Source organism: Yersinia vastinensis (assembly GCF_044905075.1).
Taxonomy (GTDB): Bacteria; Pseudomonadota; Gammaproteobacteria; order Enterobacterales; family Enterobacteriaceae; genus Yersinia; species Yersinia vastinensis.
The window spans coordinates 2646384-3107756 of record NZ_CP173260.1; the positions used below are offsets into that span (position 1 = coordinate 2646384).

Here is a 461373-nt window from a genome sequence, read left to right on the forward strand (position 1 = left end):
CCATTCCGGTACGTGGCAGTTTCGAAGATGGCATTCCTACCGATCCGACCATGTACCGTTTCTACGAAATGCTGCAAGTTTACAGCACCACACTCAAAGTCTTGATTCACGAAAAATTTGGTGACGGCATTATTAGCGCAATCAACTTTAAACTGGACGTGAAAAAAGTCGCTGATCCCGATGGAGGTGAGCGCGCGGTCATCACATTAGACGGAAAATACCTGCCAACTAAACCGTTTTAACTTTTATTGAAGCAAACACGGCGGATATTGCTATTCGCCGATCTCATCAAGGAACACGATGTCCCCAAGTCATAATAACCGCCATCAACAAGACGTATTGCCAACATCTTGCAAACTTGCACAGCAGGAAAAAAATAACCTGATGTTGTTGGTACTGGTATTGATTGGCCTGAATATGCGCCCACTCTTAACGTCTATTAGCCCCTTACTGCCTCAGTTACAACAAGCCAGTGGCATAAGCTTCGGCGTAGCCTCATTGCTGACGACGCTCCCTATCATGGCAATGGGTGTCATGGCTCTGGTTGGTGGCTGGCTGGGTAAATATTTCAATGAGTACAACAGTGTGGCACTCAGCTTACTGATGATTGCCCTTGGCTCTTTGTTACGCGAAAGCGCTCCGCGCAGCAGCTTATTGCTCAGTAGCGCACTACTTGGCGGTATTGGTATCGGGGTGATTCAAACGATTATGCCGACGATTATCAAACGTCTGTTTAGCCAACGTATGCCACAAGTGATTGGTTTATGGTCTGCAATGTTAATGGGCGGCGGCGGATTGGGGGCGGCCTTGACACCTTGGCTGGCGCAGCACAGTCTTCTCTGGTATCACGCATTGGCTTGGTGGGGATTGCCTGCCATCATCGCACTTGTCGGTTGGTGGGTTCAATGCAAATCACTGAATTCAGTCGCATATATCGCCCCATCTACTTCACCTGTTCGCATACATATCAGCCCAAGAGCGTGGATTTTAGGCTTATATTTTGGGCTCATTAACGGCGGTTATGCCAGCTTGATTGCCTGGTTACCGCCTTACTATATGCAACTCGGTTTCAGCACTCAGTTTAGCGGCGGTTTACTGGCGTTAATGACACTCGGACAGACGCTGGGGGCATTAATTCTGCCTCTGCTGGCAAATCGTCAGGACAGAAGAGGACTATTGTTACTCACACTAGTACTACAACTGATTGGTTTCTTTGGCTTTATCTGGCTTCCACAACAGTTCGCCATACTGTGGGCTGTCGTCTGTGGTATTGGGCTTGGCGGGGCATTTCCTTTGTGCCTCGTGCTGGCTCTTGACCATTCCCCCCACAACGAGATTACCCGGCGATTGGTGTCCTTTATGCAGGGAATTGGGTTTATTATCGCCGGGCTTTCGCCGTATTTATCTGGCCTGCTACGTAGCCTCAGTGGAAACTATCTGCTCGACTGGATGTTTCATGCTGGGTGTATTATTGGGCTAATGGTGCTAACTCTGCGCTTTACTCCTTCGCACTATCCCCATGAATGGCGAACCCTGCCCTCATAAACGAAGAAAAACAGATCTGATATCAGCCACTATTATTTTACTTCCTAGTGCGCGGCTAACGAAAGTTGCCGCGCACTAGGAAGAAAACCACTGTTACAGGCTTCTTCTCCCCTATTTTCAATTTCGTGTGTTATGAGAAGACGCCTCCTGCATCAGCTTTTGCAGCAAAAGTTCGCGTAACAAAAATTTTTTGATTTTGCCTGAAGCCGTGCGTGGTAAACGATCCACCAGCTCTAGCCGTTCAGGATATTTGTATTTGGCTACCCGTCGGTTGCGAAAAAAATCGATCATCGCTGTAAACGTTAACGGCTGGCAACCGTCACGTAATACCACATAAGCACAAGCCCGTTCGCCAAGCCTTTCGTCTGGCATCGCCACGACACCAACATCCTGTACCAGAGGGTGCAATAACAGAATCTCCTCGACCTCACGGCTACTAATGTTCTCACCGCCGCGCACGATAATATCTTTCTTGCGGCCCGTTATTTTAATGTACCCTTCCTCATCCATGCGGCAAAGATCACCGCTGTAGTACCAGCCCTCCTCGTCTAGCGCTTGAGCCGTCAATTCCGGCTCCCCCAGATACCCCATGAAAACATTGGGGCCACGTGAGGCCTCTTCGCCCTCCTCGCCATGAGAGACTGTCTGACGTGCTTTATCGACAACTTTGATTTCGACACCAGACACTGCGACCCCATCGGTGTTAACCACACGAGAGAGTGGATCATCAAGTTTAACCACAGCATGAGGTGAGCTTTCCGTCGCGCCGTAAACACTGAGTAATTTAATGCCGACGAGCAAACAGTCCCGGGTTATTTGTTTTGGGATCGTCGTGCCACCGCATAAAAAGAAACGCAACGAAGAAAGGTCATACGGCTGTTGTTGCACCGTACACAGCAAATCATACACAAAAGGTGTGGCGCCCATCACGCAGGTACATTTTTCCCGTTCTAACAAGGTCAGGCACGCTTGGGGACTAAAAATATCCAGCAGGACGCTGCGAGCACCAATGATAAAAGGCGCAGTCACGCCATGCAGAAAACCGGTCGCATGCCCTAGCGGGGCGGGCATTAAGATGATATCCGTCCAATTCAAATTTAACGTCGCACAATATGCACGCTCGCTGGCAAGCACATTGTTATGAGTGAGCATCACGCCTTTAGGAACCCCTTCAGTACCAGAGGTAAACAGCACAACGGCCAGTTCATCGCCATGGACTTTAACGGGGTTTTCCAACGGAGGATAATCGCGCAATAACTGGCTCAATGAAGGCAGTGATGTTGCTGGTGCCAGTTTATCCACTGCGACCATTTGCTGAAGATAGGGAAGCTGTGAACGCAGTGGGGCAATCATTGCCACTGGGTCGACATTTTTGAACAAGGTCGGCACAAATAGAATCCGCGCCTGACTCTTATTCAGCGTCCAAATAAGCTCGGTTTCACGATAAGCAGGTAGCAGAGGGACTGCAACTGCCCCCGTTTTCAGACAGGCCAGATAGATCAGAGTGAACTCACACCAACCCGGAAGTTGAAAAGCAACCCTGTCGCCGGGCTGAATGCCACAATCTAACAGATACGAAGCCACACTTCCGGCGGCGCAATCCAGTGCAGCATAGGTATATGACGTACCTTGGTTATCAAGGACCGCTATCTTTTCGGGAGCAACTTTGACCGAATGGTGCCAATAGTCAGCGAGCGACGCATCCCCCCAGTAGCCTTGCTTCCGGTAGGCCTCCCTACGCTCATCATTAAATTTAATTGTAATAGCCATTCGCTTTATCTCACTTATTAACAGCAACTGCGCAGTGTCGTTGTAAATCTAATAGGTAGTGATGCAGGAAGATGGCCTACGAATAGGCCAAAGATGAGAGCAATTCAATGCAGGGATTAACCGAAGCGGAATTCGATACCAAAAGTACCTTGGGGATATTCCCATTTTTCGAGGATGGTATCGCCGCAGAGCACTCGGCAAGTTCCACATTCCAAACATCCGGCATAATCAAAATGAATATTGCCATCGCTGTCTTGTTTGTATAGCCCCGCAGGGCAGGCGTTAATCAACTTGCGAAACTGCGCCCTATCAGGATTATCAACTAACACAATGTGAGGATTGCTTTCATCTACACGAAATTTGTTGATACCCAGTTTGACGTCGACATTAACTGTATTTTCATTACTCATAACGCCGTTGCCCCCTTAATTCCATCTTTCAACAGATTGATTAACCCAACCTTTTTGGCCCGATTCAATATTTTAGAGCGAATGGGTTTGCTGGGGCTCCCATCGATGATGAACATGTCTGTCATGATGTCAGCGACCATCCGAGGATATTGTGTAAACATTCGCGGGTTTTCCATCATTGCAGGCATCTTGCGGAAATGATGCATATCCTGCATCACAAAACTTTGATCCAGTTTTTTCTTGTAGCCCATCAGCATGGCGGCTGAGAAATCCTGCTGCTGTTTGGCCTCAATAGCGGTCTGGGCGGCAGCCTCTGCCGAGGCAATCGCCAAATCCATACCGCGAATGGTATACCCCAGATTCAAGCAAAGCCCCGCAGCATCACCGACAATCATCACGCCATCATTGACCAGTGGTGGCACCATCGCCAATCCGCCCTCCGGTACAACATGCGCAGAATACTCCAGCAATGTGCCGCCTTGAATCAGCGGGCGAATCGCCGGATGCTGTTTAAAATCCTCCAGCATCTGTGGAACACTTTTAGTGGCATGCTCAATATCTGCCAGCCCACAGACCAATCCCAGCGAAACCGAATCTTGGTTGGTATAAAGAAACCCACCGCCCATTAAGCCATTCGAAGGGGAACCAGCAAACAACCAAGCGGCCCCTTCTCCTGCACAGAGATTGAAACGATCTTCAATTTGCGAGGGCGACAGCGCGATCACCTCTTTAACCCCGACGGCATAATGATGAGGAGACGAAGGTGGCACCATGCCAATGGAGCGGCCTAACAGCGAATTGACGCCATCGGCCAAAATAACAATGTTAGCCTCCAGCGAATCTTCGCCGGCTTGCACCCCAATAACTCGATTGCCTTCCCTGAGCAAAGCATCGACTCTGACGCCAGGAATAAATTGCACTCCGGCCTCTTCTGCCTTTTCCATTAACCACGGGTCAAATCGGTTACGCAGCACGGTATAAGAAGCTTTAAGGGGGATGTCGGGTTGCTCGCTATGGAAATCCAGCGTGACCGCACTTTCTTCCGTAAGAAACGAAATCTTTTCTTTCGTCACTTTGCGCTCAATCGGGGCCTCTTGCGCAAAGCCCGGCATGATTCTCTCCAGACTGTGTGCATAGAGGCGCCCTCCCGTCATATTTTTACTACCAGCGGTATTCCCCCGCTCAATGACCAGTACATCCAGCCCGGCTTTCGCCATCACATAGCCAGCAATACATCCTGCGACTCCCGCACCGACGACAATGGCATCGAACTTTTCTTCCGACATTGCTTTGACTCCCTATCCAGGCTTAACGGGTCAATTGCTCAATAAGGGCAGGAACCACTTTGTAAATGTCCCCAACCAAGCCGTAGTCGGCATATTTGAAAATAGGCGCGTTTTTATCTTTATTAATGGCAATAATAGTTTTCGCACCATTGCCCCCAACCATATGTTGAATCTGGCCGGAAATACCCAACGTCAGGTAAAGATCAGACTTAAGCAAGACACCGGACACCCCAATGTAACGTTCACGCTCCATCCAATGTTCACCTTCAGCGATGGGGCGCGAACACCCCATTTCGGCACCTAGCACTGTTGCCAGCTCTTGAACCATATTGAGGTCAGCTTGAGAGACCAAGCCACGCCCTACCCCGACAACACGTTTGGCCTTACTCAAATCAACACTACTCAAAGATTTGGCACGGCGTTCTTTGCACAAGATTTCCTGACGAGGAGCGACATAATTTGCTTGATGGATGGCGCAATCATGGGATTGATCTGCCGCTATGGGTTCGATGACACCGGGCGCAAGCGTCACAATAGCTATCGGCGTCATAATTTTCTCTCTACCAAATGCCAGCCCGCCATACATCCGGTGTTCAGCAAAAGTACCTTCATCGCCAACGGATAATGACGTGACATCATTGACCACCGCCGCTTCGAGTAAAACGCCTAAACGGGCCGCCAGTGCTTTACCACGCTTAGTTGCTGACATCAAAATCAATGTGGCAGGCGTTTGTTGCGCCGTTGGTTTCTCAATGAGAGAAACCAACGTTTCAGCATAATTCTCTACCCGCTGTAGCGCAGACTTCTCTGCCAAAACATAGAGCGCGTCCGCTCCCAGAGGTTTAATGGATGGAGTATTTTCACCGCCCAGTACCAAGACGTTGACCTGCTCTCCCCACTGGCGAGCACCAGCTAATAATTCGGCGTAGCGATCAAGATTGTCGCTGAACACCCATACATTATTTAATTTGCTCATGATCTTTTCTCTCCGTATTGGGTTAGTTCAGTACTTTCTTCAAATGCTCGGCCAGTTCAGCAATGGAATCTGGTGAATCATTTTCAATAATGATGTGCTTGCGTTCGGCTTGTGGGGGGACTTGAATATTGGCCATCTCGGTATAAGGTTGGCTAGGTGTCCAATCAATGTCGCTCGCTTTCCAGTGTGTTACTGGTTTTTTCCCTGCACCGAGGATAGCTTTCATGGAAGGGACTTTAGGCACATTGATGTCAGAGGTGACGCAAAGTACCGCCGGAAGTGACAACTCCAACACCTCTATTTCATCTTCCAAAGTACGTTCTATCAGGACTCGACCATCTAGCACCTGAATATTACTGACAGCATTGACAGTCGGAAGCTGCAGCATTTCACCCACCAATAACCCAACCTGCTGGGCGTACACATCACCAGAACCTTCGCCAAACAGCATCAGATCAAATCCGATTTTACTGGCTGCACTCGCCAATGCATGAGCTGTGTCTTTAGGTAGTGCAAATTCCAGAGATGCATCTTGCAGTAAATACAGTTCATGAGGGCCACGTGACAATACATCTTTGCGTACTTTCGTATTTTCTAAATAGGGCCCTCCTGCACTGAGTGCGATGACTTGACCATCATCACCTGATAATTGCATCGCTGCTTCTACTGCATTGAGATCAAATTGGCTGATTTTAGGGTCAGCACGATCAAAATTGAGCTTATGGTCGGCAGTCACGACAATGTCTTGCTCTTCGGGGACTAACTTAAAACAGGTTATTATTTTCATCGTATTTCCTATTATCTCAAACGGATATATAAGTTTAATGAGAATATATTGATACTCTGGCAAGGAAATAACGACATGATAATATGTTTTAGTTACCAACTATCTTGCAAAAAAAACATGAGGAATATATCAGTGCGGTAATAATTTATTTTTACTTGCAGCGCCGTGAATATATAAAAATAAAATAATAGCGGTTTGTGCGTTACCACATGAAATCAAACAGGGAAAGAAATGTGTGATATTTATCAAAGATAGAATGTATGTTTAAGGAAATTCTCATTATTAGCTGTGAGAAGGAGCGAAATCCGCAGCACGATGTAAATTCAGTGTGTTAACTATGTGTCTTACAGGTCAAATCAGATGAGAGAATAACAAATAAAATGATAAATTATCGGCAAGCATTCAATTCTTTAACCATCTAATTGCTGACGTATTATCTTGCACAGCGCACAAATAATCTTGTTTTGGTATGCTAAATTCGTGGTATATCTTGTCATCAGTTGCTTGAAAATGACGGTTTCATCTCATCGTTAAATAGGGAAGTAGCCATGTATCAACGCTGTTTTGATAATAAGGCAGATGCCATTTTTGAAAATGGACTCACGCCAAAACTCTCCAGATATGTCATTAGTGATGATCCAAATTGGGAATCAGGCCATCATGTGCATGAAACCGAGACCGAACTTATTTACGTCAAAAAAGGCGTCGTCAAACTGACCATCGACTCATCTAATTATGTTGCACAAGCTGGCGATATTATTGTTATCGAACGCGGTTGCCTGCATGCTTTGGCCTCTGATACAACCTCACCCGCGACGACCTACGCCTGCGCCGTATATGGTTTCAAAATAAACGGGTTGGAAGATAATCGATTAATGCAGCCCAATTCCTACCCTGTGGTTTCAGCGGTTAAAAATAAAGATGTCATACATGAAATCAGTCTGTTATTACCTCAGCAAGAAGAGAGCCTTTCCTCCTCAGTCTATGATGCCTTTGGTTATCTTCTTACCGTTATCTTCTACGAAAACTTCAAAAGTGCCTACCGAACCAACACCGGAAATATTATCAAAGACATATTAGTAAAAGACATTCTTATTTATTTAAACAATAACTATAGAGAAAAAATAACTCTAGAACAGTTAGCGAAAAAATTTCGAGCCAGTGTGAGTTATATCTGCCATGAATTCAGTAAAGAGTATCGTATCTCACCGATAAACTATGTCATTAAGCGCCGAATAACAGAAGCTAAGTTTGCGTTAACCAATACCGAATTATGTCTAAACGAAATTTCTTTCCGCGTCGGCTACGAGAATGTCGACCATTTCACAAAATTATTTATTCGGCATGTCGGCTGCTCCCCTTCAGAATACCGAAAACAGTTCAAAAGCCATCTTAACAAAGGGGAATATATATCGGAATTTAGTGAACGCACTGAAATGTTAACCTGAGACTGGCAGCAAACCTAAATAGTCTTATATTAAGCTCAATCCGTTCACATCTGAAAATGTGAACGGATTGCTAAAAGTGACTATTTATTTTGGTAATCTTTCAAGATTTGGCGGCCAGCAATATAAATCATAATCTCATCGGTTCCGCCACCAATTCGCTCACAACGCACGTCACGCCAGAAACGGGAAACTCGCGCATCATCGGTATAGCCCAACCCTCCCATAATCTGTATCGCGTCATCAATAACTTCAAGAGCAGTGCGAGCACAATACAATTTACACAATGCTGCACTGGTTCTTAATGACTGATGCATATCAGCCTGCCATGCGACTTTCAGCACCATATTTCGCATATTTTCGATTTTTACTGCCATTAGAACCAGTTTTTCCTGAATCATCTGGTTGTGCCCAATTGGCTTACCAAATTGAATACGCTGGTTAGCATATTTTGCTGCATCTTCAAAAGCACATTCAGCAAAACCGGTACTGCGGGCAGCATTGATCAAGCGCTCCATTTCAAAGTTGTACATGACATTCAGGAAACCCATTCCCTCTTCGCCGACCATATCGCTTTCATCGACTTCGACATTATCGAGATAGACTTCGCAGGTACTCAGCATGTGCCAGCCAATTTTATGTAATGGATTGATTTTAATACCCGGTCGATTTGACTCTACCCACCAAAGTGTAAATGCCTTTTTCGGATCTTTAGGCTCAGGATCTCGCGCCAGTACCAGCATATAAGGGTATTCTTTCGCCCCGGTAATAAAAGTCTTCTGGCCGTTCAAATACACTTTGCCATTCTTGCGTGTGTAACTTGTCGTCGCACTGTTATTATCCGAACCGGCACCGGGTTCAGTCAGCGCCAGCGCATAAGCTGGATCACCCGTTGCCAATGTACTTTCTGCTGTTTTCCGCAATTGTTCCGGTGAACCAAAACGCATCATACTGTGAATACACTGGCCATTAGTAATCAGAAATGCTGGCGCACCACACTTTGAAACCTCCATGAGTGCCAGCATTTGCGTGACATAATCAGCCGGGATCCCGTTATATTCTTCTGGTACGCCTAACAGAGAAATACCATTATCCGATAACGCCCTCATAAATTCTTTAGGATAAGTTCCGGTTTGATCACAGGTTCTGAAATACTCTTCAGGGAAGTCATTAGTAATGAGTTCCCGAATACTCGCCAGCAATAACTCTTGCTCTTCGGTTAAGCTAAAGTCCATACTCTTCACTCCCCTATTTTATTTATCATCAGACAAAACAAATCCCATGACGTTATCGTAAAACATCCGTTCATCCATTAATTTCAGATCAGTGGATATTATCGGCTTGAAATCCATTTGAGATAATATATCCCTTTCTAAATCAACACCGGGGGCAATTTCAACCAAGTGTAATCCGTCTTCTTTTAAGGTAAATACCGCTCGCTCAGTGATATAACGCACATCTAAACCACGCTCTAAAGCAATTTTCCCGCTGAACGTAATTTCTGGTATTTCTTTAATGAATTTTTTAACTCGCCCTTCCTGAATTATTTTCAGCGTTCCATCACCGACCTCAGTTTTCAGGCTGCCTGCAGTTAATGTTCCGCAGAATATTATTTTTTTAGAGGTAGCGCTAATATCAATAAAACCGCCCGTCCCCATAATTTTGCCATTAAATTTATGAACGCCGACATTGCCCTGTTGATCTATTTCAGCAAAACTCAAATAACAAACATCCAACCCACCACCGTGATAAAAATCAAACTGCGAGGTCATGTCCAGAATGGCTCGGGTATTCACATTGGCACCAAAAGCAACACCTTGTGTCGTAATGCCGCCAATGGGGCCGGTTTCCACGGTTAATACAAAATCATCAGCGCAGCCTTCTTCTCTGGCAACTAGGCCAATGCCATCTGCAATACCGACCCCCACATTTCCGACAGCCCCTTTACGCATTTCAAACAGTGCACGGCGGGCAACCAGTTTGCGTTGGTTCAGTGGAATCGCCATCTTAGTGCTGTCATCCAAGACAAAATCGCCGGAAATAAAACGGTTAACCGGTGCACCACCATAGAGTTGAGTTTGTGCTGGATCGACAACCACGATATCGACCAGATAGCCGGGTATTCTGACGGATTTTGGATGAAGCGTCGCTTTTTTGACCATCTTCTGCACTTGCATCATGACAATGCCGCCATTGTTATGCACTGCCTGCGCGATAACCAAGGCATCTAGATACATCACTTCATCTTCAAAAGAAGCGTAACCTTCACTGTCACAGGTTGTGGCACGAATAAAAGCCACTGTCGGCGCTATGGCCTTATAAAAGAGATATTCCTGATTATCAATTTCGATCAGTTTAATCAGTTCTTCTTTTGTCACTTCATTCAGTTTTCCACCTTGCTGGCGTGGATCAACAAATGTGCCAATCCCAATATTAGTTAAAATACCTGGCTGGTGAGCGGCAGAGGCACGAAGAACCTGAGTCAAAACGCCTTGCGGATAGTTATAGGCGCTAATCTTATTTTGTTCAGCCAAGTCAGAAATACGTGGTGATTGTCCCCAATGGCCACAAAGTGCCCATTTAACCAACCCTTCCTGAGCCAGTGGACTAATTCCTCGTTCTGCGCGATCGCCCAATCCGGTGGGACTAATTAAAGATAAATTACGTGGCGACTGTGTATTTTTATATTGTTCTGATAGTGCTGTTATTAAAGTTGTTGCTTCCAGAATCCCACCACCTGCACCTAATACACAGAGTGTCGCTTCATCCGGAATATATTTTACTGCATCCTCCGCGGATAAAACGGGAACCCGACCATTAACTCTTTTCGGTTTATCCAGTTTCATAGGTACTCCTAATTATCACTAAATTTATTTTCCATCCTACAGATGAAGCACATCCTCACCTCAAGGTGCTGTAAATAAAATTCAGATAGGGATGGTTATTCAGAAACCGAAATAGTTCCTGAATAACTTTAAATAAATATGAATTTATGACTGATGTATTGTCGTTAAAACAGATCTTAACTCTTTAATATCTATCTGCCCGGGGGCTGATGCTTTTTTTAGTGCCCCAAAGGTTGCCGCCGAACCAAAGACCTCACCTGATAATCGTGAAATAATGCCAAGCTTCGACATTGACATTGTAATGATGGGGCGATCTGCATATTGCTCATACATTTCCAATGTCGCAGCCAACAACGTCATAACATCGCTTTTATTTTGCGGCATTAATGCAATTTTAGGTATATCGGCTCCGAGTTCTTGCATTTTTCGTAGACGTTTAACAATTTCGTCTTTGGGCGGTGTTTTATGGAAATCATGATTAGACATGATAACTTTAATACCTTTAGCATGTGCATATGCTATCGTCGCACTGACTTCTTGGTCACCAGTAAAAAGCTCCAAGTCAATCATGTCAACCAAGCCACTATCAATCATCTTTCTGTTTAAGGAGAGATAATCTGTGGATGATATTTCTTTCTCTCCCCCTTCTTTCGCTGTGCGGAAGGTAAAGAGAATCGGTTTATTGTGAATAATAGTTCTGAGCTGGTGTGCCGCGTCGATAATACTCTCGATATTTTTCACATCATCAAAATGATCTATACGCCATTCTAGAATATCAAAGTCAAACTCTTGGTAATATTGCGCTTCTGACTTAACCGCAGAGGCATTTTTTCCCATCAATGACACGATGATTTTGGGGGCACCCTCGCCAATGACCAGATTTTTCACTGTTACCGTTTTCATTCTTTTCCCTTCCATTAATGCCTGACAACCGGCGTTAGTCAGTATATTCCCGAATAGTCAGTTACGCATTGAATCCCATAACCTTTTTAACATATTCCAATGGGAACTCTTTTCCGGTCCAAAGCTTAAACTGTTCGGCTCCTTGCCATAATAACATTCCATATCCATCAACAGTTTTACATCCCGCCTCCATGGCCATCTGTAATAGCTTAGTCATATGAGGATTGTAAACACATTCCGAAACAAGGAGTTCGGGGCGCAGCATAGAGATATCACTAACGATGCATTCATTTTCCAGTGGCTTCATGCCCACTTTTGTTCCATTCGTCAGAATATCTGCACTAGCAATCGCGTTAGCAAAAGCCTTTTGGTTAGCCAGGTCATTTACTGTCACGACACAATCGGTATTATCATTAACGCGTTTAGCGAAAGCGAGAGCCTCTTCGTAAAACTCATCCCGCCGATTAAACAGCATAATTTCTTTGATACCTTCAATCGCTGCTTGTGCACCAATCGCGGTAGATGCCCCCCCCGCGCCAACCAAAACCATTTTTTTACCCTTGATATCAAAGCCAGTCTCTTTAATGGCTTTAATATGCCCGGTTCCGTCAGTGTTATATCCTCTGAGGAAACCGTTATCATTAACAATAGTATTAATTGCACCCACCAATTTAGCTGCAGGGGTTAACTCATCGACATACTGGCATGCTAGCTGTTTATTCGGCATGGAAACGCCAGTACCGCGCATTTTTAATGCCTTCAACCCTTCGATTGCTTTTCCAAAAGTCGAAGTATCTACCTCAAAAGCCATATAAGTATAAGGTAACCCAACCTCTTCCAATGCTTTATTCTGCATTTCAGGGGATAAACTATGTCTGATTGGATACGCCATTAATCCAATCAGCTCATATTTTGCAGTAACATCCATTGGTCACTCCTCACTAAAAAATAGGTATATTAAAATTGACTTAGTTAATATTTCTCTTGTTATTTATAAGCAGTATTCTTATTGAAAGAATCGCTCACCAAAACGAAAATCACTTTGCGGAATTTTGAAGACTTTATAGTACCGAATAAAGACGACTATCGCGGTGACGAAAGCAACAAGAGCAAATGCGATGTCCAGCAGGATAATATATTGCAATCCGATAGTAGATAAATAACCGGTAGCTAGAGGAATGACAAAGTTCGCCAACCCTCCCATCATCATATATATGCTGGTAACTTTGGCTTTGCTTTTTGGGAAAAATTCAGACATGACTGAGACACCAAGCTGTAATATTCCACCCGCAGCAGAGAAACCAATAACGAACGCGCCGACATTACACACCAGCGGTGATGGATACAGATAAATAACGGTAGCCGCTATAACGGATAACGCAGTATTAAACACATTGGCCCAGACGGGGCGCACCATGCTTTTCAACAAGAAAGCAAAGAGAAATACGCACAGTAATGAACCCAAGCTATAGTAAGAAATTGTTTTTAATGCGTCCGCTTCTGCCATGCCTGCAAAAGCCATAGCATATTTTGGCATCCAAACGACGATGACATAAAACGTTGAAAATGCAGCAACACCAAATATAACGGAGGCGACACCTTCCAGCCACGCCAGTGGTTTACTGTTCATCTGAGGCAAGTCTTTGGCAATAGCAGCATCGACTGTCTGACTGGGAAATTTACTCTTGACCACTAATAATGTGACAAGAATAAATAACACACCTGGAATCACCATGGCATAACCAAACCAAAGCTGGCTCACCATCAGGAAACTAACCAACATTGGATAGAACATCTGCCCAAAGGAAATGGTGGCTTTAAGCAGAATAACAGCAGACCCAGATGTTTTAGGATAGCATTCCATCAACGCAGGATAACCGCCTGTATCTAATGCTGCGTTCGCGGCACCAACACAAAATGCCAGAATAAATGCGACGATCAGATTTGGACTGGCGAGAATACCAAAGAAAAATAGAATGTATAACGCAATGCCGACGAAAATAACCGAACGTCTACCGAACTTATCCGAGATGACCCCGAAGAATAGGATACAAACGAGCCGCCCCAAACCTATCCCGGAAATGACATAGGCGATTCCTGCACTGTCTGTGTTAAATTTTTCTGCCAATGGAGTCATATTCTGCGCTAACGTGATAACGCTGATCCCATGAAGAAAGTAGCTTAGGTATATACTTATCGCAGCTAATAAAAATGGCGCATTAAAGGCCCTGCTCTGGCTCATGCTTTTCTCCGTTTATGGTTAATTTTTATTAAATATATTCTTATAAAACATCAATAAACTACCAACCCTATATAATGTATATAACACCCACGGTTATTTATACGTAATATAACGTTTTCGTTTTCAATTTTATTGCAAACCACTAGCCAGAAATAACAAGAGTATTGTTGAAAATTTGTTTTAATTTCACACATCCAACACAACACGAATGGAGGAATAAAAACCGTCGCGACGAGTAAATATCGTTTGATTTTGTGAGGCAGTTAAAATTTATTAAGCCATAAATTTATTTAAGAAAATTACTCAACAAAACAATAGGGATTTCCATAAAACTATAATTAAATTATTTAACACTTCATTTACGCCGCGCGTTTTCATCAATAGAAAAAAGAGCATGCTATGTTGCACAAGGCCATAATAATTTTGCACATCCTACGAAAGCAAACCTTCAAAGACATTAAATTAATAAGATAATAACTCTCGCGCACCAGCACATTATGTGACGGTAACCCTAGTACATGCAGAATGTTTATCGTATGTTCACATGAGATAAATTGATAAACCGCGATGAGAAACTGAATGAATTTAAAACAATTACATTATTTTAAGCGTTTAGCCGAAAAGCAGCATTACACTGAAGCCGCATCGAGTTTGTTCATTGCCCAACCCTCACTAAGTCATGCCATATCTGAGCTTGAAAAAGAGCTTGGCGTGGCCTTGTTTGAAAAAATGGGCAGAAACGTGCGAATAACACAGAGTGGAAAAATTTTTTTACCTTATGTGGAAAATGCGCTGCTTGAATTGGAGAATGGCCGCCTTGCCCTACGCCAAATGAGTGGTTCTCAAAACAATACCATCAGACTGGCCTTTATTTACACTATGGGAGAAACAGTAGTTCCTCAGTTGATTAATCGGTTTATCCATGTCTCCGGCAATGAAAATAAACGTTTTTGCTTCTATCAGGGAACATCTTCATCGATTATTGACGATCTGAAAGCTGATAAGTTTGATCTGGCTTTCTGTTCTCATATGCCGGAAGAACCAGAAATAGAGTTTATCCCTTTAATTAGCCAAGAACTGGTATTGGTAACGTCCCGTGATCACCCCTTAGCACTGCGTAATGAAAGTGAAATAGCGCTAGAGGACACCATTCCATACCCCTATATCTTTTTTTCACAAAAAAGTGGATTACGCCAGTTTATTGACAAGATGTTTATGCAGAAGAAACTGATTCCAGAAATAACCTGTTATGTCGAAGAAGATACCGCGATGGTTGGGCTAGTGAGTATTAACTACGGCATTGCAATTATGCCGCGGATCAGTACGCTTTCACATTCTAATGTTCATGTTATGCACATCAAAGACCCCGGCCCCACACGGTATATTTGCCTAGCTACCCGTAAAGATCAGGTATTATCGCCAGCGGCACAAACATTTAAGAAATTTATCTTTACTGCATGTCAACAAATGACGTTCAAGTAACCCACCCGCGCTGTAGGCAGTAATTTCCACCTACAGCCTATTGCCTACTTCAAACCTGAACTTGACTCATTTTTACCATATAACCCCGCTCTTTCCTGCTCCGGTAACCAATAAATAATGCTGTCAGGAAACCTGCCGCAGCGAGGCCAACATCAAACCACATAATACTGGCAATACTGGTTTGTGAAAGTTTTGCGGTAATCAACGGAATAGTGAATGTCGCCAGACTCCCTGCACTATAAAAGATTGCAGTAGCCTTGCCTTTCGCTTGCGGAAAGCGCATTGCCATCAATGTCAGCCCGAGTTGCATAACACCTCCTGCCGCAGAAAATCCAATGACAAAAGAAAAGATAAATACCGTGGTGACAGTGGTATATAGGCATACCGTTAACAACGCGACAAAAGAGATGAAGGTATAAAGCATTAACAATGTGGTTGAACTGACAGTTTTCTTAACTAACCCTGCCGTAATAAAAACACAGAGCAAAGAGCCAATGGTATATACACTCAACAGTTTAATTGACAAGGTATAAGACATCCCTGCCACAAACTGCCCATACTGCGCCAACCATTGACTGATAAGATAAAATGTTGCCATTGCGATATAGCCATATAGCGTGAAACTGGCCAGATCCAGCATCGAACAGGTATAGGTTTTAGATGCTTCAGGTTCTTCTGTAACTTGCGTTGTGGATTCTATTTTCACAGGAGAATCATGTCGTGGGAAAGGGCATTTAAACAGATAGAGTGCATTGAGGAACATAATGCTGGCAGCAATCAAAAATGACCAACCGAACCAAAGATCAAACCACACCAAAATACTAATCATAAACGGCAGAATAAATTGACCACCGGAGACAAACGCTTTAATAAGAATATTCGCTGTACTCGGAGTATTAGGGAAAGCTTCCATTAACGATGGATAAGTGCCAGAGTCTAGGAAACTGTTAGCCATTCCTGCCAAAAAACCAAAACAATAGGCAACGACAATACTTTGTGTACTCAGGACTCCGAGGAAAAAGCCTAAATAACAAAACATTCCCAGATAGATAAAAGGTTTTCGACCAAAGCGGTCAGACAGCATACCTGCCACAAGCAGAATACTCAGCCGCCCTATTCCCAATGAAGAGATGACAATAGATACTCCCGCAGCATCAGTTTGCCATTGTTGCTGTAAATGGGGCATATTCAAACTGATCAATATGTCCCCCATACCATGAACCAAATAATTGATATACAAGCCGATAGATGTAGGTATGTAATTGTTTTTCATATAAACCTTTTCCAGAAAAGGATTTTTAAATTTAACCTACAGGAATTTTCCTATCGTTATCTAAAAAACCTGATCTACAGATATTTCCCGGTAAATGTTGTCGTGCAAGAAAATGACAACCAGACTCAATATGGCAAGTAAAACAATTCTTAAAAATTCGGTATTTTTCTTATTTCCATACTAACAATCAGGTCGAGCAATAAATAATTCATTTTTTGAAAGTAACTCATAGATTATTTCTATAGATGGAGCATATCAATACAGTATTTTTTCTTATAATCATATGTCATCTACATAGTTGCCATCCATTTTTCAACATAAAAGCAACATAATGGTTGGATGTTTAACACAAAGAGTGTCATATTCGGGATCAATCCCTAGGTAATAACGCTTAATGAAAAATAGGGAGAAATAAGCATGCCGTTGATATGTGATAATAGGCAAGATATTTATTTTTGAATTTGTGAGGAGAAGAAAATATTATTCAATTTTATGACGAAAATCATACTGTAAAATGAAATAATTAATTCCTGCAGACTGTCAATATACCTAGAGAATCAAAGTGTAATTAATGCAAGATAATTTCACTTTACACAGTAATTTTATTTATCAGTTGTAAAAAACCACCTATTTTTAACATAACCGTTCCAGATCATGAGAATAGAGTTCGGCCGCTACAGATTGATATATTTTCCATTCTATAAAGTCCCCCTCTGTATAGACAGCATGAAATGCCGCATAATCAGGGAAAAAGCGCATAGTATTATTCCCAATACGATTATTTATCTTTTTAATAATGGCATTAACTCTTTGCTTTCTTTTTTCATTCATGAGCATCAGCGTATCAACTACAGAAAGTGGGATATCTTGCTCTCCCCTTTCCCATTTCTGCCACATGTCAGTGTTGTTATCGCCTGCAATATACTTTGCCGCCTCGTCATAGCTTAGGAAAAAAAGCTGCCTCAGCGCCTGCAATTCTAAATTATTCATAATGCATCCCCCTAAAGTAGTCAGAATGAATGATTAAATAACATTATAATTATCTTAACGGAATGATCATTATCACAATAAGGTGAACCGATAGTTATTAGGTCATCGCGTTAAATTTAAAAAGCTCACAAATCCAAGAGGATTGCGAGCTTCTCATGTTGATCACATCACTGCCACTCAGGTAGGTGAATCCCAACATTTATGCGCGCACATGCTTTTTATTCTCCAACAAGAATAACGTCAATCCCCCCTTTGCGTAGGCCATTCAAGCTTTCAGTAGGAATACCTTTATCCGTAATGACCATATGTATACGCTGGGTATCAATAATCTTATGTAGGCTGGAACGGTTAAATTTGCTGGAGTCAGTGACTACGATGATACGTTCCGCAACTTCACACATTCGGCGATTGAGTCGAGCTTCGTCTTCATTATGCGTGCTCACCCCCCGCTCAAGGTCGATGGCATCGACCCCAAGAAACAGCATATCGAAGTGATAGTTTTGCAAAGACTGATCGGCCTGATCACCATAGAAGGAAAGAGACTGGCGGCGCAAATGCCCACCTGTCATCAGCAATTCCACCCCTTCAGCATCAAGCAGCGAGTTAGCGACATTCATACCATTTGTCATCGCAATGACCTCCTTATGATTACGCATGTGACGCGCAATTTCACAGGTAGTCGTGCCTGAGTCCAAAATGACGCGGTGCCCAGGCTTAATCAGATTGGCAGCAACACGGGCGATACTGCGTTTTAACGATGTGTTAAGGGAGCTTTTATCTTCAACCGTAGGTTCTACCGCAGGTGTACCTGAATCACACACCAGCGCACCGCCGTAGGCACGTACCGCAATCCCTTGTTTTTCCAAAAAAGCCAGATCATTGCGGATTGTTACCGTTGAAACGCCAAAAAATGACGATAAATCGTTTACCTGAACACTTCCCTGTTGACGCAGGCGTTGAATGATCTGCTCACGCCTTTCACTGGTGCCTGTTATGCGTTTATCCGTTGCCGAATCAGTATTGCTCATAGGAAATCCTTTCTAAAGCCTTTCGTTTCATTTCACTTTGTCTATTAACACCTTTCTTTTGCGGGAAAGCAAGTCTTAACATTGCCCAAGAACAGCGATCTTTCAGGTTCACAATTCTTTCATTATGTTTCTTTTGCGAAACAGATCTCAATTTTATAATCTTTCGTTTTGTTTTTATTAAGCGATAAAGCAGTATCAATGAAACAAATCGAAAGATAAAAGTACCTTACTACATTATACGGAGAGGAAAGTGAAACATTTAACCGAGTTTGTGGCTGACCATAAACAGGATACCGGATGTGGCATTTTTGCCGTCTGTTCCGCTCACCCATTGGTTTTGGAAGCGGCAATACGCCACGCCCAGGAGACCCAATCCCTCTTATTAATAGAAGCGACCTCCAACCAAGTAGACCAGTATGGTGGCTATACCGGCATGACACCGGCAGACTTTCGTGGTTTTGTTGAACAAATGGCGGATAACCACCAGCTTCCTCGTGATCGGTTGGTTTTGGGGGGAGACCATCTTGGACCTAATCGCTGGCAAAACAGACCGGCGCAAGAAGCTATGGCTCATGCAGAGGAACTTATTCGCCACTATGTGGCGGCGGGCTTTAAGAAAATTCACCTCGATTGCAGTATGTCTTGTGCTGATGACCCGGTGCCACTCACTGATCAAATTGTTGCCGAAAGAGCCGCAAGACTGGCCCATATAGCAGAAAAAACCCGTCAGGAGCAGTATCGTTCCTCTGATCTGGTTTACGTCATTGGCACTGAAGTTCCCGTCCCTGGTGGCGCACACGAAACACTGTCAACTCTTGTTGTTACCTCACCACAGGCGGCAAAAGCAACCTTGGAGGCCCATCGACACGCTTTTGAGCAACAGGGTTTAAGCGATATATGGCCGCGTATTATCGGGCTGGTTGTCCAACCCGGTGTCGAATTCGATCATGCTCATGTTATTGATTATCAAGCAGAGAAATCTCTTGCCCTCAGTCAAATGATCGCAGAATTTGACACTATGGTTTTTGAAGCCCACTCCACTGATTATCAAACTCCACTGGCGCTACGTCAGCTCGTTCAGCATCACTTCGCTATTTTGAAAGTCGGCCCTGCGCTCACTTTTGCACTGCGTGAAGCCTTATTTTCATTGGCAGCTATCGAACAGGAATTGCGGCCTGCCTACCAATGTTCGGGGCTGCGAGAGGTATTGGAGAGTGTCATGCAGGAACAACCTGAATACTGGAAACATCATTATCACGGCAAAAATGAAGCACGTCGTTTAGCACGTGGATACAGCTATTCTGACCGCATTCGTTACTATTGGCCCGATCAGAATATCGACAATGCCTATTCTCGATTAATAGAAAATTTGCTGGATGAAACGATTCCACTGCCATTAATCAGTCAGTATCTGCCTCTTCAATACGTTAAGGTCCGTGAAGGTCGTCTCGCAGCAACGCCGCACGAACTGATTATCGACCATATCCAGGATGTTGTGCGCCAGTACCATGCTGCCTGTCTGGGAACATCGCCATCCCATTAACACAATGATAACAAGGAATAAAATATGCCAAACATTGTATTAAGTCGTATTGATGAGCGACTAATTCACGGCCAGGTTGGTGTTCAATGGGTCGGTTTTGCCGGCGCGAATCTGGTTTTAGTTGCCAATGATGAAGTCGCCGAAGATCAGGTCCAGCAAAATTTAATGGAAATGGTACTGGCTGAAGGGATTGCAGTGCGCTTTTGGCCCCTGCAAAAAGTTATCGACAATATTCATCGCGCAGCAGATCGCCAGAAAATTTTACTGGTCTGCAAGACACCCAAAGACTTTCTGACCTTGGTTAACGGCGATGTTCCCGTGACGCGCATTAATGTCGGCAATATGCACTACGCCGAAGGGAAACAACAAATCACGAAAACCGTCTCTGTTGATGATCAGGATATTGTTGCCTTCAATGGCCTGAAAAGTGCTGGGGTGGAATGTTTTATTCAGGGCGTGCCAACTGAGCAGGCTCAGGATCTCTACAAACTCCTCTGAGGTATTTTCTATGGAAATTAGCTTACTACAGGCATTAGCGTTGGGGATTCTGGCCTTTATTGCCGGTCTGGATATGTTCAATGGCCTGACCCATATGCACCGCCCGGTGGTTCTCGGGCCGCTGGTTGGTCTGATACTCGGTGATCTCCACACCGGCATTCTCACCGGCGGGACTCTGGAACTGGTTTGGATGGGGCTTGCCCCACTCGCGGGTGCTCAACCGCCCAATGTGATTATCGGCACCATCGTCGGAACGGCTTTTGCCATTACCGCGGGCGTAAAACCTGAAGTCGCTGTTGGGGTCGCAGTGCCGTTCGCCGTGGCGGTGCAAATGGGTATCACATTCTTGTTCTCCATCATGTCTGGTGTCATGGCACGCTGCGACAGAATGGCGGCAAATGCAGATACCGCGGGTATTGAGCGTGTTAACTATCTCGCCTTACTGGCCTTAGGGACTTTCTATTTTTTGTGCGCCTTTTTGCCCATCTATTTTGGCGCAGAACATGCAAAAACGGTTATCGATGTGCTGCCAGCCCGTTTGATCGATGGTCTTGGCGTAGCAGGTGGCATCATGCCAGCCATTGGGTTTGCCGTGTTGCTGAAAATCATGATGAAAAACATCTATATCCCCTATTTCATTCTTGGTTTTGTCGCTGCTGCTTGGCTGAAACTACCGGTGTTAGCGATTGCCGCCGCAGCGCTGGCTATGGCATTAATTGATTTTATGCGTAAAGACCCAACGGTGCAGCAGCCTTCCCGTACTGAGCAAGAGGAATTCGAAGATGGCATCTAATACTCACGTTTTACCAGACATCAATGTCACGGAAAAATCAGTGATTGATGGCAATGATAATATCTATGAAGATCAAACTATCGGTGCAGAGCTGACGAAGAAAGATATTAACCGTGTGGCATGGCGCTCTATGCTGCTACAAGCCTCATTTAACTATGAGCGTATGCAGGCATCCGGTTGGCTGTATGGCCTGTTACCTGCGTTGAAAAAGATCCATACCAATAAGAATGATTTAGCGCGGGCGATGAAAGGCCATATGGGCTTTTTCAATACTCATCCTTTCCTTGTGACGTTCGTCATTGGCATCATTTTGGCGATGGAGCGTTCAAAACAGGATGTCAACAGTATCCAAAGTACAAAAATCGCCGTGGGTGCACCACTTGGTGGTATTGGCGATGCCATGTTCTGGCTAACTTTATTACCGATTTGTGGTGGCATCGGGGCTAGTCTAGCTCTACAAGGATCCATCCTTGGCGCAGTGGTATTTATTGTTCTGTTTAACGTGGTCCATCTTGGATTACGTTTCGGGTTGGCTCACTATGCATACCGTATGGGGGTGGCGGCTATCCCACTCATTAAAGCCAACACCCGTAAAGTAGGTCATGCCGCATCCATTGTTGGGATGACGGTGATTGGTGCGCTGGTGGCAACGTATGTCCGCCTGTCTACCACACTTGAGATTACTGCTGGTGACGCGGTGGTTAAACTGCAAACCGACGTTATCGACAAACTGATGCCCGCCTTTCTTCCACTGGTGTACACCCTCACCATGTACTGGTTGGTACGACGCGGTTGGAGCCCCCTGCGGCTTATCGGGCTCACCGTGGTCTTAGGTATCGTCGGAAAGTTTGGCCACTTTCTGTAAGTCAGAGGAGAAAATATGATAAGCATTATTCTCAGTGGTCACGGTGGATTTGCGACCGGGCTGGAAAAGGCGATGAAACAAATACTGGGTGAACAGCCACAAGTTATCGCCATCGACTTTCCTGAATGTTCCACCACCGCTCTGCTGACTGCTCAATTTGAAGAGGCAATAGCCAATCTGGATGAACGTGATGGGCTGGTTTTTTTGACGGATTTACTCGGTGGCACCCCCTTTCGCGTAGCCTCCACTTTAGCCATGCAGAAGGTAGGCCGAGAAGTGATCACCGGTGTCAATATGCAGCTCGTGCTAGAAATGGTGCTGGAACGCGAAGGTCTTAGTAGTCAGGAGTTTCGTCTTATGGCACTTGAGTGCGGGCATCGAGGATTGACCAGTCTCGTGGATGAGATGGGGCGCTATCGCGAACCTACTCCCGTCGAGGAAGGGATATAACGATTTATTGCCAAGCTATTCGTCTGTAAGACTTTCATTATGCCTCACTTTGGTTTGTGGCCTTTGTGTCACAAACCTTTCTTTTCCTTTCCAATAGTCAGCCATTATTAACCACAAATAAAAGTAATTCATTATAAATAAACGATATTTTAATAAACAACTCTTTTTTAGATCCTATTTTTCGTTTTATTTCCTTTCTTATGTTGACCTTTCGTTTTCTTTTCTATAGATTTTCATTTAAGCATATAACCCATTAAATGAAACAAAACGAAAGGTCGCCATGTTCTGCTTTGTGCTGACCCATTGAATTCGCACTGCTAAGGACTGAGTTATGAATGAAACCCATTTTTCCTGTACTCCCCCGTCAACGTGGACTGAAAAAGAGATCCGTCAGCAACCAGAGTGCTGGATACGATCATTAAAAAATATCGAAAGTTTACGTCACGATATCGACACTTTCCTTGCCCCACTGTTGCAACAATCTGATTTGCAGATTGTCCTGACGGGTGCGGGAACCTCAGCTTTTATCGGTGACATTATTGCACCATGGTTATCACGCCACACCAGCGAAAATTTTGTTGCAGTACCCACCACAGACCTCGTCACCAATCCCGCTGATTATCTGTCTGCCGAACAACCGACTTTACTTATCTCTTTTGCTCGCTCCGGTAACAGCCCGGAAAGTGTTGCCGCAGTCGATTTAGCTAACCAAATCGTCAAGCAGTGCCATCATTTGGTCATCACCTGTAATGAAGCTGGCAGTCTGTATCAAAATGCGGTGAAGAGCGATAATGCTTTGGCACTGTTAATGCCCGCCGAAACTCATGATCGTGGTTTCGCCATGACCAGTAGCATTACCACCATGATGGCTAGCTGTCTGGCGGTTTTCGCCCCAGAGGTCATCAACAGTTCGCGTTTTCAAGATGTGGCAACACGCTGCCAGCAGATCATTGCCTCACAAGGTAATTTGAGTCATGCCGTGTTTGGTGACTTGTCTTTCAAACGAATTGTCTATCTCGGCAGTGGTGGGCTACAGGGCGTAGCACGAGAGTCAGCACTGAAAGTGTTAGAGTTAACCGCCGGTAAATTGGTGGCATTTTACGACTCCCCGACCGGTTTCCGTCACGGGCCAAAATCCTTGGTCAATGCCGAAACACTGGTCGTCGTTTTTGTTTCCAGCCACCCTTACACCCGTCAATATGATCTCGATTTACTGGCTGAATTGCACCGCGACCAACAGGCTATGCGCGTTGTGGCAATCTCTGCTACACCCCATCCAGAAATCGACGCTGGTCCGCATCTTCTGTTACCCGCCTCCCGCGACTTTATCGACATCGAGCAAGCATTCTGCTTTCTGATGTATGCACAAATTTTCGCCCTGACCGAATCCATCAAAGCGGGCATTACTCCAGATACCCCTTCCGCCAGCGGGACAGTCAACCGTGTTGTGAAAGGCGTGGTTATTCACCCTTGGAAAGGTTGAGAGGATCAGCATATGAGCATTATTTCTACCAAATATCTTCTTCAAGACGCGCAGGCCAGAGGCTACGCCGTACCGGCGTTTAATATCCATAACGCCGAAACCATTCAGGCAATCCTTGAAGTTTGTAAAGAGATGCAATCCCCGGTGATCCTTGCCGGCACTCCGGGCACCTTTAAACACATTGCTTTTGAAGAGATCTATGCACTGTGTAAAGCCTATTCGGAAAGCTATGACATGCCGCTGGCGCTACATCTTGATCATCATGAATCACTGGAAGATATCACCCGCAAAGTCAATGCTGGTGTTCGTAGCGCGATGATTGATGGCAGCCACTTCCCATTTGCTAAGAATGTGCAGCTTGTTAGAAGCGTGGTTGATTTTTGCCATCGCCATGATTGCAGCGTCGAAGCTGAGTTAGGTCGTCTGGGCGGTGTAGAAGATGATATGGATGTTGATGAGGAGAGTGCCTTCCTCACTGACCCACAAGAAGCTCGCCGCTTTGTCGAATTTACTGGAGTCGATAGTCTTGCTGTTGCTATTGGGACTGCACATGGCTTGTATACCAAACGCCCCAAAATTGACTTCAAGCGCTTGGGCGAAATTCGTGACGTTGTCGATATTCCGCTGGTATTACATGGCGCAAGTGATGTCCCTGATGAATATGTTAGACGCGCCATCGAGCTGGGTGTTTGTAAAGTGAATGTCGCAACCGAGCTGAAAATCGCGTTTGCGGCGGCGGTGAAAAAATGGTTTGCCGATAATCCCGAGGGCAACGATCCACGTTATTACATGCGTGTCGGTATGGATGCGATGAAAGACGTGGTCTGCAGCAAAGTAACCGTCTGCGGGTCGGCGAACAAATTAATTCCTGAAATAGAAGCCTCGCTATAACCCTTGATAGCGCTGCAACTTTGACTCTTTACTGAAAACGAGACAACTCATCGAGTGGAAATTGCAGCGTTTCATCCTGTTTAAATCTGGACAACAAATATTCCACCGTGACACGTACTCGCGGCGCTATCAGTGCCCGGTGTGGGTATTGAATCACCATTTCATAGTTACCCGGGTCATGTTGACCAAAGAGCACTATCTTCAATGCCCCAGACTTTAGATGCTGTAGCGCATGGTGAACCCCGACTTGTGCGATACCAAGCCCTAAACAGGCGGCCTGAACTTGTGCTTCTGGGGCTGAAATTGTAACCACGGCGGAATCTGGATCCATAGAGGTAAGACTGCCATCAGTGCCCCGGAATCCCCAAGGAGAAACACGACCGCCCAAAAACCGTCTTGCGATTAAATGGTGCTTCTCAAGATCTGCTGGAAAGTGGGGAACGCCGTGCAAAGCCAGATATTCTGGCGCGGCAACTAAAATCATATTGAGATGACAAACCGGGCGTGACACCAATGATGAATCCACGATACGGCCACCACGAATGGCGAGATCATAGCCATCTCTAACTAAATCCGTCACTCTGTCGTCAAAATCAACTTCCACCGACAAGGCGGGATAACGTGATCGCAGGCCCGGCAAGGTGGGCAGCAATTGTTCTCGACCAAATGCAGCACTGGTTGAAATTCTCACATGCCCACTGGTTTCCATCTTGCGCGCAACCACCATATCCGCTGCCGTATCCAGTGCCTCAATCGCAATACGGGCCTGTTTCAGGAATACACTGCCTTCCTCTGTCAAACTTAACTTTCTTGTTGTTCTATTCATGAGACGTATACCGAGAGCTTGTTCAAGGCTGGCGATATTTTTACTGACAGCAGCAGCACTGATGCCCTGAATGCGAGCTGCTGCAGTAAAACTGCCAGAATCAGCGGCTTCAACAAAAGACAGAATTGCCCGTACTCGTTGTGATAACTCCATATCCATCCCCTCGACATTAATATTTCCAATAGCTTTGCAGCGATTATTAACCTCAAGTTAAATATTATTCAACCATATAGGCCATTAAAGTTATCAATAAAGAGGGGCATACTCTCTGCCATCAAGTGTGAGTAGTAAGAGAATAAGTAGAGGAAATAGAGAATGAAAAGCTTAGTTATTGTTTCACATCCCTATCCATCACAATCAAAAATAATCAAAGCATTGCAGCAAACCGTGGAGGGAATAGAAAACGTCAAGGTGCGTAACCTTGAGTCTCTCTATGGCAATGACGTGAGCGGATTTGATGTAGCCGCAGAGCAAATGGCTTACGAAGGTATTGATCGTCTCGTCTTTATGTATCCGACACACTGGTTCAATACCACTCCAATGCTGAAAGCATATTTAAATGAAGTCTGGACTTATGGCTGGGCTTTCGGGCCGGGTGGCGATGCACTCAAAAACAAACAGCTGCTGGTCGTCACATCGGCTGGTGCTAGCCAATATACTTATTCTCACAATGGATTGATTCAAAGCACCATGGATGAAGTATTGACGCCAATGAAAGCCAGCGCGCTCTATGTTGGAATGAATTATATGAAACCGTTGGTGTTTCATGACGTCGCGAGTGCAAGTGAGGAAAATATTGCGCAATTCCAACAAAAGCTGTTAGCAGCACTTTCAGAATAATGTTTTGTCGTCACGTTGGGTGTGTCAGGGCATCCGGTATTTCTACCATGCCCTGACAAAGTCAAAATCGTCAACAGAGGATGTAGCAACATGAATTTTCTGACTAGCATGGCCGCCACTACCCTATTTTCTCTCAGCCTCATGTCAGCGGCTAATGCCGAACCACTATTACGTATTTTTGAACTTGGTATTCAGGATAATCAGCAGCAGGCTTTTAATGTGGCTGGTCAAGAGAATTTAACGGCATCCGTTAGCACCGAGCCTGGCGTGCTGGCAATGTATGCCGTCAGCCCAGTAGATAAGCAAAATATGTCGTATTTATTCGAAATTTATCAAGATAAGAGTGCTTATGAGGCACATATAGCGTCACCTCATTTCCAGGCTTACCAAGCGAAAGCACCGAGTCTGCTCACAGGACATAAGAAACTCACCGAAACCGAAGCCCAGTTTTTCGCTGAAAAAGCCGCCCCCGTTAGGGTAATCAATGGCGAGGATAAACCAGTGATACGCTTTGCCGAAATAACGTTGAAAGAGGGAGTAAATGAGCAATTTCGCCAAATTGTCATCGATGAAATGAAAGCGGCAATTGAAAAAGAAGACGGTGTGTTAGCAATGTATGCCGCCACAGTAAAAGGCCACCCTGAACAGTGGCGCTTTGTGGAAATCTATGCGGATGATGCTGCCTATGAGCTTCATCGCCAAACTCCGCACTTTCAGCATTACATCCATTCTACAGCCGACATGCTGCAGGATAAAAAGTTGACGGTATTAGCGAATCGTACTTTGGTCAATAAAGGTGGGCTTTATTTCAACATCCTTGATTAGCTCTCTGCAATACAAGAAACCTAACAGTGAAGAGGTAAATAGTATGACTGCAACAAAGACTTGGTTGATTACAGGTGCATCCAAAGGTCTCGGCTTGGCTTTAACTCACCAATTATTAGCCGCCGGTCATCGTGTTGCGGCAACAACCCGTAATAAAGCATTGTTGGAAAAAGAAGTGGGTATTACGTCGCCACAATTTTTGCCACTGAGTGTCGATTTGAGTGATGAAGCCAGTGTTAAATGTGCAGTGAACCAAGCTCTGGATCATTTTGGCTCTATCGATGTTGTCGTTAACAATGCCGGTTTCGGTCAGATGGGAACTCTGGAGGAGTTAAGTGATGCCGAGGCCCGCAAAAGTTTTGATATCAATGTATTCGGTATGCTCAATGTTATTCGTAGTGTGATGCCGCATCTTCGAGCTCGTCGGAGTGGGCACATTATGAATATTTCATCGATGGCAGGAATTCAAGGGCATATTCCAGGTTGGGGCGTGTACTGTGCAGCCAAGTTTGCCGTGGCTGGGTTCACGGAGGCTTTAGCCGCAGAATCAGCAGAATTTGATATTAAGGTTACACTGGTTTATCCAGGTCATATGCGTACCCGCTTCCTCTCACAAGGCTCTATTATGTCGCCGGAAAATCCTATTGCTGATTATCTTACTGTGCGTGAAAACGAAAAAAGGGTGAAAGAACAGATGGATGGTCAACAGATTGGCGACCCCGAAAAAGCAGCTGCGTTACTTATCAAAATAAGCCAAGTAGACAATCCGCCATTGCACTTCTTTATGGGTGAGGATGCTTATCAGGCGGTAAATACCAAACTTAACTCGGTAAAACGCGATTTAGCTATCTGGGAGGCTGATACACTCTCCATTGGCTTTTAACTCTTTGTTGTTATACAAAAATCCACGCAACCGCGTGGATTTTTATTTTGATGATACCCGACAAAAGCTGTCCAGCTCTTTTCGTTTTTCTCATCCCCCTCAATTCTTAACAATAACCTTACTCTGGCTTTTGACGCATATCATGCAAATGTTAATATAGGTGGCTGAGGGTGCTTGATATTTTGATGACAAAGGAAACGTTTTGAACACAAAAAGCAGAATGCGGTTGTGGCCACGGTTGGCGTTATATGCAATGACTATTTTGCTATTGGCTGGGTGCTCAAACAAATCGAATCGCGACTATTCTACATTGCCTAAAGGCAGTTACAGCGATAAATCCTATACCGTCAAACGTGGCGACACGCTCTATTTTATTGCCTGGATCAGTGACAATGAAGTGAGTGATCTTGCTCGTATCAACAAACTTAGCCCCCCTTATCGATTAGAAGTGGGGCAAAAACTGCGCCTCAGCAGTTCTGCATCTAGCGGGAGTCTAACATCGACTAAACGTAAATCCTCAAATACCGCGATAGCGAAATCAACACCTCCACCGGGGGCTGGTGGTTGTTGGCGCTGGCCTACCAGCGGGAAAATCATCTCGAAATACTCCTCTGCTGATGGCGGCAATAAAGGTATTGATATTGCAGGTAAACGTGGACAGCCAGTATATGCGTCAGCCAAAGGCCGTGTTGTGTACGTCGGGAATCAACTGCGAGGTTATGGCAATCTCATCATGATTAAACATGGTAATGATTTTATTACCGCTTACGCCCATAACGACACAATGCTGGTGAAAAACGCACAGGATGTAAAAGCGGGACAGAAAATTGCCACTCTAGGTAGCTCTGGAACCGATACTCTTATGCTACATTTTCAAATTCGTTACCGGGCAACCGCCCTTGATCCATTGCGCTATCTGCCAGCACAAGGAACAACGCCGAAATGCTAACCTTTGGCTTTCATCCAATGTAGGCTATCTCAGATAAGCAAAAGGCCCCTCGAAAGGGGCCTTAGTGTTATGACGCGGAGTATTATTACGCCAAAACTTGTTTCACGAATGCTTTAATCTCTTCAACCTGACAGTTATCGAAGAAGCACTGCTGGAAGCGCTCACCGCTCACTGCAGTTTTGACCAATTCAGGGTCGATAGCGCGCAGCGTGTCCAAATAGTTTTCTTTCACTACCGCAGCTTTCACTTGGTTCAAAATACCCGCGTTACGCACTTGCGGCTCTTTACGATCCAGTGGATAGCCTTCGCCTTTCACGCCAGTAAAGGCCTTCTCGAAGATGTAGCGAACGTTCAGTTCTGCACCCCAACCAAAACCTTTGGCGAATGGCAGAGACAAAGCGTTACCGTTATTAATCTGAGCAAATAAGAAAGCATCCGCAGGATCAATACAATAGCCACATACAACACCAGGATGAATGTTCAATGACATCATCGCGCCCTGACCTGTACCGCAACCGGTAACCACGAAATCGACTGCTTTAGAGTTAAGCAGGATACTGGCCATAATCCCCAGATGGATATAAGTCAGGTGATGATCATTTTCATCACTCATACCTACGTTGTATACCGGGTACGCTTTTTCTGAGGCTACGGCGTTCAGCTCTTTCAGGATTATCGCGTTTTTAGTTGCCTGACTGTTTTCCATCATCAGTGCAATTTTCATTATGTTCTCTCCGATTAGGTCAATGAAACCGAGTCCATTGAATGTGTTGTTTGGCTTGATTATAGCGAAGATAGCACTAGTAAAACAACATTTCAATTTTAATGAAAATTAGTTCTACGCATATCACACATCAGTAGAAAGCCAGTGTCGATGTCTCTGTTTCCCTCTTCACGTTGATGAGTGAAGTATCCATAATCACTGCTATTCCTGTGCCATTATTTTTTAGTTACAGTCATTAATATGTTGAAAAACTGGTACTCTTACAGGATTAATTGAGCAATTTATGAAGCAGAAAAATTGATATCAGGGCTCTTCCTCAAATATGGAATCAATAATGAGTAATATGCTGACCTCTTATACCTCTCAAGCCATTCAAAAATTACAAAAATTAGGAATTATTCTGTCACCAGAATCAGATGTACCGATTCTGGCATTGCTGGATGCCATCGCTGATCTTGATACACTCCGCGTGACAGCAATTGGCCGCACACTGCAGCAGCAAAGTACATTTAATGCTGTGGTTCGCGACAATATTGCCAATATGGATGTCGCCAACCGTCAGGCAAAAATAGTTGCCGCGTTTGACTCCATTCGTGGAGATGCCACCCAAATGGTCGGCTGGTTAGAAGATGGCAAACTCGACGTTATTGAGCGTATAAAATCTGGTTGGATTACATTACGTCGCGGCTCTATCCCTGATCGATTCAATGACATCAAAAAAATCTATTTGGACGTTGCTAAAGCTTCCGATGAGCAGATAAGTCGTGAGAAAGCAATTTTAGATGCCTATCAGGATTTCCGTTTTGGCCTGAAACAGGCTCATGTTGATGCCCAAACCATACTTTCAATAGCGCAGGATAATCTGCAAAAAAGCCAGTCGCTATTGCAACAAGCGCAGACTGCTACAGAACAATATCAGAAAAATGACACCGCCGAGCATTCACGTCTAGAACTTGTCCGTGATGAATCTATCAGAGCTATGCAGAAAGAAGATGAACGTTATCAGATAGTCAAAGATCTGACGGATAACCTTCTGATTGCTTATAACGCTGCGGAAGCCGTATTTGCTCGTCTCCAGCAAACCTGCGCCATTAAGGAACGTGTTTACCGCCAAAGCGTGACCTTTTTTAGTACCAACGAAATCGTATTCACCGCCCTTTCCGCCTCAATGACATCTCTGCAAGGCTTGTCCGAAAGCACTCAAACTCTGGAAGCAATGAAAGCGGGAATTAATGATGGCCTGACAACTATTGCGACCCAAGGTAGCCAGCAATTGGAAGAGGGGTTACGCGCTGGATATGGCTCGACCATCAAAGCGGATTCTGTCCGTGCTCTCGTTAACGCCATTGTGTCATTCCAAGAGTCAAGCTATCGCATGATTGACGAACTGCGTGCTGAAGCGACAAGTAATGCCAACGAGTTGGCTTCTGTTGTTGAAGAGGGAAAACGCCGTTTTGCTGACGTTGTGACTAAAGCGGAAGTCTCTCGCTAAATAAACCTTAACAGCCTCTATTGCAAACGAAAAGGTAGAAGCTGAGTGCATGGAGTGACTCAATGCAAGCTGCACAAGTGAGCCAGTATCTTATAGATCTGGTGGCGAATACACGAAAACACCTTTCCCGAGCAGAATCAGATTTGGCAGAGACACGCCATCAACAACTGGTGATAAAGCAACGGATTGCGACGACTTATCAACAAATAGCCTCACTGTTACTGCAAGACAATGGTGCCGCTAATGATATTGAGATGGTGCAAGATTTACTGGATAAGCTGCAATTAGAGCTATCCCAAACTCAGCAAGCTTTGCAGCACAGCGAAAACGATATTTTGCGCCAGCTCGCACAGGTGGAAACCTTGCGTAAGCAAATTGTGCCACTAGAGCATGAGCGAGAACAATTATTGCAGCAAAATCCTGAAGCCATTGCTGCCCGGCGGGATATGGTTCAATTATACAGTGAGGCTAACCAGCAAAAGATTAATCATAGCGAATTACTCGTCGAAGCCGACGTTAAGCTAACAGAGTATCTTAATCAGCCTATTTTTATGTTTTTAATGAGTAAAAATTATGGACAACCTGATTATCATCGCGGGCCAATTTCGCGCAATTTGGATAGCTGGCTGGCAAGACATATTAATTACACCAATAACTTTGCCAATTACCTAATGCTTCAGGCCCTACCAAAAGAATCAGAGCGACGCCTACAAATATTGCAACATCAATCTGAAAAGCGTACTTCCGAATACTTGAATTACCTTACTGAAATCGAAGAAAAAATACATTTACCTCCCCGCTATCAACAATTGGAGTCACTCGAAAAAGCATTGGTGGTGAGTCAGCAAGAAGCCCGTAATTTACAAGAAAAACTGCAACAATATTCACTCGGCGAAAGCGAAACCTTTGCCCGCATCGCCACGCAATTATCAGCTCAAATGGCGATGCTCCCCCTTGATAGGTTGGATACATTGGTTGCAAAAACTGCCACGCCTGATGACGACCGTTTACTCGAGGAACTCCGAGGGCTAAAACGTATGGAAGTAAAACTGGCAGAGACACAGCACGAAGAGGAACACTCTATTGCCAGCATCCGACCCCGTGCTTCCGCCGCCGCGATTTTGGCGTCAACATTTATAAATAGCCGGCTTAATGATTCACGTTATGAATATATTGAAAGTCGGCATGAGAGGTTCGAAGATCTTTTTGAGCGTTTCTTAAATGGCTCAATCAGCCTGGAACTGGTATTAAAGCAACTCAACATGGCGCGCCAGGACTCTGACGTACCGACGGCGACAGGTATTATCGCTACCCTTGCAGTGGAGGCTATATTAGCTAACCGACGCTCTGCAGGAAGAAGCTCAGGCTCATCTTCTTCAGGTGAGGGATTCAGTTCCTCATCAAGTGCCGGCAGAGGCTCCAGTTCATCTTCTTCTTCAGGAGGCGGAGGGTTCAGTTCGTCTTCCTCCACTGGCGGTGGTGGTTTCCGCTCTACGGACAGTTTCTAATGCACATTAAATGCCAATCTAATAAACCAAATGGAGTGCACCAATGAGCGAGATTAAGCTAAGGGATCAGCTGGGTGCCATGGCGATTATTGATTCTCTGTATGCCCAACAAATCGCGCTAGAAGAACATTTGGACCTGCCCAAGTTACGCCAGCGGATTGCTCAACGTATACGTGATTATTACCAAAGTACAGGTACGGATATCAGTGACGAATTAATTGAACAAGGGGTAAAAAACTGGTTTGACAATAGGTTACGTTTTCAAAGTAGCAAAATGAATGTCAGCCAGCGTATTGTAACCTTCTTACATATGACAAGTAAGACGTGGCTCACAGGTCTAGGTATCATAATTGTCTTATTTGCTATCGGCATGAGTATTCATATTTTCGTTGATAAAAACCAGATTCAAGCACTGGAACAAGAAATTGCCACGCAGGTAGTGCAAAACACGGCTCTGACAGCTCAGGCCCAGCAATTATCAACAGAAATCGATGAGATAAAACCGGTTCATTTAAATTACGCGGCACAATCGGCCCAACAGACAGTGACTAAAGCAAAAAGTGTGTTAGGTGAGTTCAATGCTACACAGCAAACCATTGGATCATCACCTGAAACATCTTTTACCTCAAAAGAGAATGCTCAACATTATCTGACCAATATATCTGAAAATAATAAACAGCAAACCTTGCGACTCGAGCAAACTCAGAAATTGTTCGATAGTTTACCTAAATTGCAAAAGATGGACGAAACTTTGAGCCAAATAGTTCAAGACCCAAACCTTGAACTCTATACTCAACGAGCGCCAGAGATTGCTTCTCTCATAACCGCGGCAACACTTGCTTTGTCGCAAAATACACCAAGTGCAAGTAATCAGGTCAGTGCTGCTTTTGAAGCCTATGATAAGGAACAAACTCGTGAGAGTTTATATCAGTCTATGGATAGACGAACTCAGGAACTTCGTAGCCTCCCGCTTTCACCGCAAGACAAGGCGATAATTAGCAACCAAATTGCCGAAGCGAGGGAAATGTTGGCAGGTGTAGACCTGGTGAATACAGGTGTTCCTCAAACCTGGGTCGATGCTATGACTGAACTTGAACGCACCTACAATTTCATTAAGCAGCCGCTTCAGTTGGAGATAATTGATCGTGTAGGCCAAAAATCAGGGGTTGAACGCACATATAACAGCTCAAATGGCAAAAGTTGGTACTTGATTGTCGAACCCGTCACCCCTGGAAACAGACTCTATTCGATGTCGGTAAAAGACAGCGAGACCGGCGAACAAAAGATTGTTTCAAAATTCGGTGTCCGAGTTTCACAAAATGAATATGAAAAAGTCAGAAGAGACAAGCAGGATGACGGCCACATCAATAATAATATTGTGGGTAAAAAATCGGCTAATCAGCTGAGTTTCAAATTCAACCGACCTGTGCAAGAGGGCATAATTACTACATGGTAAATAGTTATTTAGCCTAAACAATCCGCGCAATCTACACTGCGCGGATTTTTGCCACATCAAATACATAATAAAAGTAAAATCAATGGTGTAGCATTTCGTGAACGATTTCATCTTTGCTTGAAGATATAGGGTAAAAGGTTGGCCAGTTATCCATTTCTTTGAGCAACTGTTCATGTGACTCGTTTCCCATGTAAATATGGAAATGATGAGATTTTTGTGGCTCGATAATATGGTCACTGAATTGTACGTACTTCGGTGCTTTGGAATTGATGTCTTTACACTCATACAAATAACGCACGCCTTTCTTCCCCGACTCATAGTGCATTATTTTAAAGCCGGAATATGTGTATCGGCAGGAATTAACTGCTTGAGTGGTGTGAAAATCAATCGTGTTATTTTCAATACCAATCATATTGATATCGGTGGCATACCCTCTTTTATAATACTCTCGGTATTGTACAACGGTTTTATCCTTATTTTTCTTCGCCTTATCCATCAATACTGGCTCTAGATCCCCTTTCAATAAATATGGATTAATTGATTGCCAGACTCCATCCCAATCACTCAGCCCCCTATCCTTAACATCTTTATCGACGAAAATGCCTTCGCTTGCTTTACGCGCCACATCCGACTGTTGATGCTCATGGTCATGACTGTGTTTCCCGTGTGCCAATACATTAAAACTGGTCAATGATGCGCAAACACTAAGTACAATGATGGATAACTGGGTTAGTTTTATTGACATTTATGCCTCCTGGCTGATTGCTTTAACTGTTATGTTATACTATTACATATTGAGCAATCAATAACTTTGAATCGCATAAGCCACGGGACATTTGCCATTAATCACTAACGTTTCTTGCGATTGCGATGCATATCAATGGCGACTGCACTGACAATAATGATGCCTTTGATAATGTCTTGGATATATGAATCCACACCGATAAAAGTAAAACCGCTCTTAATCAAGCCCAAGATTACCGCGCCAATCACCGTACCGGTAATTCTCCCAACGCCGCCCATCAAGCTGCTACCACCAATCACGGCGGCAGCAATAGCATCCAGCTCATATGATTGGCCCATGCTGGATTGCCCGCTACTCACACGTGCCGCCAGAACAACTCCCGCTAAACCGGCTAAACCACCCGCTATGGTATAAACCATCACCAGATATTTATTAACATTAATACCGGAGACTTTAGCGGAAATCATATTTCCTCCGATAGCATAGACATATTTACCATAGCGGGTATGTTTCAAAGCAATATGGAAAATGACAGCAATAACTAGAAAGATGATAACCGGCATTGCTCCTTGGCCAATGGCTGTAAAATCATCAGAAAGAAAACTCACTGGATTGCCTTTGGTATAATATTGGGCAAGCCCTCTGGCTGAAACCATCATTCCTAAAGTTGCAATAAAGGGTGGGATTCCAGTACGCGTAATCAAAAATCCGTTAATGAAACCACATAAAACCCCTACCCCAATACCGGCTGTAATGGGAATTGCCGCAGGTAAATCTAATAAGTGTGGATACATTGGAGAAATGCTATCGGATGTTTGCGCCAAACTCGCAGCAACGACAGCAGTTAATGCAATTAAAGAACCGGACGAGAGATCAATACCTGTCGTGATAATGACCTGCGTGACGCCAACGGCAATAATACCGATAATGGCAACCTGTAAGACAATCAATAGAAGACGGTTAGGATTCAACAGAAATGATTGGTCTCGAATAAACCAACCCAAAAATTCAAAAATCAGTGCGATACCAATCATGACAATAAAGATACCGGTATCTTTAGGTAATTTACCTTTTAATCCTGATAGGAATGGGTATTCTTTTGCAGACTCACTTATCAATGATTTATCAATTTTAATATTACTCATTTTAGTTACCTTCAAATAATTATTCGGAGGCCAATGCCATTATTTTCTCTTGATTGGCATCTTGCTTATCTAATATTCCTGTAATGTGACCACCATGCATGACCATGACTCTGTCACTCATACCGAGGATTTCAGGTAATTCAGAAGAAACCAAAATAATAGCAACACCACGGTTTGCCAACTCGCTAATTAAACGATAAATCTCTGACTTTGCCCCAACATCAATACCACGTGTAGGTTCATCAAGATTAAGTATCTTCGGTTGTGCTAATAACCAACGAGCAATCAATACTTTTTGCTGGTTACCCCCACTAAGGTTATTAATGATTTGATCCATGGTCGGTGTTTTTATATTTAATTTTTTAATCTGTTCCATACAGTCTTGTGCCATTTGCCCATGGCTAACAAAACCTTTTTTATTGATATACTCAGAAAGATTTACAATACTCATATTCTCAACGACTGATAGTACTAAAAACAATCCTGATTTCTTGCGATCTTCGGTCAAAAAGGCCAATCCCTGCTCAATAGCTTTTGACGGAGAGTCAATATTAACGGGTAATCCCTCGATAAATATTTCACCGCTATCAGCTGGATGCATACCGAATAAACTCTCCATGACTTCACTGCGACCAGCCCCGACCAGACCAGCGACACCTAATATTTCACCTCGTTTAACAGAAAATGAAATATCACGGAATAAACCATGGCGCCGTAATGCACTGACTCTAAGCACTTCTTCGCCAATATTATTATTAAACTTGGGAAACATGTGGGTCAGTTCACGTCCAACCATCATGGTGATTAACGATTGTTTTGTCAGATTTTCTGTTTTATCAGTGGCAACAAACATACCATCACGAAAAATACTGACCTCATCCGTAATTTCAAAAATCTCATCCATTTTATGACTGATATAGATAATACCTTTACCTTGCTCCTTTAATTCATTAATGATCGCAAAAAGGTGAAAGACCTCACCTTCGGTTAATGCAGATGTCGGCTCATCCATAATTAAAACATCCGCATCGTAGGAAACTGCCTTGGCTATTTCCACCATCTGTTGGCTGGCGATATTTAATTCACCAACTATCATTTCTGGCTTCAGATTTATATTAAGATATTGTAATAAATCCCGCGTTTTACTGTTCAGTAAGTCATGATTTACTAATCCATAGTGAACAGGTTCCCTGCCTAGCCAAATATTTTCCGCCACCGTCATGTGCGGAACTAAATTTAACTCCTGATGAATCATTGCAATACCAGCATGTAATGCATCTAACGTATCGCCAAAGGTTACAACTTCCCCTTTTATTTTTATCGTTCCTTCATCCGGATGATATATTCCAATCAGACACTTCATCAGTGTTGACTTCCCCGCTCCATTCTCTCCCATTAATGCATGGACGCTTCCAGGTTTTATTTTGATACCTACTTTATTCAGCGCTTTAACTCCAGGGAACTGTTTACTAATACTTTCAGCCTCGAGAATGTAAGGATACATGTATCATCTCCACCTCAATAGGGTCTATGTCGGAATGCCGTATTTATTAGAATAACAAATTAATAAATACGGCATGACTCACCAAGTAAAAATAGCTTCCACACATTTATATTGCGTATGGTTTTAAACTCAAAAATATATTAACTGATCTACTCATGTCATTGACTCGTCATGAGAATAGCTTCTATTTTATTTTTTGTTTTTATTGGCAAAGTCTTGATAGTTATTTTTAGTGATTAACTGATAGGGGATCATTACGCTGCTTTCGACTTTTTGCCCTGACGCTAATTTAATTGCAGTATCTACCGCACCTTCTCCTTGCCTTTTCGCATCTTGGAAAATACTGACATTGAGATCGCCTTTCTTAATAAACTCAAGTGCATCAGGTGTACCATCAATACCCCCGATCACAACACCATTTTTCTTCGCTTGTTTTAAAGCAAGAATAGCGCCAATAGCCATTTCATCGTTATTGGATGCGATCGCATCGATTTGCTGCCCGGAAAGAATCCAATCCGTGGTGACATCAACAGCCTCTTTACGGAAGAATTTTGCTGTCTGTTTATCAATAATATGAATATTCGGATATTGTGCAGCGACTTTCTCAACACCTCTTGTTCTATCACGGGTCGCCTCACTTGATAGCTCTCCCATAAGGATCATGACATTACCTTTTTCACCCATCAGTTTTGCAAGTTCTTCCATTTGTAAGCGCCCTGCAAGTTCAGAATCAGAACCTACATAGGCCATACCTGACGGTAAAGTTATTTCCGGACGGCGATTCACAAAAACCAAAGGAATCTTGGCCTGTTCAGCCAATTTGATCATGGGTTTCACGCCTTGAGTATCAACTGGATTTAAAATAATGGCATCAACACCCTGACTAACAAAATTTTCGACCTGCTGAATTTGTTGAGCAATGTCTCCTTTTGCATCTTCAAATTGCCCAGAAACATTCCCCTCTTCTTTCATTTTATTTTGCATTGCCTGACGTAATATTGTCAGGAAGTTATCATCGAAGTGAGCCATGGAAACGCCAATTTTAAGGTCTTTAGCATAGGAGCCCAATGGCAGCATACAGATAGCGAGTGAGGTAATAAGGATTTTTTTCAGCTTCATGATCTATACCCTTCAATAGTGGAATGCATTAACTTATTGATACCTATTTATTGAAAATAATTTTTTCAAATACTTAACTAAATGCAATGAAAATGTGACTTTTTTATAGGTATCTCAGTGTGGTTTCCGTGAATGCACCCGCCCCACCCCCGGACCTTAAAGCATAAAATAATTACAAAACAGAAAGTTAAAAAATTAACTTTGGTTCTAACATCCTAAATCTCTTTTTAAACATTTATTTCATAAATAAGATTATTGAAATTTTTAACACCAAACAACCGAAATGTGCATTTTGTATCGGGCAAATAACAAAACTATGACAGGGATCTAACAAATGCTGATAATTTAAGCATGTGTATGTGACTAAGATCGTGGGTCGATAACAGAAAAGATCGCTTATATGCGATGTCATTTGAAGTGAAACACACAGAAAGAATATTATTGAGGAATGCCATAACTCTGCTCTATCTCTTGAAAACTATAGGCAGCGCTAGACATTCCTCTTGACCGGAAATTCATGTAAAAACATAGAGTTCAATATGTCATGACAAATTATAAGATGAGCTCATTCTCAACGCTCAGGGAATAAATCTACCCACAGCAAGCAACTGTCAGCAATCAACGGCTCCAATTGCCCAACTTTGATTGTGGGTAACCACCAGCACCCCTGTGAAGTTGTGAGTTCATGGGTTTCTGTATGACTGATCAACCACTTTCCCTTCACCACATAAACCAATCCGCCGTGAGATACCGGCAATTCTTGGGCTGAGCTCACAGACGTTACTGATGCCTGCCAGCAGCCTCGTCGAGTCATAATGTTAAAGTCTTGGCTACTACTCCCAAGTAAATGGGCATGAATAGGGGCATCACCAGGAAAGGCAAAGGGTTGCAATGGCTGTGAAAGTGTATGCGCTTCCCAAATTGGGCTAGAGAGCACAACCCCATCACCAGAAAGCAATGTAATAGAGCGGTCGATATCAGGAAATACAGAGAACGGGCCATCTTGTTCTATCGTCGCAATACTGGCCCGCCAGGCAAAATCATCCCCCCCTACCGGCCAACATGCAATTTCTCGGGTTTCGCCGCCACCATTTCGCCAACGACTCACTGGTAAGCTGGCAAAATCAAAAACGGTAAAGCTCATCAGACCTCCTGTTGACAGGCTTTCAGTACAGCCAGAAAATCCTGTGCAGTTTGCTGTTGAATGGGATGATATCTATCCACAATTACCGCTTTGCCCGCCACATAAACATCCCGAATTTGCGATTTATGCCCCGCAAATAGCCATCGATTCAACAAAGAAGCAGATTCTGTTCCCGCAATGTAAGGGTCATCACCATCTAAAACTAACCAATCAGCTCGATATCCCTCGGCCAATTGCCCAATATTACTGGCACAAGCTTGCTGTCCCCCAGCTAATGCCTGGCTATAAAGCAAATCTGCCACTGAAGAATGCTTTTCATTAGTGAGACGGTTGCGGCGTTGATCTCGTAGCCGCTGCCCATACTCCAACCAACGCAACTCCTCTACAACATCTAGAGAAACATGACTATCAGAACCAATTCCCCACCGCCCTTGGCGTTGAACATAATCTACCGCAGGAAAGATGCCATCCCCCAAATTAGCTTCTGTTGTCGGGCATAGCCCTGCAACAGCCTGACTCTGAGCCAAACGTACAAGCTCAGACTCATCCAAATGAGTGGCATGAATCAAACACCAGCGGCTATCAACAGGCAGATTATCGTATAACCAAGTCACTGGCCGCTGCCCACTCCAAGCAAGGCAATCATTTACTTCTTTTTGCTGTTCAGCAATATGAATATGTACAGGTAAATGTTTATCTGACACATGTAAAACGTCCTGCATTTGGCTTAATTCTACGGCACGTAGAGAATGGAAACATAGCCCATGATTTTGTAACGGTTGATTCGCCAGTTGTTGCTGAATCACTTGCTGCTGCTTGAGATAGCTTTCTGTATTTTGTATAAAACGGCGTTGACCTTGCTGAGCCGGCTGAGCACCAAACCCAGCATAACTGTATAACACCGGTAATAGAGTCATCCCTATTCCGGCATCTTGTGCAGCTTGACTTAGCTGTGATGTCATTTCTCCAGGATTACCGTAGGGGATGCCGTCAGGGCCATGATGCAAGTAATGAAACTCTGCGACTTGGGTATAACCTCCTTTCAGCATCTCAATATATAGCTGGCGAGCAATCACGCCGACCTGCTCTGGTGTTAATTGCTGCACCAATCGATACATCAGATCTCGCCAGGTCCAAAAACTGTCTTGCGGATTACCTGCCACCTCAGCTAATCCAGACATCATGCGCTGAAAAGCATGAGAGTGCAGATTCGGCATTCCTGGGACTATCGGCCCCGATAGAACCTGACAATCTGCACCACCATTGCCAGTAGTGATCTTCTGTATGATCCCCTGTTCATCGACAGTAATCTGTACGTCAGCCGCCCATCCATTAGGTAAGAAAGCGCGTTTGGTAAAATAAACTGGCATAGCGATATCCCAATATTTTGTAAAGAGTCAAACGCGCTGAACAGCAGCTGCGTCAATTAATTAAATCACTTACTTGTATATACATATACACTGGCTAAATTCAACCGTAGACTTACCCTATAAATCTTCTTATTTGACGAGGTTAACGCCGTGGCGGAACAACCAACGGTTCTACAATTAAGTGCCGCAATGGACGATATTCCTGCGCCAATTTACCAGCGGGTGAAGTTGGCCATCATCCGCCAGATCAAAACTGGAATCTGGCAACCACATCAACGAGTCCCGTCAGAAAGTGAGCTTGTTGCCGAGTTAGGTGTCAGTCGCATGACTATCAACCGGGCGCTACGTGAACTCACTAATGAAGGTTTTCTCATTCGCATGCAAGGTGTGGGCACCTTTGTTGCAGAGGCAAAGGCGCACAGTGCCTTACTCGAAGTCCATAATATTGCTGATGAAATAACCTCGCGGGGTCATCGCCACAGCAGTAAAATTCTGCAACTAGAGGCACGCCCAGCAAGCGCAGAAGAAGCCGTTGCTTTAGGTTTGCAACCCGGGCAACAGCTGTTCTATTCACAAATAGTTCATTATGAAAATGACATCCCCATCCAAGTTGAAAATCGTTGTGTCAATCCAAGTACTGCACCCGATTATATGAAGCAGGATTTCAATCAAATCACCCCTTACAGCTATCTCACCCAAGCCGCCCCACTGACTGAAGGTGAGCATATTGTTGAAGCCGTGATACCAACTCTGATTGAGCGCCAGTTGTTGCAATTAAGTGAATACGAACCCTGCCTATTGATCCGCCGTAGAACTTGGTATGGAAAAGCTATTGTCACAGCTGCTCAACTGCTCTATCCGGGTGCTCGCTACCAACTCTATGGTCGTTTTACCGCACAAGGTACCGTGTCGTCCTGAACAATTTTATTTCTCTGCAAGAACTGCGAAGTGTTACGCAATTGTTTAAATCCCTATCTTGCCGATAGTGAATTTATGCGCTAGGTTGTCCATAATTGTATATACAACTTATTGCTGTACATTCTAAGGGGGTCAGATGGTGTCAACAATTCACTGTGACAGTCTGTGGTATGGTGCCGACATCGTGACCATGCGCGGCGGGAAGTATCACCTGATACCGCAGGGAGTCATGGCGGTTACTGACGGCAAAATAGTCTGGATTGGGCCGTATAATGAGTTACCGTCAATCTGCGCTTCACGTGAGGTCATCTATCAAGGTGGCCTGATTACCCCCGGATTCATTGATTGCCATACCCATTTGGTTTTTGGTGGTGATCGCAGCGCTGAATTCGAACAGCGCCTCAATGGCGTGAGCTATGCTGAGATTGCAGCCAATGGTGGAGGCATTGTGTCAACAGTCAAAGCGACACGTGACACCAGCGAACAACAATTGTTGGAACAAGCCTTGTTTCGCCTAAAACCACTACTCGCCGAAGGCGTTACCTGTATTGAAATTAAATCCGGTTACGGCCTCAGTCTTGAAAGTGAAATAAAAATGCTGCGTGTTGCTCGCAAGTTAGGCGAGTTATTGCCCATTACCGTAAAAACAACCTGTCTGGCGGCACATGCTCTCCCTCCTGAATATGCAGGTCGAGCTGATGACTATATCGATTATGTGTGCAATACGATTATTCCACAGGTTGCCGAGGAAGGATTGGCCGACGCTGTTGATGCATTTTGCGAACATCTGGCATTCTCTCCCGCGCAAGTTGAGCGCGTATTTTTAGCTGCACGTCTTGCCGGCTTGCCTATCAAATTACATGCTGAACAACTTTCTTCTCTCCATGGCAGTACTCTGGCGGCCAAATATAGCGCCATGTCTGCTGATCATCTTGAATATGCAACCGAGTCAGATATTCAGGCGATGGGAAACGCCGGCACTACCGCGGTATTACTACCGGGAGCCTATTATTTATTGCGGGAAACACAATGTCCGCCCATTGAACTCTTTCGCCAATATAACGTCCCCATGGCATTAGCCAGTGATGCTAATCCCGGAACATCGCCCACGCTTTCTTTGCGTTTAATGCTCAATATGGCGTGTACATTATTCCGGATGACACCTGAAGAAGCATTGGCGGGAGTCACTTGTCATGCAGCTCAAGCTTTAGGACTGCATGATTCTCAGGGCACACTTGAAACTGGCAAATTGGCTAACTGGATTCATTGGCCATTATCTCGCCCTGCCGAATTGGCTTATTGGCTCGGTGGTCAATTACCTGTTTCTGTTGTTTTTCAAGGAGACGTTCGCCAATGAATTTCACTGACCCTTTGAGTTTCCATGCAGGTAAACTACCTTTATTGATCAGTATTCCACATGCAGGAACCCGGTTGACCCCTACCGTTGAAGCAGGTCTAACAGATGCGGCCCGTTCCCTATGTGATACCGATTGGCATATTCCTCGCCTCTATGACTTTGCCCAGCACATTGGAGCAAGTATGGTGATTGGCCATTACTCTCGTCTGGTGGTCGACCTAAACCGCCCTGAGGATAACCAGCCACTTTACACGACTGCAACTACCGGTTTATTCCCAGAAACACTGTTTGATGGACAACCTTGTTTTATGCCGGGCAAAACACCGCCACCGCAGGAGCGGCAATCCTATTTGCAATACATCTGGCGTCCTTATCATCAGCAACTTCAATTAGAGTTAGCTAGGATTAAAGCTGACTTTGGTTATGCGCTATTGTTAGATGCGCACTCAATTGCATCGGTTATCCCACGATTATTTGACGGGCAACTACCTGATTTGAATTTTGGTACCAACAGTGGTGCCAGTTGCTCGGCATCATTAAGTGAGCAACTGATTGAGTGCTGCGAGAATCAATCAACATTTAGCCATGTGTTAAATGGTCGTTTTAAGGGCGGTTATATAACGCGAGCGTACGGCCAACCACAAAACCATCAACATGCAGTGCAGCTTGAATTAGCGCAATTAAACTACATGTCTGAGACTCAACCCTATTCTTATTTGCCTGAGCGTGCTACGCATTTACAACAATTACTCCATAAGATAATCAATACCATGTTGAAATGGGGTGAAGAACAATACTCACAATAATATGCGACGCGTCCCTCACCGTTAGCATTATGAATAGTATGAAATACAAAAAGGCGGGGTTATCCCCGCCTTTTTCAATTCACCTAATTCCGACACAGAAAAGGGTAATATTTAATGCTTACATCAACTTAGAAACGATAAGTCAAGTTAACTGCAACAGTATCATCTGTACCCAGACCCAATGGGTTGTTGTCTTCATCCAGCAAGTTAATCTGGTAGTCAACATAGGCAAACATGTTTTTGTTGATGTAGTAAGTTACACCAACTTCTGCATATTTCAGCAGGTCTGCATCCCCCACCACGGCCAAGTCTTTACCTTTAGACTGAACATAAGCGATTGACGGGCGCAGACCATTTTCGAATTGATACTGAGCAACCAATTCTACGTTCTGGGTTTTGTTGGCAATCAGCGCTTTATAAGGGGTCATGTTCAGCGTTTCACCATACATCGCTGCCAGATAAACTTGGTTTGCATCATATTTCAATGCAGTAGCCCAAGCCTGAGCTTTATCACCGGTAGCACTGTTAGCCAGTGTTTTCTGACCTAAGGTACGGTTGGAAGAAGAGAATGCGGCAACGAAACCAACACCACTACCTTCGATATCTTGATAATCAACAGACAAACCGAAACCGTCGCCGTTGGCTTTCTGAATTGCACGCCCATTATCAGCAGCGTCACCCTCGTCGTTACGGCCTTGATACTGAGCGGCAACGTTCAGACCTTTCACTAAACCGAAGAAATCAGAGTTACGGTAAGTTGCCAAACCGGTTGAACGACCAGTCATGTAGTTATCGGTATAAGCGATTGAATCGCCACCGAACTCTGGCAACATATCGGTATAAGCCAGCGCATCGTAAACTACGCCATAGTTACGGCCATAATCAAAAGAGCCAAATTCAGCAAATTTCAAACCTGCAAAACCCAGACGCGTTTTATTGCCTTTGTCGCCCTGAGATTCAGCGTTTTTTGCTGCAACGTTATATTCCCACTGACCAAAACCGGTCAGTTGGCTATTGATTTGAGTTTCACCTTTAAAACCAAAACGCACATAAGTGTCATCGGCATTATTATGGTTTGAGAAAAGGTATTTAGCGGCTACGCGACCATACAGGTCCAACTTATTGCCGTCTTTATTATAAATCTCTGCTGCGTTTGAAAGAGCTGGAACCATACTCAAGGCGACCGCTAAGGCCAGCACACTGCGCTTCATCATTATTTTTCCTTTAAATTTTAATAAAATTAACCCGCGGACTAAATTAATTATTTAGCCTCATAAAAGTTAACTTTTAATTTTTTATAATTACCTGTCTTTGTAAAGCGAGTAGACATTATCACTAAGCACGAAAAGTTAAAACGGTAAAATTGAAGATATATAGGTATAAATAGGTAATCAATTGTAACAAAATGTTTTTTACGGAACTATTCATAACCCTTTGATTAAATGAATTTTTAAGTAATTACATATAACCAAAACAGTGCAATAGCACCAAATCAGTGCAAAGTCATTTCAATTTGTTTCTTTTTTGTTCTGTTGGATGATTAGATTTGTAAAATGCAGCTGATATCACAAATCCAATGCGTTTTTTATATATCCAAAGTAATTAATTGACTATTTAAAATACAAACACCATAGAGATGGATGTCACATTTGGTGCAATGATAAAAACAAAGCATCAATGTCATTAATAGGTTTATAAAAAGTAAGTCTTTAGTGCTTGAGGAATTAGATGGATTTAAATCAACGATGTGTGATTTATAAAAAACTCAATAAGATAATCTTTAATCTTAAGAAGAAAAAATGAGCTATTATGGTGAGTAGCTCATTTTTTGTTTGTAAAATACGATATATAACTTCAAATTTAACTTAAGTAGAATTTTCTTTAGTTATATTAACTAAGGTAACTATCAGTGGGTGTATTCGTCATATCATCTTACTTATGATTTTGGCAGTTCACTTCCGTCCATTTGCACCAACATGATCCCAGCTCGTAATCCTAAAGCAACTCGCGGGTTGGGAAATAAAATCCACTCGTATTCATGTTCAACCCGATAAACCTCACTCAGTTGTTCCGCCATTAATGTACCTTGCTTAAAGCGGGTAAAGTTCACCGTATCATCTGATACCCACAATTTAAAATCTGGATGTTTTTTGAGTAGCGATTTCACAACACGATAAAATTTCATTGAGCCAGAAGTCCGCTCTGGCAGTTGTCCACCACAGGCAACAGCACGTAACCCTGCGATTATCATGCTAAATTGCTCAAGTTGATTTTTACCAAAAGGCAGCGCTTTACCCAGCTCCAAGGTACAGCTCGCTGCCTGGCAATGCTCGCTACTGAAATGAGCAAATGTCCCCCCCGCCGAGGTGTGCATAACCAATGCATCCAATTCAATATCCTGTAGCCAACGTAACATGGTCGATGAGTAGGGTGTTGGTTGATAAGGAAGCAACCCAAAACGGGTATGGTGAGAGGCGCGAATTGCCGTATGTAAATCATAATGCAACCGGGTTGAATGAGGGTCTGCGGCAAAAAACTCAATTACCTTTTGCTCAAGAGTTTCGGCTCGTCGCGTTTCGTCACAAGGTGGGTAATTCTGATGACGCCCACCAAACATACGATTGATATCAGCAGTGAGATAGCGCTCCCCCACTTTTATTGCTGGCGGATTCCCTAATATCACCAATAGACGTATTGCTAACAATAATTTTCCAGTTAACAAATCTGATACCAATTGGTTGAGAATCTCAATCGGCGCGGTTTCATTTCCATGGATACCCGCCGATAGCACCACCGACTGCGTGTGACCACGACGAGGCGTGAGCATGAATACTCCGTCCTCGATCCATTGCCATTCAAGGTTTGCCGTTTCACCACCGGTAACTGGCGGTGGATGACCCGATAAGGTGACCGACAGGAAATCTAGCATCATCATCCTTTCCCAAATATTTGTGCGGTGCAGGCCGCTGAATGACAGTTCTTGCGGTTAGCAACGCTGAAACGGATATATCGAACCGAGGTTGAGTATTCTTGTCAGTTCATCCAATGCTTGCCGCCCTTCCTGCAAGAGCTGCGGATCAGCTAAATCCTTAAACTGCAAGTGGTCACGATAATGCTGATCGACCCAATTATTTAGCGTTACAAACAACGCTGACGTCATCATAACCCGGCTATTAACCGCCTGTAGTTCCGTGTCACTTAGTGCAACACGCAATCGCAGGCAGGCAGGCCCACCACCATTGCGCATACTTTCACGCAAATCGAATACCCTGACTTCATCAATCGGCCCGCCACTGTTTATTAATTCAGACAGATATCGCCATACTGCGGGGCTTTCTTGCGATTCTTGTGGAATAACCAATAACATTTTGCCATTCGGTTTGCTCAGCAACTGACTGTTAAATAAATAAGTTGAGACCGACTCTGCAACTGACACTTGAGCAGCAGGCACTTCAATCGTGATCAATTGTTGCTCAATACTCGCCATCTTATGGCGAATATCGTCCATAACCTGAATATCGGGTACAAATGCATGTTGATGATGGAACAGCACATTTTTATTGCTGACAGCGATAACATCATTGTGGAATACGCCTTGATCGATCACCGCCGGATTCTGTTGTACAAAAACCGTCTGCTCAGGCTTTAGCAGGTGTAAACGTGCAACCGCTTCACTGGCTTCCAATGTCTGGCGGGCTGGATACCGGCTAGGTGTCGCCCCACTTTCTAACCCTTTGCGGCCAAAAACAAAGAGTTGAATTGCCGGTTGGTCATACTCCCCGCCCAAACGGTTATGATTTGCAGCCCCCTCATCACCAAACAGTTCGACACCCGGCAATGCTTCGTGATGAACAAAATGGCGATGGTTATTGAAAATACCTTTTAATATCTCGGCGGTAGTATCAACTTCTATGGCCCGATGAAACTTATTATTTAAATTGGCAACAGTGAAATGGACACGACTATCCGCACTGTCGGCAGAGGGCGAAACAGTGGCTGCATTGGCAGTCCACATGGATGATGCGGAGCTTACCGCAGACAATAAACGAGGAGATTTGCGCGCAACCTCACTTAATACCTGCTCATCTGAACCACTAAAACCGAGCTGGCGCAAAACATTTATTGCTGGCCGCTCTTGTGGCGGCAGCACCCCTTGTCGGTAACCTAAATCAGCCAAGGCTTTCATTTTCAGTAAACCCTGCTTTGCTGCCAACCGGGGATTGGAAATGTTGTTTTGATATTTGGCTGAGGCTTCATTGCCAAAAGACAAGCCAGCATAGTGATGTGTCAGCCCGACCAATCCATCAAAGTTAACTTCATATCCTGCCATCGTGTTCTCCGTGATGGGTCTATTGGCTATCGGGGAGATCAAAAGAAATGCCCGGCGATAAGGTTGCAGGCAGTGTCAGACTCTCGCTTTCCAATGAGGCCATTGGCCAAGCGCAATAATCTGCAGCATAGAATGCACTTGGCCGGTGATTACCTGAGGCTCCAACCCCGCCAAACGGCGCGGCACTAGAAGCTCCGGTGAGAGGTTTATTCCAGTTAACAATGCCGGCGCGAGCCTCTAGCAGCAGTTGATCAAATTGGTCGCGGTCTTCTGAAACCAATCCGATAGCTAAACCAAATCGAGTCTGGTTAGCAATTTGTAGCGCCTGGTTGAAGTCGGTATAGCGAATGACACTCACCAGTGGCCCGAAATATTCCTCATCGGGAACACCGCTGACGCCGGTAATCTCAATGATGCCTGGAGTCAAAACAGCACTTTGACTATCAGGCCGAGTCATGGTCAATAATGGCTTGCCCCCAAGCTCGATTAAATGTTGCTGCGCTGCCAACATTTTTTCCGCTGCCGGAGATGAAATCACCGCGCCCATAAAGGGGGCTGGTTGCATATCCCAAGGACCAATACGCAATGCTTTAGCCACCGCAATAAATCGCCGTAAGAAGGCGTCGCCTTCCGCGCCCATCTTGACCAATAGGCGGCGTGAACAAGTACAGCGCTGACCGGCAGAGATAAACGCTGACTGGATCGCAAGGTTCACGACAGCATCACAGTCTGTTATCTGCTCCACAATCAATGCATTATTACCGCCCATTTCCAACGCCAGAATTTTTTCTGGCTGGCCTGCTAATTGGCGATGTAAGTGATAACCGGTATTGGCGCTGCCGGTGAACAGCAAACCATCAATATCAGGTTGAGCGGCCAGAGCTTCTCCGGTCTCACGCCCACCTTGCACTAAGTTAATAACCCCATCAGGAAGACCGGCTAATTGCCATAATTTAACGGTTTCTTCTGCGGTCAGCGGGGTAAGTTCACTGGGTTTGAACACCACGGTATTACCGGCTAACAGAGCAGGAACAATATGCCCATTGGGTAAATGTCCAGGGAAATTGTAAGGACCAAATACTGCTAACACACCATGTGGTCGATGGCGTAATACTGACATACCATCCGCCATCGCGGTTTGGCTGGTCCCTGTTCGAACTTGATAGGCCTGCAATGAGATAGCCACTTTTCCAATCATTGCCTGCACTTCCGTCAACGTTTCCCAGTGCGGCTTGCTGGTTTCGAGACTAATTGTGCGTGCCAATTGCTGCTTGTGCTTTTCAAGTAAAGTCGCAAACTTTTGAACTAGCGCTACGCGCTGTTCCAGTGGCGTGCGCGCCCATGCAGAGAACGCATCTCTGGCCGCTTGGCAGGCAGTGGCAACATCGGCGCTGTCTGCCGCTCGCGCTTGCCATAATAATGTTTGGTTTATAGGGTCATGTTTATCAAAATGAGCACCTTTGCCAGTGCGCCATTCCCCCTGAATAAAGAGTGCAGGATGGGTCATTTTCTTGTCTCCGGAGCAAAAAGGCTGACTATGCGAACCGAATCACCGGCAACGACACCCAGTGCAGCAGCATTTTCCGTGGTTAAATGCAGTAATTCGTCTGATAGGTGAGTGTTAATCAATATTGAGCGGAAATATTGATAACTGTCATTAGCCACTAAATAAGCCGTGCCACTTGGGTCTATATCGATATCATCAATGACCACGGTTCGCTTGCTGCTGTCGCGCACCGCCCGAACTTCATCGGTGTTGGCTTCCAATGTTGGCCCACCGTCAAAAATATCCACATACCCCTGATATTGTAGGCCTTCCGTTTCCAGCACCGCTCGTGCAGGTGCGGTATGGGGATGAACTTGACCTATCACAGCACGGGCTTCTTCCGCCAGGAAATCAACATACAGCGGGTGCTTGGGCATCAATTCAGCAATAAAAGCTTTTTGACCCGTGCCACTGAGGTAATCTGCTTTGGCAAACTCAATGGAGAAGAAGTGACGGCCAACATTTTCCCAAAATGGAGAGCGGCCTTGCTCATCCGTGTAACCTCGCATCTCGGCAATCACTTTGCGTGAGAAATACTGGCGAAATGCCGCAATAAATAGGAATCGGACTTTTGATAAGAAAGGACCGTTTTTATCCTTACGATATTCAGGATCAAGAAACAGTGTGCAAAGTTCGCTATAACCGGTGTGATCATTACTTAGAAATAAGGTCGGTACTGATTTGTACACATTGAGCGTTTTGGAGGCATGCACCAATGTCCCGACACGAAAATTATACCAAGGGTCATTCATCCCCACCGCCACTTCAATGGCACTGACGCCAACCACCTTTTCTCGTTCGCTGTCTTCCAATACGAACAGATAACCCTGTTCACCCGTCGCTAAAGAACCTTGCCAAGTATTTAACGCGCGCTCAATCCTAGCCGCCAAATGGGGCTCATTTTGTGGCAGTGAGGTCATGCCAACGCCAGTTTTTCCAGCCAACTCCAGAATATCAGCTAAATCACGGCGCTCTACCGGGCGAATGATCATCATATTCAAGGTCCCTTGCTTACTGCATAAATGTTACGGCTTAGTCTTACGACAGACCTGCTCAATACCTATGGCAAGTCGGGCCAAGCCCTCGTTAATATCGCCCTGAGAGATAATCAGTGACGGAGCAAAACGCACCACATCTGGCCCGGCTATCAAGGCAATCAACCCGTGTTGAGCGGCAGCCTGAATAATGTCTTTTGACTTACCGGCATAATCGCTGTTGAGCACACAACCAATGAGCAACCCCCGCCCACGTATTTCTTCAAATACCTTGTACCGCGCATTGATTTCAGCCAGCCCATCCAAGAACCACTGATGCCTTTCTTTAACTCCGTGCAGTACTTCAGGGGTATTAATAAGGGAAAGAACAGTTCCAGCGACAGCGCACGCTAGTGGGTTGCCGCCGTAAGTCGTGCCATGGCTGCCAACATTCAGTGCACTGGCATATTTTGTTGTCGTCAGCATTGCCGCAATAGGGAACCCACCACCGAGTGCTTTAGCGCTGGTCAATACATCCGGAGTGACGCCATAGTGCATGTAAGCGTACAGTTCTCCGGTACGACCTACACCCGTTTGCACTTCATCAAAAATCAGTAAGGCATTGTGCTGATCACACAACATCCGCAAACTGTGCAGAAACTCTTTATCTGCGGGTAACACACCGCCTTCACCCTGAATTGGCTCGACAATCACTGCGCAGGTTTGGTCTGTAATCAGAGCTGCCGCGGAGGCTAAATCATTAAAAATACCGTGGCTGATACCGCCCGGTAATGGCGCGAAATCTTGCGAGTATTTAGGCTGCCCCCCTGCCGAGACGGTAAACAATGTCCGGCCATGAAATGCATTTCTGAATGCAACAATCTGGTTCTTCTCACCCTGCTGACCCGGTTTGTTGGCAAAATTATCCAATGCATATTTGCGTGCCAGTTTCAGCGCTGCCTCATTGGCCTCAGCACCTGAGTTACAGAAAAACACTTTCTCGGCGAAAGTGGCGTCAATCAGTTGTTTTGCCAAGCGCAATACTGGCTCGTTGGTATAGCCATTCCCCAGATGCCACACTTTGTCGGCTTGCTCAATCAATGCAGCTTTGACCGCCGGATGCCCATGCCCCAGAGCATTGACCGCAATGCCACCGGCAAAATCGATATAAGATTTGCCCTGCTGATCCCACAGCGTCGCACCTTCACCGCGCACCACGATAAAATCTGCCGGAGCATAGGTTGGGACGATCCATTCATCAAAAGACTGTCGGGTAACCGGGATTGGCTGTTCCATATTGGCCTCTTTAATCAGCGTAAATATTGGGTTGAGAGAAAGGTTGTCGGGATTATCGTCCTCACCAACAAAAATCTCGTACTCTGTTAACAATGAAGAATGAAATATATTCACCTGATATAAAGTGTACAGCAGCTTTCGTGCCACACCAGCCACTATGTGAATAGAATGTATTAATTCCATTAAAACAATAATTTAAATTGCATAATTATGCACATGGCTAGCATTCATACTGAATTTAAGCGGTTACACTGCCCAATCCAGTAGATTTTCTCGATATTATATGCAATTGAGGCCAATTTTGATTTTTGCTCTATCAGATCACACTTTAGCAACACAAAAATAACAATAGAGTTTTATCATGCCCTATAAATGAGCAGTGAACGCATCAATTAAGTGCATTTCTGCTGTGGGGAATGTGGCGTTGCAAAATGAAATAAGGTTGTTTATGCATAACGCAAACAGAAAGAAATCGAGGGTATCAACAGAAGATTATGCTGGCATTAACGCCATTTCTGGGCGCAGCCAGCATCATAGTGCGAAGAAATAAACGGCTGATTAGCGAGAACGGTGCCCTGTTTCTCCCGTCAATTGAGTAATGAGTTGCGCCAAAATGCGAATGGCTTTTTCACTTTGCTCTGACCAAGCGAAGGAAGCATTCAGGCGAAAACAGTGATCAAATTGGCTGCCTGTCGTGAACATCCTGCCCGGTGCAATACTGACCCCCAGCGCCAATGCTCGCCGGTACAATTCACTGGCATTAAAAGGGGGTTCCAATTCCACCCATAAGAAATAGCCCCCTGCCGGGTGGCTAATTTTGACGTTTTTAGGAAAATGTTCCACCACCGTCTGACGCAATGCATTTAAGCGCTGTTCCATTATGCGGCGCAAACGGCGCAGATGGATATCATAACCCCCTTGGCTGAGGTAATCGGCAATAGCCAATTGTGTAGGAACACTGGCCGAGACGGTACTCATCAGTTGTAAATGCTGGATCCGCTGTGCATGCTCTCCCGCCGCTACCCACCCCACGCGAAACCCCGGTGCCAAACATTTAGAAAAAGACGAGCAGTGCAGAATTTGCCGATGTTGATCAAGTGCTTTTGCCGGCAGTGGTCGCTCGGCACCAAAATACAGCTCACCATAAACGTCGTCTTCGATCAGTGAAATATTATTCTGTTGCAGCAGCGCCACCAGCCGTTTTTTCTGCGGCCAAGACATCATACAGCCCAATGGATTCTGAAAATGTGTCATCAACCAGCAGGCTTTGATCGGGTACTGGCTAATCACCTGCTCAAGCGCATCTAGGTCTATCCCGTTTTGCGGGTGGGTGGTAATAGCAATGGCTTTTAAACGTAGACGCTCTATCGCCTGTAATGCGCCATAAAATGCAGGCGACTCGATAACCACCCAATCTCCAGGTTGTGTCACTGCCTGCAAACTGAGACTCAATGACTCCATCGCACCTGCGGTAATCACAATTTCCTCTGGCGAAACATTCATGCCACTGGCGGCATAACGCTGGGCAATATTGCGCCGTAAACTTTCATTGCCCGGAGGTAAGTTGGCCACAGAACTCTGCGGTGATATTTTGCGTGCGACACCGGCCAACGCCCGTGATAAACGCGGTTGCAACAATAGACTGGGGTCTGGAAATGCCGAACCAAAAGGCATAATTGCCGGATCTTTTCCGGCCTGTAACACATCAAAAATAAAGGTATTAATGTCTACCTGTTCATCCAAATGCAGTTTTTTACCCCGTTGTGGCTGAGGCAATTGGGTTGGACGAGAAGCAACATAATATCCCGACTGCGGACGCGCCACGATCCAGCCCTGACTTTCCAGTAACTGATAAGACTGCACCACAGTCATTAAACTTAAACCTGATTGTTTACAACTTTCCCGCAATGAGGGCAGTTTGTCACCTGCCTGCCAAACCTTGGACTGTATTTGCGCCCGGATTTGTTGCGCTAACTGTTCATATCGAGTCATAGGCCAACTGTTATAGGTAAGATTGATTTAATTGTCACTATTATAGCCACTTTAACTTATGGTTAACTATCTGCCAAGTTCACTCCCCGAAATAATCGCCAGTAATGACGCCAATAAGTCACGACTGTGCGCATGATTCATTTTATCGATTGATGAGGCAGTACCATGTTTGCAGCGAGGTCGCTATGTTTGGCTTAACCGCTCTTGAGTTGGCCAGAATCCAATTCGCTTTCACCATTTCATTCCATATCATCTTTCCTGCGATCACTATCGGACTCGCCAGTTTTTTGGCGGTACTGGAAGGGTTGTGGCTAAAAACCAAAAATGAGGATTACCGCAGTTTGTATCATTTCTGGTCAAAAATATTTGCCGTAAACTTTGGCATGGGTGTGGTTTCTGGTTTAGTTATGGCCTATCAATTTGGCACTAACTGGAGCTTTTTTTCTGAGTTTGCCGGTAGTATCACCGGCCCATTGTTAACCTACGAAGTCCTAACCGCCTTCTTCCTTGAGGCTGGTTTTTTGGGTGTCATGCTGTTTGGTTGGAATCGCGTCGGCCCCGGTTTACATTTCTTCGCCACCTGTATGGTGGCATTGGGCACCTTAATGTCGACCTTCTGGATTCTGGCCTCCAACAGTTGGATGCAGACGCCTCAAGGTTTCGACGTTATTAATGGGCAAGTTGTACCCGTTGACTGGCTAAAAGTGATCTTTAACCCCTCATTCCCTTACCGGCTGCTACACATGTCGACAGCTGCTTTTCTGGCCTCCGCATTTTTTGTCGGCGCTTCTGCCGCTTGGCATTTGCTGCGCAAGCGCGATACCCCTGCGATGCGAAAGATGCTCTCAATGGCGATGTGGATGGCTCTGATTGTTGCGCCACTTCAAGCGGCTATTGGTGATGCTCATGGGCTAAATACGCTGGAATATCAGCCGGCTAAAATTGCAGCCATTGAAGGTCATTGGGAAAATGAACCCGGCGAACCGACCCCGCTAATTCTGTTCGGCTGGCCGGATATGAAACAGGAGAAAACTCACTTTGCGCTGAAAATCCCCTACTTAGGAAGTCTAATCCTGACACACAGTCTGGATAAACAGATCCCAGCGCTGAAATCATTCCCACCGGAAGATCGCCCCAACTCAACCATTGTGTTCTGGTCTTTTCGCATCATGGTTGGATTGGGTATGTTAATGATTTTAGCTGGTTTTTGGAGCTTATGGCTGCGCTGGCGTGGCGGATTGTATCAATCTCGCCCCTTTCTCTATTTCGTTTTGTGGATGGGGCCATCAGGGCTGATTGCGATTCTAGCTGGCTGGTTTACCACCGAAGTGGGCCGCCAGCCCTGGATTGTCTATGGCCTCCAGCGCACCAGCGATGCCGTTTCATCTCATGGTGAAATACATATGAGCATCAGTTTGGTTATCTTCATCTTGGTCTATGGTTCGGTATTTGGTGTCGGTTACGCCTACATGATGCGACTCATTCGCAAAGGCCCAAAAACAGGAGCTTATTATGGGCATTGATCTGCCACTGATTTGGTTTGTCATTATCGTCTTTAGCACCATGATGTATGTGGTTATGGACGGTTTTGACTTAGGGATCGGGATTTTGTTTCCGCTGGTCAAAAATGGCCGTGACCGTGATCTCATGATGAACAGCGTTGCCCCGGTATGGGATGGCAACGAAACTTGGCTAGTGTTGGGGGGGGCCGCCCTCTTGGGGGCTTTCCCGTTAGCCTATGCTGTTATTTTGGATGCGCTGGCGATTCCACTTACTCTCATGCTGTTAGGCCTGATTTTTCGTGGCGTGGCATTTGAATTCCGTTTTAAAGCCACCCCGGAAAAACAGCATATCTGGGATAAAGCTTTTATTGGCGGTTCACTGGTTGCCACATTTACACAAGGAATGGTTGTTGGTGCCTTCATTCATGGATTCCCCGTCACAGGGCGCAGTTACAGTGGCGGAGCATTTGATTGGTTGACTCCCTTTGCTCTATTTTGTGGTTTAGGCCTTGTCACGGCTTACGCCTTATTGGGATGCACTTGGCTGATTATGAAAACCGAGGGTCATGTACAACAGATAATGCACAAACTGGCTACGCCACTCACTTTGCTGATGTTATTAATTATTGCGGTTATTAGTCTATGGACACCGCTGACACATCCACAAATTGCCGCACGTTGGTTCAGCTTGCCCAATCTGTTTTGGTTTTTGCCCGTGCCCATATTAGTGCTTTTCGCCAGCGGGTCATTGCTCCGTTCAGTCAATCAAGGCGGCCATTATGCTCCCTTCCTGCTGACCCTGCTTCTCGTGTTTTTGGGGTATAGCGGCTTGGGCATCAGTATTTGGCCTTACCTTATTCCACCATCAATTACCTTATGGCAGGCCGCAGCACCGCCACAAAGCCTGGGGTTTATGCTGGTTGGCGCGCTCTTTATTATTCCAATCATATTGGTTTACACCTTCTGGAGCTATTACGTCTTTCGAGGGAAAATCAATCACGAACAGGGTTATCACTGAATGATGAAATCACACTCGTCCTCCCAACCCCTAGAACAGGTAAAAGCACCTTGGTGGAAAAAATTCGGTTGGATGCTGCTTATCTGGTGCGCTAGTGTGCTGGCGTTATTGGCAGTCTCGATGCTGTTCCGTATGATGATGACTGCCGCCGGGATGAAGTCTCATTGACATCATCCCCATCAGCGTTCATTCGCGGCAAGGTCGCTACGCTTATTGGCTAAAGGAACTCCACTTTATGAAACGTTATCTCATCCCATTGGTTAATCAGATAGCTTTGCTGATGATACTGCTGGGAATGCTAGGGCTCGCTGGCATGACAATTTCGTCATGGATGGCACAAAGCATTCAGGGTAACGCACATGCCATTAATAAAGCAGGTTCGCTGCGCATGCAAAGCTACCGGTTACTTTCAATGGTGCCGTTGGATAATCGTGATCTGCCCTATTTGACGGCACTGGAGCAGGACAAGACCAGCAGTGATTTACAGCATGCCCTTCAGCGGGAAGGCTTAACCAGCCAGTACCAGCAAATTGAGCGCTACTGGCAAAACACGTTAAAACCGCAACTGTTGCAAGCCAAGCATCCCGATGATGTCTCCAACAGCGTGGCAGATTTTGTCCACCAGCTTGACGCGCTGGTACTCGCCATTGACCATAAAACCGAGCAGCGCCTCCTACTCGTCACCATGATTCAGTTAGTCTTTATCGTTCTGACATTGGGGCTCCTACTGGCAACTATTTACTATCTGCGCCGCCGTTTATTGCGTCCATGGCTGCAATTAATCTCAATGGCGAATGCGATTGGCCGTGGGGATTTCAGTAAGCGCTACACTCTTTCATATCAACGAGATGAAATGGGGATGTTGGGTACTGCACTGAATCGAATGTCGCAGGAGTTGTCATTAATTTACAGTGACTTGGAACAGCGTGTTGCCCAGAAAACAGCCGACTTACAACAAAAAAACCAAGTGTTGGCCTTTCTCTATCACAGTAGCCGTCAACTGCATACCCACCAGCCGCTGAGTGAACGTCTAGTGCCGGTTATTGAGCAATTACAAGCCCTGACGCCGTTGGAAAATGTGCAGATATGTTTGTATGAAAATCATCTCTATCGCGCCCATCTTGCTGATAATGCCGATGGAGAATATTTACCACCACAAAATCGCCCTACACCGCTAACCATTAGTGGTTCAACAACGGTAGTGAGCCACACCACCTCACGTGAATCGCTGAGTTGGAGTCTGAGTGATAAACTTGGCCAATATGGTTTGCTGCTGGCAAAGCTGCCATCAGATAACCCGCTTAATTCTGATCAACAGCAACTGGTGAATATGTTAGTTGAGCAGTTGACCAGTACTTTGGCGCTAGAAAGTCAGGCGCGGCATCAACAGCAATTACTACTGATGGAGGAACGCTCCGCTATCGCACGTGAGTTACATGACTCAATCGCCCAATCGCTCTCTTGCCTGAAGATACAAATCAGTTGTTTGCAAATGCAGGCCCCGGATTTGCCCGAACCCAGTAAGTTATTAGTGCAGCAAATGCGCGATGAACTGAATGTTGCTTATCGCGAGTTACGCGAATTGCTGACAACATTTCGTCTGAAATTGAATGCAGCCACATTGCAAGCGGCACTACAAACACTGGTCAACGAGTTCGGCGAGCGAGCCGGTGTGCCTATTACTTTCGATTTTAACTTAGCTTCAGGCGCCGTTCCCGACCACCAAGCAATTCATATGGTCAATATTGCTCGTGAGGCACTCAATAATATTTATAAGCACGCTCATGCCAGTAAAGCTGCTGTCAGCGTCACGGCGGAGGGTGGTGATATCGTTATGTCAATCATCGACAACGGTTGCGGGATCGGTCAGGCCAGTCAGCGGCCGAATCATTACGGCCTGATAATCATGCAAGATCGCGCCGCCAGCTTGCACGGCCAGTGCGATATTCGTCAGCGAGACGAAGGAGGGACGGAAGTCCGAGTGCGGTTTACGCCAGATAACGATGATCTTGACTGACGTTTTGACCCGGCCCATCACGTCATCTTTCTAAATTTGGTAGTCGATCACCACCTCATTGCTTGCTTCAGCCAACACTTTCTCTTTAATGTCATGCAGAGAAAGTGTTGGATTACAGAGCTGGATAAAGAACCAGATAAAGTTACGTTGTAACTGACCGCGTTTTAATCCCAACCAAACCGTGTTGGCATCAAAGAGATGTTCCGCATTCAGCCGTACCAGCCCTTTATCGCGATGCGCCTCATAGGACATATCAGCCAGAATCCCAACCCCCAGCCCCAATTCAACATAGGTTTTGATCACATCAGAATCTTGGGCACTGAGCGCAATATCAGGTATCAGACCTGCGTTTTTAAAGGCGTTGTCCAATCGGGAGCGCCCGGTGATACCTTGACGGTAAGTAATTAATGGCAAACGACTTAAGATTTCTAGCGTGATATTGGATTCTTGCGTTAATGGATGATTTTCCGGCACAACAATCGCGTGATGCCAGCGATAATATGGAAATGCAGCCACAGCCTCATCGCTCATCAATACTTCGGTAGCAATGCCAATATCAGCCTCACCGGATTGCAACATTGCGGCAATTTCTTGTGGATTCCCCTGACTGATGACTAACTTGACCTGCGGATACAGCAAGCGAAACTCTTTAATGACTCGGGGCAAGCTATAGCGCGCTTGAGTATGAGTCGTTGCTATGTGTAGCTGCCCACTATCATTGTTACTGAATACATCGGCTAATCGGCGAATCTGATTCGCATCATTTAACATGCGTTCCGCTACCGTCAGCAATTCTTTCCCCGGCTCAGTCATCCCTAACAGACGTTTACCACGCCGAATAAATATCTCAATGCCTAATTCTTCTTCCAGCTCTCGAATATGCCGGCTGACACCGGATTGCGAGGTAAATAAAGTATTTGCCACTTCAGTAAGGTTGTAATTGCAACGGGCCGATTCCCGAATAATTTTGAGTTGCTGGAAATTCACACTAACCCCCTTTTATCGTGTTTTGTTTGATGTATAGATTTACGGGGGACAAAGGTGACAAACAAATACAAAAAAGCCGCTGCTTATGTTTTTTTGTACTAAGCAAAGTGAATGATGGAGACCAGGCAATCGCTTTAAGGTGAAAAAACAAAAATAATATTATTTATCAAGTAAATAGGAGTTTATACGGTGTTATATATTTAGCTGAATTCAAAACATAAAAATGAAATTTGCTATATTTAATTACTTTTTAATATAGCACTTTGCCGTTAGACGCCATTTAGGGTCGATGATAAAATTGTCCAATTAAATTCACCTACAAAGACTTTTTCTCTTTCATATTCATGTCAGGGAGCGAGTTGATATTGTTGTTATTCAGTCTCTCGCGCCAAGGGAGACTGTTCGGGAGTTATTCATGCCGTTGGCTATTATTGCACTAACCATTGCTACATTTGGCATTGGCACCAGCGAGTTTGTCATTATGGGACTGTTGCCAGAAGTTGCCCATGATTTGGGGGTCAGTATCCCTAAAACCGGTATGCTGGTTTCTGTTTATGCCATGGGGGTGGTGGTCGGCGCTCCTTTATTGGCTATTGCGACGGCAAGAATTCCACGTAAATCCACGCTATTGGGCTTAATCGTCCTGTTTATTATCGGCAATGTTCTGTGTGCCTTGGCTGAAACCTATAACCTATTAATGGCTGCTCGTATTATTGCCGCTCTGTGCCACGGCACATTCTTTGGGTTGGCATCGGTAGTCGCCACCGATTTGGTTCAGCCCAATCGCCGTGCTCGGGCAATCGCATTGGTCTTTATGGGTGTCACGTTAGCGAACGTGTTGGGTGTGCCGCTGGGGACGGCAATCGGTCAGGCTTTCGGCTGGCGTGCGGCATTTTGGGGGGTTAGCGCTATCGGTATTGTTGCCATTATTGCCGTCATAGCGTGGCTACCAAGTCATATTCCAATGAAGAAAATCAGCCCAAAGTTAGAGTTCAAAACGCTGATGCAGAAGAAAGTGCAAACTGCCCTGCTGTTATCCGTATTAACCAATACCAGTCTCTTTACTGTTTTCACCTATATTGCTCCCTTATTGCGCGAAGTTACTCGTGTGTCTGAACACGGCGTGACAGTTGTACTGCTCATTCTTGGCGTTGGCTTGTCTATCGGGAGTGTTCTAGGGGGGCGATTAGGGGATAGAAATCTGGTAGGTTCGATGACGAGATTGATAGCCATATTAATCGCTATCCTGCTCGCTCTTCACTACACCATTGGTTTTTATTTACCGGCACTACTGACATTATTTATCTGGAGTATTGTCGCATTCGCTCTGTGCCCTATGCTGCAACTCTTGGTGGTGGATCAAGCCCGTGATGCTCCTAATTTGGCATCAACATTTAACCAGAGTGCTTTCAATCTGGGTAATGCTCTCGGCGCTTGGCTTGGCGGCACATTATTAGCCTTTGGTTTACATTTACAACAACTTCCATTGGCAGCTATGGCTGTGATGGCCGTAGCGTTGGTCACAATGTTACGCCTAAGAATGCATTTCCGACGCACTGCAATTGTCCAACCTATCAGCTAAATATCGCTTTCCTTACACTCTTCTCATGCAAATAATTATCATTAACATTGGTTGGTGATATAATTTACGGCCTTATAAGCCATAGATCCTACTGGCTGACGTAGCAAAAATAAAACACCATAAAAGTAATAAGGATAAACTGTGACCACAGAATCAACCGCAGCCAAACCCAAATACCGTCCCACACCTCCGCACTTGGTGCAGGTAAAAAAGATAGTAGACACCTCCCCCCATTTGCGTCGAATTACCTTCCATAGCCCTACATTAGAGAACTATCCGTCAAATTGCGCTGGAGCTCACTTAAAGGTCTTTCTACCTTTACCGAACCAAACACAGCCTGAATTACCGGTACTGGGAGAAAAAGGCCCGATATGGCCCGCAGCAGACATTCGTCCGGTTGTTCGCACCTACTCTGTTCGAGCAGTTCGCCCTGAACAAGGCGAGATTGATATTGAATTTGCTCTTCATGATCACAGTGGTCCAGCGGTGAATTTTGCCCGTCATGCTAAAGCTGGTGACTGGCTGGGCATCACCAATCCCGGTGGCCCAGAGACCATGTTACCCGCAGCCGCGTACAGCTATTTGGTAGGCGACCCCTCTTCACTCCCGGCTATTGCCGCGTTATTGGAAACACTGTCAGCCGATGCGCAAGGTCACGTCATTATTCGTGTGGATACTCCACAAGATGTGCTTGATCTGGTTAAACCTGCCGGTGTTGAACTGAGCTGGGTCATCGGGGGTACCGAAAAAACGGATGAAGTTATCACCCAATTCTGTGCATTGACGTTGCCGATGGAAGAAGCAACTTTCTGGCTAGCAGGTGAAGATAGATTGGTGGTCGTCTTACGTCGTTATCTGCGTCGCGAAAAAGGCTGTGAACGTCATCAACTTTATGCCGTTCCCTATTGGCGTGAAGGGTTGAATGAAGAAGATTATCATCACAAACGCCATGAAGTGATGGACAATATTGACGACTAGACTACATTAATATCTATAAAATCAATGGACATCACTTTGTTATGTCCATTTTCATCACTTTTTTTCTACTCTTCTCGGTTAAAACCTTGTAAATTTCCTGCGACAATTTCCTGTTATTTGTTAGTCTTAAGGCTACTTAGCCTACAATATGGCACTTAATTATCGTTAAATGGCTCTAATGCCTATTTAATGCAGTAAAGTTATTAGGAGCGCTCTCGAAATGAAGTCGCAAAACGATCCTGGCCGATCTAAATCCCGCCACCACGAATACTCTTTGATCTTGCCTATCGTTGCACTGGTTATCCTTAATATCTGGGGTGACACCAGTAATTTTGCCGCCGTTATTATCATCAACCTCATAGCGCTGGTCGGTATTCTGAGCAGTGCATTCAGTGTGGTTCGTCATGCCGATGTATTGGCACACCGCTTGGGTGAACCCTATGGCTCCTTAATTCTCAGCCTCTCCGTGGTAGTGCTTGAGGTCAGTTTGATCTCGGCGATGATGGCAACTGGCGATGCTGCCCCCGCATTAATGCGCGACACACTCTATTCTGTCATCATGATTGTTGTGGGTGGATTGGTTGGGGTGTCTTTGCTCCTTGGTGGCCGTAAATTTGCTACCCAGCATGTCAATTTGGTCGGTATCAAACAATATCTAATGGCCATCTTCCCACTGGCAATTATTGTATTGGTACTCCCAAGTACCCTACCCGGTGGGGATTTTGGGGTAGCGCAATCATTGGTTGTTGCCGCAATTTCGGCAGCGATGTATGGCGTATTCCTGCTTATCCAAACTAAAACACATCAAAGCCTGTTTGTTTACGAACATGAAGACGAAGGTGATGACCCTAGTGACCCTCACCACGGTAAACCATCTTCCCACAGTAGCCTGTGGCACACCTTCTGGTTGTTAATTCATTTGGTGGCAGTTATTGCGGTCACTAAATTTGATGCCAACCCACTCGAAGCGTTGTTGACAGAATTAAATGCGCCAGCGAAATTTACAGGTTTCTTGATAGCTTTACTTATCTTGTCACCGGAAGGTTTAGGGGCGTTGAAAGCGGTATTAGCCAATCAGGTACAGCGTGCGATGAACCTCTTTTTCGGTTCCGTGCTGGCGACAATTTCATTGACTGTTCCTGCGGTGACCTTAATTGCTGTGCTGACCGGGCAAGAGCTAACCTTTGGTCTGGAAGCACCTCATATTGTGGTGATGGTGAGTGTCTTGATTCTGTCGCAAATTTCATTCTCTACCGGCAGAACGAACGTCCTCAATGGCACCGCCCATCTGGCACTGTTTGCGGCTTATATGATGACAATTATGCTGTAGTGGTTAATACCTCAAAATAGCCTGAATAAGCAAAGGGCAAGCGTTTTGGCGCTTGCCCTTTTTTATCGGGTCATCTATTCATAATCTTAAGTTACGAATAGGCATTTAACGTGTGCTGACAGAGTGCAGAACGGACACAATCCTGTTTATCAAAGCGGATGATGCCAATCATCTCATCCTCAGCAAAGCGCTCTAACGCATCGCTAAGACCTGATTTTACGCCACGCGGAAGGTCGCATTGGGTAATATCGCCATTAACAATGACCGTGACGTTTTCACCAAGACGGGTCAGGAACATCTTCATCTGGCTGGCGGTTACATTTTGTGCCTCATCGAGGATCACCACCGCATTTTCAAAGGTACGCCCACGCATGTAGGCGAAAGGTGCAATTTCTACCTTGCCAATTTCCGGTCGTAGACAATATTGCAAGAAAGACGAACCAAGTCGGCGCAACAGAATGTCATACACCGGGCGGAAATAAGGCGCGAATTTCTCAGAGATATCACCAGGCAAGAAACCCAGATCCTCATCTGCCTGTAGAACAGGCCGCGTCACAATTATCCGATCAACTTCTTTGTGAATTAATGCTTCAGCAGCCTTGGCTGCGCTGATAAAGGTTTTACCGCATCCCGCTTCACCGGTAGCGAAGATGAGTAGTTTACTTTCTATGGCTGATAAGTAATGACCTTGAGCTTCCGTACGCGCCTGAATAACGGAGGTATCACGGCTATCCCGTGCCATACCTATTGATTCAACACCGCCCATTTGTACTAACGATGTCACGTTTTCTTCCTCACGCTGACGATGACTACGTGAATCACGTCTAATTACGCGTTTCGCTTCACGACGAGCTTTGATCACTGCTTTCTGTCTTCCCATAGTGGCACCTTTCAGTTTGATTCACCTACCGCAGCAGAAATTGCCTGCGCGATTATGTTTCACATACGGATGAGGTTTTGGCTTCCTTTGCAGCCAATAATAGCCAATGAAAAATGCGAGTAAGGTAAACTCTCAAATGAGCTGAGTAAAAACAGACATCGATTGAATACAGTATCGCAAGGGGAGTTATCACGTATTATTAATACTGGGAACAAGAACGCGGGTAACAAGAATATTGTTAATACAGAAATAGTCGGGATAGATAATGATTGTATTACTGGAATTTTAGAGTCGGATGGGAAGCCCTCGTTACAACGAGTTGCTTGAATGAAACTTTGGTCTTGTCTTAACAGCCCAATCATGGACTCTACCATTAGCGATCCCCGCAGTGATAAACAACAGCCTAAGCTGTGCACCGTGTGAAAAATACCGCCAGATGATTACAGTATAATGACACTCTTAAGTTTCGCGATACAAAAATGTAAAAAAATATAATTTATCTGTTTGCTCACTTTTCACTCTAATTATTTTTTACATCGCGCTATACTATTAAACCCCGTAATACTCCTCGAATTAAATCTCCAGTCTTATTTCACCTTTACTGCTTTTCTCTCTGTTTTAAGTAAAGGCGAAATTAAAAATGGCAAATAAATACAATAAGATAGAATTAATCATTATCACTAACGACTAATTCTTAAATCCTGCAAGCGCGCGTTCTGTTTACCTTGGCTATCAAAGTTATCCATAGCCAACCAATCATTAAAGGCCTGCTTAATTATTGGCCACTCGCGGTCCGTTATGGAATACCAATTAGTATCTCTATTACGCCCTTTGGTCACAATAGCCTGCCGGAATTGCCCTTCATATTGAAATCCGAATCGCGATGCTGCTTTGTTTGATGGTTCATTCAATGAGTCACACTTCCACTCACAGCGGCGATAGCCTAACTTGTCGAATACGTAATGCAGTAATAGATATATAGCTTCAGTTCCCGCTGAATGACGTTTTAAACGGGGTGACCAATTAACTGAGCCTATCTCGATAACACCATTATTTTCATCAATTCGTTGTAACCCCACAGTCCCTAAAGCAAAACCTGATTGCGCATCAACAACGGTATAGTGAAAGGCATCTTTAGCATTAATTAATGTTTGGAGATATTGATGGAAGTCAGCTTCACTTTCAGGTCGTTCACAATAAAAATAAGTCCAATCGCTTGTTTCTTTGACCATGTGATATGCCTGATATAAGCATGTTTCATGTTTATCGATATTAACTGGGGCCAGATAACAAAAATGCCCGGGCAGAATCTCCCGTTGAGGTCGTTGCGCTGATTGCCAATGCGCTAATTCTGCTCCGATAGTTTGTCCGAAATGGTTTTGTTTCATTGCATGCTCCCGTTATTGCGCAACTGCCAAAAATATCAATAATGAACATCCGCGCATTATCATCCAAGATAAGTCCTGTTAAATCATAGCAATATATAAAGCAGAAGTAATATACAAAACAGAATTTGGTGATATTGACTCTGTGAGGAACAACATAAGGTGAGAACTGAATACCCGCGTAGTTGCACATCGGGTATTCAGTAATGCTTTAACGATTATCCGCGTCGTAAATTGACGACGGGCGCAACAGAGGGGAGCTGTAACCCTTCTTTAACCTCTAATAGCTGCCCATGCTCATCGTTATACAACGTGAGGCAAGAACCCGCTTTTAATTGAGCAATCATGTCACCGGAAACATCCAAACTGTCGGCTAACTCATCATCATTAAGATGCGGCCGATGCCCGCGGCGCTCAACCTGAAAGCGCACTTGGTTATATTTGGCCCAAACAATCAGCACGATGGCATTGAATGCCGCAATTGCCGCATACAGTGCCAGAGTCGTTAGACCAGCCAGAATATACATTCTGAACGGGATCGGCCCCATATTTGGGGCTCGGTGGATCATATCCAAAAAGCCCTTCACGAACAGAAAGATAAAACCGAACCAAGCCAATGCAGTAATAATAATATCGATCCAGCGGGGGATCGCCCGTTGTTCGGTATGAATCAAAGGTGCACTCATGGTTTAACCCTCCCGATCCCGCGGTCTGGGCTAACCCAACGCGCACGTTTACGCTTGGTGTTGAGCATGACTTTGGGGAACGAAACCACTGTGGTGAACAAACTCAGCATCCAGTAAACCATTGGATACCAGATAATCCAGAACAGCGAACTCCCCAGGTTAGGCTCATAGCGCCGTTCAATCACCAAACTGATAGCAAACTGCAGCAGGCAAGTCAGCGCCAATACCATACCGGTAAAGGCTGGTGGGAAGACCGTCTGCACATGAATTCCCGGTGGTAAAGTAATCACCAAACCCAGCAGGAACAAAATGATACTAAACAGATAAGTAAATGCCCACGTGATAGACAGTGAATACTCAAGGAATAACAGCCACATCCGGCGATTACGCCAGCGCCACAGTTTGAACATATTCTTCAAGAAGACTTCTGCCCCACCCTGTGCCCAACGCAGACGCTGTTTCCATAACCCTCGTAAGGTTTCTGGCATCAAAATCCAGCACAAGCCGCGTGGCTCGAAGAACACCGACCAATGTCTTATCTGTAATTTCCAGCTGATATCAATATCTTCGGTAATCATGTCTGGGCTCCAGTAGCCCACATCAGCCAACGCCCTACGGCGAAAAGCGGCCACAACACCCGACACAGTGAAGACTTGACCATAGACTCGCTGAGTCCGTTTAATCAAGCCGATGATAGATGAGAACTCACCCACCTGAACGCGACCAATCAGTGTTGAACGTGTGCGAATACGCGGGTTACCGGTGACCGCACCGGTGCGAGGGTTCGCAATCAACGGGGCGACCAAGTACGGCACCGCATTCTTATCCAGCAAAGCATCGCCATCGATACAGACCAGATATTCACTACGTGCCGCAGCCGTACCCATACGAAGAGCTATCGCTTTGCCCTGATTATGCGCCAGATGAATAACACGTAAACGCGGGTCTTCAACCAACATTGCGTCCAGTATTTGTGCGGTATCATCACTGGAGCCGTCATTGATGGCGATAACTTCAATATTGGTATAGCTCTGCGCCAAAGCTGCGTGAATAGTTTCCCGTGCATTCAGCCCCTCGTTAAAGCAAGGGATCAAAATAGACACGAGTGGGTTCCCTTTCAGCTCCGGAGGCGGTACATCATCGCCCCACGGCCAATGTCTTTCCCGGCGTAGCCAGAAGTAGACGCCGCCTGTTATCCAAATACCGGACATAAAGAGTGGGTAGAAGAAAACAAAATTCAGCAGCACATCGCCGGTAAAGAGCAGGATCATTCCCGCAGGAATGCTCAGTACCAGGCATAGGATGAGTAACGCAATAATTCTATCGATCATATAAAGGATACCAAGCAGAAGATAGCACAGGGCGGACATCTTTTAGCGGTGGTTCGCCAGTGATAAAGTTATCCGGGTAGTAACCAAAATTTTGCGCGCCATTTAACTGCAACTGGCGCATCCATCCCGCCAGTATCGGGCCACTGATAGCATTGCTGCCTTCAGGTTTGGTCCAGTCCTTCGATTGCAGTTCAAATACAGTTTTATTGAGTGCGCCTGGGCGCTGCGCAACTTTATTAACCAATTCAGCAAGCCACTCGTTAGACTCTGATAGTGGCACCTTCTCCATTAATGGCATGGCCATTGGGGCAACCCAGTCATAGTTAGCCAAAAAATCATCAAGATTCTGGGCAAACCATGCTTCGCTTTCCGGTTCCAAAATCGGCATAGCAAATATATTGCGGGCTGACTTCACTTGCGGGCCACGGATATCTCGCACTTGGCGGGTCAATTCGTTGGTAAAATCGACCAAATATTTGCTCTTATAGCGAGTCCAACGCGCCATCATTTCTGGATTATTACGTATCTCGACAATCGACCCAGGGAAGCCCGCTTTTTCGTACGCACGAATAGCATCCGGTGATGCATCCTCGAAATCAGACATAACCGCATCGTCGTGATATAGAATCCCGTCAATCGGTGCGCTATATGCCATATCGCGGTAAATATCAATAATGCGCTGTCTAGCTTCCGGATTAAATGGTGATAGACGACGATATTGATCCGGATCGATGCTGGTTTTACCCGTTTTTGGATCAATACGTTGAATTCGTGGTAACGATGAGTCCATTTCAAATGCCAATACCGGCATCCAGGCATATACATCAACATCTGGGCGTGAAGCTAGCTGCCACGCCACTCGGTTAAACAGGTCTTGGCGCATCGGTATCCAGCGGTTAGGGAAATAAACCTGCCGAATATTGCCATCCCCTTTTGGATCAGAGAATGCCTGTAAAAACACGGTAGTCACACGTAAATCCGAAATACGCTGCACTAACTTATCGAGGTTTTCCTTTTCCTGCACCGGGTCTGGATCGTAGAGATAATCCAAATCCACATGCGCTACCCGCATGATGTCTTTTTCCTGTACGGAAGTGACTAACTGGGCAAAATCCTTTAAGGACGGATTATTACTGATCAGAATACGCGGGATATTCATCAGATCATTAACATTGCCAATACCCGGTTCCAGTGTCATTGCCATCTGGTAGCCGTGTTGACGCAATATATTGATAACAGTGCCATTTGGTGCACCGTAAGGCCAAACCCAAACTCGTGGCTGTTTACCCGTAGCTTGGGTAATCCGCTGAGTTATCAATGAAATATCTTTTTCCATCCGTTGCTTAAAAGCAGCTTCGGTTTCATATTTTTTGGTTTTAGGGTCATACATGAGATTGGCCGCTGCCGGTTCAGTATTCCCTTGCGGGTTGGCTATTACGCCATAATGTGAGGCGTAGGTGTGCGCACCAATTTCAATCAATTTTGATTTTGACATTTCACCGATCTGTTTCCAGGTTAGGAAACGATCCCGGTCAGTACTTAAACCACCAAAATCCACCTTTTTATTGGCCGGTGTATCAATCCACGTCCCAACCGGGGCTAACACCGCACTCAGATTATTAGCTTCTAATAATGGGTAAACGCGAGTGTAAAAACTGCTGTAACCATCATCAAAAGTAAGTAATACCGCCTTATCGGGTAAAGGTGCACCACCATTACGAGCCGCCAGAATTTGATCTACAGAAACCACGTTGTAGCGATTGTCCTTCAACCAAGCCAATTGTTCACTGAGTGCGCTGCTGCGTACCGAAAGATAACGCTGGTCTGCGGAATCATCTTCAACATCATGATAAGCAATAACCACAAAGGTATTCTTCTGCCACGGTCTTTCACTGAGTGGCAATGCGCGCTCGGCTGGGGGAACAAATACCGGCTTTTCTGCATAACAGACGGATGCGAGTAGCGTTATCATTCCAACTACAAGTATCCGAATAAAAAATAGTATCTTTGCCATGGAGCGTCCCTTAGAAACGGTAATTCAAATCGAAAGCGAGCGAGAGATCATGCTCACGGGTGCCATCATAGGGGCGCTTGTCGTAGGTAATGGCCACTCCAGTATCAACAACATCATTCCATTGGACCCGTTGCCCATAACTTGCCGTGGTGACTAGGCCATTTCCGTAGTTTTTCTCCCAATAGCCACCGACACCAAGCTGCACTTGCTGACTCCAGATTGTTTTATAATGACGATACATAATGTGATTTATCGTGACCGCAGGAAGGTAGGTAAAGTCACTTTTCGGGTTGTAATAAATCACGTCTTCTTTGGTGTTGGTGCTAGCAGCCAAACCCAGATTGAAATCTGCAGTTAGGTAAGGCCCAGTCCAGATGCGCTGACGCCCATTAAGCTCATATTCCCAACGTTTGTTGCCATCTGAAAAATCTGACGGTGTCACATTAAATTCGAGATCACGTCGGTCATCAGCCTTCCAGAACACAAAAGCTGAAGCACTATTGGCATAAATGTTGTTTTTTAATGCACGCAGTGGAGTATCTTTAGCCAACCTTTCAACTTGACCTCCGACTCGCCAATGGTCATTAAAATCATACCAAGTCGATAAACGTGCACCGGTTTTATTACCAAAACCGTAATTCTGATTATTTACCTCAGCCTCAACCCAATGGTCGCGAGAAGTCCACTCTCCGCCTAATCGCATAACACGGTTAATGCCGGTTCCTTCTTCAAATTGTGAATTGTTATAGCTGCCGCCGCCGAATACCCGCCAGTTGTCAGCAATAGGCGGACTATAAAGCAAAGTTTCAATACCGTAGTCTTTGTTGCCACTGATAGGGCTATTAGAAGAAATCGTTCGGTTGCCGGTTACCCGCAACTCATACATATTATGAACTTTACGTTGGCGGTCTAATTCCTGCGATGGAACATCTTCGGGCGAACGAGCGATCACATCATCCGTCAACAACTCCATCTGACGCCATTCTTGTAAATCCATCGCTGTTTCAGCCTGCGCACGTTCTAAAATCAGGCTACGAGGTGCCAATGATTCTACGGCCTTCAATTCTTGTTCAGATTTGCGCGGTAAATCTCTGGCCAGATAAACGCCAGCCAAGGCAACACGTAAATTCTGGTTAGCAGGTGCCGTACTGGATAATGTCTCCAGTTTTTTCTGTGCCGCAGGCAGATCATTGAGCGCCACCAGTGATTGCACCAATAGCGTCTGACCCTCCATCCAATCATCATTCGGCTCTTTCCCCGGCAAACCATAGACACCGACTTGATAAGGTGTTTGTTCGCTGTAGTTCTTAGCGAATTGATGTGCTTTATCTAATTGCTCGCTTTCATTTAGTGAGTAATAGAGATCATCAGCATCAAGCAAGTCATCACTGTTACGGAATGTTTTACCATCGGCATAATACAAACTGGTTAGGATCGGGGCTGCTTTTTCTGGCATCCGGCGGTCGATATAAGCAGAAGCCGCCCAACGACGGGCATAGTCAGGCATTTTGTAGCCTTCGGCTTCCATGGCCTCATATTCTTTAATCAACTCAGCAGTGTTGCGACGAACCAACAATGCGCCCAACCTATCAATACGCGCTCGTTGGTAATCGGACTGTGCTGCGGGATCTTTACTCCAGCGAGTCAACAAATCCTGATAATCCGCTAATGCCTGATCCGCGATATAAAAACGTTCAGTTTCACTGCGAGTCGGCAACACAGCCATACGCACTTGCTCTGCCGCAGCATCTCGCTCGAGTTGACGATATTGCTCTGCAGTCACTAATTTCGGGTTCTCTTTCGCAAGCTGTAACGCCGGATCAGCAATACGGTTTCGTTGCAAAATCTCAAGGTGGTTTTTTAACACTTCCTCAGATTCTGGTGCCAAACGCACCGCCTCACTCGAAGCCTGTAATGCATCATAATTACGATTGGTTGCTCGGTTCAGATAAGACAGAGTCATATAATTTTGCGCGGAAGGGTTGCGCTCGGCTAACTCTTTTGCCTGTTCTAACACAGCACCACCACGCCCTGAGTCAGCCTGCGTCATGATCATGCCGGTGATAAGGTCTGGGTTAGTAGGATCTTTCTTTAAGCTGCTTTGCCACAGCGCCAGTGCTTGATCCCAGCGTTTTTCATTGCGATAGGCACGCGCTGCAGAGGCTAACCCGCGCGAGGAGAGATTCATAGAAGAGTGATATCGTTCATAGACATCTATTACCTCCTGATCGCGCCCTGCCCAACCGGCTATTTGTAGCCAATCGTCAACTTGACTGCTATTAAGCGGCCTCGCTTTGGATTCTTTTTGTAAATAATCAAGAACCGGCGCGGTATCCCCAGATCTGGCTTGGATGATTAATGAATCATACTGTGTTTCTGCCAAAACTGGATTAACCGAAAGGCCGGAAATTAATAGCGCTAATATAGTAATTCTGTGCCGGTGCAACGGGCGCAGCAGTGTCGTAAATGCGTTATACATTATATAACCCTTAAGCCAGCAACTTGTTTGATGATCAAGAAAAGCTTCTTCACGAACATTCATTTTTCATTATGGAATTATGTTGAAATGACGTCCTTGGAATGTATTACAGCATGTTACATAGGATAGTTGAAAGAAAATACTATTGCCGAATTATTATAGAATATTGTTATTCCAGCGATTAATAGAGGTAAAAACGTGATATGGGCGTTAATTTAGATACGATTAAGAATATTCTTAGTCAAAAATTCTTCAAAAACACGAAAAATAAAGACTAAATATTTTTACTAAGGGAATGCTGCGATACAGTATCCTGCGAAGAGAAGATTCGATTTGGTTTTCAGGCTGTTTGAGAGAGGTTTTTGCTACTTGAAATTTTGAATATCTAAAAGATTCTTTATATTTACAATCACAAGAAAAAAGTCACTATTGGCAGAGTTAATTATCACTTCCGTTATAATAAAAAAATCAAATAGTACAAAATTGATTATCAACTACATAATGTCGATAACCACAACATTAAAACACTTTTCAACCTTAACCTTATATTTTATATGTGTATTTTATTGCTTATTTTAAAGTTATCTCTCTCTATTCTTGCAGTAATGGAATAGCCTCCATGACAAAATTGTGGAGTCTATTCCATAGATAACTTTAATTCGCTTAAAGTGACAAACCGTACGCAGCTTAATTACAGTGCAATAAATCACGGTCAAGTTTACTCAAAAACTCAAAACCGCTCTCAGTGATGAGAATCATATCCTCCAGCATAATCGAGCCAACCCCAATACCGTAATAAGGCGTTTCAAGGCTCAGTACCATCCCAGGGCGGAATGTTTCAGTTGCCACTGTGCTAACAAAAGGAGCCTCTTCCAGCCCCAGAAATACGCCATCGCCATGTCCCAAATGACCACGGTTATAATGTGGCAGACCTGATTTTTTAATAAAGTCCATTGTGGAGTCAAAAACATCTTTTAATTTCACGCCTGGGGCGACCATCGATAACATATGTTCATGCCCGGTTCTGATGGTGTCGTATATCTGCTGCGTTAGCTGGTCAGGTTTTCCAAGAACAAATGTACGGGCAAGGTCAGCTCCGTAGCCGGCTACATCCACCCCACAATCAAACTTAATTAAATCTCCTCGCTTCGCAGGTATTTCATCGGCGAACATTTTAGGTGAGAAATTATCACCTACAGAAATAAGATTGAAACGAGAGAAGTTTGTCGCTGGGTCACTCATCACCGCAGCTTTAAATGCCGCGGTCAATTCTGATGCCGTGCAACCTACACGGATATGTTTAACTGCGCTGGCAATACCGTATTCAGTGATTTCAGCACTTTTACGTAGGTGATTAATTTCCCAAGAACTTTTGATCATTCTTATTTCATTAAACAGTGGTGTCGAATCAACCAACTTTAATCCTGGTGCTACTTTGTCCAAAACGCCTTTACCACCGTTGGACATAGCATGTAATTCAATGGCAATTTTCTTATTCAATACACCAGCGTTATCAAGAGCGCTTTTGACTAAATTAAAAACAGCCTCAATAGGTGGACCAATTGGTCGCTCACTCTTTCTCTGATAATTAAGAGGATTACGCGGATCATCTACATCAACCCATACAGGGAAAGTCTTAAGCTCCATATTAGGCATGTCAAAGTGGGCACTGGCCGCCTCAAACTCATTCATGATTATCTGTGAAGGAATATTGGCATCGCGGAACATAATTGCGACAGCCGCACCGGTATGCCGGAAGGTATACATAAAGAAGCTGGCAAAGCCGGTGAGATAATAGAAATTATCACAAACGGTCACGACCAGAGCATCAAGCCCTTCTCGCTCCATAACCGCACGAGCTTTACGACTTACCGCGTCTAAATGGGCAATTTTTTCTTTATTCACCGACATATCCTTAAGACTTACTTTATCTGTAAGCCGAATCATATACCGGTTATGGGCGAGATTCTAACGGACAATCAAGGCAGCAACCTACACCTGGCAGTTTATTGCGTTGACAACAGGTACGACGTTCCATGCCACCATTGCGTGGAATAACAGTACGATAGAGAGGATTATTTCGCCCATCAGGGAGGTTAGGGGTGAGGAATAGGTTTGCAATAATATCCTCATAACCGTCAATAGTGCCCAGTTTATTCCTGAACTCACGCAGATACCAAAACATCAGATAACCGATGTTATTCCAAATTAAACGGGAGTTAGCTTTTGGCTGGCGAGCTATTTTCTGCATAACAGGAATAATATGATGATCGAGTAATAAATAGAGCCGCTCTAATAAAGATGATGGAGACTTATCCAACCAACGATGTTGGTAGTAAATAGCTTCAGGCCGCCCTGTAGCATGGAGCTTAACTCGAATTCTTTCTGGTCGAGTATCTATCGCCACGGGCAATGCCAGTAACATCAATATCATCGGAGGAACAACCAAACCAAAATACCACTGCCCCCATAGTGAGTGCAGAGCTTTATGATTTGGGTTTAGCTCACTATCACTGTAATAGTGCTTTTCGTAGGTTTGCATTAATCGTGGCAAACTATTCTCAGCCGACCACTGCTCTAGCCATAGGCTTTCTTGGGGAGTTTCAGTTGCATCGACATGAAACGATTCTGAAAAGTGTATGAATGTACGAGCAAACAAACTAGCGATTTCATCAGAAATCGCCGTTGTTGAAGGGTAAATCACTTCAGCTGCATTCGACACAATCCATACTCCACGAAACCGGTATGGAGACATTATTACACTCAGTGATAATGATTATCAATGAAGTTAATTAATAATTCTCAACAGCATCAAATGAGAAAGGTGTTGATTTGAGTAACAACATAAATTAATTGGATATATTCATAACCAATACTAACTCACAGTGTAATTAATCGACATAATACCCTTCTTCTCCGTCATCGATAGTACCGCCACTTCACCTAAAACCTGCAATGAACTGACATGAGTACCACCACAGGCATAAGCTGGCAACATTCCAAATCCGACTTCACGAAAGTCCCCCTGTACGGAAATTTTTCTCGGACAATCTTGGCGAATATAGTCATCCACCGCAGTTTGAACAATATCAATATTAATAGATTGAGGATTCTCTGTTCGCTTGAATGATACCCGTCCCTCCCCAGGCCAATGATGTGCTTTCACTGGGAGCCAACCATAAGCTTCACCAATATTACCGATAAGATGTCCGGCGGAGTGCATCCGCGTATTCAAGGAGCGACGTTCACTGTCAACACTGGCGTAATGACGCCCCAGTGCTATGGGGCTTTCCAGATAGTGAATTAACTGTCCCTGTTGCTGCACAACACGCAATACTCGATTATCCCCAATGTAACCTGTATCTGATGGCTGCCCACCGCCTTGCGGATGGAAAATAGTCGCTTGTAATATCACGGCAAACTGTTCGTTTTCAGGTGTACAGCTCAATACTTCAGCATGCATTGTAAGTGTGTCGTTATCAAAAAATACACGGGTTGTCATATTCATTATCCTTTTATCATTTCCATTATGATTATATTGCTGCCAATCTATCGTGATAATCCGTCACATATTCAAAGGACTGTTGCGCCATGAGCACAAATCTTTCGATAACATTACTCAGCGAAATGGCGACCTTCGTTAAAGTCGTAGAGACGGGTAGTTTCTCAGCTGTTGCCCGCCAATTAGGTGTTTCCCCCTCAGCAATCAGCCGCAGTGTCAGCAGGCTTGAGAAAGCGCTGGCAACCCGTTTATTGCAGCGAACTACCCGGAAATTACGTTTGAGTGAAAGTGGTGAGGAAGTTTTTAAACGCTGCCACGCCATGCTCAACGCGGCCAACTCTGTGATGGAAGTGAGTGGTCAATATAATCAAGAACCAGAGGGACTGATCCGTATCAGTGTGCCGAAAGCCGTCGGACGTTTTGTCATTCACCCTCATATTCCTGAATTCTTACGTCGTTACAGCAAAATAGATGTGCAACTGATATTAGAAGACCGATATGTTGATCTGATTGATGAAAATATAGATTTAGCCATTCGAATTACGGATCAACCCTCACCGGGTATGGTGGGGAGGCAGTTGATGAATATCGAACATCTTTTGTGTGCGACCCCTGAATATCTCGCAACTCATGGTGTGCCACAACATCCCCACGATTTAACTCAGCACAGCTGTATTTATCTGGGGGAAACCCCCGGAGATGCACGCTGGAAATTCCGCCAAGGGACTAAAACTGCTACGGTCACAGTGCGAGGTCGTTATTCAGCGAACCATACAGGCGTAAGATTGGATGCAGTATTGCAGAATATTGGTATTGGCAGTTTGCCCTTTTTTACTGCAAGAACGGCACTACAACAAGGATTGATGGTTCAAGTATTACCTGAGTGGCGCTTTATCAGTTCATATAGTGGCGGATTATGGCTTCTCTACCCCCCGACACGTTATTTACCTCCGAAGTTGCGTGTATTTATTGATCATATCGTCAAATGTTTACATGATGCGCCAACGCTGCCGCCCTGCTAAATCATACATTACGTCATCAGAACTTGAATATAGCGAGGCGGCAAATTTCCAATAGCACTTTTATTGCGGTTTTTTAGCCAGCAAAGTCGCAAACCGCAATTTTATCCGGTTACCTTCAGCATCGGTCTTATGCAACTGCCCGACATCTTCGTTGTATTTAATGATGTCCCAATTTTTATAGTATTGGCTTAGCTCACCGGATTTTAATGTAAAGGAGAAAGGCACAGTACATGGGAAGTCATCAGTCGACATAGCAGAAATAATCAGGTTATAACCACCGGGTAAAGTGCACTCTTGCATATTATTGATAATATGCGGGATTCTTTCTGGTTGCAGGAACATCAGCACCACAGTCGAAAGAATAAAATCGTAACGACTATCCAAGCTAGCTTCATTAATGTTGTAAGTGCTAGCTGTGATATTTTGCAGTTTTTCCTTGGCAATAATCTGCTGCAGGTTACTGATGCTATCGCCATTTTTATCCACTGCGGTGACATTAAAACCCAGTAAATTCAAGTACAATGAGTTACGTCCAGAACCACAACCTAAATCCAGTGCCTTGCCCGGCTTGACTGTTTTCACTGCTTCAATCACTTCAGAATGCGTCGGCGTTAAATTGTATTTTTTATGGTAGAAATCTTCTGCCGTACAATAAAAGCTGAGTTGGCATTGCAGATCATCTGAACAAGCAGCGATACGATGCCAAATTTGCGGCTCAATAAAAGGAGGTTGATGCTCACAAGAAAAAGAGTGTCTTTCCAGTGTATTACCCGCCTCATCAAGGATCAGAAAGTCCATTTCACCATTCAGAATGGTCAACTTGGCCCAAGTCCCGGCTTTAGTATTGTGCTTCTCACGAAACATTGTTGGCACGTCAACGCTGTTCCAGACCGGCAACTGTTTATAACAAAGCAGCTCAGATGTTTTTTCCATGCTGATATTCCTCAGATAGTTTAAAGATGCATTTAATATGCAACATATAATACAGCATTTATGTGACCATATGAAGCGTCGGTATCATGCAAGAGTTCGATGAATTGTTGCACATAATAATTTCGCCATTCAGCGCGTTTAAGCTAATGGATGCATTACTACTGAGGTATTTGGGGTTTTACTATTTTTAGTTTTTCAATATGGTTGGCTAATTTTTGAATATCATCATCAGTCAGGTGTGCTTTGGCTTTATTCCCTCTCCCGACAATCTTGCCATCACGCCGCGCAGTCAGACCATCAACAATTTCATCACGCGAAAGTGATACCAGAGGCGGGGCTTTATCCAGACTTTTGCGATCCGCTAACCGCCCATGACAACTTGAACAGGTTTGCTTATAGATATGCTCACCGTCAGTGGCCGATTGAGCCGTTGCGTTGAATACCACCAGGCTCGTCGCCAACAGCCATATTTTCATTATGCTCCTACCACCCATTGTTGGAACAACGTGGTGAGATCTTTCTCATTACGCGCGCCCTGATGCAATTGTGTTACTTTGCCATCACGGTCAATCATAAAGGAGGTTGGTGTGCCAATAACCTGATAGCGCTCCTGTGTGATGCCCAATTGATCACGAATAACCGGGTAACTAATATTTCGCTGTGCCAATATCGGATTAATATCCACTTGTTCTGGATCAGTATTAATGGCCACCACAACGATATCGCTTTGATATTCTTGGCTTAGTTTATCCAATGCTGCCATTTCAGCCAGACAACCACCACAACTTGCTGACCAAAAATTAAGATATACCTGTTTACCTTTCCACTGCTCAAGTGCAACCGGTTTGCCTTGCAGGTCATAAGCCGCCAATTGCGGAGCAACTTCACCCACAACCACTTTTTCTTCTTTGCATGCACTGAGTAGCAAGAGTAAACCGCACACCCCAACAACTTTTAATCGATTACGCCACATGATGACGGCTCTCTTCATTCAGATATTTACCGTGCTGGAGCCGGATTATCCGATCAGCAACACACCCTAAGTCTGGGTTGTGAGTCACCATGACAATCGTTCTGCCCTGGCGATGGATATGATTTAGCAGATCTAATACCCGCTGTTCATTCTCTTCATCAAGGTTACCGGTAGGTTCATCAGCAAATATGATTGGGGGCTGATTAACCAGAGCTCGGGCTATACACACTCGCTGCTGCTCGCCGCCAGATAGTTGACTAGGTAAATGACCCATGCGTGGCGTCATCCCAACTTGTTCTAATACTTGCCGCGCTGCATCTTCATCTACCACACTATGATAATGCTGTGCCAGCATAATGTTCTCTAGCGCAGTCAGATAAGGGATAAGATGGAATTGTTGAAAAACCAACCCTATCTTATCTGCTCGAAACTTCCTGCGACCTTCTTCATCCAAACCCGCAGCATCAATACCATCAAGCAGAACTTGCCCTTCACTTACGGTATCCAGACAAGTCAAAATATTCATCAAAGTGGTTTTGCCTGATCCAGACGCCCCCATAATTGCCACAAACTCGCCACGATTAATGCGGATGTTGATATCTTCCAGTGCCGTTACTTGCCCGAAGCGCTTATATAAATGCCGAGTCTCAATGACCGCATCTGTGGCCAGCTCGGTTTTCACCTCTGTTAGTGGTGATGTCATTGACTACTCTCCTTTCAGGACTTTAGCGGGTTCAATATGGATAGCCCGGCGAGTGGGAACAATTGCCGCCACTGCGGCCACTAGCAATGACAATACTAATGTCAGCGGTAAAACCGGTGCGCGCAAAGCAATCGACGCACTAAACACTGTCTGTCCTAAGACCTGTGCCAACACATAACCCAGCAGTGCACCACAGACCGCAGCAGCCAGCGATATAATCAAGGTTTCAGTCAGCATTTGACGAATAATATCCGCGCCACTGGCCCCGAGTGCTTTTTGTAACGCAAACTCTTTTGAGCGTTCACCCACTATCGCCATTAATGTGGTATTCACACATAAAGATGACAAAATCAGAATAACCACCGAAACCAACCCCATCAGCCCTTTTATCTTGTCGAGGACTTGCCCTTCAGACGCTGAAACTTTACGAATAGGTCTTATTTCTAGGTCTGGATATTGCTCGCGAAGATGGCTGGCGAAGGTTTCAACCTGTCCCACGTCGTTGCTGACGCTCAGGAGTGCATTACTGATGCGCCCCGGTTGCTGGAGCCATTTCTGTGCTAACTCCAGATTAACAATCAGCATGTTATCTGTAGCATCACCAGCCTCTACAATGCCTTTAATTTGTAAACGCTGGCGCTCACCTTCGCTCACCAACGTTATGGTATCGCCCACTTTGACATGCAAACGCTCCGCGAGTTTGATACCAATCATTGCGTTACGATCATCGAAGCTGACACCAATCCAGTTACCACTGACTTGCCAGTACGGCACCAACCGTTGTAGGGATTCAAACCACACTCCCATCAGCACAACTTTTTCCAGTTCAGTACGCGCCATACCATAGATATAGGGGCTTGAGGCATTGATAAGGCCTTTAGGGGCAGCATCAATAATGGGTTGGAATTGATTTTGTTCGAACGTGCTACCATGCCCTGGCCCGATATAAAAATTCGCACCAAATGTCCGTAACTCTTGACTCATTTTGGCGTTAATATCGAAATAAACGGCAGACATTGCGGTGACAATCGCCGCTCCGACAGTCAATGCCGCAAATACAACACTGACGCGCTGCATCCGCAGACGTAATGCACGAAATACCAAACGCCAAAACATGCCATCGTGACCTTTATGTTGCGCAACCCGACGATTATCGGCCATAGAGCACCTCCACCGGGTAAAGACGTGCAATTCGTCGGGCTGGGAACCAAGTTCCAATGACGGCAATCAAGACTGATATCACCAACACACAAGGCACTACCATCCAGGCAAAACTCAACGGTGCACCAAATAGCATCAAGCCGATGGTTTTTGCTAACCCCCAGCCGGCCAAACAACCGGCTAAGCCACCAATCAAGCCACTGATGGCCGCTTCAAGATAGAACAACATCAAGATTTGCCATTGGCGTGCCCCTAAGGCTTTCATTAAACCAATCTCTTTAGCTCGTTCCATGATGGTACTGGTCATCAATGATGCAATCCCCATGGCGGCAGCAATCAGTGCCGCCAGTGTGACAACCGCCAGCAAGAGCTGTATCTTCTCAATCACCACCCCTTCAGAGGCTGCGACTTGCCAGATAGGACGAACCACCGAACCGGATATCGCCTCTTCAAGCTGATGAGCAATAGAAGAAACATAAGCGGTGCAATACCATAGGTCATATTCTTCGGCGTTAAGTGCTTCAAGATTGTCACGTGCTCTACGTGATAATTCGTTTTCCGGCACCGTCAACGCAGAGACCCTGACGGCTTGAACTTTCCCCGGTAGCCCCAATAAAGATTGAACTGCAGCGAGCGGCAACACTAAACGGCCCTCTTCTTCTCCGCCACTGCTTAACACACCACTGATTTTTACGGTTAACGGCCCGGATACACCACTGAGATGCAGCTCATCACCTATTTTCCAGCCAGTTTGTTGCGCCAATTGCTTGCCCAACAACGCCTGAACCTCAGTGGCATTATCCTTGACGGGTTCTTGTGGCCAGTTCCCGTTGATCTGCCAATAAGGACTAATAATTTGCTGACCGGTGTGATAATCCTCTTCATCAGGCACATTTACTGGCTGATTAAAATAAGTACCCAGTAGCGGGATATTTTGTCCATCGACTTCGGTTTCACCACTCAGTAAGGGGGCAAAACCGACAATATTATTACGCCAGAAAATATCTTTAATATTGGGGAGTTCAGCTTGATCCAGAAAATCCTGCCCAGTTAATGGATTACTTTTCTCACCAAACAGTGACGGCAGTGCAACTTGCCCTGCCGGTTCAATAAGAATGTTGGCACCATAAGACTTCAGCTCACGGGACATTTTATCGCCAATATCGATAGATACCGCCAACAGTGAAGAGATTAACCCTGCTGCAAGGAACACCGTGAATACAGCCAACGACTTACGCCGGACATTTCTGAACCAAGATTGCTTTAGCATGCGCCACAGCATAATTATGGGTTCTCCTGCGTATCACTGTCTTCGGCATTGATAACCGGAGTGACAAAGTGTTCGGGATGTTCACGGAAACGGTCGTAATTTGCCTCAGATGAGAAGAAGTAAGTCTTATCACCATAGCTATATTTGTACTCGGCTTTTTGGTTAGTTAGGTGCGTGTTATCTACCGGGTCAACCACATCCAGAGTCACAACGGTCGTGAAGTAATTCACGCCTGCTTCAAGTGAGGATTTGGGGATCACTAACTCTTTATCATCATTTTTCCACTCTTCCAGTGGAATGGGGTTACATCCCCCCGCCTTGCCAATTGAGGGAATAAAGATATGCACTGCGCATGCCACGCAGATGACTTGATTGCCTTCCATCACATAGCCTTGGTCGCCACATAACAGACAGGCATCAAAGACAGCACTAAGACGTAACCGATCAGGATAGCGGTTGATGATAAAGAAACGAACAGCCTTGCCATCATCAGCAACCCAAACGAAGCGATGTAATTTGCCATCACGAACTTGTTCAACTGGAATGTGCACCAAACCATCAGCCGCGAGAGTAACAGGGAGTGCTTCAGATAATTGAGGCGGTTGAGAAGCGACTTTATCCCAGTAAAGCTGGGCACCCATCACCACGATCCAAGCCATCAAGGAGAAGACCAAAACACGGCGTACATTGCGGTAATTCGCAAGCGCCTTGCGATGCGCAATGGGGTCAGCATTTTCACTGACAACACTGCTAGCCTGACGCAGTGGCACCACATAACACAGCATCGCCAACGCCAATAACAGCGCACAAATGTAACTTAACCAAGCATGTCCATTTGTCACTAACGCCACATAGCTGAGGAGTGATTTCGTTAACGGTAAAATCTGTAGTTTCATCAACAAGAGAATGGCATCGCCACTGAGTGGCAAAATCAATAACACTGTTAACAGCATTAATATTGGCCAACGACAACGCGGCAATTGCTTAATCATCATCAACAAAAGCACAGCACAGAAAGCAACCCAAACAAACGCAATGACAATGGCTGCCAAATTAAGTAGCAAATCAGTATTGATGACATGCGTATTGGTAAAGGCCCCCAAATTCGGGTTATTACCCCAATTGAATGCCGCGCCCACGACCAACAGAGCCTGCCATAAATAACCGAATGAAAGACGTGAAGTGAATTGACTTAGTAGGAATAAAAGCAATGCGAGAAGCTGAATCACTGCCAGCGCTAACTGCAATTGTTGAGATTTAGGATAATGAGCCCCAGCCCAAACGCCCACAACTGCCATAAGTATTGTTATCCATATGACCCTATTTATCGCGGGAGCTGGTCGAGTAGCCCAACTTAACCCCAGCAACAATGCCACGGGTAAAAAGGCTTGTAATACGGAAACAAAAAAATAACTCATTAGCACACCTTGGGCAGGGAAATCATAACATTACGAAATACGTTTCTATTTACAATCTTCTACTCATGACCGTAACGTTTTGACAAGAATGGAGAACAACAACTCTCTGGCTATTTAGCATGAAGAAAAACCGCGATAACTGAATCAGTTATCGCGGCCATTGTTATCAATTCAAACCGGTATATTTGAAGTCGTAGCTCACATCAAACGGCTTCCACCAGCGGCCAACACCGGTCTCGCTGTCAGTATGGCGATGCAGACCCGCTTTAGAGGGTTCGCTGATGTGATAAGTGACTTTGTAGTTACCCACACCCATCATTTTAATGTTGGCACCGTAGTGTGGGCCATCGCTGGCGACCATTGGCATAAATGTGCCTTCTTGTTTAGCGCCGGTGTCCGTATTCACCAAGGTATACGCAATAGTCAGGTACGGCATCCATTCACCAGCACCAAACCCATTTTTATTGCCTTCGGTTGCATGGATATCAGCCTCCAGATGGATGTCAGCTTTTGCTGCTGGCAAGCCCATACCACGAGGTTCCATATCAATTGGTTGTAAGTAAACCGCCGCAATTTCCATATCATTAATTTTGATAGGCTCGCCGGCTGGATATTCTTTAAAGGCAAAAGCAGCTGGGGCTGCAAAAATGCTGGCAATGATACTGCTGGCAATAATCGTTTTCTTCATGGTCATGTAGCACACCCTCTGGTATCAAATGATAATTACATTGTCGCTATTCACACCGGCACCACGCCGGACCATTATGCTGGGATAGCACGACCACGTCGTTGCATTACCCAAAGGGCAACTAGCGCAGCAATCAGCAGTATCCCTTGAGGAATCAAAGTCTCCACATAGGGGTAGATTCCCAACCAACTAATTTCTGGCACACCCGGCAACAGTGTTGGTTCAAACAATTTGCCTTCAATTAACTCAAGAACACTCTTACCCGCAAACACGAATGCCATCAGGTACATAAAGCCACCGGTAAACATAAAGAATGGTTTGAGTGGTAATTTGACGACGGTAAAACGCATGACGAGATAAGCCACCAGCAAGATGACACAACCCACACCAAAACCGGCCAGAATAGACAAATGACCACTGGTTGTGCTGGCATCCCCCATCAAAGCCAGATAGAACAGGACGGTTTCGGCACCTTCACGATACACCGCCAGAAAACTGGTCAGCCACAGCCCTATCATTGAGCCACTGCTGAGTGATTTGGAGAATTTACCCTCCAGATAGGCTTTCCATTGGCGAGCTTCTGTCTTTGATAGCAGCCAATAACTCATGGAGAACAGCATCACCACAGCAATCATCATGGTGAAGCCTTCAAGTAGTTCGCGACTTTGCCCTGAGTTAGCAAACAACCACTGGAAGACAAAGGCGGTCAGCACACTGGCAATTAATGCTACGACAATGGATTGGCGAATCAGCGGCAATTTATCCTGATGGTTATTTTTCACCAGATACGCAACGATGGCTGCCACAATCAGTAATGCCTCTAGGCCTTCGCGGACAATGATCAATAGACTGTAAATAAACAGGCTCCAATCCGTTTCATCCCCACCACCGAGCATTTCAACAGCACTTGCCAGATCGTTTTGCAAAGCTGCTGCCTCAGCTTGTAGCTGTTCGACTGGCTGACCGGCTTTCATCAAACTGACTAAGCGGGTGAAATGACCTTCTAACGTTGATTTAAATGCTGCGTCACGTGAACCAACTTTATTCTCCATGCCACTAGCTTCAAAGAGATCAAAATAGGCATCTTGCACTGCCATCATCGCTGGAGTGATCTGCCCTTGTTGATACTGACTAATAGCCTCATTCATCGCCTGATTTATTTTGCTGGAAACCGCAGCCCAATCGGCATTGGCTTGATTATCAGGATCGGCAGCCGAACTTGAGGATAGCCCTGCGGGTTGATCTGCGGTGACTTGTTGCTGTTCGCGAGTGGTTGGCAAGCCCGGAAGGATGTCTTCAATGGTTTGGAGTAACCCGGTGACACGATAGGCAACCTCTGTTATTTGACCTGGCTTGCGGGTTAAATCAATGAGTGCGGTAAATTGTTGATTAATCGCAGCCGCCTGCTGGGAGGAGCGATTTCCCCGCACAGACATTTCCATTTCAGAGTTTTTAAAACCTTGATAGTGAGCCTGCTGCACACTTTGGCTCGCTGCGGTAAAATTACCGTCCTGATATTCACTAATGGCTTGTGCCAGTAAATCATCGATAATTTTGAAACTCTGCTGCCAATACACCGCAATATCACTATTTTCGTATGTTGCATGCTGCTGTTCGGCCGTCAATTTGTGGCCATCCGTCAGCACAGGCAATACTGCGGTCAATTCGCCTTTGAGCCAATTAATTTTGTCATCGACTTCAGTTTGAGGTTTCCCCTCGCCAATCATTCGGCGAATTTCACCAAATGCGGCTTCCATCTGGTAACTTTTCTGTGCCGAAATATTGATTCGAATAGGCCCTTCGAGATTCTCAAACACTTCAAAATACGCCATCTGCACCGTAGTGCGGGCTTCATCATTGTTCTTCTGTTGATATAACTGGGACGTTTTATCAAGACGGGATTGGATATCATTGACCCACTGCTGGTAATCTGGGTTAGCCCAAGCCATAGAGCTTGATAGCCACCAACAACAGCAAAGCAGAAAAAACTGGTGCCAAATTCGCATAATGAGTGACGCGCATGAAGTTGATAATGAGATTTATTAACATTAACACTAAACAAAGGAAATGTGTCTTGATCCGCATCAAAAAATATTTAGTCTTATGAATTTTTGTTTAAAAATGCGGAGTGCCCCGCAACTCTTAACTCAAAGAGCTTGCAATAGGCATAGGCTGTGCGGCTTTCTGGGTAATCAGATTGTTGAGTGAATAACGATAACCTTTAGGTGATTGGGGATGAATAACATTCAGACAGAGTATGAAGATATTCGTACGAAGTTAGGTAATAACTCATTGATAACAATGTTATATATAGGCAGTGAGTCCACTGTGGTTACCACCAACACCGCGGATATGACTCTCGCTGTACACCATCTTACCGTTGGAGCCAATAACGTAGCTTTACGCTACTTCAAGCACACTCCACCGACAGCAGATGAGATGGAAATTGCCATTATGGTGGTCGAAGATGAAGTTATCCGCATAAGCCCTGCGGTAAATAAAGCATCGCAACTCGTTACCACTGATAGCCATATCAATACTATTGCCAGACTGGCCGGTTTGCCTGAACAAGCCAAAATCACTTTTTCACTCGAATCTGTAGAACATATGTTTGACCGTTTAGCTGCAGTCATATTAGGGAGACCCGCAGCCTCAGAAGGGATACCGACTGATAACGAATTTGCTGCACGTTTACTGATTTTGCGCGAATTCATGCATCATTTGCAGTTTTCTTCAATTACCGTGCTGGCACCGGCCCAATAGCCATCGTTAGGTTGATATAAAATTGAATCAGCGATCAAGATATTTTATAAGCAGGAAAATAGAGTTATCGCTGAAGTGAAGTAACTCACTAATAAATCAGCCACTACAAAGTCATGAGAAATTGAGTAAACCATAAGTATTGACTATAAGAGTCGCGCCTATAATACAAAACGGACAGTGCATAACACTGTCCGTCTCTTTTATTAAGTACCGCCACTATAGTGGATTACTTTCTGCTTTTTTTGTCCAAATTATCTGCAGGTAATTCCCCCGGCAGATAGTCAGGTAATCGTCCCGCCGGGAAGATAGCCAGCAGTGATAGCAGCGCCATAATCAGCAAGCCAAATTTCAGTGAGCGTAGACGGGCCTCCTCATTAACACGAACCGCCTCAGCAACTTGTTCAGGTGTTGCCGTGGTTTGTGCTAACACACCTTGTAGGCGGTCATTGCTCACGAAGTTAATGCTATCCATATTCACTTGAGCCTGAATTTCAGGTGTTAGGATTGGGGTTTCAGCCACACCACGCATCACATTGGCACTTAACAATCCCACCAACAACGCACCAGCAACCGCCGTACCAATGGCATTCGCTAGATTGTTTGTCGTACCCCGTAATGAGCCTACATCACCGGCCAACTCTTTCGGGGAAGCACTGACCAACACGTTGAATAGTAAGGTAACCAGCGCCCCTTGAGCCAGTCCAAATACCACCAGACCAAACAGCACTGCGAACTCACTCCAGTTATTGCGCACTACAAATGCCAGCCATAGTAAGGCAATAGTACAGACGATGAAGCCATAACGGCCAATTTTACGCGGTGTCAATTTCTTATAGAAACGAACAATCAGCATCGCGGAGAAGAACACGGATAAGTTAAACGGCATCATGGCAATGGCTGTCGCCATCGGTGTACTGCCCTGCACTATCTGGATATACAGCGGCACCGAGAAGTTCAGCATAGCTTCCAGTGCCACCACCGCGAACATAGCAAATACTGCCGCCTTCTCCGTGGGCGAGGTAATCACCTCCAGTGCCAGTAATGGTGTTTTACCTTGCTCCTGACGACGGCGAGTCCACACAACAAATGCCTGGCCCAGCACGATACCTAAGACAATCATGAAAGGTGCAGGTGAGAAACCCAGTAGATCAAAAGGCGCACCGTCACGCACCAGACCGAAGCCCCAGCGGTTCAGGTTATTAAAACCAAACGACAGTAAAATAATCGCCGCAGCAGCCAAGATCACACCAACCACATCGATACCGACTTCCGGGCGGCCTTGGTCAGATTTCAAACGGAAACTCAACACAAAGATGACTGCAGATAGCACAATCAATATGCCAAATGCCGGACGCCAACCGATATAAGTCCCTAGAACACCCCCAATCAGGAACGCCGCCACACCTGCACCCGCTCGGGCTGACCCCAATGCGCCAAGGGCTGTTGCCTGTTGTGTGCCACGATAGTTTTCAGCAATCAGGGCTACCAGTGCAGGCACCAAGGCCGCACCAGCCAGACCACTTAATGCTTGCGCGCTTATCATCACGGTGACGTTCGGGCTAAAAGTCATCATGACCTGCGCAATACCAAATAGCAGAACGGTGCTACGAAATACGACCAGTGGCCCGAAACGCTGATTAAGTTTGGCACCTAACATTACGAAACCGGCAACAGACAATGAATACATGACTATTGCTGTTGCAATTGTCGTTGGCGGCACATTAAAACTCTTTACCATCCCACCCAATGCTACTGGTAGAGAGGCAACGTTAAATGACATCAGAATCTGAGCCAATGCGATAGTTATCATCGGCACCCATGACTCTTTAATTTCTGCACCTGCGCGGTGAGCTGATTGATTAGCCATAATATCTATCCTTTTGAAAAAAATATTCTTTTTAACAGCAATAGGATTTAAGCCCGACCCGTTTTTACCGCACACTGTTGCGCTACCAACGATCGGCTTTGATCTATACCTGACTCTTACAGCTCAACTCTTTTCGGTATAAGGCTCAGAAACAAACATATCCATCCCAAGACTGCGTGATAAGAACCGCGCGGCCAGTTGCCCTTTCACGCTGTTGCCCGCGCTATCAAGCAACGGCGCGAAAGTTCCCAAGCCACCTTTTCCTGGTGACACTGTCACAATACCGCCCCCGATGCCGCTTTTTCCGGGAAGACCAATATCATAAAGCCAATCACCTGATGTTTCGTACAACCCAGCGGTGACCATAACAGCGAGCGCGTAATGGCACACATCGTTATCCACCACTCGTTCACGTGTCAGTGGGTTAACACCGCCGTCAGCTAAAGTCGCCCCCATGACAGCCAGATCACGGGCGCTGACATTCAATGAACATTGCCTGGTATATAAGTCTGTGGCGATCAAAGGGTCGCAACCCAGACGACCATAACCCTCCAGCACATTGGCAATGCCACGGTTGCGGAAGTTGGTTTCACAAGCGGATTGATACACTTCCTCATTCAAGGTCAATTCACGTCCTGCAAAACGGCACAAACCATCGTAAATAAATTTCCACTGCTCATCACTCGTTGCACCGGGTACCAGACTGGTTGTGGCAATGGCGCCTGAGTTAACCATTGGATTAGTTCGTCCATCAGGCGCACGTTCAATCGCTGTCACGGAGTTAAATGCCATTCCCGTGCTGTTGACGCCCAGTTTTTCTCGAGCAGCTTTTGCCCCAATGGCCTGACAGACCAAAGCAAAAACAAAAGGTTTCGAGACACTCATAATGGTAAATTCATAATCCACATCACCGGCTGAATGTACTTTGCCGTTAGTGCCGACCATACACACACCAAAGAGATTAGGAGGAATACGTTCTAATGCGGGATAAACCGTAGAAACAACACCTTCAGTATCAGCACCAAAACGCCTGTGAGCTTCTTCTACCAGCTTAATGACGGTGTCTGGATCTGGCAGATGCCCGGTTGATACGTAGTCGATAATTCCATTCTTGCTATCATCTTTAGGCATATAATTATCTCTCGTTTACCTTTTGTTTATTTTTGTGTCTCTTTTATCGCTACAACTTATTTAAAGCGCTGGAATATCCTTTGCATTTTAATTTAAATGAAATGGCAATAATGACGATTTACTTCTTGGATCTTAGGTATATCAATTAATCATGAAATTCTTAGAGTAAGATATCCTAGGTGAGGAAAGCTGTATATCAGTTGTTTCCAATGAGTTGATCATTTTTGGTGAGCAAAAGAAATCACGATACTGTTGCAGTATCATGACATTAAGGGGATGAGATAGGGGTAATTGACCAAGAGTGATTTAATTAGTGCTAGCAGATTAACATGCAATTGAGTATTAACATGGCATAATAGCGGCTATTACGAGAAAAGTATGAGTTAATTATCGCCACAAGAAAAAACATCTAATAGAAACTCGTTTGAGAGACGAAGACTTAATATTCGTTCACTTTTAACCGCTACGTTCTTTATACCCATCTCCATCACACTAAAGCGAACTCAGCTAACACTTACACGCCCCACGAAGAAATAATCACATTGGCATACTGGCTCAAGACATCGTCAGCGATACATAAATACCAGTGATAATGTTAAGCACGTCAGCTTTTTGATAACTATATAAATCGTTATGTAGCTAAAGTAATTCTAAGTCTTAGCGCCCTAACCAATAAACAGCGTAAACTATAGGACAATTTTGCTGGCGTGATTGTCGGGCTTAGAGCCAGTTTTATCGCACCTATCTCATCAATCTTAATGTCTGATAATCGCGCAGACTGGTGTCTCTGGAGCTGACATGAACAACGCAACAACGGCAGGAAAACAAAAAGTGCCGTTACGGCTTAGTACTTCAATCACGTTAATGGTCTCCGCAGTGATTGTCTCTGTGCTATTGGTCGTTCACACATTGTTCTTCGTACAACTCAGCCAGATGGCACAAGATGGCTTGCAAGATAAGGCTGTTGCCGTAGCGCGTGCCTTATCTTTTTCACCCACAATAATTAAAGGATTAAGTGACCCAGTTGCCGGGAAACAGATTCAGGCCTATACCAGCGAAGTTCAGAAAGCCAATGACCTGCTTTTCATTGTTGTAACAGATATGAAAGGCATCCGTTATTCACACCCTAATCCTGAAATGATCGGCCAGCATTTTATTGGTAATGACCTGCAACCAGCATTGCAAGGTAAAGAAAATAGCGCGGTCAACCGAGGCGTGTTGGAACGTGCTTTACGTATATTTATTCCAATCTATGAACCTCATGGAAAACAAATCGGCGTTGTCGCGATTGGTATTTCTTTGACTAGTATTGATTCCGTAGTCAGTGAAACTCGCTGGACTATCCCATGGACTATTTTATTTGGTGCATTAATCGGGTCTCTGGGCACTTGGTTTTTAGTCAAAGCACTGAAAAAAATCATGCTGGGCTTTGAACCCTACGAAATATCGAATTTATTTGAACAACGTAATGCCATGCTGCAATCGATTAAAGAAGGTGTTATTGCTGTTGATGCTGACTCACGTATTACCGTGGTTAATCATGAAGCGAAGCGTTTGTTTAAGCAAAGTGGACCAATGGAGAATTTATTACTCAGCAATGCCAGTAAATATTGGCCAGTCCGTTTGTATCTACAACAGGTTCTAGAAACTGGTATTGCCCGCCGTGACGAAGAGATAAATTTCAATGGCAGCATATTACTTACCAATACTGTTCCAGTGATGGTGAAAGGCGATATTATCGGTGCAATTGCAACGTTCCGCGATAAAACAGAAGTAAGCCAGCTGATGCAACGCCTGACCGGTATGGTGCATTATGCCGATGCATTGCGAGCACAGTCACACGAGTTTATGAATAAGCTCCATGTTATTCTGGGCTTATTACATATGAAGTATTATCAACAGCTCGAAGACTATATAGTTAAAACATCAAATAACTATCAGGCAGAGATTGGCTCTCTATTACGCAAAGTAAAATCCCCTGTAATTGCTGGTTTTCTCTTAGGAAAAATCAATCGAGCGCGGGATTTGGGCATCACATTATCTATTAGTGACGATAGCCTATTACCGGACACCGATAATGAACAAGTGACCACAACCCTGATCACAGTCTTGGGCAATCTCATTGAGAATGCCATGGAAGCCATCGGTGACCAAACACAACGCGAAATTAATGTCAGTTTTCACTACCAAAATGGCCGGGTACATTGTGTTGTCAGTGACGATGGACCGGGCATTGCAGCAGATCTGCAAGATCGAATTTTTGATAACGGTTTTTCAACTAAAGGGAACGAACACGGCATTGGTTTAAGTCTGGTCCGGCAGAGTTTAGAAAGTATCGGGGGCAATATTGAGTTTGACTCCGAAGCGGGCGTATTTACCCAGTTCTTTATCAGCCTTCCCTATGATATTACCTCTAACAACATGACCTCCAGTGACAATTTTTCAAACAACATCAGCGCGGTAAATCATGATTAATGTATTAATAGTGGATGATGATGCAATGGTGGCTGAACTGAACAAGTGTTATCTGAGCCAAGTAGCAGGCTTTAACTGCTGTGGTTCAGTCTCCAGTTTACAGCAAGCCCGTGAGCATTTAATGGCAGCGGAGCAGCCCATTGACTTGGTTTTACTCGATGTTTTTATGCGTCAAGACAACGGACTGGACTTACTGCCCATTTTGCGCGAATTCAGTGAACATACTGATGTCATCGTTATTTCATCTGCTACTGATGTGAATACCATCAAAAAAGCTCTGCAATATGGTGTAGTAGACTATTTAATTAAGCCATTCCAATTTTCACGCTTTGAAGAGGCACTGTCGACATATCGCGAAAAACAGAGTCTATTGGAACAACGTGAGTATTGTGCCCAAGAAGATGTGGACACATTACTACGACGCAGTAACGCAGCTCCCGCTGATCGTAAAAAGTTGCCAAAAGGCTTAACGGCACAAACATTGCGTACCGTATGTGAGTGGATCAAAGAGATGCAAGACGGTGAGTTCTCAACAGAACAGATGGCAAATGCTATTGGTATTTCAAGAGTATCCTGCCGTAAGTATTTGATTTATCTCTCTGATACCGAGGTACTCAGTACCAAAGTTCTTTACGGTGCGACTGGACGCCCCGTTTATCTCTACAAGCTTTTACCGAGTCAGCAAGATGTATTAAAACAATATTGCCAATAATTGTTATAGCAAGTGGTATCCAATACAAAGAAGCCACTTGCTATCTCATTCCTGATAATTTATTTACATAATCCAGCCAAGTAATAGCGTCGCGCCAATCACGGTAGATGCGCCGCCAATTCGGGTCGCTATCTGAGCAAATGGCATCAATGACATTCGGTTAGACGCTGACAGAATGGCGACATCCCCTGTCCCCCCCAACCCACTGTGGCAACTGGTGACAATTGACGCTTCTACCGGGTACATATTCAAATAAGGCGCAATAATAAAACTGACGATGGCCATTGAGAGAACAACAGCGCCACAAACGACGATGTAACCTACGGAGAACACAGCAACGACACTTTCCAAGGGAACATATAACATCCCTAGGCCAATCATCAGAGGCCATACCAATGTTGTGGATACAAATTTGTACCAACTGTGCGCGCCTTGCTCCATTTTTGTTGGAATAACCTGAGCATATTTGCACATCACCGCAATCAAAATCATCAATACCGGGCCAGGGATATGGACAAGTTTTTCAAACAACCCACCCACGATAAAGAAAGCGCAGGTCATCAATAACCCTCCCCCCATCAGCTGGAAGTCAGCTTGCTTTGGCCCCTCTTGTGAGGTAAATATCGCATTATCTTGTGCGGAACGTATTAGCATCCCGTCGCCATTAAGATCTTTGCGACGCATACCAATACGAGCGAGCACCCCGGCACAAATAATGGCGAAAATATTACCGACCACGGCGGCTGGTGCTAACTGTGCCACATAGACATCCGGTGACTGCCCAAGAATCGCGGAGTAAGCTAATGACAATGGCAAAATGCCCTCACCAATGCCACCACCGATAATCGGTACAATGATAAAGAAAAATGTGTGATATAGGGTAAAACCGAATAATTTACCCACCAACAACCCTGTAGCTACCGCCGTTATGGTCCCCACCACTAGCGGGATAAACATACGGGTCATCCCTTGAATGAGTACCACGCGATTCATCCCAAGAATACTACCGACAACCAAGCTGGCTATCACAAAATAGAGTAAGTTCGCTTCCTTCATCAACAAGTGGACGGTATCCAGCGTATTGGTTTGGAAAATACCAAAATAGACCAGAACTGAAGGTACCATTAGGCACAAAATGGCCGGGCCGCCAATATCTTTTAACACCGGAATATGCCGACCTATGTGGGCTAAAACAAATCCCATTGTCATAATAACCGCCAAACCACCGATCATATTTTTAGGCAAATAGCTGGCATAGGCCGAAATAAATACAATAGCTGAAATAGTCATAAATAATGCCATCGGCATGGTATTTATATTCATCTGATTAATATTCGCCATTAATCTCTTAATCAAGTGTTTATCTGTTATCTGAACCTCTTCGGCGGACGCTATCGCGACATCTTGATTTGTTTTTTCCATTTTATACCTGCTATTGTGTAGCACTTCATGAATATGAAAAAGGGGGAAACTAATGACCCGCTCAATTAATGACATTTAAGTCCGGCTAGCCTCTATTAGATAAACCTAAAGTGACCTAGCACAGAAAAACCATTGCAATCATCAAAATTGGTATCAAACATAAGTAAAGGTCTACTAACGTAACATTGCATTTAAAATAAAAGAACAGATACTCATCAGTAATGATGACATTTGAGATCACAACGACAATTTTATTTTAATTAACTTAACTTGGTGTTTTGTAATTAAATAATTTGCATCGGTTGAAAAATCAACCGTGATACTTTTAGTCGATGGCTATATTCCTCTGGGAGTTGCGTAAATATCGGCTGTTGATATTGGCTTCCCCCCCAAACACGGGTTGCATCGTGCAGCCAGAGTATCATCAATGATAACTAATTCATTGGCTCAATACGCCAAAGTAAAATTAATTAATTTATTGATTTAACTACAAAAAATATTAAATAAAAAATTAATGAATGGTTTGAATATATTAAATAAGCTACACATAGATAAATTTTAAATTTAAAAAATGCATATTCAAACTGGTCTGTTATTTATCCTTAATAAGATAAATTGCAATTTCATTACAAATCATACAGATAAATTCCATTTTTAATCAAAGAAACAATTTAGTCTAATATTGTAATTAAGTATTTTATAACTAAAGTAAGTAACATAACTACATTTGACGCTGTAACTATCTGTCATCTACTGTTTTAAATTCAATCAATGACTATAATGAATACATTCAACATTAACATGTAGCATGGTTATAAATTAACCTTAGCCATTCAATTAGTGGCTTTGGTAATTGCGCAAAAAAAATAATTTATAAGTGAATATTTTTTTGCCTCATCACGATAGAAACGATAGCATGCCCTCCGATAATTTAAGAGTAGCGATATTCACCATAACAACTGAAGGCGCTAAGACGCTATTTATGCATTAATCTTTAGCAATCGGTTTCAGTAATACATTCGCAATGATTGCACAACAGACAGGAAAATAGGGAATGTCTATGATGTCAGGAAAGCACTCTACGGAGACCCACCATGCCGCAAGAAAACGCTGGTTAGATTCTCATGATACTGGCTATCACAAAAGTATGGGCCGACGTCATATACAAATGATAGCAATCGGCGGTTCTATTGGTACTGGCTTGTTTTTAGGTACGGGTGCTCGTCTGCAAATGGCAGGCCCAGCATTAGCTTTGGTATATCTGGTCTGTGGGGTATTTTCGTTTTTTATCCTCCGCGCCCTCGGTGAATTGATTTTACACCGCCCCACCAGCGGTAGTTTTGTTTCTTACGCCCGTGAGTTTCTTGGTGAGAAAGCATCTTATGTCGCTGGATGGATGTATTTTCTCAATTGGGCAATGACGGGAATCGTTGATATCACTGCCGTTGCCCTCTATATGCATTATTGGGGCACATTTTCTGATGTCCCCCAATGGTTGTTTGCACTGGGTGCGCTTTCCATTGTCGCAACGATGAACATGATTGGCGTAAAGTGGTTTGCAGAAATGGAGTTCTGGTTTGCGCTAATTAAAGTTGCCGCCATCTCGATCTTTTTGGTCGTTGGCGTGGTATTCCTCGGTACGGGTCAAAGTGTTGCCGGGCACCCATCCGGCATGAATTTGATAACAGATAATGGCGGGTTCTTCCCCCACGGATTATTGCCGGCGCTGGTCTTGGTTCAAGGAGTCATATTCGCTTTCGCAGGCATAGAGCTCATTGGTACTGCGGCTGGTGAATGTAAAGATCCAGAAAAAATGCTGCCCAAAGCCATTAACAGTGTGATTTTACGTATTGGCCTGTTCTATGTTGGCTCTGTAGTCTTATTGGTGTGTCTGTTACCTTGGAATGCTTATCAGGCTGGTCAAAGTCCCTTCGTAACCTTCTTTAGTAGTTTAGGTGTTCCCTATATCGGCACCATTATGAATATTGTGGTGCTATCTGCTGCACTTTCCAGCTTAAACTCCGGTCTTTACTCTACAGGCCGTATATTACGCTCATTATCGATGGGAGGATCCGCACCAAAGTTCATGTCGAAAATGAGTTCACAATCCGTCCCGTATGCTGGAATACTGGTGACTGTCGGTATTTATGTATTCGGTGTTGTTCTTAATTACCTCGTTCCATCACAGGTGTTTGAAATCGTACTGAATATTGCCTCACTTGGAATTATTAGTTCGTGGGCCTTTATTATTATCTGTCAGATGAAATTACGTCAGGCAATAAAAAATGGGACAGCAAAACCGGTTTCATTCAAGATGCCTGGCGCTCCAGTGACCTCTTGGTTAACGCTTTTTTTCCTAGCCGGTGTTTTAGTGATGATGGCATTCGACTACCCGAACGGTACTTGGACGGTGGCAACGCTGCCCGTGGTGGCGCTATTGCTAGTTGTGGGTTGGTTCAGTTTGCGTAAACGCGCCAGAGAAGTCGCGGCAGAGCCATTAGCGCAAGAAAATGGCATGAAAGAGTGTGAGGTTAAAATAGTACAGCAGACTGAGTTGCGCGAACAAAAGTCGGCAGTTTAACACTCATAATCAGCCCGTAGGCGGGTGGACATGTCTACGGGCTGAATTGCCCAGCACCAGCGCGAGTTCTACTGAGTAAATAGCTAGCTTTCTAACACTTGCTGAGCAAAAAATCGCGTAACACTATCGCCTGATTTTGTTCAGCATCACGGCTACCGTATAGCAACGTAATGGGGTGCTGTTTCAGCACTTCCAGTAAAGGCTGCCAAGCTGTCGAGTCCTTGAGTTGAGCCTGATAGCGAACAACAAATTCCGACCAATCCTGATTTTGATGAAACCACTGGCGCAGCGCATTATCGGGGGCAACTTCTTTCAACCATATAACCCCCTCGAGACGCGCTTTACTGATTCCACGTGGCCATAATCGATCAACAAGAAAAGTGTTGGATTGGTAAGGCGGTTGAACATCATAAACCCGTCGTAACGTAACCTTATTGACACTCACAGCAATCTCCTTTCGCCTTTTGTAACTGCCGTGCCAAATCAATGGCAATGAATAGATTCGGAAAGACTCATTCCAGTGGGAATAAAATCATGGGTAACGAGCCTTACACAACCAATGCAATTCTTACCCTGACATCATCCTTATTACACAGATATTGAACAATTCTTGTCGTTCTAAATTCTTATTAATAGTGAGTAGTGACTCGCAAAAAAGCTCAACATAACGGTTATCATCTTTTCGAAATCTTTACTCTTCTCCTCATGCCAAGAATGTTCCTATCGCCTACTATTAGTAGCGTCAATTTTTCAGCACTTTTATAGCTGATATATAGTTTAGCCAACACTAGGGCATTATTAGAGAGTCGGGTTAATGCCTGTTGAATGCAGGCGTTAACTTTCTTATCAGTCATGCTCCTCAACAGAAGACTCACGTATTGCTCTTCAACCATTCTTCACGACTGATCCCCCATATTTCAGTCGAAAAATGACCACCCACATAGTCTCGTTCTTCCATTCCTATTAACTGCATCCCATTTTTCCGTGATATGGCCGCTGAGGCCTGGTTAGGTGCGGCTTTTGTCACTCTCAGAAAGGGGCGAGCCAATTGAATAAACCAAAAACGTGTTACTGCAATGCTCGCTTCACTGACTAACCCTTGCCCCTGCCATTCGGGGCTTAACCAAAAACCGCGATGGTCTTCAGTGTCACACGTTAAGTTAATCACACCAATCAATGTATCAGGTGCGGTTTTAAGGCGAATAGACCAGAAAAAACCACGCCCCTCCTGTATCTTGGGTAATGCGATATCTCGAACAAAAGTCAGCCCACCATCAGGCGGATATGGCCAAGGTACACATGAGGCATCTAAATACTTAACCACATCCCAGACAGGGAATCTTTGCTGGATCTGTTCCGCATCCTGCAGAGTTAAAGGTAATAACAGCAAACGATCAGTCGATAACGATTCCACACAACAGTTCCTCAACAAGGCTCAACCAGAACATTGAGGTATCTAAACGAGATACTCAGCTAAATGGAAAATAGCACCAAATGAGATACATCGACAAGCTAGCTAACTTAATGACCACAGTAATCAGATAAAGGCCGTGATAATTATTTCTTCATAAATACGAACATGTTATATTTATTCCAATTGAATTACTGGTGAATAAAATGACTACTGTGCTGATAAATACAACCAAACAGATTAAGCAGAAAAATACTATGCTGGTTGCCAGTACATTAAAATCACTGGTATCTGCAACCAAAGGCGATATATCTACTCAAACTGGATTAAGTTTGGCGACTTGTGGCACTATTCTGAATGAGTTATGTGCAAAGGGAGAGGTTATTGAAGAGTCTCTTGATGAATCACGCGGCGGTAGGCCAGCAAAACGCTATATATATAACTCTAACTACTTTAATGTATTAAGTGTTTATGTTGAAGGTACAAATGATCAAGGTGTTATATCATCATCCATCACCTCAGCTAATAGTGAAAATATAAAAGAGTATAATGAAGTCTATAGTCATTTAACGCTAGATATACTCATAAATCACATTCAAACAATTCTAGAAAAGCATCAAAATATCAAAGCATTAGGTGTAGGCCTACCTGGAGTCGTCGTTGATGGGAAAATCCTCACCTGCGATATTACCAATTTGGAAGGGTTAGCAATAACAGAGTTGTTAAGTCGCCAATTCAATATTTTCATTCAAGTTGGCAATGATATAAATTACACCGCATTTGGTTTTTATCGAAAAAACTATCGTAATATAAATGACCCTATCGCATATATTTTCATGCCACCAAGATATTGCGCTGGTTGTGGTATTGTTATCTCAGGGGAAATGCTCCGTGGTGCGAGTCAATTTGCCGGAGAGGTATCAAAACTCCCTTTTTATGATAACGTACAGAGTGAAAAAAATAAAAACCCTTATAGTACACCTGCATTAGAAAAGCTGATCCATATAACTTCATCACTGATAGCAATAATAAACCCAGTCACTATAGCCATATCCGGCAGTACAATTGATCAGCATTGCATCGATGAATTATCAGTTAGATTACAAGAAAGATTTGATAGCAAACATATTCCTCATTTTGTTTATCGTGATTCTATCAAGTCTGATTATCATAACGGGATCTCCGCATACACACTTGATGCATATAATAACTTCAGAGTTTTTGATAGTTAACTGGCACAACTGCTTATAGATGAGTTATCTCTATCACGGACCGAAATAGCACAAATCGAAATCGGTAAGACAACCAAGCCGCACCGACTCTCTTATCCATCAACATACACCCTGTCTCTCTTTTTTTTCTGACAAGAATACTCTTGACACTTCAAACTACACTATATATTTTACCACTTAATATAAGTCTTTTATAAAGTGTTTTTACATTGATATCAAATCCAATATCGTGCGACTAACCAGAGAAAGGTAACCACTTAATGTCTAGCTGTGCCATCAATTTCCCTCTGGATACGCGTGCCAAACGAACATCCACTCGTGCTGTTTTTTTCATCGCTGGATTTGCCATGGGACTTTGGGCTTCGCTTGTTCCCTATGCGCAAATCAGGCTCCAGTTCGATGCAGGCTCATTAGGGTTACTTTTGCTTTGTCTAGGTACTGGCTCATTACTCGCTATGCTTTTTTCCGGAAAACTCATTGGCCACTTTGGGTGTAGGAAAATCATGTCATTCGGTATTGTGCTTACCTGCATCTTTCTACCTACACTGGCAATAATTGTTCAATTTCCTTTAATGGCACTCTGTTTGTTCTTTTTTGGTGCGGGAATTGGCTTAGTTGATGTCGCAGTTAATGTTCAAGGCTCTCTGGTTGAGCAATCTTCCGATAAGCCGCTGATGTCTGGCTTCCACTGCCTATTCAGCATTGGTTCCATCGTTGGGGCGGGTGGTGGTGCAACACTTTTTACTTTGGGATTAATGCCCCTTACAGTGACATTTATCGCCATCGCGTTAATAACTATTATTACATCAGCAGTTTTCAATGAATTAATCCCCTTTGGCGATCATAAAGAACCTAATGAGACAGTGATAAATAAACCACGGCCAAATTTTCGCCTCGTGTTAATGGCACTCATGTGTATGATCTGTTTTATGGCTGAAGGTGCGATATTAGATTGGAGTGGCGTTTTTCTCACAAATGATCGCGGCCTCGATATAACACATGCAGGTTGGGGATTCGCAGTTTTCGGTGGAACTATGTCGATCATGCGTTTTACTGGCGATAAAGTTGTTAGCATCTTGGGGCGTAAACATGTCCTGATCCTAAGTAGCCTGTTTGCCATGGCAGGTTATGCTGTCGCAGTCATTATTCCTGATTGGAAATTCACACTACTTGGTTTTGCTTTGGTCGGAATAGGAGCTGCAAATATTGTTCCAGTCTTGATCACATTAGCAGGTCAAGAAAAAGTCATGCCGGTCAATATGTCTGTTGCCATGGTTGCGACATTGGGTTATTTCGGTGTTTTGGGGGGGCCAGCGCTAATCGGATTTATTGCCCACTTAACAGATCTCTACACCGCATTCTGTATCGTCGCACTGACATTTATTGTCATCGCAGCAGGTGCATTTAAACTAAGATATTCCTGTGATTAACACCGGTCCAACAAACAGATACAAGACGAGATGGCTGTTTACTAGCGTTCTCTGAAAATAAAATTTATGACTGAGTATGGTAAATTTACCAGCTAGCAGAATTATGCTAGCTTTTTTTTAAATGAAAGACGCTAAGATATTCACTCTCAATCAGGTCTCTTTGATATGCTAAAGAAGGAAATAAAATGAGTGTTAAAATTATTGCTGTTGATATGGATGGAACCTTTCTCAACGATCAGATGAGTTTTGATAGAAAACGCTTTAGTTCACAATATTCCCAATTAAAAAATAATGGAATTAAATTTGTTGTCGCCAGTGGCAATCAATATTATCAGCTAATTACATTTTTTCCAGAAATCGCTCACGAGATAGCATTTGTCGCTGAAAATGGTGCCTACGTTAGCAACGAGAATACTGAAATTTTTTGCGGGGAAATCTCAGAAGAAGATTGTAATAAAGTTATCAACACATTATTACCAATATCCTTTATCGAAATCATTGTTTGTGGCAAGAATGGGGCTTACATGTTGAGTTCTTCAAGTAAAGATTTCTTCACAACTATGAGTCAATATTACTATCGCCTTAAAATTGTTGATAATTTTAATCAAGTAAATGAACCGATATTCAAGTTTGCAATAGGTTTACCCGATGAGAAATTGAACGACTTTATGGCGTTTATCGAGCGCGAACTAGCGGGCATTGTTACTCCCGTATCCAGCGGTCATGGCTCTGTCGATCTGATAATACCCGGTGTACACAAAGCTAATGGCATTAAATTACTGCAAAAAATATGGAATGTGAAAGATGAAGAAGTTGTCACATTTGGTGATGGGGGTAATGATATTGAAATGTTGAAATATGCCGGCTTTGGTTATGCTATGGCTAACGCGCCCGAGAATATAAAAAAAATAGCAAAGTACCAGGCAGGCTCAAATAATGACTCCGGTGTGCTCAATGTGATCGATAAAATTCTAAAAAAAGAACTGCCTTTCGTATGAATGCGAATTAATGCCCCAGATACCCCTTTCATAATCTAATTTAAAAGAAAGTGAAAGGGTTACATCAATGGCGTTCAAAATTCTAATTCTTTATTATGTACCGGTAGCGAATCAGCGAATCAGCGAATCAGCGAATCAGCGAATCAGATAAAAGACAGCCCGCGAAAAACGTATCAGATAGACTTAGTTAAATTCGCCGGCTGATGAAAACCATGAGAGGTTAGCGCCCTTTCTTCTTACGTCCAGGCTGGGTAAAACGTTTACGTGAAGCTGAATTACCGTCAGGTTTTTCAGTTTTTTTTGGTCCGTTGCTGCCTACGCTTTTAGGTGTTTGTGGCTTAGGACGTGTTTTTTTCACTGTTTTTTCTTCGGACGATGAGTTTTCAATCAACTTAAATAAGCCGATAAGTTCATCATCGTTCAAGTCTCGCCACTCGCCCAGTGGTAACCCTTTCAGGTTGATGTTCATGATCCGGGTACGTTCAAGCTTAGTGACCTCATAGCCAAAATGCTGACACATGCGGCGGATTTGGCGATTAAGTCCTTGTACTAACGTGATGCGGAAAACAAAAGGTGCTTCTTTCTTCACTTTGCATTTTTTGGTTACCGTTCCGAGCATAGGTACACCAGCCCCTAAACCACGAATAAACTCTTCAGTCACCGGTTTATTGACAGTCACCACATATTCTTTTTCGTGATCATTCCCTGCGCGCAAGATCTTGTTAACTAAATCACCTTGATTCGTTAGGAAAATAAGCCCCTGAGAATCTTTATCCAGTCGTCCGATAGGAAAAACTCGTTTACTGTGATTAACGAAATCAACAATATTATTGTGTTCAGTGTCTTCCGTGGTGCTGACGATACCAACCGGTTTATTTAGAGCGATCAAAACTAAGTCATCTTCATCGCGCACATCGATAAGCTGACCATTAACTTTTACCACACTCCCAGCATATACCTGATCGCCAATCACAGCCCGCTTACCATCAATGAAAACATTTCCCTGTTCAATATAGCGATCAGCATCACGGCGAGAGCAAATACCGCTCTCACTAATGTATTTGTTAAGGCGAATGGATGTGTTGGCCAAATTAATTCTTCCGTAAATATTGAACTATACCACGTTAAGTGGCGAAATTTGCAGTGCTGCTTAACAGAAAGAAAACGAGATAATATGGGTATCTTTGATAACCCAATTTTAGCTCGCCCTCTGCTTACGATACTGCCTAACGCCGGTTTCAATAATCTACCGCATAATATCAAATTTAGGCTCAAGAACATGATGAATGTTGCAATGTAGACTAGTCACTATTCAATCTAACAGTCATGTAAACTCGATTTTTCAGGGAAGGCTGCTGTTGTTATGAGCGAGAATCTGACGCTATTGCTAAGCAGAAACAGTGCGAAACGTATCGATTAGCTATGGCAATTCAGTTTTCTTTAAACTGGGATTATATTGCCTGGCAAGAATTACCCTAGTTATCACTGCTGGGTAGAACATAAACAATCTGCTCAGGGAGTTGAGCCAACAGTTCATCAATCACTACGCGGATCTTTTTGGCACCCATTGTGCCTTTGCCGCCCTGCGCGGTACGGATGATTCGCAGCCAGCAATTCAGCGGGGTGTTGCGTTATCGGATACGTTGATCGACGAATTAAAAGCAAATAATTTGCTAATCATCGGCGCGCCAATGTACAACCTTAACGTTCCGACAGATTTGAAAAAATGGTTTGATCTGGTGGTTCGAGCAAGAAAAACCTTCCGCTACACCGAAACCTACCCCCAAGGATTGGTAGAAGGTATTCGAGCTGTGGTGATTAGCACACGGGGCGGCGTGCATGACGGACAACCAACCGATGTGGTGACCCCATATCTACGATCCATTCTGGGATTAATGGGGATGAGTGATATCGATTTTATCTATGCCGAAGGGATAGATATTAGACCCTATGGCCGCGACACCGGTATCGCCCATGCCCGACAGCATATCGCCCGCTCGGCACAGTTGGCATGATAGCCAACAGATTGCCAATACAGGCTTGTCCTATTTTTCATAAAACCAGAGTGTGTTGAGATTGTTATTCCACTATACCGGGAATTGATAGTAGCAACAAAGAAAGAGCCTCTCTGTATTGCTTATGATTTATATATTGATGAAAAGGATTCAGGACATTTCATTTTTATAGAGGAATGGCCGAACCATTCGGCCCTTGACGCTCACTGCTCAAGTGAACACTTCAGACGACTCGTACCTTTAATTGATCGACTCAAGCGGAAAAAAGCACATTACATTCTTATGAATTCCTTAGTGAATCCATACGTCTCGTAAGAATAGATAAGACAGTTAAGTCTGGTTTTGTATTTTACACTTTCTCAGAAACAGACTCTGATAACTCAAACCAACAGATTGTATCAGCTAGAGTTTAACATCATGATTTAGTGGCAATAGCACAGCCATCATTGCTAGAACATACGGTGATCTGACTACAAGCCGTCAAAATCAGGTAAAAGACTGAGTGTTAATTTCTTTGGCACTTTTATAATTTATTCCCCTTACTTTTAAGAGGTATCATTTATGAATTTTACCGTTGGAAATTCTTTTTTAACTACCAATATTAATAATAAAAAAATACACGAATTGATGACTAAAAACTCTATCCCGCAGATGAGTTTATGGGAAAAAATAAAGGGCTATTTTTTTGAAACAGGTCAAAATGAGGCATTAAAATGTCTTTATGAATTATTTCACCCCGCAACTAACCTTACAAGCAACGATGTAGAAGGCATATTCTTTAAATTAAAAGAGTTAGCCTCACCTATATATAAAGAAAGATTTTGTAGTAATCACATTGATAGTTCAACAACAGGAAAGTTACATATAAAAGGTGATGATAGTAGCGATTTGTTGTGTATTGAACAAAAAGGTGAATTATGTAACTATACTATTTTAGATAAAAAATTTATTTTTGACATTCCACTAATAGAATCTTCCGCTAAAGAGAGTCAATTTGGCACAAAAAATTTATCCATACATTTTCGCAATCGACCTCACCCCCAGTTCAATCCCAACATAAAATGGATGATAAATGAAAAAGCATGTATTTCATATCAAGGAAAAAATATCAACTTAGATTATACAAATCTATATGATAGGTTTATGAGAGAAGTCAGGAGCATTAATAAAGGTGATGACTTTGCAACGTGGAAAAAAGGGGAGAGAACAACCTATCTATCAGCAATAATCAACAAACAAATAGACAAAAACTTTACAAAATTAAATATAAAAACATCTAGTCAAGATAAGGATGCTATTTTCAATGGTGCTCATAAATATATTAATGATGGGAATTTAAAACTTGATACTGCATGTGCACAACCCTCGATAAAGCAATGTATAAAAACATATATCAACGGGGAAAGTGAAATAAACACACTCTTTGAGAAAAACTCAGAAGAAAAAAATGAAGTTGTGTCAGAGATAGTTAATAAAATAAGTGATCGTATTTATGAGGATATTTTTGTAGAGGACAATGGCTTAATAGAAAGGTTATCATCTTATGTGAACGATTATTATATACGCAACACTCATCTTTCTTAACATTAAATTTATCGGAATTACCCCCTACTACAATAACTAGACATGATCACTATCTAATTAAAGGCGACCGTGTAGGCGGTTGCCGAATTAAATAAAAAACAACTTTTCGTCAGCACCCGGCTAATGTTATATTTTGCGGTGATTTATGAAAAAACACCATTGTTTTAGTATCCCCCCAACATAAACCGTTATAATCTCTTCCTACTTCTGCAGCTACATAACGATAGGCAAAATTAGATTCCGGTACGTTGTTATTGGGCAAAAGGTGAATCGCGTCAAATACTCATCATGATTATAATTATTAACGTATGAGTAAAAATTTAGCGATGTGATGAGTTAAAAATACTCACCAGACTTCAGAAAATAAAAATACGATTGCTAATCGCGCCCTAACATAGTGGCCAGCATGCTGGGTTGGATATACAGGTGCCAAAAAATAAAAGCCCCACAGTGAGGTGAGGCTTCATTTAGCACAAAATCATCTGTCTTGCAGAAAGATAGTACGACTTTCTTAATAACTGATAATTTTTCGCCCACTAACGATAAGTCGCGCTGGAACGCCCCGGTTTTACAAAGGGTAAACCATTGATATCAAGAAAGCGGAAAACATCATATTCTGTAAATTTATTTTTAGGCCCCAACATCACATCGGAAATAACCTCTAGATTTGAGAAATCAAACTCATAATAGGATGTCAAATAACCAGAGGTGACCCGATATTTTACATCACTAAGCTGATCTGGCTTGTCAATATTGGGAATGTCTACACTCAGTGATGATGACGGCCAATAAATTATTCTTTTTTCTTTTTCTTCTTCAAACGCTGGGTTTTTAACACGCAATCCCAATTCGTTAAGCTCATCATTGAGGCGATCTTGGTAACTTTCCCCCTCATGACGCCTTTCATAGCCTTGCTGCAATAAATGACTTATTTCCCGTTCTAACTCATGTGTATCCAGATATTCTATTTCATTCAATTTGATTCTTTTTTTTCCATGCAATGTACTACCCGCGTTTAACCCTAAACGCTCCTCATCAAATCCAATTGCTACTCCCTCACCATCTTGTGCGTAGGCGCGCCATTGGCTCAATGAATCATTATCAGTTGAGAAACAAGCAACATATTTGGGCGGGCCACCTACCGTATGAGCTGACCATATCTCTTTGCACCATTCTAAATTTGTATCATTTATCATTTTATTTAACGCTCGCTGAAGAGCGCTCTCAACCCATTTGTCCTCTGCGAAGTCATTCATATTGTTTGTTGCAGAAAGCCATAACTTTTTTCGCTCTATAATCTGTAGGAACGTCTCGGGACGGCAATAATGGTATATCAGTGGCATTGTATAATCCCCCGGCAGTGTTAGGCATTTATTCTATGGGAATCGAATCTATATGTCCTTGAATGGCCCGCATCAATTCAGCATACAGTGCTTTTATTTTCTATGTCATGTTCTTATCCCTTGTATGCTCTGATCCGCTTTCGTCTGCAGCGAACAGGCCGATTTAATGCAACGATGATTCACTCCATCCTGTGCGGGGTCACGGTAAGGCGTATCCGTTTTATCTTTGCAGTAACCCAGAACAGTGCCAATAGAAACATTCCTGCAAAGCTAGATACTGGACAAGCCCGTTAGTGATAAATATGAATCTGCAACCGTGTGTCTTGTATTCGGCAAGAATATTTAAGGGAATTTTTGACTGGGAAGGAACACTGGGAGAGAAGCAGACGATATCGAGGCATAAAAATATTACGCAAACAGCAAGATATGATAGGAAAGTCGAGGCTATGCTTTTGGTGAGGGTAGTAAAGTGGATGTTGTACCCGTAATGGGTGGCAGGATAGGGTGAAATGTGATTTCAGACACAAAAAAACCGCCTCACGGCGGTTAACGACATACTTATACTGCTTTGTTTTACTTAGATTTGTTTCCATGGTGCCCGGGGCGGGACTTGAACCCGCACAGCCATAAGCCGAGGGATTTTAAAACGCCGGTAATATCTTTTTCTTTCATAAAGTTAACTGATTTTTTCGCCAAACTACGCATTTAATTATATGTAACAGATCAACAATTTAGGAAATCAGATCGAAGAATATGGCGAAGAAAACACAAGGGATTAAAAGTAACGTGTAAATAATATTTTTATTGCGAATCACCGTCATGGGGTGTCGAGGTCGAAGGTTCAAATCCTTTCATGCCGACCAAATATCCTCAAAAAAACCAATCCGTTAGGGTTGGTTTTTTGTTTGTAGGATTTGGCTGGTGTGGCTGTGGTATGAAACTGGTGTGAAGAGCCGACCAGGCATTTATACTTTAACCCAATAGGCATCCATGCCCAGCTATCATATACACAAACTATCGCCAAACACATCAGCTTTGATATCGATACATGTCCACAAAATCGCCGATACTTAAGTTCTGAACGTCAAGGTTACTACTATTTGTCAACTCTTAGGATGTGCGTTTGATGACACACCAATGTCTGACATGATAGTACATGGAGCAGTTAAATCACGATATTACCGCTACTCACTTAATTTATTATAATTGTCCGAGTCGGATAATATTTTCAAGAAGTTTACTCCAAAATAAATAGCCCCTTCTCTCGTAAGATGTACAGTATCAAAAAAAATAGGCTTTAAATCTTTAGTCAAAACATTACATGAGTTTGCTTCAGGACAGGTTAATTTAATCATATCCACGAAGGTTGTTCCTGGTACTTTTTCTATATTTTCATTTACTTTATCTGAATCAATATCTCTAAATTTTGATGCGTATTTATTAATACCATCAATACGCCCAAATAGATTAACAAGTTCAATACTGCTCTTGCTTAGGTTCTTATTACCAAATAAGTATATTTTAGCTGTTGAAATCTCTGATATTGCAGCAATAGTACCTTTCATTTTAGGAATGGATTGACTAGCCCACTTCATTGAAATGAAAATTTTATCTGCTTTACTAAGTATTTTTTTATCCATAAATGAATTCATCTGCCTTTCACACTCAGGAATAAGACTAGGCGCATTCATAACTGCAGGATTTTCAGCCGTCCAGAACTTCTGTCTTTCTGATTTATTAACATAAGGACTTCTACATCTAGTATTTATTGATATAGCAATAATATCGTATTTATCGATAATCCCAGCCTCATTCATTATGTTCATGATGTCAGCTGATTGAGAATCACCAACAATTAGAATTTTTTCTTTCCCGTTATTCCTGAAATCATGCTTATTAGTTAATTCTCTTTGTGTCTTTCCTACGTACCTCTGTAGAGAAGGTAGATCAATGTCGTTAATTTTCTGGATTTTCTCTGGTAAACGCCATACCCATCCCTTGCTAGCCCAACTGCTTGAGGCGGTGATCATCATCACTATTGCTATGCATGAGCATGCCAACGAGAAAGCAGAGCCCGAGATATTGAATTTTTTAGGGTTTCTAAATGGCTTTTCTATGAAGCGGTGCATGACCACAGAAAGAGCGAACGTCGCAGCGACCAATCCATAGCGCTCTATACTGGAAACCTCATTAACAAAGATATATTGAACAAATACAACTAACGGCCAGTGAATTAGGTATAGCGAATAACTAATTTCCCCAATATAACTAACTGGACGAAGAGACAGTATCTTGGCTCCTATCGCTTGCTCGCCTGAAAGAATAATCAGTGCAGCACCAATAACGGGCGGCAACGCATTTAAGCCAGGGAAGGCAGTTTCTGTTGAGTATGAAAATATTGAGTAAAATACCAATGCGATACCCACAACAAAAATCATGTTGGGCATATAGTATTTAGACCGCATAAATTTAGACCGACCAACCAAGAATGCCAGACCACCTACTGCAAATTCATAGAAACGATATTGCGTTAAATAAAATGCACCAGTTGGGTCATATTTCAATGCAAATATTGAAGAAATCAACCCAGCAATGGTTACTGATACAACTCCAGCTGCTGTTATTCTTCTACCAAACTTAATCAATAAAATTAATATTGCAGGCCATATCAAATAAAACTGTAGCTCTACACTCAGTGACCAAGTGTGCAGAAGTGGTTTTACTATAGATGCAGAGTCGAAATAATCAGCCTCCATCCAGAAGAATATATTAGATATCCCACCCAGTGCAAAAATGGTTGACCCTGACATCTTAGCGAAATCAATCGGAGAGAACAGCCAGAAAGCTGCGGCATAACTAAGGATTATCGTTACAAGCAATGCAGGGAAAAGACGTCTAGCCCTTCTTATGTAGAAATCAGAAAAGCTGAACCTGCCAGCCTCCCCTTGTTTCATTATCCCGCCGGTTATTAAATAACCACTGATAACGAAGAATATATCAACGCCAACAAAGCCACCAGAAAAATGGCCTATTGAGAAATGATAGAGCATTACCGAAATCACAGCGATAGCGCGGAGCCCATCGATATCACTTCGGTAAGATCTAGCTGTAACTTTGTCTTTTCTTTCTATGCCAGATAACATTAAACCATCCATTTCAAAGAGTTATGGCAGTCATAATTCTACTACTATCTACGAAGATGAAAGATTATATAGAGATTTTATTAATTATCCCACAACTGATTACATAAGCATGGTTGTATATTATTGATTATTCAGGGGATGGTAATAGATTTTGAACTTCCTGCTGAAAGGTTGAGTAAAAATCATGCCAACTCTTATCTGACGAACTAACAACCCCAAAGAAACGATTTTCATCCTCTGGTTGAGGGCTTCCAAAATATGAAGATATCTTTTTTCTATCTTCATTAATAAATTCAACATTAATCATATATATTCCTAATTTAGAAAGTGTAGCTAACAATGGAAATTACTAATGAATTTGTTGATGCGGAACCATATCCATACGAATAATAGGTAACTCCCGAAACAGGGGTAATAATCTCTAAGTATGTTACATAGTTGGTCGATGTGATATTTGCAGCCTGTCACCCAATCCCATTAGGACCAGCGTATAGAGATGTCGCAAGGTTATATACTGCACCAGACGGGCCACCATTAACGCTTACGTTAGCGCCAATTGACTTAGAATTAAGTGGCGCAGCAGAGATACATGATAACTGTGTCGGTGTTGATTGACCTGTTGATGTGGTCAATATATTAACCTCATTTCCAACGAACTTTCTACCATCCTGATAACCAACCACAAATAACCCGCCAGACACGCGCCAAATACTTACTAATACAGATGATGTATAGCTACAGGGCAAATTTCCGTTACAGTAGAAGAGGTTGCATTTGTAGCAAATAATGCAGACACTGATGTTACTGGGTTATAAATTAAGTAAATTGCAGCAAAACCATTATTTGGAACCGTACCATTAGTTCCTCCTGCACCTGAAGTGCCTAAATGTGTGGAGTAGACCCCATGAGCGAAGTTAGCGGTAAATTATTGACTCGCGCCGAATTGGAAGAGATCACTGGCTTTGTTTAGCCTAAAAAGCAATGTGAATACTTGCGTGAAAATGGCATTTTTATCATCGAACGTAAAGATGGCAGGCCCAGTACCACATGGATGCATGTAGAAAATCCATATTCTTCCCGTAATCTCATTCAGAACGCACCCGACGATCAACCTAATTATGGGGCTATTTAATGTCACGTCCACGCAAAAAACCAGCAGACAACTGGATGCCACCTCGGGTTAGAAAAGGCAAATCAGCATATGAATTTAGGACTATAGATGGCCGGACGATCCGGTTATGTGGGTTTGAATCTAGTCAGGCTGATGTATGGGTTGCTTTTGAAAGGCCCATGATCAGCCAGAAAGAGGATTCTACATTCACTGGTTTGATTAATGAATTTCTGTTGTCTGGTGATTTCTGCGAACTTGCTGCCGAAACACAAAAGGACTACCGGAAGTATTCATCAAAAATAATTGCTGTTTTCGGAAAAATGATGCCAGACAACATAAAACCAGAGCATATTCGGAAGTATATGGATAAGCGTGGAGTAAAAAGTAGAGTCCAGGCAAATAGAGAAAAGTCTTTTATGTCGAGGGTTTTTCGTTGGGGTTACGAGCGAGGAAAAGTAAAATTAAATCCATGTCAAGGAGTGAAGCAATTCAAAGAAAAAGCTAGAACCCGCTATATAACGGATGAAGAATATATAGCGCTTTATGACGTTGCTCCCCCAGTAGTCAAAGTAGCAATGGAACTGGCTTATTTATGTTGATCTCGGCAAGCGGACATTCTGGATATGAAAAAGGGCCAACTGCTGGAAAATGGTATTCTAATACAGCAAAGCAAAACCGGAGTTGCACAAATTAAAGCTTGGCCCCCCCGATTACGTGAAGTGATTCGCCTAGTTGGCACCCTTACCTTGAATGTTGGCGTAATGAGTATCTATCTATTGCATCAGCAATCAGGTTCACGCTTCACTCGCGATAGCTTTAATGCTCACTGGATGAAAGCAAAAAAAACGGCAGCCATAAAATATCCAGAGCTAGAGTTCAATTTTACGTTCCATGATTTGAAAGCTAAGGGCATCTCGGATCTAACCGGTTCTTTATATGATAAACAAGCTATTTCAGGACACAAAAATGCATCTCAAACTGCACGGTACGACAGAAAAGTAAATGTTGTTCCCGTAGTGGGTGGGCAGGATGTGGCGAAATGATATGGTGAAGCAATGGTGAAACGTGATTTCAGGCACAAAAAAACCGCCTCACGGCGGTTAACGACATACTCATACTGCTTTGTTTTACTTAGATTTGTTTCCATGGTGCCCGGGGCGGGACTTGAACCCGCACAGCCATAAGCCGAGGGATTTTAAAAACTCTTAGGACAATCTGCAAATCAATCACTTACGTTAAATCAGTAAGTTACCAAACACGATAGCGGGTTAGTTTGGGTTGTTGCGGGGGTGGTAGTCACAGTAATCCAAACTGAGTTTAATGCTAAGAAAAAATCAAATGTACTAACTTGTTCTTAATCTGACGCCTTTGCTATTCAGCATATAATCAGACCTCACTGTTGTCTCAATACTATGAATGGGCGCTACTTACATCACTGTGTGACAATCATCGAGAAACTGGTTATTCACTCACTCATGAAACTGCAACTAGCACGGAAGGGTAACAACTCAGAACAGCCCTGCAAGAGGGCCGTTCTTTGATATAATCTTGTTTAATAGCTAATTGCTAACTCAGATGAGATTGACCATTTCATCAATGGATTGCTTTAGCTCTGCTTCGGTATATCGGTTGGCTTGCATTGTTACATTTTCAGGATGGTGTATATGGTTTCGAATGAACGACTGTAACGTTGTAGGTAGTGGTAAAAGTGGGGCCCCGTTTCTTTCCTTCGTCCATTGCTTATTAGATGCAATGCCTTGAGTATTTAGCCACTGGTCAACAAAAGAAATATTGGTCAAGCCATTTTTCTCTTGTAAATGTCCATAAAGCTCATTATGTAAGTCAATAGTAGGTAGATCATATGCTCTATAGCTAATCTCCCCCCAAGACGGACTCCATGGAAACATAGGCGATGTAGTGGCTACTGAAATGGTATTTCTATTATTTACCTTTTTAAAAATGAAAAGTCCCGTATTTTTTAGGTTTGGAGAAGAAAGCATAAATGGAGAGTGTGTGGTAACGAAAACCTGTTTGGTTTTTGATATAACCATCAGTGCATCCAAGAGTTTTTTCTGCCCTGTAGGATGCAGGCATATTTCAGGCTCATCTATAAATAAATAAAAGGGTTTGGAGACTGGGGCATTTGCAGCATTAGATGTTAAGTCAGCATAAACTTGCAGCAAAGATAAAGCCACAGCTCTCTGCATCCCATGCCCCTTTTCACTCATAGGAACAGAAACACCATCATCAATAACAATACTAGCCGTTTTGAAAAAATTCTCTATTTGTAACTCTTCAAATGAAAATGATATGTTAGCCCCCCCAAACTGGGATGAGAATACATTCTGAACCATGGTTTCTATCTGTGCTATTTTATTTCTTAAATCCGATGCTGGATTATTAAAAAGACCATGATAGCTACTTTGGAACGCTTGATATTCTGGTGTACTCGTATGCCCAACTGCTATTTCTTTTAAGAGAGAACCGCAGATCGTTGATGCGCCGAACTTAGACTCATCACTAGGATTCGTGTCAGCCCATATGAAATTATTATCGTAAAATTTTTTGAATGGTGCATCTATCCCCGTTGGATTAGAATAGCTCTGATTAGAATCATCCCAAAAATTGATTTTCTTTATTTCATCTGGAAATTTTTCATTCCATGACCGTTTAACTTTAAAACACTCACACCCATCATTAATATATATGCCGTTCACAAAAGAATTCACTTTGTTTGGTTGCACATGAGCGTTAACAGTGGCTGAGATGTTGCCTGTGTAAGTAACCTCAATAGAAAAATCATTAAAAATCACAGAAGGGTCAGATTTATTAATTAGCGATGCTGCATCTTTCTTTGTACTATCCTTTATAAAATCGAGAGTTTCAAAAACAGTAGACTTACCTGAGTTATTCTCTCCAACAAAAATATTAAGCCCACTACCTTCCGTAACTCCATCAGGGGTATTGAAATTTATATTATGCGTTCCTTGATAACCTTTGAAATTTTCAATGTCAATTGATTTTATAAACATAGCTAATCCTTACTTTATTATATTCTCACATTATTAACTCTTTGAAATGCGATCATATGGATTCAAACTCACTGCCGCTTCTAAATGATCCGGCGCAAAGTGGCTGTAGCGCATGGTCATTTGGATAGTGGAGTGCCCGAGGATTTGTTGCAGTACTAATATGTTGCCGCCGTTCATCATAAAATGACTGGCGAAAGTATGGCGTAGAACGTGGGTTAACTGGCCGGTAGGTAACACCAGTTTAGCCCGGTCGATAGCTTGGCCAAATGCATCATAGGCATTGGCGAATAAGCGCCCTTTCATCTTTGGAATCAGTTTATGCAGTTCCGCAGAAATAGGGACTGTACGGTTCTTTTTACTCTTGGTGTTGATATAAGTAATTTTGTTTGGCATCACCTGAGCTTGTCTTAGTTGCTCCGCTTCACTCCAGCGCGCACCGGTGGCCAGACAGATACGAACAATGATACCGAGATCTTTATTGCTGGAGTTGTCACACTCATGCAGTAGACGCTTAATATCGTCCTCATAAAGAAAAGTTAATTCGTTTTCACTTTCACGAAATAACCTGACACCATCCAGCGGATTAGCATGATTCCAATGCCCTAGCCTTTTCAACTCATTAAACACAGCTCGCAGATAAGCATGTTCGCGGTTGACCGTTGCCTCTTTTGGTGGTTTAACGATTCCGTATTTTGGCTTACGGCTAAACTCACCGGCTAAACGCTGCTTGCGGTATTTGGCGAACACTTCCCGGTCAAAATCGACAACAGCAGGATCGCCCAAGTTATCACACAGGATATTGAGTTTATCTAATCTTGCTTTGCCGTCACTCAAAGAGCGCCCGTGGAGTTCATACCACTGACCGACCAATATTTTTAACCTCTGCGCGGCAGTCTCTGCCGGTGTGTAGTCAATATCCAGATCACCACGTTGCGCTAACTGCTCACGTTCAAAGCGCAACGCCTCGCCGCGAGTAACAAAGGTTTTCCTAACCCGCTTACTGTCACGGCCATCTGAGTAAAAATCACAGACCCACTTCCCGTTGGGTAACTTCCGTACTGCCATAAATAAGTCCTCAAGAATAATCCCTTGGACCTATTTACTGTATATAAAAACAGTAGTCAATGTTTGATTTTACTTTCATCAAACAAAATCGTGTAACTTGTAAATTAAATTACAAGTGACTACACATCGACTCCGTATGAGGTAAATATTTCTTTCATGTTATTATATAGGTCAGTATTATAAAATATTTCTTTGGGATACCCCATTCTCAAATGAGACTCAACTCTGTCTTGGTTCATATTTCTGTCTTTAGACAACTCTTGTTTATATACTAAAGCAAGGATGTTAGAAAAATCATGCCCATTACAAATATGGAGTTTTTCAGCATTTCTTCCTTCGTATTCACGATATTTTACTTTAATTTCCTCAATGCTTAATGCACTTGTGAAACTTTTACTTCTACCTATAACTGAGTGAAGTAGATTGTTAAAGTTGAATGAAATACTGAAATCCTCAACCTCTATAAAATCCGCATATCTCATACTTTTAAAATTAAGTAACAACCCAAAATCATAGTTGATCCACTTTAATAATCCAATTTTATAAGCAGCATCAAAAATATTATTTTTTACATCATCACTACTAATCTCATTGTGCTTACAAACTTCAAGTTTAGTAAATTCATGATAGAATTTATCAAATGAATTTGAGTTAACCAACATCATTTCAACATCATGATAATCAGTGAAAATTAAACCTTTATTTTCGTATTCTTTTATTTTTCCACTGATAAAGTCAAAATCCGAATCACAAATGCCATATACATTTTCATGATTATATCCCCTTAACTTATATACAGCCTTTATCACTTCAGGCTTTCCACAGCACGGAGAATCAAAATGCAATTCCTTATCTGAGAATATACCTTTGAAAAAACCAACATCACTATCGCCTTCGACTATAAAGAATGCTTTATTATTATACTTTGGATGCTGAAATAACAAAATAGTTGTATCGATCCAATCCTCTGTAGATAAAGTATTTTGCAATGAGTTCATTATCGTTCACCGTTGATTTCTTTAAATAAATCAATGGTTAGAGTCCATTTACCATTGATGACTTGTGGTGAATGTGTGGCGATTATTACTTTATCTATATGATTAACTTTTAATATTTTACCCAAACTATCAAGAAACTCTTTTTGCCAAGCAACATGTAATGATATTTCTGGTTCATCAATAAGAACTATGGAGTTTTCTTTAGTGTTGAAAATTAGATCATAAAATAGCACAATTTGATTTTGTTCACCTGAAGATAAATTTTCAAGTTCTATTTCTTCACCACCATCGCTAATGAAGTAAAAACCTCTATCATGACTAATTTTTACACTTTTAAATGCCAACATTTTTTCATTTAACAATGAAACAAATAAATCAACTTTATTATATAACTCATTGTATGGTTTTAGTTTCTCTAATGCATCTTCAATATAGAGGCTTAATACACTCATATAGGCTTTATCTAAACCACTATGACTAGGAATATGAGAGTCATTTTCTTTATCAGATTCAAGTAACCCATAACTTATAAAATTGTTTCGTGTACGCTGTAAGCCTAACAAGCGATCTTCAATTGAATCTGGTGTTCTATATTCTTGAGAAAATTCAAAAAGGCGTCTAGGAAAGGTAGAATCTAATTTTTGAGCAATATTAGAAGATATCATTGAGGCTCTTCTTATTTTTCTTGCTAAGGCTTTAGAAAAACTCTTTATAGTTAGTTCCGTTCTTTTCCCCATGTCGCGACTATTACTTGATGTTTCCAATCGTTGAGCTTTTATAAAAGTAGTTTCAGTGTCTTCAATGATTTTATCTAGCCATTTAAGATCGTCAATATGCTCTAATCCAAGATCATAGTTTAATTCTTCAAGATAGGTACTATTTTTAACACTTCTTTTTATAAACCTCTTTTTTACTAAATTTCCATTTTGAGCTTCAAATGCTTCAACGAAATCACGTTCATTTATAATATCATTAATAAATTTATAAGTATTAACTTCATTTGTTGTTAAATCTATCTTTTCCACATTTAATATATTATTTACAATAGTTAATCTAATATTAAAATCAGAGAATCCAAGTTCAATGAAATCGAATTTAATTTCAAAAAAAAACTTTAGATTCTTCGTCATGAAATTGTTTATTATTTTTAACAGTATAGTTTTTCCATAACCATTAGGCCCTGTTATTATAGTTATAATATCATTTTCAAATGACAGGCGATAATCTAGACGATTAAATAATTTGCTAACAGTAAGATTATGTAACTTCATTGCACTTCCTTAATAACTGTTCTAGAACTAATAGCCCGTAATTTCACCGACAACTTTCGCCAGTATATTAACCTCACTAACCGGCCAATTGACATCATTGATTCGCCATACATCACCGGGTAAACGAGCAATATTGCTAATCGAGGTCACACCTGCTTTTTCAATCAACCAAAGGCCGTCAGCAACATTTTTAAATTGACGTTCGACTAGAAAATAGCGTTTCTCATTAGGGAATGAAATTAATTCAGGTTCAATAATCTGAACAGGCAATAATTCTGAATCAAGCAATACAGGGGATGCATCTATCAGCAAGCCATCTTCAAGGCTTTTATGAGCAATAGATTTTGCGGTTTCATGTGCGGCAGGTTTAACCGGTTCCTGAGGTTCACCCTCACCAGTTGCAAGCCAATGTAATGAAACACCTGTTTCTAAAGCACAGAGCACAATCTCTTTGCCCGGAAAGTAATCACGTTTGATCCAAGTGCTGATTGTTCCCGTTCCTGCACCTAGATAAGTCGCTAATTCTCTTTGTACTTTAAAACCATAGGCTTGCATCATTCTTTCTACTGCTGCAATCCCGCCGCTTAGTTTTTTATCATCCACGCTCGCAAAAACCCCTTTACATACTCGCATATGCATAGTTTAATTCGTGAATTGATGGCAAATACCCACCAATACCTATATTAACCACCATCAAACAGGATGCCCTATGAATCAGAACCTTGCAATAACAGTTACGTCTCCCTATTTGTCACTCACTGAGTTCTCAAAATTGAGCGGAATCCCTTATGAAACCTGTCGTGGCATGGTGAAAGATGGTCGTTTACCTATCCGCCAGAAAGTTCGCAAAATGGAAAAGGTTCTCGTAAATATGATCGCTCTCACTAAAGAAGCGGCAAACCAGTAATGTTCGATATTCAAATTTGCCAACTAATTGTCGGCATATGTGAGGAAGTAAGCCATGTTTGATTTTTCAGTGTCCAAACATCCGCACTTTGATAACGCCTGCCGCCAGTTTGCGTTAAAGCACAACTTAGTCGAGCTGGCAGCAAACGCAGGGATTGCGGCGCAGGTTCTACGGAATAAATTGAACCCCGATCAGCCGCACCGTTTGACCGTAGACGAGCTGTTACGCATCACCGACCTGACCGAAGACCCAACGTTATTAGACGGTCTGCTGTCACAAATCAATTGCATGCCATCTGTGCCAGTCAATGAAGCCTGCCCCGGCAATATCCCGACTTATGCGCTACATGCTACAGCCGCTGTGGGTTCGATTGCTGCCGCTGCGGTGCAAGGTAATCACAAAACAGCATTCAGCAAATCTGCTCTGCTGGATAGCGTCAATACTGCGATTCGCCATCTGTCACTGATTGGTCTGACTGTGCAGGCGCGCATTCAGTCAACCCCTGCGCTTGCTTCAACCGTTGATGTTATTAGCGGCTTGAGTGCTGTCGCCGGTTTGAGTTGAGGTGTCTTTATGATTATTTCTATTGCCCCATTGTTAAAACAGCAAAGCCCGGTAAACCTGCGCCATTTCGGTCATGGTGTGCTGGAGTTGAGGAACGGCCAGCGCTGGAAGCCGGGAAGTAATCAAAAGGCGCTTTTACAAGAATTGTCCTCTGCAAAGAGGACGCCAATATTACGTCGTCTGTTCGGGCGTTGATTGGGGGATATATGCTGCAATTAACAGAAGCTGAAAAATTGAGAATGACGGGCATTGCTCGTATTGCTGAAATTAAAGAAAAATATTTACGTAATAGAAAGAATATTGCTCAGGAGGCTTTTGATAAATCACCGGCACATTTGCGTAAAACAATCTGTTTTCATGCCGGGTTAAAAAGCCGTCATGTGAATATGCAATTTTCAGAATTAACGCCAGCAGAAAGAGAGTCTGTTGTTGAAACGTTGAATTACTTAATTGAGTTTACTCGTTCGTTACCGTCATTTGTCAGTAATGATGACTGCACTCTGAATATTATTAATTAATCATAACCGCAATATATGGCGTTCTACTCGCCGGGTTTCGTATTGCCTAAAAACAGGAATTATCTATGCAGAATACAACCCAAAATATATGGATGGGCGTAGACCCGGCCAAGCCGGGCAGTGACCGCTCAGTCACAATGATGTCTGTTGAATCAATGGAGCTAATACTCAATGAAGCGCGCATGGATGAAAGAAAAAATCAGGCCGCGCTGGTTTCATTTCGTTTGGATGAGATTGCTAATCAAATTCTAAACCGAGAATTGAGTGGTGTAGAAGCGGCGGAGCTGCTTAATCAAATCGCTGAGCACATAATCACTCAGTCTTATGACCAGCATTAATAATATGCGTGGTCGTATTACCCCAACTCCGCCGTTGCCTTATCCGGGCAGCGGTGCTGCTGTTACTCAATGGTCTTATCCATGGAACGCTCCACGCCCGGCAATATCCGGGCCGGAAAGACCGCTTACCCGTGAACAACTGATTCAGGGGCAAGCTGTTTTAGACAAAATTAATAATCTGCCGCATTTCCTGCGTGACCAGTTCATTTCCCGCCACACTTTTCTCTTAGCCAATAAGGGACTACACGCCGCGAATAAGTGGCTGATTTTTGTTTTTGAACAGCGTATCTGGCCGCGCCTCCATGTGGTTAATACCAAGAATTTCATGGATACCAAGTACCTGCGGGAATTTTCGCTAGAGCCAGAAGACTATGACAAATTACCGGGGCTGCACGATAAAGAGCTGCGCCGCTTGGCCCGTCAAATTGCTGACGAGTTTAGGGTGTTCTTTAACCATTATTGCGATCAGTGCATCACGAACAATCAGGGTGATCGTTCCATTTTGTTGGAGTCAGGCACACAGAGGCGAGTTTTCGGCAAGCTGGGGCGATTCGCTCATGCTTTCCACGTCACCCCGATGCACTGGCGCAAATACCTGAAAGACCGGTTAGATATCACCTCTGCTATCGCCAGCCTATCACGTCTGGTTAATCCTGAATGGTGGGAGCGCAAACTCAAAGCACAGCGCACCCGCTGGCGGGAAGCGTTATTGATTGCTGTCGGTAATGTTAGCCGGGATATTTCAGCATCTTCTTATGCCAGTAAGCAGGCTATCCGCGAAGTGTTCGCCCGTCGCCAGTCTAATTTGGAATATCTCAAAAGCTGCCAGTTAGAAAATATTGAAACCGGTGAGCGCATCGACCTGATTGATAAGGTGATGGCGAGTATTTCTAATCCAGAAATTCGCCGTATGGAGTTGATGAACACCATCGCTTTCACCGAGAAATATGCTGCCGAACAAAAGCACGTCGGTATGTTCCTGACCATCACCACCCCATCCAAATATCACCCGACTCGCGTTGTTGGGAAAGGCGACAATGAGAAAGTCCAGCTTAATCATAAGTGGAATGATGAAGCCTATTCACCCAAAGACGGCCAGCGCTATCTCTGCAAGATTTGGAGCAAGATGCGCACCGCCTTTAAAGACAACGAATTAAGTGTCTACGGAATGCGCGTAGTTGAGCCACACCATGACGGTACGCCGCACTGGCACATGATGCTGTTTTGCCAACGCCGCCAGCGCCAGCAGGTAATCGACATCATGCGCCGCTATGCGTTGAAAGAAGATGGTGACGAGCGCGGTGCCGCTAAATATCGCTTTGAGTGTAAGCACATGAACAAAGGCGGAGCCGCTGGCTACATCGCTAAATACATTGCCAAGAATATCGACGGCTATGCGCTTGAGGGTGAACGTGACCATGAAACCGGTGAGCTGCTAACCGATTCCGCTGCGGCGGTGACGGCGTGGGCGGCAACGTGGCGCATCCCTCAGTTTCGCCCGATTGGGCTTCCCTCCATGGGAGTCTATCGCGAGTGTCGCCGTATCCGTTCTATTAGTCTGGCCGAGACTTTCGACGAAACCGTGGAAGCTGTGCGCCATGCGGCTGATGAGGGTGATTTTGCTGCCTACATCATGGCGCAAGGTGGCACCAATTGCGGCAATCAGACCGTCCGGTTAGCCAAGCGCGTCGCCGATGAACTCAACGCCTACGATGAAGAAGTGCAGAAAGTCGTCGGTATCTACGCGCCGCATTTGGGCGCTGACCATATTCATGAAACCCGCACAACCCAATGGCGCATCGTTGCTGGTGCGGTTGACGTTGAGCTTTTGACTTTGAAAAGCGCCTCTGGCGCGCCTCGGAGTCCTGTCAATAACTGTGGGTTAGGTGGAAACACCCAAGCGCCAAATGACCCCAACGGGCAGGCTAAAACGCCTGTGGCGGCGATGGAATACCCACCGGACGCCGTTATTGACTGGTCGGACACTGCCGCCGTAAAGGCGATTGTGGCCCGCGTTAAAGAGAAACAGCCAACGATCAGTAAGATGCAACGCAGTTATGACCCTACGAAAGGCCGCCTTATTGCGCCATCGGCCCGTTTAACCCGCGAAGAACGCCAGCGCATTCCCCAAATCCGCAATGATTTACTGCTGAAAGATATCAGCGTCCAACGCTGGGAGCTGGAATCGTTAGCGCGTGGGGCAAAAATGACGTTCGGCGACATTGTTATTCAGTATCCGGCCCTGTCCGACTGGCCGGAATTCGATGATTAATCTACCTGTGAGGAAAACCATGACTAAAACCGATGCAACCGCCCGTAAACAGGCACAGCGCCAGCGTGATAAATCTGCCGGTATCAATGAAATTCGCGCCCGACTTGAGCCGGAAGAGTTCGCCATGCTGAACGAGGGCATGGTCGCCCGGCGTCTGTTCCGACCAGCCTATGATTTACCAGAATATATCGCGCTGCTTATTCGGCAAGATAACTTGCGACTAAAAGAGCAACTGGCCGAGATGGGTAAACAACGTTGCGGAAAATGTGGCGATACCTTGCCGGGCGATCCTAATGGATGCTGTTTGCGGGGTGAGGCTGCTTGCTGGCAGACCAAAGGCATTAACAGCCTATTAATTAGCGCAATTAAACCATTGTGACGCGTCACATAGGATTATTTTTACTGAATATATCGCGTCACAATAATCTGATTAGGCTAAATAACTGCATACAGTATTGACCAACATAATATTTTAATCGATACTGTACATAAATACAGTATAATAAGGAACCTGCATGGAACCCGTTGATAAAAAAGAACTAACACTATCAAGAATTAAATTTATTGCTGAAGTTTCGCAAGTTGCACAGTGCAGTAATAGTGAGTTTCTTGTCGCCATGTCGTTGATATCAGACCTGACCAGCCAGATAGTCGCGAACCAAAATTATGATGAGATTTTCTATAACGCTGACGTTAAAAAATCGCACTGATAAATCCCCCATAATATGTTGCGTGTGTGGCCTGTTCGCTGAATGTGGGCCATGCATGCATATAGTGCATGATTCCGCATGTTGATCCCGCCCTCCATTTTCCCAGCTAGCACCAGTCCCGACGCGGATCTCAATGGATCATGCAAGTGCATGAAATGCGACCTGCAAAGCGCGCAGGCGTGGCGGGGATAGCATTGCGCGCAAAGGGTTTTGCTACCCTTATTTATCGATCTTGGGCGGGCCGTGGTGCTGCGTTCGGTTGGGTTGGGAATCAATGCGTGTTCATGAGGTGTGAGGGCGTGACGGGCGTCTGGTGGCGTATGGCGCGAGGTGTTGGAATTGCTACTTTTCGGGCATGAAAAAGCCGCCCGGTTCGGCGGCTATGATATTCAAAAATATCAATTAACTATTTGCAAACTTGAAACGCTGCCAGCTTTTTTTCATCTGTATACAGTGCAGCGACAAAGCCGTCTGTAACCAGTGAGTTGATAACGCCAAGCGCGCCAGTCATGTATTTGTCTTTAGACATACCACACATCACCTCAGAGTCATGGGCTAACGTTGCGTTACACTCTATTCGATGCGATACCAGCGCAGTAATACAATCCGGGTCAAGTGACAACGCTTGATTAAGAATATCAACAGCCAGTTGCGCTGTGATTTTGTGGTTAGTTTGAGTTTCCATAATTATTCCTTTTTTCGTTTTGTATTTTTGCGGTGGCTGCGGCGGTGGCGCGGGCCTCTTCACTGTGTCGCCGGGTTTATATGGCGGTGGTGTTGGCGCTTTGCATCCCATATTATTCCTCGCTTATCAGTTCATAAGGTTTGAATCGGATCACCTCTTCCCCTATCCAGTCATTCACCTCTTTCAATCGTTCTTGCAACGGCGTTAACTCGTTACGGACAAACACTTGTGAGGCTTTCGCCACGTCACCGAAACCGCCAGTATTGTTGGGAATAATCCCCATCATCTGCGGTGGCACCCGATGCACACTAAGCAAGTCGTCACGGGTGGCGTTCTTGATATTAAAAAAATCATCTTTGGTGGCGACTTCGCTCAACGGTAAAATCTGGATACCATCTTTTTTGCCATTAGGCGCGTACATAAATAGGTTGCGGAAGTTGCCTAACCCTTTGGTGTCGCGCATCGCTTTACGCATCGCCTCAATATCGCTGCTGCTTTGGGCCGCATCAGTCATATACAGGATGTATCCCGCGTGAGCGCCATTCTGGTAATACTTACGACGAAACAGCGTGGCCGCTTCATTGAGCCAAGCCGAATTTAAGCCACTGAGATATTCCGGCAGGCCGTAAAGCTCCTGATTGATATCCGGTTCTATCAGGTGGAAAACGCTCCCGGCTTCGAACAGGTGTTCATCTTTCCAGTTCTGCACAAACCAATAGCAATCTTTTTCTAATCCACGGCGGGTGTACTTGGCCGGACTGGGGTCGAGACGCAGGGGCGCGCCCAGTTGGTTACGGCGCAGCTCTAAAAACGCATTGCCGAACACCAGATAATCCAGCGCATAGCGACTAAATGCCTGCTGACTGAGCATTGGGTGAGGGATAAAAGTGCTTGCCAGTATGTTGCGTTTCACATACAGCGGTGAGCTGTGATGCACTGCCGCCCGGAAGCTGCGCGCCAGCCCGTCAAAGCTAATCGGCGGGTCATACCATTTCCCGTTGCCGGTGCATTCGATGTAATCCAGAATTTCCCGCTTATCCAGCACGGCGGAGGGTTCGCCAAAGGTGAACGCCTCCACCGGCTGCTGTTGGCTGGCGGTGTGATTGGTTGTCGGGCGATTCAATGCCTTGCGGCCTTTGCGCTTACTCATCCGTTAAACTCCAAAATATTCGGGCTGTGGCTGCCATTAATGGCAGTAAGGGGTTCATTTAGCAGGGCGTGCATAATCGCCCACGCCACATCGGCGTGGCTGGCTTCTTCGCTGCGGCTGGCAACATAAGTCGAACTCTTACCGCTGGCGGTCATGGTTTTGCGAATAGCCATAAATGACTGGGTGATATCGGTGTGGCCGGTGTCATATTCCAGACGGCCGTTATTAATGGTGTGCTTGGCTTTCAGCACCATGGCGGTTTTGATTTCAGGGGTATATTTGATTTCCCTTGCGGCCGGGAAGAACTGGCGCACCAACTGGAAAACGCCTTGGCCGACAGTGGTCGCATCGATACCGATGTATTCCACACAATATTTATGCGTCAATTCTTCGATATGTTTGGCCTGCGCTTCAAAATCCATTCCTTTCCACTGGTGGCGCTCCAATACGCGAAACTTGCCACCCGGCACCAATGGCGGTGCAATCACTGCACAACCGGCGCTATCACCGCCGTTGGCCTCGGACGGGTCGTAACCAATCCACACAGGGCGATAACCAAACGGCCGCAACGAATACGGGTTGTAGTCCTCCCACTCTTCCAAACTGTCGACCATACAAGCTTGCAACTCGGCGAACGGGAAGACGGACGCTTGATCGTCCACAAATTCGCACATCAACAGGTTTTGATATTCGGCCGGGCTGTATTCCAGTGAAAGCTGGTTGAGGTCAAACAGGTTACAACCGCCCGCCAGTGCATCTTCCACCGTCACAATCTGTCGCCACTGACCATCATCACACAACGCGCCACGGGCCAAATGGCTGTGGCTTAAATCCAGTTGGATATGGTCGGATTTATTGCGGCGGCCTTTATTGAACAGCTCACCAGACCAGAACGGATAGGCACTGTGCGCCAGACTCGACGGCGTGGAGAAATAGGTGGTACGCCATTTTTTGTGTAATGACATGCCGCTGGCGACTTTGCGCAGCTCCTGAAACTTGGGGATCCAGAAATATTCGTCAAGATAGAGATTGCCGGTGTAGCTCTGCGCGGTGCGCACGTTCGTGCCGAGGAAGAACAGGCGCGCCCCATTCGGTAACACCATCGGGTCGCCTTTCAGGTCAACGTCAACCATGCGGGCAAAGTCGATAATGTAGCTTTTGAACACATGCGCCTGTGCCTTACTGGCGGACAGGAATATCTGGTTACGTCCGGTTTTGATGGCGTCCAGCAGCGCTTCGCGGGCAAAGAAGAAGGTGGCCCCAATCTGGCGCGATTTCAGGATGTTGCGGATACGGTGAGTGAGTCCGGCCTCAAACCAATTACGCTGATAATCAAAGATATTTTCATGGAAAATAGACTCTAATTTTATAATCCCAGCTTCACTGAACAGATTTTTATCCGGGGTCTTGCGCTCCCCTTTGTTGCGGTTCGCCACATTCGGATTTAAATCAGCTTCGCTGCCGGTCTGGCTGTAGCGGTTCACCCGCGCCAGCCGTTCAATCTGGCGGCCTAACAGGTCAATCTCTTTAAAGTCCCGCCCCTCTTTGGCGTCTTTCATGATGAGCTGAATCAACCGCGCTTCCATACTGGTTTCCACGCGGGAAATGGGCGCAATGGCGTCCCATCCGTCGCGCTTCTTCCAGCTCTGCACAGTCGGCGATTTCAGGGCTAGCTGGTCTGCGATTTGGCGCACAGAGAAGCCCTGCCAGTAAAGCAAAGCCGCCTGTCGCCGTGGGTCGCTGATAATGGTGCTCGGTGTCGTATTCATGCCATTAGGCTACGCGACCAGCCCGACCCTCTGCGCGTCCTCGCTGTTGTGCCAGCCCCGTCACAACTGGCTTTCGTTGTTGCTGCCGCCATACATCAGGAAACTAAGCCCCGAACCGAATAATCATAATCACACTGAATGGAGCAGCCACTTATGGCTAAGAAAGTATCAAAATGGTTTCGTATCGGCGTTGAGGGTGATACCTGTGACGGGCGAGTAATTGACGCCGACGATATCAACCAGATGGCCGAGTCATTTGACCCACGCGTCTACGGTTGCCGCATCAATCTGGAACATCTGAAAAGTTACTCCCCTGACAGCACTTTCCGCCGTTATGGCGATGTTTCAGCACTTAAAGCGGAAACCATTGAAGACGATTCCATCCTGAACGGTAAGCGTGCGTTGTTCGCCCAAATCAGCCCAACCGATGATTTGGTGCAGATGAACAAAGCCCTACAGAAAATTTATACCTCCATGGAAATTAGCCCGAACTTTGCCAATACCGGTAAAGCCTATCTGGTCGGGCTGGCCGTGACCGATGACCCCGCCAGCCTCGGCACTGAAATGCTGGAGTTCAGCGCCAAAGCCAAACACAACCCACTGGCCGCCCGTAAATCTAACCCGGATAACTTCTTCTCTGCGGCAGTTGAAGTGCAACTGGAATTTGAAGACGTGGCCGAGCCGGGCGTCACCTTACTCAACATGGTGAAGTCGGTATTCAGTCGCAAACAGGCAACCGACGATGCGCGTTTCAATGATGTGCATGAGGCTGTAAACGCGGTGGCGGAGCATGTGCAGGGGCATAGCGAAACCATTGAAGCCCGCTTTACGTCCATCGAGAAGCAACTTGCTGACCAAGTAGCAGAGCTGAAACAGAGCATCGAAAAGGAAAAGCAAGGGGTTACGTCCCTAGAAACCAAACTTTCTATCACTGAAAACTTTAGCCAGACCAAGCGCCCGGAATCCACCGGCGGCAACAATCAAAACGATGTATTGACCGACTGCTAGTTGGGGTCACTGGCCGCCGGTTGTGCGGCCACTTGCTATTTCATTAACACGTTATTTAACTGAATCAGGATTATTATGCGCCCAGCAACCCGTTTTAAATTTAATGCCTATCTGACCCGTCAAGCCGAGCTGAACGGGGTAGAAACCGGCGACCTGAATAAAAAATTCAATGTCGAACCCTCCGTCACGCAAACCATCATGACCCGCGTTCAAGAGTCCTCAGAGTTTCTGAGCCGTATCAATATTGTGCCGGTATCTGAGCTGACAGCCGAAAAGGTCGGCCTTGGCGTCAATGGTTCGGTTGCCAGCACCACCGATACTGACGGCGGCGACGAACGCGAAACCGCCGAGTTTGCTTCACTGGACAGTGAGAAGTATTTCTGTGAACAGGTGAACTACGATTTCCACATCCGCTATAACACCCTTGACCTGTGGGCGCGTTATCAGGATTTCCAGACCCGTTTACGCGACGCCATTATCAAGCGTCAAGCGCTTGACCGCATCATGGCGGGCTTCAATGGCACTCACCGCGCCAAAACCTCTAACCGTGCATTGAATCCATTGTTGCAGGATATCGCGCCGGGCTGGTTGCAAAAATACCGCACTAATGCGCCAACTCGCGTGATGAGCAAAGTCATCGGCGATGATGGCGAGGTTGTATCAGAGAAAATTCGCGTCGGTCATGGCGGTGATTACGTCAATCTGGACGCGCTGGTCATGGATGCCACCAATAACATGATTGCTGAATGGCATCAGGAAGACCCTGAGCTAGTGGTCATTACGGGGCGTCAATTGATGCAGGATAAGTATTTTCCTATCGTCAATAAAGAGCAGGAGAACAGCGAAACCCTCGCCGCTGACCTGATTATCAGCCAAAAGCGTATCGGTAACTTACCGGCCATCCGTGTGCCGTTCTTCCCGGCAAACGCATTCCTTATTACTCGCCTCGATAACCTGTCTATTTACTGGCTGGAAGACTCGCACCGCCGTCATATCGATGAGAACGCCAAGCGTGACCGCATCGAAAACTACGAATCCATTAAACAGGATTACGTGGTGGAAGATTATGCCTGCGGTTGTCTGGTGGAGAATATCGAGATTTTATCTGCAAAAAATGGCGGTGAAACCGTCATGGGTGCAAGTGCGCTGATGGTATCCGATGCCCCGAACTATGACGGCCTAGCGGCTGCGATTATGGCGGCGGTGAACGTTGCAGCTAACCCGAATGAAACCCAACCGGAAGCCACCACCGACGCGCAGGCCGCGACGGAAAGCACGACCGAAGCACCGGCCACCAAAGGGAGAAAATAAGCCATGTCCAGTCCTGCGCGCCGCCACTTTATCCAACAGTCGGCCATTGCCGCCTCACAGCAGCGGGATAACCCGCTGCGCCACGCCACCGGCTACGAGCTGATGTTGCTCAAGCTCAATGAAGATAAGCGCAAGCTGAAACAAGTACGTTCAAACGAGCGTAAAGCCGAGCTGAAACGCCAACTCTTGCCGGATTACCAGCCTTGGGTGTCGGGCGTGTTGAGTGAGGGGAAAGGCGCGCAGGACGCCATTCTAATGACGGTCATGATTTGGCGTCTGGACGCTGGGGATATCCCCGGTGCACTGGATATCGCCCGCTATGCCCTGCGTTATCAATTAGTGCCAACCGACCGCTTTACCCGCTCGACAGCTTACCTGATTGCCGAGGAAGTGGCCGAGTCGGCCGGGCGCGCTTATGCCACCGGTAAACCGGTTGATGTTGACCATCTGCTGCAAACCATTGAGCTGATGGAAGACGAGGACATGCCCGACCAAGTGCGGGCCAAACTGCACAAAATGACCGGTTATGTGTTGCGTGACAGTGGGCGGGGCGAACTGGCCCTGTCCCATCTTCACCGCGCACTCCAGCTACACACCGGTTGTGGCGTCAAGAAAGACATTGAGCGGTTGGCCGTGAAGTTAAAGAACGCCGCCAGCCGCTAACCCGAACGCTCCCCGAGCCGGGCGGCACGATGGCCGCAACAGCATTCATCTTGTTAACGCCGTCGTCCACCGCCCACCCATTCTGATATTGAGGTTGCCATGACCACCACTGTTGTTATCCCCGCGCCTCGGCCCGACAAGACGGCCGAGCCGGTGATTGAAAATACCTTTTTCTGGCCTGCGGTTGACCCGATAAAACTGCGCGAATTGCTGCGCCTTGAGGGAACCGTCACCGCCGAGCGCCTGCGTTTTACCATCAAGGGCGCAATCGCCGAGGTTAACGCCGAACTGTACGAGTACCGCCGTGACCAGATGGCGACTGGTTTTAAAACACTGGCCGAGGTGCAAGCCGAGCAACTGGACGGTGAAAGCATCCTGTTGGCCGAGTACCAGCGGGCAGTCTGTGCCATTACGGCCGCACTGCTGGCCGAGCGTTATCGCGGTTATGACGCCAGCGCGCGCGGTGATAAACGTGCGGAGGCCATTGAAAGCACGGTTGATGAGTTGTGGCGTGATGCGCGGATTAGCATTCGTAACATTGCCGGTAAGTCCCACAGCATTATTGGCCTTATCTGATGCGGGTTTACGCGTTGCAAGGCGACACGCTCGACGCACTGTGCTGGCGGCATTACGGCCGCACACAAGATGTGCTTGAGCAAGTCTATGACGCAAATCCGGGGCTGTCGGAACTGGGGGCCATTCTGCCCCACGGCTATCCGGTGGAGTTACCCGACATGGCCCCGGCGGCCCAACGTGAAACCGTTCAATTATGGGATTGAAAATGGAGAAAATCAGCTCTGCATTAGCGTATGTTTTTGCGCTGCTGTTAGCGTTTATTGGCGCACTGAGTCCGCAAGATATTGCGTTTTATGTGGCGGCGCTGGCTGCTGCGGCGACCTGTCTTATTAACTGGTATTACCGGCGCAAGAGTTATTTCTTGCTGAAAGAACTGAGTATTAGGCGGGAGGTGTTCGATGAACTCAATCGTTAAGCGCTGTCTGGTCGGGGTCATTCTGGCACTGGCCGCCACCTTGCCAAATTACCAAACCTTAAAAACATCGGCTGCCGGGCTAAAACTGATTGCCGATTATGAGGGCTGCCAGCTCAACGCCTACCAATGCAGCGCCAACGTTTGGACAAACGGCATCGGTCACACCGCCGGAGTGAAGCCGGGCAGCGTTATCAGTGAGCGACAGGTGGCGGTCAATCTGGTGGCTGACGTGCAGCGGGTTGAGCGGGCAATAGCGGTGTGTATGCCGCTTGTTATGCCGCAACCGGTGTATGACGCGGTGGTATCGTTTGCCTTTAACGTCGGCACCGGTGCGGCTTGTCGCTCGACGCTAGCCTCTTATGTCAACAAGGGCGACTGGCGCAGCGCCTGCAATCAGTTGCCGCGCTGGGTGTATGTCAACGGCGTGAAAAGCAAAGGGCTGGAACGTCGCCGCACCACTGAACAAACACACTGCCTGAGCGGGGTCTGATATGCGCACAATAGTCATTTTATACCTTTCGATGATGGGGCTGCTGGCGTGGCATGCCCATAATCTGAAAAAAGATTTAGACAGCGCCCAACTGGTGATTGGCACTTTATCCGCTGGGATTGAGAGCCGGGACAACGCGATCACCCGCCTGCAAGATGAGGCCCGACAACAGGCAGACAATGAGCGGGCATTACGGCAATCACTGAGTCATGCCAGCACTTTGTCATTGTCCCGTGAACAGAAAATACAGAGGTTACTCAATGAAAATAAAGTCCTACGCGATTGGTTTAATACTGCTTTGCCTGCTGATGTTATCCGGCTGCACCAGCGCCCCGCGTTCGCCAGCCCCAACGATTATTTACGTTGGCTGTCCGACGGTGAACAGTTGCCCGCTGCCGGGCAGTAGTCCGGCGGTTAATGGTGATTTAAGTGCCGATATCCGCCAGTTAGAAACCGCATTGGTGGCCTGCGGGCTGCAAGTGGAAGCCGTGAAACAGTGTCAGGAACAGCATCATGTTAAAACCCAAACTGCTACGCCAAGCCTTAACCGACAGTCTGCCGCTGTTACAGACTAACCCGGAACGGCTGAAAATGTTTGTTGATGGCGGGCGCATTGTCTCAACGTTGGCCCCGTCGCTCTCTTTTGAAAATCAATATACGCTGACACTGTTTATTGAGGATTTCCCCAGTGATGTTGATTATCTCTTTGTGCCAATACTGGCATGGCTGCGGGAGCATCAACCGGACATTATGGCAACAGAAGAAAAGCGCCGCACCGGCTTTATTCATAAGGTTGATGTCATTAGCGATGTACTAAGTGATATCCGTATCGACCTGCAACTGACTGAGCGGGCCATTGTGAAAGAGATAGACGGCGCACTGCATGTTAACCATGCGCTGGAGCCACAATTGCTTGAGACGATACCCCGGCCAACGGAAATTTACTTCCACGGTGAGCGGATTAAATGAATGAGCTAAAACCCTTTGATGATGCACTGGCCGGGCTGATTGCCAACCTGACCCCCAAGGCGCGCAAAGCGCTGGCGGTCACTGTTGCTAAACGGCTGCGGGCCAGCCAGCAACAACGTATTAAACGCCAGCAAGCGCCAGACGGCACCCCGTATGCTGTCCGTAAATCTCAATCACTGCGTAAACCCAAGGGCCGGATTAAGCGGGAAATGTTCGCCAAGTTGCGCACCACGCGCTATATGAAAGCCAACAGCAGCCCTGATGAGGCGGTGGTCGAATTTGCGGGACGCGTGGAACGGATGGCGGCCGTGCATCATTTTGGCCTGCGTGACCGTCCAAACGCGCACAGCAAAGATGTGCAGTATGACGAGCGGACGTTGCTCGGTTTCAGTCAGCAAGATATTGCCATTGTCGAGCATGCCGTGATGGAAAGCCTGTCAAAGTAGAGTGTCTGTTGTCCTGTCGATGAACAAACCCGCACAAATTGCCGCCTGACCTGTTGGGCGGCATCCTTTCAGCATGAACACTCAAACTCAACTCACTGAAATTCTGCGCCTGCTGCGCAACCTTGTCCGTATTGGCACGGTGGCCGAGGTCGATCTCGACCAAGCCCTGTGCCGTGTGGCAACTGGGGACAATACCACCGGCTGGTTAAACTGGCTGACGCTGCGCGCTGGTCAATCGCGATCATGGTGGGCACCGTCCGAGGGTGAGCAGGTGTTGATATTGTCCCTCGGTGGCGAACTGGACACCGCCTTTGTGCTGCCGGGCATTTTCTCTGATGACTTCCCGCCGCCGTCGGCCTCGGCCAATGGCCTGTATCTCGCTTTTCCTGACGGTGCCACGTTGCACTATGAACCGGACAGCGGCGAGTTGCTGGCTGACGGTATCAAAACGGCGGTTATCAATGCGGGTGATTCGGTCACTGTTACCGCACCCAACATCACCTGTGCCGCCTCGGTCAAAATCCTTTTAGACACACCAGAAGTGGAATGCACTAACAACCTGACCACCGCCACCTTGAATGTGACCCAAGGCGGCAAGATGAGCGGCAATATCACGCATACCGGCGGGAAACTTTCATCTAATGGCGTAGTGGTTGATAAGCATGACCACGGCGGAGTGCAGCGCGGTGGCAGCTATACGGAGGGGATTCAATGACCACAGCAAAATACCTCGGCATGAACCGCAACGCCGGGCAAACCATTACCGACGCTGACCATATCAGCCAGTCAATTGCAGACATTCTGATTACCCCGGTGGGGTCACGTGTGATGCGTCGCGCCTATGGTTCGCTGCTCTCGGAGTTGATTGACCAGCCGCAAAATCCGGCCCTGCGCCTGCAAATCATGGCCGCCAGTTACAGCGCTATTTTGCGCTGGGAGCCGAGGGTCAAGCTGACTGGCATCACCTTTGATACCACCTTTGACGGAAAAATGGTGGTTGATATCACCGGCACCCGCACAGACAGCGCGGCCCCCCTTTCTTTAACTATTCCTGTGAGCTGACCCTATGGCAACCATTGACCTGAGCCTGTTACCGCCGCCGTTTGTGGTGGAAGAACTGGATTATGAAACCCTGCTGGCCGAGCGCAAAGCGACGCTGATTTCTCTGTATCCAGAAGAACAGCGCGCCGCTGTGGCCCGCACTCTATCGCTGGAATCGGAGCCGCTGGTCAAGCTGTTGCAGGAAAACGCTTACCGTGAGGTGATATTGCGTCAGCGTGTCAATGATGCGGCCCGCGCGGTGATGGTGGCTTATGCCGTCGGCAGCGATTTAGACCAGCTCGGCGCGAATAACAACGTTGCGCGGCTGGTGATTACCCCGGCAGACCCCACCGCCATTCCGCCGATTGAGGCGGTGATGGAATCTGACAGTGATTTCCGGGTGAGAATTCCACAGGCTTTCGAGGGCTTGAGTGTCGCCGGGCCGACCGGAGCCTATGAATACCATGCAAAAAGTGCTGATGGCCGGGTGGCCGATGCCTCGGCAATCAGTCCGACCCCTGCCTGTGTCACGGTCACGGTATTGTCGCGTGAGGGTAACGGCGAAGCCTCGGCCGAGTTGCTGGCTGTAGTTGAAGCCGCGCTGAATGATGAGAACACGCGGCCGGTGGCTGACCGGGTGACGGTGCAATCCGCCCGGATTGAAGATTATGAGATTGACGCGGTGCTCTATCTGCATCCGGGGCCGGAAGCGGAGCCGGTGCGGGTGGCCGCCGAGAAAAAACTGACCGCCTTTGTCACCGCACAGCGCCGTCTTGGTCGCGACATTCGCCTGTCGGCACTTTATGCCGCGCTGCATGTTGAGGGTGTCCAGCGGGCGGTGATTAATGCCCCATTGGCCGACGTGGTGCTGGATAAAACCCAAGCCGCGTATTGCACCGGCAGCACCATCACTGTCGGAGGGACGGATGACTGACCGCTTATTGCCCGTCGGTTCCTCTGCGCTGGAAGTGGCCGCCGCGCGTGCCTGCGCCGAGCTGGAAAATACCCCTGTCCCCATTCGCCAGCTGTGGAATGCCGACACCTGCCCATTGCCGCTGTTGCCCTATCTGGCGTGGGCGTGGTCGGTTGACCGCTGGGATGAGAAGTGGCCGGAAACCACCAAACGCGCGGTGGTGAACTCCTCGCAGTATGTCCACAAACACAAAGGCACCATCGGCGCAATTCGTCGGGTGGTTGAGCCATTGGGTTATCTCATCAATGTGCGCGAGTGGTGGAAGACCAACGAAACCCCCGGAACCTTTCGCCTTGATGTGGGCGTGTTAGAAACCGGCATTACCGAAGAAATGTATCAAGAGCTTGAGCGGCTGATAGACGACGCCAAGCCATGCAGCCGCCATTTAATCGGTTTGTCTATCAACCTCGACAGCAGCGGCCCGCTGTATGTAGCTGCTGGCAGTTACAGCGGTGACGAGCTGACCGTGTACCCGTATTTACCTGAAACCATAACCGTGACCGGCGAGGATTACGCCAGCGCCGCCGTCCATATTATTGATGACCTGAGAGTGAACCCATGACCGCAAAATTTTTTGCTTTACTGACCAATATCGGCGCGGCCAAGCTGGCGAACGCCACCGCCCTCGGCACCCGCTTAGAGATAACCCAAATGGCGGTCGGGGATGGCGGCGGAACCCTGCCGACCCCTAGCCCGGCACAAACCCAACTGGTGAATGAGCAGCGCCGCGCCGCCCTTAACATGCTGACCATTGACCCGATTAACACCAGTCAGATTATTGCTGAACAGGTTATCCCTGAGACTGAGGGCGGGTGGTGGATCCGGGAGATTGGCTTGCTGGATAAAGATGGTGATTTGGTTGCCATTGCCAACTGTGCCGAAACCTATAAACCGCAACTGCAAGAGGGCAGCGGCCGCACCCAAACCATTCGGGTGATTTTGATTGTCAGCAGCACGGCGGCGGTTACGTTGAAAATCGACCCGTCGGTGGTATTGGCGACGCGTAAATACGTGGATGATAAGGTGATTGAGGTTAAAATCTATGCCGATGAATTGATGACTGCACATTTAGCAGCGGTTGATCCGCATTCACAGTATGCACCCAAAGCCAGCCCCGCACTGACGGGTAAACCAACTACCCCTACACCCGCGGCGGGAGATAACACAAAACAACTGGCGAATACCGCTTTTATTCAGGCCGCCATTAACGCTTTGGGCTTGGGCAGTGCGGCTAAATTAAATTCTGGTGTCGCCAGAGGTGTTGCACTCTTTGACGATACACTCCGCGTAGTTAATGACTTAATCGAAATTAAAAACAAGGGTGAAATTGCCAAGACTAACGCAAGAATTAATCTCGGCTGTGGAACGGCGGCGGCAAAAGATGTCGGAACGGGCACAGGACAAATACCCGACATGAATTCATTCACTTCTGGCAGTGGTTGGGTGAAATATCCAGATGGCACCATTATTCAGAGGGGGCGTGCAATCAGTGTTGATACTGGTTATGCGCTGATAAATTTCCCTATTCCATTCACTGCCAGCTACACATTGGCTTTATTACCTGTTACTGCTGGAAACCCACCAACAGGGCGTTACTCAGCATTTACGGGGCCACTAGGGGACGGTAAAACAAACTTTTCATTTGCTGTTTGGGTCTTAAATTCAAATACACTCGTCACTCTCGGCACTGATTGGATCGCGATAGGAAAATAAAATGAAATATTTATTCAGTGATATTAAAAATCTATTTTTCCCTTATTCAAGCATGGACGATTATAAACAAGCAGGAATGTGGCCCGAGTCTGGTGTGGATGTTGATGAGGATATATTTGCACTTTACACAGGGGAGCCGCCAGCAGGTAAGATGCGTGGTTCTGTTGATGGAATGCCTGTCTGGGTAGATGTTTCCCCACTGCAATCATTAACCGCCGATGAACTTGCCGCCAAGGCCCGCTCTCACCGTGATGATTTTATTACTGCAACTGACCCCATGATGGTCAGCGATTATTCCATTAACGATACTCTGTTGACCAAAACAGAGCGCACCGAATTAACCACTACCCGCGCGGCCTATCGCGCATGGCCGACACAGGAAAACTGGCCGCTGATTGAGTTGCCCGACCTGCCGCAATGGCTATTGGTGGAAGCGGTGAATCAAGGTTATCGGGTGCCAGTCTGGCCGCCGCTGCCTGTGTGATATTTTATTATTGCCCCGATTGCGGGGCTTTTTCGTTGTACCAGCCACCACACATCCCCTATCAGATGCCCCTCGCGCAGTAAATCGTCACCATACTCTCACCCTTAACCAACGGAGAGTTACCCCATGGGTGATTATCATCACGGCGTCCGTGTCATCGAAATCAACGACGGCACTCGCGTCATTTCCACTGTGTCCACTGCCATTGTCGGCATGGTCTGCACCGGCGAGGATGCCGACGCGGCAACATTCCCCCTCAACACCCCGGTACTGATTACCAATGTGTTAGCCGCCGCCGGTAAGGCCGGTAAAAAAGGCACACTGGCCGCGTCATTGCTAGCCATCGCAGAACAGGCCCGCCCAGTGACCATTGTTGTTCGTGTCGCTACCGGTAAAGATGAGGCCGAAACCACGTCTAATATTATCGGCGGCGCTGACGAGAACGGCCGCTACACCGGCATGAAAGCGTTATTAGATGCGCAATCAGTCACCGGTGTGCGCCCGCGCATTCTCGGTGTGCCGGGGCTGGATAATCTGGCGGTATCGACGGCACTGGCGGACATTTGTCAGAAGCTGCGCGCCTTTGGTTATATCAGCGCCTATGGCTGCAAAACCCTTTCTGAAGCCATTTTGTACCGTGACAATTTCAGCCAGCGTGAGCTGATGCTAATTTGGCCGGATTTTCTGAGCTGGAACACTATCGCGAATAGCACCGATATTGCTTATGCGACTGCCCGCGCGCTGGGTCTGCGCGCCAAGATTGACAACGATACGGGCTGGCATAAAACCCTGTCTAACGTCGGGGTGAATGGCGTCACCGGTATCAGTGCCAGCGTCTACTGGGATTTGCAAACCGTTGGCACAGATGCCGACCTGCTAAACCAAGCCTGTGTCACAACGCTCATCCGTAAAGACGGCTTCAAGTTTTGGGGTTCGCGTACCTGCTCTGATGATCCGTTATTTGCTTTCGAGAACTACACCCGCACCGCCCAAATTCTGGCTGACACCATGGCCGAGGCGCAATTATGGGCGATTGACCGCCCGATGCACCCGACGCTAGTTAAAGACATGATTGGCAGTATCAACGCCAAATTCCGCGAAATGAAATCTGCCGGGCTGATTATTGACGGCGCTTGCTGGTATGACGACAGCGCCAACGATAAAGACACCCTGAAAGCAGGCAAGCTGTTTATCGATTACGACTATACGCCAGTGCCACCACTGGAAGACCTCACCTTACGCCAGCGCATCACCGATAAATATCTGGTGAACTTTGCCGCTGCCGTCAACAGCTAAGGAAACCTGATTTATGGCACTGCCACGTAAGTTGAAATTAATGAATCTGTTTAACGATGGCCGCGATTACATGGGGATCGTGTCCTCAATTACGCTGCCAAAACTCACGCGCAAGCTGGAGAACTATCGCGGCGGCGGGATGAATGGTGTTGCGCCGATTGATTTGGGGCTGGATGACGATGCGTTATCCATGGAGTGGTCAATGGGCGGTCTTGACGAGTTTGTGTTGCAGCAATGGGGCGCGCCCAAGGTTGATGCGGTTCCGCTGCGTTTTGCGGGCGCTTATCAGCGTGACGACACCGGCGAAGTCACCGCAGTAGAAGTCGAAATCCGTGGTCGTCATAAAGAGATTGATGGCGGCGAATCCAAGCAAGGAGAAGACACCGAAACCAAGGTATCCACCCAGTGCACTTACTACAAGCTGACCATTGACGGCAAGGTGGTAATGGAGATTGACGTGGTTAACCTGATTGAAATCGTTAACGGCGTAGATCTGCTGGAAGCCCAACGCAAGGCCATTGGCCGCTAACCCTGACGGCCAGCGCTCACCCGCTGGCCCTCCCTAATTTAATTGGAAAAAACCATGAAAAAAGTGACTGCGAAAACTGAACCCGCCGCCGAGGTTAACGAGAATGTGGTGGTACTGGAAACCCCACTCAAACGTGGCGATACCCTGATTACTGAAATTGAAGTTTATCGTCCCAATGCAGGGTCATTGCGTGGGGTGCGACTGTCAGATGTCGCCCATTCTGATGTGGATGCATTGATTATTGTGTTACCCCGTATCACGTCACCGACACTGACCGCCGCCGAATGTGGCCGTTTAGAACTGCCAGACCTTGTGGCACTGGCGGGCAAGGTGATTGGTTTTTTGTCGCCGAAACAGGGGGCGTAACGCTCGACCCAAAATTGGAAGTTGACGACCTGATGGCGGATATTGCCGCCATTTTTCATTGGCCGCCGTCAGAGCTTTGGGCCTTGAGTCTCACCGAGCTGGTGCGCTGGCGTCATAAAGCCCTGCTAAGAAGTGGAGCCGTAAACCATGAGTAAGAGCTTACAGCTACAGGTATTGCTCAAAGCCGTAGACCAAGCCACCCGCCCATTTAAAGCGATTCAAACCGCCAGTAAATCCCTCACTGGCGATATTCGCAACACGCAAAGCAGCATTAAATCGCTCGATGCGCAGGCGGCGAAGATTGACGGTTTCCGCAAGGCCAGCGGCCAACTGGCCGTCACCGGGCAGGCATTGAAAAAAGCCAAAGAAGACGCGGCGGCGTTGGCTATTGCCTTTAAAAACACCGAGAAACCCACCGCCCAACAAGCCCGACTAATGGAGGGAGCCAAGCGCGCAGCAGCCGAACTGCAAACCAAATACAACGGGCTGCGCCAGTCAGTGCAGCGCCAGCGTGATGCGCTCAATGCTGACGGTATCGCGACCAAAAATCTGAGCAGTGAACAGCGCCGGTTACGCAGTAGTGCCGCCGAGGCGACAGTGGCGCTAAGTCGCCAGCGCCAAGAGTTGCAACGCTTGAGCCAGAAACAGGAACAACTCAACCGTATCAGTCAGCGTTATCAAAAAGGCAAGGCCGCCACCGCTACGGTGCGTAATGTGGGCGCGGCCAGTCTTGGCGTCGCAACGGCTGGACTGTATGGCGCGGCAAAACTGATTGCGCCGGGTATGGAGTTTGACAGCCAGATGTCCGGTACGCAGGCGATTTTAGGGCTGGATAAAAACGACGCCAAACTGGCGGCCATTCGCCAACAGGCGCGGGATATCGGCGGTTCCACTGCATTTTCCCCGACGGATGTGGCACGAACCCAAGACACGCTGGCCCGTTCCGGCTATGACGCTGACGCCATTCTGGCGGCAACTGAACCGACGGTTAACCTGTCGCTGGCGTCTGGTGTGGATATCGCCGAGGCGGCCGATATTGTCACCAACATGCAATCAGCCTTTAACCTGCCGTTAGACCAGATTAAGCGTGTCTCGGATGTGATGGCGAAAGGCTTTACCAGCTCAAACACCAACCTGTTAGAGCTGGGCGAGGCGATGAAATATGTCGCTCCGATTGCCGAGGCCGCCGGGGCCAGCATTGAAGACACCACTGCGTTACTCGGTGTGCTGGCCGATAACGGCATTAAAGGCAGTATGGCCGGAACCAGTACCAGCGCGGTGTTTAGCCGGTTGCAGGCACCCGTCGGTAAAGCGCCGGAAGCCTTGCGTGAACTGGGAATAACGACACGCGACAACAAAGGCAACATGTTGCCGGTAGAGAAAATCCTCAAAGATATTGACCGTTCGTTTAAAAAGAACAAGCTCGGCACCGCGCAGCAAGCCGAATACCTGAAAGTGATATTCGGTGAGGAAGCCATGAAAGGCGCGGTGAAACTGGTGGCCGCTGCCGGTAATGGCAAGCTGGCGGAGAAACAAAGTAAGCTGAAAAATGCCGATGGCACCGCGCAATCTATCGCCACGGTCAGAATGGATAACCTCGACGGCGACCTGAAAAACCTGAGTTCGGCATGGGAAGACTTAGAAATTGAAGTCTTTGAAAAGCAAGATTCCGCGCTGCGTAAGCTGACCGTCACCACTACCGGCTGGCTAGTTAAGGTGGCGGCATGGGCTAAGAAAAACCCTGAACTGGTTGGCACCATTACCAAAGTGACCGGCGCAGCGTTGGCGCTGGTCGCTGGGCTGGGTGCGTTGGGGTTAATTGCATGGCCGGTGATGGCCGGATTTAACCTGTTGTTGGCGGGGGCCAGCCTGCTCAGTACCGGGTTTTCCCTGATGGCCGGAACCATTGCCACGGCACTCACCGCGCTGACATGGCCGATAGCCGCCGTGGTCGCGGTCATTGTGGCCGGTGGGCTGCTTATCCGTAAATGTTGGGAGCCTATCAGCGCCTTTATTGCGGGCGTGGCCGAGGGGTTTACCGCTGCCATGGGGCCAATCAGTGCCGCCTTTGAGCCGCTCAAGCCGGTGTTTAACTGGTTTAGTGACAAAGTAAAACAGCTTGCCAACTGGTTTACTGACCTGATTAAACCGGTCAAAGCTACGCAGGAAACCTTGGACACGGCCACCAACGCGGGCAAGTTATTTGGCGAAGGGCTGGCGGCGGCGCTCAGTCTGCCGATGGATGCGCTGAACACTCTGCGCAGTGGCATTGATTGGGTACTGGAAAAGCTCGGCATTATTGACACCAAGTCAGACGGGCTGGCCGATAAAGTCCCGAAAGATAACCCTTACGCGGGCGGCTATTCACCCAGTGGCGGCGTGCTGTATGGCGGTTATCAGCCGGTCAGTGCTAATGCCGGTACCACTATCGTTGATAGCAGTGTTACCACCAACGATATCAAGATAACCATTCCACCGGGCATGAGCCGACAAGATGCCGAGCGAATGATGACCAATGCGCTGGCTAAGAACGAACGGGATAAGCGCGCCCGTCAGCGCGGCCAAATGGAGAGCGATTAATCATGATGTTATCACTGGGTTTATTTGTCTTTATGCGCCAGACCACGCCCTATCAAACCATGGCCCGTAACATTGATTACCGTTGGCCGACTAACAGCCGCGTGGGTTTACGCCCATCCGCGCAATTTCTTGGCGTCGACAGTGAAAAAATCACCCTGTCTGGAGTGTTGTTGCCAGAGTTGACAGGGGGCCGACTGTCATTGCTGACCCTTGAGGCGATGGCTGACCAAGGCAAGGCTTGGCCGCTGGTTGAGGGCAGTGGCATGATTTACGGCATGTTTGTGATTGAGAGCCTGAGCCAGACCGGCGCGTTGTTTTTTGAAGACGGTAGCGCTCGGCGTATTGAGTTCACCCTCAACCTGTTGCGGGTGGATGAGTCGTTAACGGCCATGTTCGGCGACCTGCAGCAACAAGCTGACGAGTTACTGGGTAAGGCGACGGAAATGACCGGCAAGGCGCAGACGGCTATCGGGGGATTCTTCTCATGATGACCGGCATGGCACTACCGGCGGGTGCGGATATGGCCCCGGATTTTATGCTGAATATTAATCAAAAAGATATCACGCAGAATATCCGTGACCGTTTGCTCTCACTGAGTCTGACCGATAACCGAGGCTTTGAGGCTGACCAGCTCGATGTGGAACTGGATGACGCAGACGGACAGCTTGCCATGCCGGAACGGGGCGCGGTGCTGTCGGTGTTCTTGGGCTGGAAAGGGTCGGCCTTGATTGGCAAAGGCGATTTCACCGTGGATGAGGTCGAGCATCATGGCGCGCCGGATACGCTGATTATTCGCGCGCGCAGTGCTGATTTTCGTGGTTCGCTCAATACGCGGCGGGAAGTCTCTTATCATGAAACTACGCTGGGAAAAGTCGTGGCGCAGGTGGCCGAGCGTAATAACCTGAAAGCCATGCTGGCCGAGGGGCTAGCAGATATTGCTATTTCCCATATCGACCAGACCCAAGAAACAGACGCCAAGTTTATCACCCGGTTAGCCTCGCTCAATGGCGCAGTGGCCGCCGTCAAAGCTGGGCGCTTGTTGTTTATCAAGCCGGGCAGTGGTGTTACTGCCACTGGTAAACCTATTCCGCAGATGACTATCACCCGGCAAGATGGCGACCAGCACAGTTTTAGTATTGCTGACCGGGGCGCGTATACCGGTGTGAGCGCCAGTTGGTTGCACACCAAAGACCCCAAACCGGCCAAGCCGAAAAAGGTTAAGTTGCAGCGTAAGCCCAAGTTTAAACAACTCCGCGCGCTGGAACACCCCAAAGCCAAACCTACTCGCACCAAAGCAGCGACAGTAAAAAAGCCAGTGGAGGAAAAACAAGGGGATTATCTGGTGGGGTCTGAGGATAACGTTTTTGCTATTACCACGGTTTACGCCACGCAAAAAGCCGCCATGCGCGCCGCCCAGTCTAAATGGGAGAAGTTACAGCGCGGTGTGGCTGAATTCAGTATCACCCTTGCTATGGGGCGCGCTGATTTATTTCCTGAAACCCCTGTTGCGGTTAGCGGCTTTAAATCGGTGATAGACCAACAGAGCTGGATAATCAGCAAGGTAGCACACAGCCTGAGCAACAGCGGCTACACCACCCAATTGTCTCTCGAAGTGTTGTTGTCGGATGTCACTTATGAGGCCTTAGAGTAGCCGCGTTCAACTAATTGATATTTGTTTCACAAATGCGAACACTGGTGATAAGATCAGCATAATTACTGAATATGCAGTTTCGGAGGTAAATATGATGCATTGCCCACGCTGTAAATTTGCAGCACACGCGAGATCCAGTCGTTACCTTAGTGACGAAACGAAAGAACGCTATCACCAGTGCACCAATATTAATTGCGGTAAAACCTTTAAGACCCATGAAACTATCGTTGAAACGATAATGGAACCGGGAATAATTAATGCTGTACCGCCCCACCCTAAAGGGAATCAAGGCGTGTTGTGGATGTAATTAAAGAAGCCTGCGAATTGCAGGTTTTTTTATATCAAAATTCTGTGTAATTAATATCTTGTTGGGGATAACTGGCGGTTTATCGTGCTTGCTGCGGGGTGAAGCTTTTAAGGTGAGAAAAGTGCCGTAGACACAATGTAGTCATTTTGTAGTCACTCTGCTGCCACTTGCCGAATCTCAGAAACAAAAAAACCGCCTCACGGCGGTTAACGACATACTCATACTACTTTGTTTTACTTAGACTATTTTCCATGGTGCCCGGGGCGGGACTTGAACCCGCACAGCCATAAGCCGAGGGATTTTAAATCCCTTGTGTCTACCGATTTCACCACCCGGGCTCTGGAAAACTGGAGGCGCGTCCCGGAGTCGAACCGAGGTAGACGGATTTGCAATCCGTAGCATGGCCACTCTGCCAACGCGCCTTATTCTTCTTTGCCTTACTGCTGAGGTTCGCTTGTCGCCAACCTACTAATTTGGAGCGGGAAACGAGACTCGAACTCGCGACCCCGACCTTGGCAAGGTCGTGCTCTACCAACTGAGCTATTCCCGCAACATCAGAACTTACTGATTCTTTTGCTATCTTTCGACATTTCGTTGCTGCCGTCTGATGCGATGCATTCTACTTACCTGACGCAATGAGTCAATAAAATTATCTGACTAATGTGTTCGTTTGCTGCTTTTTGCGGCGCTTCGATCAAGGTTCGAGCAAATCTTTCCAGGCAGCGTTTAAATATTGGAACATTGACCAAAAAGTAAGTACTGCAGCAATGTAGAGTAAAACAAAACTAGCCAGCTCTACATTATGGTCTGGCCGCCAAAGTAAGCCGACCAACGATCCCATTTGGGCCGTCGTTTTAACCTTACCAATCCATGAAACAGCAACACTACTGCGCTTGCCAATTTCAGCCATCCATTCCCTGAGAGAGGAAATGATGATTTCACGGGCAATCATAGTCGCTGCCGGTAGTGTAATCCACCAGACATGGTAATGTTCAGCAACCAACACTAATGCGATGGCTACCATAACTTTATCCGCTACGGGATCGAGAAAAGCACCGAAGCGAGTTGTCTGTTTCCAGCGGCGAGCTAAAAACCCATCAAACCAATCGGTTGCTGCTGCAAACACAAAGATGATGGCACAAACCATCGGAGCCCAAACGAATGGCAGATAAAATGCCAGAACAAAGAATGGGATGAGTACAACGCGAAACAGGGTAAGCCAAGTCGGTATATTCAATTGCATAATGCTACGATAACTATCTGGCTGGTGTGGATATTATGAGTATGGTGCAACATTAGCTTCAGTGTTTCAATGCATTGTAGATTTTTTCTGCCAATGCTTGTGAAATACTCGGCACTTTTGCAATTTCCTCGACGCTTGCGTTAAGTAAAGGTTGAAGTCCCCCCATATACTTCAGCAGTATTTGCCTTCGTTTAGGGCCTACTCCCTCTATCATTTCTAATGCACTAGTGTTTTTTACTTTTGAACGGCGCTGCCGATGCCCGGTTATCGCATGATTATGAGAATCATCACGAATATGTTGAATCAAATGCAAAGCTGGAGAATCGGGTGGCAATGAGAACCCCTCACCCTCTGCCGCCAGAAACAATGTCTCCAACCCCGCTTTTCGATCACTTCCTTTAGCGACACCGACTAATAGCGGTTTGTGCTTATCCCACGGTACATTCAATGAGGCAAAAACGTCAAAAGCCTGCGATAGCTGCCCTTTTCCGCCATCTATAAAAATAACGTCGGGAATTTTTTTATCATCTAGTGCTTTGCCATAACGACGTTTAAGCACTTGAGACATCGCAGCATAATCATCACCGGGGGTGATGCCACTAATATTGTAGCGTCTATATTCAGAACGTACAGGCCCATTTGCATCAAATACAACACAAGATGCTACAGTCTGTTCTCCCATCGTATGACTGATATCAAAACATTCCATCCGATTTATCTCATCCAAATTAAGAATTTTCGCTAATTCTTTCATTCGTTGATGGATGGTTGATTGCTGAGACAGACGTGTCACTAATGCCGTTGAAGCATTAGTGCGAGCAAGTTTTAGATAACGAGCGCGATCACCTCGAGGGCGGCTTTGAATCTGGATTTTTCTCCCTGCTAGTTCAGAAAGTGAGGCAGCCAGCAGATCTTTTTCTACCAAGTTAAAATCTAGCAAAATCTCACCTGGTAGTGTGCGTCCTTGGCTGCCTTGCAAGTAAAATTGCCCAACAAACGTTTGGACAACCTCACTCAATTCAGTGCCTGCAGGCACTTTAGGGAAATAACTTCGGCTCCCCAGTACCTTACCTTGTCGGATGAATAACACATGCACGCAGGCTAGTCCTGCATCAAATGCCACACCAATGACATCGAGGTCCTCACTGTCGCCAGAAACAAACTGCTGTTCAGTGACTCGCCGTACCGCCTGTATTTGATCACGAATACGCGCAGCATCCTCAAAATGGAGCGATTGGCTGGCTTCCTCCATGCGAGAAATGAGTTGCGTCAAAACCTGTTGATCTTTGCCCGATAGGAATAAGCGAACATAATCTACCTGACGCTGATATTCTTCATCACTGACTAGTCCTACCACACAGGGTCCGGAACAACGGCCAATTTGATATTGCAAACAAGGTCGTGAGCGATTGCGATAGACGCTATTTTCGCATTGTCTTACAGGAAAGAGTTTTTGCAATAGTGCCAAAGTTTCACGAACAGCATAGGAATTAGGAAACGGCCCGAAATACTCGCCTTTCTCATGCTTTGCCCCACGATGAATGGCAAGGCGCGGATGTTTGTCCGCGCTTAAGAAAATCAATGGATACGATTTATCATCACGTAACAACACGTTGTAACGAGGTTGGTAAAGTTTAATATAGTTATGCTCAAGCAAAAGCGCTTCCGTCTCGGTATGAGTGACGGTCACGTCAATCTGAGCAATATTCTTGACCAAAGTCTCCGTTTTGCGGCTCGCCACCTGAGCACGGAAATAACTTGTTAGGCGCTTTTTAAGATCTTTTGCCTTACCGACATAAATAACCGTCCCCGCCTTATCATACATACGGTAAACACCAGGTTGGCTGGTGACAGTTTTTAAAAACTCTTTAGAATCAAAACAATCAGTCACTATTAGATAACGTCTCCGCATTAAATAGCCCATGGCGTATAGCCAAATGGGTCAATTCAACGTCACCACTAATATTAAGCTTACTAAACATCCGGTAACGATAGCTGTTCACAGTTTTTGGACTCAGATGAAGTTGTTCCGATATCTCGTTCACCTTCTGACCTTTCGTGATCATTATCATAATTTGTAACTCACGCTCTGACAAACAGCTAAATGGTGTTTCTGTCGGTGGCTCCAACTGCCCCAATGCCATCTGCTGTGCGATATCAGAAGCAATGTATCGTTGCCCAGAATGCACTGCGCGGATAGCGGTAATAACATCTTGAGGCGCAGCACCTTTGCTCAAATAGCCACTGGCTCCGGCCTGCATAACTTTCGCAGGTAACGGGTTCTCAGTATGGATAGTTAGCATGATGACCTTGGTGTCTGGAGAAAAACGCAAAATCTTACGGGTTGCCTCCAAACCACCAATACCGGGCATATTCATATCCATCAAAACGATATCAACAATATGATTACGGCACCATTTTACCGCATCTTCACCACACTGCATCTCATCTGCTACCTTGATACCCTTGATGTCTTCAAGAATGCGTCGTATCCCTGCGCGCACCAGTTCGTGGTCATCAACAAGAAGAACGCTAATCAAAGAAAATTCTCCAAAAATAAGGGAGTAACCTAATCACGCTTTGTTTACGCCAATGATATTACTTGTTTTCGAGCCAAGAATGAATACAGAATAATTGCAAATTCATATCTATATTGTTTGACAGATATTATTTTTATCATCATCTCGACTATGTACATAAAATCGCAGGCATATCAATTAATGTCATGATAAAAAAGAAAAGTTTTTTAAGAGTTTTCCCGGCATCATTCGCGCATTCATACAAAAATAACTTATCCAACTCAGAAAGTTAATTTCCCGCAAAAAACACAACATACTGATATAACTAACAATCAGATAATTCTGCACTATTTCAAAAACTAAGAATTATTCTTAGTTTTTATTTATTACATATGACTTATTCATCATGAAAATGAGTAACTTTTGACACAAATTATACTCGATAGATAGAATAGATACGTTTTTTATGAATAAAATTAACTTAATTAAGTAAAGTTCAATGGATGGAACTTTAGTCAAGCATAACTTTTCAACGCATCCATCGGCAAGACAAGAGTAGGCCCACCATTTAAGATTGCGCACAGGTTATCAAAGTTAATCATCAGTTTATGATATAATACGATAATTGTTTAATAATGCCGCTAATGTTCGCTACGATACAAGGCCTACCCCTATCGTTTTGTTGCAGGTTAGCGACTACTTCAGGAAAAAAAATGAGCAATCCAGACTTTACCACTTCTACTGATCCAGAAACTTTAGCAAATGAAGTTGCGTGCTTGAAAGCAACGATTACTCTGTTGCTAAAAGCAATTGGCCAAGCCGATGCAGGAAAGGTAATCCTAAATATCGAACGCTCAATTTCAGGTATTGAAGACCCCGCTCAGGCTGAAGTCTTCACCAATACACTGGCTCAAATTAAGAACGGCTATCGTCAATAGCGTTCGAGATACTACGTGTAACATCCCCATAAAATCATGCTGCTGACATATAAATTTCTTTTTTTTCATTGAAATATATTCTGTTGGCAGCTTATTTTTTGAATATTTGAGGCGTTAATGAGCCTGATACTTAAAGCATTGATCGGTGCCGGGGTTGTGGTGTTGATTGGGATATTATCAAAAACACGTAATTACTATATAGCCGGTCTCATTCCGTTGTTTCCAACGTTCGCGCTTATCGCACATTATATTGTTGGTAGCGAGCGCAATATCCAGGCATTGCGGATAACGATCATCTTCGGTTTATGGGCTATCATTCCTTACTTTATCTATCTGATATCACTTTATTTTTTTATTGAGCATTTGCGCTTACCCATAGCACTAACTGCTGCGGTTTTATGCTGGGTAGTCGCGGCTTGGGCGCTTATCTCAGCGTGGGGTCAATGGCACAGTTAATTGCTAATAGCGATTCGCATAACGCCCTCATTCAGCGCAGCAACAATAAAATAACAGCATGAATTGCCAGCATTATCACTGAAAAAGTCAGATTCAGATTACTTATTGATTTTGATCTGACCTCATCAGAAGGCTCATCACTTACCTGAATTTTCCTGATTCGGTAAATCCAGTAACCGCCGAGCACCACAAAAAGTAGAGCTAACGACACCGCGAGCAGTGGATACCCCCACACCAAATACTCACTAAGCCCTGCAATAGCAAACCAAAAAATGACAAAAACCATGATTGAACACCTAAAGTTTAGAAAACTGAAGCTTAACATACTCCATAAAAGCAATTAAGCCAGGTTAGCGAGAGCGTACTAAAAAAGCTAGAAAGATAAAAATAGCTGTATAAAGACATCATTAAGTTTAGCATCAGAGCATTTATTCGTTAATTATATTGAGTCATTAATTTATCCGTTGGTTAACAACCAAAAACACAATATCGAGATAGAGAAAACTGCCAGATTAATAATCTGAAATTAACATAACAAATAATTATCATCTCCTTTGCGTAACATTAATATAAATATTTAGATATAAAATAAAATACTCAAAAAACCAAATTAAGTAGTTTTATTACATCAAGAATTCATTTCATTTGCCGTTATACATTGCACCTAAATTTAAGAAACATAGTGGCCATGAAAAAGTTCTCCGAACTATCTATTTTGACAAAGTTACTTTCTGGATTTTCTGTCGTTATTATAATGATGCTATTGCTGGGCGCGGTAGCGCTATCACAGTTAAGCAGTAACAACTCTCGGCTAGAGGCCTACCGTGATAGTTGGCTACCCGGTGTTCGCTATGCGCTGGAAATGCGAGGGGTTTTGGCCGAACTGCGGCTACAGCAGGTACAGTACATAGCTTCATCAACAGAAAATGAACGTGAAGGTCATCGCCGAGAGATTTTACAGGCTGTAGATGATTTTCGAGCAGCACAAGATTTATTCTTGAAATTACCAGAAGGTTATAATGACTCAGCATTATTTAAAAGGATAATGTCAGATTTTGACCATTTTGCGCAGGCAAATAATATCGTTATTGATGCAGTTAATAATAATCAACTCTTTGAGGCAACTCAGGTCAGCGGAGATACCTCTAGAAAATACCGCACGCAATTAATGAAAGACTTGGCTGAATTAGTTGTACTGGAAGTACAAGGAGGGGAGCAAGCAGCAGCCGAAGGGAGACAAAGCTTCAATACTGCTAAAACCGTACTCCTTGCCCTATTAATCTTCGCCGTTCTCATTTCAACCCTGCTTGCCATTGTGATTGCTCGAAATCTATCTCGTTTATTAGGGGGTGAGCCTGCCTATGCCGTGGCTATTATGGGTCATATTGCTGCGGGAAATTTATCAACTGAAATAAAACTTCGCCCAGGAGATTCTCATAGTTTACTGGCTTCTCTGAATACGATGAATCAACAGTTAAAAAGAACAATTAATGAAATCATGCATGGTAGTGAGTCGATTTCGGTTGCATCGCACCAAATTGCTCAAGGGAATACTGATTTATCACAACGTACAGAAGAACAGGCTTCCTCGCTAATTCAAACATCAGCCAATATGCAAGAGTTGACTCAAACAGTACGGCAAAATGCTGATAATGCTCGACAGGCAAGTGAACTCGCCATTAATACCGCAGCTACGGCAACTGAAGGTGGAATGATTGTTGATGAAATGCTCCTTCGCATGCAAGAAATATCCAATAGCTCGAAGAAAATTGTGGATATCATTGCTGTCATTGAAGGTATCGCATTCCAAACAAATATATTGGCACTCAATGCAGCTGTTGAAGCCGCCAGAGCAGGTAATGAAGGAAAAGGATTTGCTGTTGTGGCCAGTGAAGTCCGAACGCTCGCTCAAAAAAGCGCTAACGCAGCAAAAGAAATTAAGCATTTAATTGTTGGTACGGTTGAAAAAATCACCGCGGGTTCAGAACGTGCAGACCATGCCAGCCATGCTATGGGACAGATCGTTGATTCAGTGGGTAAAGTTGCTCATATTGTTGGTGAAATATCGACTGCGTCACAAGAGCAGCATATTGGCATTCAAGAGATAGGTATTGCCATCGAACAAATGGACCAGGTTACTCAACAAAATGCAGCACTGGTTGAACAAGCCGCAGCTGCAGCACAATCACTGACTGAGCAAGGTGCTGAGTTGCGTCAGGTGATCCGCTTCTTTCATATTAATGAACCATCAGTAAGTTAGGAAAATAACGTTTAAGGGCTAAGTTTGAGTCATTATAAAAACTTAGCTCTTATTTCAGATGACCTTTTCTCTTATTTACATCAATCTGGTGAGTTTTATTTATCACAGTAACTCTCTCAGTACCCAGAGGCTGACACTTCCTCCATTCACAGGGAATACGGCCTCGCCGATATCATCAGTCGTTATAATTGCTTGATGATTGCCTAAATAGTCAACAAATTCTTTATTGCCCAAATTTTCACTAACCACAATAGCTTTTTCATTTTCAGCCCCATTTGAGAGAATAACTACACAACCTGGATCTTCTTGCGTACCTGCACGAACAAAAGCGATGCAGTTTTTATCATCAAAATAGTCGGTCTGTGCGCCATGGGCGAAACGTTGCCGAGCTTGAATTAATTTCTCTAGTTCAGTAATAACTGGCATGTCTATCTGATAAGTCTCTCCATCATCACCAGTGTCTTCATAATTAGCGCCAAACAAGTCAGGATAAAAGATACATGGGATTCCCTGTTCACGAATTAAAATCAATGCATAAGCTAAAGGCTTAAACCAAGGTTCAACAGGGGCCTCCAAAGATTGGAGCGGTTGAGTATCATGGTTGGCAACTAAAGTTATTGTATGAAACGGATCAACTTCAACTAATGAACCATTGAATACTTGAGTCAGGTCAAAATCTTCACCTTGTTTTGATGCTGCATGAAATTTGTGATGCAGAGCAACATCAAATAGCATTGCGGAACCGTCTATTCGCTGCAGATACTGTTGTAATTTTTCAATATCAGGTGACCAATATTCAGCAATAATCAGTAAATCATTATCTACTTTATTTTGTACATGCCCGATCCACTCCTTAAAGAACCATGCGGGGATATGTTTGACCGCATCCAGTCGAAAACCATCGATTGGCAGAGTATCAAGTATCCATTCTCCCCAGTATTTTAGCTCCCCCATTACAGCAGGGTTTCGAAAATCAATATCGGCCCCCATTAGGTAATCAAAATTACCTAGCTCATCGTCCACTTCGCTGTTCCATCCCTCAGCGCTGTAGTCATTTAAAATCTTAAAAATACCGTCATCTGTTGGCTCTTCAATATAATCAACCCCAGTAAAACATTGCTTATCCCAGATGAACGATGAATAAGTTTCTTGCCGGCCAGGAAAAGTAAAACGTGTATAAGCTTGAGCATCTATTGCTTCGTCATCAATTTCAGTTCGGTTTTCAGGATTGACTTTGCAAACGCTGACTTGCTCTTTTTCATCAGCACCCATTTTATGATTAAATACAACATCAAAAAGCACCTTAATATCCATTTCTTTTAATTGGCTAATCGCATATAGCAACCCCTCTTTATCTCCATATTTCGTTGCTCGCGTTCCCTTTTGATCAAACTCCCCCAAATCAAACAGGTCATAGGTATCATAGCCAACAGAGTATCCTCCAGAAGCACCTTTGTAAGCAGGAGGAAGCCAAACAACATTAATACCAAGATCACGAATATGTTCTGCTCGCTCTGCTACCTCCTGCCATAATTTTCCACCATCGGGATAGTACCAATGGAAAAACTGAAAAATTGTAATGTTTTTCATAAGCTTGATAACTCCAATTTATCGCACACTTCATAGTATGGCCCAATTTATTAAAGTTAGGCTGGTAATAAGGGTAATCGACTGTGTATTTTTATTAATATGCGTTAACTTATAACTTGTCAGTCAGTATTAACTAGGAGTTTTCTTGATGAATATAGTGGATATCCCATTCGGTATCACTGATTGGTCTTCAGTTGATAGAACTGAACATAAAGGGGATCAAGGGATGGCATATTGGCGGACAAAGCACTTTGGTAGTGTTCGTGTTCGCATGGTTGAATACAGTGAGGGATACATAGCCGACCATTGGTGTTCCAAAGGGCATATCTTATTGTGCCTAGAAGGTGAGTTAAGCACTGAATTAGATGATGGCAGAATTTTCATATTAAAAGCTGGGATGAGTTATCAAGTTGCTGATCATGCGGAGGCACACCGTTCGTCAACCATTGCTGGAGCTAAACTCTTTATTGTTGATTGATTCTAAGTCGCTCAAAAGTATTTATATCAGCTAGCAGTCGATCCTAAACGGCTAGCCGATAAGATACTTTGTTATCGTCCTTCGGGTAACGAGTCAATCGGATTATCAGGATATAAAACTCGGATACGCCGCCTGACGATTTCAACCTGAAATGCTGCCATTACCGCAATCATAATCAGGATCTCACCAAACCCACCCTGCTCAGTTGGCTGGTTATAAAGATATTGTAGCGTGCCAATAACCCATTTAGACCCAACGAGCAGCAGGAATAGAGTGATTGTCAGAGGTGTTCCTTTACAAAAAATACGTCCATCAGATTCACGCCAAATCTCAATAAGGCGGCCTTGTAAAACACCGATGACGATACTAAATAAAATACCGCTACCTAAAACGACCCAGGAAGTCATTGTAGTTGGCATATATGTACCACCAACTACCAGACCGACCATCCCGTAAACCCAGGCCCATTTAAATCGAACGGGGCCTAACGATACCTCGTGACTGACCGACTGACGGTATAATGCAAAAAGTGTTAGCACCAGAATAATCAGTATTTGTACGGGAGTCATCGCTATCTCCTTCAAGAGAAGCATATAGTCAGGGATAAAGTTCATCATTAGGCATATAACTCGATACGCGAGTAATATACGCGGACTTTATCCGTCTTTGGGAATGCCGAACGAATAACTATCTGCCAGAGCAGTTAACAATAATCTGTCAACTCGGACTGTACAAAGTTTAGTCTATTCCTCGATGAAGAGTACAATTGAGGTCATATTAATTCTATCTTTTCCCCACATTAAATAGTTTTAACGATCAGCTTGCTATTAAGTGGTGACGAAGGAAATAACCCCCAGATATCTCGCTTGATTATTCAATAACATCTCATTAATGATAAACTGGCGCTGCTTTTTATTGAGCAATAAGAAGCATCTTTATAAGGAAAAGATAAATGACTCAGAATATTTATGATGATCAGGATTTTTTTGCAGGATATGCCAAACTTAGCCGTTCAATTGATGGATTAGCCGGAGCACCGGAATGGCCCGCAATTCGTCAAGTTTTGCCGCCTTTGTTCGGCCGCAAAGTACTCGATCTTGGTTGTGGATATGGGTGGTTTTGTCGTTATGCCCACTCACAAGGTGCGACTGATATTTTAGGATTAGATATTTCAGAGAGAATGTTAAACCGTGCTATGGAAATGACCAAAGATAAAAACATTACTTATCTTCAGGAGGATTTAGAGAATATACATCTACCCTGCCAGATGTATCATTTAGTGTATAGTTCACTAACATTGCACTATATAAAATCACTCCCGGCCCTATTTGCTTCCATTTATAACACCTTGCTACCCGGTGGCAGTTTTATGTTTACTGCAGAACACCCTATCTATACCGCGCCTAAGCAACCTGGTTGGCTAATTGCAGATAATGGCCATAAGTCATGGCCGATAAACAACTATCAGGCTGAAGGCAAGCGAATAACGAATTGGTTAGCTGAAGGGGTGATCAAACAACATCGCACGTTAGGAACTTACATTAACCTTTTGGTTAAACAAGGATTTATGATTGCTCATTTAAATGAATGGGGACCAACAGCGCAGCAAATTGCAGATTGTCCTGCATTAGATGAGGAAAAAGAACGACCAATGATATTTTTACTTTGTGCCAAAAAACCTGAATAAAACCAGTTCTTCGTTAACGACTTATTTTGAAATATACATCTATCGCTGGGGAGGTTAACTCCCCGGATGTCTTATCCCTGACGTGCTCCCAAACAGTGCTAACTCACCAATTAAGTGCATCCATTTATTAGAAGAAATAATAATTATATGTAATTCAATCGGTTAAAATTGGCGTAAATATTGCTTAACTCGATGCAATAACATCAATGGGGGCCAATATGAAAACAATGTCTGGATACTACTTACAATACACTGCATTCCTGTTACTCACTGCAGGTGTTATTCATTTTGTTTTTCAGTAAACACTGAAAGAGCCACACTACCGCGTGGCTCTCTTTTCAATTCGTATTATCTTCCACAAATATCATCATACTAAGATTGATGTTTTCTATCACTTATAAGGAATATCGACAAAGTATGTCTACCAGTGGCAGCAACTGGAATAACCACTCATAATATTATGTATCAGCCTAATGGCTGAGTTTAGTGTTGGGAGTACAACATCATGAAACGAAGAATACCAGAGACTGCTTGGTGCCTCATGACAATCATCGCCTACCTTGCTCTTGTGAGTGTCTATACAATAGAAAATGCCGCTATGCGTGGTTTTTTCGGATGACGTGGAATAATGCAATGTCTCACGTTAGAAGTGGAATAAATTCCGCCAAGGAAGGCATTTAACTCCAATAAGAAATAAACTAGAATTAAAATACTCTATTTATAATCATAATAAATCAGGATTGGAAATAATTAAAATTTGTATCAAACTCATATTTAAAGTAAGAATATAGTCATATGAATTAATTCAATTAAGCACTCTTATTCACGCTCACAAAAAATAGAGACCTATGATAAATTGAGCGAGTATAAACACATATTATTTTTTTTCGGTAAAAAAGAAGTTTGACATGGAAAATAAATGAACTGAATATTTTATAATTATGCGAGATGTATAAGCTAAAAATGAAATTCTGAATTAGCGATTTATTATAAGTGATTGATTTGTTGGTGGGTCGTGCAGGGTTCGAACCTGCGACCAATTGATTAAGAGTCAACTGCTCTACCAACTGAGCTAACGACCCAACGGCGATAATTATTCTCCTGTTGACCTTGGCTGTCAAACGTTTCGTCAGATTTTTCTCTTTATACTGCACTATATTCGCCACTACAGATTAATTATGCCTCTGGCACTTACGATTATTGTTAGTTATGTAACTTCATGTTGTAATTCCACGTGCTGTGATGAACTTAACAAATTTCAGTGTGTGAAATATAAACACTGGAAAACGAAGCGCATTGTGTAATTATTGTTGCGGAGATATTAAATAATTCGCAAATTGTACTTAAAACATACAGAAAATCTAACAGACAGACAGACAGACAGACAGACAGACAGACAGACGGACAGGTTAAGACCAAAGAGCCAACATAGAGCTCAACAATTTCACAAATACAGGAAGAGGGAATGGGAAAGATGGTAGACCAATCCAAGATAGTGGCAGAACCGTTGCCAGAACCCGAAGAGCATCTTCAACGAAGTCTCTCCAACCGCCATATTCAGTTGATTGCCATTGGCGGGGCCATAGGTACCGGGTTGTTTATGGGATCGGGCAAAACCATCAGCCTTGCTGGGCCGTCAATTATCTTCGTTTATATGATAATCGGCTTTATGTTGTTTTTCGTGATGCGGGCAATGGGTGAGTTGCTGCTCTCAAATTTGAAATATAAGTCATTCAGTGATTTTGCCGCAGATTTGTTAGGCCCTTGGGCTGGCTTTTTCACTGGCTGGACGTACTGGTTTTGTTGGGTCATCACCGGGATCGCTGATGTTGTTGCCATTACCGCGTATGCACAATTTTGGTTCCCCGACTTCTCCCAGTGGGTCGCCTCATTATTAGTGGTTTTACTGCTACTGTCTCTCAACCTAGCAACAGTAAAAATGTTCGGTGAGATGGAGTTCTGGTTTGCCATGATTAAAATTGTGGCTATCGTGGCGTTAATATTTGCCGGCCTGACCATGGTATTAATGAGTTATCAGTCTCCATCGGGGACTACTGCATCATTTACTCATTTATGGAATGATGGCGGAATGTTCCCGAAAGGTATTAGTGGCTTCTTTGCTGGCTTCCAGATTGCTGTCTTCGCCTTTGTGGGGATTGAATTAGTCGGAACCACTGCGGCTGAAACCAAAGACCCTGAAGTTGTATTACCACGCGCAATTAACTCCATTCCTATCCGCATAATCATGTTCTATGTTTTCTCATTGATTATGATTATGTCAGTGACGCCATGGAGTTCAGTGGTTGCAGATAAAAGTCCATTTGTTGAGTTATTCGTTCTGGTCGGGCTGCCCGCCGCGGCTAGTGTGATCAACTTTGTCGTTCTGACCTCCGCGGCTTCTTCCGCTAACAGCGGTGTGTTTTCCACCAGCCGTATGTTGTTCGGTTTGGCAAAAGAAGGGGATGCACCAAAACAATTTGGTAAATTATCACGTCGCTCTGTTCCCGCTTCCGGCCTGACATTCTCTTGTATTTGTCTGCTCGGTGGCGTGGTGCTGATTTATCTGATCCCGAACGTTATGACCGTCTTTACACTGGTCACTACGGTTTCCGCCATTCTATTTATGTTCGTCTGGACTATCATTCTTTGCTCTTATTTGGTGTACCGCAAAAGACGCCCAGCACTGCATAAAAAATCCATCTACAAAATGCCTGCGGGTATTGTCATGTCTTGGGTGTGTATGGCGTTCTTTGCCTTCGTGTTGGTGTTATTAACGCTGGAAAGTGATACTCGTCAGGCGCTAATGGTGACGCCACTGTGGTTTGTTATTTTGACCATCGGTTATGTCATCTTGAAAAAACGCAGAGCACGGCTGTACGACAGTAATATCACCAAATTGTAGTCATTAGTCCTTTGCCCGGCGTCAGTACTTTCTGACGCCGGCTCTAAGAATTAGCCCCCTCGCGCCAGATAATTCCATCAATCACCAATTGCTGCACACTGGCAACTGTCTGTTGAAAGAATAATTTATCACGCAGATTTTTCCCCGTAATAGCTTCAATCTGCACACTAAAATCGGCGTAATGTTGTGTTGTAGCCCATAACATAAAAATGAAATGCTGCGGGTCAACCTTGGCTATCTGCTGGTTATCCATCCAACTGCGAATAATCAATATTTTCTCGTCAAACAGGGTTTTCAAGTCCCCTACCAGCTCTTGCTTTAGCAACGGCGCCCCCTGAATCATCTCAAGGCAAAACAGGCGCGATGCTTGTGGGTGGTCGCGAGATACTGCCAATTTTAGCTCAATATAGTGGCTAATGGCCTCAATGGGCTGTTGATCTACCTGCAATGCTTTTAATGGAGCCAACCAGATAGCCAAAATATCTTTCAGCACTGCGATATAAAGGGCTTCTTTCGACGGGAAGTAATATAGCAAGTTGGTTTTCGAGATATCAGCCCGCTCGGCAACCTGATCAAGGCTGGTTCCATGAATACCATAGCGTGAAAACAAATCCAGAGCCGCGACCATGATACCCTGCCGTTTCGCTGCCCCTGCTTTGCTGCGCCGAGAAGGCTTTACCGACTCTGAACCTACTGGGGCTGATAGCTTGTTATTGGCTGATTTCACTGATAATCCCTTTATAAGCATTAATGAGACAGATAATAGCAAAGGCTTTCAACCCTACCTATAGCACGCTTTCCTCTGCCAAAAATACCTCTTTAGCGTAACGCCCTGCACCGCCACTGGGCAGTCACGCCTGTTTTTTGTGCACAAATATTTTACCAAACAGTCCATTTTTGACCATTTGCTCAACATTTTATTCACCATAAATTATCAACTCATTGATTGAGTTGACATTATAAAAACTGGCATTGCGTTTGCTTAGGTACTGACGCAGGCATACAGATAGTCCAACTCACCATGCAGAGGTACTCAAATGAAAATTGGCGTATTTATCCCTATCGGCAACAACGGTTGGTTAATCTCTAGCAATGCACCGCAATACATGCCGAGCTTTGAGTTGAATAAAGCGATCGTGCAAAAAGCCGAACATTATCAGTTTGATTTTGCCTTATCGATGATAAAGCTACGCGGATTTGGCGGTAAAACCGAGTTCTGGGATCACAATCTGGAGTCTTTCACCCTGATGGCTGGATTAGCCGCCGTCACCTCTCGAATTAAAATTTATGCCACCGCCGCGACCTTAACCTTGCCCCCAGCCATTGTTGCTCGAATGGCATCAACCATTGATTCCATTTCCAATGGCCGCTTTGGATTGAATGTGGTGACCGGGTGGCAAAAACCAGAATATGAGCAAATGGGGTTGTGGCCAGGGGACGATTATTTCAGCCGTCGCTATGACTATCTTTCTGAATATGTTGAAGTATTGCAGGATCTTTGGGGGGCTGGGCAATCTGATTTTAAAGGCGAATTCTTCCAAATGAATGACTGCCGTGTTAGCCCACAACCACAAACGCCCATCAAATTAATCTGTGCTGCACAAAGTGATGCTGGCATGGCCTTTTCGGCTAAATATGCCGATTACAACTTCTGTTTCGGTAAGGGAGTGAATACCCCCACAGCCTTTGCCCCTACCGCTGCCCGGCTACAAACTGCCGCTGAACAGGCCGGACGAGATGTCAGCAGCTACGTGCTGTTTATGATAATCGCCGATGAAACCGACGAATTAGCTCGAGCTAAGTGGGAAAGTTATAAAGCCGGAGCCGATAGCGAAGCACTGGCCTGGTTGACTGAGCAAAGTGGCAAAGATACTCAATCTGGCACGGATACCAATGTGCGCCAAATGGCTGACCCGACGTCTGCCGTGAATATCAATATGGGCACTTTAGTTGGCTCTTACGCTAATGTGGCGAAGATGATGGACGAGATTGCCACTGTTCCCGGCACTGACGGTATTCTGCTGACCTTTGATGACTTCCTGTTAGGCATTGAGAACTTCGGTCAACGTATCCAACCCTTGATGCGCAGCCGTTCTGATATCAACAACACCGCGCAAATTGCCGCCAGGGAGGTGGCATGATGAAAATCGTCAAAAACCTGCAACCCAATGAGCCAAAACACCCGGTACGCCGTAATCCGGGGATCAGCAGCGATGAAGTTATTCTGAATGCGCGCCCGGAACCTATCGCCTTCCCAGCCTCAGCCAGTGCGTTGATTGTGGTTGATATGCAAAATGCCTATGCCTCTCCGGGGGGTTACCTCGACTTAGCGGGGTTTGATGTGTCAGCCACCGCTCCGGTGATTGCCAATATCAAGCGCGCCATCACCGCAGCACGAGTGGCAGGTATTCAGGTGATTTTTTTCCAAAATGGCTGGGATCCGCAATATGTTGAAGCCGGTGGAGAAGGTTCACCCAATTGGCACAAATCCAATGCTCTAAAGACCATGCGCAAACAACCCGAACTGATGGGGAAGCTACTGGCAAAAGGAGATTGGGATTATGAACTCGTGGATGAACTGCAACCACAGGCCGGCGATATCGTCATCGCTAAACCGCGCTATAGCGGATTTTTCAATACTCAACTCGACAGTATTCTGCGAGCTAAAGGTATTCATCACTTAATTTTTACCGGTATTGCCACCAATGTTTGCGTGGAATCAACCCTGCGTGATGGTTTCTTCTTTGAATACTTTGGCGTGGTGCTGGAAGACGCCACTCATCAGGCCGGGCCTGATTTTGCCCAAAAAGCCGCCTTATACAATATCGAAACCTTCTTTGGCTGGGTCTCTGACGTCGAGACTTTTTGCTCCTGTATTGCGCCCTCGGCGCACCTTAGCCAGTCGGCATAATGAATGCGTTTGAAATTGGCCTTACGCCCCCTACAGCTTTGCATTGGAGATTGTTATGCCTAAAACCCTGATTACTCCGCCGGGCAGTGGTACGCCTCTCGCCCCTTTTTCTCCCGGCACTTTGGCTGACGGAGTGGTGTATGTCTCCGGCACGCTAGCGTTTGATAAGCAAAATAATGTCGTGCATGCAGGCGATGCCGCAGAACAAACCCGCCATGTACTGGAGACAATAAAAAGTGTGATTGAAACGGCAGGCGGCACACTAGATGACGTCACCTTTAACTCTATTTTTCTAACCGACTGGCAGCATTACGCCGCCATTAATCAAGTTTACGCCGAATACTTTCCCGGCGATAAGCCCGCCCGCTTCTGTATTCAGTGCGGTCTGGTTAAACCTGATGCACTGATTGAGATAGCCTCAGTCGCGCATCTTTCCCGATAGCCGCAGCACTCAATGCCGGAGGCGTGACAATGTATTTCGAGATAAGTGGTCAGAATTCGCCATCCGCGAAAACAGTGGTGTTATCTGCCGGCTTAGGTGGGAGCGGCAGCTTTTGGCAACCCCAACTCACTGCATTAGGTAAGCATTTCCGGGTGGTGATTTACGACCAATATGGTACTGGGCGAAGCCCCGGCGTGATCCCCTCCGGCTACACGTTAGCAGACATGGCAAGTGAATTGGCGGACCTATTACAGCGCCAGCATATTGAGCGCTACTGCTTTGTCGGCCACGCATTGGGGGGAATGATAGGTTTGCAACTGGCACTGACTCACCCACAGTGCCTAGACAGGCTGGTAGCGGTCAATAGTTGGCCGGTGCTCGATAGTCAGACACGCCGGTGCTTCCACGTTCGTCAGGATTTATTGCTCAACAGCGGCGTCGCCGCTTATGTACGCGCCCAGCCGCTATTTCTCTACCCGGCAGATTGGCTCTCACGGAATACCTTGCGGCTTGAACAGGAAGAAGCCCATCAAATCACCCACTTCCAAGGAATGGAAAATTTATTACGCCGGCTGAATGCCTTGATGAATGGCGATTTCCGCCCAGTATTGGCACAAATTAACACCCCGACGCTGTTGCTGTGCGCCACCGATGATCTGCTCGTGCCTTACTCCTGCTCCCAGGCGTTGGCCGAACTTTTGCCCTATGGCGAGTGGGCACAAATGAGTTATGGCGGTCATGCCATGAGTGTGACCAATAGCGAACAGTTTAATGACATTTTACTCAATTATTTGCTGATGGATACTGGCGATTCGGCCACAAATTTTCGATAAATCAATCTAGTACATTTCTCTCAGAAACATTTAATGGAGCTGATATGGCACAAGTATTAACCCCAGATGCGCTGGCAACCTTATTTACCGACGCCCGGACGCACCATGGTTGGCAGGATAAACCTGTCGATGACGCACTCCTTAAACAAGCATACCAATTGGCACGCATGGGGCCGACCTCTGCCAACTGTTGCCCCGCGCGTTTTGTGTTTATTCGCTCCCCGCACGCCAAAGAGCGTCTCATACCCGCTTTATCCAGTGGAAATAGAGACAAGACATTCCAAGCCCCGGTTACCGCCATCATTGCCTATGACCCGGTTTTTTATGATGCCTTACCCAAGCTGTTTCCACATGGCGATGCCCGCTCGTGGTTTACCTCCAGCCCTGAGTTGGCGACAGAAACTGCATTTCGTAACAGCAGCTTGCAAGCGGCATATTTCATTATTGCCTGCCGGGCGCTGGGGCTTGATACCGGCCCGATGTCCGGTTTTAACAACGAGTTAATCGATACAACATTTTTGGCTGAAAAAGGCTGGAAATCCAATTTGTTAGTGAATATCGGCTATGGCGATAGCAATAAGCTGTATGCACGTTCGCCGCGTTTAGATTTTGACGAAGCCTGTCAGGTACTTTGATTTATCTGCTTATTTTTTAATGAACTGACTTTTAATCATGAGGTGGATTATGCAAACACAACTTTTACCCACATCGTCAGCATTACGCAGTGTCGCGGTGGATAAACAAGATTTTCGCGATGCGATGGCGCGGCTCGGTTCTGCGGTCAACATTATTACTACTGACGGCCCAGCAGGTCGTGCTGGATTTACCGCATCAGCAGTATGCAGTGTTACCGACGCCCCCCCTACCTTATTGGTCTGTCTGAATCGCTCCGCCTCGGTCTACTCCGTGTTTCAGCAAAACCAGACTTTATGTGTCAATACGTTATGTGCCGAACATGAGTCGCTATCCAATTTGTTTGGTGGCAAAACCCCAATGGAAATGCGTTTTGCCGCCGCCCGCTGGTCCACCCTTGTGACCGGATCACCTGTACTCAGTGGCGCGGTAGCCTCTTTTGACTGCCACATTACGCAAGTGATGTCGGTTGGAACCCACGACATTCTGTTTTGTCAGGCCGCAGCGGTTATTCATAACGATGATCAACATGGGTTGGCCTATTTTGACCGCCGCTATCATCCATTACTGCGCCAGAGCAGTTGATTTAGACAGTCATCAATGGATTTCCCTTAGGTAACTTATTGATATTTAACAATGACTCACGGAGTACATTATGGCGAATAGCTGGTTTCCAATATGGCGTAAACGTAGCGGCAATTTGGACGGAGCCATTATTGCTCCTGATGAGCGACTCCCGTTAGGATCAACATTGATAATGGGGCTGCAACATGCTGTGGCGATGTTTGGCGCAACAGTGCTGATGCCCTTATTGATGGGGTTTGATGCCAATTTGGCTATTTTGATGTCCGGTATCGGCACGTTGCTATTTTTCCTGATTGTCGGTGGCCGTGTTCCCAGCTACCTCGGCTCCAGTGCTGCCTTTGTTGGATTGGTTATTGCCATTACCGGCTATACCGGTAGCGGCCCTAATCCCAATATTGCCTTGGCATTAGGCGGAATTATTGCCTGTGGGGCGATTTATACACTGATTGGTTTTATTGTGATGAGTGTCGGTACTCGCTGGATTGAGCGCTTGATGCCGCCGGTGGTCACGGGTGCGGTGGTGATGGCCATTGGTTTAAATCTGGCACCCATCGCGGTTAATAGTGTCTCCGGCTCGTCATTTAACAGTTGGATGGCGGTCGTGACTATCTTATGTATTGGCGTGGTTGCCGTATTTACCCGAGGAATGATTCAACGTCTGCTGATTTTGGTTGGCCTGATTCTGTCCTATGCTATCTATCTGATTGTCAGTAATGGTTTCGGTTGGGGTACGCCGGTTGATTTCGGTCCCATCAGTCAAGCGGCTTGGTTGGGATGGCCACAATTCACGGCCCCGGTATTTGATGCCCATGCCATGTTACTCATAGCCCCCGTCGCAGTCATTTTAGTGGCAGAAAATTTAGGGCACATTAAAGCCGTTGCCGGAATGACGGGGCAAAATTTGGACCCTTATATGGGGCGTGCTTTTGTCGGTGACGGGCTAGCAACCATGTTATCCGGCTCTGTTGGCGGCACCGGCGTCACCACTTATGCCGAGAATATTGGTGTGATGGCCGTGACTAAAATCTATTCCACACTCGTCTTTGTGGCTGCGGCACTGGTGGCGATTTTATTGGGCTTTTCACCTAAGTTTGGCGCATTGATTCACACCATTCCTGGTCCAGTATTGGGCGGCGCATCTATTGTGGTCTTTGGGCTGATCGCCGTCGCCGGAGCGCGTATCTGGGTACAAAACAAAGTCGACCTCAGTGATAACGGTAACTTGATTATGGTTGCGGTGACGCTGGTATTAGGCGCAGGGAACTTCGCGCTCACTCTGGGCAGCTTTACCCTCGGAGGCATCGGCACAGCGACGTTCGGTGCAATATTGCTGAATGCGCTGCTGCAACGCCGTAAAGCACTACCGCAACTAGGCCGTGACGGTAAGCCATTGCCACAAGACAGCTAGTGATGGTTATCCCTTATTCTCTGCTCAGGATTGGCGGAGAGTAAGGTTATTTCGTCACAGTAAGCTAAGGGGCGGTAATTGCTTCACGTAATCGGCTCGGGGTTAAACCAAAATGCTGCTGAAAGCGTGAGGTAAAGCGGGACGGCGAAATGTACCCGTGTTGTGCGGCAATCTCCCCGATTGAGAGTGATGTGGTTTGTAACGCATTGAGCGCACATCCCATACGCACGTCTTCCAGAATGACGCGAAACTGCCGTTCCTCCTGCATCAACTTGCGCCGCAAGGTAGAATTGCCCATATGCAGTGATTGGGCGACATCACTCACACTCCAGTCACGGGCGGGATCGAGCAAGAAAATTTGTTGCACCTGTTCAGCCAATTTATCGCGACGATCGATAAGTAGAGGGCCTGCATGTCCGCCCAGACTCAGCGCCAATAAAACCCCCATGGCCGAGTGCTGCGACAGCACATCCGGCACCTGATTTTTGAGATTGAGTAACAAACTCTCCCAAGCTCTGCGGGTATTTACATCTAAAGGCACACATAAAGAAGCTGATGTTACCGGTGCCGCAGACTGCGCACCGTACCACTGACGAAACTGGCGTATTAGCGTCGGCGACAGATAAACCATATCAGAGCAGTAATGACCATGTTCTGGCGTATTAGCAATGCTGACTTCGGCTCCGGCAGGGAACAAAATAAGTGTTGATTGCCCTGCATTAGCGGCTTGCTCCCCCCATTGCACCAATTTACTGCCTTGGCGAACATGGCATAGCGCAGGTGAAAACACCGTTACCCGATGCAAGGTGTGCGCGCGACGGGCAACAATTTCAGCACTGGAAATAGCTATCTGGCTATGGTTTATCTGCGACATATCTCTGCTCTTGGGTTAACAGTTAACGGCCATAGGTGGCAACCAGTTCGGCTTTCGCAATAACATTGCTGTTGAGCATAAAGCCCACCAACGCACCACTGGCTTCACTATCCAACGGTAATTTATCCGTTTTCAATGCCCAAACCGTAAACTGATAACGATGAGGTTTATCTCCTGCCGGTGGGCAGGCCCCCCCAAATCCAGCATAACCAAAATCATTGCGGCCCTGAATTGCCCCCTGAGGTAAAGTGCTATTGTTTGCTGGCGCAGCCTCTGTACGCTGTCCTGCATTGGTGGGCAATTCATGGACATTGGCAGGAATGTTCACCACTGTCCAATGCCACCAGCCGCTGCCTGTTGGCGCATCAGGATCATAAGCCGTGATGGCAAAGCTCTTTGTTTCCGCTGGCGCTCCCTGCCACGAAAGCTGTGGAGATTGATTTTCACCAGTGCAGCCAAATCCGTTAAACACTTGTTGGTTTTGCAAAGGCTTACTTTGTGACATATCGCTGCTTTTTACGCTAAAAGTCTGCGCCTGAGCCGATAATGAAACCGCCATGATAGCCAAAGACAGTGCTATTTTTTTCATGTTCATTCTCCTGTAAGGTCAGTGGCTAGCTTACGCAAACAGGCGTGCCAACATTGTGCCATAACGCTCTGGTATTATGCCCTAAAGCTCAATACAGAGCGTTACTCACATCATTCTGTCCGCTGATTTACTCGATATGTAGCTGATTACCTTGCCAGGACATTTGTGTCACTGCTGATGTTGCAACACCGCCGGTGGTTTCTCCCCCCACTAAAATCAACTTATCACCAGCTTGAATAGAAACACCGTACCCCAATGGTTGAGGCAATTTACCTGCCATCTGCCATTGATTATTCACTCGTGCATAAATGGGTTGTTGCCACTGTTTTTTTAGCCCTTTATGCGCATATAACTGCCCTGCATTAAATTGTTTCCAAGCACCGGGAAAATTAGCGCCTCCCGCCACCAGAATCACATTCTGGCTGCTACCAGAAAATGCCCCAGCCAATCCTTCTTGGGCGACACCTTTTTCAGCACTCACTAAGTCAGGCTGTTGTTGCCACGCCAGTTCGGCCCCTTGCTTTTTCCCCTGCCATACAGCCGCGGTCCGCAGGCCAGGCTTAATCTCACCATTTATTAATATCAAATTGTCATTCATAACAGTGATTGCCGATCCCGCCGTACCTAGAAACGGCACCTGACCACCGCTTTTCCATTGATTTTTAACCGGATCGTAAATCAGTACATCGCGGTTATAGAAATAGTCGGCGGGAGCTTGCTCAAAATACGCATCAATAACCGCGTTTTTCTGTGTCTCATGACTTCCCGCGGCGGCAAGGTCAGCGAAATAACCGTCAAAAATAGCCTTATTTACCCCGCCCAATAATAGCGCTTGAGAGCCATCTAAGGTGGTCGCTACCGTCCCGACCAAACCACGAGGCGCACGTGTTGCCAATCGCTGCCATTGATTGGTTTGCGGATCAAACTGATAAGCATCATTGAGTGCACGCACCTGAGTGTCACTGGCGCTATTTTTACCCACACCACCAAAGACATACAATTTCCCATCCAGTGCAACGGTAACGGCCTGTTCGCGCGGTTGACCGGGGAAATCCGCTATCTTTTGCCAACCGCCGCTGGTTTTATTTGTATCAAGGCGATACCACGACTGACCTGCGCTACCCAGGCCAATATATAAATTGTTATCTATTCGCGCACCAGTACCATACTTAAAGGGAACAGGCACATCTGGATAGCGCTCTGCATTGGCATAAGGCACTGAGAACGAAACCATGAGCGCCAAGGCGCTAAACAAAACTGTTTTTGTATTTAAGGGTTTCTTATATTGATGGGGTATTTGAGTCATTGACGGTGTTCCTCATTGATCAATAAGTTGAGTGGTTTGTGTTTGGCGATAATCAGGAAAACAAAACTCCATATTTATATTTAAAATGGAGTTTTACTATCATTAAAATTATTACTCGCCCCCAGCGCTGTCAATGTAAATGGCCAGTAACTGTGATAAATACCCCAATAGCTTGAAGATAATTTAGGCTGAGATAGTTAGATAATTAACCACCAGATAGGCTGTCTGCTTCATGTCATATTGCTGTCTGGTTGCTGTCGTGGTGCTGTGACATGCTTGCACATAGGGTTGTTGGGATACCTTCCCCCTGGAGAGCTTAATATGAATCTTTACCGTATTCGTGAATTACGCCAAGCCCGAGCTTGGTCACAAGAGCAATTAGCGGAACTTTGTGGCCTCAGTGTGCGCACTATCCAACGGATAGAGAATGGTGAACAAGCCAGTCTTGAGACTTTGGGTGCCATTGCGGCGGTTTTTGATTTAAAAGCAAGCGAACTCTACTCACCCGAGGCGAGCCAGCCACAAGATGTGCCGGTAGATGCTGTTGATCAGAGAGTGCTGGATGCACGGGATGCTGTTGAAAATGAAATGGCTTTCCTACGCCAATTATTGCGAGCCGTCATCCTCTGCGCCGTCCTGTTTGCGATTAACTGGTTTACCTCCCCCAGCTATATATGGGCGTGGTGGGTGGTGCTTGGGCTAAGCATCCCATTGGGTTTGCGGGCAATAAATACGTTCGTCTTGGGTAACTGGTTGGAACGCTGGCAGCAAAAACGCCTGCAAAAAAAGTTACGTCATTTGTCGTAAGATCTGAAAAGTCAGGAGGACCAAATTATCCTCCCACTTCGTGCACCTTCTGTGCGGTCAATCTTGCAGCTTGGTTGTATTGGCGTATTGTTAATAAGTATCATAATCAGCGACTATGAATACATCATCAGCATCATTCAATATCAGTATTATTTAATAACCTTGATGGGAGCGAAGCGAGATGGCGAAAATTTTAGTGCTTTATTATTCCATGTATGGACATATCGAGACACTTGCTGGCGCAATAGCTGAAGGTGCCAAAAAGGTCAGCGGTGTCGAAGTGACTATCAAGCGCGTGCCGGAAACCATGCCTGCCGACGCTTTCGCCAAAGCTGGCGGTAAAACTGACCAAAAAGCGCCCGTGGCTACGCCACAAGAACTGGCCGATTACGACGGCATCATTTTCGGTACACCAACCCGCTTTGGTAATATGGCTGGGCAGATGCGGACATTCCTCGATCAAACCGGTGGCTTGTGGGCATCTGGTGCGCTGTACGGCAAAGTCGCTAGCGTATTCTCTTCTACTGGCACCGGCGGCGGGCAAGAGCACACTATCACTTCCACTTGGACCACTCTGGCACATCACGGTTTTATCATTGTGCCAATCGGTTATGGCGCGAAAGAATTATTTGACGTTTCGCAGACCCGTGGTGGTACTCCCTATGGCGCAACCACGATTGCCGGTGGCGATGGTTCCCGCCAGCCAAGTGCTGAAGAACTGGCTATCGCTCGTTTCCAAGGTGAACATGTAGCAAAAATCACTGCAAAATTAAAAAGTTAAGTTGCTATAAAAAATAAAAGCACCGCGTAAAAGCGGTGCTATTTTTCAAACGGAAACATTAAGCCTCAAGCAAACCTTGCGCCAGATAGTGGTGAGTATCAACTACCCCTGGCAAGGTGAAGAAATAGCCCCCGCCAATAGGTTTGACATACTCCTCTAGCGCCTCACCATTTAGCCGTTTTTGCACCGTGAGAAAGGCTTTTTCCAAATCAGATTGATAGCACACAAACAGCAGCCCCATATCTAATTGCCCAGAATTTGATACACCCAGTGAATAGCTATAGCCACGACGTAACATCAAATTACTTTGGGTTTCAGTCGTGCGTGGATTCGCCAGACGGATATGCGCATCCAATTTGATCACTTTTCCATCGGGGTCTTTGCTGTAGTCCGGCTCATCATGTTCATGGGCCATTCCCAAAGGTGCCCCGCTGTGTTTATCGCGGCCAAAGATTGTTTGCTGTTCTTGCAACGGCGTTCTGTCCCAAAACTCCACTTTAAAGCGGATAATCCGGGCGGCTTGATAACTTCCCCCGACAGCCCACGCCGGTTCGCCCGCATTCTCCGACACCCATACCACCTGATTGATTAAAGGCTTATCACTGGTTTTCGGGTTTGCCGTCCCATCTTTAAAGCCCAACAGATTAATCGGTGTCTCTTTACCTTTACTGCGGGCCGAATGGGCAGAGATAAAGCCCTCTCGCTTCCAGCGAACACTGAGAAGATCCGGCGAGTGTTTGATAATATCTCTCAGGGCGTGGATCACGGTTTCATTGGTATTGGCGCAAATTTGCAGCAAGATATCGCCATGACACAAACTGGCATCCAGCGAATCATTAGGGAAACGGGTCATCTTCTGAAGCCGCAATGGTTTGTGCTGCTGCAAGCCAAAACGCTCATCAAACAACGAGTCTCCGACCGATACCGTCATCGTCAAATTATCAGGGTAAATTTCTGGCCCCATAATGCCTGAATCCAATGGTGGCAATTTGGCATTGACTGACGGCGCATGCCCACCGGTGGTCAGAAAAGCAATGCGCTCGGTCAACAACTTAAATAACCGGATCAATGCCGCGTTGTCAGTTGCCAGCACATCAAATGCCACCAGCATCATTGCTGCCTGCTGTGGGGTCAGAACCCCAGATTGATGCTGGCCGTAAAATGGCTGTTTCTGCCAACGTTCATCCTGAGCAAGTGCCGCCTCAGGTGCTGGACAATCCGCCGCGCGTGCTATTTTTGCACCGCCCAGAGCCAATGCGCCACTCATCATGCCCATACCAAGCAATAAACGTCGACGGGACGGCAAAGCCGCCCCGCTGTCTTGCTGATACGGCCCGTTTTGCGGACCGATTTTCTTACTCATCTTCGTGCCTCAATCCAGACCTAATACACCACGAAGCTGCGCAAGGTCTTCTGCCAGTGCCGTAATTGGCCCTTTCAATGCATTGCGGTCGGCATCAGTTAACTTCTCATAAGACTCATAGCCATCTTTGGTGCGATATTTTGCCAAAATGCTATCAACAGTTTTGAAGTTGGCGTCAATTTTTCCCAGCAGCGGTTTATCGGCTTTCTCCAGCAATGGCCGCAGCAGATTTACAATTTTCTGTGCACCATCTACGTTGGCTTGGAAGTCCCACAAATCAGTACGACTGTAGCGATCTTCTTCACCACTGATTTTACTGGCCGCCACTTCCTCAATTAAACCAGCCGCACCGCCCACCACTTTGTTCGGCGCAAATGTCAGGCCACTAATACGCTTTTGCAGCTCCAAAGTGTCTTGATACAGTTGATCGGCAAATTTATCAGCGCCTTTGGTGGTGTTATCACCAAATAGGATTTTCTCTAAACGGTGGAAACCCGTAAATTTCGGATCGGCCGCTTTTTGTTCAAAATCATCTTCACGGGCATCAATACTGCCATCCAAATCAGAGAACAATTCAGCAATCGGCTCAATACGCTCATAATGTTGACGAGTTGGCGCATAGAGTTTACGAGCCAACGCTAAATCACCTTTTTTCACTGCATCCGTAAAGGCTTTAGTTTGTGTCACTAATTGAGCGACTTCTTGTGTGACATAGACTTTGTATTCGGCAATCGGACCAACCAGTGCCATAGCATCAGGTTTCACCGCCACCTCAGAGCCCGCCGCAGCGGTGACGGTCAATTTACCTTTCGGGTTACTCAGCAAGCCACAGGTCATGTCGTATTCACCCGGTTCCAGATTTGCCGTCATCTTCTGGGTAAAACCTGGGGCGATATTCTCACGTTCCTCAACCACCATGACCCCTTTGAGGATCTCCCACTCCAAACCTTTTTGGCTCACGTTATGGACGATGAACTGCGTTTTGCCGGCAGGGATCGACAGCGCCATTGGCTCGCACTGTTTATCATTAACCGTGATCTTAACCTGTGGAATATCAGCCGCCTGCGCACTAATGACCATAGCAGGCAAAGCCAATAAAGCGGCGTGTAAAGCGGTACGACGGAAAAACCGGTTAGACATGTGATAAATCCCTGAATTATTAGTTAGTTTTCCGCGCAGCAGGTGCGGTTGAGGCCGCCGTAGTGCGAGGTGGAAGGAAAAAGAAAATCAATGCCGGAATCAGATAGAGGAAATAGACGGCCACTTCACTGACGCTCGGGGCTTCCTGATAGCCAAACATACCTTCAAGGAAAGTGCCCAGTAGTGAATGAGTGGTGAGTACATTGGTTAAATCAAATGCGATATCTTGGAAATGATTCCACAGGCCGGCTTCATGGAAGGCCCTGATTGCTCCTGCGGCCAGACCAGCGGCGACAAAAAGAATAAACAGGCTGGTCCATTTAAAGAATTTCGCCAGATGTAATTTGATACCACCCCAGTAGATAGCCATGCCGACTAAAATGGCACATACCAAGCCTAATATCGCACCAATAGGCGCACCAATACCAACATCCTGCTGGAATGCCGCCAATAAGAAGAAAACGGATTCAAGACCTTCGCGAGCAACAGCGAAAAACACCATGGCCACTAATGCCCATCCCTGACGACGCCCTGAATTTAGTGCAGTATCAATCGCCCCTTCTAAATGAACTTTGACTGACTTGGATACTTTGCGCATCCAAAAAACCATATAGGTTAATATGCAAACGGCGACCACAGCGATAATCCCTTCAAACAGTTCTTGCTGTTTCTGTGGAAACTCACCGGTGGTTTCGTTAATAAAGATACCGATAGCGAGGCACAATGCTGCGGCGGTGATAACGCCAATCCATACCGCCCCCATCCATTGACCGCGTTGAGTACGTTTAAGATAGCTGGCAATTAGGCTAACAATTAGAGCCGCCTCCAGCCCCTCACGAAACATAATAAGAAATGGGACAAACATGCTATGCACCCCTAATGGGTATGGCTGTCGGTAGAGATCTATGATTATAGACAGTGTCAGTAAACGTAAAGATAAGTAAAACGATAGTGATTATCATTCTGGCAAAAAGAAATTCAAGGGGTTGAATAAGAATATTGTTAAACAAACTGTGGCAAGTTGTTTCTGCCACGTTAAATAACAAACAAATTCATCAGGATACAAATTCGTTCATCATTAATATTGAGTTAGATTCTTTGTCATAAAAACACAAAAAAAGCCCCCTATTTTATCGGGAGCTTTTTAATTAGACGTTAAACCAGCCGCGTCGTTATATCAAAGAGATGGCAAGTCCATAATTAGATAGTTTTAAACTCGGCTTCTGCATTGCGGAAACGCTCGGTAATAGCATTGCTCGGCGTGCTGCCCAACAAGCTAACGACCACAATAGCAATGCTGGCGAACAAGAAACCTGGGATGATTTCGTATAAATCTAACCATGCATATTGCTTCCAAACAATCACCGTAATCGCACCAATCAGCATCCCCGCCAGTGCACCATTGCGGGTCATGCGTGGCCACATTACTGAAATCAATACCACTGGGCCAAATGCCGCACCGAATCCTGCCCATGCATAGCTCACCAAACCAAGAACACGGTTATTAGGATCTGCTGCCAACGCGATGGCAATTAACGCGACCAACAACACCATGGCGCGCCCCACCCACACTAACTCCTTCTGGCTGGCTTTTTTACGCAAGAAAGCTTTGTACAGATCTTCTGTCAAAGCACTGGAGCACACCAGTAGCTGGCAGCTTAAGGTGCTCATGACGGCCGCCAGAATGGCCGACAGCAAAATACCGGCGATCCACGGATTAAACAGCAACTTGGCTAGCTCAATGAAGACACGCTCACCGTTTTGCGTCACACTTCCGGCTTGTTCTGGATGGTTTTCAAAATAAGCGATACCAAAGAAGCCTACCGCGATAGTCCCCGCCAGGCACAAGATCATCCACGTCATACTGATGCGGCGAGCACTACGGATAGTACGATGAGAGTCTGCCGCCATAAAGCGTGCCAGAATGTGTGGCTGACCAAAATAACCCAACCCCCAGCCCAGCAGAGAAAGGATAGCAACCAGATTCAACCCTTTAAACATATCAATGTTGGCAGGATTTTTCGCTGCAATCACCATCATTGAGGTATCGATGCCACCCACCGCCAAAATGACGATAATGGGTGTCAAAATCAAGGCGAAAATCATCAATGTTGCCTGCACGGTGTCTGTCCAACTCACAGCCAAAAAACCACCGATGAAGGTATAAGCAATGGTCGCAGCAGCACCGGCCCACAATGCAGTGCCATAACTCATGCCAAAAGTACTTTCAAATAAACGTGCACCAGCAACAACCCCTGAAGCACAGTAAATAGTAAAGAAGACTAAGATAACCACCGCAGAGATAACCCGCAGTAACTTGCTTTTGTCTTCAAAACGGCTGGTGAAATAATCGGGGAGTGTCAGAGCATTATTATTGGCTTCCGTATGAACGCGCAAACGACCAGCCACTAATTTCCAGTTAAGATAAGCACCAATGGTCAAACCAATAGCTATCCAACTCTCGGAAATACCGGATAGGAAAATCGCCCCCGGCAATCCCATTAATAACCAACCGCTCATATCGGAAGCACCTGCAGACAGTGCGGTTACAACACTGCCTAAACTTCGACCTCCCAGAATATAATCATCAAAGTTATTCGTTGCCCGGTAGGCCATGAGACCAATAAGTATCATCCCAAATATGTAAACTAAAAAAGTCACCAGCATCGGCGTGTTCATGGTCATGCAACGTCTCCATAGTGCGTATTATCGTTTTAATTGATCCCGCTATTTTTAGTTCTTCTCGCCTAACGCGGCGTCATGCTTTATACCCGATTGATGTAAAATTGCACCGGAGATGAACGCGAAAGCGTTAATAAACTACCAGTACAACTATTTGCGAGCAAACCGTCATTTGCGGTTGCTATCCTAGTGGACTCTTTTCTCCACTCACAACAATTTAAACAAAATTTTTACAAAAAATTCACCCTGCATCACATTAACCTCTGTCGACAGTGATACCCGGCATAACAAAATGAGTTACACCTTAGGCAAACTCCTTACAACCCCTAAGATTATTAGCAACCCCTACGTGTATGCGTAATATTCAAGCAAATATCACTTATGAATAATTGTTAAAAACAAGACTGAATTCACAGTTCAAACACGCCCTTCATTTAACAAGGTTGCACAAAGTTGCAACATCCCTGATATTGTCGGAATTAAAATCATAACTCCCCTTCTTAAAGGAGATAGACCGCATGGCTAGCACCACAATGGGCGTGAAACTCGATGAAGCGACACGTGACCGTATTAAAGCCGCAGCACAGAATATTGACCGCACACCACATTGGTTAATTAAGCAGGCCATTTTTAACTATTTGGAGCGGCTGGAAAGTAACAGTGAACTGCCAGAGCTGACAACAACGCATGCGTCTTCCTCTCAGGAAGTGGACGACATGATGGCGCAAGTCACAGAAAGTACTCACCAGCCATTCCTGGATTTTGCCGAACAAGTGCTGCCACAATCTGTTGCCCGTGCGGCTATCACTGCGGCTTATCGTCGTCCAGAGACTGAAGCCATTCCTATGTTATTGGAGCAGGCGCGTTTACCCGCAGAACAAGCACAAGCGACACACAAGCTGGCTTATTCCATTGCCGAAAAACTGCGTAATCAAAAAAGTGCCAATGGTCGTGCCGGGATAGTGCAAGGCTTGCTGCAAGAGTTTTCACTGTCGTCACAAGAGGGTGTGGCACTGATGTGTCTGGCCGAAGCGCTGCTGCGTATTCCGGATAAACCCACTCGTGACGCACTGATCCGCGATAAAATCAGCAATGGTAATTGGCACTCTCATTTGGGCCGCAGCCCATCAATGTTTGTGAATGCCGCCACTTGGGGCCTGCTATTTACCGGCCATTTGGTCTCTACCCACAATGAAGCCAAACTCTCTAGCGCTTTAAATCGCATTATCGGTAAAGGGGGCGAACCGCTGATCCGCAAAGGCGTAGATATGGCGATGCGCTTGATGGGCGAGCAATTCGTGACCGGTGAAACCATCGCAGAAGCATTGGCTAATGCCCGTAAACTGGAAGATAAAGGGTTCCGCTACTCTTACGATATGTTGGGTGAAGCGGCACTAACAGAAGCGGATGCGCAAGCCTATCTGCTCTCCTATCAGCAGGCTATCCATGCCATCGGCAAAGCCTCAAATGGTCGGGGTATCTATGAAGGGCCTGGGATTTCAATCAAACTTTCTGCGCTGCATCCCCGCTATAGTCGCGCTCAATATGAGCGAGTCATGGAGGAACTTTATCCACGACTGTTGTCACTCACCTTGCAAGCTCGCCAGTATGATATCGGGATTAATATTGATGCCGAAGAGGCCGATCGTCTGGAAATCTCACTCGATCTGCTGGAGAAACTCTGCTTTGAGCCAAAGTTAGCCGGTTGGAATGGTATTGGCTTTGTTATTCAGGCATACCAGAAGCGCTGTCCTTTCACCATAGATGCTGTGATAGATATGGCCCAGCGCAGTCGCCGCCGCCTGATGATTCGCTTGGTTAAAGGTGCATATTGGGACAGTGAAATTAAACGCGCACAAATGGACGGCTTAGAGGGGTATCCCGTTTATACCCGCAAAGTTTATACCGATGTCTCTTACTTGGCCTGCGCACGTAAATTACTGGCCGTGCCGAACCTGATTTATCCGCAATTTGCGACTCATAACGCGCATACATTATCGGCGATTTATCATCTTGCCGGGCAAAATTACTATCCTGGACAATATGAGTTCCAATGCCTGCATGGCATGGGTGAACCCCTATATGAACAAGTGGTCGGGAAAGTTGCCGAGGGCAAACTTAACCGCCCATGCCGTATTTATGCCCCAGTGGGTACTCATGAAACCTTGCTGGCCTATTTGGTACGTCGCCTGCTGGAAAACGGCGCGAATACCTCGTTTGTTAACCGTATTGCCGATGCCACTCTACCGCTGGATGAATTAGTCGCCGATCCCGTCAGTGCTGTCGAAGCCATTGCCGCAAGTGAAGGGCAACTCGGATTACCTCATCCACGTATTCCATTACCACGCGATCTGTACGGCACAGAGCGCGCCAATTCCAGTGGGTTGGATTTGGCGAACGAACATCGTCTGGCCTCGCTCTCCAGTGCCTTGCTCACCAGTGCCAGCCAAGTCTGGCGGGCTGAACCAATCATTGATGCCGAGCTTGATGATGGTGCTGATCTGCCCGTGATCAACCCTGCAGAGCCAACCGATATTGTCGGCTACGTGCGTGAAGCAACAAAAGAAGAGGTCAGCCGGGCCTTGGATGCAGCCGCCAATGCCGGGGCGATTTGGTTTGCTACACCACCCGCTGAGCGCGCCGCTATTTTGATACGCGCTGCTGAACTGATGGAAAATCAAATGCAAACATTGATGGGGATACTGGTGCGTGAAGCCGGTAAAACCTTCAGTAATGCCATAGCAGAAGTGCGTGAAGCCGTTGATTTCCTTCATTACTACGCGGGGATGGTGCGTGATAACTTTGTCAATGACAGCCACCGCCCCCTCGGACCGGTAGTCTGTATTAGTCCATGGAACTTCCCGCTCGCTATATTTACCGGTCAGGTTGCCGCTGCTTTAGCGGCTGGTAATAGTGTGTTGGCAAAACCGGCTGAACAAACACCACTGGTTGCCGCTCAGGCTGTGCGGATTTTGCTCGAAGCCGGGATCCCGCAGGGTGTCTTGCAGTTGCTCCCCGGACAGGGTGACAGTGTTGGGGCGACGTTAGTAAACGATGATCGAGTGCGCGGCGTCATGTTTACCGGTTCCACAGAGGTCGCGAGCATTTTACAACGTAGCATTGCTGGCCGGCTTGACCCTCAAGGCCGCCCTACTCCACTGATTGCTGAAACCGGTGGCCTCAATGCGATGATTGTTGACTCATCGGCCCTGACCGAGCAGGTGGTGACGGATGTTGTCGCCTCCGCTTTTGACAGCGCAGGCCAGCGCTGCTCAGCTTTGCGCATCCTTTGTATTCAGGATGATGTTGCCGAACATACCTTGCAGATGCTACGTGGCGCAATGGCTGAATGTCGCATGGGCAATCCTGAGCGCCTGTCTACAGATATCGGGCCAGTTATCGATGCTGATGCCAAAGCGGGTATTGAACGCCATATTCAAGCCATGCGGGCCAAAGGACGCAAAGTTTATCAAGCGGTACGCGGCAACAATCAGGATGAAAAAGAGTGGGCACGCGGCACTTTTATCAAGCCAACCTTGATAGAGCTGGACAGTTTTGACGAGCTGCAAAAAGAGATTTTCGGCCCCGTACTGCACGTCGTGCGCTTCCAGCGCCAGAATCTCAGTGCGTTAGTCGATCAAATTAACGCCTCGGGTTATGGTTTAACCTTGGGTATTCATACTCGTATTGATGAAACCATTGCCCATATCACGGAAAAAGCCAAAGTGGGGAATCTGTATGTTAACCGCAACATGGTCGGTGCGGTGGTAGGCGTACAACCATTTGGTGGCGAAGGTTTGTCGGGTACTGGCCCGAAAGCCGGTGGGCCACTCTATCTGTATCGCCTGTTGTGCAGCCGCCCGGAAGATGCGGTGACAAATACACTGTCCCATCAGCATAATGAAACCGTGCAAAATGTCTCTGGTCGCGAAATGCTACAAACCGCGCATCACGCATTGATCAAATGGGCTGGCGATCAGCAAAACAATGTGCTGACTGAACTGGCACAGCGCTATGGTGAGTTAGCTCAAGGTGGAACCGTCCGGTTGTTACCGGGGCCGACCGGTGAGCGTAACACTTATGCACTGCTTCCCCGTGAGCGCGTGCTGTGTCTGGCAGATAACGAAACCGACGCACTGACACAATTGGCCGCCGTGCTGGCTGTCGGGTGTCATGTCTTATGGTTAGAAGATGCGCTACAGCGTGATTTGCTCAAAAAATTACCGGCGGCAGTGCAGTCTTGCATTACTCTTACTCAAGATTGGCAAACAGCCAACATCAGCTTTGATGCCGTTATCTATCACGGAGATGCCGATCAGCTACGCATCTTATGTGAGCAAATAGCCCAAATTGATGGACCAATTGTCTCAGTACAAGGCTTTGCCCGTGGCGAAACCAACATTCTGCTTGAGCGCTTGTTAATTGAGCATTCACTGAGTGTGAATACTGCCGCAGCCGGTGGGAACGCCAGCTTGATGACTATCGGCTAGTTTTTCGTATTTCCGATTATTTAGTCAGCATAATAAGGCCCTTTCGGGCCTTATTATTTGCCTGATAGTGAGAATTTACTTCTCGTGTTGCCCCGCACTGTCGCGTGCAAAACCGCAACAATCCTTTTTTTCTCTGGCAACATTCCGCATCTCTAACTTCGTGTTCTTGTCACTTTACTATGCCTAACTCACTATTAATTCAAGCAAACAACTGAGCGACTTGTGTGCCTAGCTTTCTTCTTAGTGAAGATATTGTATACAGCAACCTTCAGAGGTGATATTTATATTCATGGCTGATAAAAAGATTATTGATGAGACTCATCAAATTGCTAGCCGGCGCGGTAATGGTCAATTACGCCGCGAGATATGGGCCGACCGGTCAGGTAGCATTACCCGTTATAATTTAGCCTATATCAATCACTGTTTATCGCGGGGTGATAATGGTCGGGTTATCGGTTATGACAATGCTCACGGGTTTCATCATCGCCATTACTTAGGCGCCATTGAAGCGGTTAATTTTGTCAGCTTTGAACAAATAGAGGATTGCTTTCAAAAGGATTGGACTTCACTAAGGAGAAGTTAATGGACAAGCTAGTCATCAAAACAGCAACGGAAGATGAATTTTTCAAGCGGGGTAAGCAACTCGCTGTATTAGCTGATACCGGGCAAACATTACCCGCAGAGCATACAATTACCTTCGAAGACCCACTAGAAATGGTGCGTGTGTTAAGTGCCGCTCGCCTTGTTTTACTGCGAGCAGTCAAAAAGTATCCCGGCTCTATTACTTCTCTTTCAACACGACTCAAACGAGACCGCAGTGCTGTCACGCGCGATGTGGCTATTTTGCAAAAAGCGGGGCTGGTCACGGTTGAACCAAAAGTCTTACCCGGTCATGGCCGCATGAAAGAAGTGAAAATAACCGCTCATCGTCTTAAACTCGAAGCCTTCTTATAATAGAGACACATCAGATAAAAATGGGGCCACCTTATCGCGCCCCACTTTTATTGCTATCACAAGAAAACAAACGGCTTAGTGATTATTGAGGAACTTATCAAGGAACTGCCGAGTACGTTCGTGTTGCGGATGAGCAAACAAAGCTTTCGCCGGGCCTTGCTCTACAATGCGTCCGTGATCCATAAAAATGGCTCGGTCTGCGACGTCGCGGGCAAAACTCATTTCATGTGTGACAATAACCATCGTCCGCTTTTCTTCAGCCAGTGCACGGATAGTATTTAATACTTCTCCCACTAGCTCAGGATCCAGTGCCGAGGTCGGTTCATCAAACAAAATAACCTGAGGTTGCATCGCCAATGCCCGTGCAATAGCAACGCGCTGTTGCTGACCACCGGATAAACGGCGAGGATACGCATCTTCCTTACCGCTTAAACCAACTTTTGCTAACAACTCGCGCGCCCGTTTTTCAGCCTCGGCACGTTTTTCGCCCTTCACTATCACCGGTCCTTCAATGATATTTTCCAGCACCGAGCGGTGTGGAAATAAATTGAAGCTCTGAAACACAAAACCCACTTGTTGGCGCAGTGCTCGCACCTGACGTTGCTGCTTACTGATCGGTATGCTGCCATCAATCTCGATATCACCGACTCGAATAATTCCCGAATCAGGGATCTCCAGCAGGTTGATGCTACGTAGCAACGTTGTTTTCCCAGAGCCGCTTGGCCCAATGATCGCCACCACTTCGCCACTGTTTACCTCAAGATCGATACCATGCAGTACCTGTTGACCTTTAAACTGTTTGGTCAGTTTTTTAACGTCGATGGTACTCATGGCTACTCCTGATCCTGACGATTAACATGTGCTTCCAGTCGATTTTGTAATGCTGACAATAATGTCGCCATAATCCAGTAAATCAACGAGGCCGCCAGATACATAGTGAAAACTTCCAGTGTGCGGGAAGTGACTAATTGTGCCTGTCGGAAAAGTTCGGGAACCTGGATAGTGGCTGCCAGAGAGGTGTCTTTGACTAAGCCAATAAAGCTATTGCCCAATGGAGGCAAGGCTGTTCGACCTGCTTGTGGCAATATCACTCGATAAAGTGTTTGCCAACGAGTCATCCCGATACTGGCTGCGGCTTCCCACTGCCCTTTCTCAATCGATGAAATTGCAGCACGCAATGTCTCTGATGTATAAGCCGCCGTATTCAGTGATAAGCCGATCAAGGCTGCTGGCATAGGGTCCAGTTCAATCCCAAACTGCGGTAAACCGTAGTAAATCATAAACAGTTGGGCAATTAACGGAGTACCACGGAAAATGGAGACGTAAAAACGAGAAAGGAGTGAGAATGGCAGGAAGCGAGATAGCCGCATCATGGCCAACATAAAACCTAATGCCAGACCAAAAAACATTCCCCCCAGACTCAGCTGGAGGGTAAACCAAGCACCTTTCAATAAAAATGGTGCTGAATCCAGCACCAATTGAATACTTTCTTGCATTATTTAGTTACGTCCGCGCCAAAATATTTTTCAGAAATTTTGGCCAATGTGCCATCTGCCTGCATCTCAGCAATCGCTTTATTGATTGCCGCTAATAACTCAGGGTTATTCTTACGCAGTGCTACACCCGATTCCTGGCGAGCAAATGCTGGGCCAGCGGCAGCAAGGGTGTCATTAGTTTTCTTCACCAGATCCAATGCAGCCAACCGATCGACTAAAATAGCATCAGTCCGCCCTACGCGCAGATCCTGATATTTAGTTGGGTCATCATCATAAGTGCGAATATCAACACCTTTCAGATTGTCACGTAACCACTGTTCGTAGTTGCTACCCAAACCCACCCCGACTTTCTTACCTTCCAAATCCTCGGGTTTATTAAATTGGCCTTCGTTGCCTTTTTTAGTCAGCACCTGAATACCGGAGATTGTATACGGGGTTGAGAAATCGTATTTTTTCTTGCGCTCATCCGAAATGGTGACTTGGTTTATCGCCACATCAATACGCTTGGACTCCAGTGAAGCCAGCATCCCATCCCATTTAGTTGGAGTGATTTTGGCTTTGACGCCCATATGTTGAGCCAGTGCATTGGCAAAATCCACTTCAAAGCCCGTCAGCTTGCCATCTTCACCTTGGAAGCTAAACGGGGGATAAGTCCCTTCCAGCCCTACGATTAGAGTGCCGCGCTCCTTGACCTGATCTAACAAAGAACCGGCTGCGTAAGACTTCACATTAAGGCCAGTTGCCAATGCAACCGCCACCATACCCAGAACGACTCGACGACGTACAATTGAAAAACCCATACATACCCCAGCTGTCATGTTTATTTTGATATTCAGCACTTTATCAGTGCTGTTAATGGAATAAAGGAATATAAACTAATAACGATAGCCATAAATGGAATAAGCCATAACTAAAGGTTACACCTGCGGGTGATAAGCAAATAATGCAGGAGCCCCCCCCGTATGGATAAACAGAATGGGGCCATCATCACGAAACTTTTTCTGCTCAAGACCATCAAGTAAACCCGCCATCGCTTTACCGGTATAGACGGGATCCAGCAATATTCCTTCAAGTTCCGCCAATAGCTTAATTGCCGCCAACCCTTCTGCATTTGGCTCGCCATAACGCGGGGAAAAATAGTCATCCCATAAGGTGACTTCAGCCTGCGGCCCGTCAATCCCCAGCGATACAGCCAATTTTTCCTGAATATCGACGACTTTCGGCCGCTGTTCATCTGCATGGCGCGATACCGTCACACCAATTAGTTCAGCCTCAGGTAAAAGTTGCTGCAAACCGACCGCCAAGCCCGCATGAGTGCCCGCACTGCCTGAAGCAACCACTATTGAGCTAAACGCAACATGCCCGGACGATTGAGCCGCAATTTCCAAAGCACATTGCACATAACCCAATGCACCTAAGGCATTCGAGCCCCCCACAGGAACCACATACGGACGAAAACCCTGTGCCTCAATCCGGGTAGCCAGCTCTGCCAATTGCTGATTGGGGTCATGCAAACCCTCACACATCACCACCTCAACATTAAACAAATCCAACAGCAATCGATTGCCATTGGTCAAATAATTTTCTGCCGAAGTACCGATAGGATTCTCAAGTAACGCCACACAATGTAGCCCCAGTTTTGCGGCAACAGCAGCCGTTTGGCGCACATGGTTAGACTGAATAGCACCTGCGGTGACCAGTGTATCGGCCCCTTGGCGTAAGGCATCTGCCGCCAAAAACTCAAGCTTGCGGAGCTTGTTACCCCCTAATGCCAGTGGTGTAACATCATCGCGCTTAATATAAATATCGCGACCTAAATATTCTGATAAACGAGACAGTTTCTCCAGCGGAGTGGCACTACCGACCAAGTCTAGACGCGGAAATTGCGCCAACTGTTGTTGAAGAGTCACGGTTCCCCCAAGGAATTCACGAATTGTAGCTATTTAATAGATTTATCAGATGTAAGGTTAATAATCACTTATTTTTATTATAGATGTTGGAAAATAATTTCACTGAGAAATAGTACTGCGGGGATAGAGAGGAGAAAAACAAAACGCCCGGCAAGCAGGAAACTGAACCGGGCGCTGTGTTGTAACAAAGTCGCAAGCAAGGTATTTGCCGTTAACCGTTAATAATTTTTTTGCCACGCCAAATATTGATCATATTTACGCAAAGCAATGCGGTAATTGTTATGCGCCGCATTGGGCAGTTCATCGATAATGCGCTGGTGCATAGTTTCGCTGGCGAATTTTTCTGCTGGATAATTCGTAGCAACCAACATTTCATCTAATCGACGCAAGCGCACAACATATTCACGAACAGTGCTGTGGCTCATCTCAGTTTGCTCAAATAGGTACTGTTTGAACGCCATAATATCAAAATAACCCGGCGCACTATTACAATATATTTCACTGCAAAAACGACATAATGCAGTGAGTTCATTTTGAAGCTTCAACCAGACCTGATCATCGATGGGTTGGTCCATTCCGGAGATCGCTTCTTTATTAATGATTTGTCCGCGAAAAACCAACGCCATACGATCAAGTTGTTTATGACAGTGTGAACAATGAGTTTGGCCGTGCTTGTAATCTTTTAAATAACGGCTCAGTGGCCGCTTTTTTAACTGAAGTCCTGGCATGAGAAGACCTGCATTAATAAAGTTAAACACCGTGATATCACTGAGCGAAAGTGAATTAAGAGTCGTTATTCAGGCGGGCACGTAAGCGTTTTATCGCCTGACTATGAAGCTGGCTGACGCGAGATTCCCCCACCTCAAGCACGGCTCCGATTTCTTTCAGGTTCAGCTCTTCCTGGTAATACAGCGTCAACACCATTTTTTCGCGTTCCGGCAATGCCTCGATCGCTTCAATGACGCGTTGGCGCAAATTTCCTTCCAATAAATGTTGCAACGGATTGGCATCTTCGTGCCCTTCCAGCAGAGGCTCGACACTTTCACCATGCTCTTCCCGCCATTCGTCATAGGAGAAAAGTTGGCTGTTATTGGTGTCTAACAAGATTTGGCGGTACTCCCCCAAATCGATATCCAACGTTTGTGCCACTTCTTGCTCGGTCGCCGGGCGTCCAACACGCTGTTCAACTTGTTGCATCGCACTGGCCACTTCACGGGCATTACGCCGTACACTGCGCGGTGCCCAATCTCGGCTACGTAATTCATCCAACATAGCGCCACGAATACGCTGTACGGCATAAGTGGTAAACGCGGTTCCTTGTAAAGCGTCGTAGCGCTCCACAGCATTCAGCAGACCAATGCCACCAGCCTGCAACAAATCGTCTAATTCCACACTTGCTGGCAGGCGCACCTGCAAACGCAGTGCCTCGTGGCGAACCAAGGGAACATAGCGTTGCCAGAGGGAATTTTTATCGATCACGCCTTCGGCGGTATACAGATCGCTCACTAGACAGGCACCTAAGGGTAAGAGAGTCGTACCATTATCCTGTCAGGCCCGTCAGACAATCGCCTGAATAAGCCCATAAAAAGGCGGCTATTTGGCTTATGCTAGTAACTTTTACTGTTAACACATTGCTGATATTGAAAAAACAGAGCGAAAAGTAATGACAAAAAGCATTAAAAACGAACAATTACCGCCTAATTTGAACTCACTCCTGGCGAAATAGCTCTGTTTGTTATTTCGCTAAGGCCAGAGAAAACCCCGCCGCAGCGGGGTTTGAAAACGTGTAAAGTCGCTGTGGAATTAACGCAGCAGAGACAGAACAGTTTGTGGAACCTGGTTTGCTTGAGACAGTACAGAAGTCCCTGCTTGTTGCAGGATCTGCGCACGGCTCATGTTAGATACTTCTGTTGCATAGTCAGCATCTTCGATACGGCTACGAGCAGAAGTCAGGTTGTTTACGGTGTTGTTCAAGTTGGTGACAGCAGACTCGAAACGGTTTTGTACCGCACCCAGTTGGCTACGGAAACCATCAACTTGTTTGATAGCCTTATCCAAAGTATCCAATGGTGAAGCTGTTGCTGCGCCAGTAGGGGTATATTGAGCAGCGGTTTTCAACGTCGCCGTGTCAGTAATTGCAGCATCAGCGAAAGTTACTGCACCAGTAGCTGCAGCAACTGCACCTTTATATTGCTTACCATCAGTAGTGCGGATAACGTAGTCATCATATGTACCGTCAGCTTTTGCAGCACCAACGCCGTGTACAGTTGAGCCTTTATCACCTGCGATAGTATTAACCGCGGTCATATCAATAGCAGTAGTTGTGGTTACACCACCAGTTGTTGAAGTCAATGCAGACAGTGAGTTGGTCACACCGCTAACACTGTAGCTACCCAGACCCAGGCTCTGTGCATCAATTTTTTGCAGATTAATGGAGATAGTTTCGCCATCATTTGCACCAACCTGAATGTTCATGGTGGTGTTTTCAGCCAGAACTTTAGTGCCGTTGAACTGAGTCTGTGAAGACACACGGTCAATTTCGCCTAAACGTTGGCTGATTTCGTCCTGGATTGAGGTCAAATCGCTGCTTGAGTTAGAACCATTTTGCGCTTGAACGGTCAATTCACGAACACGTTGCAAGTTGTTGTTGATTTCGTTCAGTGAACCTTCAGTGGTCTGAGCGATAGAGATACCATCGTTAGCGTTACGAGCTGCTTGAGTCAGGCCTTTGATGTTAGAGGTGAAGCGGTTAGCAATAGCTTGACCCGCAGCATCATCTTTCGCACTGTTGATACGCAGACCAGAAGACAAACGCTCAATGGCGGTGCCTAAAGAAGACTGGGATTTGTTCAGGTTGTTCTGAGTCATCAGAGACAAGCTGTTAGTGTTAATTACCGCCATAGTATTATTCCTTAAATGCTGTTGGGTTATGGTTTGGGCTTACTGCCCACGGCTTCATCACCGTCACAACTTGTATCGGCGCTCTTTAAGGAACCTTTAGTCATTCCACTAAATAATTTTAAAAATTTATAATATTATTCTGCCTTTCCTCCTTATATTACTTACCTATTCAATGGCAGAAATAGCCCCCTGTTATCCCCTGTTATTCCAGCCATTATAAATTTACTTTTATGTGTAAACTTTCTTTCTCCTCAGCCGATAACCATTGCAACGACACTTGAAAATTAAGGATTAGATATGGCAAGTATCAGTGCATTGGGCACCGGTTCAGGATTAGATTTAACGTCTTTGTTAGATCAGTTAAGTACTGCAGAACAAGGGCGTTTAACCCCACTAACACAACAGCAAACCAGCTATAAAGGCAAATTGACGGCCTTTGGTGTGCTGCAAAGTGCCCTAGCAAAATTAGAAACTTCAGCCGCAGCATTAAAAAAAGCAGACACCATAAACACCACAACTGTTAGTGGTAGTAATACCGCATTTAGTGCAACCACGGACAGCAAAGCCACTGCGGGCTCTTATACTATTGAAGTCACTAATATTGCTAAAGCACAATCACTGTTGTCCTCTGACGTCGCAACCGCAACCGAGCAGTTGGGTAATAGTAATGCCAGCCGAACTATTACTATTAGTCAACCAGGGCAGAAAAAACCTCTAGAAGTCACGTTAGAGAGTGGAAAAACCTCACTGACTGATATTCGTGACGCTATTAATAAACAAGAAGGCAGTGTCAGCGCCAGTATTATGAAAGCCGATGACAATACCTATTATTTGTCATTAACAGCTAAAGATACCGGAACTCAGTCAGAAATGACTGTGAGTGTGACTGGCGATGATACTTTAAATGATTTTCTGAACTATACGCCAAGTGCTACCGGTGGTAGTGGTGGGATGACACAAAAAGTCGCCGCAGAGAATGCTGAATTAACGGTCAACGGCACCAGCATTGTACGTCAAAGCAATACAATTACAGATGCGCCTCAAGGCGTAACAATTAATCTAAAATCTGAGACAAAGGCTGGCGCACCAGAACAATTAAACATCATTCGTGATAACTCAGCGACTAAAACGGCAATCCAATCTTTTGTTGATGCATATAACTCGCTGCAAACCACCTTTGCTTCTTTAACGAAATATACAGCAGTTGAAGCCGGTGCCGACCAGTCCACCAGTAATGGGGCATTAGTTGGTGATGGCACTTTACGTAATATCCAAACTCAGTTGAAAGGTCTAATCGGGTCGGCTCAATCCGGCGATATTAAAACTCTCACCAGTTTAGGCATTACACAGGATCTTGATGGGAAATTAGTCGTTGATTCAGACAAACTTGATGCTGCATTAAAAGATAAACCCAACAGTGTCACTGCATTCTTTGTCGGCGATGGTAAAACCACCGGTTTTGCTACCCTAACTGATAACTTGCTTAATACTGCTCTCGATACAACTAATGGCTCACTGAAAAATGCCACTGACGGTATCAATAAGTCATTAAAAAGTTTAGACAAACAAGTTACTGCTACCACTGAGAGCATCACTGCCACTATTGCGCGTTATAAAACACAGTTTACGCAATTAGATAAAATGATGACCTCATTAAACAGCACGGCTAACTTCTTAACACAGCAATTCAGTTCATAAAGGATAGTGTATGTATAACCGATCAGGGAGCCAAACCTACGCGCAAGTAGGGTTGGAAAGTGGCGTAATGAGTGCCAGCCCTCATCAGTTGATCGTGATGCTATTCGACGGGGCGCAAAGCGCCCTGGTTCGTGCACGAATTCTGATGACTCAAGGTGATATCCCAGCCAAAGGGGCTGAGATATCTAAAGCGATCAACATTATTAATAATGGTCTGAGCGCAGGTATCGATATAGAAAAAGGCGGCGAGCTGGCAGAAAACTTGTCAGCCTTGTATGACTACATGTCACGGCGCTTATTACATGCTAATTTATATAATGACGAACAGGCTATTGATGAAGTCGCATCTTTGCTAGAGAACATTGCGGATGCCTGGCGGCAGATCGGCCCCAATTATCAACCCAATTAGGACCCCATTTAATGGAACGTCACCAGCACCTTTTGTCCGAATATCAACAAATCCTGATTCTCAGTGAGCAAATGCTTGTGCTGGCTACTGAAGGAAAATGGGATACGCTGGTTGATCTGGAAATGACTTACCTTAAAGCCATAGAAAGCACCGCAAATATCACTATATCCTCCTGCTCATCTCTGGCATTACAAGAGTTATTACGAGAGAAGCTAAAAGCTATTTTGGATAATGAAGTTGAGATCAAACGCTTATTACAACTGCGCCTCAATGCCTTAAGTGAGTTGGTTGGGCAATCTACCCGACAACAGGCTGTTAATAATACCTATGGTCAGTTCCCTGACCATGCATTACTGCTGGGTGAAACACAGTAATCGGCAGTTCAGATAGTCGCTATATATTGGCTGACCACTCAGTAGTTACTTGCCAATGCAATTATTAACATGATGATTGATTGTCATTGTTTTTAACATGTAATTATATTGGCAGTAACAATTACCCATATCTAACTGGCTATTATTCTCATACTTAATACTTTTCGCTAAAATAGTCAGTTACTGTGAGTTTTCTATTAAAATAAGTTGCTAGTCTGCTATTCAAGGCGTAAAGATATTCTTAGGCTTAAATTGTGAAATGAATATCGATGGAACGTACAATTAATTTTTGCCCTGGTGTGGGTAGCTCGGCACATGTTATTCAACACACAGAGCTACTACTCACCTCTGTTTATATTGAGCATCCTTTGCTCATTATGGTGAACCGTGGACATAAGGTTATCCGTTGGGATAATCAAGAGTGTATTGTCCAATCCGGCGAAATAGTCGCGGTCAGCAGCGGCCAGACCGTCGATGTCATTAATAGCCTATCGGATGATGGGTTATTTTTCAGTCACCAACTTCGCTGTGATCCTCGGTTGATTGCTACTTTTGCCAATCATCCGGCCTCAGCCTGTCTTGATGTTATTCCTGGCGTTATGCCCGTACGCAATTTAGCACCCGAATTTATTAATACTTTCAGCAATACTTTTAAAGCAATATCAGATACAGGTGATATCCCTGCGACTATCGTCAGGCACCGCATGCTTGAATTACTGCTTTGGTTAGCTCAACGTGGCGTTAAATTTATACTCAGTGAAGGCAATTCATTAAGTGAAAAGGTTCGTCGTTGTCTCGCAATTGATCCACACAAAATATGGTCAGCCTCTGAAGTCGCCGCACATATGGCAATGAGCGAAGTGGTATTACGGCGGAAATTGGCTGCAGAAAATACATTATTACGTGACTTGATGATTGATGTCCGAATGACCAGTGCCTTACGCCTATTACAAGGAACAGACTGGCCAATTTCACTTATTGCCAGCCAAGTCGGTTACGAGAGCGCATCACGTTTTGCTGAACGTTTTCGCAAACGTTTTGGTTTTGCCCCCACTGCAATTAGAGGACATCATCGATTGCAGCCATCAGATAATGACCCTGCGTCTCTGCATTATCATGACTATTTAAGCCTCCATACACCGGATTAAAGCTCTGGATATCGCAAACGGACATCAGATCGTTCTTACGACTTGTGTTTATCTCCTTACCTACCAATACATTTCTATTTATTTAGATATCTCACATCCTTTCTACTGGTCGTCATTCGGACTGCTAAATACTGCTTTTAGGTATTCTGCGCGCTAAAACATTTTTTTTAGCTCAGTCATCAGTTTTTTCATCCAACAATCCTGACACTATCTCTAAAAAAGTTTTCATAATCATATAATTAACCATAAGCCACTGAAAGAAAGAGGAATATGTTAATTAGAGTGGCACATTCTATGATTAGAATTGATTAAATAATAATCTTTCGGGGCGGTTATGATGCCAAGCAACCTGTTCGGACTAAAAAACCGCTATCCCTTACATATCCAGATTGCGGCACTCTTTACCTTGCTGATTGTTTCAATCGGCACCGTAATCATTATTTTTGGTCATAGCCAACTGACCAAACTGACTGAGATCAGTACCAATAGGCAGTATCAAAAAACAGGTGAAGCCATTGCCGCCGAGTTGGATGCCGTGACTCGGCCAATGATGATGTCTGTTAATATTCTGGCTAGCATGCAAATTACGGAATTCACAACCCTTGAACAGAGAATGGGATTTGTCGGTAAATTTATTGAAATCTTAAAGCAAAATGACTACGCCAGTGCCGTATATAGTGCCTATCCTAACGGGGATTTATTCATGCTACGGCGGCTGACGGATGCCAACCGTATATTATTTCATGCCCCAGAAAATGCCGAATGGATGATCCAAAGCAATCGTTTTCTGGATAGCTTGCCGGAAAAACGCTTTATTTATCTGGATAAACAGCAACAAGTTATTGCAGTTATGCCTCGCGATAATGATAACTATGACCCCCGGCGCAGAGACTGGTTTATTTTGGCCTCAGCTAGTCCGACACTGATCACCTCCCCTATCTATATTTTTAAAGGCACAGGAGAAGCCGGTTTTACCTATAGCCGGCAAGCGGAGAATAAACAGGCAATTATTGGTTTGGATGTTTCTCTCGCATCCTTATCACAGTTTTTAATAAGGCAAAATTTACCGTCGGGTAGTCAGGCTATTATTATTAATTCTCGCGGTGAGGTTATCGCCAGCCTACCTAAAGATAAAGGGAACACGACCGTTTCGGCTCACACTGACAAGCAGATCCCAGTATTGCAAACCTTGCTTAATGCTCAAGAAAATAGCACGTCGGGAAGTAGTCCAAATGGCGATAATAATAATCGTAGTATTCTGTTTGAAGCCCAAAACCAAAGTTGGTATGGCTCAGTTGTTGACATTAATAACAGTGGGAATCGATATCAATTGGTTATTGCTACACCTGCAAGCTACCTAACTGCGGATGCAAATTCTATTCGTAATCATTCAACCTTTATTGCATTTATTTTACTAATGCTCAGTTTGCCAATTGTTTGGTATTTCTCAAGAAAGATATCCAAGCCCCTTATTCGTTTACGTCAGGATGCTGATTCAATCAGTAACTTATATTTTGAGGAACGAGAGCTAGAACACTCTGTGATTGAAGAAGTGGATGAACTGCACAAATCAATGTCGAAAATGAAATCGACACTGAAGCAGTTTATTTCAATGGGTAATATGCTAACCGCTGAAAATAACTTCTTCCGTCAGATGCAGGGATTATTGAGTGAAACTACCGACATTGCTGCTATGACGGGAGGAATTATCTTTCTTGCCGATAAAAATGAGGGCGTCTTTACACCAACAGCATTTCGCTGGAATGGTCAAAATATTCCCGTAGCAGAGATGTCTTCATTGCAAGTAGCAGAAGATAATTTCACTACTTTCCAACCGGTACTTGAAGGAAAAACCATCACCGGAACACTGAATAAAGAAAACATATTTAGCCAATTACAGGATTTTCTACAGCCATATTTACCACTACGTTTTATTGCTGTACCAATGAAAACCCATGATGAGCAACTGTTAGGTTTCCTGCTGCTATTTAACCCTTATGTATTAAATACGGAACGTGAACGCGCGAAGATTCAGTTAGTAAACGCCTTGGTGGGTAGTCTCTCTGTCTCTGTGGAAACACAGAGATTGTTGCAAGAACAAAAAAACCTGCTCAATGCCTTTATCGAGCTTATTGCCGGAGCGATAGATGCCAAGAGTGCTTATACCGGTGGACACTGTCAGCGCGTACCTGAAATAACCAAAATGCTGGCCCGAGCCGCCGTTAATGTTAAAGAAGGGCCATTCGCGGACTTTACTTTATCAGAAAATGAGTGGGAAGAATTGCATACCGCCTGCTGGTTACATGACTGCGGCAAAATAACAACACCTGAATTTGTTGTCGATAAATCAACAAAACTGGAATTAATTTATGACCGTATCCATGAAGTCCGTATGAGATTCGAAGTATTAAAACGCGAGAAAGAAATTACTTTCTTGCGTCACCATGCCACCATCACGGCCAGTGAAGCTGACCAACAATTGCTGGCTGATGAATTGCGCCAGTTAGATGAAGATTTTTACTTTATCGCTAACTGTAATGTCGGCGGCGAATTTATGTCTGATGAAGCAATAACCCGTATCCAGCAAATTGCCGGTTATCGCTGGACGCGTACATTGGATGATAACGCAGGTATTGCTAATGAGGAACGAGCACGTAAAGCCCGGCAGCCAGCCGCATCATTGCCAGTACAAGAACCTATGCTGGCAGATAAAGAAGAACATATTATTTATCGCGATAATAAAAACAGACGTCCAGAATATTATGATTTCAAAGTGCCAGAGCCAACCTTACTTTATAACCGTGGGGAGATTTATAACCTCAGTATTCGCCGTGGGACACTGACGGAAGAAGATCGTTATAAAATAAATGAGCATATTATGCAGACGATTGTGATGCTAAAAAAACTCCCCTTCCCACGCACAATGGCAAATGTGCCAACCATTGCCGGTGGGCATCATGAACGTATGGATGGCAAAGGATATCCTTATCAGCTGACTTACAAACAGATGAGCATCCCGGTGCGGATGATGGCAATTGCCGACGTATTTGAAGCACTAACCGCGGCAGATCGTCCCTACAAACCAGGGAAATTATTATCTGAAGCACTGAATATTATGGTCAATATGGTGAATGAGAATCATCTGGACAGAGAGCTTTTCATTTTATTCCTGCAATCCGGCATTTGGTATGAATATGCCACAACTCACTTGCAAGCGGATAAAGTGGATATTATTGATGTCTCAGTCTTACTGCAGAGGATTGGTCATCAGGATATTTCATTGGCTGAAAGCGCTTAACGACAACAAGCAAGAAACGGAGTGTGCGTCGCAAGGAATTAGCGCTATGCTTTTTATTTTTCGCACGCAGCACGAGGGAGTTTTTAGGTATGTATTATAGCTACGGTGAGATAGAGATTAATCACCTCAAAAAGCGGGATAAAAAGATGGCCGCGGCCATTGAACGACTAGGGATGATCGTCCGCCCGTTATCACCCGATTTATTTGCTGCATTAATCAGAAATATCGTTGATCAACAAATCTCAGTTAAAGCCGCCCTCACCGTCAATACACGTCTGGTGGCATTATTAGGTGCCGTAACACCTATGGCCATTGCAGCAGCTCCCATCGAAGCGATTCAAGGCTGCGGAATGACCATGAAAAAAGCCGGATACATTAAAGGCGCGGCTGAGGCTGCACTTGATGGTTCGTTAGATTTATCGGCTCTTTCCCAGTTACCCGATAATGAAGTGATTACTCAGTTATCAAGCCTGAATGGTGTGGGTGTTTGGACTGCGGAAATGCTGCTTATCTCCTCACTTTCCCGCCCGAATGTGCTCAGTTGGGGGGATTTGGCGATCCGCCGTGGCATGATAAATTTATATCGTCATAAAACACTGCCACGTGAACGTTTTGAAAAATATCGTCGCCGTTACGCGCCTTATGGAACAACCGCATCTCTTTATCTGTGGGCATTATCACACGAAGAAATTGAATAATACCCGTGATGCACTTCATAGCAGCTACGGGTTGTTTATCTTATTCTTCAAGATATTGACCGCCCATTTTATCTAATGCTTTCACCAGCCTTTTAATATTGACGCAGCCCGGTTTTGACACATTAAACTTTGAGGCGCAGGTATTCTTCATTTGCCCTACCCAGTAAGCCTTAAGAATCGAAGAGTCGACTAATTTCATGCAGGCAATACGTTCTTTTTTTGCATAACGATTACTGCAAACTGCCTCAGAAACTTTCATGATTGCGGGTACCGCCAAGAGGGTTTGAGGTTCACTAGCAAATGAAAATGCGGGGAAAAAGGCAAGAAATAACATTAAATAAACTCTCATCACAACCACCTGTATCAATTGATTTAAATAATAACTATCGCTTCAAATTGTTACATAAGTGTTGAATGAAATTTTGCTCTCAGGTGCGAAGTGAATTATTGCTAAAGGATAGGAATCTCTTGGGTTGGCATTTCACTGCACAAAACCCAAGCTATTTAAAATTGCGCTGACACTATTCTGTGATGAAAAAAATTATTAGACACCCATATTCATTATGTGAAGTGGTTGTTTTTAAATTCGCGTAAGTTCGTGTGAACTTCGTGGCTGGCAGTGACTTACCGCGAAGTGTCTCAACTGTGATTGGCATAGTTCGAGTTAGTTTGCGGTAATTTTTTGCCCCATTTTTGCCCCACTCACTACTTACCATCCCAACAGGCATCCATGCCTACCTATCACGCAGTAACTGTGCTATTTAATTATCGTTAGATTACCTTTCGGTGATACCGGAAGAATGCTTGGAAACGACTTACCAAGGTATGCAGCTCCTTCCTTAGTCAGATGGGCCGCGTCAAAGAATATCGGCTTAAGGTCGTCTGTGAGTACATTGCATGAGTTAGGACTCGGACAGGTCAGCTTCATCATATCGACAAAATTAACGCCAGTAACTTCTGATAGTTTTTGATTAACTGCGTCTGATCTTTCATCTCTGAATTCTGATGCATACTCGCTAATCCCATTAACTCTACCGAGTGAGTTAACAAAATCTATGCTGCCTTTAGCTAGTATCTTGTTCCCGAAAAGGTAGATAGGCGCATTAGACATACTCGAAATCTTAGATACTGCCTCACCTAATTTCGGTAATGAATGGTTGTACCATTTCATTGCAATGAATATCTTGTCCGCTTGTCCGAGTATTTTACTATCCATAAGTGCGTCCATTTGCTTTCCGCATATTGGGATTAAGTCAGCTCTTCCTATCGTTCCTAGGTTCTTCTTATTGAAGAATGCATCTCTCTCATCTTTGTTTACAAACGGGGTTCCGCATTGAGTGTAAATCAACCTAACAACCACGTCATAGTTATCTATTATTCCTGATTCATTGAGGATATTTACTAGATCGGCTGATTGAGAATCCCCTGCAATCAATAGCTTTTCTTTGCCATTATTCTTGAAATCACTAACTACAGCCAATTCGACGTGTTTATTCCACAAGAATTTTTCAGCTGACTTAACATCAAAATCATTAATTTTCTGTATTTGCTCGGGCAATCGCCACACCCACCCCTTATTAGCCCAGCTACTTGAAGCGGGGATCATCACCACTATTGCTATACATGAGCACGCCAAAGCGAAAGCTGTGCCAGAGATATCGAATACTTTAGGGTTTCTAAATGGCTTTTCTATGAGGCGGTGCATGGACACAGAAAGAACGAACGTTGCCGCGACTAATCCATAACGTTCTATACTAGAAATCTCTTTGACGGAGAAGTATTGAACAAATACAACTAACGGCCAGTGAATTAGATATAGCGAATAGCTAATTTCCCCAATATAACTAACTGGACGAAGAGATAGTATCTTGGCCCCTATCGCTTGCTCGCCTGAAAGAATAATCAGTGCAGCACCAATAACGGGCGGTAACGCATTTAAGCCAGGAAAGGCAGTTTCTGTTGAGTATGAAAATATTGAGTAAAATACCAATGCGATACCCACAACAAAAATCATGTTGGGCATATAGTATTTAGACCGCATAAATTTAGACCGACCAACCAAGAATGCCAGGCCACCTACTGCAAATTCATAGAAGCGATATTGTGTTAAATAAAATGCGCCGGTTGGATCATATTTCAATGCAAATATTGATGAAATTAAGCCAGCAATGGTAACTGCAACAACTCCATACCCTGTTATTTTCCTGCCAAACTTAATCAATAAAAGTAATATTGCAGGCCAAATCAAATAAAACTGTAACTCAACACTAAGTGACCACGTATGAAGAAGGGGTTTTAATATAGATGCAGAGTCGAAATAATCAGCCTCCATCCAAAAAAATATATTAGATATCCCGCCCAGTGCAAATATGGTTGAGCCTGACATATTGGCGAAATCAATCGGAGAAAACAGCCAGAAAGCAGCTACATAACTAAGGATTATTGTTACAAGCAGCGCAGGAAAAGACGTCGCGCCCTTCTTATGTAGAAATCAGAAAAGCTGAACTTACCGGCCTCTCCTTGCTTTATTATCCCACCGGTTATTAAATAACCACTAATGACGAAAAATATGTCAACACCAACAAACCCACCCGAAAAATGGCCTATTGAGAAATGATAGAGCATTACCGAAATCACAGCGATAGCGCGAAGTCCATCGATATCACTCCGGTAAGCTCTAATTGTGTTTTGGTGTTTTTTTCTATGCCAAACAATATTAAATCATCCATTTCAAAGAGTTAGTACAGTGATTTTCGACTGATAACTATGAATATAGTTGATTATATAGATATTTTTGCTGGCATCCCATAAAGCATTATCTTTTTTGATAACTAAGCAGAGATGTTATTTGCTACCACCGAGTTTGTCAGTGCTCCAGTTCCCCCCATGTTTATGGCGTAGTTGGGGTAGAACATATTGCCGGTAACAATTAGTCTATCTGCAACAACAGTGTTGAATCCGCTCTGTAGTTTGGTGTCGCGGGTATCATATACCGAGTTTCCATTGATTGTTGTTAGGCTACCGCCTGCAAATTCCAATCCATAACTACTTGCAGTTAACGCATTATCTTTGCATGTATTATTTGTGACTGAACCGTAAGATCCAGTGATCCGGATTCCGGTAGTATTGTTTAGGAAGCATGTGTTATTAGAAATGATATTGTGATTACCAAAGGCGCGAATGCCTGATGCGCAGCCCGTAACCTCATTCCCATTGATTACGGTCCCACTAGAAGATACATCTGTGTATATCCCGTGATCTAAGAAGTTAGATACTTGGTTGTCTACAACAATTACAGATGTTGAGTTAGCTACGAAAATACCTTGACCGGTAGCAGTTCCTCCACCGTTAACGATATTACCTGAGATAGTAATTCGTGCATTCCCACCCCCGTCTGTGATGCTATACCACGCTGTCCAACGCCATTAATGATGTTACCAGTTATAATCACATCCGTAGTGCCTTGCTGAATAGCCACTCCAAATGTTGAACCTGATAATTCATTGTTAATTATTTTGACATTTTTAATAGATCCGAATTGCGATGTAACCCTTACGCAAGATCCCGGATTAGATAGTTTCCCATTAAATACTTTATTCCCTTGAACAAGAACTCGCTGCGTATCTCCCTTAAGATAAACGACATCGTATGTCTTGCCTCCACCATCAAAGCTATTGTTCAATACCCAAATATCACGGCAAACACCACCGCCAATATCAATAATCTCTTCATCGACTCCGAGTGAGTTGTTGTAGCAAGTGTTCCCAATAATAAGGCACCGTTCTGTATCCCAATTAATATCTATAGCTTCACTGATAGCTCCAGAGAAAATATTGAAGGCAATAACCGTATCAGTAACAGGGCCGTTCGTATTACCAGCCCCATCTCCTCCCGTTGCTACACCAAATATTCCTCCTGATGTTTCATTGTATGTGAACCTTGAAAACTTAGAATTTTTCCAGAAGAAAGTTGACGTTTCGTTTCCTGTAAACTTACAATTTTTTATGTCAGTTCTTAGTGAATTTTCAACCGTAATCCCATAGATTCTTGGGCTGACAGTTCCAGTGTACTGGAATATAAAGGCAGGGCAGTCCCAACAGTGAATTACTGTCTGGCATGTGTTAAGTCTGCTTTTATGTTTGCTGCTAGTAATGGGTACGCCAATTCAGACCCCACATCCACACTAACTAGATTAAGGAAAAGTAAACCCCAGCCAGATCCGCTAACAAGGGATGAATTTTTTAGAATGCTTGATGGTTGCACCCATCAACAAATAAAAAATTTATGGACACTGGCGGTGTATACCGGGATGCGCCACGGAGAACTATGTGCGTTGGCGTGGGAGGACGTAGACCTAGAAGCTGGCACAATTATGGTAAGACGAAATCTCACTCGGGTTAAGCAGTTTACTTTGCCAAAAACTGACGCCGGAACAGATCGCATTATTCAGTTGACGGACCATGCAAAAGAAACTCTGCGCAGTCAAATGCTATACACCAGGATGGGGCCTCAATATGAAATACTGGTCCATACAAGAGAGGCAAGGAAAACAAGGAAAGACAGTTGCACTTTCGTCTTTATTCCCAAGGTTACATCTTCAAATCAAATATGCGGCGATTACTACTCGACGGAATCATTAGGGCAAATATGGAACAATGCATTAAGGAGGTCAGGAATAAGATCCAGAAAACCATATCAATCGCGTCATACTTTCGCATGCTGGTTGTTATCTGCTGGGGCAAACCCATCATTCATTGCATCACAGATGGGTCACGCATCAGCACAGATGGTTTTCTCTGTTTATGGGGAGTGGATGCCAGACAGTAATGATGAACAAATGACATTAATCAATGCTAAATTTTCTAGAAATGCCCCACTCATGCCCCATAAGAAAATCGGATAGTGTTTTTTACTATATAATTCAATAACCTTACCAACTCACACACCCATATTCATTACATCCTGATAAGCCGCAACCAGCTTATTACGCACCTGAATACCGAGTTGTAAAGAGACAGATGACTTTTGCATATTCACCATTACATCATTCAGACCAACGCCGGGAACACCCAATTCAAAGTTCTGCGCCAGAGTGCGAGCAGTTTGCTGGTTTTCACTGATTTTACCGATAGCCGCTTTTAATTCGCTAGCAAAGCCGGCCTCTGCGGGTAATGCCTTCGCAGAGTTAGATGCTTGCAATGCCGTGACTTGCAATTGCTGTAAAACCCCTTCGATACCTTGAACAGACATACTCACCCCAGAACACTCAGTTGTTCGAATAACATCATGGCAAGTGATCCTATCAATGCGGTTATTCACCGCCTGCCCTGAATCACTTTTTTCAGGATGACACCCTAACACATCATTTTTGCGCTAAAGCGGCTAATTAGACACAAAAATACCGGCTTATTGAGCCATCGAATTGGTTATTTACGGCAAATAATGGCGTGCCCATAAAAGGGGATGTCAGTTATTGATGCTTTCACTTGGGAGTCTGTTTTGTTTCGACACATTAGTTACATAAAGAATACTCACTCAAACGTTGTTCAGCTTGGCCAAGGACGTGTATGAATGCCTCGATAACCGGCGGTGAAAATCGTGAAAATACCTTTGCGACGACACTGGCACGCCTACGCGCGAATCCAAAAATCCCACTGCTGATTGCAGCAGCAGCAGCTATCGCTATCATTGTCGCGCTGATGTTATGGGCCAAAAGCCCGGATTATCGCGTTCTTTATAGCAATCTGAGTGATCGTGACGGTGGTGATATCGTCACTCAACTGACGCAACTGAATATTCCTTATCGCTTCGCTGATAATGGCGGAGCATTGTTGATCCCGGCAGAGAAGGTGCATGAAACCCGCCTACGTCTGGCACAACAAGGTTTGCCTAAAGGCGGTGCAGTCGGTTTTGAACTACTGGACCAGGAAAAATTTGGCATCAGCCAGTTCAGTGAACAAGTGAACTACCAGCGGGCACTGGAAGGCGAACTCGCCCGAACTATCGGTACTCTTGGGCCGGTGATGAATGTCCGAGTTCATTTGGCAATGCCAAAACCCTCACTGTTTGTTCGCGAACAGAAATCACCAACCGCCTCTGTCACTCTTGCCCTGCAACCGGGCCGTGCTCTTGATGATGGTCAGATCAACGCTATCGTGTACATGGTATCGAGCAGTGTGGCAGGTTTGCCACCGGCGAATGTCACTGTGGTTGACCAAACAGGCCGTTTACTCACGCAATCTGACAGTGCTGGTCGTGACTTAAATGCCGCACAACTCAAATTTACCAACGAAGTGGAAAACCGCTTCCAACGCCGTATTGAAACCATTCTGGCCCCAATGGTCGGTAGTGGCAATGTGCACGCGCAGGTCACTGCACAAGTTGATTTCGCCAGCCGCGAGCAAACCGACGAAGAGTACAAACCGAATCAGGCGGCCAACCAAGGAGCCGTGCGCTCTCAACAAGTCAGCACCAGTGAACAACTGGGCGGCACGAATGTAGGCGGTGTGCCGGGCGCATTATCCAATCAACCGTCAGCGACACCGGTTGCTCCGATTGAAGTCCCTCAACCCGCCGCCGCGCCTGGAGCTACAGGTGCTGCCGCCAATGCGGCAAATCGTCCAGCGGCCACGGCTGCTCGGTCGACTGCCACATCCAGTAATAGCCGCCATGACCAAACCACAAACTTCGAAGTGGATCGCACTATTCGCCACACCCAGCAACAAGCGGGCATGGTGCAGCGTCTCTCTGTTGCAGTCGTAGTCAATTACGGCAGCGATAAAGCGGGCAAACCGATTGCGCTGAGTAAAGATCAGTTAGCGCAAGTGGAATCATTGACCCGCGAGGCAATGGGCTTCTCCACTGAGCGCGGCGACACATTAAATGTGGTGAACACACCATTTAATGCGACAGACAATGCCTCCGGCAGCGCCCTGCCGTTCTGGCAACAGCAATCGTTCTTTGATCAGTTGCTGAATGCTGGCCGTTATCTGCTCATCTTACTGGTGGCATGGGTCTTGTGGCGCAAGCTGGTACGCCCATTAATTGCTAAGAAACAACTTGCTGATAAGGCAGCGGCCTCGGTCGATAACATTGTGCAGACCGCCCAAGCCACTGAAACAGCGAAACAGAGTAAAGAAGAGCTGGCCCTACGTAAGAAAAATCAGCAGCGGGTAAGTGCTGAAGTTCAGGCCCAGCGTATACGCGAACTTGCGGATAAAGACCCACGTGTTGTTGCGCTGGTTATCCGTCAATGGATGAGTAATGACCAATGAGCCTGACCGGAACTGAAAAAAGCGCCATCATGCTGATGACTCTGGGTGAAGACCACGCCGCCGAGGTGTTTAAGCACCTCTCCTCGCGCGAAGTGCAACAACTCAGTACCACTATGGCGAGTATGCGTCAGGTCTCTCACCAGCAGCTAGTTGATGTATTAGCTGAGTTTGAAGACGATGCCGAGCAGTACGCCGCTTTGAGTGTAAATGCCAGCGATTATCTGCGCAGTGTACTGATAAAAGCATTGGGGGAAGAGCGTGCATCCAGTTTGTTGGAAGACATTTTGGAGTCGCGCGAAACCACCAGTGGGATGGAAACGCTCAACTTTATGGAACCTCAGATGGCCGCTGATCTGATTCGCGACGAACACCCGCAGATTATCGCTACCATTTTGGTTCACCTCAAACGTGCACAGGCTGCCGATATTCTGGCCCTGTTCGACGAGCGTCTGCGAAACGATGTCATGCTACGTATCGCCACCTTTGGGGAGTCCAGCCAGCGGCATTGGCTGAATTGACTGAAGTGCTGAATAACCTGCTTGATGGTCAAAATCTCAAACGCAGCAAAATGGGGGTATCCGCACAGCGGCCGAGATTATCAACCTGATGAAAACTCAGCAGGAAGAAACAGTCATGGACGCAGTACGCGAATACGACGGCGAATTGGCACAAAAAATCATCGACGAAATGTTCTTGTTCGAGAATTTGGTCAGTGTCGACGACCGCAGCATTCAGCGTTTACTCCAAGAGATCGACAACGAGTCGTTGTTGATTGCCTTGAAAGGTGCCGACCAAGCACTGCGCGAGCGCTTCCTCAGCAATATGTCCCTGCGTGCAGCAGAAATTCTGCGCGACGATCTGGCCACCCGCGGGCCGGTGCGTATGTCTCTGGTGGAAAACGAACAGAAAGCCATCTTGCTCATCGTCCGTCGTCTGGCAGAGAGCGGCGAGATAGTCATTGGCGGTGGCGAGGATATCTATGTCTGATCGGATTAATACCCTGCCCTGGCAGCCTTGGTCACTTAACGATTTTGCCAGCCAGGCAGAATCCACCGCTGCTGCCCCGGCACCGGATATCAGCATGCTGTTCACTGATGAGCCGGGGACCGACACTGAGCCGACTGAAAATGATGCGCAACAAACACTGATAAACCTGCAACTCGAAGCAGAGAAGCAGGGGCGGCAGCAAGGGTTTGCCAAAGGGTTGCAAGAAGGTTTGGATAAAGGTTACCAAACCGGTCTTGAAGAGGGCCATCAACAAGCGTTGGCCGATGCCGAGAAACAGCTAGCACCAATCACCGCGCATTGGCAATTGCTGGTCAACGACTTCCAAAGCACGCTGGATGCGCTGGACAGCGTGATTGCCTCACGATTAATGCAAATGGCATTGGCCGCAGCAAAACAAATTCTGGGGCAACCGGCCATTTGTGATGGTACTGCGTTGCTGGCCCAAATCCAGCAAATGATTCAGCAAGAACCGATGTTTGCCGGGAAGCCACAATTACGGGTCAATCCAAATGATTTGGCGGTCGTCGAACAACGTCTGGGATCGACGCTGAGTCTGCATGGTTGGCGCTTATTGGGTGACAGCCAAATTCATCCGGGTGGTTGTAAAGTCAGCGCCGAAGAAGGTGACTTGGATGCAAGTTTGGCAACCCGCTGGCATGAGCTGTGCCGTTTGGCAGCGCCGGGAGAATTATGATGACCGCCCGTCTTGGCCGCTGGCTTACCTCTTTAGATAAATTCGAAGAGCGAATCAGTCAATCAACCCCCATTCGCCGCTACGGGCGATTGACGCGTGCCACCGGTCTGGTACTGGAGGCTACCGGCCTACAACTCCCACTGGGTGCCACCTGTCTGATTGAACGCCATGACAATGGTGAAGTACAAGAGGTGGAGAGTGAAGTGGTTGGTTTTAATGGCCAACGCCTATTTCTGATGCCACTGGAAGAAGTGGAAGGGATTGTTCCGGGCGCGCGAGTTTATGCCCGTGTGACAACCGGTGGCGCCTCAGCCAGCAAACAACTGCCCCTCGGCCCAGAATTGCTGGGGCGCGTGTTAGATGGCAGCGCCAAACCACTGGATGGTTTACCTGCACCTGAAACTGGCTATCGCGCCCCCCTCATCACTCCGCCCATTAACCCGTTGCAGCGCACCGCTATTGAGCAAGTTTTGGATGTCGGGGTGCGCACCATTAATGCCTTACTGACCGTAGGTCGTGGCCAGCGTATGGGCCTGTTCGCCGGTTCAGGGGTCGGTAAAAGTGTGCTTTTAGGGATGATGGCCCGCTACACCCAAGCGGATGTCATTGTCGTGGGGTTGATTGGCGAACGTGGCCGTGAAGTGAAAGACTTCATCGAGAATATTTTAGGGGCTGAGGGGCGTGCACGTTCGGTGGTGATAGCTGCCCCTGCCGATGTCTCGCCATTGTTACGTATGCAGGGCGCAGCCTATGCCACCCGCATTGCAGAGGATTTTCGTGACCGTGGCCAACACGTATTGTTGATTATGGACTCCCTCACCCGTTATGCCATGGCACAACGTGAAATTGCGCTGGCGATTGGTGAGCCGCCGGCAACCAAAGGATATCCACCTTCCGTATTCGCTAAATTACCCGCACTGGTTGAGCGGGCGGGTAACGGTGTCTCTGGTGGTGGCTCCATTACGGCATTTTATACGGTATTAACCGAAGGCGATGATCAGCAAGACCCCATTGCCGACTCTGCTCGCGCCATTCTTGATGGGCATGTGGTGTTATCACGCCGTTTGGCGGAATCCGGTCACTACCCCGCGATTGATATCGAGGCATCAATCAGTCGTGCCATGACCTCGCTGATTGATGAGAACCATTACAGTAAAGTCCGCCAATTCAAACAGTTACTGGCCAGTTTTCAACGTAATCGTGATCTGGTCAGTGTGGGTGCTTATGCGGCGGGCAGCGACCCGTTACTGGATAAGGCGATTGCCTTGTACCCACAGATGGAAATTTTCTTACAGCAGGGCATGTTCGAACGCAGTAGTTATGAAGATGCCTGCCAGCACCTGAAAAGCCTGTTTCCTGGCTAATCAAAGGGGAATGCGATGAAAAATCAGTCACCTCTCGTTACCCTGTGCGAACTGGCCCAAAAGGCCGTCGAGCAGGCAACGACTCAACTAGGACAAGCGCGTCTGTCCTATCAAAATGTTGAGCAGCAACTCACCATGTTGCTGTCTTATCAGGATGAATATCGGATGCGGTTGAATGACACCTTGAGCAACGGGATGGCCTCCTCCAGTTGGCAAAATTATCAACAATTTATTCAAACTCTGGAACAAGCCATTGATCAACATCGCAATCAGTTAGCTCAATGGAATGTCAAAGTGGAACAGGCAGTTAAGCATTGGCAAGAAAAACAGCAACGGTTAAATGCGTTTGAAACATTACAAGAGCGGGCTGAGAGCACCGCTCGCCTGCAAGAAAACCGTTTGGATCAAAAATTGATGGATGAGTTCGCCCAGCGCGCCTCACAAAGGAGTCTAAATTCATGAATCTGTCTTTACTGCCGACTGCTGCATTATCTACCACCAGTGAAGCTGAAGGGGCGACATCCTTGTCCTCCATTGCAGCGCTGTTTACCGATGCGGGATTGCCGGCAGATTTTGCCAAACTCTTGGGTGACCAACTGGGTAAAGAGCTAACCGCCATGGATGCCTCAACACTGAAATCCTCTCTGGCAGCGGCGACTGATATCACGGCTGATGCCGACGGTGGTAAATCCCTCGTTGGTAATAGCAAATTGAATCAGTTGTTGGCTGCATTGGGCGATATCAGTGCCACGTTACCTGCGGGCCTGACACATGCCGGGCAGACCGGAGACGCCGCTGGCATTAAAAAAACCGTGGCAGATGATGACAGTACACTTGATAAAAGTGGCAACAAAACCGACCTTTCAGCATTGCAAACATTACTGGCAATGCTGCCACATCAAGTTGCCAATACGTTGGGCACCGCGACTAACGGACAAAAAGCGACAGCAGCCAATGCCAATGGCCTGACTGAGAGTAAAACCAGCGTCAAGCAAGATGTTGCGGCCCTGACCACTCTGACTTCGCAAGATAAAGGTTTAGCGGCGCTGATAGGTAGCACACTGAATACAGTAAAAAATGATAAGGCCACGAGCAACGAGATATTGCCGGGCGTGACCACAAAATCTAAAGCAGCATCCGCACAAAGCAAGCTTGACCCATCGACAGCAAAAGGGGCTGACAATAACGCTCTTAATATAAAAACTGCGCTGGTAGAAACCAATGTGACGGCTGCAACTCTGGACAAAAGCCTCGCCAATTCAAACACCGTCCCCCCTCTCTGCCGCCCGTTTCTAGCCCAGTATTATCGACAACCGCCAGCCCCCTTGTCAGCGCCCCAGTCAGTGGCCATTTAAGTGCTCAATTAGGTAGCCAAGAATGGCAGCAAGCCCTTGGTCAACAAGTGGTGATGTTCAGTCGCAATGGTCAGCAAAATGCCGAGTTGCGGCTCAATCCACAGGAGCTGGGCGCTCTGCAAATCAGTCTGAAAATCGAAGATAATCAAGCGCAACTGCACTTTGCTTCAGCACACAGCCAAGTACGTGCCGCCATTGAAGCCGCCATGCCAAGTCTACGTAGCGCCTTGGCTGAAAGTGGTATTCAGTTAGGTCAAAGCAGCGTCGGCAGTGAAGGACAATGGCAACAAGCACAGCAACAGAGTCAGCAAAATCAACAAGATTTCGCCTCTCGAGGTCAACCGGGATACGGTGAAATCACCGCAGGCGACGCCTTAACCAGCACACCGCTTACCACACCAGCCGCATTACAGGCTCTGGCAGACGGGAATGGTGGCGTTGATATTTTCGCCTAAGATTGATGTTAGTTTCACCAAAAGGCGACAAACGAGCAAGTTAGGCTGTTTTTCGCCACCTATTCTGCCTATTGGCATTCATGATACGCGGGATAATCATCATCAATAATTCGGATAACGTGGATTTTCTCCACGTTATTATCGTGATTCACCGGTGTGATACCGAAACAGGAATTTGTCTTCTCCATGTCTGAAAATACCTTCCCGGCCAAGCGTAAGAGTTCGATCTGGGTGATCTTGCTGGTGTTGATCGCGGTAGCAGCAACAGCGGGTGGCGGTTATAGCTGGTGGATGCTCAATCAGAGTAGACCCGCCACAGTGAAAGCCGTGCCGGTGATCCCTGTATTCATGCCTTTGGAGACCTTCACGGTCAATCTGATCACGCCAGATAATAATCTGGATCGTGTCCTTTATATCGGATTGACGTTAAGGCTGCCCGACGATACCACTCGCGCAAAACTCAATGACTATCTGCCGGAAGTGCGCAGCCGCTTGCTGCTGTTGCTCTCCCGCCAGTCAGCTGACAGCCTGTCGAATGAAGAAGGCAAACAGCGTTTAGTCGGTGAAATTAAAAACGTACTTAGCCCGCCAATGGTTAAAGGTCAACCTAATCAGGTAGTCAGCGATGTGCTGTTTACCGCATTTATACTGCGATAATCATTATGGGCGATAGCATTCTTTCACAAGCAGAGATTGACGCACTGTTAAACGGTGACAGCGGAGGTGATGAACCCGAGGCTGTGATAGGTAACGAGACAGACGTTAAACCTTATGATCCAACGACCCAGCGACGTGTGGTGCGTGAGCGCCTACATGCGTTGGAGATCATTAATGAGCGGTTTGCTCGTCAGTTCCGAATGGGGCTGTTTAACCTATTGCGTCGCAGTCCCGATATCACGGTGGGGCCGATCAAAATTCAGCCATACCATGATTTTGCTCGAAATCTGCCGGTGCCCACCAACCTCAACCTAATACATTTGAAACCCTTACGCGGTACGGCGCTGTTTGTTTTCGCCCCAAGTTTGGTGTTTATCGCCGTTGATAACCTGTTTGGCGGTGATGGCCGTTTTCCGACAAAAGTGGAAGGCCGTGAATTTACGCATACCGAACAACGTGTTATCAATCGGATGTTACGGCTGGCGCTGGATGCTTACCGCGATGCTTGGGCGCCTATCTATAAAATAGATGTGGAATATGTCCGTTCTGAAATACAGGTGAAGTTTACCAATATCACCACCTCCCCTAACGATATTGTGGTGACAACCCCTTTCCACGTGGAAATTGGCGCGTTGAGTGGTGAGTTTAACATCTGTATTCCGTTTGCCATGATTGAGCCATTGCGCGAACTGTTGACCAACCCACCACTGGAAAACTCCCGTCAGGAAGATAGCCATTGGCGTGAAACGCTGGTTAAACAAGTTCAGCATTCAGAGCTAGAGCTGGTCGCTAATTTTGTCGATATCCCGCTCAGATTGTCGCAGATACTCAAGCTGCAACCCGGGGATGTGCTCCCTATAGATAAACCGGATCGACTGATTGGTCATGTCGACGGCGTACCGGTACTGACCAGTCAGTACGGGACATTAAACGGGCAATATGCCCTACGTGTTGAACATTTGATTAACCCTATTTTGAATGCTCTGAATGAGGAACAGCCCAATGAGTGACCCTAAGCTTCCGTCTGATGATGGAAAGGAATCCGTGGATGATCTGTGGGCTGATGCGTTTAATGAGCAGCAAGCGGCGGATAAACCAACGGCCACAACCGAAGGCGTATTTAAATCACTGGAAGCACCGGACGCACTGGGTAACTTGCAGGATATCGACTTGATTCTGGATATCCCGGTGAAGCTAACAGTGGAGCTGGGGCGCACCAAAATGACTATCAAAGAGTTGCTGCGCCTGTCACAAGGCTCGGTGGTTTCCCTTGATGGTTTAGCGGGCGAACCACTGGATATCTTGATTAACGGTTATCTGATTGCTCAGGGTGAAGTGGTGGTCGTGGCGGATAAGTACGGCGTGCGTATCACTGACATTATTACCCCATCAGAACGTATGCGTCGTCTGAGTCGCTAATGACCGGAGCGCAAACCGTGGCAGCAACGCTAACTGATTCATCCACTGGAACCGATGTCCCGGTAATCGTGCATTCGGCACAAATGAATGCTACGCAAGTGAATCAGCCAGCTATTACCCCGCCAGCAATCACTACGCAAACACCGGTGACGGGGTTTGCTACCAGCCATCCGGGTGTTGCCACGCAGCAAGCTGCGCCAGCCATGCCCGCAGGTTCGGTGCTCACGCAAGTTGGCTCGGTCTTAGGGGGCATTTTACTGTTGATTTTGTGTGCCGCCTGGTTGGTTCGCCGTTTAGGTTTTGCGCCACAGGCGCGCAACAATAAACTATTAAATGTTCGCGCCAGTTGTCAGGTAGGTCAGCGTGAACGAGTGGTGGTGGTCGAAGTCGATAATACTTGGCTAGTATTAGGCGTCACCGCACAAAATGTGACGCCACTTCATACATTGCCGCGCCCTCCTGTTGACGAGACACATACCGCGCCGTCGTCAGACTCAGCAAAACCGGCTGATTTTCGCCAACTACTGAATAACCATCTGTTTAACAAAAAATTGAAACATCCGGAAAAATCGGCATGATGTCCCTGCGTCCGCTTCTGAATAAAGCCGCTCTGCTGCTCATCCTTTTCTGCTCTCCAGCAGCATTTGCTCAACTGCCCGGTATTATTAGCCAGCCTTTAGCAAATGGTGGGCAAAGTTGGTCGTTACCGGTGCAGACACTCGTTTTTATTACCACACTGAGTTTCCTGCCCGCCGCGTTGCTGATGATGACCAGTTTTACACGCATCATTATTGTACTCGGTTTGCTGCGCAACGCCTTAGGTACTCCATCCGCCCCCCAATCAAGTCATGCTGGGGTTAGCTCTATTTCTGACGTTCTTCATTATGTCGCCGGTATTCGACAAAGTGTATCAGGATGCCTATCTGCCTTTTAGCCAAGACAAGATAAGTATGGAAGTCGCGATGGATAAAGGTTCGCAACCGTTACGTGAATTTATGCTGCGCCAAACACGCGAGTCAGACTTAGCACTGTATGCACGGCTGGCAAACCTTCCACCATTGGAAGGGCCGGAAGTCGTTCCTATGCGTATTTTGCTGCCAGCGTATGTCACCAGTGAGTTGAAAACCGCATTCCAAATTGGCTTCACCGTTTTTATTCCATTTTTAATTATCGACTTGGTGGTCGCCAGTGTGCTGATGGCCCTAGGGATGATGATGGTTCCTCCTGCCAGTATTTCGCTCCCCTTCAAGTTGATGCTGTTTGTCTTGGTTGATGGCTGGCAACTGTTATTAGGCTCGTTGGCGCAGAGTTTTTATAGTTGATGATGTTTTATCACCGAGAAACAAATTACGTTTTTATCCATCACATTTAAGCAAGGGGGACTCGTCATGACACCAGAATCGGTAATGGCACTCGGCGTCGAGGCAATGAAAATCGCCCTTGCATTGGCGGCACCACTATTATTGGCTGCGCTGATCAGCGGTTTGATTGTAAGCCTATTGCAGGCAGCAACACAGATTAACGAAATGACATTGTCATTTATCCCGAAAATACTGGCCGTATTCACCACCATGGTGATTGCAGGCCCGTGGATGTTGAGCCTGATACTCGACTATATGCGCAATTTATTCACCAGTCTGCCGACGTTGATCGGGTAATAATGATCCCCCTCGACACCACGCAACTGAGCCTTTGGGTCAGCCAATACTTCTGGCCATTAATCCGCATACTGGCACTGATCACCACCGCCCCAGTACTCAGTGAGAAGCAGATAAACCGCAAGGTCAAAGTGGGTTTGGCGGTATTAATTACCTTTCTGATTGCCCCTTCTCTGCCACCGGTCAATATTCCCCTCGTCTCCGCCGGTGCGGTGTGGGTTGCAGCCCAACAGGTCTTGATTGGGGTGGCCATCGGCTTAACCATGCAATTTGCTTTTGCCGCTATCCGCCTGGCAGGTGAAGTGATTGGCTTGCAAATGGGGCTTTCTTTTGCCACATTCTTTGACCCCTCAGGAGGGCCAAACATGCCGGTTCTCGCCCGGTTATTGAACCTGCTGGCGATGCTGTTATTTCTCACCTTTGATGGACATTTGTGGCTGATTTCATTGCTGGCAGACAGTTTTCATACCTTACCTATCCAGTTCGAACCACTCAATGGCAATGGATTTCTGGCATTGACGCAGGCAGGTTCATTGATCTTCATGAATGGTTTGATGCTGGCCTTACCACTGATTACGTTGCTACTCACCTTAAACATGGCATTGGGGATGCTAAATCGTATGACGCCACAACTCTCTGTGTTCGTCATCGGTTTCCCACTGACCTTGACGGTCGGTATTATTTCGTTGGGGCTGGTTATGCCGCTGTTGGCACCGTTTGCCGAGCATCTGTTTAGTGAGTTTTTTGACCGTCTGGCGGGTGTATTAAGCGGATTGGCAAGCTGAGATACTGTGGGGCGAACCCCACAGTCGTCGACGGATTATTTATTCAGTTGGAACAGAGACATGCCCTGCATATTGGTGAATGTCGTGTAGGATGCCTGCAATGCGGCTTGTTGCATGACATATGAAGAGATAGCAGAGTTCCAATCCACATCAACCAAGTCACTTAACCGTTGTTTATTGATCAAAGTACGGTCTGCACCTAAGCTATCCAGGTTGTCTAACTCCTGCAACTGAGTCCCAATCTCTGCTTGCACAGATAAGACATTATTCAGTGAGTTAGCCATACCACGGATACCTTTATCCATATCAGCTGTTGCCTGCGCTTTAACCTCATCCGTTGCGCCTTGTAAAGGCGTCTTCAACGAATTTAATACCGTATCTATCGTATTAAAGATATTGGCTTCAGAGGCTACCGGATCACCATTGACATCATCAGGTTCTGGTTTCGCATTACTGGTTAATGCCATAAATATGCTAGAACCCGTATGCCCTACTGTCATGGAACGGTTCGAATCGACTTTCTGTGTAATTGCTGTATCGCTCCCCGCGTAAGTCACTTCACCTGTCGCGCTGACCACAAAAGGAGCCTTGTCACTTTTAAACCCACCAAACATATAGCGGCCGTTACCATCCTTAGAGTTTGCCTGATTGAGGAGCTGATCTTTTAAACCCTGTAACTGTGTCGCATAGGAGGCACGGTCATCGTCACTTAGAATATCGCTCTTAGCACTGATGATGATGCTTTGAATTGACTGGATAGTGGTTGTCGCTTGTGCAAGAACCGTGGTCTCTAATGAGGAACTTTGGCGGGCAAAACTACGTGCCAAGGTATATTGACTATTTTCAGCTTCAGACTGTGAAACCATAACCGCTTGGGACGCCGACATTGGGTCATCCGAGGGGTTAACAACCCGTTTACCGGTAGACAGTTGTTGACCCGACTGCATCCAAAGGGATTGGGCATTAGTGACGCCCTGCATAGTTTGCTGATAAATCATGCTGGTACTTAAGCGCACAATGTCAGTTCCTTTTAGCAACAGCTAAGTCAGTAAACAGACTGACTTAGCTCGAAAGAAGATAAGTAGCGGCATATCACTTTGCCGCAGATAAAAAATTAACCGCGGATATCCAGCAATGCACTGAATAATGTTGACGCGGTCTGCATGACTTGTGCGTTCGCCAAATAATATTGTTGGAAACGCTGAAGGTCACCGTACTCTTCATCCAAGTTCACCCCGGAAATAGACTGCTGCTCGGCGGTCAACTGAGTCACAATATTGGCCTGCGCCGTACTGTTGGTTTTCGCGGTGTTCGTCTGGTTACCGACGGTGCTGACCAATCCGGCATAAGCGCCAGAAAGAGTTGCTTTACCGTCCACCAATTTTTTGGTTTGCAGATCCATTAACGCTTGGGCATTGACGTTATCACTCTCGCCACCTGCCGCGGTGCCCGCAGCTGCAATTTTACTGGAGTCTGTAATTGCAACCTGCAAATTAGCCGCTACGTTAGAAACTGTTTTTACAGTAAATTTATCTCTGGCTTGCGCGCCATTAGTACCATTATCAATACTGACAGCAACGCCATCAAAGCTTAAGCCGGTCGTGTTACCACTCGCATCCTTCACCGGGCTGGCCGCCACCTTGGTGTTATCCGATAAGCGAGTCACCTGCCAGTCAGTCCCATCAAACTCAACGCTATAATCACTGGCTTTGACTTTTGAAGTATCGGTATAAGAGACCGTCAGGCTAGCATCACCCTGATTTCTTGAATTTTTCAACGTAGTCGGTTCGGCAAAACTAAAGAAGTCAGTACCCACATCACCGTTGGAATCAAACCCGGCTTTGTGCTGAGTATTGAAGCTATCAGCCATCACCAAAGCCAGTTGACCTAGTTGATTGCGCGCACTGTCCAGTGCTTCACTGCGGAATTTTAACGTGCCACCAAGACTGCCGGTCATCAAACGACTTTCATCGACTTCCAGCGTGGTGCCGCTACCATATTTGTAGCCAATGGATAAACGTGTTGCATCCGCGCTGGAAGGCATCGCTTCCACTTGGTAAGACGTTGGCCCTTGAACCAACGGCAAGCCGTTAGCAAATGAGACGTTATAAGCATCACCATCTTGTTGCGTGACTGTCACGCCGACAATCTGATTCAGCTCGGTCACAAGCTGGTCGCGTTGATCCAGTAAGGCGTTCGGTTCGCTACCACTGCTGCCACGCAGACGGGTTATCTGGTCATTTAACTTAGCGATTTGATCGGCATAGTTATTAATTTTCGCGACACTTTCAGTGATCTTCTGATTGACGCCCGTATCCATATCGCGCAGGTATTTATCGGCATTCTGGAATTGGTTAACAAGCCCTTCAGCCTTGCCGAGTACAGTCTTGCGTGCCGAATCATCATCGGCATTACTGACCAAGTTTTGCAGGTTGCTAAAGAAATCCTGCATCGTCGTTGAGAGGTTATTGGACGTGTTAGAGAGCAAATTATCAATTTGCGATATTTGCTGATAATAGGTCGTCAACCCACTGCTTTGAGTCTGTGCAGAACGCAATTGATTGGTAATAAAAGAGTTATATTCGCGGTTAACACCCGTCACCGTCACACCGTTACCAATAAAACCCGCAGGGCTTAACGTTCCGCCGTTTTGCGCAAAAATGGTGTTCTGACGGTTATAGCCTGCCACCTGATAATTGGTGATGTTATTACTGACGGTGCTCAGGGCATATTGTGCTGCGCTCAGACCACTCATCGCAGTATTCATTAAACTATTGGACATGAAGAAATCCTTTTACAGCAGGCGATAACTCTCGCGAACCTGCGTTTATTAATATTGGGATACTGCCTGAGGAAACCGAAGCCCCCGCACAGCCTGTAAAGGTTATCGACCAGACTTTTGATAACTTGAGTAAAAATGTGGGTCCAAACTCGGCTTTAATCCCAAAATAATTGGGGTTGCCGGTAGGCGGCAAGCAAACGCCCCTGCAACTTCAAATACGAAGGGATTCTTAGAAGAGCTGGCTTAAGTCGCTACTATAAGCCTTCACCGCCTGCTCCCCGGCACTCTTCATCTGCTGGATGACACTGACCAATTTTTGGGCATATTGTGGGTCAGTAGCATAACCGGCTTTTTGTAGGGCATGCGCCCCTTGTTCTGGGCTTTGAGCTGCGGCCACATTGGCGTAGCGCGGGTTTTGAGTCAGCAATTTGACATAATCACTGACCGCTTCGACATAAGAGCCATACACCCTAAAGCGTGCTTTGGTTTTCTTCGCTACACCCTGTTCATATTCGGTGGTGGTAATTTCACTGACTGGACCATCCCAGTTACTGCCCGCTTTAATCCCAAAGACGTTATAGCTGGTCTTGCCATCATGGGTTGGAATCTCACGCTGGCCCCAACCTGACTCCAGCGCAGCCTGTGCCACGATAAGCTGGTGAGGAATGCCGCTTTGCTGACTGGCGATTTGCGCCGGAATAGACATTCGCGCCACGAAACTGCCGGTGCCTTGCGGCAATGATGCCGCATTATTGGCCGGCGGCGTTGGCATGGCCCGACGCACCATTTGTTCCAATGCCTGTGTTGGCAACGTTTGTAGAACTTCATTGTCCAGCATCATCGGCACTGTACCGGCGGTTTCACTTGGTGAGGTTGAACCAGAAAGCTGCTCCACCATCATATCTGCCAGACCGAGTCCTTTGACCGACATTTGCTGTGCGATTTGTTGGTCATACATCGAGGTATAAAGCCGGGTTTGATCACTGTTCATCACGCCATCTTGCGGCAAGGCAGAGCGCATGCTTTTGAGCATCATCTGCACAAACATGCCTTCTACCTGTTGAGCAACCTGCTTCAGGTTCCCCTGCGGATCTCTTGCTGCATCGCGTTTCAACGCATTCAGTGACTGGGCGTCATAAGCCGCCCCGAACATGTCATTGGCTGTACCGGACATTGCCATCAAATCACTCATTAGATAATTTCCAATTTAGCCCGTAAGCAACCGGCACTTTGCATCGCCTGCAAGATAGACATCAAATCGATAGGTGTTGCCCCCAGCGAGTTCAAGGCACGCACCACATTGTTCAAGTTCGGGCTGGCATTGACACGCTGCAGTGCACCGCCTTGTTGCTGAACAGAAATCTGGGTGTTCGGTGTTACCACCGTCTGGCCACCACCAAATGGCGTATCCGGCTGGCTAACGATGTTTTGCCGGTCAACCACTACGGACAAGTTCCCTTGTGCCACCGCACAAGAGTCCAGCATCACGTTGCGGTTCATAACAACGGAGCCGGTACGGGAGTTGATAATCACTTTTGCATCACCCGCGTCGACATTGACGGGAATGTTTTGAATATCAGCCAGAAAACGGACTTGCGAACTGCTGCCGCGCGGCACCAACACTTGAATGGTACGAGCATCAATAGCGGTTGCTGAACCAAAACCACGCTGACGGTTAATGGCATCACTCACCTGCTGCGCTAGGGTGAAGTCTTCGTTATTCAACTGAAGATTAATCACCCCATCAGTACCAAAGGTCGTCGGCAGTTCACGCTCGATAGTGGCACCGTTGCTGATTCGCCCGCCAGTCAATTGGTTGACCTGCACGCTGCTGCCCCCGGAGGAGGCACCGGCGCCCCCCACCAAGACATTCCCTTGAGCCAGTGCATAAACCTGATTATCGACCCCTTTTAGTGGTGTCATCAGTAGTGTGCCGCCGCGGATACTCTTAGCGTTCCCCATTGAGGAAACCACCACATCGATGGTTTGTCCGGCGCGGGAAAAGGCTGGTAACTTAGCGGTCACCATCACTGCAGCCACGTTTTTAAGCTGCATATTGGTGCCCGGCGGTACTGTTATCCCCAATTGCGACAACATGTTGCTTAAACTTTGCGTGGTGAACGGCGTCTGCATGGTCTGGTCACCGGAACCATCCAAACCCACCACCAGGCCATAACCGATCAACGCGTTATCACGCACCCCTTGAACGGTCACCAAATCGCGAATACGTTCAGCTGACGCCGGTAATGACAGCAACGAAATGAACGCAACAAGCTGTACAACAAACAGTGTGACAAGTGACGGTTTACGCATTGGTGGGCCTCTTAGTACGGCGAAATATTAAGGAAGAACCGCTGCAACCAGCCCATGGTCTGCGCTTCATTGATATAACCATTGCCCACATACTCGATGCGCGCATCAGCGACCTGTGTTGAGGTCACTGTATTGCTGCCGCTGATGGTGCGTGGGTTAACTACCCCAGAGAAGCGGATAAATTCGGTTCCCTGATTGATTGCGATCTGTTTCTCACCCACCACATGTAAATTGCCGTTAGCCAACACTTGGTTAACCGTCACTGTGATAGTGCCATTAAAGGTGTTATTGGCATTTGCCCCACCCTTGCCACCAAAGGTGTTGTCACCAGAAATGTCCATATCAGCACGGGCATTACCTAGCAGACCTTGTAGATAGCGCGGTGCTGTTGCCACAGCAAAGGAACTCGACCCATTACGACTGGCATTGGCTGAGGAACTTTTGCTGGCGCTGACATTTTCCTGCAAGGTGATCGTCAGGGTGTCACCGACGTTACGCGGTCGACGGTCTTCGAATAGCGGCTGATAACCATAATTCATCGGCTGAGCAGCCTGGAAAATCGAGCCATTCGGTAATGGCGCACTGGCAGGAGCTGGCTGTGCAGATGTCGTGCCATCCACCAAGGGTTTATGCGGAATATACGCGCAACCATTGAGCAACAGCATGGCCATCAACGGTGCACCAACCCATCTCAACTCACCTAATTTTCGCAGCGGCGATGTATCCATCTCTGATTATCGATCCTGTAACCTGTTAGAGGCTGGCAAGGTCAGCCCCGAATACTCATTATTCTGCGGCAATCAGGGGGCACTCTCGCCCCCCGAAAGCGGATTTACAGCTGTGTCAGTTTTTGCAACATCTGGTCTGAAGTTGAAACCGCTTTACTGTTGATTTCATAAGCGCGTTGCGTCTGGATCATGTTGACCAGCTCTTCCGCCACATTGACGTTAGATGTTTCAACATATCCTTGATACAACAAGCCCGCGCCGTTCAGACCCGGAGTGGAATCATTCGGTGCACCGGAGCTGGCGGTTTCCTGATACAGGTTCTCACCCATACTTTCCAGACCACTGTTATTAATAAAAGTGGTCAGTGTCAGTTGCCCAACTTGCTGCGTGGCCGTTTGCCCCTGCAAGGTGACACTGACTATCCCGTCGCGCCCAACCGTCATGCTCAATGCATTTGCCGGAATGGTAATGGCCGGTTGGATCGGAAAACCGGCTGAGGTCACTAACTGACCATTTTGGTCAACCTGGAAGGAACCATCGCGGGTATAAGCATTGGTGCCATCAGGCATCTGCACCTGAAAGAACCCCTCACCTTTAATAGCGATATCTTTGGTGTTATCGGTCTTGGACAGGTTGCCTTGACTGTGCAAACGCTCAGTGGCGACTGGGCGAACACCAGTACCAATCTGTAAACCGGATGGCAATGTCGTCTGCTCGGAAGATTGTGCCCCCGGCTGACGCATTGTTTGGTACAGCAAATCTTCAAAGACCGCCCGCTGACGTTTAAAACCATTGGTGCTGACGTTCGCCAAGTTGTTGGCGATCACATCCATGTTGGTTTGCTGTGCATCCAGCCCGGTTTTGGCAATCCATAATGATCGGATCATCGGTTTATTCCTCTGCGCCTTCGCGCTTAACCCAATGCTAACAGTTGATTAGCGCGCTGTTCGTTTTCATCCACACTGTGGATGACCTTCATCTGCATTTCGAAACTGCGGGCATTGGCAATCATGTCGGTCATGGCTTCAACCGCTTTCACGTTACTGCCTTCCAGCACACCCGGCATAATTTTGATAAGCGGGTCGTTAGCCAACTGAGCGCCACGCGCTTGCTGCGCGGCGGGCGTCAAATGGAACAAACCGTCATCACCGTGCATCACTTCACCTGCCGTTGCCCTGACCCGCTTAATTTGGCCAAGTTGAGCGATAGTATTCGGTGAATCGCCAGCATTCAGTGCCGAGATAGTGCCATCAGCAGCGATAGTGACGGCGGCTTCAGGAGGCACTTCAATCGGGCCGTTATCTCCCATTAACGGGTAACCCTGCACGGTCATTTGCCCGTTAGCCCCCACCTGAATGTTACCGTTACGGGTATAGGCTTCAGTACCATCGGGCAGTTGCACGGCCAAATAGCCATCTTGCTGTAAAGCCACATCCAGCGGGCGACCACTGAAGTTGATGGTCCCTTGACTGATATCCACACCTGGGGTCGATGCCACAACCATTGTGCGGGTTGGCATGCTCGGCCCGTCGATTGGGACAGCACGCATAGCGGTCAACTGTGCACGAAACCCCGGCGTAGAGGCGTTAGCCAAGTTGTTCGCCGTGACCGCTTGCTGCTCCAGCGATTGCCGGGCAGCCCCCATCGCGGTATATATTGCGTGATCCATGAGCTTATCCCGTCAGTTCGATTAACGCAGGTTAACCAGAGTTTGTAAGATCTGATCCTGAGTTTTGATGGTCTGCGCATTGGACTGATAGTTGCGCTGCGCCACAATCATGTTCACCAGTTCTTTACTCAAATCGACGTTAGAAGACTCCAACGCACCGCTGGTCAATGTACCGAAGCCACCACCACCGGCAGTGCCGAGGATTGGGTTGCCAGACGATTTGGTTTCTTTCCAGACGTTATCGCCCTCAGGAGATAAACCTTCAGGGTTAGCAAAGTTAACCAGCACAATTTGACCGAGCAGTTGAGTCTGTTGGTTTGAATAAGTCCCGACGACAGAGCCGTCGTTATTGATCTGGAAACCAGTGAACTCACCCGCTGCATAGCCAGTCTGGTTCTGGGTAACGATGCTGTCAGTCCCAGTATTTTGCTGCTTGCTGCCGCCCACATTCAGAGCGAAATCTTGCGCAGGTGCACCATTTACCACCCCCATAGGAATAGTCATATTGAAGTTAGTGGTACTTGCAGTGCCAGTGCCGTTCGTCACGCTTTTCAGTGCACCATTGGTATCAAATACCATCGTGCCACGCAGTGAAGCGGCTGCCGGGTCGGTAGGGTCCAGTGGCTTGCTTGCATCAGCCAGTGTTGCACTGCTGTCTTTGGTGTACACCGACCATGTGTTGCCATTCGCCGCGTCTTCACCCGTTTTAACGTAGAACACATTGATAACATGGCGATTGCCCAAGCTGTCAAAGGTGGTCATGTTATTAACAAAGCTGTACGTTTCTGGTTTTTCTGGGTCAAATGCGTCGGTAATGACATCATGAGTTGAGGTCAAGTTAGCCACCATGTTGCCGGACTCCGTCGCTTTCGCCCCCATCATATCTTGAGGGATAGACAGCGGAATCGGGTTAGCCCCTTGCTGCACTGTTGGTGGTGTCCCTGTTGCCGGGTAACCGGTTAGGCTCAAGCCCTGCATATTGACGATATTGCGGTTTTCATCGAGCTTAAACTGGCCGTTGCGGGCATAGTAAATGCCGCCGCTGCTGTCTTGCATACGGAAAAAACCACTCTGGCTGATAGCCAAATCCAGACGGCGGTTAGTGGTTGTTGGCGTACCGTCGTTAAAGTCCTGAGTAATCCCGGCAACTTTAACGCCCATACCGGTTTGAGAACCGGCGAACATATCGGCAAAAGAAACTGAGCCGGCTTTAAAACCTGAGGTCGCCGAGTTGGCGATATTGTTACCGATCACATCCAGATTACTGGACGCTGCGTTCAAACCGCTGACTGCTTGAGAAAAGCCCATTTTCTTCTCCGTTAAATTCGAGGTCGATGAGAGACCTTAAGCATTGATGACATATCAAATGCCACGTTTAAAAATGAAGGTGAGTCAGTGCAAATCATTGACCCACCGTAATGTTGTTTTACTGCTGCTTCCGTCAACGATTCGGCTTACAAAATTTGACGGATGTTATCCATGGTGGTTGTTCCCGCCATGCCCAGATCCAATTTGGACCCATCGCTACCGCGGGTCACACCATTAACAATGGCGTAGCTAAGTGGGGTAGCAACCAGCGATTCACTCCCACTGCTGGCAGTAATGGTCACGGTGTAAGCCCCATCCGGCGCATTGCCACCGGCTTCCAGTGAGCCATCCCATGTAAAGGAGTGCACGCCCGCCGTCAGGCTACCTATTTCTATGGTGCGAACTGCCAGACCATTGCTATCAGTGATAGTGGCGGTCACTTTATCGGCTGAACGTTCCAGCTCAACACCAAATGGCGTGGTGGTGACCGTGCCATCTTGAGTGCCTGCTAATATGGTGGTGCCTGGGATCATCACGCCATGACCAATCAAGCTACTGGCTTGCAAAGATTGGCTGCTGTCGATTTGCCCGGAAATGGAACCCAAGGTTGTATTCAGTTTTTCAATACCACTCACGGTGTTGATCTGCGCCAATTGCGTGGTCAACTCGTTGTTTTGCATTGGGTTGGTCGGGTCCTGATTCTTTAACTGCGCGACCAACAGGGTCAGAAAGCTGTTTTGCAGATCCTGACTGGTGCTGCCGGTAGTCGAGCTGGTCCCGGTGGTGCTGGTGATACCGTAATCGCTATCGGTCAGAGAATTGGTAATAGCCATTTATGCAGGCTCCTGTTATTGGCCCAATGTCAGTGTTTTGAGCATCAGAGATTTCGTCGTATTCAGCACTTCAACGTTGGCTTGATAGCTACGTGAAGCTGAAATGGTGTTTACCATCTCACCGGTCACATCTACGTTAGGCATACGGACATATCCCTTGGCATCGGCCAGTGGATTACCCGGTTGGAAGACCAAACGGTCTGGCGAAGGGTCATCGACTATCTGGGAAACTCGTACCCCACCCGTCTCTTGCCCTGGTTGAGCGGCGACCTGAAATACCACTTGCTTGGCGCGATAAGGCTGACCATCCGGGCCAGTGACACTGTCGGCGTTTGCCATGTTACTGGCGCTGACGTTCATTCGCTGCGACTGAGCTGATAATGCAGAACCGGCAATATCAAAAATATTCAGTAAAGACATACGTCTTATCCTTGTTGTAACACTGAAATCATCCCTTTAATCTGACTGCCAAGGACAGTCAAATCGGTCTGATATTTCAGGCTGTTATCGGCAAAATTGGTACGTTCACGGTCCATATCCACTGTGTTGCCATCCATTGATGGCTGATCTGGTACACGGAATAACAGATCAAGATCAGGTGGCTGAACTGTGCTTGCCGGGATATGACGGGCTGACGTTAAACTGAGCGACACCCCTGTACCATTGGCACGCCCTTGCTCCATCACTTTTTTCAGTTGGCTGGAGAAATCAATATCACGCGCCTGAAAGCCGGGTGTATCTGCGTTTGCAATGTTGGACGACAGGATCTCCTGTCGTTGAGCGCGTAAGTTAAGCGCTTCTTGTTGAAAACGCAGAGCACCGTCCAGTTTGTCGAGCATAGTCCCCCCGCAAGGTTAGAATTTGGAGTCGACAGCATAAACGTCGCACAGGGAAGCCTATCGTCAGAATAAGGGCAAAATGCGTCGCTATTTATCCCCTTAACCTTCTTGCGGTACAGGTACACTAGTGTGCGAAAAGAGGCTGTGGGTAATAAAAGAACGGCCAGAATTGTGCAGGTGAAGAGGAAAATTGATGGCGATAAAAAGAAGTGGCGCCATAACATTAGCGATGGGGCTGCTGGCGAGTCAGGCACTGGCGCATCAAGCAGTGGCGGCAGATTTATCTGCGCAGGTAAATCAATTCTTCCAACAACAGTATCCGGACAAAGACAGTCAGGTAAAGGTTGTCATCAAAACACCACAGAGCCAGTGGCCACAATGTGAAATGCCTGAAATCACACTGCCCCCCAATGCGCGCCCTTGGGGAAATATCAGTCTATCCGTGCGTTGCGATGGGCAACGTCGCTTTATCCAGACTCAAGTACAAGTCAGCGGGCGCTATGCTGTTGCGGCTCGCCAACTCGCCAGCGGAGTGAAAATTACCCCGCAGGATATCGAGATGAAGCAAGGTCGGCTCGATACCTTGCCTCTCGGTGCATTGCTGGACCCTCATTCTGCTCAAGGTGCTGTAAGTTTACGGCGCATTAATGCCGGCCAACCGCTAACACGCAATATGATGCGCCGCCTGTGGGTCATAAAGGCGGGACAAGATGTACAAGTATTAGCGCAAGGTGATGGATTTAATGTGAATAGTAATGGCAAAGCCATGAATAATGCGGCCATTCAAGATAACGTACGAGTGCGTATGCCATCGGGCCAAATCGTCAGTGGGACCGTGGCCGAGGATGGGACAATTCTCATTATGTTATAGTGATTAAAGTTTTTGTAACCTTTGCCGATAACTTTGGTATGCAGTTATTTGCGGGTCACACAGTGACAATCCCGCGATTCTTTTTGTAAAAAAATAAAGTCTCGCGGGTCGATAAACGTCAATCCCGCTATAAAGGGAGCAACACAATATGAGTATTGAACGCACTCAACCGCTATTACCGGTAACACAAGTGCAGCCACGGGAAACCAGTGATATTGCGCAACAGGCGCGTAAACCGTCGACCCAAACAAAAACGCAAGTCAGTGGTACCGAGGTTAAATTGAGTGATGCGCAGGCAAAACTGATGCAACCGGGCAGTCAGGATATCAATGTAGAACGCGTCGAAACATTAAAAGCGGCTATTCGCTCAGGCCAACTGACCATGGACACCGGTAAAATTGCTGATGCCCTGCTGAAAAATGTCGCGGATGATTTGAAGAATAGCTAAAGATAGCAACAATCTTTAACCGTAAAAGGATACGTGGTGGTGGAAAGATTACAGACCAATCTGGACCAACAACTGGAACTTCTGGAATTGCTGAAGACAGTGGTCGCGCAAGAGCAGCAATTGCTATGCTCTGGTCGGATTCAAGGGACAGTATTGCAAGGTGTAACCGAACAAAAAAGCTCAATACTGGCAACCTTGGCCTATCTGGATCAAACTCGGCTCACCACCGAAAAAACGGTTAATATGAAAGCACCTTATAGCAGCATGATCGAACTGGCCGTGCGTTGGCAGCGTATGTTGGAATTAGCCGAAAGCCTCCAATACAGCAACCTGCACAATGGCTTATTGTTGCAACAGCACATTGAGCATAATGCTCAAGCTCTGGCGGTGCTCAAGACTCGCTACAGCCAGTCATTGTACGGGCCTGATGGCCACTCTAAAGGGGCCAGTTTACTGGGCCGAAAGATCGGGATTTAGTTGTCTCCTGCCGTTATTCACAACTGCATTTAGTGCTCCGCAGAGATAAATTTCCCCACTCGGGCTTATGTCTGCGGCTATTCTCAGCCCCGAACTACTCTCACCTGTTGTGATGACTTTGCTTATTGTTCACTCAAAAAAGGGATTATTCTCTGGTTTCACGATGCGTTAATCTCTCGTGGTCGGACAATGCTTTGTCTGGTTTCGAGGAAACTATATGAAAATACAACGCGTATTATTTAGTTTGGTTTTTTGTAGTGTCATGACTCTGTCGGTAGCTGCAGTGGCACAGGCAAAAGAACTCAACAGTAGGCCGTTAAACCCCCTCCCTCTTATCTGTTTTACCTGCATTTACCCGATATGGTTATCGTCTGATTTTGTGGTTAGCCATTCTTTGCGATTACCGATATTTTTGTGATTAACGGTAGTTGACCAACACTTGGTGACTGAGCACTTGCAGCGGCGGATTAACCCGACCGGTACCTGCCATAAAATATACAAACGTCAGTTGGGTTGCGGCAGGTTCACCTGCCAACCCTCGACTTTGCCCGCTCCCCCTTCTAGCGGCATACAGCGGGTGGGAGTACATAGCTTCACTTGCAACCCCGCTGGCGCGGCCGACATCAATTGGTAGCGCCAGCCTACCGACACAATCCGCGCATTCTCCTGCGCCAATGCCGCTGGTGAACTTAACGGTTTGGCCGATGTTGCCACCCCCGTAAACTCTGTGTCACGCCAATATCGTCCGCCACCCAAGAACCGGAAGCCACTGCACTTAATGGCAACAAACAGGCTGAAAGCACAATGCCAATCATGGTAGGGGAAAGACGAATGAGCATCATGCCGCTCCTATTGTGGATGTCATGCGGATTTGGCGATTATCACCAATTTCCAGATTCGAGAGCACCACCATCTGCGGCAAGCTGCGACGCAGGAAACGAGCCAATAGTGCCCGGAGTGCATGATTGACCAACAATACTGGCGGCGCGCCCAGCATCTCTTGGCGTTGTAATGCCTGTTTTGCTTGTTCTAATAAGCGGTCTGCCAGACCCGGTTCTAACCCCCTCCTCCTTGCAGAGCCTGCAATAACAAGCGTTCCAGTGCGGCATCCAGTCCAATGACCTGAATTTCGCCAGTACCGGGAAACCACTGCTGTGCAATAGAGCGGCCTAATGCAACACGCACCACGGCGGTTAATTCGTATGGATCGGTTTGATTCGGTGCGTGTTCAGCCAAAGTTTCAATAATGGTGCGCATATCGCGGATTGAGACTCGCTCCATCAATAGATTCTGCAATACCTTATGCAGCGTGGTGAGAGTGACGACACCGGGGATAAAGTCTTCCGTCAGCTTCGGCATCTCTTGCGTGACACGATCCAGTAGTTGTTGGGTTTCTTGGCGACCAAACAGTTCACTCGCAAATTGGCTAATCAGGTGATTGAGGTGAGTTGCAACAACGGTACTTGCTTCAACCACAGTAAAGCCCTGAATCTGTGCCTGTTCACGTAATGCACTTTCAATCCACACCGCCGCCAAACCAAAGGCTGGATCATGGGTCGCCTCGCCGGGCAATGTGCCAACGGCATTACCTGGGTTGATGGCTAACCAGCGACCTGGATGCGCTTCACCACTGCCAATTTCAACCCCTTTCATTAATATTCGATAGCTGGCGGGGGGTAGTTCCAGATTATCCCTGATATGTACGACCGGTGGCAGGTAGCCCATTTCTTGGGCAAACTTTTTACGGATACTGCGAATTCGGCCCAATAACTCACCATTTTGCTGGAAATCCACCATTGGAATCAGGCGATAACCCACTTCCATCCCCAAAGGATCTTCCAACTGAACATCTGACCATGTTGCTTCAGTGGCTTGTTGTTGATCTTGCACAACGGGGGATTCAGCCACTGCGGGTTGCTGTTTTTGTTTGCCGCGTAAATGCCAAGCCAATGCCAGCAGGGCTGCGGTAAATAGCAGGAAGACAAAGTTAGGCATTCCCGGCACCATGCCCAACAAGCCTAAAACACTGGCACTCAACACCATCACCCTTGGGTTGTTGAACAACTGGGTGACCATTTGTTGGCCCACATCCTGATCAGTGCTGACGCGAGTCACAATCACACCCGCCGCAGTGGAGATAACCAATGCCGGGATCTGTGCCACCAAGCCATCACCAATGGTCAGCAACGTATAGGTTTCTGCCGCATGGCCGACAGCCATATTGTGCTGCAGTACCCCGACCAGCAAACCACCAACCACGTTAATAGCCATGATCAATAACCCGGCAACGGCATCGCCACGAACAAACTTACTCGCCCCGTCCATAGAGCCATAGAAGTCCGCTTCTTGGGTGACATCCGAGCGGCGTTTCTTCGCCTCATCTTCACCAATTAATCCGGCATTTAAGTCCGCATCGATTGCCATCTGCTTACCGGGCATCCCATCCAGCACAAAACGCGCCCCAACTTCAGCAATACGCCCTGCCCCTTTGGTGATAACCATAAAGTTAATGATAACCAAAATGATAAAGACCACGATACCAATGGCAAAGTTACCGCCTACCAGAAAGTGACCAAAGGCTTCAACTACGCGACCCGCCGCCGCAGCCCCCGTATGACCATCCATTAGAATGATACGAGTTGAGGCCACGTTTAGCGACAAACGCAATAATGTTGAAAACAGCAAAATGGTAGGGAATGCGGCGAAATCTAAGGTGCGCTGGGTAAACATAGCAACCAGCAGCACCATGATGGACAGTGCAATGTTGAAGGTAAATAGCAAATCAAGGATGAATGGTGGGAGCGGCAACACCATCATCGACAAGATCATTAAGATCAGAATTGGCCCGGCAAGAACTTGCCACTGCGTATCTTTAAAGTTGCCCGGTAAACGTAGCAGGGCGGCCAAGTTAGCCATTAGTCAGTCTCACTCTCTGTTGCAAAATCCAGCCCTTCCGGTACCGGCAGATGTTCAGGTTTTTTCGGGATTAACCCACCTTCCCGCTTCCAGCGTTTTAGCTGATAGACCCAGGCAAGGACTTCTGCCACCGCTGCATACAGGGTGGCGGGAATATGTTGGCCAACATCGCTGTGCCGGAATAATGCTCGGGCCAGCGGCGGGGCCTCTAATAAAGGAATGCGATGTTCGGCACCCAGCTCACGGATACGTAACGCAACAGCGCCCGCACCTTTCGCCAAGACTTTGGGCGCGCTCATCTTGGCCTCGTTATATTGCAGTGCCACAGCATAGTGTGTCGGGTTAGTCACGATGACATCGGCTTTCGGTACATCGGCCATCATTCGCCGGCGGGCCATAGCCCGCTGCTGTTGACGTATACGCCCTTTCACATGCGGGTCACCCTCTTGATCTTTGAACTCATCGCGTATTTCCTGCTTGGTCATACGCAATTTTTTAATATGGCTGGTTATTTGGAAGAACACGTCGAACCCAACCATCGGAGTTAGCCCCAATACCACCACCAATCCGCAAAAAATAATCAAGTGGAGTGCATCACCTAAAGCGGCTATTGGGGGGCGGCGATCAGCCGCATCATGTCAGGCCAGTTATGCCAGAGGAAAATGCCAGTAACCCAACCGACTAGTGTCGCTTTCAAAATGGCTTTGAGTAACTCGGCCAGCGCCTGAGAAGAAAACATGCGTTTCAAACCAGAAATAAGGCTCATACGCTTGAGATCAAACTTGATCGATTCGCCGCTAAACAACACGCCACCTAACAACATCGGCACTGCCAGCGCCACTATCACCAAGCCGGCAAAGATCGGCAGCAGTGCCATCAGCGTTTGGCTCAATAACATGCCTATTTGTCGCAGCATCTGCTTGTCATCACTCACCACGCCGTGATCAAAATGCAACCCTTGGGCAATCATGGCAGCAAGTTGTCGCGCCATCGACTCCCCAGAGACCCACAAGATCGCCAAACCGGCCCCGAGCATCAGCATCGAGGTCAGTTCGCGCGAGCGCGGGATCTGGCCTTTCTCGCGAGCCTTCTCCAGCTTATGGGCTGTGGGTTCCTCGCTTTTTTCCAGATCGCTATCTTCAGCCACAGCAGGTATTCCTGTTCAGCGTGAACGTTCCCGTATCAAAGACATGAGTAACAGTAAAATTGCTGCCTAGCATGACAAACATTTAGGCAGCCTATGGATGGAACAACGCTGCAATTAGGCGGTTATTTCTCGGATCAGCCCTAGTCGTCGCCTTCTATCCAGTGTTTGCACACGGTGATTTTTAGGAGCCAAAACAAAACCACTCTGGCTGATAATTTAATAATTCAAGTTTAATAATAACTTTTTTTATAAACTGATCTTTTTGATGTGATATAAGAAACAAATCCAACTCAGTTATTTTTATTGCCCACTAGTGTTAATTGAAAATAATTATCACACTAAGTTAAGTGATAATTAAACATATCAAAAGGAAATTGAGATGAAGAAATTCAATGTTACATATGATGTTCAAAATCATAATAGGAAAACACTAGCTTTTATCAAATCAGACGACATGTTCATTATTAGAATGCGGCAAGGGAAAGATTTTGCGGCGATGATGCATAAGGTAATGAAAAAAAACACACAATATAGGGTTATTTTCACTCTTGCCTCTGCTGATGTATATGTCGTTGATATACAATGCAACAAAAACAAAACAGATGAATTAAAGACCGCCATAGCAGCGAATGGGGATGTTAGATTTGTTGGCTATGCCTTTAAAACAGAGAGAAATAAAGAGCCTATTATTTATACCGAGAACTTGTTTATTAAATTTAATGATGACTTAACGGAGGATGAATGCAAAACAATAATCAGCCAATATAACCTTACTATTAAAGTAAGATTAACCTTTATGACCAATGGCTATTTCGTTTCCGCACAACCCAACACTGGAGATAAAGTCTTTATTCTTGCTGAGGATATATTAAAACGTCATGATATTGAACATTGCCATCCTGAGTTAATTCATCATAAAGAACCTAAGATTATTCACCCAAATCAATGGCATTTGAAGAAAACTGTCGTGCGGGTTGAAATTGATGTTGATGCCAGCGCCAATGTGGAAGACGCACATAGAATGACGCAAGGAAAAGGCACCACAATCGCCGTCATTGATGATGGCTTTGATTTAACCCATCCGGAGTTTATGCGTGAGGGGAAAATTGTGCATCCAGCCAACTTTTCGGGGGTGAGTTCAAATAATGACCCCAGCCCTGGGCCTAATGATACTCACGGAACACCTTGTGCAGGGGTCGCCTGTGCCGATGGTCGTTATGGTGCATCCGGTGTCGCGCCAGAGGCAAATCTCATGCCGATACGGCTAGCTGAAGGCTTGGGTTCACTAGGGGAAGCTTTGGCTTTTGTTTGGGCGGCCGATATGGGCGCAGATATTATCTCTTGCAGTTGGGGACCGGTCGAGGGTATGTGGTTCGATCCAGATGACCCTGAACACGAAGTGATAGCCGAGCTTCCGGCGTTAACACGCGCAGCAATTGATTATGCAGTAACAAAAGGGCGTGATGGCAAAGGTTGTGTCATCTTTTTTGCCGCAGGGAATGGCAATGAATCCGTGGATAATGACGGTTATGCAAGCTACAAGCATGTCATTGCCGTCGGTGCCTGCAATGATCGCGGTAGGCGCTCCGCTTACAGCGATTATGGCAAATCACTGTGGTGCGCCTTCCCAAGCGGCGATTGTGCCAATCCGATGGAACTCCACCCAACACCATTAACACCGGGCATCTGGACGACCGATTTACGAAATGAATATGGCAACAATAAAGGTGCGGTAAATACCGGTGATATTTTTGGCAACTATACCAATAGCTTTAGTGGGACTTCCAGCGCCTGTCCGGGAGCCGCGGGTGTGGCAGCCCTTATTCTCTCCGTTAATCCGTCGCTCACTATTCTTGAGGTTAAAGATATTATTCGATATACCTGTGACCAAATAGACAAAAAGTATGGTTTTTATGATAAAGAGGGGCACAGCCAATGGTATGGCTACGGGCGAATCAATGCCGGGAATGCCGTGCAGTTAGCCAGAGAGTGGGATGAACACATCAATGATGTGCAGTAAATTTGCTCAAGCCGAGGGGTAAGTCTAGCTAAAAAAAGAGTGGCAGATGAGGTTGCCCCAACAACAAGAGACCTCATCTGCACCGTATCATTTACAGAGTTCAATATCCGCTAGAAACCGAGGCTGTCGAGCAGGTCATCTACTTGATCTTGATTGGCGATAACGCCTGCACCATTTTTATCCAATTGAGGCCCGTTGAGTAAGCTATCCGCCGGTTTTTGCGGTTTTGATGGCATATCTGGAATGTTCTCCATTAAGACCATCAGTAATTGCTTCTCAATTTCTTGCACCACATCCATCATACGCTTGATAACCTGACCCGTTAGGTCTTGGAAATCCTGCGCCATCATGATTTCCAACAGTTGCGCATTAGTAAATGACGTATGTTGTGGCACAACATCCAGATATTCACGGGTATCCGTAACCAACTCACGAGCATCCGAAAGCTCAATTGGGTTAGCGAACCATTCATCCCAGCGAACTTTAAGTGCTTTAGCCGAGGATTCCAGCTCATTCTGACGCGGTTGCGCTGCTTCGACGCAGTTCAATGCCCGTTCTGCGGCCTGCGCCGTCATATGAACTACATAGTCAAGGCGGTCACGGGCATCAGGGATAGCTTCTGCTGCCTGAGCAATTGCTTGATCAAGACCTAATTCACGTAAACTGTCGCGCAACATCCGCGTAAGCTGACCAATACGGCTAATGATATCACTGGCTGATGCCGCATCTGTTGCGGGCATTTGATGGTTACTCATCTCGCCTCCTTACATACCCAATTTTTCAAAGATCTTATTGAGCTTCTCTTCCAAGGTAGCGGCAGTGAAAGGTTTCACTACATAACCACTGGCACCGGCTTGTGCTGCTGCAATGATATTCTCTTTTTTAGCTTCCGCAGTGACCATCAGAACAGGCAGAGAACCAAGAGCACCATCAGCACGGATCGTTTTCAATAGGTCCAAGCCATCCATATTTGGCATGTTCCAGTCGGAAACCACAAAATCGAAACCACCCGCGCGTAATTTATTCAATGCGTCGACACCGTCTTCGGCTTCATCCACATTATTAAAACCCAGCTCTTTCAGCAGGTTTCTGACAATACGACGCATGGTCGAAAAATCGTCTACCACCAAAAATCTGAGATTCTTATCCGCCATACCAACTCCTAAGGTTTGTTGCTCACCACTGAGCGATTAAATACCAAAATCCTGTTTATAATGGAAAAACTCTATCCAGCAATATCATCCAAAATCATTGACGTTGCCGGTAGGCTGCCAACAAGCAAATCCCGATAAACTTACTCAAGTCAGTGATTCGGGTAAGTGAGTAAACTCTCCCCCGCATATCAAGGACGAAAGGTGGCTAGATGCGCAACGCTTGTCCGCTACTGATCTGCGCCAACATCCGTTGACTGACCTGATTCAGATCCAGAACCTCATTGACCCCCCCCATCCCAATGGCTTCACGTGGCATACCAAACACCACACAACTCGCTTCGTTTTGTGCAATGGTGTAAGCTCCAGCACGATGCATCTCTAATAAACCAGCAGCACCGTCGTTGCCCATACCGGTCAAAATGACACCGACGGCATTCCGTCCGGCATACTGCGCTACCGAACGAAAAAGCACATCGACCGAGGGACGATGGCGGTTGACCGCCGGCCCATCATGAATACGCACCTGATAGTTTGCCCCACTACGAGCCAACTCCATGTGCCGATCACCGGGTGCAATATAGGCGTGTCCGGGCAATACCCGTTCGCCATCTTCTGCTTCTTTCACGGTAATCTGGCACAATTTATTGAGCCGCTCGGCAAATGAACGGGTAAATCCCGGTGGCATATGCTGCGTAATTAACAGTGCCGGGCTAGTGGGCGGCAAAGGCTGTAATACGGTACGGATAGCTTCCGTGCCTCCGGTCGATGCACCAATAGCAATGAGCTTTTCGCTACTGAGCAATGGTGTATGACTGAGCATAACCGGTACATGTTCCGGGCCACGTTGAGGTAAACGCGCTTTCGCCGCAGTCCGGATTTTCTCTGCAATCAGCTCGCTGTAAGCCAGCATCCCTTCTCGGATACCGAGTTGCGGTTTGGTAACAAAATCGATAGCCCCCAATTCCAGCGCTCGCATCGTTATTTCGGAGTTCTTACCCGTCAACGACGACACCATCACTACTGGCATTGGCCGCAACCGCATCAATTTCTCAAGAAAATCCAAACCATCCATCCGCGGCATTTCAACATCAAGTGTCAACACCTGCGGATTGAATTTTTTGATCAAATCACGGGCAACCAACGGATCAGGTGCAGCCGCAACCATTTCCATATCCGGGTGACTGTTAATAATCTCTGTCATTAACTGGCGCATCAATGCAGAATCATCAACGCACAATACTCTGATTTTACTCATCACCTCTCCTTGGTCAGTCCATAAACGGTCTGCCCGCGCAAATAGAATTCCCGACTAATCTGACTGAAATTCTCCGAATGACCTGCAAACATCAAGCCACCGGGTTTTAGCAAAGGGACAAAGCGACGCAGAATGCGTTCCTGCGTTTCTTTATCAAAATAAATCATCACGTTACGACAAAAAATAGCGTCAAATTGCCCAGGCAACGCCCACTCCGGAGCTAACAGATTGAGTTGTTGAAACTGAATCATGTTGGCAAGTTCCGGTCGCACTCGTACCATCCCCTGATGGGGGCCGGTGCCGCGCAAAAAATAGCGTTGCATCTGCTGCGCTGACAAAGAACGCAATTCCTCTTGTCGGTATACGCCACTGGTCGCTTTTTCCAGCACTTGTGTATCGATATCACTGGCTAGCACGCGACAGGATCCCGAACGATTTCCTAACGCATCACATAGTGTCATCGCGATAGAATAAGGCTCTTCGCCCGTCGATGCCGCTGTACTCCATACCGAGTAATTTCCCGGTCGCTGGCGCGCATGTTCAGCCAGAATCGGAAAATGGTGTGCCTCACGGAAAAATGCCGTCAGGTTAGTGGTCAACGCATTGACAAATGCCTGCCATTCCGCACTGTTCGGATCGGTCTCCAATAGCGCCAGATATTGACCAAAATCGTTAATTCCCAGCAATCTTAGCCGCCGGACCAAGCGGTTATAGACCATTTCCCGTTTGTGATCGGCCAGAACAATCCCGGCCCGTTGATAAATAAGTTGGCAAATGCGCCGGAAGTGAACATCCGACAGCGGGAGCCGTTGAATCATCTGGGTCAGAATAGACCCAGATTCTTGGGGTGATGGTTTCATCCGGCCTCACCCCATAACATCGTCTTCGTTACACCGTTTGACAATCTGGGATTTCCTTTGCGACCGCTGTTTTTACAACCGATTGCTGACTACTGCCCTCTGCTGCCTGCCCCTCCCCGCTGTCGCCATCCTGCTCCAAACGAAAAACAGACACGGCATTGGAGAGCTGACTTGCCTGCTCTTCCAATGCATTAGCTGCAGCCGCAGCCTCTTCCACTAATGCTGCGTTTTGCTGAGTGACCTGATCCATTTGTGTTACTGCGAGTGAAACCTGCTCAATACCCCGACTCTGTTCATCCGAGGCGGAAGCGATTTCACCCATAATGTCGGTAACCCGTGTCACTGAGCGAACGATCTCTTCCATGGTAGTACCCGCATTTTCGACCAGTGTGGAGCCCTGGCGAACACGGCTGACCGATTCGTCGATCAACCCTTTAATTTCTTTTGCTGCCTGCGCACTGCGCTGGGCTAAGTTACGCACTTCACCCGCGACTACCGCAAAACCACGCCCCTGCTCACCCGCACGGGCAGCCTCAACCGCCGCATTCAATGCCAGAATATTGGTTTGGAATGCAATGCCATCGATCACGCTGGTAATAGCGCCAATTTTCTGCGAACTGGTGGCGATATCGTGCATGGTGGTGACAACACTGCTCGTTAACTCGCCTCCTTTAGCTGCGGTTCCCGACGCATCTTGCGCCAGTAATGTGGCCTGACGCGCGTTATCCGCATTCTGCTTCACTGTGGCAGTTAACTGTTCCATACTTGCCGCCGTTTGCTCCAGAGAAGCCGCTTGCTGCTCCGTTCGTGCGGACAAATCATTGTTACCGGCAGAAATTTCCTGAATGCCCGTCAACATGGACTCGGTGCCATCGCGAACATGACTCACTGTCGTTATCAACGAGTGTTGCATGGTGCGTAAACTGGCAAACATTTGACTGATTTCATTACGACCAGAGACATAAATCTGCCCGGAAAGATCCCCGCGCGCGATGCGTTCAAAATGAGCGCGCATGATTTTCAGTGGTGTAACAAACATAGTACGCAACCAAATCAGTGAAGATATCGCCATCACAATCACCATTAGGATCGCACCACCAAAGATCCACATGGAGAGATGGTAAGCTTGCTGATTCTGCGTGCCCGCCTCAGCAATCACCTCATTGGCATACTGCAAATACTGCACAAAATCGGCTTCAAACAAATCCTGTGTTTTCTGAGTCGGTTGGTCCATGAAGGCTTGTAAATCACCCGCTTCCAGAAAATCAATTAATTGGCGTAATGAGGCCCGTAAGTTTTGATAGCTGTTTTTAGTCGCATTCAATAACTCCCCTCCGGTCTCACTTTCATCAAGACGCGGTACGGCCAGGAACTGATTAAAATAGAGGTCAGCTTTCTGTAATGAGCTGCGGGCATTCCCCATTAACGCATTAACTTGCTCCTGAGGTACTTTGAGAGCCGAGCGCGTCCCCGCCCGGTTTAAGGTATTACGTGCCTGAAGTAAGGATACCCAACTGAGGCTTAATGCATCCCGTTGCTGACTGCTGAGATCCACTCGGTTTAAATTTTGGTAGTCTGAACGGAAAGCGGTAAATGACAGACCACTCGAAATTAATTGTATTGAGCAAATCAACATGAGTAACAGGAAAAAGCTGGTAGAAATCCGGATTCGGCCAAACATCGTAACCTCTTCTCAGCCGGCTCGTTGGCCGGCTTTATTTATCCCCGTCGTACTTCAAGCTGCATATGCGTTGGCTTCCTTCGTTCACCCCTGTCACTTGCTGATGTCAGCTCTTGGGGATGCTCTTAGTTACCGTCTTCCTGCAACTTGAATTATTTGGGGTATATGTTTTTGTGTAGGGGTCTAGAAAGTTTCCCAATTCTCTTGCAGGTCACTTCCCAGTGTTTTTTTAGCAGTGCCGCTCAGATCCTGTGTCGGCTGCTTGGGTTTCTTGATATTTCTTGTGGTACTACTGTTATCCATACGCAAAACAAATACGGACATGGATTGGGTTAACATACTGGCTTGTTCTTCCAGTGCTGCGGCGGCAGAAGCAGACTCTTCGACTAAAGAAGCATTTTGCTGTGTGACGCGGTCCATTTCGGTAACCGCTTGGCCTACCTGATCGATACCCCGACTTTGTTCATCAGAGGCGGAAGCGATTTCGCCCATGATGTCAGTGACTCGGGTTACCGCATTCACGATATCACCCATGGTTTCACCGGCGCTTTCAACCAGAACAGACCCCATGTCGACACGGCTGACCGAATCTTCGATCAAGCCCTTAATTTCTTTTGCTGCCTGTGCACTGCGTTGCGCCAAATTACGTACTTCCCCCGCAACCACCGCAAAACCACGGCCTTGCTCACCAGCGCGCGCCGCTTCAACGGCAGCATTTAGTGCCAGAATATTGGTTTGGAAAGCAATGCCGTCGATGACACTGGTAATGTCAGCAATTTTTTGTGAGCTACCCGCAATCTCGTGCATGGTTTGCACCACGTTAGCCACAACTTTTCCGCCTTTCTGCGCGGTTTCTGATGCGCTCAATGCCAATTGGCTTGCTTGACGAGCATTTTCAGCATTCTGTTTTACGGTGGCAGTCAACTGTTCCATGCTGGCTGCGGTTTCTTCTAATGACGCCGCCTGCTCTTCAGTTCGAGCTGACAAATCATTATTACCGGCAGCAATTTCTGACGCGCCGCTATAGATGGCATCAGCCCCTAAACGCACATCACTCACCGTGGTAATCAATTCTGATTGCATATGTTTCAGGCTGGCCGCCAAGGTGCCCATCTCGTTGCGGCTATGCACTTCAATGGTTTGGGTCAAATCGCCATTAGCAATATGTTTAATGTGCTCAATCAGATGCTTAAGTGGGTTAATTAAGATGTGTTGCATGCCCAGCCAAACAACAATTATCACTGCTAATACAACAATCAGCACAGTAACAATCACACCCATGGCAAAACTGAAGGACTGATTACTGTCTTCTACGGCAGAAGCATACAAACGGTCATTCTGTGTCAGATAGGTGTTGTAATCATGCTCAAAGGCATTTTGGAAGCTGGAAGTCGGCTGATCAAAGAATTCATTAATTTTGCCCGCTTCCATCAACTGGATAAGTTCGGTCAATGCACCAAAGTATTGGTCATAAGTCTGCTTTAATTTTTTAGCTGACTCAGGATCTTGCTGACTATCGAGTGGAATTTGCTCGTAGCTTTTAAAACGCTCTTCAGCGACGCCCAATGTCCCTTTGGCCGAAGCCAGCAGATCATTCACTGTTGGGCCGCTTCCCGTGTGGTTGACATCCATCATGTAGCGGATACCAGCTCGGTTTAGTGTATTACGCGTTTGCAGCAGATTGACCCAACTTTCATTTAAAACCGACTGTTGCTGACGGATAACTTGTAAAACTTCAAAATTTTCTTTGTCATTTTTCAGTGAGTTAAAGAAAAGCCCACCGGAAACCAACTGTAAGGCACCAAATAGCACTAACACCAGCAGCAGGCTGGTGACCACTTTCATACGCTTGAACATGTTATCCCTTCATAAGTACGTCAAAACACCGGTACGCCAAAACATAAGACGTCTAATTAAGAGTGTTATCGGCACTGCAAGGGGGAACTTTACCGGGAAGAGACATTATTTTAACGAGGTGTAGCTGGGTGTTAACACTTCGCCGCAGTTAACAGCAAAATAGATATAAGCTAACGTTCATAAAACTCATTTAGCGCAGCTAACTACTAGTTTAGAAAAGGAAATTATACGGAGGTACTTAAACATTAATTTCCAAGAAAACTTTGATGATGATTTTAATCATTTCTTATACTTAGAGTAAGATATCCCCACAGAATAAAAAGATAATCCCCGAATAAACATGGGCAAGTTATTTTATTAGAAACCAATTATAACCACTTGATAAATAACATATTTAACAACCCATCACTTTTTTATTAAATAACTGATAAAGTCTATTTTCTTTAATTTTTATTTATTCTAATTACTGTAACCATTTCAAAAAATCATTGCTGTCCCAGATTAGGATGTGACAGTAAATTTTCCATTTAATAATAATTATTGAAGGGGTTTTCATAAATGAACGAGGTATCAGCCCATAATGTTGTGCTGATACCCCGCATTGAAAACTGAATAACGTATTAACCCTTCACCACCGAGTCAATCAGCGACATCTCTTCACTGCTCAACAGCTTTTCAATATCAACCAGAATCAGCATTCTTTCGCCGAGCGAACCTAACCCTGTCAGGTATTCTGTTGCCAACGTCACGGCAAACTCAGGCGCTGGGCGGATTTGTTCCGTGGTTAGCGACAACACATCAGATACACCATCAACCACAATACCGACAACGCGCTGATCAAAATTCAGCACGATAACTACCGTATTTTCGTTATAACTAACACCTTGTTGGGCAAATTTAACCCGCAGATCAATAATCGGAACAATGACACCGCGTAAGTTAGTCACACCTTTAATAAAAGCCGGGGTGTTAGCAATGCGAGTCACCTGATCATAGCCACGGATCTCTTGTACTTTCAGAATATCAATGCCGTACTCTTCAGCGCCCAGCGTAAAAATCAGGAACTCTTGTCCTACCGTTTCGCCAGCCAGCTTCGTGACGGTTGCTAGTCCTGCCATGTTTTTACCCTTCAATCAATAGGTTGAATTTATGTTTGTTTTTAGAGCCGGGAATACACCTCACAGCCCTATACCTGTTTTATTACGGGTTTCATACAGGGGCTTTTGCTATGCCGCGGCTGTATCATCAGCCGTGACACGCTTTTCCCGGTTTAAGGCCTGCAATGCCGACACATCGACAATTAATGCCACGCTACCATCACCCAAAATGGTGGCCGCTGAAATACCTGGGACCTTTCGGTAGTTGCTTTCCAGATTTTTCACGACCACTTGATGCTGGCCAATCAATTGGTCTACCAACAGTGCATAACGACGACCGGCACTTTGCAGAATGACAACAATGCCTTGAGTGGCTTCAGTTTTCGCATTCTCAACATCAAATACACGGAACAATTCAACCAGCGGCAGATATTCACCACGGACTTGTAGCACACGTTCACCACCGGCCAATGGATGAAGATCTTCAGCCAATGGTTGCAGCGATTCCATTACAGCATTCAATGGCAGAATGAAAACTTCATCACTGACTTTAACGGACATGCCATCAAGAATAGCCAGTGTCAGCGGGAGTAAGATACGAATGGACGTGCCCTTGCCTGCCTGAAAACTGACTTGCACATGGCCGCCCATTTCCTGAATATTCCGCTTAACGACGTCCATCCCAACACCACGGCCTGAAACATCAGTAACCTGTTCGGCAGTCGAAAATCCAGGTGCAAAAATCAACATCCCGACGTCTTCATCGCTCATGTGCTCATTAACCGCCATGCCCTGCGATTGTGCTTTCGCCAGAATTTTTTGCCGATTCAGTCCGGCACCGTCATCAAGAACCTCAATACAGATATTCCCGCCCTGATGCTCCGCTGACAGTGTCAGATTCCCCACGGGCTGTTTCCCTGCCGCGATACGCGTTTCAGGATCTTCAATGCCGTGATCCAGACTGTTACGCACCAGATGGGTTAATGGATCGATAATGCGTTCAATCAGGCTTTTATCCAATTCAGTCGAGCTACCCAGTAAAGTCAATTCAACCTGTTTATTCAGCTTGCTGGCTAAATCACGCACGAGTCGAGGGAAGCGGCTAAAGACATACTCCATCGGCATCATACGAATCGACATTACCGATTCTTGCAAATCGCGCGCATTTCGCTCCAACTGACCCATACTATTGAGTAAATCACCATTAATCACCGGATCCAATGTGCTGGAGCGCTGTGCCAACATTGATTGGGTAATGACTAATTCACCCACCAGATTAATCAGTTGGTCTACTTTTTCGACCGCCACACGGATACTGGTTGATTCACTCGCCTTCGCTTTCGGTTTGACATGTTCAGCACTGGCTGGCACTGCGGCAACATCAGCTTTGGGTGCACTTTTAACTTCTGCAACAGCGGCGACAGTCACTTGAGGGTTTGCCACGGCAACGGCTGCTTCAATCTCTGGCTCAGATGCAATCTCATCCTGTACAAAACTGATTTGTTCAGGTTCGAGCACAAAACAGAGTACTGCACTGATGTCATCTTCACTGACAGAAGTTATCAGCGTTGCTTCCAGGCTGTCGGCTGTTTGATGGGGATCTTTCACCTCGCCCAAATTACCCAACTCTTCGAGCATCAAAGGAATTTCTGGTGCTTTCAGACCAGAAAGGTGAATACGCATACCGCCCTGCACCAGAGCCGGAGACTTGCTGCCCGTTTTGGTTTCAATAGCTGGCGTGGCGATAGCATTACTCTGCTCAGCTACCACCGCTTTATTTGTATTACCTTGCTGCTCTAATGCCTCAAGTGCCAGTTGGCGCAATGCATGACAGATATACTCAAAACTTTCCGCATTAGGTTCTTGAGAGGTTTTGTAGGCGTCCAACTGTTCCTGCATAATATCTTTCGTTTCCAAAAACAGGTTGATGATGTCAGTGCTCAAGCGCATCTCGTCGCGGCGAGCACCATCCAACAGGTTTTCCAACAGATGGGTTGTCTCTTGTAATACCGTAAAACCAAATGTCGCCGCACCGCCCTTGATAGAATGTGCAGCTCGGAAAATGGCATTAAGTTGTTCATTGTCTGGTGCCAGCGGATCCAGCAATAACAAGTGCTGCTCCATATCTGCCAGCAATTCATCTGCTTCATCAAAGAACGTCTGATAAAACGCGGTAATATCCATGCTCACGGTGTCACCTCTACTGTGCGTCGCGGCTTGTCGGAGAGACCGGTGCATCACTTGCCGGTGCCGCTGGCAACGATGTCGTTGGTCCGCGGGTAACCGGAGTCGTGTTCTCCGTGCTCGATTGTTGTATTTGTGGTGCTGTTGCTGGCAAAACGGCCGCTTTTACAGGTTCCGTTGCGGCGGCTGCGGGTACGGAGACTGAACTCGTCGTCACCGATTGTTCTGTTGATGCGGCTGCACTCTTCGTTGCTGTAACACCGGGCGATGTCACCGCTGGTGTTGTGCCAGTAGAATCAATCTGCTTCAAGCTCTCCGCTTTTTCGATATCCAGCGCTTTGTTATCTAAATTCTCATGCTCAATGTCGTGTTGAGTCTGTTTGTTCAGCACCAAGATACTGATGCGGCGGTTAACCGGATCATCTGAAGCTTGCTCTTTTAGCCGCATCGTCGAGGCCATTCCAACCACGCGTAATACTTTGCCTTCATCTAAACCACCGGCGAGCAATTCACGTCGCGACGCATTAGCGCGATCTGCTGATAGCTCCCAGTTGCTGTAGCCCCGTTCGCCTGTGGCATACGGCAAGTCATCGGTGTGGCCGGAAAGACTGATTTTGTTTGGGATGTCATTCAAAATAGGGGCGATTGCACGCAAAATATCGCGCATATATGGCTCAACCTGTGCACTCCCCATCTTGAACATTGGCCGATTTTGGCTATCGATAATCTGAATTCTCAGCCCTTCGTCCATCATGTTAATCAGCAAATGTGGCCGTAACGCTCTCAGTCTTGGGTCAGACTCAATAAGCTGATCCAACTTTTCCCGTAACTTATTGAGTCGATACTCTTCTTTCCGACTTTCTTCTGAATCAATGTGCTTACGCACCTCACCCACTTGCTGCGTTGGGTCATCGCCCCCGCCAGGAATTGGGCTGGTACTGGAACTGCTTTTATCACCACTGGTCAGTGCCACTTTCAGCGGTGTACGAAAATATTCTGCAATTTGCGTCAGCTCTTGTGGGCTGGAAACCGAAAGCAACCACATCACCAGGAAGAAGGCCATCATCGCTGTCATAAAGTCAGCGTAAGCGATTTTCCATGACCCGCCATGATGGGCTCCGCCGTGTTTGGCTTTGCGCTTTTTGACCAGAATAACGGGGTGGTTCTGATGCTTCATGCGTCCTCTTCTGTCGCTTGCGGTGCCGGAGCTTTCACTCTGCGCACGTGCTCTTCCAGCTCAATGAACGATGGACGCTCAGTGGTGTAGAGTGTTTTACGACCAAATTCCACTGCAATTTGTGGCGCATATCCATTCAAGCTAGAAAGCAGAGTAACTTTGATGCATTGCATCATTTTGGTCGTTTCTGCACTTTGTTGACGTAACAAAGTTGCCAAAGGCGAGATAAACCCATATGCCAGCAAAATACCTAAGAATGTTCCCACCATTGCATGAGCAATTAGCGCGCCAAGTTCTGCTGCGGGTCGGTCTGCGGAAGCCAGTGCATGGACGACCCCCATAACCGCAGCAACAATGCCGAATGCGGGTAAAGAATCCCCTACCATCATCAAACTGCCTGCTGGCACTTCACATTCCTGCTCGTGAGTTTCAATTTCTTCATCCATCAGCGCTTCAATTTCAAAAGCGTTCATATTCCCGCTGACAATTAACCGTAAATAGTCTGTAATAAATTCTACTAATAGCTTATCGGCCAAAATCCTCGGATAATTAGAGAAAATTTCACTTTCTAATGGACTTTCTATATCACGCTCCAGTGAGAGCATTCCTTGTTGACGAGATTTCGCTAATAAGCGGTAAAGCAGCGCCATTAAGTCCATATATAAAACTTTGTTATATTTAGAGCGGCGCATCAATTTAGGCATGGCCTTCATTGTGGCTTTTATCGCTTTACCATTGTTACCCACAATAAACGCGCCGATACCTGCCCCGCCGATAATTAAAAATTCAGCCGGTTGATATAGTGCGCCCAGGTGACCACCAACAATGATGTAGCCGCCAAAAACCGCACCTAAGACCACGATATAACCCAAAATAACTAACACGCGATATCCTTAGCAAAGTGTGTGGGTGGAAGGTGAGGCGTTAGCACCCTTTGAGTACCCTGATTGCCATTAATGGGTTACAGAAACGGTATCCATACCGCGGCTGTAACCAAAAATGCTGACAACTCAAAGAAACTCAAACTGCGCGTCTAACCTGCTCATCCAGCAGTTGTGAAGTTATATCGGCAGATTGCGGAGAAAGTTTACGTTTTTTTACTGCGCGGGAAGGTGGTTGGCAAAGACTGCAAACAAAGCTGTTTCGCGGCTGGTGCGCATGGGTGATAAAAGTCCCACCGCAGCAGTTGCAACCAGAAAGTTGCAACATACCACTGTCAACGAATCGAACCAATGTCCAGGCACGGGTTAACGCCAGCAATGGCGGTATCCCAGACTGATCTGGACACTGTTCGAGGTAAAGACGATAAGCCTTAATAACGGCCTCAACACCGGTGCATTGCCCGCTTTTTAGCAAGAAGCTATAGGCGTTATAAAACATCGATGAATGGATATTCTGTTCCCAGGTCATGAACCAATCGGTCGAAAACGGTAACATGCCTTTAGGTGGTGGACTGCCTCTCAGCTCTTTGTAGAGCTTAATTAAACGCCCCCGGCTGAGTTGCGTTTCGCTTTCAAGCATCTGCAAGCGTGCACCTAAAGTTATCAACTCCATTGCCAAATGAATATCTTTGGCTTCCTGGACAATACTTTTCTCAACCATCAGTCATGCTCTTTTCTTAGGCGCACTACCGTCTTTTAACGATAGCTCGTGGAGTAAGTGGCTCGACAATAAAATCCCGGTATGAATTTGCTGCAAGTCATCCACACGAGATTCTTTCGTCAGATGATGAATAGTATTGTGATCGCTAAAACGAAAATGGCAGACTAATTGGTTAGTCTCAGCTAATTTAACCATCTGCGGTAAAGTTAACTGCGATAATGTGTCAGCCATGGTATCGGTAATACCCAGACGAAACATCGCTGAGGCTTTCTCATCGTTAATTAAGCGTTGCGCTAAAAGCAAGTAGGACAAATTAATATCATAAATATGCTTGAGTAATTCAGACGTACTCATTTTATACATCCCGACTGATTATGTTTTAAAACATAAGTTGGATGATAGTACTCCTCACCCAAGACCAGGGATCCTTCCCGTTATACAGTTAATTAGAACCTATAGAACTAAAAGTAATTAAAGCCTACTGGTGTTACATTACAAAAATACCATTTCGGTATGAGATAGCATGTCACTGGTTTGGCAGTTGAACTTTATGCTGCTCTGATATTGCACCTGCGCCATGAAACTTTTCTTACAAAATATTAGGATTAATCCTAAAGAGGCCCAACTCTACTCCCGAATCGTTAGCACATACAATGTGACTAGTGATTCATTTTAAATGTAATGTGACGCGAATCACAAAAATAAAATATAAAGTTGTTCTTTTTTCCGTTTACTGCTCATTTTTTGATCAATTGCATGATCAAAAAATGAGCAGAAGTCAGAAAAGAGCTAAAAAACTAAGGATATAGGCCCAATTCTTAGTGTTTTTAGATCAATTCGAACAAAAGCATTCCTAAAGCAAAATAGCAGTACATAAATCTGTCGTAACTCGAAATTATCAGCATGAAGGTCTAAGATGAAACTTTATTACCCTACAATGCTATAAATAACTTTCCGAAACTATTTTGTTTTAACGAATATTTATGCGCTTGCCAAAAAGTTATTCCTTCGATTATTTATTAACCTATTTGCCTTTTACTGTTAGAAAAATCAACAAGACGTATTAAAAAAGGCAACAGAGGTAACCACATGTTTCACTCCTATGTTCTGTACATATTTATCAGACACTTTTTCAACTTTGCTTCATATCCATATTTTTGCAAGGGCCTTGTGAATCAAATGTAAGTAAAATTAATTAATAATGTTTGAAACAGAAGTTTCACTTCGACCACCTTTACTATTTTTTTGAGTAACCCTCTGCTCTAAAAGCTTTTATTGCCTGCTACTACTAAGTGTGATTAATCTCTCATTTCTTAAAGATACGATCCCCTAACCTTTAAAGTATCATCGTACTTATAGGAGCCTAATGATGGGATACAGGAATGTGCTAGTGGCAGTTGCTCTTTCACCTGATAGCCAACGATTGGTTAATAAAGCCGTATCCATCGTTCGGCCCTATGATGGACGAATTTCATTGATTACGCTGACAACAGAACCTGAAATGTACAGTAGCTATGCCGCACCGATGCTGGGTGATTTACGCTCTGTTTTACAAGAAGAAGCTCAGCTTTTTATGGAAGAACTAGCGGTTAATTCAGATTATCCCATTGAAAAAAGAAGTGTTGTTCATGGGGAATTCGCCGATAGTCTGGCGTATTTTTGCCGTCAACATCATATTGATTTAGTAATATGTGGTAACCACAGTGCTAGCCTGATGAATAAATTCTCCTGTTCTGCTGCCCGGTTAATTAATACCAGCACGGTCGATGTGTTGATTGTCCCCCTTTAATTCATCGCCCTCTTCCTTGTTATATGGCGCCTGTCGGAATAAAACGACTGCGCCTTTCGCACTATTAGCTGAAACCAATGTAAAGAGTTCAACTATGATTTTTCAGCACCTACCGTTTTCAATATCCCGATTTATGCCTCACAAGTAAGGGAACCTGATGCCACAAGATAAAATTAATAACCGCCGAATTCTGTTGGCTTCGCGCCCGCATGGCACACCAATCGATAAGAATTTCACACTCGATATTCAGCCCATCCCGCAACCTACCGCAGGCCAAATTTTACTCCGCACTCGCTATCTCTCTCTTGACCCCTATATGCGTGGGCGGATGAGTGATGCGCCATCGTATGCCGCTCCTGTCGAAGTTGGCGATGTGATGGTAGGAGGTGCCGTCTCACGAGTTGAAGCGTCAAAACATCCAGACTTTCAAGTTGGTGATTGGGTTTTGGCCAGTAGCGGCTGGCAGGACTATTCCCTCTCTGATGGTGCGGGCATCCGCAATCTAGGGCCACAACTCGCCCATCCTTCCCGTTTCTTAGGGGTTCTCGGTATGCCAGGTTTTACCGCTTATATGGGGCTACTGGATATTGGTCAACCTAAAACCGGTGAAACATTGGTCGTTGCTGCAGCCAGCGGAGCGGTGGGTTCGGTGGTGGGGCAAATAGGTAAGTTGAAAGGATGCCACGTTATTGGTATTGCTGGGGGTGCTGAGAAATGTCGTTATGTGGTCGAGGAATTGGGCTTCGACGCCTGCCTTGATCACCGTGCAACAGATTTCGCGCAGCAACTGGAAAAAAATTGCGCAAAAGGTATTGATATCTATTATGAAAATGTCGGCGGAGCCGTCTTTGATGCCGTATTGCCATTACTGAATCCACGCGCCCGCATTCCGGTTTGTGGTCTTATTGCCCGTTATAACGACACAGAATTACCTACTGGCCCTGATCGTTTGCCACTGCTACAGAGCATCATTTTGCGCAAACGGATTCGGATGCAAGGATTTATCATTTTTGATGACTATGCCCCACATTTTGATGAATTCCTGCAGCAAATGACACAGTGGGTCGATCAAGGAAAAATCAAATTCAGAGAAGATTTGGTCGATGGGCTAGAGAATGCGCCACAAGCCTTTATTGGCCTACTAGCAGGCAAAAACTTTGGCAAGTTGGTGATTCGCGTCAGTAGCGAATAACCCGCACTAAAAATAAGTTTTATTATCCCGGGGCCAGATGGCCCCGGTTAGTTATATTAAATCGTGAATAAAAACAGTTAGAACCATTTGCCGAAGCGGCGAATATAGAACTGCTTCATCAGTTGCGCCACCACACAGTAGCTGACCAACGTACCCACCAGCCATGGGAAGTATTGCCATGGTAGCGGCTGTAATCCGACTAATGTCCCCAAAGGGGAGAACGGAATATAAATGCCGATGGCCATAATGATTCCAGTGGTCAATAACACAGGCAGTGCTGCCGTACTTTGAATAAATGGAATTTTTTGTGTGCGCAACATATGGACGACTAATGTTTGCGACAGTAAACCCTCGATAAACCAGCCAGACTGGAATAATGCCTGATGTTCGACACTGTTCGCGGCAAAAACAAACCACATCAACGCAAAGGTTGTAATATCAAAAATTGAGGATGTTGGCCCAATCCACAACATAAAGCGCCCGATATTTTTCGCATCCCACTTACGTGGTTTACGTAAAAACTCCTTGTCCATTTTATCCCAGGGCAGAGAGAGCTGGGAGATGTCATACATCAGATTTTGCAGTAATAAATGGATGGCGAGCATAGGTAAGAATGGAATAAATGCACTAGCAACCAATACTGAGAATACATTGCCGAAATTAGAACTGGCCGTCATATTCAAGTATTTTATGATATTCCCAAATGTTTCACGGCCTTTAATGACTCCCTCTTCTAGGACCATTAAATTCTTTTCCAGCAAAATAATATCGGCTGACTCTTTAGCAATATCAGTACCAGTATCAACTGAAATACCCACATCGGCATCACGCAATGCTGGAGCATCATTGATACCATCCCCCAGAAAACCAACAGTATGACCATTGCTTTGCAGCATTTTCAGCACCCGTGACTTTTGCAGGGGCGTCAATTTAGTAAACACGGTACGCAACTCCACTTCACGAGCCAGTGTCTCGTCATCCATGTTTTCAATTGCACGACCGCTCAACGGCTCACCGGGATCTAGCCCAACATCACGACATATTTTGGCCGTAATAATAGGGTTATCACCAGTTAACACTTTGACAGCAACGCCATTTTCCCGCAGTGCCGTAATCGCCGCTTCTGCACTCTCTTTTGGCGGGTCAAGGAAGGTCAACACCCCCTGAACAACCAAATCACGCTCATCCTGAATATTCAGCGGCAACTCACTGGCTTGAGTCCCTAACTCGCGAGTAGCGAGCAAGAGAACGCGAAAACCATCTTCATTATATTGTGTGGCCAGTGCTAATAATGATGTTCGACGCGCCTCATCCAGTGGATAAGTTTCCTCTCCTTCTCGCACATGGGTGCAGATACTGAGCATCTCCTCCACGGCACCTTTACAGATCAATTGTTGATGCTGTTGTTCATCTTTGACCACAATGGATAGACGACGCCGAATGAAATCAAATGGCAACTCATCCACTTTATTAAAGCGACGTAAAGCATCAATTTCGGGTTTACCACGACTAAATTTGATCACTGCCTGATCCATCAAATTACGCATACCACTTTGATGGAAGCTGTTAAGCCAAGCTAGTTGCAATATTTTACTATCATTATTACCGTGAGCATCCAGATGGTGCTCAAGAATGATGCGGTCTTGAGTTAAAGTCCCGGTTTTATCGGTGCACAACACATCCATCGCACCAAAGTTTTGTATTGCATTGAGTCGCTTAACTACCACCTTTCGCCGCGACATTGCTATCGCACCTTTCGCCAGATTAGAACTAACAATCATAGGCAACATTTCAGGCGTCAAACCGACGGCAACGGCAAGCGCAAACAACGCCGCTTCGCTCCAATCCCCTTTAGTAAAGCCGTTAATCAGCAAGACTATGGGCACCATCACCAACATAAAACGAATCAATAACCAACTGACGCTATTAACCCCACGGTCAAAGGCCGTTTGAGCGCGATTACCCACAATCGACTTAGCAAGCGACCCGAAATAAGTCTGCCCACCAGTGGCAACCACCACTGCCATTGCCGTTCCGCTGGCAACGTTAGTTCCCATCAAACAGATGTTAGACAGTTCAAGTAATTCACTTTCACTGCTAGCGTCTGCATCAACTGATTTCGGAGTGACTGCGCCCATTGCATCATACTTCTCAATGGGTATGGCTTCTCCCGTCAGGATTGCCTGACTAATAAAGAGATCTCTGGATTTAATCAGTCGCAGATCAGCCGGAATCATGTCCCCGGCAGATAATAAAATGATATCACCCGGCACAAGCTGCTTAATGGCAATTTCTTGTTTTGCCGGTTGAGCGCTATGGCTATTCCGACGTAACACTGTTGCCGTGGTTCGCACCATCGATTTCAATGCTTCAGCCGCTTTATTGGTGCGGTATTCCTGCCAGAAGCGCAGCAAGCCACTGATCATGACCATCGTCACAATGATGCAAACACCAACGAGATCCGTCTCCTCACCTCTTTGTCGCGGCAACCAATAATCAGTGAAGAAACTGATTATTGCCAAAATCATTAAAACAAAAATAAAAGGGTTATTAAACGCAGCCAATAATTGAATTAATGCTGGAGGTGCTTTCTCATGCGCAACTTGATTAATACCGTATAATTCCAGCCTTTCTTTAGCATCTTCTTCAGTTAACCCATTCAAATTTGCATTTAGCTTGGATAAAGTTTGGTCTAGGCTATTCTTAGCCTCTAATGCAATAGTAAAAGGTTTTTTATTATTGCTCCGACTCGTCGCTGTCTTTTTAAATTTGGTCATAACGCATCTCATTTAATTCTGAATGCACTGATCTTACCCACTCAATAATTGAGAGATAAATGTGCCGAACTATTATTGCGCTGCCAATATTGTATTTATTTTTATCAGCAGCGGCTGATTGAGTTAACTTCGGGGTGATCGTCCATAACAACTCCTTACTACCACATGGGTTAGCGCTATTTATTATTCAAATATTTATTAAATAACCTAATTTCATACCACTTAAATAAATCAGTAGTTAATATGATTAAACCGGCAATTCCGACGCAATACGCCAATGAACAGAGCTAACGCTACGCTCCAAACTTACGCGGCAAACAATACTTTCAATTTCTTTTTGTTCTGCTGGCGTTGCCATAATTTCAGCGCAGACTTCTAACTGGCCAGGCCTTGCAATATCGGCACTACAAAGTGACTGTAGCCGCAATGCCACACCATTTAGTGCCTGTAAAATCAAGGTACGCACCAAGACTTCATCTTCCGCACCGCAGGTGACTTGAATCCGATATCGAACCGCTAAATCGACAGCTTGTTGCTGAGGTTGCATATTAATCCGCTGCGCGGCTTCACGTAGCAATATATTGGCACATAGAATAACGGCGGTTGCAGCAACGGCATTCCAATACAGCCCTAGCCCACAAAGCACACCGATTCCCGCTGAGCACCACAACGTTGCAGCTGTGTTCAGCCCCCTAATATTCATGCCTTCACGCATAATAACGCCAGCCCCAAGGAAACCGATCCCGGAGACCACTTGAGCAGCAATTCGCCCAGGGCTATCTGGAGATGTCGCATAAGAGCTGAGAATAAATACCGCAGCTCCAGTTGCGACTAATGCATTGGTCCGTAAACCAGCCATTCGTTGACGCCATTGTCTTTCAGCACCAATTAGTGCGCCCAGACACATCGCCAGTAATAAATTTACGACAAAAGGAGTTAATGCCATGATTCTCTCCATGAATTAATCATTGGTAGAATAATCATGTGCTATTTAGCACACAGGAAATTGTGCTGATATATTCCAAACGGAATATCAGCAATAACCAGTGTTAGTGCCTGGAGGAAAGAGTGCGTGGTTATTAAATACCATAATAAAAACCCGAATTAATACCCTCGACGAAAATCATCGAGTTAAATCATTATTGGGTATGCACAGCTCAGAGAAATACAGAGAGGGTGCTGCCCGCCATTTTTCGGCAAGCAACAAATCGGTTGGAAGATGAGTTAGCTTGCCTTGCTTATTTGACTACTACTTTGCGTATCCATTAGTTTCTCCACCGAAATTTTTCAAGATTATAGTTGTGGGTGATAGCTATGTAAAGGTTATATTTCTAAACAAAACCTAAACCAATTCCCGTCAGTTAAATAATAAGAATAATATTAAGAATATTGTTTTTTTTAATTTTACTATATCGCCATATTTCATATTCATCAGAGTCAGGCGAATAGCTATGCCAGTTACTACACTGTAAACGTCACGCCGTCACTGGAGTTTTTCATGACTGCACCACTCACACGCCCCAATAACGTTATCAAGCATACCGTGGCATTGGAGGCTATCAGCCTCATCGCTAGGAAAAGCTACAGCACTGTGGCAACAATAACCTCATTCCCCGACCTGCACCATAGCATGCAGAGCTAGGGAAAATCCTGTATCAAGTCATTGACACAATTACAGAAATACAATGAACCCTTTAGTTCAAATTGCGATCCCGATCTCATTAATAACCCTAACTATTTCAGGCCCGTTGCCGATAGGTTCTTAAAGGACTGTGAAGATTATTTCAAATATAGGGGTGGATTAACTTTAAGTAGCGATGCCTACATCCGAAGTCACTGATGTTGCCATCCGTCAGTTAGCGGCACGGTAGCACCCAGTCAGGATATAGCAGGCAAGGACCTTTCCTCGAGCGACTATAGAAACGGAACTAACAATGAAACGTGGAAGTACGCATAAGCCATCGGATATAAAAATAACGCCAGAACATAATAAAGATACGAAAGTATCGTTTGTGAATAATATGCGTCTGGTCACTTTGTTTATCGCCATTTTGGCGGGAATACTGCTTTTATTTGCCGCAGCAATTGGTACATCGAGCTACTTTTTAAAACAAAGTAACCAGTCGCTAGAAGAAGCAACGCAAGAACTGGACATCCGTCTGGGCCTATCTAACAGCTCAAACCACCTGCGTACTGCACGCCTTATTTTGATTCAAGCTGCATCCGCGGCACGTATCGGTGATAGCCAAGGTTACCAACAGGGCCTAAAAAACGCAGAAAGTCTTATTGCTCAATCACAGCAGATGTTTAACCTCTACTATAATCGCCCGATTAAATCGGAGACCGACACAGCCTTAGATGCACCGCTGAAAAAAGCTTATGAAGAGTATCGCGACGATGGGATGAAACTCATGCTGGACGCGACTAAAGAGGGACATTTTGAAGAGGTAATTTCGCTAGAGGCGGAAAAACTCAATCAGCTAGATGACGCATATAATGAGCCACTGCTGAAAGCGGTTAAATATCGTACAGACCGCGCCAATCAAATTAATTTATCCGCGCAACAGGAAGCTCGACTTGGCTATATTCTGATGGGAGGAGCCTTTATTCTCGCGTTGCTGCTAACCGTCATTGCTTTCTTAGTCATCAGCAAAGTCATTATTAAACCTATTAACTGGCTAGTAGAGAGAATTCAACGCATTGCTCAAGGAGATTTGACACAGGATTCAGTCTCATTCGGGCGTAATGAAATTGGTGTATTGGGTAACAATATTCAGCAGATGCAAGATTCACTTTCCTCCACGGTCGAAGCCGTTCGCAGCAGTGCTGAATCCATCTATCAAGGTTCCAGTGAAATTGCATTGGGCAATACTGACCTCTCAGCACGAACCGAGCAGCAAGCGGCCTCACTTGAGCAGACTGCGGCCAGCATGGAGCAACTAACTGCCACCGTGAAACAGAATGCGGAAAATGCACACCATGCCAGCCAGCTGGCAGCTAACGCATCAGGTAAAGCGGCTCAAGGCGGTGATATCGTCAATGACGTCGTCAGCACGATGGACAAAATATCCCTCAGCTCGATGAAAATTGCTGAAATTACAAATGTCATTAATAGCATTGCCTTCCAAACCAATATTCTGGCATTAAATGCGGCGGTTGAAGCTGCTCGCGCAGGTGAACAAGGACGCGGATTTGCAGTGGTCGCCAGTGAAGTACGCAATCTGGCGCAGCGCAGTGCCGATGCAGCTAAAGAGATAGAATCACTCATTGAGGCGTCAGTTGATCTCATTGGTGATGGTTCAATTCTGGTATCTGACGCAGGCAAGACCATGAAAGAGATTGTGACGGCCGTCACCCATGTGACAGATATTATGGGCGAGATTGCATCAGCTTCTGATGAACAAAGTCGGGGTATCAGTCAGGTTGCACAAGCCGTATCCGAGATGGACAATGTTACACAGCAGAATGCCTCTTTAGTGCAAGAAGCATCGGCTGCGGCAGCCTCCCTTGAACAACAAGCTGAAGTATTAACCCAAGCTGTTGCGGTATTCCATCTGAAGGGGCGTAGTTCCTCAACGGCACTTAAAACACCTGCGCCTACGTCAACTGGCCAGCATAAAACCAGTGATAACAAAAAATCAGGCGATGATGCACTGAACTGGGAAACTTTCTAAGTTATGACCGACTGAAATCCAGTCGAAACATAATGAGCAAAGTGACATAAAAAAACCGGAGACTAGGTTATTCACCTTCCTCCGGTTTTTTATTACCGTTTAATAAACGCTCAATAGAGCGTGGGGTTGGTAACCCTACTTATGAAGTGGCTCAACAAAGGTGCCATCATGGCTGTCGATTTCGTTAAAGAACCACACGCCTGCAGGATAATCTTCCAGCGAAACCAAATACATGACGCCTTCGCTAAACTGTTCCACCTCTAGAACAACCCCTTCACGTCGTGGGCCGCCATCGGTTTTTACCGTCACCCGATCATTCACTTTCATGATATTACCTTCGATTAAATCAATGCTGCTAGTGTAGTACAGAATCAGGTGAGAATGATAAGGTTTACGCGCACCCAGTGGTATGCTTTTGTCGAATATATTAAAGGGAAATTTACGGACAGAGAGGACGTTGAGTAAAACAAGAATAAGTACAAAGAAAGAGTTAAGCGGAGATAAATTTTATTTACATCAGAAAGTAAAAAACCCGCCTTAGCGGGTTTTTTTATAATCAGCCAAAGGCCAATTAGATTGCAGTTACGTTTGCTGCAGACGGACCTTTAGCACCGTTCTCGATAGAGAACTGTACGTTCTGGCCTTCAGCCAGGGTCTTGAAGCCTTGATCTTGGATAGCAGAGAAGTGAACGAACACGTCTTTGCTGCCATCAGCTGGAGTGATGAAACCGAAGCCTTTAGACTCGTTGAACCACTTTACTTGACCTTTCATCATGTTAGACATGTGTATTTCCTTTATTAAAAAATTTTGCCACCATGGGCGTGTTATAGCCGGTTATCAGTCGTTACTTATGGAGGCACTATGAAGGAAATTCGTCAGTGAAGAGCTATCAACGATAACGCTTTAAATATGAACCACTTTACTCAAGATGTCGTGCATAAATAGGTCTGTACCACAGGCCGAGACGCATTAACTCATGACCGGCTTTTAATAGCAACTCTTTTTAGCAAGCAAACGGAAGATTCTTGTTCACGTGCCTAAAATAAAACCAAAAAAGCGATTTATTATACTCTTGAGCCTCTATTTTAGGCAGAATAATAACCATGATTATTATTAAATCGTACCAATACGGCCGTGCTTTTAGTCTCAACAGTGCAAAAATATCTTCAACGGCCTATTTTCATCATGTTTGTGGGTAGTCACTAAAAGTTTATCCATTGAATTTGCTATAATTAGTAGCTATCCATACCTAAGAGGAATACATGAAACACAAGTCTGCTACTTTAGATGATGTCGCGCGCCAGGCCGGTGTTTCATATCAAACTGTATCTCGGGTTTTAAACCACGCCCCCCATGTTTCGCCTAAAACCCGTAATAAGGTTGAACTGGCCATGGTCCAGTTAAGCTACGTTCCTAACCGCGTTGCACAACAATTAGCAGGTAAACATAGCCGGACACTGGGGCTGGCCACCACAGATCTCTCTTTACATGCCCCTTCACAAATAGCCGCCGCGATTAAAAGAAAAGCCCGAGAGTTAGAATACAACGTCGTAATTGCCATGGTTGATGACCACAGTGAGGATGCTTGTAAACAAGCTATAAATGAGCTGTTAGCTCAACGAGTTGAAGGCATTTTGGTTAATGTTTCTCTAAAGCCTAAACGTAGCCAAAAAATTGCCGAGCAATGTGCTAATACACCCGTGCTTTTTCTCGATGTAGACCCACAATCCACCGCGTTTAGTGTCTTGTTTGATCCCAAAGAAGGGGCAATTCAGGGAGCTGAATACCTGATTGCATTAGGCCACCAGCACATCGCCTTGATCTGCGGCCCGAAAGACGCTATTTCTTCCCAACTACGCTATCAGGGGTGGCAACAGGCGCTCAATACTGCGTCATTAGCACCGCAGGCGGTCTACCATGGTGAATGGAGTGCGCGCAGTGGTTATCAGGAAACACAAAAACTGATTTCTAGCCATATTCCTTTTAGCGCCATTTTAGTGGCTAACGACCAAATGGCTCTGGGTGTACTGCGAGCATTGCATGAACATCATATCGAAGTGCCAAGTCAGGTTTCTGTCATTGGATATGATGACACCGCAGACAGTGCCTATTTTCAGCCCCCCCTGACCACTATCAGACAGAACTTCAAGCGATTAGGTGAAGAAAGTGTTTCCCGCCTAGTGGTTAGACTGCACCATACAATTACCCCGCCCTCTGAATCTTTGTTATTGGCCACCGAGCTGACAATACGCCAAACAACCGCCCCATTTAATCCCAAAATCCGTAAAAATGAATAAATGCGATCACTCTCGACTATTTAACTCACCACTATTTACTTTACTTTCTGCTGAACTCATCTTGATAGCATCAAATTGTGAGCGCATAACATTTTTCCCTATCGCTAACTAAAATAAGAAAATACCCACAGAATATGAGGCAGATATCATGACGTCACCGCAAAAGGTTCAACATCAGCCTAGACCTACCCTTTCGCAGATTTTATCCCGTAGGGATTGGGAGAATCCGCAGGTGACGCAGTACCATCGCCTTGAAGCTCACCCACCATTCCACAGTTGGCGTGATATCAATTCAGCCCAAAATGACGAGTCTTCACCGCAGAAATTGCTACTTAATGGGCAATGGTCATTTAGCTATTTTACCCAACCCGAGGCAGTGCCAGATTGTTGGGTCGAACAGGACTTACCGGAGGTAGCATCGCTACCTGTTCCAGCTAACTGGCAACTTCATGGTTATGACACGCCGATTTACACCAACGTGCAATATCCCATTCCTGTCGATCCACCACACGTCCCGCAGGAGAACCCAACAGGCTGTTATTCTTATGATTTTACGGTTGAGGCCGACTGGCTATTATCAGGTCAAACCCGCATCATTTTTGATGGCGTGAATTCTGCATTCTATTTGTGGTGCAATGGCCACTGGGTTGGGTATTCGCAAGACAGCCGCCTGCCCGCAGAATTCGATCTCACACCTTACTTAACAGTGGGCAAGAACCGTATTGCTGTTCTGGTGCTACGTTGGAGTGATGGTAGCTATTTGGAAGACCAGGATATGTGGCGTATGAGTGGGATTTTCCGTGATGTTAGCCTGCTGCATAAACCAGATATTCATTTGCGGGATATTCACATTACGACCAATTTATCCCCTGAATTTAGTTCTGCCACTTTAGAGGTGATGGCCGCGATTAATATCCCATCCCTTGAAATTAATAATCCGCAAGTCACCGGAGCTTATCAAGTCCGTGTACAACTTTGGCTGGCTGAGACCTTGGTCACGAGCTTACAGCAACCCCTTGGTACATCGGCAATTGATGAACGAGGCCCTTATACTGATCGTACCCACTTGAAGCTTCGAGTTGAACACCCGTCCTTATGGAGTGCAGAGCAACCCACGCTGTATCGTGCAGTCGTTTCTCTACTGAATCATCAACAAGAACTGATTGAGGCGGAGGCTTATGACGTCGGCTTCCGGCAAGTGACTATTCATCAAGGCCAACTCAAGATAAATGGTAAAGCCGTGCTGATTCGTGGGGTCAATCGCCATGAACATCACCCGCAAACAGGCCAAGCTATAGATGAAAAAAGTATGCTAACAGACATCATTCTGATGAAGCAGCATAACTTTAACGCCGTGCGCTGTTCACATTACCCTAATCATCCATTGTGGTATCGCCTGTGTGACCGTTATGGATTGTATGTTGTTGACGAAGCCAATATTGAAACACATGGTATGCAGCCCATGGGGCGTCTCGCTGATGATCCACAGTGGTTTTCTGCTTTTAGTGAGCGTGTTACCCGGATGGTTCAGCGTGATCGTAACCATCCTTGCATCATTATTTGGTCACTCGGCAACGAATCAGGTCACGGCGCCACCCATGATGCCTTGTATCGTTGGATAAAAACTAACGATCCCACACGCCCAGTTCAGTACGAAGGAGGAGGAGCAAATACTCTGGCAACGGATATTGTTTGCCCAATGTATGCGCGTGTGGATGAAGACCAACCGTTCCCGGCTGTACCGAAATGGTCAATTAAGAAATGGGTTGGCTTACCGAATGAATCTCGTCCATTGATTCTGTGTGAATATGCCCATGCCATGGGTAATAGTTTTGGTGGATTCGCCCGCTATTGGCAGGCATTCCGACAATACCCTCGACTACAAGGGGGCTTTGTTTGGGATTGGGTAGACCAAAGTCTCACTCGTCACGATGAAAATGGGCAGCCCTATTGGGCTTATGGTGGTGACTTTGGTGATACTCCAAATGATCGCCAATTCTGCATGAATGGGCTTGTTTTCCCTGATCGAACCCCTCATCCAAGTCTGTATGAAGCACAATGCGCCCAGCAGTTTTTCCAGTTCAAGCTGCTTAGTACCGAACCCTTGGTGATTAGTGTCGCCAGTGAGTATTTGTTTCGAAAAAGTGACAACGAACATCTCTATTGGCGTATTGAGTCAGAGGGTAAATTAGTGCTGGAAGGGGATTTCCCATTAGAAATACAGCCTGAAAGCACACAACAATACACACTGGCAGCACAATTACCGGCTGTCGATGAAGGCCATACATGGTTGAATGCTGAAGTCAGACAAGTGCAAAAGACGCCTTGGTCGCCAAACAATCATCGCTGTGCCTGGCATCAGTGGCGTTTACCACAGACGATATCTTTCCCTCCTGCTTGTACAGCAAAAGTCTTCACGCCAAATCATCTCCAGTTACACCAGGATGTACATCATATTTGGGTAATACATCAGCATCAGCGTTGGCAGTTCAGTCGCCAAACCGGCCTATTAGAACAGTGGTGGGTCGGGGAAAAGATGATGTTATTGACCCCATTACGTGATCAATTTGTTCGTACACCGCTGGATAATGATATTGGCGTCAGTGAGGCTACTCGTATTGATCCCAACGCTTGGGTTGAACGCTGGAAAAAAGCCGGTATGTATCAACTAGAGCAGCATTGTTTATCACTACAGGCTGATACCTTAGCTCACTCAATACAAATTAGTGCTGAGTATGGCTACACGTTTGCCAACGAGCAGGTATTGTATTCACATTGGCTATACCGTTTTGATCAGCAAGGCCAAATGACCATTGATGTCCGAGTTCAAGTGGCTACATCACTGCCCTCACCAGCAAGAATTGGTATGTGTTGTCAATTATCAGATATCGCAGAAAATGTTAGCTGGTTAGGGCTCGGGCCACATGAAAACTATCCTGACCGCCAGCTTTCCGCGCAATATGGCCGATGGTCGCAACCACTCGAACAAATGCACACCCCCTATATATTCCCAAGCGAAAATGGCTTACGTTGCTATACCCGCCGTCTAGAATACGGAAATTGGCAATTAACAGGTCAGTTCCATTTTGGAATTAGCCGTTACAGCATGCAGCAGCTGATGAATACCAGCCATCAGCACTTACTCAAACCAGAACTAGGCACTTGGTTGAATATTGATGGTTTCCATATGGGGGTTGGTGGCGATGATTCATGGAGTCCCAGTGTGCATATTGATGATTTGCTAACCGATGAAATTTATCAATATCAAGTTAGTTGGAAATACAACACTCAGTAGAAAATAACCCAATAAGGTCAATGACATCCGGGCTTGTAAATAACATGCTCGGATAGTCATAATCCTATAAATTAAATAACAAAATCCAAGTTTGTTATTAATCTCATATAATAAATAAATTATTTAATAATATTTGTAAAAATTAATTCACGGCATAATCACCAAACCTACAAACACTACTTATAGTGTTCATAGTTATATGAACCACCATGTGAATCGTCATTACAGTGCAATAACAAACCCCCAAAGACTTTAACTTAAAAAACAATCATCATAAGTAACAATGAAATAGACAAACATAAAATAAAAAAAATTAATACCAATCATACTTATAACAAAAAGTTAGATACAAACGTAAAGTTATGTATTCCCGCTATTATCATGATTGACATGATGAAGTTTTTTTACAAAATAATATCGCGTGCAATATTTAGTTATTAATTCACCTAAAATTAAACTACCAGCTGAATTTTAGGTGCAGTGGATTTCATTAATAGTGACCACATGCTTACTTTATATTCTTTTTAATTCTGGAGTCTATAAACGTGTACTCACGCAAATATAAATCTAAAACTTTTAGAGCATCAATCTTACCTATCCTCATTAGCAATATAATGTGGTCTGGGTGCAGTATTGCCGGGAACTATAATTTACTTTATACCTCGACAAAAATCGATCCAAAATTATTTAATCTATCTGATGTGATTTATAATGATGGCAACTATAACGCCAACGTCACTATCGATAACCCTAATCAGCCTCTCGTAGTTTACTTCGCAAAATCGGAAAGTGATGGTAAAAGTTATAATATAGGTGACTATTCCATCAATATACATGGTAATAACATATCCAACCCTAATTATTATAATGCTTTCTATGGTCTCACGACCAAAAAAAACAATACCATTTCATTAAACAACTTTAGTTATATAAATAGTCTGACTATTAGCAATGGCCATAATAATAGCACTGCACTGTTAGCCTCTGACGGTTCAAATATCACAATTAACGGTAAAATTCACATCGATTCTCTGGTGGAAATGGATACCAATGGAACAGGTACAGCAACCGCGGCAAACAATGGTCTATATGCAGAAGGCGATGGTACAATTATTACTGCTAATAACGGTGATGTTTATATAAATACCTACACTAAAAATTTCTTGGAGGTATTAGAACATAATAATACTTACCCTGATGGTGGGGCTAAAAGTGATGCAATTAGCGCTAAGTATGGGGGCCAAGTAATCGTTAACCAAACGGGTCAACATAAACTCAATGTGATGGGCAATATGGATCTTGGCGATAATATCACTAACGGTGGGGGTAGTATTACTGCTGTATTCAATGGTACGGGCTCTTATTGGCATGGGCATGAAGTGAACTTCTATGATACGACATCTAACTCGTGGGTCGGAGCATTGGATGTAACTTTAATGAATAAAGCCCATTGGATCCCCGATGAATTAAATGCCGAGATCAGTGTACTAAATCTACAAAAAGACGGTGTGGTTAACTTACATGGCTTTAATTTACATACGAATAAGAGCCAGAATGAGGGTATCAAGATTTATGACTTGAAAGGGCAGGATGGTATTTTCCTTATTGATGTAAATACCAGCAAAACGGATGAACAGTTTAAGAATGGTAGCGACTTTATTGAGGTTGTCAGCAGCAGCACCGGTGGCTCTCACTATATTGAAGCACTGAATATCAACAAACTTGCAGATTTAAGTGAAGATATTTGGATAGCCGATGCTGCCAATAATGTATCTTTTAAGCCTTATGAGCAGGTCGATATCACTAACGAATATGTTTATGATTATAAACCTATAATTCGTTCGGACATTAAAGATGGTGACCCTACAAGCCAATATGGCACCAACTGGTATATTACAGGCGTTGATAAGCAATTGAGTGCACCTAGCGAAGTTGTGATGGCAAATGCCGGGGTTAACTATGCTACAGCGACGGCTCGCCTTGAAATTGATAGCCTCAATAAACGACTCGGTGAATTAAGAAGTGACCAGCAAGAAAATGGACTTTGGCTGCGTTATAAAGGTGGCGAGATGGAAAATAAACATGGAAGTTACTTTAAGAACCAGTATCACTTCTATCAGTTAGGTTATGACAATAAAGATGAATATGAGAATGGAGTCTGGACCAAAGGTATTGCCGCTCATTATCTGAATGGTAAGTCAGAATTTAATTACGGTTCAGGTGATAATAAAAGCTACGGCGGGGCTATTTACGGCTCGTGGAACCGTTTAGAGAAACAAGACTATATCGACTTGGTCCTGAAATATAGTCACCTGAAAAACCACATTGACTACCAAAATACTCTGGGTACAGGTGGGTACGGTGATGGAAGTAACTGGTCTTGGAGTGCAAGTGCTGAATATGGTCGTGAATTCTCACTAGATAACGGAAATTTCATCGAACCTCAAGGTCAGTTGGTTTATACCTACCTGAATAAAACTAACTACACCACCAGCAGTGGGCTAGAAGTCAATCAGGATAATATTAATAGTGTTATTGGTCGTGCCGGGGTTCGTATCGGTCATCGGTTTGAGGACAATAGTAACAGTGATATTTATCTGAAAGCTGATTTACTGCATGAGTTTGCCGGCAATCGCAGCGTTACCGTTAAGGGTAAAGATGCTGTGCTGGTCACCAAACAAGATGGGGACGATAGCTGGATGACTTACGGCATTGGTACCAATATCCAGTTAACAAAAGATAATAACTCCCGTTTCTACCTTGATGTGGAAAAATCCTCTGGGGGAGATATCAACACTAACTGGCAAATCAATGCCGGAATGCGCTGGGAGTGGTAAAACCTTTGCTGTTTAAACCGGGCAACTAAGCCCGGTTTTTTTCTGCGCCGACAATACCTTCAAATACTTACAATTTCGTTATCATATAAGCACATTCTCGCCATGAACTATTTCTATTACGAGACTAATATAGTGACTAATCATTAGTATAACGTCTGACTAAGTCCCTTCATGTTACAAAAGGAATATTATGACATTGCTGAATCCTATCCCAGCTAACATGGTCGCAATTGAAATTACTCAGCCTGGCGGGCCAGAGGTATTAGCCCCGGTTACACGGCCAACACCACTGCCAGCCGCAGGTGAAATTCTGGTTAAGGTGTCTGCTGCGGGCGTAAATCGCCCTGATGTCATGCAGCGCCGTGGGCAATATGCCCCACCGCCCGGTGCATCAGATATTCCTGGTTTAGAGGTTGCTGGTATTGTGGTTGCGACTGCCGCTGATGTTAGTCGATTTAAGATTGGGGACAAAGTGTGCGGACTTATCGCAGGTGGTGGTTATGCCCAATACTGTGTCATACATGAAAGTAATGCCTTACCTATCCCTACAGCTCTTACTGATATTGAAGCCGCATCACTGCCAGAAACATTCTTTACTGTATGGAGTAATCTATTCCAACGCGGCCACTTTACTGCTGGTGAAACAGTATTAATTCACGGAGGATCTTCGGGTATAGGGACTACAGCAATTTTATTGAGCAAAGCATTCGGCGCAAAAACGATTATTGTCACCGTGGGCTCAGAAGAAAAACGTCAAGCATGTTTAGCATTAGGTGCAGATATCGCCATTAATTACCACACAGAAGACTTTGTCGCTGAAACCAAACGAGCCACTGCCGGAAAAGGCGTTGATGTTATTATTGATTTAATTGCTGGAGATTATGTCTCTCGTAACTATGAAGCTGCTGCGATGAATGGCCGCATCGTTCAAATTGGTATCCAGAATGGCAATGCCAAAGATCTTAATCTTATGTTGATGCTGCTAAAACGTCTGACCCACATCGGCTCCACATTACGCTCGCGCAGTGTTGCTGAGAAAGCGGTCATCGCCAAAGAGCTGGAACAGCAAGTTTGGCCATTGCTGGGTAAGAACAAGATGAAACCACAGATATTCCAGACGTTCCCATTAGAAGGTGCAGCAAAAGCCCATGAGTTGATGGAAAGCAGTACGCATATTGGTAAAATTGTCCTGACCGTTTAGCCCTGTTCATATCTCTCATTATCGGTATTGCAAAGGCTTAATCAGGTGAAATCGGCACTCAAGTGATTGCTTTCACCTGATTAATAAATAATATATCCACTGAGCCCGCTAGCTATAACAGTTTTGCAAACTAATTCATCGAATTGATATGCTTAAAATTTAACTTTTCATGCTAATCTATAACAAACCATTATGGTTTAGTTTTTATGAGTTATTAATCACAAGGTCATAATTATGGACATAATTAAAAAAATATTAATCGATGACATCGCAAGAATAAATCAGAAAGAAAATAGAGATGGCCGGTTAAAATTTAACAGCGACTTTGTCTACAAACACCCCTACCTCTGTTTGGCCATGTTGATATCATACTTTTTTGTATTGATTTTGATGTATTTGACGCCTTATTTTGGTACTGGCTATATGATTGCCTTTACTCTGTTCTTCGTATTGATGTCCGCAATTCTTATGATGGAGATCAAACCTGTATTCAAGTTTGAAGATATTGGTATTCTTGATTTACGTGTTTGTTATAACGGCGAATGGTTCTTTAGCCGTGCATTATCGACTCAAGCGATTGATGAGATATTAAATAGCAAAAACATCAGTGATGATTTCAAGCTCCGCTTTAAAAACATTATCAGCAATAAAGGTGAAATAGACTTTTACGATGTTTATGATTTAGCCTATTTGCAAAAAAAATCTATGCGAACCAATAGCCTGAATGAGACCTCGTCGTTAGCCAGCACCTCTGCAATTAGGCATTAATCCTCCTATAGACAAACTCATACCCTAGTCACTCTAGAGGGTATGAGTTTATATTTTAGCTACGATATCTTTTTAGATGATGGGTTCATCATGACTGTTATTGAGATTATGCCTGCTCTTCATCGGCTTAACACTCAATCGTCAATTTATTTTTTATTCAATCAACATCATCTTTTTGCAAGGAAAATATCGTTAATAAATCAAAATGATGCCTATAATAACACCATTATACCTAATAATAAGAGGTGTGGTGGGTATGGATAAAATTGACGAAAAATTGATTGCCATTTTAGCTGAGAATGCTCGGATATCCCTGAAAGACCTATCTCAACAAGTCTGTCTCTCCTCTCCCAGTACATCCGAACGTCTACGACGTCTTGAAGACCGTAATATCATTCGCAGCTATACATTAGACTTGGACCAACGGGCTTTCGGTTATGGTCTGCAGGCTATTGCTCGTGTCAAACCTATAGCAGGAATGCTGTACGTAACGGAAAAAATGATTCAGGAGACTCTTGAGTGTGTTGAATGTGACAAAGTTGCTGGCGACGATTGCTTTGTTAGCCGTTTATATATCCACTCAATGGAACAATTAGATGCAATCATTGATCGCTGGTCAGAATACGCAGAAATCCAGACTTCAATTGTCAAATCGACCCCAATTTTAAGGCGACACCCCCCTTTAATGCAGTTGTCTAAGGCAAGCAAAATCTGAAATCTGTGCCATAGCCCTCACATTATCTATAATAAAAAGTTATGATTGAGATGCATAATATTTAAAAGCGGATAATTGATGAGCAACCATAATCAAAGTCATACGTCAGATTCATCGATTCTTACGCTCCCATACAGCCGTTGGGATCACCGTGAAATTGAAAGTACCAATGCCATTGATGCACTGGAACAAGGTAAAGTGCTGTTTTTACCTCATCTGACTTTCGAGTTGAGTGAACAGGAAAAACTGTTGCTTGACCCGGCACTCGTTGATGTTAAACGCAAAAACATTAGCTTTAAGCCGTTGGAGGGGACACTGAGCGGCGTCACCGATGAAAGTAAAATAGCCTTAACCCGCCAGCTACTTGAGCGCTATTACCAAAATTGTCTTAGCCTAGTAAACCAGCTCCTCCCAGAGTACACCGCGGCCCTGCACAGCCCGACCAACAGCCTGCGCTTACATCCTGTCACCGCCTGGCGTGATAAAACATCATGGCGCAAAGATGATAGTCGTTTACATGTTGATGCTTTCCCTTCGCGGCCTAATTATGGTGAGCGAATCATGCGAATCTTCACCAATATCAATCCTCATGGTGAACCCCGCTCATGGCGCGTCGGGGAAGACTTTACACAACTCGCCAGTCGCTATTTGCCACAACTTGGCAGTTATTCCCCCATTAGCAGTTGGCTGCAACATAAAGTCGGTATCACCAAACGCCGTCGTAGCCACTACGACCATCTGATGCTCCAACTGCACGATAAAATGAAAGCCGACTTGGATTATCAAAAAAATGGCCAGCAGCAAGCCATTGACTTCCCATCAGGCAGTAGTTGGATCTGCTTTTCAGATCAAACACCTCACGCGGCAATGGGGGGCAATATATGTTGGAACAGACATTCCTACTACCGGTTGACGGTATGAAAGACCCCCAGCAATCGCCACTAAAAATATTAGAATCACTAACACAGAAGGCACTGATATAAGTCAGCGCTTTCTATCGATACAGACTGTGATAAATCCGGCTTATTAACGGATTTATCACAGCTATAGGCCCTATGATATAGACCGAAAACTAACTATAAAAAAAATGCTTTTCAGACTTGATCACAGAGAAAAAAATAAATATCATTTTTACCGCAATAGAAACCAACTCTATAATAGTTTGACCTGAGGCAAAGAAATTGACCTCATCGAGTGTAGCCTATATCGGGCAGTTATTTAGCCATCCATTTTTTCGGCTATAGGTATATATCTTAGATACTGGTTTGATTTTATGGGCGGATTATTCACCCGATAGTTGTTAAACCTTATCGGATAACTATTGGAGGTTAATATGGTTAAAGTCTATGACAGAAACAGAAACCAAATTATCCCAGGCAAACGTGTCATGGTTGCGCAAACTGGGGAGATTGACGTAGCAAAAGCTATCCATACGGAAGGCCTGGGGCCAGTACAAGCAGAGCGAGCACCAGTTGTAGAGTTACAGCAAACGGGTGAGCGCTATGTTCCGTTCGATTTAGTCAGACTCGGTTAATTGTTTATTGCACATAGCATTTTGGTAAATTAAAACCTCACTTTATTAGTCTCGGTACTTATATGCCGGAGTAAGCCTATATTTTCTAGGCAGCTCCGGCCGTTACCATTTATATAGTACAAACATCTATTAGAATTCAATTAATAACTAAACTCAACGACCATAACGCTGTATATATAACACGTTCAGAAATGATTAACTTATCCGGTAGGTATTATTACTCACCAGATAAGTTTACGTTAAATATGGCAAGCTGGCTCAATCATTTTAGCCACTTTCTTTTGGAAGGTCTCAAGTTGACACAGTTTGTTATCACCCGTATTTTCACACTCTTCAACCGTGATTGGAACAATACCTGCAGGATTATTTTTTAGGTCTAACTTTTCAGCACCCCTTAACTGATCCATCGTTTGGTAGAACATTTTCACCGCGACATAACGCTGATGATTATCAGGATTCTGCCATAGCTCAAATACCAATCCCCCTCCTGGCGGAGTATTATCAGGTTGCTGCGGCAATTGCCAATTCGCCCCCAACACTCCGGCAATATTAGCAATATTGGTATCATGTCCCCCGAGGAAAAGTACTTTAGTTTGTGGTGATAACGGCAGTTTTTGCCCTTGAGCATCACGTTGTAACAGCAATGCTGTCTCAATTTGTTGCAGCAACGGCGTTCCTTTATGGCGTGCGATGTAAGGCGTCTTAGCCATTAAATCAAATTGCACATTATGTAGCGATAATAGTGAAGCCCAATTCTCTGCCCCATTGAGTCTATGCCAGGCAACATCAGGCATGGCTTGTGAGTTTTGTAACAGGAATATTTCACCCAACGTTGATGACAATGCCAAAGGGCCACTCAGTGAGACTTTGGTCCCTGCCTTATTTACCGTGATTTCATTAGCGGCGAAAGTGGCGAAATCACAAGTTTTTCCTGTTTGTTGTAGCGACTGACAGTAAGGGGATGCAGAAAAATTCAATATCTCCCCCATCTGAGCAAAAGGTTTCGCGTAACGCTGACTCAACGTGTTTAGTGGCCCCCCCAACCGCTCCTCAACCGCTTTATGAGTTTGGGTTGAATCTAACTGACAGACTCCGGCCTCAACGGGATGAAATAGCGGGTCAATTTTCTTCAAATCAGCCTGATAATGTACTGTGAGGCCACACCCCGGCGCGATCCCATCTAAAAAGGCTTGTCCCGTTAAGCGAGTGCGCTGGTCAACATCTGCTTGTGCATAAATGGCCCCATCCGCTGGACACCCCATAGGTAGCAACCCTTGATGACGGAAATAATCGCCATAAAAGCCCCCCATCAGTGTTACCAATTCTGCGCCTCGGGGGGTTAAATACCCTGCTTTTACAGGCCATTGCGGCCACTTATCAGGGGTAACATCATTCATTAGCTGTGTTTGTTTTGTCGGAGAGCGAACACCGTGACGGCTCAAAATGACTACGCGCTCCAAAGTGTAACCGGTGGGTGGTGCGACAACCGGTGCAGCACTGAGAGTAAAGCTACCGAGTACCAAAGTGAGTGCGGATAACCGCAAACTCTTTTTTGTGACTGTCATAATTTTATATCCTTATTAAAACTACGAATATTTTTTGCCCTATCGAGTATGGTCGACGATACCTCACCTCACAATGTACAAAACGATAAACAGCCCTAGCCTACTGATACTGACTGCGGCGAAAAAATTTGTGTTGGAACACGCTAAATATGATTCGCTTCTCATTGTTAGAATGATAATTAGCCGATTATGTAATTAACAATGTTTATACTTAAGGAGGCCACAGACCGTTTTACTCCCGGTCAAAATCTCGCGTATTAGGGCTGATGGAGATAGCCCATAATCCGGCAGTCATTACATTAATAAATCATAAGGAGTCTGACATGCGGAAAGCAGGCGATATCGACAGAGTCATGTCGGCCAGACAACTTCCCAACAAAGCTGTGGCCCTGATTCTTGCAGGTGGCCGCGGCTCACGCCTTAAAGACCTTACGTCTGTCCGAGCAAAACCAGCCGTTCACTTCGGCGGGAAATACCGCATTATCGACTTCGCATTATCTAATTGCCTTAATTCAGGCATTCGCCGTATTGGTGTGATAACGCAATATCAATCCCATACCTTGGTACAACATATTCAGCATGGTTGGTCATTTCTCAGTGAAGAGATGAATGAATTTGTTGATTTATTACCCGCACAACAGCGTCAAGGGCGGGAACATTGGTATACCGGCACGGCAGATGCCGTGTTTCAAAATCTAGATATCATCCGCCGCTATCGTGCTGAATATGTCGTGATTTTGGCAGGGGATCATATTTATAAGATGGATTACTCGCGCATGTTGCTGGATCACGTCGAAAGCGGCGCAGCCTGCACGGTGGCTTGTATTGAAGTCCCTAAGGAAGAAGCGACGGCTTTCGGTGTAATGGAGGTCTCCGAAGATTTACAAGTGAAAATGTTCTGGGAAAAACCCGAAGACCCACCAACTCTACCGGGTAAACCGGACCGCAGTCTGGCCAGTATGGGGATTTATGTGTTTAATGCAGAATTCCTGTTTGGCCTGCTTGAGATTGATCATGCTGATGAGAGCAGCAGTCACGATTTCGGCAAAGATATTTTGCCAAAAATCACCGAACAAGGTCATGTTTGGGCGCATCCCTTCTCGCTATCCTGTGTTTCTACTTCGCCAGATGCCCCTGATTATTGGCGTGATGTCGGAACATTAGATGCCTATTGGCAAGCAAACCTCGATCAAGCGGCTGTGACCCCTGAACTGGATATGTATGACTCTCATTGGCCGATACGTACCTATGCCGAGCCATTACCACCGGCAAAATTTGTTCAGGACCGTTCTGGCAGCCACGGCATGACCATGAATACATTAGTTTCTGGTGGCTGTTTTATCTCCGGATCCGTAGTGGTCAACTCCGTGTTGTTTTCCAGAGTTCGTGTGAACTCATTTTGCAATATTGATTCCTGCGTATTGCTGCCCGACGTCAATGTAGGGCGCTCTTGTCGATTGAAACGCTGTGTTATTGATCGCGCCAGCACCCTTCCTGAAGGAATGGTCATTGGTGAAAACGCAACTGAAGATGCGCGCCGTTTCTATCGTTCGGAAAATGGTATTGTCCTTGTCACCCGAGAGATGCTGGCGAAATTGTAAAGGTGACCGGACATGGACAAGCCGAGAATAATTTATATAATCAGGCCAAACAAATGAAAGGGTTTGATTATGTCATTTACTGAATGGGTTATTCTGGGTGTGGTGATTGGTTGTGCTGTGGGCGCCTTACTGAAGATTTTTGGTAAGAAAAAAGACAACTAACCTGTTCAGTTCACTGAATCAATAACATGAGACGGTACGTCATAGTGCCGTCTCTTTTTGTATCGCCAAGTCACCTAGCCAAAACCAAATCAATCAACGGCGCACTCACCATCACCAACCACAATAATAGAGCGCTGCCTATGGCACGACGCAACAGTTTAGTCGCTCCCCTCCAGCGTGAATCAAGTGCGCGGCCTGCTGCTAATTTTTCACCCCAAAGTTGCTGTAATGCAGCATCAATATGTTCTGTTTGTGGCTCGCAGGTATACAACAAAGCAAAAAGACGCTCATCTAGCCATAAACGCCAGCAATAGTAATGCGTTACGCCCGCAAGCAGCAATAACAGTGCAGCAACCCAACTCTCCGCCCCCCATAAAGCAAATATAATGGGGGGTAGCGTCAGCGCAGCCAAATAGCGCCAACTGGCAAGATGAATGGTCAAAACCTGCCCTGCTACAGGATGATTTAGCATGCTATATTCCTTTTTTGCCATAGGGCAAGCGCCTGCAGATGCCGTGGCTGCAATACCACTTGCGGGCGAACTTGTTGCAGCAACTCTGCCGCCGCCAGTGGCGTCACTGCCCATTTATTGTCCAATAACCATGCCGCAATCACCAATGCACTGCGCGACATACCGAGCGCACAATGGACCAAAACCGTACCATGCTGTTGATGAAGTTGATGAAGAGCATCGACTGCCCGTGCAAGTTGCTCTTGGCTCGGCACCACCAAATCCATCAGCGGGCAGCACTTATAGGGTCGATTCAAGCTATGCCGGCTACGGCTAAATTCCGCTGTGACATCCAACACGCTGGCCTGCAATAGAGGTGCTCGTGGGTAACTGCCGATAAATACCCCTCCTGCGACTTCTATTGCTGAAGGTAATTGGCGAGTGAACCCATACATCGAGAGCCACGCCCCCAGCCGATAAGGCCATAGTAGCAAGTAGGCAGACGGTGAAATTCTGCCATTTTCCTGCTTTTGAAATACCCCGGCCCCGCAACTGCGATACCCAACGGCCACCGCAAGTAACGCCAACGCGGGCCACCCCAATATTGACCAGCCATTTCCCAGCCACAATGCAGCCCCGCCCACCAGTAACGCACCACCGCCATACCAACGTGCTAATTTCAGTGATGAATGGCACGGGCGTTGCCAGCACCAACTGCTATTTATTGGGATCAGATAGCTGACAACCACGCCCACGGCTAACCCGGTAACAATATCAATCACATGATGCTGCCAAGTGGTCAAAACGGATATTGCAATCAAGACAAACCAGCCACTCATTAACCAACGTAAAATCCCTTGGCAGTGTGGCCAGAAGCGCAACCATAACAACCAAGCCAGCATAATATGCAATGAAGGGGCCTGATTGTATGGTAAATCAAACAGTTCCAACTGTTGAAACAACCAACCGAAGGGTCCGTCAGTGATGGGCCGTACAAAACTGAACTTAAGTGGAAATAACAGAAAACCGAGGCAAGCCACCAACGATGCCATCACCAAACGCCATGCATGACGAGTTTGCTCTCGTAGCGAAGTACAGATGAACAATGACAAGCCATAGAGCAGATCAATGCTCCAATAGGGCACTATTGTCCAAGGCAAAAAAGGAATATGGTGCTCCCACCCAAACACTACACTGCCCACCCCAATGCGGCTGGCCGTGAAATGGTTGGTCTGGCCATAACTGATAAAGAATAGCGGCCCCAGTAACAACAGCCATAGCACAGCTCGCCGCCAGATTTGCCGACGGCGAGCCACACCGTTAACCTCAGTCATGGGCACGACGAACCGCTAATGACACGGTAAAAATACCCCATTCATCAATCAGTTGATGACATTTATCAAAGCCGGCCTGTTCGACAAGGGCATCCATCTCCCCTTGACTACGCACCCGCATCACCCACGGCTGCCCCCCTTGATGGCTGGTCAATGCGCGCGCAATCATTTTAAGCTGTGGATGCCATGGTTGCCCGGTGTAGACCAGCACACCTCCGGGAGGAACTGCCGCGGCCAGTCCAGCCAATGACGCCTCAATCATCTCATTTTGCGGGAATAGCTCATATAAACCAGAAACAATGGCGAGGGTTGGATTGGGTGTCAAACTCGCCAGATCATCCCGATCAAAAGCATCACCTTTTTCAAAACGGGCAATCTCAGTCAAATTACGCTGGGCAATCATTGCCTGCCCTTTTTCAACATTCAGTTCGCTGTAATCACGTAGCAAAATTTGCTCAACATCAGGCTGATTCGTGAGAGCATCCAACACATAGCGACCATGGCCTGCAGCAATATCGACAATGCGCAGTGGCATCCCTTGTTCACGTAACCGCATAAGCGCCATTTGTATGGTTTGCTGCAAGTGAACTTTACGCATACGAATACCCCGCCAGCCAATGCTATTGAGATATTGTTGGTCGATATATTTTCCGAGAGTGTTCTTGCCCTCCGGCTGGTTACGATAGACATAATCCAGCGTACTACCAGAGTCAAAACCAGTCTCGAACCCTAACCGGACGCCAGTGGCGCTGCTACCTAGCGTCTTCATGCCATAACGTAATGTGCGGTAATACAACCCTTCAGCTGAATAGGATTTTAGCGGCACTTGTAATGCGCGATAGCTATCCGCACTGGCACTCCAGCGGTCTTCATAACGGTAATGGTGAGTGGGCAGCGTTTCGGTATACAGGCGCTCAATAAAAATGCGCATTTTATCAAAGGCCAATTGACGATCTTTTTCACCCAAAGTGTCGTGATAGAAGCCAGGCAATATGTGCTGCTCTTTTACCGGGCTGCGAAGGCGTTGATAAAATCTCTGTTGCGGTGCGCGATGAACCACAAAATCATCCCCAGAAATCAGTAATTGGGTTGGTAATGTGATAGCAGCGGCGTCTTGTACAATTCGCTCGGCGGCGCGGTAGAGATCTAGCAGGATGTTAACCGCAATGGGTCGGCTAACCAGCGGATCGCTATCAAAGCTGGCGACACGCTGGGCATCGTGGGTCAAAAATTTGCCTTTAACATAGGACTTGACGTAAAACAGACCGCGAAAACGGTGCATCAGAGTCAATCCTGGCCGAGCAAATGGCACATACAATTTTACTTTAAATGCTGGTGAAGCCAGAATCATTCCGCGAATTTTCGGCGCATAGTCATGCACCCACGTCGAGACCAGCACTGCTCCCACACTTTGTGCTACCACCATAATATCGTGCATTGACACTTGGCTTTCTACTGCGACAAAGCGGACAAACTCATCAACATCTTGCACTGACCGCGCCAAGCTGGGGCTGTAACCACGATCTCCCGGTGATTTGCCATGTCCTCTGGCATCCCAAGCATAAAATGTCACATCAGGCAGCATCAACTCATCAACAATGTGCTGCAAACGCCCTGAATGCTCATGACCACGGTGAAACAACACAATTACCCGCTTGGTCGGGCTATTTTGCGCTGGCCAACAGCGGTAGAAGAGCGGAACATTATCACTAGTCGTAAAGGTGAGTTCCTGAGCAATACGATGTCCTTGAGTCACGGAATTTTCCTTGTTGCGCGTTGTTGCAGGGTGAGAAACCGCTGCTGTAATTCAGCTCGGAATGTCTGTTTGTCATCATGAAAATAGAAAGGTTTATCAACATAGATATCAATAAAAAAGGGCACCGGGATTCGTTGCCCTTTACCCATCGCTCGCCCCAGCCCATGCATATACACCGCAGTGATTGGCGTAGTGGGAAATTGGCGGCTCAAATACCACAAACCCGATTTGAACGCGGAGAATTTTTCCGGCTCGCCGCGTGTCCCCTCAGGGAACAAGATCACAATTTTATTATTAGACAGCGCATCAATGCAGCCTGCCAGCGGGTCACTGCCCTTGCCTGCCCCACCCCGGGCTACCGGAATAATGCCAATCACTTTGGTTGCAAACCAAGCGATAGCACGGTTACGCAGGAAGTAGTCGGCGGCCGCGACGGGGTGAACCTGCGACAGGGTTGATAAGGGGAATAAGGTAAACAGCGTCAAGATATCCAAATGGCTATTATGATTTGCCACCACAATGGCCGGCCCTTTGAGCGGTAGTTGTTTTCGCTGCCAAACAGACACACCCAGCCATACCAGTACCACCGGATACGCGACACACAACGTAAAAATCCAGCGCAACAGTCGGTTCACGGCCAGCCCTCAATAATAAAAATAGCGAATAAAATGAAAGAACAGTGGCGCGGTGTAGATTAGAGAGTCAAGCCGGTCGAGAATGCCGCCATGACCGGGGAGTAATTTGCCTGAATCTTTCACCCCAAGATCTCGTTTAACCGCCGACATCACCACATCACCGCAAAATCCGGTAAAACCAATCAGTAATCCGGTCAACAGTGAGAAAGTAAAGTTCATCGGGGTTAATAAAGGCCCCAAAATCCCCGCTAAAAGCATGGTCGTTGCCACACCACCCAATAAACCCGCCAACGTCTTATTTGGACTAACTCTCGGAGTAACTTTAATGCGGCCTAATGACTTTCCCCATAAGTATTGAGCAATATCATTGAGTTCAGTTAGCGCCACCAAGAAGACCACTAACAGTGCTCCTTGCCCACCAATGCCGCCAGGCAAGACCATCAAAAATGCCACATGACTTAGAGCAAAAACTGTGGTCATCAAGCCCCAATGCATGTTCGCCGCCGCATGCAGGAAGCCCTTGGTATCACCAATCAGCACCATACGCACCGGCAGGAATAAAAAGGCATAGATCGGAATAAAAATAACGAACATGCCGTACCAGCCCATGCCAATCCATAAATAATGAATAGGGATAGCGAGATACATCCATAGCAGAGGAATATTGTCAGAACGGCGGGTTGAAATAAGTGTCAGGAACTCTTTGAGGGCCAGAAAACTAATGAAGCCAAAGATAACCAACGACAGCCATTTCGGGCTAACCATCGCCACAGCAAAAACAATGATGATCAGCCACCAACTAGTGATGCGTTGGCGTAATTCCAACCAGTCCTTTTGCGGATAGCGCCATATCAATACCAGCATAATGGCACTGGCAAGTGCCAAGAGAGCAAAAATAACGGACAAGCTGATAGCAAGCGTTGTGTTCATATTATGCCTCTGGCTTTAGCGCGGCCCGGCAGCGATTCACGCAGGTCCACAGCAATAACAGCGATGCAAAAGCAAATAACCACCCGGAATACGCCAATGACCCCGGCCATACGGCAATAGCCAACCCATAAGCCCCGAACAACAATGCACGGTCGCTTTTCCCCATCGGCCCCTGATACCCCCTTGGCCGCTCCAAGGTTTGCGCCATCACGCCACAAAACTCACTCAGTAAGGCTAAAAACACTGCCAATATGACCAGTTCTGGGCGAGCCAAAGGCAGTAAAGCGAATGGCAGATATAACGCAATATCGGAGACAACGTCGCCGATTTCATTCAATAAAGCCCCCAATGACGACTGTTGGTTAAATTCCCGAGCCAGCATGCCGTCGATGGCATTCAGTGCCATGCGGATAAACAAAAACACTGGCAGTAGGGCAAATATTATCCGCGAGGGATATAACATCATTAAGCAGCCAACCCCCAATGAAGCTATCAGGGTAAATGATGTGACCTGATTAGCTGTAATCCCTCGCTGATATAACCAAACCAAACACGGGCGCAACAGCGCCTGAAATCGCGGTTTAATATCATAAAGCGTCATAAATGCACCTGTGTATTAACGCTGAAATAATCAGCCATTGTCTGGTGAGGAGGGATTCGAATTATTCCGCACCAAATGATGCTAGAAAGGTATCATTTGTGGGCAAAGAGACCAATAAAAAATGAGACAAAAAGGGATCTACTTTATTGATTTATAGGAATTTTCTTGGTTATTCATTTAGAAAACACCCGAAGACTATCACCGTAAAAACGGATCAAAAAAGATGTTTATTTTTGAATATTCAGGATGTTAAGGCTGCAATGTCTGCTCACCAGTCATGACGGTACCGAAGTCATCCAGCACGGAGTAAAACACCTTCATTCCGGTGGTGACAGCTCCTTTTGTCTGCTCCAGCACAAAACTGTCCTGTCCTTTGGGGTCTATCATGCCGTTTTCGGGTATCACAGTGGCCACCGCCTGATTTTTATCTCGCCCCAACGATATTTCGAGCAACGTCTGATGGAAAGGTGTGGGGTTACTCACAAGCACGGATGATTTATTCCCTTGTTTTATCAAGCGAAAATTCAGTTTATCCTGAATATTGACCGTACTTATACCTTGTAATTGTGCTGGTCGATAGAATAATTTGATGCGCGTTCTGAATGCCATTTGCATCTGACTCGTCGCGTTGTTATTCACCTTTTGCGGAACTTCCAGCACATTCAACCAAAATACCGATTCGCGATCACTGGGCAGAGGTGCCCCGCTGCCAGTAAACAACACTCTCAGGCGTTGCGAACGTTTGCCATCCAGACGCAAAATGGGCGGCGCAACAATAAAAGGTGTTGTGATTTTCTCAGGTGCCGCTTCACTTTCCCCGGTATCAACCCATATCTGTAACAACACTGGAGAGCGACCTTCATTGACCACTCTTAGTGTCGCCTCTTTATCTTTCGCATTGACTATCAAACGCGTTACGCCCAGATAGATCTCGGCCTGTGCTATCGGAGTTTGAATTAATAGGACCATGATACTCGTCAGCATCAAGCCCCTTAATCCTCTACTTTTCAGGCGTAAACCCCAACAATTAAAAGCTGACATAGAGGCCCTACTTATAATTCAGCGTAAAAGTGATGTTGCTATTAGCACTGCCTGCGCCCACGGTGCTACCGGTTTGAAACAGCCCTGCTTGCAAGGGCACGGTGTAGTTGGCCTTTAATGTAGCATCGTAATTATCCAGCAGGTAAACCGTCCCAAATGTCACCGGCGCGCCATTTCCACGCAGTAACTGGATACCCACGCCACTGGCGGTGGAGCTGGCATTCGGTGCCACGACACCATTCGTGGCATCAAGCACTTGCGTGGTCGCGGCGAAGCTATATCCAATGCTGGCTAACCCTGCTGGACATTGGTTGAACGCCAGATTAAATACTTTCCGCCCCGCAATGGACCCCATGCCATTAAAATCACGCACTGAAGCCTCCGGCAAGTTGACCGTCACATTAGGGGTGGTGCACGTGCCACCATTGGCTATGATTGAACTGCCAGATTTAAATTGAGTGATCATATACGTGAGATCGCCCGGCGCAGGCGTACCGTTATTATAGGTTTGTACATGGCGCATGTAGGTTGGGTCAAACAACGGGATCGCACCATTGGTCAGTGTGTTGGCAGTTTTAACGAAACGTATCTGAACATCTAACCCTAGATAGAACTTAACCCCCGCATTGTAATTGATGGCAATCGACTCAGGGTGTGTCTGCTGCCCCCCGGTAGCAATGGTCAGTGGCTGCCAATTGGTAGTTTTACCGTTCAACGTGAAACGCCAACGGGCAATATATCCCAAGCCTGCTTTGCCAGAATTATAAACAGTATAAGTTTGTCCATCGGTACTGATGCTGCTATCAACCACATAAGGTGGGTAGCCTTGCACACTAAAGGTTATTGGCTGTTGGTAGTTACTGTTTGGCGTACAATTCCAAGCAGTCGAATTATTTGAATTGATCCAAGGGCCAATCACACTGCCCACAACACTGTCTTTGCCTATTTCCAAAGACGTGGTATCGAAATACTGATAATAGCCGCTGTTACGCGCACAGCTAGCATAGCTCCCCTCAGCACTGGCGACTCCGGCATAAACCAGCAGTAATAGCCCCCCCAAGAGCCGATATTTCTCTCTGATAATCCCAGTACCGAGTGCCGATAAAAAGTGTAAAACATCACGTCGCATCATTATCGTATCCCTGTATTCCGATAGGCGTTTATTTGCATATCACCGCCAACTGCCGGAATTCACCCTGAGCCACTGTGCTGCCGGGTAATTGATAATCAAAACCACAGCTTTCACCCACACCTTCACCCCAAACCACACGTAAGTGGCCGGCTTGCTCATTGACCCGAACCAGCGCTTGTCCGCCTTGAGCGATATAGCCAACGCCGATACCTTGAGCATCTTTGACTTCCGCACCAAACGGCAGTGGCGTGTTATCCGCCAGATGCCCGGTCAACAAAATTGAATAACCGCTTGAGGTCTCAAATTTCAACAACGCCACCGCACCTGCGGTTGGAGCCACTCGTTGACTGGTTGTTTTAAACTCCACATCGGCAGATAAACCTTTTGGATCAATCTCGACATCATTTTGCCGGTAAGGACTTAAATAAGGCACAACCGCCCGACCACGGCTATCAAGGCGCATGCCGGAATAGTTAGTTACCCGTGCTCCCACCGCATCGGGTGCCTCAACAATCCCAACGGTATCCCCCAGAGATGACGCAAACACCACACCTCCGCGGTAAGCAACCACACCACCAGAAAGGCTTGCACTAACCTGATCGTAATCATGACTTTTTGAATAACTGCCGCCAATTGTCGCTTTAGGAGCCAACCAATTCCCATTCACACCCAGAGTGTTATAGCTGCCATTCTCATCAGTATGATTATTCGCGACCGAAACCCCATAGTTGAATTGATTATCACTGCCCGCAGAACCTGAAACCCCGGTTTGTACTGAACTACTTTCACGCGTACTGGTGTAACTGGTGCTCAAACGCGAGGCTCCACTACGGGTTCCCAGTGGAATAGAGAAAGAGACACTTAATTGGTTATCCCATTCCCCACTCGACATATTACGCAAACGGTTAAGGGCTACGTTATAGCTCAGTGACTTATAGCTATTATTATAGCCGAGCTGAAAACTCATATCGCGCCGCTGCCCGCCCCAATAATCCTGTGCATTGGCGTTGGCATAAAATGAACCATAGCCTTCAGGTAAACCTTGGGTAATGCTGACTTGCGCCTGATTACGACGGCGATATTTAAAACTGTCATCATAGTCTGTGCTATCGGTTGGCAAGCCTGAATTGATGGTTCTTCTGCTCACCTCACCATGTTGTAAATAGTCGCGCATTCGCATGGCTTCTGACGGTGTGTAAAAACCGTCGCTGGAATAGTGATAACTGGCAATGGTCAGGCTGGTATTGGTTTCCGGTAACGAATTGGCATAGGTTATCCCCAGACTCTGACCATTCTGGTCACTTTCACCGGGCAATCGGGTTTGTGCTTGCGTCACACTAAACGCCAGCGCGCCTACCGGAGTATTGAATGCCAACCCAGCAGACGCGGAGAGATAGCCTTCAGCCGCAACAACGCCACCATTGCCGGTGATTAAATTAGATAAACCGTGGCGTAACGTCCCCATAAATAGAGTTGGGGTTTCTGCCATCGAATTGTCACGATACTCGCCGGCCATCAAGGAATAGCGTGTGGTTCCCGGACGCAGCAATTCGGCAATTGAGGCAAATGGAACAGTAAAAGACTGTTCACTACCATCAGCTTCGGTGATAGTCACACTTAAATTGCCACCCTGCCCGGTGGGGTAGAGATCATCGATGGCAAACGGTCCTGGAGGAACCGTGGTCTCATAAATAGATTGACCCTGTTGGCGTACGACCACTCGGGCATTGGTTCGGGCAATACCTCGCACTACCGGCGCATAGCCACGCTGAGAGTCTGCAAACATACGGTCATCCGAGGCGAGCTCAATACCGCGATAGCTGATGCTGTCAAACACTTGACCATCCGTGTTTGAATCACCAATCGTCATTTTGCTGTGTAAGGAAGGCACCGCACGCTCTGCATAAGTGGCCAGATTCTGATAATCAAACCCCTGACTGTCACTACGATTTAATGCACTTCGATAATACAAACGCCAACTTTGCCAATTAAAACCGCCCAACAACCCAAGATATTGGTATGTCTGGCTGCTGATATCAGTTTGATTACTGCGATAGGCGGTATAGTCATATCTTAAGGTTGCCGCAGTGACACCATCATCCCAATATTTAGGATTAACATAGCCACGAGCCTGGCGGATTAAAAAGGCTTGAGGAACTTGAATATCCAGACGCTGTGTATTCTCATCAAAAATAGCATTGCCCCCCTCCAAAATCGTGCTCAGTGAAGAGCAAGCGCCGGTGGTTTCTAGCTGCTTTAGAACATCTGATGACACTGCGCTGGTATCAATCCCTAATTCATCAAATAATGTTAAGTCATAACACGGAGAGGCAACTTTCGATTCTGGTGACGGTAATTCGAAACGCACGGACTGACGACCAATCCATTGCTCATTTAAGTAGATATCAATGCTGCGCTCACCAGGAGCTACGGGGTTACCTTCACTGTAACGAGCAGCATCGACAGAGAAACGGAGGAAAGAATCACTAAATTCAACATGCTCAGGATCTTCCGCTACAGCGGATAGGCTAAATAGCACACCACCCAAGCTATAAATAGCAAGAGATAATACCGATAGATATTTCGGGCGCTCGCGTTTTTGATAACACATGTAATAACTAAGCATTATGTCGAGGCCATTAAATGAGTGCGTACCCTGAATGGGAAAAAGTAAATATTAATTGTATTTATGTTTTATAATTCTACTGCACCAACTTTTGCGTACTCTGCGTTTCGCCGCCTTGATCATTGATAATAGAATAAAACACTTGTGTCGTATTATTAATCGATCCTTGAGCTGTCATTGGCAAACTCAGTTCAGCAAAAGGTACCACCATTTTATTATTTATTTTACTCAAGTTAGCCAGAACTGGGCTGTCTTTTGAAGCACGTAACTCAATTTTTCTAAAGGTAATGTAATACGGTGACGCATTTTTTATTACCAGCTGATTGCCCTTTTTAGAGAAGGTCAAATGCTTAATCGCTTGTTCTGATGGCATCGTTAATTCTGCCGGGCGATAAAACAATTTAATTCTGGTACGAAAAGCCAATTGCAGCTTGTTATCCTCACCGGTAGCGCTTTTGGTAGGTTTCGGTGGAATTTCTAACAAATTAAACCAAAAGAGAGTTTCCCGATCTGCCGCTAATCCACTGCCTGTACGAAACAGACGAATGGTCTGATCCCGTTTAGGATCTAAACGTATTACAGGGGGGGTAACACTAAAAGGTACCTTGATTGTCTCGGGGCGTGCATTCGCATCGCCATTATCAATCCAGGCTTGAAGAAGAACTGGCATATTACCGGTATTGGAAACCTGAACCACAGCCTCACGCTGTTTTTCATTGTAAATAACACGCGTACCTTTGATGATCACTTCAGCATGAGCCGCTGTTGCGGTTATCAATGATGTGACAAGAGCAAATGCCATGAAAAGTGTTTTACGCATAAAGTTTCCAATTATAGAGCGAATGAAACAGGGAGCATTAAGCTCCCATGTTGTCGCTGAAAACGTTGGAAATAAACACCAATTCGCCTTCAGCTCCGCTATGCCACAAGCTTTAATTAGTCATAAACAATAGTATAGTCAACTTGCGTCGTTACTGTACCTGCGTTAACTGATGCGTTGTTAGCATAATACTGTGCGTAATAGGTTAATGTTGCACCACCACCAGTAATATCCTCGACCACACTACCCTGACCGGAACTTCCGACCACAATGGGTGAGATACCTTTGTCTAATAAACGAACCTGAACACCGGTTGATGTACCATTACTGTTCAAACGGCCTGTCGCGGTGTCCACCAAAGCACCCGGTTCAAAATAAGCATAGGCATTACTCATTGATGCTCCAGTACAACTAGACAACACAATATTGAAAGGTGTCGTACCAGCAACAGAGTTAATAGAGCTCAATGCACTTGCAGAAATAGTAGGCAATATTACTGTTCCATCGTTGGTGCCATTATTGACAGAAACGCCACAAGTGGTGTCAGTGATTTGACCATTAATAGTAATAGTACCGTCGGCTGCAAAAGCAGATTGTGCAATAAACACACCAGCGATAGCAGCAATTAATACGTTGCTAGTTTTAATTTTCATGTATGTTTCCCCGTGACTTTAAATATATTTATACCGATAGGTTTAATTAGGATTTATATCATAATTAATGAAGTCCGATTTCGTTATGACCATTATTTCATCATTTTAGATATTGTCAATTAAGCTAAAAATTCAGAATCATTACTATTTGGTTAAATAATAGGAATCGTCAGCGGATGTAAAAGAAGGAGGGAATTCACCTGTGAGAAATATCCTTATATGTGTAGGAATAATCATACAGGAAATGAGAAATTCAGAAAGTCATCGATTTATAAAATCGAATAAGCATCAAACAAAAAAACAATATAAAACAGCGTAGTAGGATTTTTCTTATATATGGCAACAATAAAGTCACTAAAAAACAGTCAATTTTGCGCCACGTCAAGAAAAAACCAAGTGAGAATTTATCAAAAAATGACATTTACACATTATTTACGTTCTAAAAGTGAAAAATATTTTCACTAGAGAAAAGTTGCATCATTTTTAACATTAATAGTGATAAAAAAAAACAAAAAACCTCATATTATACAAGTGCTAAAAGGGAATCATTATCAGTTCGCTTCGCTAGCCTGACGATCTGTAGCTTTTTGAGCGCTGCCATCATAGTGATTAAGTCTAGATCAATCGAGCACTATTTAGGGGGGAATACTTTTGATAATGAAAAACCAACGTCTTTATTTAAAATAGTGCCTGTACTTTCGTAGGTAATAAAAATTCAAGCCACCGATACTCTGCTCAGTGGCCTGATATTATTTGCAAGTAAGTTGCTAACACTCAACCGATATCAACCTTGGCGCCTAATATACGAGCCAGCCCTTGAGCACCTTCACGCATGACGCGGTCATGATTCCAGCGAAATAATGGTGCCGCAATGGGGGCTAGATAATTCATCCAGCGTGTATTTGTTCTAATTTGCCAGTCGTAACGGACTATAGTATTTGTACCATCATAAAATAATGTCCACAGCCCTATCCCTTCAACCTCACCACTGGCCTGCCCCTCCAATAAGTGCAAAGGACTAATCGTGATGACATGAATATCAAACGTGATTCGGTAGGGCAAAACACCTTTCCAAGTATAGCGATGCAGCGCACCGATACCCTGTATATCACCTTTTTCTATCTCAGTGACCTGTTCCAAACTTTTCCACCAATCTGGCCACCTATCGGGGTGGTAAAGGACATCCCATACAACTTGAAGCGGGGCATTAACTCGCCAGAGAGTAGAAAACTGATACTCAGCCATACTGAACTCCGTACTAAGGGATAAAAAAATGCGCAGGAAAATGTACGTTGACTACCATGGCATCCATCACGACGGTTTCCAGTAGTTGGTCATCGGCATCATAGCTGATCACTTTGACTGGAAAACCTTGGCTGTTTTCCAACCAAATATCATAGCGATGTACATTCTCTATGGTGGCTCTTGCAGAACCAATGACCGATAAATGCAAAACAGATTGTTGTGCTAACTTCTCTTCGCCGACAATGATGGTGTGGCCATCTTGTTGTAAGCTATTAATATTGTGCAACAATCTACCTATATCAGACTGATCAACCCGGTGGCCGCTTTTATCACGTATCAAGCTATTGCTCGGTAAAAGGCTCAGAACAGGCAGCGTCCCTACGCCAAATGGCCATAAACGCACTTTACCGCTGTCTGGGTTATAAACTAATGTTGCGCCGCTGTGGGGTTCAGCAAAATCCATACGAACGTATCCCGGCTTAAGGTAGCTGTAACGAATTGCCGTTGAGTCGCCCGATGCAGACTGAGAGTGCACCCTGACTTGATAGGACTGAATCTGCTCAAAATGGTGTTGCGCCGCTACGATAGGGTCAGTTTTACGCCCATCGGCGTGCACAACAGGCATTAGCATCAATACCGCCGTCGATATCATGATTGACACTCTTAAGCCACGAATGGTTTTCTCCTGCATTTTTAACAAGTAAAATGAATCTCAACTTGCTCCCATATTTAAATATATACCTAATATCAGAAAGCCTTATGCCTACCTGATTAACAGGCTTTGTGTGATAAGGATCGCTGAAATTTTTTTCTATAAGTGCTTGAATAATTGAAGAGCGCTGGAGGATTTTCCCTTTCTAAAAGGCTATGTTCGGGGCACCCCATTCAGCCGCTTAGGTATCTCTCCATGAAACGGTTGCGTTTATGCCCCTTTTTACGGCATGTTTACAACAACACCTCTCTGCTTTAGACGTTCAAATTATCACTTTGTGAGCAACCTGATGATTAAGTGGCTGTGGAAAGCAAATCAACCGCAAGCGGAGATGCTTGCACAGTGGCGTGAAGCGCTGGATATTCCCCTGCTGGCACCTTTAAATGAGCAGGAACAACAGCGGTTGGTCTCTGTTGCGAGTCATTTGTTGCAACAAAAACGGCTGGTCCCCTTACAAGGGTTGGTATTAACCTCATTAATGCAAGCTCGTCTGACACTATTATTCGCCTTGCCCGTGATGGAATTAGGCGCAAAGTGGTTGGATGGCTTTCATGAAGTGTTGATTTATCCATCCCCCTTTGTGGTTGATGAAGACTGGCAAGATGATGTTGGTTTGGTGCATACGGGCCAAACAGTGCAGTCTGGTCAGAGTTGGGAGCAAGGTCCTATTGTTCTGAATTGGCAAGATATTCAGGATTCATTCGATTTATCCGGTTTTAATCTTGTTATCCACGAAGCAGCGCATAAACTGGATATGCGCAACGGCGGCAATGCCAATGGTGTCCCTCCGATTGCTATGCGTGATGTTGCCGCATGGGAATATGATTTGCATCGCGCGATGGACAATATTCAAGATGAGATTGACATGGTGGGCGTCGATGCTGCCAGCATGGATGCATATGCCGCCAGTGATCCGGCGGAGTGTTTTGCGGTATTGTCAGAATATTTTTTCAGTGCACCAGAGTTATTGGAAAGCCGCTTCCCTGCTGTTTATCAGCATTTCTGTGCTTTCTATCGTCAAGATCCTCTTACCCGATTAAAACGTTGGGAAAATAACCAATAAGGCCCAAAAGATTTCAATCTGCGGCGTGTCACCAACACGGCAATAACGTGAAAGATACCGAGCATTTGTTCAGATGCTGAGCAGTCAGCCCAAATACACCAATTTAGCGTTGACAGTATCAGGCATGCTAGATATCATGCGCCCCGTTCACACGATTCCTCTGTAGTTCAGTCGGTAGAACGGCGGACTGTTAATCCGTATGTCACTGGTTCGAGTCCAGTCAGAGGAGCCATATTAGAAAAGCCCGCTTAAGGAAACTTAAGCGGGCTTTTTGCTATTTCATTACCGGGTTTCTTTCCTGACTGCGATAACAGAGCGTAAAAACTACAACGCATAAAAAATCAATGCTGCAATACCGCCAAATAATAGCCATTTAATCAAATAATAAATTCTACGGTTCCAGGCTTTTAGCCGCTTCCCCACTTTACGCACCGCATAGATATATTTAAATGCCTTATTAACCCCTCCAGTGCGATCCCCTTCTTCATTGGGTGCAGTGGCGGCTGTCATTAGGTTTCTCCCCACCCAGTGGTTAACCCATTGCGCCCAACGATAGCGCATTGGTCGCTCAATATCGCAAAACAAAATCAGCCGGTTCTGCCCACTCTCGTTCTCTGCATAATGGATATAGGTCTCATCAAACAATATTCCTTCGCCATCGCGCCAACTGTAGAGCGTACCATCCACATCAATAAAGCAGCGATCGTCATTCGGTGTCATTAACCCCAAGTGGTAACGTAAGGAACCGGCATAGGGATCTCGGTGACGAGGTAGACGGCTGCCATCAGGCAGTTCGGCAAACATCGCGGCTTTCACCGACGGTAACTCTCGTAATAATGAAGTGGTATAGGGGCACAACGTCATTGCCGATGGATGGCTATCTTCATACCATTTTAAATAAAATCGTTTCCAACCCGTTTTAAAAAAAGAATTAAAACCTGCATCATTATATTTATCCGATGCTTTTATTTGTTGGATATCCATTAATGCCTTTCCCTCCTCCCTAATTTTTAACCAATTCTCGCGTAAAACAGCGAGTTCAGGGAAAAGATCCTGCTTCAGATAAGGTGTTGTCGGTACTCGAGAAAATAAGTACATGAAGACATTGATTGGTGAAACAAATGTCGAATGGTCTGAAAGTTGACGCCAAAACTTATAACGAACTTTCCCGCGAAAATGGACATAGGTTACACATAAGATAACAACCAATAACACTATATATTTCATGATGTCCTATCAATAAATATGGCTGGTAGCTAAATATTTAGTCTATCCCTATCAAATTTTCCAATTTAAAAAGATTACAACTTATTATAGGGGTGCTAACATCAAGATTAGTAAGCAATAAATGTTTGAACATCACTATCATTGAGTACAAAACATCCCGTAAAACGACGCCCTTCAGGGAATTCATCACTCAATTGCCGTAATAACTGTAACTCAAAACGGCCAGTATCCAGCGAATAGCTCAGTAGCCGTGCATCAAGAAAATCAAAATAACGTCCTAACTGTGGGAAAATAGCTTTAAATAAGCTCTCTTTAGCAGAGAAAGCTAACGTTAATAATTTTTCGAAGGGAAATGGATCCTTTTGAAAATGGTGATATTCATCTTCACTAAGAATACCCGGCCACAGATTTTTGGCTCTTTCGGCAGGAATTAAACTTTCAATATCCAAACCAATACCATGATGGTGTGAATTTGACTCTGAGGCGTCAACCCGCGGCGTAATAACTTGTGCAGTACATAAAGCGCGTTGGTTATTATGGCTAATACTGCCAATTAACCCCACTGGCCACTGTGGCGCACGGTCTATTCCATTTGTCAGCAAAAAGTCACGCACTTCCAGCATATTCAGCACTTGTCGAGCGACAAAGCGCCCAGCCAGATATTCTGCTCTGCGCTTAACAACCGCTTTTTGTAAGCTACCAGGAAACGCAATGCCATATACGGCAAAAAGTTCATCCCTATATTCATTGACATCAAAATCACATTTCGCCAAAAGCCCGTGAAACAGTGGCTGCCCATTCAAACCGCTAGCTGGCAGTGCGGCAAAGGTAAAGTTACGGATAAATACCGACGTCACACATAATCCTAATCATATTGATTCATAGACTTTTATAGTAGTTGTTAACCCACGTCGCCACAATATCTGCACCTCGTTCTTTTGGCAGGAAACGTTATCAGTAACATGCCCTCTCTTCTGATAGCTTGCCAAGTCACGTCCTGGCACAGGATCTTGTTGGGTTTTACCCCTTCATGAAATGCCACTTCACAATTATTGAAACGCGGTTCCTGACATTTCTTTTTCTGTGATAATGGTCAATTTAATAGCGAATATAAACCGCTAGGTTGAATGACATAGGGATAAAGGAATAACCCTTTTATATACATTGATATAACGATTCCACTATTAGAAATGATGCCTTTTTATCTATTTTTATACCCAAAGTAATTGAAGTTGCAGATAAACAGTACTGCAGCGACAAGTAGGATGGGTATAGTGACTTCTGGAGACGACCGAATGAAATTCCCTAAGCCTTTGCCAACACTATGCCTGGCTATTTCTGCCATCTTATTTAGCCAAATGGCCTCAGCACAACAAATTAAAGCCGCCGATGTTCACCCTAAAGATTATCCCAATGTTGTCGCCGTTAAAAATATGGGGGACAAGCTTAAAGCTGCAACTGATGGGCGCTTGGAAATCAAAACTTTCCCTGGGGGCGTGTTAGGTGATGAAAAACAAATGATCGAACAGGCACAAATGGGGGCTATTGATATTATTCGTGTATCCATGACACCTGTTGCCTCTATTTTGCCAGAGATCAGTGTCTTTACCCTGCCTTATATGTTCCGCGACGAAGATCACTTACATAAAGTCCTTGATGGCAAGATTGGTCAAGAAATTGGGGACAAAATTACTAACAACAAAGATTCAAAATTGGTGTTCCTTGGCTGGATGGATGCCGGGACTCGTAACCTGATAACCAAGCAACCAGTCGTTAAGCCGGAAGACCTTAAAGGCATGAAAATTCGTGTTCAGGGGAGTCCAATTGCATTGGCAACGTTAAAAGCAATGGGCGCAAACTCCCTGAGCATGGGGGTGAGTGAAGTGTTCAGCGGTATGCAAACTGGCGTTATTGACGGCACCGAAAATAACGAGCCAACTTTTGTTGCCCATAATTACCTGCCGGTCGTTAAAAACTACACGTTGAGTGGTCATTTTATTATTCCCGAATTGTTCCTTTATTCTAAAACCAAGTGGGATAAGTTATCGCCCGAAGATCAGCAAACGATTTTAAAACTGGCTAAAGAAGTACAGGCTGAACAGCGCGTATTGTGGCAAGCCTACGTCCAGCAGTCACATGACAAAATGAAAGCTGGCGGTGTGCAATATCATGAGATTGATCATGATTATTATTACAAAGCCACCCAGCCAGTCCGCGATGAGTTTGGCAAAGATTATCAAGACCTCATAAAACAAATCAGCGCTGTCGAATAACACTATTCTGGCGGTATTAATTATTTAATGTCGCTGACATATATACCCTTTGTTCTTGATGCTGCGGCACCAAGGGCAAAGGGTGAACTGAGGTCTCCGCTATGGCTCGCTTTTATCTATCAACGATGGATGTTTTGTATCGCCTGTCAATCTGGGTAGCTGGTATTGCTTTAATAATCATGGTTGCGGTTATTCCTATAGGAATATTCGCCCGTTATGTTCTCAATGATGGCTTATCTTGGCCTGAACCCGTCGCTATTTTGTGCATGGTCACGTTTACGTTTGTGGGCGCAGCGGCCAGTTATCGCTCCGGTTCACATATTGCTGTCAGCATGGTCACTGACCGTCTTTCAGAGGCGGGTAAAAAAGTCTGCTTGATATTGGTTGATTTGCTGATGACAGCAATAAGCCTATTTATCTTTGTTTACAGCTACATTTTGTGCAGTGAGCTTTGGTCACAACCGGTGGCTGAATTTCCATTACTGACGGCTGGGCAAACTTATATTCCTCTGCCTATCGGCTCCGCAATTACGCTGTGCTTTATTATCGAGCGCCTGTTTTTTGGCCCGCAGACCCACCGCCCGGTCGTCATGATTGGCAATTCATAATTTGGGGACTTTTGCCTTATGGATGCATTTATTTTAGTTTTTACTCTGGCAATTTTGTTAGCCATTGGCGTCCCGGTTGCCTATGCCGTGGGGTTGAGCGCCATTGCTGGCGCATTTTGGATTGATTTGCCACTCGAAGCGGTCATGATCCAAATTACCAGTGGTGTAAACAAATTTTCGTTATTGGCTATCCCATTCTTTATTTTGGCTGGCGCCATTATGGCCGAAGGTGGGATCGCGCGACGCTTGGTAAGTTTTGCCTATATCTTTGTTGGTTTTATTCGCGGCGGCCTATCACTGGTGAATATTGTTGCCTCAACATTCTTTGGCGCAATTTCAGGGTCATCGGTTGCAGATACAGCTTCAATCGGCTCAGTCATGATCCCGGAAATGGATAAAAAAGGTTATCCGCGTGATTTTGCTGCCGCCGTGACAGCCAGTGGCTCGGTGCAAGCCATATTGACGCCTCCTAGCCATAACTCCGTGATTTACTCACTGGCAACTGGCGGTACGGTTTCTATCGCGGCACTGTTTATTGCCGGTATTTTGCCGGGCCTGCTGCTCAGTTTCACCTTGATGCTGATGTGCGTCGGCTTCGCCTATAAGCGCGGTTACCCCAAAGGTGAGCGGGTACCCTTCCGCCAAGCGCTCAAAATATTCGTGGATACTCTGTGGGGGCTGATGACCGTCGTCATCATCATGGGCGGCATCCTTTCTGGGATATTTACCGCGACAGAATCCGCCGCTATTGCCTGTTTATGGTCGTTTTTTGTCACCATGTTTATCTATCGTGATTACAAATGGTCAGAATTGCCAAAACTGATGTACCGCACAGTAAAAACCGTCACTATCGTAATGATTTTGATCGGTTTTGCGGCCAGTTTCGGTGCCATTATGACCTATATGCAATTACCGGAACGCATCACTGATTTCTTTACCTCAGTTTCAGATAACAAATACGTCATTCTGATGTGCATCAATATTATGTTGCTGCTGATTGGCACCCTAATGGACATGGCACCACTGATTTTGATCCTGACGCCAGTCTTGATGCCGGTCACGAACTCATTAGGTATTGATCCGGTGCATTTCGGTATGATTATGCTGATTAATCTGGGTATTGGCCTGATTACACCACCGGTCGGATCAGTGTTGTTTGTTGCCAGTGCGGTGAGTAAACAGAAAATCGAGCAAGTGGTGAAAGCAATGCTGCCGTTTTACGGCGCGCTGCTTCTGGTGCTAATGTTGGTCACCTATATTCCAGAAATTTCGCTGTGGTTGCCAAGAGTCTTTGGCGTTCATAACGGCTGATAACGCAATAATTGAAGGCGGGCCGCTAATTGGCCCGCCGTATAATGATTAAAAAATAACCTTCAACTCAATACCATAGACTCATGATTGGCCACCCCACCAGCAGCAGCATGGCGATGTAGAACACCCCCATGATGCCCCCCAGCCGCCAGTAATCTTTCGATTTCACATAGCCACAACCATAGATAATCACCCCAGGGCCGGTGGCGTAAGGTGTAAGAACCCCCATGATCCCAATGGAGAGCACTAGCAGCATGGATAAATGCTCCATCGGCACCCCACTCAACCCTTTACCTACCGCCAAAATGACCGGCAGCATAGTCGCCGTATGGGCCGACAAGCTGGCGAACAGGTAGTGAGAGAAATAGAAAACCAATACCAATGCCACTACCGTCATATTGGGTGAGAATCCATCAAGATGGGTACTCATAGTGGTAGCAAACCAATCAATAAAGCCAGAACGAGTCAACCCATTAGCCATCACAACCAACGTAGCCAGATTGACTAATGTGTTCCAAGCACTGGAGTATTTGGTGATATCCCGCCATGACACTACATGCAGAGCCAACATCAAGGATACCGCCAACAAGCCAACTGCGGTCGCATCAATGAACTTGCCGCCAAATACCCATAAACACAAACTCAGCAGCACCAAGCCAATCAGGATGCCTTCCTTTCGAGTCAGCCCTCCCATCTCAGTGAGTGCCGTTTGCGCCCATGCTGATACTTCATCACTTTTGGTGACGCCGGGTTTATACAGTACATACGAGAGCCAAGGTGCGACGATCAGCAAAATTAGCCCCACGGGCAGGAATGCCAAAAACCACTGCATCCAACCGATATGGACACCAGCAATTTTATTCACAAACTCAATACCCAGCACGTTAGGCGCCGCGCCAGTCACAAACATGGAGGAACTGATGCTGGTCCCAATCACCATCATCCACATCAGATAGCCGCCGATACGCCGTGAAGACGGATCATTGGGGAAAGAATCAAACAGAGGGGGCAAGTTTTTCACAACCGGAAATACTGTGCCCCCAGTACGCGCGGTATTTGACGGTGTGAATGGCGCTAACAGAATATCAATTATAACAATGGCATAACCCAGTGTTAGCGTGCGTTTACCCATGAATTTCACCATGAACAACGCAATCCGACGCCCCAGACCGGTGGCCTCATAGCCGAGCGCAAAAATAAATGCCCCGAAGACGAGCCAGACGGTGGTACTGGAGAATCCGGCTAGCCCCCATTTCAGTGACTCTTTGCCCCCGTTAAAGCTGGCATCAGCCACTTCAGCGGCACTGAATAGCACCCAGTCAGAGCTCAACACGCAAATCGTCACCGCGATAAAACTTATTGCGGTGGCCGGAATGGGTTCTAAAATCATCCCAACAATCATGGCGACAAAAATCGCAAAATAGCGCCAAGCTTGTGATGGCATCCCTTCTGGGGTTGGGATCAATAGCAGAATGGCTAACACCACAAAAGGCGCGAGCGCTTTCCATAACTTCTCTTGCGACTTCAACATAGAGGTACTCCTATAGCACCATTATTATTTTGGGGAGGGAGTGGATGAGGAAACTGCGCCAGAAACCAAGTCAGGATCAGCAGATCAGCACTGCCGCCAGGGCTGAGGTTGCGGGCGATACATTGGGCGTCAAATATTCGCACCCGCCACAGGCTGAGAGGCTCACGCATCCCTGCCGGTGAGAGTGAAGACAGAATCTCGTTCGCCTGGTGTTGTAGCCATTGCAACCCCGCCATACCGCCACGGGAAACCACATTGGTATCTCGATTGACAGACATCAAAATCAGCAAGGTATGCAATAAGGCGTGGTCGGGTTGCGCACCCTTTGCGAGTAAACGCTGGTACGCGGGTAAAGCGTGGGTTAGCACGGTGGCGAAACCGGATTCAGCCTCACCACGCGCGCCCGTCAAACCATGATGGTAATACAGGCGCTGGCCTGCAGTTTGCTGTGGATTAGATTGCCGCAGTTCGCGCTCAGTCAGCCCACAACATAAATTGGCCACTTCCTGACAAATGGCTTCAGCATTTATAGGTTCAATACGTGCTTTTAGCCGGCCAAGAGCACAACAGACTAACCCCAGAGAAAAAACACTGCCTTTATGGGTATTAACACCTCCGGTGGCATTGAACATACTGTTTTCACAGGCCTTTCCTAATGGCCGCAAACCGTTAAGTGCCATCTGCCCGTGCACATCACAGTGATGGATGCCATGTTCTATAAAGCGTGGCAGCCACGGTGCTATTGCATCGGCACTGTGATAAAAATCGAGCAGCGCCATATCCTTATGTGCACCACAGTTAATACGATCCACCAAGCCGGGTTTCGGGGTCAGGTTGACTTCCGCCAGCATCGCCTGATAAGCCAGTGACCCATAATGTTTTATGAAATCAGGCTGTTGCGTAAAATCCGGTATTGCAGCAAGGCCAGACCAAAGCAGCGGCTGTTGAGCCACAGAGTCATCAGTGCGTTGTCGTTGCGGCATTAAGCATCAACTCCATCTGAGCCAGTAGTTCATCAATACTGTGGGTTTGCGCCCGAGCACAGACATTGGCCGGGCGGTGGCATAGCAAACAGCGACGGGGAGCTAGACCCACATCGCGGCGTGATAAAATTCGCCCTGACGCATCCAGCACATCGATATCCCATAACCTGCCCTGCGGGTGCTTTAGCTCGAGTAACAGCGCGGCATCTTTGACCTGTTCAGCCGGTAAATCGACCGCAATCAGCCCCTCACAACCGGTTGGCAGTGGGAAAACTTCTTGCTGTAACACTGGCCAATTTTGCTGTTCACTCAGTGCAGTAATGGCTTGCCACGCCAAAGCAAAGAGTTTGCGTGTCAAAGGGTTATCTTTTACGGCACCGGGAGCCACCAAGGTCAATGAAATCAACGCAACCTGATGGCGCGCCAGCCAGACCTGTTGTCGTGTCTGGCGGGACTCACGGCTGGTTAGCAACTCCGGTAAACTAATAGGCCGGTTGGCGGCTAATGCGGGGGACGGTGTGTTCATCGTCTACTCCTGTATCTGATGAACAACGTCAATCACAGAACCATCGCGATAGCGCACCACTGCGACGACACGATCCGTGAATTTGATAGGTTTTGGCGCACCAGTAAGAATCAATGCGCGTTGATAGAGCCAGTCAATCGTCACTACTGGCAATCCGGCTTGTTGTAAGCGTTCTGCCAGTTCTGGCCGTGCTGGATTCACCGCTATACCGTGATCGGTCACTAAAATGTCAATACTGGAACCCGGTGTCACGCAGGTTGTCACTTCACTGACCAGTGTGGGAATACGCCCGCGCACCAACGGGGCTACAATGATCGACAACCGAGCCGCTACTGCCGTATCACAATGACCACCAGAAGCCCCGCGTAATACACCGTCTGAGCCAGTCAGCACATTGACGTTGAAACCGGTATCAATTTCCAGCGCACTGAGTACCACGACATCCAAGCGATCAACGGATGCCCCCTTTGAACTGAAATTGGCATATTGGTTTGCACTGATTTCAATATGGCGTGGATTACGCGCCAGTGAGGAAGCGGCTTGTTTATCAAAACTTTGTACATCGAGCAGTTTGGTAATTAGCCCTTTTTCGTGCAGCTCCACCATCGTTGAGGTGATACCACCAAGCGCAAATGCAGCAGTAATGTTGCGCCGCAGCATTTTGTCTTCAAGGAATCGGGTTACCGCCAGCGATGCCCCGCCGGTGCCGGTTTGCAAAGAGAACCCGTCGACAAAATAGCCAGACCCCGCAATCACATCAGCCGCACGACGAGCAATCAATAATTCGCGCGGGTTGGAGGTCATCCGGGTAGTATCCGCGCCAATCTTGTCGGCATCTCCCACCTGTTCCACTTGAACAATCAAATCAACTTGATCTTGCGTGATGCTGGCTGGGTGATGGGGGTAAGCCACCAACGCTTCTGTCAGCAATACCACCCGGTCAGCGTATTCGGCATCCACACGGGCATAGCCCAAAGAACCACAGCAAGCATTACCGCTGAAACCATTTGTATTGCCAAACTCGTCACAAGCCGGGACACCAATAAAGGCGACATCAATAGACAGCTCGCCCGACTCAATTAAGTTCACGCGACCGCCGTGAGAATGCACCTGAACCGGTTTGGCCAATAACCCGCGTGAAATCTCCTCGGCCAAGGGCCCGCGCATACCGGAGGTATATATCTCACTGACGACACCATTACGGATATGCTCAACCAGTGGTGAGTGGCAATCGCTTAGAGAACTAGAAGCCAAACGCAGGTTTTTAAATCCCATAGTGGCAATGGCATTCATCACCAGATTTAAGGTCAAATCACCGGCCCGGAAAGCATGATGAAAGGAGATAGTCATGCCATCTTGCAGTCCGGAACGACGAATGGCGTTTTCTAAAGAATCACAAATCTTGAGATTACGGGGCTTTTGCGCCTGTAAATTTGCTTTCGACGTATTTTGGTACAGGCGATATGCCGGGCTGTTATCCTGACAATGACTGACGCTTTCTACTCGTTGTTGCCTATTCATCTCTTATTCCTCACGCAGACCGCTGACCGCACGTTGTAAAACCAACCGCGCCCGTTCAATCACCGGGCTATCGACCATCTTGCCGTTGAGGGACACCACACCTCGTCCTTCAGCTTCCGCCGCGGCGGCGGCATCAACCACCGCCTGTGCGTGACGGACTTCTTTTTCAGTCGGGGCATAGAGGTTGTGTAACAGTTCGATTTGGCGCGGGTTGATCAGCGATTTGCCATCAAAACCCAATTGTTTGATAAGGGCCGCTTCCTGCAAGAACCCAGCTTCGTTATTGGCATCGGAATACACCGTATCGAAGGCCTGAATCCCGACAGCGCGGGCGGCCTGCAAGATTGAACAACGCGCAAACAGTAGTTCGATGCCCTCTGGTGAGCGCTCGGTACGCAAGTTGCGAACATAATCTTCGGCCCCCAAGGCAATCCCCATTAACCGCGGTGATGCCTGCGCAATGGCCAACGCCTGAGTAATCCCCTGAGCGGACTCAATAGCGGCTAACAAACCGGTACTCCCCTCTTCGCGGCCACACTCCACCTCGATACGACTAATTTCTCGCGCCATATCTTCCACATCTTTGGCATTGTCCGTTTTGGGCAAACGGACAATATCGGCCCCTCCGCGTACCACCGCCTCCAGATCCGCCAGACCATAGGCAGAGTCCAAAGCATTGACTCGAACGATGGTTTCCACGTCCTGATAAAGTGGGTGTTGCAAAGCGTGATAGACCAAACGGCGGGCGGCGTCTTTTTCGCGCAGGATGACTGAGTCTTCCAAGTCAAACATCAAGGCATCAGCCTGATAAATAAAAGCATTACTGACCATGGCAGCATTAGCGCCGGGAACAAATAACATGCTGCGGCGCATTCTGTTTTTCAGTTCAGGTTTCACAGCGAAGCTCTCCATGGCAGAATTTTTTCATCACAGGCTCTAAGCAGTGCGGTTTCCAGCCGTGCCTGCAAAACACAATCCAGTGCACCTTTATCGTCAATAATCAGTTGCACTCCGGTGATCTGGTACTGCTCCAGCAACGCCAAAACGCTGTAACGAATGGCCTCGCCAAACTGCTTATCCACACTGCTGTGAATTTGTAGGTCGATTTCGGGTGGATTCAATGGCGCGATGCGCACCATGACGTCGCTCGACTCCAATGTTCCGGCGACGGCTTCTCTCATAATTTTCATTTTTCACCTGATTAACTTGTCTTCAAATTCGTGGTGTCTGACTAACTCATCAGTCCCTATCTTTGCGCCCTGCTTTCATCGAAATATCTAATCAACTGAATTTAATCGACTAAAACAGGGCTGAATGCTTTGCTGGCGTGGCGATTTTCTCTGCGTTAACCGCCTTTTGCGCACGCTGGGCCAGTAGCCGTTGCAAATACTGGCAAGTGGCGGGCGGCACGAGTTTACGAATAGTTTCACCGTCTCCCTGTGCCAATAACTTGCGCACCCAAGAGGCAGAAATAGCGGTGTTGTGGTATTTAAGGCGCTCAATTTCCACCAGTGATATTGGGGGATAAGGCAGTGATGGCGTTTCAAGCCAGAAGCTCATGTCATGGTTATATTTAGCGGTCACGGTGCAAAATGGCTCGGTCCCCACAAAGCGGTGAGTCACACCCAGTGCTGGTGCTAAATATTGACGGAATATTTTCAGATCAATTTCGGTATAGCAGTCATCTGCCACGCCTTGATCTTTAATGAAATAACACGGGAAAGTGGCACGGGAGATCATATATTCCGAACCGGGATGCACCGTGAGATTGGCAATATCCTGCGTCCCTTCAAGCACTAATTGCAGCCGGTCTTCATAAGGGAAACGTGAATTATCTTCCTTGACCAAAAATAGGTGGAGCCAATCACACTGCGCCGCGGCTTGTCGCACTAAATATTGGTGTCCACGGGTAAAAGGGTTGGCATTCATTACGATGCTGCCAATTTTTTGCCCTGGTTGGCGTAATTGGCTCAATTGTTTGGCGTAGCGCTGCAAGCGGCAGTCACTATTTTCCATTAATACGACAATACCGGGAACACTGGCGATAGGATAAAAACCACAGGCTTTAAATAAGCTCTCATTTTTGGTTTTGGTATAAATAAACAGATGGCTGTGATGGCGTTCATAAGCCAAATTGACCAACTCAGTAGCCAATGTTAGAGCTAATCCTTCGCCTCTGACTTGCTCACTGATCGCCACACATTTGATAATATTGCCAGCTATACCACCACAGGCCACCAACTTTTCATTACGGCTTACGGTAATAAAAACCTCGACGGTGGTATCTATATTTAAATCATTAGCCCGCAAGAACCGCGTTATTTCTGCAATCCTCTGATGGTCTGAACGATTAATTCGATTAAATACCGTATCCATAAGTCACTCTCTGCCATAACGTTTACATAACAAATAAAGAACAAGTTAATAGATTGAAAAATAAAATAATATAAACTCACCCTTCAAATAATAAATTCACATAAAAACAACAATATAAAATAAATTTAAACCAATTTAGTTTTTATTTGAATTAATTTTCGAGCACATGCTAAACATAAAAATAGTGTGATTAATTGACCTGTTTCACATATAAGAGAGTAAATATAAGTTATTTAATGGTTTTAATTTTCTTAATTATTAATATATATTTTTATTTCTCTTAGCTATTTAATTATTTCTTAAATTAACTTATGTTAATGCCATAGATTCTAATATCCAAAGAACTTGGGGCTGTAGGTAGGCAACAAGTGACTCGGTAATCTCAAGTACGATGAATATTTGTTAATTAAGGTGAGTAGTTTGTCGATTCCTTGCACAGTAGAAAAATTAACATGGCGTGGCCGAATGTGGAGCCGATTGAAAAATATGGCTTTCCCGTTGCGCATATTTTTACTGCTATTAACCGTCTCTATTCTGTTTACTGGCGCATTGGATCGCTTTTTAAGTCACAATTTTGAGCAATACCTGCTGGATCAGGTCAGCAAGACTGCAATGAATCAGGCCAAAATTATTGCGTCGATGGACTCAGTGGTTAATGCGGTGAAACATCGTGATAAAGCTGAGTTGGCGCAAATTGTTGGCCGATTGGGAAATACCTCGGATCTGGATTATCTGGTCATCGGCGATACGCACTCGATTCGCCTCTATCACCCAAATCCGGACATGATTGGCTACCCGATGCAGTGGACCAAACCCGGCGCTCTCGAACGGGGCGAGAGTTACATTATTTTTGGTAAAGGTTCGATGGGCGAAGCCATGCGCGCTAAAACACCTATCCGTGATGAGCAGGGGAAAATCATCGGGGTGGTGTCTTTAGGGTATCTGATCAGCAAAATCGACCATTGGCGGCTTGTTTACCTTCTACCACTCACCCACTCTTTTCTGATTGTGCTTGCCCTGTTACTGCTGTTGTCATGGCTTTTTGCTAATCATATTCGTCGACAAATGATGGGGATGGAACCCAAAGAAATAGCGCGAGTACTCCGACAACAAGAGGCACTTTTTGGTGCCGTATTTGAAGGGCTACTTGCCGTTGATCCTGAGGGAAGGATCACTGCAATCAATCAGAATGCGCGTAAAATGCTGCACATTTCTGCCACACCACAGCAGTTGATTGGTCGAAAAGTCAGTGACGTCGTTTCACCTGATCACTTCTTTCTCGATCAAACTGGTGATAACCGCCACGATGAGTTGTGCACTTTTAATGGTTTGAATGCGATTGCCAACCGAGCGGGGATTTGGTCAGAAGATGGCGTGTTCCAAGGTTGGGTGGTGAGTTTTCGTAGTCAGGATGATATTCATACACTCAGCGCCCAGCTCAGTCAGATTCAACAATATGTCGAAAATCTGCGCACCGTCCGCCACGAGCATCTGAATTGGATGTCCACCATGAGTGGGTTGTTGCAGATGAAAGAGTTTGACCGAGCACTAGAGATGGTGAAAACCGAATCATCCTCCCATCAGGCGCTAATTGATATGCTACGTACCGCTTTTAATAACCGGCAGATCGCGGCGTTATTATTTGGCAAGTATCACCGGGCGCGGGAGTTGGGGTTGACCTTAAATTTTGTCCCAGGTTGTCAGTTAACCCATCTGCCCTCCACTATTGGCGAAAATGAACTGGCCGCCATTATGGGAAACTTACTGGATAACGCCTTTGAGGCCAGCTTAAAAAACCCAGACAGTGATAAGCAGATTGAAATCTACCTATCTGATGAGGGCGATGATCTGATTTTAGAGGTGGCAGACCATGGTTGCGGTATCGACCCACAATTGCAAGACAGTCTGTTCGAGCGTGGTATCAGCTCCAAGAATTCCGATGAACATGGCATTGGCCTGTATCTGGTCGCAACCTATGTTCAGCAAAGTGGTGGCACCATTACGATAGAAAATAATCCGCCACGCGGCACCTTATTTACAGTCTTTATTCCGAAGACGCATTGATCTCAAAGACGGGGAGATCCCATGGAATGGCTTAATATTTTAGTGGTAGAAGACGAAACGCCGCTGGCAGAGATGCATGCAGAATTTATCAAGCAAAGCAGTTATTGCCGCGAAGTTTGGCTGGCGGGCAATTTACAGCAAGCCCGCAGTATGGTGGCACGCTTTCACCCTGATTTGATTTTGCTGGATAACTATTTGCCAGATGGTAGTGGCTTGGAATTATTGCGCGAGATGACTCTACAAGGGTTCTCTGGCGGCATTATTTTTGTGACTGCGGCCAGCGACAGTGAAACTGTATCAGAAGCAATCCGATATGGTGTTTTTGACTATCTGATAAAACCGGTGGCCTATGAACGGTTAGAGCAATCATTAGCCCGTTACAGCCATCGCCATCAAGTATTGCAGGATGGCACTAAAGTTAACCAGCGCCAAATTGATGAAATGTATAATACTTATGCTCGCGGCGAGCAAAAAGTGACCTTGCCGTTGGGAATAGACCAAATGACACTGGATAAAGTCCAAACCCTATTCAGTAATAATGCCGATGAATATACCGCTGAAAATGTAGCGCAAGTGCTCGGGTTAAGCCGCACGACAGCCCGCCGTTATCTGGAGTTCTGTGCAGCCAATCAAGCCCTACAGGCCGAGATTATTTATGGCAAGGTTGGCCGACCACAACGCATCTATCGCAGCAAAAAACCGGTGTAATGCTTAAGTCCCCCTCTCTCGCGCTCCACTCACCTTCGTGGGGCGCGGTATTTCCCCGCAACAACTGCCTATTTATTCTTCTGTTTTTTCTTGCATATGTTAAGCCTCTTACATTTCTGATAACAATTATTGCCATGCTAAAGATTGATGCGCATCATGCACTTCTGTGTTCCGTAATAATGAAAAATCATGATTAACGTCGCCTTGATAGATGACCATATTGTCGTCCGCTCTGGTTTTGCACAGCTACTCTCACTGGAAAAAGATATTCGTATTATCGGTGAATATGGTTCTGCAGCAGAGGCTTGGGACAAGCTATCCAATATTGATGTGCATGTTGCTGTGATGGACATTTCGATGCCAGATGAAAGCGGATTAAGTCTGCTTAAACGTCTGCGCCAAAAAATCCCGCATTTTCGCGCCATCATTTTGAGTATTTATGACACCACTGCATTTGTGCAAAGCGCAATGGACGCCGGTGCCAGCGGCTATCTAACCAAACGTTGTGGCCCAGATGAATTAGTACAAGCACTACGCACCGTCAGCGGAGGCGGGCTTTATCTGTGCGCGGATGCCTTACGGGCACTACGCCATATGCCCCAACAACCACAGCAACTGGCAGTTCTGACACCTCGTGAAAAAGAAATTTTTCAATTATTGGTTAACGGAATCAGTGTTAAATCTATCGCAGAGCAATTATCTCTTAGCCACAAAACCGTGCATGTTCATCGCGCTAATATTTTGGGTAAGTTGAACTGCGAAACCACCGTCGAACTGGTGCATTTCGCACTACAACATCAGTTATTGGCAGGTAACTGATGTGGCAGTTGCGCTCAGTGGGGCTATCACTGTTTTTGGTGATGTTTTTCTCCATGAGTTGGTTGGCGCTGTGGTCTATTAGTTTTTATCTCAGTGATGACGGTTTGCATGCCGTGTTGCTGTTGCCGCAGGGCCTGCGATTAGCATTAATGATCCTGCTGCCACGGCGATATTGGTCGATATTATTACTGACAGAGTGCGTCGCATTAGGCTGGCTGCACAGTGAAGCCTTGCAACCCACCGCGCTGATTATGCTGTCCCCTTTCCTGAGTTTGCTGCCTGCCTGGCTGACCCAGCGCTTTTGGCACCATTACACCCTTTACTGGCAGCGGTTGTTATTACTTCTCACTGCCGTTACTGGCAATAGTCTATTGCACGGGCTGGTGTTGGGTTTCTGGCTCCCTCTCCCTTTAACTCAAACCCTGCTCGCCACCTTTACCGGTGGCATTCTGCTCGTGCCCTTTACTTATCTAATCTATGAATACTTAAAACAGCAGCATATCCGTAATTTATTTTCTCAGCAGATGCCTGACCCGCCACTGCGCACGTCGCTACTGATTTGGTGCTCGCTGATTTTTGCTATTGGGGTCTGTGTGCAAATGGCGATTGCTCCCAATATGGAGCGGTTACTTCTCATTTTCGTCTTCCTGCCCAATGTCTTTATGGCCTACAAATTTGGCTGGCAGGGTGGGGTTTTGGCGGCAGTCTTAGGCAGCCTGATGATCACGGTAACCCGTCAGGCCAGCGGCGCATTTCATGACCTGGCCGAATTAGAGCTATTCCTCTCGACTCAGGCCCTATTAGGGATGACGCTGGGGATAGCCATTAGCCGTCAACAGCAACTGGCGCAGCACCTACACCGTTATCGCAATCAGTTAGAACAAGAGCTACAAACCCGTCGCAAACTGATGAAACGGTTAGTACATACCGAGGAAGATGTACGCAAAGAAATTGCTCGTGAGCTACATGATGAAATTGGTCAGAATATTACGGCCATCCAAATTCAGGCGATGTTGGTTAACCGCAGCGCGCCTTCTCCCGCCGCTCAATCGGCCGCGGATCAAATTAGCCATTTATCGCAACGTATTCACCAGACTACCCGACAGTTGTTGCGTCAATTGCGCCCGCCAGTGCTGGATGAAATGCCGTTGGATCAAGCACTGCACCATTTGGCCGAAGAATTTGCCTTTGCCGAGCAAGGGATTCACTTCCAACTGGATTATACGCTGCCATCCCCCCCTGCTGAGGATGTGGTGATATTGACACTCTACCGGCTGGTACAAGAGCTGCTCAATAATATTAATAAACATGCTAATGCCCGTAATATTCAGGTCAGCCTACATTTGACGGACAACATCATCACACTGGATGTTCGTGATGATGGTATGGGAATGCCAGAACAACCCGCTACCGGTAGTTTTGGACTGCGGGGTATTGAAGAGCGTGTGCGAGCACTTGGCGGCGACTGGCTATTACAACGCCGCCGGGGTACTCGGGTGGTCGTGAACCTCCCCACTCATGCCCGTCCCCACGACTCTGTGAGCCTGTCCACAGAACGGGATCAAAAACCCGCATAAATAGGCATTATTCCTAGCCATCTACAACCTTGTCTCATCTCTTTTACTTTTACCTTCCCTACACTCGATTCAATTACCGGAGGAATCTATGCCTGCATCATCCTTGTCGTCAAAGGCTTTACCCCCTGAGCCTTTGACGCCAGAACAGGTCAATGCGCGCTATCGCTACTGGCGACCGCGCCTAATGGCCGCCATGGTGATGGGGTATGCGGCATTTTACCTGACTCGCAAAAGTGTCAACTACGCCATGCCGGTGATGCAACTGGAGTTGGGGTTAGATAAAGGGGATATCGGTTTACTCGGCACCTTGTTTTATCTGGCCTACGGCGGCTCCAAATTTGTTTCCGGCATTGTCAGTGATCGCACCCAAGCCCGCTGGATTATGGGTATCGGCCTGATGATGACCGGGGTACTGAATGTGGTTTTTACCCTGTGTCACTCTCTGCCCGCGTTGTTGGTAGTTTGGACACTCAACGGGTTCTTTCAGGGATGGGGATGGCCTCCTTGCGCCAAATTACTCAGTACGTGGTATTCGCGCAATGAGCGAGGCAGTTGGTGGGGGTGTTGGAATACCTCCATCAGTATTGGCGGGGCGGCGGTTCCGCTACTGTCCGCGTTTCTGGCCTCACACTATGGTTGGCAGGCCGCCCTGCTCGTCCCCGGAGCTATAGGTATTGTTCTTGGTATTTGGTTGTGTTGGCAGCTGTGTGATAAGCCGCAAGAGCAAGGATTACCGACCATTGGCCAATGGCGACGCGATCCGCAGGACCAGTGGCAAGAGCAACAAAGCCCCCCGATGCCGATGGGACGCATTTTTCGCGATGCCATTTTGCGCAACCGTACCATCTGGCTGCTGGGGGTCTCTTATGTCTTGGTCTATCTGATCCGTATTGCTCTCAACGACTGGGGCAATATTTGGCTGGCGGAGAGCCACGGGGTCAATTTACTCAGTGCCAATGCCACCTTATCGCTGTTTGAGCTGGGGGGATTATTTGGCGCGCTGTTTGCGGGTTGGGGATCCGATTTGCTGTTTCGCGGTCAGCGGGCACCCATGATTTTGTTATTCGCTCTGGGATTGTTTCTGACCATGACCGCCCTATGGTTGGCACCCGTTCATAACTATTCGCTGCTGTCAGTGACATTTTTTAGTATCGGTTTTTTTGTCTTCGGACCACAGATGTTAATTGGCTTGGCGGCCACCGAATATACCCATAAAGATGCTGCCGGCACCGTCACCGGGTTTCTTGGGTTGTTTGCCTACCTCGGTGCAGCACTGGCCGGGTGGCCATTAGCACAAGTGCTGCAACATTATGGTTGGCCAGGTTTTTTTGCACTGCTCACACTGGCAGCGGCCTGTGTAGGATTGTTATTAATGCCTTTGCTGATGACCGGCATTAATCGATTAGGGTTCGAACCCGCGGGAAAGCGTTTCCTCCCGACAAGCAAAGACTAAAAGTACCTTAAGCAAAGTAAGTCATACCTCTCTACAACAACTACAGCTCTGCTTGTCTCTCGATGTTGGGGAGCATCAGAGTATAAAAAGGATAATGTTATGAAACTTGCACCACTCTCTGTACTGATTGCTGCGGGCCTCGCACTGAGCGCCTTTACTACTGTCGCCAAAGCAGAAGGCCGGTTGGTCATTTATTGCAGCGCGACCAATGCGATGTGTGAAGAAGAAGCCAAAGCATTCGGTGACAAATATGATGTTAAAACCAGTTTTATCCGCAATGGCTCCGGCAGCACATTGGCTAAAGTTGATGCCGAGAAAAAGAACCCACAGGCTGATGTTTGGTATGGCGGCACGTTGGATCCACAATCTCAAGCTGGGGAGATGGATTTACTCTATGCCTACCAGTCACCTAATTTGTCTCAAATCATGCCGCAATTCCGTGATCCGGCAAAACGCAAAGGTAACTACTCCTCGGCGGTTTATATCGGTATTTTGGGTCTTGGCGTCAATACCGACCGTCTGAAAGAAAAAGGCTTGCCAGAACCTAAGTGCTGGAAAGATTTGACCAACCCAATCTACAAAGGTGAAATCCAGATTGCCGATCCGCAAAGCTCAGGCACTGCCTATACGGCGCTGGCGACTTTCTCACAATTGTGGGGGGAAGATGCTGCCTTTGATTACCTGAAAAAACTCAATGCCAACGTGTCGCAATACACCAAATCCGGCATCGCCCCAGCCCGTAACGCCGCTCGCGGAGAGACCACCATCGGTATTGGCTTCCTGCACGATTACTCACTGGAAAAAGAGAAAGGCGCGCCACTGAAACTGATTTCACCTTGTGAAGGTTCTGGCTATGAAATAGGTGGCGTCAGCATTCTGAAAGGTGCACGTAATCTAGATAATGCCAAATTATTCGTTGATTGGGTGCTGTCAAAAGATGCCCAAGAATTGGCGTGGCAGAAAGGTCAATCCTACCAAATTCTGACCAATACAACGGCGGCTACCTCCCCTAACTCACTCAAGCTTGAAGATCTGAAGCTGATTAACTACGACATGGACACCTACGGTGCGACCGAGATGCGTAAGAAGCTCATTACCAAGTGGGTTAATGACGTCAAGATGGGCAAATAGCAACTAAGTATAAATATTAATAACTTATCGACTATTTCTATACCCAAAGTCATTGGCGTTACAGCAAAGAAACTCACACCGCTGTAACGCCAAAGACGCCGGTTATCTAGGGAACACCATGACACATACTCTGCGGCTCCCGCAGACACGGGATGCCATTTTCTATTGGTTGGCTTTCGCCGTGGCTGCTTTTGCCTTATTACCTGCATTCAGTCTAGATTACGGACTGCTTGAAGCGAGCCGGTCAGAACTCCTGGCCGCTTATGGTTGGTCTGGCTTAAACATCAGCATTTTGTGGTTTGCCCTGCCATTAGTATTACTGTTTCGGCCACTTTCTCCACAGGGGCGTGAACACCGTACTCGCCACTTATTCGATGCGGGCTATGCCCTTTTCTGTGCTCTTTTTGTGGTTATCACCTCAGCCTGGTTAGGGCGCGGATTGGGTTTTGCCACCATCGGGCTATTTATCGCTTTAGGTGCCGTCATTACGCTGGCACTGGCCCGGCTTGAATGGCTAGGTGGAGATCGTTTCGTCCTAGGATCACTGGTCACCATTATTGCGCTGATCACCGTGTTTATCCTGTTCCCCAGCATTGCTATTTTTATTCCGGTATTTACCGATGAAAGTGGGGCTTTTGCGCCATGGCAATTTATGGCGATCCTTGGGCAGGCACATATCCTGCAAGTTATCTGGAACTCATTTCTACTCTCCATTGCCGTCGGGATTGGTTGTACTTTCTTCGGCATGGTGCTGGCAATTTACACCACTAGAATTGCCAAGCGATCGGCTCTGCTGGGACGAATCTTCTCTATTTTACCTATCGTCACCCCACCTTTTGTGGTTGGGCTGGGTGTTACCTTGATGATGGGCCGCTCCGGTTATGTCACTGAATTAATGGTTACTTGGTTTGGGTTAACCAATACTAACTGGCTATATGGCTTTACCGGTATCTGGCTAGCACAGGTTCTGGCCTTTACGCCGATGTCATTTATGATCCTCGACGGCGCAATAAAAACCATTCACCCGTCATTAGAAGAGGCCTCTTATACATTGCGCGCCAGCCGCTGGCAGACCTTTATGCAAGTGTTCCTGCCGCTACTAAAACCGGCACTGGCGAACTCATTTTTGATAGTCATCGTGCAATCATTGGCTGATTTTAGTAACCCGCTGGTATTGGGAGGGAACTTTGACGTGCTCGCCACGCAAATCTACTTCTATATTACCGGCGCACAACTTGATTATCCGGCAGCCTCGACACTGGGTGTCATCTTGCTGATGTTCTCGCTATTCATCTTCTGTATCCAATATATGTGGATAGGTAAACGCTCCTACGTCACCATTTCTGGTAAATCCTCTCGGGGTGATGTCCAGCCACTACCGGTCTCACTGGTATGGGGGACTACAGCGATGTTGTATGTGTGGATTGCCTTTAATGTGTTGCTGTACGGCAGCATTTTCTACGGCAGCTTCACCGTCAACTGGGGGGTGGATTACACCCTGACACTGAACAACTTTAACCAGTTATTCGGCCAAGGTTTCAGTGATGGTGCATGGCCTTCCCTGCTAGACACACTGCTGTATGCCGGTATTGCAGCGCCAATTACTGCCGCCTTTGGTCTGCTGATTGCCTACATCGTGGTACGCCAGCAATTCCGGGGTAAAAAAACCATCGAGTTCAGCACCATGCTTTGTTTTGCCGTGCCTGGGACGGTAGCCGGTGTCTCCTATATTCTGGCCTTTAACAGTGCTCCGGTGTACCTGACCGGTACTGCCGCTATCGTCATTATTTCAATGGTAATGCGCAACGTACCAGTAGGAATACGTGCCGGGATTGCCGGACTGGGGCAATTAGATAAATCGTTGGATGAAGCCTCACTGAGTTTACGAGCGGGATCTTTGCGTACCGTGGTTTATATCTTATTGCCCTTGCTGCGCCCGGCGATTTTGTCGGCCCTGATATACAGCTTCGTGCGCGCTATGACCACCGTCAGCGCCATCGTCTTCTTGGTGACGCCGGATACACGCGTCGCGACCTCATACATCCTAAATCGGGTGGAAGATGGCGAATACGGTATCGCAATTGCTTATGGTTCGATTCTTATTGTGGTGATGCTCGCCATCATCTTCCTGTTTGATTATCTGGTTGGCGAAGCGCGTATTGCCCGCTCGAAAGCCAGTAACGCCCAATAGTGGCGCACTAATAAGGCTGATTACTATGTCTAATGAACAATATGGGTCGATAGAAAACCACGGGGCTAATCAAGATAACGGGCCTGATAAAAAGCATTTTGTCGAACTCAAACATGTGACCAAGCGCTTTGGAACTAACACTGTGATTGACGACTTAAGTTTGGCTATCCCTAAAGGGGAAATGGTCACGCTGCTTGGGCCATCAGGTTGCGGAAAAACCACGGTATTGCGGCTAGTTGCTGGTTTAGAAAAACCCAGCAGTGGGCAAATTTTTATTGACGGTGAAGATGTTACTGACAGATCCATCCAACAACGCGATATCTGCATGGTATTTCAGTCCTATGCTCTGTTCCCGCACATGTCGCTTGGCGAAAACATTGGTTATGGCCTGAAAATGTTGGGACGCCCCAAAGACGAAATTCATGAGCGTGTGCAGGAAGCACTGGCATTGGTTGATTTAGAAGGGTTTGCTGACCGCTTTGTTGACCAAATATCAGGAGGGCAGCAGCAACGTGTGGCACTGGCAAGAGCACTAATCCTCAAACCGAAAGTGCTACTCTTTGATGAGCCATTGAGCAATCTGGATGCTAACCTGCGCCGCAGCATGCGCGATAAAATTCGTGAGTTGCAGCAGCAATTTAATATTACCTCGCTGTATGTGACCCACGACCAAAGTGAGGCTTTTGCCGTCTCTGATACTGTGTTGGTGATGAATAAAGGCAAAATCATGCAAATTGGTGCGCCGCAAACGCTTTATCGCCAGCCTGCATCTCACTTTATGGCCAGCTTTATGGGGGATGCCAACGTCTTCCCCGCGCGGATTAACAGTGACAGTGTTGAAATCTTTGGTTATCACATCCCACGACCGCAGGGGTTTGCAGCGGGTTACCAACAATCAACGGTGGGTGTGCGCCCTGAAGCCATTACTCTGAGCCAACAAGGTGAGCCGAGTCAGCGCTGCATCATTAATAAAGTGGCCTATATGGGGCCACAATATGAAGTGCTGGTCGATTGGCAGGGGCAATCATTATTGCTACAAGTGAATGCCACACAGCTACAACCCGCTCCGGGTGATAGCTATTATCTGCAAATTCATCCGTATGGCATGTTTGTGCTGGCAGATACACCAGAGTAAATGCGCTGGCGAGCAGCAGAAATACACCGCTGCTCGCCTATTTTTGGTTGAAATATTGAGCTAAAAACCAAAAACCTCAATAAGTTGCACAAACTCTAAGCAAACGATTCAAAATTACTGTTTCCCCTTTGACATGTTCTGCATACCCCGCTATTATTCGCCCCGTTCACACGATTCCTCTGTAGTTCAGTCGGTAGAACGGCGGACTGTTAATCCGTATGTCACTGGTTCGAGTCCAGTCAGAGGAGCCATATTTAGAGAAGCCCGCTTAGGAAACTAAGCGGGTTTTTTGCTTTACCTGCCGATAACGCAACGTCAATTGAGTTACAATTCTTAATACAATATTATTAATTTTATTCGCTCATTGCTGATGACACTATTATGAAATTAGCGGCTATGCCCCTGATATTCATACCGGAATAACTCATACACAGAAAGATGGAAGTTTCCTACGCACAGACCTGAAATGTCGTATATATTTACATTTAGAATTATAACTTAACTATTTCTTCTCTCTTTTTCTGATTAATCCATTTTAATTTTAATAAAAAAAATCCTAATTCGTTTATAATCAAATCACTAAACAGAATAAAGCCTTTGGGACAAATCTGATTAAGCAAACTATACATAAGCAAGAATCTTTTCTTGATAATCTATAATTACGGATTAAAATCACCGAAATAGTACTTTGGGCATCGGCAGTAGCGGTTCTTGTTTATCTCGTCTTGGGTAATCATTTGAAGTCGATCGGTGCGAGCGAGGAGCAGTGAATTAACTCTGCAAATCCCAAGATATAACGGTTATGGAGATAACATGACAAAATCAGTGATGATAGTTGATGACCACCCGGCAATTCGTGTCGCTATTCGAGCTTTGCTATCACAAAGCAACGAATTTTCAACTATTTATGAGTCAGTTGATGGCAGTGAAGCCTTAGAAACATTAAAAAATAATCCGGTTGATCTGGTTATTATCGATATTGAGTTGCCTAATTTTGATGGTTTCTCATTACTGAAAAAGCTGCAACAGCGTGGATTCACCGGTAAATCATTATTCTTGTCTGCCAAGAATGAGCAAGTCTTTGCTGTTCGGGCATTACAAGCAGGTGCCAACGGTTTCATTAGTAAAAATAAAGATATTAGTGAAATTCTATTTGCGGCACAAAACGTATTACGTGGGTATTCTTTCTTCCCATCGGAAACCTTGACCCAATTAGCAGGCCAGCCTTCCAGTCATGATCCTGTCAATCGGGCACGTTTGTTGTCAGAGCGTGAAATTAATGTCTTACGCTACCTTGTGAATGGCCTGTCGAATAAACAGATCGCCGATGAAATGTTTATCAGTAACAAGACCGTCAGCACTTATAAAACGCGTATCCTAACTAAATTAGGGCTAAGTTCTGTAATTGAACTTGCAGATTATGCGCATACCCATAATTTGGTGTAGTTCAGGTAGAACTGATTTGCAGCGTACAGAGTTATCTTTACGAAGTTGGTTTTCTTTACGCATTTTACTGTGCTGTTTGCTGTTACTGAGCGGACAGCTTCATGCCGCCTTGATAACCGGCCGTCAGGGATGCGATACAGGTCAGCCCCTGACACTGCACAGTATCGCCAATAGCTACAGTGAAGATTTATTACTTACCCCATCCACTGACACGCGCCAATCAAGCCGACGCACTGTGAAAGTGGGTGTGGTGATTGATGCCAATACCCCTTTTGTCGTTAATCGTGATGATAATTCCATTGAAGGGATTGTTGCGGATTATTTGAAAATCATTAGTGATGCCAGCCAACTCTCTTTCCAGATGTTTGGGTATTGCGATTATGGCTTGGTATTAAATGCATTGGAAAACGGCCAAATTGATTTAATGGCCGGTACCCCAATGCCCGCACAACCGGGGCTAATTGCTTCCCATGCTTTCTTTACTAACCGGCATGTCGAAGTGCGCAGTAAAAACTGGGATCCGACCAAACGTACCCACCCGGAAACAGTGGCTATTGTTAATAATGAGCCGCTTTCTCCTGAGTTTTTATTTAATTATCATGCTGATAAAATCGTCGCTTATCCTAACCAGTTGCAAGGATTGCTGGCTGTCGCCTATGGTAATGCTGATGTGTTTGTCTCTAATGCCACTTCAGCTAACTATCTGATTGACCAATTGCAGTTACTGACACTGCAAATTCGCAACTTTGCCCCTTATCATCCCGCGCCTTATACTTTCCTGGCGCTGGAAAAAAACCAAAAACTGATCGATTACATTAATCAGATTCTGGAATTATTACCCACCCGTGCCACTGGCGATATTCAGCAACGTTGGTTTGGCAGCAAACATCATTACAATATTGACGCCAAATTACTGCTGACAGAACAGGAAGTCAGTTGGATTCAAAGCCATCCAGAAGTGAGCTATATCGCCCCACTTGATTTGGCGCCACTGATATTCCGTGATCGTCAAACTGGGGAGATGGCCGGTTTTTCCGTCGACTTGATTGATATTATTTCACGGCGAACCGGGCTTAAATTTAAGCCGGTGTACACCAAAGACACCGGTGAAGGATTACGTGATTTTGTCGCCGGTAAAGTCGATATGCTGCCGATTGTGGCGGTGCGAAATGGTCAGTACGGTGGCAACCTTTACTCCTCTCCTGTGGCGCAGTCCTTATGGGGCATTCTGACACGTGAAGATCGGGTTGATATTAACAATGTGGCTGACTTGGCTGGAAAACGGGTAGGTATTCAGGCGGGTAGCTCGTCCAGTGGGCTAATTGGTAATCCACTGTTAGCACAGAAAATCACGTTTGTTCATGCCCCCGACACCATGACTCTGGTGCGCTGGCTGCAACAAGGGAAAGTTGACGCCATCATCAAGAATATGATGACGGCTAACTATCTATCGGCTCAAAACTTTACCCCGAAGATTAAAACCGTTGCGGTTGCGGGCGAAGAACCACTCATGATGGCCTTTGCCATCAACCCGCGACTGCCTGAGTTAAAAGCCATTATTGATAAAGTCATTGAGTCCATTCCTCCGGAAGAATTAGACAATCTGATCAGTGAATGGAGTACATTCAAACCGAACCCCGTCAGCTTTGATGACAAGTCATCTGAGAACGAGTGGCTCATGTTGGCGCTCAAAATAAGCTCAGGCCTATTGTTGGTCTTCGGTTTATATCTTTGCTATTTGGTATTCAATAAACGCCGTCAGGCCAAATTACTGCACACCCGTTTACAGCAACAAGAATCCATCATTAATGCATTGCCGTTCGCTGTATTTATTCGTACCGCAAATGGCGAGTTAGCGGTGTATAACAGCCATTTTGCTGATGCACACCAATACAAGCTCAACGACATGCTCAATCAAGATAGCGAGCAAGCTCACTGGCCAATGACCAGCCAGTTGGATCGTGAAATAGATAAGTACTGTCACTATGTATTGCAAGACAGAAAGCCACAGATGGTCGATTTATCTATTGAGATCAACGGCGAGCTGCGTGACGTTTTCCTGTGGATTATTCCTTTGGATAACGCCGAGCGCAGCCTATTAGGGGGTTGGCTGGATATCAGTCAGCGCAAAACTGTCGAACGCCAATTAGAAGCGGCCAGGGTTGAAGCGGAAAGTGCTAACCGAACCAAGAGCACTTTCTTGGCCACCATCAGTCACGAGTTGCGTACGCCAATGTACGCCATTATGGGTTTACTTGAGCTAGAAATACGTAGTGATCAACCTGTGGATAAAAATACACTAGTGACGGTCTCAAAATCGGCTCAATCGCTGATGCTGCTGCTAGATGACATCATCGATTCCGCCAAAATTGAAGCTGGGCAACTGAGTGTTCACCCGGCTGTTGTCGATTTCCGTCAAGAAATCGAACGAATGTTTACTATCTATCAGCCTATCGCCGATGAACGCAATCTCAGATTCTCTGGCTGGTTGGATGAGGAAATCCCTGATTTGCTGATGGTTGATATGCTGCGGGTCCGTCAGGTCATGGGGAATCTGTTGGGCAATGCGCTAAAATTCACTGAACAAGGTGGCGTTTCGGTCGATATCACATGGGAATCGACAGATGAAAAACATGGCGTAATGAGTATTGATATTACTGATACCGGTATTGGCATCTCCCCTGCCGCGCAGGCCACGCTATTCCAACCCTTTAGTCAGGCCAACGAAGGCAAATCGCCACGCTTCGGTGGTTCAGGCTTGGGGCTGTGGATCTGCCACCAACTGATTCACAAGATGGGGGGCGAAATCACCTTGGAAAGTCAGCTTGGTAAAGGCACCAGCTTGTTTATTACGTTACCGCTCGAAGTTGCCACTGCTGATGATTTACCACAAGATGCCAACATCGTGCATGCAGATGAAACGCAACTTAATAAATTGAAAAACTTGCGTATTTTAGTGGTGGATGACTTGCCTGCCAACCGCCAATTGCTTCAACAACAGTTAGCTTTCATCGGCATTGAGCAAGTCATGAGTGCGGAGAATGGCGCAGAAGCCTGGCAAATATTGCAGCGTTATAGTTTTGATGTGGTCATCACCGATTATAATATGCCGTTGATGAATGGCTATGAATTGGCCGCTCATATTCGCAATAGCGCGACGATGAAAGATATGGTCATCATTGGTTGTACCGCCGATGCACGGGAAGGCAGTGATATCCGCAGCAGTGATGCTGGGGTGAATGATTGTATGGTTAAACCCGTCACCATTGATACGTTACGCGCCACTTTGCTACGTCAGGACATTATCGGCAGTGAGGCTGATAGCGTTCATCATCTCGCGAATGATGAACACTTCATCGTTCAGGATAACGGGGCCTTAACCGAGACAAGCAATGAACCGCTGTCCCCCTTTATCGCCGCACAGAACAAGCTGAAGTCTCTTTCCGGCGGCAATGCTGAAGCCGAAATCAAGTTATTGCAATCTCTGCTAGAAAGTAGCGTGCAGGATGCCGCCACATTGACACAACTGTACACCCGACTCACTACCGAAGTGCTGCCTACCGATGCCTATGAAGAGATGGCCAGCTTGGTGCACCGGATTAAAGGTGGTGTGCAACTGATTGATGCTCAAACTCTGGTAAGCAGTTGTATTCAATTTGAATCTCTACTCCACGCACAGGACAGATATGCCGCGATTTCACATGGCGTTGATTTTCTGGCGCGACTAACCGAAGTGAACCAATTATTGGTGGAATTAATTGCCTCATATGCAGAAATAAGCCCTCCATCGATAGAATAGTATTGGTAGAATATTTTTCGTTAAAAGGCTGTCAGATATTTCTGCCAGCCTTTGTCCTGTAATTTCCGAATATTCTTGGTTTTCACAATAAATATAATTAGCTAACTAAATATACAGTAACCGTTTGAAATAAAAGAACTTTGTAAATACACTGCATTTTAATACGGTAAGTTCCTACAGATTTTGTGGGAAATTTCATGTGCAAAACAAAGACGCCTCTCATTCTGTCGCCCCCACTTTCCCCTTACACTACCACCGGCCTGAAACCAGATAGTCAATATAAATAACGGGTGATTATATTCAGCCCAATGATCGCTCATTTTGTTGAATGCGGCTGGTCCCCGTTGATGAAAATATAAAACATAAATTTAAGTGAGAATTACATGGGAAAAGTTCTAATGGCGTTGGCGCTACTCACCTTACCGGGTATAGCGTTGGCTGCGACATCAAATAACACTATCAAGTTTCAGGGTGAAGTGGCCGAGCAGACGTGCATGGTTGATATCAATGGTACTGCTAATACTCCTGTGGTTTTGTTACCTACCGTTTCCACCAGCAACCTCAATCAAGTGAATTCAGTCGCCGGAAAAACCAACTTCACCATCAATCTCACTGGGTGCAACATTGCCATTCAAGACACCAAAATTAGCTCGGTTTTTCAAGGGATGAATGTCACGTCTGCGGGTAATTTGGGTAATGTTGGCACCGCCCAGAATGTTGCTATTCAGTTGCTTGATACAAACGGTGCGCCAATTCGTATGTCTGGCGGCAGCGTAGCTGTACCCGGTATTACGCTGGTCGCTGGTGCAACATCTGCATCGCAGGACTTAGCAGCACAATACATTACGGAAGAAGGTCGCGCGACGGCGGGGAGTGTTATTGCTTCAGCCCAATATGCCATCACCTACCCCTGACTATTCGTGAAATCCGAACAGTTTCATGAATAAGTTGGCCAACCGGTAACGGAGCCAAGACAAACCAGAAAAACCAAGGATAAGTAAGCGCTATGACACTGACCGCCCACAAAATTATCGCCTGCTCTTTGCTGCTACTTAGCGGCGTACCCTTATGGGCGAAAGCCAGTGTCGTCATGACAGGGACTCGCATCATTTATCTTGAAGGCACCCGAGAGAAAGTGCTCCAACTCAGTAATAAAGACGAGCATCCAAACTTGGTCCAATTATGGATGGATGACGGCAATAATCAGTCTTCGCCCTCAAAAAGTGATGTCCCTTTCACATTGACACCGCAGATATTTCGTATGGAAGCGCACAGTGGGCAAGTGGTACGTTTATCCTACATTGAGCATAACTTACCCAAAGATCGTGAGTCTGTCTTCTATCTGAATTTTCTACAGATCCCCGCATTAAAAAAAGCGGATACGCAAACTGAAAACAAACTGGTTTTGATTGTCAATAATCGACTAAAGGTCTTTTATCGCCCTGCGGCATTAAAAGAAAACGTCGATACCTTGGGTGAAAAAATCCGCGTCACGCTCGACAGTGCTAACGGCGATAAAATCAAGATACATAATCCTACGGGTTATTATATCAGCCTACGTGATGCCAAACTGGTGAGTGATGGGAAGACAATTTCATTTGCAACCAGTGAGATGTTTGCCCCCAATTCGACGACTGACGTAGCGTTACCCGCTGGCGTCAAAGCCAAAAAAGGCGAATTACTGACGTTGAACGTAGTTAATGACTATGGCACCGATATCTCCAACAATTATCATTTGTAATGCCACCGTGATGATAATCCAGAGTGTGGTTGCCCGCAGGGATAGCCGGTGAGATTTTCTCCCGGTTTTCTCTGTCTACTGACACACGGCCTATTAGTCAGCCATATCGTGTCGGCGGCAGAGGAGAGTAATCAAGACGAATATGTGTTTGAGGATGCATTGTTGCGCGGCTCATCACTCGGCTTGGGTTCTATCTCCCGCTTTAATAAAAAAGACAGTTATGAAGCGGGTAAATACCACGTTGATCTCTTTATGAACAACAAATTTGTCGATCGTGTCGAACTGCTGTTTATCACGAAAGAGAATGCGGTAGTTCCCTGCCTGTCTGCTTCACAACTTCTGCAAGCAGGCGTGAATGAAGAAGCACTGGAAAAAGCCAATCACGACGATAACTGTCTTGATTTCAAAACCATCCTACCTGCCAGTGACTATCGCTTCGATTACGCCAAGCTACGTTTTGATCTCTCCATCCCACAATTGTTTGTTAAGAATGTACCGCGCGGCTATGTTGACCCGCGAAATCTTACCGCTGGCGAAACTATCGGTTTTAGCAATTACAACCTAAACCAATATCATGTCGGCTATAACAAAGATGGAATTAAGCGCGCAACCAACTCAAGTTATCTTAGCCTGAACAACGGTATCAACGCCGGAATGTGGCGCTTTCGTCAACAAGGCTCACTACGCTATGACGCGATCCGTGGGGCCAGTTGGACTTCTAATCGGTTATATAGCCAGCGCGCTCTACCCACAATTGGCAGTGAAGTGACCGTAGGTGAAACCTTCAGCTCGGGCCAATTTTTCTCTAGCTTAGGGTTTAGCGGTATCACACTGGCAACCGACGACCGCATGTTACCTGAGTCACTGCGCGGCTATGCGCCAATCGTACGAGGTATTGCCAGAACCAATGCCAAAGTCACGGTATATCAAAATAACCGGCCAATATACCAAAGCACGGTTTCACCGGGGCCTTTTGAGTTCACCGATTTATCTGCCACCAATTTTGGTGGTGATTTGACGGTTGAGATTCAGGAAGCCGATGGCAGCATAAGTACCTTTCAAGTGCCATTCTCCTCGGTTCCTGAGTCATTACGTCCCGGCTATTCTCGCTATAACTTCGCCGCGGGACAGGTCCGTGATCTCAGTAGTCATGAAGTGTTCAGTGAACTCACTTACCAGCGGGGGATTAACAACGTCATTACTGCCAATAGTGGCCTACGTGTGGCCTCTGGCTATCAGGCCATGATGCTTGGTGGCGTTTTCACCCACTATATTGGGGCTTTCGGACTAGATGCGACCTATTCAAATGCCCGTTTACCGGATGATGAACAGCACGGCTGGATGGCACGCGCCTCATTTAGCCGTACATTTGAAGCCACCAACACCACGTTATCCGTGGCAGGTTACCGCTATTCAACTGAAGGTTATCGTGATTTAAGTGATGTTTTGGGGATAAGGGCCGCCAGCAATGGCAAAGCCTGGACCTCTGGCACCTATCAACAACGCAGCCGGGCCGAGATATCCCTGAATCAGAACTTCAATGATTACGGCTCACTGTATTTAACAGCCTCTTCACAGGATTATCGCAATGCCCGCAAACGGGATACCCAATTGCAGTTAGGCTATGCCAACACCCTGTGGCGCAATACCAGTTTCAACCTTGCGGTTTCACAACAAAAAACGGGGGGGAGCAATGAAACCTACTTTGTCGATCCCGGTAGCGGCATGCCTGCAGCAAACGGTGCAAATTTACTCGCCATTAATGAAACCGTGGTGCAGATGTCTATTTCATTCCCGTTGGGAGGCAGCCCACAGGCACCTTATATCTCTGCAGGTGCCGTCAACAGTAAAGCCAGCGGTGCCAGCTATCAGACCTCATTATCGGGTGTTATGGGTGATGACCAATCTGCAAGTTACAGTATGGATTTCGCTCGCAGCGAGCAAAACAAAGAAAACACCTTTAGTGGGAGTTTACAAAAGCGACTCCCCATCACCAGCTTGAGTGGCAGTGCATCACGCAGTCCAGGTTATTGGCAAGGTTCGGCCAGTGCTCGCGGTGCAGTGGCATTCCACAGCGGTGGTGTCACGTTGGGGCCATACCTGAGTGACACTTTCGCACTGGTAGAAGCCAAAGGTGCCAGTGGCGCAAAAGTGATGTATGGGCAAGGGGCGAAAATTGACCGCTTTGGCTACGCCTTGGTCCCTACCCTGACCCCCTATCGCTATAACACGATTACTCTTGATCCCGATGGCATGGATTTCAATACCGAGCTTCAGGACGGTGAGCGACAAATCGCCCCTTATGCCGGTTCTGCCGTAAAAGTGGCCTTCCGAACCCTCAGCGGATATCCGCTATTAATTACCGTCAAATTGGCCGATGGCAGTCAACTGCCGATGGGGGCGGTGGTTTACAACGCAGCAAGCAAAACCGATAACGATGATGACGCCCCACACCAAGAAGTCGGTCTGGTTGGACAAGCCAGTCAGGCGTATTTACGGGCTGAAAAACCGCGCGGCACGCTCATTCTGGTCTGGGGGGATGCGGCCAATGAACGCTGCCAATTGGATTACGATTTAGGTCAGCCCGATAACGATAAACAGTTGTATAAACTTGATGCCTTGTGTGTCTTCCCCCATTGAATCAGAGAAACAGTATGAACGCTATGACACCCCACGCTGCAACCCTATATCGACACAAACCCCTATTTTGGCGAAGGATACGTTTATTGTTATCCCTCGGGTTGCTCAGTGTGTCGCTACCCGGTTATGCGCAATGTGTCTGGAAAGGGGCCAATATCGGTGGTGATAATTATGGCGCGTCATTGCAGCTAGGCAATATCAATCTAACCAGCAATTACATTCAGCCTGTTGATTCCATTCTTGCCTCCAGTATCGTGAGTTTGGTTCCTGCTCGTTTCTGGTCAGACCCTGAAGCCGTTATCTATGAATGTGATGTGGCCGATAAAGACAGCTTATTCGAGGTTTTTGCCACTAATGGTGATAGCAATGTGGGCGGCTACACCAATATGGGGGATAACTATTTTCAAACGTTTTTCCCTTATACCGCGCTGAAGCTGATTCACGTTGACTCAGGCATCGAATTCACTCGCATTTGGCAGCAAGTCCCCTTGCGTAAATACGATATCGTCGGCAATAAGATTCAGGTTAAAGGTAAGCATTTCAGCCAAATCCGCGCAGAGTTAAAAAAAGTGGGTTCAGTCGATCGTACTCCCGGCCCTGCCAGTTGGGGATGTTCTGGGCCTGCGGCAGATAACTATTCCGGTAGCTATACCTGCAATCAGCCTAATGGTTATGTTGTTTTCAAAGGCCCGGGCATGCCCGTACCTGAGGCCGGCTATGATTCGGCAACCAATTATCAGACATGGGGAACAGGACGCTATATGGCGTTTGGGATGAATACATCACCCGTGTCAATTCTGACACGCAAAAATACCTGTGTAGTACGCAATGTGACGCCTTATGTGGTTTTCCCCATCATCACGGTGAATGAACTGAACGATAACCAAACACGCAGTGCCGACATTACTGTCGATATTGAATGCCAGGCCGGCACGGAATCGGGCGTTAACAGTGGACAAACCGCTCTCGGGATCCAAACCTCACTACCGGGATATTTGAAGGCGCAAGGATTAGGGCTAGTCAATTCGGCTGGAGGGGTGAGTTATCTACTTTCTGACAACTATGGCACTGACAGCCGTATTGCCACTGGCGTTGGGATCAGCCTGAGTGACAGCAGCGGAGCTATGATGAATTTCGTGGGTTGGGGCGGATGTGTTAAAGATTGCATCTCCACTGCCAGTGCTGGTTGGTATCCGGTTCTTACCGGCGCTAACGCCAATGGTAGCAATGCCACCGGCTTCAACAACTATTCACACAACTTCACCGCTACATTAAAAAAACTGCCTAATGGTACGCCTACAGCCGGAAAAGTTGATGCCACTGCATATGTTTTGGTGAAAATACAATGAGATACTTTTGCCTATTCTTACTGATATTCACTGTTCATCAACACGCTACCGCCGGTCTAGTCGCTGGGGCAACCCGCATAATTTATCTGCCCGAATCGCGTGAACGCACACTGATGCTGGCCAATACCAATGATTATCCGGTGGTAGTACAAACCTGGATTGATGATGGCGATGTAGATAGCACGCCTGACCAAGCTAAAGCCCCTTTTATGGTGCTGCCCGCGGTCTTCAAGATGCAACCAGGTGCGGCTCAGGGGTTGCGAATCATCAACAAAGGGGACAATCTTCCCACCGACAGAGAGTCAGTTTATTGGCTAAACTTGTATGAAATCCCGCCAAAATCGCGGCACGACACGGAAGCTCATGCTCAAGTGGCCATGGCGATGAACACCCAAATGAAAATTTTCTATCGCCCGCATGGCCTCACGCTAACACCAGAGGAGGCGATGAAGAAAGTCAGTTTTTCCCTACGCGAACAAGATAAAAAATACATTCTCATCGCCAAAAACCCCACCCCCTACCATGTTTCGTTCGGCCAAATGCAATTGCATAATAGACAAAAAAATCAACAACAAAGCTATACTATCGCGCAAGAGATGGACATGATGGTCTCCCCTTTTGCTGAACGCCAATATCAGTTTGAACATCAACCCACTTCACTCAACGGTGAGCTAACACTGGACTATATTTACTTTGATGATGCGGGTAATCAGGTCAAAAACAGTCAGTTAGTAAAAGTGACGCGGTAACACAATAGAGGAAAGGTGTACAAAAATAGACAAGTTTGCTGAAAAACAAGCCAATAAGCTCATTCTCTCAGCAAACGCACATTTTTGGTGTTTTTCTACTTTGACAAACTCCACCACCCCCGCTATTATTCGCCTCGTTCACACGATTCCTCTGTAGTTCAGTCGGTAGAACGGCGGACTGTTAATCCGTATGTCACTGGTTCGAGTCCAGTCAGAGGAGCCAAATTCAAGTCAATGGAGTTCCATCGAACTCCATTACTTATCTGCAAAACGCTTGTTTCCCACAAAATGTAATTCATCAATTACCCATGCAGTTCGATGACTCCTATATCATTCATTGTGGGCTTCCTTACGTTCTGCCCTATTCCGCCCTTCTCGGTACTGGTAATAAATCCTTAGTCTTTCTAATCTGGCAACCGTGTAAGAGGTTAGTGTGTTACTGGCTTCGTATCCGCAGACTGGACCAGCAACGCATACCGGCTCAGTAATTGCGTGAACCGGCTATCTATCTGTTGGCGTAGAGCCGAAGGTGGTGTTTGTCCTGAAGTAGATTGAGCTTGATACTGACGCAGCAGTTCTTCCAGCGGTAATGTTTTTTCTAGCGGTTGCTGAATGGAAAAAACCACCGATTTCAGCTCAGAAACCGTCATATAGCGCCCTTTCTTCTCATCCAGCCCATTCAGACGTTCAGCAAGTTGACGTAAACGTTCTTGCGCCAGTGCAAATTGTTCCAACTCAGCCACGGGGGCGGCGGCAGCTTCTCGCTGTTGTTGCCACCAAGCATTCAGCCGCTTGACCTCTTGACTGGCCGGCCAAAGTTGTTGCGCCTGTGACAACAATCCATCACCTTGCACCTGTGCCCACAATGGTGGCAGCCGGGTTAGTTGCTCTAACAGTGAACCCGTGCCCTGTAATACAGGTTCAGCCAAAGCAGCCAATGCTGTATCCGAAGTATGTGTTTTCAATTCATCCATTGATTTGGTAGGCAGAGATGCAGGTAAAGGTGCGGTACTGGCCAGCAACGCCTCCTGTAACGGATGAGATGATACTGATTGCCAGATAAAGAAACCACCGGCGACCAGAACTGCCATCAACGATAAGCCGGCAACAAAACCATGACTCGCTTTCCAACGAGGAGGGGGCGGCGAAGGTGGCGACAATTCTACCTGAACACGTGCCGGTGTCGGTTCGTTGACGATATAGACCAATGGTTCACTGACGGCCGACGACGTGAATGTCGGTTCGGGGTGAGATTCTGGGGCTGATATACCGGCATGCCGCGTGGGTATGCTCAATCGGTCAGAGGTATCAGAGGCTGCCTCAGCACTTTCCAAACGCAATGCAGCGTTATGTAACATCAGACGAACACCGTCCAGTTTACTCAGGTGTTTAAGCTCCAGCGTTTGCAACTGGGTACATAGTTGTTCCAGAGCGCGTTCTGCCCGATAAATCAGCGCCAAATCACCGTAGCACGGTGTCATTGTCCGCCAAACTTGCTGCAACCGGCTACTTAGCCATGCCAACAACTCAACCCGGGCATGTGTTTGCGGTGGCCACAATGCAGTCCACTGATGGGAGACTAACCCCGCCAGCAATTCCAGCCCTTCACATAGCCCAGCAAGACCGGCAATGTGCGTCCGGGCCAGTGTAAAATCAACCGTGGTCTGCAATTCAACCCCGTTCTGGCGAAACAACGCCAAACACAGTTGCTCAACCCTACCCCAATCAACATCCGGGCGAGCCGGATGATGCAACTTGCCAATTTCGTCACGTAAGGCGCTAAATTCAGCAAAATGGCGGGGATCTCCGCCGGTTTTAACCGTGCGCTCGGTATTCGATATCATGTGTATGTCTTCCCTGAATAGGCGTTAAAACGACTCACCCGGATTGAGATAATTTTGTTGTTTAAGATGACGAATCAACACCCTACCCTCTGGCATAAATGCCGTGCCAAAGTGTACCAGCCCGAACTCTTTCAGCTCGGCATCAATCCCATATTCCAGGTACCCCGGCGTGGATTGCGGCAAGAGCACTACATTGAGGCTTTTCAGCCGAGGTTCATATTTCAGCAAGGTGGCAGAGAGCGTGGTCAACAGTGAGTGTGCTGTGCCGGGCATTCCCTGCAAGATTTTGCTCATGTCCGGCAGACCGTAGTCTGGTAGATGGCTGAGCGTACCAGCGCGGCAGTTAAGGATACGCTGCATATTATCGAGTACCGACAGAACTCCTTGATCGGCTTCGTTCATCTGATGGAGTTCGAGACCACCAGCAACGTTGCCGAACAGCATTTCATAGAGAGAAGGCTGGGACATATTACTTATCCTTCAAAGGTAACAGTGCCATCCCATGATTGTTCAGTTCAATCTGGCGGGCCTTATCGGGGTCGAGGTCGTCACGGCTCAACACCAACCGCCACGTGTTATTAACAATATCGGGTGCCAGAAACATACCTGCGATCGCCACATATTCCGCTTTTTCGTCCATTGGCATATCGATAGTTACCGCAGCGCCCGGGCGAATACGGATATCTTTTTCAGCAATCAGATCCGCTTTTATCGCCTGACTGTCCTCGGCAAATAGGGAGGGATAATCGGTACCATCAAACGTTTTGCGATCCTGTAGCTGATAGATGCGCACCACCGTAGCTAAAGGAACCCCTGTCGCATTGTTGTTTACCGCATCCCGTGCCTGTATATCCAGATGTAGTGTTTTCACCTGCTTATAAAAAATGGATTTTGTCATGGCAACAGTGCCGTCACTCACTTTCTGGGTCAGTCCACACCCACTCAGGGTAGATATCATCACCAGCATCAGTAATGCAAAACGTGTTTTACCAGCGATAATCGCCATATTCATCAGTTTCCCTTCGGTGAAAATTTTCCTGGACACGCTGATAGCGGCCTAGATTAATTGTGATTATTTCGGGGTGGGTCTGTGTCGTTAAAGCACTGCGCTGTGTCCGCATCACAGCGGTTCTGCCTAACAGGATCCCCGTGCTTTTCGGCTGACAGGAGAGTTGAGCATCAGGCAACAGCGCGCGTAAGACAGACAACTGCAAACGCACATGCAGTCGCGACCCCAGATATACCTGCAATAACGCCAGAAAGTCCGTGTGTAACTGCCCTCCAGGTAGCCACGCTCTAGCTTCATCGGGATTATCCGTCTTCAATTTCAGCAATACCTGACTGTTAACATCTACCGCATGACTGCCCATTACGGGGCTGCTACTCATGCTAACGGGACGCCGTGCGCTCATGGTCAGTGGATTAGGCAAGGGAATACGGCAGCGGTCATGGGCTATCACGTGAGCATTTGTCTCCGGTGCCAGCAACTGAACCAGCGCAATAATGCCTTCGCTGGTGCGCGTGGGTAGGCGCATCATGCCGGTTAGGGCCAGAAAGCGAGACACCGGCGTGGCGATATTCTGTGCGCACCCATCAATACCCAGGCCACAGAGACTCAGCAGGTACTGAGAGGTTTTATCCGTGCCGCCAGGAGAAAAACTGGCGGGATAAGAGTACTTACGCCAGATACGGTAGTACTGAGTGATAAGTCGGTGATTGAAAATATCGAGAAAGTCACTGACCGCCTCATACCCTTCCCTGCGCTGGGTAATATCATCGATATACGCGGTAGGCAGCGGCGACTCCACACCATACAGTCCCATAAAAGTGGTGCGAATGGTCGGTGGGAGATGTGCATGCTCGGGGATCTCCACCCGTTTAAATTCACTGGCCGGAAAACCCATTCCCGGATGAGGGCGAAAACGAACCGGATCGTGCCTCACCTGCCAGTGGCTGCCCAGCGGAGGAACATCAGGCTGACTTTGTTCCAGTAACTGACAGAAGCGATAAAACTGGGTATAGGGTAGTTTATCCCACAGTTGTTCGATTAGCCGGGCAGACGCTGATTGTGATTCTCTTTCCATCGGATACATTTCCCGGCAGGCTGAACGATAAGGGTGAGCTGATTGAATAAATGAATGTCAGCATAAAGCGCAAAGAAGCGGTTGAGCATTTCCCCAAACAGATGAATGTCACCTTCACCGGTAAAACCGTTGCCATCCAGTGTCACTTCAATGTCGATACCTCGCAGCAGAAAGCCCTTTTCAAAACGCTGAGTCTGATGGTGCTGCACCTGTTGAATGGCATCAAGACGGCGATTATTCAGTTCATCCCCCTGCCAGTTATACAGTTCTAGTGTCCCACGCAGCACCTGCGCGCTGCTCATCAGGTTAAGGTAACTTGAACCCAGATGGCTCAATACCCGCCACTGGAAATGGTCTTCCGCCGGCGGGTAAGACGGCAACGTAGGCTTGCAGAGGTTGCGCACTTTCAGCGGCGTTTGTAACACCGCTTCGCAGCGGTCCAACAACGTGCTCTGTAACGCTTTGCGAGGTAGTTGACCATTGGTGCCGGTAATTTTCAGCGACACCGTCTCGCGGGTGAACTGCCGGTCCGCTTCCCACTGCTGACCCCCGAGGATCAACCAGGTATCGTGTAGCCCAGTCACACCTCGTTTCACCCGAGTGTGGAAATAGCGTTCCGGCGCATGCCGTCTCTGCATCCCGCCGCGATGGCGAAAACTGGTAAAAGGGACATAAGTAGCATCGGATGTCCGCTGCGAGCCAGTCACCGAGTCCACTGAGTAAATCTCGGTATGCCCATCCTGCAAGCGACGTGGGCGCAGCATATACTCACTTTCCAGCCCATTGATGGTCAGCGGGTCGGCTTCCAGCGAGAACAGATTAACCACCGGCACACAATGCAGATGAAGTGCATCATCTCTAACCGGCAGATCACTTTGCCACTGACCGTCAAGCACCACTTCGATATCAAACCAAGTAATACCCGTCGGCAGCGTCACGGTTCCCAGCCCGTTCAGATGCACGAACATAAACTTCTCGCGGAAGGTAAAGTATTCCAATAACAGCTGATAGCCGCTGAATGCACTGTCGCCTTTGGGCCACAGCAGGTCTTCGTCGGCAAAGCCGCCGGGTGAAAACCAGCCATCCAGTTTTATTCGGTCAGCCTGATTGGGCAGACGCAAATAAAGTGCAGCCTGACGCCGGGTCAGCGCCAGGTGTAATGCACTGCTAACCGCCGCTTCTCCCGCCAGATAAAAGCACAGACGACGTAAATCCACCTGTGACCAGTCAGCCTGAGGGCTGCATGCTAATCGCAGACGCAGTACCGAGCGGCCATCCGGTTCTGCCGCCATCACCACGCTTGAGACGGCAAGTGGATTGAGTACCATCTCGCGGGTGGTTCGGTACTGGCAGACGGTATTTTTCGGTCCGATTGGGCGAGAGTAAACCTCCATCCCAGCAGGCACAGTTTCGGCTATTTTCATCGCCGAAACCTCCGGGGTCAGCGAGACAATAGAAAGCGAAGGAATGGTACGAAGATAATGCGGCCACAGCATGCTCACTAACCCTTCGGTAAACTCTGGCAAGTCGTCATCAATCTTTTCTCGCAATCGCCCCATCGAGAAGGCAAAACCCTCAAACAGGCGTTCCACGTAAGGGTCAGGCGTACCAGGCTTATCCAGATCTAACATGGCCGCCCGATCAGGGTGAGTTTGGGCAAACTCTTTAGCTGCATCGCGCAGATAGCGCATTTCGGCGTCGTAATAACGCAGGGTAAGGTCTTTCATCGTTTTCTTTTTTATCAGGATAGAGTTATCGATTAACCACACAGCACCGCAGCCCTTACCGGGTCGAGGGCCACTAATCCGGCGAGGAGGTTTTCCATCTCGCTATGCAACCGTGACTTGTCCGACTCTGTCCGGCTGGCTTTCATGCGCAGCAATTTCAGGCGGCGGGCTTTCACTTCAAACAATAATTCCGGCTCCCATTGGGTGAGTGTCATCTGGGTTGCGTTCCCCTCCAGTTCACCCAGCAAATACAGTGCCATATCGTTTTTGCCGTACTGCTCGGCCACCCGTGCCATCAGCAAGCGGATTAGCCACTGATGGCGGGATGTCCGGATGCCGGGTCGGTTTTGCAACCAGTTCAGCGCCGCTTCCACACCTTCGCTGTCGGCTTGTGCCAACGCCTCCGGCTCCAGTTGTAAGATATCGTCGTCGCCCGCCGTGCTGGCGGAGACAGCAGGTTCACTCTCCCAACTGTCTGCTGCCATGACATGCTGGTTTATCCAGTGCAACGTCACTTCGTCGGCGAACGGTGTACCATCATTGAACGCCAGTCCTTCAAGCCCCGGCAGGCGGGTCAGTAGCCCATTAAGATCCTGCTTAATAATGTCAGCCCAACGTTCATGGTGTGCACCCGTTTTCATCAGTGCCTGATGGGTATACCACTTAAGATCCAGCCACAGATGATTGACGCCTTGTGCGAACAGGATGTCAGTTTGCTCCAACAGTTCCAGCCAACTTTGTTGCAGATAAAGCCGCTTCAGAAGTGCACGGTTTTCCGGCTTTGGAGGAGCCAGACGGGTACACCCATCAGAAGCTAGCGGCGGCAATTCATGTAGCGTATCTAAACGAATACTGTTCATCAGATGATGACCCGATAGCCAGCCGTTCGGCTGGTTACGCAAGAAGCCCGCCAACAGTTTTGCCTGATCGAGTAAATCACGCCCGGAGGTGACGGCTTTCAAGGCTGGAGCATCAGGTGCAGCGTGACGGGAGGGACTGCTGTTTTGTGGAATGACGGCATCAGGGCCGCCAGACTGCATCAGCCGATTTTCCAATGCCGCATAAAGGCTAGCGAACTGAGGGCGGGTGGACTCATCCCAGCCAACAACACTTTCTTCCATTAGCGCCAGCGCGCCCACAATGCGCTCAAAATCAGCCTTCGCGACTTCTGGATAGAGTGACAGGCTGTCCAGCATCCGGTTACCCGCCAGCCATTCCAGTGCCAGTTTGCGGCTGTTACTACGTTGCGGATGCAGTTCATCACCAAAACGTTGGACCAATCCAGCCAGCAGGGCCAGACCATCCGCCAGTCCGCTTTCGCCATCAATGTGCAGTCGCGCCCAGATATAGTAAGTTGCAACACGCACATCCTTACATGCTCCCGTCAGCAGTTTTTCCGCCAGTGCACAGATCAGGCCGGTGTCTGCGCCGGACAGTTTGTTAACCTCTTCACGCATCTGCTGGAAGTCATCGTCATAACCGGGATCGTCACCTACCGGTGTATCCGCTGCTATGGGGACCAGCCATTTCTCCCAGAGCAAAATCTGCTGTTGGACCTGCTGCGCAATCGCCTGCTGTTCAGCATGGCAGGCGTTGAGTAAGGTGATCAAGGTGGCCATCAGTACTCTTCTCCAATTGCCGAATCCGGTTTGTGCGCGCCGCCGGTGGTATCCACACTAAATATTTGCGTCGGTAAAACAAAGTTACGCAGTTTCAGTAAGGCCAGCGGCCCTTCTCCAGCTTCAGTCCGTAGGGTGTAGTTCAGCGGCCGGCCATCAGGCGCTTTCCAGCTGAGATTAAAACTGCTATTCACTCCCTGATACGGTGTCACCTGCGCCTTCTCCAGTAACCGGATCCATCCCCACGCACCGGGGTGATCGGCAAACTGGCGGGTACCAGCCTGAGTACTTATCCAACTCAGGCTGGCTCCCGGCGCTTCAGTATCATGGGGCCAGATAAAACGCTTCCAGACAGGTAACTGGTTGTAATAGCTTAGTTTCTGACTATCTATAACCAGATCAGTCTGCATCACGTCTTTGGCAGTACCCGGGCGCAGCTCAAAGCGCATTCCCGCTTCACCGTCGGCAAACACGACGTCAGACAGGTAACTTAACTGGTCCACGGCTTTTAAGAATACCGGGTTGAACGTCAACCCCTGCGCATTGATGCTGTCCGGTACCCAATGGCTGCCTTCTTTGTGCAGCACACCGTTCAGCCGGGTTTGCAGGAAGCGGGTGATACGGCCACTGTCGCTGTTAAGGTAACGTGCCAGCAATGGGAGTGACACTTCGCTGCTGGTATCTTTTAAGGGATAGCGTCCGCCAAAGGTACTGTTCCAGTCATCGACAATAGATGCCTGCCACTGGGCATTCAGGCTCTGGGCGGCGGGGGTTAATACTTGCTGCCACGCTTGTTCCATCGGCTGAACAAACACCGTCTGGCCAAATCCACTCCATTCCTGACCGAGACTGGCGGCTACCAGGCTGCCGTAATCACGGGTTTCAGTCAGATCGACCGCCTTGCCCTGAAAAACTGTCTGCGCCAGAGTTTGTGTCATAGCCTGAGGGTCGGCGGCATTCACCACCTGCTGGAGCTTAAGACGTACCTGAGTAACTCGTGTTAGGAAGGTTTGTAGACTAAGGTTAGTGTTGCCCTGCCCGCCAGACTTACCATCCATCAGCGCCAGTACTGGCCCGAAAGTAGCATCCAGCGGCCCTTGGGCACCGGCTTGCTGATCAATAGCAGGTTGCTCATCGCGGTTTAACAGATTTTTGGCCGATTTCACCAGCGAGTCCGACAACGCCTCACCAGTCTGCCCCGTTTTTCCCTGTATGCTCAGGGTGTTCATTAGCGCCACCAGAGGGGACTGACGTACATCAGCCATTAGGGTGAGCTGGTCGATAGAGTCCGATAACGTCTGTGCTGGCTGCCAGTGCAGGCTATTGAGAAAATCAAGCCAACTGGTAGAGAAGTCGGCAAAATAGCGCTCCTTCAGGCGTGTCTGCAGGGCTTCAGGGGAATCCTGCTGTAGCACGGCATTTTTACTGTCACTCAGCACCCAGTCCATCTCTTCCCGACGCTCGCTAACCACTTTTTCAATTGCTGGTTTTACTGCGTCCTCCCAGGCTTTGCGAGTGAACATCCCCGGCACGACGGCGTCGGTAGCAAAGATCCGCTCAGCATCGGTATCCCCAGTCATATCAGACAAGCGCAAATCAGCATACTGGTGCGCGACCTGCACCATCATCTTTTGGTAGAGCGAAGATTCGCTGTTACGGGCACCCATCTGACTGATCAGCCGGGAACGCACTTGACTGACCAGACTATCATCCAGCTTCAGACGCCAAACCGGATGCAGGGAAAAATTACGAGCATAAAAGCCCAGCAGAGCCGGCCCGCTACCCTGCCAGAGACTATCTGGCACGCCACTGCGCTGTGGCCAGTCGTGAAGCAGCGTGGTACTAAACCATGCTGCATCCATTTTCTCCGGACGCGCCAGCATCAGATAAAGTTTTAACTGGTCATAAGCGGGTTTCACCAACGTGTCACGCAACGGAGAGTCGGGGGGCAGCTGCGCCATGGTATTAAGTTGTTCTTCAAGGTGACGGGCAGCAGCATCACGCAGTAAGGGCGTGGCACTGGCCTGATAGTGCGGCCAGAGTACCGCCAGCAGCGATTCATTCTGACTCAAACCAAACCGGCTGTACCAAGGGGCACCTTGCTGCTGACGGTATTGAAGCCGGTCCAGTGTGTGCTGTAATTCCAGCAGCGCCTGAAGACGTGCCGGAAGGGGCTGCTGCACGTTAGCAGCTTGTTTCACCTGAGATTCAGCGGTATTGAGGGTGTCTCGGTTGATCAGGAATGATATCGCCATGCCCACGCCCCACAACACCATGATGCCAGCCAGCGCCATCCCCAGTGTTTTACGCCAGGCGAACCCCAACTTTTTCGCCGCCAAACCAGTGGGCAATAATGGTAGTGAATCGATCAACACGTCCCAGCGGTTATCCTTACCCCAGTGTTGTTTCACGCTGCGCTTTGCATCGACGGATGCCGGACTGAAGATAATCCCCGCCAGCGGTGAGGGACGATAGGGATTCAGCAACGTCGCAAGGGGGCCTGCGACAGAGTCCGGCTGACGTGATAATTGATCGGCTAGTTGCAACAAAAATGGGTGCTGGGTGTTGCTGCTAATCTGTTGCGTGCCCTGCTCAATCAGGGACGGCATCAGCCCAGCAAGCTGTGCACTCAGTTCATCAGGTTTACAGCCTGCGGGCAGCAAACAGCCGATAGATTGCGTGATGCGGTCGACCACGTCATCGGCATGCAGTGACCAAACATACAGCGGCAACCGCCAACCGAGAAGTTCATAACGTGAAGCAAACGCCTGCGCCACGCTGTCCATCATATCAGCAGTAAGTGTTGTTTTAGATTCGTTCCGAGCAAACGTAGTGCGTTGGGCTAAGGCTGAGGTTACCCAGACGATGCCATCCAGCGGGCGTCCACGCAATTTACGCAGGGAACCCAACCACGCACTATCGGCCTGCGCCCCCAGATCCCCCCCCCACAACAGCACAGTACCACTGTCTTCCTGCCAGTATTGCGACGTCAGGCCAGGGGTGAGCTGTTCCACCTCAGCTGCGCTGCCGGTAAGTAGAAGGATGCGCACTTTGCGAGGCCAGAAGAAACCATAGCGACCCCGGAGAATCTGTCGCAGTTCACTGACCTTGGTACTGCCGGGAGATGCCGGGGCCAGACGTGATTCCCCGTTAGGATAAATGCCGTGGTCGCGCCCATTATCTCGATGTTGCCGCCGCTTAATGTAACCGGAGATCGCTGGGGATAGGCGGGCCAGTACCGTTATCAACATCACCAATAGGAAAGCGAACAGTTTTTTATATTCGTTATCCAACCCGACGGTGTCGCCATATTGCCATATTAACCAACCAACAGTGGCCAACACCACGACGGCTAATACCGCGCCACTGCCCTGCCGCCACGGATTACTCAACATCTTCATTGCAAACTCCTGGAGAAACCGTACTGACTACCCCGCATTCGGGGCCAAATGAAAACACGACATAAGGCACGCCGTAGTAATAAGCAAAATCCAACCCAAACGCCGCTACTAACCAGGCAGAGAATGGCCCCGGAATACCGGTTAATGATTCTTGTATCAATACACTTTCCGCGCTGAAATTGGCCCCCAATCGGCGGCCAACAGGAATTATTTTCGGGGTCAATGACATCAATACAGTGCTATCCCCCAATATACCGCCCGCCCGGCAGGCCATAGACTGGGTTTCCATAAACAAGGTAAACTCGCTTTCTACCTGTTCAATATTCAGTTGCATCGGGCGAAGCAGGCGCCCTTGTATCGGTAATTGGTGTTTTTGTGCCATGTCATCGGTCGTGAGCAAGAATACAGCCAGCCCGTCGGAGTACCTCTCATCACCTTGTAGTTGCAACACCAGGATCAGTTCTGCACCAGTGACGGCATTCTTTATGCCATCCTCTATCTTGCTGTATGGCATCTCGGCAGACAGGGTCAACGTTATAAGCGCGAAGCGGGTGGGGATAGTCTTAGCCCAGCATTGATCCCAGACAGCTCGCAGTTGTTCGTATTCTGCCGGATCACTGTCAGTCAAGAGAGTCGCACGCAGTTCAATATCAGGAGGTAATGAATTAAGGGCTTGCTGGATGCTAACGAGCAAGGCAGTGATAGCCTGATACTCAGTCCCGTTGTCTTGGGGGAGATAGTCAATACGGCGAACAAGCCCGCGTTGAAACTCTACATCTGTTGGGTTATTCGCCAGATACGAGACAGTGATAACGTCAGGTAACAGAACACAACTCGCCAACACGGCCATATAACGCTCAGCCCACGTCTGCCACTCTTGTTGCGCCTGTTGCGCTTCATCTTGTAAAAAAGTGTAGTGACTGAGGTCCCGACCATACATATAGCCCCTGACACAGAATGCCAGCCCCCAACCGATAATAGGCACCGCGGAGGCCACCCAAATATTGATAGTTTGTAACCCGATAAGCCTGCCGGCAGCATGCAGTGAGAACAATAAAATCCCCACAATAATGGATAAAATTCCAACTAATAACCAACGTCCCAGCGAGGGTGGCGAGGGCTTTTTTGTTATAAACGGTTTTTGGCGATCCCAACCCATGTTTTATCCTATTGAACAATCTGGTGCACTGGAGATAACCTGGCATCCACACTCACAATGGCAACCATCAACAACAACAGCTTTGCCGTCAGAAGCCCATTCAGATGAGCCTTCTATAATGGCATTGACGCCATGCCCTGTTTTAGGGCAGCTAATCATGTCGCCCATGAGTGCCACTTTTTTGCCATTAACGACCATGCTTGATGTCGCAGAAATAACTTCACCACCGTGCGTTGTTTTATCGCCTAATAAAACAAATCCTTTGGGCATTCGGTTTCCCTTAATTTTGGTTCATATCGAGATAATAAAAAACTGTGCACATCTAAAATAATAGGTGTGACGGATAAAGAGTCGCACCATAAGCTATATCAGCAACTTAAGATAAAAAGTTTATGTGAGATAAAATAGGAGGTAGACGCTATAAAAGCATAGCCACTTAGTGTGTAGACTGAAGTTTTTTTAAGTCTGGAAAAATTGAATCATCAACCACAATGGAACCATCTGGATATTTTATCGAGAAATTCTCTCCTTGTTTCTTTGGTGCCTCTCTGAATACTAATTTATTAGAATACACATTGGCTTCATATATTATTTTATTAGTATTATACATGCGATAAGTAAATTTATTATCCAAGCCATAAATTGACAACTCTCTAGAGAACCCATTAATATATCGAGTAGTAACCATTGGGTAGTAATCCCTAATTATTTTTTTATCACCAGAAACATTTTCATAATTCCAATTTGTTCTTTGCGCCTCATTTTTATCGAATACAAATATAACTTCATTTGTATAGTTTTCTTTTATGTCCACAGAAAAATCTGATGGTACTTTATACTTAATCCCTATGGTGACATTACTTAATTTCCACTGACAGTTTCCACCACCATCAAAAGGGACCTGTGATTCAAAAAGGTCACTATTCTCTACCTGTTTAAGATTAATCTCAGTAAAATGGAATCCAGGTACCTCATAACTTTCACCATTAGCGTTACTTCGTTTCTTAAGACATATAGTCGAGCGGTACATCACGCCTAGTGGGAGTGCATCTATTTCATGCGGAATTTTCACCGTAACAGAAACACTCTTCCCGTTCAGCGGAGGAGATAGACCTTCATCCTTTTCACAACCAGATAACAAAACTAGCACCATCAAAAGGCTGTACTTAATCAGCTTTTTCAATTTCTTCCTCCGCAACGTTCTTAAACCGAGTGAGTGCATTTTTCCACGTATCATCTGACTCTGATATTAACAATGTAGTAGGTAGCATATCTTGTAACGAAAGGAAACGACGGTTCCTGCTTACTTCATTTTCAGAAGTATTACTCTCAGGGCTTATCGCTTGATTAAGCTTTTCTGCGAAAAACTGTCTTTGCCTTTTTCTCTCCAAAGGACGATTAGTATCTATTAATTCATTGTAATGTTCGAAGTTTCTTAAAATCAGGAAAGTATGGCGAAGAGGTCACAACCCCATCAGGATATGTAACCTCAAAATACTCACCAACTTTTTGCTTATCAGGTTCCATCGCTTTAATAATTAAATTAGAATGAATAACCGGATACACAAACACTTTATCTGCTTCATGCATTTTATATATAAAATCAGTTTCCTTTACTATAGATAGCGTTTTAGATTGGTCCTTAATTCGATAAGTTGTCATCATTGGATAATAATCACCACTAATAACCAACTCTTTATATACATCTTTATAAGAACCACTAATCCTTTGAGGTTCCATTTCATCAAATGTAATTATTTCGTTTATCGGTATATTTGTGATATCACCACTTTCAGATAAAGTATTTTTTTTATATTTAATTCCCATTGTGACATTACTTAATTTCCACTGACAGTTTCCACCACCATAGAAAGGGACCTGTGATTCAAAAAGGTCACTATTCTCTATCTGTTTAAGATTAATCTCAGTAAAATGGAATCCAGGTACCTCATAACTTTCACCATTAGCGTTACTTCGTTTCTTAAGACATTTAGTCGAGCGGTACATCACGCCTAGCGGGAGTGCATCTATTTCATGCGGAATTTTCACCGTAACAGAAACACTCTTCCCGTTCAGCGGAGGAGATAGACCTTCGTCCTTTTCACAACCAGATAACAAAACTGGCACCATCAAAAGGCTGTACTTAATCAGCTTTTTCAATTTCTTCCTCCGCAACGTTCTTAAACCGAGTGAGTGCATTTTTCCACGTATCATCTGACTCTGATATTAACAATGTAGCAGGTAGCATATCTTGTAACGAAAGGAAAAGACGGTTCCTGCTTACTTCATTTTCAGAAGTATTACTCTCAGGGCTTATCGCTTGATTAAGCTTTTCTGCGAAAAACTGTCTTTTTCTTTTTCTCTCCAAAGGACGATTAGTATCTATTAATTCGATAAGTTGATTATTAACAAAGGGCATATACTGGCTTGACATTAAGTGGTTCATTGGATTAGTTAATGAATCGAGATTAGGATTGCTATTCTTCGGAAAATGGTGATTAAGACTGTTGGAGTCTAAACAATGTATAAATGTTTTTTGTTTTTCTTCCGACAAACAAGCAACACTTTCATTCAATGACGGTACAAGATAAAGCTTTGCTATGCTTTTACTTTTATATGTGACAGAGATATTAGGGGAACGACGACTACCGCCACCAATCCAAAGAATAGGTTGTTTTTGCGACTGAATTACCGACTGCTCCGCCTTAAAAAAGACCACGACATTACCGTGATGCCAATAAGGGTCACCAAACTTCATTCCCCTTACCTGCAGTTGAATCTCAATAAGAGATAATCTAAATCCTAATAGAGTTCCGAGCGGCCCCCATAAATCATACAACGCATTATCAAGCTCAGCTTCTGGTGGAACACTGGTAACCGAATCAGAATCATTCACATGCCGGTAATGGGTAATACCCTGCAAAGATGAAACAGCCGTTGCAGTGAAAGTACGGGGCATTCCATAAGTGTAAATAACAGGGTTATAATTTTTCAGTGTCGCCGCATGTATAAGTGTTAATGCCCCACCAAGGCTATGACCACAGATAAAAAGCTCTCGTCCAGCCAATTTCTGTGTAATTTCACTAAATTTATCAGAGAATTTTTGTTGTGCTCGTTCAAAACCATTCAGAAAACCTTTATGAACACGTCCTATGGCAACCACTGCGGAACAGGGTATTGGACGAAATGTAGCATCTGTGCTGATATCGCCAAATTTTGTGGGTTCAGTCCCGCGCCAAGCAATCAAAATCTGCTTCTGATTACTGATATAAAATAATTGAGTGTCGCCATCCGATGAATCCCCAACACTAGTATCCAGAAATGTAGGATTAACATAACGTTCACTGAACGGAACATCAATTATGACAGGACGATATAACAACTGTGGAACCTGGGACAAATCCAAACATTGATGATTAAAAAATTTATTAATCTTATCACCACCTGAATAGGCAAAGTCAGTCATCAAACCTAAATTCATAGCATTGACAATTGAGTATTCCTTTGTGTGGTGTAACAGCAAGATCCAAGCCCTAAAAGGACAAATTCTAATAAGAATACGTGCATTAAAATACATATTGGAAATCAATAACCCAGAGAAGTCAGGGTCAGGAAAATGAAATTTCGGTAGTTTGGTATCTACCCACCCCAGAATGTTAGGTGCTTTATCACAAAGCTGGCCTATTACAGTATAATAACAAATACACCCACTTTCTTTATCCACATTTATTGGCGCCATTTTCATTTGATACGAACTTACTCGCTCAAGACTCAATGGCCGCTTTTCCATTTCATCTGCGAGAGGTTGAGCCGCAATAAACAGTGTCAGGTCAAGATGGTGTAACCCCTCAATACGTATAATGCCACTGGCATCGCTATTGCCAGTATACTCTTTTACATGACCACTTCTGATCGCATCATTAATGGCCCGATACGGCATATTAGCAACAGGATTATTCATCTCATCCAGTAATTGGAATTCAACCCAACTTGTTTGGTCTTTTGTGCTGAGGGATACGGTCTTACTTTCCTGTTTTATTGAAGTATTATGTTCTTTATTACTCACCTGCGAACCTCTTTTATTAGTCCTGAGTTATCTCTTCTTAACAAAGAAATCCCCTACGGGTTCATTTTATTTTTCCATAAATAAGCACTATAAAAAACACCAACTAATAAAAAAGCTCATTAAATATCCTTCTTCTTATAGTGAGTAATCCAATATCCTTTATCTCCCGATGAATATATATTAATTTTTCCACTGCTCAGCAGGCTAGATAAATTGAACCATCAGAATTTATTGAGTCACCAGGCTTATTTTAATTTTTCCTTTAGCTCCATCTCGTTATCATAAGAAAATATTTTGACGCTAACTTCAAGTTATTACCGTTAACACTTTCAAACTACCCATTGTGGGAAGTTACATCATCCGATGCTATCGTTGTCCCACTGCTGGGCCTGATACTAGTTCTTTCCCCAGATGCTCGCATCAATTTATTCTATCTCTAAATTAAACTCACTCAATTTCCATTGGCATGTCACCCACCTATAATGCTATTTTCTCTTTAAAGACATTATTATTAATTTTTTGTATTAATGCATTCAATAAACAATAAGTGAGAAGTAAATTACATTGAACTCAACTTCTCAAAATCAGGAGTTACTTCACCATTAGATGTAACACTTCCGTCGGGATATTCTATGTGAAAGAAATTACCCACACATCTATTCTTTGGCCCAATTTTTTTAACAATTTTAGACTCATCCAGGATGGGAGATAATTTTATGTTTACATTCTCATTATTAATAATATTAATTCTATAAGATTCAAAAGCCTCTTTCCCTAGCAAGGACAGTTGAGTAATTTCGCTAGGAAGATACTTTTTGGTAATTATTGGATAATAGGTCGGCGTTAGTGATAAAGGACTTGTAGTAAGTATATAGTCGCCATTTTTCACCCCTTCATCATCAAATGCAACTTCAATACCAACGGCTGTTCCTATCTGGCCTCCACCATTTTTAATTAGATGCTCTGTTCTGGAATATTGGATGCCCAATGTTACCTTACTTAAGCGCCATTTACATTGCCCACCACCATTCATTGGAATTTGACTTCGATAATTACCTGAGATTTTATCAAACTCCATATTGATACTACGAGCCTGAGTACCTTTTAGTTGATACAACTTCATATCTACGTTGTATCGTTCCTTTTTGCATTCATCAGAAGTGTAAAATGCAACTATTGGAAAAGCCTCTGTATTTTTTGGTGTTTTAATTTCAACATCGACCCATTGATTATCACTCGGCGGTGAAATTGCTCTATTTCTTTCCACGCAACCACTAAATAATATGACTAACAACACACACAAAAAAAGATGAAATTTTTTAAATTTCATCATTAAGGCTATGCCCAAGCTACTTAATTTTAATCGACTCATACTATTCAGCATCCTCTTAGCCATAAGCCGCAAAACGTTCGAACGCTTCTGTTCTTCCACTCATAAATTTGGTTACTGTTAATGCCTGCAGCAGCAAATCCTCTAGAGACAAAAACAGGTATTTCAATAAATAATAAATGAGAAGTAAATTACATTGAACTCAATTTCTCAAAATCAGGAGTTACTTCACCATTCGACGTGACGCTTCCATTTGGATACTCTATACGCCAATTATTACCTTTCTTTTTGATCTTTGGACCAACCATTCTCACAACTTTAGATTCATCAACAGTTGGTGAGAAGTTTATTATTAAATCACCTCCATCATTATTATTTACTTTATACAATTCAAAATCTTTTTTTCCAAACAAAGATAAAAAAACACCTTCATCAACAATATAGCGTTCTTTAACTATTGGATAGTAAGTTGGAGATACTGTTAGAGGAGTATTAGCAGAGATATAATCACCATTCCGTTCACCTTGATCATCAAAAGCCACCTCAATACCAACTGCAGTCCCTATCTTAACTCCACTATTTTTAATAATATGTTCACTTCTAGAGTACTTGATACCTAAAGTTATACGACTCAATTTCCACTCACATTGCCCACCACCATTTATAGGAATTTTACTTTTATAATTGCCCGACATTTTATCAAAATTCATATTTATATAATTTGTTTGCGTTCCAGACACTAAATATATATTCATATCTGTATTATATCTTTCTTTTTTACACTTATCAGAAATGTAAAATGCAGCTAATGGTGTTGCCTGTGTATTGTTTGGTGCCTTAATTTCAACATCTACCCATTGATTATCACTCGGCGGTGAGATTGCTCTATCTTTTGCCATGCAACCAGAAGTGCATAATAAAGATAAAAACAAGATAAATATTTTATTGAATCTCATAGATCATCCTTTTTCAAACAATAACGTTGCATGGAAATATCACCTTCTGGTAAAGACTTGGTGATATCCAAAGTCGTAACGAGTAATTTATCAACGGCCAGGAAAGACTTATTTCTGTTATACTCAGATTGAGGTATATCATTTTTATACTTCTCCATTTGCAAAATAAAAACATCCTGTTCTTTTTTATAAATACCATCATTAGTTGTATCATATAACTCCAGCAATCTATCACCAATATATTCTGCATACTTTCCGGATGGATGGTTACCTCCGTTTAGTGCATTTTTAAGCTCAGGATTGCCATGTTTTGGGAATAATTTATCTTTACTTTCTTTATCTATTTCTTGAATAAATTCTTGCTGATTATTTTTCGCATTTTCATCACTATGCGAGCTTAAGCAAGGAACCAAAAATAGTTTTGCTGTTTCTGAAAGGCGCTTTCTAATTTTAATTTTAGCTCGTGGATTTCGCTCTTCCAACCACTCCAAAACTGACTCTGCTTTGAAAAAGTGCACAACTTCACCATGATGACAAAAAACCTCACTCCCAATCGGGACTAAAGTCTTAACAATAGACCAACTATAACCAAAAACGTACCCTAATGGTCCCCATAGTTTATAGAAATGATTATCTAATTCTCGCTCTGGAGGTACAGAGGGTACTGCATCATTCTCATTAACATGTCTATAATGAGGTATCCTTTCTAATTCACCCATAGCACTTAGAGTAAAAGTACGTGGCATTCCATAAGTATATAATATTGGATCAGAGTCAATGAACTTCGCCGCATGAACTAAGGCTAGAGCTCCACCTAAACTATGCCCACAAATATATAGCTCTTTAGTAGCTAAAAGATCATAAAGCTTATCTAGCTTGCTATTTATATTTATATCTTCATTACTATAAACAGCTTGAAATGCATCGAGAAAGCCCTGATGCACTAACCCATTATTAACGATACCACTACAAGGCGCTTTTATATCGCAAGTAAGATCAATAGGTTTATAAGTAATATCCGAAACAACGTCCTTGAGACTTGCTGTTCCACGCCAAGCTACAATGACCTCAACACTATTAGCTGCGAAAAATAACTGTGTATCCTTTTTTGCATCAGCACCCTGACTCGAATCTATAAATTCAACATCAGTATAACGCTGGTGAAAAGGCACATCTTTAACAATAGGCTGAAATTTCTTATCATTTACTTGATACGGCACGCGAGCTAGTTCTAGCATTTGCTGGTTAAAGAAATGTGTTATCGACCCCGTTGCTTGCCCATCACCATTCGTATGGTAATCTGCATAAGATAATATTGACATCAAAACCAGATTATAAGCATTCACCACCGAGTATTCGGGTATATGATGCAAAACTAAAGACCATGCTCGGAAAGGACAAATCTCCAAAATATGGCGGCGATTCAATTTTTTAACCGTCAAACCGCCAAACTGAGTATCTGGGAAATGATATGCCGGCGGTTTCTTTTTATCTTCCCAATTAGGGGTAATCGCCGGTAATTTATCGCACAATTTCCCAATAGTGATGTACTGGTACTCATACCCTTCTTGTTCTGCCAATTTTTTAACCGTTGAATACTTTTCTTCCCTACCGACACGCAGCGATCGAGTTTCCATTTCATCTGCGAGAGGTTGGGCCTCAATAAACAAGGTCAGGTCAAGATGGTGTATTCCCTCAATACGTATAATGCCACTAGCATCGCTACTGCCTGTATACTCTTTCACATGACCACTTCTGGTCGCATCATTTATGGCCCGGTACGGCATATTAACGACAGGATCATTCATCTCATCCAGTAATTGGAATTCAATCCAACTTGTTTGGTTTTTTGCGCTGAGTGATACGGTCTTACTTTCTTCTTTTATTGAAGTATTATGTTCTTTATTACTCACCTGCTCACCTCTTTTATTAGTTCTGAATTATTTCTTTTTAACAAAAGAGATTCCCTCACAGGTTGCTTTTCCTTTTCCATAAATAAGCACCATAGAAGACACTAACTAATAAAAAACAGCTTGGCAGCAACCATTTCATTAAAAAAACCATATAAAATGCGGCTTTGGTTTCCCCCTCATAGTGTCCTTGTAGGATAAAACCTTCATAGACATGATAAAGAGATGATGAAAAACCAGTGATAATGAAGATAAAAAATAAGGTTAAGGAAAGTAAAATATAAAGAGATATATGAAAAAATTTTCTTTTCATAGAATCTCCCAGAACAAGACTTTGGTTGATTTCCTTAGGTCAGACATTGACAGGTAACTTTCAGATGCCTGAGGAAAGGTTCTTCTTGCCCAAGTAGATAACCATCCCAGACTGGCTAATTTATTGTTCTTCCATAAATCAATATGATCGCCAGTAGGGGATTTTTCACCAGAGCGTAACCAATAATCTTGGAAAAAGATGAGCCCTGTTTTATCAGACACAGCATCTTCATAAGTCTTTCCTGTCAACTCCAGTGGCTTTTTGCCACCGGCAAAAGGAAGTGTTTTCTGACTTTTAAGATAATCACTCAGTTCTTGGGCACGGATAGCATGAATTCCTTTTCCTGTACTGTCCGGTGTCGGGCAATTCCAACACCGAGTTCCTTTAAAGCTTTTCATCAATATGCCACATTTATACAAAGCCTGACTGACATTTATTGCGCAGTGATCTGAAAATATATCGTCTTTCGACTTGGGATCAATATGTTTGATCGTACTTGAAGGGTAAGCCGACCATAGCTCATCAAAGTAGACAGATTTAATTTTGACATCCTGGACAGAACCCGTTTTATTATTGGGTTTCACGACTGTTTTCTGATTCATTTATGCGTCCTTCTCTATCCGAGCAAGAGCTTCATCACCCCAAAGTACAGTTATTTCCGATTTTCCCTGAGTCACCATCCGTTCAGTCAGTCCTTGAGCATCGGTAAATCCCGAGTAAACCTGTCCATCTTGCGATTTTGCATAGTAAGCATATTCCACCAGTGGCTCTCCCGTTGACTCATCTATCGCCCTTAATTGCTCATCCAGTGATTCATCTGGTGAACTGATGGTCAATGGCATTGGAGTGGTGGTGAAAATTTTGGCTGTTTTCCCTTCAATGTCAGTCGTTCCTGAGTAAACATCCCCTGCGCTAGTTGTTATCTGATAGCGAGTAAAGGGTAAGGCTTCCCCAGTTTTTTCATCAGTAAGGGCATAACTCCCCCCAAAACCACGAGGGAATACTTTAGGTGCTACATTCAGACTTGCCGCGCCCATCTTCTGTACATTGGCCGACTTCAGCAAGATATTACCCGGGCAACCCAGTTCAATATTCCCACCGCTGAGTTTGATATAGGCTCCACCACAAGTCAGCACTAACTCACTGTTCGCCGATATTTCCACTTTCCCTTCTGCGCTGCGGATTTCGATATCTTTTTGGGCCGTCGCTAAAATCGCATCACTCTGCGCCTGTATTTCTATCTTACCCTTGCCCGCAAACAGTTTCATGCCCTGCCCTTGCGCAAATAGACTCACCGCATCACTCGCCGCCACCGTGAATGACTTACCCGCGCTGATATCAGTGTTGTGCCCTGACATTACACCGACACTTTCACCGCCCGAGGCTATCCGTACCGCTTTTGGGCTCACTATCCCTATACCTTCCGGGGCATGCAGTAATATCCCTGCCGCGCTCAGTTCGTTCAGCGTTTTGTTCAACTGCTGCTGACTAGCAATATCTCCTTCATGTGCTTGCGCGGTTTGTACTGCTTGCGATAGGCTTTTCGCTAGCGACAAAGCCGTCTCCAGTTGGCTTATTGCCTCGCTCATATCCAGCATTTCCCCCCCAGCAGACGGCTGTTTATCTGCACTGATAAACACCCCTTTGCCCCCCCGTACCGCTACCCAATCATCGGTACGTAGCTCTGCACCTTCACCCCGTAAATTGCGCTGGGCATCCACGTTATGCCCGAGGTTCAACTGGGTTTTTCCGCCGTACTCGGTGCTGAGCTTGATGTGTTCTTCGCCACGCTGGTCTTCCATCCTGAGCTTGTTGAAAGCAGGCGTGCGGATCACGTTACGGGTATTATTTTTTTCGGTGACATGGTCGGTATGACGCGAATCGTGCAGGGCATGGGCAATATACGGGCGGTCCGGGTCACCGTCATGGAAGGCTATCGCTACCTCGGTGCCTTGTATCAGCGGGAAGTGGATACCGTACACATCGCCACCGTAAGGTTTGGCGAGTCGCACCGGCATGCTCTCCTGCCCTTGTGCCTTATCGTCCTGGTCTGCATCAAATTTCACCCGATATAGGCCAGAGGTATCCTGCCAAGCATAAATATCGTTCGACTTCGCACTGGTCACTCGAGCCATCATCGTGCCGCTGACTTTTGGACGCGGAAGCAATGCCGGACGCCAACATAGAGTTTCACTGTAAGGGACGGCTGCGATAGTGACTTTCAGTGCATCTTTACGGCTGGCGCTAAACCCAGTGCGTACCACGACCATCGGTTGTGTCAACAGCTCCGGCAGCGTGGACGGGATTGATGTGTCGGTTACCGTCAGCACCTGAGCAGGGTGTAATGTGGGATCGGCGCTAAGACCGGTGATCAGTGTTTGTGCTGACAGAAAACGTTCATGGTCAAGGCGGGCAAGGAAGTTAGCGGTTTCTGCTGTAGGGTCGATTTTATCGCCAGTATCCAGATGGCGAGGTTTGTAGTGATACACTTCACCATAAGTGACCCCTTCACCGTCGCCGCGCGTCATGTCTGTTCGGGTGGACTGTAACACTTTCTGCGCTTCACGGTAGTTGTAATCTTTCGCAGTAACGCTGGCCTCAACGACATTGTGATGTACACTCAGCCCCCAGACTGACTCTACTCCGGTGTCACTCATGCCTGACGGGCTATTCAGCGGCAGGGATTTACCAAACTCATAGGCACTCTGCTTATCAGCAAAATGCACCACTTCAGTCTGGGTGTCCGGCTGCAAAGTGAAGAAATAAAATATCCCCATCTCTGAGAGCAACCGCTCAATAAACTTAAGGTCTGTCTCCTGATACTGGTTTATCTGCTCACGTTTCGGGTAGGTCTGTTTCAGGGTGAACTCATATTCCCAGTCCTTCAGGCCATGTTCCTGAAGTATTTGTTCGACAACTTCAGGTACCGATTTATTAACAAAAAAACGGTGGGTGCGGTACTGGTTATCCAACAATGCGATGAAAGGTTCTAGCGTTATCTGATAATTAACCTGATCGGCTGAACCCGATATCCGGCGAAAATCTGTGATAACACCATGCACCACCTTCTGTTCCATCAAACTCTGCAACAAGCCAGTCCCCATCGTCAGCGTTGCTGGTTTGCGCAGTAATTGGTCCGCATCAATATTTTTGTCTGTGCTGGTGAACAGTATATTGTAGTGATATGTATTGCTGAGTCCCTCATTGCCGCTGAAATCTTCGACGTCCAATGGTGACAGGCAGGAAGGAATATCAAGGCGGTAGCGATTCAGAGTAATTCCGGTAAGTTTTGATAATGTGTTCTGTAGCGTATTAGTAAGATTCATGGGTTTTACTCCGTGGTAATAACCTGCTTATTTCAAGTACAAAACAGGCAAAACCTATCTTTATCGTTAAATTTTGCTGGCGATGGATGGCTCATCATATTCGCGTTTAGTTAGCGGCACGTCATAAGCCCTTCTATTGAGCATTTCAAATCCCAATACAAAATGTCTTGGATGGTTACCCTTATCTTTGGACTCAATAACAAGTTGAACAATAAAAGGTCCGGTGGAGGTATCAGGAAGATGATAAAACGAAGGTGGGATACAAAGTTTCCCATCTATAATTGTTAGATTAGGTTCATCTGTGAATGTCCCTTCTTTAGGGGGGGGACTCCTGAGATTAATAGAGATAAAAACAGGCTGATAATCTTGCGCATTAGGAATAAAGAAGCATACCGAATCACCATTCATGTAAGTGCTGGCCGTCTCAGAGGGATAATACTTCATTTGTCCCCATGGACATCCTGTTAACATCAATAAGCAAAATAAAGACAACATCGTGAAAAATAGAAAACTCAGTTTGTTTCTTATCACCAAGGAAACCCTCGCAGTACATTTCGGTATGATTTTCTTATTACGACTTCAGAAATATCGCCATCAAGAGTAATAATATTATTTCTTCTCAATCGCCTCCAGGCACTCTAATCACTCGCCTGCAATGTAAAGTTATCCGCAATAATTTGCGCTTGTTGCTCCATGGGATATTCGCTTAACAGTCGCCCATCGAGTTTATATCTGTAACTGACCAGCCAACTAACCAGCCCTCTCGCAATGACATTCATTCCTTTGGCACGCTGCCATACATGGCTCATTTCATGAATGAACAAATGTTGTAAATTATCTGTTGTCTGCGAGAAATCATCCCGGTACTCATTACGGAAATAAATCTCACCATTCGGCGTCATTGCCGTATGTTCATCTTGCAGATTAAAAGGTAGGTAACTACCATGATGGATCCAGACAGTGTGGTACTGGATAGTTGATCCGAAAACTGACTTCGCCAGCTCCGTCTCTCCCGAGGTCAGCAACCGGATACCCCCTTCTTTTAATGTGTCCTTATTTTCCTTAGTCATTACCAAACTCCAGCACAATCCCTTCTTCTTCATCCCAGCCCAATGTCAGCGACGAGGTGCGCTGCTGCTCGCTCATGCGGCCCAGCAGTTGTTGGCTCAATACCGGCAAGATCTGCTGATTCAGCAAACTGTCGATGTTGCGCGCGCCGGTATCTGGTAGCAAGCAGGCGGCGACCAGCGTGTCGTACAGACTTTCTTCAATCGTGCAATGCAGGCCATAATGTTTGTTCAGACGTTTAGCGACCTGTGCCAGTTTCATTTCGACGATGGTACGCAACGCAGTGGCGTCTAGCGGGCGGTAAATCAGGGTCTGGAAGCGGGCCAACAGCGCGGGCTGGAAATGATCACGCAGGATCGGGCGTAGCAGCTCATGCAGATCGCTATAAGTTGCTTCCGGTTGTTCATCCAGTAACTGCATCAGATGATCACTGCCCAGATTGGCGGTCATTAGGATCACGGTGTTACGAAAATCAATTTCGCGCCCTTCACCGTCGCGCATAAAGCCGCGGTCAAACACCTGATAGAACAGATTGATGACATCGGTGTACGCTTTCTCTACCTCATCGAGCAACACAGGTAGAGAAATACTAAGCGGACAATCAGGGGATATTCATGCGGCTGAAGCAAGACTTATCTCGCAGCTTCCCGATCCGTAAGGGAAATGCCATAAACCCGACCATTTGAAATTTCAATTCCTGCCACTATTCTTCGAGGTACATTGCCGTGCGCTTTAGACGTTAGAACGTAGCCTACAATGAACTGTCCTTTATCCGGAAAAGAGTAAAAAGAGGGAGGAATACATAACTTCCCATCTGTTACACGAAGTCCGGGGTCAAACGTAATGTTCTGTTCCCTGTGGGGGGTATCCCTGGAGTTAATCGCAATATTTGCCGGCTGATAATCATCAGTATTCGGGACAAAAAAACAAATACTGTCTCCCGCCATGCTGACCTGAGCATCTTCATCAGGTTGTAATCGATCACCTGAACCAGGACATCCAGTGAGTATAAATAAACAAGCAAGAGACAGAATTGCCGTGCGCAAAAAACGATATTTTATTATGTTCACCAAGGAAATCCTCGCAAAGCTGCTGTATATTTTTGCTGTATCATTTCCTCACTGATATCACCCGCCATTGTGACATTATTTGAATCAAGTAGATCACACCATGTCTTATAGCCTTCGGTCTGTAACAAAAAATTATCGGCGATGATTTGGGCTTGTTGCTCCATGGGATATTCGCTTAACAGCCGCCCATCAAGTTTATATTTGTAACTGACCAGCCAACTGACCAACCCTCTCGCAATGACATTCATTCCTTTGGCACGCTGCCATACATGACTCATTTCATGAATAAAGAGATGCCGCAGATGAGGCACTGTTGCGGAGAAATCATCCCGATACCAGTAGCGAAAATACATCTCACCATTCGGCGTCATTGCCGTATGTTCATCTTGCAGATTAAAAGGTAGGTAACTACCATGATGGATCCAGACAGTGTGGTACTGGATAGTTGATCCGAAAACTGACTTCGCCAGCTCCGTCTCTCCCGAGGTCAGCAACCGGATACCTCCTTCTTTTAATGTGTCCTTATTTTCCTTAGTCATTACCAAACTCCAGCACAATCCCTTCTTCTTCATCCCAGCCCAATGTCAGCGACGAGGTGCGCTGTTGTTCAGACAATCGGCTCAGCAGTTGTTGGCTCAATACCGGCAAGATCTGCTGATTCAGCAAACTGTCGATGTTGCGCGCGCCGGTATCTGGTAGCAAGCAGGCGGCGACCAGCGTGTCGTACAGACTTTCTTCAATCGTGCAATGCAGGCCATAATGTTTGTTCAGACGTTTAGCGACCTGTGCCAGTTTCATTTCGACGATGGTACGCAACGCAGTGGCGTCTAGCGGGCGGTAAATCAGGGTCTGGAAGCGGGCCAACAGCGCGGGCTGGAAATGATCACGCAGGATCGGGCGCAGCAGCTCATGCAGATCGCTATAAGTTGCTTCCGGTTGTTCATCCAGTAGCTGCATCAGATGATCACTGCCCAGATTGGCGGTCATTAGGATCACGGTGTTACGAAAATCAATTTCGCGCCCTTCACCGTCGCGCATAAAGCCGCGGTCAAACACCTGATAGAACAGATTGATGACATCGGTGTGCGCTTTCTCTACCTCATCGAGCAATACCACGCTGTACGGACGTTTGCGCACCGCTTCAGTTAGGATGCCGCCCTGACCGTAACCAACATAGCCTGGAGGTGAGCCTTTAAGCTGAGAGACGGTGTGCGCTTCCTGATATTCAGACATGTTGATGGTGACCAGCGATTTCTCGCCGCCAAATAGCGTATCGGCCAGTGCTAGCGCCGTCTCGGTTTTCCCGACACCACTGGGGCCGACGAGCAGAAATACACCTAATGGGCCATTTTCCGGCGTGAGGCCGGTTTTAGCAGCACGTAAACGTTGCGCCATCTCAACCAGCGCAACATCCTGACCAACGACACGTGTCGCGAGGTGACTTTCTAGCTGTAATAAATCGGTCTGTTCATCTTTCAGCAGGCTACTCAGCGGGACGCCCGTCCAGTCGGCGATAACTGTCGCCACCGTGCGGACATCAACATCCAGCGACAGCAGCGGCGCGTTACCCTGAATCTGGCTTAATGCTTCCTGCAACGTGGCAAGATCCGCCACGTTAGCGATATCTTGACGTGCTTCGACGATAAGTGAAGTCAGTCGTTTCTCTTCCTGATACTGCTGTTCAAGCTGCTGTTGCTCAACCACCAGCTCTGCACGGCGCTGTTCAATCTCATGTAAGCGTGTTGAACCGACGTTCGGCAACAAGAGCACATCCTGTTCAATGGCCTGCTGTTCCATCTCTAGCGCGGCCAGTTCAGCGTTAATTTCCATCAGCGCAGCGGGCAACGTATCAATGCTCATACGTACTCGAGCACCGGCAGTATCGAGCAGATCAACAGCTTTATCCGGCAGTTGACGGCCGGTCAGGAAGCGTCGCGATAGGGTGACCGCAGCCGTAATGGCGGAATCAAGGATATGCACGCCGTGGTGCTCGGCATAACGGCCTTTTAAGCCTCGCAGCATCAAACTGGCTTTGGCATCATCCGGCTCGTCCACTAAAACCCGCTGGAAGCGGCGCTCCAGTGCAGCATCGCGCTCAAAGTACTGTTTATATTCCGACCAGGTGGTGGCCGCGATAGTGCGCAGTTCGCCACGAGCCAGTGCAGGCTTCAACAGGTTAGCGGCATCTGCGCCACCGGCCTGATTACCGGCACCGATAATGGTGTGGGCTTCGTCGATAAAGAGCAGCACTGGCGTCGGCGATTGTTGTACCGCTTCGATAACATTTTTTAGGCGCTGTTCGAACTCGCCTTTGACACCCGCACCGGCTTGCAACAGACCAAGGTCAAGGGTGCGCAGACTGACGGTTTTCAGGCTATCAGGCACGTTGCCATCGGCAATACGCAGTGCCAGACCTTCCACCAGCGCGGTTTTACCGACGCCCGGTTCACCGACCAAAATCGGGTTGTTTTTACGGCGACGCGACAAAATATCAACCATTTGGCGGATTTCTGTGTCACGGCCAAAAATTGGGTCAATCTGCCCCGCTTTCGCTTTGGCGGTCACGTCTAGCGTGAATTTATCCAGCGCCGCTTGCAGAGCATCGTTTAATTGAGCCTGACCACTGGCGGAGGTGGTGGTCGGAGCTTCATCCGTCAGATTAACCGGCGTGTCTGCCAGTGCCGCAGTTTGCTGAAGTTCAGGGCGCTCATCCGATTGGCTATCCAGCAGCGGTAACAAGCGAATAAGTTGCGTTGTGCTCAAACTCAGCAATGGCCAAGCCGCATCGGCAACCAATAATGACGGTTTTTTTATCAGGGCTGACAGGAGATGGGAGGAACGCACTGCATCTACGTTTTCCTGCAACGAGGCATCCAACCAAGCACTTTTGATCAGTTGCTGTAGTGCAGCTGAGAGCTGAGGTTTACCCTGTACCGTGCGCGGTAAAGTTTCTAGATGGGCCAATAATCCCTGCCACAGGCTGTCCATGTCCCACTCATAACGACGAGCAATAACGGTGATGTCACCTTCACCTTGTTCCAGCAATTTCAACAACCAGTGCTCGATAGTGATCTCGGCATGAGCGCGGGTCTGGCACAGGGTTGCAGCACCGGCCAGTGCCTGAGCGCAATAAGGATTTAATCGGCGTAATAAGTGTGCTGAATGCGTGGTCATAAATTCTCTTCCTTGTATGCGAAACCTAATACGTTAGCCGGATGAAGCTGGCGTCAGGCACGCTACCGCCCATAGCCATAAACCAAGGCCCATAAGGTCATCTGATAAATTGTCAGTGTGTTTAACGCAATACCGATAAGCCGATACTCAGCTAAAAACACAAAAAGCAGACGGCGAACCGCCTGCTGATGCGGGTTACCCTAAATAATTCGTGTTGCAGGCAGACGGCAAGTGAACGAGCCCCTGGGAGCATAGATAACTATGTGATCAGGGTGAGCGAACGTCGCCAACGCACCTGCGGCGCGAAGAATGACGGGTAACTATGCGGTGGCGCGTTCGTTCCATGAATCGGAATGAATGATGTTGCCGTCTTTAAAGGTCCAAGTGACTTTTTCGTAGCGCAGTTCCACCAGTTCCAAGTGGTTGTGCTTCTCTTTCGCCGGATCTTTGATGTCATGCATTTTCGGCGCGACTTTAACCACTTTGACGTTTTCCAGTTTGGTGTTGAAATATTCAACTTCCTGACCAGCGTCATCAATGCGGTACCATTTGAACTCGGCGGTTTTCAGCGTTTGACCGGTGGTCACTGCCTTGTACAGATAAGGGGTAGACGCATCGATTTCTTTGGTGAAAATGAACGGGGTATGGATACGGGTGCCTGTCAGCTTGCCAGTATTGTTATCGGTTGGGATGTACAGGTTATGATCCTGAGCCACGATCTCAATGCTGCCTTCACGGCTTTGCACATCAACAGAACCCTTGATGTCTGCACCGCCGTCGTCTTTCAGCCACAGATAGACTGGAATTGCCATGGTTTACTTCTCCATTTCTTGAGTTGATACGTCACTTTCATCCTGTGACGCTGTTTTTACGCCTGGCAGGCGACAGGCATCAGCCTGCGGTACCAGGCTGATTTCGACACGGCGGTTGGCCGCACGGCCCGCTTCCGTATCATTAGATTTCAGAGGCCGACTCTCGCCATAGCCTTGTACGGCAAAGCAGCTTTCCGGAATGTCCCCGGTATCATGCATCCAGTCACGTACCGATCCCGCCCGCTTAAGTGACAAAATCTGATTGGACTGACTATCCCCCGTAATATCGGTATGACCTGCTACTACGATCAGCCAGCCTGGTTTGGCCTTAATCCCAACCAGCGCATTAATAAGTACTTTGGTAGAACCGGATTTAAGTTCTGATTGACCCACGTCAAACAGTGACAGGCTGTCTAGTCGCAGGGTTTTGGGTCCCTGAACAATTCGATTAATTACAGGAGGGGGCGGTGGCGGAGACGTCCAGCTATTGATAGCAATATCAAGCGGAGCCTTAAGCCGCAGTCCCTGATACAAGCCCAGAGACAAACGCATAGGTGCACCTATGCGTAACCAATCATCCAATAGATGTACATCTGTGCGCAGTTGCTGTTGGGCCAGAGTCTTCGGAGCTGGAGGCGTGCCGGTGAGTCGGTTATACAGCGAAAGGTGATCGCCAACGCTCTGGACCAAACGTTGGTTATTGATATATGAGGCCAGCAGGGCAAATAGTAAAAATACACCGCACAGTACACCGGCCATCTGCCAGGTCTGCATCAAGCGAGAGACGCCACGACGGCGAGGCAGGTAAGGCAATAACACCTCTGGCAACGACAGGTCATTTTGCTCTGTGGTGGCTATAGGTGTCAGCGTGGTGACTCCACGAATGTATGTCTGCCACAGATTGTTTTGACGCCCCGTAACTGGAGTAAAGCAGTAGCCCCATGCGCATGGAATAAGTGCGGGGACATCCCCTTGCCGCTGTGTCAGGATGCTTAAAACATGTTCATCAAGCCAGCTCAGAAGACTCTCCATCCAGAATACCGCACTCAATCTTTCCTGAATGTTTCGATCTTGATGCTGACTCCATTCAATCAGTGGCATAACACCGGCCCCGGCTTCCTGAACCTGAATACCTTTTTGCTCTGGAGTGACCGTGTACCAGCGTTCTGACGGCTCTGACGAGGGGGTTGGGGGTGAAAGCCAGATACATACCCAGACCGGTGGTATCCCCGCAAGCCAACCTTTGCACTGCACGATGGCCCGTTGCCAAGCCAGCACAGATTGTGAAAAATCATCGCGAACCTGATGCTGCTCCGGCACGATAGCCAGTAACACCGATATCTGAGCAATCAGCGCTGGACGTTCAACGGCCAAATGTTGCGCGAGGATCGGTAATTGTTCCGGCATCTTCACCGCGAGATACCAACCTAGACGGGTTTCACGAAAAGAGGCAGATGCGGAAAACAAAGCATCGCTGTCACCGCAAACCAGGACCACCGCCCCCTGAAAATCTTCAGGGGGTAGCGTTGAATCTGCAATGGAGTCATGAGCCACTTTATAGCGGTTGTGTTTGCGCCACTGGAAATAACCGACACCACCACAGAGGATGACAACCACGATGCTCAGTGCCACACGGCTACCCGTTCCCAACGGCCAGAAACCTAGGATAAGCCACAGTGCTAGGCATGCACCCAACAGCAACAGGAGTAACTGTGTTAATCCACGCATCCGCTAATGCATCCCTGTTAGCTGAGACACCATCTGCGTAAGCCAGTTGGATAACATGAACCACAAAGCAACCAGGATTGCGACACCCGCAACCCATGAGAACCAATAGGTTTTGCGTCCGGAGCGCAGACGCAGTGAGCGCGAGACCAGCGGTGTGTCCTGTGAGGAAGCGAATGGGGGCACCAGCAAACTCAGCTTACGCACCACATCTTCTCTGCGCTCATCGCCCTGTTCACGGTAGCGACCAGCAAATCCTAGGGTCAATGCACGGTAAAAGCAGGTCAGTACTGCCGTATCGGGTGCCGGCTCCTGCAACACCGTACGGATCCGCTCCCACAATTCCTCACCTGCATTCAGGGTATTAAAGTAGCGAGCCTGAAGTGGGTTTTTCAGCCATTTGGTATAGCCACTGTCCTGTTTCTGGCGGTTCAACACACTTTCATCCAGTAACGCACACTGGGTATACAACATATGGTCACTGCTGATTTCACTGAAACCGGCACGCGACAACGCCTCGCGTGCGTCGTCAATCCACTCACAGGCACGGCGGTACAAAGCCTCACCGTCTTCAATTTCCTGACCGTTACGCAACTGGCTAACCATGAGCCAGCAGGGATAAAAAATCGCATCAACGACAGATGAATTTATTTTGCTCATGAGCGCAGCACCGCAAACAGTTCAAGTTTGATATCACCCAGCGAACCTGGAGTGTAGAAAGCACAGTTACCCACATCCAACATGGCTTGCGCTGCTGGCCCTTTGAGATCAAGGGCAAAGTACTGATTCTCCAGACGCAGCGGGATAGCGGCCGGAACATGGGACAGTGGTTTAATCACCACACCGTTCAACGCCACATTGACCACATCTGACACATCCTCAACGCTGCCAGCTTTACACAACAACGGGAACTGGGTTTGCAACAGATGATTGGGGATCGAAGAGCGAACAGAGAGGTAGAAATCAGCCCCTTCACGCAGGCGAGCATCGTGCAATGAACCGGTCCAAAATTGCCCCTCATGGGTCAGTTCAATCACCACCATACGAGACGGCAGGCTGGCTTCGAGCAAGGCGTCAAGTAAGGTAAACAGTGGAGGGAAAACCTGCTCCGGCGCGTCATGCTGATACAGCGGAATATCCTCGGCTTTATGCACCAGAGAAAACGTCAACAGGCTACCGGCGAGGCGGACCAGTTCGCGATAGAACAGCTCGGGATGGCGCGAAGGCATCTGATACAGTTCCATCAGTACTGGTTCAGCACTGTTTAACGCATTCAGCAACCAAAATAGCGACACATCGGCCACGGCAAAATCCGCCATGCGCTCGTTGCTTTCACGTCGCATAGCCATCAGGCGACGCCGACGTGCCTGTAGACGGTGGATTAAATCCCCCAGTTGTGACAGCACAACCTGACTTGCCGCCAGCGATAGCATCGGCGGGATAAAACTCTCATCCTGCATCCACTGCCCCTGAGTACTGCGGACCAACCGCACCACAGGACAGGTCAGATAAGCACTGTTTTCTTGATGAGCAAAACGCAACGTAATAGCATGGCGCATTATCGCCAGTTCAGTACGCTCATGACCGGCAAGTTCCTGTACCGTGACCCACTCCTGCTGCCAGCGTCGGGGGCGTGCACTGTCCTGTCCATCATCCAGATTGCCACCATTAGCCGAAAGCAGTGGCAATGCCAGTACCACCTCAACAACGTCACGGTCTGACACCGCAGACAAGTCGCAAGCAGGCGGTAAGTTATCCGCCCGTTCTGAATCAACCAGCGTGCCATCGGGAAAACGAACCACCAGTTGTAGAGCGTTCAGGCGGGAAAGCGCCAGTGATCCATTGTCGAATGCTGTCTCAATAACTCCCCACGGAGACGCCAGTACCATATGGGCCACGCTATCTGCCACATAAGTATCCCAGCGGGACTGCTGCTGGAATTGTTGCGGGGCCAAAAAGGCCCCATCGTTCCATAGCGGACGATAAATCTTCATCGTGCTTCCTGCCTTATGCCTTAGCCTTCGGCATCTGCGAGACCAATGACAAATTCACATCCATGCCTTCCACTTGGAAGTGTGGTACGGCATACAGTTTGACGCGGAAGAAACCGGGGTTGTCTTCAATATCCTCTACTGTGACTTTTGCATCACGTAGTGGATGGGAAGCCTGCAAATCATCACCCGGATCAGTCATTTCAGTGACTAGACTGCGCACCCAGTTGTTCAGTTCCAACTCCAACAAACGGCGGTCTTTGGTGGTGCCGATATTTTCGCGTTGGATCAACTTCAGGTAATGAGCAATACGTGACAGCAGGAAGATGTACGGCAAGCGGGCGTTGATACGGCTGTTCGCTGTCGCATCCGCCGTTTCATACAATGCAGGCTTCTGGGTAGAGTTGGCCGAGAAGAAGCAAGAGTAATCACGGTTTTTGTAGTAAGACAGTGGGATAAAGCCCAGATTGGCAAACTCAAACTCGCGGGTTTCTGGGATCATCACTTCTGAAGGGATTTTTACCTGATTACCGGTACCTAAATCGTATAAGTGAATGGGCAAATCAGTCACGGCACCACCCGCTTGTGGACCACGAATCTGTACGCACCAACCGTTTTTGATGAAGCTTTTCACCATATTGGCGGCAAAGGCGAACGAAGCGTTAGTCCACAGATAACGGTCGTGGTCCGGCCCTTTCACCTGCTCTACGTAATTAAAGCTACGTACTGGTACAGTATCAGGACCGTACGGCAAGCGCCCCAAAACACGTGGCATAGTCAAGCCGATATAACGGGAATCATCCGAGTCGCGGAAAGCCTTCCATTTGATGTATTCAGCACGGTCAAAGTAGTTACCAATATCTTTGATGGCCGCCACGTCTTCCATGTTTTCTTTACCAAAGAACTCGGGCCCCACTGAACCGATAAACGGCATATGGGCCGCCGCGGCTACCTTGGAGATATTGCGTAATAACGCGATATCTTGTGGGCTACGGTCAAACTCATAGTTGGAAATCGCCGCGGCAATCGGTTCGCCACCGGGGGTGTCGTATTCCTGAATGTAAGTCTGAGTGTAAAGACCGCTTTGCACGATTTCAGGGGCATCTTCAAAATCCTGCACCAGATGGTCTTTACTGATATCCAGCAGCTCAATACGGACGTTTTGACGGAAATCGGTTTGATCGATAAGGGATTTCACACCGCGCCAGGTGGACTCTACACGTTGGAAATCGGGGTGATGCATCACCGCATCCAACTGGCGACTGATTTGATCATCCAGCGCCGCAATATGGCCATCCAGCAGAGTTTTATCCAGCTTTTCCACTTTTTTGGATGACTGCTTAAGCAAGTCTAAAAAGACACTGACGGCGGCAGTGACACGTTCATCAGTCGTGGCATCTGCTAGGGTATCGTTGTTCTGGAAAGCATCCAGACCCGTCAGTGAGGACACAGGGCTCAGGTTGATTTTTTCAAATAAAGAGGCATAAACCCCTTGGGCAACGGGGCGGTTCTTCTCTAATACGGTCGTCGCACTACCCTGCGCAGCATTTTCCTGTACAGACATCAGCATGTTCCTTCTCTTATCTTTTTATTTACTGGCGGCCAATCCGCTGATTAACAGTCTTTTGGGGCTAATGCCGCCAGTTCAGCACGCAGCTCATCGCTCAGAGCTTCGTCTTTGAGGATATTTTCCAGCTCACGGCGGAAAGTGGTGTTGTCTAGCAGATTGGATTTGAGGTCACGCAGCAGGTTGCGCATGGCCAGTAAGGCGCGCAGTTGCGGAATTTGACGGGCGACACTTTCCGGCTCGAAATCTTTCATGTCACGGAAAGTCAGGGCAACAGCGGTATCGGTGTTATCGCCAGCCAAGGTATCAGGTACAGCGAGTTTCAGGCTCGGTTGGAATTCAGCCAACACACTGTTGAAATTGTTTTTATTGATATTGAGCTTTTCACGTTCGGACAGAGGGCGCTGTTCCTGACCGTTGCTGTAATCACCCATCACCAACAACTTTAAGGGCAGCTCCATTTTCTTTTGAGCGCCACCTGTATGCAGGTCAAGCTTAATATTAATGCGCGCCTTAGGTATCTCATTTTGGAAGCTTGAAGAGGACATCGACTTTCCTTATTAAGGGAAGGAAATTTAAGAAATCCACCGCTGAGAAAATGAATAAAAATAATCTACATTACCCGGCACAACATCCACCACCCACTGATTAACTCAGCGTGCATTAAAGTAAAAATACTCTTTGTAGATATCCCTATCCATTCATCGGATGGCATGAAACTGTAATCAAAAAGGTATTTTTCACACGCATTAGCATATCAATTAAATACCAGTGCGCGCAGTGTAAAAACGTTAGCCATATAACACCAATACGTTAAATGTAACAAAAAGTAAATTTCAAACATTCATAAAAAATAGATCATCATACTGATGTATAAGACATTTCTTACAAGCGACAGATAACCCACTACGGTTAAAGGCATTAATAAACATCATGGAAATTAAACTGAGATTTTATGAAGCTTATAGTAGGAATGTGCCTACAAATATTTTCTTCAAAAATGTGATGTGTATTGGACATATTTTAGAAGTAAATTGGTTCACAAGAGACTTATCTATTATTACCGTGAATCAGTTAACCACTAATAACGTAAAAATGACTTATCGATAGACAACATCATTGTGTATTACAGTTAATCAACAAAGAGATGTGAGTGGCAAATTTATGCAAATAACCCCCCATTAACGTTGAGAAATAGATTCGCCAATATTCAATGAGTACCAGCAGAATATCCCGTTTGGGTATAGCCCTATCTGCGCAAGCCCCATGTTTCCCAGTGTCAGCCCCCGTAAGAATAGGGTCAAATTTTAGGATTTAGGAAAAGTGATGCGTAAGACTGCGTGGAGTGATGTCGGTTGGCTGAATTAAAGAGTGTAGTGAGTATTGAAACGCTGATACAAAAAGTGACCGATTTAGAACTGACCAGATGATTCTGGCACCGGCAGAAACCCAAGGTGTTAAGAATGTACTGTTATGCATATCCCAACACGTATTCATCAGTATGGCCTTCACTATACTGCTGCTACCCGGTTGTAAAACATGAATCAGAGGCCAAATATAGTCTCAATTTCTATCTTGAGGTCAGGCGAAAAAAGACGGCTAACTTCAACGAGAGAACTGGCTGGCAAATGATCACCGTAATTTCGGTAGAGTACCGTGCGCAGTTCGTTGATCTCGTCAAAAGAAGTAATAAATATGGTCACTTTGATAAGGGCCGAAAAATCAGCACCTTCGGCACTGGCTATTTCCCTTATCTGACAGAATATTTCTTCAGCCTGTACGGCAATGCCTGATTGCTGTGCGGCAGTGCCAAACGCAGTCAGCCCTGAAATATAGAGCGTGTTATTGTGCCTTACTGAGTGGACATAAGGAGCCTTTACCTCACCCAACTCAGAATAATTCCTCCGTACCAGCTTACTCATGCTAATTTCCTTATTGAGAGGGAGCAATCGTTAATCTTATCATTCCCCTGCTACTGCACAACTTTTCTGCGCGTAGGTTTCACTGTCTATGCAACCTACTCTGCTTTAATTTATACACCGTGATGTTTGCAATGTCCGTTCTTGGCACTAAACCACCTAAAAAACATCGAGCAGCTATGATCGAGGGGCGAACCTTCAGGCTCACTAATTCATCACCAGACCAATAGCTGCGAGTTTCTGGGTAGGTTTTACTTGATATATCGTACTCTCAGCGACAACCTTTTAGGTTCAATACTGTATTTAATCGAAATTTTATGTAACCTAACAAACTCACGTACTAGCTAGGTGGATTTAAAATGAATTTTTTGTCAATTGAAGACGCTAGAAACCGAATCGATCAAATTGATAGAGAACTGGTTAAGATGATTGCGCAACGCAGCGAATGTGTTAAAGCTGCAGCAGTTTTCAAAATTGACCACTCAGCCGTCCGTGCTCCAGACCGCGTCCAGCAGGTAATCGACAAGGTATGTAAACAAGCCACTGAAGCAGGACTTCCCGAAGTGATTATCGAAAAGGTCTATCGGACTATGATCGATGCATTTATCGATTATGAACTCGAGCAACACGACCAACTGCGACAGGAAAAAGTCTAATATCGTGCGCCAACACTCGATTCAACTTCTCCCTATTACTGTCGCTGGTATCGAGGCGGTAAACGCCAACAGCGATTTTTCTTTTGGGCGGCATACTCACGACCAGTTCGGCATCGGTTTGATGGACAACGGCGGACAAAAATCACTGAGTGGGCGCGGGTATGTCGAGTCAATCGCTGGTGATATCATTACTGTTAACCCAGGGGAAGTTCATGATGGGACACCTCTCGGCGGTCCGCGAGCCTGGCGAATGCTTTATTTTGATACTGAGCTTATCAATCGCTGTTTTAGGGATATTACCGATGGGAGATTTGTCAGCGGCGAGTTTACTCTGCCTGTGTTGACTAATGCCTGCATAGCTGAAAATTTTAATCGATTATATCACTCCATTATTAGCGGTAATGGCGATGTAGAAAGGTTGGCTGCGGATGAGGTGATGTTAGTCATGACCTCAACATTGGCCCAAATGCCCAGACTTCAGATGAAAATACCATTAAAAGGAGTGTTGTACGCAAAGGAAAGAATGGATGATGAGCCGGGGAGTGCCATATCCCTTTCTGAGCTGGCGGCAATTGCCGGGCTGGGTCAATTTAAGTTTCTGCGCGCTTTTGCACACTATAGTGGGATGACCCCGCATGCCTATCTTTTGCAACGACGTCTGTCCTTGGTTCGAAAGCTTATTACGGGCGGAATGAGCCTTGTTGATGCAGCCATTGCCGGTGGGTTTGCGGATCAAAGCCACATGACTCGTCTGTTTGTCCGCAGTTATGGCTATACGCCGGGCCTCTATGTGCAACAAATTTCTAAAATCTAGCTGTCACTACTCTGCAATTTTATTCAAGACAGAAATACGCTCTTAATCAGATGCTGAAGCGGCTATTTTCAGCTTCCGATGAGGGTAAAATTTTGATTCCTTATAATGATTTTCTGGTGACATCTCTGCTGATCGTTATGTCGCCCGGTACTGGTGCCATCATTACGCTTTCCGCAGGTCTAAGGCAGGGAAAACGTAGCGCGATAATTGCCGCAGTGGGATGCACTCTGGGGGTGTTGCCTCATATGCTGGCGGCTATTACTGGCCTTGCCGCCTTATTACATACCAGTCCATTGCTATTTTCCCTTGTGAAATATACCGGTGTGGCTTACCTGTTATTTATGGCGTGGCAAACGCTACGGGATAAGGGACTTTTATCCGCTGACTACCCCGGATTGGCGTTATCTCATCGCGCTTTGATACAGCAAGCTGTAGTTGCCAATCTTCTTAACCCCAAGCTGTCGCTATTTTTTCTGGCTTTTCTTCCGCAGTTTATCGCCACCAAGGATGTACACCCCACACAGAGTATGTTGATTCTTTCGGCTATTTTTGCAGCCATGACTTTTGCTGTATTTTCTCTGTATGGCATTTTTGCTTCGGCCGTTAGTCATAGTGTATTAGGAAATCACAGGGTGATGACCGGCATTCGTTGGGGTGTCGCACTGGCCTTTACTGCAGTTGGGATTCGGCTGGCGATGGCAGTGCCATAATAAACATTTGCGTGGGATGACATGTGCAAAAAGTGTGCTGATAAAAGCGATTGGATGTCAGATCCTGGCACTTAGCGGTCGGGTTGTAGGACCGCTAAGTCTGCTATGAGCGAGAAGCGGACATTTGCAATTCGTGGATTATCGTTTTGACTAAACCTGTTTGGCATTATTTCAATAATTTTGACATTAGCTCAAAAAACATAGGCAGGTCACGGCTAAAAGAAAAGGACGCGTTTATGGCTTTGCGTGCGATTAAACCATCGATAAAGGCAAAAAGTATAATCGTGGTTTCTTCCAGACTAATATCCCGGCGAAACTCTCCCGCAGCAATACCTTCTACGATAATCCCTGCAATACTTTGCCGCATAATGGTATCACTGGAAATATACGTTTTTTGCAATTCGGGGTTCCGTGCAGACTCCGCCATGATTTCAACCCACAGTTGATGCGTGACTGGGTATCCTACATCGCTTATACACGAAGTAATCTGCTCGCAAAGGCGGTCGAAATAAGTGCCGTTAGATGGAGCATTATGCGCTGTTAACGCTGAATTCTGCTCTTCAAGAACGATTGCCTTGATGAGGTCATCCTTGCTTTTGAAATACGTGTACATCGCTCCCTGACTGATCCCTGCCCGGGTAGAAATTTCACGCACGCTTGTCGCATTAAAGCCTTTTTCTGCAAAGCAGGCAGCAGCAGCGGTAATCAGTTTATGGTAGGTTTCGGTTTTCTTTAACATGTTGACTATTGTGTTTAATCTGGTGTCAGGACTGTAGCGCGCTTTTATTCCTGGAGCCAGTGTTGAACTCTGTAGTCTGGCTCCAAGAATCAGATGTTACTTCATCAGCAGCAACGCACTGAGCATATTCTTGAGGTTCAGCATATCCCACGGCAGATGTTCCGCAATCGTAAGGCCGACTGGTTCAGTTTTTGAGGTTGTCTGAGCTATCAGGTTGAGTACATCTTCAATCGTCAGCTGGCCTTCTGCCACGTCACCAAAGTCGTGCACTCCTCTACCAGGCTTGGCGAAAAGAACAGAACGGAAAAGTGACGGTTCGAGAACGTCCAGATCCAGGTGTATCGCCAGATACTCAAGACTTTCCCTATCAATCCACTCCATAACTTCTTTCGCGCCGTTTTTGACTTGTTCAGGACCGATAGTCGCAATGTTATGACGAGCAAGGTAGTCAGCTTCATAAGCCAGTGGATCGTGGATACCTGCAATCATTATTTTTGAGGGATTAAGCCTGGTGGTTACGTGAGCAACTAAATCTTTATCACCCGTTCCAATGAGTGCTCCAAGAACATGGGCATGAGCGTTTGGATATTGTTTAGTAGTCTGTACGTCAGGGTGAGAGTCAATCCAGAGCACACCCAGTTTATCACCGTATTTATTGAGCAGATGTGTAAAAGGAGCCAGTGATACCAGGCAATCGCCACCAAAAACGACGATTGAATCGGGATTATGTTTCTCAATCAGAGTGGCTGCATCTTTGAGCTGCCTGATAATTTGAGGTTTAGCGGTAATGCCATCCACTTCGGCCTGTGGCTGCGTTGTGGGCTCATCGACCGGAACAGACTCAACGGGGCCATCCGATTCGGGGGAAAGATACGAGAGAAGAAGCGACCCAAGATGATAGGGGGGATTATTGCCTCCTTGCCATTGAGGAAATAAAAGTCTGAGCGTTTTACTGGTCATAATTTGCCTCTGCTTGTTTTGACAACAGACTGAATTGAATGAATCACAATTCAGATACGAATGAACGTTCATTCATTTTTGCGTAATCATCGTTCTTTCGCAAGCAACACGTTAAGTTAACTAAAAGGATAAAAGTCATTTTTGCAGGCTACCTTCAATCTACGTCCACTCCTGGTATAGGGCTGCTATTGCAGCCCTGACTACCTTAGACCTCAATCGATTCAGAGATCTCTAACGCATCATCGACTTCAATGCCCAGATAACGGACTGTGCTTTCCAGTTTTTTATGACCCAACAGCAGTTGGATCACCCTGAGATTCTTGGTCTTCTTGTATATCAGGTAAGGTTTTGTTCTTCTCATAGAATGTGTGCTGTAAAGCGAATCTTCGAGGCCAATCTTTGCTATCCACCCATGAAAAATTCGTTTGTATTGCCGGGTTGATATATGTTGGCAATTACTGACCCGAGATTGAAATAAGTAGTTTTTACTGTACAGATTGCCCAGTTTTATGAGTGCTGCAACGGCTTCTCTAGTCCCTTTGGTTAACTCAAATTGCACTGGGCTACCGGTCTTCTGTTGCAACACCGTAGCTCTGCTTGAAACAGAACTGCCATATGCAATATCTGATACTTTGAGTTTAACTAGATAACAGCCCCGTAGCTCACTGTCCAAAGCCATGTTGAACAGGGCCAGATCGCGCGTTTTACCTTCCAATTCGAGTCTGATTCGGATCCCCCAGATATGAGATATCTGAAGCGGCCTTTTTTGGCCGATGGTACGGTCTTTGTTCCACGGTGACAACCATACTCAAATCTCCTTAAGTGTGGGAGATTTGAGTATGGTTGTCACTGATGAGCGAAAAGAAGACGTTGCCACTTTTTCCCAAAAAAGCGCTAACAGAAACAGTGGCCTTTCACTATTCAGACATCAAAAATCTGGAGAATATTTCACAGGAGACATAGCGCCTTTCTTTCTTAGAACGTCCGGAATCTTTTTACTAAGGTAAATTTTTGCTATATCAGGAGGGGCGAGTCTTCCCCTGAATCCAAAGCGGGATTTTTGAGTAGATTCAAACTCATCATCTGCATCCCATGAAGGCATCTCAGGGAAATTCTCGCGGGTAGATTCGAGCCACTCATCAGCTATATAAACCCCTCTGACGATTCCCCTCACTGTAGCCAGTATAAATTCAGCCTTACGAGCACGCTCAACACGCACACGCCAGCTAAATCGTACGGCATCATAGAGGTCTACATCCTTTGAACTTCTATTCACGGAAATCATCAGGACTTTATGTTGGAACACGACTGTTTCGGGTTGGTATGTTGCGATTAATTCTTTGATGTGTGCTGCACCATATTCATTACTGCCAGCACCGCTCATGATGTTAGTTAAACCGGGGTAGGCGTCGATAAGTGCAGCTTCAACCTCGTACGCGGTCTTTTCATCTGCCATACCGTGCCGGTGGATTACATGGATGACCTCAAGATCAGCCAACCTTATCTCTCGAAGTTGCTTGAGTTTATTACTGAGCAATTCATCATCATCATCAACCGCAGCGACTTCACCGCGCATATGAGCAAATACTCGATTCCCTTTCCCTTTCCCCACGTAAAATGTACTTCCATCCCTTGGATCAATTAATCGATATACATACCAGCCAAGATGTTCCATCACTCCCGGAGGAAACTCTTTGATATCCATGCCATAACTCCTAGTACTTGATTCATGAGGCATGAGCTAAACATAGCAATGCCGATTAACAACTAATAGTACCAATTAATCTCCCCTATGATTGATATACCGAAGAAAAAACAACGTCCGCTGCTGGCACCAGACGGTCAACTCGTATACTGGAGCGACAAAACGATAGTAAGCCTTTGTCTGGCGTGTATTTCCCGAAGTTCTTACTCACACGGGATCCCTTCGCCAAATTATTGTTACGGGTTTCGTATTTTTCCCATCCAGAGGCTGTCTTAACTTTCTCTTTACTAAAATAGATTATGATCATAATCTATTGTTACATTAACGCTGTTTGCACCATCTAATTGAGAGGTAAGACATGACCAACCCGGTGTATGAACCCGAAATCACTGCATTGCTGTGTATCGATCTGTATAACGATTTTCTGGCCGAGGGCGGAAAACTGTTCCCCTGGGTGAAGGACATCGCAAAAGAAAACAACATGCACGAGAACCTGCGCAAAATTGTGGCGGCTGCTCGCGAGGCTGGAATTACCGTTTACCACGTTCCGCACCATCGTTGGGAGCCGGGCGATTATGAAGACTGGAAATATCCGTCACCTTATCAGTTGGGAGCTGGGCAGCGTCAGGCATTTGCAAAAGGAACCTGGGGAGGAAGCTTCCATGATGACTTCAAGGTACATGAAGGCGACGTGGTCGCAACTGAACACTGGGGATCAAGCGGTTTCCCAAACACTGATCTTGAGCACAAACTGAAACGCTATGGTAAGGAGAAAATCATCTGCGTGGGTCTTTTAGCCAACACCTGTCTTGAGGCTACTGCACGCATTGGTATGGAACTTGGCTTCCACGTTACTCTGGTGAGAGACGCAACATCCGCCCGTTCTCACGAAGCCTTGCATGCTGCAATGGATATTGATGGTCCAACATACGCTACCGAAGTTCTCACCACCGAGGAGTTGGTAAATGCAATCAAAAAACCCGCTACCTCACAGTTACCAATAGCTTAAGTAAATGCGGGAAACCTTCTGTTTTCCCGCATTCACTGACCTGGGATCACAAGCTTTCAAGAACAGCCTTTTTCATTCGACTTGCAAATTCTGGATCACTACTCAGCTCACTTAAATAATTCGCCCCAACCATTGCCGCAAACTTCACGAGATCACTATCCTCATATCCACTCGATGTAGTTGTGTCCGCAAAAATCTCAAACAGATTATTGATGCCTGCAGTGCATTCTGCTGCGAGTGAGGGGTTATCACGTTTCATTAAGTCATTACCAAAGGCAAGCATTGGGCAACGCTTATCTGTCGGTTTTTGCGTGAAATAATATTGGGCTATCTCACGCTGTAGGTTACCACCTTGCTCTAAGGAAACGTTGCTCCAGTTGGTAGTGGAAGAGTCAAATGCGAGACTAACAGCTTCTTGCGCCAGACTTTCTTTGGATTCGAAGTGCTTATAAAATCCGCCTGCTGTCATGCCAGCAGCTTTCATGATGTCCGAAACACTGACATTAGCTATGCCATGAGCCCTGAAAAGGCCGCTGGCCTTTTCCACTATCAATGCCCGATTAGATTCGGCCTGTATTTTGGTTGAACGGCCCATCGTCACCTCAAAAATAGAGTTTAATAATAATCTATTTTATCACAATAGCCTCAAATACTCTCGTTTGAATCACGCAATGGGACTTTCTGAACGTCCGCTCCTGGCACAAAGCTGCCAGCAACCGTGCTTTTGGACTGCTATGAGCGAGGAGCAGACGTTAGATCTGTCGATAAATTGCCAAGATAGTTTTGATCAAGGTGTCGTTCCAGACGTTGTTAGCCAACAGGGTATAGGTTAGTGGCTGTTGGCTATTTAAAAACACTAATTTAGAGTTCACCGACGGACCAACAATCTTACCTGCTTACTACGATAGGAAGCATAAGTTTGAAACTGGAAACCAAAACGCTCTGCCAAATAATTTGAACGCTCATTTTCATCATCAATAATGCAGCATATTGGAGAAGAAAAATTATTGTCGGCCCAAAGTAAAATTTCGGCCAGTGCTTCAGTTGCATAACCTTTGCCACGGGCTTTTGAAATTAAAGACCATCCAGCTTCAGGATATTTCAGTTCAGGTGTGCAATCGCGATGTGCATTCTGAAAACCAAACGAACCAACATAACGATTTGTAGCTTTCTCAAATACTGCCCAGTACCCATAACCTAACGCATGCCAATGTCCGATGTAACGGAGTAAACGGGTCCAGACCATTTCAGCTGAAGGATTTTCGCCACCATTAATTTTTGCCATTTCAGGTGTGTCCCAGGATGCCTTCAGTGCAGGAAAATCATCGAGTGTAAACTGCTTCAATATCAAGCGATCTGTTTGAAGTTGAGGTGCTTGTTCAAAAGACATTATTTCTCCTACATCAATAGATGATTAGTCTAATTTATCACTATACGCTGAGCTACTGCTGACAAATCAACCGTAGGGAGCCTTCACTTCACCTACCTCAGGATAATTCTTACGTACCATTTTACTCATGCCGAAAGTCTTTTTTGAAAGGGAACAAACTTCAACCTTATAATTCCTCTCAAAATGTTCAATTTTGATTAGCATAACGTGAAGTAGGTAACGTCGGCTCCTGCACCAAGCGAGGTGCTGGGTCAGCTAAGAGCGAAGAACGGAAGTTCAACAGATTTTTTACACAGTTAGTTTTCGAGTCGATTTTAATTCTTTCACAGATGAGTGAGCCTGGCATCTACCGTAAACGGCGGAAGAGTAACTGCGACCCGCGTCATCAATTATCTGACAATGGCACTTAAAAGGCTCACCTGATGTTGAGCATTTATTCAAATGTTCGTGTTCAGCATTAACGTTAAAGTCGATCGTAATGCTAGCTTCACTTATCCAAAAATCAGGGATTTGTTGCTTTCTTAATATATGCGCGAGCATGGCTGCATAGTGGAGTACAACATAATGTCTCAGATTACAGTGGGGGACACTCTTAGGAGGAGTAAGGAAAAAAACCATAGTGCTGAGGTTGTTATTAATAGCGAATAACTTTAACTGGCCAATAGTCCTGAATCCTTTGAAATCGTTGTTACGGCTTACAAAGCTCTCATTAAGAGCATTGGCTATCCCCCTCAGCTCAGCTCGACGTGCCATTGTTTTCCTCGATTGCTTGGCAGAAATCATGATAGCAACAGTAAGCTCTACTGATACCCCGCGCCAATCTTTAATGTGCTTTTCGTGATTCTGAATAGTAACTAAGTAATCAATATGCTTAGCTTTTTACGATGTCCACTCCTGGCACAGGGCTGCTGCTGTTGCAGCCCCGACAATCTTAGACTTCAATCGACTCAGAGATCTCTAACGCATCATCGACTTCAATGCCCAAATAACGGACTGTGCTTTCCAGTTTCTTATGACCTAGCAGGAGTTGTATTACACGAAGATTCTTGGTTTTCTTGTAGATTAGGTAAGGTTTTGTTCTTCTCATGGAATGTGTGCTGTACAGCGAATCTTCAAGACCAAGCTTTATCAATGCGGCAACAGCTTCTCTTGTCCCTTTAGTTAACTCAAATTGCACTGGGCTACCAGTCTTCTGTTGCAACACCGTCGCTCTGCTTGAAACAGAACTGCCATATGCAATATCTGATACTTTGAGTTTAACTAGATAACAGCCCCGTAGCTTACTGTCCAAAGCCATGTTGAACAGGGCCAGATCGCGCATTTTACCTTCCAATTCAAGTCTAATTCAGATCCCCCAGATATGAGATATCTGAAGCGGTCTTTTTTGGCCGATGATACGGTCTTTGTTCCACGGTGACGAGTTCATACTCAAATCTCCTTAAGTGTGGGAGATTTGAGTATGGTTGTCCCTCAAGAGCGAACAGAGGACACTATTATCAACTTCAGCTATTGTGGTTTACGAAGTTGCGCTTACGGTGTTTCCCGGTTAAAGCTAGCGAGAAACATCGTTATTTTTCTTATCGCATAATGCTTATATGGGGAGTAATTTAGACTAAAGGAGGAATCAATGTCACATTCGTCATCAAGAAGAAAAGTTCTAGCCGCAGAAGGCCTTCTTGCGCATAGAGCGTCACACGCACGGAGTTGCGCTAACCATGTTGCGAATAGATTGGGCATAACCCGTAGCGAGCTATTGATGAAGATTGAGAAAGATACAGGGGCGAGTTTGGTATCGCCGCTTACAGAAGATGAGTTAGTGAAAGCGTTTTATTATATGGAAAACCTTTAGGTGCGACTGCTGTGAGCGAGGAGCGGACGTTGATAGCTCTTCACTTTCCCTAAGAATAAAATATGTAGAATGCGGGTTATGAAACTATAGTTGCCTCAGGGCCAGTTAAGTCATGAGCACATAATTAACGCAGGCTATTGACTGTCATTGGATTGTTTAATAATCTGCTTAACAGGTTATGCGCAGACCTGTCAGCCTGTAGACAAATCCGCCAAAGCGCTTTTTACCCTTTAGTTTTCAGAGCATATCCTTTTAACTTTGCTCTGTGTTTACAGGCCGCAGAGTATTTGTAAAAGGCATATGCAATGCTCCGACACCTCGATGTTAACGATCACCGTTATGTCCCATCACTCAATCAGCTTCGCAAACAGGCTCGCTTCCTCAGAGATCACTGCAATGTTCAATTGAACCATGCCTATGAGATGGTCGCGTATTTTTATCGGTTTTCTAGCTGGGGAGATCTGCTAAATCACACCACCAGTGATATAGCTATCGAGGATCAGCAAATCGTTGCTCACATGCGAGAAGAACTCCAGACATACAGAAACCGTCTGCCAGCATCTGACCTTCAACGATTATCCCAATTAGCAGCGCTGAAGGGCACCTTAACAGAGGCTGTGGTGAATGACCGTATAAAGACATTAAACGATCTGGATATCGTTCAGGTCTATAATTGCCTGTATAACGAAGAATACTGGGGAGAGCCAGCTCCGGTTTCCTGGTATGAAGTACTCGATGAAACAGACAGATGTTTAGTGTTGCTTGCCAAACGGACAGCTCTGGCGGGCCGTACCAAAACAGTCAATCCTCATATTAGCTTTCCATGGTTTGGATTCAGAATGTATGGATATTTACACATTGATGGAAACACACTGAACTACAACTGCAGAGAACTGGACAGCTACCTATGGCCCTCAGAAAAAAAATACACAACGGTATTCAGCAGGCCGTGGTTTGCTGCATATGTCAGTGGCTTCATCCGTAAGCAGCTTCATTCACTATGCAGTTCTGGCTTCTCAGGGAAAATGTCATTTGAGAGAATAAATAATGTCGATTTGGTTGCAGGACCAGTCAGACAACCATACTTTAATGATGAAATACCAAGCTCTTCAATAAACACCGTTGTTGAAAATTTACTCAACATGGGAGGCGTGAGGGATACCAGAAAACAAAATATAACATTCCGTTTTGGCAACGGTGAGATGTATTGATGGATCGCTCATTCTGGATTTTACTTAGTGAACTGCCATCTTCAACAACTGCGTTTATTTTACTTGCAGGTGTCATCTATACGCTGGCCAGAAAAGGTTGCTTCCCCTCGCTTTCACAACGTCAGTTCTTTTATCTGATAATGACGTTTACAATGATAACTGGCTGTAAATTCTTATTTGGATAAAACTCACCAGGCCGATCTGCGACTTATTGATTAATATAAAGGGGCTCTGGTAATGCCCGCTCCTGGCACCAAACCAACTGTCAGATCTGATTGCACATAGGATAAAAAAGTGACTGATTGAGTATGTGCCAGTACACCTAAGATACTAGGCAGCGGTATGAAGACATTTCGTGTCGCCTCCACTAAGGCTAACTCAGTAGTCTCTTCATTATGTAAAAACACCGAGCATTCACTCTAATGACCCCATCAAGACGAGATACTCATCGTATTTATGGTAACAAAAATTTTAGGGCTTTTTGCTTTGTGAAGAAAGTAAGATTAATACTTTCACCACTGTCTAGCGGCTCCCCCCTCCCCGCCTTGAGAGTCTTGACGTAAATCATTGCGTCGTATTTACTATGCTTGGTTTAGATACTTTCTGATGATTTAAGGACCTGACGTGACCGATTATGATGTATTCCCCGAGCAGCGGCAGTCCATTATCTATCAAATGCTGACTGAAACTGGCCGGGTTGTTTGCGCCGATGTAGCCCGAAAGCTTGGCGTTTCAGAGCACACTATACGCAGAGATTTACAGGAACTGGCCCGAAAGGGCGTGTGCAAAAAAGTCTACGGTGGTGCAGTCAGTCAGCTAAAACAATCCGCCAGTTTTGATACTCGCGTGTCACAAAACGTGCAAGAAAAATCAAGGCTCGCGCAGAAGTGCGCACAATTGATCAGACCTGATACTTGTCTTTTTATTGATGCCGGTTCTACCTACCTCGCCATGGTAGAATTTATCCCTGATGAGCTGGAACTGACCATTGTCACAAACTCACCACAAATAGCCGCAGCAGCCTGTGGGCGCAGTAAAGGTGAGTTGATTCTGCTTGGAGGAAAGGTCAATGCCCAAACGGGAAGTACGTTAGGTTCTGAGCCGGTAAATCAAATTCGCGGTATGGTTTTCGATCAGACATTTATTGGTGTGTGTGGGCTTGATCCTCAGGCTGGGCTGAGTGCGGTTTACTATGAAGACGCCTGCTTTAAAAAAGAAGTTCTCAGTCAAAGTAATGAAGTCATTGCTGCCGCCACAGAAGATAAAATATCTCAGGTCGCAAGATATAAAGTGGCAACCTGTGAAGATATTGATATCGCGGTGGTGATCAAGGGAGCAAAAATTCAGAATTTCTCGGGTGTCAGTATGCATATCGAATTAGCTGAGTAATCCACTGTATTGACTCGCCATAAGGTTTCAAGAAGGTATTTCCCCGACCTTCTTGAAAATAAATCCACCGATGGATTAGCGCTTGGCTATTAAAATCTATCAGGACTGGAGTGAAAGTAATCTACAGATGGTTTTTTGAACCGCACTCTCGTCATTTGTCCCAGTGATATAATTAGCGACAGCTTTTGTTTCTTCAAATGCATTTCGCATAGCAAAGCTATACTCTGCTTCGGCCAATAATTCGATATCATTATAGCCATCACCGAAAGCCATGGTTTCATGTGGACCGACTTGCAGCATCTGTTGAAGTTTCTGCACTGTAGTGCCCTTATGCACACCATAATCCGCAATATCAATCCAAGATGCTTCCGACACGACAATGTATGCCTCGCGTTCAAAAGGAACTAGGCCCAAACGCGTCTGAGGGCAGTTACCTTCCTCATCATAAACGGTAATCTTGACGAAATCGCTTCGCAGGGTATCCAGACAATCAACTTGTGTAAGGTGAGTATAAGAGCCTCTGATTTTATCTTTTAGTCGTGATGGAATATGGGTGGAGATAACAGCCCCTTCAGGAGTGCAGGCAATAATAACGTGGTGGGGATTAAGCTCTTGAAGCCGATGAATAATTCGTCGTCCAAGCTCATTGCAGATAAGCGATTGAAATACATATTCGCCTTTATGTTTGATGCGGGTTGCACTGTCGCCAACAATCCACATATCCCGACTAAATTCGCCAAATAGCTCTTCAACTCTTTCACACTGTTTTCCTGTGCATGCCGCAAACTGAACCTTCTTTTCAGCCATCAGCAATCTGACATTGGCAAATAATTCTCTATCGTAGTCGCCCTGGCTATTCAGGAAAGTACCATCAAGGTCTGTGATAATAAGTTTTATCATTCTGTCACCGTGAACATGATTAGGTTGATATTTTGCTACCGTTACCAGAGGCATGATGACCAGAAGCGCCGACAAACGGTCAGTCATGCTCGATATTGCATTATTGTGCAATGTAATGATTGCTGTGTCGATAAAAAGCGGATACATATTCAAATATTGCACAATCGAGCACAAAAAAGCATAATAAATTTTCAGTGGTCTACGTTCTAAAGGATTTCACATGAACACACCTTTACCCGATGTAAGCTTTTTACATGAACTTGCTGATATTGCAGCAACCAGAACATTGCAAAGTTATTTAAGCCCAAAACTGATTGATATCGATACCAAAGTTAAAGAAGGGTTTCGTTTTGATCCTGTGACAAATGTCGATCGCGAAACAGAGTTATTGCTGAGGGAAATTATCAGCGAACGATATCCAGATCATGCCATCATGGGTGAAGAATTTGGCCGGACAGGTGAAGCTGAGTACGAATGGGTCATCGATCCGATTGATGGTACGCGGCCTTTTCTCTGTGGTTTACCTGTCTGGGGTTGTCTGATTGGATTAATGCACAATAACAAAGCCGTGATGGGAATGATGAGTCAACCTTATACTGGCGATAAATTCTGGTCCGATGGTCAGACGTCTCGCTTTTCAGGTCGTTTGGGTGACACCCGCATGGCAACCAGAAGAGATATTCCGCTTGAACAGGCCATCCTCCACACCACATCACCCGAGTCTGTAAATCTGTACCAAGATAATAATTTTGATCAACTCAAGAAAAAGACATTGATGACACGGTATGGCGGAGAATGCTACGCCATGGCAATGTTAGCTGCGGGGAATATTGACATATGCGTCGAATATTCACTGCAACCCTACGATATTGTTGCTTTTATTCCAATTATTGAGCATGCCGGTGGCATAGTTACCACTCTCGACGGTGGTAGAGCGGAAAAAGGTGGGGCTATTGTCGCTAGCGCCAACTCAAAATTACATACAGAAGTGCTTAATATCCTAAATAGCGGGAAGTCATAAAGACAGCGACATGGGGATTATACACAAACCTCCTTCTGTCTATTTCATACCTAGCGCAACGCTAATATTTTGTTCTTAACTTTATTTTGTATCATCAACCGGAGGTTTAGGAATGAAAGTCGCTCATATTGCATTGTGGACTTCTAATCTGGAAGAACAGGCTATTTTTTGGCAAGAATTCTTTGGTGGTATCGCCAATGAAAAATATAGCAGCACGAATAACCCAGGGTTTGAATCTTACTTCATTCAACTCAATGAAGGGCCGACTATCGAGTTAATGACTAAGCCGGGCCTCGAAAAACAGCAACAAACGAATAATAGATGTGGCTGGGCACACCTAGCACTATCTGTAGGAAATCAAGAAGCAGTGGATAAACTGGCTTTGATCGCAAAAGAAAAAGGAATTTTGGTCGGAGCACCAAGATTGACGGGTGATGGCTATTATGAAGCTATCATCGAAGACCCTGATGGAAATTTGATAGAAATTGTAGCTTGATGTTTGATATTAGAAACCCACTAATTTTAACTTTTAGCGCTCATGCCATAAAAAAGACCTGAGCGCGCCGTTTGTAATGTCAAATTACTGTCCATCAGCAGCGTCAGATCAAGCCAGCAGTTAGTGTACCCGCCATAATTGGCACTTATTGTGAGCCAATATAAATAATCATTAATGTGGGAAACATCCTACATTAATCTTACCCCCTATCTTATATCCCTCATTATTTCAATTCTGTATTTTGTTATAACTTCACCTTTAAAAAACAAAATGATAATTAATTACACTACCGAGGATTATTTAATATTCGCTTAATCAAAAACTCCCGTTAAATTATTGCAACATTACACTCACACATTAAAAACAATAATTATTCAACAAAAAAACCGAGAAGCTAACTTCTTCATAACTTTCTGACAGGAAGTTTTTTTAATCTGAAAGGCTAGTGCCTTAATAATTAAAAAATAAATTTTATCTATTAATAAAATTTAATAATGCTGAATAAATCACTTTACTGCGTCATTGTTCTATAGAAATCAGCAAGGACAGTTAATATGAATTTCCGACACCATGATTTTGTTTTATCGAATAAAAAACCTAAAAGAAATACTTTATCTTTACTCGTTTCACTCGCTATTTTAACCAGCATCAGCAATGTACATGCCGCGACGAATGAATGGCTTGGTGCCATCTCTTCTGATTGGAGTGATGAAAATAACTGGAGCCTCGCCATTTTACCTGACAGTAATACTAATGTTCTGGTTAATAACGGCAATCTCTTATTAGATACAAACGGCCAAAGTTGGAGTTTGGCAATGGGGATATCTTCGGGGAGTGACGCCTCAGTTATGGTTAATAATGGGAATGAATGGACTCTAGGCATCCCAGCATCCGGTTCCGGTGCCAATGGATTCAAGCAATATATTGGGGATAAGGGAAAGGCTACGCTGACCATTGAAGACGGCGGTAAAGTCTATTATGCCGCGAACTCTCCGACTATTTTAGGGAATGGGGTCGGTTCTCAAGGTGAAGTGATTGTCAGTGGTGCAGGCTCGGTTTGGAGCAGTGTTTATGGTGATGATTCTCACGCCAGTAATCAGACCAATGTGCAAATCGGTAACTACGGAACCGGTAAGCTTTCAGTACTCGACGGTGCGAGTGTCATCACCCCTAGGGGGATGTCTCTGGCTCAACAAGAGGGTTCTTCCGGCTCTGTCTCAGTCAGCGGCCCAGGTTCAAGCATGCTATTGGGCAACAGTTCGCTGGGTAATACCGGTTGGGCCGGAATATTTATGATGGCTGGTGAAGCCGATGTGACGGTTGAAAATGGCGGCGAGTTAACATTATATGGCGGTGTTTATTTTGGCCGTGGGAAAAATGGCGCGGCACAAAGCCTTACTGTCCGGGGCACAGATTCAATCATCACCAGCTACGGCGATATTAATAATGTCGAAAGCGGCGTCGTTCGCATTGAAGATGGCGGCAAACTATATTCATTGCACACTCCGGGGACAGGCTTTGCCGCTCAAGGGCAGGCCGTTATCGGTAGAGGCGGAGGCAGTAATACCGGTGATGCATATGCTTATGTTACGGGCAATGGATCTTTATGGCACATGGATCAAGATGCGATCGTTGGTTACTTGGCTAGCGGCCATTTAGTCATTTCTGACGGTGCTACGGTTGAGAATGATCGAGGCCGCATAGCGTTGCAAGCTGGTTATACCGGAACGGTCACGGTCACAGATACCGGTTCAGAGTGGAATAACAGCGGTGATGTCACTGTCGGCAGCCTCGGCGACGGAGCACTTACCGTCTCTAATGCTGGCGTGGTGAATGTCGGCAATAATTTGCTCATTGCTGAAAAAGTAGGTTCCACCGGCACATTGAATTTTGGCTCCGCAGAAAATCAGGCAGCTACAGCAACCGGTCGTATCAATGCTAACCAGATTAGCTTTGGTGCAGGCGCTGGTCGGGTTGTCTTTAATCACACCGATGCGGACTACCATTTTAATCAGATATTAAATGGGACAGGTACTGTCGTTGCTCATCAAGGCATCACCCAGTTTAGCAATCACCAAACTTATGGCGGTCAGACTGAGGTCCACAGTGGTGCAATATTACAGGCAGGTGCTGATAATGCCTTTAGTGTCAATTCACTCTACGACATTCGCAGTGGTGGCGTATTAGATTTGGCCGGTCACCAGCAAACCATAGGAACGACGACCAATGCTGGGCTGATTAAATTTCATACCGGAGCCATCGCCAGTGGACAGCCTCACAACCAGTTAACCATTGATGGAGACCTCAACTCCCACGATGGAGATATTATCTTTAACACGGTATTAGGTGATGATAATTCCGCCACCGATAAATTGGTGGTCAACGGCAGCACTTCAGGAACGACATGGGTGAGCGTGCTTAATGCAGGCGGCAGCGGTGCTGCAACACTTAATGGTATTGAGTTAGTTGAAGTTAACGGCAGCTCTGAGGGCGAATTTGTTAAATATGGCCGTATTGTTGCGGGGGCATTTGATTACTCGCTAACACGCGGCACGGATGCTCATGCCAGCAATTGGTATCTAACCAATACGTTAATCACGGATACAGATCCCGACACAGAAGTCATACGTGTTCCCCTGCCCGACCCATCAATAATGATTGAGCGCCCTGAAGCCAGCTCTTACAGCGCTAACCTCGCAGCAGCGAATACGATGTTTGCCACTCGGTTACACGACCGTTTGGGGGAAACGCAATATATTGACGCGCTGACAGGCGAGCAAAAAGTAACCAGCATGTGGTTGCGTAACGAAGGAGGCCACACCCGATTTCGTGATACTCAAGAGCAGTTGGGCACACAAGCGAATCGCTATGTAGTGCAGTTGGGGGGAGATATTGCTCAATGGAGTCTTGACGGTTTGGACCGCCTACATCTCGGGGTCATGGCTGGTTACGGTAATAGTAAGAATAAAACTGAATCGCGGATTTCCGGCTATACCGCGCGTGGATCTGTCGACGGCTATAGCTTAGGGATGTACGGCACTTGGTATGCCAATGAAGCCGATAAATCGGGTTTATATGTAGATAGTTGGGCGCAATATAGCTGGTTCAATAACACCGTTGATGGTCAGAATTTAAATACAGAAGAGTACAAATCCAAGGGCATAACAGCCTCAATTGAGAGTGGATATACCTTTAACGTCGGTGAAAACACTGCAAAAAATGCAAAATACTTCATTCAACCCAAAGCTCAAGTCACTTGGATGGGTGTGAAGGCAGATGACCATAAAGAGGCGAATGGCACCCGTGTTTCTGGCGTAGGTGATGGCAATATCCAGACGCGCTTAGGCGTGAAAGCCTTTATGAATGGTTTCCATGAAAGTGATAAAGGTAAAGACCGGGTATTCCAACCATTTATTGAGGCTAACTGGCTCCATAATACCAAGGACTTTGGGGCGCAAATGGATGGCATTACGGTGAAACAAGCGGGAGCCAGCAACATCGGCGAGCTGAAAACCGGCGTGGAAGGCCAAATTAATAAGCAACTCAATGTTTGGGGTAATGTGAGTCAACAAATCGGGGGGAAAGGTTACAGTGATACTGCCGTGATGCTTGGGGTCAAATATAACTTTTAACTTCTAATATCACAAAAGCAAACCCGTTCCTGACCATAAAATCCTCAGGAGCGGGTCTGTGAGAAATACCCGACACTACGAATTGATAGCTTTCTTTGCATCCAACGCACTGTGGATGGCCGCTTCTAATTCATTCGCTTCAAATTTTGCCACGTAAGCATCGGCCCCGACCTTACGCACGTGATCTTCATTTGCACTGCCAGATAACGAAGAGTGAATAATCACCGGGATATTTTTCAGGAACTCGTCACGCTTAATATTCAATGTGAGTGTGAAACCATCCATTTCTGGCATTTCCAAATCGGTTAATACAAACGCGATTTTATCTGAAATAGGCCGCCCTTCAGCACGCGCCTCATCGGCAATCTTTCTGATTTTATTCCAGGCTTCCAGACCGGTGATATGCATCACTGCCGGAATGTCCATCATCTTCAGTGCCTGTTCCAACATTGAGCGTGCCACTTTCGAATCTTCCGCCACAATAGCCACCGCGCCAGGCTTCAGATCAAAAGCTTTGCTCTTTTCGCTGTCTATTTTAACATCACGGTTGGCTGGAATAATGTCATATAAAATCTGCTCAACATCCAAAACCAGTGCCAGCCGGTTACTGGCTTTATCATTGTCGAGACGGGCAATACTGGTGATATTGCGGCTCTTAACGCCAGCATCAGCCGCCAGAACCTGGCTCCATTCCAAACGAACAATATCGTCAACCGATTCCACCGCGAATGCCTGAGTACTACGCGCATATTCAGTCACGAGCAATATGTTGAGTCCGGTTTTGGGTTCACAACCGACAATCGCCGGGAGGTCAATCACTGGAATGATTTCTCCGCGAATGTTGGCCATCCCCATCATCGGTGAGGACATCCCCGCCGCCTTGGTTAGAGTCGGCATCGGGACGATTTCTCGCAATTTAAATACGTTAATACCGTACAACTCAGATTGTTGCTCCTCTTGGGATTCCCCTAAACGGAATAGCAACAGTTCAAATCGGTTTGATGAGGTGAGGTTAGTTCTTTCCTCAATCTCTTTTTGAAAATTATCCATACTTTCCCCAGTGCAAATAATGATTGATGTGCAGTAACAAGGCGGTATCAGCCAGTCGGAAAATAAGGAATAACATTCTGCTCAACGGCAATTAATGCTTCACCCTTTCAATTGGGAACGCAAAAGCCTACAACCCACAGCTCTTTTTCGCCCCCACGTCTTTCCATTGCCTTTTTCTCGTTCTCTCGATAGAGGAACACATCTCTTTATCGGCAGCGGGCGAAAAATGCTTAATAATTCGGCTTAATATACAGAGGAAATTGATAGAAATGGAGTTAAGTGGTTAATTTATCAACAATAGCCACTGTCTCAGACGTTAATTAGCGTAAATAATTTTATCCGCGTAGACCGCTTCAATAGCCTGTTTGTGTGCGTTTTTCTTTTTATCAGTGACAATAATATCAATGTCATTTATGTCGCTTATTTTCATTAAGCCACTTTGACCAAATTTACTGGAATCACACAAAATGACTTTCTGCCTTCCCATCGCCAACATTTTCTTGGCAATGCGCCCTTCATCCAAATTTTTCACCATCACACCAAAATCACTGTCTATCCCACCGACCCCCACAAAGGAAAAATCAGTATGAATGTCATTCATTTGTTCAATGGTTTGAATACCTAAGTTCGCTTTATAAGCATGGTTATATTCACCACCCAAGACATGCACAATTGCCATATTATTTTTATTTTTTATTTGGTCAGCAATTAATGATGAATTGGTAAAAACAGTGAATTTTACTAATGGCAAGAATGAAGCAAAAATAAGTGTGGTGGTGCAGGAGTCAATATATAAAGTGTCGTTTTCTGTGATCAGTGACGCGGCATATTGACCAATCGCCATTTTTTCCTGACGATTTAAATCCATCCGCTGGGCAAAACTGCCCTCTTGTATATTCTGAACCTTTATTGCGCCACCATGGACTTTAGTCACCTCACCACTTTTCTCCAAATAGGAAAGATCTCTGCGGATTGTCTCAGACGTTACTCCCAGTTCCTCAGAAAGGCCAATAACAGATACTTCACCAAGGCTATCCAGCTTTTCCAAAATAAACTGTTTACGTTTGATCTGATTCATAAGAATAGCGACCCGACTGTGATACATTTATGCGTTATTCTACTGAATAATTTGCTGAAACAAAAGGCTATTCAATCACTCAGACCAGAGCTGATTGATGGCAAAAGCCACGCCGTGCTGGTTATTATCCAGACTGACTCTATCCGCACAGGATTTAACAAAATCACTGGCATTGCCCATTGCTACGCCGACGGCAGAAAATTGAAACATGCTAATATCGTTTTCCTGATCTCCCATGCTGACCACTGACTGCGCCGTGATGTTGAGGTGCCGGCATAGGTAATTTAGCGCACTACCTTTGCTGATTCCTTGCGCCATCATTTCATAATAATGGTGGCTAGTTTGACTGAGTGAAAAGTGCTGATGAAATTTTCGATCTATTTTATTGGCGACACCATTAATAAAATCAGTTGAACCGACAATAGAGACTTTAACAATATCATTTCGTTGAACAGTATTAACCACGTCAGATATCTCTATTTCCATATTAAAGAGTTCAGATTCATATTTTGTATATTCATTGATATGATTTGATGTGGAGATAATCTTATCGCGAGTAAAAAAGTGATGAGGGAATTTATTCTCTGCCAATAGAGAAGTCATCATTTTCAAATCATAGGCAGAAAGCGGTATAAAGTGAAGATCTTTGTTCTCAGCCTTGTCATATACCCATGCACCATTAAATGACACATAGTAGCGAATTAGATGCTCTAACTCAGTATTGTGAATAACTGCAGCCATGGCATGAACGGGCCGAGCTGAACATAGAACGACAATAGTATTCCAATTGATAACCTGCTTTATCGCGCTAATATTCTGTGCTGATATTTCATTTTCCTTATTGAGCAAGGTGCCATCAAGATCAAGGGCCAGTAATTTATACATAGTTTCACTCCAATAAAAAGGGAGAAAATATTCTCCCCCCTGCTTACTGACGGCAATTAGTGAGTAATAAACTGCGAGACAACGTCCTTGGCGGCATTGCAAACCACATTATCAATGGCCGTTCCCACCACCAAAATATTCACTCCAGTATCTTTAAATGCTTTGGCATTTTGCAGATTAATGCCTCCCTCCGCTAATGTTGGCACTGAAACCGCCCCTACCAGTGCCAGAAGCCGCTGTTTAATGGCCTCCGGAATATCGCCAGCAGTAACCCCCTCATAGCTCATACCCGTCATTAAACCAATCATATCAACACCCAGTGCTTCCATCTTTTTCGCCACTGCCGCAACATCAGCCGGTGTTTCAGCCGCGATACCGAAAGTGTGTAGATCACTTGGGTGGCCAATATAAGCGTCAACTGTCAGGCCATATTTATGAGCCAAATCGACCAATTCCTTTAAGTCCTCAAAACTGGATTTATGGGTATGCAAACCATCAGCACCTGATTGAGAAATCAATAAAATATCCTGTTCAGTAACCGGCGTGGGGATAGTTTCCGTAAAGCCCCCGGCAATTCCGACAGTAATAAAAATATCGTCGGCCACCACATTACGTACCCCCTGTACTGCTTCTGCCATTTGGTCGATGGTTATTTCATGGCGGATGCGTTCAGCGGCATGCATATTTGTTACGCCATTATGGCCACGCGCTAATGCCAATGCCGGATGATTAGGTTCCAATAATTTTACACCTGAATCGCATACTGCTTTCGCTAAGCGAGCATCATCGCCAGTTATTCCGGTGCTCAGAATAGTTTGACCGCCATGTAACTCAATTGCATTACGTACCTTATCCATGGCGACGGAACGTTTCTTACTCATATCAGCGTGGAACATATTGACCTCTACTTGATTTATATAAAGCTGCTTTTTTAATTGTTAACTCTTAGCCGAGATCCCTGATGCTGAGGATTCGGGCACTGCCTTTTTAATGGCAACAAATTTATTAGCTAATAGCGTGATAATGCAGGTCAGTACCAAGGTTACTGCCATCACCACTGCCATATAAAAAGCGTTATTTGATAAGAATGGTGAGGCAAACGCAGGAACATAAGCCACACCTTTAATATTGAGTAATCCCAGCAGCATGCCGCCAATACCGGCTGAGAATATTGCTCCAGCAAAGACGACTTTATTCGAGAACATAAACGGATAAGCTGATTCGACGAAAGTCCCAAAGCCAAGGTTAATTAACAGACCCGGAGCCGCCACCGCCGCTTCACTTTTTTCTCGTGGGGCAATAACGTTAGCTAGATTAATTCCTGCCGCCACCATGACTAAACCAACCATATCCACCGCACCAAGGAAACTGACTCCGGATTTTTCCATTTCCAGTAATACCAGTGGCAATATAACGGCATGATACACACCGCCCAAAATAGCTGGCCAAATCACCAAGCCGGCCAGTAATCCCGCTAAGATTGGGCTGAAAGCCAGTGTGGCTTCAATAGCCAATTTGATATAATCGCCAGCGGCTAATGCTAGTGGACTGAGCAGGTAATACATCACCAAACCGGAGAACAAACCGGATAACCCACCCGCGACGATATTGATGGTGGTCATTGGGAATTGCCATTTCAAGCACAACCCGAATAAGTAACGCACCATAATACCGGCACCTATACCACCTAAAATCCCACCAATTAATCCCCCTTCAACCGACAGCACACCTGCAACTACACCAGCCACAATCGATACTTCATCCAGCTCGGAGACTTGTTTTGCCGCAATCACCGCGACAATGACTGGCAGCCCTTTCAACAACAATTCAAAAATTGCATTCAGCGATTGCAGCCCAGGGATATGGCTCAATGCCAGTACAATTGCCATGGCAATAAAACCAGGTAAAGCCGGGATCATAATGCTGCGGATATTGATTCTTTTTAACAGGCTCTTGTTGCTACCCGGTACGCTGACATCACCGCTGCCTAGCACCGGGGTATATTTTATCTGCCAGTATTTGCACAATGAGGCCGTAAAGGAGATAGCACGAGTGCGGCTATTGGTGCCTGTAGTGCCTGATGTAGCAATGACATTCGCCCCTTTCGAGGTGATAATCGCCATCGAAGTACCGCCCGTACCGACTATGGGTATTTTCTTTTCTATTGCTGCCAGAATGGCTTCTTTATTGCTGCGCTCAGGATCTGCACTCATGATAATGATGCCATCAATATCACCAGCACGAATTTGTGCCGCAATTGCCGCATCCGACGATTTAACGGCGTCATTCACCTCAGACAGTTGCCCCTGAAAACTGATACGGGGCTGGTCCTGATCTTCTGCTGTTATGGAATAAACGGCGGCGGCAGTGGTGGGTTTTGCCACATCCATCGATTCTTCAGCAGCAATAAATTGCACGGCGCTGACAGCTAAACCGGCAGAATGGAGTTGGGTATAGATCTCTTGTAAAAGTCGCTCAGGGTATGCACCACCAAGATTGAACAGATTTCCCCCGCTGCTTCCGAGTATTGCTACATTTTTCATGTCGGGCCTCAAAAGATAAGAAATGTTAGAAAGTGTTATTATGTTTTTAACTGCAATTCACAATCACAGAAATAGCCAGACAAAGCAACATTAAACAACATATCTATATTGATTAGCCCCATTAACATGACAGCAATTAATTCCACTAATTAAATTTTAAATTCATAAAGTTAAACTAATATTCTTTAAAATTAAGATAGTATGAAATTTAAAACCACCAAGGTCCATTTTGTGGTTTTATTTTGTTTTGTTGTTTTCGTGATAAGGTTCAAACTATCGATGGGGATATTTCAGGCAGGAACGAAAATACAAAGAGAATGATGGGCAGAATGATTATTTTAGGCAACGGGCCTAGCAGCACATACTACCAAGCCCTATTGCACTATCACGCCGCGGGTCGATAACGCCATAACCAGCGGCCAGTGGACATGCGCCGGTAAAACAACACGCCACGGACTATCCAGTCGAGGAACATCCCCATCCATACGCCCGTGACACCGAATCCCAGGGTGATCCCCAGAATATAGCCAGCAACAATGCGACAACCCCACATGGCAGCTACCGCCACCCACATCGTGTAACTGGCATCTTTTGCCCCTTTCAGGCCAGACGGCAACACCCAGGCCGCCGCCCAGATGGGCATAAACAGCGCATTAATCCAGATAAGATGCTTCACAACCTCGATAACACTCGGTTCATTGGTATACAGCGATGCCAGAAAACCGGCGCTGGGAATAGACAGTAAGGCGATAAAACAAACCCCCAGTGTGGATAGCCAAAAGATATGTTTAAGCTGGCGAATCGGCTGCAAAATTTGCCCTTTCCCCAGACGGGTTCCGATAATAATCGTCGAGGTGTAACCCAGCGCATTGCCGGGTAAGTTAATCAATCCGACGATGGAAAAGGCAATAAAGTTACCTGCAATCACTTCCGTTCCCATTCCGGCAACAAAACGCTGAGTAATCAATTTACCTATGCTAAACATCACCGACTCAACACTGGCAGGGATGCCAATACTCAGAACCTCAAACATAATGGCCGAGGTAAAGGGCATAAAATAAGCCTTAAAAGGAATTCGCAGGGTATTACTGGCCCCAAAAATCAGCACCAGTACCACCACCAATGCACCAATATAGCGAGAAAGCGTAATGCCAATTCCTGCACCAACAAACCCCAATCCCGGCCAGCTAAACAGGCCATAAATCAGCACACTGCTGATAACAATATTGAGAATATTCATGGCGATATTAATAAACATCGGCAATCGTGTATTACCAGCGCCGCGCAATGCTCCACACCCCACCAGCGCTATCGCCATGGCGGGATAATTCCAGACTGTCAATTGCAGATAGGTCAATGCCATCGCCTTAACAGCAGGATCCGCCTGGCTGGCCATCAAATTAATGATGGTTTCCCCAGTAAAATGCACCAGCAATACCAATAACAGCGAGATGAGTACTAAGAGAGAAATAGACTCACGGGCGGCAGTTTGCGCTTGTTTGCGTTTACGTTGCCCTAAACTGAATGAGACCACTACCGATGTTCCGAGTGCGACGGCACCAAAAAATGCAGCAATCAACATATTGAAGCTGTCAGCTAGCCCCACCGCAGCCATGGCTTCTTTACCTAGCCAACTGACCAACAGGGTGCTGAACACCCCCATCAGCATGACACACAACCCTTCAATAAATAGCGGAATAGCCAGTGGTGTTATTTCACGCCAAAACAGCACTCGATAGGATTTTCGCTTTTTGTACCACGCGCTTTCGCGAAAGATTTTCAACTTAACAGTCCCTGAAACCATGTCTATTTGCATACATCCGCGCTTTCCACCACTATGGTGAAATATCCCTATGCGCCGATTTACAAAGGCGATTTCCCACTTTAAATTTTAACGGTTTATGCGTGATAAAAAGTTGATACAAACACCATAACAGAACGGTTAATTAATTTAAATGAAACGCGATTTTACCAAAGCGCCAATGAAATAGTTATGCAATGAAATACACATAAATATGCAAAATACCTTTGACCAAACTCGGGTTTTGCGATATCAATGTAGGCATTGAAACCTTTGCCAGACAGACCTAATTCATACAGGATTTAATTGATGACAACTATTCTCAAACACCTTCCTATTAATCAACGTGTTGGTATTGCTTTTTCCGGTGGTTTAGACACCAGTGCGGCACTGTTGTGGATGCAGAAAAAAGGGGCGATTCCTTATGCCTACACTGCCAATTTGGGTCAGCCTGATGAAGAAGATTACGATGCCATTCCGCGTAAAGCGATGGAGTATGGTGCTGAGAAAGCGCGTCTGATTGACTGCCGTAAGCAATTGGTTGCCGAAGGTATCGCTGCGATTCAATGTGGTGCTTTCCATAACACTACCGCCGGTGTGACTTATTTCAACACTACACCGCTGGGCCGTGCTGTAACCGGTACTATGCTGGTGGCTGCCATGAAAGAAGATGGCGTAAATATCTGGGGTGACGGAAGCACATATAAAGGTAACGATATTGAGCGTTTTTATCGTTACGGTTTGCTGACTAACGCTGAGCTAAAAATTTATAAACCTTGGCTAGATACCGACTTTATCGATGAGCTTGGTGGCCGCCATGAAATGTCTGAATTTATGATTCAGTCCGGTTTCGATTACAAAATGTCGACCGAGAAAGCGTATTCCACTGACTCCAATATGCTCGGGGCAACACACGAAGCCAAAGATCTGGAGTTCCTAAACTCTAGCGTCAAAATCGTTAACCCAATTATGGGCGTGAAATTCTGGGACGAAAATGTCGTTGTCAAAGCTGAACAAGTTTCTGTCCGTTTTGAACGTGGTTATCCGGTTGCGCTGAATGGCGTGGTCATTGAAGACAGCGTTGAATTGATGATGGAAGCCAACCGTATTGGCGGGCGTCACGGTCTGGGCATGAGCGACCAAATTGAAAACCGTATCATTGAAGCCAAGAGCCGTGGCATCTATGAAGCACCGGGGATGGCGTTGCTGCACATCGCTTACGAGCGCCTACTGACCGGTATTCATAACGAAGATACTATTGAGCAATACCATGCCAATGGTCGAGTGCTGGGCCGCCTGCTGTATCAAGGCCGTTGGTTTGATCCACAAGCGCTGATGCTGCGTGATTCAGCCCAGCGTTGGGTTGCCAGCGAAATTACCGGCGAAGTGACGTTGGAATTGCGTCGTGGCAATGATTATTCCATCTTAAATACCGTGTCTGACAATCTGACATATAAACCAGAGCGTCTGACCATGGAGAAAGGGGATTCTGTGTTCTCACCAGATGACCGTATCGGCCAGTTGACCATGCGTAACCTGGATATCACCGATACCCGTGAGAAGCTGTTCAACTATGTTGAAACCGGGTTGTTATCTTCTTCTGCGACCACCGGTTTGCCGCAGGTAGATAATAATAATCTGAGTGCTCGTGGCTTGCAGGATAAACGTAAGTAATTATCGTTTTACCCGTTCAGGGGAGAAGTCCCCTGAACATTCTATCAACCCGCCAGATGATCCCGCCGCTTTAAATCCCTCAACGTAGTACAAGCTCGTGATTTCTCACTAATGACCAGCATCACACTTTCACTCCACAGATCTGTGATAGGCATCATGCACAATTTATAGGTTTTGCCATGTAGTTCGCACTTTACTCGAATAGCACTGTTTCTATCCCAGCCTCTATCCACCCCCCCATTTATTTCGTTAGGGAAATGCTTATGCTCATTTCAAGCTTAAGGCGTAGAAGCATCACACGACAAACTCATCGCCAAATGCCGAATTCTTTGTGGATCGAGCAACAGTTTGAACGTGTAAGGATGGTGCTCCCCAATGGTGAGAAACCACGTCTCCAGTTCGGTGACAAAGTGATGCAGTTTTTGTAATGCGAGTTGGAGTTGCTGCCGCTGCTGGGGATGATCACCATACTTATGGATCCACAGGCGGAGCGCAAAGGCATCCGTGATATGGCTAAAAGCTCGGGTATACCAGAAGGCTCGTTCCCAAGTATCAATAAGGGTCTGTTTGAACGTGTCAGTGAGCGCCATTGCGGGCAATTTCTTGTTCACTTGCGTACGTAGATACTCGGCCAAAAAACGGGATTTTTGCTTTTCCAGTGCGATAAGTTGCATCTGTTGCTCACCAACCACTTCATCGTCAGGGGGCATCAATGGCTGGAAAGATTGTGACCAGTTGGCACTGCGCGTATCCATATGCAGTAGCTGCAGCGCTTGTTCAAAGTCAAAAGGTGGCTGGCTATGACGTTGCAATAGACGGCCGAGCAAACTGGACGTTTTGCATATCCAGTCATAGCTGGAGGTGTAAATGGCAAAGAGATCGTCTATCTCTTGCTGTGGCAGTGGCTGTAGAGAATATGCTGCCAACCACTCAACAAAGATAGCGCGAGGTGAAATGGTGGGAGTACGAATCAGGCGCGCAAGAGCGAACAGATTTAGCTCATTGACGGCCCCCAGTAATGGGTTATTCGGCAGCCATTCCCAGTTGATACGGGCGGTTATCGCCTCAAGTTCGTCACCGAGGGTTTGGGTAGCCCAGTGCAAACGCTTTTGCAATTCGTCCAATAAGCAACATGGGAGCAACGCCCAGCCATACTCGATGCCCCAAAGGTCGAACTCTACCCATTTGCGATAGCCACTTAGGTTGGTCAAGTTTGGGTTATTCGCAAAACCGGGTCGATAGTCCAGTTCTGTGGCCTTCATTGAGGCTCGTACATCATAAGGCAAAGCATCTAACGCCATCTTTAATTGCTGGCGGGGCCACTCTTTGTCCTGATAGTCACGCAAAACTAACTGGCGGCCCTGAAGGCGTAGGCTCTGATAGAGATGCTGAAGTGCTGTTTCCCATTCGGTTCGATGGACAGTGGGTGTCGAGAGGGACAGCCGTAACCCGCGAACCGTAGGCAGATGGCTCAATATTTCCGGCAATGTTTCGCTAAAAAAGAGATTAAGAAATGCCGCCTCATTATGAGAGTCATTGGACAAAAAATATTCGGGGAATTTACGACGCAGCTCGTGGTTATCGGGTGTCGCCTCCCCTTGCAGCCACAATTGAAGATGATTTTCTTCGCAATAGCGCCCCACTTTTTGCAGATATTGCAGGGCGTTATTTCGGGCCAACAACATGTGCTCGACCGTGGCACGTGGGCACCGAGGTGAAGGCTTGGCCAAGAGCGCCAGCAGTGATTGCTGATGCACGATTAAACCATTGCAGGGGAGTTTTTTGATATGACGCATCAGGTCGAGAAACACCTCCCATTGCCACATGGCAGGCGTGTTTATCTCAATAAACAGCAGCGGGACTGGGCTACCCATGATGGTTCTCCTACAAGCTGTATGGGCACGTCATACAAGTGAACGGATAGTAGAACGGGGGTTGTGGTGAGTCAATCGCAGTCCTGTGAATGAGCGAAAGGAAAAAGGAAATGAGTATGAAAACCTATGCACTGGTTGGCGCCGGTGGGCGTTCGGGAATGTATTTGGAGGCAATTGCCACAACTTACCGACCAACGGCGCGTCTGGTTGCGCTGTGTGACACGAATCAGACGCGCATGGATTATGCCAATCACAATCTCGAGAAATGGGGCCATCCCGCAGTAACAACATGGAAAGCCACAGATTTCGAGCAGATGATTGCTCAACATCGGCCCGATGTCGTCATTGTCACCAGTGTGGATCGCACACACGATCACTACATCATTCGTGCCATGGAGTTGGGGTGCGACGTCATCACAGAAAAACCAATGACAATTGATGCCGATCGTTGTCTGGCCATTGTTGACACTGTAGAGAAAACGGGGCGCGATCTGCGCGTCACGTTTAATTATCGATATGCACCGCACCACAGCAAATTGCGCGAGTTAATTCTCAACGGCACGGTTGGCGAGGTCTTTTCAGTACACTTTGAGTGGCTACTAAATACTCAACACGGGGCCGACTATTTTCGTCGCTGGCATCGAGATAAACGCAACAGTGGCGGGTTGCTGGTGCATAAATCTACTCACCATTTCGATTTGGTCAACTTCTGGCTCGATTCCGTACCCGAGTTTGTCTTTGCTCAAGGTGACCTGCGTTTTTATGGCAAGGAAAATGCCGAAAACCGTGGAGTGACCGAGTTTTACCCGCGCTGCCACCGCAATCCACATGCACTCAACGACCCCTTTGCTTTGCATATGGAAGAGCGAGACATGCTCAAGAGTCTGTATCTGGATGCCGAGCACGAAGATGGCTACTTACGTGATCAAAGCGTATTTAGCGATGGCATCAGCATAGAAGACACATTGGCAGTAATGGTGAAGTACCGCAATAAGACCCTGCTGACCTACTCCCTGAATGCCTATCAACCGTGGGAAGGACTAAACATCGCTTTCAATGGCAGTAAAGGGCGGCTGGAAATGAAGCTGGTGGAGAATTCTTACGTCAATGGTGGCGGTGAACGTAAGGAAGAAGGCAGCTTAATGGACTGTGATATCACTTGGTATCCAATGTTCGGTGCGCCAGAACACATCGCGGTGGAGTACGGACAAGGTGGGCATGGCGGTGGTGATGCCCTGATATTAGCAGAACTCTTTGGCAACCCCGGCCCGGATCCCCTCAAGCGACGAGCGGATAGTCATGCGGGGGCGATGTCCATTCTAACGGGCATTTGCGGCAATTTATCCATGCAGCGCAATCAACCTATTTTTATCGATCAATTACCCGTTGGCAGAAAACTTCTGTCGCGGCACAACAGGGAGCAATAACCAATGGCCAAGGGCGACATTTACCCACTCGAATATCATGAGTACATCGATCAAGATACTGGCTCGCGTGTCACCAGACTGACACCACCCAACGTAATCTGTCATCGTAATTACTTCTACCAAAAGTGTTTTCTGAACGAAGGGCGCGCACTGATTTTCGCGGCGGAATTTGACGGATTTCGCAATTATTACCGGCTGGAGTTATCCAGCGGTATAGCGACTCAATTGACCGAAGGCCCGGGTGATAACACCTTTGGTGGATTCCTCTCACCTGACGAGCAGTACCTCTACTACGTAAAAAGTGAGCGTCATTTAATGCGCGTGACGTTACAGGACTTATCAGAGGTCGCGGTATATCAGGTGGCTGATGAGTGGGTCGGTTATGGCACATGGGTCGCTAACTCCGACTGCACCAAGCTGGTGGGTGTGGAAATCCACCGTGATAGTTGGCGGCCCGTCAGCGACTGGACGGTATTCCAGCAGTTTTACGAAGAGCAGCCACTCTGCCGGGTCATTCGAGTCGATTTGCACACAGGGCAGCGCACCACGTTATTACAGGAAAACCAGTGGTTGGGTCATCCTATCTACCGTCCATATGATGATAATACCGTAGCATTTTGCCATGAAGGGCCACTGGATCGGGTAGATACCCGAATGTGGCTGATGAATGAAGATGGAAGCCATATTCGTAAGGTTAAACAGCCCACACCAGGGGAAAGTTATACTCACGAGTTTTGGGTGCCCGATGGCTCCGCCATGATGTACGTTACCTATGTCAAAGACAGTCCGGTACGCTATCTATGCCGGGTCAATCCCGATTCTGGACTGGATGAAAAAATCGTGGCAATGCCACCCTGCTCGCATGTGATGAGCAATGATAATGGGCAATTGGCCGTCGGTGATGGTTCTGGAAAACCTATTGATATCGTCGACAATGACAACTATGGCGATGCCACAGACCCTTATCTTTATCTTTTCGATCTGAAAAACAAGCAGACTCACAGGATAGCCAAGCACAGCAGTTCGTGGGCCGTACTTGATGGCGACCGTCAGGTCACCCATCCTCACCCTTCTTTCACTCCCGATGAGAAAAGCGTGTTGTTCTCCTCGGATAAAGATGGTCAGCCTGCGTTGTACCTAGCCACTCTTCCCGACTCAATTCTCGACAGTATTCAATAATAATAAGAGGGTTTAGCTATGTTAAAGACACCAAGAACCATTGCCGCAATGTTGTTACTCGCCACCTCCGGTATCGTACAAGCAGAAGATGTAGAATTAAGATTCTCATGGTGGGGGGGGAATAGCCGCCATCAGGCAACACTTCAGGCAATAAAAGCATTTGAGCAGCAACACCCCAACATCAAAGTGCAGGCAGAATACGCCGGTTGGGAGGGTTATCTATCACGTTTTACCACCCAGATTGCCGGTGGAAAAGAGCCGGATGTTATCCAAACTAACTGGAACTGGCTGCCGATCTTTTCCAAAGATGGCTCAGGGTTTTATGACCTGCGTAAGCTCGGCAAGACACTGGATCTGACGCAATATGAACCTGAGTCGTTAAAGAGCGTGACGGTCAATGACAAACTCAACGGTATCCCGGTGGCAATGACTGCTCGCAGTTTCTATTACAATAAAAAACTCTGGGAAGAGACGGGGGTCGCCTATCCCCAAAGTTGGGATGAGCTGAAAGCCGCAGGAATGGCCTTTAAAGCCAAGAATGACAATAGCTATCCATTGGTTCTGGACTATATGGAGTCGCTGACGCTTCTGCACTCTTATATGGCGCAGAAATACACTATCTCCGCCATTGATGAGCAAACCGGAAAATTCAATTACACCCCTGCTCAGTGGGAAGAGTTTTTCCAACTGTATAAAGATCTGGTCGACAGCCATGTCTTCCCTTCCATGCGCGTATTGGCCTCCTACGGAAAAGCCAACACTTGGGAAATGAAGCCTTGGATTAACGGAACTTGGGGTGGAATCTATATGTGGAATACCAACGCCACCATGTATGAAAACAGCCTACAGCCGCCGTACAACAAACTCGAGCTAGGGCCATTTTTCATGTTGCCGGGAGCTAAAGATGCAGGTCTATTCTTTAAACCTACGATGATGTTCAGTATCAGCCGGACGACCAAACACCCTGAAGAGGCTGCCTTACTGGTTAACTTCCTGATGAATGAACCTGAAGGGATTAAAGCGATGGGGCTGGAGAGAGGTGTTCCGCTAAGTGAAAAAGCCTATCAGCAATTGGTACAAGACGGCGCAATTCAGGAGAGCAGTATCGCTGTCGCGGGGCTGAAATCATTTATGGCGCTACCCCACAATGTTCCGACTTCCCCTTATTTCGATTACCCACAGTTTGTATCGCTCTACCACGAAACGATTCAAAAGATCGACCAAGGTGATTTATCCGTTAAAGAGGCAGCATCTTCTTTTGCCAAAAATGCCGAGCGAATTATGAAGCGCGCCATGAAATAACGCACATTTTTGCCAATAATGACTCCGTCACAGGCTCCCCGATAACGTCGGGGAGCAAGGCTCTACTCTTTTTCCATGGAATGAGAATATGATTAAATTTAGTGCCACGCTCACCTGCCAATATGACGCTATTTTTTCCCCTTTCAGTGCCACAGATTTTCATCTAGGACTGGCGTGGTTAAAAAAGAGCGGCTTTGACGCCGCGGAGTTGTGTATTGCCGATTATAACGATATTGATATCCAAACCATCGCCAAAGCACTCGCTAGACAGGGTTTGGAGTGTACAACGATTGCCAGCGGTCAGGCACGTAAGCGAGAAGGACTGTCGTTGTTGGCTAAAGACCCCGTGGTACTTCAGCGCACTCAGCAACGGATTTATCGCCATATTGATGCCGCTGCAATACTCGGCTCTTATGTCACCATTGGTTCATTGCGCGCCGCAGGATATCCCCTCAATGCGGAACACTATCGCCATTTGCTAGCTCAAGGATTAAGCCCTTGTCTGGATTATGCCCAAAAATGTGGCGTTACCCTGATTATCGAAGCTCTCAACCGCTACGAGATGGAGCATCTCAACAATGCTGCCGAGATGGTGTCATTCGTTGATTTCATTGGCGCACCATCTCATGTCGGTATTCTATGGGATGTGTTTCATGCCAATATTGAAGACCCACATTTTGCATCCGCAATCCAATTGATGGGAACCCGGCTGCGCCATGTGCATTTTGCCGACTCTAATCGCGCATTTCCGGGTTATGGTCATCTCTCTTTCGATGATATCTATCGACAACTGCTGCATTGCGGCTATCAAGGTGCCATCTCATTGGAGTGCCTCAACAGGCCATCAGCAGAGGTAGTCATTGAGGAGTCGGGGCCATTTATTCAGCGACTGCGTCAGTTATCCGTGGCAAAACCGCTGATGTCTAAAACTCAATATCAGCCACAATGCTAAACACGATGTAGCCCAACGGCTCCCCCCCCATTTGCGGGTAACTCAATATTACTCTCGGCCAGTGATCCCATATTGTTGTACATCGCGCAGGCGGCATCCACTAAATGCATGGCAAGTGCCGCACCGCTGCCCTCACCTAACCGCATGCCCATTTGCAAGTAGGGTTCGAGCTGCAAATGACTCAAGGCAATCACTGCACCTTTTTCTGCCGATAAATGAGAGGGAATCAGATAATCACGTACACCGGGCGCAATGCGACATGCAGCCAAGGCTGAAGCATAAGAGAGAAAACCATCCAAAATGACCGGCAATCCTGCGGCAGCTGCCCCCAGCATGACCCCGGTCATGCCCACCAAGTCAAATCCTCCCACTTTAGCCAGTACGTCAATCCCATCACTGCCATCGGGTTGGTTAGTTTCGATGGCACGCCGCACTACAGCAACTTTGTGATGCAGTTGATCCGTGGGGAAGTTTGCCCCAATCCCCACCACCAGCTGTGGGTCGCTATCGGTAAAGACACTGACCATCGCCGCCGCTGGCGTGGTGTTCGCCATTCCCAGTTCCCCTACAGCGAAAACTTTCACCCCATCTGCAGCCTGTCGCAATGTGAGCATGGCACTGGCCAGCAGTAAATCTTCAGCCTGCTGGCGGGTCATGGCCGCTTCACGGGCAATATTACCGGAGCCACGGGCCACTTTCATATTGAGAACACCGGGCAATTCATCGCAATCAATGCCCACATCGACAATTTTAACTTCAGCTCCGGCATTGGCGGCCAATACACAAACTCCGGTGACACCTTTCACCATATTGAGTGCCTGAACCATCGTCACTACACGTGGCGAGACGGCGACACCTTCATCATAAACACCGTGATCAGCCGCCATCACGATAACTTGCTTACGGCAGACTTGATGACCATACAGACCACGCATCCCGGCCAATTGTACAGCTAACTGCTCCAACCGCCCCAAACTGCCGGGGGGCTTAAGCAGGCCATCGAGTCGTTCTTTGGCGCGAGTCATCGCCTTGCTATCAAGCGGCGAAATGGTGCGTAGGACGGATGAAAGTGTTTGCATGGGTTTAATCTCTGTTTGCAGACTGCCAAGCAGCCCGGCTGTTCAACGCACGCAGCGTGACAAATCCTTCATGGATCTCCAACACACTGTATGCCCCCTGTTCAAAATGAAAATGCCACATCGCGCTCGCCGGCATTAACAGTAAGCGCGCCAACATCAGGCTTAATACCCCCTGATGGGCAACCAATAACTGATTGTTATCTTGGCGATGATCTGATGTAGTTGCTGCGGATAATAGGGGTTGGACCACCCCTTCTATCCGGGTCGAAAATTGTGAAAAAGACTCTCCGCCGGTGGGACTGGCTTGCTGCCAATCGGCAACCCAAGCGGCCCACGCATCAGGGTCTTCCCGTTGTAAATCCTGGTGATGGCGCATCTCCCACTCACCAAAATTCATCTCATTCAATTGAGCATCGGTGTTGGCCTTCAATGGATGGCCTGCCAGCACGATATCGGCCGTATGGCGCGCGCGTATAAGCTGGCTGCTGACACTGTGTGTGAAATCCACATTAGCCAGCCAACCTGCAACCTCTCCGGCCTGCTCCACACCTTGCGGGGTAAGAGCCACATCGGTCAGGCCACAAAATACACCGCGCAAATTGGCTTCTGTTTGCCCATGACGCACCAAAAAAAGTCGCATAACTGCCTCATTAAATGTGGTTATAGCAGTGCCAGCAAGAAGACAAACTCCCCCACTTCGGCTGCCGCGCCCAGCGTGTCGCCGGTTTGTCCACCTAAACGCCGGCGCAAATAAGTTGCCAACAGCAATACCACCACTACAGTGATGATCAACGCCCACAATGCTGCACTGTTGCCGAGCAATAGGGTCAGTATCGCGCCACCCACCAAGGTCACCACGGTTTGTCGGCCGGTGACTTTGCCGATATAAATATTGCCAAGCCCGTTGCCTTCACGAGCATAACGCTGGCGGTACATCAGCAGAACAATCACCGTGCGCCCAGCCACCGAGGCCGCCGTTAGCATGGCAAACATCGACTCATCACGCAGTGCCAGTTCACTGACCACCAGCACCTTGGCCACGACGATAAAAATTAGCGCCAAGCCGCCGTTAGTACCGAGTCGGCTATCACGCATGATCTCCAGTATTTGCTCGCGTTTGCGAGCAGAAAAGACCCCATCACAGGTATCAGCCAGCCCATCAAGATGAAAAGCACCGGTAATCAAGGCCAGTGCCAAAACATAACCCAACGCCGCCAGCGGCACACCGCACCAAGGTGCCAGCAAGGTAAAAACCGCCCCACCAATCACACCAACAATCAGACCAATAAAGGGGAAACCCACAATGCCACGTTCGTAGTTATCCATCGCCAGCCCCTGTGTCCAGCGCTCCGGCACCGGAATACGGGTCATAAACTGCAATGTGGCGAGAAACAGACGCAAACTCATTTAATCTTTACCTCAATACCTGAAACCACTAAGAACACTTCGTCAGCCGCTGCCGCCAAACGCTGGTTGACTCGGCCCGCAATATCACGAAAATGCCGTGCCAGCCGGTTTTCCGGCACAATCCCCATGCCCAACTCATTAGTGACAAGATAAATAGGCGCACGGCTACGGGCGCACGCAGCCAGCAGATCAGTAATCTGTTGCTGAATGCCCACCTCCAACACAGCAAAATCCATTTGCTCCGGCGAGGTATCACCCGCCAACTCGAATAATAGATTGGTAATAAGCGTAGTAATACATTCCAGCATTACCGCTTCATCGGGGTCTAGCTGTTGATCTATCACCGTGCCTAAGTCGCGATACCCTTCCCACGTCCGCCAATGTGCGGGGCGACTGGCGCGATGTAATGCTACTCGCTCGGCCATTTCAGCATCAGTGACCACGGAGGTGGCGATGTAAAATACCCGCTCACACGTCTGTGCTGCCAAACGTTCCGCTAGCGAACTTTTGCCGCTGCGCGCCCCACCGGTAATCAAAATCACTGCGAACACTCCTGCTGGTGGGTTGTCATTAAGGTGAAAATTCTATCAATATCAATATGCTGTCGCATCTGTTCTGCCAGAATATCGAACTGCTGTTTTTTATGTTCGCCATAATCCACTGTCAGGCCACCAAAGGCTGCCAGCCCTTTACGTTGTCGTAGATTGTTCAGCAGTGCGCGGGTAAAGAAGTGGCTGTCGAACAGACCATGAATATAACTGCCCAATACCGTGCCGTCCGTGTTCACCGCGCCATCTACCCAGTGCTCCGCTTGCCCGTTGCGTAACGTCAAGCGCGCAAATGGCATAGCATCCGCTCCAAGATGGGAGGCTCCCATATGAATTTCATACCCCTCAAGTGGTCGATCACCACAGGCGGCTAACATACCCGGCAGGTCAATCTGGCAATAACCACTCACTCGCGTAGTGACTTTATCCTGTGCAAATTGGGTTTCAACGTCCAACAGCCCCAAGCCGTCCATCTGATCAAGTTCCGACTCCACCCCATCAATGATACGTTTACCCAACATCTGGTAACCACCACAGATCCCCATCACTGGCACGCCTTCTTGATGCAGTGCCAGCAATGCTGTCGCCAGCCCGCTGTGGTGTAACCATTGCAAATCACCCAATGTATTCTTGCTACCCGGCAAGATAATCAGATCTGGTTGCCCTAATGCCGAGAGTTGAGAAACATAGCGCACGCGTACATCTGGCTGAGCGGCCAGTGCATTAAAATCGGTAAAATTGGCAATGTGCGGCAGACGAATAACGGCGATATCTAGCGCCTTTTCCGCCGCACCATGATATTTACCATTTTGCAGAGCAACGCCGTCTTCATCTTCCAAATCAATATCCAACCACGGCATCACGCCCAAAACAGGCACATTGGTTAGGGCTTCAATCTGCTCCAAGCCGGGCTTTAATAACGCAATATCACCACGAAACTTATTGATGATGACACCTTTGACTCGCGCTTTTTCATGTGGATGCAGTAACGCTAAAGTGCCATAAATAGATGCAAATACACCGCCGCGATCGATATCGGCCACTAATAAAACAGGGGCATCGGCTATAGCCGCCATGCCCATATTGACGATATCACGATCGCGCAGGTTAATTTCTGCTGGGCTACCCGCCCCCTCCAGCACCATGATGTCATACTCATTGGCCAGACTGTGGTAAACCTCGCTGATTTGCTGCTGCAACTGCGGCTTGTATTGGTGATACTCCACGGCATCCATATTGCAGGCTACTTTGCCCATCAGCACCACTTGTGCTTTGCGGTCACTGGTGGGTTTGAGCAGTACGGGATTCATACGGACATCCGGGGCAATTCCTGCGGCTTCTGCTTGAAAAATCTGAGCGCGCCCCATCTCTTCACCCTGCGGTGTAATCCCCGAATTAAGTGCCATATTCTGCGATTTAAAGGGGGCACAGCGATAACCATCTTGCCTAAAAATGCGGCACAGCCCTGCCACCAACACACTCTTACCGACATCCGAGGCCGTGCCTTGCACCATTATTGATAATTTCACCGCAGACTGATTCATCGCACTTCCTCCGCTTCACGCTGACGCATCAACGCAAAAAGTTGTTCTTCGGTTTTGCACAGTGGTAGGCCCAGCTCACTATGCATTTTCACCAACCATGGCTGAACCAGCCCGGCAGCTTGCAATTTATCTTGTTGCAGGAACACCTCGGTGGTTTCACCTGCAATCATCAAATGACCATGCGATAAGACATAAAGATAATCACAAACCTTATAAATCAAATCGATATCATGGCTGGAGAGAATAACCCGTTTTCCCTCCGCCACAATGCGTTCAATGATAGTTATCATGTGCTGCCGCCCAGCCGGGTCCAGCCCAGCGGTGGGTTCATCCAGCAGCAGATACTCCGCTTCCATGACCAAGGCACCCGCAATGGCCACACGTTTCTTCTGGCCATGACTCAGATGTTGAATAGATTTATGGCGAAAACTCTGCGCGTCGACCAAGGTCAGCGCCCGGTCAACGCGCTCGGCGATCACCGCTTCTGGCATACCAAGATTGCGTAGACTGAAAGCAATATCACTGTCGATATCGGTATAAAAAATCTGCTGTTCTGGGTCCTGAAATACCGTCGTCACCCGCTGGCGTAGCTCACGCAGATGGGCTTTTTTATAACTTAGCGGTTGGCCTTGCCACAACACAGCACCTTGCTCTGGTTGCAAAATGCCGGTCAGGTTCATAAACAACGTCGACTTACCACAACCATTCGCTCCCAAGACACCGGTGACCGCATGCTGGCTGAAATCGAGCGTCAAATCATGCAAGACCTGCTCATCCTGATAACTGAAACCTAACTGTTGGGTGGCTAACATCAACTCCTGCCTTACAGGTGGAAATCACCCTGATAAAGTTTCATATCCAGCGAGATGACCATCTGTTGATAGCGAATCATCACGCGGGTAAATAGCATGCCGACCAGCATTGCCAGCGAATGGTAGCCAGTTCGCAATGAGATATAACCAAATCTCAGAGACTGCGCATGATGAATCGCCGCCGCCTCTTCAATCAAAATAAAAATAAAGCGCCAAGTCAGCAGGATTTGCTCGGTGAGCAATCGGGGAGCATGACAGCGTTTGAGTATTTGAATCAGCTGCGGAAACGGCGTATTGAGCACAAACCAGAAGGTCGCAGCCAATGCCGCCAGACTGCGCCACAACGTTTGATTCGCAGTCATTAGTCCTACGCGATCAATACCCAGCCACCAATGGCCTATTTGCACCCCCCACCACAAGCTTTCCGGTTGGCGAGCGAGCGATAGCACAATCGTCACCAACCCCACCAGTAGGAAAGAGAGCGGGATGGCCAACCAGCGCAGGTAGCGACGCGGGCCGACCCGCAGTGAATAGCAGGTCAATCCGGCGATGAACACCAACAGCAGTGCTTGATACATCGGTGGACTCAACATGGCCAGCAGCAGGAAGACCCCATACAGCACCAGTTTCCCGATGGGATCAGCCTGTCGCCAGCGGCTTTGATAACTTAGTTTATCAATCCCCAGCATGCTCACCGCGTTTCCCCCGGTAATAGCCCAAGATATAGAAAATCACCGCGGCCCCAATACTGCCTTGTAACGTGAATAACAGGCTTTCAATTTCACCGCTTGCCGGTTCATACAAAGGCTGGAACCACGGTTCATAATGTGGCGCAGTAACCTGAATCAGGGTTTCAGCTTCACCATCAGAGCCGCCGTATTCACCACCATGATTAATAAAGAATGGCAAGATAACCAGAGCGATAACCATTGCCAGCAGAATAAGCGTCTTTTTCATGTTAGTGAGTCTCCGCAGTAATGAGCTTGCGTTTAGTTAACTGGTCGTAAATCATGACGGTTAACAACCCTTCAGCAATAGCAATCGGAATTTGGGTAATGCAGAACACGCCCATAAATTTGACAATCGAGCCGCTGACACCAAATTGTGGGTCGGGGAAGGCCAAACCAAGTTGTACAGAGGTGACAAAATAGGTGGTTAAATCTGCGAGCATCGCGCATAGAAATACCCCAACATCACGGCGTAATCCCGCTTTACAGGCCATTTTCCATACCAGATAGCCCACCACCGGCCCAATAACCGCCATCGACATGCCGTTAGCTCCCAGCGTCGTCAGCCCTCCGTGTGCCAGCAACAAGGCTTGGAATAACAACACAATAGCCCCTAATACGGCCACCACTACCGGCCCAAAGAGGATAACCGCTAGCCCAACGCCGGTCGGATGGGAGCAACTCCCCGTAACTGAGGGAATTTTCAATGCCGACAGCACGAAAATAAAGGCACCGCACAGTGCCAGCAGGACTTTCTGATTACTGTCTTCCGCGACAATCTGTTTCAGCCGTACCAATCCCATAAACAGACAGGGCAAGAACAGAACCCACCAAGCTAGCGCCCACATCGGTGGTAAGAACCCCTCCATAATGTGCATTGCAAAAACATCATTCGGGGCAATCGTCAGGAGTATTGCCATCGCCAAACCGGTGAATGACAATTTCTTTAGTTGTTGTTCCATTTCGAATTCCTTTAAATAGTTTTTTATGCAAAAACTTAACTCACCCGTATTCGAACTGACTTACTCATCGCGACTCACGATCTGCTGCTTATTGACTAAAATGGTCGAGAAATAGGGCAGTGGCTGATCTGCGGCAACGCTATCGAGTTGACGCCAGCATACTTCCCCCGGTAATGAGGCTTCCGACATCAATAGCGCATGCGGGAACAGATTTAACCGCGCCAACAGCGCCTGTATTTGGGCAAAACGGCCATAGACCTTCATCAGCACCACACAATCATGGTCGCGCAATGCGCGCTCTAACTCCGCTTGTGGTGCGGTGCAAGACATAATCGCTAGGGATTGCTGCTCCATCGCCAGCGGCAAACCCGCGCGCGAGGCAATCGCAGCAAAAGAAGTCACGCCGGGAACAATTTCCAACCAATCGGGCCGACCAATTCGTTCTAACAAAAAGACCCAGGTGCTAAATAACATGGCATCACCGAGAGTGATAAACCCAACCTGACGGCCTTTTTCCACTTCAGCCTGCAGCTGCTGCGCCACGTCATCCCATACCGCTTGCTTCTCACTGTCATCAGCACTCATCGGGAAATGACAGGTGCGTATTTCGGTATTCGGTGATAAATACTCACGCACAATAGACAATGCCAGGCTGTCGCCGCCTTTACGTCCTGCGGGGGCATACAACACATCGAGTTGGGCGACTAACCGTGCAGCACGTACCGTGATTAAATCGCTAGCACCGGGGCCGACCCCTAATGCATAAAGTCTGCCGCTCATTACGCTGCCTCCTGCTGTTTTTGTTGTAAGGCATGATCTAAATGCTCAACAAACATCTGGCGAATCAATGGGTTTTCACCCAAACCTTGCAGCCATGACTGGGCACGAATACCCGCTGCCTCCAACTGTGATTGCCATGAATCTGGTTCATCTGAAGCCATATCGTTGATAGCGTGATCCCCCGCGACCAACATCAATGGCATTAAGTGCACTTTCCGCACTCCCTGCTGTTGTAACCGGGTGATGATATGACTGATTTCCGGGTAGCTTTCGACCGCTCCGACCAGCGCAGGAAAATTCAGTGAGGCCATTAAATGGTCAAGGCAGGCATAGGCAGAAAAAGCATAGTGACTGGCACCGTGCCCCATAAAGACCACGCGCTCATCAGCGGCCAGCGACGGCATTTGTGCTTGCAGCGCCACCAGCAATTGCTGGTAATCAGCAAAACTGCTCAATAATGGCGTGCCTAACACCAGATGATGAAAACAGTCACTGAAAGCTCGCACTTCATTGGCCACTTTTTCGTATTCATCGCCATTGATCACATGCAACGATTGAATCGCGACATCCTGATAGCCCTGCTCTGCCAACAGTTTTAGGGCTTCTCGCGGGTTATTGATTAGCAAACCATCACGTTTGCGTAACTTGCGAATAATCATTTCCGAAGTGAATGCACGGAACACATCTCTATCGCTGTAGGCTGCCGCCAGTTGCTGCTCGCAAGCGTCAATATTCTTTTGGCGGGTTTGTTCATAACTGGTGCCGAAACTGATGACCAACAGTGCTTTTTTCATTTTATTGTCCTCGTTGTTGCTGCCAGCGCGTCAGATGCTGGGCAAATTCATCCAATGACGTGACTTGCTGCCCAATATTGTCCAAAACCACGCTGGCCGGGCGACGCACCACAATGCAGGGAAGATTCAGCGCCAGACAGGGAGCCACTTTTTCTTGATAGCCGCCTTGTGCGCCAGACTCCTTGGTGATGACGACATCCGGTTGACAAAACTCATACAGCGCCTGATTGAATTGCGCGCTAAATGGCCCACGCAGCGCAATAATATTCCCCACGCCTAGCCCCAATGCCTCGCATTGGCTCAGAACATCAGCAGTGGGCAATACCCGCACCAGCAGAGTTTTACCTGTCAGCCCCTGTTGATACTCAGCCAACTGCTTGCTGCCGGTCGTGAGCAATATCCGCTCCCCCAACTTCTGCGCTACAGCACAAGCGGCCGTAACACTGTCAACTTTGTGTAGCAGTGGGTGACTGAGCACCTCAATTTCACTCGGGCGCGCATAGCGAGTCAGTGGCACAAAGGCTTGCCTGCAAGCGGCCACCACATTGTCACTGAGTAGCTCGGCGTATGGGTGCGATGCGTCAATCACCCATTGCACTTGCCTAGTGATAAGAAAATCGACCATTGCCACCGTATCCATCCGCCCCACCACCACCTCGCCGCGAATATCGCCCGCCAGTTGCAAACCCGCATCACTGGCGACTGACAGGCTATAGCGCTCACCGGCTGTATCCAGCAACTGACAAATTAGCCGTGCATCACTGGTGCCGCCAAAAACATGAATCGGCGGATAGCGGCCAGTCATAATGAATTGCTCGTCATAATGCATAACCTCGAGGGGTGATCATCAGCCCGTCACGGCAATATGTAGCCTGGTTACCCACGATCACTAGACTGGTCATGTCGACCGGTTCGTAATCCATTTCGCCCAATGTAGTTAACCATTTTTCCTGTTTTTTACGCCCCGCCGCTTTCACCACACCAACCGGAGTTTCCGCTTTTTTCCATGGCTGCATTAACTCAAAAGCGCGTGCCAGATGCCCTTCGCGGCCACGGCTGCGCGGGTTATAGAAACAGATAACAAAATCAGCCTGTGCTGCGGCGATAATGCGTTTCTCAATCACGGCCCATGGCGTCATCAAGTCACTCAAGCTGATATGACAAAAATCATGCATTAGTGGTGCGCCAAGTAAGGAGGCTGCGGCAATACTGGCGGTAATCCCGGCCACCAACCGCACTTCCAACACCAACTTTTGTTGCGTGACCAACTCCAAAACCAATCCGGCCATGCCATAAATACCGGCATCACCACTGCTAATTAGCGCCACGTTATGCCCGGCCAGCGCCAAATCAATTGCGGTTTGGCAGCGCTCAATCTCTTTGCACATACCGGTTTTGATCACCTGCTTATCCCCAGTCAGGGGCTTGACCAGATGGGTATAGGTTTTATAACCGACGATAATTTCAGCTTCGCGGATTGCCGCAATCGCTTCCTGCGTCATCATCGATTCACTGCCCGGTCCAATGCCAATCACGGTTAACATTAATGCGATACTCCCAGAGTGATGGTGACGCCCTGCTGACGCAGAGTATTGCCAACCAATTTACCGTCGCTCATCAGCCAGGCGACCGGTTGTGACACGCTGCCGACACCCACCGTTTGGCGGACAAAATCAGAAGCAGGAAAACGCTGTTCGTGACGGCTCAACTCGCCCACACTGAACAGCTCGAAGGGCACCCGCCAGCACTGTGCTAGTTGGTGCAGTGCGGGTTCGTCTTTTTTGATGGTGACACTGCCAATCGCCCGCAGCGCCATCACGTCGAAGTGATTCTCAGCCATTTGCTGTTGCAGCAATTCAACCAGTGTTTGCAGTGAGGTCGCGCGGCGACAACCAATACCTGCAACCACTCGGCGCGGCACTAATTTGTAAACAGGCAATGGCAGTGACGGCAACGAGTCGTGTAGAGTTATGCACACTAAGGCATCCAATGAGGGAAGCGCATCCAATGAATCTACGGGCACAAAGCCACGGGTATCGCAGCGTTCACGCTCAGAGATCAATGGCGTGTCCCACCACAACCCAACTTTTTGCTCACTGACCAACATTTGATTGACCACTTTGACCGCGTGGCGGAAATCCTGCATTTCGGCATCTAATTGGGTCGCTAAAGTGTCCAGTGCCGCCATCTCATTAACATCGGTGGCAGTCGTTATCACCGGATCCGCCCCCAAAATCCCCGCCAGATAGCGGGTTAACGTATTGGCACCGCCCACATGACCCGACAGCAAACTGATCACGTGCTGCCCGCGCTCATCAATCACAACTACCGCGGGGTCCGTCATCTTGTCATTGACCAACGGCGCAATAACTCGCACGGTCAGGCCGATAGCCCCAACCACCACGAGCGCCGAGTAGTGTTTGAAGGCCTCACGTAGCGTGTCACCGAAGCTACCGTTAAATGGTAAAAAACCCGATTCCAGCAATTTGTCACTGGTAAAACAGGTCAGTGGCAGATGCGTTTTCAAACGTCGAGCGAGCCGTACTCCGCCCGGAGTGAGACAAAAAACGGCTATCGATTCAGGCTTGACGATATTCATGACTGAACCCCGCGTCATAGAGTTTGGAATAGTGGTATTCATCACCCAAGAAGGCCCCCACCAAAATTAAGGCGGTTTTATGAATACCTGCGGCCCGTACCAATTCAGCAATGTTTGTTAATGTGCCGCGCACGGTACGACTTTCAGCCCAAGTGGCTTTGTATACCACTGCCACTGGCGTCGCCGCCGGATAGCCCCCCGCGATCAAACGCTCTGCAACTCGGTCCATTTCTTGCACCGACAAGAAAATAGCCATTGATGTTTGGTGTGCCGCAAAAGACTCCAGTTGCTCCAGTGGTGGCATTGGTGTGCGCCCTTCAATCCGGGTGATAATCAGGCTTTGCGCCACTTCAGGTACGGTGTATTCCACGCCCAATTGTGCTGCTGCCCCCAGAAAAGCACTGACTCCCGGCACTGACACAAAGCCAATGCCATGCTCACCCAACACTTCACCCTGCTCACGAATGGAACCATATAAAGAAAGGTCACCGGTTTGTAACCGCACCACCAATTTGCCCGCCCGAACCCCTTCCACCATCAACTGGATAATTTGCTCCAGATTCAAACTCGCGCTGTCGTAGCAATGCGCCTGTGGCGAGCAGTACTCCAGCAGTTCGGTATTGATCAACGATCCGGCATAGATAACGACTTGCGCTTGTTGCAACAAACGGTAGCCTTTGAGCGTAATCAACTCTTTATCACCGGGGCCAGCACCGACAAACCAGACTTTTTGTGTATCCCATTCGGGGGTGACTGATGATGGAACAGAACTAAGATGCTCGGACATTGCGCGGCTCCTTGTGGCAGGAAATAAGATAAGTTGGATTGTTCGGTTTAAAGTAGTGCCCGCTGCCTAAGGGGGTCAGGGTGGAGAGTTGCAATTGAACACAGTCCAACTGGCTGATGGCGAAGGTCTGGGAGTGCGCCAACCGGTCTAAATGGCTGAGTGCATCATTCAGGTTATTGAGCAAAATAAAGGTCATTACCAAACGACCTCCGGGGTTTAACATCATCAGCGCCCAGTCGATGAGATCAGTCAAATGGCCACCGCTGCCGCCGATAAAAATGGCGTCGGCTTTGTCTGCCAGTGGCAGTGGCGCGATGCCAGCAATAACGGCCACATTGTTGCATCCCAACCGTTGGCGGTTTTCAGCGATTAACTCAAGGGCTACCGGATTGCGCTCAATCGCTGTCACGTTGAGCTTGGGGAACCGTAGTGCTGCTTCCAGTGCCACACTGCCAGTACCCGCGCCCACATCAATCAGATGAGCCGCACCGGGTAACACCAATCGTTCCAGTGCCAGTGCTCGCACGACTTCTTTGGTCATGGGAACTTTTTGCCCACGTAAGAACAGTTCATCTCTCATTGAGGATCACCACCACATTCATGTCATAGCGGGTCGCTACCTGCTCGACTGGCAGGCGGTGAATTCGTTCGTCAGGTTGTGAGAGATTTTCACCAATAATCAAGGTACGAGACAGACCACGTTGATGTAGAGCATCAGCAATCGCACGTGGGCCGATAATGCCGTCGGTCACCATCGCCACTTTGTCGTGCTGAAAAATCCAGTCAAAATCAGGTTCTCGCCCATGACTGCTCGTAAGAAAAAGGTCGTTCATATCCAGCGAGACTTTGGCACACAGATATTGAATCGCGCTAATGCCGGGGACGATATGCAACTCCTCGGGACTGAAGTTTGCGGCCAGCAATTTGCCAATGCCAAATAGCAAAGGATCACCAGAGGCTAGCACCACAATGGCGCGATCTTTATGGCTATCTAGCCACTCCAATAACCCCAGTAAGTCAGCATCCAATAGGCGGCTCTGTTTAATATTGCCGCTAAATGTCGCCAGATGGCGTTTCCCCCCCACCAAGACCTCGGCCTGTTCAATAGCATGCCGGGCATTGGGGGTAAGATATTCGGTGCCTCCGGGGCCAATCCCCACAACAGTAATCATCGTAGAACCTCCACAATGTCACCCAGCGGGCGGTTACTCCCCAGAACCTGATTATCAAAAGAGAATAAAATAGCGTCACACTGCGGAGGATTAACGGAGAAACGCATCATCTCGGCAATACGTTCGCAGATGCGTTCTGCAATGCGCGAGTACACGCCTTCCCAGCCCTGATCGGCAATCAATTCCATTGCCGCCTCGGTGGTATTGCATTGATTCACTTCAAGTAACAGAGCATGTGGTGCACCCATCAGAGCCAGATGTGCCACTAATGTCTCCATACGACCGTCAGCAATGTGGCTGTGAGTGTGAAAGATACCGGCAGCCACTTTAACTAACTTGCCGGGGTGCCCTACCAACAGGACATGGCGAAAACCCAGCCGCACGGTTTCTTGCAGCATATAGCCGACGAAGTTACTCATCGTGACCACCCGTTGGCTATCAAGGCCCAAATGGTCACGTACAAAACGTTCACCATGGTTACCCGGCACCAGAATAACTCGGTCCTCACCGGCCGCGCGCTTCATCTCCAGCTCCAACGCCAATGAACGTTTCCAACTCTCTTCCGACATCGGCGTCACAATGCCAGTGGTACCGATGATGGAGATCCCCCCCAAGATTCCCAGTCGCCCGTTGTATGTTTTCTTTGCTCGCTCTTCGCCCTCTGGAGCAAAGATTTCAACCTCCGCCCCACGTAATGGACCGATAACTTCACGCACTGCGGCTTCGATAGTTTGGCGCGGAGTACGATTAATGGCACTGCTCCCCACCGGCAAGCCAATACCCTTGCGAGTGACGGTGCCCACCCCTTCGCCACCGCGTAAGGTGATATCAGTTTTATCCGTTAGGGTCACGCGGGCAAAAATCAACATGCCGTGGGTGGCATCAATATCATCACCGCCATCCTTAAGAATCGCCGCTGTGGCTTGTTGGCCCTCAATCAGTGGTTGCTCAACATTTAGGCACAGGGTGACACCGGATGGCGTAACAATCGAAATCTGGTCAATCACTTGTTGGCGTAACACCATCAGCGCAGCCACTTTAGCCGCAGCTGTAGCACAAGATCCGGTGGTATAGCCTTTACGGTATTGCTTGCCGTTATGCCAAATACTGTCTAATTGCTGGTTTTGTAGCGCAGCGTCATCACTGACCAGCTCCTCATTAACCAGATTGTCACTCATAATGCCCCCCTTAACTGATAGAGGATGGCGTTAATAATGGCGGCGGCCACATTGCTACCGCCTTTACGCCCCAGTGCCGCAATGCACGGCAAGTCACTCTCAAGTAGCGCGTCTTTAGATTCCGCCGCCCCAACAAAGCCGACGGGCACACCAATGACCGCCACCGGAGCTACCTGACGCTCCAGCAGACGGAACAAAGCCGTTGGCGCATTGCCAAACACAAACAGTTTTTCGCCCGGCTCCGCCAGTGCGACATCCACCGCTGCCATCGAACGGGTAATGCCCTGTATGGGCGCACTGTCCACCACCCGAGGGTCACTGATATAGCAGCGGCATTCGCAGCCCATCTGCGCTAATAGGGTTTTATTGATACCGGACATTGCCATGGTGGTGTCGGTGTACAAGGTGCAACCTCGGCTGATCCCGTCAGCAATGCGGGTCAGCACCTCTGGTGAAAAATGCAAAATATCCAACCAGTCAAAATCTGCCGTGGTATGGATAACCCGCTTGATCACCGCTTCGTGCATTTCACTGACAAAAACATAATCGGGCCGCTCATTGGCAATGATGTCGCCAATAATCGCAAAGCTGTTTTGCTCTATTTTTTGCGGGTTCTTTATATAGTTCATCAGGTTATCCTTAATTAAATGCCAACGAGCAGCAGATGGATCAGGGCAAACAGTAAAAGGGCGAGTAACGACGCCACCTTCATCAAATGGATGCTGCGCGGGATATCGTTCAGTGCGACGTCGCGCCGCTCATCGCCAATCCAAGGTTTTTCTACCCGCTCACCAAAGTATTCATTCGGGCCGCCAAGGCGTATCCCCAGCGCACCCGCCACCGTGGCCTCTGACCAAGCACAATTCGGACTGGAATGTTGATAACGGTCACGCCAGCCAATCCGCAGCGCCTGCCGATAATCGGCCCGAATAAGCCACGCTGCCGCACTCAATAGCAACCAGCTCAGTCGGGCGGGGATCCCATTCGCCAAATCATCCATGCGCGCCGATACATAGCCGATAGCCCGGTATTTCGGAGTTTTGTACCCCACCATCGAATCCAGGGTATTGATTGCCTTGTACGCCATCGCCAACGGCGCCCCCCCTAACATCAGAAAGAACAGCGGTGCAATCACGCCATCGACACTGTTCTCCGCTACCGTTTCGACTACCGCACGGGTAATTTGCGGTTTCTCCAATTGCGAGGTATCACGCCCAACAATCCATGACAGTTTTTCGCGACTTTGCGCCAATGACCCCTGTTGCAGCGCATCAAAAACCAAAAGTGCCGCGTCACTCAGACAGCGCCCGGCCAGCAAGGTGTAAATCATCCACACCTGCGCCAACCACCCAAGCCACGGATTAATCTCAGCCATCAGCCATAAAAACCCCCAACTGATAAGCCAAGTGATCCCCACCACCGCTATCCACAACACCGCCCCTCCCCACTTGAGCGCCCGCTCGCTAGGACACACTGCGCGAATAGCCCGTTGTAGCACGGTGATTAGGTTACCAATCCAGCGCACCGGATGTGGCCAGTGCGGCGGGTCACCGAGCCAACTATCAAGCAGAAACGCCACAAACCACGCGGCAAGAGTCATAACCGACTCCGCGCGGCATTTAGCCAGCCATTTAATAAACCGGGGCGCTGTGCGAAATGAATATGTAGATAACTGGCCTGCGTCTGTTGTACTTGATAGCCGCTGCTCCAGTGCTGAATCACCTCGCCATCACGCCACTTGCTGCTATCAAATACTGGCGTCAGCGGGCTGGTAAAATCGGAGTAATGGAATTCATGACCACGTAACATCTCGCCTTGCGCGGCCAATAAAGTGTCACGACGGGCCTGCGCCTGACAGTAGCCAAAGCGGGTTAAGCGTTTTCCCATTTGGCTTTCACCCGCCAAAATCCCTACCATCGAGTGGCGTTGTCCATTTTCATCCGTTAACCCCTCACCCAAATACATCAAGCCGCCACATTCGCCATACAATGGAATTTGCAGGCGATGGGCCTGTTGTAATGCCGTGTGCATGGCAGTATTGGCCGCAAGCTTTGCGGCGTGAATTTCTGGATAGCCGCCCCCCAGATAGATCATCTGGCATGTGGGTAATTGGCGGTCATGTAGAGGGCTGAAACGTTGAATGCGCACCCCGGCCTGCTCCAGCAGATCAAGATTATCGGGATAATAGAAATTGAAGGCTTCATCTTCGGCTAGCGCCAGTGTCAGGCCCTCAGCTAAAGCTTGAGGAGGTAGCTCCGGAGAAGTTCCCACAGGGAGTTCAGAGCGGGAAGTCAGTGACAGTAGCCGGTCCAGATCGATAAATTCTTCAACCTGCTGCGCGAGATGTTGCCAACGTGGTGCGCTATCGGGGTGTTTGCCCACTGACCCGCCGCGCTCTTGAGCCGGAATTAATCCTAAGTGGCGCGATGGCAATGCCACATCGTCCATCACCGGCAGACGGCCTAATACTGGAATACCGCAATAGTGTTCGATGGCATGGCGGATAAGTTGGTAGTGATTATCTGAATTGACGCGGTTAACAATAACGCCCGCAATGTGGAGGTTTGAATCAAATTGACAAAAACCCAGCACCGTGGCGGCAACCGAGGTTGATACGGCTTTACCGTCGACCAGTAAAATAACCGGGCAGCCAAGTTGTTTGGCCATGGCGGCGCTGCTGCAATAATCAGGGTCAGTGCCATAACCGTCATACAGGCCCATGACACCTTCAATCACCGCCACATCAGCATGCCGCACATGTTGGTTATACAATCCATTGAGTGTGGTGGGGGGCAGCATAAACGCATCAAGGTTGCGTGAAGTTACGCCACTGACCGCGGTATGCCAGCCGGTATCCAGATAGTCTGGCCCCACTTTAAACGGTTGCACCGACAATCCACGCGCCATCAGCGCTCGCAAAATACCCAGCGTCACGGTGGTTTTACCGCATCCGCTACCGGTTCCCGCGATGATAAATGCTTGTTTGTCTGAGCGCTGCATAAAAAATCCCGCCATTTCAAGCGGGATAAGCAGTGTCAAAAAGGTGCGCCTACACAACGTCACCGCTGCGCGCATCTGATGACAACCCGCTTCCCACCGAAGGAGTTGAATATCTTTTACTGAGTTGGCTGGTCTTCTGGCTTAGCGTCATCCTCCCCTGCACCTTCCCAATCCTGTGGATCAGTGGTTTCAGCAGGTTCGTCAGCATCACAGCAGCGGGGGCTGCGGGGGATTGTCACCCCCTTCCCAGTTATGCTTTAGTGCATAACATATCCATTTCAGTAACTACGTGAGTTTAGATTTTGTTATTTAATTTTATGTTGCTATAGAATTTATCTCTTTATTTACACAGTTGTAACGTCAACTAACTTATTAAGCTTGATGAATATTAATATACTCTTTTCCACAAATAAAAAATGGTTAATTTCATTTTTTTGTGACTATTTTATTGCGTAGTTATAGCAAAAAATTGCTACAAAAAAGAAAAATAATCATTAAAAAACAATAAATTACCATTGGTTTTTTCTTTAAAATTATAACAAAATATTGTCATTAATTATTTTAAGAACTTAATTACTAATTTGACTTTTAAATAAACAAACATGAATTAAAAACATGAGGAATTGATATTAATTCAATAACTGCTATTCCATTTCATTACGCTCAGAAGAAAGTGAGCGAAATACCTGTGGTGTCACATTATAGGCTTGGCGGAATACTTTGCAGAAATAGCTGGTTTGTGAAAAACCCAGGTTCTTGGCAATACTGGCAATGCTCCAATCGCTATGCTGTAACATCTCTCTCGCATTGGCCATTCGTTGCTGATTCACCCACGCATTAAAACCAATACCCTGATATTTTTTAAATAATTTGCTGAAGTAGTAGGGGCTGAGATAGACCTTGGCTGCCACATCCTCCAACCGCAACTCTTCTGACAGATGAGTATCAATATAGCGCAATGCTTTCTTCATTTTACTGTCATGAGGATGTACCGGACGAATTCTGCCGGGCTCTTTGCTGCCCATGTTGTCATTGATAACCACAAAATTAAGGTGCTTTTTCAGACAATTTTCAACAATCAACTTCAGCAAGTCCGCAGACGCGATCACTCGAGAGAAATCCATGATAGGGACATTATGAAATTCATCCATCAGTGCCGGATTCTGTTGCCAGTGATTATCAACATTCAGGATATCAATCAGATAAACATCCGTGTGCAGCCGCACCTGACCACATAAAACAAAGCCAACCAGATGACCGGCAATCACCAATGGGATAGAGAAATCTGTGAGTCCGGCGTGACAACGATAAATACAAGGTTCGTTGGATTTTGAGGCCTCAAGGCCACCACAGCGATCACTCATACGACATCGAAGATGATTCACCGGATCTTGGCGCATCAATTGACAAAACGGTGTGAAGTTGAATAGGTCGGAGATCTCCTCACCGTGAATATTCACAACCACCACCGCCAGCCCCGTTGCTTGAGCAAAATCCTGGGCGATTTTATTTATGAGCTCTGAGTTTAGAGAACTGGCAGAAATCATGATAAAACCTCTCAGTTAATTTTAATTTATTGTTATTAAATTTCGTTTATTACTATAAATCATCCCTGTAATGATAGATGTGTTACCGCATTGTTATATTTTCATTCCCATTAGCCATGGTGAAAAACCTATTTCCCTGTGAAGGTATACTCTCCGGTGAAATGAAAACAAATAACAACCCACCTTACCAGAGTCATAATCAACAGGGGATGATAATCCATGCATTAACCCGAACAGATCACGAAATTTCCTCACCTTAATACCCATTTGCAGTCCCAAGATGAGGAAGTCGTCATTCATTTTCAGGTTTAATTAATAGCTTCTTCATCATCTAACTTACAGGTATTGCACGGCAAATTTTTACCAATTAAGAAGCGATAAACTGCGGCACCCAGGCAAGCACCAATAATAGGCGCCACAATAGGAATGATGAAGTAAGGAATATCACGCCCACCGGTCATTGAAATTTTTCCCCAACCGGCAAAGAAGGTAAATAATTTAGGGCCAAAATCACGCGCCGGGTTCATGGCAAACCCCGTTAATGGGCCGGTTGCCGCCCCAATCACCGCAACCAGAATACCGATTAATAAAGGGCCTAATGCGCCACGCGGCACACCATTACCATCATCTGTAAGTGCCATAATCAGCCCCATCAGAATTGAGGTGATAATGATTTCAACAAACGCTGCCTGCCAAACACTGATGGCGGGGGATGGGAATGTACTGAAAATACTGGCTAATTGCAGACTTTCCAAACTGCCACGCACCATCTGATGGGCAGTTTCAAAATCAGTAAATAAGTTGTGATACAGCATGTAAGATAATGCTGCTCCACCAAAAGCACCGGCAATTTGTGCAATGCTATAAGGGATAACTTTACGGCCTGGGAAGCAGGCAAACAGCCATAAAGCAATGGTGATGGCTGGGTTGAGGTGAGCACCCGAAATTCCGGCGGTCAGGTAGACGGCCAGTGAAATCCCAAGCCCCCATACGATACAAATTTCCCACAGACCAAAACTGGCACCGGCCACTTTCATCGCAGCCAGACAACTAATACCAAAAAATAGAAACAGCCCGGTACCGAGGAATTCCGCAATACACTGAGCTTTTAGCGAGTCGTTCATAGGGTTACCCTGCTTGTAATTAATAGGTTATATGACTTTCTGTATCGAATGCACGGCCCATGACCTACCCACTATAAAGAGACGAAAAATGAAAGTGTTGTCGTGATCTGCCATTCACTAAACAAAAACTAGAGTTTCTATAACAAATTATTGCTATTACATCCTTAAAAAACAGCCACAATACCCGATGAATAAGCAAGTTAGCGGATAATTAAATAATGTGACTTTCTTGCCATTTATTCTTTCTATTATTGTTATCAAGCTCGCAGTTTCTCATTTAATGTGAACTAGCCCCTTCCTTATATTAATGCGCGCAATACCAAAGATAATATCGGCTGTCACGAGTTTAATTGTAATTTTGAATATACAATAACCAATTATTATCACCATGCAATCATAAAATAGACTTAAAAAATAATAAGTTAACATATTCGGTGACAATATTTTGTTATTTCATCACTAACCATTCTCGCCAGTAAATTCATTACAGCCATTCTTTTTCATTGCTTGTTTGTATATTCAATTCCAGCACGAACCTGACAACGCTATTTCTGAACATGACAATTCAAGCCAGAACAAGGCATCTGATATTCCGTCGAGGTATTTATGCAACAAGAAGCACTAGGAATGGTGGAAACCAAAGGGCTAACCGCTGCCATTGAGGCGGCTGACACCATGGTGAAATCAGCCAATGTGACGTTGGTGGGCTACGAAAAAATTGGCTCAGGTCTGGTCACCGTCATCGTCCGTGGCGATGTAGGGGCGGTTAAAGCGGCCACGGATGCAGGTGCCATTGCGGCTGCAAATGTGGGTGAAGTGAAATCAACTCATGTTATTCCGCGTCCGCACACTGATGTCGAGAAATTTTTACCTAAGGGAAATAACTAATGAAAAGCAATGACCTGGTCGACCAAATCATGGCGCAGGTGATAGCGAAAGTCAGCGAACACGCTCCGGCGTCTTCCTCACCCTCATTCGATAAACAACCATCCTATAAACAACGAGATACGGCTATGGCTGAGAAAACTTGCAGTTTAACGGAATTTGTTGGCACCGCGATCGGCGACACCGTCGGACTGGTCATCGCCAACGTCGATAGTGCCTTGCTAGATGCAATGAAGTTGGAAAAACGCTATCGCTCCATTGGCATCTTGGGCGCACGTACCGGTGCTGGCCCACACATTATGGCGGCAGATGAAGCAGTAAAAGCCACCAATACCGAAGTGGTCAGCATTGAGTTACCGCGCGATACCAAAGGCGGCGCAGGCCACGGTTCGCTGATTATCTTCGGTGGTGACGATGTTTCTGATGTGAAACGTGCTGTCGAAGTCGCACTGAAAGAGCTAGACCGGACATTCGGTGACGTTTACGCCAATGAAGCTGGCCACATTGAATTGCAGTACAGCGCCCGTGCGAGCCATGCACTGGAAAAAGCCTTCGGCGCGCCACTGGGTCGCTCTTGCGGTGTGATTGTCGGCGCACCGGCGTCTATTGGTGTTCTGATGGCTGATACCGCCGTCAAATCTGCCAATGTTGACGTAGTGGCCTACAGCTCTCCGGCTCAAGGGACAAGCTTTAGTAACGAAGTGATTCTGGTTATCTCCGGCGATTCTGGCGCAGTTCGTCAGGCAGTGATTTCTGCCCGTGAGATCGGCAAAACGGTATTGGCGACCTTGGGTGCTGAACCAAAAAATGACCGCCCTTCTTATATCTGACGCCACAGTGAGGCTGTTTCATGAAATCGAAAAGATTTGAAGCGTTGGCGAAACGCCCGGTTAATCAGGACGGCTTTGTCAAAGAGTGGATCGAAGAAGGCTTTATTGCCATGGAAAGCCCGAATGATCCGAAACCTTCCATCAAGATTGTAAATGGTGTGGTGACTGAGTTAGACGGTAAACCACAGAGCAGTTTCGACCTGATCGACCACTTTATCGCCCGCTACGGTATTAATCTGACACATGCGGAAGAAGTGATGAAGATGGACTCCATCAAGTTGGCCAATATGCTGTGTGACCCAAATGTGTCACGCCGCACCATTGTGCCGCTGACGACAGCCATGACACCGGCCAAAATCGTCGAGGTGGTCTCCCACATGAACGTGGTGGAAATGATGATGTCGATGCAGAAAATGCGCGCTCGTCGTACCCCATCACAACAAGCTCACGTCACCAACGTGAAAGATAACCCGGTGCAGATTGCCGCAGACGCTGCCGAAGGGGCTTTCCGTGGTTTCGATGAACAAGAAACCACCGTGGCCGTAGCCCGTTACGCGCCCTTTAATGCTATCGCGCTATTGGTTGGCTCGCAGGTGGGGCGTCCTGGCGTATTAACACAGTGCTCTCTGGAAGAAGCTACCGAGCTGAAATTGGGGATGCTCGGCCACACCTGTTACGCCGAAACCATTTCGGTTTATGGGACTGAGCCGGTGTTCACCGACGGTGATGACACCCCATGGTCAAAAGGTTTCCTCGCCTCATCCTATGCATCACGTGGTCTGAAAATGCGCTTTACCTCCGGCTCTGGTTCTGAGGTCCAAATGGGCTACGCCGAAGGCAAATCCATGCTGTATCTGGAAGCTCGCTGTATTTACATCACGAAAGCCGCCGGGGTTCAGGGGCTGCAAAATGGCTCAGTCAGTTGTGTCGGTGTGCCATCCGCTGTGCCATCCGGTATCCGCGCTATCTTGGCGGAAAACCTGATCTGCTCGGCACTGGATTTAGAATGTGCATCCAGTAACGATCAAACGTTTACCCACTCAGATATGCGTCGTACCGCTCGCCTGCTGATGCAGTTCCTGCCGGGTACTGACTTTATCTCCTCTGGTTATTCTGCGGTACCGAACTACGACAACATGTTCGCCGGTTCTAACGAGGATGCCGAAGACTTTGACGATTACAACGTGATGCAGCGCGACCTGAAAGTTGATGGTGGCTTGCGTCCGGTATTAGAAGCCGATGTGGTGGCTATTCGTAATAAAGCTGCGCGCGCTCTACAAGCCGTCTTTGCCGGAATGGGCCTGCCGCCCATTACCGATGAAGAAGTGATTGCCGCAACCTATGCCCACGGCTCGAAAGATATGCCGGAGCGTAACATCGTCGAAGACATCAAGTTCGCTCAGGAAATCATCAGCAAAAACCGCACCGGTCTGGAAGTGGTTAAAGCCTTAGCACAAGGCGGTTTCGAAGATGTGGCGCAAGACATGCTCAACATCCAGAAAGCCAAAATTGCCGGTGACTACCTGCATACCTCGGCGATCATCAAAGGCGACAACCAAGTGCTGTCGGCAGTGAATGACGTCAATGACTACGCAGGGCCAGCTACCGGTTATCGGCTGGAAGGTGCACGTTGGGAAGAGATCAAAAATATTCCAAACGCGCTTGATCCGAATGAGCTTGGCTAAGGGGTTCACGAGATGGTGGATATTAACGAAAAACTGTTACGCCAAATTATTGAGGGCGTATTGCAGGAAATGCAGGGAGACCAGAATACCGTCTCCTTTAAGCAAGAGACTCAGCCTGTAGCGGCGGCAAACACCGGAGCATCTGGGGATTTTCTCACTGAAGTGGGTGAAGCCCGTCCCGGAACGCATCAGGACGAAGTGATTATTGCTGTTGGCCCGGCATTTGGTTTGTCACAAACCGCCAACATCGTTGGGATACCGCACAAAAATATTCTGCGCGAACTGATTGCCGGTATTGAAGAGGAAGGCATCAAAGCTCGAGTTATTCGCTGCTTTAAATCTTCCGATGTGGCCTTTGTTGCCGTCGAAGGTAACCGTTTGAGTGGCTCTGGGATCTCTATCGGCGTCCAGTCAAAAGGCACCACAGTCATTCATCAGCAAGGTCTGCCACCGCTTTCTAATCTGGAGTTGTTCCCGCAAGCACCGCTGTTGACGCTGGAAACTTACCGCCTGATTGGCAAAAACGCTGCTCGCTACGCCAAACGGGAATCACCACAACCGGTTCCGACCCTAAATGACCAAATGGCCCGGCCAAAATATCAGGCCAAGTCGGCGATTCTGCACATTAAAGAAACCAAATATGTGGTGACCGGCAAGAATCCTCAGGAACTCCGGGTCGCGCTTTAACAAAGGAAAACACAATGAATTCCGAAGCTATTGAATCCATGGTCCGCGATGTACTGAGCAAGATGAACAGCTTACAAGGCCAGACACCTGCAGCGACTTGCCCAGCGCCAACAGGCAGTTCGCGCAGTGATGCCAAAGTCACGGATTATCCACTGGCTAATAAACACCCTGAATGGGTGAAAACCGCCACCAATAAAACGCTGGATGACCTGACGCTGGCTAACGTGTTGAACGGCAATGTGACTTCACAAGATTTGCGTATTACACCGGAAATCCTGCGAATTCAGGCCGCTATCGCCAAAGATGCGGGCCGCCCACTGTTGGCAATGAACTTTGAACGCGCAGCAGAACTGACTGCGGTACCGGATGACAAGGTATTGGATATCTATAACGCCCTGCGCCCATTCCGCTCCAGTAAAGAAGAGTTAAATGCCATCGCTGATGATCTGGAAAAAAATTACAACGCCACGATTTGCGCCGCGTTTGTGCGCGAAGCTGCCGTTTTGTATATCCAGCGCAAGAAGTTGAAAGGCGACGATTAATCCATTTCTGGATTAATCAATTGTTATACCCAATAGATTTCAAGTTGCAGGTAGGCAGCAAAGAAAGGAATCCCCAGAAGCTGACTCAAGTCAGTGACTGGGGGGCAAATCTACCGGGGACAGATTTGAACGCGGCAAGCCCCAAGGATAGGCCAAGTCACGAGTGCGGCCAACATCGCTGCAAATTGAAAGATAAAGGGTATTTGAGGGAGGGGAAATGCGTTACATAGCAGGTGTGGACATCGGTAACTCATCAACAGAAGTGGCATTGGCGCAATGTGCAGCTGACGGTCAGTTGCAATTTGTTGCCAGCACCCTGACGGAGACCACCGGTGTCAAAGGAACACAGCGCAACATTTTCGGCATCAATAAGGCGTTGAACATGTTGGTGGAAAAGGCCGGAATCACGCTCAGTGATATCAGTCTGATCCGCATCAATGAGGCGACCCCGGTAATTGGTGATGTGGCGATGGAAACCATCACTGAAACCATAATCACTGAATCCACTATGATCGGTCACAACCCGAAAACTCCCGGCGGACTGGGGTTAGGGGTCGGGCTGACTATCACCCTTGATGAGCTGGTAACACGTGACCCTGCCCAACCTTACATTCTGGTCGTGCCCTCTGCAGTCGATTTTGCTGATGTCGCCGCCGTGGTCAACGCCGCAAATGGTGCCGGATACCGCATCACTGCGATTATCTTGCAGCGAGATGATGGCGTACTGGTCAACAACCGCTTAAACCACCCATTGCCTATTGTCGATGAGGTGTTGCATATCGACCGCATCCCTATGGGCATGCTGGCGGCGGTTGAAGTTGCTATGCCGGGTCAAGTGATTGAAACCCTCTCTAACCCTTATGGCATTGCCACAGTATTTGAACTCAGTGCCGAAGAAACCAAAAACATTGTTCCGGTGGCACGCGCCTTGATAGGCACCCGTTCAGCGGTCGTCGTTAAAACACCCGAAGGGGATGTTAAAGCTCGTGCTATTCCCGCTGGCCATCTGGAGTTGTTTGCTGAAGGTCGCACTGTTCGTGTGGATGTTGCCACCGGCAGCGAGACCATTATGACGGCAGTGAACAGTTTTCGGCATCTGGATAATGTCAGCGGCGAACCCGGCACCAACATCGGCGGCATGCTCGAACACGTGCGCCAAACGATGGCAGAACTGACCAACAAACCCACCAATGAAATCTTCATTCAAGACTTGCTGGCTGTTGATACTGCCGTGCCAGTCAATGTTATTGGGGGTCTGGCGGGAGAGTTCTCACTCGAACAGGCGGTGGGTATTGCCTCCATGGTGAAATCTGATCGTCTGCAAATGGCGCACATCGCCAGTGAAATCGAGAGGACTCTGAGTATTGATGTGCAGGTTGGTGGAGCGGAGGCCGAAGCCGCTATTCTCGGTGCGTTGACCACACCAGGGACACGACGACCACTCGCCATTCTCGATTTAGGGGCCGGCTCTACCGATGCCTCCATCATCAATGCCCAAGGTCAAATTGTGGCAACACATCTGGCTGGTGCCGGAGACATGGTCACGATGATCATTGCCTCCGAACTGGATCTCCAAGACCGCTATTTGGCTGAAGACATCAAAAAATACCCGCTGGCAAAAGTGGAAAGTCTATTCCACCTGCGCCACGAGGACGGCAGTGTGCAGTTTTTCCCACAACCGCTGCCACCAGAAGTTTTTGCCCGATTGGTGGTCGTCAAGCCGGAAGGTCTGGTGCCACTGCCGGGTGATTACGCACTGGAAAAAGTGCGCAATATCCGACGTTCTGCAAAAGAGCGGGTATTTGTGACCAATGCGTTACGCGCCCTGCGCCAAGTCAGCCCGACCGGCAATATCCGCGATATCCCCTTCGTGGTGTTGGTCGGCGGCTCTTCGCTGGACTTTGAAATTCCGCAATTAGTCACAGACGCCCTCTCCCATTACAAGCTGGTGGCTGGCCGCGGCAATATTCGCGCTTGTGAAGGCCCGCGCAATGCGGTGGCAACCGGGCTGATTCTAGCTTATCAGCGGGAGAGTGACTGATGAACTTTACCAACGATACCCCCGCCATCGTGATAAGCCGGACCGCGCAAACACTGGAGACCGTTTGGCATCAAGTGTTACTGGGCATAGAGGAAGAAGGCATTCCTTGGTGCTGGCAACAAGACGATGACGGTGATGCGATACAGCGCGCTTGGCAGGCGGCCACCCGTTCTCCGCTCTTGGTAGGGCTGGCAGGTTCTGCCGATGAAGTCGTGGTGCATTTCCGTAATTTACCGCCCACCAACCCGCTATTTAGGCAAGCGTGGGCACAAGACGAAGATCAATTACGGCGGCTTGGTAATAACGCCGCCCGGTTGGTGAAAGGTTTACCGTTTAAGTTATCGCCATAACCCATAAAAGGATAAATGAAATATGAACAACGCATTGGGCTTAGTTGAAACCAAAGGTCTGGTCGCTGCTATCGAAGCGGCTGACGCCATGGTCAAGTCTGCCAACGTACAACTGGTGGGATACGAAAAAATCGGCTCCGGTTTGGTCACTGTCATGGTTCGCGGCGATGTCGGCGCAGTAAAAGCAGCGGTTGATGCTGGATCTGCAGCAGCCAGCGCGGTGGGTGAAGTGAAATCTTGCCATGTGATCCCACGTCCGCATAGCGATGTAGAAGCCATTTTACCGACCTCTGCCTAAGGGCAAGAAGAGGAGCACAGCGTGAAAACGTCACTGGGTTTACTTGAAGTTAGCGGTCTAGCGCTGGCGATCGGCGCGGCGGATGCCATGGCAAAAGCGGCATCCGTCAACCTGATTGGGATAGAAAAAACCAACGGCTCTGGCTGGATGTTAATCCGCCTGACCGGTGATGTGGCCTCTGTACAGGCGGCAATCAGTACCGGTGCCGCCTTTGCCGAACAGCATCATGGTTTGGTTTCCCGCTCAGTGTTGGCTCGCCCGGCAGATACGCTGATGGCGTATTGGCAGGCTCCTGCGGTTGAGGTGGCGGTGGTCGAACCGGCAGTGGAAACCCTCCTCATTATTGAGGAGACGGAAGAAACCGATGCCCCACAACTGGCGGATAGCGCCAGCGATGATGCGCCAGAGGCCCCCTCTAGTGCGGAAAGCCGCACGGAAATAAACAGCATGGAGGAGAGTGAGGCTTCAGTAGCGCCGCACGTGAGCTGCAATCTCTGTCTCGATCCGGCTTGCCGACGCCATAAAGGCGAGCCTCGCTTTCGCTGTATCCACTTGGGTAAACGAGGAAAAGTCTGATGGAAAAAGCGTTACTGGAGCCCGTTGTCAGTAAGATCCTCGACGAAATGCGTCTTCGTCCGATCCCGCTTGGGGTTTCCAATCGACACCTGCATCTTTCGGTGCAGGACTACCAACAATTGTTCCCAGACCAGCCACTGGTCGAGAAAAAAGCCCTGCTGCAACCCGGCCAGTTTGCCGCCGAGCAGACGGTCACCTTGGTTGGACCAAAGGGTAGCTTAAAAAACGTTCGTATTTTAGGGCCGCTACGCAGCCGTAGCCAGGTGGAAATTTCTCGCACCGATGCCCGTACCTTAGGCATCAATGCCCCTCTGCGGATGTCGGGCAATTTAGACGACACACCGGCTATCCGTTTGGTCAGCCCGTACGGTGAGCTGGAATTGTCTCAGGGTGTGATTGTGGCGCTACGCCATATTCATATGTCACCGCTAGATGCCCTTATCTATCGGGTCAAGCACGGTGACCGGGTACAGGTTGCCATTCAAGGCAGTGGTCGCCGATTGATTATGGATGATGTCGCTATCCGCGTTTCACCCCAAATGAAACTGGAAATGCACATCGATACTGACGAGGCCAATGCCGCAGGTGCCGATGATCCAGCGGCTTTTGCCACCTTGTTAACGCCACCACAGGCGACGCAGCCATGAATCTGACTCAGGCGCAAACCGAGCAACTGGTCAGCCAGATTGTCACGCGGTTAGTTGAGCGCGAACGCCGGGTTCATGCCCTGCTGCTACCTCAACTGCGCGCCGGGCTGGATCCTGCGGTATTCGTGCAATATGCCAATCTGCATTTGATGTTACCGGACTTGGCATTTATCTGCCGCTTGGCGCAATCCGACACAAGTTGCCCTGCGGTTGCTGCACTGAACGAAGCGTGGTCATGGGGGATGAAAGTGCATATTAGCCTGCATAGTCAACTGCTGCCGGCACTGCCCGCTGCGGCATTGCGCCCTTTCCCGCTGACTTTCAGTGATAGCCGTGGCGTAGCTGTGCGGTTTCATGCAGGTAAGGTGCTGAGTTATCGCGATATTGCCACACTCAGCCCCGGCTGGTTGCTCATTGACCACCACACACTGGTGACATCGCTGGCACAAGACCAGTTGTCGGCCGGTCACATTCAACTGTTAAGGCAGGAGTAAATCATGCAACTGGCCAGAGTGGTAGGTTCCGTGGTCTCAACGCAAAAATCGCCGACGCTGATTGGAAAAAAACTGCTGCTGGTACGCCGTGTTGCCGGTGATGGCTCACTGCCACCAGACAGCAATACGCCGGATGAAGTCGCCGTCGATTCAGTGGGAGCGGGTCAGGGCGAGCTGGTGCTGTTGTCCGGCGGCTCGAGCGCTCGGCGAGTCTTTGCTGAACCGAATGATGCCATCGATCTGGCGATCGTCGCCATTGTCGATGAGTGTTCTTACTGATTGAGCAGGTGATTTTATGAGTATCTATACCAAAACTGGCGACGCAGGCACCACGGCCTTGTTCACTGGTCAACGGGTGAAAAAAACCCACCCACGGGTAGAAACCTACGGCACCTTGGATGAACTGAATGCCGCGCTGAGTCTGTGTGCTCGTGCGACACAAGGCGAGGAAAACCTTCAGTTGCTTGATGCCGTACAGCATCAGTTGTTTTATTTCAGTGCCGAACTTGCCAGCGAAGGTATTGAGACGCCACCGGTTGGGCGTAAAAGCATCAATGAACAAGACATTCATGCCCTAGAACACGCCGTTGACCGCTGCATGGCACAGTTACCGCCAGTGCGCGGTTTTATCCTACCCGGAAAGACTGAAGCGGGTAGCCGTTTGCATTTTGCCCGCACTTTAGCACGGCGCTGCGAACGACGGCTGATTGAATTAGCAGAACAAATTTCGGTACGCCCGGTGTTATTGCAATACCTCAACCGGCTATCCGATTGCCTGTATGCGCTGGCGCGCGATGAAGACCAGCGTCAGCAGTTGCAACAAACAGCTCAAACCGTGGTTGCTCGTTATTTGGCCGCGACTGAGGCATCAATGATGCAAGCACACCCCACAATGGCTGCAAAAGCGGCATCACCCACGACGACTGGGCTCGGATTTTCTGATGTCCATCAGCTCGTTAAGTTAGCCGTCGACGCTGCCATGAAATTACAAATCGCGGTAGTCGTGGCCCTGGCTGACCGCCACGGCAACATGATCATGACCTACCGTATGCCCGATACCTTGCTGGTGAGCAGCGAACTGGCACCGAAAAAAGCCTGGACTGCCGTGGCGTTAAAAACCGCCACACACCAACTGAGCCATGCCATTCAACCAGGGGCCGACCTATTCCAACTCGAAGCCAGCACCGGCGGCAAAGTCGTGAGTTTTGGTGGCGGCTACCCGCTATGGCGCAATGGCCAACTGGTGGGAGGTTTAGGGATTAGCGGCGGTAGCGTCGAACAAGATATGCACATAGCAGAAGCGGCCATATCGGCTTTACATCTGAGGAATGAATAATGAATACCCATGATCTTGAATCTCTCATTCGTACTATCCTCACCGAGCAACTGACGCCTACACCTGCGTCTGCCTCCAGCGCTATTTTTGCCAGTGTGGATGAAGCAGTGAATGCCGCCCACAGCGCATTTTTGCGCTACCAGCAAAGCCCAATGAAAACCCGCAGCGCCATTATCAGCGCTATCCGTGAGCAACTCAAACCGCAGCTCGCCTCTTTGTCTGAGCGCGGTGCCAACGAAACCGGCATGGGAAATAAAGAAGATAAGTTACTGAAAAACAAAGCCGCACTGGAAAACACCCCCGGTATTGAAGATCTATCGACCACGGCCTTAACCGGCGATGGCGGCATGGTGTTATTCGAATATTCGCCGTTTGGTGTGATTGGATCCGTCGCGCCGAGCACCAACCCGACAGAAACTATTATCAACAACAGCATCAGCATGCTAGCAGCGGGCAATGCGGTGTATTTCAGCCCGCACCCCGGAGCCAAAGCAGTATCACTGGATTTAATCGCTCAAATTGAAGAGATCGTTTTCAGCAGTTGCGGCATCCGCAATCTGGTGGTGACCGTGCAAGATCCCAGCTTCGAAGCCACCCAGCAGATGATGGCACACGACAAGATTGCGCTACTGGCCATCACCGGCGGGCCGGGTATTGTGGCCATGGGCATGAAAAGCGGCAAGAAAGTGATTGGTGCCGGAGCCGGAAATCCACCTTGCCTAGTGGATGAAACCGCCGAGTTAGTAAAAGCGGCGCAGGATATCGTGGCTGGAGCCTCATTTGACAATAATCTGCCCTGTATCGCGGAGAAAAGTCTGATTGTAGTGGAGAGTGTCGCCGACCGTCTATTGCAGCAAATGCAAGCTTTCGATGCTTTGTTAATCAGTGATCCGCAAGAGGTCGACAGCCTGCGCAAGACCTGTCTGACACCTCAAGGCCATGCCAATAAAAATCTGGTCGGCAAAAGCCCAACTGAGCTGCTGAAAGCGGCAGGACTCACTTGCCCAGCAAAAGTCCCGCGCCTGTTACTGGTCGAAGTGGCCGGTGATGACCCTCTCGTCACGACCGAGCAACTGATGCCGCTGTTACCGGTCGTTCGGGTAAAGGACTTTGATGCTGGCTTGACGCTGGCACTGCAAGTGGAAGCGGGCTTACACCACACCGCGACCATGCATTCACAAAATGTTTCGCGCCTGAATCTAGCAGCTCGCCTTTTGCAGACCTCCATTTTTGTGAAAAACGGCCCATCTTATGCCGGAATTGGCGTCGGTGGCGAAGGTTTTACGACCTTTACCATCGCCACCCCGACCGGAGAAGGCACCACATCGGCGCGAACCTTTGCACGTCAACGCCGCTGTGTGTTGACCAACGGTTTCTCCATTCGCTGAGCGAGGTCGTATGAAGACTTTTTTCCTGCAAACACGCATTTATAGCGGGGAAGGCAGCCTTAAAGTGCTGCAACGTTTCCATCAGCGCAAAATATGGATTGTGTGCGACGGCTTTTTGGCGACCTCGCCATTATTGGATCGCCTGAAACAAGCGCTCCCCGCAGACAACCAGATAAGCCTGTTCAGCGATATCACGCCAGATCCCAACATCGCCACTGTGGTCAAGGGCATTGAGCAAATGCATGCGCAGCATCCTGACATCGTGATCGGGTTTGGCGGTGGCTCGGCGCTGGACGCCGCCAAAGCCATTGTCTGGTTTAGCCGTAAGCAAGGGCTGGAGATAGAAACCTGTATTGCTATCCCAACCACCAGCGGCACTGGCTCGGAAGTTACCAGCGCTTGCGTGATAAGTGATCCGGAAAAAAGCATTAAATATCCGCTATTTGACGATGAAATTTATCCGGACATTGCGATTTTGGATCCGGCGCTGGTGGCAACCGTGCCGCCGGTTATCACCGCCAATACCGGATTGGACGTGTTGACACATGCACTGGAAGCCTACGTGTCACCGCGTGCCAGCGATTTTACCGACGCACTGGCAGAGAAAGCGGTGCAGCTAGTATTTCGTTATCTGCCAACCGCTTGCCGTAAAGGGGATTGCCTGATAACTCGCGGCAAAATGCACAATGCCTCAACACTGGCTGGGATGGCGTTCAGTCAAGCGGGGCTTGGTATTAACCACGCGATTGCTCACCAGTTGGGGGGGCAATTCCATATCGCTCATGGTCTAGCAAATGCACTGCTGCTGGTGCCGGTCATCCGTTTTAACGCCGCCGATTCGCGAGCGCGTAAACGTTATGCCCGATTAGCGAAAATATGTCACTTCAGTCCAGCAAAAGGGGACGACCGTGGTGCGGTGAATCAGCTCATTCATCAGATTGAACAGCTAAAACGCCAGTGCGGAATACCCCAACCTCTCGCGGCGATAAAAGTGAACGAGCGCCAATTACAACAACGGATTCCGGACATGATAACCGCCGCACTGGCGGACGTTACCCTGCGTACCAATCCGCGTCCGGCAAGCGACAATGATATTCGTGGAATCATCGAGGCGCTTTATGAGTGATATTCAGATGTCTGATGCCACCCAACTTCACTCGCCCCCCGCCTATGGCGAATTGGCACGCTGTGACGCGGCCACCATCCAGCAGCGGGTACGAGATGCAGGTGTGGTCGGGGCTGGCGGGGCCGGGTTCCCGACGGCAGTGAAACTTCAGGCACAGGCTGAGATTTTTCTGGTTAATGCCGCTGAGTGTGAGCCGATGCTGAAAGTGGATCAACAATTGATCCCACGACAGGCTGCGCGGCTGGTACGTGGCGTACTGTATGGCATGACCGCCACGGGTGCGCGTGAAGGTATTATTGCGCTGAAAGCCAAATATATAGAGGCGATTGCCGCACTAACTCCGCTGCTGCCGGCACAGATTCGCCTGCATATTTTACCCGACGTTTACCCTGCCGGTGATGAAGTGATCACTATCTGGCTGGCAACCGGCCGTAGGGTTCCTCCTGCCGCCCTGCCCGTCAGCATTGGCGTGGTGGTGAATAACGTACAAACCCTGCTCAATGTGGCTCGCGCGGTTGAACAGCAATGGCCGGTCACGCGCCGCACCCTGACAGTGAATGGAGCCGTGGCGCGGCCAGTAACATTAACTGTGCCACTGGGTACGCCACTGCGAGAAGTGCTGGCGCTGGCCGGTGGCGTCACCATACATAATCCCGCCTATATTAATGGTGGCCCGATGATGGGTCACGCTCTGCATGACCTTGATCAGCCAGTGACCAAAACCACCGGGGGCCTGCTCGTGCTGCCCGCCGACCATCTGTTAATCACCCGCCGCGCACGCAGCGATAAAGATGTACTCGCGATTGCCCGTACGGTGTGTGAACAGTGCCGCATGTGCACTGAGCTGTGTCCACGCCACTTGATCGGCCATGAATTACCGCCGCATCTGTTGGTGCGGGCGATTATCTATCAGCAAGTCGCTACCCCAGACATCTTACTCAGCGCACTGACTTGTTCGGAATGTGGTGTGTGCGAAAGCTATGCCTGCCCGGTAGATATCTCGCCAATGCGCATTAATCGCCTACTGAAAACCCAGCTACGCGCACAAGGCGCTCGCTACCAAGGAGAACTGCGCGAAGCCGACCCGATGGCCAATTACCGCATGGTGCCGATATCCCGACTCATCGCCCGGCTGGACTTGACCGACTGGTATCAGGCCGCCCCGTTTAGTGAGGATACCTACCTACCACCACGGGTCATTTTGCCACTGCGCCAGCATATCGGCGCCGCCGCCGAAGCGATGGTTACCGTAGGTGAACACGTCGAACAGGGCCAGCTTATCGGGCTGATTCCGAATAACGCCTTAGGTGCACCACTGCACGCCAGCATCCGTGGTGTTGTCACCGCCATTAGTACCAGCGCCATCACCATTGAACGGGTTTCTTAAAGAGGAATGGGCATGTCACAAGCCATTGGAATTGTTGAATTAAGCAGTATCGCCAAGGGGATGGAAGTCTGCGACCTGATGCTGAAAAGTGCCAACGTCAATTTGCTGGTAAGCAAAACCCTCTGCCCCGGCAAGTATCTGCTGATGGTGGGAGGCGATATTGGTGCCGTCAGTCAGTCTGTACAAAATGGTGAGCGGCACAGCGGCCATTTATTAGTCGATAGCATCGTGCTTCCCAATCTCCACCCTTCGGTATTGCCAGCCATTAGCGGCCTAAACCCAGTGGAAAACCGCCAAGCGGCAGGCGTGGTAGAAACCTGGAGCGTGGCGGCCTGTATTACCGCGGCCGACCGTGCAGTCAAAGCCGCCAATGTCACCTTGGTACGCATTCATATGGCATTTGGCATCGGCGGCAAATGTTATCAAGTGCTCAGTGGCGATATTGCCGATGTGCAAACTGCCGTGGATGTGGCCAGCCAGTGCGCCGGTGAGAAGGGGTTATTGGTTTACAGCGCCACTATCCCGCGCCCCCATGAGGCGCTGTGGCGTCAGTTAATTCAGGAGGCATGATGGAAGCGAATAGTACCCCCGAGCGCGTAATTCAAGAATATGTTCCCGGCAAACAGATAACTCTCGCGCATCTGATAGCCAACCCCAATAAGGCACTTTATAAAAAATTGGGGCTAAACGATGTCAGCAGTGCCATCGGCATTTTGACCATTACACCCAGCGAAGCCTCCATTATTGCCAGTGATATCGCCACTAAATCGGGTGCGGTTGAGATTGGTTTTATTGACCGTTTCACTGGGGCGGTGGTGTTTACCGGCGATGTTTCGGCGGTGGAATACGCACTCAAACAAGTGATTCACACTTTGGGCGACATGATGAAATTTACCGCCTGCCCAATGACTCGGACCTGATGCCATGCAGCGCATTATGTTGATTGGCCCCAGCCAGTGCGGCAAAACCTCACTGATTCAGCGCTTGCAGGGAGAGGCGCTGAATTACCAGAAAACTCAATCCATTATCTGGCAGGACAATGCCATTGATACTCCGGGTGAATATCTGGAAAACCGCTGTTTATACAGTGCGTTGCTTGCCAGTGCTTGCGAGTCGGATGTGGTGGGATTGGTGCAAAACGCCGATGCCACGCAGAGCTGGTTTGCGCCCATGCTGGCACAGGTTTTCAACAGACCGGTGATAGGCATCATCAGCAAAGTCGACACTGTCAGCCACCCAGACCAACTGGACTGGGCAGCGGATTGCCTGACTCAAGCAGGCGCACAACATATTTTTGTTACCTCGGCGCTCACCGGCGAAGGGTTAACTGACCTTATAACGTATTTGAATTATTCTGGAGAGTCGCATGCCCGGTAAGATTATGGCGATTAACGCCGGCAGTTCTTCGTTGAAATTTCAGTTGTTTTCTATGCCAAATGAACAGACCGGCCAACGTGAAGAGCGGGTGCTGTGTCAGGGGCTGATTGAGCGCATCGGCATGGATGATGCCGTATTTAATCTGCGGGCTGGTGATGTGAAATGGCGCGAAACCTTACCCATCGCTGATTGCCGCCAAGGTGCCGAGCACCTGCTTAGGGCGCTTATCGAACACAATATTATTGATTCACTGGATGAAATTAGTGGTGTAGGTCATCGCGTTGCCCACGGCGGTGAAGCTTTTGCCGATTCGGTGCTAATCACTCCACAGGTACTGGATAAAATAGAGCAACTTGGCACATTAGCACCTTTACATAACCCAGTGAATGCGCTGGGGATTCGGGTGTTCCAACATGCCCTGCCCCACGCGACTGCGGTGGCCGTATTTGATACTGCATTTCACCAAACACTTAGCCAGACCTCTTATCTCTACCCACTGCCATGGCGCTACTATGAAGAACTGGGGATCCGCCGTTATGGCTTCCACGGCACCAGTCATAAATATGTCAGTACAGTCTGCGCCGAGCGTATGGGTCGGCCACTAGAAACCTTGCGGATTGTCTCCTGCCACTTGGGTAATGGCTCCAGCATCTGTGCTATTGGCAATGGGCGCTCGATCAATACCTCCATGGGTTTTACTCCCCAAGCAGGCATCATGATGGGGACTCGTAGCGGCGATATCGACCCTTCCATTCTGCCGTTTATTCAGCAAACCGAAGGTAAGAGCGCGGCTGAAATTAACCATCTAATTAACAATCAATCTGGCTTATTGGGTGTTTCTGGTATCTCACATGATTACCGTGATGTGGAACTCGCCGCCAGTCACGGCAACCCCCGTGCCGCCGTCGCGCTAGAGTTGTTTGCCGAGCGAATTCGTGCCGTGATTGGCAGCTATATCGTGCAATTAGGGGGGATAGACGCACTGATCTTTACAGGCGGAATTGGTGAAAATGCCCGCCATGCTCGCCAACAAATTTGCCGCGAACTGGCCTTCCTCGGCATTGCGCTGGATGAAGAAAAAAACGCAAAAAATCAGTTCTTTATTCAACAGGATAATGCGCCAGTGCAAATTGCCATCGTCAATACCAATGAAGAATTAATGATTGCCCGTGATGTGCTGCGCGTGGCTCTGAATCAACCGGTACAACCGGTTCTCGCCATACAATGAGAGACAATATGAAAAGTGGGAAAGTTTGGTTGGTGGGCGCAGGGCCAGGAGATGCAGCGCTGATCACCGTAAAAGGATTACAGGCTATTCGCCAAGCCGAAGCGCTGGTATATGACCGCTTGGTCTGTGCCGAGCTATTAGCCCAAGCGCCAGATGGCTGTGAAATGATTAATGTGGGCAAAAATCCAAATCATCACTTGGTGCCACAGCCGGAAATTAATCAGATTCTGGTCGATTGCGCACAGCGTGGATTAAATGTGGTCCGGCTCAAAGGTGGTGACCCTTATGTGTTCGGACGCGGAGGGGAGGAAGCCGAGGCACTGGCGCTGGCAAATATTCCATTTGAAGTCGTACCGGGAATAAGCTCCGCCATAGGGGGTTTGGCCTACGCCGGGATCCCGGTGACTCACCGGGATTATGCCTCCGGTTTTCATGTGATAACCGGCCACTTGCGCCAAGGCAATGAGCCGCAAGATTGGGCAACACTAGCCAAGCTGGAAGGCACGCTGGTTATTTTGATGGGGATGACGCAGTTGGCGACGATTTGCCAACAATTGGTCGCTGGTGGTAAAGCCCCGACGACCCCTGCCGCCGTGGTGATGTATGCCAGCCATCAGCAACAGCAAGTTGCCAGTGGCACACTCATCACGCTAGCAGATCAAGTTGCCGCCCAAGGTTTATCCGCCCCTGCCCTGATCGTTATTGGTGATGTGGTACGTCTGCGGGAGATATTGGCATTCACGCCGGAAGTGTTGTCGCTGAACTCAATTCCCTCGCTTATGGTACTCTAAACGCACAAGCTAAATAAGGGTTTAACGTAGCGATGAGTGAGCATGGTGGGAATGTGCTGGAAATGGCACTGAAAATTGGAACAGATGCAGCGAACATCATTGATTTCAGTGCCAATATTAATCCGCTAGGAATGCCAGAGTCTTTAAAAGTGGCCATTGTTGAGCAGTTAGCGCGTGCTGAACACTACCCTGATGTTGAATATCGCCAGTTACACAGTGCGCTGGCGCGTGCTCACCATTGTTTGCCAGAAAATATCATGGCCGGAAATGGTGCCACTGAACTGATTTACGCGGTAGTGCAGTATCTCCAGCCGCGCAGCGCAATGTTACTGACACCAGGATTTGCTGAATACCGCCGCGCTCTGCAACGGGTGGGTTGCCAGATTCATGACTATGCAATGAGCGAAGCAGAGGGGTATCAACCCAATGAACGTTTACTGAACACATTGGAACAACAGCGCCCTGACTGCCTATTTCTGGCAACACCGAACAACCCAACCGGCTTGATGCCTGATGCTGTACTGCTACAAGCCCTTGTGCAATGTTGTCATCAACACCAAATTGCCCTGATTGTCGATGAAGCTTTTATCGATTTTCAGCCACATGCACCGGGACTGATCCCACAACTTACCGACTTCCCACGTTTATATGTGCTTCGCTCACTCACTAAGTTTTTCGCCATTCCGGGGCTGCGTTTAGGTTACCTACTCAGCGGGGATCTGGCGGGGATCCAACAGATGAAACAACAGCGCGAACCTTGGACTATCAATGCCTTTGCGGCACTGGCTGGCGAGATTATTCTTGATGACCAGCCTTATATTCAAGCCACCCATCAATGGCTAGCACAGCAGCAGCACTGGCTGTATCAGGCATTGTGTAAAATTCCGGCATTGCAAGTGTGGCGGGGCACAGCAAACTATCTGTTCTTGCGCTGCCTGAGGCCAGAAATCGACCTGCAACAAGCATTATTACAACACCATATTCTGATCCGCCATTGTGCGAACTACCCAGGTCTGACCCGCGACCACTATCGAGTAGCCATTAAGAGTGCTACGGATAACCAGAAGCTAGTAACCGCGATGAAGCAGGTTTTCGGCCATGGCTGAAGCCCGTTGCCCCGCCTCCTGTGGCGAATTGATTCAGGGCTGGATATTGGGAGGTGAAAAGCTAATTTCCTGCCCTATAAACTGGTTCAGCACGGTATCGGTTACTGAGGGTATGCCAGGTCACCATGAACGCCCTCGCATGCGCCAGATGCTGACAGCAGTGCTGGCCTATTTCGAGCTGCCTGTGGACATGGCCCGTGGCTTACATATCAGTTTTGACTCATCTATTCCGGTCGCCAAAGGGTTGGCTAGTAGCACCGCAGATATTGCAGCCACCGCGCTGGCAACCGCTCGCCATTTGGGAGAAACACTCGATGAGGCTGCTCTTGCCGCGTTGTGTGTTAGCCTCGAACCTACCGACAGCACCCTATTTCGGCAACTGACCTTGTTTGACCACCAGACTGCTGCCACACAAATTTCTTATGGCTGGCAACCTACTGTCGATATTCTGCTGCTAGAAAGCCCGCATATCCTCAACACCGAGGACTATCATCGTCGTGACCGCCAGACAGCACTGCTGGCGGGTGCCGCGTCTTTGGAACGGGCATGGCAACTCTTTGTGCAAGCCGCCAAGCAGCAAGATTGCTCACTATTAGGTCAGGCCACTACGCTTAGCGCACAAGCCAGTCAGCATTTATTGGTCAAGCCCGATTTTGCCGCCCTGCTGGCGTTAGTCGAAGAGTTAGATTTATATGGTTTGAATGTGGCCCATAGCGGCAGCATTGTTGGCCTGCTAATAAACCGCCAACGCCATGATGTAGAAAAACTTTATTGGCAACTAGAGCAAAGCGGCATCACCCAAAATTACCCACGTCAGCACCTACTCGCGATGGTGCCCGGCGGAGTGCGTTAGTTCATATCAAGCCCTTATTTCGCCTTTTTTATCGTCAATAGTCTCTCTGTCACTAAACCAAAATATCCATGCTGATAACAATGTTATTGGCTTTCTGATAGCCATTTCTGTGCAATCCTCTTGGCCTTACCGCTGAAAATCATGACCTCAGTCACAAACCGGGAAAGCAGCCATTTCGTCCATGTAAATAGCATTCAGAGATATGGGGAAAATAGCTGCCGGAGTATTAGAGTCCACCTACAGGAAATGTAGTGCAGATGTAAAATCTGCTCCTGTTAAATCTTCATTTTTTTAAAAACATAAATAAAACTCATGTCATTACGAGTTAAAAATATTGCACCAATGCATCAGGAAATAACGATAACCTCAACCTACACACGCTCTTGGAGCCTTAGATGAAAAAATTGAGTGTAAAAACCTTACTGGCCGCTAGCCTATTCAGCATGATGGTGTGCTCTGGTAGCGCACTGGCACAAGAAATAGAAGTGGTCAATATCTCGAAAATTGCAGGTATGCCTTGGTTTAACCGTATGGGCGAAGGTGTGGAACGCGCCGGTAAAGATCTGGGTATCAAAGCCTATCAAGTTGGCCCATCCAGCACGGATGCACCGCAACAAGTTAAGATAATCGAAGATTTAATTGCTAAAAAAGTCAGTGCTATCAGCATTGTACCCAATGACGCCGATGTGCTGGAGCCGGTGTTCAAGAAAGCCCGCGATGCCGGTATCGTGGTGCTCACTAACGAATCCCCAGGGCAACCGAGTGCTAACTGGGATATCGAAATTATTGATAATGCCAAATTCGCTGCGGATAACGTGGAAGAAATGGCGAAAGCCATGGGTGGCAAAGGCGGCTATGTGATTTATGTCGGCAGCCTGACCGTGCCACAACATAACCTGTGGGCAGATTTATTTGTTAAATATCAGAAAGAACACTATCCAGAAATGTTTGAAGTGACCAGCCGTATGCCAGTCGCTGAGAGCATTGATGATTCACGCCGCACTACATTGGATTTGATGAAAGCGCACAGTGATTTGAAAGGTATTGTCGCTTTCGGTTCACAAGGCCCAATTGGTGCAGGCCGTGCAGTGAAAGAAAAACGCGCGAAAAACAACGTCCATGTGTTCGGTATGATGATCCCATCTCAAGCCGCTTCGCTGGTTAAAAGTGGTGATATCGCCATGGGTGTGACCTATGACCCAGGTTCAGCTGGTTATGCCCTGACAGCCGTGGCTGACAAAGTGCTGAAAGGCGAAAAAATTGAGACTGGTATGGACGTTCCAGGGGTGGGTAAAGCAGAAGTTGATCAAGATAAGCGTCTGATTCAATTCCACAATGTGCTACGGGTCACCAAAGATAACGTCGACTCGCTGTATTGATTCTTTGTGTTATCGCAGAGCCGGGAGCCACTTCCGGCTCTGTCATTAATACCCAACAGAATCAAGAGGATGTAGCTATGCAGCCATTCATTACCCTGGAAAATATCAGTAAAACCTTTTATGGCGTTAAAGCGCTAAATAAGGTTGCCATGACCCTGCTGCCGGGTGAGGTTCACTGCCTCGCAGGACAGAATGGTTGTGGTAAATCAACCTTGATCAAAATTATCTCCGGTGTCTATCAGCCCGATGTTGATGCCGCCATCACTATCGATGGCAAAACCTATTCGACCCTGACCCCCATTGAATCTGTTCGTTTAGGGATTCAGGTGATTTATCAAGATTTATCTTTATTCCCAAATTTAACCGTGGCTGAGAATATCGCCATGAACCATTATCACCATCATCTGTGGGTTGATAAACGCCAGATGCGGCAAACTGCCGAGCTGGTGATCAACAGTATTAATGCCCATCTTGATCTGGATGAATTGGTTGAAAATTTACCCATCGCGCAGAAGCAGCTGGTCGCCATCTGCCGAGCGCTGGCGCAAGATGCTCGCCTGATTGTCATGGACGAACCCACCGCCTCTCTCACTCGCCAAGAGGTTAACGGCTTGCTGCGGGTGGTGCATGAACTTAAATCTCGCAATATCTGTGTAGTATTTGTCAGCCATCGCTTGAGTGAAGTGCTGGAAATTTCAGACCGTATTACCGTGCTGAAAGATGGCGATTGGGTGGGCACCTACCCGGCAGTTGACGTAGATGACGCTCGTCTGGCCTGGTTGATGACTGGTATGAAGTTTGACTTTCAGGTGCTACCGCCTTACAGCGCAGCCCGTCCACCGGTGCTGGCGGTGGAGGAGTTATCTCGGGGTAACGAATACCACAATATTTCCCTGACGTTGCACCCTGGTGAAATTGTCTCACTGGTTGGTTTGCTTGGCTCTGGCCGAACAGAACTGTGCCTCAGCCTATTTGGTTTAACCGCACCAGAATCCGGCACTATTCGTATCAATGATGAGCCGATGATTTTTACCAGTAACCGTGATGCGATTGCAGCCGGTGTCGGGTATGTCTCGGAAGACCGAATGAGCACTGGGCTGATTATGGAGCAATCGATTCGTGACAACATCAGTGCCACCGTATTGCACCGGCTGAAAAATGCTTTCCATCTAATGCGTACCGAGCGAGTCGATACATTAGTAGAAGATATGGTTAAACACCTATCGATTAAAATCGGTAACAGCGACTTGCCAGTCAATACCTTATCGGGTGGCAATGCACAGCGCATCGCCATTGCCAAGTGGCTGGCAACCGATCCGCAAATATTGATTCTAGACTCCCCAACTGTGGGGGTAGATATCGCGAACAAAGCAGGTATCTATAATATTATCAATGCACTGGCTGCACGGGGGATCGCAGTATTAATGGTGTGTGATGAGATTGATGAGGCTTACTTTAACAGCCACCGTATTTTAGTCATGCGGTCAGGGCGACTTGTGCAGGAGTTCTTGCCAGGCAACAGCAGCGAAGCAGCCATTGCGGAGGTAGTAAATGGCTAACCCCCATGCAGTCAATAAATCTGATGTGGCTAAATCAGGTCTATTCAATAAAGAACAACTGAAACGCCATGAAGTGATGTTGGCTTTCACTATCTTGATTATTTCGACTTATCTTGCTTTCACCAGCCCCGATTTTCTCACCCTCGCCAATATTTATGACTTGATAAATAACTACGCCATGCTGACCATTTTGGCTTGTGGCTTATTTATCGTGCTGATTTCTGGCGGTATTGATATTTCGTTCCCGGCCATGACCATTATTTCTCAATATGTCATGGTGACACTGATTGTGAAATTTGGCGGTAATTTCCCGATAGCTTTCGCACTGGCTGGCGGTATTGGTCTCTTGCTCGGCTTGATAAATGCGCTACTGGTTAATCGGCTGCGCGTGCCGTCCATCATTATTACTATTTCTACCCTGAATATTTTCTATGGCTTATTGCTCTATCTCAGCCGCGGGGTCTGGCTATATACCTACCCAGAATGGTTTGAACATGGGCCAATGTTGTTCTCTTTCACGGCGGCTGATGGTTATGACTATGGCCTCTCGCTGCCTATTCTGACGTTGCTGGCCACCATTATTGTCACCGCTGTGCTGATGACACGCACCAGTATTGGTCGCCAAATTTATGCATTGGGCGGCAATCAGGAAGCAGCATCACGCATGGGGTTCAGCATTCTCAAGCTACAACTGTTTGTCTATGGCTATATGGGTTTTTTATCCGGTATCGCCGGTGTCGTACAGTCCTATACCGTATTAACCGTCGCGCCGGATTCATTGCTCGGTTATGAACTAACAGTATTGGCCGCGGTGGTCTTGGGGGGCACCAGTATTGTCGGCGGGCGCGGTACCCTAACCGGAACTTTGCTGGGGGTTATTTTACTGGCTATATTGCAGAATGGATTGAATTTACTGGGTATTTCGTCGTACTGGCATACCGTGGTTATCGGTCTGGTCATTGTCATCAGTATCAGTGTGACGGCCTGGGGCCAACGTCATAAGGTAGGGATATAATCATGTCGAAAACAACGCAACGTGATCATACCGAACGCTGGCTGGTGGCACTGCTGGTGTTGGTTGCTGTCGTGTTCAGTGTGCTGATTCCGCAGGTTTTCTGGTCTGCGGCTAACTTCCAATCCATTGCTTCGCAAATCCCTGTTGCAGGGGTATTAACATTGGCCATGGCTATCACTATGCTGACGGGTGGGATTAACTTATCCATTATTGCGACCGCCAATGCCAGTGCTCTGGTCATGGCATGGGTTTGTACTCATCTGGAGCCGACATTCAGCTCAATGATATTGATGTTGCTGGCTGGTGCGTCGGTTGCTTTGGTTGTGGGGCTAATTAATGGAGTGCTTATCTCGGTTGTCCGGGTCTCCCCTATTCTGGCAACACTTGGCATAATGACCTTGCTCAAAGGCGTGAATGTGCTCATATCCAAAGGCTCCGCTATTTCTAACTTCCCCAACTATGTGCTGGCACTGGATCGCAGCTATTTTCTTGGGATTCCTTTACCGCTCTATCTGTTCGCGGCAGTAGCAACAATTATCTGGTTAATATTGGCTAAAACCCCCTTAGGTCGCCAAATCTATTTGTCTGGTTCCAATGAGAAGGCGACATTCTTCTCGGGAATTAATACGCGCCGTACGCTAATTTGGGTGTATGTCATTTCATCACTGCTGTGCGCTGTGGCTGCGTTATTGATGATGTCAAAATTGAACTCAGCGAAAGCCTCCTATGGCGAGTCACTGCTGCTTATCACTATTTTGGCGACAGTATTAGGCGGAGTAAATCCTGACGGCGGGTTCGGTAAGATTTTCGGTATTGTGTTGGCGCTGTTCCTACTGCAAATGCTGGAAAGTGGGCTAAACATTATGGGTGTGAGTAGCTATATCACTATGGCATTGTGGGGATCTTTGCTGCTGGCATTTATCTTTGTCAAAGGGGTAAATATCCCTGCGTTTCGTTTCTTAAGATCAGGAAAATCGTCTAATTGATCACTCTGTTAGGCAAAAAGAAAAGGCTGGCATTGATTGCCAGCCTTTCTATTAATTGTGCTATCTGCGGGTGAAAATATTACTTCACTTCGCCCATCGCTTTCAGTTTCTTCGACAGTTCACGGCGTTCTTTAGACAGATCGGCGTTTTTGATGGTGTACTCATCGACACGATCTTCATAAGCGGTACGCATATCAGCGATAATGGCCTGAATCTCTTCAATGCTCATCCCTGGTTTGATGTAATCACTCAGGTTATCAAGCAACAGAACGCGTTTTTGGTTATCACGGATTTTCTTCTCGTTATCAACGATTTCACGCTGCAACTTATTTTTGCGACGAAACATACGCACAAACTCCAAAACGTCCTGGAAAGTCGGCTTAATTGCATTATCCATTTTTACACCTTCACTTAAGTTTTACACAAATTCAATTGCTGGTGATCAGACCCATAGGCTTATCTTACCTGCTTTACTCGCCAGACAGAAATTTCATCTGTCTTAAGCTTCAATTGATCACCTGCGCAAGGTCATATTAATCAGATCATCTAATTCCTCAAGCTGTTTGGTCAACTCCATACTCAGCCATACATAGCCATAAATCGGGGTTTCTATTTGCTGCTCCTGCGTAACAGCCAACATCAGTGATTTCAATTCGTTCGCAATTTCACTCAACTCGGCAGCCACTTCGCGCTCACGCGCCGGTGAGCCATCTCGCAAGCTGTCACTTAATGTGTTCAAAGAGCGAATTGTCATCAGCTGCGTACTACGTAACCCTTTAGCATTAAGCATAATAAAGTGGCTTTCTCGTGACGACCAATAAGCATCTACCAACAACTCTAGAGTACATATCAGATTACGGCTTAATGTTTGGATCGCTTCAAAAATATCCTTATCAATATGAGATTCTTTGCTGGATGGTGCAATCAGAGCGCGCATTTTCACTGATTGATTCAATGCAGCTTTTAATTTAGCTTCTAAGCGCGGGCGTTCAACAACATTCGGTGACAAATACGCCGCGTAGATTTGACTAATTGCACGCAAATTGTCACTCATTTGCATGCGCCAATGAGTAAAGGCGCGCTGGGGATAGATACTGGTAAAAACCAATGCCAGTAATGAACCAAAAATCACATCACCACTACGCCAAAGTGCCGTATTCATATCCCCCGGCGCGGAACCACACACGACGGCCAGTGTGATACCAATCAGTAAAGCCATGTATGGCCGTTTACCCAACGTAAGATAGCCGCACAGAAACATCACAACTCCACACCAAGCCAACATAAATATCAGTGAATACGATTCAAGATAAAGGGCTATTAAGCCGGATATTGCGCCAAAAACTGTGCCACCAATACGCTGCATCGCGCGGGATAATACATTGCCCCAATAAGATATCGGCCCCATCACCACGACCAAAGTGATCAGTGGCCAAGTGCCTTCTGGAACGGCCAACAACCGAATAATCATGAAGGTTAGGATAAAAGCCAGCGTAATACGCAAAGCGTGCGTCAGCCGGTAATGGGTATAAATCAAGTTATCCAATGGTGATATTTTTTTATTCAGGCGCACGCAATATCTACATCCAATAAGACACTAAGCCCTAAGTCTAGCTCAATTATTACCGGCTGCAGCACGTTAAAAATGCCCCAACGTAGCGGCGTGTCGTCGGTAGGCGTTTATAGAGGGGAGTAGGATAAAAATGAGTTCCCCGCAGGTCGCGACCAGACGGGGAAACCAACTTATTTAAAATCAACCGCCATTTGTTGCGCAATAGTCATGCCGGAGCTGGACTCTACACAACGAGCGATATAATCGGTGAAACGAGGTGAGCGTGGCATACCTAAACTCAGTAATCGTTCATTGCTAAAACGCACATTTAGCATGGCAAAAGAGCCATATAAACGCATAGCTTTTAGCATCAAGCGCTCATTACAAGGGCCAAAAATCCCTTTAAGTTGCTTCCTCATCTGCACCAAGACACCGTATTCAACTTGGCAATAATCCGTCCCCACGGGTTTTTGTCTGGCGGCGAAAGACATAGCCTGATCAATTTCAGCAAAACTGACACTGTCCATCTCTCCGGCAGAAATATGATAAATATTCTCGGGTAAATTGGGATGTTGCAAAATACACAGTAAAGCATCGGCGCAGTAGTCAACCGGAATAACATCAATATGGTCATCTAATGAACACATGAACTTGCGCAGCATTAATGCCATGCGGAATACCCAGAAAATACTGCTTGAGGGCTGGCAACCCAAGCGGGTATGCCCAACAACAATGGAAGGACGAGCAAAGACCAAAGGTAATGCTGGGCATTGTTCAGTCAACATACGTTCGATGGCCGACTTTGATTTAGTGTATTCCACTAAGTGTGCATCATCTTCTGTGGATAATATCCGCTCATTGACTAAAGTATCTGCATCTGGCGTACAAGACATGGCGGTGCCGACATGAATAAATCGCTGTAAACCAATAACTTGTGACATTCTTTTGCCAAAGGCCAATGTGCCGTCGACGTTCACTTTCCAAATTAATGGGTTATTACCGAATGATGCAACAGCAGCACAGTTAATAACATGCGTCACACCGTCGATGCGCGGATCATTAATAAAACTGTCCGGCAATGCCAAATCGCCTAATAAAATATGACTGACATTTATTTTATTCAGCAATGCATTAGGTAAATAGAATTTTGCGAGATTCTCTCGAATACGAATAACGCCCTGCTCCGGTGTATTAGCCCGTACCAGTAATAAATAATTAAAATCCGAATTCTCTAACAATAACTTTTCTAATACTGCGCCGCCTAGAAAGCCCGTGGCACCGGTTAACAGAAGTGTTTTCACCATGAGTCCTACTATAATATTCAGTAGGTGAATTGTATGAATAGCTAAGTAAACGACAGGTAAATATGAGTTAGATCGGTACTTTTAGAGAAAAACATAATCGTTGCAAAATAAATCTTCATTCATGACTCAATCATTGCAGCCGCCCTTTGGCGTCTTAAAAGATTGTGGGTATTGCTGATAATCATGACAAAATTAACGTCTCCCTGACCTGAAATGGTATTCTTAAGCCAATGTCATAGGTCGCTACGGATAAGTTATCTCCGGCAAAAATAGGCCTGCCATACAGCATGACCATAGTGGATTAAGGGTTAAACCGAATAATGTCAGATAAAAATAAGCAACCAACTTTCTACATTCACGATTATGAGACCTTCGGTCAGCGCCCTGCACTGGATAGGCCAGCACAGTTCGCCGGGGTGCGTACCGATTTGGATTTCAACATCATCGAAGAACCACTGGTGATTTACTGCAAGCCTGCAGATGACTACCTGCCGCAACCCGAAGCCGTGATGATAACAGGCATTACTCCGCAACATGCCTTAGCTCATGGGGTCAATGAAGCCGAGTTCGCACGCCAAATCCATCAGGCATTCAATGTGCCTGGCACCTGCATCCTCGGTTATAACAATATTCGTTTTGATGATGAAGTTAGCCGCAATATTTTCTATCGTAATTTTTATGATCCTTATGCCTATAGCTGGCAAGGGGGGAATTCTCGCTGGGACTTGCTCGATGTGATGCGTGCCTGCTATGCCCTACGCCCAGAAGGCATTATCTGGCCGGAGAATGAAGATGGTTTGCCAAGTTTTAAATTGGAACATTTGACCAAAGCCAATGGCGTCGAACATTTACACGCCCATGATGCAATGTCTGATGTGCACGCCACCATCGCCATGGCAAAGTTGGTTAAGCAGGCACAACCACGGTTATTCGACTACCTGTACCAACATCGTAGTAAGCATAAAATAAATGCATTAATTGATATTGCCAACATGACACCACTGGTTCATGTCTCAGGAATGTTTGGAGCGGCACGCGGTAATACCAGTTGGGTGGCACCGCTGGCATGGCATCCTGAGAATAAAAATGCAGTGATTATGTGTGATTTGGCTGGAGATATGTCGCCATTACTGGAACTCGATAGCGATGCTCTGCGCGAACGATTATATACCCGTCGCGATAAACTCAATGCACCAGATGCTGCAGTGCCGCTAAAACTGGTCCATATCAACAAATGCCCAGTGCTGGCCCCTGCCAAAACCTTGTTGGCAGAGAACGCCGAACGCTTGGGTATCGATCGTCATCGCTGCTTGGAAAATCTGCAATTACTACGGCAAAACCCGCAAATCCGCGAAAAAGTGGTCGCGCTGTTTGCTCAAGCCGATGCTTTTACGGTGTCTGATGATGTGGATGCTCAATTGTATAACGGCTTTTTCAGCGATGCTGACCGCGCCACTATGAAAATTATTCTGCAAACGGAGCCGCAAAACCTGCCTGCGCTGGATTTAACATTCCAAGATCCCCGGCTGGAGGCATTGCTCTTCCGTTTCCGCGCCCGCAACTATCCGAACACTTTAACGGATAGTGAACAGCAGCGCTGGTTAGAACATCGCCGTGAAGCACTTAGCCCTGAGCGAGTGCAAGATTACGTGCTGCAACTCGAGCAATTCTATAACCAGTATGAAGATGATAAAGAGAAGTTAGCACTGCTGAAAGCCCTGTTTGACTATGCCAGAGGCTTGGTGAGTTAGCCGTCGCATATGATTGACCAATAAAAAAACGGAGCCATTTGGCTCCGTTTTCATTAGTAATGACAGGTTATTACTGTGCCAGTTCGCCATTAAATTGCGGCAATGCCTGACGGAAAGCACGGGTTTTCCAGACCATATACAACAGGCCAATTGCTCCCCACACCAAGCCCAATGTCATTGAGCTGCTTTCCAGATTCATCCACAGCACACCGACTGTCCCTGCCCCAATCATCGGCAGAATCAAGTAGCTGAAATGATCCTTAAACGTGCGATTACGGCGCTCACGAATATAGAACTGTGAAATCACCGACAGGTTAACGAAGGTAAAGGCCACCAACGCGCCAAAGTTAATCAATGCCGTTGCCGTCACCAAATCAAAGGAAATAGCGGACAATGCCACGCCCCCTACCAACAATACGTTGATGGCCGGAGTACGCCATTTCGGATGCACGTAACCAAACACTTTCTCTGGGAACACCCCATCGCGCCCCATGACATACAGCAAGCGAGAAACGCCCGCATGCGCAGCCATACCGGATGCCAATACGGTGACGCAAGAGAAACACAGAATCACTGACTGGAAGAATTTACCCGCCACAAACAGCATAATTTCTGGCTGCGACGCATCAGGATCTGTGAAGCGCGAAATATCCGGGAAATAGAGCTGCAAGAAGTAAGACACCACAATAAAGATGATGCCACCAATGAGCGCCGTCAGGAAAATCGCTTTCGGGATCACTTTACCGGCATTCGGTGTTTCTTCAGACAGCGAACTGATACCGTCAAAGCCAAGGAATGAGAAGCACAGTATCGTGGCCCCGGTTATCATTGGCACCAAATGTGCATTTTCAGAGTAGAACGGACGTGGGCTAACCAATGTGCCCGCACCTTCCCCCTGATAAACACCATGAATCAGCAGCCCCATGAAGACCACCATAATAGCCACCTGAACCACCACAATGATGGAGTTCAAGTTTGCCACCACATTGATGCCACGTAGGTTAAACAGCGTCATCAGGGTGACCAGTGCGCCAACAAAAATCCATGATGGCACACCCGGGAAAATGGCTTCGAGATAAATTTTTGCCAACAGAATGTTAATCATCGGCATGAACAGGTAGTCCAGTAGTGATGACCAACCCACCATAAAGCCTACATTCGGGCTAATGGATTTCTGGGCATAGGTGTAAGCCGAACCCGCAGAAGGGAAACGCTTAACCAATTTGCCATAGCTGATGGCCGTGAACAGCACGGCAATTAACGCAATGGCGTAAGACGTCGCGACATGACCATCGGTCAGGCCGGATACAATGCCGAAAGTATCGAAAATGGTCATCGGCTGTAAATAAGCCAAACCCATCATGACCACTTGTACCAACGTCAGTGTTTTTCTGAGTTGAACGCGGTTATTTGCGCCAGTTTGATTGGTGCCGACTGCAACAGTTGCATTATGCGTCATGATTCAGCCTCCCCATACCTTTAACCCGATTTGCAAGTGTGGCTCGCAGGTCAGAGGTGACGGGGAAACTTCGTATCTGCCTGGGATACGTAAGTGGGGAAACGAGAGCGGTGTAACGGGTATTTGCCATACCTGTTGCGCCATAATCGCTGCATGTGCAGCGCATACCGGTGGGCACCGGCGCCAGTGTGAATAATTGCCCCATCTTTCTTTCCTCATAACGGCGATTTTCGTATGTGAATAATCGCTCGCGAACCTGTTTATCTATCCGGATCGTTGTCCGGCCTCTTGATTTGTGAAAACATGAATGCAAAAAAATAACCGACGCGTTTAAACGTCGGTTATTGCATAGGGCGTATTTTGCCCTAACTTGAGATCAAAAAACAAGATGTTAAACAGCTTGAAACGATAATATTATTCGGCCTTGATCTAAACGGCTATTCCCGCGTGCTACCTACGCTGAGCGGCAATCTCCACCCGCTCAATTGCTGCCCACATTTTGTCTGAATTCAACTCAACAGGCAGGTAGTGGATCGACTCTCCCGGCTTCAGAATTCGGCCAATAACTCGCTCAATAGCATCACGGTCATGAATATTCACATCCAAAGCTGCTAAATGTGTCGGCAAGCCTAATTTATTGAAAGCGATAATCAGCGATTGCAATGCATCATCCTGCGCCAACAATGCCGTTTGAACCAAAATCCCGTAGGCTACTTTGGTGCCGTGGAGAAAATGCTCGGTTTGTGGCAACAGCGTCAGTCCATTGTGTACCGCATGTGCCGCAGCCACACGAGTATAACGCTCGCCTAATCCGCCAACCATGCCACCACCAGCAATAATAGCATCCACCACATCAAGGAAATCTTGCGTCAGTTCGCCCTGTCTAACTGCCTGCAATGCCGCTTCACTCTGCTTTAACAGCACATTACGAATATCCAGTGCAGCTTGTAATCCTAAGCGCACCGTCAATGATAACGTCTCTGGTTGTGGGCTGAGAACCACCGCTTCATACCATTTTGCCAACGTGTCGCCGATACCCGCCAGCAGATATTCCACGGGCGCTTGCAAAATAATGCGCGGTTCAACCAACACCAGATGATTGGCGTCTTTGAAAATCTCAAAATTTAGCGCTTGCCCGGCATCGTTATACCAGACCGAAAGCGGTGTCCATGCCGCGCAAGTCGCCGCAATAGTGGGTATTGCCACCAACGGCACCCCTAATTTACGCGCAACCACTTTTGCCGTATCCAATACAGCCCCGCCACCAATGCCAATCACAACCTGACGGTCACGCCCCGCTTTTTGTACCAAATCGGCGACCGTCGACTCACTGCAATGGGTGGAAAATACCGCGCGTACTGCGTGTGGGCTATGGAACGCAGCAGGCAAATAATCCCCTGCTGCCGCCAATGCGCGCTCGCCGTAAATCCACAGTGCATTATCCAGTGCCTCCTGAGGATAAAATTCACTCAATTTATCGATAGCACCGGAGAAAGAGAAATAATTTGCAGGCCCTACCTGCACTCGGATTGCATTGGTGCTCATGCCACTATTCCTTTTAGCTCATTATTTATTACACGTTGCGATGTCAGCAGTGTTTTCCATCTTAAGGGCATCCCCTCCATTGTTTAATAATTTTTTGATATACCTTAACTATTTTAGTTTGTTGCGAATTATCGAAACTGTGTTAAAAAAGAGGACTACCGCAGCATTATTGACTGCCTGATTCGTTACAAAACTTTTATAGGGCAGTTGCAGAAATATATGTCCAGCGCCTCCTCCTCCCGCCTTGAGATGCGGAATATCTCTATCTCGTTTTCTGGATTTCAGGCTCTACAACAAGTTGATTTCACGCTAGAAGGCGGCTCTACCCATGCGTTAGTGGGGGCTAACGGTGCAGGAAAATCGACCTTGATGGCGATTCTTTCCGGTGCCCACAGCCACTATCGCGGTGAAATCTATATTGACGGTCAGCAGATTGATATTCATTCTCCTCGGCAAGCAAAGCAGCACGGTATTCATGTGGTTCAACAAGAGGTTGATGTTGCGTTAATCCCCACCCTGTCTGTCGCAGAAAATATTATGCTGGATACGCTGGCGGAACGTGGGCATCTGTTTAACTGGCCGCAACTTTACCGTCAAGCTGAAGCCTTGCTCGACCAGCTTGATCTTAAACTGAATGTGCGCCAACGGCTTGAATCCTGCACATTGGCGGAGAAACAGCAAGTGCTGTTAGCCCGCGCACTATCCCACCAATGCCGTTTTCTGATTTTGGATGAACCCACCGCGCCACTGGATCAAGAAGAGAGTGCGCGCCTGTTTCGTGTCGTTCGTCGTTTGCAATCCGAAGGGATGGCCATTGTTTTCATTTCACATCGTATCCATGAATTGCGTGAAATTTGCGATCAACTCACGGTGCTACGCGATGGTCGCCGTGTCAGCCATGATGTGATGGGCGATCTGACGGGTGAGCAAATTGTAGAGAAGATGCTTGGCCATACTTTGGATGATATTTTCCCTCCTCGACGGACAACATTTAGCCATAAAACTCTGCTATCCGTCAGAGGGCTACATGATCAACATAAACTGCGTGATATCTCCTTAGTACTACATGAAGGAGAGATTTTAGGCATTGCTGGGTTAGCCGGTGCGGGCAAAACCGAATTGTGCAAAGCGCTGTTTGGCGCCACGCCCAGTCGGGTTGAACAAGGTGAATTACAAGGGAAAGCCTGGAAGCCCCGCTCACCTGAAAAATCAGTTATACAAGGGCTGGCACTGGTACCGGAAGAGCGACGTAAAGAAGGTATTTTTATTCACGAAAGCATTCCGATGAACCTCAGTGTCGCCGCTGATGACAGTTTTTCTCGCTGGAGTCTTTTTAGCCGTCGTCAAGAGTTGAGTTGGGCTAAAGAGTTAATCCAGCGCTTGGGGATTCGCACCTCATCACCGCAACAAAAACTGGCCCGTTTATCTGGCGGAAATCAGCAAAAAGTGGCTATCGGTAAGTGGTTGCGCGGTAATGCACGAGTGTTGATTTTTGATGAGCCAACCAAAGGGGTGGATATCAAAGCCAAACAGGATCTGTTCGCTCTGATTGACGGATTGGCCCAGCAGGGAAAAGGCATTATTTATGCGTCCGGTGAATTTTCAGAATTGGTCGGTCTATGTGATCGTATCTGCGTGCTGTGGGATGGGCGTATTGTCGCCGAGCTAAATGCCGCAGATATCGACGAAGAAACATTATTACTATTTTCAACCGGAGGAACCCCTCAGTGAGTAAAGAAATATCCCTGCCGGACGCGCAGCCATGGCGTCACCAGCTGTTTGATTTTCTCTACAAATGGGGGATGTTACTCACCGTTGTGGCGCTGATCGCGTTATTTGGCTTGGCATCAGACAATTTTCTTGATCCAAACAATATCATCAATATCTTGCGGTCCATCGCTATTGTTACAGTGATTGCCATCGGTGTGTCCATCTCACTGTCCGTTGGTGGTTTCGACTTATCGGTCGGTTCTACCGCCTCACTGGCTAATGCCATTGTGATGTCGCTGTTTGTCTGGTACGGCTTTGGCACCACCGGGGCTATCATTCTGACACTGTTGATTTGTACTCTGGTGGGGTTATTTAACGCGTTTCTGATTGTGGTACTGAAAATCCCCGACATGCTCGCGACCCTTGCCAGCCTGTTTGTGATTCAGGGTGTAGCGATGACCTACAGCTACGGCGGCTCTATCACGCAGAATATGTTGCTGCCAAATGGCGACATGGCGGAAGGCGTCATTCCTGAGATGTTTTCAGCGCTGGGACAAGTACCTGTAATCGTGATAATTATGTTGGTCGTCACGATTATAGTGCAGCTGTATTTGTCACTAACCAAACATGGCCGACGAATGTATGCCATGGGTGGTAATCCAGAAGCGGCCCGTTTAGCGGGGATCCGCACCGTGCGCTATCGAGTACTGGCCTATGTGTTTTCGTCACTGTTGGCGGCGCTAGGCGGGATTCTATTGGCGTCACGTATAGGCTCATCGCAAGTCAATGCTGGCGGTGGTTACCTGATGGATGCTGTGGCAGCAGCTTATATTGGTTTTTCACTGGCAGGTTCAGGCAAGCCTAATGCTATTGGTACTCTCATTGGTGCCGTGATTCTAGGGGTGCTGCAAAACGGGTTAGTTATGCTGTCAGTGCCTTATTATGCGATGGATATCATCAAAGGGCTGGTATTGGCGATGGCCTTGGCACTGACCTATATTCATCAGAAACGATGATACTTAACGGTGTATTGAGTCAAAGGGCTAGCGGCACTTAGCACCGCTAGCCATTTGATATCATTAGTTTAAAGGCATTCTTTCGGGGTCAGGATAAGCATATTCAAATCCCAACTCGCTGCAAATCTTACTGCCATCGATCTCACGGATGGGCTCTTCAATATCGTCAGGTGCAAATTCGGGCGGCGTCAATTGCAAAGCCCGTGCACAAGCAGGATAAAAGTCACGCTTACGCGGGTGCATTGGCGCACACAGATTGTAAATATGACCGCCTCTTGGCAAATTAAGCAGCAACTCGATTGCGGAGATGACATCTTCCTGATGCACCAGATTCACCCCCTGCGAACCACCTTTCACGTTAGTTTTGCCTGCGAGGAAACGCCCAGGATGGCGATCGGCCCCCACAAGCCCGGCCAGCCGCAAGATATCCACCGAAGTATTTGGCAATTTGTGCAGCCAAAGTTCGAGTTCCTCTAGGGTTTTGCCTGCTGTGGTTACCGGTTGCAACGGCGAACTCTCTTTGATACGGCCACGGGTATCGCCATAAACCGAGGTGGAACTGGTGAAAATAATGCGCGGCACACCAAATGCTAGTGCACTATCGACCACCATCTGCACCGCTTGAAAATACTGCGCGCCACCGTCAGTGGTACGACTGGCTGGCAAGGTGATAATCAGGACATCGGCCGACATCAGTTGTGCCAAATCATCCGGTTCACAAATCAGTTCCGGTGTCAGTTGCAATTGATAACAATCAATCCCACTCATTCTGGCAGCATCAACGCCATCGGGTGTTGTCTTACTCCCTACCACCTGAACACCACGGCGAATCAGTGATTGCGCTAAAGGCAGGCCTAACCAACCAAGACCTATAATCGATACCTTTTTCATTGTCATCATCTCCAGAATGGCTTCACCCTAAACTTACGCCAATAATTAAAAGCTAACAATTGCCATACCATGGTATTGACTTGTTGTTGAGTAATCTGATTGATTTCTCTAAGGATATGCGCAAAGGAAAGATCTACCGCAGCCATACTCTGATGGCTGCGGCTGATTTTATAACGATCTGGGAATTCGTCAACTTACCTAGATTGGCAAGGGACTTAAGCCGTAGTTCTTCAAAACTCAAGTTAGGTGGGTGTCCATCCAATTAACCGCCCTTGAGGAATATAGATTACAACTCCCCTTACTTGACTAGTCGATTTTTATTGACTGTCTTACCATCTACTGAGAGTTCAGCATAGCCGGTATCTAATATGTCATTGACGGCAAGCCGCCCTCCCACGTCAACACGCAACTGATGCTTATTACTAAAGGTACCCGGACTGGTTAGACGGACACCGGTCCAGGCAAATGTTGAGTAATGCTCACTCAACTTTTTCTCCTGACTTGCCATGAACGCGGGAAGCGACGACATATCAATTTTATCAAGAGAAATTAAGTAGTTATTGAGGTTGAATTTTGATGAATCACCACTCACGCGGATCTCTACCTGGCGTGGGCTTTGAAACTCACCGGTTCGAGTATCCATGCGCATGTTTAACAATCTATTCGCGTTTTCCGGGTTCAGGTAAGAGACACTACAAGTCGTCATCGCACCTTGCGGCTCCTTAGTACTACGGGACTTAATTTCCCCCCCAGAAGAAAAAAATGTACTTAATGTTGAAACCTTTGTCTCATCACCAAGCTTTTCTTTAACTTTCTTAAGACAAATATCTATTCCGTCTGATAATGAGTATTTATAATTTTTAACTGTATCAGTGGCATATAAAGGAGAATGAAAAAATATTGTTGTTCCAGCAATGGTCGATAAAATGTTAAGTTTAGTAAATACTCTCATAAAAATCCCTTTTAGGTGGATAGTACACTCAATATAATGAATATGATTAAAATAAATAATGTCCGCGCTCAATAAATTTGCTGATGATCTTGTTATACATTTATGTGGATTTTGAGTATCTAACTGCCTGACGATTCAGTCGTTTTATCTTGCTGTAAAGATTGATTTTTTCACGTTAATTCGTTGTATGTAACGCCTGGAGAGCAGATATATACAAGCTTCAGACTCTATAAAGGAAGTCGTCTCAGCTAATTAAGTACACTTTGTCGTTTACTTTAAAATATGGAGCACAATATGTTTTTTTCAAATAATACCTTTGAACTGTTTATGAAGAACCCGTCAAGATATTTAGGCACATCAGGCATTGTTTGCGGGATTTTACTTTGTATTGAGTCTATAAGAAGCTATTTTATGGAAACCGATCTGTTTGGAATGCCAAATTATCAGACTGGAAATGTAAACTCATTGTTATATTTATTCTCAACCGGCGTTATAGTCATGCTAATAGGTATTTACTTATATAGAAAATCCATCCTTCATATCAAATAATCAATATAACTGAACTATGAGGATGTACCTTGCCAACCTGTTGGCCACCATTCCCCCAGAAATTGGCGTGCTTATTTATTTGACCTTCTTCGCCCAGTTTCAGCACCGCAATATTAGCCGCCCCGCCCTGTTAGACCGTCCCATCCATTGTGGCAGCAAAGTCTTTGGCATGCAGACCCAATTAGCTTCCACAAACGGCTGGAGTTTTCATAAAACATGCCAGTTTTTCATTCATCGGCACAAGAGTCGTCCGTAATAACTTTCTGCTTAAATTATCCAAAATAGAAGAGATAATCACCGAAAGACAAGGCACAATCAGCAGATAACGTACCGCACTTACTTTGAAATAAAACAGCTCAATGAAAAAAAGGTTGCGCCCTACCCGCTTAATGGTTTACGTTGATTGACAGAAATTATGGCACGTTCTAAATATGGCTATTTTAGCTATGTAAGAAAGCCCAAACAGAGAAGCTACTATGAATCGCGTTCAATTTAATCACCATCATCACCATCATCCTGACTAGTCTTGCAGGCCGATGTGTGCTGGAAGACGGTTAACGAATCTTCCAGGTGGCGTAGAACGCAATAGAGAAAGCCCTCGGAAGATTATCTTCCGAGGGCTTTTTTGTTGTCCACGATTTTATAAAATTAAATTAATGAGTTAAGAGGATTACCATGCTAGATAAAACACGTTTGCGCATTGCGATGCAGAAATCAGGCCGCCTGAGTGATGATTGTCATGAATTGCTATCGCGCTGCGGGATTAAAATCAATTTACAACAACAGCGCCTGATCGCTTTTGCTGAAAATATGCCAATTGATATCCTACGTGTACGTGATGACGATATCCCAGGGTTGGTGATGGATGGCGTGGTTGATCTGGGCATTATTGGGGAAAACGTGCTGGAAGAAGAGTTACTGAGCCGCCGCGCTCAGGGCGAAGATCCTCGTTACTTCACCTTGCGTCGTCTGGATTTCGGTGGCTGCCGCTTGTCACTTGCCGCCTCACTTGATACCGAGTACACCGGCCCGCAGTGCCTGCAAAATAAACGCATCGCCACCTCTTACCCACACATTTTAAAACAATATCTTGATAAGCAAGGCGTGACGTTCAAATCTTGCTTATTGAACGGTTCTGTCGAAGTTGCCCCACGTGCTGGTTTGGCTGATGTTATCTGCGATTTGGTATCAACCGGCGCCACACTGGAAGCCAATGGCCTGCGTGAAGTCGAAGTCATTTATCGCTCTAAAGCGTGTCTGATTCAGCGTGATGGTGAAATGCCGACTGAAAAGCAGCAGCTCATTGACCGCTTAATGACCCGAATTCAAGGTGTAATTCAAGCACGTGAATCTAAGTACATAATGATGCACGCTCCGAGTGAGCGTCTGGACGAGATAATTACCCTACTACCGGGGGCTGAACGCCCTACCATTCTGCCATTGGCCGGTGATAAGAGCCGCGTGGCTATGCACATGGTGAGTAGCGAAACACTGTTCTGGGAAACCATGGAAAAACTGAAGGCGCTGGGTGCCAGCTCCATTCTGGTCTTACCGATTGAAAAAATGATGGAGTAACCCATGCAGCCGACGAATTTCAATACCTTAATCGACTGGCAGCAATGCAGCGAAGAGCAGCAAAAAACGCTGCTCAGTCGCCCGGCGATTAATGCTTCAGACCGGATTACCGCCACAGTAAGCGAAATCCTTGACCGAGTAAAAGCCGAGGGCGATAGTGCCTTACGCGACTTCAGTCAACGCTTTGATACTGTGAAAGTTAATGATATCCGTATCAGCAGCGATGAAATAGCCGCTGCCGCCGGGCGCTTGAATGACGATATTAAACAAGCTATGGCACAAGCGGTACGCAATATTGAAATCTTCCACAACGCACAGAAAATGCCGGTGGTGGATGTTGAAACTCAGCCGGGCGTACGCTGCCAGCAAATCACTCGCCCAATTGCCTCCGTCGGCTTATATATTCCCGGTGGCTCTGCTCCGTTGCTCTCTACGGTATTGATGCTTGGGACTCCCGCACGCATTGCCGGTTGTCAGCGAGTTATTTTATGTTCTCCACCGCCAATTGCTGATGAAATTCTGTACGCTGCGCAATTGTGTGGGATTAAAGAAGTGTTCCAGATTGGTGGGGCGCAAGCTATCGCCGCCATGGCTTTCGGCAGTGAATCCGTGCCGAAAGTGAACAAAATCTTCGGGCCGGGCAATGCGTATGTGACTGAAGCGAAACGACAGGTTAGCCAACGACTGGACGGCGCAGCAATTGACATGCCAGCAGGCCCGTCAGAAGTGTTAGTGATTGCCGACAGTGGTGCCACACCAGCGTTTATCGCCTCTGACTTGCTGTCCCAGGCCGAACATGGCCCGGATTCACAAGTGATCCTGCTGACCCCGGATGCCGCAATTGCTCAAGCTGTTGCCGAAGCCGTTGAAGAGCAACTCAAACAGTTATCGCGTGCGGATATCGCCCGTCAGGCACTCGAAAGCAGCCGCTTAATCATCACTAAAGATTTGCAGCAATGTATTGATATCAGCAATCAATACGGCCCAGAGCATTTAATTCTACAAATACGTCAACCAGAAGATGTTATCGACCAAATTGACAATGCCGGTTCGGTCTTTATGGGCGACTGGTCACCCGAATCTGCAGGTGACTATGCCTCTGGGACTAACCATGTGCTGCCCACCTATGGCTATACCTCGACCTATTCCAGCTTGGGCTTGGCTGACTTTGTAAAACGAATGACCGTGCAGCAATTAACTCCACAAGGCTTGTTGGGTTTGGCATCGACCATTGAAACGCTGGCGCAAGCTGAACAACTGACCGCTCACAAAAACGCCGTTACCCTACGTGTCGCTGCCCTGACAGCCACCAATAAGGAGCAAGCATGAGTAAGTCTGCCAATGTCACTGATTTGGCCCGCGCCAACGTCCGCGCACTGACCCCTTATATGTCTGCTCGCCGTTTGGGGGGAAATGGCGATGTGTGGCTCAATGCCAATGAATATCCACTGGCGAGCGAATACCAACTGACTGCACAAACGTTCAATCGCTACCCTGAGTGCCAGCCAACGTTGGTTATTGAACGCTATGCCGCTTATGCAGGATTAGAGACAGAGCAGGTCTTGGTCAGCCGTGGCGCTGACGAAGGTATCGAACTGTTGATTCGCGCTTTCTGTGAGCCGGGTAAAGATGCCATTCTGTTCTGCCCTCCGACTTATGGTATGTATGCCGTGAGCGCCGAAACCTTTGGTGTTGAACGACGCACCGTACAAGCTAAAACAGATTGGCAATTGGATTTACCCGCCATTAAAGAAAGTTTGGATGGGGTGAAACTGATTTACGTTTGTAGCCCAAACAACCCAACAGGCAACTTAATCAACCCCGCTGACTTACGTGAAATACTGGAACTGGCACAAGGCCGCGCTATCGTGGCTATCGACGAAGCCTATATTGAGTTCTGTCCACAAGCCTCAGTGAGTGGTTGGTTAAAAGATTATCCGAATTTAGTCATTTTGCGTACCTTATCGAAAGCCTTTGCATTAGCGGGTTTACGTTGTGGCTTTACACTCGCCAACAGCGATATCATCCAACTATTGCTTAAGGTGATTGCGCCCTACCCATTATCTACACCGGTTGCTGATATTGCCGCACAAGCACTCAGCCCGCAGGGCCTTGAGCAAATGCGTCAGCGGGTAAATGAAGTCCGAGCCAATCGCGAATGGCTACAGAATGCGCTGCAAGACTGCGCCTGTGTTGAACAAGTATTTACTAGCGAGAGTAACTATTTACTGGTGCGCTTCACTGCCTCGAGCAGTGTGTTCAAAACACTGTGGGATCAAGGCATTATTTTACGTGACCAAAATAAACAGCCAAGTTTATCCAACTGCTTGCGCATTACTATCGGTACCCGTGAAGAGTGTGAACGCGTTATTGCGGCTCTGGCTCCTCTGCCCGGCATTGATAGCACGAATAAAACTAATACCTCCAGCCTCCGTAAGGAAACAATATGAGCCAGAAATTTCTTTTTATTGACAGAGACGGCACCCTGATTGCGGAACCACCAGAAGATTATCAGGTTGACCGGCTGGATAAACTGGCGCTGGAGCCAGACGTTATTCCAGCACTACTGGCATTGCAAAAAGCAGATTACCGCTTGGTGATGATCACGAATCAAGATGGTTTAGGTACCAGTAGTTTCCCACAGGAAACCTTTGATCCGCCGCATAATTTGATGATGCAAATTTTCAGTTCTCAGGGAATCAATTTTGAGCAAGTATTAATTTGCCCACACCTGCCATCAGATAACTGTGCTTGTCGGAAGCCAAAAACAGCCTTGGTTGAAAGCTATTTGGCCGAAGGCGTGATGAACAGTGCCAACAGCTATGTGATAGGCGACCGCGAGACTGATTTACAGCTCGCTCAAAATATGGGTATCAACGGCCTGCGTTATCAACGTGACGGCTTAAATTGGTCGCAAATTGCCAAGCAACTCACCCAACGCGACCGCCATGCTCATGTTAACCGTGTCACCAAAGAAACCGCTATTGATGTTGATGTCTGGCTAGATCGCGAAGGCGGCAGCAAGATCAAAACCGGTGTTGGTTTCTTCGATCATATGCTGGACCAAATTGCCACTCACGGCGGTTTTCGTATGGATATTCAGGTCAGCGGTGATCTCTATATTGATGATCATCACACTGTGGAAGATACCGCGCTGGCACTGGGTGAAGCCATTAACAACGCACTGGGTGATAAACGAGGTATTGGCCGCTTTGGTTTTGTACTGCCAATGGATGAATGTCTGGCACGTTGCGCACTGGATATTTCTGGCCGCCCACACTTGGAATACAAAGCTGAATTTAACTACCAACGCGTCGGCGATCTGAGTACCGAGATGGTCGAGCACTTCTTCCGCTCCCTCTCCTATGCTATGGCCTGTACCCTGCACCTGAAAACCAAGGGTCGCAACGATCACCACCGGGTAGAGAGCCTGTTTAAAGTATTTGGTCGCACCTTACGTCAGGCTATCCGCGTAGAGGGTAACACCCTGCCAAGTTCCAAAGGGGTGCTCTAATGGAAGTGGTGATTCTGGATACCGGTTGTGCCAACCTCTCCTCTGTCACTTACGCGGTGCAGCGCTTAGGTTATGCGCCGGTAATCAGCCGTGACCCAGAGATTGTGTTGCGGGCCGATAAGCTGTTTCTGCCCGGTGTGGGTACCGCCCATGCTGCAATGGATCAACTGAAGCAGCGTGAGCTTATCGAGCTGATAAAAAGCTGCACTCAACCGGTTTTGGGCATCTGCCTCGGTATGCAATTGCTGGCTACCAGCAGTGAAGAAAGTGGCGGTATCGAGACACTCGGTATTATTGATACTCCGGTAAAACAGATGACGGACTTCGGTTTACCGCTACCGCATATGGGTTGGAATCAGATAACCCCTCAGGCGGGGAGTCATCTGTTCCGTGGTATCCCAGACGGAACTTATTTCTACTTTGTGCACGGATACGCAATGCCAATATGCCCAAATACCATCGCCCAAGCCAATTACGGCGAGCCGTTTACCGCCGCAGTCGAAAAAGACAACTTCTTTGGTGTGCAGTTTCATCCGGAACGCTCCGGAGCGGCTGGAGCCCAATTGCTGAAAAACTTTCTGGAGATGTAAGCACCATGATTATTCCCGCTTTGGATTTGATCGAAGGCAAGGTGGTGCGTTTGCATCAGGGCGATTACGGCCAACAGCGTGACTATGGCAATCACCCATTGCCACGCTTACAAGATTATCAGCAACAAGGTGCTCAGGTATTACATTTGGTTGATTTGACCGGTGCCAAAGATCCCGCTGCCCGCCAAATCCCGCTATTGCGCGAGTTACTGGCCGGTGTTGATGTGCCCGTACAAGTGGGGGGGGGTATCCGCAATGAGCAAGATGTTATTGCCCTACTAGAAGCCGGTGCGACGCGCGTGGTGGTTGGTTCAACCGCCGTTAAGCAACCCGAAATGGTACAACAATGGTTCGAGCGCTATGGTTCTGAAGCCATTGTCTTGGCGCTGGATGTACGCATTAATGATGCAGGTCGCAAGCAAGTGGCCATCAGCGGCTGGCAGGAAAACTCCGATGCTACGTTAGAGCAAATTGTCGAACAATTTTTGCCGTTTGGCCTCAAACATGTGCTCTGCACGGATATCTCCCGTGATGGTACGTTGAGTGGCTCGAATGTCGAACTGTATCAGGAAGTCTGCCAGCGCTATCCACAAGTGGCATTTCAGGCCTCCGGTGGCATTGGTTGTTTGGATGATATCGCTCGCCTACGTGGCAGTGGTGTACAAGGCGTGATAGTGGGCCGGGCGCTACTGGACGGTAAGTTCAATGTGAAGGAGGCGATTGCATGCTGGCAAAACGTATAATTCCTTGTCTGGATGTAAAAGACGGTCAAGTGGTTAAAGGCGTCCAGTTCCGTAATCATGAAATCATTGGTGATATCGTACCGTTGGCGCAGCGTTACGCGCAGGAAGGCGCCGATGAACTGGTATTTTACGATATCACCGCCTCCTCCGATGGCCGTGTTGTCGATAAAAGCTGGGTATCACGAGTCGCTGAAGTGATTGATATTCCTTTCTGCGTTGCAGGGGGAATTAAGAGTGTTGAAGATGCCGGTCAGATCCTGACTTTTGGTGCTGATAAAATCTCCATCAACTCACCAGCATTGGCTGACCCTACGTTAATTACCCGACTAGCCGACCGCTATGGCGTACAATGTATCGTCGTTGGTATTGATACGTGGTATGACGAGGAAAGTGATAGTTATCAGGTTTATCAGTTTACTGGTGATGAAAAACGCACCAAAGCTACCACCTGGCAGACCGAAGATTGGATCAAAGAAGTCCAATTACGCGGGGCCGGTGAGATTGTGCTGAATATGATGAATCAGGATGGCGTGCGTAACGGTTATGATTTGCGTCAGTTGAAACAGATGCGGGCTATCTGCCATGTTCCTCTGATTGCTTCTGGCGGTGCCGGAACACCAGAGCACTTCCTCGAAGCATTCCGAGATGCCGATGTTGACGGCGCGCTGGCAGCATCTGTGTTCCATAAGCAAATCATTAATATCGGCGAATTGAAAAAGTATTTGTCTGAACAAGGCGTGGAGATAAGAGTGTGTTAAGCGAACAACAAGTTAACCAACTAGATTGGGAAAAAGTCGACAACCTGATGCCAGCTATCGTTCAGCATGCCGTATCCGGCGAAGTTCTGATGATGGGGTATATGAATCGGGAAGCGCTAGCGGTAACTGAAGAGACGGGAAAAGTGACCTTTTTCTCTCGAACTAAACAGCGCCTATGGACTAAGGGCGAAAGCTCTGGTCACTTCCTCAATGTCGTAAATATCTACCCTGACTGCGACAATGACACGCTATTGATACTGGTTAACCCTGTCGGCCCGACCTGCCATTTAGGCCATAATAGTTGTTTTGCGCCGGCAGCTAGCGATTGGAGCTTCCTATATCAATTAGAGCAGTTGTTGGCATCACGTAAATCAGCAGATCCGGCCAGTTCTTACACTGCCAAACTCTATGCCAGTGGCACTAAACGCATTGCGCAGAAAGTGGGGGAAGAAGGTGTCGAAACCGCCCTCGCCGCGACGGTAAATGATCGCGAAGAGTTAACGAACGAATCCGCCGATTTGATGTATCACTTATTGGTATTATTGCAGGATCAGGATTTGGATCTGAGCAAAGTCATTGGTCGTCTGCGGGAACGCCACGAGAAGTAATTTTCCTGTGCACGTATGAAAGATAAAAAATGCCCCCGAAGGTTTCACTGCGGGGGCATTTTTATTGCGGTAAACCACCCATCAACGCATGTACTCAAGGGCACTTTGGCCGCTTAATCACGCCACCAAACCAAGGTGTTGCGAGCAACATTAGTCTGGGGGCACCCAGCGCACAGGAACCCGGAACGTACACGTAGTAAGTGAGGAGTCCGAACACTGCGCAATCCCAGAAGGGCAAAGCGCAGTAGCCGAAAGACGGATTACTCCATCCATTCGGTGTGGAATACACCTTCTTTATCTATACGCTTATAAGTATGTGCACCAAAATAATCGCGCTGCGCCTGAATCAGATTGGCGGGCAGCACTGCGGAACGGTAACTATCATAGTAGTTAATCGCCGCGGAGAAAGTTGGCGTCGGGATACCATTTTGAACAGCGTAAGACACTACATCACGCAGTGCTTGTTGGTATTCATCAGCGATTGTCTTGAAGTAGGGTGCCAGCAACAAGTTAGCGATATCTGCATTTTCTGCATATGCATCAGTGATTTTCTGCAAGAACTGAGCACGAATAATGCAACCCGCACGGAAAATCTTAGCGATTTCACCATAATGCAGATCCCAGTTATTTTCGTCAGACGCCGCTTTCAGCTGAGAGAAACCTTGTGCGTAAGAAACAATTTTACCCAGATACAGTGCACGACGGATTTTTTCGATAAACTCAGCTTTATCACCGGCAAAAGGCTGTACTTTAGGACCAGTCAGCACTTTAGATGCAGCTACTCGCTGATCTTTCAACGAAGACAAATAGCGAGCAAACACTGATTCCGTGATCAATGTTAATGGCTCACCCAAGTCCAGAGAACTTTGGCTGGTCCATTTACCTGTACCTTTATTCGCAGCTTCATCCAGAATCACATCAACCAGATATTTACCATCTTCATCTTTTTTGGTGAAGATATCTTTGGTGATATCAATTAGATAGCTGTTCAGCTCACCTTTATTCCACTCAGTAAAGGTACTTGCTAATTCTTCGTTGCTCAGGTCCAAAGACTGTTTCAACAGAGAATAGGCTTCAGCGATCAATTGCATATCACCGTATTCGATACCGTTGTGAACCATCTTCACGTAATGACCTGCACCGTCTGCACCGATATAAGCAACACATGCTTCACCATCGTCGGCACGAGCAGCAATCTTCTCAAGAATTGGTGCAACCAGTTCGTAAGCTTCTTTCTGACCGCCAGGCATGATTGAAGGGCCTTTCAATGCGCCCTCTTCGCCACCGGAAACGCCGGTGCCAATAAAGTTAAAGCCTTGCTCAGAAAGTTCACGATTACGACGGATGGTGTCTTTGTAGTAAGTATTACCACCATCAATCAGAATGTCACCTTTATCAAGATGTGGCGTCAGTGAGGCAATTGTCTTATCCGTTGCTTCACCCGCTTTCACCATCAGCAGGATACGGCGCGGTTTTTCCAGTGAATCAACAAACTCTTCAACGGTATAACTTGGCACCAGATTCTTACCTGGATTCTCAGCGACCACTTCGTCGGTTTTATCTGATGAACGGTTAAAGATAGAGACGGAATAACCACGACTTTCGATGTTGAGCGCCAGGTTACGGCCCATCACCGCCATACCGACAACGCCGATCTGTTGTTTGGACATTAAAAAAACTCCTGTCTGAAGGATGACACCTGTTACCGGCTATGAGGCCAACAGGTTTTTGATGTGGGAAACATGTTAACTCAGGATTATGTCAGCTGGGTAGTGATTGGTGCGATAGATAGCACAACTGACCAGTTGCTGTCCGCAATGGTTTGCTTTCCCTGACTGAGCGTTAAACATGATTCAACTCATTAAGACGAATGACACAAAAAAAAAGCAATCACATGGATTGCTTTTCATTTATCTTAAATCGCAGCCTAGGCTAAAAAATCTTTTAACCAAGCTTTAAACTCAGCGCCTTGCTTTGGATGACGTAATCCATAAGCAACATATGCTTGCATATAACCTAATTTCTCACCGCAGTTATAAGATTGCCCGGTTAAAGCAACAGCGTCGACCGGCTTTTCCTCTGCTAATGCGTCAATGGCATCAGTCAATTGAATGCGCCCCCATGCCCCGGGCTTGGTTTTCTCTAATAACGACCAAATATCGGCTGACAGCACATAACGCCCAACTGCTGATAGATTTGATTGTAAGTCAACCGGGCTTTGTGGTTTCTCAACCATGGCTTTAATTCGACTGCTCTCACCGGGTGCCAGATCTGGCTTTTCACAAGAGATTACCGAGTAATTTGAAAGCGCTTCTGGTTCAACCGAATGCACTAATACCTGGCTAGTACCTGTTTCTTCGAAACGTTTGACCAATTGAGCAAGATTATCCCGAGTCAAATCTGATTTCGCATCATCAATCAGAACATCTGGCAGTAACACAGCAAATGGCTCATCCCCCACCAGTGGCTTGGCACAGAGCACCGCATGGCCCAAACCTTCAGCATGCCCTTGACGAATATGCATAATAGTCACCCCCGGCGGGCAGATAGACTGCACTTCGTCCAATAGCTGGCGCTTAACGCGGGCCTCCAGCATCGCTTCCAGTTCATAGGAAGTATCAAAATGGTTTTCTACCGCATTCTTTGATGAATGGGTTATCAAGATAATCTCTTTAATACCGGCAGCAACACATTCGTTAACTACATATTGAATCAATGGCTTATCAACAATAGGCAGCATTTCTTTTGGAATGGCTTTCGTAGCAGGGAGCATTCTCATGCCTAAACCCGCCACAGGGATCACTGCTTTCAATTTGGTCATAATTAACCTACTGATTTCTTGTGAAAATTTAAAATCATTCTACATACAGCCACTAACTCATGTTAGTTGATTTGCTGTTTTAACCAAGCCGAAAAATTTTCACCTTCGGTATTATGACGAACACCATAGGTGACAAATGCCTTCATGTAGCCAAGTTTATCGCCACAATCGTGAGACTTACCCGTCATATGGAAAGCTTCTACAGGTTCTTGCTCCATTAACATCGCAATTGCATCCGTAAGCTGAATTTCATCCCCTGCACCACGGGGTGTCTTCTTCAATAGTGGCCAGATATCTTTTGACAACACATAGCGCCCGACCACCGCAAGGTTAGACGGTGCATCAGCTACGGAAGGTTTCTCAACAACTGCTGTCATCAGGGTGCTCTCACCTGGTGCTAAATCGACATGACCGCAGTCTGCAATACCATATTTAGAAACATCAGCTTGTGGTACTGGCTCAACCATAATCTGGCTACGCCCAGTTTCCTCAAAGCGCTGAATCATCTTGGCAAGATTTTCTTTAGATAAATTGGCTGTTGAATCATCAAGTAAAACATCAGGTAGCAGTACAATAAACGGATTGTCTCCCACCATAGGTTGAGCACAAAGGACTGCATGACCTAAGCCTTTGGCATGACCCTGTCGTACCTGCATGATAGTGACATCCGGTGGGCAAATGTTTTTAATTTCCTTTAATAACTGCCGCTTAACTCGTGATTCCAGAGCCGCTTCCAATTCAAATGATGTATCAAAATGGTTTTCTATCGCATTTTTGGATGAGTGGCTAACCAGCACGATCTCTTTAACCCCGGCGGCAACACATTCATTCACGATATATTGAATCAGGGGCTTATCGACCACTGGCAGCATTTCTTTCGGAATCGCCTTGGTCGCCGGCAACATGCGGGTGCCAAGTCCTGCGACAGGAATGACTGCTTTCAAACACTTCATTTGTTATGACCTCTTCAACTTTAAACAGTTAAATCTGGTGGGATTAGTTCTGTGAACGAAACGCAATAAACTAGGATAATTCATTATTCATTTATCTGTATCCAAGCTTACATCAGAAAGTTCCTGATTACATTTATAAAATATCAGCAGATATTTCATAAATTAATCATAACAAAGAGAAACGAATAAATATTATACTGTTAAAAACATTCATTTTAAAAACACACATAAAAAAGATACATTAAATCATCTAGCCATTATTTCATTATATAAATCGATATAACTTGAAACCATTTTTTCAGAGGTGAAGTTTTCTAGATAACGATTTCGGGCATTACGGCCAAACTCTTCTGATAACTCAATATTATCCCACAACTGATCCATCGCTAATCTTAATGCTGCAGGATCTGATGGAGGGACAACCAATCCAGTGTGTTGATTGATATTAATGAAAGTCGTTCCTGTCCCAATTTCACTTGAAATTAAGGGCTTACCGTACATAGCACCTTCTAACAAAGTGATACCAAAAGCCTCAGAACGTAAGTGAGAAGGAAAGACAACTGCAGAGCATAGAGTTAACAAAGCCGTTTTATCTTCATCAGATACCGCACCTAAAAAATGAATATTTTCAATTTTTAGTTCTTTTGCCTGTTTTTTTAATTCAGACTCAATGGGCCCCGCACCAACAATAACAATCGGGTAAGTTGAGTTTTTAGCTGCTTCAATAAGAATGTGTAAACCCTTATAATAGCGAAAAGCTCCGACAAACAAAAAGAAACGAGAACCAAATTTGTTTTTCCAAAACTCAAGACGACTCGGTGTTGGTATCGGATAAGATTTCTCATCTAGCCCATAAGGAATAACACTAACTTTATGTGAAAACTTCTTCAGTGTTACACTGGTTGCCACATAATTAGGAGAAGCGGCCACAATATGTGAAACATCACCAAGAAACAGATTCATTAGTGGTGCATATACTTTTAATATGTTTTTTTGCTTAACAATATCAGAATGATAACTAACAACAGTCGGCTTTTTAATACCCGATAGAAAGTGAACCATATCCATAAAAGGGAATGGAAAATGATAATGGATAATATCAGCCTGTTGAGCTAGCTTTTTAAAATCCCTTAATGCCTGAAAGGAAAAAGGGGTTGATGCTGCTTCAAAATTTATTGGAGAACAATATGCCGTATGCGATTTTATTCTCTGATTAGAGATACTACCTCGTTTACTTAAAGAAAGAACTGTCGAGTCAATACCTCTATTTGCACCACCCTCGCACAATTGGAAAATAACTTGCTCAATACCACCAAATGAATCCGGATAATATGTTTTATAAAAATGCAGTACTTTTAACATTATATTGTCATACCTGCTTATAGGCTTTTATTGTTTCTTGAGCACATTTAGCCCATGAAAATGTTTTCGCTCTGGAGAGGCCTAATTCTATTGATCGACTACGCCAATTTTCATCTTCCAGACTTTTAATAATAGCGGTAGTCAATCCCTCAACATCCAGCGCATCACACATCAAACCCGACTCACCTAAAACCTCAGGCAATGAGGCCGCATTTGAGCAAACAACAGGTACTCCCGAAGCCATAGCTTCTAGAACTGGTAACCCAAACCCTTCATATAATGAAGGAAACAGAAAGGTTTTTGCCCCAGAGAAAAGCAGAGGTAGTTCTTCCGAACTCAGGTAACCAAGATACAATAACCACCCTTGTTGGGCGGCTAGTTCAAAGCGACGGTGCAAGACATCACTATTCCAACCAGAGAAACCACAAATTACCAATGGATATTGGGTGCGCATCTTCAACGGAATGCGCTCATAAGCATCGAGTAAAGTTGCTATATTTTTTCTTGGTTCGATTGTTCCTGTAAATAACGTATATTGACCTGCAATTAAGTTCAATCGGCCCATTAAACTTTGCAAAGAAGCATATTCACGAGGATAGAAATCACCACTACTCGCTAATGGTGCTGAGACTATTTTCTCGATAGGATAATCAAAATACTCTGCTAGCTCTTTGCGGGTAAATTCAGAGTCTGTAATTAATACTTTAGCTCTTTTTAACGTGAGTAATAACTCTTTTTGCATATAGCGAACACGATTTTCCGGATGACATTGAGGCCAAGTAAAAATGGAAAGATCATGAAAAGTAGCAACAGCATTAGGAACACGGGGAGGTAGATAAAAGTTTGGACTATGATAAATAAAACTATCGTAAGATCTTAAAGCTAGACTCTTTAGCCAAGGTGCAGAAAGACGATATAGCTCACTGGCGACTACGCTATTTTTGACAAAAGTTTTTACTTTTGATGTCGGACTCGATTTAACATTTATACTAGATAAATCTCGAGATATCCTTCTTCCTTGCAAAAAAAGAAGATCTGAAATTTCATTATTACCCTGTAATTCTCGAGCTAACTCATAAGTATAACGACCAATCCCAGTCAAAGGATATTTAATAGGATCAGTACCAAAAATAACTTTCATTATTAAGCTTCCAGCATCCAGCGCAAAGTCTCTTCTAATGGTGGGGTATTCCATCCATCAACAATACTTTGTAATTTACTAGAATCTCCACATAACGTTTTCACTTCATTAGCGCGAACAAAAGCGGGATTAACATGAATAGTTAGATTATGCGAGGTGATTTCTTCACATATATTAATAACTTCGCGTAAAGAATAAGTTCTACCTGAACAGACATTAACAATTTCGCCAATAGGTTTGGCTAATAATAATCCCAAATAAGCTTTAACTAAAGCTCTTACATCTGTAAAATCACGCCATACATCCAAATTGCCTAACTCAATTTCATTCGCTTTACGTTTAAAGTGAGAAACGATCTTCGGTAGCAAGAAATTATCTGTTTGTCCTACGCCAGTATAATTAAATGGACGAGCAATGATAATTGGCAATTTTTCTGACCAAAGTTTAGCCATATATTCCATAGCTAACTTACTAACAGCGTAATCATTTGCCGGATTCACCACTGCCGTTTCACTCAACATCCCTGCTTGTGTATTACCATAAACATTGGCACTACTTGCAAGTAAGACTGCTTCAATACTGTTAGCTGCAGCACTAATAGCTGCCAGTAAGTTTCGAGTTCCGACAATATTTACATCATAAAAAGCGGCAGGGTTACCATGACCAACAAAAGCAATAGCCGCAAGGTGAACCACAACCTGAGGTTTTACCTGTTCAATAACAGAAGTTAGTCCATCCACATCCATTAGATCTACTTGAAAATAGTCGAGATCGTTTGAAGGCTGAGAACCTAAACCATATACCCGGTAACCGGCGGCGGATAGCTCCGCCGCCATATAATGGCCCGTAAATCCCTGAATACCGGTGATCAGGGCACGCTTGCCATTCATTATCATCAGAATGAGAAACCTTGTTTATTCCGACGAAGATCTTCTTCTACCATCATTTGGCAGAGTTCTTC

General features: G+C 46.6%; 416 protein-coding genes, 7 tRNA genes, 12 pseudogenes, 1 riboswitch and 1 other annotated feature (2 of these 437 running past the window's edge). Of the genes and pseudogenes, 204 read left to right on the top strand and 231 right to left on the bottom strand.

Translation table 11 applies throughout. The features are described from left to right. Positions 1-242, top strand: the 3' portion of a protein-coding gene (cynS, locus tag ACIOG0_RS12360; RefSeq protein WP_050098205.1) for a cyanase. Its footprint begins 229 nt before the window's first position; only the last 242 of its 471 coding nucleotides appear in the window; its start codon lies off the left edge, out of view; the stop codon is at positions 240-242. Positions 243-384: 142 nt separating this feature from the next. Further along, positions 385-1545: a cyanate transporter gene (locus tag ACIOG0_RS12365; RefSeq protein ID WP_050296376.1), complete on the top strand. Its 1161-nt coding sequence runs from the start codon at positions 385-387 to the stop codon at positions 1543-1545. Positions 1546-1662: 117 nt separating this feature from the next. On the opposite strand, the gene fadK is transcribed toward ACIOG0_RS12365, so the two are convergent. The 5 genes from fadK to ACIOG0_RS12390 all read right to left on the bottom strand — a co-directional run bounded on the left by fadK (position 1663) and on the right by ACIOG0_RS12390 (position 6774). Continuing rightward, positions 1663-3315, bottom strand: a complete 1653-nt coding sequence (gene fadK, locus ACIOG0_RS12370; RefSeq protein ID WP_128450985.1) for a medium-chain fatty-acid--CoA ligase — start codon at positions 3313-3315, stop codon at positions 1663-1665. Positions 3316-3431: 116 nt separating this feature from the next. Further along, positions 3432-3725 carry a ferredoxin gene (locus tag ACIOG0_RS12375; RefSeq protein WP_050098207.1) on the bottom strand — a complete coding sequence of 98 codons (294 nt, stop codon included), beginning with the start codon at positions 3723-3725 and terminating at the stop codon, positions 3432-3434. Further along, the gene (locus ACIOG0_RS12380; RefSeq protein ID WP_050098208.1) at positions 3722-5011 is read right to left on the bottom strand and encodes an FAD-dependent oxidoreductase; all 1290 of its coding nucleotides are present in this window, start codon (positions 5009-5011) and stop codon (positions 3722-3724) included. Before ACIOG0_RS12380 ends, ACIOG0_RS12375 begins: the two co-directional genes overlap by 4 nt. A 22-nt stretch (positions 5012-5033) precedes the next feature. Continuing rightward, positions 5034-5987 (bottom strand): electron transfer flavoprotein subunit alpha, encoded by a 954-nt coding sequence (locus tag ACIOG0_RS12385; protein WP_050098209.1) that lies wholly within the window; start codon positions 5985-5987, stop codon positions 5034-5036. Positions 5988-6009: 22 nt separating this feature from the next. After that, the gene (locus tag ACIOG0_RS12390; protein ID WP_128450987.1) at positions 6010-6774 is read right to left on the bottom strand and encodes an electron transfer flavoprotein; all 765 of its coding nucleotides are present in this window, start codon (positions 6772-6774) and stop codon (positions 6010-6012) included. A 548-nt stretch (positions 6775-7322) separates the two neighbouring features. Between ACIOG0_RS12390 and ACIOG0_RS12395 the strand changes: the two genes are divergently transcribed. Next, entirely contained in the window at positions 7323-8222 is a 900-nt protein-coding gene (locus tag ACIOG0_RS12395) for an AraC family transcriptional regulator (protein WP_050296365.1), read from the top strand. 80 nt (positions 8223-8302) lie between these two features. On the opposite strand, the gene ACIOG0_RS12400 is transcribed toward ACIOG0_RS12395, so the two are convergent. From ACIOG0_RS12400 to ACIOG0_RS12420, 5 genes are all read right to left on the bottom strand, one after another. Further along, entirely contained in the window at positions 8303-9454 is a 1152-nt protein-coding gene (locus ACIOG0_RS12400) for an acyl-CoA dehydrogenase (RefSeq protein WP_050098212.1), read from the bottom strand. 18 nt (positions 9455-9472) lie between these two features. Continuing rightward, on the bottom strand, positions 9473-11065 hold the full coding sequence (locus tag ACIOG0_RS12405) for an acyl CoA:acetate/3-ketoacid CoA transferase (RefSeq protein WP_050098213.1): 1593 nt from the start codon (positions 11063-11065) through the stop codon (positions 9473-9475). Positions 11066-11209: 144 nt separating this feature from the next. Further along, positions 11210-11968, bottom strand: a complete 759-nt coding sequence (gene aroD, locus ACIOG0_RS12410) for a type I 3-dehydroquinate dehydratase (protein ID WP_050139547.1) — start codon at positions 11966-11968, stop codon at positions 11210-11212. 61 nt (positions 11969-12029) lie between these two features. Further along, positions 12030-12896, bottom strand: coding sequence for a quinate/shikimate dehydrogenase (ydiB, locus tag ACIOG0_RS12415; protein WP_050098215.1), 867 nt, complete (start codon positions 12894-12896; stop codon positions 12030-12032). 78 nt (positions 12897-12974) lie between these two features. Continuing rightward, positions 12975-14210 (bottom strand): MFS transporter, encoded by a 1236-nt coding sequence (locus tag ACIOG0_RS12420; protein WP_050098216.1) that lies wholly within the window; start codon positions 14208-14210, stop codon positions 12975-12977. 579 nt (positions 14211-14789) lie between these two features. Between ACIOG0_RS12420 and ACIOG0_RS12425 the strand changes: the two genes are divergently transcribed. Continuing rightward, on the top strand, positions 14790-15692 hold the full coding sequence (locus ACIOG0_RS12425) for a LysR family transcriptional regulator (protein ID WP_128450988.1): 903 nt from the start codon (positions 14790-14792) through the stop codon (positions 15690-15692). A gap of 49 nt (positions 15693-15741) precedes the next feature. Here ACIOG0_RS12425 and ACIOG0_RS12430 read toward each other — a convergent pair whose 3' ends face one another. The 3 genes from ACIOG0_RS12430 to ACIOG0_RS12440 all read right to left on the bottom strand — a co-directional run bounded on the left by ACIOG0_RS12430 (position 15742) and on the right by ACIOG0_RS12440 (position 18983). After that, positions 15742-16965, bottom strand: a complete 1224-nt coding sequence (locus tag ACIOG0_RS12430) for an MFS transporter (protein WP_404704843.1) — start codon at positions 16963-16965, stop codon at positions 15742-15744. 633 nt (positions 16966-17598) lie between these two features. Then, complete coding sequence (locus ACIOG0_RS12435; protein ID WP_050098219.1) at positions 17599-17955, bottom strand: YdiL family protein; 357 nt, start codon at positions 17953-17955, stop codon at positions 17599-17601. 218 nt (positions 17956-18173) lie between these two features. Continuing rightward, positions 18174-18983, bottom strand: a complete 810-nt coding sequence (locus ACIOG0_RS12440; RefSeq protein WP_050098220.1) for a DeoR family transcriptional regulator — start codon at positions 18981-18983, stop codon at positions 18174-18176. Positions 18984-19233: 250 nt separating this feature from the next. On the opposite strand from ACIOG0_RS12440, the gene kbaZ reads away from it, so the two are divergent. The 7 genes from kbaZ to kbaY all read left to right on the top strand — a co-directional run bounded on the left by kbaZ (position 19234) and on the right by kbaY (position 25506). Continuing rightward, the gene (gene kbaZ / locus ACIOG0_RS12445; RefSeq protein WP_128450989.1) at positions 19234-20526 is read left to right on the top strand and encodes a tagatose-bisphosphate aldolase subunit KbaZ; all 1293 of its coding nucleotides are present in this window, start codon (positions 19234-19236) and stop codon (positions 20524-20526) included. Between the two features lie 24 nt (positions 20527-20550). Next, on the top strand, positions 20551-21024 hold the full coding sequence (gene agaV, locus ACIOG0_RS12450) for a PTS N-acetylgalactosamine transporter subunit IIB (RefSeq protein WP_050098222.1): 474 nt from the start codon (positions 20551-20553) through the stop codon (positions 21022-21024). 10 nt (positions 21025-21034) lie between these two features. Continuing rightward, a complete protein-coding gene (gene agaW / locus ACIOG0_RS12455) occupies positions 21035-21817 on the top strand; it encodes a PTS N-acetylgalactosamine transporter subunit IIC (RefSeq protein ID WP_050296369.1) in 783 nt (260 codons plus the stop codon). Then, positions 21807-22682, top strand: a complete 876-nt coding sequence (gene agaE, locus ACIOG0_RS12460; protein ID WP_050098224.1) for a PTS N-acetylgalactosamine transporter subunit IID — start codon at positions 21807-21809, stop codon at positions 22680-22682. The genes agaW and agaE overlap by 11 nt, the downstream gene beginning before the upstream one ends. 15 nt (positions 22683-22697) lie before the next feature. Further along, on the top strand, positions 22698-23132 hold the full coding sequence (agaF, locus tag ACIOG0_RS12465; RefSeq protein WP_050098225.1) for a PTS galactosamine/N-acetylgalactosamine transporter subunit IIA: 435 nt from the start codon (positions 22698-22700) through the stop codon (positions 23130-23132). Positions 23133-23463: 331 nt separating this feature from the next. Beyond that, positions 23464-24615, top strand: coding sequence for an SIS domain-containing protein (locus tag ACIOG0_RS12470; protein WP_128450990.1), 1152 nt, complete (start codon positions 23464-23466; stop codon positions 24613-24615). A gap of 12 nt (positions 24616-24627) precedes the next feature. Next, positions 24628-25506 (top strand): tagatose-bisphosphate aldolase subunit KbaY, encoded by an 879-nt coding sequence (kbaY, locus tag ACIOG0_RS12475; protein ID WP_128450991.1) that lies wholly within the window; start codon positions 24628-24630, stop codon positions 25504-25506. A gap of 28 nt (positions 25507-25534) precedes the next feature. Here kbaY and ACIOG0_RS12480 read toward each other — a convergent pair whose 3' ends face one another. Continuing rightward, the gene (locus ACIOG0_RS12480) at positions 25535-26485 is read right to left on the bottom strand and encodes a LysR family transcriptional regulator (protein ID WP_128450992.1); all 951 of its coding nucleotides are present in this window, start codon (positions 26483-26485) and stop codon (positions 25535-25537) included. Between the two features lie 162 nt (positions 26486-26647). Here ACIOG0_RS12480 and ACIOG0_RS12485 point away from each other — a divergent pair, with 162 nt between their 5' ends. From ACIOG0_RS12485 to actS, 4 genes are all read left to right on the top strand, one after another. Further along, the gene (locus tag ACIOG0_RS12485) at positions 26648-27172 is read left to right on the top strand and encodes an NAD(P)H-dependent oxidoreductase (protein WP_128450993.1); all 525 of its coding nucleotides are present in this window, start codon (positions 26648-26650) and stop codon (positions 27170-27172) included. A 90-nt stretch (positions 27173-27262) separates the two neighbouring features. Continuing rightward, entirely contained in the window at positions 27263-27997 is a 735-nt protein-coding gene (locus tag ACIOG0_RS12490; protein WP_128450994.1) for a putative quinol monooxygenase, read from the top strand. 43 nt (positions 27998-28040) lie between these two features. Next, complete coding sequence (locus ACIOG0_RS12495) at positions 28041-28880, top strand: SDR family NAD(P)-dependent oxidoreductase (RefSeq protein ID WP_050098231.1); 840 nt, start codon at positions 28041-28043, stop codon at positions 28878-28880. A 220-nt stretch (positions 28881-29100) separates the two neighbouring features. After that, a complete protein-coding gene (actS, locus tag ACIOG0_RS12500; RefSeq protein ID WP_050098232.1) occupies positions 29101-29829 on the top strand; it encodes an amidase activator ActS in 729 nt (242 codons plus the stop codon). 85 nt (positions 29830-29914) lie between these two features. Here the strand turns inward: actS and ACIOG0_RS12505 are convergent, their stop codons facing one another. Then, on the bottom strand, positions 29915-30553 hold the full coding sequence (locus ACIOG0_RS12505; RefSeq protein WP_004706483.1) for an RpiB/LacA/LacB family sugar-phosphate isomerase: 639 nt from the start codon (positions 30551-30553) through the stop codon (positions 29915-29917). 334 nt (positions 30554-30887) lie between these two features. On the opposite strand from ACIOG0_RS12505, the gene ACIOG0_RS12510 reads away from it, so the two are divergent. The 3 genes from ACIOG0_RS12510 to ACIOG0_RS12520 all read left to right on the top strand — a co-directional run bounded on the left by ACIOG0_RS12510 (position 30888) and on the right by ACIOG0_RS12520 (position 35009). Beyond that, a complete protein-coding gene (locus ACIOG0_RS12510) occupies positions 30888-32045 on the top strand; it encodes a merozoite surface protein 3b (RefSeq protein WP_128450995.1) in 1158 nt (385 codons plus the stop codon). A 62-nt stretch (positions 32046-32107) separates the two neighbouring features. Beyond that, positions 32108-33553 carry a hypothetical protein gene (locus ACIOG0_RS12515; RefSeq protein WP_128450996.1) on the top strand — a complete coding sequence of 482 codons (1446 nt, stop codon included), beginning with the start codon at positions 32108-32110 and terminating at the stop codon, positions 33551-33553. A gap of 43 nt (positions 33554-33596) precedes the next feature. Further along, positions 33597-35009: a DUF6384 family protein gene (locus ACIOG0_RS12520; protein ID WP_050098235.1), complete on the top strand. Its 1413-nt coding sequence runs from the start codon at positions 33597-33599 to the stop codon at positions 35007-35009. Between the two features lie 79 nt (positions 35010-35088). On the opposite strand, the gene zinT is transcribed toward ACIOG0_RS12520, so the two are convergent. From zinT to ACIOG0_RS12550, 6 genes are all read right to left on the bottom strand, one after another. Next, positions 35089-35754: a metal-binding protein ZinT gene (zinT, locus tag ACIOG0_RS12525; protein WP_050140850.1), complete on the bottom strand. Its 666-nt coding sequence runs from the start codon at positions 35752-35754 to the stop codon at positions 35089-35091. A 104-nt stretch (positions 35755-35858) separates the two neighbouring features. Further along, positions 35859-36899 carry an ABC transporter permease gene (locus ACIOG0_RS12530; protein ID WP_050098237.1) on the bottom strand — a complete coding sequence of 347 codons (1041 nt, stop codon included), beginning with the start codon at positions 36897-36899 and terminating at the stop codon, positions 35859-35861. Positions 36900-36918: 19 nt separating this feature from the next. Next, positions 36919-38403, bottom strand: coding sequence for a sugar ABC transporter ATP-binding protein (locus ACIOG0_RS12535; protein WP_404704844.1), 1485 nt, complete (start codon positions 38401-38403; stop codon positions 36919-36921). Positions 38404-38592: 189 nt separating this feature from the next. Continuing rightward, a complete protein-coding gene (locus ACIOG0_RS12540; protein ID WP_128450997.1) occupies positions 38593-39522 on the bottom strand; it encodes a sugar ABC transporter substrate-binding protein in 930 nt (309 codons plus the stop codon). 571 nt (positions 39523-40093) lie between these two features. Next, positions 40094-40666, bottom strand: coding sequence for a HutD family protein (locus ACIOG0_RS12545; RefSeq protein ID WP_128450998.1), 573 nt, complete (start codon positions 40664-40666; stop codon positions 40094-40096). Then, positions 40666-42036: a formimidoylglutamate deiminase gene (locus ACIOG0_RS12550; RefSeq protein WP_050296326.1), complete on the bottom strand. Its 1371-nt coding sequence runs from the start codon at positions 42034-42036 to the stop codon at positions 40666-40668. The genes ACIOG0_RS12545 and ACIOG0_RS12550 overlap by 1 nt, the downstream gene beginning before the upstream one ends. Before the next feature lie 150 nt (positions 42037-42186). On the opposite strand from ACIOG0_RS12550, the gene hutC reads away from it, so the two are divergent. The 3 genes from hutC to hutG all read left to right on the top strand — a co-directional run bounded on the left by hutC (position 42187) and on the right by hutG (position 45117). Further along, the gene (hutC, locus tag ACIOG0_RS12555; protein ID WP_050098242.1) at positions 42187-42954 is read left to right on the top strand and encodes a histidine utilization repressor; all 768 of its coding nucleotides are present in this window, start codon (positions 42187-42189) and stop codon (positions 42952-42954) included. Positions 42955-43090: 136 nt separating this feature from the next. After that, the gene (gene hutI / locus ACIOG0_RS12560) at positions 43091-44311 is read left to right on the top strand and encodes an imidazolonepropionase (RefSeq protein ID WP_128450999.1); all 1221 of its coding nucleotides are present in this window, start codon (positions 43091-43093) and stop codon (positions 44309-44311) included. Next, on the top strand, positions 44308-45117 hold the full coding sequence (hutG, locus tag ACIOG0_RS12565; protein WP_128451000.1) for an N-formylglutamate deformylase: 810 nt from the start codon (positions 44308-44310) through the stop codon (positions 45115-45117). Before hutI ends, hutG begins: the two co-directional genes overlap by 4 nt. 128 nt (positions 45118-45245) lie before the next feature. Here the strand turns inward: hutG and ACIOG0_RS12570 are convergent, their stop codons facing one another. The 7 genes from ACIOG0_RS12570 to ACIOG0_RS12600 all read right to left on the bottom strand — a co-directional run bounded on the left by ACIOG0_RS12570 (position 45246) and on the right by ACIOG0_RS12600 (position 55255). Then, positions 45246-46331 carry a porin gene (locus ACIOG0_RS12570; protein WP_050098245.1) on the bottom strand — a complete coding sequence of 362 codons (1086 nt, stop codon included), beginning with the start codon at positions 46329-46331 and terminating at the stop codon, positions 45246-45248. A gap of 722 nt (positions 46332-47053) precedes the next feature. Continuing rightward, a complete protein-coding gene (gene astE, locus ACIOG0_RS12575; protein ID WP_050098246.1) occupies positions 47054-48046 on the bottom strand; it encodes a succinylglutamate desuccinylase in 993 nt (330 codons plus the stop codon). A 57-nt stretch (positions 48047-48103) separates the two neighbouring features. After that, positions 48104-49447 carry an N-succinylarginine dihydrolase gene (gene astB, locus ACIOG0_RS12580; RefSeq protein WP_128451002.1) on the bottom strand — a complete coding sequence of 448 codons (1344 nt, stop codon included), beginning with the start codon at positions 49445-49447 and terminating at the stop codon, positions 48104-48106. A 19-nt stretch (positions 49448-49466) separates the two neighbouring features. Continuing rightward, entirely contained in the window at positions 49467-50954 is a 1488-nt protein-coding gene (astD, locus tag ACIOG0_RS12585; protein ID WP_050098248.1) for a succinylglutamate-semialdehyde dehydrogenase, read from the bottom strand. Continuing rightward, on the bottom strand, positions 50951-51988 hold the full coding sequence (gene astA, locus ACIOG0_RS12590; protein ID WP_087770294.1) for an arginine N-succinyltransferase: 1038 nt from the start codon (positions 51986-51988) through the stop codon (positions 50951-50953). The genes astD and astA overlap by 4 nt, the downstream gene beginning before the upstream one ends. A gap of 30 nt (positions 51989-52018) precedes the next feature. Further along, complete coding sequence (locus tag ACIOG0_RS12595; RefSeq protein WP_128451003.1) at positions 52019-53263, bottom strand: aspartate aminotransferase family protein; 1245 nt, start codon at positions 53261-53263, stop codon at positions 52019-52021. 558 nt (positions 53264-53821) lie between these two features. Beyond that, a complete protein-coding gene (locus tag ACIOG0_RS12600; RefSeq protein WP_128451004.1) occupies positions 53822-55255 on the bottom strand; it encodes a PLP-dependent aminotransferase family protein in 1434 nt (477 codons plus the stop codon). 185 nt (positions 55256-55440) lie between these two features. Here ACIOG0_RS12600 and ACIOG0_RS12605 point away from each other — a divergent pair, with 185 nt between their 5' ends. From ACIOG0_RS12605 to narX, 4 genes are all read left to right on the top strand, one after another. Further along, a complete protein-coding gene (locus ACIOG0_RS12605) occupies positions 55441-56778 on the top strand; it encodes a cytochrome ubiquinol oxidase subunit I (RefSeq protein ID WP_128451005.1) in 1338 nt (445 codons plus the stop codon). Beyond that, complete coding sequence (gene cydB, locus ACIOG0_RS12610) at positions 56768-57775, top strand: cytochrome d ubiquinol oxidase subunit II (protein ID WP_050098252.1); 1008 nt, start codon at positions 56768-56770, stop codon at positions 57773-57775. The genes ACIOG0_RS12605 and cydB overlap by 11 nt, the downstream gene beginning before the upstream one ends. Further along, complete coding sequence (locus ACIOG0_RS12615; protein ID WP_072086549.1) at positions 57776-57943, top strand: DUF2474 domain-containing protein; 168 nt, start codon at positions 57776-57778, stop codon at positions 57941-57943. Positions 57944-58010: 67 nt separating this feature from the next. Then, on the top strand, positions 58011-59792 hold the full coding sequence (gene narX / locus ACIOG0_RS12620; protein WP_050098253.1) for a nitrate/nitrite two-component system sensor histidine kinase NarX: 1782 nt from the start codon (positions 58011-58013) through the stop codon (positions 59790-59792). Positions 59793-59822: 30 nt separating this feature from the next. Here narX and cbl read toward each other — a convergent pair whose 3' ends face one another. After that, positions 59823-60779: an HTH-type transcriptional regulator Cbl gene (gene cbl / locus ACIOG0_RS12625; RefSeq protein WP_050098254.1), complete on the bottom strand. Its 957-nt coding sequence runs from the start codon at positions 60777-60779 to the stop codon at positions 59823-59825. A 415-nt stretch (positions 60780-61194) separates the two neighbouring features. Here cbl and ACIOG0_RS12630 point away from each other — a divergent pair, with 415 nt between their 5' ends. The 3 genes from ACIOG0_RS12630 (at position 61195) to chaA (ending at position 64669) form a co-directional block, all read left to right on the top strand. Next, a complete protein-coding gene (locus ACIOG0_RS12630; RefSeq protein WP_128451006.1) occupies positions 61195-62361 on the top strand; it encodes an MFS transporter in 1167 nt (388 codons plus the stop codon). Positions 62362-62502: 141 nt separating this feature from the next. Beyond that, a complete protein-coding gene (locus ACIOG0_RS12635; protein WP_128451007.1) occupies positions 62503-63339 on the top strand; it encodes a siderophore-interacting protein in 837 nt (278 codons plus the stop codon). Positions 63340-63559: 220 nt separating this feature from the next. Then, complete coding sequence (gene chaA, locus ACIOG0_RS12640) at positions 63560-64669, top strand: sodium-potassium/proton antiporter ChaA (protein ID WP_050098257.1); 1110 nt, start codon at positions 63560-63562, stop codon at positions 64667-64669. A 91-nt stretch (positions 64670-64760) separates the two neighbouring features. Here the strand turns inward: chaA and phoH are convergent, their stop codons facing one another. The 9 genes from phoH to ACIOG0_RS12685 all read right to left on the bottom strand — a co-directional run bounded on the left by phoH (position 64761) and on the right by ACIOG0_RS12685 (position 76946). Then, the gene (gene phoH, locus ACIOG0_RS12645; protein ID WP_032910125.1) at positions 64761-65549 is read right to left on the bottom strand and encodes a phosphate starvation-inducible protein PhoH; all 789 of its coding nucleotides are present in this window, start codon (positions 65547-65549) and stop codon (positions 64761-64763) included. A 680-nt stretch (positions 65550-66229) separates the two neighbouring features. Continuing rightward, positions 66230-66937: a GNAT family N-acetyltransferase gene (locus ACIOG0_RS12650; RefSeq protein WP_050098259.1), complete on the bottom strand. Its 708-nt coding sequence runs from the start codon at positions 66935-66937 to the stop codon at positions 66230-66232. A 215-nt stretch (positions 66938-67152) separates the two neighbouring features. Continuing rightward, complete coding sequence (pgaD, locus tag ACIOG0_RS12655) at positions 67153-67620, bottom strand: poly-beta-1,6-N-acetyl-D-glucosamine biosynthesis protein PgaD (RefSeq protein WP_050098260.1); 468 nt, start codon at positions 67618-67620, stop codon at positions 67153-67155. Then, positions 67617-68951 (bottom strand): poly-beta-1,6-N-acetyl-D-glucosamine synthase, encoded by a 1335-nt coding sequence (gene pgaC, locus ACIOG0_RS12660; RefSeq protein ID WP_050098261.1) that lies wholly within the window; start codon positions 68949-68951, stop codon positions 67617-67619. Before pgaC ends, pgaD begins: the two co-directional genes overlap by 4 nt. Continuing rightward, positions 68941-70965: a poly-beta-1,6-N-acetyl-D-glucosamine N-deacetylase PgaB gene (gene pgaB, locus ACIOG0_RS12665; RefSeq protein WP_050098262.1), complete on the bottom strand. Its 2025-nt coding sequence runs from the start codon at positions 70963-70965 to the stop codon at positions 68941-68943. The genes pgaC and pgaB overlap by 11 nt, the downstream gene beginning before the upstream one ends. Before the next feature lie 10 nt (positions 70966-70975). Then, the gene (gene pgaA, locus ACIOG0_RS12670) at positions 70976-73444 is read right to left on the bottom strand and encodes a poly-beta-1,6 N-acetyl-D-glucosamine export porin PgaA (protein ID WP_050140840.1); all 2469 of its coding nucleotides are present in this window, start codon (positions 73442-73444) and stop codon (positions 70976-70978) included. Positions 73445-74131: 687 nt separating this feature from the next. Then, positions 74132-75349 carry a M24 family metallopeptidase gene (locus ACIOG0_RS12675; RefSeq protein WP_050140839.1) on the bottom strand — a complete coding sequence of 406 codons (1218 nt, stop codon included), beginning with the start codon at positions 75347-75349 and terminating at the stop codon, positions 74132-74134. Between the two features lie 49 nt (positions 75350-75398). Then, the gene (gene fhuF, locus ACIOG0_RS12680) at positions 75399-76166 is read right to left on the bottom strand and encodes a siderophore-iron reductase FhuF (RefSeq protein WP_128451008.1); all 768 of its coding nucleotides are present in this window, start codon (positions 76164-76166) and stop codon (positions 75399-75401) included. 153 nt (positions 76167-76319) lie between these two features. After that, positions 76320-76946: a serine-tRNA(Ala) deacylase AlaX gene (locus ACIOG0_RS12685; protein ID WP_050296320.1), complete on the bottom strand. Its 627-nt coding sequence runs from the start codon at positions 76944-76946 to the stop codon at positions 76320-76322. A gap of 89 nt (positions 76947-77035) precedes the next feature. Between ACIOG0_RS12685 and ACIOG0_RS12690 the strand changes: the two genes are divergently transcribed. Continuing rightward, positions 77036-77968, top strand: a complete 933-nt coding sequence (locus ACIOG0_RS12690; RefSeq protein WP_128451009.1) for a LysR family transcriptional regulator — start codon at positions 77036-77038, stop codon at positions 77966-77968. 60 nt (positions 77969-78028) lie between these two features. On the opposite strand, the gene tehB is transcribed toward ACIOG0_RS12690, so the two are convergent. The 9 genes from tehB to ACIOG0_RS12735 form a co-directional block, all read right to left on the bottom strand. Further along, positions 78029-78901 carry an SAM-dependent methyltransferase TehB gene (tehB, locus tag ACIOG0_RS12695; RefSeq protein WP_128451010.1) on the bottom strand — a complete coding sequence of 291 codons (873 nt, stop codon included), beginning with the start codon at positions 78899-78901 and terminating at the stop codon, positions 78029-78031. 158 nt (positions 78902-79059) lie between these two features. Beyond that, positions 79060-79377 carry a cytochrome c gene (locus ACIOG0_RS12700; RefSeq protein WP_050140837.1) on the bottom strand — a complete coding sequence of 106 codons (318 nt, stop codon included), beginning with the start codon at positions 79375-79377 and terminating at the stop codon, positions 79060-79062. After that, complete coding sequence (locus ACIOG0_RS12705; protein ID WP_050098270.1) at positions 79377-79874, bottom strand: TlpA disulfide reductase family protein; 498 nt, start codon at positions 79872-79874, stop codon at positions 79377-79379. Before ACIOG0_RS12705 ends, ACIOG0_RS12700 begins: the two co-directional genes overlap by 1 nt. Beyond that, a complete protein-coding gene (locus ACIOG0_RS12710) occupies positions 79864-80577 on the bottom strand; it encodes an ABC transporter ATP-binding protein (RefSeq protein ID WP_050098271.1) in 714 nt (237 codons plus the stop codon). Before ACIOG0_RS12710 ends, ACIOG0_RS12705 begins: the two co-directional genes overlap by 11 nt. A gap of 3 nt (positions 80578-80580) precedes the next feature. Next, a complete protein-coding gene (locus ACIOG0_RS12715; RefSeq protein WP_186004127.1) occupies positions 80581-81693 on the bottom strand; it encodes an ABC transporter permease in 1113 nt (370 codons plus the stop codon). A 34-nt stretch (positions 81694-81727) separates the two neighbouring features. After that, on the bottom strand, positions 81728-83020 hold the full coding sequence (locus tag ACIOG0_RS12720) for an ABC transporter permease (protein ID WP_050098273.1): 1293 nt from the start codon (positions 83018-83020) through the stop codon (positions 81728-81730). A 2-nt stretch (positions 83021-83022) separates the two neighbouring features. Continuing rightward, the gene (locus tag ACIOG0_RS12725; RefSeq protein WP_128451011.1) at positions 83023-84426 is read right to left on the bottom strand and encodes a Fe-S-containing protein; all 1404 of its coding nucleotides are present in this window, start codon (positions 84424-84426) and stop codon (positions 83023-83025) included. Positions 84427-84592: 166 nt separating this feature from the next. Next, complete coding sequence (locus ACIOG0_RS12730; protein ID WP_004390794.1) at positions 84593-85120, bottom strand: iron transporter; 528 nt, start codon at positions 85118-85120, stop codon at positions 84593-84595. A gap of 68 nt (positions 85121-85188) precedes the next feature. Continuing rightward, positions 85189-87120 (bottom strand): FTR1 family protein, encoded by a 1932-nt coding sequence (locus ACIOG0_RS12735; protein ID WP_050098275.1) that lies wholly within the window; start codon positions 87118-87120, stop codon positions 85189-85191. A gap of 229 nt (positions 87121-87349) precedes the next feature. Between ACIOG0_RS12735 and ACIOG0_RS12740 the strand changes: the two genes are divergently transcribed. Then, entirely contained in the window at positions 87350-87877 is a 528-nt protein-coding gene (locus ACIOG0_RS12740; protein WP_050140834.1) for a hypothetical protein, read from the top strand. Positions 87878-88103: 226 nt separating this feature from the next. Here the strand turns inward: ACIOG0_RS12740 and ACIOG0_RS12745 are convergent, their stop codons facing one another. Beyond that, complete coding sequence (locus tag ACIOG0_RS12745) at positions 88104-89744, bottom strand: MFS transporter (RefSeq protein ID WP_050098277.1); 1641 nt, start codon at positions 89742-89744, stop codon at positions 88104-88106. Between the two features lie 123 nt (positions 89745-89867). Beyond that, positions 89868-90875: a glutaminase A gene (glsA, locus tag ACIOG0_RS12750; RefSeq protein ID WP_050098278.1), complete on the bottom strand. Its 1008-nt coding sequence runs from the start codon at positions 90873-90875 to the stop codon at positions 89868-89870. A gap of 798 nt (positions 90876-91673) precedes the next feature. Between glsA and ACIOG0_RS12755 the strand changes: the two genes are divergently transcribed. Together ACIOG0_RS12755 and dcuR are read left to right on the top strand one after the other, a co-directional pair. Continuing rightward, on the top strand, positions 91674-93350 hold the full coding sequence (locus tag ACIOG0_RS12755; RefSeq protein WP_050098279.1) for a sensor histidine kinase: 1677 nt from the start codon (positions 91674-91676) through the stop codon (positions 93348-93350). Beyond that, complete coding sequence (gene dcuR / locus ACIOG0_RS12760) at positions 93343-94062, top strand: two-component system response regulator DcuR (RefSeq protein WP_050098280.1); 720 nt, start codon at positions 93343-93345, stop codon at positions 94060-94062. Before ACIOG0_RS12755 ends, dcuR begins: the two co-directional genes overlap by 8 nt. Before the next feature lie 63 nt (positions 94063-94125). On the opposite strand, the gene ACIOG0_RS12765 is transcribed toward dcuR, so the two are convergent. Continuing rightward, positions 94126-95484, bottom strand: coding sequence for a 2-hydroxycarboxylate transporter family protein (locus ACIOG0_RS12765; RefSeq protein WP_128451012.1), 1359 nt, complete (start codon positions 95482-95484; stop codon positions 94126-94128). A 1060-nt stretch (positions 95485-96544) separates the two neighbouring features. On the opposite strand from ACIOG0_RS12765, the gene ansP reads away from it, so the two are divergent. Beyond that, entirely contained in the window at positions 96545-98065 is a 1521-nt protein-coding gene (ansP, locus tag ACIOG0_RS12770) for an L-asparagine permease (RefSeq protein WP_050098627.1), read from the top strand. Between the two features lie 91 nt (positions 98066-98156). Here ansP and ACIOG0_RS12775 read toward each other — a convergent pair whose 3' ends face one another. Further along, positions 98157-98510, bottom strand: a complete 354-nt coding sequence (locus tag ACIOG0_RS12775) for a DUF488 domain-containing protein (protein WP_050098282.1) — start codon at positions 98508-98510, stop codon at positions 98157-98159. 426 nt (positions 98511-98936) lie between these two features. Next, positions 98937-99479, bottom strand: coding sequence for a GNAT family N-acetyltransferase (locus ACIOG0_RS12780; RefSeq protein WP_050098284.1), 543 nt, complete (start codon positions 99477-99479; stop codon positions 98937-98939). Between the two features lie 203 nt (positions 99480-99682). Here ACIOG0_RS12780 and ACIOG0_RS12785 point away from each other — a divergent pair, with 203 nt between their 5' ends. The 3 genes from ACIOG0_RS12785 (at position 99683) to ACIOG0_RS12795 (ending at position 103136) form a co-directional block, all read left to right on the top strand. Continuing rightward, positions 99683-100708, top strand: coding sequence for an ROK family protein (locus tag ACIOG0_RS12785; protein ID WP_164908316.1), 1026 nt, complete (start codon positions 99683-99685; stop codon positions 100706-100708). Positions 100709-100968: 260 nt separating this feature from the next. Beyond that, positions 100969-102138 (top strand): MFS transporter, encoded by a 1170-nt coding sequence (locus ACIOG0_RS12790; RefSeq protein ID WP_050098286.1) that lies wholly within the window; start codon positions 100969-100971, stop codon positions 102136-102138. Positions 102139-102323: 185 nt separating this feature from the next. Continuing rightward, entirely contained in the window at positions 102324-103136 is an 813-nt protein-coding gene (locus ACIOG0_RS12795) for a Cof-type HAD-IIB family hydrolase (RefSeq protein WP_050098287.1), read from the top strand. 220 nt (positions 103137-103356) lie between these two features. On the opposite strand, the gene rluF is transcribed toward ACIOG0_RS12795, so the two are convergent. Next, a complete protein-coding gene (gene rluF / locus ACIOG0_RS12800) occupies positions 103357-104226 on the bottom strand; it encodes a 23S rRNA pseudouridine(2604) synthase RluF (RefSeq protein ID WP_050098288.1) in 870 nt (289 codons plus the stop codon). Between the two features lie 481 nt (positions 104227-104707). Between rluF and ACIOG0_RS12805 the strand changes: the two are divergent. The 3 genes and pseudogenes from ACIOG0_RS12805 to ACIOG0_RS12815 form a co-directional block, all read left to right on the top strand. Beyond that, positions 104708-105151 (top strand): annotated as a pseudogene (locus tag ACIOG0_RS12805) (NAD(P)H-dependent oxidoreductase); the annotation flags it as partial. 39 nt (positions 105152-105190) lie between these two features. Next, positions 105191-105466 carry a putative quinol monooxygenase gene (locus tag ACIOG0_RS12810; protein ID WP_050296310.1) on the top strand — a complete coding sequence of 92 codons (276 nt, stop codon included), beginning with the start codon at positions 105191-105193 and terminating at the stop codon, positions 105464-105466. 246 nt (positions 105467-105712) lie between these two features. Beyond that, entirely contained in the window at positions 105713-106735 is a 1023-nt protein-coding gene (locus tag ACIOG0_RS12815; protein ID WP_404704845.1) for a hypothetical protein, read from the top strand. A 536-nt stretch (positions 106736-107271) separates the two neighbouring features. Here the strand turns inward: ACIOG0_RS12815 and ACIOG0_RS12820 are convergent. The 3 genes from ACIOG0_RS12820 to ACIOG0_RS12830 form a co-directional block, all read right to left on the bottom strand. Beyond that, positions 107272-107991, bottom strand: a complete 720-nt coding sequence (locus ACIOG0_RS12820) for a DUF2971 domain-containing protein (RefSeq protein WP_050098291.1) — start codon at positions 107989-107991, stop codon at positions 107272-107274. Positions 107992-109262: 1271 nt separating this feature from the next. Next, positions 109263-111221 carry an acyltransferase family protein gene (locus ACIOG0_RS12825; protein WP_164908317.1) on the bottom strand — a complete coding sequence of 653 codons (1959 nt, stop codon included), beginning with the start codon at positions 111219-111221 and terminating at the stop codon, positions 109263-109265. A gap of 127 nt (positions 111222-111348) precedes the next feature. After that, on the bottom strand, positions 111349-111528 hold the full coding sequence (locus ACIOG0_RS12830; RefSeq protein ID WP_128451017.1) for a hypothetical protein: 180 nt from the start codon (positions 111526-111528) through the stop codon (positions 111349-111351). Positions 111529-112212: 684 nt separating this feature from the next. Between ACIOG0_RS12830 and ACIOG0_RS12835 the strand changes: the two genes are divergently transcribed. Together ACIOG0_RS12835 and ACIOG0_RS12840 are read left to right on the top strand one after the other, a co-directional pair. Further along, a complete protein-coding gene (locus ACIOG0_RS12835) occupies positions 112213-112353 on the top strand; it encodes a hypothetical protein (protein ID WP_404704846.1) in 141 nt (46 codons plus the stop codon). After that, a pseudogene (locus ACIOG0_RS12840) lies at positions 112353-113375 on the top strand (tyrosine-type recombinase/integrase). Before ACIOG0_RS12835 ends, ACIOG0_RS12840 begins: the two are co-directional and overlap by 1 nt. Before the next feature lie 528 nt (positions 113376-113903). Here ACIOG0_RS12840 and ACIOG0_RS12845 read toward each other — a convergent pair. The 5 genes from ACIOG0_RS12845 to ACIOG0_RS12865 form a co-directional block, all read right to left on the bottom strand. Next, positions 113904-115364, bottom strand: a complete 1461-nt coding sequence (locus ACIOG0_RS12845; protein WP_050124295.1) for an ATP-dependent endonuclease — start codon at positions 115362-115364, stop codon at positions 113904-113906. 33 nt (positions 115365-115397) lie between these two features. Then, on the bottom strand, positions 115398-116429 hold the full coding sequence (locus tag ACIOG0_RS12850; RefSeq protein WP_338657657.1) for a tyrosine-type recombinase/integrase: 1032 nt from the start codon (positions 116427-116429) through the stop codon (positions 115398-115400). Positions 116430-116548: 119 nt separating this feature from the next. Next, positions 116549-117427, bottom strand: coding sequence for a DUF4435 domain-containing protein (locus tag ACIOG0_RS12855; RefSeq protein ID WP_011192233.1), 879 nt, complete (start codon positions 117425-117427; stop codon positions 116549-116551). After that, positions 117427-118698, bottom strand: coding sequence for an AAA family ATPase (locus tag ACIOG0_RS12860; RefSeq protein WP_099466128.1), 1272 nt, complete (start codon positions 118696-118698; stop codon positions 117427-117429). Before ACIOG0_RS12860 ends, ACIOG0_RS12855 begins: the two co-directional genes overlap by 1 nt. A 27-nt stretch (positions 118699-118725) precedes the next feature. Beyond that, entirely contained in the window at positions 118726-119337 is a 612-nt protein-coding gene (locus ACIOG0_RS12865) for a phage repressor protein CI (protein WP_099466129.1), read from the bottom strand. A 70-nt stretch (positions 119338-119407) separates the two neighbouring features. On the opposite strand from ACIOG0_RS12865, the gene ACIOG0_RS12870 reads away from it, so the two are divergent. From ACIOG0_RS12870 to ACIOG0_RS12905, 8 genes are all read left to right on the top strand, one after another. Beyond that, a complete protein-coding gene (locus ACIOG0_RS12870) occupies positions 119408-119605 on the top strand; it encodes a hypothetical protein (RefSeq protein WP_014609005.1) in 198 nt (65 codons plus the stop codon). A 54-nt stretch (positions 119606-119659) separates the two neighbouring features. After that, entirely contained in the window at positions 119660-120169 is a 510-nt protein-coding gene (locus ACIOG0_RS12875) for a phage regulatory CII family protein (protein WP_050124300.1), read from the top strand. A gap of 9 nt (positions 120170-120178) precedes the next feature. Further along, entirely contained in the window at positions 120179-120364 is a 186-nt protein-coding gene (locus tag ACIOG0_RS12880; RefSeq protein ID WP_099466131.1) for a phage filamentation protein Fil family protein, read from the top strand. A gap of 11 nt (positions 120365-120375) precedes the next feature. Further along, positions 120376-120687, top strand: a complete 312-nt coding sequence (locus ACIOG0_RS12885; protein WP_033853530.1) for a hypothetical protein — start codon at positions 120376-120378, stop codon at positions 120685-120687. 65 nt (positions 120688-120752) lie between these two features. Continuing rightward, the gene (locus ACIOG0_RS12890) at positions 120753-121025 is read left to right on the top strand and encodes a DUF2732 family protein (RefSeq protein WP_099466132.1); all 273 of its coding nucleotides are present in this window, start codon (positions 120753-120755) and stop codon (positions 121023-121025) included. After that, a complete protein-coding gene (locus ACIOG0_RS12895) occupies positions 121012-123297 on the top strand; it encodes a replication endonuclease (protein ID WP_404704847.1) in 2286 nt (761 codons plus the stop codon). Before ACIOG0_RS12890 ends, ACIOG0_RS12895 begins: the two co-directional genes overlap by 14 nt. 19 nt (positions 123298-123316) lie before the next feature. Further along, on the top strand, positions 123317-123676 hold the full coding sequence (locus tag ACIOG0_RS12900; protein ID WP_404704848.1) for a hypothetical protein: 360 nt from the start codon (positions 123317-123319) through the stop codon (positions 123674-123676). A 136-nt stretch (positions 123677-123812) separates the two neighbouring features. Then, positions 123813-124007: a hypothetical protein gene (locus tag ACIOG0_RS12905; RefSeq protein WP_057648228.1), complete on the top strand. Its 195-nt coding sequence runs from the start codon at positions 123813-123815 to the stop codon at positions 124005-124007. Positions 124008-124413: 406 nt separating this feature from the next. On the opposite strand, the gene ACIOG0_RS12910 is transcribed toward ACIOG0_RS12905, so the two are convergent. The 3 genes from ACIOG0_RS12910 to ACIOG0_RS12920 all read right to left on the bottom strand — a co-directional run bounded on the left by ACIOG0_RS12910 (position 124414) and on the right by ACIOG0_RS12920 (position 127611). Beyond that, positions 124414-124692 carry a hypothetical protein gene (locus tag ACIOG0_RS12910; protein ID WP_404704849.1) on the bottom strand — a complete coding sequence of 93 codons (279 nt, stop codon included), beginning with the start codon at positions 124690-124692 and terminating at the stop codon, positions 124414-124416. Positions 124693-124804: 112 nt separating this feature from the next. Beyond that, entirely contained in the window at positions 124805-125842 is a 1038-nt protein-coding gene (locus ACIOG0_RS12915; RefSeq protein WP_404704850.1) for a phage portal protein, read from the bottom strand. Continuing rightward, positions 125839-127611, bottom strand: coding sequence for a terminase ATPase subunit family protein (locus tag ACIOG0_RS12920; protein WP_404704851.1), 1773 nt, complete (start codon positions 127609-127611; stop codon positions 125839-125841). Before ACIOG0_RS12920 ends, ACIOG0_RS12915 begins: the two co-directional genes overlap by 4 nt. 153 nt (positions 127612-127764) lie before the next feature. Between ACIOG0_RS12920 and ACIOG0_RS12925 the strand changes: the two genes are divergently transcribed. The 25 genes from ACIOG0_RS12925 to ACIOG0_RS13045 all read left to right on the top strand — a co-directional run bounded on the left by ACIOG0_RS12925 (position 127765) and on the right by ACIOG0_RS13045 (position 144429). Next, positions 127765-128619: a GPO family capsid scaffolding protein gene (locus tag ACIOG0_RS12925; protein ID WP_404704852.1), complete on the top strand. Its 855-nt coding sequence runs from the start codon at positions 127765-127767 to the stop codon at positions 128617-128619. 75 nt (positions 128620-128694) lie between these two features. Beyond that, positions 128695-129930, top strand: coding sequence for a phage major capsid protein, P2 family (locus ACIOG0_RS12930; protein ID WP_404704853.1), 1236 nt, complete (start codon positions 128695-128697; stop codon positions 129928-129930). Positions 129931-129933: 3 nt separating this feature from the next. Then, the gene (locus ACIOG0_RS12935; protein ID WP_404704854.1) at positions 129934-130593 is read left to right on the top strand and encodes a terminase endonuclease subunit; all 660 of its coding nucleotides are present in this window, start codon (positions 129934-129936) and stop codon (positions 130591-130593) included. A 99-nt stretch (positions 130594-130692) separates the two neighbouring features. Further along, positions 130693-131169: a head completion/stabilization protein gene (locus ACIOG0_RS12940; protein WP_404704855.1), complete on the top strand. Its 477-nt coding sequence runs from the start codon at positions 130693-130695 to the stop codon at positions 131167-131169. Further along, the gene (locus tag ACIOG0_RS12945) at positions 131169-131372 is read left to right on the top strand and encodes a tail protein X (RefSeq protein WP_020282765.1); all 204 of its coding nucleotides are present in this window, start codon (positions 131169-131171) and stop codon (positions 131370-131372) included. Before ACIOG0_RS12940 ends, ACIOG0_RS12945 begins: the two co-directional genes overlap by 1 nt. A 2-nt stretch (positions 131373-131374) precedes the next feature. Further along, positions 131375-131584: an HP1 family phage holin gene (locus tag ACIOG0_RS12950; RefSeq protein WP_019079970.1), complete on the top strand. Its 210-nt coding sequence runs from the start codon at positions 131375-131377 to the stop codon at positions 131582-131584. After that, on the top strand, positions 131568-132074 hold the full coding sequence (locus ACIOG0_RS12955) for a lysozyme (RefSeq protein ID WP_404704856.1): 507 nt from the start codon (positions 131568-131570) through the stop codon (positions 132072-132074). Before ACIOG0_RS12950 ends, ACIOG0_RS12955 begins: the two co-directional genes overlap by 17 nt. Before the next feature lie 31 nt (positions 132075-132105). Then, on the top strand, positions 132106-132480 hold the full coding sequence (gene lysB, locus ACIOG0_RS12960) for an Rz-like lysis system protein LysB (protein WP_404705048.1): 375 nt from the start codon (positions 132106-132108) through the stop codon (positions 132478-132480). Then, complete coding sequence (lysC, locus tag ACIOG0_RS12965) at positions 132383-132649, top strand: Rz1-like lysis system protein LysC (protein ID WP_049610368.1); 267 nt, start codon at positions 132383-132385, stop codon at positions 132647-132649. The genes lysB and lysC overlap by 98 nt, the downstream gene beginning before the upstream one ends. After that, on the top strand, positions 132588-133043 hold the full coding sequence (locus ACIOG0_RS12970) for a phage tail protein (RefSeq protein ID WP_049610369.1): 456 nt from the start codon (positions 132588-132590) through the stop codon (positions 133041-133043). The genes lysC and ACIOG0_RS12970 overlap by 62 nt, the downstream gene beginning before the upstream one ends. Further along, positions 133040-133489 carry a phage virion morphogenesis protein gene (locus ACIOG0_RS12975; protein WP_049610372.1) on the top strand — a complete coding sequence of 150 codons (450 nt, stop codon included), beginning with the start codon at positions 133040-133042 and terminating at the stop codon, positions 133487-133489. Before ACIOG0_RS12970 ends, ACIOG0_RS12975 begins: the two co-directional genes overlap by 4 nt. A 73-nt stretch (positions 133490-133562) precedes the next feature. Beyond that, positions 133563-134204 carry a phage baseplate assembly protein V gene (locus ACIOG0_RS12980; protein WP_167311473.1) on the top strand — a complete coding sequence of 214 codons (642 nt, stop codon included), beginning with the start codon at positions 133563-133565 and terminating at the stop codon, positions 134202-134204. Then, a complete protein-coding gene (locus ACIOG0_RS12985; RefSeq protein WP_088130140.1) occupies positions 134201-134551 on the top strand; it encodes a GPW/gp25 family protein in 351 nt (116 codons plus the stop codon). The genes ACIOG0_RS12980 and ACIOG0_RS12985 overlap by 4 nt, the downstream gene beginning before the upstream one ends. 4 nt (positions 134552-134555) lie before the next feature. Beyond that, positions 134556-135464 carry a baseplate J/gp47 family protein gene (locus tag ACIOG0_RS12990; RefSeq protein ID WP_404704857.1) on the top strand — a complete coding sequence of 303 codons (909 nt, stop codon included), beginning with the start codon at positions 134556-134558 and terminating at the stop codon, positions 135462-135464. Then, positions 135457-136065: a phage tail protein I gene (locus ACIOG0_RS12995; protein ID WP_404704858.1), complete on the top strand. Its 609-nt coding sequence runs from the start codon at positions 135457-135459 to the stop codon at positions 136063-136065. The genes ACIOG0_RS12990 and ACIOG0_RS12995 overlap by 8 nt, the downstream gene beginning before the upstream one ends. Beyond that, entirely contained in the window at positions 136062-137216 is a 1155-nt protein-coding gene (locus ACIOG0_RS13000) for a phage tail protein (protein WP_404704859.1), read from the top strand. The genes ACIOG0_RS12995 and ACIOG0_RS13000 overlap by 4 nt, the downstream gene beginning before the upstream one ends. A 1-nt stretch (position 137217) precedes the next feature. Beyond that, positions 137218-137700, top strand: a complete 483-nt coding sequence (locus ACIOG0_RS13005; RefSeq protein ID WP_404704860.1) for a phage tail protein — start codon at positions 137218-137220, stop codon at positions 137698-137700. A 126-nt stretch (positions 137701-137826) separates the two neighbouring features. Further along, positions 137827-138996, top strand: coding sequence for a phage tail sheath protein (locus ACIOG0_RS13010; RefSeq protein ID WP_404704861.1), 1170 nt, complete (start codon positions 137827-137829; stop codon positions 138994-138996). 13 nt (positions 138997-139009) lie between these two features. After that, positions 139010-139525 carry a phage major tail tube protein gene (locus tag ACIOG0_RS13015; RefSeq protein ID WP_108087336.1) on the top strand — a complete coding sequence of 172 codons (516 nt, stop codon included), beginning with the start codon at positions 139010-139012 and terminating at the stop codon, positions 139523-139525. A gap of 54 nt (positions 139526-139579) precedes the next feature. Further along, positions 139580-139891 carry a phage tail assembly protein gene (locus ACIOG0_RS13020; protein WP_145590748.1) on the top strand — a complete coding sequence of 104 codons (312 nt, stop codon included), beginning with the start codon at positions 139580-139582 and terminating at the stop codon, positions 139889-139891. 32 nt (positions 139892-139923) lie between these two features. After that, positions 139924-140046 carry a GpE family phage tail protein gene (locus ACIOG0_RS13025; protein ID WP_004875948.1) on the top strand — a complete coding sequence of 41 codons (123 nt, stop codon included), beginning with the start codon at positions 139924-139926 and terminating at the stop codon, positions 140044-140046. Then, positions 140039-142471: a phage tail tape measure protein gene (locus ACIOG0_RS13030; RefSeq protein ID WP_404704862.1), complete on the top strand. Its 2433-nt coding sequence runs from the start codon at positions 140039-140041 to the stop codon at positions 142469-142471. The genes ACIOG0_RS13025 and ACIOG0_RS13030 overlap by 8 nt, the downstream gene beginning before the upstream one ends. A gap of 2 nt (positions 142472-142473) precedes the next feature. After that, positions 142474-142959 (top strand): phage tail protein, encoded by a 486-nt coding sequence (locus ACIOG0_RS13035; protein WP_404704863.1) that lies wholly within the window; start codon positions 142474-142476, stop codon positions 142957-142959. Then, complete coding sequence (locus ACIOG0_RS13040; protein ID WP_404704864.1) at positions 142956-144122, top strand: phage late control D family protein; 1167 nt, start codon at positions 142956-142958, stop codon at positions 144120-144122. The genes ACIOG0_RS13035 and ACIOG0_RS13040 overlap by 4 nt, the downstream gene beginning before the upstream one ends. A gap of 91 nt (positions 144123-144213) precedes the next feature. Next, positions 144214-144429, top strand: a complete 216-nt coding sequence (locus ACIOG0_RS13045; protein ID WP_014609037.1) for a DNA-binding transcriptional regulator — start codon at positions 144214-144216, stop codon at positions 144427-144429. A 252-nt stretch (positions 144430-144681) separates the two neighbouring features. Here ACIOG0_RS13045 and ACIOG0_RS13050 read toward each other — a convergent pair. From ACIOG0_RS13050 to uvrY, 6 genes are all read right to left on the bottom strand, one after another. After that, a tRNA-Leu gene (locus ACIOG0_RS13050) sits at positions 144682-144767 on the bottom strand. 10 nt (positions 144768-144777) lie between these two features. Then, positions 144778-144851: transfer RNA gene (locus tag ACIOG0_RS13055), tRNA-Cys, on the bottom strand. 52 nt (positions 144852-144903) lie between these two features. Beyond that, positions 144904-144979: transfer RNA gene (locus tag ACIOG0_RS13060), tRNA-Gly, on the bottom strand. A 144-nt stretch (positions 144980-145123) separates the two neighbouring features. Further along, positions 145124-145672 carry a CDP-diacylglycerol--glycerol-3-phosphate 3-phosphatidyltransferase gene (gene pgsA, locus ACIOG0_RS13065; RefSeq protein WP_019080796.1) on the bottom strand — a complete coding sequence of 183 codons (549 nt, stop codon included), beginning with the start codon at positions 145670-145672 and terminating at the stop codon, positions 145124-145126. 58 nt (positions 145673-145730) lie between these two features. Continuing rightward, complete coding sequence (uvrC, locus tag ACIOG0_RS13070) at positions 145731-147563, bottom strand: excinuclease ABC subunit UvrC (protein ID WP_050098295.1); 1833 nt, start codon at positions 147561-147563, stop codon at positions 145731-145733. After that, positions 147556-148212, bottom strand: coding sequence for a UvrY/SirA/GacA family response regulator transcription factor (uvrY, locus tag ACIOG0_RS13075; RefSeq protein ID WP_050098296.1), 657 nt, complete (start codon positions 148210-148212; stop codon positions 147556-147558). The genes uvrC and uvrY overlap by 8 nt, the downstream gene beginning before the upstream one ends. 692 nt (positions 148213-148904) lie before the next feature. Between uvrY and ACIOG0_RS13080 the strand changes: the two genes are divergently transcribed. Beyond that, positions 148905-149129, top strand: coding sequence for a DUF2594 family protein (locus ACIOG0_RS13080; RefSeq protein ID WP_050098297.1), 225 nt, complete (start codon positions 148905-148907; stop codon positions 149127-149129). 117 nt (positions 149130-149246) lie between these two features. Beyond that, complete coding sequence (locus ACIOG0_RS13085) at positions 149247-149585, top strand: GlpM family protein (protein WP_050098298.1); 339 nt, start codon at positions 149247-149249, stop codon at positions 149583-149585. Between the two features lie 31 nt (positions 149586-149616). Here the strand turns inward: ACIOG0_RS13085 and ACIOG0_RS13090 are convergent, their stop codons facing one another. Further along, positions 149617-149871, bottom strand: coding sequence for a hypothetical protein (locus ACIOG0_RS13090; protein ID WP_050098299.1), 255 nt, complete (start codon positions 149869-149871; stop codon positions 149617-149619). A gap of 402 nt (positions 149872-150273) precedes the next feature. Between ACIOG0_RS13090 and ACIOG0_RS13095 the strand changes: the two genes are divergently transcribed. Continuing rightward, positions 150274-151845 carry a methyl-accepting chemotaxis protein gene (locus ACIOG0_RS13095; protein WP_050140823.1) on the top strand — a complete coding sequence of 524 codons (1572 nt, stop codon included), beginning with the start codon at positions 150274-150276 and terminating at the stop codon, positions 151843-151845. Positions 151846-151947: 102 nt separating this feature from the next. Here ACIOG0_RS13095 and amyA read toward each other — a convergent pair whose 3' ends face one another. Continuing rightward, positions 151948-153435 (bottom strand): alpha-amylase, encoded by a 1488-nt coding sequence (gene amyA, locus ACIOG0_RS13100; protein ID WP_050296307.1) that lies wholly within the window; start codon positions 153433-153435, stop codon positions 151948-151950. Between the two features lie 148 nt (positions 153436-153583). Here amyA and ACIOG0_RS13105 point away from each other — a divergent pair, with 148 nt between their 5' ends. Then, positions 153584-153913: a DHCW motif cupin fold protein gene (locus ACIOG0_RS13105; RefSeq protein WP_050098302.1), complete on the top strand. Its 330-nt coding sequence runs from the start codon at positions 153584-153586 to the stop codon at positions 153911-153913. Between the two features lie 71 nt (positions 153914-153984). Here ACIOG0_RS13105 and ACIOG0_RS13110 read toward each other — a convergent pair whose 3' ends face one another. Next, on the bottom strand, positions 153985-154482 hold the full coding sequence (locus tag ACIOG0_RS13110) for a hypothetical protein (RefSeq protein ID WP_050098303.1): 498 nt from the start codon (positions 154480-154482) through the stop codon (positions 153985-153987). A gap of 383 nt (positions 154483-154865) precedes the next feature. On the opposite strand from ACIOG0_RS13110, the gene ACIOG0_RS13115 reads away from it, so the two are divergent. Beyond that, positions 154866-155600 carry a bifunctional 2-polyprenyl-6-hydroxyphenol methylase/3-demethylubiquinol 3-O-methyltransferase UbiG gene (locus tag ACIOG0_RS13115; protein ID WP_050140822.1) on the top strand — a complete coding sequence of 245 codons (735 nt, stop codon included), beginning with the start codon at positions 154866-154868 and terminating at the stop codon, positions 155598-155600. A gap of 1006 nt (positions 155601-156606) precedes the next feature. Here the strand turns inward: ACIOG0_RS13115 and ACIOG0_RS13120 are convergent. Then, positions 156607-156682 (bottom strand) — tRNA-Lys (locus ACIOG0_RS13120). A 392-nt stretch (positions 156683-157074) separates the two neighbouring features. Between ACIOG0_RS13120 and cycA the strand changes: the two genes are divergently transcribed. Then, positions 157075-158502, top strand: a complete 1428-nt coding sequence (gene cycA, locus ACIOG0_RS13125; RefSeq protein ID WP_176393746.1) for a D-serine/D-alanine/glycine transporter — start codon at positions 157075-157077, stop codon at positions 158500-158502. Between the two features lie 43 nt (positions 158503-158545). On the opposite strand, the gene rutR is transcribed toward cycA, so the two are convergent. After that, entirely contained in the window at positions 158546-159130 is a 585-nt protein-coding gene (gene rutR, locus ACIOG0_RS13130; protein ID WP_404705049.1) for an HTH-type transcriptional regulator RutR, read from the bottom strand. 409 nt (positions 159131-159539) lie between these two features. Between rutR and rutA the strand changes: the two genes are divergently transcribed. From rutA to rutG, 7 genes are all read left to right on the top strand, one after another. Next, positions 159540-160643, top strand: a complete 1104-nt coding sequence (gene rutA / locus ACIOG0_RS13135) for a pyrimidine utilization protein A (RefSeq protein ID WP_128451018.1) — start codon at positions 159540-159542, stop codon at positions 160641-160643. Beyond that, complete coding sequence (gene rutB / locus ACIOG0_RS13140; RefSeq protein WP_174846847.1) at positions 160640-161413, top strand: pyrimidine utilization protein B; 774 nt, start codon at positions 160640-160642, stop codon at positions 161411-161413. The genes rutA and rutB overlap by 4 nt, the downstream gene beginning before the upstream one ends. Before the next feature lie 55 nt (positions 161414-161468). Next, positions 161469-161855, top strand: a complete 387-nt coding sequence (gene rutC / locus ACIOG0_RS13145; RefSeq protein ID WP_050296407.1) for a pyrimidine utilization protein C — start codon at positions 161469-161471, stop codon at positions 161853-161855. Positions 161856-161884: 29 nt separating this feature from the next. Then, a complete protein-coding gene (gene rutD / locus ACIOG0_RS13150; RefSeq protein WP_050296408.1) occupies positions 161885-162688 on the top strand; it encodes a pyrimidine utilization protein D in 804 nt (267 codons plus the stop codon). A 44-nt stretch (positions 162689-162732) separates the two neighbouring features. Continuing rightward, entirely contained in the window at positions 162733-163323 is a 591-nt protein-coding gene (locus tag ACIOG0_RS13155; RefSeq protein WP_128451020.1) for a malonic semialdehyde reductase, read from the top strand. A 49-nt stretch (positions 163324-163372) separates the two neighbouring features. Next, positions 163373-163906 carry an NADH-dependent FMN reductase RutF gene (gene rutF, locus ACIOG0_RS13160; RefSeq protein ID WP_050098311.1) on the top strand — a complete coding sequence of 178 codons (534 nt, stop codon included), beginning with the start codon at positions 163373-163375 and terminating at the stop codon, positions 163904-163906. A 70-nt stretch (positions 163907-163976) separates the two neighbouring features. Beyond that, positions 163977-165314: a pyrimidine utilization transport protein G gene (rutG, locus tag ACIOG0_RS13165; protein ID WP_050296409.1), complete on the top strand. Its 1338-nt coding sequence runs from the start codon at positions 163977-163979 to the stop codon at positions 165312-165314. A gap of 64 nt (positions 165315-165378) precedes the next feature. Here the strand turns inward: rutG and ACIOG0_RS13170 are convergent, their stop codons facing one another. The 3 genes from ACIOG0_RS13170 to ACIOG0_RS13180 all read right to left on the bottom strand — a co-directional run bounded on the left by ACIOG0_RS13170 (position 165379) and on the right by ACIOG0_RS13180 (position 168083). Further along, positions 165379-166188 (bottom strand): AraC family transcriptional regulator, encoded by an 810-nt coding sequence (locus ACIOG0_RS13170; RefSeq protein ID WP_128451021.1) that lies wholly within the window; start codon positions 166186-166188, stop codon positions 165379-165381. Between the two features lie 22 nt (positions 166189-166210). Beyond that, complete coding sequence (locus ACIOG0_RS13175; RefSeq protein ID WP_050098314.1) at positions 166211-166777, bottom strand: kinase inhibitor; 567 nt, start codon at positions 166775-166777, stop codon at positions 166211-166213. 127 nt (positions 166778-166904) lie between these two features. Further along, a complete protein-coding gene (locus ACIOG0_RS13180) occupies positions 166905-168083 on the bottom strand; it encodes an N-acetylneuraminate epimerase (RefSeq protein ID WP_128451022.1) in 1179 nt (392 codons plus the stop codon). 321 nt (positions 168084-168404) lie between these two features. Here ACIOG0_RS13180 and ACIOG0_RS13185 point away from each other — a divergent pair, with 321 nt between their 5' ends. Together ACIOG0_RS13185 and wrbA are read left to right on the top strand one after the other, a co-directional pair. Beyond that, positions 168405-168890: a helix-turn-helix domain-containing protein gene (locus tag ACIOG0_RS13185; protein WP_050098316.1), complete on the top strand. Its 486-nt coding sequence runs from the start codon at positions 168405-168407 to the stop codon at positions 168888-168890. 181 nt (positions 168891-169071) lie between these two features. Beyond that, a complete protein-coding gene (gene wrbA, locus ACIOG0_RS13190; RefSeq protein WP_050098317.1) occupies positions 169072-169671 on the top strand; it encodes an NAD(P)H:quinone oxidoreductase in 600 nt (199 codons plus the stop codon). 58 nt (positions 169672-169729) lie between these two features. Here wrbA and efeB read toward each other — a convergent pair whose 3' ends face one another. From efeB to putP, 4 genes are all read right to left on the bottom strand, one after another. Further along, complete coding sequence (gene efeB / locus ACIOG0_RS13195; RefSeq protein ID WP_128451023.1) at positions 169730-171034, bottom strand: iron uptake transporter deferrochelatase/peroxidase subunit; 1305 nt, start codon at positions 171032-171034, stop codon at positions 169730-169732. A 9-nt stretch (positions 171035-171043) separates the two neighbouring features. Continuing rightward, positions 171044-172174 carry an iron uptake system protein EfeO gene (gene efeO, locus ACIOG0_RS13200; RefSeq protein WP_128451024.1) on the bottom strand — a complete coding sequence of 377 codons (1131 nt, stop codon included), beginning with the start codon at positions 172172-172174 and terminating at the stop codon, positions 171044-171046. A gap of 19 nt (positions 172175-172193) precedes the next feature. Next, positions 172194-173039: an iron uptake transporter permease EfeU gene (efeU, locus tag ACIOG0_RS13205; protein ID WP_128451025.1), complete on the bottom strand. Its 846-nt coding sequence runs from the start codon at positions 173037-173039 to the stop codon at positions 172194-172196. 335 nt (positions 173040-173374) lie between these two features. Further along, positions 173375-174859, bottom strand: coding sequence for a sodium/proline symporter PutP (gene putP, locus ACIOG0_RS13210; protein WP_050098321.1), 1485 nt, complete (start codon positions 174857-174859; stop codon positions 173375-173377). A 515-nt stretch (positions 174860-175374) separates the two neighbouring features. Here putP and putA point away from each other — a divergent pair. The 3 genes from putA to ACIOG0_RS13225 all read left to right on the top strand — a co-directional run bounded on the left by putA (position 175375) and on the right by ACIOG0_RS13225 (position 180300). After that, entirely contained in the window at positions 175375-179346 is a 3972-nt protein-coding gene (gene putA / locus ACIOG0_RS13215; RefSeq protein WP_145582030.1) for a trifunctional transcriptional regulator/proline dehydrogenase/L-glutamate gamma-semialdehyde dehydrogenase, read from the top strand. Positions 179347-179635: 289 nt separating this feature from the next. Further along, the gene (locus tag ACIOG0_RS13220; RefSeq protein WP_050098323.1) at positions 179636-179929 is read left to right on the top strand and encodes a DUF6516 family protein; all 294 of its coding nucleotides are present in this window, start codon (positions 179636-179638) and stop codon (positions 179927-179929) included. Next, positions 179929-180300, top strand: coding sequence for a MarR family transcriptional regulator (locus ACIOG0_RS13225; RefSeq protein WP_050098324.1), 372 nt, complete (start codon positions 179929-179931; stop codon positions 180298-180300). The genes ACIOG0_RS13220 and ACIOG0_RS13225 overlap by 1 nt, the downstream gene beginning before the upstream one ends. Before the next feature lie 75 nt (positions 180301-180375). On the opposite strand, the gene tcyN is transcribed toward ACIOG0_RS13225, so the two are convergent. The 7 genes from tcyN to ACIOG0_RS13260 all read right to left on the bottom strand — a co-directional run bounded on the left by tcyN (position 180376) and on the right by ACIOG0_RS13260 (position 186607). Continuing rightward, a complete protein-coding gene (gene tcyN, locus ACIOG0_RS13230) occupies positions 180376-181131 on the bottom strand; it encodes an L-cystine ABC transporter ATP-binding protein TcyN (protein WP_050098325.1) in 756 nt (251 codons plus the stop codon). A 2-nt stretch (positions 181132-181133) separates the two neighbouring features. Next, positions 181134-181796, bottom strand: a complete 663-nt coding sequence (tcyL, locus tag ACIOG0_RS13235) for a cystine ABC transporter permease (RefSeq protein ID WP_032910792.1) — start codon at positions 181794-181796, stop codon at positions 181134-181136. Next, positions 181796-182596, bottom strand: a complete 801-nt coding sequence (tcyJ, locus tag ACIOG0_RS13240) for a cystine ABC transporter substrate-binding protein (protein ID WP_050098326.1) — start codon at positions 182594-182596, stop codon at positions 181796-181798. Before tcyJ ends, tcyL begins: the two co-directional genes overlap by 1 nt. A gap of 117 nt (positions 182597-182713) precedes the next feature. After that, positions 182714-183706 carry a D-cysteine desulfhydrase gene (locus ACIOG0_RS13245; RefSeq protein WP_128451027.1) on the bottom strand — a complete coding sequence of 331 codons (993 nt, stop codon included), beginning with the start codon at positions 183704-183706 and terminating at the stop codon, positions 182714-182716. A 218-nt stretch (positions 183707-183924) separates the two neighbouring features. Then, positions 183925-184434: a flagella biosynthesis regulatory protein FliZ gene (gene fliZ, locus ACIOG0_RS13250; protein ID WP_050098328.1), complete on the bottom strand. Its 510-nt coding sequence runs from the start codon at positions 184432-184434 to the stop codon at positions 183925-183927. A gap of 55 nt (positions 184435-184489) precedes the next feature. Further along, complete coding sequence (locus ACIOG0_RS13255; protein ID WP_050098329.1) at positions 184490-185212, bottom strand: RNA polymerase sigma factor FliA; 723 nt, start codon at positions 185210-185212, stop codon at positions 184490-184492. Positions 185213-185509: 297 nt separating this feature from the next. Further along, the gene (locus ACIOG0_RS13260; protein WP_050098330.1) at positions 185510-186607 is read right to left on the bottom strand and encodes a flagellin FliC; all 1098 of its coding nucleotides are present in this window, start codon (positions 186605-186607) and stop codon (positions 185510-185512) included. Positions 186608-186904: 297 nt separating this feature from the next. Here ACIOG0_RS13260 and fliD point away from each other — a divergent pair, with 297 nt between their 5' ends. The 6 genes from fliD (at position 186905) to ACIOG0_RS13290 (ending at position 194232) form a co-directional block, all read left to right on the top strand. Next, positions 186905-188305, top strand: coding sequence for a flagellar filament capping protein FliD (fliD, locus tag ACIOG0_RS13265; RefSeq protein ID WP_050098331.1), 1401 nt, complete (start codon positions 186905-186907; stop codon positions 188303-188305). Between the two features lie 10 nt (positions 188306-188315). After that, complete coding sequence (gene fliS / locus ACIOG0_RS13270) at positions 188316-188714, top strand: flagellar export chaperone FliS (RefSeq protein ID WP_050098332.1); 399 nt, start codon at positions 188316-188318, stop codon at positions 188712-188714. 11 nt (positions 188715-188725) lie between these two features. Beyond that, on the top strand, positions 188726-189088 hold the full coding sequence (gene fliT / locus ACIOG0_RS13275) for a flagella biosynthesis regulatory protein FliT (RefSeq protein WP_128451028.1): 363 nt from the start codon (positions 188726-188728) through the stop codon (positions 189086-189088). A 269-nt stretch (positions 189089-189357) separates the two neighbouring features. After that, positions 189358-190236 carry a helix-turn-helix transcriptional regulator gene (locus ACIOG0_RS13280; protein ID WP_050098334.1) on the top strand — a complete coding sequence of 293 codons (879 nt, stop codon included), beginning with the start codon at positions 189358-189360 and terminating at the stop codon, positions 190234-190236. 337 nt (positions 190237-190573) lie between these two features. After that, positions 190574-193534 (top strand): HD domain-containing phosphohydrolase, encoded by a 2961-nt coding sequence (locus ACIOG0_RS13285; protein ID WP_050140860.1) that lies wholly within the window; start codon positions 190574-190576, stop codon positions 193532-193534. Positions 193535-193623: 89 nt separating this feature from the next. Then, entirely contained in the window at positions 193624-194232 is a 609-nt protein-coding gene (locus tag ACIOG0_RS13290; RefSeq protein ID WP_128451029.1) for a DNA-3-methyladenine glycosylase, read from the top strand. A 40-nt stretch (positions 194233-194272) separates the two neighbouring features. Here ACIOG0_RS13290 and ACIOG0_RS13295 read toward each other — a convergent pair whose 3' ends face one another. From ACIOG0_RS13295 to ACIOG0_RS13310, 4 genes are all read right to left on the bottom strand, one after another. Beyond that, a complete protein-coding gene (locus ACIOG0_RS13295) occupies positions 194273-194581 on the bottom strand; it encodes a hypothetical protein (protein WP_072086553.1) in 309 nt (102 codons plus the stop codon). A gap of 408 nt (positions 194582-194989) precedes the next feature. Then, complete coding sequence (locus ACIOG0_RS13300) at positions 194990-196687, bottom strand: acyltransferase family protein (RefSeq protein ID WP_404705050.1); 1698 nt, start codon at positions 196685-196687, stop codon at positions 194990-194992. Next, positions 196678-196857 carry an acyltransferase family protein gene (locus ACIOG0_RS13305; RefSeq protein ID WP_404704865.1) on the bottom strand — a complete coding sequence of 60 codons (180 nt, stop codon included), beginning with the start codon at positions 196855-196857 and terminating at the stop codon, positions 196678-196680. Before ACIOG0_RS13305 ends, ACIOG0_RS13300 begins: the two co-directional genes overlap by 10 nt. A gap of 206 nt (positions 196858-197063) precedes the next feature. After that, positions 197064-197633, bottom strand: a complete 570-nt coding sequence (locus tag ACIOG0_RS13310) for a right-handed parallel beta-helix repeat-containing protein (protein ID WP_404705051.1) — start codon at positions 197631-197633, stop codon at positions 197064-197066. A 734-nt stretch (positions 197634-198367) separates the two neighbouring features. Here ACIOG0_RS13310 and ACIOG0_RS13315 point away from each other — a divergent pair. Beyond that, positions 198368-199135, top strand: a complete 768-nt coding sequence (locus tag ACIOG0_RS13315) for a site-specific integrase (RefSeq protein ID WP_128451031.1) — start codon at positions 198368-198370, stop codon at positions 199133-199135. Positions 199136-199170: 35 nt separating this feature from the next. Here the strand turns inward: ACIOG0_RS13315 and fliE are convergent, their stop codons facing one another. Further along, a complete protein-coding gene (gene fliE, locus ACIOG0_RS13320) occupies positions 199171-199482 on the bottom strand; it encodes a flagellar hook-basal body complex protein FliE (RefSeq protein WP_050098336.1) in 312 nt (103 codons plus the stop codon). Between the two features lie 317 nt (positions 199483-199799). Here fliE and fliF point away from each other — a divergent pair, with 317 nt between their 5' ends. The 13 genes and pseudogenes from fliF (at position 199800) to fliR (ending at position 210901) form a co-directional block, all read left to right on the top strand. Beyond that, positions 199800-201506: a flagellar basal-body MS-ring/collar protein FliF gene (gene fliF / locus ACIOG0_RS13325; RefSeq protein WP_128451032.1), complete on the top strand. Its 1707-nt coding sequence runs from the start codon at positions 199800-199802 to the stop codon at positions 201504-201506. Then, positions 201503-202493, top strand: a pseudogene (fliG, locus tag ACIOG0_RS13330) (flagellar motor switch protein FliG). The gene fliF and the pseudogene fliG overlap by 4 nt, the downstream one beginning before the upstream one ends. Then, on the top strand, positions 202486-203208 hold the full coding sequence (gene fliH, locus ACIOG0_RS13335; RefSeq protein ID WP_050140809.1) for a flagellar assembly protein FliH: 723 nt from the start codon (positions 202486-202488) through the stop codon (positions 203206-203208). The pseudogene fliG and the gene fliH overlap by 8 nt, the downstream one beginning before the upstream one ends. Beyond that, entirely contained in the window at positions 203208-204572 is a 1365-nt protein-coding gene (gene fliI, locus ACIOG0_RS13340; RefSeq protein ID WP_050098339.1) for a flagellar protein export ATPase FliI, read from the top strand. The genes fliH and fliI overlap by 1 nt, the downstream gene beginning before the upstream one ends. A gap of 15 nt (positions 204573-204587) precedes the next feature. Beyond that, the gene (gene fliJ, locus ACIOG0_RS13345) at positions 204588-205034 is read left to right on the top strand and encodes a flagellar export protein FliJ (RefSeq protein ID WP_050098340.1); all 447 of its coding nucleotides are present in this window, start codon (positions 204588-204590) and stop codon (positions 205032-205034) included. After that, positions 205031-206382: pseudogene (locus ACIOG0_RS13350) on the top strand (flagellar hook-length control protein FliK). The gene fliJ and the pseudogene ACIOG0_RS13350 overlap by 4 nt, the downstream one beginning before the upstream one ends. A gap of 186 nt (positions 206383-206568) precedes the next feature. Then, entirely contained in the window at positions 206569-207039 is a 471-nt protein-coding gene (gene fliL, locus ACIOG0_RS13355; protein WP_050098342.1) for a flagellar basal body-associated protein FliL, read from the top strand. A gap of 5 nt (positions 207040-207044) precedes the next feature. Continuing rightward, the gene (gene fliM / locus ACIOG0_RS13360; RefSeq protein WP_050098343.1) at positions 207045-208049 is read left to right on the top strand and encodes a flagellar motor switch protein FliM; all 1005 of its coding nucleotides are present in this window, start codon (positions 207045-207047) and stop codon (positions 208047-208049) included. After that, positions 208042-208458 (top strand): flagellar motor switch protein FliN, encoded by a 417-nt coding sequence (gene fliN, locus ACIOG0_RS13365; protein ID WP_050098344.1) that lies wholly within the window; start codon positions 208042-208044, stop codon positions 208456-208458. The genes fliM and fliN overlap by 8 nt, the downstream gene beginning before the upstream one ends. An 83-nt stretch (positions 208459-208541) precedes the next feature. After that, entirely contained in the window at positions 208542-209036 is a 495-nt protein-coding gene (gene fliO / locus ACIOG0_RS13370; protein WP_230678339.1) for a flagellar biosynthetic protein FliO, read from the top strand. After that, positions 209033-209780 (top strand): annotated as a pseudogene (gene fliP, locus ACIOG0_RS13375) (flagellar type III secretion system pore protein FliP). Before fliO ends, fliP begins: the two are co-directional and overlap by 4 nt. Positions 209781-209846: 66 nt before the next feature. Next, positions 209847-210116: a flagellar biosynthesis protein FliQ gene (gene fliQ, locus ACIOG0_RS13380; RefSeq protein ID WP_019210355.1), complete on the top strand. Its 270-nt coding sequence runs from the start codon at positions 209847-209849 to the stop codon at positions 210114-210116. A gap of 2 nt (positions 210117-210118) precedes the next feature. Then, the gene (gene fliR, locus ACIOG0_RS13385; RefSeq protein ID WP_050098347.1) at positions 210119-210901 is read left to right on the top strand and encodes a flagellar biosynthetic protein FliR; all 783 of its coding nucleotides are present in this window, start codon (positions 210119-210121) and stop codon (positions 210899-210901) included. Positions 210902-210936: 35 nt separating this feature from the next. On the opposite strand, the gene flgL is transcribed toward fliR, so the two are convergent. The 11 genes from flgL to flgB all read right to left on the bottom strand — a co-directional run bounded on the left by flgL (position 210937) and on the right by flgB (position 221373). Next, entirely contained in the window at positions 210937-211917 is a 981-nt protein-coding gene (flgL, locus tag ACIOG0_RS13390) for a flagellar hook-associated protein FlgL (protein WP_050098348.1), read from the bottom strand. A gap of 98 nt (positions 211918-212015) precedes the next feature. Further along, positions 212016-213683, bottom strand: a complete 1668-nt coding sequence (gene flgK / locus ACIOG0_RS13395; RefSeq protein ID WP_050098349.1) for a flagellar hook-associated protein FlgK — start codon at positions 213681-213683, stop codon at positions 212016-212018. 229 nt (positions 213684-213912) lie between these two features. Beyond that, a complete protein-coding gene (gene flgJ, locus ACIOG0_RS13400; RefSeq protein ID WP_050098350.1) occupies positions 213913-214875 on the bottom strand; it encodes a flagellar assembly peptidoglycan hydrolase FlgJ in 963 nt (320 codons plus the stop codon). Beyond that, positions 214875-215996 (bottom strand): flagellar basal body P-ring protein FlgI, encoded by a 1122-nt coding sequence (locus ACIOG0_RS13405; RefSeq protein WP_050098351.1) that lies wholly within the window; start codon positions 215994-215996, stop codon positions 214875-214877. The genes flgJ and ACIOG0_RS13405 overlap by 1 nt, the downstream gene beginning before the upstream one ends. 11 nt (positions 215997-216007) lie before the next feature. Further along, on the bottom strand, positions 216008-216724 hold the full coding sequence (flgH, locus tag ACIOG0_RS13410; protein ID WP_050098352.1) for a flagellar basal body L-ring protein FlgH: 717 nt from the start codon (positions 216722-216724) through the stop codon (positions 216008-216010). Between the two features lie 104 nt (positions 216725-216828). Further along, positions 216829-217611: a flagellar basal-body rod protein FlgG gene (gene flgG, locus ACIOG0_RS13415; protein ID WP_050098353.1), complete on the bottom strand. Its 783-nt coding sequence runs from the start codon at positions 217609-217611 to the stop codon at positions 216829-216831. 26 nt (positions 217612-217637) lie between these two features. Beyond that, the gene (locus ACIOG0_RS13420) at positions 217638-218393 is read right to left on the bottom strand and encodes a flagellar basal body rod protein FlgF (RefSeq protein ID WP_050098354.1); all 756 of its coding nucleotides are present in this window, start codon (positions 218391-218393) and stop codon (positions 217638-217640) included. Positions 218394-218414: 21 nt separating this feature from the next. Further along, the gene (gene flgE / locus ACIOG0_RS13425; RefSeq protein ID WP_050098355.1) at positions 218415-219701 is read right to left on the bottom strand and encodes a flagellar hook protein FlgE; all 1287 of its coding nucleotides are present in this window, start codon (positions 219699-219701) and stop codon (positions 218415-218417) included. Between the two features lie 146 nt (positions 219702-219847). Further along, a complete protein-coding gene (flgD, locus tag ACIOG0_RS13430; RefSeq protein WP_050098356.1) occupies positions 219848-220534 on the bottom strand; it encodes a flagellar hook assembly protein FlgD in 687 nt (228 codons plus the stop codon). A 15-nt stretch (positions 220535-220549) separates the two neighbouring features. Beyond that, positions 220550-220954: a flagellar basal body rod protein FlgC gene (gene flgC / locus ACIOG0_RS13435; RefSeq protein WP_050098357.1), complete on the bottom strand. Its 405-nt coding sequence runs from the start codon at positions 220952-220954 to the stop codon at positions 220550-220552. Positions 220955-220959: 5 nt separating this feature from the next. Continuing rightward, positions 220960-221373, bottom strand: a complete 414-nt coding sequence (gene flgB, locus ACIOG0_RS13440) for a flagellar basal body rod protein FlgB (protein ID WP_050098358.1) — start codon at positions 221371-221373, stop codon at positions 220960-220962. 193 nt (positions 221374-221566) lie between these two features. Between flgB and flgA the strand changes: the two genes are divergently transcribed. The 3 genes from flgA to ACIOG0_RS13455 all read left to right on the top strand — a co-directional run bounded on the left by flgA (position 221567) and on the right by ACIOG0_RS13455 (position 223169). Then, positions 221567-222244, top strand: coding sequence for a flagellar basal body P-ring formation chaperone FlgA (gene flgA, locus ACIOG0_RS13445; RefSeq protein ID WP_050098359.1), 678 nt, complete (start codon positions 221567-221569; stop codon positions 222242-222244). A gap of 148 nt (positions 222245-222392) precedes the next feature. Continuing rightward, entirely contained in the window at positions 222393-222692 is a 300-nt protein-coding gene (gene flgM, locus ACIOG0_RS13450; protein ID WP_050098360.1) for a flagellar biosynthesis anti-sigma factor FlgM, read from the top strand. A 36-nt stretch (positions 222693-222728) separates the two neighbouring features. Continuing rightward, complete coding sequence (locus tag ACIOG0_RS13455) at positions 222729-223169, top strand: flagella synthesis protein FlgN (RefSeq protein ID WP_128451034.1); 441 nt, start codon at positions 222729-222731, stop codon at positions 223167-223169. Positions 223170-223587: 418 nt separating this feature from the next. Here the strand turns inward: ACIOG0_RS13455 and ACIOG0_RS13460 are convergent. The 4 genes and pseudogenes from ACIOG0_RS13460 to flhB form a co-directional block, all read right to left on the bottom strand. Continuing rightward, a pseudogene (locus ACIOG0_RS13460) lies at positions 223588-223883 on the bottom strand (flagellar protein FlhE). After that, positions 223859-224011: a hypothetical protein gene (locus ACIOG0_RS13465; RefSeq protein WP_404704866.1), complete on the bottom strand. Its 153-nt coding sequence runs from the start codon at positions 224009-224011 to the stop codon at positions 223859-223861. Before ACIOG0_RS13465 ends, ACIOG0_RS13460 begins: the two are co-directional and overlap by 25 nt. Further along, positions 224008-226085, bottom strand: a pseudogene (gene flhA / locus ACIOG0_RS13470) (flagellar biosynthesis protein FlhA). Before flhA ends, ACIOG0_RS13465 begins: the two are co-directional and overlap by 4 nt. Then, positions 226085-227232 (bottom strand): annotated as a pseudogene (flhB, locus tag ACIOG0_RS13475) (flagellar biosynthesis protein FlhB). Before flhB ends, flhA begins: the two co-directional pseudogenes overlap by 1 nt. A 796-nt stretch (positions 227233-228028) precedes the next feature. Between flhB and ACIOG0_RS13480 the strand changes: the two are divergent. Beyond that, positions 228029-229252 carry a S8 family serine peptidase gene (locus ACIOG0_RS13480; protein WP_318249408.1) on the top strand — a complete coding sequence of 408 codons (1224 nt, stop codon included), beginning with the start codon at positions 228029-228031 and terminating at the stop codon, positions 229250-229252. A 110-nt stretch (positions 229253-229362) separates the two neighbouring features. Here the strand turns inward: ACIOG0_RS13480 and cheZ are convergent, their stop codons facing one another. The 12 genes from cheZ to flhD form a co-directional block, all read right to left on the bottom strand. After that, entirely contained in the window at positions 229363-230007 is a 645-nt protein-coding gene (cheZ, locus tag ACIOG0_RS13485) for a protein phosphatase CheZ (protein ID WP_050098366.1), read from the bottom strand. Between the two features lie 9 nt (positions 230008-230016). Beyond that, on the bottom strand, positions 230017-230406 hold the full coding sequence (cheY, locus tag ACIOG0_RS13490) for a chemotaxis response regulator CheY (RefSeq protein WP_050098367.1): 390 nt from the start codon (positions 230404-230406) through the stop codon (positions 230017-230019). A gap of 205 nt (positions 230407-230611) precedes the next feature. Further along, entirely contained in the window at positions 230612-231661 is a 1050-nt protein-coding gene (locus ACIOG0_RS13495) for a chemotaxis response regulator protein-glutamate methylesterase (protein ID WP_050098368.1), read from the bottom strand. Then, the gene (cheR, locus tag ACIOG0_RS13500) at positions 231661-232479 is read right to left on the bottom strand and encodes a protein-glutamate O-methyltransferase CheR (RefSeq protein WP_230678337.1); all 819 of its coding nucleotides are present in this window, start codon (positions 232477-232479) and stop codon (positions 231661-231663) included. The genes ACIOG0_RS13495 and cheR overlap by 1 nt, the downstream gene beginning before the upstream one ends. Positions 232480-232549: 70 nt before the next feature. After that, positions 232550-234202 carry a methyl-accepting chemotaxis protein gene (locus ACIOG0_RS13505; protein ID WP_050140804.1) on the bottom strand — a complete coding sequence of 551 codons (1653 nt, stop codon included), beginning with the start codon at positions 234200-234202 and terminating at the stop codon, positions 232550-232552. Between the two features lie 183 nt (positions 234203-234385). Then, positions 234386-236059: a methyl-accepting chemotaxis protein gene (locus ACIOG0_RS13510; protein ID WP_128451038.1), complete on the bottom strand. Its 1674-nt coding sequence runs from the start codon at positions 236057-236059 to the stop codon at positions 234386-234388. 620 nt (positions 236060-236679) lie between these two features. Continuing rightward, positions 236680-237177, bottom strand: a complete 498-nt coding sequence (cheW, locus tag ACIOG0_RS13515; protein WP_050098372.1) for a chemotaxis protein CheW — start codon at positions 237175-237177, stop codon at positions 236680-236682. A gap of 108 nt (positions 237178-237285) precedes the next feature. Further along, the gene (gene cheA, locus ACIOG0_RS13520; protein ID WP_050098373.1) at positions 237286-239340 is read right to left on the bottom strand and encodes a chemotaxis protein CheA; all 2055 of its coding nucleotides are present in this window, start codon (positions 239338-239340) and stop codon (positions 237286-237288) included. A gap of 16 nt (positions 239341-239356) precedes the next feature. Continuing rightward, on the bottom strand, positions 239357-240517 hold the full coding sequence (gene motB / locus ACIOG0_RS13525; RefSeq protein WP_050098374.1) for a flagellar motor protein MotB: 1161 nt from the start codon (positions 240515-240517) through the stop codon (positions 239357-239359). Further along, complete coding sequence (gene motA, locus ACIOG0_RS13530; RefSeq protein ID WP_050098375.1) at positions 240514-241401, bottom strand: flagellar motor stator protein MotA; 888 nt, start codon at positions 241399-241401, stop codon at positions 240514-240516. Before motA ends, motB begins: the two co-directional genes overlap by 4 nt. 136 nt (positions 241402-241537) lie before the next feature. After that, positions 241538-242119 (bottom strand): flagellar transcriptional regulator FlhC, encoded by a 582-nt coding sequence (flhC, locus tag ACIOG0_RS13535; RefSeq protein ID WP_005164496.1) that lies wholly within the window; start codon positions 242117-242119, stop codon positions 241538-241540. Between the two features lie 3 nt (positions 242120-242122). Continuing rightward, on the bottom strand, positions 242123-242473 hold the full coding sequence (flhD, locus tag ACIOG0_RS13540; protein WP_050098376.1) for a flagellar transcriptional regulator FlhD: 351 nt from the start codon (positions 242471-242473) through the stop codon (positions 242123-242125). Between the two features lie 1015 nt (positions 242474-243488). Between flhD and uspC the strand changes: the two genes are divergently transcribed. Both uspC and ACIOG0_RS13550 read left to right on the top strand, forming a co-directional pair. Then, entirely contained in the window at positions 243489-243908 is a 420-nt protein-coding gene (uspC, locus tag ACIOG0_RS13545) for a universal stress protein UspC (protein ID WP_050098377.1), read from the top strand. 157 nt (positions 243909-244065) lie between these two features. Continuing rightward, positions 244066-245100, top strand: a complete 1035-nt coding sequence (locus ACIOG0_RS13550) for an NADP-dependent oxidoreductase (protein ID WP_050140801.1) — start codon at positions 244066-244068, stop codon at positions 245098-245100. A 77-nt stretch (positions 245101-245177) separates the two neighbouring features. Here the strand turns inward: ACIOG0_RS13550 and mgtA are convergent, their stop codons facing one another. Both mgtA and ACIOG0_RS13560 read right to left on the bottom strand, forming a co-directional pair. After that, a complete protein-coding gene (mgtA, locus tag ACIOG0_RS13555) occupies positions 245178-247877 on the bottom strand; it encodes a magnesium-translocating P-type ATPase (protein WP_128451039.1) in 2700 nt (899 codons plus the stop codon). Between the two features lie 247 nt (positions 247878-248124). Then, positions 248125-248823: an MgtC family protein gene (locus tag ACIOG0_RS13560; protein ID WP_050098380.1), complete on the bottom strand. Its 699-nt coding sequence runs from the start codon at positions 248821-248823 to the stop codon at positions 248125-248127. Between the two features lie 552 nt (positions 248824-249375). Here ACIOG0_RS13560 and ACIOG0_RS13565 point away from each other — a divergent pair. Together ACIOG0_RS13565 and ACIOG0_RS13570 are read left to right on the top strand one after the other, a co-directional pair. Continuing rightward, positions 249376-249519, top strand: coding sequence for a hypothetical protein (locus tag ACIOG0_RS13565; protein ID WP_164908320.1), 144 nt, complete (start codon positions 249376-249378; stop codon positions 249517-249519). Between the two features lie 292 nt (positions 249520-249811). After that, positions 249812-251551: a methyl-accepting chemotaxis protein gene (locus tag ACIOG0_RS13570; protein ID WP_050098381.1), complete on the top strand. Its 1740-nt coding sequence runs from the start codon at positions 249812-249814 to the stop codon at positions 251549-251551. Positions 251552-251686: 135 nt separating this feature from the next. On the opposite strand, the gene dsrB is transcribed toward ACIOG0_RS13570, so the two are convergent. Both dsrB and cspE read right to left on the bottom strand, forming a co-directional pair. Next, a complete protein-coding gene (dsrB, locus tag ACIOG0_RS13575; protein ID WP_004701013.1) occupies positions 251687-251878 on the bottom strand; it encodes a protein DsrB in 192 nt (63 codons plus the stop codon). 244 nt (positions 251879-252122) lie between these two features. Then, the gene (gene cspE, locus ACIOG0_RS13580; RefSeq protein WP_002210893.1) at positions 252123-252335 is read right to left on the bottom strand and encodes a transcription antiterminator/RNA stability regulator CspE; all 213 of its coding nucleotides are present in this window, start codon (positions 252333-252335) and stop codon (positions 252123-252125) included. Between the two features lie 479 nt (positions 252336-252814). On the opposite strand from cspE, the gene ACIOG0_RS13585 reads away from it, so the two are divergent. The 8 genes and pseudogenes from ACIOG0_RS13585 to ydfZ all read left to right on the top strand — a co-directional run bounded on the left by ACIOG0_RS13585 (position 252815) and on the right by ydfZ (position 264199). Then, positions 252815-253849 (top strand): LacI family DNA-binding transcriptional regulator, encoded by a 1035-nt coding sequence (locus tag ACIOG0_RS13585; RefSeq protein ID WP_050140799.1) that lies wholly within the window; start codon positions 252815-252817, stop codon positions 253847-253849. A gap of 148 nt (positions 253850-253997) precedes the next feature. Then, positions 253998-257144, top strand: a complete 3147-nt coding sequence (locus ACIOG0_RS13590) for a beta-galactosidase (protein ID WP_128451040.1) — start codon at positions 253998-254000, stop codon at positions 257142-257144. A gap of 545 nt (positions 257145-257689) precedes the next feature. Then, positions 257690-259981, top strand: coding sequence for an autotransporter outer membrane beta-barrel domain-containing protein (locus ACIOG0_RS13595; RefSeq protein ID WP_050295514.1), 2292 nt, complete (start codon positions 257690-257692; stop codon positions 259979-259981). A gap of 190 nt (positions 259982-260171) precedes the next feature. Then, positions 260172-261182 carry an NAD(P)H-quinone oxidoreductase gene (locus ACIOG0_RS13600; RefSeq protein ID WP_128451041.1) on the top strand — a complete coding sequence of 337 codons (1011 nt, stop codon included), beginning with the start codon at positions 260172-260174 and terminating at the stop codon, positions 261180-261182. 234 nt (positions 261183-261416) lie between these two features. Next, positions 261417-261950 carry a YlaC family protein gene (locus tag ACIOG0_RS13605; protein WP_050140797.1) on the top strand — a complete coding sequence of 178 codons (534 nt, stop codon included), beginning with the start codon at positions 261417-261419 and terminating at the stop codon, positions 261948-261950. Between the two features lie 256 nt (positions 261951-262206). Beyond that, the gene (locus ACIOG0_RS13610) at positions 262207-262665 is read left to right on the top strand and encodes an Lrp/AsnC family transcriptional regulator (protein WP_050295575.1); all 459 of its coding nucleotides are present in this window, start codon (positions 262207-262209) and stop codon (positions 262663-262665) included. Positions 262666-262743: 78 nt separating this feature from the next. Then, positions 262744-263648: pseudogene (locus ACIOG0_RS13615) on the top strand (Kdo hydroxylase family protein). 350 nt (positions 263649-263998) lie between these two features. Beyond that, on the top strand, positions 263999-264199 hold the full coding sequence (gene ydfZ / locus ACIOG0_RS13620; protein ID WP_050098388.1) for a putative selenium delivery protein YdfZ: 201 nt from the start codon (positions 263999-264001) through the stop codon (positions 264197-264199). Positions 264200-264438: 239 nt separating this feature from the next. Here ydfZ and ACIOG0_RS13625 read toward each other — a convergent pair whose 3' ends face one another. Continuing rightward, positions 264439-265764: an AppA family phytase/histidine-type acid phosphatase gene (locus ACIOG0_RS13625; RefSeq protein WP_145582007.1), complete on the bottom strand. Its 1326-nt coding sequence runs from the start codon at positions 265762-265764 to the stop codon at positions 264439-264441. Between the two features lie 323 nt (positions 265765-266087). Between ACIOG0_RS13625 and glgC the strand changes: the two genes are divergently transcribed. Beyond that, complete coding sequence (gene glgC, locus ACIOG0_RS13630; RefSeq protein ID WP_050098390.1) at positions 266088-267365, top strand: glucose-1-phosphate adenylyltransferase; 1278 nt, start codon at positions 266088-266090, stop codon at positions 267363-267365. 232 nt (positions 267366-267597) lie between these two features. On the opposite strand, the gene ACIOG0_RS13635 is transcribed toward glgC, so the two are convergent. From ACIOG0_RS13635 to ACIOG0_RS13695, 13 genes are all read right to left on the bottom strand, one after another. Beyond that, positions 267598-267999, bottom strand: a complete 402-nt coding sequence (locus tag ACIOG0_RS13635) for a hypothetical protein (protein ID WP_050098391.1) — start codon at positions 267997-267999, stop codon at positions 267598-267600. After that, entirely contained in the window at positions 267993-269312 is a 1320-nt protein-coding gene (locus tag ACIOG0_RS13640) for a phosphatase PAP2/dual specificity phosphatase family protein (protein ID WP_128451042.1), read from the bottom strand. The genes ACIOG0_RS13635 and ACIOG0_RS13640 overlap by 7 nt, the downstream gene beginning before the upstream one ends. Next, on the bottom strand, positions 269305-271068 hold the full coding sequence (locus ACIOG0_RS13645) for a bifunctional alpha/beta hydrolase/class I SAM-dependent methyltransferase (RefSeq protein ID WP_128451043.1): 1764 nt from the start codon (positions 271066-271068) through the stop codon (positions 269305-269307). The genes ACIOG0_RS13640 and ACIOG0_RS13645 overlap by 8 nt, the downstream gene beginning before the upstream one ends. Beyond that, positions 271065-271703 (bottom strand): 1-acyl-sn-glycerol-3-phosphate acyltransferase, encoded by a 639-nt coding sequence (locus tag ACIOG0_RS13650; protein ID WP_128451044.1) that lies wholly within the window; start codon positions 271701-271703, stop codon positions 271065-271067. The genes ACIOG0_RS13645 and ACIOG0_RS13650 overlap by 4 nt, the downstream gene beginning before the upstream one ends. Positions 271704-271712: 9 nt before the next feature. Beyond that, positions 271713-272633 (bottom strand): phosphatidate cytidylyltransferase, encoded by a 921-nt coding sequence (locus ACIOG0_RS13655; protein WP_050295508.1) that lies wholly within the window; start codon positions 272631-272633, stop codon positions 271713-271715. 1 nt (position 272634) lies between these two features. Next, complete coding sequence (locus tag ACIOG0_RS13660; protein WP_050140786.1) at positions 272635-273234, bottom strand: CDP-alcohol phosphatidyltransferase family protein; 600 nt, start codon at positions 273232-273234, stop codon at positions 272635-272637. A 249-nt stretch (positions 273235-273483) separates the two neighbouring features. Further along, positions 273484-274218, bottom strand: a complete 735-nt coding sequence (locus tag ACIOG0_RS13665) for a molecular chaperone (RefSeq protein WP_164908322.1) — start codon at positions 274216-274218, stop codon at positions 273484-273486. A 64-nt stretch (positions 274219-274282) separates the two neighbouring features. After that, positions 274283-275407 (bottom strand): fimbrial protein, encoded by a 1125-nt coding sequence (locus ACIOG0_RS13670; protein WP_128451045.1) that lies wholly within the window; start codon positions 275405-275407, stop codon positions 274283-274285. A gap of 28 nt (positions 275408-275435) precedes the next feature. Next, on the bottom strand, positions 275436-278033 hold the full coding sequence (locus tag ACIOG0_RS13675; protein WP_050295504.1) for a fimbria/pilus outer membrane usher protein: 2598 nt from the start codon (positions 278031-278033) through the stop codon (positions 275436-275438). Between the two features lie 76 nt (positions 278034-278109). Then, positions 278110-278853 carry a molecular chaperone gene (locus ACIOG0_RS13680; RefSeq protein ID WP_128451046.1) on the bottom strand — a complete coding sequence of 248 codons (744 nt, stop codon included), beginning with the start codon at positions 278851-278853 and terminating at the stop codon, positions 278110-278112. Positions 278854-278969: 116 nt separating this feature from the next. Continuing rightward, a complete protein-coding gene (locus ACIOG0_RS13685; protein WP_050098401.1) occupies positions 278970-279506 on the bottom strand; it encodes a fimbrial protein in 537 nt (178 codons plus the stop codon). Between the two features lie 774 nt (positions 279507-280280). Beyond that, on the bottom strand, positions 280281-280751 hold the full coding sequence (locus ACIOG0_RS13690; protein ID WP_050295502.1) for an SRPBCC family protein: 471 nt from the start codon (positions 280749-280751) through the stop codon (positions 280281-280283). Between the two features lie 13 nt (positions 280752-280764). Beyond that, the gene (locus ACIOG0_RS13695) at positions 280765-281382 is read right to left on the bottom strand and encodes a DUF1571 domain-containing protein (RefSeq protein WP_128451047.1); all 618 of its coding nucleotides are present in this window, start codon (positions 281380-281382) and stop codon (positions 280765-280767) included. Between the two features lie 370 nt (positions 281383-281752). Here ACIOG0_RS13695 and mtfA point away from each other — a divergent pair, with 370 nt between their 5' ends. Both mtfA and ACIOG0_RS13705 read left to right on the top strand, forming a co-directional pair. Next, complete coding sequence (mtfA, locus tag ACIOG0_RS13700) at positions 281753-282526, top strand: DgsA anti-repressor MtfA (protein WP_050098403.1); 774 nt, start codon at positions 281753-281755, stop codon at positions 282524-282526. A gap of 156 nt (positions 282527-282682) precedes the next feature. Continuing rightward, a tRNA-Asn gene (locus tag ACIOG0_RS13705) sits at positions 282683-282758 on the top strand. A gap of 92 nt (positions 282759-282850) precedes the next feature. Here the strand turns inward: ACIOG0_RS13705 and lpxO are convergent. Further along, the gene (gene lpxO / locus ACIOG0_RS13710; RefSeq protein WP_050295501.1) at positions 282851-283753 is read right to left on the bottom strand and encodes a lipid A hydroxylase LpxO; all 903 of its coding nucleotides are present in this window, start codon (positions 283751-283753) and stop codon (positions 282851-282853) included. A gap of 107 nt (positions 283754-283860) precedes the next feature. Beyond that, a complete protein-coding gene (locus tag ACIOG0_RS13715; protein WP_050140780.1) occupies positions 283861-284610 on the bottom strand; it encodes a 4'-phosphopantetheinyl transferase in 750 nt (249 codons plus the stop codon). 438 nt (positions 284611-285048) lie between these two features. Between ACIOG0_RS13715 and ACIOG0_RS13720 the strand changes: the two genes are divergently transcribed. The 3 genes from ACIOG0_RS13720 to ACIOG0_RS13730 all read left to right on the top strand — a co-directional run bounded on the left by ACIOG0_RS13720 (position 285049) and on the right by ACIOG0_RS13730 (position 287945). Continuing rightward, the gene (locus ACIOG0_RS13720) at positions 285049-286026 is read left to right on the top strand and encodes a TRAP transporter substrate-binding protein (RefSeq protein ID WP_050101845.1); all 978 of its coding nucleotides are present in this window, start codon (positions 285049-285051) and stop codon (positions 286024-286026) included. A gap of 101 nt (positions 286027-286127) precedes the next feature. Continuing rightward, entirely contained in the window at positions 286128-286634 is a 507-nt protein-coding gene (locus ACIOG0_RS13725) for a TRAP transporter small permease (RefSeq protein ID WP_050101847.1), read from the top strand. 18 nt (positions 286635-286652) lie between these two features. Then, positions 286653-287945, top strand: coding sequence for a TRAP transporter large permease (locus ACIOG0_RS13730; RefSeq protein ID WP_050101849.1), 1293 nt, complete (start codon positions 286653-286655; stop codon positions 287943-287945). Between the two features lie 67 nt (positions 287946-288012). Here the strand turns inward: ACIOG0_RS13730 and ACIOG0_RS13735 are convergent, their stop codons facing one another. The 7 genes from ACIOG0_RS13735 to citC all read right to left on the bottom strand — a co-directional run bounded on the left by ACIOG0_RS13735 (position 288013) and on the right by citC (position 294882). Then, on the bottom strand, positions 288013-289476 hold the full coding sequence (locus ACIOG0_RS13735) for an anion permease (RefSeq protein WP_145582005.1): 1464 nt from the start codon (positions 289474-289476) through the stop codon (positions 288013-288015). After that, positions 289470-290459 (bottom strand): triphosphoribosyl-dephospho-CoA synthase CitG, encoded by a 990-nt coding sequence (gene citG / locus ACIOG0_RS13740; protein WP_128451049.1) that lies wholly within the window; start codon positions 290457-290459, stop codon positions 289470-289472. The genes ACIOG0_RS13735 and citG overlap by 7 nt, the downstream gene beginning before the upstream one ends. Then, a complete protein-coding gene (gene citX / locus ACIOG0_RS13745) occupies positions 290437-290985 on the bottom strand; it encodes a citrate lyase holo-[acyl-carrier protein] synthase (RefSeq protein WP_050101852.1) in 549 nt (182 codons plus the stop codon). The genes citG and citX overlap by 23 nt, the downstream gene beginning before the upstream one ends. A gap of 3 nt (positions 290986-290988) precedes the next feature. Then, positions 290989-292506 (bottom strand): citrate lyase subunit alpha, encoded by a 1518-nt coding sequence (gene citF / locus ACIOG0_RS13750; RefSeq protein WP_050101854.1) that lies wholly within the window; start codon positions 292504-292506, stop codon positions 290989-290991. 3 nt (positions 292507-292509) lie between these two features. Next, on the bottom strand, positions 292510-293379 hold the full coding sequence (locus ACIOG0_RS13755; protein WP_404705052.1) for an aldolase/citrate lyase family protein: 870 nt from the start codon (positions 293377-293379) through the stop codon (positions 292510-292512). Between the two features lie 20 nt (positions 293380-293399). Further along, on the bottom strand, positions 293400-293696 hold the full coding sequence (gene citD / locus ACIOG0_RS13760) for a citrate lyase acyl carrier protein (RefSeq protein WP_050101858.1): 297 nt from the start codon (positions 293694-293696) through the stop codon (positions 293400-293402). 109 nt (positions 293697-293805) lie between these two features. Further along, on the bottom strand, positions 293806-294882 hold the full coding sequence (citC, locus tag ACIOG0_RS13765) for a [citrate (pro-3S)-lyase] ligase (RefSeq protein ID WP_050101859.1): 1077 nt from the start codon (positions 294880-294882) through the stop codon (positions 293806-293808). A gap of 486 nt (positions 294883-295368) precedes the next feature. Here citC and dpiB point away from each other — a divergent pair, with 486 nt between their 5' ends. From dpiB to ACIOG0_RS13850, 17 genes are all read left to right on the top strand, one after another. Continuing rightward, on the top strand, positions 295369-296946 hold the full coding sequence (dpiB, locus tag ACIOG0_RS13770) for a sensor histidine kinase DpiB (protein WP_050101875.1): 1578 nt from the start codon (positions 295369-295371) through the stop codon (positions 296944-296946). A gap of 21 nt (positions 296947-296967) precedes the next feature. Continuing rightward, complete coding sequence (dpiA, locus tag ACIOG0_RS13775) at positions 296968-297654, top strand: two-component response regulator DpiA (RefSeq protein WP_050101861.1); 687 nt, start codon at positions 296968-296970, stop codon at positions 297652-297654. 189 nt (positions 297655-297843) lie between these two features. Further along, the gene (locus tag ACIOG0_RS13780) at positions 297844-298473 is read left to right on the top strand and encodes a response regulator transcription factor (RefSeq protein ID WP_050101863.1); all 630 of its coding nucleotides are present in this window, start codon (positions 297844-297846) and stop codon (positions 298471-298473) included. Further along, complete coding sequence (locus ACIOG0_RS13785) at positions 298473-300050, top strand: MASE1 domain-containing protein (RefSeq protein ID WP_128451050.1); 1578 nt, start codon at positions 298473-298475, stop codon at positions 300048-300050. Before ACIOG0_RS13780 ends, ACIOG0_RS13785 begins: the two co-directional genes overlap by 1 nt. An 88-nt stretch (positions 300051-300138) precedes the next feature. Further along, complete coding sequence (uhpC, locus tag ACIOG0_RS13790) at positions 300139-301503, top strand: MFS transporter family glucose-6-phosphate receptor UhpC (RefSeq protein ID WP_050101865.1); 1365 nt, start codon at positions 300139-300141, stop codon at positions 301501-301503. A 99-nt stretch (positions 301504-301602) separates the two neighbouring features. Continuing rightward, the gene (locus tag ACIOG0_RS13795) at positions 301603-302634 is read left to right on the top strand and encodes an ABC transporter substrate-binding protein (protein WP_050101866.1); all 1032 of its coding nucleotides are present in this window, start codon (positions 301603-301605) and stop codon (positions 302632-302634) included. A gap of 118 nt (positions 302635-302752) precedes the next feature. Next, entirely contained in the window at positions 302753-304825 is a 2073-nt protein-coding gene (locus ACIOG0_RS13800) for an iron ABC transporter permease (protein ID WP_050101867.1), read from the top strand. A 25-nt stretch (positions 304826-304850) separates the two neighbouring features. Continuing rightward, positions 304851-305960 (top strand): ferric ABC transporter ATP-binding protein, encoded by a 1110-nt coding sequence (fbpC, locus tag ACIOG0_RS13805; protein ID WP_050101868.1) that lies wholly within the window; start codon positions 304851-304853, stop codon positions 305958-305960. Between the two features lie 175 nt (positions 305961-306135). After that, a tRNA-Asn gene (locus tag ACIOG0_RS13810) sits at positions 306136-306211 on the top strand. 562 nt (positions 306212-306773) lie between these two features. After that, the gene (locus tag ACIOG0_RS13815; RefSeq protein ID WP_004391176.1) at positions 306774-307406 is read left to right on the top strand and encodes a response regulator transcription factor; all 633 of its coding nucleotides are present in this window, start codon (positions 306774-306776) and stop codon (positions 307404-307406) included. Between the two features lie 79 nt (positions 307407-307485). Further along, complete coding sequence (locus ACIOG0_RS13820) at positions 307486-311205, top strand: ATP-binding protein (protein ID WP_050295572.1); 3720 nt, start codon at positions 307486-307488, stop codon at positions 311203-311205. Positions 311206-311588: 383 nt separating this feature from the next. Then, positions 311589-312119 (top strand): fimbrial protein, encoded by a 531-nt coding sequence (locus ACIOG0_RS13825; RefSeq protein WP_050101869.1) that lies wholly within the window; start codon positions 311589-311591, stop codon positions 312117-312119. A 92-nt stretch (positions 312120-312211) separates the two neighbouring features. After that, positions 312212-312946, top strand: coding sequence for a molecular chaperone (locus ACIOG0_RS13830; protein ID WP_050101870.1), 735 nt, complete (start codon positions 312212-312214; stop codon positions 312944-312946). Between the two features lie 48 nt (positions 312947-312994). Then, complete coding sequence (locus ACIOG0_RS13835; protein WP_050141297.1) at positions 312995-315586, top strand: fimbria/pilus outer membrane usher protein; 2592 nt, start codon at positions 312995-312997, stop codon at positions 315584-315586. A 14-nt stretch (positions 315587-315600) separates the two neighbouring features. Continuing rightward, positions 315601-316935, top strand: coding sequence for a fimbrial protein (locus ACIOG0_RS13840; RefSeq protein ID WP_050141296.1), 1335 nt, complete (start codon positions 315601-315603; stop codon positions 316933-316935). Next, positions 316932-317684, top strand: coding sequence for a molecular chaperone (locus ACIOG0_RS13845; protein WP_050141295.1), 753 nt, complete (start codon positions 316932-316934; stop codon positions 317682-317684). The genes ACIOG0_RS13840 and ACIOG0_RS13845 overlap by 4 nt, the downstream gene beginning before the upstream one ends. 147 nt (positions 317685-317831) lie before the next feature. Beyond that, positions 317832-317907 (top strand) — tRNA-Asn (locus ACIOG0_RS13850). A gap of 205 nt (positions 317908-318112) precedes the next feature. On the opposite strand, the gene ACIOG0_RS13855 is transcribed toward ACIOG0_RS13850, so the two are convergent. The 30 genes and pseudogenes from ACIOG0_RS13855 to ACIOG0_RS14000 form a co-directional block, all read right to left on the bottom strand. After that, the gene (locus tag ACIOG0_RS13855) at positions 318113-319528 is read right to left on the bottom strand and encodes a VasL domain-containing protein (RefSeq protein WP_145582003.1); all 1416 of its coding nucleotides are present in this window, start codon (positions 319526-319528) and stop codon (positions 318113-318115) included. A 24-nt stretch (positions 319529-319552) separates the two neighbouring features. Continuing rightward, a complete protein-coding gene (gene tssE, locus ACIOG0_RS13860; RefSeq protein ID WP_404704867.1) occupies positions 319553-319996 on the bottom strand; it encodes a type VI secretion system baseplate subunit TssE in 444 nt (147 codons plus the stop codon). Position 319997: 1 nt separating this feature from the next. Then, positions 319998-320534 (bottom strand): type VI secretion system lipoprotein TssJ, encoded by a 537-nt coding sequence (gene tssJ, locus ACIOG0_RS13865; RefSeq protein ID WP_277749982.1) that lies wholly within the window; start codon positions 320532-320534, stop codon positions 319998-320000. Then, a complete protein-coding gene (tssG, locus tag ACIOG0_RS13870) occupies positions 320515-321621 on the bottom strand; it encodes a type VI secretion system baseplate subunit TssG (protein WP_164908324.1) in 1107 nt (368 codons plus the stop codon). The genes tssJ and tssG overlap by 20 nt, the downstream gene beginning before the upstream one ends. After that, positions 321576-323339 carry a type VI secretion system baseplate subunit TssF gene (tssF, locus tag ACIOG0_RS13875; protein WP_128451053.1) on the bottom strand — a complete coding sequence of 588 codons (1764 nt, stop codon included), beginning with the start codon at positions 323337-323339 and terminating at the stop codon, positions 321576-321578. The genes tssG and tssF overlap by 46 nt, the downstream gene beginning before the upstream one ends. Before the next feature lie 32 nt (positions 323340-323371). Beyond that, positions 323372-324958, bottom strand: a complete 1587-nt coding sequence (gene tssA, locus ACIOG0_RS13880) for a type VI secretion system protein TssA (RefSeq protein ID WP_128451054.1) — start codon at positions 324956-324958, stop codon at positions 323372-323374. Further along, on the bottom strand, positions 324958-328359 hold the full coding sequence (locus ACIOG0_RS13885; protein WP_164908325.1) for an ImcF-related family protein: 3402 nt from the start codon (positions 328357-328359) through the stop codon (positions 324958-324960). The genes tssA and ACIOG0_RS13885 overlap by 1 nt, the downstream gene beginning before the upstream one ends. Beyond that, entirely contained in the window at positions 328343-329518 is a 1176-nt protein-coding gene (locus ACIOG0_RS13890) for a type VI secretion protein (protein ID WP_128451055.1), read from the bottom strand. The genes ACIOG0_RS13885 and ACIOG0_RS13890 overlap by 17 nt, the downstream gene beginning before the upstream one ends. 3 nt (positions 329519-329521) lie before the next feature. After that, positions 329522-329788, bottom strand: a complete 267-nt coding sequence (locus ACIOG0_RS13895; RefSeq protein ID WP_128451056.1) for a PAAR domain-containing protein — start codon at positions 329786-329788, stop codon at positions 329522-329524. Positions 329789-329954: 166 nt separating this feature from the next. Continuing rightward, positions 329955-330701, bottom strand: a complete 747-nt coding sequence (locus ACIOG0_RS13900; RefSeq protein ID WP_128451057.1) for a hypothetical protein — start codon at positions 330699-330701, stop codon at positions 329955-329957. A 230-nt stretch (positions 330702-330931) separates the two neighbouring features. Continuing rightward, the gene (locus tag ACIOG0_RS13905) at positions 330932-331678 is read right to left on the bottom strand and encodes a hypothetical protein (protein WP_404704868.1); all 747 of its coding nucleotides are present in this window, start codon (positions 331676-331678) and stop codon (positions 330932-330934) included. Beyond that, positions 331662-333584 (bottom strand): lipase family protein, encoded by a 1923-nt coding sequence (locus tag ACIOG0_RS13910; protein ID WP_404704869.1) that lies wholly within the window; start codon positions 333582-333584, stop codon positions 331662-331664. Before ACIOG0_RS13910 ends, ACIOG0_RS13905 begins: the two co-directional genes overlap by 17 nt. A gap of 559 nt (positions 333585-334143) precedes the next feature. Continuing rightward, positions 334144-334956, bottom strand: a complete 813-nt coding sequence (locus tag ACIOG0_RS13915) for a hypothetical protein (protein WP_235895126.1) — start codon at positions 334954-334956, stop codon at positions 334144-334146. 149 nt (positions 334957-335105) lie between these two features. Next, positions 335106-335870, bottom strand: coding sequence for a hypothetical protein (locus ACIOG0_RS13920; RefSeq protein WP_235895127.1), 765 nt, complete (start codon positions 335868-335870; stop codon positions 335106-335108). Continuing rightward, positions 335867-337783: a lipase family protein gene (locus ACIOG0_RS13925; protein WP_128451059.1), complete on the bottom strand. Its 1917-nt coding sequence runs from the start codon at positions 337781-337783 to the stop codon at positions 335867-335869. Before ACIOG0_RS13925 ends, ACIOG0_RS13920 begins: the two co-directional genes overlap by 4 nt. Positions 337784-338089: 306 nt before the next feature. Beyond that, positions 338090-338695, bottom strand: a complete 606-nt coding sequence (locus tag ACIOG0_RS13930; protein WP_128451060.1) for a T6SS effector amidase Tae4 family protein — start codon at positions 338693-338695, stop codon at positions 338090-338092. Beyond that, a complete protein-coding gene (locus tag ACIOG0_RS13935; protein WP_128451061.1) occupies positions 338696-341419 on the bottom strand; it encodes a type VI secretion system Vgr family protein in 2724 nt (907 codons plus the stop codon). It lies immediately after the preceding gene. A 66-nt stretch (positions 341420-341485) separates the two neighbouring features. Then, positions 341486-341863, bottom strand: coding sequence for a putative T6SS immunity periplasmic lipoprotein (locus tag ACIOG0_RS13940; RefSeq protein WP_235895325.1), 378 nt, complete (start codon positions 341861-341863; stop codon positions 341486-341488). Positions 341864-341946: 83 nt separating this feature from the next. After that, positions 341947-342489: pseudogene (locus ACIOG0_RS13945) on the bottom strand (type IV secretion protein Rhs). Then, positions 342482-343063: pseudogene (locus ACIOG0_RS13950) on the bottom strand (AAA family ATPase); the annotation flags it as partial. The pseudogenes ACIOG0_RS13950 and ACIOG0_RS13945, both read right to left, overlap by 8 nt. 56 nt (positions 343064-343119) lie before the next feature. Further along, a complete protein-coding gene (locus ACIOG0_RS13955; protein WP_235895324.1) occupies positions 343120-343557 on the bottom strand; it encodes a putative T6SS immunity periplasmic lipoprotein in 438 nt (145 codons plus the stop codon). Next, the gene (locus tag ACIOG0_RS13960) at positions 343554-344096 is read right to left on the bottom strand and encodes a type IV secretion protein Rhs (protein WP_128451063.1); all 543 of its coding nucleotides are present in this window, start codon (positions 344094-344096) and stop codon (positions 343554-343556) included. The genes ACIOG0_RS13955 and ACIOG0_RS13960 overlap by 4 nt, the downstream gene beginning before the upstream one ends. After that, positions 344089-346731 carry a type VI secretion system ATPase TssH gene (tssH, locus tag ACIOG0_RS13965; protein WP_145581999.1) on the bottom strand — a complete coding sequence of 881 codons (2643 nt, stop codon included), beginning with the start codon at positions 346729-346731 and terminating at the stop codon, positions 344089-344091. Before tssH ends, ACIOG0_RS13960 begins: the two co-directional genes overlap by 8 nt. Before the next feature lie 320 nt (positions 346732-347051). Continuing rightward, positions 347052-347543 (bottom strand): Hcp family type VI secretion system effector, encoded by a 492-nt coding sequence (locus ACIOG0_RS13970; RefSeq protein WP_050098423.1) that lies wholly within the window; start codon positions 347541-347543, stop codon positions 347052-347054. 3 nt (positions 347544-347546) lie between these two features. Beyond that, positions 347547-349271 carry an OmpA family protein gene (locus ACIOG0_RS13975; protein WP_145581997.1) on the bottom strand — a complete coding sequence of 575 codons (1725 nt, stop codon included), beginning with the start codon at positions 349269-349271 and terminating at the stop codon, positions 347547-347549. 3 nt (positions 349272-349274) lie between these two features. After that, positions 349275-349928: a type VI secretion system protein TssL, short form gene (tssL, locus tag ACIOG0_RS13980; protein ID WP_128451066.1), complete on the bottom strand. Its 654-nt coding sequence runs from the start codon at positions 349926-349928 to the stop codon at positions 349275-349277. After that, the gene (gene tssK, locus ACIOG0_RS13985) at positions 349925-351262 is read right to left on the bottom strand and encodes a type VI secretion system baseplate subunit TssK (protein ID WP_128451067.1); all 1338 of its coding nucleotides are present in this window, start codon (positions 351260-351262) and stop codon (positions 349925-349927) included. The genes tssL and tssK overlap by 4 nt, the downstream gene beginning before the upstream one ends. Positions 351263-351275: 13 nt before the next feature. Beyond that, positions 351276-352829, bottom strand: a complete 1554-nt coding sequence (gene tssC / locus ACIOG0_RS13990; RefSeq protein ID WP_050098427.1) for a type VI secretion system contractile sheath large subunit — start codon at positions 352827-352829, stop codon at positions 351276-351278. Between the two features lie 44 nt (positions 352830-352873). Then, positions 352874-353374, bottom strand: a complete 501-nt coding sequence (gene tssB, locus ACIOG0_RS13995) for a type VI secretion system contractile sheath small subunit (RefSeq protein WP_050098428.1) — start codon at positions 353372-353374, stop codon at positions 352874-352876. A 996-nt stretch (positions 353375-354370) separates the two neighbouring features. Then, on the bottom strand, positions 354371-354748 hold the full coding sequence (locus tag ACIOG0_RS14000; protein WP_050098429.1) for a RidA family protein: 378 nt from the start codon (positions 354746-354748) through the stop codon (positions 354371-354373). Between the two features lie 356 nt (positions 354749-355104). Here ACIOG0_RS14000 and ACIOG0_RS14005 point away from each other — a divergent pair, with 356 nt between their 5' ends. The 3 genes from ACIOG0_RS14005 to ACIOG0_RS14015 all read left to right on the top strand — a co-directional run bounded on the left by ACIOG0_RS14005 (position 355105) and on the right by ACIOG0_RS14015 (position 356925). Further along, positions 355105-355401 (top strand): chorismate mutase, encoded by a 297-nt coding sequence (locus tag ACIOG0_RS14005; RefSeq protein ID WP_050098430.1) that lies wholly within the window; start codon positions 355105-355107, stop codon positions 355399-355401. Next, complete coding sequence (locus ACIOG0_RS14010) at positions 355343-356215, top strand: AraC family transcriptional regulator (protein WP_235895323.1); 873 nt, start codon at positions 355343-355345, stop codon at positions 356213-356215. Before ACIOG0_RS14005 ends, ACIOG0_RS14010 begins: the two co-directional genes overlap by 59 nt. A gap of 95 nt (positions 356216-356310) precedes the next feature. Beyond that, positions 356311-356925: a LysE family translocator gene (locus ACIOG0_RS14015; protein ID WP_080985776.1), complete on the top strand. Its 615-nt coding sequence runs from the start codon at positions 356311-356313 to the stop codon at positions 356923-356925. 166 nt (positions 356926-357091) lie between these two features. On the opposite strand, the gene ACIOG0_RS14020 is transcribed toward ACIOG0_RS14015, so the two are convergent. The 4 genes from ACIOG0_RS14020 to ACIOG0_RS14035 all read right to left on the bottom strand — a co-directional run bounded on the left by ACIOG0_RS14020 (position 357092) and on the right by ACIOG0_RS14035 (position 360329). Further along, on the bottom strand, positions 357092-357664 hold the full coding sequence (locus ACIOG0_RS14020; RefSeq protein WP_128451068.1) for a TetR/AcrR family transcriptional regulator: 573 nt from the start codon (positions 357662-357664) through the stop codon (positions 357092-357094). Positions 357665-357760: 96 nt separating this feature from the next. Beyond that, positions 357761-358624, bottom strand: a complete 864-nt coding sequence (locus ACIOG0_RS14025; protein ID WP_145581994.1) for an arginase family protein — start codon at positions 358622-358624, stop codon at positions 357761-357763. A gap of 205 nt (positions 358625-358829) precedes the next feature. Next, positions 358830-359426 (bottom strand): tyrosine-type recombinase/integrase, encoded by a 597-nt coding sequence (locus ACIOG0_RS14030; RefSeq protein ID WP_128451070.1) that lies wholly within the window; start codon positions 359424-359426, stop codon positions 358830-358832. Positions 359427-359552: 126 nt separating this feature from the next. Further along, complete coding sequence (locus ACIOG0_RS14035) at positions 359553-360329, bottom strand: LEM-3-like GIY-YIG domain-containing protein (RefSeq protein WP_050098436.1); 777 nt, start codon at positions 360327-360329, stop codon at positions 359553-359555. A gap of 358 nt (positions 360330-360687) precedes the next feature. Between ACIOG0_RS14035 and ACIOG0_RS14040 the strand changes: the two genes are divergently transcribed. Next, complete coding sequence (locus ACIOG0_RS14040; protein ID WP_050098437.1) at positions 360688-361338, top strand: isochorismatase family cysteine hydrolase; 651 nt, start codon at positions 360688-360690, stop codon at positions 361336-361338. A 46-nt stretch (positions 361339-361384) separates the two neighbouring features. On the opposite strand, the gene ACIOG0_RS14045 is transcribed toward ACIOG0_RS14040, so the two are convergent. The 3 genes and pseudogenes from ACIOG0_RS14045 to ACIOG0_RS14055 all read right to left on the bottom strand — a co-directional run bounded on the left by ACIOG0_RS14045 (position 361385) and on the right by ACIOG0_RS14055 (position 364154). Then, positions 361385-361933, bottom strand: coding sequence for a TetR/AcrR family transcriptional regulator (locus ACIOG0_RS14045; RefSeq protein WP_050098438.1), 549 nt, complete (start codon positions 361931-361933; stop codon positions 361385-361387). Positions 361934-362206: 273 nt separating this feature from the next. After that, positions 362207-362728, bottom strand: coding sequence for a GNAT family N-acetyltransferase (locus tag ACIOG0_RS14050; RefSeq protein WP_050098439.1), 522 nt, complete (start codon positions 362726-362728; stop codon positions 362207-362209). A gap of 931 nt (positions 362729-363659) precedes the next feature. After that, a pseudogene (locus ACIOG0_RS14055) lies at positions 363660-364154 on the bottom strand (integrase). Between the two features lie 728 nt (positions 364155-364882). On the opposite strand from ACIOG0_RS14055, the gene ACIOG0_RS14060 reads away from it, so the two are divergent. Continuing rightward, positions 364883-365788: a hypothetical protein gene (locus tag ACIOG0_RS14060; RefSeq protein WP_050098442.1), complete on the top strand. Its 906-nt coding sequence runs from the start codon at positions 364883-364885 to the stop codon at positions 365786-365788. Between the two features lie 624 nt (positions 365789-366412). After that, on the top strand, positions 366413-367177 hold the full coding sequence (locus ACIOG0_RS14065) for a DeoR/GlpR family DNA-binding transcription regulator (RefSeq protein WP_050098443.1): 765 nt from the start codon (positions 366413-366415) through the stop codon (positions 367175-367177). A gap of 99 nt (positions 367178-367276) precedes the next feature. Here ACIOG0_RS14065 and ACIOG0_RS14070 read toward each other — a convergent pair whose 3' ends face one another. Then, entirely contained in the window at positions 367277-368077 is an 801-nt protein-coding gene (locus ACIOG0_RS14070) for an HAD-IIB family hydrolase (protein ID WP_050295571.1), read from the bottom strand. 220 nt (positions 368078-368297) lie between these two features. Here ACIOG0_RS14070 and ACIOG0_RS14075 point away from each other — a divergent pair, with 220 nt between their 5' ends. From ACIOG0_RS14075 to ACIOG0_RS14085, 3 genes are all read left to right on the top strand, one after another. After that, complete coding sequence (locus tag ACIOG0_RS14075; protein ID WP_128451071.1) at positions 368298-369098, top strand: inositol monophosphatase family protein; 801 nt, start codon at positions 368298-368300, stop codon at positions 369096-369098. Positions 369099-369210: 112 nt separating this feature from the next. After that, positions 369211-369594 (top strand): VOC family protein, encoded by a 384-nt coding sequence (locus ACIOG0_RS14080; protein WP_128451072.1) that lies wholly within the window; start codon positions 369211-369213, stop codon positions 369592-369594. Between the two features lie 554 nt (positions 369595-370148). Then, entirely contained in the window at positions 370149-373226 is a 3078-nt protein-coding gene (locus ACIOG0_RS14085; RefSeq protein WP_128451073.1) for an autotransporter outer membrane beta-barrel domain-containing protein, read from the top strand. 75 nt (positions 373227-373301) lie between these two features. On the opposite strand, the gene ACIOG0_RS14090 is transcribed toward ACIOG0_RS14085, so the two are convergent. The 6 genes from ACIOG0_RS14090 to ACIOG0_RS14115 all read right to left on the bottom strand — a co-directional run bounded on the left by ACIOG0_RS14090 (position 373302) and on the right by ACIOG0_RS14115 (position 380565). Continuing rightward, entirely contained in the window at positions 373302-374276 is a 975-nt protein-coding gene (locus ACIOG0_RS14090; RefSeq protein WP_050098447.1) for a chemotaxis protein, read from the bottom strand. Positions 374277-374592: 316 nt separating this feature from the next. Further along, entirely contained in the window at positions 374593-375354 is a 762-nt protein-coding gene (locus ACIOG0_RS14095) for a DeoR/GlpR family DNA-binding transcription regulator (protein WP_050098448.1), read from the bottom strand. 75 nt (positions 375355-375429) lie between these two features. Beyond that, complete coding sequence (locus ACIOG0_RS14100; protein ID WP_128451074.1) at positions 375430-376239, bottom strand: Cof-type HAD-IIB family hydrolase; 810 nt, start codon at positions 376237-376239, stop codon at positions 375430-375432. A gap of 56 nt (positions 376240-376295) precedes the next feature. After that, a complete protein-coding gene (locus ACIOG0_RS14105; RefSeq protein WP_050140749.1) occupies positions 376296-377135 on the bottom strand; it encodes a histidine biosynthesis protein in 840 nt (279 codons plus the stop codon). Between the two features lie 42 nt (positions 377136-377177). Beyond that, positions 377178-378782 carry a PTS sugar transporter gene (locus tag ACIOG0_RS14110; RefSeq protein ID WP_050098451.1) on the bottom strand — a complete coding sequence of 535 codons (1605 nt, stop codon included), beginning with the start codon at positions 378780-378782 and terminating at the stop codon, positions 377178-377180. Positions 378783-379167: 385 nt separating this feature from the next. Further along, a complete protein-coding gene (locus tag ACIOG0_RS14115; protein ID WP_072086575.1) occupies positions 379168-380565 on the bottom strand; it encodes an EmmdR/YeeO family multidrug/toxin efflux MATE transporter in 1398 nt (465 codons plus the stop codon). A 327-nt stretch (positions 380566-380892) separates the two neighbouring features. Between ACIOG0_RS14115 and argG the strand changes: the two genes are divergently transcribed. Then, positions 380893-382257, top strand: a complete 1365-nt coding sequence (gene argG / locus ACIOG0_RS14120) for an argininosuccinate synthase (RefSeq protein WP_050098453.1) — start codon at positions 380893-380895, stop codon at positions 382255-382257. 278 nt (positions 382258-382535) lie between these two features. Here argG and ACIOG0_RS14125 read toward each other — a convergent pair whose 3' ends face one another. Then, positions 382536-384131: a hypothetical protein gene (locus ACIOG0_RS14125; RefSeq protein ID WP_050295485.1), complete on the bottom strand. Its 1596-nt coding sequence runs from the start codon at positions 384129-384131 to the stop codon at positions 382536-382538. 116 nt (positions 384132-384247) lie between these two features. Here ACIOG0_RS14125 and ACIOG0_RS14130 point away from each other — a divergent pair, with 116 nt between their 5' ends. The 4 genes from ACIOG0_RS14130 to ACIOG0_RS14145 all read left to right on the top strand — a co-directional run bounded on the left by ACIOG0_RS14130 (position 384248) and on the right by ACIOG0_RS14145 (position 388991). Further along, positions 384248-385558 (top strand): Gfo/Idh/MocA family protein, encoded by a 1311-nt coding sequence (locus ACIOG0_RS14130; protein ID WP_050098455.1) that lies wholly within the window; start codon positions 384248-384250, stop codon positions 385556-385558. 3 nt (positions 385559-385561) lie between these two features. Beyond that, on the top strand, positions 385562-386737 hold the full coding sequence (locus ACIOG0_RS14135; protein WP_128451075.1) for an oligogalacturonate lyase family protein: 1176 nt from the start codon (positions 385562-385564) through the stop codon (positions 386735-386737). An 18-nt stretch (positions 386738-386755) separates the two neighbouring features. Further along, a complete protein-coding gene (locus ACIOG0_RS14140) occupies positions 386756-388039 on the top strand; it encodes an ABC transporter substrate-binding protein (RefSeq protein WP_050098457.1) in 1284 nt (427 codons plus the stop codon). Positions 388040-388127: 88 nt separating this feature from the next. After that, a complete protein-coding gene (locus ACIOG0_RS14145) occupies positions 388128-388991 on the top strand; it encodes a sugar phosphate isomerase/epimerase (RefSeq protein ID WP_050295482.1) in 864 nt (287 codons plus the stop codon). On the opposite strand, the gene cobT is transcribed toward ACIOG0_RS14145, so the two are convergent. From cobT to pduF, 23 genes are all read right to left on the bottom strand, one after another. Next, positions 388988-390070 (bottom strand): nicotinate-nucleotide--dimethylbenzimidazole phosphoribosyltransferase, encoded by a 1083-nt coding sequence (gene cobT / locus ACIOG0_RS14150; RefSeq protein ID WP_128451076.1) that lies wholly within the window; start codon positions 390068-390070, stop codon positions 388988-388990. The two genes, ACIOG0_RS14145 and cobT, sit on opposite strands and share 4 nt — an antisense overlap. A gap of 4 nt (positions 390071-390074) precedes the next feature. After that, positions 390075-390710 (bottom strand): adenosylcobalamin/alpha-ribazole phosphatase, encoded by a 636-nt coding sequence (locus tag ACIOG0_RS14155; protein WP_128451077.1) that lies wholly within the window; start codon positions 390708-390710, stop codon positions 390075-390077. Positions 390711-390730: 20 nt separating this feature from the next. After that, positions 390731-391477: an adenosylcobinamide-GDP ribazoletransferase gene (cobS, locus tag ACIOG0_RS14160; protein WP_128451078.1), complete on the bottom strand. Its 747-nt coding sequence runs from the start codon at positions 391475-391477 to the stop codon at positions 390731-390733. Beyond that, on the bottom strand, positions 391474-392019 hold the full coding sequence (gene cobU / locus ACIOG0_RS14165) for a bifunctional adenosylcobinamide kinase/adenosylcobinamide-phosphate guanylyltransferase (RefSeq protein ID WP_050098462.1): 546 nt from the start codon (positions 392017-392019) through the stop codon (positions 391474-391476). Before cobU ends, cobS begins: the two co-directional genes overlap by 4 nt. Then, positions 392016-393554 carry a cobyric acid synthase gene (locus ACIOG0_RS14170; RefSeq protein ID WP_128451112.1) on the bottom strand — a complete coding sequence of 513 codons (1539 nt, stop codon included), beginning with the start codon at positions 393552-393554 and terminating at the stop codon, positions 392016-392018. Before ACIOG0_RS14170 ends, cobU begins: the two co-directional genes overlap by 4 nt. Positions 393555-393565: 11 nt before the next feature. Next, positions 393566-394381 (bottom strand): ATP-binding cassette domain-containing protein, encoded by an 816-nt coding sequence (locus ACIOG0_RS14175; protein WP_050098464.1) that lies wholly within the window; start codon positions 394379-394381, stop codon positions 393566-393568. An 11-nt stretch (positions 394382-394392) separates the two neighbouring features. Then, a complete protein-coding gene (locus ACIOG0_RS14180; protein ID WP_128451079.1) occupies positions 394393-395070 on the bottom strand; it encodes an energy-coupling factor ABC transporter transmembrane protein in 678 nt (225 codons plus the stop codon). Then, entirely contained in the window at positions 395057-395338 is a 282-nt protein-coding gene (locus tag ACIOG0_RS14185; protein ID WP_050098466.1) for an energy-coupling factor ABC transporter substrate-binding protein, read from the bottom strand. The genes ACIOG0_RS14180 and ACIOG0_RS14185 overlap by 14 nt, the downstream gene beginning before the upstream one ends. A gap of 1 nt (position 395339) precedes the next feature. Next, entirely contained in the window at positions 395340-396071 is a 732-nt protein-coding gene (gene cbiM / locus ACIOG0_RS14190) for a cobalt ECF transporter S component CbiM (RefSeq protein ID WP_050098468.1), read from the bottom strand. A gap of 60 nt (positions 396072-396131) precedes the next feature. Further along, complete coding sequence (locus ACIOG0_RS14195) at positions 396132-396851, bottom strand: cobalt-factor II C(20)-methyltransferase (RefSeq protein WP_050140741.1); 720 nt, start codon at positions 396849-396851, stop codon at positions 396132-396134. Beyond that, on the bottom strand, positions 396851-397645 hold the full coding sequence (locus ACIOG0_RS14200) for a sirohydrochlorin cobaltochelatase (protein WP_128451081.1): 795 nt from the start codon (positions 397643-397645) through the stop codon (positions 396851-396853). Before ACIOG0_RS14200 ends, ACIOG0_RS14195 begins: the two co-directional genes overlap by 1 nt. A gap of 1 nt (position 397646) precedes the next feature. After that, entirely contained in the window at positions 397647-398450 is an 804-nt protein-coding gene (locus ACIOG0_RS14205; protein ID WP_050098645.1) for a cobalt-precorrin-6A reductase, read from the bottom strand. Between the two features lie 13 nt (positions 398451-398463). Continuing rightward, complete coding sequence (locus ACIOG0_RS14210) at positions 398464-399189, bottom strand: precorrin-3B C(17)-methyltransferase (protein WP_050098472.1); 726 nt, start codon at positions 399187-399189, stop codon at positions 398464-398466. Continuing rightward, positions 399189-400244, bottom strand: a complete 1056-nt coding sequence (cbiG, locus tag ACIOG0_RS14215; protein ID WP_128451082.1) for a cobalt-precorrin 5A hydrolase — start codon at positions 400242-400244, stop codon at positions 399189-399191. The genes ACIOG0_RS14210 and cbiG overlap by 1 nt, the downstream gene beginning before the upstream one ends. Beyond that, positions 400225-401031 carry a cobalt-precorrin-4 methyltransferase gene (locus ACIOG0_RS14220; protein WP_050140738.1) on the bottom strand — a complete coding sequence of 269 codons (807 nt, stop codon included), beginning with the start codon at positions 401029-401031 and terminating at the stop codon, positions 400225-400227. The genes cbiG and ACIOG0_RS14220 overlap by 20 nt, the downstream gene beginning before the upstream one ends. Further along, positions 401015-401611, bottom strand: coding sequence for a decarboxylating cobalt-precorrin-6B (C(15))-methyltransferase (locus ACIOG0_RS14225; RefSeq protein WP_050098478.1), 597 nt, complete (start codon positions 401609-401611; stop codon positions 401015-401017). The genes ACIOG0_RS14220 and ACIOG0_RS14225 overlap by 17 nt, the downstream gene beginning before the upstream one ends. Further along, entirely contained in the window at positions 401601-402203 is a 603-nt protein-coding gene (locus tag ACIOG0_RS14230; protein ID WP_050098480.1) for a cobalt-precorrin-7 (C(5))-methyltransferase, read from the bottom strand. Before ACIOG0_RS14230 ends, ACIOG0_RS14225 begins: the two co-directional genes overlap by 11 nt. Continuing rightward, positions 402200-403381 (bottom strand): cobalt-precorrin-5B (C(1))-methyltransferase CbiD, encoded by a 1182-nt coding sequence (gene cbiD, locus ACIOG0_RS14235; RefSeq protein WP_128451083.1) that lies wholly within the window; start codon positions 403379-403381, stop codon positions 402200-402202. Before cbiD ends, ACIOG0_RS14230 begins: the two co-directional genes overlap by 4 nt. Next, positions 403378-404010: a cobalt-precorrin-8 methylmutase gene (locus ACIOG0_RS14240; protein ID WP_128451084.1), complete on the bottom strand. Its 633-nt coding sequence runs from the start codon at positions 404008-404010 to the stop codon at positions 403378-403380. Before ACIOG0_RS14240 ends, cbiD begins: the two co-directional genes overlap by 4 nt. Positions 404011-404024: 14 nt before the next feature. Beyond that, the gene (gene cbiB, locus ACIOG0_RS14245; RefSeq protein WP_145581991.1) at positions 404025-404981 is read right to left on the bottom strand and encodes an adenosylcobinamide-phosphate synthase CbiB; all 957 of its coding nucleotides are present in this window, start codon (positions 404979-404981) and stop codon (positions 404025-404027) included. Then, complete coding sequence (locus tag ACIOG0_RS14250; RefSeq protein WP_128451086.1) at positions 404978-406381, bottom strand: cobyrinate a,c-diamide synthase; 1404 nt, start codon at positions 406379-406381, stop codon at positions 404978-404980. The genes cbiB and ACIOG0_RS14250 overlap by 4 nt, the downstream gene beginning before the upstream one ends. Positions 406382-406489: 108 nt before the next feature. Further along, positions 406490-406685: riboswitch (cobalamin riboswitch) on the bottom strand. 340 nt (positions 406686-407025) lie between these two features. Continuing rightward, on the bottom strand, positions 407026-407928 hold the full coding sequence (locus ACIOG0_RS14255; protein ID WP_050098487.1) for a transcriptional regulator PocR: 903 nt from the start codon (positions 407926-407928) through the stop codon (positions 407026-407028). Positions 407929-408236: 308 nt separating this feature from the next. Next, on the bottom strand, positions 408237-409052 hold the full coding sequence (gene pduF, locus ACIOG0_RS14260) for a propanediol diffusion facilitator PduF (protein ID WP_050098489.1): 816 nt from the start codon (positions 409050-409052) through the stop codon (positions 408237-408239). A 606-nt stretch (positions 409053-409658) separates the two neighbouring features. On the opposite strand from pduF, the gene pduA reads away from it, so the two are divergent. The 27 genes from pduA (at position 409659) to ACIOG0_RS14395 (ending at position 433618) form a co-directional block, all read left to right on the top strand. Beyond that, a complete protein-coding gene (gene pduA / locus ACIOG0_RS14265; RefSeq protein WP_050098490.1) occupies positions 409659-409940 on the top strand; it encodes a propanediol utilization microcompartment protein PduA in 282 nt (93 codons plus the stop codon). Further along, positions 409940-410767: a propanediol utilization microcompartment protein PduB gene (gene pduB / locus ACIOG0_RS14270; RefSeq protein WP_050140735.1), complete on the top strand. Its 828-nt coding sequence runs from the start codon at positions 409940-409942 to the stop codon at positions 410765-410767. The genes pduA and pduB overlap by 1 nt, the downstream gene beginning before the upstream one ends. Before the next feature lie 20 nt (positions 410768-410787). Then, complete coding sequence (gene pduC / locus ACIOG0_RS14275) at positions 410788-412452, top strand: propanediol dehydratase large subunit PduC (protein WP_050098493.1); 1665 nt, start codon at positions 410788-410790, stop codon at positions 412450-412452. A 15-nt stretch (positions 412453-412467) separates the two neighbouring features. Beyond that, the gene (locus tag ACIOG0_RS14280) at positions 412468-413139 is read left to right on the top strand and encodes a propanediol/glycerol family dehydratase medium subunit (protein WP_164908329.1); all 672 of its coding nucleotides are present in this window, start codon (positions 412468-412470) and stop codon (positions 413137-413139) included. A 14-nt stretch (positions 413140-413153) separates the two neighbouring features. Next, on the top strand, positions 413154-413681 hold the full coding sequence (gene pduE / locus ACIOG0_RS14285) for a propanediol dehydratase small subunit PduE (protein WP_050295480.1): 528 nt from the start codon (positions 413154-413156) through the stop codon (positions 413679-413681). Between the two features lie 217 nt (positions 413682-413898). After that, positions 413899-415722, top strand: coding sequence for a diol dehydratase reactivase subunit alpha (locus tag ACIOG0_RS14290; protein WP_050098499.1), 1824 nt, complete (start codon positions 413899-413901; stop codon positions 415720-415722). Continuing rightward, on the top strand, positions 415722-416072 hold the full coding sequence (locus ACIOG0_RS14295) for a glycerol dehydratase reactivase beta/small subunit family protein (protein WP_050098501.1): 351 nt from the start codon (positions 415722-415724) through the stop codon (positions 416070-416072). The genes ACIOG0_RS14290 and ACIOG0_RS14295 overlap by 1 nt, the downstream gene beginning before the upstream one ends. A 22-nt stretch (positions 416073-416094) precedes the next feature. Continuing rightward, positions 416095-416370, top strand: coding sequence for a propanediol utilization microcompartment protein PduJ (pduJ, locus tag ACIOG0_RS14300; protein ID WP_004090424.1), 276 nt, complete (start codon positions 416095-416097; stop codon positions 416368-416370). A gap of 21 nt (positions 416371-416391) precedes the next feature. Continuing rightward, the gene (locus ACIOG0_RS14305; protein ID WP_050098503.1) at positions 416392-416946 is read left to right on the top strand and encodes a BMC domain-containing protein; all 555 of its coding nucleotides are present in this window, start codon (positions 416392-416394) and stop codon (positions 416944-416946) included. Continuing rightward, complete coding sequence (locus ACIOG0_RS14310) at positions 416946-417593, top strand: phosphate propanoyltransferase (protein ID WP_050140733.1); 648 nt, start codon at positions 416946-416948, stop codon at positions 417591-417593. Before ACIOG0_RS14305 ends, ACIOG0_RS14310 begins: the two co-directional genes overlap by 1 nt. Beyond that, a complete protein-coding gene (gene pduM, locus ACIOG0_RS14315) occupies positions 417590-418087 on the top strand; it encodes a microcompartment protein PduM (RefSeq protein ID WP_050098506.1) in 498 nt (165 codons plus the stop codon). Before ACIOG0_RS14310 ends, pduM begins: the two co-directional genes overlap by 4 nt. A gap of 3 nt (positions 418088-418090) precedes the next feature. After that, positions 418091-418366, top strand: a complete 276-nt coding sequence (locus tag ACIOG0_RS14320) for a EutN/CcmL family microcompartment protein (protein ID WP_004699362.1) — start codon at positions 418091-418093, stop codon at positions 418364-418366. A gap of 16 nt (positions 418367-418382) precedes the next feature. Beyond that, on the top strand, positions 418383-419423 hold the full coding sequence (locus tag ACIOG0_RS14325) for a cob(I)yrinic acid a,c-diamide adenosyltransferase (RefSeq protein ID WP_050098507.1): 1041 nt from the start codon (positions 418383-418385) through the stop codon (positions 419421-419423). Next, a complete protein-coding gene (locus ACIOG0_RS14330; RefSeq protein ID WP_128451087.1) occupies positions 419423-420811 on the top strand; it encodes an aldehyde dehydrogenase family protein in 1389 nt (462 codons plus the stop codon). The genes ACIOG0_RS14325 and ACIOG0_RS14330 overlap by 1 nt, the downstream gene beginning before the upstream one ends. A gap of 10 nt (positions 420812-420821) precedes the next feature. After that, positions 420822-421937, top strand: a complete 1116-nt coding sequence (locus ACIOG0_RS14335; protein ID WP_050098509.1) for a 1-propanol dehydrogenase PduQ — start codon at positions 420822-420824, stop codon at positions 421935-421937. Beyond that, positions 421930-423324, top strand: coding sequence for a 4Fe-4S dicluster domain-containing protein (locus tag ACIOG0_RS14340; protein WP_050295474.1), 1395 nt, complete (start codon positions 421930-421932; stop codon positions 423322-423324). Before ACIOG0_RS14335 ends, ACIOG0_RS14340 begins: the two co-directional genes overlap by 8 nt. A gap of 12 nt (positions 423325-423336) precedes the next feature. Continuing rightward, positions 423337-423894, top strand: coding sequence for a BMC domain-containing protein (locus ACIOG0_RS14345; RefSeq protein WP_050098511.1), 558 nt, complete (start codon positions 423337-423339; stop codon positions 423892-423894). Beyond that, complete coding sequence (gene pduU, locus ACIOG0_RS14350; protein WP_005157716.1) at positions 423894-424244, top strand: propanediol utilization microcompartment protein PduU; 351 nt, start codon at positions 423894-423896, stop codon at positions 424242-424244. The genes ACIOG0_RS14345 and pduU overlap by 1 nt, the downstream gene beginning before the upstream one ends. Before the next feature lie 4 nt (positions 424245-424248). Further along, positions 424249-424701 (top strand): EutP/PduV family microcompartment system protein, encoded by a 453-nt coding sequence (locus tag ACIOG0_RS14355; protein WP_050098512.1) that lies wholly within the window; start codon positions 424249-424251, stop codon positions 424699-424701. Continuing rightward, on the top strand, positions 424691-425929 hold the full coding sequence (locus tag ACIOG0_RS14360; protein WP_128451089.1) for an acetate/propionate family kinase: 1239 nt from the start codon (positions 424691-424693) through the stop codon (positions 425927-425929). The genes ACIOG0_RS14355 and ACIOG0_RS14360 overlap by 11 nt, the downstream gene beginning before the upstream one ends. An 8-nt stretch (positions 425930-425937) precedes the next feature. Then, complete coding sequence (cobA, locus tag ACIOG0_RS14365; RefSeq protein ID WP_050098515.1) at positions 425938-426720, top strand: uroporphyrinogen-III C-methyltransferase; 783 nt, start codon at positions 425938-425940, stop codon at positions 426718-426720. 32 nt (positions 426721-426752) lie between these two features. Next, on the top strand, positions 426753-427826 hold the full coding sequence (cobD, locus tag ACIOG0_RS14370) for a threonine-phosphate decarboxylase CobD (RefSeq protein ID WP_050098516.1): 1074 nt from the start codon (positions 426753-426755) through the stop codon (positions 427824-427826). After that, the gene (locus ACIOG0_RS14375; protein WP_050098517.1) at positions 427819-428679 is read left to right on the top strand and encodes a GHMP kinase; all 861 of its coding nucleotides are present in this window, start codon (positions 427819-427821) and stop codon (positions 428677-428679) included. The genes cobD and ACIOG0_RS14375 overlap by 8 nt, the downstream gene beginning before the upstream one ends. 443 nt (positions 428680-429122) lie before the next feature. Continuing rightward, positions 429123-430058 (top strand): autoinducer 2 ABC transporter substrate-binding protein, encoded by a 936-nt coding sequence (locus ACIOG0_RS14380; RefSeq protein ID WP_230678331.1) that lies wholly within the window; start codon positions 429123-429125, stop codon positions 430056-430058. A 77-nt stretch (positions 430059-430135) separates the two neighbouring features. Further along, on the top strand, positions 430136-431617 hold the full coding sequence (locus tag ACIOG0_RS14385) for a sugar ABC transporter ATP-binding protein (protein ID WP_050098519.1): 1482 nt from the start codon (positions 430136-430138) through the stop codon (positions 431615-431617). Continuing rightward, complete coding sequence (locus tag ACIOG0_RS14390; RefSeq protein WP_072086560.1) at positions 431610-432632, top strand: ABC transporter permease; 1023 nt, start codon at positions 431610-431612, stop codon at positions 432630-432632. The genes ACIOG0_RS14385 and ACIOG0_RS14390 overlap by 8 nt, the downstream gene beginning before the upstream one ends. A gap of 2 nt (positions 432633-432634) precedes the next feature. Beyond that, on the top strand, positions 432635-433618 hold the full coding sequence (locus ACIOG0_RS14395) for an ABC transporter permease (protein ID WP_050098521.1): 984 nt from the start codon (positions 432635-432637) through the stop codon (positions 433616-433618). Between the two features lie 79 nt (positions 433619-433697). Here the strand turns inward: ACIOG0_RS14395 and tmaR are convergent, their stop codons facing one another. The 3 genes from tmaR to ACIOG0_RS14410 all read right to left on the bottom strand — a co-directional run bounded on the left by tmaR (position 433698) and on the right by ACIOG0_RS14410 (position 436471). After that, entirely contained in the window at positions 433698-434015 is a 318-nt protein-coding gene (gene tmaR, locus ACIOG0_RS14400) for a PTS system regulator TmaR (protein WP_004711143.1), read from the bottom strand. A 117-nt stretch (positions 434016-434132) separates the two neighbouring features. Next, the gene (locus tag ACIOG0_RS14405) at positions 434133-435191 is read right to left on the bottom strand and encodes an FUSC family protein (protein ID WP_050098523.1); all 1059 of its coding nucleotides are present in this window, start codon (positions 435189-435191) and stop codon (positions 434133-434135) included. 170 nt (positions 435192-435361) lie between these two features. Then, entirely contained in the window at positions 435362-436471 is a 1110-nt protein-coding gene (locus tag ACIOG0_RS14410; RefSeq protein ID WP_050098649.1) for an SDR family oxidoreductase, read from the bottom strand. Between the two features lie 323 nt (positions 436472-436794). Here ACIOG0_RS14410 and sbcB point away from each other — a divergent pair, with 323 nt between their 5' ends. Then, positions 436795-438225, top strand: a complete 1431-nt coding sequence (gene sbcB, locus ACIOG0_RS14415) for an exodeoxyribonuclease I (protein WP_128451090.1) — start codon at positions 436795-436797, stop codon at positions 438223-438225. A 70-nt stretch (positions 438226-438295) separates the two neighbouring features. Here sbcB and ACIOG0_RS14420 read toward each other — a convergent pair whose 3' ends face one another. From ACIOG0_RS14420 to ACIOG0_RS14430, 3 genes are all read right to left on the bottom strand, one after another. Then, positions 438296-439684, bottom strand: coding sequence for an APC family permease (locus ACIOG0_RS14420; RefSeq protein WP_050098530.1), 1389 nt, complete (start codon positions 439682-439684; stop codon positions 438296-438298). After that, positions 439674-439889: a hypothetical protein gene (locus tag ACIOG0_RS14425; RefSeq protein ID WP_050098532.1), complete on the bottom strand. Its 216-nt coding sequence runs from the start codon at positions 439887-439889 to the stop codon at positions 439674-439676. The genes ACIOG0_RS14420 and ACIOG0_RS14425 overlap by 11 nt, the downstream gene beginning before the upstream one ends. Before the next feature lie 245 nt (positions 439890-440134). Continuing rightward, entirely contained in the window at positions 440135-441229 is a 1095-nt protein-coding gene (locus tag ACIOG0_RS14430; RefSeq protein WP_050098534.1) for an oxidoreductase, read from the bottom strand. Positions 441230-441448: 219 nt separating this feature from the next. Here ACIOG0_RS14430 and ACIOG0_RS14435 point away from each other — a divergent pair, with 219 nt between their 5' ends. Both ACIOG0_RS14435 and ACIOG0_RS14440 read left to right on the top strand, forming a co-directional pair. Further along, on the top strand, positions 441449-442960 hold the full coding sequence (locus ACIOG0_RS14435; RefSeq protein WP_050098535.1) for a sugar ABC transporter ATP-binding protein: 1512 nt from the start codon (positions 441449-441451) through the stop codon (positions 442958-442960). Next, the gene (locus ACIOG0_RS14440) at positions 442957-443955 is read left to right on the top strand and encodes an ABC transporter permease (RefSeq protein ID WP_050098536.1); all 999 of its coding nucleotides are present in this window, start codon (positions 442957-442959) and stop codon (positions 443953-443955) included. The genes ACIOG0_RS14435 and ACIOG0_RS14440 overlap by 4 nt, the downstream gene beginning before the upstream one ends. 63 nt (positions 443956-444018) lie before the next feature. Here the strand turns inward: ACIOG0_RS14440 and ACIOG0_RS14445 are convergent, their stop codons facing one another. After that, positions 444019-444846, bottom strand: coding sequence for an SDR family oxidoreductase (locus ACIOG0_RS14445; RefSeq protein WP_050140725.1), 828 nt, complete (start codon positions 444844-444846; stop codon positions 444019-444021). Between the two features lie 298 nt (positions 444847-445144). After that, positions 445145-445798 (bottom strand): hypothetical protein, encoded by a 654-nt coding sequence (locus ACIOG0_RS14450; RefSeq protein ID WP_050140724.1) that lies wholly within the window; start codon positions 445796-445798, stop codon positions 445145-445147. Between the two features lie 1025 nt (positions 445799-446823). Here ACIOG0_RS14450 and hisL point away from each other — a divergent pair. The 9 genes from hisL to hisIE all read left to right on the top strand — a co-directional run bounded on the left by hisL (position 446824) and on the right by hisIE (position 454135). After that, positions 446824-446871: a his operon leader peptide gene (gene hisL, locus ACIOG0_RS14455; protein ID WP_002231208.1), complete on the top strand. Its 48-nt coding sequence runs from the start codon at positions 446824-446826 to the stop codon at positions 446869-446871. Then, positions 446847-446976: a sequence feature (His leader region), on the top strand. It overlaps the preceding gene by 25 nt. Before the next feature lie 46 nt (positions 446977-447022). After that, positions 447023-447922 (top strand): ATP phosphoribosyltransferase, encoded by a 900-nt coding sequence (gene hisG / locus ACIOG0_RS14460; protein WP_050098543.1) that lies wholly within the window; start codon positions 447023-447025, stop codon positions 447920-447922. Between the two features lie 3 nt (positions 447923-447925). After that, positions 447926-449251: a histidinol dehydrogenase gene (hisD, locus tag ACIOG0_RS14465; RefSeq protein WP_050098545.1), complete on the top strand. Its 1326-nt coding sequence runs from the start codon at positions 447926-447928 to the stop codon at positions 449249-449251. Then, positions 449248-450372, top strand: a complete 1125-nt coding sequence (hisC, locus tag ACIOG0_RS14470) for a histidinol-phosphate transaminase (RefSeq protein ID WP_050098546.1) — start codon at positions 449248-449250, stop codon at positions 450370-450372. The genes hisD and hisC overlap by 4 nt, the downstream gene beginning before the upstream one ends. Beyond that, positions 450369-451436 (top strand): bifunctional histidinol-phosphatase/imidazoleglycerol-phosphate dehydratase HisB, encoded by a 1068-nt coding sequence (gene hisB, locus ACIOG0_RS14475; RefSeq protein ID WP_050140723.1) that lies wholly within the window; start codon positions 450369-450371, stop codon positions 451434-451436. Before hisC ends, hisB begins: the two co-directional genes overlap by 4 nt. Further along, complete coding sequence (gene hisH / locus ACIOG0_RS14480) at positions 451436-452026, top strand: imidazole glycerol phosphate synthase subunit HisH (protein WP_050098549.1); 591 nt, start codon at positions 451436-451438, stop codon at positions 452024-452026. Before hisB ends, hisH begins: the two co-directional genes overlap by 1 nt. 5 nt (positions 452027-452031) lie before the next feature. Further along, the gene (hisA, locus tag ACIOG0_RS14485) at positions 452032-452769 is read left to right on the top strand and encodes a 1-(5-phosphoribosyl)-5-[(5-phosphoribosylamino)methylideneamino]imidazole-4-carboxamide isomerase (RefSeq protein WP_050098550.1); all 738 of its coding nucleotides are present in this window, start codon (positions 452032-452034) and stop codon (positions 452767-452769) included. After that, on the top strand, positions 452751-453527 hold the full coding sequence (hisF, locus tag ACIOG0_RS14490) for an imidazole glycerol phosphate synthase subunit HisF (RefSeq protein ID WP_046051258.1): 777 nt from the start codon (positions 452751-452753) through the stop codon (positions 453525-453527). The genes hisA and hisF overlap by 19 nt, the downstream gene beginning before the upstream one ends. Beyond that, positions 453521-454135 (top strand): bifunctional phosphoribosyl-AMP cyclohydrolase/phosphoribosyl-ATP diphosphatase HisIE, encoded by a 615-nt coding sequence (gene hisIE / locus ACIOG0_RS14495; protein ID WP_050098551.1) that lies wholly within the window; start codon positions 453521-453523, stop codon positions 454133-454135. Before hisF ends, hisIE begins: the two co-directional genes overlap by 7 nt. Before the next feature lie 260 nt (positions 454136-454395). On the opposite strand, the gene gndA is transcribed toward hisIE, so the two are convergent. The 7 genes from gndA to gmd all read right to left on the bottom strand — a co-directional run. Then, positions 454396-455805, bottom strand: coding sequence for an NADP-dependent phosphogluconate dehydrogenase (gndA, locus tag ACIOG0_RS14500; protein ID WP_050098556.1), 1410 nt, complete (start codon positions 455803-455805; stop codon positions 454396-454398). A 257-nt stretch (positions 455806-456062) separates the two neighbouring features. Beyond that, on the bottom strand, positions 456063-456956 hold the full coding sequence (gene galU / locus ACIOG0_RS14505) for a UTP--glucose-1-phosphate uridylyltransferase GalU (protein ID WP_050098558.1): 894 nt from the start codon (positions 456954-456956) through the stop codon (positions 456063-456065). Positions 456957-457018: 62 nt separating this feature from the next. Then, positions 457019-457909, bottom strand: a complete 891-nt coding sequence (galU, locus tag ACIOG0_RS14510) for a UTP--glucose-1-phosphate uridylyltransferase GalU (protein WP_050098561.1) — start codon at positions 457907-457909, stop codon at positions 457019-457021. A gap of 246 nt (positions 457910-458155) precedes the next feature. Next, complete coding sequence (locus ACIOG0_RS14515; protein ID WP_050098563.1) at positions 458156-459271, bottom strand: glycosyltransferase family 4 protein; 1116 nt, start codon at positions 459269-459271, stop codon at positions 458156-458158. 7 nt (positions 459272-459278) lie between these two features. Then, on the bottom strand, positions 459279-460412 hold the full coding sequence (locus ACIOG0_RS14520) for a glycosyltransferase family 1 protein (RefSeq protein ID WP_128451091.1): 1134 nt from the start codon (positions 460410-460412) through the stop codon (positions 459279-459281). Between the two features lie 2 nt (positions 460413-460414). Further along, on the bottom strand, positions 460415-461308 hold the full coding sequence (locus ACIOG0_RS14525) for a GDP-mannose 4,6-dehydratase (protein WP_050140721.1): 894 nt from the start codon (positions 461306-461308) through the stop codon (positions 460415-460417). Further along, positions 461308-461373, bottom strand: the end of a protein-coding gene (gene gmd, locus ACIOG0_RS14530) for a GDP-mannose 4,6-dehydratase (protein ID WP_050098574.1). It continues 969 nt past the right edge of the window; the window shows 66 of its 1035 coding nt (coding positions 970-1035); its start codon lies beyond the right edge, outside the window; it ends in the stop codon at positions 461308-461310. The genes ACIOG0_RS14525 and gmd overlap by 1 nt, the downstream gene beginning before the upstream one ends.

Excerpts from the sequence above, each read along its gene's own strand:
- citF (WP_050101854.1), bottom strand. The coding sequence starts at position 292,506 with ATGAATAGGCAACAACGAGTAGAAAGCGTCAGTCATTGTCAGGATAAC.
- mgtA (WP_128451039.1), bottom strand. The coding sequence starts at position 247,877 with ATGACCAAATTTAAAAAGACAGCGACGAGTCGGAGCAATAATAAAAAA.
- ACIOG0_RS13720 (WP_050101845.1), top strand. The coding sequence starts at position 285,049 with ATGAAATTCCCTAAGCCTTTGCCAACACTATGCCTGGCTATTTCTGCC.
- ACIOG0_RS12900 (WP_404704848.1), top strand. The coding sequence starts at position 123,317 with ATGACTAAAACCGATGCAACCGCCCGTAAACAGGCACAGCGCCAGCGT.
- ACIOG0_RS14320 (WP_004699362.1), top strand. The coding sequence starts at position 418,091 with ATGCAACTGGCCAGAGTGGTAGGTTCCGTGGTCTCAACGCAAAAATCG.
- ACIOG0_RS12890 (WP_099466132.1), top strand. The coding sequence starts at position 120,753 with ATGCAGAATACAACCCAAAATATATGGATGGGCGTAGACCCGGCCAAG.
- ACIOG0_RS12520 (WP_050098235.1), top strand. The coding sequence starts at position 33,597 with ATGAGCGAGATTAAGCTAAGGGATCAGCTGGGTGCCATGGCGATTATT.
- ACIOG0_RS14225 (WP_050098478.1), bottom strand. The coding sequence starts at position 401,611 with ATGAGAGATGAACTGTTCTTACGTGGGCAAAAAGTTCCCATGACCAAA.
- fliL (WP_050098342.1), top strand. The coding sequence starts at position 206,569 with ATGTCTGAAAATACCTTCCCGGCCAAGCGTAAGAGTTCGATCTGGGTG.
- dsrB (WP_004701013.1), bottom strand. The coding sequence starts at position 251,878 with ATGAAAGTGAATGATCGGGTGACGGTAAAAACCGATGGCGGCCCACGA.
- ACIOG0_RS14390 (WP_072086560.1), top strand. The coding sequence starts at position 431,610 with ATGGCTAACCCCCATGCAGTCAATAAATCTGATGTGGCTAAATCAGGT.
- ACIOG0_RS12730 (WP_004390794.1), bottom strand. The coding sequence starts at position 85,120 with ATGACCATGAAGAAAACGATTATTGCCAGCAGTATCATTGCCAGCATT.
- ACIOG0_RS12905 (WP_057648228.1), top strand. The coding sequence starts at position 123,813 with ATGGAACCCGTTGATAAAAAAGAACTAACACTATCAAGAATTAAATTT.
- ACIOG0_RS13970 (WP_050098423.1), bottom strand. The coding sequence starts at position 347,543 with ATGGCAATTCCAGTCTATCTGTGGCTGAAAGACGACGGCGGTGCAGAC.
- tssF (WP_128451053.1), bottom strand. The coding sequence starts at position 323,339 with ATGAAAGACCTTACCCTGCGTTATTACGACGCCGAAATGCGCTATCTG.
- ACIOG0_RS14020 (WP_128451068.1), bottom strand. The coding sequence starts at position 357,664 with ATGTTAAAGAAAACCGAAACCTACCATAAACTGATTACCGCTGCTGCT.
- cheA (WP_050098373.1), bottom strand. The coding sequence starts at position 239,340 with ATGGATATTACCGCGTTTTATCAGACGTTCTTTGATGAAGCAGATGAA.
- cbiB (WP_145581991.1), bottom strand. The coding sequence starts at position 404,981 with ATGACTCTTGCCGCGTGGTTTGTGGCGTTTCTGCTTGATAGTTGGCTC.
- ACIOG0_RS13025 (WP_004875948.1), top strand. The coding sequence starts at position 139,924 with ATGGCGGATATTGCCGCCATTTTTCATTGGCCGCCGTCAGAGCTTTGG.
- ACIOG0_RS13590 (WP_128451040.1), top strand. The coding sequence starts at position 253,998 with ATGACGTCACCGCAAAAGGTTCAACATCAGCCTAGACCTACCCTTTCG.
- ACIOG0_RS12975 (WP_049610372.1), top strand. The coding sequence starts at position 133,040 with ATGAATGAGCTAAAACCCTTTGATGATGCACTGGCCGGGCTGATTGCC.
- ACIOG0_RS13095 (WP_050140823.1), top strand. The coding sequence starts at position 150,274 with ATGAAAAAGTTCTCCGAACTATCTATTTTGACAAAGTTACTTTCTGGA.
- ACIOG0_RS13695 (WP_128451047.1), bottom strand. The coding sequence starts at position 281,382 with ATGCTAATGCCTGTTGTGCACGCCGATGGGCGTAAAACTGACCCTATC.
- ACIOG0_RS13495 (WP_050098368.1), bottom strand. The coding sequence starts at position 231,661 with ATGAGTAAAATCAGAGTATTGTGCGTTGATGATTCTGCATTGATGCGC.
- ACIOG0_RS13185 (WP_050098316.1), top strand. The coding sequence starts at position 168,405 with ATGAATCTTTACCGTATTCGTGAATTACGCCAAGCCCGAGCTTGGTCA.
- cydB (WP_050098252.1), top strand. The coding sequence starts at position 56,768 with ATGGGCATTGATCTGCCACTGATTTGGTTTGTCATTATCGTCTTTAGC.
- ACIOG0_RS13465 (WP_404704866.1), bottom strand. The coding sequence starts at position 224,011 with ATGATGCTCATTCGTCTTTCCCCTACCATGATTGGCATTGTGCTTTCA.
- ACIOG0_RS12995 (WP_404704858.1), top strand. The coding sequence starts at position 135,457 with ATGACTGACCGCTTATTGCCCGTCGGTTCCTCTGCGCTGGAAGTGGCC.
- agaV (WP_050098222.1), top strand. The coding sequence starts at position 20,551 with ATGCCAAACATTGTATTAAGTCGTATTGATGAGCGACTAATTCACGGC.
- ACIOG0_RS12850 (WP_338657657.1), bottom strand. The coding sequence starts at position 116,429 with ATGGCAGTACGGAAGTTACCCAACGGGAAGTGGGTCTGTGATTTTTAC.
- fliZ (WP_050098328.1), bottom strand. The coding sequence starts at position 184,434 with ATGCCAGGACTTCAGTTAAAAAAGCGGCCACTGAGCCGTTATTTAAAA.
- ACIOG0_RS13020 (WP_145590748.1), top strand. The coding sequence starts at position 139,580 with ATGAAAAAAGTGACTGCGAAAACTGAACCCGCCGCCGAGGTTAACGAG.
- agaF (WP_050098225.1), top strand. The coding sequence starts at position 22,698 with ATGATAAGCATTATTCTCAGTGGTCACGGTGGATTTGCGACCGGGCTG.
- ACIOG0_RS14250 (WP_128451086.1), bottom strand. The coding sequence starts at position 406,381 with ATGCAGCGCTCAGACAAACAAGCATTTATCATCGCGGGAACCGGTAGC.
- flhC (WP_005164496.1), bottom strand. The coding sequence starts at position 242,119 with ATGGTTGAGAAAAGTATTGTCCAGGAAGCCAAAGATATTCATTTGGCA.
- ACIOG0_RS12540 (WP_128450997.1), bottom strand. The coding sequence starts at position 39,522 with ATGAAGCTGAAAAAAATCCTTATTACCTCACTCGCTATCTGTATGCTG.
- ACIOG0_RS14295 (WP_050098501.1), top strand. The coding sequence starts at position 415,722 with ATGAACTTTACCAACGATACCCCCGCCATCGTGATAAGCCGGACCGCG.
- ACIOG0_RS12945 (WP_020282765.1), top strand. The coding sequence starts at position 131,169 with ATGCGGGTTTACGCGTTGCAAGGCGACACGCTCGACGCACTGTGCTGG.
- ACIOG0_RS13600 (WP_128451041.1), top strand. The coding sequence starts at position 260,172 with ATGACATTGCTGAATCCTATCCCAGCTAACATGGTCGCAATTGAAATT.
- pduJ (WP_004090424.1), top strand. The coding sequence starts at position 416,095 with ATGAACAACGCATTGGGCTTAGTTGAAACCAAAGGTCTGGTCGCTGCT.
- ACIOG0_RS13755 (WP_404705052.1), bottom strand. The coding sequence starts at position 293,379 with ATGCGCCGCAGCATGTTATTTGTTCCCGGCGCTAATGCTGCCATGGTC.
- ACIOG0_RS14005 (WP_050098430.1), top strand. The coding sequence starts at position 355,105 with ATGAATTTTTTGTCAATTGAAGACGCTAGAAACCGAATCGATCAAATT.
- cbiG (WP_128451082.1), bottom strand. The coding sequence starts at position 400,244 with ATGAATATCGTCAAGCCTGAATCGATAGCCGTTTTTTGTCTCACTCCG.
- ACIOG0_RS12915 (WP_404704850.1), bottom strand. The coding sequence starts at position 125,842 with ATGAGTAAGCGCAAAGGCCGCAAGGCATTGAATCGCCCGACAACCAAT.
- flgB (WP_050098358.1), bottom strand. The coding sequence starts at position 221,373 with ATGCTCGACAAACTGGACGGTGCTCTGCGTTTTCAACAAGAAGCGCTT.
- ACIOG0_RS12980 (WP_167311473.1), top strand. The coding sequence starts at position 133,563 with ATGAACACTCAAACTCAACTCACTGAAATTCTGCGCCTGCTGCGCAAC.
- agaW (WP_050296369.1), top strand. The coding sequence starts at position 21,035 with ATGGAAATTAGCTTACTACAGGCATTAGCGTTGGGGATTCTGGCCTTT.
- ACIOG0_RS12860 (WP_099466128.1), bottom strand. The coding sequence starts at position 118,698 with ATGAAGTTACATAATCTTACTGTTAGCAAATTATTTAATCGTCTAGAT.
- uhpC (WP_050101865.1), top strand. The coding sequence starts at position 300,139 with ATGCCTGCATCATCCTTGTCGTCAAAGGCTTTACCCCCTGAGCCTTTG.
- flgJ (WP_050098350.1), bottom strand. The coding sequence starts at position 214,875 with ATGAGTGATTTGATGGCAATGTCCGGTACAGCCAATGACATGTTCGGG.
- ACIOG0_RS12510 (WP_128450995.1), top strand. The coding sequence starts at position 30,888 with ATGAGTAATATGCTGACCTCTTATACCTCTCAAGCCATTCAAAAATTA.
- ACIOG0_RS13290 (WP_128451029.1), top strand. The coding sequence starts at position 193,624 with ATGTATTATAGCTACGGTGAGATAGAGATTAATCACCTCAAAAAGCGG.
- ACIOG0_RS13295 (WP_072086553.1), bottom strand. The coding sequence starts at position 194,581 with ATGAGAGTTTATTTAATGTTATTTCTTGCCTTTTTCCCCGCATTTTCA.
- ACIOG0_RS12535 (WP_404704844.1), bottom strand. The coding sequence starts at position 38,403 with ATGTATCCTTACATTCTCGAGGCTGAAAGTATTAGTAAACAGTTCCCT.
- ACIOG0_RS12715 (WP_186004127.1), bottom strand. The coding sequence starts at position 81,693 with ATGTTTTGGCGTTTGGTATTTCGTGCATTACGTCTGCGGATGCAGCGC.
- cycA (WP_176393746.1), top strand. The coding sequence starts at position 157,075 with ATGGTAGACCAATCCAAGATAGTGGCAGAACCGTTGCCAGAACCCGAA.
- fliF (WP_128451032.1), top strand. The coding sequence starts at position 199,800 with ATGAATGCCTCGATAACCGGCGGTGAAAATCGTGAAAATACCTTTGCG.
- ACIOG0_RS14230 (WP_050098480.1), bottom strand. The coding sequence starts at position 402,203 with ATGATTACTGTTGTGGGGATTGGCCCCGGAGGCACCGAATATCTTACC.
- hisF (WP_046051258.1), top strand. The coding sequence starts at position 452,751 with ATGCTGGCAAAACGTATAATTCCTTGTCTGGATGTAAAAGACGGTCAA.
- ACIOG0_RS13405 (WP_050098351.1), bottom strand. The coding sequence starts at position 215,996 with ATGCGTAAACCGTCACTTGTCACACTGTTTGTTGTACAGCTTGTTGCG.
- ACIOG0_RS13085 (WP_050098298.1), top strand. The coding sequence starts at position 149,247 with ATGAGCCTGATACTTAAAGCATTGATCGGTGCCGGGGTTGTGGTGTTG.
- cobA (WP_050098515.1), top strand. The coding sequence starts at position 425,938 with ATGAAAAGTGGGAAAGTTTGGTTGGTGGGCGCAGGGCCAGGAGATGCA.
- citG (WP_128451049.1), bottom strand. The coding sequence starts at position 290,459 with ATGCCGCAACGACAACGCACTGATGACTCTGTGGCTCAACAGCCGCTG.
- ACIOG0_RS13480 (WP_318249408.1), top strand. The coding sequence starts at position 228,029 with ATGACCAATGGCTATTTCGTTTCCGCACAACCCAACACTGGAGATAAA.
- ACIOG0_RS13680 (WP_128451046.1), bottom strand. The coding sequence starts at position 278,853 with ATGCGTAAAACACTTTTCATGGCATTTGCTCTTGTCACATCATTGATA.
- rutA (WP_128451018.1), top strand. The coding sequence starts at position 159,540 with ATGAAAATTGGCGTATTTATCCCTATCGGCAACAACGGTTGGTTAATC.
- ACIOG0_RS14380 (WP_230678331.1), top strand. The coding sequence starts at position 429,123 with ATGATGGTGTGCTCTGGTAGCGCACTGGCACAAGAAATAGAAGTGGTC.
- citD (WP_050101858.1), bottom strand. The coding sequence starts at position 293,696 with ATGAAAATTATGAGAGAAGCCGTCGCCGGAACATTGGAGTCGAGCGAC.
- ACIOG0_RS12690 (WP_128451009.1), top strand. The coding sequence starts at position 77,036 with ATGAGCACAAATCTTTCGATAACATTACTCAGCGAAATGGCGACCTTC.
- flgD (WP_050098356.1), bottom strand. The coding sequence starts at position 220,534 with ATGGCTATTACCAATTCTCTGACCGATAGCGATTACGGTATCACCAGC.
- ACIOG0_RS12430 (WP_404704843.1), bottom strand. The coding sequence starts at position 16,965 with ATGAAAAACAATTACATACCTACATCTATCGGCTTGTATATCAATTAT.
- ACIOG0_RS12390 (WP_128450987.1), bottom strand. The coding sequence starts at position 6,774 with ATGAAAATAATAACCTGTTTTAAGTTAGTCCCCGAAGAGCAAGACATT.
- ACIOG0_RS12710 (WP_050098271.1), bottom strand. The coding sequence starts at position 80,577 with ATGACATCACCACTAACAGAGGTGAAAACCGAGCTGGCCACAGATGCG.
- ACIOG0_RS14420 (WP_050098530.1), bottom strand. The coding sequence starts at position 439,684 with ATGACGCATAATGCAACTGTTGCAGTCGGCACCAATCAAACTGGCGCA.
- ACIOG0_RS13960 (WP_128451063.1), bottom strand. The coding sequence starts at position 344,096 with ATGACTAAGGAAAATAAGGACACATTAAAAGAAGGAGGTATCCGGTTG.
- ACIOG0_RS14325 (WP_050098507.1), top strand. The coding sequence starts at position 418,383 with ATGAGTATCTATACCAAAACTGGCGACGCAGGCACCACGGCCTTGTTC.
- cbiM (WP_050098468.1), bottom strand. The coding sequence starts at position 396,071 with ATGGAACAACAACTAAAGAAATTGTCATTCACCGGTTTGGCGATGGCA.
- ACIOG0_RS13155 (WP_128451020.1), top strand. The coding sequence starts at position 162,733 with ATGGCACAAGTATTAACCCCAGATGCGCTGGCAACCTTATTTACCGAC.
- ACIOG0_RS12395 (WP_050296365.1), top strand. The coding sequence starts at position 7,323 with ATGTATCAACGCTGTTTTGATAATAAGGCAGATGCCATTTTTGAAAAT.
- fliH (WP_050140809.1), top strand. The coding sequence starts at position 202,486 with ATGTCTGATCGGATTAATACCCTGCCCTGGCAGCCTTGGTCACTTAAC.
- fadK (WP_128450985.1), bottom strand. The coding sequence starts at position 3,315 with ATGGCTATTACAATTAAATTTAATGATGAGCGTAGGGAGGCCTACCGG.
- ACIOG0_RS12420 (WP_050098216.1), bottom strand. The coding sequence starts at position 14,210 with ATGAGCCAGAGCAGGGCCTTTAATGCGCCATTTTTATTAGCTGCGATA.
- hutG (WP_128451000.1), top strand. The coding sequence starts at position 44,308 with ATGAATTTCACTGACCCTTTGAGTTTCCATGCAGGTAAACTACCTTTA.
- pduC (WP_050098493.1), top strand. The coding sequence starts at position 410,788 with ATGAAATCGAAAAGATTTGAAGCGTTGGCGAAACGCCCGGTTAATCAG.
- ACIOG0_RS12970 (WP_049610369.1), top strand. The coding sequence starts at position 132,588 with ATGTTAAAACCCAAACTGCTACGCCAAGCCTTAACCGACAGTCTGCCG.
- ACIOG0_RS13690 (WP_050295502.1), bottom strand. The coding sequence starts at position 280,751 with ATGGCTGAGTATCAGTTTTCTACTCTCTGGCGAGTTAATGCCCCGCTT.
- ydiB (WP_050098215.1), bottom strand. The coding sequence starts at position 12,896 with ATGGATGTTACTGCAAAATATGAGCTGATTGGATTAATGGCGTATCCA.
- putA (WP_145582030.1), top strand. The coding sequence starts at position 175,375 with ATGGCTAGCACCACAATGGGCGTGAAACTCGATGAAGCGACACGTGAC.
- ACIOG0_RS14080 (WP_128451072.1), top strand. The coding sequence starts at position 369,211 with ATGAAAGTCGCTCATATTGCATTGTGGACTTCTAATCTGGAAGAACAG.
- ACIOG0_RS12600 (WP_128451004.1), bottom strand. The coding sequence starts at position 55,255 with ATGACTCGATATGAACAGTTAGCGCAACAAATCCGGGCGCAAATACAG.
- ACIOG0_RS14040 (WP_050098437.1), top strand. The coding sequence starts at position 360,688 with ATGACCAACCCGGTGTATGAACCCGAAATCACTGCATTGCTGTGTATC.
- ACIOG0_RS12790 (WP_050098286.1), top strand. The coding sequence starts at position 100,969 with ATGTCTAGCTGTGCCATCAATTTCCCTCTGGATACGCGTGCCAAACGA.
- fliE (WP_050098336.1), bottom strand. The coding sequence starts at position 199,482 with ATGTCTGTTCAAGGTATCGAAGGGGTTTTACAGCAATTGCAAGTCACG.
- ACIOG0_RS13800 (WP_050101867.1), top strand. The coding sequence starts at position 302,753 with ATGACACATACTCTGCGGCTCCCGCAGACACGGGATGCCATTTTCTAT.
- rutD (WP_050296408.1), top strand. The coding sequence starts at position 161,885 with ATGTATTTCGAGATAAGTGGTCAGAATTCGCCATCCGCGAAAACAGTG.
- cbiD (WP_128451083.1), bottom strand. The coding sequence starts at position 403,381 with ATGAGTGACAATCTGGTTAATGAGGAGCTGGTCAGTGATGACGCTGCG.
- ACIOG0_RS12950 (WP_019079970.1), top strand. The coding sequence starts at position 131,375 with ATGGAGAAAATCAGCTCTGCATTAGCGTATGTTTTTGCGCTGCTGTTA.
- pduF (WP_050098489.1), bottom strand. The coding sequence starts at position 409,052 with ATGAACGACTCGCTAAAAGCTCAGTGTATTGCGGAATTCCTCGGTACC.
- efeU (WP_128451025.1), bottom strand. The coding sequence starts at position 173,039 with ATGTTTGTCCCATTTCTTATTATGTTTCGTGAGGGGCTGGAGGCGGCT.
- ACIOG0_RS14105 (WP_050140749.1), bottom strand. The coding sequence starts at position 377,135 with ATGTTCCACGCTGATATGAGTAAGAAACGTTCCGTCGCCATGGATAAG.
- actS (WP_050098232.1), top strand. The coding sequence starts at position 29,101 with ATGCGGTTGTGGCCACGGTTGGCGTTATATGCAATGACTATTTTGCTA.
- fliS (WP_050098332.1), top strand. The coding sequence starts at position 188,316 with ATGTATAACCGATCAGGGAGCCAAACCTACGCGCAAGTAGGGTTGGAA.
- tcyJ (WP_050098326.1), bottom strand. The coding sequence starts at position 182,596 with ATGGGTTTTTCAATTGTACGTCGTCGAGTCGTTCTGGGTATGGTGGCG.
- cobT (WP_128451076.1), bottom strand. The coding sequence starts at position 390,070 with ATGCAAACACTTTCATCCGTCCTACGCACCATTTCGCCGCTTGATAGC.
- ACIOG0_RS14435 (WP_050098535.1), top strand. The coding sequence starts at position 441,449 with ATGTCCAGCGCCTCCTCCTCCCGCCTTGAGATGCGGAATATCTCTATC.
- ACIOG0_RS12845 (WP_050124295.1), bottom strand. The coding sequence starts at position 115,364 with ATGTTTATAAAATCAATTGACATTGAAAATTTCAAAGGTTATCAAGGA.
- ACIOG0_RS13035 (WP_404704863.1), top strand. The coding sequence starts at position 142,474 with ATGATGTTATCACTGGGTTTATTTGTCTTTATGCGCCAGACCACGCCC.
- ACIOG0_RS13305 (WP_404704865.1), bottom strand. The coding sequence starts at position 196,857 with ATGCTCTATCATTTCTCAATAGGCCATTTTTCGGGTGGGTTTGTTGGT.
- mtfA (WP_050098403.1), top strand. The coding sequence starts at position 281,753 with ATGATTAAGTGGCTGTGGAAAGCAAATCAACCGCAAGCGGAGATGCTT.
- fliT (WP_128451028.1), top strand. The coding sequence starts at position 188,726 with ATGGAACGTCACCAGCACCTTTTGTCCGAATATCAACAAATCCTGATT.
- ACIOG0_RS13625 (WP_145582007.1), bottom strand. The coding sequence starts at position 265,764 with ATGACAGTCACAAAAAAGAGTTTGCGGTTATCCGCACTCACTTTGGTA.
- astD (WP_050098248.1), bottom strand. The coding sequence starts at position 50,954 with ATGACCCATCCTGCACTCTTTATTCAGGGGGAATGGCGCACTGGCAAA.
- wrbA (WP_050098317.1), top strand. The coding sequence starts at position 169,072 with ATGGCGAAAATTTTAGTGCTTTATTATTCCATGTATGGACATATCGAG.
- ACIOG0_RS13915 (WP_235895126.1), bottom strand. The coding sequence starts at position 334,956 with ATGAGTCGATTAAAATTAAGTAGCTTGGGCATAGCCTTAATGATGAAA.
- ACIOG0_RS13585 (WP_050140799.1), top strand. The coding sequence starts at position 252,815 with ATGAAACACAAGTCTGCTACTTTAGATGATGTCGCGCGCCAGGCCGGT.
- ACIOG0_RS12380 (WP_050098208.1), bottom strand. The coding sequence starts at position 5,011 with ATGTCGGAAGAAAAGTTCGATGCCATTGTCGTCGGTGCGGGAGTCGCA.
- ACIOG0_RS14375 (WP_050098517.1), top strand. The coding sequence starts at position 427,819 with ATGGCTGAAGCCCGTTGCCCCGCCTCCTGTGGCGAATTGATTCAGGGC.
- ACIOG0_RS14310 (WP_050140733.1), top strand. The coding sequence starts at position 416,946 with ATGGAAAAAGCGTTACTGGAGCCCGTTGTCAGTAAGATCCTCGACGAA.
- zinT (WP_050140850.1), bottom strand. The coding sequence starts at position 35,754 with ATGTCAATAAAACTAACCCAGTTATCCATCATTGTACTTAGTGTTTGC.
- flgA (WP_050098359.1), top strand. The coding sequence starts at position 221,567 with ATGGCGATAAAAAGAAGTGGCGCCATAACATTAGCGATGGGGCTGCTG.
- gndA (WP_050098556.1), bottom strand. The coding sequence starts at position 455,805 with ATGTCCAAACAACAGATCGGCGTTGTCGGTATGGCGGTGATGGGCCGT.
- ACIOG0_RS12495 (WP_050098231.1), top strand. The coding sequence starts at position 28,041 with ATGACTGCAACAAAGACTTGGTTGATTACAGGTGCATCCAAAGGTCTC.
- ACIOG0_RS12485 (WP_128450993.1), top strand. The coding sequence starts at position 26,648 with ATGAAAAGCTTAGTTATTGTTTCACATCCCTATCCATCACAATCAAAA.
- tssG (WP_164908324.1), bottom strand. The coding sequence starts at position 321,621 with ATGTATCCGATGGAAAGAGAATCACAATCAGCGTCTGCCCGGCTAATC.
- ACIOG0_RS13730 (WP_050101849.1), top strand. The coding sequence starts at position 286,653 with ATGGATGCATTTATTTTAGTTTTTACTCTGGCAATTTTGTTAGCCATT.
- ACIOG0_RS13610 (WP_050295575.1), top strand. The coding sequence starts at position 262,207 with ATGGATAAAATTGACGAAAAATTGATTGCCATTTTAGCTGAGAATGCT.
- sbcB (WP_128451090.1), top strand. The coding sequence starts at position 436,795 with ATGTCAGATAAAAATAAGCAACCAACTTTCTACATTCACGATTATGAG.
- tcyN (WP_050098325.1), bottom strand. The coding sequence starts at position 181,131 with ATGAGTACCATCGACGTTAAAAAACTGACCAAACAGTTTAAAGGTCAA.
- ACIOG0_RS14145 (WP_050295482.1), top strand. The coding sequence starts at position 388,128 with ATGATTAAATTTAGTGCCACGCTCACCTGCCAATATGACGCTATTTTT.
- fliJ (WP_050098340.1), top strand. The coding sequence starts at position 204,588 with ATGAAAAATCAGTCACCTCTCGTTACCCTGTGCGAACTGGCCCAAAAG.
- ACIOG0_RS13640 (WP_128451042.1), bottom strand. The coding sequence starts at position 269,312 with ATGACTGAGGTTAACGGTGTGGCTCGCCGTCGGCAAATCTGGCGGCGA.
- ACIOG0_RS12400 (WP_050098212.1), bottom strand. The coding sequence starts at position 9,454 with ATGGACTTTAGCTTAACCGAAGAGCAAGAGTTATTGCTGGCGAGTATT.
- ACIOG0_RS14445 (WP_050140725.1), bottom strand. The coding sequence starts at position 444,846 with ATGAAAAAGGTATCGATTATAGGTCTTGGTTGGTTAGGCCTGCCTTTA.
- cspE (WP_002210893.1), bottom strand. The coding sequence starts at position 252,335 with ATGTCTAACATGATGAAAGGTCAAGTAAAGTGGTTCAACGAGTCTAAA.
- ACIOG0_RS13015 (WP_108087336.1), top strand. The coding sequence starts at position 139,010 with ATGGCACTGCCACGTAAGTTGAAATTAATGAATCTGTTTAACGATGGC.
- ACIOG0_RS13040 (WP_404704864.1), top strand. The coding sequence starts at position 142,956 with ATGATGACCGGCATGGCACTACCGGCGGGTGCGGATATGGCCCCGGAT.
- ACIOG0_RS13665 (WP_164908322.1), bottom strand. The coding sequence starts at position 274,218 with ATGCTGACGAGTATCATGGTCCTATTAATTCAAACTCCGATAGCACAG.
- ACIOG0_RS13260 (WP_050098330.1), bottom strand. The coding sequence starts at position 186,607 with ATGGCGGTAATTAACACTAACAGCTTGTCTCTGATGACTCAGAACAAC.
- ACIOG0_RS13090 (WP_050098299.1), bottom strand. The coding sequence starts at position 149,871 with ATGGTTTTTGTCATTTTTTGGTTTGCTATTGCAGGGCTTAGTGAGTAT.
- citX (WP_050101852.1), bottom strand. The coding sequence starts at position 290,985 with ATGAACACACCGTCCCCCGCATTAGCCGCCAACCGGCCTATTAGTTTA.
- ACIOG0_RS14130 (WP_050098455.1), top strand. The coding sequence starts at position 384,248 with ATGAAAACCTATGCACTGGTTGGCGCCGGTGGGCGTTCGGGAATGTAT.
- ACIOG0_RS14155 (WP_128451077.1), bottom strand. The coding sequence starts at position 390,710 with ATGCGACTTTTTTTGGTGCGTCATGGGCAAACAGAAGCCAATTTGCGC.
- ACIOG0_RS13885 (WP_164908325.1), bottom strand. The coding sequence starts at position 328,359 with ATGAAGATGTTGAGTAATCCGTGGCGGCAGGGCAGTGGCGCGGTATTA.
- ACIOG0_RS14525 (WP_050140721.1), bottom strand. The coding sequence starts at position 461,308 with ATGATAATGAATGGCAAGCGTGCCCTGATCACCGGTATTCAGGGATTT.
- ACIOG0_RS12875 (WP_050124300.1), top strand. The coding sequence starts at position 119,660 with ATGTTTGATTTTTCAGTGTCCAAACATCCGCACTTTGATAACGCCTGC.
- tmaR (WP_004711143.1), bottom strand. The coding sequence starts at position 434,015 with ATGGATAATGCAATTAAGCCGACTTTCCAGGACGTTTTGGAGTTTGTG.
- ACIOG0_RS14135 (WP_128451075.1), top strand. The coding sequence starts at position 385,562 with ATGGCCAAGGGCGACATTTACCCACTCGAATATCATGAGTACATCGAT.
- ACIOG0_RS12880 (WP_099466131.1), top strand. The coding sequence starts at position 120,179 with ATGATTATTTCTATTGCCCCATTGTTAAAACAGCAAAGCCCGGTAAAC.
- pduA (WP_050098490.1), top strand. The coding sequence starts at position 409,659 with ATGCAACAAGAAGCACTAGGAATGGTGGAAACCAAAGGGCTAACCGCT.
- ACIOG0_RS13940 (WP_235895325.1), bottom strand. The coding sequence starts at position 341,863 with ATGAAGTATTATCCCTCTGAGACGGCCAGCACTTACATGAATGGTGAT.
- ACIOG0_RS14095 (WP_050098448.1), bottom strand. The coding sequence starts at position 375,354 with ATGAATCAGATCAAACGTAAACAGTTTATTTTGGAAAAGCTGGATAGC.
- ACIOG0_RS14185 (WP_050098466.1), bottom strand. The coding sequence starts at position 395,338 with ATGAAAAAGACGCTTATTCTGCTGGCAATGGTTATCGCTCTGGTTATC.
- ACIOG0_RS12630 (WP_128451006.1), top strand. The coding sequence starts at position 61,195 with ATGCCGTTGGCTATTATTGCACTAACCATTGCTACATTTGGCATTGGC.
- ACIOG0_RS13975 (WP_145581997.1), bottom strand. The coding sequence starts at position 349,271 with ATGCGTGGATTAACACAGTTACTCCTGTTGCTGTTGGGTGCATGCCTA.
- ACIOG0_RS12440 (WP_050098220.1), bottom strand. The coding sequence starts at position 18,983 with ATGAGCAATACTGATTCGGCAACGGATAAACGCATAACAGGCACCAGT.
- pgaD (WP_050098260.1), bottom strand. The coding sequence starts at position 67,620 with ATGAGTGCACCTTTGATTCATACCGAACAACGGGCGATCCCCCGCTGG.
- ACIOG0_RS12405 (WP_050098213.1), bottom strand. The coding sequence starts at position 11,065 with ATGAAACTGGATAAACCGAAAAGAGTTAATGGTCGGGTTCCCGTTTTA.
- pgaB (WP_050098262.1), bottom strand. The coding sequence starts at position 70,965 with ATGGCAAAGATACTATTTTTTATTCGGATACTTGTAGTTGGAATGATA.
- ACIOG0_RS13550 (WP_050140801.1), top strand. The coding sequence starts at position 244,066 with ATGCCACAAGATAAAATTAATAACCGCCGAATTCTGTTGGCTTCGCGC.
- hisD (WP_050098545.1), top strand. The coding sequence starts at position 447,926 with ATGCAGCCGACGAATTTCAATACCTTAATCGACTGGCAGCAATGCAGC.
- lysB (WP_404705048.1), top strand. The coding sequence starts at position 132,106 with ATGATGGGGCTGCTGGCGTGGCATGCCCATAATCTGAAAAAAGATTTA.
- pduE (WP_050295480.1), top strand. The coding sequence starts at position 413,154 with ATGAATTCCGAAGCTATTGAATCCATGGTCCGCGATGTACTGAGCAAG.
- ACIOG0_RS13890 (WP_128451055.1), bottom strand. The coding sequence starts at position 329,518 with ATGGGTTGGGATCGCCAAAAACCGTTTATAACAAAAAAGCCCTCGCCA.
- ACIOG0_RS14100 (WP_128451074.1), bottom strand. The coding sequence starts at position 376,239 with ATGTATAAATTACTGGCCCTTGATCTTGATGGCACCTTGCTCAATAAG.
- ACIOG0_RS14070 (WP_050295571.1), bottom strand. The coding sequence starts at position 368,077 with ATGATAAAACTTATTATCACAGACCTTGATGGTACTTTCCTGAATAGC.
- fliI (WP_050098339.1), top strand. The coding sequence starts at position 203,208 with ATGACCGCCCGTCTTGGCCGCTGGCTTACCTCTTTAGATAAATTCGAA.
- ACIOG0_RS13560 (WP_050098380.1), bottom strand. The coding sequence starts at position 248,823 with ATGGCATTAACTCCTTTTGTCGTAAATTTATTACTGGCGATGTGTCTG.
- ACIOG0_RS13675 (WP_050295504.1), bottom strand. The coding sequence starts at position 278,033 with ATGCTTAGTTATTACATGTGTTATCAAAAACGCGAGCGCCCGAAATAT.
- ACIOG0_RS12785 (WP_164908316.1), top strand. The coding sequence starts at position 99,683 with ATGACTACTGTGCTGATAAATACAACCAAACAGATTAAGCAGAAAAAT.
- ACIOG0_RS12955 (WP_404704856.1), top strand. The coding sequence starts at position 131,568 with ATGAACTCAATCGTTAAGCGCTGTCTGGTCGGGGTCATTCTGGCACTG.
- ACIOG0_RS12935 (WP_404704854.1), top strand. The coding sequence starts at position 129,934 with ATGTCCAGTCCTGCGCGCCGCCACTTTATCCAACAGTCGGCCATTGCC.
- ACIOG0_RS12605 (WP_128451005.1), top strand. The coding sequence starts at position 55,441 with ATGTTTGGCTTAACCGCTCTTGAGTTGGCCAGAATCCAATTCGCTTTC.
- ACIOG0_RS13115 (WP_050140822.1), top strand. The coding sequence starts at position 154,866 with ATGACTCAGAATATTTATGATGATCAGGATTTTTTTGCAGGATATGCC.
- ACIOG0_RS13030 (WP_404704862.1), top strand. The coding sequence starts at position 140,039 with ATGAGTAAGAGCTTACAGCTACAGGTATTGCTCAAAGCCGTAGACCAA.
- ACIOG0_RS12870 (WP_014609005.1), top strand. The coding sequence starts at position 119,408 with ATGAATCAGAACCTTGCAATAACAGTTACGTCTCCCTATTTGTCACTC.
- hisC (WP_050098546.1), top strand. The coding sequence starts at position 449,248 with ATGAGTAAGTCTGCCAATGTCACTGATTTGGCCCGCGCCAACGTCCGC.
- ACIOG0_RS13510 (WP_128451038.1), bottom strand. The coding sequence starts at position 236,059 with ATGTTCAAGCGTATGAAAGTGGTCACCAGCCTGCTGCTGGTGTTAGTG.
- ACIOG0_RS12820 (WP_050098291.1), bottom strand. The coding sequence starts at position 107,991 with ATGAATGACTTCGCAGAGGACAAATGGGTTGAGAGCGCTCTTCAGCGA.
- ACIOG0_RS13655 (WP_050295508.1), bottom strand. The coding sequence starts at position 272,633 with ATGAACACAACGCTTGCTATCAGCTTGTCCGTTATTTTTGCTCTCTTG.
- efeO (WP_128451024.1), bottom strand. The coding sequence starts at position 172,174 with ATGTCTAACCGGTTTTTCCGTCGTACCGCTTTACACGCCGCTTTATTG.
- ACIOG0_RS13930 (WP_128451060.1), bottom strand. The coding sequence starts at position 338,695 with ATGAATCAGAAAACAGTCGTGAAACCCAATAATAAAACGGGTTCTGTC.
- ACIOG0_RS14060 (WP_050098442.1), top strand. The coding sequence starts at position 364,883 with ATGCTCCGACACCTCGATGTTAACGATCACCGTTATGTCCCATCACTC.
- fliD (WP_050098331.1), top strand. The coding sequence starts at position 186,905 with ATGGCAAGTATCAGTGCATTGGGCACCGGTTCAGGATTAGATTTAACG.
- rutF (WP_050098311.1), top strand. The coding sequence starts at position 163,373 with ATGCAAACACAACTTTTACCCACATCGTCAGCATTACGCAGTGTCGCG.
- ACIOG0_RS14345 (WP_050098511.1), top strand. The coding sequence starts at position 423,337 with ATGTCACAAGCCATTGGAATTGTTGAATTAAGCAGTATCGCCAAGGGG.
- tehB (WP_128451010.1), bottom strand. The coding sequence starts at position 78,901 with ATGGAAAAAACATCTGAGCTGCTTTGTTATAAACAGTTGCCGGTCTGG.
- ACIOG0_RS12795 (WP_050098287.1), top strand. The coding sequence starts at position 102,324 with ATGAGTGTTAAAATTATTGCTGTTGATATGGATGGAACCTTTCTCAAC.
- kbaY (WP_128450991.1), top strand. The coding sequence starts at position 24,628 with ATGAGCATTATTTCTACCAAATATCTTCTTCAAGACGCGCAGGCCAGA.
- hisA (WP_050098550.1), top strand. The coding sequence starts at position 452,032 with ATGATTATTCCCGCTTTGGATTTGATCGAAGGCAAGGTGGTGCGTTTG.
- tssJ (WP_277749982.1), bottom strand. The coding sequence starts at position 320,534 with ATGGCGATTATCGCTGGTAAAACACGTTTTGCATTACTGATGCTGGTG.
- lpxO (WP_050295501.1), bottom strand. The coding sequence starts at position 283,753 with ATGAAATATATAGTGTTATTGGTTGTTATCTTATGTGTAACCTATGTC.
- cheY (WP_050098367.1), bottom strand. The coding sequence starts at position 230,406 with ATGGCGGATAAGAATCTCAGATTTTTGGTGGTAGACGATTTTTCGACC.
- ACIOG0_RS12550 (WP_050296326.1), bottom strand. The coding sequence starts at position 42,036 with ATGCCAGTTTATTTTACCAAACGCGCTTTCTTACCTAATGGATGGGCG.
- ACIOG0_RS13780 (WP_050101863.1), top strand. The coding sequence starts at position 297,844 with ATGATTAACGTCGCCTTGATAGATGACCATATTGTCGTCCGCTCTGGT.
- ACIOG0_RS12545 (WP_128450998.1), bottom strand. The coding sequence starts at position 40,666 with ATGAGCTTTACCGTTTTTGATTTTGCCAGCTTACCAGTGAGTCGTTGG.
- ACIOG0_RS13045 (WP_014609037.1), top strand. The coding sequence starts at position 144,214 with ATGATGCATTGCCCACGCTGTAAATTTGCAGCACACGCGAGATCCAGT.
- flgK (WP_050098349.1), bottom strand. The coding sequence starts at position 213,683 with ATGTCCAATAGTTTAATGAATACTGCGATGAGTGGTCTGAGCGCAGCA.
- ACIOG0_RS13605 (WP_050140797.1), top strand. The coding sequence starts at position 261,417 with ATGGACATAATTAAAAAAATATTAATCGATGACATCGCAAGAATAAAT.
- ACIOG0_RS13565 (WP_164908320.1), top strand. The coding sequence starts at position 249,376 with ATGACTGCACCACTCACACGCCCCAATAACGTTATCAAGCATACCGTG.
- motB (WP_050098374.1), bottom strand. The coding sequence starts at position 240,517 with ATGAAGCATCAGAACCACCCCGTTATTCTGGTCAAAAAGCGCAAAGCC.
- ACIOG0_RS13830 (WP_050101870.1), top strand. The coding sequence starts at position 312,212 with ATGACACTGACCGCCCACAAAATTATCGCCTGCTCTTTGCTGCTACTT.
- ACIOG0_RS12685 (WP_050296320.1), bottom strand. The coding sequence starts at position 76,946 with ATGACAACCCGTGTATTTTTTGATAACGACACACTTACAATGCATGCT.
- flgM (WP_050098360.1), top strand. The coding sequence starts at position 222,393 with ATGAGTATTGAACGCACTCAACCGCTATTACCGGTAACACAAGTGCAG.
- ACIOG0_RS14385 (WP_050098519.1), top strand. The coding sequence starts at position 430,136 with ATGCAGCCATTCATTACCCTGGAAAATATCAGTAAAACCTTTTATGGC.
- ACIOG0_RS13845 (WP_050141295.1), top strand. The coding sequence starts at position 316,932 with ATGAGATACTTTTGCCTATTCTTACTGATATTCACTGTTCATCAACAC.
- ACIOG0_RS14395 (WP_050098521.1), top strand. The coding sequence starts at position 432,635 with ATGTCGAAAACAACGCAACGTGATCATACCGAACGCTGGCTGGTGGCA.
- ACIOG0_RS13080 (WP_050098297.1), top strand. The coding sequence starts at position 148,905 with ATGAGCAATCCAGACTTTACCACTTCTACTGATCCAGAAACTTTAGCA.
- agaE (WP_050098224.1), top strand. The coding sequence starts at position 21,807 with ATGGCATCTAATACTCACGTTTTACCAGACATCAATGTCACGGAAAAA.
- ACIOG0_RS12490 (WP_128450994.1), top strand. The coding sequence starts at position 27,263 with ATGAATTTTCTGACTAGCATGGCCGCCACTACCCTATTTTCTCTCAGC.
- cheW (WP_050098372.1), bottom strand. The coding sequence starts at position 237,177 with ATGGCAGGACTAGCAACCGTCACGAAGCTGGCTGGCGAAACGGTAGGA.
- ACIOG0_RS12865 (WP_099466129.1), bottom strand. The coding sequence starts at position 119,337 with ATGCATATGCGAGTATGTAAAGGGGTTTTTGCGAGCGTGGATGATAAA.
- cheZ (WP_050098366.1), bottom strand. The coding sequence starts at position 230,007 with ATGAGTAACCATCAAATGCCCGCAACAGATGCGGCATCAGCCAGTGAT.
- ACIOG0_RS13815 (WP_004391176.1), top strand. The coding sequence starts at position 306,774 with ATGACAAAATCAGTGATGATAGTTGATGACCACCCGGCAATTCGTGTC.
- ACIOG0_RS12435 (WP_050098219.1), bottom strand. The coding sequence starts at position 17,955 with ATGAATAATTTAGAATTGCAGGCGCTGAGGCAGCTTTTTTTCCTAAGC.
- uspC (WP_050098377.1), top strand. The coding sequence starts at position 243,489 with ATGGGATACAGGAATGTGCTAGTGGCAGTTGCTCTTTCACCTGATAGC.
- ACIOG0_RS12910 (WP_404704849.1), bottom strand. The coding sequence starts at position 124,692 with ATGGAAACTCAAACTAACCACAAAATCACAGCGCAACTGGCTGTTGAT.
- fliN (WP_050098344.1), top strand. The coding sequence starts at position 208,042 with ATGAGTGACCCTAAGCTTCCGTCTGATGATGGAAAGGAATCCGTGGAT.
- ACIOG0_RS14515 (WP_050098563.1), bottom strand. The coding sequence starts at position 459,271 with ATGTTAAAAGTACTGCATTTTTATAAAACATATTATCCGGATTCATTT.
- ACIOG0_RS13660 (WP_050140786.1), bottom strand. The coding sequence starts at position 273,234 with ATGACGCTTTATGATATTAAACCGCGATTTCAGGCGCTGTTGCGCCCG.
- ACIOG0_RS14045 (WP_050098438.1), bottom strand. The coding sequence starts at position 361,933 with ATGGGCCGTTCAACCAAAATACAGGCCGAATCTAATCGGGCATTGATA.
- ACIOG0_RS12930 (WP_404704853.1), top strand. The coding sequence starts at position 128,695 with ATGCGCCCAGCAACCCGTTTTAAATTTAATGCCTATCTGACCCGTCAA.
- fliO (WP_230678339.1), top strand. The coding sequence starts at position 208,542 with ATGAATGCTACGCAAGTGAATCAGCCAGCTATTACCCCGCCAGCAATC.
- ACIOG0_RS12815 (WP_404704845.1), top strand. The coding sequence starts at position 105,713 with ATGAATTTTACCGTTGGAAATTCTTTTTTAACTACCAATATTAATAAT.
- chaA (WP_050098257.1), top strand. The coding sequence starts at position 63,560 with ATGAAGTCGCAAAACGATCCTGGCCGATCTAAATCCCGCCACCACGAA.
- ACIOG0_RS13180 (WP_128451022.1), bottom strand. The coding sequence starts at position 168,083 with ATGACTCAAATACCCCATCAATATAAGAAACCCTTAAATACAAAAACA.
- flgH (WP_050098352.1), bottom strand. The coding sequence starts at position 216,724 with ATGGATACATCGCCGCTGCGAAAATTAGGTGAGTTGAGATGGGTTGGT.
- ACIOG0_RS14050 (WP_050098439.1), bottom strand. The coding sequence starts at position 362,728 with ATGTCTTTTGAACAAGCACCTCAACTTCAAACAGATCGCTTGATATTG.
- ACIOG0_RS12925 (WP_404704852.1), top strand. The coding sequence starts at position 127,765 with ATGGCTAAGAAAGTATCAAAATGGTTTCGTATCGGCGTTGAGGGTGAT.
- dpiB (WP_050101875.1), top strand. The coding sequence starts at position 295,369 with ATGGCTTTCCCGTTGCGCATATTTTTACTGCTATTAACCGTCTCTATT.
- ACIOG0_RS12570 (WP_050098245.1), bottom strand. The coding sequence starts at position 46,331 with ATGATGAAGCGCAGTGTGCTGGCCTTAGCGGTCGCCTTGAGTATGGTT.
- ACIOG0_RS12855 (WP_011192233.1), bottom strand. The coding sequence starts at position 117,427 with ATGAACTCATTGCAAAATACTTTATCTACAGAGGATTGGATCGATACA.
- tssC (WP_050098427.1), bottom strand. The coding sequence starts at position 352,829 with ATGCTGATGTCTGTACAGGAAAATGCTGCGCAGGGTAGTGCGACGACC.
- ACIOG0_RS14520 (WP_128451091.1), bottom strand. The coding sequence starts at position 460,412 with ATGAAAGTTATTTTTGGTACTGATCCTATTAAATATCCTTTGACTGGG.
- ACIOG0_RS12615 (WP_072086549.1), top strand. The coding sequence starts at position 57,776 with ATGATGAAATCACACTCGTCCTCCCAACCCCTAGAACAGGTAAAAGCA.
- ACIOG0_RS12705 (WP_050098270.1), bottom strand. The coding sequence starts at position 79,874 with ATGTGGCGTAATCGATTAAAAGTTGTTGGGGTGTGCGGTTTACTCTTG.
- glsA (WP_050098278.1), bottom strand. The coding sequence starts at position 90,875 with ATGCCTAAAGATGATAGCAAGAATGGAATTATCGACTACGTATCAACC.
- ACIOG0_RS13840 (WP_050141296.1), top strand. The coding sequence starts at position 315,601 with ATGAACGCTATGACACCCCACGCTGCAACCCTATATCGACACAAACCC.
- dcuR (WP_050098280.1), top strand. The coding sequence starts at position 93,343 with ATGATTAATGTATTAATAGTGGATGATGATGCAATGGTGGCTGAACTG.
- rutR (WP_404705049.1), bottom strand. The coding sequence starts at position 159,130 with ATGGTCGCGGCTCTGGATTTGTTTTCACGCTATGGTATTCATGGAACC.
- ACIOG0_RS12530 (WP_050098237.1), bottom strand. The coding sequence starts at position 36,899 with ATGAGTAATATTAAAATTGATAAATCATTGATAAGTGAGTCTGCAAAA.
- pgaC (WP_050098261.1), bottom strand. The coding sequence starts at position 68,951 with ATGATCGATAGAATTATTGCGTTACTCATCCTATGCCTGGTACTGAGC.
- ACIOG0_RS12765 (WP_128451012.1), bottom strand. The coding sequence starts at position 95,484 with ATGGAAAAAACAAATCAAGATGTCGCGATAGCGTCCGCCGAAGAGGTT.
- dpiA (WP_050101861.1), top strand. The coding sequence starts at position 296,968 with ATGGAATGGCTTAATATTTTAGTGGTAGAAGACGAAACGCCGCTGGCA.
- ACIOG0_RS13005 (WP_404704860.1), top strand. The coding sequence starts at position 137,218 with ATGAAATATTTATTCAGTGATATTAAAAATCTATTTTTCCCTTATTCA.
- ACIOG0_RS13785 (WP_128451050.1), top strand. The coding sequence starts at position 298,473 with ATGTGGCAGTTGCGCTCAGTGGGGCTATCACTGTTTTTGGTGATGTTT.
- ACIOG0_RS14220 (WP_050140738.1), bottom strand. The coding sequence starts at position 401,031 with ATGTCCGAGCATCTTAGTTCTGTTCCATCATCAGTCACCCCCGAATGG.
- amyA (WP_050296307.1), bottom strand. The coding sequence starts at position 153,435 with ATGAAAAACATTACAATTTTTCAGTTTTTCCATTGGTACTATCCCGAT.
- ACIOG0_RS14210 (WP_050098472.1), bottom strand. The coding sequence starts at position 399,189 with ATGTTAACCGTGATTGGCATTGGACCGGGCAGTGAATCGATGATGACG.
- hisB (WP_050140723.1), top strand. The coding sequence starts at position 450,369 with ATGAGCCAGAAATTTCTTTTTATTGACAGAGACGGCACCCTGATTGCG.
- ACIOG0_RS14025 (WP_145581994.1), bottom strand. The coding sequence starts at position 358,624 with ATGACCAGTAAAACGCTCAGACTTTTATTTCCTCAATGGCAAGGAGGC.
- phoH (WP_032910125.1), bottom strand. The coding sequence starts at position 65,549 with ATGGGAAGACAGAAAGCAGTGATCAAAGCTCGTCGTGAAGCGAAACGC.
- ACIOG0_RS14330 (WP_128451087.1), top strand. The coding sequence starts at position 419,423 with ATGAATACCCATGATCTTGAATCTCTCATTCGTACTATCCTCACCGAG.
- pgaA (WP_050140840.1), bottom strand. The coding sequence starts at position 73,444 with ATGTATAACGCATTTACGACACTGCTGCGCCCGTTGCACCGGCACAGA.
- rutG (WP_050296409.1), top strand. The coding sequence starts at position 163,977 with ATGGCGAATAGCTGGTTTCCAATATGGCGTAAACGTAGCGGCAATTTG.
- flgC (WP_050098357.1), bottom strand. The coding sequence starts at position 220,954 with ATGTCTTTACTGAATATTTTTGATATTGCCGGTTCTGCATTATCAGCT.
- ACIOG0_RS14195 (WP_050140741.1), bottom strand. The coding sequence starts at position 396,851 with ATGAGCGGCAGACTTTATGCATTAGGGGTCGGCCCCGGTGCTAGCGAT.
- hisG (WP_050098543.1), top strand. The coding sequence starts at position 447,023 with ATGCTAGATAAAACACGTTTGCGCATTGCGATGCAGAAATCAGGCCGC.
- ACIOG0_RS13935 (WP_128451061.1), bottom strand. The coding sequence starts at position 341,419 with ATGAATCTTACTAATACGCTACAGAACACATTATCAAAACTTACCGGA.
- rutC (WP_050296407.1), top strand. The coding sequence starts at position 161,469 with ATGCCTAAAACCCTGATTACTCCGCCGGGCAGTGGTACGCCTCTCGCC.
- ACIOG0_RS13920 (WP_235895127.1), bottom strand. The coding sequence starts at position 335,870 with ATGAGATTCAATAAAATATTTATCTTGTTTTTATCTTTATTATGCACT.
- ACIOG0_RS13670 (WP_128451045.1), bottom strand. The coding sequence starts at position 275,407 with ATGATGCGACGTGATGTTTTACACTTTTTATCGGCACTCGGTACTGGG.
- ACIOG0_RS12595 (WP_128451003.1), bottom strand. The coding sequence starts at position 53,263 with ATGGAACAGCCAATCCCGGTTACCCGACAGTCTTTTGATGAATGGATC.
- tssK (WP_128451067.1), bottom strand. The coding sequence starts at position 351,262 with ATGAAGATTTATCGTCCGCTATGGAACGATGGGGCCTTTTTGGCCCCG.
- tssH (WP_145581999.1), bottom strand. The coding sequence starts at position 346,731 with ATGACCACGCATTCAGCACACTTATTACGCCGATTAAATCCTTATTGC.
- ACIOG0_RS12985 (WP_088130140.1), top strand. The coding sequence starts at position 134,201 with ATGACCACAGCAAAATACCTCGGCATGAACCGCAACGCCGGGCAAACC.
- ACIOG0_RS13825 (WP_050101869.1), top strand. The coding sequence starts at position 311,589 with ATGGGAAAAGTTCTAATGGCGTTGGCGCTACTCACCTTACCGGGTATA.
- ACIOG0_RS12515 (WP_128450996.1), top strand. The coding sequence starts at position 32,108 with ATGCAAGCTGCACAAGTGAGCCAGTATCTTATAGATCTGGTGGCGAAT.
- ACIOG0_RS14090 (WP_050098447.1), bottom strand. The coding sequence starts at position 374,276 with ATGGATAATTTTCAAAAAGAGATTGAGGAAAGAACTAACCTCACCTCA.
- efeB (WP_128451023.1), bottom strand. The coding sequence starts at position 171,034 with ATGAGTAAGAAAATCGGTCCGCAAAACGGGCCGTATCAGCAAGACAGC.
- glgC (WP_050098390.1), top strand. The coding sequence starts at position 266,088 with ATGCGGAAAGCAGGCGATATCGACAGAGTCATGTCGGCCAGACAACTT.
- cheR (WP_230678337.1), bottom strand. The coding sequence starts at position 232,479 with ATGATTCAACGGCTCCCGCTGTCGGATGTTCACTTCCGGCGCATTTGC.
- ACIOG0_RS13895 (WP_128451056.1), bottom strand. The coding sequence starts at position 329,788 with ATGCCCAAAGGATTTGTTTTATTAGGCGATAAAACAACGCACGGTGGT.
- astB (WP_128451002.1), bottom strand. The coding sequence starts at position 49,447 with ATGGCAGGATATGAAGTTAACTTTGATGGATTGGTCGGGCTGACACAT.
- ACIOG0_RS13225 (WP_050098324.1), top strand. The coding sequence starts at position 179,929 with ATGGACAAGCTAGTCATCAAAACAGCAACGGAAGATGAATTTTTCAAG.
- ACIOG0_RS14450 (WP_050140724.1), bottom strand. The coding sequence starts at position 445,798 with ATGAGAGTATTTACTAAACTTAACATTTTATCGACCATTGCTGGAACA.
- ACIOG0_RS13635 (WP_050098391.1), bottom strand. The coding sequence starts at position 267,999 with ATGCTAAATCATCCTGTAGCAGGGCAGGTTTTGACCATTCATCTTGCC.
- fliM (WP_050098343.1), top strand. The coding sequence starts at position 207,045 with ATGGGCGATAGCATTCTTTCACAAGCAGAGATTGACGCACTGTTAAAC.
- cobS (WP_128451078.1), bottom strand. The coding sequence starts at position 391,477 with ATGAGTTTGCGTCTGTTTCTCGCCACATTGCAGTTTATGACCCGTATT.
- citC (WP_050101859.1), bottom strand. The coding sequence starts at position 294,882 with ATGGATACGGTATTTAATCGAATTAATCGTTCAGACCATCAGAGGATT.
- tcyL (WP_032910792.1), bottom strand. The coding sequence starts at position 181,796 with ATGCAAGAAAGTATTCAATTGGTGCTGGATTCAGCACCATTTTTATTG.
- ACIOG0_RS13735 (WP_145582005.1), bottom strand. The coding sequence starts at position 289,476 with ATGTTGAAGTCGCAAGAGAAGTTATGGAAAGCGCTCGCGCCTTTTGTG.
- ACIOG0_RS14125 (WP_050295485.1), bottom strand. The coding sequence starts at position 384,131 with ATGGGTAGCCCAGTCCCGCTGCTGTTTATTGAGATAAACACGCCTGCC.
- galU (WP_050098561.1), bottom strand. The coding sequence starts at position 457,909 with ATGAAGTGTTTGAAAGCAGTCATTCCTGTCGCAGGACTTGGCACCCGC.
- pgsA (WP_019080796.1), bottom strand. The coding sequence starts at position 145,672 with ATGCAATTGAATATACCGACTTGGCTTACCCTGTTTCGCGTTGTACTC.
- flgG (WP_050098353.1), bottom strand. The coding sequence starts at position 217,611 with ATGATCCGATCATTATGGATTGCCAAAACCGGGCTGGATGCACAGCAA.
- ACIOG0_RS12990 (WP_404704857.1), top strand. The coding sequence starts at position 134,556 with ATGGCAACCATTGACCTGAGCCTGTTACCGCCGCCGTTTGTGGTGGAA.
- tssB (WP_050098428.1), bottom strand. The coding sequence starts at position 353,374 with ATGTCCTCTTCAAGCTTCCAAAATGAGATACCTAAGGCGCGCATTAAT.
- pduB (WP_050140735.1), top strand. The coding sequence starts at position 409,940 with ATGAAAAGCAATGACCTGGTCGACCAAATCATGGCGCAGGTGATAGCG.
- astA (WP_087770294.1), bottom strand. The coding sequence starts at position 51,988 with ATGATGATCATTCGCCCGGTAGAGCGCCGTGATTTAGCTGATATTCTG.
- tssE (WP_404704867.1), bottom strand. The coding sequence starts at position 319,996 with ATGTCCCAGCCTTCTCTCTATGAAATGCTGTTCGGCAACGTTGCTGGT.
- ACIOG0_RS13685 (WP_050098401.1), bottom strand. The coding sequence starts at position 279,506 with ATGAAAATTAAAACTAGCAACGTATTAATTGCTGCTATCGCTGGTGTG.
- ydfZ (WP_050098388.1), top strand. The coding sequence starts at position 263,999 with ATGGTTAAAGTCTATGACAGAAACAGAAACCAAATTATCCCAGGCAAA.
- ACIOG0_RS14075 (WP_128451071.1), top strand. The coding sequence starts at position 368,298 with ATGAACACACCTTTACCCGATGTAAGCTTTTTACATGAACTTGCTGAT.
- ACIOG0_RS12650 (WP_050098259.1), bottom strand. The coding sequence starts at position 66,937 with ATGAAACAAAACCATTTCGGACAAACTATCGGAGCAGAATTAGCGCAT.
- pduU (WP_005157716.1), top strand. The coding sequence starts at position 423,894 with ATGGAAGCGAATAGTACCCCCGAGCGCGTAATTCAAGAATATGTTCCC.
- ACIOG0_RS14110 (WP_050098451.1), bottom strand. The coding sequence starts at position 378,782 with ATGAAAAATGTAGCAATACTCGGAAGCAGCGGGGGAAATCTGTTCAAT.
- cobD (WP_050098516.1), top strand. The coding sequence starts at position 426,753 with ATGAGTGAGCATGGTGGGAATGTGCTGGAAATGGCACTGAAAATTGGA.
- ACIOG0_RS14425 (WP_050098532.1), bottom strand. The coding sequence starts at position 439,889 with ATGGGGCAATTATTCACACTGGCGCCGGTGCCCACCGGTATGCGCTGC.
- astE (WP_050098246.1), bottom strand. The coding sequence starts at position 48,046 with ATGCTAGATTTCCTGTCGGTCACCTTATCGGGTCATCCACCGCCAGTT.
- ACIOG0_RS12745 (WP_050098277.1), bottom strand. The coding sequence starts at position 89,744 with ATGGCTAATCAATCAGCTCACCGCGCAGGTGCAGAAATTAAAGAGTCA.
- ACIOG0_RS12825 (WP_164908317.1), bottom strand. The coding sequence starts at position 111,221 with ATGTTATCTGGCATAGAAAGAAAAGACAAAGTTACAGCTAGATCTTAC.
- ACIOG0_RS14360 (WP_128451089.1), top strand. The coding sequence starts at position 424,691 with ATGCCCGGTAAGATTATGGCGATTAACGCCGGCAGTTCTTCGTTGAAA.
- ACIOG0_RS12505 (WP_004706483.1), bottom strand. The coding sequence starts at position 30,553 with ATGAAAATTGCACTGATGATGGAAAACAGTCAGGCAACTAAAAACGCG.
- fliQ (WP_019210355.1), top strand. The coding sequence starts at position 209,847 with ATGACACCAGAATCGGTAATGGCACTCGGCGTCGAGGCAATGAAAATC.
- ansP (WP_050098627.1), top strand. The coding sequence starts at position 96,545 with ATGATGTCAGGAAAGCACTCTACGGAGACCCACCATGCCGCAAGAAAA.
- flgE (WP_050098355.1), bottom strand. The coding sequence starts at position 219,701 with ATGGGCTTTTCTCAAGCAGTCAGCGGTTTGAACGCAGCGTCCAGTAAT.
- ACIOG0_RS14175 (WP_050098464.1), bottom strand. The coding sequence starts at position 394,381 with ATGTTAGCCACCCAACAGTTAGGTTTCAGTTATCAGGATGAGCAGGTC.
- ACIOG0_RS13010 (WP_404704861.1), top strand. The coding sequence starts at position 137,827 with ATGGGTGATTATCATCACGGCGTCCGTGTCATCGAAATCAACGACGGC.
- ACIOG0_RS14140 (WP_050098457.1), top strand. The coding sequence starts at position 386,756 with ATGTTAAAGACACCAAGAACCATTGCCGCAATGTTGTTACTCGCCACC.
- ACIOG0_RS14010 (WP_235895323.1), top strand. The coding sequence starts at position 355,343 with ATGCATTTATCGATTATGAACTCGAGCAACACGACCAACTGCGACAGG.
- ACIOG0_RS12385 (WP_050098209.1), bottom strand. The coding sequence starts at position 5,987 with ATGAGCAAATTAAATAATGTATGGGTGTTCAGCGACAATCTTGATCGC.
- aroD (WP_050139547.1), bottom strand. The coding sequence starts at position 11,968 with ATGAAAACGGTAACAGTGAAAAATCTGGTCATTGGCGAGGGTGCCCCC.
- ACIOG0_RS13505 (WP_050140804.1), bottom strand. The coding sequence starts at position 234,202 with ATGTTTGGCCGAATCCGGATTTCTACCAGCTTTTTCCTGTTACTCATG.
- ACIOG0_RS12920 (WP_404704851.1), bottom strand. The coding sequence starts at position 127,611 with ATGAATACGACACCGAGCACCATTATCAGCGACCCACGGCGACAGGCG.
- ACIOG0_RS13570 (WP_050098381.1), top strand. The coding sequence starts at position 249,812 with ATGAAACGTGGAAGTACGCATAAGCCATCGGATATAAAAATAACGCCA.
- ACIOG0_RS12725 (WP_128451011.1), bottom strand. The coding sequence starts at position 84,426 with ATGAGTTATTTTTTTGTTTCCGTATTACAAGCCTTTTTACCCGTGGCA.
- ACIOG0_RS14085 (WP_128451073.1), top strand. The coding sequence starts at position 370,149 with ATGAATTTCCGACACCATGATTTTGTTTTATCGAATAAAAAACCTAAA.
- ACIOG0_RS14255 (WP_050098487.1), bottom strand. The coding sequence starts at position 407,928 with ATGATTTCTGCCAGTTCTCTAAACTCAGAGCTCATAAATAAAATCGCC.
- ACIOG0_RS14180 (WP_128451079.1), bottom strand. The coding sequence starts at position 395,070 with ATGCTGGGGATTGATAAACTAAGTTATCAAAGCCGCTGGCGACAGGCT.
- ACIOG0_RS14000 (WP_050098429.1), bottom strand. The coding sequence starts at position 354,748 with ATGAGTAAGCTGGTACGGAGGAATTATTCTGAGTTGGGTGAGGTAAAG.
- argG (WP_050098453.1), top strand. The coding sequence starts at position 380,893 with ATGACAACTATTCTCAAACACCTTCCTATTAATCAACGTGTTGGTATT.
- ACIOG0_RS13280 (WP_050098334.1), top strand. The coding sequence starts at position 189,358 with ATGGAACGTACAATTAATTTTTGCCCTGGTGTGGGTAGCTCGGCACAT.
- narX (WP_050098253.1), top strand. The coding sequence starts at position 58,011 with ATGAAACGTTATCTCATCCCATTGGTTAATCAGATAGCTTTGCTGATG.
- ACIOG0_RS13000 (WP_404704859.1), top strand. The coding sequence starts at position 136,062 with ATGACCGCAAAATTTTTTGCTTTACTGACCAATATCGGCGCGGCCAAG.
- galU (WP_050098558.1), bottom strand. The coding sequence starts at position 456,956 with ATGACCAAATTGAAAGCAGTGATCCCTGTGGCGGGTTTAGGCATGAGA.
- ACIOG0_RS12365 (WP_050296376.1), top strand. The coding sequence starts at position 385 with ATGTTGTTGGTACTGGTATTGATTGGCCTGAATATGCGCCCACTCTTA.
- ACIOG0_RS12885 (WP_033853530.1), top strand. The coding sequence starts at position 120,376 with ATGCTGCAATTAACAGAAGCTGAAAAATTGAGAATGACGGGCATTGCT.
- putP (WP_050098321.1), bottom strand. The coding sequence starts at position 174,859 with ATGACCATGAACACGCCGATGCTGGTGACTTTTTTAGTTTACATATTT.
- ACIOG0_RS13315 (WP_128451031.1), top strand. The coding sequence starts at position 198,368 with ATGTTTGCTGCTAGTAATGGGTACGCCAATTCAGACCCCACATCCACA.
- ACIOG0_RS12735 (WP_050098275.1), bottom strand. The coding sequence starts at position 87,120 with ATGCGAATTTGGCACCAGTTTTTTCTGCTTTGCTGTTGTTGGTGGCTA.
- ACIOG0_RS14035 (WP_050098436.1), bottom strand. The coding sequence starts at position 360,329 with ATGGATATCAAAGAGTTTCCTCCGGGAGTGATGGAACATCTTGGCTGG.
- ACIOG0_RS13110 (WP_050098303.1), bottom strand. The coding sequence starts at position 154,482 with ATGACTCCCGTACAAATACTGATTATTCTGGTGCTAACACTTTTTGCA.
- ACIOG0_RS13170 (WP_128451021.1), bottom strand. The coding sequence starts at position 166,188 with ATGTCGCAGATAAACCATAGCCAGATAGCTATTTCCAGTGCTGAAATT.
- tssL (WP_128451066.1), bottom strand. The coding sequence starts at position 349,928 with ATGAGCAAAATAAATTCATCTGTCGTTGATGCGATTTTTTATCCCTGC.
- ACIOG0_RS12740 (WP_050140834.1), top strand. The coding sequence starts at position 87,350 with ATGAATAACATTCAGACAGAGTATGAAGATATTCGTACGAAGTTAGGT.
- hutI (WP_128450999.1), top strand. The coding sequence starts at position 43,091 with ATGGTGTCAACAATTCACTGTGACAGTCTGTGGTATGGTGCCGACATC.
- ACIOG0_RS14200 (WP_128451081.1), bottom strand. The coding sequence starts at position 397,645 with ATGAAAAAAGCACTGTTGGTCATCAGTTTCGGCACCAGTTATGAACAA.
- pduM (WP_050098506.1), top strand. The coding sequence starts at position 417,590 with ATGAATCTGACTCAGGCGCAAACCGAGCAACTGGTCAGCCAGATTGTC.
- hisH (WP_050098549.1), top strand. The coding sequence starts at position 451,436 with ATGGAAGTGGTGATTCTGGATACCGGTTGTGCCAACCTCTCCTCTGTC.
- ACIOG0_RS13105 (WP_050098302.1), top strand. The coding sequence starts at position 153,584 with ATGAATATAGTGGATATCCCATTCGGTATCACTGATTGGTCTTCAGTT.
- rutB (WP_174846847.1), top strand. The coding sequence starts at position 160,640 with ATGATGAAAATCGTCAAAAACCTGCAACCCAATGAGCCAAAACACCCG.
- ACIOG0_RS12830 (WP_128451017.1), bottom strand. The coding sequence starts at position 111,528 with ATGATTAATGTTGAATTTATTAATGAAGATAGAAAAAAGATATCTTCA.
- ACIOG0_RS14290 (WP_050098499.1), top strand. The coding sequence starts at position 413,899 with ATGCGTTACATAGCAGGTGTGGACATCGGTAACTCATCAACAGAAGTG.
- ACIOG0_RS12895 (WP_404704847.1), top strand. The coding sequence starts at position 121,012 with ATGACCAGCATTAATAATATGCGTGGTCGTATTACCCCAACTCCGCCG.
- ACIOG0_RS13855 (WP_145582003.1), bottom strand. The coding sequence starts at position 319,528 with ATGATATCGAATACCGAGCGCACGGTTAAAACCGGCGGAGATCCCCGC.
- ACIOG0_RS12425 (WP_128450988.1), top strand. The coding sequence starts at position 14,790 with ATGAATTTAAAACAATTACATTATTTTAAGCGTTTAGCCGAAAAGCAG.
- ACIOG0_RS12470 (WP_128450990.1), top strand. The coding sequence starts at position 23,464 with ATGAATGAAACCCATTTTTCCTGTACTCCCCCGTCAACGTGGACTGAA.
- ACIOG0_RS14335 (WP_050098509.1), top strand. The coding sequence starts at position 420,822 with ATGAAGACTTTTTTCCTGCAAACACGCATTTATAGCGGGGAAGGCAGC.
- ACIOG0_RS13420 (WP_050098354.1), bottom strand. The coding sequence starts at position 218,393 with ATGGATCACGCAATATATACCGCGATGGGGGCTGCCCGGCAATCGCTG.
- ACIOG0_RS13220 (WP_050098323.1), top strand. The coding sequence starts at position 179,636 with ATGGCTGATAAAAAGATTATTGATGAGACTCATCAAATTGCTAGCCGG.
- ACIOG0_RS14205 (WP_050098645.1), bottom strand. The coding sequence starts at position 398,450 with ATGACTGGCCGCTATCCGCCGATTCATGTTTTTGGCGGCACCAGTGAT.
- fliR (WP_050098347.1), top strand. The coding sequence starts at position 210,119 with ATGATCCCCCTCGACACCACGCAACTGAGCCTTTGGGTCAGCCAATAC.
- ACIOG0_RS12720 (WP_050098273.1), bottom strand. The coding sequence starts at position 83,020 with ATGCTGTGGCGCATGCTAAAGCAATCTTGGTTCAGAAATGTCCGGCGT.
- ACIOG0_RS13175 (WP_050098314.1), bottom strand. The coding sequence starts at position 166,777 with ATGAAAAAAATAGCACTGTCTTTGGCTATCATGGCGGTTTCATTATCG.
- lysC (WP_049610368.1), top strand. The coding sequence starts at position 132,383 with ATGTTATCCGGCTGCACCAGCGCCCCGCGTTCGCCAGCCCCAACGATT.
- ACIOG0_RS13725 (WP_050101847.1), top strand. The coding sequence starts at position 286,128 with ATGGCTCGCTTTTATCTATCAACGATGGATGTTTTGTATCGCCTGTCA.
- ACIOG0_RS13795 (WP_050101866.1), top strand. The coding sequence starts at position 301,603 with ATGAAACTTGCACCACTCTCTGTACTGATTGCTGCGGGCCTCGCACTG.
- flhD (WP_050098376.1), bottom strand. The coding sequence starts at position 242,473 with ATGAGTACGTCTGAATTACTCAAGCATATTTATGATATTAATTTGTCC.
- fbpC (WP_050101868.1), top strand. The coding sequence starts at position 304,851 with ATGTCTAATGAACAATATGGGTCGATAGAAAACCACGGGGCTAATCAA.
- tssA (WP_128451054.1), bottom strand. The coding sequence starts at position 324,958 with ATGGCCACCTTGATCACCTTACTCAACGCCTGCCATGCTGAACAGCAG.
- ACIOG0_RS12700 (WP_050140837.1), bottom strand. The coding sequence starts at position 79,377 with ATGAAAATATGGCTGTTGGCGACGAGCCTGGTGGTATTCAACGCAACG.
- ACIOG0_RS12375 (WP_050098207.1), bottom strand. The coding sequence starts at position 3,725 with ATGAGTAATGAAAATACAGTTAATGTCGACGTCAAACTGGGTATCAAC.
- ACIOG0_RS12480 (WP_128450992.1), bottom strand. The coding sequence starts at position 26,485 with ATGGAGTTATCACAACGAGTACGGGCAATTCTGTCTTTTGTTGAAGCC.
- ACIOG0_RS14355 (WP_050098512.1), top strand. The coding sequence starts at position 424,249 with ATGCAGCGCATTATGTTGATTGGCCCCAGCCAGTGCGGCAAAACCTCA.
- ACIOG0_RS13285 (WP_050140860.1), top strand. The coding sequence starts at position 190,574 with ATGCCAAGCAACCTGTTCGGACTAAAAAACCGCTATCCCTTACATATC.
- ACIOG0_RS12755 (WP_050098279.1), top strand. The coding sequence starts at position 91,674 with ATGAACAACGCAACAACGGCAGGAAAACAAAAAGTGCCGTTACGGCTT.
- ACIOG0_RS14340 (WP_050295474.1), top strand. The coding sequence starts at position 421,930 with ATGAGTGATATTCAGATGTCTGATGCCACCCAACTTCACTCGCCCCCC.
- ACIOG0_RS12940 (WP_404704855.1), top strand. The coding sequence starts at position 130,693 with ATGACCACCACTGTTGTTATCCCCGCGCCTCGGCCCGACAAGACGGCC.
- ACIOG0_RS14240 (WP_128451084.1), bottom strand. The coding sequence starts at position 404,010 with ATGAACTATATAAAGAACCCGCAAAAAATAGAGCAAAACAGCTTTGCG.
- ACIOG0_RS14430 (WP_050098534.1), bottom strand. The coding sequence starts at position 441,229 with ATGAGCACCAATGCAATCCGAGTGCAGGTAGGGCCTGCAAATTATTTC.